The 461,373-nt window shown below is 41.4% G+C and carries 389 protein-coding genes, 6 tRNA genes, 14 pseudogenes and 1 CRISPR repeat array (1 of these 410 cut by a window edge); of the genes and pseudogenes, 206 read left to right on the top strand and 203 right to left on the bottom strand.

Annotated features, from left to right (window positions below; genetic code table 11):
• Positions 1-11 carry the 5' end (the start) of a carbonic anhydrase gene (locus tag HUN01_RS19075; protein ID WP_181927512.1) on the bottom strand. The gene continues 811 nt to the left of window position 1, outside the view, so only the first 11 of its 822 coding nucleotides appear in the window; the start codon lies at positions 9-11; its stop codon lies beyond the left edge, outside the window.
• A gap of 261 nt (positions 12-272) precedes the next feature.
• Here HUN01_RS19075 and HUN01_RS36155 point away from each other — a divergent pair, with 261 nt between their 5' ends.
• From HUN01_RS36155 to HUN01_RS19065, 3 genes are all read left to right on the top strand, one after another.
• On the top strand, positions 273-404 hold the full coding sequence (locus tag HUN01_RS36155; RefSeq protein WP_257797979.1) for a hypothetical protein: 132 nt from the start codon (positions 273-275) through the stop codon (positions 402-404).
• An 83-nt stretch (positions 405-487) separates the two neighbouring features.
• Positions 488-4,123, top strand: coding sequence for a chromosome segregation protein SMC (gene smc / locus HUN01_RS19070; RefSeq protein WP_181927511.1), 3,636 nt, complete (start codon positions 488-490; stop codon positions 4,121-4,123).
• 58 nt (positions 4,124-4,181) lie between these two features.
• The gene (locus HUN01_RS19065) at positions 4,182-5,180 is read left to right on the top strand and encodes a PRC-barrel domain-containing protein (RefSeq protein ID WP_181927510.1); all 999 of its coding nucleotides are present in this window, start codon (positions 4,182-4,184) and stop codon (positions 5,178-5,180) included.
• A gap of 477 nt (positions 5,181-5,657) precedes the next feature.
• Here the strand turns inward: HUN01_RS19065 and HUN01_RS19060 are convergent, their stop codons facing one another.
• On the bottom strand, positions 5,658-5,993 hold the full coding sequence (locus HUN01_RS19060; protein ID WP_181927509.1) for a DUF433 domain-containing protein: 336 nt from the start codon (positions 5,991-5,993) through the stop codon (positions 5,658-5,660).
• A gap of 157 nt (positions 5,994-6,150) precedes the next feature.
• Here HUN01_RS19060 and HUN01_RS19055 point away from each other — a divergent pair, with 157 nt between their 5' ends.
• Entirely contained in the window at positions 6,151-7,875 is a 1,725-nt protein-coding gene (locus HUN01_RS19055) for an ABC transporter ATP-binding protein (RefSeq protein ID WP_181927508.1), read from the top strand.
• Positions 7,876-8,036: 161 nt separating this feature from the next.
• Here HUN01_RS19055 and HUN01_RS19050 read toward each other — a convergent pair whose 3' ends face one another.
• The 3 genes from HUN01_RS19050 to HUN01_RS19040 all read right to left on the bottom strand — a co-directional run bounded on the left by HUN01_RS19050 (position 8,037) and on the right by HUN01_RS19040 (position 12,066).
• Entirely contained in the window at positions 8,037-9,215 is a 1,179-nt protein-coding gene (locus HUN01_RS19050) for a TIR domain-containing protein (protein WP_181927507.1), read from the bottom strand.
• A gap of 484 nt (positions 9,216-9,699) precedes the next feature.
• Positions 9,700-11,157 (bottom strand): protein adenylyltransferase SelO, encoded by a 1,458-nt coding sequence (locus tag HUN01_RS19045; protein WP_181927506.1) that lies wholly within the window; start codon positions 11,155-11,157, stop codon positions 9,700-9,702.
• A gap of 333 nt (positions 11,158-11,490) precedes the next feature.
• A complete protein-coding gene (locus HUN01_RS19040) occupies positions 11,491-12,066 on the bottom strand; it encodes a GNAT family N-acetyltransferase (protein WP_181927505.1) in 576 nt (191 codons plus the stop codon).
• Between the two features lie 397 nt (positions 12,067-12,463).
• Here HUN01_RS19040 and bioB point away from each other — a divergent pair, with 397 nt between their 5' ends.
• On the top strand, positions 12,464-13,471 hold the full coding sequence (gene bioB / locus HUN01_RS19035; protein ID WP_181927504.1) for a biotin synthase BioB: 1,008 nt from the start codon (positions 12,464-12,466) through the stop codon (positions 13,469-13,471).
• A gap of 286 nt (positions 13,472-13,757) precedes the next feature.
• On the opposite strand, the gene HUN01_RS19030 is transcribed toward bioB, so the two are convergent.
• The 3 genes and pseudogenes from HUN01_RS19030 to HUN01_RS19020 form a co-directional block, all read right to left on the bottom strand.
• Entirely contained in the window at positions 13,758-14,939 is a 1,182-nt protein-coding gene (locus HUN01_RS19030) for a class I SAM-dependent methyltransferase (RefSeq protein ID WP_181927503.1), read from the bottom strand.
• A gap of 82 nt (positions 14,940-15,021) precedes the next feature.
• Positions 15,022-15,287 (bottom strand): annotated as a pseudogene (locus HUN01_RS19025) (element excision factor XisI family protein).
• 116 nt (positions 15,288-15,403) lie between these two features.
• Positions 15,404-16,511 (bottom strand): annotated as a pseudogene (locus tag HUN01_RS19020) (IS630 family transposase).
• A gap of 201 nt (positions 16,512-16,712) precedes the next feature.
• On the opposite strand from HUN01_RS19020, the gene HUN01_RS19015 reads away from it, so the two are divergent.
• Positions 16,713-17,447: a 2-phosphosulfolactate phosphatase gene (locus HUN01_RS19015; RefSeq protein ID WP_181927502.1), complete on the top strand. Its 735-nt coding sequence runs from the start codon at positions 16,713-16,715 to the stop codon at positions 17,445-17,447.
• Positions 17,448-17,478: 31 nt separating this feature from the next.
• Here the strand turns inward: HUN01_RS19015 and HUN01_RS19010 are convergent, their stop codons facing one another.
• Positions 17,479-18,009 (bottom strand): hypothetical protein, encoded by a 531-nt coding sequence (locus HUN01_RS19010; RefSeq protein WP_181927501.1) that lies wholly within the window; start codon positions 18,007-18,009, stop codon positions 17,479-17,481.
• A 534-nt stretch (positions 18,010-18,543) separates the two neighbouring features.
• Between HUN01_RS19010 and HUN01_RS19005 the strand changes: the two are divergent.
• The 4 genes and pseudogenes from HUN01_RS19005 to HUN01_RS18990 form a co-directional block, all read left to right on the top strand.
• Positions 18,544-21,837: pseudogene (locus tag HUN01_RS19005) on the top strand (phycobilisome rod-core linker polypeptide); the annotation flags it as partial.
• 396 nt (positions 21,838-22,233) lie between these two features.
• A complete protein-coding gene (gene apcA / locus HUN01_RS19000; RefSeq protein ID WP_181927499.1) occupies positions 22,234-22,722 on the top strand; it encodes an allophycocyanin subunit alpha in 489 nt (162 codons plus the stop codon).
• A gap of 65 nt (positions 22,723-22,787) precedes the next feature.
• Positions 22,788-23,276 carry an allophycocyanin subunit beta gene (gene apcB / locus HUN01_RS18995; protein ID WP_069068902.1) on the top strand — a complete coding sequence of 163 codons (489 nt, stop codon included), beginning with the start codon at positions 22,788-22,790 and terminating at the stop codon, positions 23,274-23,276.
• 223 nt (positions 23,277-23,499) lie between these two features.
• Complete coding sequence (locus tag HUN01_RS18990) at positions 23,500-23,706, top strand: phycobilisome linker polypeptide (protein ID WP_094349821.1); 207 nt, start codon at positions 23,500-23,502, stop codon at positions 23,704-23,706.
• 80 nt (positions 23,707-23,786) lie between these two features.
• Here the strand turns inward: HUN01_RS18990 and HUN01_RS18985 are convergent, their stop codons facing one another.
• A complete protein-coding gene (locus tag HUN01_RS18985; RefSeq protein ID WP_181927498.1) occupies positions 23,787-24,791 on the bottom strand; it encodes a hypothetical protein in 1,005 nt (334 codons plus the stop codon).
• A 503-nt stretch (positions 24,792-25,294) separates the two neighbouring features.
• Here HUN01_RS18985 and HUN01_RS18980 point away from each other — a divergent pair.
• The 6 genes from HUN01_RS18980 (at position 25,295) to HUN01_RS18955 (ending at position 31,670) form a co-directional block, all read left to right on the top strand.
• Positions 25,295-26,065: a class I SAM-dependent methyltransferase gene (locus tag HUN01_RS18980; RefSeq protein ID WP_181927497.1), complete on the top strand. Its 771-nt coding sequence runs from the start codon at positions 25,295-25,297 to the stop codon at positions 26,063-26,065.
• Positions 26,062-26,796: an iron-containing redox enzyme family protein gene (locus HUN01_RS18975; protein ID WP_069068899.1), complete on the top strand. Its 735-nt coding sequence runs from the start codon at positions 26,062-26,064 to the stop codon at positions 26,794-26,796. The genes HUN01_RS18980 and HUN01_RS18975 overlap by 4 nt, the downstream gene beginning before the upstream one ends.
• Positions 26,797-27,117: 321 nt before the next feature.
• Complete coding sequence (locus HUN01_RS18970) at positions 27,118-27,669, top strand: heme NO-binding domain-containing protein (RefSeq protein WP_181927496.1); 552 nt, start codon at positions 27,118-27,120, stop codon at positions 27,667-27,669.
• Positions 27,670-27,679: 10 nt separating this feature from the next.
• On the top strand, positions 27,680-29,200 hold the full coding sequence (locus HUN01_RS18965) for a sensor histidine kinase (protein ID WP_181927495.1): 1,521 nt from the start codon (positions 27,680-27,682) through the stop codon (positions 29,198-29,200).
• A 256-nt stretch (positions 29,201-29,456) separates the two neighbouring features.
• On the top strand, positions 29,457-30,659 hold the full coding sequence (locus HUN01_RS18960; RefSeq protein ID WP_181927494.1) for an FtsW/RodA/SpoVE family cell cycle protein: 1,203 nt from the start codon (positions 29,457-29,459) through the stop codon (positions 30,657-30,659).
• A gap of 330 nt (positions 30,660-30,989) precedes the next feature.
• On the top strand, positions 30,990-31,670 hold the full coding sequence (locus tag HUN01_RS18955) for a class I SAM-dependent methyltransferase (RefSeq protein WP_181927493.1): 681 nt from the start codon (positions 30,990-30,992) through the stop codon (positions 31,668-31,670).
• A 200-nt stretch (positions 31,671-31,870) separates the two neighbouring features.
• On the opposite strand, the gene HUN01_RS18950 is transcribed toward HUN01_RS18955, so the two are convergent.
• Both HUN01_RS18950 and HUN01_RS18945 read right to left on the bottom strand, forming a co-directional pair.
• Positions 31,871-34,180: a COG1470 family protein gene (locus tag HUN01_RS18950; protein ID WP_181927492.1), complete on the bottom strand. Its 2,310-nt coding sequence runs from the start codon at positions 34,178-34,180 to the stop codon at positions 31,871-31,873.
• 13 nt (positions 34,181-34,193) lie between these two features.
• Positions 34,194-36,428, bottom strand: a complete 2,235-nt coding sequence (locus HUN01_RS18945; RefSeq protein ID WP_181927491.1) for a hypothetical protein — start codon at positions 36,426-36,428, stop codon at positions 34,194-34,196.
• A gap of 776 nt (positions 36,429-37,204) precedes the next feature.
• On the opposite strand from HUN01_RS18945, the gene HUN01_RS18940 reads away from it, so the two are divergent.
• The 3 genes from HUN01_RS18940 to HUN01_RS18930 all read left to right on the top strand — a co-directional run bounded on the left by HUN01_RS18940 (position 37,205) and on the right by HUN01_RS18930 (position 40,758).
• Entirely contained in the window at positions 37,205-37,696 is a 492-nt protein-coding gene (locus HUN01_RS18940) for a hypothetical protein (protein WP_181927490.1), read from the top strand.
• A 1,582-nt stretch (positions 37,697-39,278) separates the two neighbouring features.
• Positions 39,279-40,382 carry a response regulator gene (locus tag HUN01_RS18935; RefSeq protein WP_181927489.1) on the top strand — a complete coding sequence of 368 codons (1,104 nt, stop codon included), beginning with the start codon at positions 39,279-39,281 and terminating at the stop codon, positions 40,380-40,382.
• 58 nt (positions 40,383-40,440) lie between these two features.
• Complete coding sequence (locus tag HUN01_RS18930) at positions 40,441-40,758, top strand: response regulator (RefSeq protein ID WP_181927488.1); 318 nt, start codon at positions 40,441-40,443, stop codon at positions 40,756-40,758.
• 106 nt (positions 40,759-40,864) lie between these two features.
• Here the strand turns inward: HUN01_RS18930 and HUN01_RS18925 are convergent, their stop codons facing one another.
• Positions 40,865-44,608 (bottom strand): AAA-like domain-containing protein, encoded by a 3,744-nt coding sequence (locus tag HUN01_RS18925; RefSeq protein ID WP_181927487.1) that lies wholly within the window; start codon positions 44,606-44,608, stop codon positions 40,865-40,867.
• Positions 44,609-44,693: 85 nt separating this feature from the next.
• On the opposite strand from HUN01_RS18925, the gene HUN01_RS18920 reads away from it, so the two are divergent.
• The 3 genes from HUN01_RS18920 (at position 44,694) to HUN01_RS18910 (ending at position 46,306) form a co-directional block, all read left to right on the top strand.
• On the top strand, positions 44,694-45,482 hold the full coding sequence (locus tag HUN01_RS18920) for a hypothetical protein (protein ID WP_338044488.1): 789 nt from the start codon (positions 44,694-44,696) through the stop codon (positions 45,480-45,482).
• 151 nt (positions 45,483-45,633) lie between these two features.
• Positions 45,634-45,948 (top strand): hypothetical protein, encoded by a 315-nt coding sequence (locus HUN01_RS18915; protein ID WP_181927486.1) that lies wholly within the window; start codon positions 45,634-45,636, stop codon positions 45,946-45,948.
• Positions 45,938-46,306 carry a pentapeptide repeat-containing protein gene (locus HUN01_RS18910; RefSeq protein ID WP_069068727.1) on the top strand — a complete coding sequence of 123 codons (369 nt, stop codon included), beginning with the start codon at positions 45,938-45,940 and terminating at the stop codon, positions 46,304-46,306. The genes HUN01_RS18915 and HUN01_RS18910 overlap by 11 nt, the downstream gene beginning before the upstream one ends.
• Before the next feature lie 200 nt (positions 46,307-46,506).
• Here HUN01_RS18910 and HUN01_RS18905 read toward each other — a convergent pair whose 3' ends face one another.
• Positions 46,507-47,505 (bottom strand): LysR substrate-binding domain-containing protein, encoded by a 999-nt coding sequence (locus HUN01_RS18905; RefSeq protein ID WP_181927485.1) that lies wholly within the window; start codon positions 47,503-47,505, stop codon positions 46,507-46,509.
• A gap of 429 nt (positions 47,506-47,934) precedes the next feature.
• On the opposite strand from HUN01_RS18905, the gene HUN01_RS18900 reads away from it, so the two are divergent.
• From HUN01_RS18900 to HUN01_RS18890, 3 genes are all read left to right on the top strand, one after another.
• Positions 47,935-48,645 carry a cadmium resistance transporter gene (locus HUN01_RS18900; protein WP_181927484.1) on the top strand — a complete coding sequence of 237 codons (711 nt, stop codon included), beginning with the start codon at positions 47,935-47,937 and terminating at the stop codon, positions 48,643-48,645.
• A 79-nt stretch (positions 48,646-48,724) separates the two neighbouring features.
• Entirely contained in the window at positions 48,725-49,381 is a 657-nt protein-coding gene (locus HUN01_RS18895; RefSeq protein ID WP_181927483.1) for a hypothetical protein, read from the top strand.
• Between the two features lie 243 nt (positions 49,382-49,624).
• On the top strand, positions 49,625-50,182 hold the full coding sequence (locus HUN01_RS18890; RefSeq protein ID WP_338044487.1) for a YidH family protein: 558 nt from the start codon (positions 49,625-49,627) through the stop codon (positions 50,180-50,182).
• Positions 50,183-50,284: 102 nt separating this feature from the next.
• Here the strand turns inward: HUN01_RS18890 and HUN01_RS18885 are convergent, their stop codons facing one another.
• The gene (locus HUN01_RS18885; RefSeq protein ID WP_181927482.1) at positions 50,285-51,007 is read right to left on the bottom strand and encodes a class I SAM-dependent methyltransferase; all 723 of its coding nucleotides are present in this window, start codon (positions 51,005-51,007) and stop codon (positions 50,285-50,287) included.
• Positions 51,008-51,687: 680 nt separating this feature from the next.
• On the opposite strand from HUN01_RS18885, the gene HUN01_RS18880 reads away from it, so the two are divergent.
• On the top strand, positions 51,688-52,143 hold the full coding sequence (locus tag HUN01_RS18880) for a response regulator (protein ID WP_181927481.1): 456 nt from the start codon (positions 51,688-51,690) through the stop codon (positions 52,141-52,143).
• Between the two features lie 38 nt (positions 52,144-52,181).
• On the opposite strand, the gene HUN01_RS18875 is transcribed toward HUN01_RS18880, so the two are convergent.
• The 3 genes from HUN01_RS18875 to HUN01_RS36150 form a co-directional block, all read right to left on the bottom strand.
• The gene (locus tag HUN01_RS18875; protein WP_181932535.1) at positions 52,182-53,306 is read right to left on the bottom strand and encodes a hybrid sensor histidine kinase/response regulator; all 1,125 of its coding nucleotides are present in this window, start codon (positions 53,304-53,306) and stop codon (positions 52,182-52,184) included.
• A 37-nt stretch (positions 53,307-53,343) separates the two neighbouring features.
• Complete coding sequence (locus tag HUN01_RS18870; protein ID WP_181932534.1) at positions 53,344-54,678, bottom strand: ATP-binding response regulator; 1,335 nt, start codon at positions 54,676-54,678, stop codon at positions 53,344-53,346.
• Positions 54,679-55,264: 586 nt separating this feature from the next.
• The gene (locus tag HUN01_RS36150) at positions 55,265-55,396 is read right to left on the bottom strand and encodes a hypothetical protein (protein ID WP_257798568.1); all 132 of its coding nucleotides are present in this window, start codon (positions 55,394-55,396) and stop codon (positions 55,265-55,267) included.
• A gap of 849 nt (positions 55,397-56,245) precedes the next feature.
• On the opposite strand from HUN01_RS36150, the gene HUN01_RS18865 reads away from it, so the two are divergent.
• Positions 56,246-56,968 carry a response regulator transcription factor gene (locus HUN01_RS18865; RefSeq protein WP_069068737.1) on the top strand — a complete coding sequence of 241 codons (723 nt, stop codon included), beginning with the start codon at positions 56,246-56,248 and terminating at the stop codon, positions 56,966-56,968.
• A 134-nt stretch (positions 56,969-57,102) separates the two neighbouring features.
• On the opposite strand, the gene HUN01_RS18860 is transcribed toward HUN01_RS18865, so the two are convergent.
• Positions 57,103-58,461 (bottom strand): lipid-A-disaccharide synthase-related protein, encoded by a 1,359-nt coding sequence (locus tag HUN01_RS18860; protein ID WP_181932533.1) that lies wholly within the window; start codon positions 58,459-58,461, stop codon positions 57,103-57,105.
• Positions 58,462-58,600: 139 nt separating this feature from the next.
• On the opposite strand from HUN01_RS18860, the gene HUN01_RS18855 reads away from it, so the two are divergent.
• The 6 genes and pseudogenes from HUN01_RS18855 to HUN01_RS18830 all read left to right on the top strand — a co-directional run bounded on the left by HUN01_RS18855 (position 58,601) and on the right by HUN01_RS18830 (position 63,472).
• Positions 58,601-60,661: a BamA/OMP85 family outer membrane protein gene (locus HUN01_RS18855; protein ID WP_181932532.1), complete on the top strand. Its 2,061-nt coding sequence runs from the start codon at positions 58,601-58,603 to the stop codon at positions 60,659-60,661.
• Between the two features lie 63 nt (positions 60,662-60,724).
• Positions 60,725-62,040, top strand: a pseudogene (locus HUN01_RS18850) (IS701 family transposase).
• A 213-nt stretch (positions 62,041-62,253) separates the two neighbouring features.
• On the top strand, positions 62,254-62,448 hold the full coding sequence (locus HUN01_RS18845) for a hypothetical protein (protein ID WP_181932531.1): 195 nt from the start codon (positions 62,254-62,256) through the stop codon (positions 62,446-62,448).
• A gap of 9 nt (positions 62,449-62,457) precedes the next feature.
• A complete protein-coding gene (locus HUN01_RS18840) occupies positions 62,458-62,604 on the top strand; it encodes a hypothetical protein (protein WP_181932530.1) in 147 nt (48 codons plus the stop codon).
• Positions 62,605-62,835: 231 nt separating this feature from the next.
• On the top strand, positions 62,836-63,051 hold the full coding sequence (locus tag HUN01_RS18835) for a hypothetical protein (protein ID WP_181932529.1): 216 nt from the start codon (positions 62,836-62,838) through the stop codon (positions 63,049-63,051).
• The gene (locus tag HUN01_RS18830; protein WP_181932528.1) at positions 63,044-63,472 is read left to right on the top strand and encodes a pepsin/retropepsin-like aspartic protease family protein; all 429 of its coding nucleotides are present in this window, start codon (positions 63,044-63,046) and stop codon (positions 63,470-63,472) included. Before HUN01_RS18835 ends, HUN01_RS18830 begins: the two co-directional genes overlap by 8 nt.
• 63 nt (positions 63,473-63,535) lie before the next feature.
• On the opposite strand, the gene HUN01_RS18825 is transcribed toward HUN01_RS18830, so the two are convergent.
• Positions 63,536-63,685, bottom strand: a complete 150-nt coding sequence (locus HUN01_RS18825) for a hypothetical protein (protein ID WP_181932527.1) — start codon at positions 63,683-63,685, stop codon at positions 63,536-63,538.
• A 147-nt stretch (positions 63,686-63,832) separates the two neighbouring features.
• On the opposite strand from HUN01_RS18825, the gene HUN01_RS18820 reads away from it, so the two are divergent.
• Genes HUN01_RS18820 through HUN01_RS18810 form a run of 3 tightly spaced genes read left to right on the top strand, consistent with a single transcriptional unit; the run spans position 63,833 to position 64,644 of the window.
• On the top strand, positions 63,833-64,054 hold the full coding sequence (locus tag HUN01_RS18820) for a hypothetical protein (protein WP_181932526.1): 222 nt from the start codon (positions 63,833-63,835) through the stop codon (positions 64,052-64,054).
• Complete coding sequence (locus tag HUN01_RS18815; RefSeq protein ID WP_181932525.1) at positions 64,042-64,485, top strand: type II toxin-antitoxin system VapC family toxin; 444 nt, start codon at positions 64,042-64,044, stop codon at positions 64,483-64,485. The genes HUN01_RS18820 and HUN01_RS18815 overlap by 13 nt, the downstream gene beginning before the upstream one ends.
• A 6-nt stretch (positions 64,486-64,491) precedes the next feature.
• Positions 64,492-64,644 (top strand): hypothetical protein, encoded by a 153-nt coding sequence (locus HUN01_RS18810; protein ID WP_181932524.1) that lies wholly within the window; start codon positions 64,492-64,494, stop codon positions 64,642-64,644.
• 101 nt (positions 64,645-64,745) lie between these two features.
• On the opposite strand, the gene HUN01_RS18805 is transcribed toward HUN01_RS18810, so the two are convergent.
• The 6 genes from HUN01_RS18805 to HUN01_RS18780 all read right to left on the bottom strand — a co-directional run bounded on the left by HUN01_RS18805 (position 64,746) and on the right by HUN01_RS18780 (position 72,221).
• Entirely contained in the window at positions 64,746-66,245 is a 1,500-nt protein-coding gene (locus HUN01_RS18805) for a hypothetical protein (protein ID WP_181932523.1), read from the bottom strand.
• Between the two features lie 107 nt (positions 66,246-66,352).
• Positions 66,353-66,688, bottom strand: coding sequence for a XisI protein (locus tag HUN01_RS18800; RefSeq protein ID WP_181932522.1), 336 nt, complete (start codon positions 66,686-66,688; stop codon positions 66,353-66,355).
• Positions 66,689-66,736: 48 nt separating this feature from the next.
• Positions 66,737-67,237, bottom strand: coding sequence for a transposase (locus tag HUN01_RS18795; RefSeq protein WP_181927395.1), 501 nt, complete (start codon positions 67,235-67,237; stop codon positions 66,737-66,739).
• Positions 67,238-67,296: 59 nt separating this feature from the next.
• The gene (locus tag HUN01_RS18790; RefSeq protein WP_181932521.1) at positions 67,297-67,683 is read right to left on the bottom strand and encodes a helix-turn-helix domain-containing protein; all 387 of its coding nucleotides are present in this window, start codon (positions 67,681-67,683) and stop codon (positions 67,297-67,299) included.
• Positions 67,684-68,112, bottom strand: coding sequence for a XisH family protein (locus tag HUN01_RS18785; protein ID WP_181932520.1), 429 nt, complete (start codon positions 68,110-68,112; stop codon positions 67,684-67,686).
• 113 nt (positions 68,113-68,225) lie between these two features.
• Complete coding sequence (locus HUN01_RS18780; RefSeq protein WP_181932519.1) at positions 68,226-72,221, bottom strand: magnesium chelatase subunit H; 3,996 nt, start codon at positions 72,219-72,221, stop codon at positions 68,226-68,228.
• 795 nt (positions 72,222-73,016) lie between these two features.
• Here HUN01_RS18780 and HUN01_RS18775 point away from each other — a divergent pair.
• Positions 73,017-73,691: a hypothetical protein gene (locus tag HUN01_RS18775; protein ID WP_181932518.1), complete on the top strand. Its 675-nt coding sequence runs from the start codon at positions 73,017-73,019 to the stop codon at positions 73,689-73,691.
• Positions 73,692-74,315: 624 nt separating this feature from the next.
• Here the strand turns inward: HUN01_RS18775 and HUN01_RS18770 are convergent.
• The 3 genes from HUN01_RS18770 to HUN01_RS18760 all read right to left on the bottom strand — a co-directional run bounded on the left by HUN01_RS18770 (position 74,316) and on the right by HUN01_RS18760 (position 78,236).
• The gene (locus HUN01_RS18770) at positions 74,316-76,901 is read right to left on the bottom strand and encodes a GAF domain-containing protein (RefSeq protein WP_181932517.1); all 2,586 of its coding nucleotides are present in this window, start codon (positions 76,899-76,901) and stop codon (positions 74,316-74,318) included.
• Positions 76,902-77,518: 617 nt separating this feature from the next.
• A complete protein-coding gene (locus HUN01_RS18765; protein ID WP_069074421.1) occupies positions 77,519-77,710 on the bottom strand; it encodes a YqaE/Pmp3 family membrane protein in 192 nt (63 codons plus the stop codon).
• Positions 77,711-77,837: 127 nt separating this feature from the next.
• Positions 77,838-78,236, bottom strand: coding sequence for a phage holin family protein (locus HUN01_RS18760; RefSeq protein ID WP_181932516.1), 399 nt, complete (start codon positions 78,234-78,236; stop codon positions 77,838-77,840).
• Between the two features lie 595 nt (positions 78,237-78,831).
• Here HUN01_RS18760 and HUN01_RS18755 point away from each other — a divergent pair.
• Positions 78,832-80,160, top strand: coding sequence for an IS701 family transposase (locus tag HUN01_RS18755; RefSeq protein WP_181932515.1), 1,329 nt, complete (start codon positions 78,832-78,834; stop codon positions 80,158-80,160).
• A gap of 1,025 nt (positions 80,161-81,185) precedes the next feature.
• Here HUN01_RS18755 and HUN01_RS18750 read toward each other — a convergent pair.
• The gene (locus tag HUN01_RS18750) at positions 81,186-81,398 is read right to left on the bottom strand and encodes a hypothetical protein (protein WP_181932514.1); all 213 of its coding nucleotides are present in this window, start codon (positions 81,396-81,398) and stop codon (positions 81,186-81,188) included.
• Between the two features lie 226 nt (positions 81,399-81,624).
• Between HUN01_RS18750 and nifH the strand changes: the two genes are divergently transcribed.
• Positions 81,625-82,515 carry a nitrogenase iron protein gene (gene nifH, locus HUN01_RS18745; RefSeq protein WP_069074423.1) on the top strand — a complete coding sequence of 297 codons (891 nt, stop codon included), beginning with the start codon at positions 81,625-81,627 and terminating at the stop codon, positions 82,513-82,515.
• 282 nt (positions 82,516-82,797) lie between these two features.
• Positions 82,798-84,349: a CRISPR direct-repeat array (repeat unit 37 nt; unit sequence GTTTCAATCCCTAATAGGGATTTTGATGAATTGCAAT).
• 268 nt (positions 84,350-84,617) lie between these two features.
• Here the strand turns inward: nifH and cas2 are convergent.
• From cas2 to cas3, 11 genes are all read right to left on the bottom strand, one after another.
• The gene (cas2, locus tag HUN01_RS18740) at positions 84,618-84,905 is read right to left on the bottom strand and encodes a CRISPR-associated endonuclease Cas2 (RefSeq protein ID WP_181932513.1); all 288 of its coding nucleotides are present in this window, start codon (positions 84,903-84,905) and stop codon (positions 84,618-84,620) included.
• A 453-nt stretch (positions 84,906-85,358) separates the two neighbouring features.
• Positions 85,359-86,363, bottom strand: a complete 1,005-nt coding sequence (cas1d, locus tag HUN01_RS18735) for a type I-D CRISPR-associated endonuclease Cas1d (RefSeq protein WP_181932512.1) — start codon at positions 86,361-86,363, stop codon at positions 85,359-85,361.
• Between the two features lie 149 nt (positions 86,364-86,512).
• Entirely contained in the window at positions 86,513-87,106 is a 594-nt protein-coding gene (gene cas4 / locus HUN01_RS18730) for a CRISPR-associated protein Cas4 (RefSeq protein WP_181932511.1), read from the bottom strand.
• Positions 87,107-87,136: 30 nt separating this feature from the next.
• Positions 87,137-88,027, bottom strand: coding sequence for a CRISPR-associated endoribonuclease Cas6 (gene cas6, locus HUN01_RS18725; RefSeq protein ID WP_181932510.1), 891 nt, complete (start codon positions 88,025-88,027; stop codon positions 87,137-87,139).
• Positions 88,017-88,637: a 2OG-Fe(II) oxygenase gene (locus HUN01_RS18720; RefSeq protein WP_174712088.1), complete on the bottom strand. Its 621-nt coding sequence runs from the start codon at positions 88,635-88,637 to the stop codon at positions 88,017-88,019. Before HUN01_RS18720 ends, cas6 begins: the two co-directional genes overlap by 11 nt.
• A gap of 114 nt (positions 88,638-88,751) precedes the next feature.
• Positions 88,752-89,459, bottom strand: a complete 708-nt coding sequence (gene cas5d / locus HUN01_RS18715) for a type I-D CRISPR-associated protein Cas5/Csc1 (protein WP_181932509.1) — start codon at positions 89,457-89,459, stop codon at positions 88,752-88,754.
• 5 nt (positions 89,460-89,464) lie between these two features.
• Positions 89,465-90,499: a type I-D CRISPR-associated protein Cas7/Csc2 gene (gene cas7d, locus HUN01_RS18710; protein ID WP_181932508.1), complete on the bottom strand. Its 1,035-nt coding sequence runs from the start codon at positions 90,497-90,499 to the stop codon at positions 89,465-89,467.
• A 44-nt stretch (positions 90,500-90,543) separates the two neighbouring features.
• Entirely contained in the window at positions 90,544-93,858 is a 3,315-nt protein-coding gene (gene cas10d, locus HUN01_RS18705) for a type I-D CRISPR-associated protein Cas10d/Csc3 (RefSeq protein ID WP_181932507.1), read from the bottom strand.
• A complete protein-coding gene (locus HUN01_RS18700) occupies positions 93,858-94,238 on the bottom strand; it encodes a DUF5615 family PIN-like protein (protein ID WP_181932506.1) in 381 nt (126 codons plus the stop codon). The genes cas10d and HUN01_RS18700 overlap by 1 nt, the downstream gene beginning before the upstream one ends.
• On the bottom strand, positions 94,235-94,495 hold the full coding sequence (locus tag HUN01_RS18695) for a DUF433 domain-containing protein (protein ID WP_181932505.1): 261 nt from the start codon (positions 94,493-94,495) through the stop codon (positions 94,235-94,237). Before HUN01_RS18695 ends, HUN01_RS18700 begins: the two co-directional genes overlap by 4 nt.
• 28 nt (positions 94,496-94,523) lie before the next feature.
• Complete coding sequence (cas3, locus tag HUN01_RS18690) at positions 94,524-96,656, bottom strand: type I-D CRISPR-associated helicase Cas3' (RefSeq protein WP_181932504.1); 2,133 nt, start codon at positions 96,654-96,656, stop codon at positions 94,524-94,526.
• A 321-nt stretch (positions 96,657-96,977) separates the two neighbouring features.
• On the opposite strand from cas3, the gene HUN01_RS18685 reads away from it, so the two are divergent.
• Positions 96,978-97,841 (top strand): WYL domain-containing protein, encoded by an 864-nt coding sequence (locus HUN01_RS18685; protein WP_181932503.1) that lies wholly within the window; start codon positions 96,978-96,980, stop codon positions 97,839-97,841.
• A 45-nt stretch (positions 97,842-97,886) separates the two neighbouring features.
• On the opposite strand, the pseudogene HUN01_RS18680 reads toward HUN01_RS18685, so the two are convergent.
• Positions 97,887-99,014, bottom strand: a pseudogene (locus tag HUN01_RS18680) (bifunctional lysylphosphatidylglycerol flippase/synthetase MprF); the annotation flags it as partial.
• Positions 99,015-99,066: 52 nt separating this feature from the next.
• On the opposite strand from HUN01_RS18680, the gene HUN01_RS18675 reads away from it, so the two are divergent.
• Complete coding sequence (locus HUN01_RS18675; RefSeq protein WP_238846334.1) at positions 99,067-99,822, top strand: lysylphosphatidylglycerol synthase domain-containing protein; 756 nt, start codon at positions 99,067-99,069, stop codon at positions 99,820-99,822.
• A gap of 271 nt (positions 99,823-100,093) precedes the next feature.
• A complete protein-coding gene (locus tag HUN01_RS18670; protein ID WP_181932502.1) occupies positions 100,094-100,483 on the top strand; it encodes an agenet domain-containing protein in 390 nt (129 codons plus the stop codon).
• Between the two features lie 283 nt (positions 100,484-100,766).
• Here the strand turns inward: HUN01_RS18670 and HUN01_RS18665 are convergent, their stop codons facing one another.
• Positions 100,767-102,209 (bottom strand): RecQ family ATP-dependent DNA helicase, encoded by a 1,443-nt coding sequence (locus HUN01_RS18665; RefSeq protein ID WP_181932501.1) that lies wholly within the window; start codon positions 102,207-102,209, stop codon positions 100,767-100,769.
• A gap of 163 nt (positions 102,210-102,372) precedes the next feature.
• On the opposite strand from HUN01_RS18665, the gene HUN01_RS18660 reads away from it, so the two are divergent.
• A complete protein-coding gene (locus HUN01_RS18660; RefSeq protein ID WP_181932500.1) occupies positions 102,373-102,804 on the top strand; it encodes a GNAT family N-acetyltransferase in 432 nt (143 codons plus the stop codon).
• 308 nt (positions 102,805-103,112) lie between these two features.
• Here the strand turns inward: HUN01_RS18660 and HUN01_RS18655 are convergent, their stop codons facing one another.
• The 5 genes from HUN01_RS18655 to HUN01_RS18635 form a co-directional block, all read right to left on the bottom strand.
• Complete coding sequence (locus HUN01_RS18655; RefSeq protein WP_181932499.1) at positions 103,113-103,571, bottom strand: hypothetical protein; 459 nt, start codon at positions 103,569-103,571, stop codon at positions 103,113-103,115.
• 258 nt (positions 103,572-103,829) lie between these two features.
• Entirely contained in the window at positions 103,830-104,324 is a 495-nt protein-coding gene (locus HUN01_RS18650; protein ID WP_181932498.1) for a hypothetical protein, read from the bottom strand.
• 46 nt (positions 104,325-104,370) lie between these two features.
• Positions 104,371-104,877 carry a GNAT family N-acetyltransferase gene (locus tag HUN01_RS18645; protein WP_338044550.1) on the bottom strand — a complete coding sequence of 169 codons (507 nt, stop codon included), beginning with the start codon at positions 104,875-104,877 and terminating at the stop codon, positions 104,371-104,373.
• 243 nt (positions 104,878-105,120) lie between these two features.
• Positions 105,121-106,725 carry a 2-isopropylmalate synthase gene (locus HUN01_RS18640; protein ID WP_181932497.1) on the bottom strand — a complete coding sequence of 535 codons (1,605 nt, stop codon included), beginning with the start codon at positions 106,723-106,725 and terminating at the stop codon, positions 105,121-105,123.
• 95 nt (positions 106,726-106,820) lie between these two features.
• Positions 106,821-107,342 carry a LabA-like NYN domain-containing protein gene (locus HUN01_RS18635; RefSeq protein WP_041565194.1) on the bottom strand — a complete coding sequence of 174 codons (522 nt, stop codon included), beginning with the start codon at positions 107,340-107,342 and terminating at the stop codon, positions 106,821-106,823.
• A 739-nt stretch (positions 107,343-108,081) separates the two neighbouring features.
• Here HUN01_RS18635 and HUN01_RS18630 point away from each other — a divergent pair.
• Positions 108,082-110,454 carry a CHASE2 domain-containing serine/threonine-protein kinase gene (locus tag HUN01_RS18630; protein WP_181932496.1) on the top strand — a complete coding sequence of 791 codons (2,373 nt, stop codon included), beginning with the start codon at positions 108,082-108,084 and terminating at the stop codon, positions 110,452-110,454.
• A gap of 80 nt (positions 110,455-110,534) precedes the next feature.
• Here the strand turns inward: HUN01_RS18630 and gorA are convergent, their stop codons facing one another.
• The gene (gene gorA / locus HUN01_RS18625; RefSeq protein ID WP_181932495.1) at positions 110,535-111,881 is read right to left on the bottom strand and encodes a glutathione-disulfide reductase; all 1,347 of its coding nucleotides are present in this window, start codon (positions 111,879-111,881) and stop codon (positions 110,535-110,537) included.
• Between the two features lie 370 nt (positions 111,882-112,251).
• Between gorA and HUN01_RS35485 the strand changes: the two genes are divergently transcribed.
• Together HUN01_RS35485 and vapC are read left to right on the top strand one after the other, a co-directional pair.
• A complete protein-coding gene (locus HUN01_RS35485; RefSeq protein ID WP_238846332.1) occupies positions 112,252-112,518 on the top strand; it encodes a ribbon-helix-helix domain-containing protein in 267 nt (88 codons plus the stop codon).
• A complete protein-coding gene (vapC, locus tag HUN01_RS18615) occupies positions 112,515-112,922 on the top strand; it encodes a type II toxin-antitoxin system tRNA(fMet)-specific endonuclease VapC (protein WP_181932494.1) in 408 nt (135 codons plus the stop codon). The genes HUN01_RS35485 and vapC overlap by 4 nt, the downstream gene beginning before the upstream one ends.
• A 101-nt stretch (positions 112,923-113,023) precedes the next feature.
• Here the strand turns inward: vapC and HUN01_RS18610 are convergent, their stop codons facing one another.
• Complete coding sequence (locus HUN01_RS18610) at positions 113,024-113,482, bottom strand: hypothetical protein (protein WP_181932493.1); 459 nt, start codon at positions 113,480-113,482, stop codon at positions 113,024-113,026.
• A 75-nt stretch (positions 113,483-113,557) separates the two neighbouring features.
• The gene (locus HUN01_RS36145; protein ID WP_257798553.1) at positions 113,558-113,683 is read right to left on the bottom strand and encodes a hypothetical protein; all 126 of its coding nucleotides are present in this window, start codon (positions 113,681-113,683) and stop codon (positions 113,558-113,560) included.
• 151 nt (positions 113,684-113,834) lie between these two features.
• Here HUN01_RS36145 and HUN01_RS18605 point away from each other — a divergent pair, with 151 nt between their 5' ends.
• The 3 genes and pseudogenes from HUN01_RS18605 (at position 113,835) to HUN01_RS18595 (ending at position 117,014) form a co-directional block, all read left to right on the top strand.
• Complete coding sequence (locus HUN01_RS18605; protein WP_181932492.1) at positions 113,835-114,497, top strand: hypothetical protein; 663 nt, start codon at positions 113,835-113,837, stop codon at positions 114,495-114,497.
• Positions 114,498-114,589: 92 nt separating this feature from the next.
• Positions 114,590-115,627 (top strand): annotated as a pseudogene (locus HUN01_RS18600) (IS630 family transposase); the annotation flags it as partial.
• Between the two features lie 112 nt (positions 115,628-115,739).
• On the top strand, positions 115,740-117,014 hold the full coding sequence (locus tag HUN01_RS18595; protein WP_181932491.1) for a hypothetical protein: 1,275 nt from the start codon (positions 115,740-115,742) through the stop codon (positions 117,012-117,014).
• Positions 117,015-117,303: 289 nt separating this feature from the next.
• On the opposite strand, the gene HUN01_RS18590 is transcribed toward HUN01_RS18595, so the two are convergent.
• The 4 genes from HUN01_RS18590 to HUN01_RS18575 all read right to left on the bottom strand — a co-directional run bounded on the left by HUN01_RS18590 (position 117,304) and on the right by HUN01_RS18575 (position 119,415).
• Positions 117,304-118,905: a TROVE domain-containing protein gene (locus HUN01_RS18590; RefSeq protein WP_181932490.1), complete on the bottom strand. Its 1,602-nt coding sequence runs from the start codon at positions 118,903-118,905 to the stop codon at positions 117,304-117,306.
• A 37-nt stretch (positions 118,906-118,942) separates the two neighbouring features.
• Positions 118,943-119,068: transfer RNA gene (locus tag HUN01_RS18585), tRNA-OTHER, on the bottom strand.
• A gap of 46 nt (positions 119,069-119,114) precedes the next feature.
• A tRNA-OTHER gene (locus HUN01_RS18580) sits at positions 119,115-119,243 on the bottom strand.
• A gap of 42 nt (positions 119,244-119,285) precedes the next feature.
• Positions 119,286-119,415, bottom strand: a tRNA-OTHER gene (locus HUN01_RS18575).
• Between the two features lie 518 nt (positions 119,416-119,933).
• Between HUN01_RS18575 and HUN01_RS18570 the strand changes: the two genes are divergently transcribed.
• Positions 119,934-120,665, top strand: coding sequence for a hypothetical protein (locus tag HUN01_RS18570; RefSeq protein ID WP_181932489.1), 732 nt, complete (start codon positions 119,934-119,936; stop codon positions 120,663-120,665).
• A 153-nt stretch (positions 120,666-120,818) separates the two neighbouring features.
• Here HUN01_RS18570 and HUN01_RS18565 read toward each other — a convergent pair whose 3' ends face one another.
• Positions 120,819-121,979: a quinone-dependent dihydroorotate dehydrogenase gene (locus tag HUN01_RS18565; protein ID WP_181932488.1), complete on the bottom strand. Its 1,161-nt coding sequence runs from the start codon at positions 121,977-121,979 to the stop codon at positions 120,819-120,821.
• Between the two features lie 15 nt (positions 121,980-121,994).
• The gene (locus tag HUN01_RS18560; protein ID WP_181932487.1) at positions 121,995-122,423 is read right to left on the bottom strand and encodes a hypothetical protein; all 429 of its coding nucleotides are present in this window, start codon (positions 122,421-122,423) and stop codon (positions 121,995-121,997) included.
• A 100-nt stretch (positions 122,424-122,523) separates the two neighbouring features.
• Here HUN01_RS18560 and HUN01_RS18555 point away from each other — a divergent pair, with 100 nt between their 5' ends.
• Positions 122,524-125,445: a GAF domain-containing protein gene (locus HUN01_RS18555; protein WP_181932486.1), complete on the top strand. Its 2,922-nt coding sequence runs from the start codon at positions 122,524-122,526 to the stop codon at positions 125,443-125,445.
• A gap of 154 nt (positions 125,446-125,599) precedes the next feature.
• Here the strand turns inward: HUN01_RS18555 and HUN01_RS18550 are convergent, their stop codons facing one another.
• Positions 125,600-125,722, bottom strand: a complete 123-nt coding sequence (locus HUN01_RS18550; RefSeq protein WP_238846330.1) for a Uma2 family endonuclease — start codon at positions 125,720-125,722, stop codon at positions 125,600-125,602.
• A 172-nt stretch (positions 125,723-125,894) separates the two neighbouring features.
• Here HUN01_RS18550 and HUN01_RS18545 point away from each other — a divergent pair, with 172 nt between their 5' ends.
• The 3 genes from HUN01_RS18545 to HUN01_RS18540 are packed head-to-tail and all read left to right on the top strand — an operon-like array spanning position 125,895 to position 127,164.
• Positions 125,895-126,050 carry a DUF2256 domain-containing protein gene (locus tag HUN01_RS18545; RefSeq protein WP_181932485.1) on the top strand — a complete coding sequence of 52 codons (156 nt, stop codon included), beginning with the start codon at positions 125,895-125,897 and terminating at the stop codon, positions 126,048-126,050.
• Between the two features lie 54 nt (positions 126,051-126,104).
• Positions 126,105-126,233, top strand: coding sequence for a hypothetical protein (locus HUN01_RS36140; RefSeq protein ID WP_257798549.1), 129 nt, complete (start codon positions 126,105-126,107; stop codon positions 126,231-126,233).
• Entirely contained in the window at positions 126,211-127,164 is a 954-nt protein-coding gene (locus HUN01_RS18540; RefSeq protein WP_181932484.1) for an isoaspartyl peptidase/L-asparaginase, read from the top strand. The genes HUN01_RS36140 and HUN01_RS18540 overlap by 23 nt, the downstream gene beginning before the upstream one ends.
• On the opposite strand, the gene HUN01_RS18535 is transcribed toward HUN01_RS18540, so the two are convergent.
• From HUN01_RS18535 to HUN01_RS18510, 6 genes are all read right to left on the bottom strand, one after another.
• On the bottom strand, positions 127,155-127,577 hold the full coding sequence (locus tag HUN01_RS18535; protein ID WP_181932483.1) for a DUF29 family protein: 423 nt from the start codon (positions 127,575-127,577) through the stop codon (positions 127,155-127,157). The two genes, HUN01_RS18540 and HUN01_RS18535, sit on opposite strands and share 10 nt — an antisense overlap.
• Before the next feature lie 123 nt (positions 127,578-127,700).
• On the bottom strand, positions 127,701-127,754 hold the full coding sequence (locus tag HUN01_RS35480) for a type II toxin-antitoxin system HicA family toxin (protein ID WP_238846396.1): 54 nt from the start codon (positions 127,752-127,754) through the stop codon (positions 127,701-127,703).
• Positions 127,755-127,797: 43 nt separating this feature from the next.
• Complete coding sequence (locus tag HUN01_RS18525; RefSeq protein ID WP_181932482.1) at positions 127,798-128,025, bottom strand: type II toxin-antitoxin system HicB family antitoxin; 228 nt, start codon at positions 128,023-128,025, stop codon at positions 127,798-127,800.
• Between the two features lie 47 nt (positions 128,026-128,072).
• Entirely contained in the window at positions 128,073-129,425 is a 1,353-nt protein-coding gene (gene glmU / locus HUN01_RS18520) for a bifunctional UDP-N-acetylglucosamine diphosphorylase/glucosamine-1-phosphate N-acetyltransferase GlmU (protein ID WP_181932481.1), read from the bottom strand.
• Positions 129,426-129,645: 220 nt separating this feature from the next.
• Positions 129,646-130,884, bottom strand: coding sequence for a response regulator (locus HUN01_RS18515; protein WP_181932480.1), 1,239 nt, complete (start codon positions 130,882-130,884; stop codon positions 129,646-129,648).
• 569 nt (positions 130,885-131,453) lie between these two features.
• Positions 131,454-132,386, bottom strand: a complete 933-nt coding sequence (locus HUN01_RS18510) for a tRNA (5-methylaminomethyl-2-thiouridine)(34)-methyltransferase MnmD (protein WP_181932479.1) — start codon at positions 132,384-132,386, stop codon at positions 131,454-131,456.
• 26 nt (positions 132,387-132,412) lie between these two features.
• Between HUN01_RS18510 and HUN01_RS18505 the strand changes: the two genes are divergently transcribed.
• Complete coding sequence (locus tag HUN01_RS18505) at positions 132,413-133,234, top strand: sulfurtransferase (RefSeq protein ID WP_181932478.1); 822 nt, start codon at positions 132,413-132,415, stop codon at positions 133,232-133,234.
• A 55-nt stretch (positions 133,235-133,289) separates the two neighbouring features.
• On the opposite strand, the gene HUN01_RS18500 is transcribed toward HUN01_RS18505, so the two are convergent.
• Positions 133,290-134,594, bottom strand: coding sequence for a porin family protein (locus HUN01_RS18500; protein WP_181932477.1), 1,305 nt, complete (start codon positions 134,592-134,594; stop codon positions 133,290-133,292).
• Between the two features lie 676 nt (positions 134,595-135,270).
• Between HUN01_RS18500 and HUN01_RS36320 the strand changes: the two genes are divergently transcribed.
• The 4 genes from HUN01_RS36320 to HUN01_RS18480 all read left to right on the top strand — a co-directional run bounded on the left by HUN01_RS36320 (position 135,271) and on the right by HUN01_RS18480 (position 140,635).
• A complete protein-coding gene (locus HUN01_RS36320; protein ID WP_181932476.1) occupies positions 135,271-136,917 on the top strand; it encodes a FecR domain-containing protein in 1,647 nt (548 codons plus the stop codon).
• Between the two features lie 340 nt (positions 136,918-137,257).
• Complete coding sequence (gene gor, locus HUN01_RS18490) at positions 137,258-138,634, top strand: glutathione-disulfide reductase (RefSeq protein ID WP_181932475.1); 1,377 nt, start codon at positions 137,258-137,260, stop codon at positions 138,632-138,634.
• Between the two features lie 97 nt (positions 138,635-138,731).
• Positions 138,732-139,373: a YqiA/YcfP family alpha/beta fold hydrolase gene (locus HUN01_RS18485; protein WP_181932732.1), complete on the top strand. Its 642-nt coding sequence runs from the start codon at positions 138,732-138,734 to the stop codon at positions 139,371-139,373.
• Positions 139,374-139,486: 113 nt separating this feature from the next.
• A complete protein-coding gene (locus HUN01_RS18480) occupies positions 139,487-140,635 on the top strand; it encodes a histidinol-phosphate transaminase (protein ID WP_181932474.1) in 1,149 nt (382 codons plus the stop codon).
• 8 nt (positions 140,636-140,643) lie between these two features.
• Here the strand turns inward: HUN01_RS18480 and HUN01_RS18475 are convergent, their stop codons facing one another.
• Positions 140,644-141,198, bottom strand: coding sequence for a hypothetical protein (locus tag HUN01_RS18475; protein WP_069071117.1), 555 nt, complete (start codon positions 141,196-141,198; stop codon positions 140,644-140,646).
• A gap of 647 nt (positions 141,199-141,845) precedes the next feature.
• Positions 141,846-142,469 carry a GNAT family N-acetyltransferase gene (locus tag HUN01_RS18470; protein WP_420832805.1) on the bottom strand — a complete coding sequence of 208 codons (624 nt, stop codon included), beginning with the start codon at positions 142,467-142,469 and terminating at the stop codon, positions 141,846-141,848.
• 880 nt (positions 142,470-143,349) lie between these two features.
• On the opposite strand from HUN01_RS18470, the gene HUN01_RS18465 reads away from it, so the two are divergent.
• From HUN01_RS18465 to HUN01_RS18450, 4 genes are all read left to right on the top strand, one after another.
• Positions 143,350-143,496: a hypothetical protein gene (locus HUN01_RS18465; protein ID WP_181932472.1), complete on the top strand. Its 147-nt coding sequence runs from the start codon at positions 143,350-143,352 to the stop codon at positions 143,494-143,496.
• Complete coding sequence (locus HUN01_RS18460; protein WP_181932471.1) at positions 143,493-147,041, top strand: response regulator; 3,549 nt, start codon at positions 143,493-143,495, stop codon at positions 147,039-147,041. The genes HUN01_RS18465 and HUN01_RS18460 overlap by 4 nt, the downstream gene beginning before the upstream one ends.
• 68 nt (positions 147,042-147,109) lie before the next feature.
• A complete protein-coding gene (locus HUN01_RS18455; RefSeq protein WP_181932470.1) occupies positions 147,110-148,366 on the top strand; it encodes a hypothetical protein in 1,257 nt (418 codons plus the stop codon).
• 50 nt (positions 148,367-148,416) lie between these two features.
• Positions 148,417-148,487, top strand: a tRNA-Gly gene (locus HUN01_RS18450).
• A gap of 244 nt (positions 148,488-148,731) precedes the next feature.
• Here the strand turns inward: HUN01_RS18450 and HUN01_RS18445 are convergent.
• Positions 148,732-149,778 (bottom strand): ABC transporter permease, encoded by a 1,047-nt coding sequence (locus HUN01_RS18445; RefSeq protein WP_181932469.1) that lies wholly within the window; start codon positions 149,776-149,778, stop codon positions 148,732-148,734.
• 91 nt (positions 149,779-149,869) lie between these two features.
• Positions 149,870-150,388 (bottom strand): adenine phosphoribosyltransferase, encoded by a 519-nt coding sequence (locus HUN01_RS18440; RefSeq protein ID WP_181932468.1) that lies wholly within the window; start codon positions 150,386-150,388, stop codon positions 149,870-149,872.
• A 427-nt stretch (positions 150,389-150,815) separates the two neighbouring features.
• Between HUN01_RS18440 and HUN01_RS18435 the strand changes: the two genes are divergently transcribed.
• Together HUN01_RS18435 and HUN01_RS18430 are read left to right on the top strand one after the other, a co-directional pair.
• Positions 150,816-151,442 carry a DUF3038 domain-containing protein gene (locus tag HUN01_RS18435; RefSeq protein WP_069071111.1) on the top strand — a complete coding sequence of 209 codons (627 nt, stop codon included), beginning with the start codon at positions 150,816-150,818 and terminating at the stop codon, positions 151,440-151,442.
• Positions 151,439-152,872, top strand: a complete 1,434-nt coding sequence (locus HUN01_RS18430) for a DUF4335 domain-containing protein (protein ID WP_181932467.1) — start codon at positions 151,439-151,441, stop codon at positions 152,870-152,872. The genes HUN01_RS18435 and HUN01_RS18430 overlap by 4 nt, the downstream gene beginning before the upstream one ends.
• A gap of 97 nt (positions 152,873-152,969) precedes the next feature.
• Here HUN01_RS18430 and HUN01_RS18425 read toward each other — a convergent pair whose 3' ends face one another.
• Together HUN01_RS18425 and HUN01_RS18420 are read right to left on the bottom strand one after the other, a co-directional pair.
• On the bottom strand, positions 152,970-153,335 hold the full coding sequence (locus HUN01_RS18425) for a four helix bundle protein (protein WP_181932466.1): 366 nt from the start codon (positions 153,333-153,335) through the stop codon (positions 152,970-152,972).
• A gap of 66 nt (positions 153,336-153,401) precedes the next feature.
• Positions 153,402-155,672: a transglycosylase domain-containing protein gene (locus HUN01_RS18420; RefSeq protein ID WP_181932465.1), complete on the bottom strand. Its 2,271-nt coding sequence runs from the start codon at positions 155,670-155,672 to the stop codon at positions 153,402-153,404.
• A 430-nt stretch (positions 155,673-156,102) separates the two neighbouring features.
• Between HUN01_RS18420 and HUN01_RS18415 the strand changes: the two genes are divergently transcribed.
• Positions 156,103-156,765, top strand: coding sequence for a hypothetical protein (locus HUN01_RS18415; RefSeq protein WP_181932464.1), 663 nt, complete (start codon positions 156,103-156,105; stop codon positions 156,763-156,765).
• A 207-nt stretch (positions 156,766-156,972) separates the two neighbouring features.
• Here the strand turns inward: HUN01_RS18415 and lspA are convergent, their stop codons facing one another.
• Positions 156,973-157,449, bottom strand: a complete 477-nt coding sequence (lspA, locus tag HUN01_RS18410; protein ID WP_181932463.1) for a signal peptidase II — start codon at positions 157,447-157,449, stop codon at positions 156,973-156,975.
• 94 nt (positions 157,450-157,543) lie between these two features.
• Entirely contained in the window at positions 157,544-158,131 is a 588-nt protein-coding gene (locus tag HUN01_RS18405) for a biotin transporter BioY (protein WP_181932462.1), read from the bottom strand.
• A gap of 718 nt (positions 158,132-158,849) precedes the next feature.
• Between HUN01_RS18405 and HUN01_RS18400 the strand changes: the two genes are divergently transcribed.
• The 5 genes from HUN01_RS18400 to HUN01_RS18380 all read left to right on the top strand — a co-directional run bounded on the left by HUN01_RS18400 (position 158,850) and on the right by HUN01_RS18380 (position 163,434).
• Positions 158,850-159,920 carry a PstS family phosphate ABC transporter substrate-binding protein gene (locus HUN01_RS18400; RefSeq protein ID WP_181932461.1) on the top strand — a complete coding sequence of 357 codons (1,071 nt, stop codon included), beginning with the start codon at positions 158,850-158,852 and terminating at the stop codon, positions 159,918-159,920.
• 228 nt (positions 159,921-160,148) lie between these two features.
• Entirely contained in the window at positions 160,149-161,090 is a 942-nt protein-coding gene (gene pstC / locus HUN01_RS18395; protein WP_181932460.1) for a phosphate ABC transporter permease subunit PstC, read from the top strand.
• Entirely contained in the window at positions 161,087-162,019 is a 933-nt protein-coding gene (gene pstA / locus HUN01_RS18390) for a phosphate ABC transporter permease PstA (RefSeq protein WP_181932459.1), read from the top strand. Before pstC ends, pstA begins: the two co-directional genes overlap by 4 nt.
• Positions 162,020-162,073: 54 nt before the next feature.
• Positions 162,074-162,877: a phosphate ABC transporter ATP-binding protein PstB gene (pstB, locus tag HUN01_RS18385; protein WP_181932458.1), complete on the top strand. Its 804-nt coding sequence runs from the start codon at positions 162,074-162,076 to the stop codon at positions 162,875-162,877.
• A 275-nt stretch (positions 162,878-163,152) separates the two neighbouring features.
• Positions 163,153-163,434 carry a hypothetical protein gene (locus HUN01_RS18380; protein ID WP_069071101.1) on the top strand — a complete coding sequence of 94 codons (282 nt, stop codon included), beginning with the start codon at positions 163,153-163,155 and terminating at the stop codon, positions 163,432-163,434.
• A gap of 45 nt (positions 163,435-163,479) precedes the next feature.
• Here HUN01_RS18380 and HUN01_RS18375 read toward each other — a convergent pair whose 3' ends face one another.
• Positions 163,480-164,046: a Uma2 family endonuclease gene (locus tag HUN01_RS18375; protein ID WP_181932457.1), complete on the bottom strand. Its 567-nt coding sequence runs from the start codon at positions 164,044-164,046 to the stop codon at positions 163,480-163,482.
• Between the two features lie 199 nt (positions 164,047-164,245).
• Positions 164,246-164,842 (bottom strand): glyoxalase-like domain protein, encoded by a 597-nt coding sequence (locus HUN01_RS18370; protein WP_181932456.1) that lies wholly within the window; start codon positions 164,840-164,842, stop codon positions 164,246-164,248.
• Positions 164,843-165,038: 196 nt separating this feature from the next.
• Between HUN01_RS18370 and HUN01_RS18365 the strand changes: the two genes are divergently transcribed.
• Together HUN01_RS18365 and HUN01_RS18360 are read left to right on the top strand one after the other, a co-directional pair.
• Entirely contained in the window at positions 165,039-165,668 is a 630-nt protein-coding gene (locus HUN01_RS18365; RefSeq protein WP_181932455.1) for an RNA polymerase sigma factor sigma-70 region 4 domain-containing protein, read from the top strand.
• A 97-nt stretch (positions 165,669-165,765) separates the two neighbouring features.
• Positions 165,766-166,848, top strand: coding sequence for a tetratricopeptide repeat protein (locus HUN01_RS18360; protein ID WP_181932454.1), 1,083 nt, complete (start codon positions 165,766-165,768; stop codon positions 166,846-166,848).
• A 32-nt stretch (positions 166,849-166,880) separates the two neighbouring features.
• On the opposite strand, the gene HUN01_RS18355 is transcribed toward HUN01_RS18360, so the two are convergent.
• The 3 genes from HUN01_RS18355 to HUN01_RS18345 form a co-directional block, all read right to left on the bottom strand.
• Positions 166,881-167,591: a hypothetical protein gene (locus tag HUN01_RS18355; RefSeq protein ID WP_181932453.1), complete on the bottom strand. Its 711-nt coding sequence runs from the start codon at positions 167,589-167,591 to the stop codon at positions 166,881-166,883.
• Between the two features lie 475 nt (positions 167,592-168,066).
• On the bottom strand, positions 168,067-168,555 hold the full coding sequence (locus tag HUN01_RS18350) for a DUF2267 domain-containing protein (protein ID WP_181932452.1): 489 nt from the start codon (positions 168,553-168,555) through the stop codon (positions 168,067-168,069).
• 205 nt (positions 168,556-168,760) lie between these two features.
• Complete coding sequence (locus tag HUN01_RS18345; RefSeq protein WP_181932451.1) at positions 168,761-170,245, bottom strand: sensor histidine kinase; 1,485 nt, start codon at positions 170,243-170,245, stop codon at positions 168,761-168,763.
• Positions 170,246-170,682: 437 nt separating this feature from the next.
• Between HUN01_RS18345 and HUN01_RS18340 the strand changes: the two genes are divergently transcribed.
• Positions 170,683-173,592, top strand: coding sequence for a hypothetical protein (locus HUN01_RS18340; protein WP_181932450.1), 2,910 nt, complete (start codon positions 170,683-170,685; stop codon positions 173,590-173,592).
• A gap of 99 nt (positions 173,593-173,691) precedes the next feature.
• Here the strand turns inward: HUN01_RS18340 and HUN01_RS18335 are convergent, their stop codons facing one another.
• Positions 173,692-174,123, bottom strand: a complete 432-nt coding sequence (locus HUN01_RS18335; RefSeq protein ID WP_181932449.1) for a hypothetical protein — start codon at positions 174,121-174,123, stop codon at positions 173,692-173,694.
• A 461-nt stretch (positions 174,124-174,584) separates the two neighbouring features.
• Positions 174,585-175,229 carry an ATP phosphoribosyltransferase gene (hisG, locus tag HUN01_RS18330; RefSeq protein WP_181932448.1) on the bottom strand — a complete coding sequence of 215 codons (645 nt, stop codon included), beginning with the start codon at positions 175,227-175,229 and terminating at the stop codon, positions 174,585-174,587.
• A 76-nt stretch (positions 175,230-175,305) separates the two neighbouring features.
• On the opposite strand from hisG, the gene rppA reads away from it, so the two are divergent.
• Positions 175,306-176,004, top strand: a complete 699-nt coding sequence (rppA, locus tag HUN01_RS18325) for a two-component system response regulator RppA (protein ID WP_181932731.1) — start codon at positions 175,306-175,308, stop codon at positions 176,002-176,004.
• Between the two features lie 15 nt (positions 176,005-176,019).
• Here rppA and HUN01_RS35460 read toward each other — a convergent pair whose 3' ends face one another.
• The 4 genes from HUN01_RS35460 to HUN01_RS18315 form a co-directional block, all read right to left on the bottom strand.
• Positions 176,020-176,214, bottom strand: a complete 195-nt coding sequence (locus HUN01_RS35460; RefSeq protein WP_238846328.1) for a hypothetical protein — start codon at positions 176,212-176,214, stop codon at positions 176,020-176,022.
• Positions 176,215-176,237: 23 nt separating this feature from the next.
• The gene (locus HUN01_RS35455; RefSeq protein WP_238846319.1) at positions 176,238-176,759 is read right to left on the bottom strand and encodes an NAD(P)/FAD-dependent oxidoreductase; all 522 of its coding nucleotides are present in this window, start codon (positions 176,757-176,759) and stop codon (positions 176,238-176,240) included.
• A 15-nt stretch (positions 176,760-176,774) separates the two neighbouring features.
• Positions 176,775-176,927 (bottom strand): FAD-dependent oxidoreductase, encoded by a 153-nt coding sequence (locus HUN01_RS35450; RefSeq protein WP_238846317.1) that lies wholly within the window; start codon positions 176,925-176,927, stop codon positions 176,775-176,777.
• Positions 176,928-177,500: 573 nt separating this feature from the next.
• Positions 177,501-178,532, bottom strand: a complete 1,032-nt coding sequence (locus HUN01_RS18315; protein ID WP_181932447.1) for a 1-acyl-sn-glycerol-3-phosphate acyltransferase — start codon at positions 178,530-178,532, stop codon at positions 177,501-177,503.
• Positions 178,533-179,026: 494 nt separating this feature from the next.
• Between HUN01_RS18315 and HUN01_RS18310 the strand changes: the two genes are divergently transcribed.
• The gene (locus HUN01_RS18310) at positions 179,027-179,281 is read left to right on the top strand and encodes a helix-turn-helix domain-containing protein (protein ID WP_181932446.1); all 255 of its coding nucleotides are present in this window, start codon (positions 179,027-179,029) and stop codon (positions 179,279-179,281) included.
• 1 nt (position 179,282) lies between these two features.
• A complete protein-coding gene (locus HUN01_RS18305) occupies positions 179,283-183,053 on the top strand; it encodes a PAS domain S-box protein (protein WP_181932445.1) in 3,771 nt (1,256 codons plus the stop codon).
• A gap of 171 nt (positions 183,054-183,224) precedes the next feature.
• Here HUN01_RS18305 and HUN01_RS18300 read toward each other — a convergent pair whose 3' ends face one another.
• The 5 genes from HUN01_RS18300 to HUN01_RS18280 all read right to left on the bottom strand — a co-directional run bounded on the left by HUN01_RS18300 (position 183,225) and on the right by HUN01_RS18280 (position 188,601).
• Positions 183,225-183,680, bottom strand: a complete 456-nt coding sequence (locus HUN01_RS18300; protein WP_181932444.1) for an ArsI/CadI family heavy metal resistance metalloenzyme — start codon at positions 183,678-183,680, stop codon at positions 183,225-183,227.
• A gap of 108 nt (positions 183,681-183,788) precedes the next feature.
• The gene (gene arsB, locus HUN01_RS18295) at positions 183,789-184,925 is read right to left on the bottom strand and encodes an ACR3 family arsenite efflux transporter (RefSeq protein ID WP_181932443.1); all 1,137 of its coding nucleotides are present in this window, start codon (positions 184,923-184,925) and stop codon (positions 183,789-183,791) included.
• A 98-nt stretch (positions 184,926-185,023) separates the two neighbouring features.
• Positions 185,024-186,286, bottom strand: coding sequence for an organoarsenical effux MFS transporter ArsJ (gene arsJ / locus HUN01_RS18290; RefSeq protein WP_181932442.1), 1,263 nt, complete (start codon positions 186,284-186,286; stop codon positions 185,024-185,026).
• A 59-nt stretch (positions 186,287-186,345) separates the two neighbouring features.
• Positions 186,346-187,362 (bottom strand): ArsJ-associated glyceraldehyde-3-phosphate dehydrogenase, encoded by a 1,017-nt coding sequence (locus HUN01_RS18285; RefSeq protein ID WP_181932441.1) that lies wholly within the window; start codon positions 187,360-187,362, stop codon positions 186,346-186,348.
• Between the two features lie 180 nt (positions 187,363-187,542).
• Entirely contained in the window at positions 187,543-188,601 is a 1,059-nt protein-coding gene (locus HUN01_RS18280; RefSeq protein ID WP_181932440.1) for a PstS family phosphate ABC transporter substrate-binding protein, read from the bottom strand.
• Between the two features lie 198 nt (positions 188,602-188,799).
• On the opposite strand from HUN01_RS18280, the pseudogene HUN01_RS18275 reads away from it, so the two are divergent.
• Positions 188,800-189,908: pseudogene (locus HUN01_RS18275) on the top strand (IS630 family transposase).
• 190 nt (positions 189,909-190,098) lie between these two features.
• Here HUN01_RS18275 and HUN01_RS18270 read toward each other — a convergent pair.
• From HUN01_RS18270 to HUN01_RS18255, 4 genes are all read right to left on the bottom strand, one after another.
• On the bottom strand, positions 190,099-190,737 hold the full coding sequence (locus HUN01_RS18270; protein ID WP_181932439.1) for a hypothetical protein: 639 nt from the start codon (positions 190,735-190,737) through the stop codon (positions 190,099-190,101).
• A 143-nt stretch (positions 190,738-190,880) separates the two neighbouring features.
• Positions 190,881-191,204 (bottom strand): ArsR/SmtB family transcription factor, encoded by a 324-nt coding sequence (locus HUN01_RS18265; RefSeq protein ID WP_181932438.1) that lies wholly within the window; start codon positions 191,202-191,204, stop codon positions 190,881-190,883.
• A 34-nt stretch (positions 191,205-191,238) separates the two neighbouring features.
• The gene (locus HUN01_RS18260; RefSeq protein ID WP_181932437.1) at positions 191,239-192,450 is read right to left on the bottom strand and encodes an aspartate aminotransferase; all 1,212 of its coding nucleotides are present in this window, start codon (positions 192,448-192,450) and stop codon (positions 191,239-191,241) included.
• Positions 192,447-193,637 carry an iron-containing alcohol dehydrogenase family protein gene (locus tag HUN01_RS18255; protein ID WP_181932436.1) on the bottom strand — a complete coding sequence of 397 codons (1,191 nt, stop codon included), beginning with the start codon at positions 193,635-193,637 and terminating at the stop codon, positions 192,447-192,449. Before HUN01_RS18255 ends, HUN01_RS18260 begins: the two co-directional genes overlap by 4 nt.
• Positions 193,638-193,933: 296 nt before the next feature.
• Between HUN01_RS18255 and HUN01_RS18250 the strand changes: the two genes are divergently transcribed.
• Positions 193,934-194,134: a hypothetical protein gene (locus tag HUN01_RS18250; protein WP_181932435.1), complete on the top strand. Its 201-nt coding sequence runs from the start codon at positions 193,934-193,936 to the stop codon at positions 194,132-194,134.
• Positions 194,135-194,345: 211 nt separating this feature from the next.
• Here HUN01_RS18250 and HUN01_RS18245 read toward each other — a convergent pair whose 3' ends face one another.
• The 4 genes from HUN01_RS18245 to HUN01_RS18230 form a co-directional block, all read right to left on the bottom strand.
• Positions 194,346-194,867, bottom strand: a complete 522-nt coding sequence (locus HUN01_RS18245) for a Ycf51 family protein (protein WP_181932434.1) — start codon at positions 194,865-194,867, stop codon at positions 194,346-194,348.
• Positions 194,868-195,056: 189 nt separating this feature from the next.
• Complete coding sequence (locus HUN01_RS18240; protein ID WP_181932433.1) at positions 195,057-195,446, bottom strand: hypothetical protein; 390 nt, start codon at positions 195,444-195,446, stop codon at positions 195,057-195,059.
• 537 nt (positions 195,447-195,983) lie between these two features.
• The gene (locus tag HUN01_RS18235; RefSeq protein ID WP_181932432.1) at positions 195,984-197,366 is read right to left on the bottom strand and encodes an O-antigen ligase family protein; all 1,383 of its coding nucleotides are present in this window, start codon (positions 197,364-197,366) and stop codon (positions 195,984-195,986) included.
• Entirely contained in the window at positions 197,348-198,190 is an 843-nt protein-coding gene (locus tag HUN01_RS18230; protein ID WP_181932431.1) for a YaaW family protein, read from the bottom strand. Before HUN01_RS18230 ends, HUN01_RS18235 begins: the two co-directional genes overlap by 19 nt.
• Positions 198,191-198,331: 141 nt before the next feature.
• Here HUN01_RS18230 and HUN01_RS18225 point away from each other — a divergent pair, with 141 nt between their 5' ends.
• The 5 genes from HUN01_RS18225 to HUN01_RS18205 all read left to right on the top strand — a co-directional run bounded on the left by HUN01_RS18225 (position 198,332) and on the right by HUN01_RS18205 (position 203,373).
• Positions 198,332-199,396: an NAD(P)/FAD-dependent oxidoreductase gene (locus tag HUN01_RS18225; protein WP_181932430.1), complete on the top strand. Its 1,065-nt coding sequence runs from the start codon at positions 198,332-198,334 to the stop codon at positions 199,394-199,396.
• A gap of 531 nt (positions 199,397-199,927) precedes the next feature.
• Complete coding sequence (locus HUN01_RS18220) at positions 199,928-200,305, top strand: hypothetical protein (RefSeq protein ID WP_181932429.1); 378 nt, start codon at positions 199,928-199,930, stop codon at positions 200,303-200,305.
• Between the two features lie 96 nt (positions 200,306-200,401).
• Positions 200,402-201,262, top strand: coding sequence for an SIMPL domain-containing protein (locus tag HUN01_RS18215; protein ID WP_181932428.1), 861 nt, complete (start codon positions 200,402-200,404; stop codon positions 201,260-201,262).
• Positions 201,263-201,783: 521 nt separating this feature from the next.
• Positions 201,784-202,182, top strand: coding sequence for a VOC family protein (locus HUN01_RS18210; protein ID WP_181932427.1), 399 nt, complete (start codon positions 201,784-201,786; stop codon positions 202,180-202,182).
• 276 nt (positions 202,183-202,458) lie between these two features.
• A complete protein-coding gene (locus HUN01_RS18205) occupies positions 202,459-203,373 on the top strand; it encodes a bestrophin family protein (RefSeq protein ID WP_181932426.1) in 915 nt (304 codons plus the stop codon).
• Between the two features lie 49 nt (positions 203,374-203,422).
• Here the strand turns inward: HUN01_RS18205 and HUN01_RS18200 are convergent, their stop codons facing one another.
• Entirely contained in the window at positions 203,423-204,271 is an 849-nt protein-coding gene (locus HUN01_RS18200; RefSeq protein ID WP_181932425.1) for a M28 family peptidase, read from the bottom strand.
• A 316-nt stretch (positions 204,272-204,587) separates the two neighbouring features.
• Here HUN01_RS18200 and dnaK point away from each other — a divergent pair, with 316 nt between their 5' ends.
• The 4 genes from dnaK (at position 204,588) to HUN01_RS18180 (ending at position 208,893) form a co-directional block, all read left to right on the top strand.
• A complete protein-coding gene (dnaK, locus tag HUN01_RS18195; protein WP_181932424.1) occupies positions 204,588-206,672 on the top strand; it encodes a molecular chaperone DnaK in 2,085 nt (694 codons plus the stop codon).
• A 257-nt stretch (positions 206,673-206,929) separates the two neighbouring features.
• Positions 206,930-207,928 carry a DnaJ C-terminal domain-containing protein gene (locus HUN01_RS18190; RefSeq protein WP_181932423.1) on the top strand — a complete coding sequence of 333 codons (999 nt, stop codon included), beginning with the start codon at positions 206,930-206,932 and terminating at the stop codon, positions 207,926-207,928.
• 127 nt (positions 207,929-208,055) lie between these two features.
• Positions 208,056-208,571 (top strand): J domain-containing protein, encoded by a 516-nt coding sequence (locus tag HUN01_RS18185; RefSeq protein ID WP_181932730.1) that lies wholly within the window; start codon positions 208,056-208,058, stop codon positions 208,569-208,571.
• Between the two features lie 49 nt (positions 208,572-208,620).
• Complete coding sequence (locus HUN01_RS18180; RefSeq protein WP_069071493.1) at positions 208,621-208,893, top strand: DUF3143 domain-containing protein; 273 nt, start codon at positions 208,621-208,623, stop codon at positions 208,891-208,893.
• Positions 208,894-209,170: 277 nt separating this feature from the next.
• Here the strand turns inward: HUN01_RS18180 and HUN01_RS18175 are convergent.
• Positions 209,171-209,746: pseudogene (locus HUN01_RS18175) on the bottom strand (N-acetylmuramoyl-L-alanine amidase family protein); the annotation flags it as partial.
• 237 nt (positions 209,747-209,983) lie between these two features.
• Between HUN01_RS18175 and HUN01_RS18170 the strand changes: the two are divergent.
• Both HUN01_RS18170 and HUN01_RS18165 read left to right on the top strand, forming a co-directional pair.
• Positions 209,984-210,256 carry a ribbon-helix-helix domain-containing protein gene (locus tag HUN01_RS18170; RefSeq protein WP_181932422.1) on the top strand — a complete coding sequence of 91 codons (273 nt, stop codon included), beginning with the start codon at positions 209,984-209,986 and terminating at the stop codon, positions 210,254-210,256.
• 39 nt (positions 210,257-210,295) lie between these two features.
• Entirely contained in the window at positions 210,296-210,562 is a 267-nt protein-coding gene (locus tag HUN01_RS18165) for a type II toxin-antitoxin system RelE/ParE family toxin (protein ID WP_238846315.1), read from the top strand.
• Position 210,563: 1 nt separating this feature from the next.
• On the opposite strand, the gene HUN01_RS18160 is transcribed toward HUN01_RS18165, so the two are convergent.
• The 3 genes from HUN01_RS18160 to lysA form a co-directional block, all read right to left on the bottom strand.
• Entirely contained in the window at positions 210,564-211,313 is a 750-nt protein-coding gene (locus tag HUN01_RS18160) for an isoprenyl transferase (RefSeq protein ID WP_069071491.1), read from the bottom strand.
• Positions 211,310-212,233, bottom strand: coding sequence for a diadenylate cyclase CdaA (cdaA, locus tag HUN01_RS18155; RefSeq protein WP_181932421.1), 924 nt, complete (start codon positions 212,231-212,233; stop codon positions 211,310-211,312). Before cdaA ends, HUN01_RS18160 begins: the two co-directional genes overlap by 4 nt.
• A 116-nt stretch (positions 212,234-212,349) precedes the next feature.
• Positions 212,350-213,759 (bottom strand): diaminopimelate decarboxylase, encoded by a 1,410-nt coding sequence (gene lysA, locus HUN01_RS18150; RefSeq protein ID WP_181932420.1) that lies wholly within the window; start codon positions 213,757-213,759, stop codon positions 212,350-212,352.
• A gap of 92 nt (positions 213,760-213,851) precedes the next feature.
• Here lysA and rimI point away from each other — a divergent pair, with 92 nt between their 5' ends.
• On the top strand, positions 213,852-214,403 hold the full coding sequence (gene rimI, locus HUN01_RS18145) for a ribosomal protein S18-alanine N-acetyltransferase (protein ID WP_181932419.1): 552 nt from the start codon (positions 213,852-213,854) through the stop codon (positions 214,401-214,403).
• A 418-nt stretch (positions 214,404-214,821) separates the two neighbouring features.
• Positions 214,822-217,293, top strand: a complete 2,472-nt coding sequence (locus tag HUN01_RS18140) for an ATP-dependent Clp protease ATP-binding subunit (RefSeq protein ID WP_181932418.1) — start codon at positions 214,822-214,824, stop codon at positions 217,291-217,293.
• A gap of 95 nt (positions 217,294-217,388) precedes the next feature.
• Here the strand turns inward: HUN01_RS18140 and HUN01_RS18135 are convergent, their stop codons facing one another.
• The gene (locus HUN01_RS18135) at positions 217,389-218,777 is read right to left on the bottom strand and encodes an ATP-binding protein (RefSeq protein WP_181932417.1); all 1,389 of its coding nucleotides are present in this window, start codon (positions 218,775-218,777) and stop codon (positions 217,389-217,391) included.
• 312 nt (positions 218,778-219,089) lie between these two features.
• On the opposite strand from HUN01_RS18135, the gene HUN01_RS18130 reads away from it, so the two are divergent.
• The 10 genes and pseudogenes from HUN01_RS18130 to HUN01_RS36610 form a co-directional block, all read left to right on the top strand.
• Positions 219,090-219,428, top strand: a complete 339-nt coding sequence (locus HUN01_RS18130; RefSeq protein ID WP_181932416.1) for a DUF6972 family protein — start codon at positions 219,090-219,092, stop codon at positions 219,426-219,428.
• The gene (locus HUN01_RS18125) at positions 219,376-219,645 is read left to right on the top strand and encodes a hypothetical protein (RefSeq protein WP_181932415.1); all 270 of its coding nucleotides are present in this window, start codon (positions 219,376-219,378) and stop codon (positions 219,643-219,645) included. Before HUN01_RS18130 ends, HUN01_RS18125 begins: the two co-directional genes overlap by 53 nt.
• A 220-nt stretch (positions 219,646-219,865) precedes the next feature.
• On the top strand, positions 219,866-220,099 hold the full coding sequence (locus HUN01_RS18120) for a type II toxin-antitoxin system ParD family antitoxin (RefSeq protein ID WP_181932414.1): 234 nt from the start codon (positions 219,866-219,868) through the stop codon (positions 220,097-220,099).
• 3 nt (positions 220,100-220,102) lie between these two features.
• Positions 220,103-220,402 carry a type II toxin-antitoxin system RelE/ParE family toxin gene (locus HUN01_RS18115; protein WP_181932413.1) on the top strand — a complete coding sequence of 100 codons (300 nt, stop codon included), beginning with the start codon at positions 220,103-220,105 and terminating at the stop codon, positions 220,400-220,402.
• A gap of 66 nt (positions 220,403-220,468) precedes the next feature.
• Complete coding sequence (locus HUN01_RS18110) at positions 220,469-220,741, top strand: hypothetical protein (RefSeq protein ID WP_181932412.1); 273 nt, start codon at positions 220,469-220,471, stop codon at positions 220,739-220,741.
• Entirely contained in the window at positions 220,738-221,118 is a 381-nt protein-coding gene (locus HUN01_RS18105; protein ID WP_181932411.1) for a clan AA aspartic protease, read from the top strand. The genes HUN01_RS18110 and HUN01_RS18105 overlap by 4 nt, the downstream gene beginning before the upstream one ends.
• A 279-nt stretch (positions 221,119-221,397) precedes the next feature.
• Entirely contained in the window at positions 221,398-221,526 is a 129-nt protein-coding gene (locus HUN01_RS36135) for a hypothetical protein (protein ID WP_257798521.1), read from the top strand.
• Positions 221,523-221,684: a DUF6972 family protein gene (locus HUN01_RS36615; protein ID WP_420832804.1), complete on the top strand. Its 162-nt coding sequence runs from the start codon at positions 221,523-221,525 to the stop codon at positions 221,682-221,684. Before HUN01_RS36135 ends, HUN01_RS36615 begins: the two co-directional genes overlap by 4 nt.
• A complete protein-coding gene (locus HUN01_RS18100; RefSeq protein ID WP_181932410.1) occupies positions 221,632-221,901 on the top strand; it encodes a hypothetical protein in 270 nt (89 codons plus the stop codon). Before HUN01_RS36615 ends, HUN01_RS18100 begins: the two co-directional genes overlap by 53 nt.
• A gap of 23 nt (positions 221,902-221,924) precedes the next feature.
• Positions 221,925-221,987 (top strand): annotated as a pseudogene (locus tag HUN01_RS36610) (Uma2 family endonuclease); the annotation flags it as partial.
• A gap of 51 nt (positions 221,988-222,038) precedes the next feature.
• Here the strand turns inward: HUN01_RS36610 and HUN01_RS34915 are convergent.
• From HUN01_RS34915 to HUN01_RS18080, 3 genes are all read right to left on the bottom strand, one after another.
• A complete protein-coding gene (locus HUN01_RS34915) occupies positions 222,039-223,970 on the bottom strand; it encodes a DMT family transporter (RefSeq protein ID WP_203219542.1) in 1,932 nt (643 codons plus the stop codon).
• Positions 223,971-224,219: 249 nt separating this feature from the next.
• The gene (locus HUN01_RS18085; RefSeq protein WP_181932409.1) at positions 224,220-225,527 is read right to left on the bottom strand and encodes a mannosyltransferase; all 1,308 of its coding nucleotides are present in this window, start codon (positions 225,525-225,527) and stop codon (positions 224,220-224,222) included.
• 282 nt (positions 225,528-225,809) lie between these two features.
• Positions 225,810-227,117 carry a mannosyltransferase family protein gene (locus HUN01_RS18080; RefSeq protein ID WP_181932408.1) on the bottom strand — a complete coding sequence of 436 codons (1,308 nt, stop codon included), beginning with the start codon at positions 227,115-227,117 and terminating at the stop codon, positions 225,810-225,812.
• A 411-nt stretch (positions 227,118-227,528) separates the two neighbouring features.
• On the opposite strand from HUN01_RS18080, the gene dxr reads away from it, so the two are divergent.
• Complete coding sequence (gene dxr, locus HUN01_RS18075; protein ID WP_181932407.1) at positions 227,529-228,725, top strand: 1-deoxy-D-xylulose-5-phosphate reductoisomerase; 1,197 nt, start codon at positions 227,529-227,531, stop codon at positions 228,723-228,725.
• Positions 228,726-229,161: 436 nt separating this feature from the next.
• Positions 229,162-229,359 (top strand): hypothetical protein, encoded by a 198-nt coding sequence (locus HUN01_RS18070; RefSeq protein ID WP_181932406.1) that lies wholly within the window; start codon positions 229,162-229,164, stop codon positions 229,357-229,359.
• Positions 229,360-229,470: 111 nt separating this feature from the next.
• Here the strand turns inward: HUN01_RS18070 and HUN01_RS18065 are convergent, their stop codons facing one another.
• Positions 229,471-229,971: an acyl-CoA thioesterase gene (locus HUN01_RS18065; protein ID WP_181932405.1), complete on the bottom strand. Its 501-nt coding sequence runs from the start codon at positions 229,969-229,971 to the stop codon at positions 229,471-229,473.
• A gap of 116 nt (positions 229,972-230,087) precedes the next feature.
• Between HUN01_RS18065 and HUN01_RS18060 the strand changes: the two genes are divergently transcribed.
• Both HUN01_RS18060 and HUN01_RS36130 read left to right on the top strand, forming a co-directional pair.
• The gene (locus HUN01_RS18060) at positions 230,088-232,157 is read left to right on the top strand and encodes a CHAT domain-containing protein (RefSeq protein WP_181932404.1); all 2,070 of its coding nucleotides are present in this window, start codon (positions 230,088-230,090) and stop codon (positions 232,155-232,157) included.
• A 30-nt stretch (positions 232,158-232,187) separates the two neighbouring features.
• Complete coding sequence (locus tag HUN01_RS36130; RefSeq protein ID WP_257798517.1) at positions 232,188-232,310, top strand: hypothetical protein; 123 nt, start codon at positions 232,188-232,190, stop codon at positions 232,308-232,310.
• Positions 232,311-232,393: 83 nt separating this feature from the next.
• On the opposite strand, the gene HUN01_RS18055 is transcribed toward HUN01_RS36130, so the two are convergent.
• The 3 genes from HUN01_RS18055 to HUN01_RS18045 all read right to left on the bottom strand — a co-directional run bounded on the left by HUN01_RS18055 (position 232,394) and on the right by HUN01_RS18045 (position 235,654).
• Positions 232,394-232,738, bottom strand: coding sequence for a DUF1815 family protein (locus HUN01_RS18055; RefSeq protein ID WP_069074034.1), 345 nt, complete (start codon positions 232,736-232,738; stop codon positions 232,394-232,396).
• Positions 232,739-233,705: 967 nt separating this feature from the next.
• A complete protein-coding gene (locus HUN01_RS18050; RefSeq protein ID WP_069074035.1) occupies positions 233,706-233,921 on the bottom strand; it encodes a DUF2839 domain-containing protein in 216 nt (71 codons plus the stop codon).
• A 173-nt stretch (positions 233,922-234,094) separates the two neighbouring features.
• Complete coding sequence (locus tag HUN01_RS18045; RefSeq protein ID WP_181932403.1) at positions 234,095-235,654, bottom strand: helicase C-terminal domain-containing protein; 1,560 nt, start codon at positions 235,652-235,654, stop codon at positions 234,095-234,097.
• Positions 235,655-235,814: 160 nt separating this feature from the next.
• On the opposite strand from HUN01_RS18045, the pseudogene HUN01_RS36605 reads away from it, so the two are divergent.
• A pseudogene (locus tag HUN01_RS36605) lies at positions 235,815-236,966 on the top strand (M48 family metallopeptidase).
• A gap of 198 nt (positions 236,967-237,164) precedes the next feature.
• Here the strand turns inward: HUN01_RS36605 and HUN01_RS18030 are convergent.
• Both HUN01_RS18030 and HUN01_RS18025 read right to left on the bottom strand, forming a co-directional pair.
• Entirely contained in the window at positions 237,165-238,049 is an 885-nt protein-coding gene (locus tag HUN01_RS18030; RefSeq protein WP_181932402.1) for a CPBP family intramembrane glutamic endopeptidase, read from the bottom strand.
• 169 nt (positions 238,050-238,218) lie between these two features.
• Positions 238,219-238,656 (bottom strand): AbrB family transcriptional regulator, encoded by a 438-nt coding sequence (locus HUN01_RS18025; RefSeq protein ID WP_069074038.1) that lies wholly within the window; start codon positions 238,654-238,656, stop codon positions 238,219-238,221.
• Positions 238,657-240,126: 1,470 nt separating this feature from the next.
• On the opposite strand from HUN01_RS18025, the gene HUN01_RS18020 reads away from it, so the two are divergent.
• Positions 240,127-241,134 (top strand): succinate dehydrogenase/fumarate reductase iron-sulfur subunit, encoded by a 1,008-nt coding sequence (locus HUN01_RS18020; RefSeq protein ID WP_181932727.1) that lies wholly within the window; start codon positions 240,127-240,129, stop codon positions 241,132-241,134.
• Positions 241,135-241,197: 63 nt separating this feature from the next.
• Here the strand turns inward: HUN01_RS18020 and HUN01_RS18015 are convergent, their stop codons facing one another.
• From HUN01_RS18015 to psbX, 4 genes are all read right to left on the bottom strand, one after another.
• Positions 241,198-241,722, bottom strand: a complete 525-nt coding sequence (locus tag HUN01_RS18015; RefSeq protein WP_181932726.1) for a TolB family protein — start codon at positions 241,720-241,722, stop codon at positions 241,198-241,200.
• A 117-nt stretch (positions 241,723-241,839) separates the two neighbouring features.
• Positions 241,840-242,400: a TolB family protein gene (locus HUN01_RS18010; protein ID WP_181932401.1), complete on the bottom strand. Its 561-nt coding sequence runs from the start codon at positions 242,398-242,400 to the stop codon at positions 241,840-241,842.
• Between the two features lie 47 nt (positions 242,401-242,447).
• Complete coding sequence (locus tag HUN01_RS18005; protein ID WP_181932400.1) at positions 242,448-243,365, bottom strand: Ycf66 family protein; 918 nt, start codon at positions 243,363-243,365, stop codon at positions 242,448-242,450.
• Positions 243,366-243,613: 248 nt separating this feature from the next.
• The gene (psbX, locus tag HUN01_RS18000) at positions 243,614-243,733 is read right to left on the bottom strand and encodes a photosystem II reaction center X protein (protein ID WP_012412183.1); all 120 of its coding nucleotides are present in this window, start codon (positions 243,731-243,733) and stop codon (positions 243,614-243,616) included.
• A 406-nt stretch (positions 243,734-244,139) separates the two neighbouring features.
• Between psbX and HUN01_RS17995 the strand changes: the two genes are divergently transcribed.
• Complete coding sequence (locus tag HUN01_RS17995; RefSeq protein WP_181932399.1) at positions 244,140-244,433, top strand: YggT family protein; 294 nt, start codon at positions 244,140-244,142, stop codon at positions 244,431-244,433.
• Positions 244,434-244,497: 64 nt separating this feature from the next.
• Here the strand turns inward: HUN01_RS17995 and accC are convergent, their stop codons facing one another.
• Positions 244,498-245,841: an acetyl-CoA carboxylase biotin carboxylase subunit gene (accC, locus tag HUN01_RS17990; RefSeq protein WP_069074045.1), complete on the bottom strand. Its 1,344-nt coding sequence runs from the start codon at positions 245,839-245,841 to the stop codon at positions 244,498-244,500.
• 389 nt (positions 245,842-246,230) lie between these two features.
• Between accC and HUN01_RS17985 the strand changes: the two genes are divergently transcribed.
• From HUN01_RS17985 to HUN01_RS17950, 8 genes are all read left to right on the top strand, one after another.
• Positions 246,231-246,311: transfer RNA gene (locus HUN01_RS17985), tRNA-Leu, on the top strand.
• A gap of 247 nt (positions 246,312-246,558) precedes the next feature.
• Positions 246,559-247,188 carry a chorismate lyase gene (locus HUN01_RS17980; RefSeq protein WP_181932398.1) on the top strand — a complete coding sequence of 210 codons (630 nt, stop codon included), beginning with the start codon at positions 246,559-246,561 and terminating at the stop codon, positions 247,186-247,188.
• Positions 247,189-247,625: 437 nt separating this feature from the next.
• The gene (locus HUN01_RS17975; protein WP_181932397.1) at positions 247,626-249,371 is read left to right on the top strand and encodes a DUF3352 domain-containing protein; all 1,746 of its coding nucleotides are present in this window, start codon (positions 247,626-247,628) and stop codon (positions 249,369-249,371) included.
• A gap of 181 nt (positions 249,372-249,552) precedes the next feature.
• On the top strand, positions 249,553-250,614 hold the full coding sequence (ccsB, locus tag HUN01_RS17970; RefSeq protein WP_181932396.1) for a c-type cytochrome biogenesis protein CcsB: 1,062 nt from the start codon (positions 249,553-249,555) through the stop codon (positions 250,612-250,614).
• Between the two features lie 379 nt (positions 250,615-250,993).
• The gene (locus HUN01_RS17965; protein ID WP_181932395.1) at positions 250,994-251,302 is read left to right on the top strand and encodes a KGK domain-containing protein; all 309 of its coding nucleotides are present in this window, start codon (positions 250,994-250,996) and stop codon (positions 251,300-251,302) included.
• Positions 251,303-251,454: 152 nt separating this feature from the next.
• Positions 251,455-252,171: a Uma2 family endonuclease gene (locus HUN01_RS17960; protein ID WP_181932394.1), complete on the top strand. Its 717-nt coding sequence runs from the start codon at positions 251,455-251,457 to the stop codon at positions 252,169-252,171.
• A gap of 93 nt (positions 252,172-252,264) precedes the next feature.
• Positions 252,265-252,543 carry a DUF2281 domain-containing protein gene (locus HUN01_RS17955; protein WP_181932393.1) on the top strand — a complete coding sequence of 93 codons (279 nt, stop codon included), beginning with the start codon at positions 252,265-252,267 and terminating at the stop codon, positions 252,541-252,543.
• Positions 252,540-252,962: a type II toxin-antitoxin system VapC family toxin gene (locus tag HUN01_RS17950; RefSeq protein ID WP_181932392.1), complete on the top strand. Its 423-nt coding sequence runs from the start codon at positions 252,540-252,542 to the stop codon at positions 252,960-252,962. The genes HUN01_RS17955 and HUN01_RS17950 overlap by 4 nt, the downstream gene beginning before the upstream one ends.
• 632 nt (positions 252,963-253,594) lie before the next feature.
• On the opposite strand, the pseudogene HUN01_RS17935 reads toward HUN01_RS17950, so the two are convergent.
• Both HUN01_RS17935 and HUN01_RS17930 read right to left on the bottom strand, forming a co-directional pair.
• Positions 253,595-257,360 (bottom strand): annotated as a pseudogene (locus tag HUN01_RS17935) (tetratricopeptide repeat protein).
• Entirely contained in the window at positions 257,361-257,687 is a 327-nt protein-coding gene (locus tag HUN01_RS17930) for a hypothetical protein (protein WP_181932389.1), read from the bottom strand.
• A gap of 347 nt (positions 257,688-258,034) precedes the next feature.
• Between HUN01_RS17930 and HUN01_RS17925 the strand changes: the two genes are divergently transcribed.
• Positions 258,035-258,619, top strand: a complete 585-nt coding sequence (locus tag HUN01_RS17925; protein ID WP_181932388.1) for an Npun_F5749 family FMN-dependent PPOX-type flavoprotein — start codon at positions 258,035-258,037, stop codon at positions 258,617-258,619.
• 45 nt (positions 258,620-258,664) lie between these two features.
• Here HUN01_RS17925 and cysE read toward each other — a convergent pair whose 3' ends face one another.
• The 8 genes from cysE to HUN01_RS17885 form a co-directional block, all read right to left on the bottom strand.
• Positions 258,665-259,429 (bottom strand): serine O-acetyltransferase, encoded by a 765-nt coding sequence (cysE, locus tag HUN01_RS17920; protein WP_181932387.1) that lies wholly within the window; start codon positions 259,427-259,429, stop codon positions 258,665-258,667.
• Between the two features lie 198 nt (positions 259,430-259,627).
• Complete coding sequence (locus HUN01_RS17915) at positions 259,628-260,119, bottom strand: hypothetical protein (protein WP_181932386.1); 492 nt, start codon at positions 260,117-260,119, stop codon at positions 259,628-259,630.
• Between the two features lie 164 nt (positions 260,120-260,283).
• Entirely contained in the window at positions 260,284-260,769 is a 486-nt protein-coding gene (locus HUN01_RS17910) for a nucleotide exchange factor GrpE (RefSeq protein ID WP_181932385.1), read from the bottom strand.
• Complete coding sequence (locus tag HUN01_RS17905; RefSeq protein WP_181932384.1) at positions 260,762-261,376, bottom strand: molecular chaperone DnaJ; 615 nt, start codon at positions 261,374-261,376, stop codon at positions 260,762-260,764. The genes HUN01_RS17910 and HUN01_RS17905 overlap by 8 nt, the downstream gene beginning before the upstream one ends.
• Positions 261,377-261,389: 13 nt before the next feature.
• Positions 261,390-264,122, bottom strand: a complete 2,733-nt coding sequence (locus tag HUN01_RS17900) for a tetratricopeptide repeat protein (protein WP_181932383.1) — start codon at positions 264,120-264,122, stop codon at positions 261,390-261,392.
• On the bottom strand, positions 264,119-264,631 hold the full coding sequence (locus tag HUN01_RS17895; RefSeq protein WP_181932382.1) for a LysM peptidoglycan-binding domain-containing protein: 513 nt from the start codon (positions 264,629-264,631) through the stop codon (positions 264,119-264,121). The genes HUN01_RS17900 and HUN01_RS17895 overlap by 4 nt, the downstream gene beginning before the upstream one ends.
• Positions 264,628-266,850 (bottom strand): Hsp70 family protein, encoded by a 2,223-nt coding sequence (locus HUN01_RS17890; protein WP_181932381.1) that lies wholly within the window; start codon positions 266,848-266,850, stop codon positions 264,628-264,630. Before HUN01_RS17890 ends, HUN01_RS17895 begins: the two co-directional genes overlap by 4 nt.
• Positions 266,851-267,067: 217 nt before the next feature.
• Positions 267,068-268,729, bottom strand: a complete 1,662-nt coding sequence (locus tag HUN01_RS17885; protein ID WP_181932380.1) for a DUF3352 domain-containing protein — start codon at positions 268,727-268,729, stop codon at positions 267,068-267,070.
• A gap of 158 nt (positions 268,730-268,887) precedes the next feature.
• Between HUN01_RS17885 and HUN01_RS17880 the strand changes: the two genes are divergently transcribed.
• From HUN01_RS17880 to HUN01_RS17850, 7 genes are all read left to right on the top strand, one after another.
• The gene (locus HUN01_RS17880; RefSeq protein WP_181932379.1) at positions 268,888-269,220 is read left to right on the top strand and encodes a rhodanese-like domain-containing protein; all 333 of its coding nucleotides are present in this window, start codon (positions 268,888-268,890) and stop codon (positions 269,218-269,220) included.
• Positions 269,221-269,675: 455 nt separating this feature from the next.
• Positions 269,676-270,827: an HrcA family transcriptional regulator gene (locus HUN01_RS17875; protein ID WP_181932378.1), complete on the top strand. Its 1,152-nt coding sequence runs from the start codon at positions 269,676-269,678 to the stop codon at positions 270,825-270,827.
• Between the two features lie 89 nt (positions 270,828-270,916).
• Complete coding sequence (locus HUN01_RS17870; protein WP_181932377.1) at positions 270,917-271,591, top strand: DUF2834 domain-containing protein; 675 nt, start codon at positions 270,917-270,919, stop codon at positions 271,589-271,591.
• Between the two features lie 222 nt (positions 271,592-271,813).
• Complete coding sequence (gene psbA, locus HUN01_RS17865; RefSeq protein WP_181929512.1) at positions 271,814-272,896, top strand: photosystem II q(b) protein; 1,083 nt, start codon at positions 271,814-271,816, stop codon at positions 272,894-272,896.
• A gap of 163 nt (positions 272,897-273,059) precedes the next feature.
• Positions 273,060-274,148, top strand: coding sequence for a chorismate synthase (gene aroC / locus HUN01_RS17860; RefSeq protein WP_181932376.1), 1,089 nt, complete (start codon positions 273,060-273,062; stop codon positions 274,146-274,148).
• 128 nt (positions 274,149-274,276) lie between these two features.
• A complete protein-coding gene (locus HUN01_RS17855) occupies positions 274,277-276,100 on the top strand; it encodes a hypothetical protein (RefSeq protein WP_181932375.1) in 1,824 nt (607 codons plus the stop codon).
• Positions 276,101-276,127: 27 nt separating this feature from the next.
• The gene (locus HUN01_RS17850) at positions 276,128-277,045 is read left to right on the top strand and encodes an RpnC/YadD family protein (RefSeq protein ID WP_181932374.1); all 918 of its coding nucleotides are present in this window, start codon (positions 276,128-276,130) and stop codon (positions 277,043-277,045) included.
• Between the two features lie 148 nt (positions 277,046-277,193).
• On the opposite strand, the gene HUN01_RS17845 is transcribed toward HUN01_RS17850, so the two are convergent.
• Entirely contained in the window at positions 277,194-277,403 is a 210-nt protein-coding gene (locus tag HUN01_RS17845; protein ID WP_181932975.1) for a hypothetical protein, read from the bottom strand.
• On the opposite strand from HUN01_RS17845, the gene HUN01_RS17840 reads away from it, so the two are divergent.
• From HUN01_RS17840 to HUN01_RS17795, 10 genes are all read left to right on the top strand, one after another.
• Entirely contained in the window at positions 277,340-277,594 is a 255-nt protein-coding gene (locus HUN01_RS17840) for a SemiSWEET transporter (protein WP_181932373.1), read from the top strand. The two genes, HUN01_RS17845 and HUN01_RS17840, sit on opposite strands and share 64 nt — an antisense overlap.
• A gap of 21 nt (positions 277,595-277,615) precedes the next feature.
• Positions 277,616-279,262 (top strand): B12-binding domain-containing radical SAM protein, encoded by a 1,647-nt coding sequence (locus HUN01_RS17835; RefSeq protein ID WP_181932372.1) that lies wholly within the window; start codon positions 277,616-277,618, stop codon positions 279,260-279,262.
• Between the two features lie 11 nt (positions 279,263-279,273).
• Positions 279,274-279,462 carry a CPXCG motif-containing cysteine-rich protein gene (locus HUN01_RS17830; RefSeq protein ID WP_012411100.1) on the top strand — a complete coding sequence of 63 codons (189 nt, stop codon included), beginning with the start codon at positions 279,274-279,276 and terminating at the stop codon, positions 279,460-279,462.
• A gap of 19 nt (positions 279,463-279,481) precedes the next feature.
• The gene (locus HUN01_RS17825; RefSeq protein ID WP_181932371.1) at positions 279,482-279,928 is read left to right on the top strand and encodes an SRPBCC family protein; all 447 of its coding nucleotides are present in this window, start codon (positions 279,482-279,484) and stop codon (positions 279,926-279,928) included.
• 608 nt (positions 279,929-280,536) lie between these two features.
• The gene (crtW, locus tag HUN01_RS17820) at positions 280,537-281,298 is read left to right on the top strand and encodes a beta-carotene ketolase CrtW (RefSeq protein WP_181932370.1); all 762 of its coding nucleotides are present in this window, start codon (positions 280,537-280,539) and stop codon (positions 281,296-281,298) included.
• A 113-nt stretch (positions 281,299-281,411) separates the two neighbouring features.
• Positions 281,412-282,464: a 7,8-didemethyl-8-hydroxy-5-deazariboflavin synthase subunit CofG gene (cofG, locus tag HUN01_RS17815; RefSeq protein ID WP_238846313.1), complete on the top strand. Its 1,053-nt coding sequence runs from the start codon at positions 281,412-281,414 to the stop codon at positions 282,462-282,464.
• Positions 282,465-282,814: 350 nt separating this feature from the next.
• A complete protein-coding gene (locus HUN01_RS17810; protein WP_181932369.1) occupies positions 282,815-284,143 on the top strand; it encodes a P-loop NTPase family protein in 1,329 nt (442 codons plus the stop codon).
• Complete coding sequence (locus HUN01_RS17805) at positions 284,140-285,753, top strand: tetratricopeptide repeat protein (RefSeq protein ID WP_181932368.1); 1,614 nt, start codon at positions 284,140-284,142, stop codon at positions 285,751-285,753. Before HUN01_RS17810 ends, HUN01_RS17805 begins: the two co-directional genes overlap by 4 nt.
• Positions 285,754-285,917: 164 nt before the next feature.
• Entirely contained in the window at positions 285,918-286,196 is a 279-nt protein-coding gene (locus tag HUN01_RS17800) for a hypothetical protein (RefSeq protein WP_181932974.1), read from the top strand.
• Positions 286,197-286,223: 27 nt separating this feature from the next.
• Positions 286,224-286,448 (top strand): UPF0175 family protein, encoded by a 225-nt coding sequence (locus tag HUN01_RS17795; RefSeq protein WP_181932725.1) that lies wholly within the window; start codon positions 286,224-286,226, stop codon positions 286,446-286,448.
• Here HUN01_RS17795 and HUN01_RS17790 read toward each other — a convergent pair.
• The 3 genes from HUN01_RS17790 to HUN01_RS35445 form a co-directional block, all read right to left on the bottom strand.
• Positions 286,433-286,894 carry a transposase gene (locus HUN01_RS17790; protein WP_181932367.1) on the bottom strand — a complete coding sequence of 154 codons (462 nt, stop codon included), beginning with the start codon at positions 286,892-286,894 and terminating at the stop codon, positions 286,433-286,435. The two genes, HUN01_RS17795 and HUN01_RS17790, sit on opposite strands and share 16 nt — an antisense overlap.
• 95 nt (positions 286,895-286,989) lie before the next feature.
• Positions 286,990-287,382: a helix-turn-helix domain-containing protein gene (locus tag HUN01_RS17785; RefSeq protein WP_181927396.1), complete on the bottom strand. Its 393-nt coding sequence runs from the start codon at positions 287,380-287,382 to the stop codon at positions 286,990-286,992.
• Between the two features lie 455 nt (positions 287,383-287,837).
• Positions 287,838-288,002, bottom strand: coding sequence for a hypothetical protein (locus HUN01_RS35445; protein ID WP_238846311.1), 165 nt, complete (start codon positions 288,000-288,002; stop codon positions 287,838-287,840).
• Positions 288,003-288,009: 7 nt separating this feature from the next.
• Here HUN01_RS35445 and hflX point away from each other — a divergent pair, with 7 nt between their 5' ends.
• The 4 genes from hflX (at position 288,010) to gshB (ending at position 292,386) form a co-directional block, all read left to right on the top strand.
• The gene (gene hflX, locus HUN01_RS17780) at positions 288,010-289,626 is read left to right on the top strand and encodes a GTPase HflX (protein WP_238846309.1); all 1,617 of its coding nucleotides are present in this window, start codon (positions 288,010-288,012) and stop codon (positions 289,624-289,626) included.
• 246 nt (positions 289,627-289,872) lie between these two features.
• On the top strand, positions 289,873-290,607 hold the full coding sequence (locus HUN01_RS17775) for a PEP-CTERM sorting domain-containing protein (protein ID WP_181932366.1): 735 nt from the start codon (positions 289,873-289,875) through the stop codon (positions 290,605-290,607).
• Positions 290,608-290,902: 295 nt separating this feature from the next.
• Entirely contained in the window at positions 290,903-291,175 is a 273-nt protein-coding gene (gene grxC, locus HUN01_RS17770; RefSeq protein WP_181932365.1) for a glutaredoxin 3, read from the top strand.
• A gap of 230 nt (positions 291,176-291,405) precedes the next feature.
• Positions 291,406-292,386, top strand: coding sequence for a glutathione synthase (gene gshB / locus HUN01_RS17765; RefSeq protein WP_181932364.1), 981 nt, complete (start codon positions 291,406-291,408; stop codon positions 292,384-292,386).
• A 363-nt stretch (positions 292,387-292,749) separates the two neighbouring features.
• On the opposite strand, the gene ftsZ is transcribed toward gshB, so the two are convergent.
• From ftsZ to HUN01_RS17750, 3 genes are all read right to left on the bottom strand, one after another.
• On the bottom strand, positions 292,750-294,066 hold the full coding sequence (ftsZ, locus tag HUN01_RS17760; RefSeq protein ID WP_181932363.1) for a cell division protein FtsZ: 1,317 nt from the start codon (positions 294,064-294,066) through the stop codon (positions 292,750-292,752).
• A 60-nt stretch (positions 294,067-294,126) separates the two neighbouring features.
• Positions 294,127-294,411: a hypothetical protein gene (locus tag HUN01_RS17755; RefSeq protein WP_238846307.1), complete on the bottom strand. Its 285-nt coding sequence runs from the start codon at positions 294,409-294,411 to the stop codon at positions 294,127-294,129.
• A gap of 432 nt (positions 294,412-294,843) precedes the next feature.
• Positions 294,844-295,677, bottom strand: a complete 834-nt coding sequence (locus HUN01_RS17750; RefSeq protein WP_181932362.1) for a cell division protein FtsQ/DivIB — start codon at positions 295,675-295,677, stop codon at positions 294,844-294,846.
• A 691-nt stretch (positions 295,678-296,368) separates the two neighbouring features.
• On the opposite strand from HUN01_RS17750, the gene HUN01_RS17745 reads away from it, so the two are divergent.
• Complete coding sequence (locus tag HUN01_RS17745; RefSeq protein ID WP_181932361.1) at positions 296,369-297,700, top strand: P-loop NTPase fold protein; 1,332 nt, start codon at positions 296,369-296,371, stop codon at positions 297,698-297,700.
• 116 nt (positions 297,701-297,816) lie between these two features.
• On the top strand, positions 297,817-302,865 hold the full coding sequence (locus HUN01_RS17740; protein WP_181932360.1) for a WD40 domain-containing protein: 5,049 nt from the start codon (positions 297,817-297,819) through the stop codon (positions 302,863-302,865).
• A 124-nt stretch (positions 302,866-302,989) separates the two neighbouring features.
• On the opposite strand, the gene HUN01_RS17735 is transcribed toward HUN01_RS17740, so the two are convergent.
• Positions 302,990-303,337, bottom strand: a complete 348-nt coding sequence (locus HUN01_RS17735) for a hypothetical protein (RefSeq protein WP_181932359.1) — start codon at positions 303,335-303,337, stop codon at positions 302,990-302,992.
• A gap of 775 nt (positions 303,338-304,112) precedes the next feature.
• On the opposite strand from HUN01_RS17735, the gene psbO reads away from it, so the two are divergent.
• The 8 genes from psbO to HUN01_RS17695 all read left to right on the top strand — a co-directional run bounded on the left by psbO (position 304,113) and on the right by HUN01_RS17695 (position 311,751).
• On the top strand, positions 304,113-304,949 hold the full coding sequence (psbO, locus tag HUN01_RS17730; protein WP_181932358.1) for a photosystem II manganese-stabilizing polypeptide: 837 nt from the start codon (positions 304,113-304,115) through the stop codon (positions 304,947-304,949).
• 764 nt (positions 304,950-305,713) lie between these two features.
• On the top strand, positions 305,714-306,490 hold the full coding sequence (locus HUN01_RS17725) for an RNA polymerase sigma factor SigF (protein WP_181932357.1): 777 nt from the start codon (positions 305,714-305,716) through the stop codon (positions 306,488-306,490).
• Between the two features lie 166 nt (positions 306,491-306,656).
• A complete protein-coding gene (locus HUN01_RS17720) occupies positions 306,657-307,508 on the top strand; it encodes a hypothetical protein (protein WP_181932356.1) in 852 nt (283 codons plus the stop codon).
• A 2-nt stretch (positions 307,509-307,510) separates the two neighbouring features.
• Entirely contained in the window at positions 307,511-307,762 is a 252-nt protein-coding gene (locus HUN01_RS17715) for a hypothetical protein (RefSeq protein WP_181932355.1), read from the top strand.
• Positions 307,763-308,162: 400 nt separating this feature from the next.
• Entirely contained in the window at positions 308,163-309,446 is a 1,284-nt protein-coding gene (gene glyA / locus HUN01_RS17710) for a serine hydroxymethyltransferase (RefSeq protein ID WP_181932354.1), read from the top strand.
• 117 nt (positions 309,447-309,563) lie between these two features.
• Positions 309,564-310,814 (top strand): competence/damage-inducible protein A, encoded by a 1,251-nt coding sequence (locus HUN01_RS17705; RefSeq protein WP_181932353.1) that lies wholly within the window; start codon positions 309,564-309,566, stop codon positions 310,812-310,814.
• A 101-nt stretch (positions 310,815-310,915) separates the two neighbouring features.
• Positions 310,916-311,527 carry a hypothetical protein gene (locus tag HUN01_RS17700; protein ID WP_181932352.1) on the top strand — a complete coding sequence of 204 codons (612 nt, stop codon included), beginning with the start codon at positions 310,916-310,918 and terminating at the stop codon, positions 311,525-311,527.
• A 2-nt stretch (positions 311,528-311,529) separates the two neighbouring features.
• Positions 311,530-311,751, top strand: a complete 222-nt coding sequence (locus HUN01_RS17695) for a type II toxin-antitoxin system HicB family antitoxin (protein WP_181932351.1) — start codon at positions 311,530-311,532, stop codon at positions 311,749-311,751.
• A 105-nt stretch (positions 311,752-311,856) separates the two neighbouring features.
• Here HUN01_RS17695 and HUN01_RS17690 read toward each other — a convergent pair whose 3' ends face one another.
• A complete protein-coding gene (locus HUN01_RS17690; protein ID WP_238846305.1) occupies positions 311,857-312,234 on the bottom strand; it encodes a hypothetical protein in 378 nt (125 codons plus the stop codon).
• Between the two features lie 436 nt (positions 312,235-312,670).
• Between HUN01_RS17690 and HUN01_RS17685 the strand changes: the two genes are divergently transcribed.
• The gene (locus HUN01_RS17685) at positions 312,671-313,465 is read left to right on the top strand and encodes an LmeA family phospholipid-binding protein (protein ID WP_181932723.1); all 795 of its coding nucleotides are present in this window, start codon (positions 312,671-312,673) and stop codon (positions 313,463-313,465) included.
• 150 nt (positions 313,466-313,615) lie between these two features.
• Here HUN01_RS17685 and HUN01_RS17680 read toward each other — a convergent pair whose 3' ends face one another.
• The 8 genes from HUN01_RS17680 to HUN01_RS17645 form a co-directional block, all read right to left on the bottom strand.
• The gene (locus HUN01_RS17680) at positions 313,616-315,007 is read right to left on the bottom strand and encodes a UDP-glucose dehydrogenase family protein (protein WP_181932350.1); all 1,392 of its coding nucleotides are present in this window, start codon (positions 315,005-315,007) and stop codon (positions 313,616-313,618) included.
• 146 nt (positions 315,008-315,153) lie between these two features.
• Complete coding sequence (locus HUN01_RS17675; protein ID WP_181932349.1) at positions 315,154-316,104, bottom strand: UDP-glucuronic acid decarboxylase family protein; 951 nt, start codon at positions 316,102-316,104, stop codon at positions 315,154-315,156.
• 694 nt (positions 316,105-316,798) lie between these two features.
• Positions 316,799-318,934: a cation:proton antiporter domain-containing protein gene (locus HUN01_RS17670; RefSeq protein ID WP_181932722.1), complete on the bottom strand. Its 2,136-nt coding sequence runs from the start codon at positions 318,932-318,934 to the stop codon at positions 316,799-316,801.
• A gap of 142 nt (positions 318,935-319,076) precedes the next feature.
• Positions 319,077-319,733 (bottom strand): HAS-barrel domain-containing protein, encoded by a 657-nt coding sequence (locus HUN01_RS17665; RefSeq protein WP_069070956.1) that lies wholly within the window; start codon positions 319,731-319,733, stop codon positions 319,077-319,079.
• A 93-nt stretch (positions 319,734-319,826) separates the two neighbouring features.
• On the bottom strand, positions 319,827-320,024 hold the full coding sequence (locus HUN01_RS17660; protein WP_069070957.1) for an NAD(P)H dehydrogenase subunit NdhS: 198 nt from the start codon (positions 320,022-320,024) through the stop codon (positions 319,827-319,829).
• A 300-nt stretch (positions 320,025-320,324) separates the two neighbouring features.
• Complete coding sequence (gene rodA, locus HUN01_RS17655) at positions 320,325-321,638, bottom strand: rod shape-determining protein RodA (RefSeq protein ID WP_181932348.1); 1,314 nt, start codon at positions 321,636-321,638, stop codon at positions 320,325-320,327.
• 184 nt (positions 321,639-321,822) lie between these two features.
• Positions 321,823-322,893, bottom strand: coding sequence for an Mrp/NBP35 family ATP-binding protein (locus HUN01_RS17650; protein WP_181932347.1), 1,071 nt, complete (start codon positions 322,891-322,893; stop codon positions 321,823-321,825).
• A gap of 261 nt (positions 322,894-323,154) precedes the next feature.
• Positions 323,155-323,679, bottom strand: coding sequence for a polyketide cyclase / dehydrase and lipid transport (locus tag HUN01_RS17645; RefSeq protein ID WP_069070960.1), 525 nt, complete (start codon positions 323,677-323,679; stop codon positions 323,155-323,157).
• Positions 323,680-324,130: 451 nt separating this feature from the next.
• Here HUN01_RS17645 and hemF point away from each other — a divergent pair, with 451 nt between their 5' ends.
• Together hemF and HUN01_RS17635 are read left to right on the top strand one after the other, a co-directional pair.
• A complete protein-coding gene (gene hemF / locus HUN01_RS17640; protein ID WP_181932346.1) occupies positions 324,131-325,171 on the top strand; it encodes an oxygen-dependent coproporphyrinogen oxidase in 1,041 nt (346 codons plus the stop codon).
• Between the two features lie 247 nt (positions 325,172-325,418).
• Positions 325,419-325,787 (top strand): STAS domain-containing protein, encoded by a 369-nt coding sequence (locus tag HUN01_RS17635; RefSeq protein ID WP_012411454.1) that lies wholly within the window; start codon positions 325,419-325,421, stop codon positions 325,785-325,787.
• A 48-nt stretch (positions 325,788-325,835) separates the two neighbouring features.
• On the opposite strand, the gene HUN01_RS17630 is transcribed toward HUN01_RS17635, so the two are convergent.
• Positions 325,836-326,441: a chromophore lyase CpcT/CpeT gene (locus HUN01_RS17630; RefSeq protein WP_181932345.1), complete on the bottom strand. Its 606-nt coding sequence runs from the start codon at positions 326,439-326,441 to the stop codon at positions 325,836-325,838.
• Positions 326,442-326,654: 213 nt separating this feature from the next.
• Between HUN01_RS17630 and psb29 the strand changes: the two genes are divergently transcribed.
• Positions 326,655-327,362, top strand: a complete 708-nt coding sequence (gene psb29, locus HUN01_RS17625) for a photosystem II biogenesis protein Psp29 (protein WP_181932344.1) — start codon at positions 326,655-326,657, stop codon at positions 327,360-327,362.
• Between the two features lie 75 nt (positions 327,363-327,437).
• On the opposite strand, the gene HUN01_RS17620 is transcribed toward psb29, so the two are convergent.
• The 3 genes from HUN01_RS17620 to HUN01_RS17610 all read right to left on the bottom strand — a co-directional run bounded on the left by HUN01_RS17620 (position 327,438) and on the right by HUN01_RS17610 (position 329,445).
• The gene (locus HUN01_RS17620) at positions 327,438-327,800 is read right to left on the bottom strand and encodes a phage holin family protein (RefSeq protein WP_099102349.1); all 363 of its coding nucleotides are present in this window, start codon (positions 327,798-327,800) and stop codon (positions 327,438-327,440) included.
• Positions 327,801-328,083: 283 nt separating this feature from the next.
• Positions 328,084-328,674 (bottom strand): ExbD/TolR family protein, encoded by a 591-nt coding sequence (locus tag HUN01_RS17615; protein WP_181932343.1) that lies wholly within the window; start codon positions 328,672-328,674, stop codon positions 328,084-328,086.
• 42 nt (positions 328,675-328,716) lie between these two features.
• On the bottom strand, positions 328,717-329,445 hold the full coding sequence (locus HUN01_RS17610; protein ID WP_181932342.1) for a MotA/TolQ/ExbB proton channel family protein: 729 nt from the start codon (positions 329,443-329,445) through the stop codon (positions 328,717-328,719).
• A gap of 320 nt (positions 329,446-329,765) precedes the next feature.
• On the opposite strand from HUN01_RS17610, the gene trmB reads away from it, so the two are divergent.
• The 9 genes from trmB to HUN01_RS17565 all read left to right on the top strand — a co-directional run bounded on the left by trmB (position 329,766) and on the right by HUN01_RS17565 (position 335,229).
• The gene (trmB, locus tag HUN01_RS17605; protein WP_181932341.1) at positions 329,766-330,419 is read left to right on the top strand and encodes a tRNA (guanosine(46)-N7)-methyltransferase TrmB; all 654 of its coding nucleotides are present in this window, start codon (positions 329,766-329,768) and stop codon (positions 330,417-330,419) included.
• Between the two features lie 418 nt (positions 330,420-330,837).
• On the top strand, positions 330,838-331,083 hold the full coding sequence (locus tag HUN01_RS17600; RefSeq protein ID WP_181932340.1) for a hypothetical protein: 246 nt from the start codon (positions 330,838-330,840) through the stop codon (positions 331,081-331,083).
• Positions 331,084-331,110: 27 nt separating this feature from the next.
• On the top strand, positions 331,111-331,548 hold the full coding sequence (locus HUN01_RS17595) for a nitrogen fixation protein (protein ID WP_181932339.1): 438 nt from the start codon (positions 331,111-331,113) through the stop codon (positions 331,546-331,548).
• Positions 331,549-331,719: 171 nt separating this feature from the next.
• Positions 331,720-332,052, top strand: coding sequence for a Nif11-like leader peptide family natural product precursor (locus HUN01_RS17590; protein WP_181932338.1), 333 nt, complete (start codon positions 331,720-331,722; stop codon positions 332,050-332,052).
• A gap of 93 nt (positions 332,053-332,145) precedes the next feature.
• Complete coding sequence (locus HUN01_RS17585; RefSeq protein ID WP_181932337.1) at positions 332,146-333,408, top strand: nif11-class peptide radical SAM maturase 3; 1,263 nt, start codon at positions 332,146-332,148, stop codon at positions 333,406-333,408.
• 8 nt (positions 333,409-333,416) lie between these two features.
• Positions 333,417-333,599: a hypothetical protein gene (locus tag HUN01_RS17580; RefSeq protein ID WP_181932336.1), complete on the top strand. Its 183-nt coding sequence runs from the start codon at positions 333,417-333,419 to the stop codon at positions 333,597-333,599.
• A 346-nt stretch (positions 333,600-333,945) separates the two neighbouring features.
• Positions 333,946-334,560, top strand: coding sequence for a PEP-CTERM sorting domain-containing protein (locus HUN01_RS17575; RefSeq protein ID WP_181932335.1), 615 nt, complete (start codon positions 333,946-333,948; stop codon positions 334,558-334,560).
• A gap of 326 nt (positions 334,561-334,886) precedes the next feature.
• Positions 334,887-335,030, top strand: a complete 144-nt coding sequence (locus HUN01_RS17570) for a hypothetical protein (RefSeq protein WP_181932334.1) — start codon at positions 334,887-334,889, stop codon at positions 335,028-335,030.
• Positions 335,031-335,073: 43 nt separating this feature from the next.
• Entirely contained in the window at positions 335,074-335,229 is a 156-nt protein-coding gene (locus HUN01_RS17565; protein ID WP_181932333.1) for a hypothetical protein, read from the top strand.
• A gap of 285 nt (positions 335,230-335,514) precedes the next feature.
• Here the strand turns inward: HUN01_RS17565 and HUN01_RS17560 are convergent, their stop codons facing one another.
• From HUN01_RS17560 to ppsA, 9 genes and pseudogenes are all read right to left on the bottom strand, one after another.
• Entirely contained in the window at positions 335,515-336,261 is a 747-nt protein-coding gene (locus tag HUN01_RS17560) for a peptidylprolyl isomerase (RefSeq protein WP_181932332.1), read from the bottom strand.
• A gap of 64 nt (positions 336,262-336,325) precedes the next feature.
• A complete protein-coding gene (locus tag HUN01_RS17555; RefSeq protein ID WP_181932331.1) occupies positions 336,326-337,849 on the bottom strand; it encodes a beta-barrel domain-containing protein in 1,524 nt (507 codons plus the stop codon).
• A gap of 84 nt (positions 337,850-337,933) precedes the next feature.
• Positions 337,934-340,654: a peptidase domain-containing ABC transporter gene (locus tag HUN01_RS17550; protein WP_181932330.1), complete on the bottom strand. Its 2,721-nt coding sequence runs from the start codon at positions 340,652-340,654 to the stop codon at positions 337,934-337,936.
• Entirely contained in the window at positions 340,557-341,273 is a 717-nt protein-coding gene (locus tag HUN01_RS17545; protein ID WP_181932329.1) for a helix-turn-helix domain-containing protein, read from the bottom strand. Before HUN01_RS17545 ends, HUN01_RS17550 begins: the two co-directional genes overlap by 98 nt.
• A gap of 606 nt (positions 341,274-341,879) precedes the next feature.
• Positions 341,880-343,457: a dolichyl-phosphate-mannose--protein mannosyltransferase gene (locus tag HUN01_RS17540; RefSeq protein ID WP_181932328.1), complete on the bottom strand. Its 1,578-nt coding sequence runs from the start codon at positions 343,455-343,457 to the stop codon at positions 341,880-341,882.
• Between the two features lie 86 nt (positions 343,458-343,543).
• Positions 343,544-344,236 carry a GNAT family N-acetyltransferase gene (locus HUN01_RS17535; RefSeq protein ID WP_238846303.1) on the bottom strand — a complete coding sequence of 231 codons (693 nt, stop codon included), beginning with the start codon at positions 344,234-344,236 and terminating at the stop codon, positions 343,544-343,546.
• A gap of 147 nt (positions 344,237-344,383) precedes the next feature.
• Positions 344,384-344,743 (bottom strand): XisI protein, encoded by a 360-nt coding sequence (locus HUN01_RS17530; RefSeq protein WP_181932327.1) that lies wholly within the window; start codon positions 344,741-344,743, stop codon positions 344,384-344,386.
• Positions 344,713-345,052, bottom strand: a pseudogene (locus HUN01_RS17525) (element excision factor XisH family protein). The gene HUN01_RS17530 and the pseudogene HUN01_RS17525 overlap by 31 nt, the downstream one beginning before the upstream one ends.
• Before the next feature lie 97 nt (positions 345,053-345,149).
• Positions 345,150-347,651, bottom strand: a complete 2,502-nt coding sequence (gene ppsA / locus HUN01_RS17520; RefSeq protein ID WP_181932326.1) for a phosphoenolpyruvate synthase — start codon at positions 347,649-347,651, stop codon at positions 345,150-345,152.
• A 192-nt stretch (positions 347,652-347,843) separates the two neighbouring features.
• Here ppsA and HUN01_RS17515 point away from each other — a divergent pair, with 192 nt between their 5' ends.
• On the top strand, positions 347,844-348,248 hold the full coding sequence (locus HUN01_RS17515) for a hypothetical protein (protein ID WP_181932325.1): 405 nt from the start codon (positions 347,844-347,846) through the stop codon (positions 348,246-348,248).
• A 317-nt stretch (positions 348,249-348,565) separates the two neighbouring features.
• Here the strand turns inward: HUN01_RS17515 and HUN01_RS17510 are convergent, their stop codons facing one another.
• On the bottom strand, positions 348,566-350,494 hold the full coding sequence (locus HUN01_RS17510; RefSeq protein ID WP_181932324.1) for an alpha-amylase family glycosyl hydrolase: 1,929 nt from the start codon (positions 350,492-350,494) through the stop codon (positions 348,566-348,568).
• Between the two features lie 977 nt (positions 350,495-351,471).
• Here HUN01_RS17510 and HUN01_RS17505 point away from each other — a divergent pair.
• The 3 genes from HUN01_RS17505 (at position 351,472) to HUN01_RS17495 (ending at position 355,316) form a co-directional block, all read left to right on the top strand.
• Positions 351,472-352,524, top strand: coding sequence for a tellurite resistance TerB family protein (locus HUN01_RS17505; RefSeq protein WP_181932323.1), 1,053 nt, complete (start codon positions 351,472-351,474; stop codon positions 352,522-352,524).
• A 367-nt stretch (positions 352,525-352,891) separates the two neighbouring features.
• Complete coding sequence (locus HUN01_RS17500; RefSeq protein WP_181932322.1) at positions 352,892-354,730, top strand: serine/threonine-protein kinase; 1,839 nt, start codon at positions 352,892-352,894, stop codon at positions 354,728-354,730.
• Between the two features lie 367 nt (positions 354,731-355,097).
• Positions 355,098-355,316, top strand: coding sequence for a hypothetical protein (locus HUN01_RS17495; protein ID WP_181932321.1), 219 nt, complete (start codon positions 355,098-355,100; stop codon positions 355,314-355,316).
• Between the two features lie 63 nt (positions 355,317-355,379).
• Here the strand turns inward: HUN01_RS17495 and ribD are convergent, their stop codons facing one another.
• Both ribD and HUN01_RS17485 read right to left on the bottom strand, forming a co-directional pair.
• Positions 355,380-356,594, bottom strand: coding sequence for a bifunctional diaminohydroxyphosphoribosylaminopyrimidine deaminase/5-amino-6-(5-phosphoribosylamino)uracil reductase RibD (ribD, locus tag HUN01_RS17490; RefSeq protein WP_181932320.1), 1,215 nt, complete (start codon positions 356,592-356,594; stop codon positions 355,380-355,382).
• 453 nt (positions 356,595-357,047) lie between these two features.
• Complete coding sequence (locus HUN01_RS17485; protein WP_181932319.1) at positions 357,048-357,821, bottom strand: SDR family oxidoreductase; 774 nt, start codon at positions 357,819-357,821, stop codon at positions 357,048-357,050.
• Between the two features lie 948 nt (positions 357,822-358,769).
• Here HUN01_RS17485 and HUN01_RS17480 point away from each other — a divergent pair.
• Positions 358,770-361,061, top strand: a complete 2,292-nt coding sequence (locus HUN01_RS17480; protein WP_181932318.1) for an NACHT domain-containing protein — start codon at positions 358,770-358,772, stop codon at positions 361,059-361,061.
• A 316-nt stretch (positions 361,062-361,377) separates the two neighbouring features.
• Here HUN01_RS17480 and cruF read toward each other — a convergent pair whose 3' ends face one another.
• The 6 genes and pseudogenes from cruF to HUN01_RS17450 form a co-directional block, all read right to left on the bottom strand.
• Entirely contained in the window at positions 361,378-362,280 is a 903-nt protein-coding gene (gene cruF / locus HUN01_RS17475) for a gamma-carotene 1'-hydroxylase CruF (protein WP_181932317.1), read from the bottom strand.
• Between the two features lie 407 nt (positions 362,281-362,687).
• Positions 362,688-362,873, bottom strand: a complete 186-nt coding sequence (locus tag HUN01_RS17470; protein ID WP_181932316.1) for a hypothetical protein — start codon at positions 362,871-362,873, stop codon at positions 362,688-362,690.
• A gap of 108 nt (positions 362,874-362,981) precedes the next feature.
• Entirely contained in the window at positions 362,982-363,236 is a 255-nt protein-coding gene (locus HUN01_RS17465) for a hypothetical protein (RefSeq protein ID WP_181932315.1), read from the bottom strand.
• Between the two features lie 398 nt (positions 363,237-363,634).
• Entirely contained in the window at positions 363,635-367,867 is a 4,233-nt protein-coding gene (locus tag HUN01_RS17460; RefSeq protein WP_181932314.1) for a chemotaxis protein CheB, read from the bottom strand.
• A gap of 364 nt (positions 367,868-368,231) precedes the next feature.
• Positions 368,232-369,259 (bottom strand): annotated as a pseudogene (locus HUN01_RS17455) (IS4 family transposase).
• A 535-nt stretch (positions 369,260-369,794) separates the two neighbouring features.
• Positions 369,795-370,634, bottom strand: a complete 840-nt coding sequence (locus tag HUN01_RS17450; RefSeq protein ID WP_181932313.1) for a nuclear transport factor 2 family protein — start codon at positions 370,632-370,634, stop codon at positions 369,795-369,797.
• 84 nt (positions 370,635-370,718) lie between these two features.
• On the opposite strand from HUN01_RS17450, the gene murG reads away from it, so the two are divergent.
• Both murG and HUN01_RS17440 read left to right on the top strand, forming a co-directional pair.
• Positions 370,719-371,792 carry an undecaprenyldiphospho-muramoylpentapeptide beta-N-acetylglucosaminyltransferase gene (gene murG / locus HUN01_RS17445; protein ID WP_181932312.1) on the top strand — a complete coding sequence of 358 codons (1,074 nt, stop codon included), beginning with the start codon at positions 370,719-370,721 and terminating at the stop codon, positions 371,790-371,792.
• Between the two features lie 38 nt (positions 371,793-371,830).
• Complete coding sequence (locus tag HUN01_RS17440) at positions 371,831-373,156, top strand: hypothetical protein (RefSeq protein WP_181932311.1); 1,326 nt, start codon at positions 371,831-371,833, stop codon at positions 373,154-373,156.
• A 51-nt stretch (positions 373,157-373,207) separates the two neighbouring features.
• On the opposite strand, the gene HUN01_RS17435 is transcribed toward HUN01_RS17440, so the two are convergent.
• Positions 373,208-373,570 (bottom strand): VOC family protein, encoded by a 363-nt coding sequence (locus tag HUN01_RS17435; protein ID WP_181932310.1) that lies wholly within the window; start codon positions 373,568-373,570, stop codon positions 373,208-373,210.
• A 251-nt stretch (positions 373,571-373,821) separates the two neighbouring features.
• Here HUN01_RS17435 and psbA (HUN01_RS17430) point away from each other — a divergent pair, with 251 nt between their 5' ends.
• The 3 genes from psbA (HUN01_RS17430) (at position 373,822) to HUN01_RS17420 (ending at position 376,617) form a co-directional block, all read left to right on the top strand.
• The gene (gene psbA / locus HUN01_RS17430; RefSeq protein WP_181932309.1) at positions 373,822-374,904 is read left to right on the top strand and encodes a photosystem II q(b) protein; all 1,083 of its coding nucleotides are present in this window, start codon (positions 373,822-373,824) and stop codon (positions 374,902-374,904) included.
• Between the two features lie 262 nt (positions 374,905-375,166).
• Positions 375,167-375,676: a hypothetical protein gene (locus HUN01_RS17425; RefSeq protein ID WP_181932308.1), complete on the top strand. Its 510-nt coding sequence runs from the start codon at positions 375,167-375,169 to the stop codon at positions 375,674-375,676.
• 53 nt (positions 375,677-375,729) lie between these two features.
• The gene (locus HUN01_RS17420; RefSeq protein ID WP_181932307.1) at positions 375,730-376,617 is read left to right on the top strand and encodes a hypothetical protein; all 888 of its coding nucleotides are present in this window, start codon (positions 375,730-375,732) and stop codon (positions 376,615-376,617) included.
• Positions 376,618-376,724: 107 nt separating this feature from the next.
• Here the strand turns inward: HUN01_RS17420 and HUN01_RS17415 are convergent, their stop codons facing one another.
• The 6 genes from HUN01_RS17415 to HUN01_RS17395 all read right to left on the bottom strand — a co-directional run bounded on the left by HUN01_RS17415 (position 376,725) and on the right by HUN01_RS17395 (position 380,699).
• Positions 376,725-377,447: a hypothetical protein gene (locus tag HUN01_RS17415; protein WP_181932306.1), complete on the bottom strand. Its 723-nt coding sequence runs from the start codon at positions 377,445-377,447 to the stop codon at positions 376,725-376,727.
• A gap of 440 nt (positions 377,448-377,887) precedes the next feature.
• A complete protein-coding gene (gene rpsU, locus HUN01_RS17410) occupies positions 377,888-378,082 on the bottom strand; it encodes a 30S ribosomal protein S21 (protein ID WP_069073011.1) in 195 nt (64 codons plus the stop codon).
• Between the two features lie 124 nt (positions 378,083-378,206).
• Positions 378,207-378,518 carry an RNA recognition motif domain-containing protein gene (locus HUN01_RS17405; protein WP_181932305.1) on the bottom strand — a complete coding sequence of 104 codons (312 nt, stop codon included), beginning with the start codon at positions 378,516-378,518 and terminating at the stop codon, positions 378,207-378,209.
• 249 nt (positions 378,519-378,767) lie between these two features.
• The gene (locus HUN01_RS36125) at positions 378,768-378,899 is read right to left on the bottom strand and encodes a hypothetical protein (RefSeq protein WP_257798474.1); all 132 of its coding nucleotides are present in this window, start codon (positions 378,897-378,899) and stop codon (positions 378,768-378,770) included.
• Positions 378,900-378,913: 14 nt separating this feature from the next.
• Entirely contained in the window at positions 378,914-379,774 is an 861-nt protein-coding gene (locus HUN01_RS17400; RefSeq protein ID WP_181932304.1) for a 3'(2'),5'-bisphosphate nucleotidase CysQ family protein, read from the bottom strand.
• Between the two features lie 28 nt (positions 379,775-379,802).
• Positions 379,803-380,699: a sugar kinase gene (locus HUN01_RS17395; RefSeq protein WP_181932303.1), complete on the bottom strand. Its 897-nt coding sequence runs from the start codon at positions 380,697-380,699 to the stop codon at positions 379,803-379,805.
• A 120-nt stretch (positions 380,700-380,819) separates the two neighbouring features.
• On the opposite strand from HUN01_RS17395, the gene rsmI reads away from it, so the two are divergent.
• The 5 genes from rsmI to HUN01_RS17370 all read left to right on the top strand — a co-directional run bounded on the left by rsmI (position 380,820) and on the right by HUN01_RS17370 (position 389,373).
• Positions 380,820-381,680 (top strand): 16S rRNA (cytidine(1402)-2'-O)-methyltransferase, encoded by an 861-nt coding sequence (gene rsmI, locus HUN01_RS17390; protein ID WP_181932302.1) that lies wholly within the window; start codon positions 380,820-380,822, stop codon positions 381,678-381,680.
• A 146-nt stretch (positions 381,681-381,826) separates the two neighbouring features.
• Positions 381,827-383,350, top strand: coding sequence for an ArnT family glycosyltransferase (locus tag HUN01_RS17385; protein ID WP_181932301.1), 1,524 nt, complete (start codon positions 381,827-381,829; stop codon positions 383,348-383,350).
• A gap of 580 nt (positions 383,351-383,930) precedes the next feature.
• Complete coding sequence (locus HUN01_RS17380) at positions 383,931-384,209, top strand: GlsB/YeaQ/YmgE family stress response membrane protein (protein ID WP_181932300.1); 279 nt, start codon at positions 383,931-383,933, stop codon at positions 384,207-384,209.
• A gap of 54 nt (positions 384,210-384,263) precedes the next feature.
• Positions 384,264-385,175, top strand: coding sequence for a hypothetical protein (locus tag HUN01_RS17375; RefSeq protein WP_181932299.1), 912 nt, complete (start codon positions 384,264-384,266; stop codon positions 385,173-385,175).
• 553 nt (positions 385,176-385,728) lie between these two features.
• On the top strand, positions 385,729-389,373 hold the full coding sequence (locus tag HUN01_RS17370) for a response regulator (RefSeq protein WP_181932298.1): 3,645 nt from the start codon (positions 385,729-385,731) through the stop codon (positions 389,371-389,373).
• Positions 389,374-389,545: 172 nt separating this feature from the next.
• Here HUN01_RS17370 and HUN01_RS17365 read toward each other — a convergent pair whose 3' ends face one another.
• Positions 389,546-390,952: a lysophospholipid acyltransferase family protein gene (locus HUN01_RS17365; RefSeq protein ID WP_181932297.1), complete on the bottom strand. Its 1,407-nt coding sequence runs from the start codon at positions 390,950-390,952 to the stop codon at positions 389,546-389,548.
• 113 nt (positions 390,953-391,065) lie between these two features.
• Positions 391,066-391,527: a DUF2127 domain-containing protein gene (locus tag HUN01_RS17360; protein WP_181932296.1), complete on the bottom strand. Its 462-nt coding sequence runs from the start codon at positions 391,525-391,527 to the stop codon at positions 391,066-391,068.
• 590 nt (positions 391,528-392,117) lie between these two features.
• Here HUN01_RS17360 and HUN01_RS17355 point away from each other — a divergent pair.
• Entirely contained in the window at positions 392,118-392,528 is a 411-nt protein-coding gene (locus HUN01_RS17355) for a hypothetical protein (protein ID WP_181932295.1), read from the top strand.
• Between the two features lie 171 nt (positions 392,529-392,699).
• Here HUN01_RS17355 and HUN01_RS17350 read toward each other — a convergent pair.
• Positions 392,700-392,772: transfer RNA gene (locus HUN01_RS17350), tRNA-Ala, on the bottom strand.
• 71 nt (positions 392,773-392,843) lie between these two features.
• Here HUN01_RS17350 and trhO point away from each other — a divergent pair.
• Positions 392,844-393,752, top strand: a complete 909-nt coding sequence (gene trhO, locus HUN01_RS17345) for an oxygen-dependent tRNA uridine(34) hydroxylase TrhO (RefSeq protein ID WP_181932294.1) — start codon at positions 392,844-392,846, stop codon at positions 393,750-393,752.
• Positions 393,753-393,813: 61 nt separating this feature from the next.
• Here the strand turns inward: trhO and HUN01_RS17340 are convergent, their stop codons facing one another.
• From HUN01_RS17340 to HUN01_RS17330, 3 genes are all read right to left on the bottom strand, one after another.
• Positions 393,814-395,376 carry a hybrid sensor histidine kinase/response regulator gene (locus tag HUN01_RS17340; RefSeq protein WP_181932293.1) on the bottom strand — a complete coding sequence of 521 codons (1,563 nt, stop codon included), beginning with the start codon at positions 395,374-395,376 and terminating at the stop codon, positions 393,814-393,816.
• 7 nt (positions 395,377-395,383) lie between these two features.
• Positions 395,384-398,185, bottom strand: coding sequence for a PAS domain S-box protein (locus tag HUN01_RS17335; protein ID WP_181932292.1), 2,802 nt, complete (start codon positions 398,183-398,185; stop codon positions 395,384-395,386).
• An 849-nt stretch (positions 398,186-399,034) separates the two neighbouring features.
• A complete protein-coding gene (locus tag HUN01_RS17330; RefSeq protein WP_181932721.1) occupies positions 399,035-400,567 on the bottom strand; it encodes a SagB/ThcOx family dehydrogenase in 1,533 nt (510 codons plus the stop codon).
• A 267-nt stretch (positions 400,568-400,834) separates the two neighbouring features.
• Between HUN01_RS17330 and HUN01_RS17325 the strand changes: the two genes are divergently transcribed.
• Complete coding sequence (locus HUN01_RS17325) at positions 400,835-401,671, top strand: alpha/beta fold hydrolase (protein WP_181932720.1); 837 nt, start codon at positions 400,835-400,837, stop codon at positions 401,669-401,671.
• A 29-nt stretch (positions 401,672-401,700) separates the two neighbouring features.
• On the opposite strand, the gene HUN01_RS17320 is transcribed toward HUN01_RS17325, so the two are convergent.
• Positions 401,701-401,922 (bottom strand): hypothetical protein, encoded by a 222-nt coding sequence (locus tag HUN01_RS17320; RefSeq protein WP_181932973.1) that lies wholly within the window; start codon positions 401,920-401,922, stop codon positions 401,701-401,703.
• Here HUN01_RS17320 and HUN01_RS17315 point away from each other — a divergent pair.
• Together HUN01_RS17315 and HUN01_RS17310 are read left to right on the top strand one after the other, a co-directional pair.
• Positions 401,836-403,557: a serine/threonine-protein kinase gene (locus tag HUN01_RS17315; RefSeq protein WP_181932291.1), complete on the top strand. Its 1,722-nt coding sequence runs from the start codon at positions 401,836-401,838 to the stop codon at positions 403,555-403,557. The two genes, HUN01_RS17320 and HUN01_RS17315, sit on opposite strands and share 87 nt — an antisense overlap.
• An 84-nt stretch (positions 403,558-403,641) precedes the next feature.
• Positions 403,642-404,087, top strand: a pseudogene (locus HUN01_RS17310) (RpnC/YadD family protein); the annotation flags it as partial.
• A 53-nt stretch (positions 404,088-404,140) separates the two neighbouring features.
• Here HUN01_RS17310 and HUN01_RS17305 read toward each other — a convergent pair.
• The 6 genes from HUN01_RS17305 to HUN01_RS17285 form a co-directional block, all read right to left on the bottom strand.
• Positions 404,141-404,929: an ABC transporter permease gene (locus HUN01_RS17305; protein ID WP_181932290.1), complete on the bottom strand. Its 789-nt coding sequence runs from the start codon at positions 404,927-404,929 to the stop codon at positions 404,141-404,143.
• Between the two features lie 77 nt (positions 404,930-405,006).
• Positions 405,007-405,990, bottom strand: coding sequence for an ABC transporter ATP-binding protein (locus tag HUN01_RS17300; RefSeq protein WP_181932289.1), 984 nt, complete (start codon positions 405,988-405,990; stop codon positions 405,007-405,009).
• Between the two features lie 5 nt (positions 405,991-405,995).
• Positions 405,996-406,121 carry a hypothetical protein gene (locus HUN01_RS36120; protein ID WP_257798465.1) on the bottom strand — a complete coding sequence of 42 codons (126 nt, stop codon included), beginning with the start codon at positions 406,119-406,121 and terminating at the stop codon, positions 405,996-405,998.
• Between the two features lie 554 nt (positions 406,122-406,675).
• Entirely contained in the window at positions 406,676-408,322 is a 1,647-nt protein-coding gene (locus tag HUN01_RS17295; RefSeq protein ID WP_069072992.1) for an ABC1 kinase family protein, read from the bottom strand.
• A 31-nt stretch (positions 408,323-408,353) separates the two neighbouring features.
• Positions 408,354-408,650: a membrane protein insertion efficiency factor YidD gene (yidD, locus tag HUN01_RS17290; protein ID WP_084227296.1), complete on the bottom strand. Its 297-nt coding sequence runs from the start codon at positions 408,648-408,650 to the stop codon at positions 408,354-408,356.
• A 78-nt stretch (positions 408,651-408,728) separates the two neighbouring features.
• Complete coding sequence (locus HUN01_RS17285) at positions 408,729-409,793, bottom strand: mannose-1-phosphate guanylyltransferase (protein WP_181932288.1); 1,065 nt, start codon at positions 409,791-409,793, stop codon at positions 408,729-408,731.
• 115 nt (positions 409,794-409,908) lie between these two features.
• Here HUN01_RS17285 and HUN01_RS17280 point away from each other — a divergent pair, with 115 nt between their 5' ends.
• Together HUN01_RS17280 and HUN01_RS17275 are read left to right on the top strand one after the other, a co-directional pair.
• Positions 409,909-411,429, top strand: coding sequence for an LCP family protein (locus HUN01_RS17280; RefSeq protein WP_181932287.1), 1,521 nt, complete (start codon positions 409,909-409,911; stop codon positions 411,427-411,429).
• A gap of 85 nt (positions 411,430-411,514) precedes the next feature.
• On the top strand, positions 411,515-412,021 hold the full coding sequence (locus HUN01_RS17275; RefSeq protein ID WP_181932286.1) for a pentapeptide repeat-containing protein: 507 nt from the start codon (positions 411,515-411,517) through the stop codon (positions 412,019-412,021).
• A 96-nt stretch (positions 412,022-412,117) separates the two neighbouring features.
• On the opposite strand, the gene HUN01_RS17270 is transcribed toward HUN01_RS17275, so the two are convergent.
• The gene (locus HUN01_RS17270; RefSeq protein WP_181932285.1) at positions 412,118-415,135 is read right to left on the bottom strand and encodes a GAF domain-containing sensor histidine kinase; all 3,018 of its coding nucleotides are present in this window, start codon (positions 415,133-415,135) and stop codon (positions 412,118-412,120) included.
• A gap of 632 nt (positions 415,136-415,767) precedes the next feature.
• Here HUN01_RS17270 and murJ point away from each other — a divergent pair.
• The 3 genes from murJ to HUN01_RS17255 all read left to right on the top strand — a co-directional run bounded on the left by murJ (position 415,768) and on the right by HUN01_RS17255 (position 418,537).
• A complete protein-coding gene (gene murJ / locus HUN01_RS17265) occupies positions 415,768-417,372 on the top strand; it encodes a murein biosynthesis integral membrane protein MurJ (RefSeq protein WP_181932284.1) in 1,605 nt (534 codons plus the stop codon).
• A gap of 148 nt (positions 417,373-417,520) precedes the next feature.
• Positions 417,521-418,042 carry a porin family protein gene (locus tag HUN01_RS17260; protein WP_181932283.1) on the top strand — a complete coding sequence of 174 codons (522 nt, stop codon included), beginning with the start codon at positions 417,521-417,523 and terminating at the stop codon, positions 418,040-418,042.
• A 210-nt stretch (positions 418,043-418,252) separates the two neighbouring features.
• On the top strand, positions 418,253-418,537 hold the full coding sequence (locus HUN01_RS17255) for a hypothetical protein (RefSeq protein WP_181932282.1): 285 nt from the start codon (positions 418,253-418,255) through the stop codon (positions 418,535-418,537).
• 37 nt (positions 418,538-418,574) lie between these two features.
• Here HUN01_RS17255 and HUN01_RS17250 read toward each other — a convergent pair whose 3' ends face one another.
• From HUN01_RS17250 to HUN01_RS36115, 4 genes are all read right to left on the bottom strand, one after another.
• Positions 418,575-421,460: a DUF3769 domain-containing protein gene (locus HUN01_RS17250; RefSeq protein WP_181932281.1), complete on the bottom strand. Its 2,886-nt coding sequence runs from the start codon at positions 421,458-421,460 to the stop codon at positions 418,575-418,577.
• A 195-nt stretch (positions 421,461-421,655) separates the two neighbouring features.
• Complete coding sequence (locus HUN01_RS17245) at positions 421,656-421,772, bottom strand: photosystem II reaction center protein I (protein ID WP_041566417.1); 117 nt, start codon at positions 421,770-421,772, stop codon at positions 421,656-421,658.
• Positions 421,773-422,117: 345 nt separating this feature from the next.
• Positions 422,118-422,819, bottom strand: coding sequence for an acyltransferase (locus HUN01_RS17240; protein ID WP_181932280.1), 702 nt, complete (start codon positions 422,817-422,819; stop codon positions 422,118-422,120).
• 643 nt (positions 422,820-423,462) lie between these two features.
• Entirely contained in the window at positions 423,463-423,591 is a 129-nt protein-coding gene (locus HUN01_RS36115) for a hypothetical protein (protein ID WP_256091202.1), read from the bottom strand.
• A 611-nt stretch (positions 423,592-424,202) separates the two neighbouring features.
• Between HUN01_RS36115 and HUN01_RS17235 the strand changes: the two genes are divergently transcribed.
• The 3 genes from HUN01_RS17235 to HUN01_RS17225 all read left to right on the top strand — a co-directional run bounded on the left by HUN01_RS17235 (position 424,203) and on the right by HUN01_RS17225 (position 428,355).
• Complete coding sequence (locus HUN01_RS17235; protein WP_181932279.1) at positions 424,203-424,526, top strand: hypothetical protein; 324 nt, start codon at positions 424,203-424,205, stop codon at positions 424,524-424,526.
• 584 nt (positions 424,527-425,110) lie between these two features.
• On the top strand, positions 425,111-427,675 hold the full coding sequence (glgP, locus tag HUN01_RS17230) for an alpha-glucan family phosphorylase (protein WP_181932278.1): 2,565 nt from the start codon (positions 425,111-425,113) through the stop codon (positions 427,673-427,675).
• Between the two features lie 386 nt (positions 427,676-428,061).
• Positions 428,062-428,355, top strand: coding sequence for a ribbon-helix-helix protein, CopG family (locus HUN01_RS17225; RefSeq protein WP_181932277.1), 294 nt, complete (start codon positions 428,062-428,064; stop codon positions 428,353-428,355).
• 210 nt (positions 428,356-428,565) lie between these two features.
• Here HUN01_RS17225 and HUN01_RS17220 read toward each other — a convergent pair whose 3' ends face one another.
• Entirely contained in the window at positions 428,566-429,033 is a 468-nt protein-coding gene (locus HUN01_RS17220) for a DUF29 domain-containing protein (RefSeq protein ID WP_181932276.1), read from the bottom strand.
• A 37-nt stretch (positions 429,034-429,070) separates the two neighbouring features.
• The gene (locus tag HUN01_RS17215; RefSeq protein ID WP_181932719.1) at positions 429,071-429,802 is read right to left on the bottom strand and encodes a DUF429 domain-containing protein; all 732 of its coding nucleotides are present in this window, start codon (positions 429,800-429,802) and stop codon (positions 429,071-429,073) included.
• 151 nt (positions 429,803-429,953) lie between these two features.
• On the opposite strand from HUN01_RS17215, the gene HUN01_RS17210 reads away from it, so the two are divergent.
• The 3 genes from HUN01_RS17210 to HUN01_RS17200 all read left to right on the top strand — a co-directional run bounded on the left by HUN01_RS17210 (position 429,954) and on the right by HUN01_RS17200 (position 432,540).
• The gene (locus HUN01_RS17210; protein ID WP_181932275.1) at positions 429,954-431,216 is read left to right on the top strand and encodes a glycosyltransferase family 4 protein; all 1,263 of its coding nucleotides are present in this window, start codon (positions 429,954-429,956) and stop codon (positions 431,214-431,216) included.
• Positions 431,217-431,487: 271 nt separating this feature from the next.
• Complete coding sequence (locus HUN01_RS17205; protein ID WP_181932274.1) at positions 431,488-432,354, top strand: calcium-binding protein; 867 nt, start codon at positions 431,488-431,490, stop codon at positions 432,352-432,354.
• Between the two features lie 24 nt (positions 432,355-432,378).
• The gene (locus HUN01_RS17200; protein WP_181932273.1) at positions 432,379-432,540 is read left to right on the top strand and encodes a hypothetical protein; all 162 of its coding nucleotides are present in this window, start codon (positions 432,379-432,381) and stop codon (positions 432,538-432,540) included.
• Here the strand turns inward: HUN01_RS17200 and HUN01_RS17195 are convergent.
• Positions 432,526-434,106 carry a B12-binding domain-containing radical SAM protein gene (locus HUN01_RS17195; RefSeq protein WP_181932272.1) on the bottom strand — a complete coding sequence of 527 codons (1,581 nt, stop codon included), beginning with the start codon at positions 434,104-434,106 and terminating at the stop codon, positions 432,526-432,528. The two genes, HUN01_RS17200 and HUN01_RS17195, sit on opposite strands and share 15 nt — an antisense overlap.
• A gap of 487 nt (positions 434,107-434,593) precedes the next feature.
• On the opposite strand from HUN01_RS17195, the gene trpS reads away from it, so the two are divergent.
• Together trpS and HUN01_RS17185 are read left to right on the top strand one after the other, a co-directional pair.
• A complete protein-coding gene (gene trpS / locus HUN01_RS17190; RefSeq protein ID WP_181932271.1) occupies positions 434,594-435,604 on the top strand; it encodes a tryptophan--tRNA ligase in 1,011 nt (336 codons plus the stop codon).
• A 58-nt stretch (positions 435,605-435,662) separates the two neighbouring features.
• Positions 435,663-436,583: a methylenetetrahydrofolate reductase gene (locus HUN01_RS17185; RefSeq protein WP_181932270.1), complete on the top strand. Its 921-nt coding sequence runs from the start codon at positions 435,663-435,665 to the stop codon at positions 436,581-436,583.
• Positions 436,584-436,772: 189 nt separating this feature from the next.
• On the opposite strand, the gene HUN01_RS17180 is transcribed toward HUN01_RS17185, so the two are convergent.
• The 3 genes from HUN01_RS17180 to HUN01_RS17170 form a co-directional block, all read right to left on the bottom strand.
• Complete coding sequence (locus tag HUN01_RS17180; RefSeq protein WP_181932269.1) at positions 436,773-437,018, bottom strand: hypothetical protein; 246 nt, start codon at positions 437,016-437,018, stop codon at positions 436,773-436,775.
• Positions 437,019-437,316: 298 nt separating this feature from the next.
• On the bottom strand, positions 437,317-437,874 hold the full coding sequence (locus HUN01_RS17175) for a phosphate-starvation-inducible PsiE family protein (RefSeq protein ID WP_181932268.1): 558 nt from the start codon (positions 437,872-437,874) through the stop codon (positions 437,317-437,319).
• Positions 437,875-437,956: 82 nt separating this feature from the next.
• Positions 437,957-438,880, bottom strand: a complete 924-nt coding sequence (locus HUN01_RS17170) for a tetratricopeptide repeat protein (RefSeq protein WP_181932267.1) — start codon at positions 438,878-438,880, stop codon at positions 437,957-437,959.
• A 434-nt stretch (positions 438,881-439,314) separates the two neighbouring features.
• Between HUN01_RS17170 and HUN01_RS17165 the strand changes: the two genes are divergently transcribed.
• Both HUN01_RS17165 and HUN01_RS17160 read left to right on the top strand, forming a co-directional pair.
• Positions 439,315-441,363, top strand: coding sequence for an elongation factor G (locus HUN01_RS17165; RefSeq protein WP_181932266.1), 2,049 nt, complete (start codon positions 439,315-439,317; stop codon positions 441,361-441,363).
• A gap of 218 nt (positions 441,364-441,581) precedes the next feature.
• Positions 441,582-442,457, top strand: a complete 876-nt coding sequence (locus HUN01_RS17160) for a prohibitin family protein (RefSeq protein WP_181932265.1) — start codon at positions 441,582-441,584, stop codon at positions 442,455-442,457.
• On the opposite strand, the gene HUN01_RS17155 is transcribed toward HUN01_RS17160, so the two are convergent.
• The 4 genes from HUN01_RS17155 to HUN01_RS17140 are packed head-to-tail and all read right to left on the bottom strand — an operon-like array spanning position 442,441 to position 448,554.
• On the bottom strand, positions 442,441-442,629 hold the full coding sequence (locus tag HUN01_RS17155; RefSeq protein WP_238846301.1) for a PIN domain-containing protein: 189 nt from the start codon (positions 442,627-442,629) through the stop codon (positions 442,441-442,443). The two genes, HUN01_RS17160 and HUN01_RS17155, sit on opposite strands and share 17 nt — an antisense overlap.
• Positions 442,619-442,876: a hypothetical protein gene (locus tag HUN01_RS17150; protein ID WP_069071571.1), complete on the bottom strand. Its 258-nt coding sequence runs from the start codon at positions 442,874-442,876 to the stop codon at positions 442,619-442,621. The genes HUN01_RS17155 and HUN01_RS17150 overlap by 11 nt, the downstream gene beginning before the upstream one ends.
• Positions 442,877-442,931: 55 nt before the next feature.
• A complete protein-coding gene (locus tag HUN01_RS17145; protein WP_181932264.1) occupies positions 442,932-446,945 on the bottom strand; it encodes an AAA-like domain-containing protein in 4,014 nt (1,337 codons plus the stop codon).
• A gap of 34 nt (positions 446,946-446,979) precedes the next feature.
• On the bottom strand, positions 446,980-448,554 hold the full coding sequence (locus tag HUN01_RS17140; RefSeq protein ID WP_181932263.1) for an AAA-like domain-containing protein: 1,575 nt from the start codon (positions 448,552-448,554) through the stop codon (positions 446,980-446,982).
• Positions 448,555-449,431: 877 nt separating this feature from the next.
• Here HUN01_RS17140 and HUN01_RS17135 point away from each other — a divergent pair.
• The 6 genes from HUN01_RS17135 (at position 449,432) to HUN01_RS17110 (ending at position 455,690) form a co-directional block, all read left to right on the top strand.
• Positions 449,432-449,809: a hypothetical protein gene (locus HUN01_RS17135; protein WP_203219541.1), complete on the top strand. Its 378-nt coding sequence runs from the start codon at positions 449,432-449,434 to the stop codon at positions 449,807-449,809.
• 59 nt (positions 449,810-449,868) lie between these two features.
• Positions 449,869-450,432: a hypothetical protein gene (locus HUN01_RS17130; RefSeq protein ID WP_181932262.1), complete on the top strand. Its 564-nt coding sequence runs from the start codon at positions 449,869-449,871 to the stop codon at positions 450,430-450,432.
• 15 nt (positions 450,433-450,447) lie between these two features.
• Positions 450,448-451,227: a hypothetical protein gene (locus HUN01_RS34910; RefSeq protein WP_203219540.1), complete on the top strand. Its 780-nt coding sequence runs from the start codon at positions 450,448-450,450 to the stop codon at positions 451,225-451,227.
• Between the two features lie 818 nt (positions 451,228-452,045).
• A complete protein-coding gene (locus tag HUN01_RS17120) occupies positions 452,046-452,636 on the top strand; it encodes a hypothetical protein (protein ID WP_181932261.1) in 591 nt (196 codons plus the stop codon).
• A complete protein-coding gene (locus HUN01_RS17115) occupies positions 452,636-453,811 on the top strand; it encodes a PrsW family intramembrane metalloprotease (protein WP_181932260.1) in 1,176 nt (391 codons plus the stop codon). Before HUN01_RS17120 ends, HUN01_RS17115 begins: the two co-directional genes overlap by 1 nt.
• A 49-nt stretch (positions 453,812-453,860) precedes the next feature.
• Positions 453,861-455,690 (top strand): mechanosensitive ion channel family protein, encoded by a 1,830-nt coding sequence (locus HUN01_RS17110; RefSeq protein WP_238846299.1) that lies wholly within the window; start codon positions 453,861-453,863, stop codon positions 455,688-455,690.
• 71 nt (positions 455,691-455,761) lie between these two features.
• On the opposite strand, the gene HUN01_RS17105 is transcribed toward HUN01_RS17110, so the two are convergent.
• Entirely contained in the window at positions 455,762-457,885 is a 2,124-nt protein-coding gene (locus HUN01_RS17105; protein ID WP_181932259.1) for a M13 family metallopeptidase, read from the bottom strand.
• 814 nt (positions 457,886-458,699) lie between these two features.
• Between HUN01_RS17105 and HUN01_RS17100 the strand changes: the two genes are divergently transcribed.
• From HUN01_RS17100 to HUN01_RS17090, 3 genes are all read left to right on the top strand, one after another.
• The gene (locus HUN01_RS17100; protein WP_181932258.1) at positions 458,700-459,116 is read left to right on the top strand and encodes an SH3 domain-containing protein; all 417 of its coding nucleotides are present in this window, start codon (positions 458,700-458,702) and stop codon (positions 459,114-459,116) included.
• 129 nt (positions 459,117-459,245) lie between these two features.
• A complete protein-coding gene (locus tag HUN01_RS17095; protein ID WP_181932257.1) occupies positions 459,246-459,872 on the top strand; it encodes a peptidoglycan-binding domain-containing protein in 627 nt (208 codons plus the stop codon).
• 100 nt (positions 459,873-459,972) lie between these two features.
• Positions 459,973-460,710, top strand: a complete 738-nt coding sequence (locus HUN01_RS17090; protein ID WP_181932256.1) for an SDR family oxidoreductase — start codon at positions 459,973-459,975, stop codon at positions 460,708-460,710.
• Between the two features lie 226 nt (positions 460,711-460,936).
• On the opposite strand, the gene rplL is transcribed toward HUN01_RS17090, so the two are convergent.
• A complete protein-coding gene (gene rplL / locus HUN01_RS17085; RefSeq protein ID WP_181932255.1) occupies positions 460,937-461,329 on the bottom strand; it encodes a 50S ribosomal protein L7/L12 in 393 nt (130 codons plus the stop codon).
• Positions 461,330-461,373: the final 44 nt, after the last annotated feature.

Raw genomic sequence — 461,373 nt, 5'->3', positions numbered from 1 at the left:
AATCTCTTCATTACTAAGCTCTAGAAAAAATTGGGGGTTCAGAAACAAATCACATACATCAGATTGAGGTAGTAAAGAGGGCTTTCTTTCTACGTTTTTCCAATTGTAAAGATTACTATATTATAAATTCATTTAGTGCTTTTAATACCCTCTGTCATTGGGGTGAATTGCTTGTTTCACTTCCTCCCCCCTGTTACTTAGCAACTCACATTACAGGATCAGAATGCCTTGATCGTGTTTCAAATTTTTGAATTACAAGTAATTAGTCGGACATGATATTATCTGCTCTGGGAAAATTTGATGGTCAGTTTGCGACATCAAAATTTTTGCCGTACACTGAGCGATCGCCTGCGGTAAGCTTTTTGGGTGAAGCTTGCAGGCTCACCGCAACGCGTCTACTATAATTTCCAATTCTCCGCCTTACCCTCTTGCGAATTCTTAATTAGTTGATACACTTGTTCTTCATTAGCCCAGGGAACCAGCGCCTATGGTGCACATCAAGCGCGTGGAACTTACGAACTTCAAATCCTTCGGTGGCACTACTTCTGTCCCTTTGCTACCGGGGTGTACTGTCATATCTGGGCCAAATGGTTCGGGTAAATCTAATATTTTAGATGCACTGCTCTTTTGCCTGGGACTCTCCAGTTCTAAGGGAATGCGAGCCGATCGCCTACCGGATTTGGTAAATAACACCCAAACGGCTAAAGGACGCGCTTCTATTGAAGCTAGCGTGACAGTGACATTTGACTTGTCGGGGGAGGATATCTTACCCAAAACTGCAAAGGCGCAGAGTGAAGAAGCAGAAGAAGTCAAAGAAGTAGAAGAAGAAAATCCCAAATCCCAAATCCCAAATCCCAAATTGGGCGAGTGGAGTGTTACTAGAAGGCTGCGAGTCACTCACCAAGGGAGTTACACGTCAAATTACTATATCAATGGTGAAGCTTGCACACTGACGCAGTTGCATGAGGAACTAAGTAACCTACGGGTTTATCCTGAAGGCTACAACGTCGTACTGCAAGGGGATGTCACCAGTATTATCTCGATGAATGCGCGGGAACGGCGGGAAATTATTGATGAATTGGCTGGGGTGGCGGCGTTCGATCGCAAAATCATCCAAGCCAAATCAACTTTAGATGAGGTGAAGGAAAAGGAAGATAGCTGTCGGATTATTGAAACGGAATTAACTGCACAGCGCGATCGCCTTTCCCAAGATCGTGCTAAAGCTGAGAGATATCAAAAACTCCGCACAGAATTTCTAGCGAAGCAATCTTGGGAAGCTGTTTTATCATGGCGATCGCTACAAACACACCAAGAAAAATTAGTTCACGAAATTCAAACAGGCGATCGCAATTCTACTGAACTCACTACCCAACTCACAAACCTAAATTCCGAAATCGTCCAAAAAACTGCTGAACTAGAAGAACTCAATGCCCATGTCAAAGCATTGGGAGAAGAAGAACTTTTAGCGGTACAATCTACCCTCGCCACCCAAGAAGCAGAACGAAAACAACTCCAGCGTCAGCTTACAGAATTACAAACAGCTTCCCAAGAAACTGCCAAACGTCTAACTCAAACTCAGCAAGAAATTCAAAAACACCGCCATTCCCTACAAGAAATTGCCGAAACCCAAATTGTAGAGACGCGATTCATCGCGTCTTCCCAACACCAAAGAAATGAAGCCCACCAAGCCTTAGAAACCTCCCGCGAGGCCGCCGCCGAAATCGCCTCAGCTTCCGAAGCGTGGGTGCAGCAACAAACAGCATTCAACCGTCAAATTGAAGCTTTACTGCACACCCTAGAACCACAACGCACCGAACAAGCACAACTCAGGGAACGCAATAATCAGTTACAGCAACTTATCCAAGAGCAAACTCAGTTAATTGAACGCGACGAACCCCTGTTAGCAGAAAAACAAACTGAGTGCAGTCGAGTTGAAACGGAATTTAACACCTCTAGCGAACCCATCCAAAATTTAGCTCAAAATCTTTCAGCCACAGAACAAGAACTGCAAATCCAACAAGAAACCCAAAAACGGTTACTTTTTGAACAACGCGAAAAACAACGCCAGTTGGATAAAATAGAGGCGCAAACCCAAGCACAACAAGAAGTCCAAGGAACCCAAGCGAGTAAAGTCATTTTACAATCGGGAATGCCTGGACTTTGCGGTTTAGTTGTGCAGTTAGGAAAGGTGGAACCCCGCCATCAGCTAGCTTTAGAAATGGCTGCCGGTGGACGCTTGGGACACATTGTGGTGGAAGATGATGGTGTCGCTGCAGCGGGTATTGAATTGCTCAAACAGAAACGTGCAGGGAGAGCAACTTTTTTACCACTAAATAAAATTCATGCTCCCAAATTTACTCAAGATGCAACGCTGCGTTTTGCTAGCGGTTTCGTTAATTATGCTGTGAACTTAGTCGATTGCGATCGCCGTTACAAAGATGTATTCAGCTATGTTTTCGGTAACACGGTAGTTTTTTCTAGCCTGGAGGCGGCGCGGAAAAACTTAGGACTGTATCGCATCGTCACCTTAGACGGGGAATTGTTAGAAACCAGCGGTGCAATGACTGGTGGTAGTAACAGCAATCGTTCAGCGTTGCGGTTTGGCAATGCAGAAGCGGCGGAATCTGATGAAGCGATCGCTTTAAGAAGTCGCTTAGTGGATATTGAGCGGGTTTTAGAGCGTTGTACTGAAGCGATCGCCACTTTGTCAGCCAGAACCAAAAAACTCACCCAGGAACTAACCGAAGCGCGTCAAGCGCGGCGCGAACAGCAGTTGCAATTGGAGCAGTTGCAGAAAGACATTAAGAATTTAACAGCGCAATTAGAGGGGACGCGATCGCAACTCGCCCAAAACAGCCAAAAGTTAACCACTGCTCAATCCAGATTAGAAATTTTAGAGCGGGAATTACCGGGGCAAGAAAATGAGTTGCAACAATTGCGACACGCCTTAGCAGAGTTAGAGGCATCTCAAACTCCCAGTGAATGGCAACAAATCCAGGCAACCATTAAAATTCAAGAGCAACAATTGCAACAACGCGAAACGGCGTTACGAGAAGCTGAACAAAGATTAAAAAATTTGGAAAATCAGCAACAACGTTTGCAAGAAAAAATCCAAGAAGGGGAGGAGCGAATTAGCCAATATCATCACGAACAAGAGGCGCAACAAAATCAACTAAATACCCTCAGCACTCAGCACTCAGCACTCAGCACTCTCATCACCCAAACCCGCGCCAACCTCAGCGTTATGGAGCAGAATTTGGGAGAAGAGAAACAAAAACGCGACGCTACAGAACTGGAAGTGCGATCGCATCTTTTGCGCCAACAACAATTGCAATGGGAAATCGAAAAACTCAAAGAAACCCAAGAGAAGCGGCGAGAGGAACTAATTGCACTGCAAAGCCAGTTGCGGGATGTGGGAGCAGAATTGCCAAATCCCCTGCCGGAAGTTCCAGATAAAGTAGATTTAGAAGAATTGCAGAAAGAATTGCGATCGCTTACCAAACGCTTACAGGCAATGGAACCTGTTAATATGCTGGCGTTGGAAGAATACGAACGCACTCAAAACCGCCTCCAAGAACTGACGCAAAAATTAGAGACACTAGAAGGAGAACGCACCGAACTACTTTTGCGGATTGAAAACTTTACCACATTGCGGCAACTTGCCTTTAAAGAAGCTTTCGATGCCGTTAACGAAAACTTTCAATCAATTTTTGCCATTCTTTCCGACGGTGACGGCTTCTTGCAACTCGAAAATCCCGAAGATCCCTTTAGCAGCGGACTGAATTTAGTCGCGCACCCCAAAGGCAAACCCGTACAGCGCCTAGCTTCCATGTCTGGGGGAGAAAAATCACTTACAGCCTTGAGCTTTATCTTTGCCCTCCAACGCTACCGTCCATCGCCCTTTTACGCCTTTGACGAAGTAGATATGTTTTTGGATGGAGCAAACGTAGAACGATTAGCTAGAATGATTAAACAACAGTCACAACAAGCGCAATTTATAGTTGTGAGTTTGCGTCGTCCGATGATAGAATCAGCCGAACGCACAATTGGCGTTACTCAAGCACGAGGAGCTTACACTCAAGTTTTGGGGATTAAGTTACAATCATCCAATACAACTGCTTGAGTTTTTGTTAATAATAGTGTATAGATAAACCGGATTCGAGATCAGGACTCGGTATAGAATGACCTCCGAACAGATAATTAGGCGTTCCGACATATTAAATACCCAGGTGATTACCCGCGACAACGGCAAGCGGTTAGGCATCATCAGTCAAGTCTGGGTTGATATTGATCAGCGAGAGGTTGTGGCTCTTGGTTTGCGAGACAGCCTGATCTCTATTTCGGGCATACCGCGCTACATGTACCTCAACAACATCAGCCAGATTGGTGATGTCATCCTAGTTGATAACGAAGATGTAATTGAAGATATCGAAGTTGAATCTCTCAGTAATCTGATTAACTGGGAAGTAATTACAGAAACAGGTGAAGTACTAGGCAAAGTTCGGGGCTTCAAGTTCGACGGCGAAACCGGGAAGCTTAACTCCATAGTTATTGCTTCTTTAGGATTGCCCCAAATTCCCGATCAATTTGTGAGTACTTATGAGTTCTCAGTAGATGAAATTGTCAGCACTGGCCCCAATCGGTTGATTGTGTTTGAGGGAGCCGAAGAACGGGTAGACCAGTTGACAGTTGGTTTACTAGAGCGCCTGGGTATCGGAAAAGCACCCTGGGAGCGCGATGAACAAGAAGAATACGGCTATACTCCACCGCGCCAAGTTGCACCAGCCAATCAACTACCTAGCGGAGTCCCATTGCAGCCACCCAGGCAAAAAGTTCGCGCCCCCGAACCCGTAGCGCGGGAAGAAGAATGGAATGAAGACTATGTGGAAGAAGAAAGGCCACAGCGTCAGGTAATGAAGGCGCGGCAGTATGAATCTATTCAATACGAAGAAGATGAGGAAGAAGATAACTGGAGCGAGGCAACAGGCAACGACAGATATCAACAACCGCAGCAGCCGCTAAAGTATGAAGCCAAGCCTTACAGCAAGCCTTATGTTGATGAATACGATGATTATGACGACGTAGAGGGCGATGCTTGGGAAGATGAGCCGAAGCCTGTGAATATTCCCAAAAAAATCAAGGAAAGACAGCCGGAATACGAAGAAGAAGGCGGATATTAAGTAATTCGTAATTCGTAGTTCGTAATTCAACCGGAAAATTACGAATTATTTTTCAGATAAATTTAGCCCTCTCCTTGCAAGTAAGGAGGGGGCTAATTTTTTAGGATAAGTGAGGGGTGAAAGCAATACGTTAGTTCGGTTACAATACTGCTCGGTTAAGGATTTTTAACTCGGAATTGGGTTTGGGGAAAAGGTTAAAGGGTAAAGGTTAAAGGTTTTTTCTTTCCCCTTTCCCCCGCCCCTTATCCCCAGAGGGGGCCCCACCTTCCCCTTTTCCCCAAAACCCGACAAGTATTGAGTTCGGTTAAGGTTTTTTGATGAAAATTCTAGATCACAAAGACGCGATAAATCGCCGTCTCTACAATAATCAGTCCTTTGTAGAGACGGCGATTCATCGCGTCTCTTGTCTTAATCTATGCACAAGTTGAGAACGATATGTAGGATTCAGATGTTCATCCAACAGATACCGAATTGCCATTAGCTTTCCTGTAACTGCTTTAGAGCATTTTCTTCCTGCATCCGCCGAAACCTCATCCTGGCAGGAGACGGATTTTGCTGTTGCTCTTCGCGTATGGTTCGGGAAAATTCCAACCAATCTACCAGATACGCATCAACCTCTGAACGATGATGCAAGTAATACAAAATCGTGGCGTAAACCTGTTCCAACGTCACCGTATGAAATTGTTCAGCAATTTCTTCTGGTGTTTTGCAGTGATAGATATACTCGTAAAGAATGCTCTCAATCCCAATGCGGGTTCCTTTGAGTCGGATGTCATCTGGTGCAAGGGCGTTGAAATACTCTTCCAGTTTCATAAAGCAAGATTGCTCGAATGAACATTCCACTTCAATCATAGAAGAACACCGGGAAACTCTATGATCAACCCTAAAACAGTAATTAGTTAAGTGTTCAGAAACTCACCAAAAACTGCTAGCGTCAAACAAAGGAAAATATTGTTGTGGACTTTCGAGTTTGAAAACCCGTTCTAATTATTTGCAACTACTGCCTTATATCCAACTCCAGTGGCAAACTATCGCCAAGGGACTTGTTGGTATCTTGGGATACGTACTGGCGACATTAGTGTTGATCAATCTTGCCGGGAAATTGGCAACTCCCTTTGCACAAGGTAATGTAGTAGCGATCGCTCAAATAACTGGCAGCTGTGCCTTAGTCTTTCTTGTCAGAGGCTTATTTCAGTCTATACAAGATATGTACATGGCGAAAGCTTCTTTGCGAGTGGCTTTTCATCTCCGCCAGCAAGTCTACGCCCATCTTCAAAAGTTAAATCTCAGCTATTTTGAAACAGCAAAAGCAGGTGATTTATCTTACCGCCTCACAGAAGATGTTGACCGCGTTGGCGAAGTGGTAAATAAAGTATTTCACGACTTTATCCCCTGCATTTTGCAGTTGGTAGCAATTCCAATTTACATGGTTTACCTAAATTGGCAACTGACACTCGCAACAGTCATAATTGCCCCGCTGATGGGTATTTTAATCGGCTGGTTTGGTGAACGGTTGGGCAAGTATTCCTTAAAAAGTCAAAATCGCGTGTCGGGTTTATCAGCCATCCTGGCGGAAGTCTTCAACGGTATTCGTTTGGTACAAGCTTTTGCTGCCGAAAATTACGAAATCGCCCGCTTTGGCTATGAAGCAGAACGCAGCCTGAAAGCAAAATACTCAGCCGAACGCCTCAAAGCAATTCAGATTCCGATCATCGGATTTCTGGAAGCCTTAAGTGCGTTATCGTTACTGATTGTGGGAGCGTGGCAAATTTCCCAAAACAACTTGACAGTGGCGAATTTTTTCAGCTATCTGGCGGCGGCGGCGCTGTTAATTGATCCCATTGGTCACACTACTAATAACTACAACGAATTTAAGCAGGGTGAAGCATCTGTTGACCGCGTTTTTGAATTGATGGCAATTCAGCCGACGGTGATCGAAAAGATAAATGCGATCGCTCTCCCCCCAGTCAATGGCAAAGTAGAATATCGTCATATTTCCTTCGCCTATAAACCAGGTGAACCCGTATTAAAAGATATCAGCTTATTGGTATCGCCAGGTGAAGCGATCGCACTTGTGGGTGCTTCTGGTGCTGGTAAAACCACTTTTGTGAATCTTCTCCCCCGTTTTTACGATCCTGAAGTTGGTCAAATTTTAATTGACGATGTTGATATTCGGGATGTGAAACTGCATAGTCTGCGGCGACAAATTGGGATTGTTCCTCAAGAAACCATCATGTTTTCGGGGACGATTGCTCAAAATATCGCCTTTGGACAATATATTTTTGACATCAAAGCAGTTAAAGAGGCGGCAAAAATTGCTAATGCTCATCAGTTTATTAGCCAACTGCCAGAGGGTTATAAGACTTGGGTGGGTGAACGTGGGGTAAACTTATCTGGTGGACAAAGACAAAGAATTGCGATCGCTCGTGCTGTTCTCCTCAATCCCCAAATATTGATTCTTGATGAGGCGACATCAGCATTAGATTCCGAGTCAGAAGCACTGGTACAGGAAGCACTGGAAAGATTGATGGAAAAACGGACGGTGTTTATTATTGCTCACCGTTTATCGACAGTTAGAAGGTGCGATCGCATTTTAGTTCTCGAACAGGGACAAATCGTCGAATCGGGAACCCATGAAGAATTATTAGCTTTAGAACATCGCTATGCGCGGTTTTATGCCCAACAGTTTAGTTAGAAGTGGGGAGGAAAAGCTACCCTTTGTGGGTACTCTTTCTCCCAAGGGGAGACGCTAGCGCGAACGGAAAACTCGTAGAATAGCCGCTTTGCTTGCGTCTGTGCGGCTCGTTAAAAAAATTCATTCTGGATTCTGACTCCTGACTCCTGAATTCTGACCCTTTACAGATTTAACATGGTTTTTGCAAAAATAATTTCGTTAACAATATCCATCACATCATTTATTACATCTTCTGCTGTTGATGGGTCATTGATATATTGATTCAGTGACTTGAATTTTTCCGGTGAGATATTTCCCATTAATTTACTATCCCAATTTGCCAGCATTTCGTCGAACACTTTTTTGGCATCGCCATTAGTGCATACAATAGGAATCACCGGAATTTTTTCTTGTTTAGCATACAGATAAGTCTCATAAGTTCCGCCGACACCCCCCACAAGAATAACCAAATCTGAATGTCGCAGACAATTGAGCCATTCATTAATACCTGACTCTGTGTATTCGACTTTTCCACCCTTAAATACAGGTTGTTTTCCTTGTGGAACAAAGTGGGTTAACTTATCGGTTAAGCGAATATTTTTTTGTGCTATTTTTTCAGCAAACTTATCCGCTACAACATAATCTACTCCCTCCCATCCACCTGTGATTAGGTTGTAGTTATATTCTGCTATTTTTTCACCAAGCTTTTGAGTACACCAATTCACTTCTTCAGGAATATTAAAGTTTCCTGTTCCTGCAACTAAAATGTTTTTTTTACTTCTGAGTTGAACAGCATCATTTCTAATAGCATCATTAAGCTGATTGATAAATGCATTAAAGTTATTAGTTGGATTTACGCTTAATTTATCTGAGATGAAAAACATAAACTCATCAATTTTTTCTGAAATTTCTATAATTTTTGCTGCAACGTTATGCATTGCTGAATATTCATGGGAAAATAGTTTGGAATCAATGATTTCTTCTATTTTTTCTCTCTGTTGCTTCCAGTATTTTATGTACTCTATCTTGCCTTCTTTGGTATATATATTGGCATCCTGTAAAACAACTGGAAAAACTTTTTGCTCATAATCCTTGTGTTTCATGATTTCAACAGCTTCAAACATACAGTATTCCGATCGCAAATATTTGTCGCTGACTACAAGAATTACATAGTTACCACGCCCGATTTCCTGCATGAAGTTCTGTATACTTTTACCTAGCGTTAAATAGTTGCGATCGCGAATTAAGTTATAACGTTCAGAAACAAGTGCTGCACAAATTTTATCAACCAATTCTTCGCGTTGTCTGCCTAATTCACTCTGGTTATCTTTCCATGCATACGATATGTATATCTGATTCATTTTTTTAGATGCTATAGAAGTTTGAAAAAGATTGGGCAAATAAAATTTTCTACTACACAAACCAACTCTACTTACGCAGACTTAAAAATAACCAACCTAGACAAAGATAATTTTGAAGTCAGGTTTACAAACATCAGAACTTTCGATTTAGTCTGTGTAGAGATGATTTCTAATCGCCAAAGCTGAATAAAATTTTACTTTTAGATTTAACAAAAAACCTACGTATTTTCTCCCAATTAAATCGGGATTTTTATAGTTCAATACAGTTCAGATAAGACCAAAACACTTGTAGAGACGGCGATTTATCGCGTCTCAAAAACCCACTATTTTGTATAAGTAGCGCTTAACCCAAGCGTATTAGTTTATAGTCGTTTGTAGAGACGTTGCAATGCAACGTCTCTTCTTAGATTATTGGTCGTGTCAATTACAGAAAATTTAATCTCAATAACTCTGTAGAGATTAAGAATAAAATAGCTATAATTGACTAATTTTTAGATTTGATTTGCTGCAATAAATCATAAAAAGGTTGCCAATTATCTTCCTGAGCAATTGCTTCCCAAGTAGACTCAATCATCGGTCTTAATAATGCCGTTTTCGGATTATGAACAGTTAGAGTTTGGGCAATTATATCGGTGCAATCGCTATCAAAATCATTCAAAATTTTATGGTATAGTATGCACCAATCATCAAAAATTCCTGACGCACCCGGTACTGGTACAATATCTGAACTATTCATCACGAAACCTGGTTCATCTCGCCATTTCGATGAAAAAGTACGAGCCATCTCATAAAAAAATTGGTGATAACCAACTTGGCTCTCTTTCAAAAATTCAATCGTTAGATTCAATAGTTCTTGAGCTTGTGCATCTGGCAATTCCACAAAACCCAACTTTTTCAAAATCAAAGAACTGTATTCAGCTTGATAATACTCATCAAATCTAGCTAATCCAGCGTCCATTTCGCCTTGATCGATAATCGCCTTTAAAGGTTCCTGGAGCATTTGTAAATTCAACTTACAAATGCTTGGTTGATTACCGTAACAGTAGCGTCCATAATAGTCAAAATATGCAGCTATAAAGGATGGGTTGTAAGTCGGGATAAACGCGTAAGGGCCATAATCAAAACTCTCTCCAGTAATCGACATATTGTCAGTATTGAGAACTGCATGACAAAATCCAGCTGCCATCCATTGGGCTACTAGTTCTGCAACCCGTTTAACTAATTCGGCGTAAAACAAGGCATATTTATCTTCTTCACCAGTTAAGTGTTGATAATACTGCTCAATTACGTGGTCTAACAGCTTCTTAGTTAAATCTGGACGCTGGAAATAGTGCAGTCGCTCAAAAGTGCCAAACCGAATATGAGAACTGCTCATCCTCACCATCACAGATGAACGAGTCGGCGAAGGTTCATCGCCCCGCCAGAGGGGTAAACCTGTTTCAATCATGGTCAGACAGCGCGAGGTACGTACACCTAAGTGGTGCAGTGCTTCCGCAGCCAGAACTTCCCGTATCCCACCTTTGAGCGTGAGCAAACCATCGCCACCACGAGAGTAGGGCGTTCTTCCGGAACCTTTTGTGCCAAAATCGTATAATTCGCCATCATTGGCGCGTACTTGCCCGTAGAGAAAGCCCCTACCATCGCCCAACTGTCCGTTATATTCACCAAATTGATAGCCGTGGTAACGCAATGCCAATAAGGGTTTGCGCCCCTGAAATCGGCCAAAGGCTGTGATGAAATCTTCGTCTTTGACTACTTGGGGGTCTAGACCGAAACGGGGTAATAGTTCATCGTTACGCCAACGCAGGAGGTGTTGGGGAAATTCTGCTGCTGCAACCTCATCATAGTAGTCATCGCCTAGAGATTCTAAGGCGCTTTCGTAGTTGAGGGTGAGAAAAGGATTGCTAGAATTCTTGTAGTTTGGAGTTTCAGCCAGAGTCATTACGAGCAAAGCTTAATTCATTCTTCCCTTAATACTACCTCTGGCTTCAGCATCAGCATAGATGCAAAAACCAACCCATATCTAAAATATGGTAGCGCCACCATCAAAATCTAGAGCACATAATGATATTGTTATCTAGGATTATAGCCTGTTTATAAAGTAAATATTAATTAGGGTATGTTAAGGCTGTGTAAGAATTTGAGGGTTTGAGAAAATCTAATTTAGCTGTAACGCACCATATTTCCAAGTGCGTTGTGCGCTGCTTTAACGAACCTGGAAATTTAAGGTTTACTTTATGAATTGATAACCCTAACAATTAAATTACGAATTATTTTAAAATTTAGGTGCTTGCCAATTAGGATTGATGAGACTTGTCAGAATATGATCTTCCCATTGCCCATTAATTAATAGATAGTCTCTAGCATATCCTTCAATGACAAAACCGAGTCTTTTGAGTACACTACCACTACGCCGATTGTGAGGCATATAATTAGCCATAATGCGGTGAAAATTTAACTCTTGGAATACATGTTGAGTCGCGGCTTTTAGCCCTTCTGTCATATATCCTTTACCTTGTTTCCTTTCAGCAAGGCTATATCCCACATAGCAAAAATGAGCGGCTCCTCGGACAAAATTACTAAAATTGATCGTTCCAATAATTACTGTGGGATTTTTTTTGGTAAAAACAAATAGTTTTAACGATTGCCCATTGATAAATTCCAGAAAACTATTCTCTATCTGATACTGCCAATATTCCTCAGTGAAAAAACCATCCGCCCACAGAGGGTAGAATGGAGTGAGATAACTTTTATTCTCAATAAAGTATTTGAGAATTTGGGGTACATCTTCATGGATCGCTGCTCGTAATAATAGGCGATCGCTTGTAATTATTGGCAGTTCTGATATCATAAATTACTTAATCAGCGGGATCTCTTCCAAGAGCATTCTCTAAATTTTATAAATTCTCTCATAACCTGTGGTTGAGTAGCAGCAGTTAGATTAGCTGTCTTATTATCAGCACTTACGCAAGGGTCGCACTTATGCAAGGGTGATAGTTTTTCCATTTTTACCCAATGCCCTTTACAACAGAATAGAGTGAGTATTTTTGCTCTTAATCTGCCATTCAACCAAAATCTTGATAAGCTGATGTCTAATATCTAGAGCGGAAGGATTGAGAGCCAATGGGTGACAAAGCACAGTCCGGGGCATAACTTCGATAAAATCGCTTTGCCCAAACGCTGTACCGCAGGAAATTCAAGCAAAAGACAGCTCAAGATTCAACCCAGTTTACAAGAAGGATAGTGATGTGGTGGGAATACGCTACGATTGGCAGGAATTAGAGATTCGGGCGATATACAACACGCCATTGCTAGAGCTTGTTTATCAAGCTGCTAGCGTGCATCGCCAATATCATGACCCAACAAAAATACAAGTTTGTAAGCTCATATCGATAAAAACGGGAGGTTGTCCAGAAGATTGTAGCTACTGTGCCCAATCTTCCCGCTATAAAACAGAGGTAAAGGCGCAAGCACTCCTCGAAAAGGAAACGGTGGTTAACATCGCCCAGAAAGCTAAAGAAACTGGTGTTAGTCGCATCTGCATGGGTGCTGCTTGGCGAGAAGTGCGGGATAACTCACAATTTGAGGAAGTCCTGGATATGGTCAAGGATGTAACCGCAATGGGTTTAGAAGTGTGCTGCACTCTGGGTATGTTAACGGCAAATCAAGCCAGAAAATTGGAAGAAGCGGGACTTTACGCTTATAACCATAACTTAGATACCTCGCAGGAATATTACAGCACAATTATTACCACAAGGACATATAGCGATCGCTTGAACACGATTGAAAATGTCCGTCAGACAAATGTCACTGTCTGTTCCGGCGGTATCCTGGGTTTGGGCGAAACTGTAGATGACCGTGTTGGAATGTTACAAACTCTGGCAAACTTACATCCACATCCAGAGTCCGTGCCAATTAATATTCTTTCACAAGTACCAGGCACACCCTTAGAAAATCAGCCTGATGTCCCCATTTGGGATATTGTGCGGATGATTGCCACAGCCAGAATTTTAATGCCAGCTTCCGATGTGCGTCTTAGTGCCGGTAGAGCGAGACTTTCTCAAGTTGAGCAAGCTTTCTGCTTTATGGCAGGAGCTAATTCTATCTTTTCCAGCGACGACAATAAGATGTTGACGGTAACAACTCCCTGTCCAGATTACGATACTGACCGAGAAATGCTGAATTTACTTGGTTTGGGAATGCGTCCACCTTCCCAAAGACAGGAGAAAGTAGCAAGTTCGGCCGTTGTAGGGTAAATATCTGATTGTGGGATTGGCCTTTCGGCATTGGTGTCAACTTAACGCGAAACTGCACGTCCGCCAGGGATTGTAAATCCCTGTCTCATAGCTAAAGTCCTCTGAAGAGGACTTCATAGCGCAAAAATTTTCAGTCTACTTCAGTAGACTTGAGCAATTAGTCAGGGATTTACAATCCCTGGCGGGTGAACAACACCCAATCAGTACGCTATTTTTGGCTTAAGTTGACACCAGTGGCTTTCGGCTATCCCACAATAAATAATTAGATATTTTTTACTTGAATTCCCTAAGCAGGTGTCAATAAAATCAACTGCTGTTGCAAAAGGCTTCTTACCTCATCTAATCCCAGTTCTACATTTGTCAATATCTCTGCAACTGTGGCATTAGCATCACATCTTTGCATAAACTCAAACTCTGCTACAGATAAATTTACAATTTGGTAATCGTAATTAAAGAAACATTGACTGGGAAATCCCTCAATACAAGGATTCAGTTCGGGAATCGCTGCCAGTAGGGCGTTATCCGCTGACCAGTCAGCTTTGATTAAGGGAGGACGACCGAGGAAAAACTCGTAATGAGTTACTTCTGGGTCTAATAATTCTATCAGGCGGTAAAGCTGGCGATCGCTCAATTCTTTTGCCCGTTCTACTAACTCTGGTGCTTTACCCAAAAGTCTCTCTAAATCCCAGAAACTCGGATTCGAGAAACCAATAAATTCCAATCCTGAAGCATCAATTAATTCAAATAGCGTCTCAATGTTGTAGTCAATTTCTTGAGGATGAACGTACATATCAGCAAAGTATTCATCCTTATTGTTTTCTAGTGACCAACGTTGTTTATCGTATTTGACAATTCGGTTATTTTCTGGTAAAGAAGCGAATATTTGTCGCCCGACTTGGACACCATCGCGGTAGTCGCCTTTTTTGTCACCTTGAATAAGTGCGATCGCTTTTTGCATGAGTTGAATTTCCCAGCGTCCCAACTCCCCGTACACAAAAATGTGCATTAAGCCGCCTGGGGCTAACTTCTTCGCCAAAGCTTGAATCCCGCGAATGGGATCGGGAGTATGATGCAAAACGCCAACACAGTTAATTAAATCAAACTCACCAGGCAGTTGTTCCACATCAAACAAACTGAGGTGATGAAATTCAACGCGGTTAGCGCCTGAACGCTGACAACGTTCTTTGGCTACAGCTAAAGCGCCTGTACTGAGGTCAATTCCTACAACAGAAGCTTGAGGATTGAGGTGAACCAGGTACTCTGTACCCACACCAGTACCGCAACCTGCATCTAAAATCCGAATATCTTGCCTTTGGGGTTTTTGACCGGTGCAGAAGTTATGAGCAGCTAGCCAATTCCAGCGCCAGTTGTAACCTGGAGGTGGTTCATCCAACAGGGCTTCCGGCGGAAAGGGATAGGTATTGTAGAGTTTGGCAACAGCAGCACTAACAGTTTGGGAATCGGACATGATGAGGAATAACGCAGCATTTCTGAGTTTAGCGGATAGTGGCTGATTAGAGCAAAGATTACTATTGCTTATTTCCGGCTAATTATCCAACAGCAAAGTCAGTAAATTCGCGTTTATAAGGAGCGTGAAATCCTAATATAATATCTTCTTTAGGTACACCAGCAGCAATTAATTCATTAGCGATGCCGATTTCTGTACATCTCTTTGTATCCAATTTTTTTGGTCTTTGATATCAACATGAATTATCACTCCATAAATTCTCCGTTGTTCTTTCCAGCCAATATTTAAGACTTGATAATGATGGTGTTCTGCGTCAAATAACAATTGAACCTCCGTACCATTAGCCACGTCATTAGCGGAATGGTTGCTTAAAATATCTTGAATAATTTGAGAGTAATTTATTCCTTCCATAAAACAATGTCCTGACTTAAGGAATTAAATATTAAGCTGTTACGCAGCTAAATTTAATAAACAGCATTACCTTTATTTTTAATTTTGCGTTCCCATTTAATAATAAGACCTCCTTCATTTAACAATTTATTTAACAACTCTTCTAGCTGTGATACTGACTCGAACAATCTATGAGCTATATATTCTTTTGCTGAATGCCAAACCAATTCAATCAAATTATAATCTGGACTATAAGGTGGTAGAAATTCCAGGATAATATTTGGCATTTCTGCCTTGATACGAACTAAAATATCTTTTCTTTTATGGAAGCTGGCATTATCTAAGATAATCACTATTTTCGCAGAACATTTATTGAAAGTCTCAATTCTATTTCCTTGCTCTATCCATTCTTGCAATAGAAAATTATTCAAAGATTGAAGCTGCTCATAAAATACATCGGCATTTCCTTTTTTAATCACAAAATTCATTCTCTTCTTGTCGTGATAACGTAACCCTCCCATAATATTTACTCTTCCTCTTCTTCTTTGACCTGTGATTTGTTTCCTTGTACCTTTCTTACCCCAGTTTTTTCTTCTTATCACTCTTAAACTAAATCCACTCTCATCCCAAAACCATACCTGTAAACGCTCTGGGGCTTCCTTTGTTATTCTTAAGTATTCTGACAATTTTTCTTTAAATGCCTTACGCATTTCAGGATTCTGTTTGTCCTCTAGGCTGTATTTTGCCCAAAGGTAAACGTACTTTTTTTCGCTCTAATATTCTCCCAACTTGTGAACCACTTAACTTAATTCCTGTTATCTTTTCGAGGTATGTAGCTAGTCTTGCTGCTGTCCAACGACCAAATTCATACCCATACTCTAGTGGCTCTTTTTCAATTATTTCTAATAATAAATCCTCATATTCTTTGGTAACTTTGCGGAAGTTCCCTTCTCTTCTTCCATCTAAAAAACTTTCTAGGTTATCTGGATCGCCGTGAACTGCCCAATATGCTACTGTTGGATATGCAATATCTAAAAACTTACTAATCTCTTGATAAGTTTTTCCATCATTCATTAATAATAAAATCAGAATCTTTTCTCTTACGTAGGGATTTTCATGCTCTTTTAGCGTTTTTAGTAGCCTTTCCTTCTGCTCTTGGGAAAGATGATTTTTTGCTGGCATAGATGGCTGATACTAAATTAATTACTTAATCTAATATTATACAATCTAGCTGCGTAACAGCTTAAAAGTTTAAATTGCAGCAATTCTGAGTTTAGCGAATGCGGAACACTTCAGGTAGAAAAATATCCCTCTTCTGTCACTATCCGAAAACATTTGCAATTGATGAATTCTAGAACTTTTGTATAGCAAGCGATCGCTCCAATGATTTACAACCAATCAGAGTTTAATTTACGCTGTGAATGGGGCACACAAGGAGTTGCTCAACTCGCTCCCATCAGTGATGTAGTTGTGATAGTTGACGTTCTCTCTTTTTCTACCTGCGTAGAAATTGCCACTAACAACGGCGCGATAATTTTTCCCTACGCAATCAGAGATGAATCAGCCATAGATTATACCAAGTCAGTACAAGCAGAGTTAGCAAGTCATAGACAACGTTGGACTACAACTGGATATTCTCTCTCGCCAAAATCGGTAGCTCAGATTCCTGCTGGAACTAGACTAGTTTTACCGTCACCTAATGGTTCTTTTCTGACTTTACACACAGGGAATACACCAACTTTGGCTGGTTGCTTGCGAAATTGCCAAGCTGTAGCCCAGTTTGCTCAAAAGTATGGTGATAAAATCGCTGTGATTCCTGCTGGTGAAAGGTGGAAAGAAGATGGTAGCCTACGTCCTGCATTTGAAGATTTAATTGGTGCTGGGGCAATTCTCAGTTATTTACATGGCAGTCTATCACCTGAAGCTGAAGTTGCTGTGACAACATTTCAGGCTTTCCAGCACGATTTAATAGGGTACTTGAAAAAATGCAGTTCGGGTAAAGAGTTGATTGAAAAAGGTTTTGAGTCCGATGTTGAACTGTCCGCAGCTTACAACGTAAGTGATTGCGTGCCTTTCCTTACTGGTAATGCTTATGTAAATTACACGCCACAGGCTTAATCAAACTCAAAAATTACGAATTACGAATTAATTAAACGTCGCACTGATTGGTTTGGCAATACTTGGCATTATCTATAAACTCTTGCAACTTATTCAAGGGAATTATCTGTAATGATGACCCACCTTGTACCTCAGCAGCAATGTAAGCAAACTTTTGCCCGCGATAATACTGGTCACGTCCAACTTTGCTGACATACCGAGACTTCTGGAAGTCATTGGCAATATTAGAATTATAAATATTTTGTAACAGTTTCACCGCATTGGCATTTTTTGTGGTGAATTTGAGGCGTTTATCACCACTAACAGTTATACCTTCTTTATTCACTGTCCCATTTTGAGAAGTGACATCAGCATAAAAGTATAAATTTCCCTTTGTACCATCGTAGCCGTGGGCTTCGCTGTTATATCTCAGAGTTGGTAGTAAAGGTCTGGTCTTTGCCCACTTGACAACAGTGCTGATATTTTGCGCTGGAAGCGCATTTACGGGAGTGACAGCCAAAATAACTGCGATCGCAGTTAGGCTAACATTGAATAGATAGTTAAATTTAAAACTTTTGTACATAGTATTTCCCCTGAATTTAAAGATTGAGCATTGGGAGATGTAGCCACCATAAATTAAGAATTACTTCCAGTGCGGTGTCAGTTGTGAATATGAGCCTTTAGGTAGCAAAAACAACTTAACATCGCCTAATAACTACTGTCCAGTGACTAAGTACAATATTTCATTAATTCGTAGTGAATCCTCTGTGTTCTTACCCTGTGGGAAAGCGAAGCGCATCTGCGTTTAAACAAAAAAGAAATCGAGTAAACAGTTCCTAACCTACTACTTAGTTACAAAACTTAGACTTAATCTCAGGCAAATTGGGGTATGCACTTTTAAGACTAGAGGCATTTAAGATACAGGTTCTACATACTTCTTAATAAACCCGCCTTGAGAACGCAAAACGTTCTAATCTAAAAGCTAATTGGGTTAATTTACTGGCAGTTTTGTAGGCAACACTCTCAGCTCATAAAGCATAGACACACCGATGTGTCAAGCCTCAAAACAATCCAGACTTAACATATAAACGCTTATGATGGGAGTTTTACAAATCCGATGAGTGTTAAGGCGAGTGGTGGAAGCTCGGTTGCGCGTCCGCAACTATATCAAACCCTAGCAGTAGCTACAATTACCCAAGCGGAGCAGCAAGACCGTTTCTTGGGAAATGGTGAATTAAATGAACTGGCAAGCTATTTTGCATCTGGTGCAAAGCGTCTAGAAATTTCCCAGACGCTGACGGAAAATGCTGAGATTATCGTATCTCGTGCTGCCAACCGGATTTTTGTCGGTGGTTCGCCAATGGCTTTTTTAGAAAAGCCCAGAGAAGCAGAACTAGTAACTGCTGGTGGTGGTAAAGATGTTAGAGAAGACCTCAGACTAGGAACCGTAACCTACGTTGAAAGTCGTGGTGGGTTCTTAGAAAATTTACGCTCAATCTTTAACTCATCCCCTAGCGGCCCGACACCAGCAGGTTTCAGACCAATTAATATTGCTCGTTATGGCCCAAGCAACATGGCCAAGAGCTTGCGGGATTTATCCTGGTTTTTGCGCTACGCTACTTATGCGATCGTTGCTGGCGACCCCAACATCATAGCGGTGAATACACGGGGTTTACGGGAAATAATTGAAAATGCCTGCTCTGGTGAAGCAACGCTAGTAGCTTTGCAGGAAATCAAAGCCGGATCACTTTCGTTTTTCCGCAACGATGCTGAGGCTACAGCAATTGTGTCTCAGTACATGGATGTTTTGTTAACAGAATTCAAAGCAGCCACACCTTCAAATAAAGTCCGTCAACGCCCCTCAAGCGACCAGCAAGGGTTGCAACTGCCGCAAATTTACTTTAATGCAGCAGAACGGCGTCCCAAGTTTGTAATGAAAACTGGGTTATCAAGTAGCGAAAAAAATGAGGTAATCAAGGCCGCATATCGGCAAATCTTTGAGCGCGACATTACCCGTGCTTATAGTTTGTCCATATCCGACCTAGAATCCAAGGTGAAGAATGGCGACATCTCCGTGAAAGAGTTTGTCCGTCGTTTAGCTAAATCTCCCCTTTACCAAAAACAGTTTTACCAGCCTTTTATTAACAGCCGAGTCATCGAACTAGCTTTCCGTCACATTTTAGGACGGGGGCCAAGTAGCCGTGAAGAAGTACAAAAATACTTCTCGATTATTTCTAACGGTGGTCTGGCAGCCATAGTAGATGCTTTAGTAGATTCTGCTGAATACAGCGACTATTTTGGTGAAGAAACAGTACCCTACCTCCGGGGTCTGGGTCAAGAAGCACAAGAATGTCGCAACTGGGGGCCGCAGCAAGACCTGTTTAACTACAGTGCGCCTTTCCGCAAGATACCTCAGTTCATCACCACATTTGCGGCTTACGAGCAACCGCTACCAGATCAACATCCCTACGGTTCTGGTAACGACCCCTTGGAAATTCAGTTTGGGGCGATTTTCCCGAAAGAAACTCGTAACCCCAGTACCAGTCCGGCTCCTTTTAGTAAGGATACTAAACGCATCCTGATTCACCAAGGAGCAGGGATTAATAACCAAAATAGTAATCCCAGAGCGCGGGGTGAAGCTCCTGGTACTCTTGGGCCTAAGGTGTTCAAGTTAGATCAACTGCCTGGTACTAGAGGTAAAAAGGCTGCCAAAAATTCTAGCGTCAGATTCTCCGAAAGCTCCACGCAAGCAGTGATTAAAGCTGCTTACCTGCAAGTTTTCGGTCGTGATCTCTACGAAGGTCAACGCCCGAAGGTATTGGAAATCAAGCTGGAAAACGGCGACATCTCTGTGCGGGAGTTTATCCGTGGTTTGGCTAAGTCGGATGTATTCCGCAATCTGTACTGGTCATCGCTCTATGTTTGTAAAGCGATCGAGTATATTCACCGCCGTTTGTTGGGTCGTCCGACCTATGGTCGTCAAGAAATCAACAAGTACTTTGACATCGCTTCTAAACAGGGCTTTTACGCGGTGGTTGACGCCATCATTAACAGCGTAGAATACAGCGAAGCATTTGGTGAAGATACAATTCCTTACGAACGGTATCTGACTCCTGGTGGTGTATCAGGGCGACAATTACGCGTTGGTAGCATTCGCGATGATATTGCCGCGAAAGTCCAGAAGGAAGTAACACCAAGCTTTGTGACATTGGGTACAGTCACAGAACAACGGTCAGAACCAGATATTCAGTTCCGCATTAACCAAGGTGTCAGCAAGCAACGCGAACAAACCAAAATCTTCAAGCTGGTGGCCAATACCAGTGACAAAGTTGCAGTCAAAACTTTGATTAGTGCTGCATATCGTCAGATTTTTGAGCGGGATATTGCACCCTACATCGCCAAAAACGAATTTACCAAATGGGAAAGCAAGCTGGGTAATGGCGAAATCAGCGTGAAGGAATTTATTGAAGGTTTGGGTTACTCTAACCTCTACCTGAAAGAGTTCTACACACCCTACCCCAACACCAAAGTGATTGAGTTAGGAACCAAACACTTCTTGGGACGTGCGCCACTAGACCAGGCAGAAATCCGCAAATATAACCAAATTTTGGCTACTCAAGGTATTCGTGCCTTTATTGGTGCCTTGGTAGATAGTGTGGAATATAACCAGGTGTTTGGTGAAGATACTGTGCCTTACCGTCGCTTCCCGACCCTCCCGGCGGCAAACTTCCCGAATACGGAGAAGCTTTACAACCAACTTACCAAGCAAAACGATGACGTGGTTGTACCTAGCTTTAAGCCAGTGCAAGCCCGCGTCGGAGTTAGTAACGATACACCGCTTTTGAAACAGGCGATCGCAGATATAGCAGCGCAAACAAATGGTAAGCCCTCGTTTGCTGAACTAGGTCGTTCTTACAACGATGGTAGTGGACAATCCGTGGAACAGGGAGTGCGTAAACATGCACGCATTTACCGTCTAACGGAAAACACTAACCAAGTTGAAAAACAACAGGCAATCAACGCCATTTACTGTCAGGTGTTGGATATATTTAGCGGTGAAGTGCTTGATAATTTCCGCTGTACTGACCTAGACAGAAAACTCCAGAATGGTGAAATTTCCGTCCGCGAGTTTGTGCGTGAACTAGCCAGTTCCCAAATCTATCGCCAGCGGTTCTTGTCACCTTATCCTCATGCCAAGGTGGTTGAGTTCCTCTTCCGTCATCTGTTGGGGCGTACACCCGCAACTCAGGAAGAAATTCGCCAGTACAACAACCTACTAGCCGATAGCGGTTTGTCAGCTGTTGTAGAAGCAATAGTCGAAAGTCCAGAATATAGCCGCTACTTCGGTGAAGATGTTGTGCCTTACAACCGCTTCCCCTCTCTGCCAGCAGGTAACTACCTTGGTAGTGTAGCGGTTGATTAGGAAGTAGGGAATAGGGAATAGGGTACAGATTATTTCCTGTCCCCTGTAACCTGTCCCCTGTAACCTTTCCCCTGTAACCTTCGTAACCTTCCGTAATAATGCTCTCAGATTGCAGCTAAAACGGTAAATTCTGAAAAGCAATATTACAAAGTATTAAGAGCAGTCATAAATGCTCAACAGAATGCCGGAAAATGTTTTGCGGAAGGTAACTGAGTTTAAAAGCTTGTGTACTTATGTTGACTCAAGCAAATTCGTAATTTATTAGCCGTAGCAGTTGTAAAACTGTTGTGTCTAAAAGAACGAAAAAATAAACTCAGTAAACCAACTCAAAGTCGCACCAGTTTAATCAAATCCTGGTTTCATTCGTATTGGAGGAATCCATTAATGAGTATCGTCACGAAAGCTATCGTGAATGCTGATGCAGAAGCTCGCTACCTCAGCCCTGGTGAGTTAGATCGGATCAAGTCTTTTGTTGCAAGTGGTGAGCGCCGTGTGCGGATTGCTCAAGTTTTGACAGAAAATCGCGAACGTCTTGTTAAGCAAGCTGGCGATCAACTGTTCCAAAAGCGTCCTGATGTTGTATCTCCTGGTGGTAACGCTTACGGTCAAGAATTGACTGCTACTTGTTTGCGTGACCTAGATTATTACCTCCGCCTCATTACCTACGGTATTGTTGCTGGTGATGTTACCCCCATCGAAGAAATTGGTGTTATCGGTGCCCGTGAACTGTACAAGTCCTTGGGAACTCCTATCGATGGTGTTGCTGAAGGTATCCGTGGGCTGAAGAGTGGAGCTTCTACATTGCTCTCTGGTGATGACGCTAGTGAAGCTGGTGGCTACTTCGACTACCTAGTTGGCGCCCTTCTCGGATAGGGTAAAACTGTTTACCTACTTAAACAGAAGTATTGCAATACGGTTGGAAATAAGGAATTAACAACATGGCTCAAGACGCAATTACCGCTGTCATTAACTCCGCAGACGTTCAAGGTAAATACCTAGACTCTTCTGCTTTAGAGAAGCTAAAAGGCTACTTCGCCACTGGCGAACTGCGGGTACGTGCTGCTAGCACCATCAGCGCTAACGCTGCTGCGATCGTCAAAGAAGCTGTAGCAAAATCTTTGCTATACTCTGACATCACCCGTCCAGGCGGCAATATGTACACCACCCGCCGCTATGCTGCTTGCATCCGTGATTTGGACTATTACCTCCGCTATGCCACCTACGCTATGTTGGCTGGCGATCCTTCCATCCTAGATGAGCGTGTGCTCAATGGCTTGAAGGAAACCTACAACTCCTTGGGCGTTCCCGTCGGTGCTACCGTGCAAGCTATCCAAGCAATCAAGGAAGTAACCGCCAGTTTGGTAGGTTCTGACGCTGGTAAGGAAATGGGCGTTTACTTAGACTATATCTCCTCTGGCTTAAGCTAAGAGCTAGTTTGCGCTTAAGAATTTAGGTGCGGCTTTATTAAGGTCTGGAAATCAACCGTGAGTGCTAGAACGTTATATTGCTTATCTTGGTAAATTATCAGTGATGAGTGTTGGTGGTCTAGTATTGATGTTTGATTTCCAGCCTTTGAATGATTAAAAGATTTGCACTCAAGATTTTGAGATAAAAAAAGTTTTCACAAGGTATACAGGAGATTTTCAAAATATGTCCCGTTTGTTTAAAATTACTGCTCTAGTTCCCAGCCAAACCCGAATTCGTACCCAACGCGAACTGCAAAATACTTACTTCACTAAGCTAGTTCCTTATGAAAACTGGTTCCGCGAACAGCAACGCATTCAAAAAGCAGGTGGCACAATCATCAAAGTGGAACTGGCAACTGGTAAGCAAGGCGCTAATACTGGCTTGTCGTAATTCTGTAAATAGAACATTATTTTAGGGAATTGGTAAGAGGTCGAGAAAGACCTCTTTTTTATGGCTCGGATTTTTGCAAATCAAAAGTTAAACATATTTAAAAGGCGATACCCACGAGTATAAAGTGGAACTGGAGCGTCCGCATTCTGTCTGTTCTTAGCCTGTTCAACAGTTTCATCAAACACAATTAGTGTTTCTTTACCAACCTTTAGCCAGTCTTGATATGGCACGCTCATATCTTCTTCAATACCACCAATATTAGGTGTGACCATTGCCCGGTAAGCTTCATTGAATTTCCTGCGGAACCGGAAATCTACTGAAATTCTTAGACCTTCAGTTTTCCTTCTTACTGTTTGGTGCAATCCACGAGCATCATTAAAGTACATTGTGCCATGTTGTAGTTGTGCTTCTGTGTAGGAGACAACCATCGGAATATCCCGACCTTCATCGAAGTCTGACATCACCTGCATAGACTGTAGTTCCATTTCGCGGGGCATTTCACCTGCTTCGATGGTGATATTATCGATGTCGCCAAATAATGGCAAAACCACTACAGTTGCATCAGCTGCAACACCTGCCCAGACATCGCTATGGCACTTCGAGCTAGCAAAAGGCAAACCCAACTTCTTGGCGTCAGTCTTGCCATACACCATGCGGAGATTGACTGGTAAATCCACTGCATCAATCAGGTCATTCGCCCCTAGTTGGTAAAAAGCGTCTGCGACGCTCTTTTGAAAGAGGTTAAATGCCAGAGTATGTTCTCGCTTGGGCATCAAAAGACCAGTGCCGGTATAGTTCGGCAAAGTACTTCTTGCTTCCAGCAGTCGTTCAAGCATTTCAGCTTCCGAAAGAATGATGGGACTATTCAGACACGCTGAAATATAACCAGCAGCAGCAATGCGGATGTGCTGGAATAACTCAGGCTTTAATGTGTGTTCAAACAGTAGTCGGTACTGTCGCTTTGTAGCAATTTTATCAGCAAGCTCATCAAAGAGGCGATCGCCAAGCTCAGAAAATGCGATGGCACGCTCATCTTGTAAGCGATCGCACAGTGGTGGTTCTGCTAACAGTTCTTCTAACATCATTTATTCCAATGTTTATCTAAATTGGTTAAATAACTCATGTATCCAAAGCAAATTCGTTTTCAAAACGAATTTGGCTATTACAAAATTAACAAGATTATTCTATTTATACTTCGTAAAATATACTGTTTTATTTGTCTTACTTATCTTGATTAAAAGAGTTAGTTTTAACTTTATTAGTAAAGTATAGATAAAGTTGGGGGTTAAAAATACAACTATCTATAGATGAAGTTGCTGTCAACTAAGTAACAATGCAAGTTCATGAAGTTAAATATAAGTTAGCTGTTTATATTTAAAGAAACTAACAAGATGAGAATATTCTTGGTAGCCATTTATTTGAAAATGATAGTTTTTAAACGCAAAATTAACAAGCAAAATAAAATCGGTAAAATCAACATTATCAATACAATATATTAATTGTTAAAACATATACATCCATTATTTCAGTCTTGTCAGATTAAATTGATTAAGACAAGTATAAAACAAGTATAAACAAACACTTAAAAATGTCAAATGTGAATCACAAAAACTCAACTAAAAACTTATACAATCGCACAGCATCAGAGTGGATTAGAGGAGAACCTACTTCCTTATCAGACTTTACAGCACGCCCTTTTGTACTAGAGCTTTGTGAGCCTGTTTTTGGGTTGCGAGTACTTGATATAGGTTGTGGAGAAGGTTATTGCAGTCGAGAGTTACGCCGACGCGGTGCTGAACGAGTGCATGGAATAGACCTTTCCCAGGGCATGATTGCAGCAGCAAACTTACAAGAAATAGAAGATGCCTTGGGTATTAGCTATGAAGTAGGATGTGCTACCAATCTCAAGCAGTTTGATGATGGCGAAATTGATCTAGTTGTTGCAGTATTTCTATTTAACTATCTCACAATTGCTCAGACCCAAGAATGTATGGCAGAAGTTGCACGTGTTCTTCGTCCGGGTGGTCGATTTGTATTCAGCGTTCCCCATCCATCTTTTCCATATATGCGGGAGGCAGCATATCCATTTTATTTTCAAGTTGAGGGTGCAGGCTACTTCAGCAAGCGAGATCAGCAGTTTCCTGGTCGTATTTGGAAACGAGATGGCTCTTGGCTAAATGTCCAATTGATTCACAAAACTCTTGAGGATTACTTTAATGCTCTTAAAATTGCTGGCTTCAATACGATGCCAATTTTACAAGAATTGCGTGTGACTCCAGAACATATCGCAATAGATGAATCATTTTTTAGCCCCTTACTTGATCAACCCCTCCATCTAGCCTTACAAATATCACGATGACACAGACATCTTCTTTAGTGAGAAATTCCTTCCGTGAAATAGCGGCTAATCATCCTCTATGGAATCATGAGTTCTTAACTCGTTGTCGGACTGGAAATTTATTTTTACCAGACATACAGGTACTAGCTGTTCAGATGTACAAATTCTCCAAAGAATTTAATCGTATCTTGGCTAGCATTTTGTCTTGCTGCGAAGATGAAAGTAGTCAGTTAGTCATCTTGGAAAACCTATTTGATGAAATGGGACAGGGAGATATAACTCAGTCTCACCCAGAATTATTTCGTCAATTTACTCGCGCCCTTGGTATCCACGACGAAAGTCTGACAGCACTACCCACTGCACCTGAAACTCGCGCCCTTATTGAAACCTACTTGCAGATGCCACATAAGTACGGCTATTTAGCTGCATTGGGTGCTGTCTGTTATGCTTCCGAAGGGATTGTTAGCTCGCTGTACACGCAACTATACAAAGGAATTGTTGGCGCTGCTCCTTTACCCAAAGAATCCCTGATCTTTTTTGAAGTCCATATTGATGTGGATGATAGTCATGCAGCGAAGTTAGCAGCAGTGATTGAACCTCGAATTACCATGAATGAAGAGGATATCAAGGTAAAGCTAGCTATTGCCGAAGCTATGGATGCCCGTGTCCAATTTTTTAACGGAATTCAGCGTCAAATCTCTAAATATAGCTTGTATCCTGATTCATGGTTGCCTTTGGATGAATCGCTGTAGTTAGTCAACCTTAAATTGATGGGTGAGCAAGTTTGTAGTGAGAACTTTAGTAATTATTTTTAAGCACTAAAGTGCTTACTACAAATCCTCAAAACTCACTGAATAGAATGAGTAAGTGAAAATACGGTTGTTACAACTAGAACTTGTAGCATTAAAATACAAATAGTTTTCCCTATTTTTTCGGTTTTTAAAGCTGTCATAAGACATTTCAAGGTTTAAATACAGAAAATTTTGTTATTTAGATAACCCTTCTAAGGAATTATTTGTCGAGTCTTGGGCAAATTCATAAAGCAAAATTAGGTGCAGCAAGAGGAGGCTTCCATGTACGGATTAGTGAACAAGGCGATTCAAGACATGGTGTGCAATCGCTTTGGCGAAGAGACTTGGAAAGAAATTAAGCACAAAGCAGAGGTGGATGTAGATGTTTTCCTCAGTATGGAAGGCTATCCCGATGACATGACCCACAAACTGGTAAAAGCTGCTAGTGTCGTTCTGAGTTTATCTCCCAAACAAATTATGCAAGCTTTTGGAGAATTTTGGGTTCAGTACACAGCACAAGAAGGCTATGGCGAAATGATGGATATGAGTGGAGATACGCTGCCTGAGTTTTTAGAAAACCTCGACAATCTTCATGCTCGTGTAGGAGTTAGCTTTCCTAAACTCCAGCCCCCATCATTTGAATGTACTGATATGGAAGAAAATTCTCTAAGCTTACATTATCGCTCTGATAGGGAAGGGCTAACGCCCATGATTCTTGGACTAGTCAAGGGACTAGGAACTAGGTTTGATACAGAAGTTCATATTACCCAAACCCAGAGTCGGGATGAAGGTGCTGAACATGATGAATTTTTAGTGATTTATAAACCAAATTGAGTGCAGTAGCATGGCTCCTCCTCACCTTACGCTTTCACCAGAGTTACTGGCGAAAGCTTTTCCTTTCCATTTTGCCTTTAGCCGCAATCGGGAAATTGTACAGGCTGGTGATGTCTTTGGGCGCATTTGTCCGGAACCATTGGTTGGTAAATTGATTGAGCAGCATTTCCAGATTAATCGTCCAAAAATTTTGGTTGATTTTGATGCTATTAGTAAACAGTCTCGTGCCCTGTTCATATTAGAGTTTCTCCATAATGGAATGCAGCTCAAGGGTCAGATGATGTATCAACCAGAACAGGAGGTAATATTTTTTTTAGGTTCTCCTTGGATTACAGATACAACTAGCCTGGCCCCTCTGGGTATCAAACTCAAAGACTTTGCGATTCACGACCCAATAGTTGATTTCCTGTTTCTACTGCAAGCTCAGAATACTGCTTTGGTTGATGCCAAAAAGTTAACAGTTGAACTGAAACAGCAAAGAGCACAACTACGGAGTGCGCTACAAATCAAGGAGAATCTAGCAGAAATTGCTGAGGCTCAGTCTAAAAAATTGGAAAAATCCCTCCGGGAGCTACAACAAACTCAAGCCCAATTAGTCCAAGCTGAGAAAATGTCCAGTCTGGGACAGTTAGTTGCAGGAGTCGCTCACGAAATTAACAACCCTGTTAACTTTATTTATGGTAATTTGAAATATGCAAAAGATTATACACAGTGTTTACTGAAGCTTGTGCATCTTTACCAACAATTTTATGCCAATCCTGTACAAAAAATTCAAGAATACACCAAGGAGATTGAGTTAGATTTTTTACTAGATGATTTTCCCAAAATCCTAAATTCTATGGAAGTAGGATCTGAACGAATTTCTGAAATTGTGTTGTCTCTCCGAAACTTCTCTCGTCTTGATGAAGCTGAGATGAAAAAGGTTGATATTCATCAAGGAATAGATAGTACTTTGCTGATTTTACAGAATCGGTTTAAAAATAGCCTTGATCATCCTGGTATCAAGGTCGTTAAAAGTTATGGAAATTTGCCTTTAGTATATTGTTATGCCGGACAACTAAATCAAGTATTTATGAATATTATCAGTAATGCAATCGATGCGCTTGAGAGCTATAATACTCAACGCGCGATCGCAGAGATTCATGCTAATCCCAATACCATTACAATTACTACAGAAGTCATCGAAACTAACTGTGTGATCCGAATTGCTGATAATGGTTCAGGAATGACAGAAGCAGTTAGAGAACAACTGTTTAATCCATTTTTCACAACTAAGCCTGTAGGTAAGGGTACAGGATTAGGTTTATCAATTAGTTATCAGATTGTAGTTGAAAAACATGGGGGAACATTAAGATGTTTATCAGAACCTGGACAAGGAACTGAGTTCTGGATTGAAATTCCCTTGTCTATGGATAAACATGCAGTTAATTGCATTAAATCGTTGAGCTTTATGAATTGTCAGAATTCAGAAATGGTTGCAGTGGGGGATTGGGACTCAACACTTTCTTATTCTGACTCTCCTAATTTCTGATTTCAGTAGGACTTAGATCAGATTCCTCTCTGAATTATTCTTCAATCTACTAATTTTGTGTATAAAAAACTACTGGAACAGATATTAATACTAACCGTGGGCATAGCCAATCAAGTTGTCAGAAATATTAACTAACGGTGTATTGAAATTGACATCTCTAAGATTTATGGTTGTAAGGCCTACTTATGAGTTATAAGTTATGATTTATGAGTTTTATTTCTAACTCCTAATTTCTAACTTTTTACCTGTACTGATCGTGAATCTACGCCGCCTGATTCCAATTTTTGATAGTTCAGTCTCCAACTGGGCATTAGAAGCGCGGTTGTTGCGCTGGTTAACGTTGATTTGGCTGTTTGTCGGTTTGGTCATGCTATTTTCAGCATCCTATCCCGTTGCTGACGGTCGTCATGATGATGGGTTGTACTACTTTAAGCGTCAAGTGCTTTGGGTATTTGTTTCCTTAATTGGATTCAATATTATTGTTAATTTACCATTGCAGAAAATTTTGGGGCTAGCCCATTGGTTTTTGTTGCTGTTTTTGGCGTTAATTTTCGTCACACTGATCCCAGGATTGGGAAAAAAGGCTTTTGATGCAGCACGTTGGATTGCGATCGGGCCAATTCCAATTCAACCTTCAGAATTAATTAAACCCTTTTTGGTGCTGCAAAGTGCCCGGCTTTTTGGTCAGTGGGAACGAATCAGTTGGCGGGTTCGCTTAACTTGGTTGGGTATTTTTGGTCTGGTACTTTTAGGAATTCTTGCCCAGCCTAACTTGAGTACAACAGCACTTTGCGGTATGACTATCTGGCTAATTGCTCTAGCCGCTGGCTTACCTTACAAGTATCTGGGAGGGACAGCAGTTGGTGGAGTGATGTTGGCATTACTCAGTATTAGTATTAAAGAGTATCAGCGTAAACGGGTAATGTCATTCCTTAATCCGTGGGCGGACGCTACAGGAGATGGCTACCAGTTGGTGCAAAGTTTGCTAGCCGTGGGTTCTGGTAGAACTTGGGGTTCTGGATTTGGACTTTCTCAACAAAAGCTGTTTTATTTACCAATTCAGGATACCGATTTTATTTTTGCGGTCTTCGCCGAAGAGTTTGGCTTTGTTGGCAGTATGGTGTTGTTAGCACTTTTAGCTACATTTGCCACTCTCGGATTAATTGTGGCGCTGAAGGCTAAAAATACAGTACATCGATTGGTAGCGATCGGTGTGACGGTTTTGATGGTGGGACAATCTTTGCTCCACATCGGTGTTGCTACAGGTTCTCTACCAACTACTGGCTTGCCCTTACCCATGTTTAGTTATGGTGGTAATTCCATGATTGCTAGCTTAATAGCTGCTGGGTTGCTGATTCGGGTAGCACGCGAGAGTAGTGAAGCTGAGGTAGTACCATTGCGAAAACCCCTCTTTGAAAATGGGCGCAGACGCCGAGCTTTTCATAAAAATAGGAATTGAGCATCAAGAGGCAGAACCGCAGCATTTTACAATTTCTTTATACTATTTCTCGAAAGCACTTAATCGGAAAACTGTTTGGCATCGAGGATATAACGGAAATTTTTAAAGAGGATTGAGCAGGATCAAGTCTTAAGCCAAGCTTATTAATTAATAAGCTTGTGTAAAATTTAGGTACTTGATATTGACAAAAAATACTGTTGAAGTAATAAAATATTCTGTAGAGAAATCGGCATAAATATTTTTCATGTGTAATGAGGCAAAAGCGGTAATAGAAGAAAGTTTTACACTAGTTGATCTTTCTTCTAAAAATCACTTTTACAGGCATAAAAAATGAATACAATCGTGCGTAAAATATATGACACTAATCTAACTGATTCGTGGGCAAGTAAGCTTAGAAAGAAGCGTTTTTCTTTGTTTACCTCTATATTAGATTCAATCCCCTCTCCTATAAAAATACTCGATGTTGGAGGAACAATAAGCTTTTGGAAGAATTTAGGTTTTTTGAATGAAGAAGTTAAAGATGTAGAAATTACTCTACTAAATGTAAAATTTATCGAAACAAGTTTAACACATCCAAAGATTAAGCAAGTTGTTGGCAATGCTACAAACATGGCAAACTTTCAATCTAATGAGTTTGATATAGTTTTTTCAAACTCAGTTATTGAACATGTAGGCGATTATGAACAACAGCGCCAAATGGCCACTGAAGTAATGCGAGTGGGAAAAAAATATTTTGTTCAAACACCTAATCTGTTTTTTCCAATTGAACCCCACTTTGTTTTTCCTTTATTTCAATTTATGCCTATAAATATTCGGGTATGGCTACTAACCAATTTTGCTCTTGGATGGTACGACAAGGTGTCTGATAAACAGCTGGCTAGAAGTATAGCTACTTCAATTAAGCTGCTGAATAAGAGCAAGTTCCTGAATCTGTTTCCCGAAGCACAACTTTACGAAGAAAAGTTTTTCGGTTTAACTAAGTCTTTCACAGTCTATGGAGAATCTCTCTAAGAAGATACAGCAGTTCTTGCTGCTATGAAGTGCTTTATGGTGTTGGGTTGAGGAACGAAACCCAACGCCAGTTTTATTTTTTAAGCTTAACTGAACGTATTGCGCTATAAACGATATGCGTTGTTTGTAGTTTGGTACAGTCGATGGATGGTATTATCCGCCGCACTTCTCTGTATTTTCAAAATAGCTTTCGATAAGCCTTACCTCAGAGGTAAGGGAGTCTTAAATGGACTACTGTTGGATGGAAGACCAGGCGCAAGTGGGTTAATGCTAGGTATAGGAGTAGGCTCTACTTTTTTGAGAACTGTGATTGCAAATCCTCTTTGCTGGGGTTGCTGCTTACCAGATATATCATTCACTAGCAGTCCGATTTGAGGCGGGAAGGCTTGATTGACTGGAAGCTTTATTGAGTCAACTGGTTTAACGTCATTGCCGTATGGCAAAAGTTTAACTTGAATATTTTCTCCCTCTACTCTCCAACTCAGAGTAGCAGATTCCCCTTCGTTGAGAACAACATTTGGTTGCTCACTACCGTTGATTCTAAAAGAGACAATCTTAAATGGTTTAGGTAATATTCCAATTTTTGATTCAGTCTTTTTAGAACTAATTTTATCACTCCCATTGTTGGGAAAAGCTTTAATTTCAAAGGAAAAGTTTCCGGCTTTATTTGCTGGCAGAGGAATATTTGTACATCGCAGTTGTTGATTTTGTTGTGTACAGAGTTTTTGAAGTTTAGGCTCTGCAAGATTACCTTGATTAAATTTATAAGTAATTGGTTCACTATATAATGTACCATCATCTGCACTGCCAGCAATTTGAACTTGTGCCAACAATAATGGCCGAGCAATTGCCCAGCTTAAAAGAATATTCTGACCTTTTGTATACTGTGGCTTATCTGCTTGGAAACTAAGTACTTCAGCAATTTGTTTTTCAGCTATTTCTACTTGGGTTGTTTGAGTGGCTACTTGGTTATTGGGAGAAAATAATTGTATACCACTACGATAAAAGGCTTGTAACTCAAAAGTGTAGTTTCCTTTTGTTTTCACTCCAGTTTTAACATTGCTACAAATTAGCTCTTGTTTCTCTTGCACCTGACAAGGAGGTATTTGATTAGCGCTTCCCTTACCCAGTGTTTCAGGAATGCCATTGCTAAAGTCATAAGTAATAGGCTGAATAGGTTGCGAACCTTTGGCTGTCAGAACCAACTTTTGCAACTGTTGGTAATTGTGAATATCCCACTTCAAAGCTACTTCATCCTCTTCCTCAGTAATTCGAGGATTATTAGCACTAAAGTTTTCTAATCTTAAAGGATCGGGATTTAAAATTCGCCAAATGATAAATCCTATTCCTCCTAATAAACCCAATACTGCTAAAATTAACAGAACAAATTGCCACCAAGGACGGGGTTTCCATACCAAAGTTCCTTGAGGCAATGTGTTAGGTAAGGGTAAATTTTGTGGGTCTTTGATGTCGAGTTGAAAGTTGATTACTAGCCCTGCACCAAACCACGGTCGTCGCCACCAAGGTCTGGGTTTAACCGTCAAATTGGCTACTGCGCTTCTATTGGGTAATAATCTTACTTCAGTAGGATCAAATTTATAAGTATATAGTTCTTCTTCATCCCGATTTTTTAAGCTTAATATCAGTTCGCGGACAATATTACCCCGATTAGCTAGTGATAATTCGTACTTGCCAAGGCTACGGCTAATTTGTCCTAAGATGGTATGAAGTTCTATATCTAGGCGATAATTTGTCGGAATTTGGATGTATACCAAATCCAACAGCACTAAGTCTGGAGAGTTTTCTGAATACAAGCGGATTGTTGGAGAATAGCTTCCCGCAAGAGTATCCCCAGGTGGGTGAAATTTCAACAATATTTGACCTTGAGTACCAGGGTTGAGTTCTAGTGCAGTCACATCAGACACCAATCCGGGGCCTTCAAATCCAGTTGCCGGATAATTGATTGTGAACCAGTCCTCATCTAAATCTGGGCAACTCAAGCGGAACCTATCTACAAGATGAGAGCGATTGTCTACTATTACCTCTACTTGCAGAGACTCACCAGGATTGAAAATTAGCGGTTTGTTGGGGTTGGTGTTTGGTCTAATGGAAAATGTCGGGTCATTCACCCGAATTGCAGTCTGTTCTGCTAGCAGAACTTTAATTTGATTTGGGAAGGTTATGGGAGTATCTTGGGGATAATGTAGAGGAGAATCTACGACTAGTGTATAGTCATAGGTTCCGGGGAAAGCATTTGCGGTAATTTGAAACTCAAATTTTACTTCGTCGCTATTCTGTTGGGGAGCTAATGCTAAACTTTCTCTGGGAGAACTAGACCAACCGGTTAAATTTTGAAATACTTCGTCAAAAACAAAATATAGGTCAATAACCGCACTCTGATCTCCCTGATTGATCACAACAACATAGAGTTCAATGGTATCTCCTGGCATTCCAAATTGAATTCCAGGTGGGTTGATAATAACTTGCAGTGGATTGAATTGAGCTTGCATCTTATCGACTCCCTTATTTGATGCGGTGTAGTTTGACTTGAAAATCTTCACTACCACTCACAATCATGGTTCCTTGATTAGTTTTCAAGTCGATACTATTGATTTTTTTAGAGCTTTGGTAAATTGTTTTACCTTCTGCTGCCTTTGTTTTGTCGAGTTTATGTTCGGGGGTTAAGTACCAAACCATGACTCGTCCATCATCGCCACCACTTACTAAGAGACTACCATCATCACTAAATGCCAGACTACGCACAGATGTTTTTGATGCTGACCAACGGTCTAGTGGTGAGCAATTGAGTTCTTTTATTTGTTCGAGTGGATTTGGATTTTTGACAGTTTGGCACTGATTTAAATTCCAAATCGTAATGAATCCCGCAGAATCAGAGGTTGCGAGGATTTTTTCTGCTGAGTTAGGAACAAAAGCCAATGCCCAAATATAGTCTTCACGTCCAACTAATGGGTCTAGTTTTTCTAGATTTTGCACTGATAAACCTGGGAATTGTTTATCAGACTGAGTTGGATTCCATTGCCATAAAATGAAACGCTTAAAGTTTCCGGCAATTACTAGAGTTTTTGCATCTGGACTGAGATTTAATGCCCGGACTTGGAAACCTGATAGTTTCAAGGTACTTTGGACATCGATAACTTGCGGTTCTGGCAGAAAATCGCTGTTAGGCGCTGGTCTTGACCATAATCTAACTTTACCACTGCCATAACCACTGAATAAGTTAAGTGAGTTGGAGGTAAAAGCTAAGTCAAAAACGCGATCGCCTTTTGCTTTAGAATCTTTAAGGTCTTGAAGTTGGCTAATCTTTGCACCTGATGGGACATCTCTGAGTTCAATTACACCATTATCTAGACCAACAGCAGCACGATCGTTTTGTAACGGCATGAAGCGTAAGACTTGTACTGCATCATCGGTAATCGCCATCAAACCCTTTGGCTGTTGTGGTTTATCACAGGCAACAGGCTGCCCAGGATATCTTACTGTATCGTCAGGATCTAAGCTATCAGCACCGATTCTCCAAAGTCTTAAGGTGCAATCATCTGAGCCACTGACCACAGATAAACCAATGCCACTAAAACGGACTGAGTTGACAGAACGTGTATGCATTACATCTCTTGGTTGCAGTATTAATGCTAGGAGTGCGGCTAAAAGTGCGATCGCAGCCAGTTGTAGCCATAAAGGTATAATTGGCAGAGTCTCTACTTCTAATGTCTGCGTGGCGGGGTCTGTACTCCCTAAACGTTGGTCGGATAATTCCGATTTAGCCTCCAGCAACAAAGTTTTACCTATTCCTATCCAAGGACGTTTTGTTTTAACATCCAGGATGATCTTACTTGTCTCTCCTAAATGGAGATTGGCAGTTTCGGGAAGCTTTTTGAAACTACATTTTCGCCAGTCTCTACCTTGAACCTGGATATTAATTTGCTGATTTAGATTGCTAGCATTTTTAAATAGTAATTCAAAGGCAGCTGTATCAGATTTCCAGTCAGGTAACCATGCCGATTTACTAGGAATTTTGAGGTGTTTTTCTGTGGTAGTAAAGTCTATAAAACCCACAGGTAAAACTTCAATCTTACCTTCAGCATTAGTTGGATAACCATTATTGCTAACAGCTTCAATACTAAAAGGGTAATTTTGACTGGGCGCTTGGACTACAGAAGGAGGTTGGCATTGAAATGTCGCTTCTACTAAACCACCTGGATCTAAGGATAATCGGCGTTCTGCACTGCCAGTTAGCCAAGATGGGTCAACACCTGTAAAACGTAGGACTACATCAGTCGGTTGTTGCCCCAAGTTCCGCACTCGTACTGGTATATCTACAGAATTGCGGGGATAAACTTGGAACTCTCGCACAGGCAATTCTACACTTAAATGCGTTGGTCTGTTGTCTCGCTCAATTTTCAGACGCAGCACCAGTCTGGATTGTTGTGCTAACTGTGGTGAGAAAATATTCACCATCAGGTTGACAGTACCGACAAATCCCGAAATGGGTGTATTGAATACAAAGACTTGAAAGATGGTACTACTGCCCGGTGGCTTGGCTGCTGCTACCTCTGGTTCGAGTCGATACCAGCGATATCCTGTGTTCCGGGTTTCTCCGGCGGCGGTAATTTCTATCTGAAAATTGACAAAGCGATCGCTATCATTATTGACAGTTACCTCAAATGAGACTGGGGTATCACCTGGACGAAAGGTTAGATTCTGAGTAGAAAGGCTGGCATTAATAACACTTTTTTCCATACTATTACTTATAATATTTTTTTATATTTTGGATGATTATCACTCAATACGGTTCAGTTAAGGGTTATTGGTGTAGGTAATTGGTCTTTGAAGACGCGATAAATCGCAGTCTCTACAAGTGTTTTGGTTTTATCTGAACTGTATTGGATTATCACTATGACAAAATTAATGTCTGTCAAAACTTGACAATAGTTTTTTTCCTTTGATTATTGAAATGTATATATTATTAAATATTGTGTAATAAATTTGTCAATTTATAAAAGTTATTTTCAGAAGCGATCGCAAATAGAGATATGAGTGAAAAAGAATGTAGAGACATAGCACTGCTACATCTCTACAAGGTTTTTGGATAATAGACCTCTTGCAGAATTATTTTATGGTAAGGTGGAGAGTTTTGAGATAAAACAGATGAGACATTCAAACAGCTAATAATGCGTAAGCGTAGCCCGTAGTAGACATCGCACTCACTCTTCCATAACTGGCGATGTCTAACGACAAGCCGCTACGCGTCTACGCTTTATTGAAAGTGTAGGGAATAGGATTTGTGAATTTGCAGAGTGACGCAGCTACGCCTGTCGTAGACATGAGTATTTTTAACAAACAAAATCTATTTAAATTACTTTTTATAAAAACTTAATATTTCTCAACTAAGTTTAAAAAAACTTGGGATTAAGTTCAGAATTTAAGAGCGATCGCTTTGTAAAGGTTAATTGATATTAGTTGTCAAACTGCTGGTGAAGTTAGAAACTAAGAAATACAACACACGCAATTATTTTATGACTGCTATTTCTAACCTTGAATTTAAACGGCCAATTTGGCAAACCGCGATCGCATTGACTTTGGGCTTTTGGCTCAGTGCTAGCGTCGTTTTAGACTGGGTAATTATGCCTAGCCTTTATCTTTCCGGGATGATGAGCCAAGCTGGTTTTACGACAGCAGGCTATACCATTTTTTGGAACTTCAATCGGATGGAATTATTATCTGCTGCTGTAGTGCTGACTGGGGCATTAGCTTTGGGCAAAACCCAATATCACTGGCGTATTCGCAGTGTTGCTTTATCTGCGCTACTGCTAACTATAGCTATGCTTGATACCTATTTCTTAACTCCGCAGATGTGCGCCATCGGTGTTCAACTGAACCTATTTGAAGCCGCTGCCGCTATTCCATCGACAATGAATTTACTACACGGCAGTTATTGGGTACTGGAAGTAGTTAAGCTGGTAGCTGGTGGCACACTTTTAAGTTGGTGCTGGCGGGAGCAATTTTAAATAGATGGAGAAGTATAACAGTGAGAATGTCCACTTATAAATCTCACGCCAAAGACGCAAAGAAATTCTTTGCGTCTTTTTGCTAGATATACCTTATAGGTTAATCAATGCCATATCTACGTAGAAGACAGAAGTTAGGAGGACAGGCTATTCATACAATTTTGTATTTATATTTGTGACTTTTAAAACGTAAAATTTTTCAGGAAAATTGCTACCATAAAATAATTCACTCATTTATAAGTGTAATTAAATAAGCATATAAAATTATCTTTTTCTGTACATTTTTAGCTTCTCCGGACATCCAAAGAAATAAAGATTAATAACAATTATCTGGAAGATACTATTAATTAGTTTTCATGTTTACTTTACTGATTTATCATGAAGTTTATATATTGCTGCTAACTTTTTTTGAAAATTATAGTAACCTGAGTTTTAGTGAGTACGTTACTTGTTATCTACCATCTAGCTGAAAAGAGCTATTTTACAGGTATGTACTACCAATCAAGAATTTGGCTTTAAGTTCTTGAATTTGTCACTCCAAACTGTGCAGGGTGACTATTTAGACCCACACAACATTAGAACCCGTTTCCAGTACTTATGAAGAGATTCCCTTCTGCTGATTTAGCCGCCTGTGCATCTCACCACACACCATCATGGCGGTAATTATCAGCTAACTCATCCTTGGTCGGAGGTTTAACATTATTGTTGTGCAAGTGATAATTTTGCCTAATCTTAACACTAAGAGTTGCTCCAATACTGTTCAGCTAACGTTTTAATGAAGATCCCTCCAACCCACGCCAGTCAGTCATGGGGGGAACCCTCAAGAACCTTCGGGTGAGCCTTGTTCCTGGCTAACGAGTTGTTTATGGGAGAAATCCCCAAAGCCACACTGCTTCACCGAACCGTATTAGCTCTACAATCACAAACCTCAGTATGACATTGATTTTTTTGAGTGCTTAGTTTTTAATCATACTTTTTCTCTTGATGAAGTTACCCTCAAGAATAAACTTCTTGGAAAAGTACCCGACGACTTTTGTCACGGCTATAAAAACATAGTTCGTCAGCGCGGATTTAAGGTCTAAAAGCCTTGCTTGAGAGCTATTTACATCTACATTACAGTAGATTTTGGTCGCTCTAGACTTTAGCATTAGGGACAAAAAAACCTTTGTAAGAGAATTCAAGCATCTACGATTTTAGGCTGCAAAATACGGATAACAATGATACTTTTGTGACTGATGGGCGAGAGCCAATGGTCTGGGCGTGACACTTGAGTTACTGTTAGATTGGCTAGATTAGCGAAAGATACAGAAAACCAATCTAATTTTTGAAATACTATATCCTGGCAACTAGTCAGGCAATTTTGCTATTGGAGAATAGCATGAATTGGTTTAGTTGTAACTTGTGCATTATAGCTTAACAGAGATTGGTGAATTAGGAGTTGGGGGGTGTGAAATCTCTGTACTAACTCAAATGTGACCGCTATATTTATCTGACAGTGCTCCCAACAAATTCGCGGTGAATTCCGAAAAGGTAATTCACTAATTTCGCCTGCAAATGTTAGTTTTATTCCAGAGCCATCCCAATGAAGACACTTCCGATTAGTAGATACAGGTTTTTCCAAAAGCTCCAGCCCCTATCTTTGTTGAAAAAAATCACTGGTAAGTCAGTTACTGGTTGTTTGCAAGTGTTTAGCACGTCAGGCTCTTGGTCAATATATATGGACGAGGGTAAGCTAATTTATGCCTGCTACTCAGAGAAAATGTTTGAGCCACTTTATAGAAACTTGCAAAGCTTGAGTCAGCAAATTTCTACTCTCCCTGGCGGAATCAAAGAACAGTTGCGAGCGATATTTGAAACTGGTATTGAAAATCAGGCAATACCAAATCCAGATTATCTGGCTATTTGCTGGTTAGTCAATCAGAAATATATTAGTCCTTCTCAAGCAGCGATACTGATAGAGCAATTGGCGTTAGAAGTTCTGGAGTCATTTCTGAACTTACAAGAGGGGAGTTATGAATTTATTCCTGAAAGCTTTCTGGATGACATGCCAAAGTTTTGCCATCTAAATCTCCGCTTACTAGTTGAACGATGTCAAATGCCTAGAAGTGTTGGCGAAGCATCTCGTAGAGAAGCGGCTTATTGTCAGACATCACCAGCTTCTCAATCAAATCCCTCAGAATTGTTCAAAATAAATGAGCTAAAACCTAAAAGCAAAAGTACACTAAATTCGTTTAGAACAAACGGTTATAAACCACCAGCCTACTCTATTAATACTAATGATAATAGGGGTCAGCAAATCATCCAACCACCTGTTGACAAGAAAATCTACACAATCTTTTGTATTGATGATAGTCCTACAGCATTGAATACTATTCAAAGTTATTTAGATGAGCAAACTTTTTGTGTTGTCGGAGTCACTGATTCTTTGAAAGCTTTAATGCAGATTGTTCACACAAAACCCGACATAATTTTGTTGGATATTTCGATGCCTAATTTAGACGGATATGAACTCTGCTCTTTGTTGCGTAAACACTCAAGTTTTAAAAATACGCCTGTGATTATGGTATCAGAAAAAGTAGGATTTCTAGAGAGGGCTAAAGCTAAGATGGTCAGAGCATCAGGCTATTTAACTAAGCCTTTTACACAAGGAGATTTACTAAAGGTAATATTTCAACACATTGTTTAATTTCTTAATATAAAAAAATAACTCCACTTAACCAATATATTTTTTTGGATATTGAAGGTTGAGTATTACCTGGATCGCTACTATTCTAGTTATAGAAGATTGTCTGAGTGAATTGAAATTAATAAGTAATTATCTCACAGATAGGGGTTACAATGTCATTAAGGCGACTAGTGCAGAAGAAGCTCTAAAAATTATTTTAGAAGAAAAGCCAGATGCGATTTTTACTGATGTTGTGATGCTGGAAATGAGTGGATTTGAATTGTGTCGCTTCATCAAAATAAATCCGACTAATCAAAATCGTGGGTTTTTGAGACGCGATAAATCGCCGTCTCTACAAGTGTTTTGGTCTTATCTGTATTGTATTAAAATCGGATAACCCCAAAAATCCAAAGCTACGCTTTGTCTACACTAACGGGAGTTAGACAAAAATTAAGTAGGGGTGATTCATGAATTAGTTAAAATTGTTGTGTAAGTTTTGTTTGTCAGTGATTACAAAGAGAGCGATCGCTCTTTTCCACTGTTACATTAGTCTTTAAATAATCCTGCACCCAATCACAGCTATATTTCAGCAGGTTGAGATGGAGAATTTTTTCTATATCCCACATAATCACAAGTTGGTCATCTCCGCCAGAGGCGAGGGTTTTGCCATCGGGGCTAAAGGCAACACTGCTCACATTAGACGTATGTCCATTTAGGGTGACGAACAAAGTGCCATCTGTCTTCCAGACTTTGATCGTATTGTCAAAACCTGCGGCTGCCAACATTTGACCATCTGGACTGAATGCGACTCTTGTTAAACCAATACTTTTACCATCTAAGATTCTCAGCAGAGTGCCATCACGTTTCCAAAGTCGGAGACGACCATCTCCGCCAGTGGAGGCAATAAATTGACTATTCGGGCTAATGGCAACTCCAAAAACTTCACTATTATGCCCTTCTAAGATTCGATCTGGTTTCTCCAACAGGCGATCGCTATTTTCTGAAGTCCAAAGTTTGATGGTACCATCAGCACTGGCAGAGGCGATAAACTGCCCATCTGGACTATAAACAATGTCCCAAATCCGCCCTGTATGCGCCTGGATAATTTGCTGGAGTTGGAATTGTCCATTAGCATCGCGTTGCCAGAGTCTTAGCTTGTAATCAAAACCCACAGTCACCAGCCGATTGCCATCAGGACTGTAGCTAACACCCAAAAGGCCGATACCTGGGCCTTCCAGAATGGTTCGCTGATTGCGGTCTAGTTGCCATAGTCTCACAATACCCTTAGAACCAACGATCGCTAAAGTTTGACCATCGGGGCTAAAATCGAGACTAAGCATTCGAGAATCTTCTTCAACAATAGTTCTGGCTAGAGAACCATCGCGTTTCCAAAGTTTTATTTCTTTGCCAGCAACGGAAGCTAGACGTTGCCCATCAGGGCTAAATGCCACCTTCCAGACCATTTCTTGATGGCCATTGAGTAGCTTTACTAAGGGTGAGTTGACTCTCCAGAGTTTGATGGTGTTGTCGTGGCCAGCAGAGGCGAGGGTTTCTCCATCAGGACTGAAGGCAATGGTTTGAATATTTGAGGTATGTCCCTGCAAAGTTCTTAATAAAGTAGCATTTACCGACCAAAGTTTAACGGTTTTATCAGAACCACCAGAGGCAATGGTTTGCCCATCATAACTAAAGGCTACACTAAATACTTCAGCGGTGTGCCCTTTAAAAGTTCTCAGTAAAGTGCCTTCTCGATTCCACAGTCGCACCATGTTATCTGCACCGCCAGAGACAAAAGTTTGTCCATCTGGGCTAAAAGCAACACTCCAAATAGTTGCCTTTCCGGCTGTGAATGTTTTGATTAGCGTTCCATCCAATCGCCAAAGCTTATTAGTGCCGCCTACCATGCTAGAAGCGATGATTTGACCATCGGGGCTGAAGGCAATTCCCCATATACCACGCTCATGTTTAAGAGTTCTGATTAAAGTGCCATCTAGTTGCCAAAGCTTAACGCTAAAATCGCCACTGGCAGAAGCGATTGTTTTTCCATCTGGGCTAAAGGCAACTCGCCACACCGCAGATTTATGCCCTTTGAGGATGGTTAATAATTTACCATCGATCGTCCAAAGACGGATAGTGCCATCAATGCCAGCAGCGACTATCTGGCGGCTATCCGGGCTGAAGCGGACGCTCTGTATGGTTGCAGTATGTGGTATTGTTCTCACCAGTGTTCCATCCCGTTTCCACAGCTTGACCGTGCGATCAATGCTAGATGAGACAATCCACTGGCCATCAGGGCTGAAATCAACACCTAAGACAATCCCTTGATGCCCTGACAGGTGATTGAATTCATCAGCACCGTAGACAGCTTGTTCTAATACTTTGCGGGTTTGGAGATCCAGCGTATGTGCATCTGCCAAATTTTGCAGATCGAGCCGTTGAAATTTCCGTCTGGCTTGGATTGCTTGTACCAATGCATCTAAGCGTTGATTGGAATTAAAACTACCATTGGAAGCAGCTGCGATCGCTCGTACCTCACTCAGTGATGCCTGTCGATTGGCATAGAGTGTTATGATTCCCAAGATAATCGCCGCTACTAGAGCCACACTTACCCCTAACAGTAGTCGTTGCTGAAGGCGGGCGTTCTTTTGTTCACTTGCCAATCGCGCTTCAGTTTCTTTAAGCTGTTCTACTTCCAGTTTTTGCTGAACTTCCCGACGTTCCAATTCTTGGCTAGCTGCTAAAAATCGATAGTCCAAATCGCTGAGACTTTTTCGCTGAGTCCAGTCCAAGACTTCTTGTAAGGCATTCCCCCGCAACAGGCGTGACTCATCTTGAAAGTCCGATGCTACCCAAGCATTGAATGGCTGTGAATAAGGGCGCAGATTGTCTAATTGCTTTAACACCCATTCAGCATTGAAAATACTGCGGTAGATCGGATTTTTAATTCTGAGATAGCCGTTATACCTCTCGACTAATCCCGATAGTAAAAGCTCTGTCTGTTCTCGACTATCATCTGTAGGCACGGGAGATATTGGAAATAGAGGATGCCCAGAGTCGCTAGTGTCTTCATTGAAAGCGACGGGAAACTCCAACTCCATCCCCAGGTGTCTGTAGAGAGATAGTCGCCCCGTCGCTTGGGGCATTGGGCATTGGGCATTGGTATGTTCTTTCCCATGCCCCATGCCCGATTCCCCATGCCCAAAAACTCCACCCACAAGGGGATGGAGTTTTTCATTCTTTACGTCCTCTATTTCCTCCGCTTGCAATACCTGCTGATAAAGACCTAACAAGCGTCCTGCTTGTTGTTGGTTGAAAAGTAGGCGATCGCGAATAGTACGGAGGTGTTCGGGTTCATCTTGTGATTCCCAGTGTTGGATAATGTGCGATCGCACCAATTCTTCCACCCAATCCGCTTCAGTTTTTGGGGATAGGATAATTTTCCGCTCTGATGTATTTAAGGCAGCTTGAAGAACTAACTGACAAAGTTTTTGAGTTAGAAACGGTTGTCCCCCTGTCCAATAGATTACCTCTTGCAGCACTACTTCTGGTTGGCTAATTGCTCCCTGTAACCCATCTAGTAATGGGTTGGCTTCATGCAATCGAAAGCCGTATAACTCTATAGCTGTTCCAATATTAAAAGGTGTCCGGCGTTTGTCAGCAATTAAGTCAGATGGACTGGCTACTCCAAACAACGCAAAGCCTAGGCGTCGAAAATTCGGATCGTGTGCCTGCTGATTGTAGCAATGACGAATCCAGGCAAAAAAGTCATTGACCGGAAAATTTAAACTCAGTAAACTATCAATCTCATCAATGAAGATAAAAATGCCTTTAGCTTTGCCATCTCCTTCACAATCGCTCTTGACATTTGGCAGCAAAATTTCTTCAACAAACTGGTGTAGCTTTTGTACAGGAGAAAGACCTGCTTGCATATCCCACCATTGCTTAAAGTTGACATGTTCAACCAGATTTAACCCGTAGAACATGCTGACAATGATTCCTTTATACCATTGTGCTGATGTCGTATCCTCACTACCCAATTGAGTTACGTCTAAATAAATACATTTATAGCCTTCTGACTTGAGACGACGACTTATTCGCTGTAGTAGAGATGATTTACCCATTTGGCGAGAGTTAAAGACATAGCAAAAATCACCACCTTTGAGACTGGTATAAAGTTTTTCGTCTGCCTGACGCACAACATAAGTGGGATCATCACTGTGGAGGCTACCGCCAACTTGGTATCTCATGCAAAATTGTGATTGGGAAAGGAGGAGTCAGAATTCAGGAGTCAGGAGTCAGAATTCAGGAGTCAGGATTCAGAATACTATATCTATGGCACACCGTCTCCTTCGCAAAGGGTCTTGTAGAGAAAAATGGAGACTAATGGGTATATTGGTGATGCGATGCCTAGATTGGGCTACGCCTACGCAGATAGAGAAACGACGGCGCAATGATTTGCCTTTGCTCAAAGTCAGAGAGTTGGTTGAATCAGTCAAATTCTGTTTTTGTCTAACCATAGCTAACCTTGACCCGGAAAACATGGCAGATTACTTGAATAAGTACCAAAAGTCTGACAGGAAAACCATACTAATGAGAATTTGGACTACTACTGCTGTGCTAGCTTCTTTTTGGCTAATATCTGGAGTCATAAGTTCTGAGCCAATCAACGCTGCTGCTGTTTTGGTACAAAATGCTATATCGTCTCCGACACCAACGAATGCTAAACAGATTACTGTCAGTAACACCGAGTTTGGACTGAAGAGGGTTGACTCTAAAGGAAACGTTACCATTTTCCAGACAAAAAGAGTGCCACTTCAAGAAGGAAATACCTATGGATGGCGGATTAAACTCAAAGACTACCAAGGTGAAGTGAAATGGCGCGAAGTCTTGCGTTTACCAAAACCTCCAGAAACTTGGGGTACAGATAGTGGTGAAGATTTCTCAATGTCAGTAGACGGAAAGACATCTGTGACGCGACGCACACAGTCGGCTCCAGAGGGTGTGATTGAGAATTTTTGGACGATTACTCCTGGCGATCCAGTTGGTAAGCATAGAATAGAAGTCTATATTGATGACCGTTTGATCAGCACTTTCGAGTTTGAAATGATCCCAGTAAAGTAGATGTGAAAGGTATTGAGAATTGGGGACTGGGTATTGGGTATTGGGTATTGGGTATTAAGTAAGAAAACTTTTCCCCATTCCCCATTCCCCAATCCCTTAAAACTGAGGAGTATCTTAGAGATAGAAGTTTGATTCTTGTTGAGTGGCGATCGTGAATACAGAGGAATTCCTGCGATTGATCGAAAAGCAGCGCCCATGTCCTCAGACATTGCCAAAAGGGCTGCAAGCAATGTGGTATGACAAGAAAGGTGATTGGAGTAAAGCTCATGAAATAGTTGCAAATGCCAGCGATGCCGATAGTGCCTGGGTTCATGCTTACCTGCACCGCAAAGAAGGCGATTTAAACAATGCCCATTTCTGGTATCTACGCAGTGGTCAGCCAGAATTTCCAGGAGAACTAAGCCAAGAATGGGAACAAATAACTTCTGTATTGCTAAAGAAGGTGAACGCGACGCATGAATGCTGAAGAATTAAAAAGGCGTTTTGCCGCAGGGGAAAGATATTTTCCAGCTGTCAACTTGAGTAGTAACAAGCTGATTGGAGCCTATTTGCCTGGAATTAATTTATGGGGAGCAGATTTGAGTGGAGCTAACCTAGCTAAAGCTAAACTCTGGGGAGCAGATTTGAGTGGAACTAATTTAGCCAAAGCAAACTTGACCAGAGCTAATTTAAGCGGTGTCAAACTGAATGAAGCAAATCTCCGGGGAGCTAAACTCAACTATGCCAAGTTGTATGGAGCGAATCTAACTGGCGCTTACTACGATGAAAGTACGCGATTTTCTAGAGGTTTTGACCCCATCAGTAGAAATATGCGGAAGGTGTGAAGGGGAATGGGGAATGGGGAATGGGGAAAAGTTTCATCTTGTTCCCAGCCTCCAGGCTGGGAACGAATTCCGCGAGGCTCTGCCTCTGGTTAAGCCGCTGGAGGCGGAGCCTCCCAGAATGGGTTCCCAGCCTAGAGGCTGGGAACCAGTCAGGAAAAGGGCTTTATCTTAACTTAGTGCCATTCGGATTAGTCCCCAATTCACAATCCTCTTTCAATAATTGATATATGTTTATCTGAGCCATTTAACATAGACGATACCAACATTTCTTCAAAGACTTTGGAAAGAGCAGTTTGAAAACGCTGACGATGCTTGAGTTTGAAAAAAGGTCGAACTATTTCTGCGTAGGCGTAGCCCGCCAAAGGCATCGCACCGTTGCTTTCTCTATTATCAATAACTCGAATTGCCCGCAGAGTCCCCAACTGGATTTCTTTTTTTACCATCAACTCAGAAATTCCAGTTGCACCTACGCCATTTTCAATCGCTGCTTTTGCCATTTCACCACTGGTAAACACTAAAATTACATTCAGTTCACTGAGATTGATTCCCCAATTTTGCAACGCTTCCTCAAACCTTTGCTGGGTTCCAGATTCCCGCACCCGCATTACCCAAGGTGTTTGAGTTAGTTGGCTTAAATCAACTTCTCCCCACTCAAACCAAGGGTGGTTTTGACCGACCACAATTTGCAAGCGATCGCTCCCCACTATTTCGTACTCTAAAGTATTCTGAAGCGCTGGCTTCACATCTCCCTCCACCAAACCTAAATCAAACTGTCCCATCGCTGTACCGACACAAATCGTTTCTGCATTGGCAAGGGTACAGTCAATCTGGATACCAGGATATTGACTCTTAAACTCACTAATCTTACTTGGTAGCCAGTAGTTACCAATTGTCAGGCTTGATCCTAATTTCAATTCACCCCGTTGCAGATTGTTCAATTCTCGCAATCCCCTTTCAGTTAAGGAAACTTGATCAAGAATTTTCTGCGCTTCCACTTGCAGTAATTTACCCGCTTCAGCAATCTCGATATGGCGACCAATCCGATGGAATAGTTTCACTCCGTATTCTTGCTCTAAGTTGTGGATCGCTGCACTGACGGCAGGTTGTGTAATATAAAGCTCCTCTGCTGCGCGAGTAAAGTGTAAGTTGTGCGCCACAGCCAGAAAGATTTTTAGCTGCTCAAGCGTCATTCCTGCCATTTATCGTATCCCTAAAACTTATTGTCAAAATTTTAATCACTTTCATTTATCATTTTGACAAATAAAAGCATTTGATTCTATCGGTTAGTTTGACTAAAGTATAAATCAAGGCTTTCTACTTAGTCATTGGTCAAACCAATTAAAAATTAAAAATGTAAAATTAAAAATTGCAAGACGCTCGCGGACTCGCTAACGCTGCGCTATCAGTAGGGGCTTGAACCCGCTACTGATTGTAGACCACTAAAATCTTTGATTTAGTGGGGCTTGTACCCAGAATTAATTAATTAAAAATTATTATTTCTTTCAATTTTTAATTTTTAATCTTTAATTTTTAATTCAAACTGGTCATTGGTCATTTATCATTTGTCCTTTGTAAGTTACCAATGCCCCACGCTCAATTACCAAGCATCAAAATAAGGATTTCCACAAATGAGTGGTTTAGTAACTGCAATTACCACAGGGATCACGGCATTCACTGCCACCAACATCGATGATATTGTCATTTTGACGTTGCTTTTTTCACAAATAAGTAAAACGTTTCGCAGTCGTCACATCCTTGCTGGTCAGTATCTCGGTTTTGCTGCATTGATCATTGCTAGCCTTCCCGGTTTTTTCGGTGGACTCATCATCCCCCAGGACTGGATTAGACTACTTGGTTTAATGCCAATAATCATTGGTGTAAGCAGTTTACTGAAACGCGAAGAGGATTCACCAGAGGAAACCGAAGCAGAAACCGAGCCGTCTTGTCCCTCTGTACTTACCAGTTTTATCTCTCCACAAACTTGCAATGTCGCTGCGATCGCCTTTGCCAATGGTAGTGACAACATCAGCATATATGTGCCTCTGTTTGCAAACTCAGAATTAGATAGTCTGCTCGTGATACTAAGTGTATTTTTTACGCTAGTTGGCGTATGGTGTTATACCGCTTATAAGTTAACCTACTTACCTGCGATCGCAAACTTTTTAACTGAAAACGGCAATACTTTTGTGCCTTGTATCTTAATTGGTTTGGGCGTGTTTATTGTCACAGAAAATGTTACTTGGACTCTTTTATCTGTAGTTTCTAGTTATATATTCTCATTGATTTTAGGTTCCAATACTCAGCCGTCGAGTGAAGAACAAGAAAAATTAACCGTCTAAAAAGAGGTACATCATGAACTTACTCACCAAAATGAATTTCCAACTGCAAAATATCTTATCTATCAACAGGAATCAAAACATGAAAATCTGGAAATCTCTGCTCATTGTCTTAATGATTGTCGCCAGTTTTGCCTTTGCTCAACCTTCTTTTGCTGATAGACCAAAATTTAGCAAAAACCCTGATTACATCGAAGTCACTAAAGCCCTTAATGAACTGACTCAGACAAAAGATGCCCAAACTCAAGTTGAAGGTCTGACACCAGAAGAAATTCAAAAGAGAACCGAGGAATTAACCCTACAAAAATATGCTTTAGAGACGGGAATCAACTGGGGTCAATGCAACAACCAAACAGGTAATACCATAGCCGTATATGGCAAAAGACCAAATGATGAAGACGATGAAGATGCCGTATACGACAATGGTCTGTATTTTCTAGCTGATGGTCAGTCCACTAAGAATAACTGGGATTGTGATGGAATTTATCTACCAAATGATGTCAAGGTAGCAAATTTTACTTCTAGTCCTAATGGGCAAGGTCAAGAATTGACAGGAGCGGCTGCTCTCAAGATACTTGATGGAACTCAGTTAGTTATTAAGACGAATCCAGATAATGCTGCGATTGAATTGAATGTTCCGACAGTGAAAGTTCTGAACAGCAAAGAAGCTAACTGGTTTATCCCAGATATATCGCAGGATATCATAAATACACGAGTTCCTAATGCGCCTAGCAATTAGTCTTGAAATAGAACTGCATATTCTATTTTTGAATGATTGTTCTAAATTTAAATAGGGTAACAGCCAAAATCAGAGACAAAAACAGGAAAAGTACTGGTGAAAAATCTCTTTGATCTCGGCTGTTTTTTTATGACCCCTATATTAATTGCAGTTGCTCTATACCATCAATTAATTACGAATTACGAATTATTCGGTCAGGCTTGTTTTATTTAGATATCTGCATTAAAATAAATTTTGAAAAAAATGTACAATCACAATAGATATATTTCAGTAGCGCAATTATTGCGCTGTGTACAATTCATCTGGAAAGAGATTTCCTACCACCTTCGCATTTTTTTGATCAGAGCCGCTTTGGGGATAAGGGTGTTATTGATGCAGTTAAAATTGAAACCTACAGAAGAAGATAAAGAGAAAAAAAAGGCAGGACGACTGAATCCGTCCCGAATCCGAGATCATTTAGCAAATGAGCGTACCTACCTCGCTTGGATGCGGACAGGGATCGCTCTTTTAGGTTTTGGTGTCGTTATCGTGCGTTTGCGTGCCTTCCATGTACCTTTAGTACCCCGTCCTGGCAACGGCTGGAAATTAGGTTTAGTCTTCTCACTGGTGGGTTTGATCACGGTGTGGCTGTCAACGTCACACTATTTTGCAGTCCGTCGTGATATCGAAGAAGATACTTATGAACCAACAGACCGCTGGGTGTTGTTGTTCAGTCTGGCTGTGATGATTCTCGGCGCTGGGGTAATCTATTTTGTTTTTACAACTTCTTTAGATCCAATGAGTCCACTTATCCCTGAGTAATACAGCAGAATTCAGAATTCAGAACTCAGAATGGGCTACGCCTATTACGCTTTCTGTTAAACAAGAAGCCTACAGTGACGCTTCGCTTACACAGTAGGTAGTTCAGAATCGTATTTTATACAACTCGAATAATTCCCCTGATTTTTGCGCTACTACTTTAGTACCAGACGCTTTCATTGTTTTTTCCCACTTAGCCAAAGGCTCTAAAAACACCTCGGCCCCTAAATAGGTTTCCAGAACTGCCCAATCTTCTGCTAAAGGCTGTTCTGGATTGAGGATGTCGAACACAAAATGTCCACCTGGTTTTAACACCCGCTTGACTTCTGCCAATACAGCATTCCAGTATTCGAGGGGAAAATAGCAGCTGAATCCGGTTGCGATCGCTAAGTCAAATTGCTCTGATGGATAGTTTAGCTGATGGGCTGCCCCCAACTCAACACCTTTGAACAGCTTAGAATTCAACTGCGGCCCACGAGAATTAAGGGTATCGCGTGCCATATTACTGATTTCTTGCCCATGAAAAAATGCTTGCCAATCCCGCCAAGGATAAATTAAGAAGCTTATACCACAGCCAATATCTATACAGTGCTGGTTTTTTTGAGGTTTAGCAATTTCCCAGAAAGGGGAAGCAATTCTCCCTGAGAAACTCCCAGCAATCCACTCACGGAATATCGGCATCGCCTGGACTTCTGTTGGGAGTTCAAATCTTTCACCTTGATACTCTCGGTTAAAGCGATAGGCTATTTGGGCTAATCTTTCGTCCCACTGGGTTGATTTGGGTGAACTAAAGAGATTTTGGAACTGAGAATCGGACTTTTTAGACATTTAGGTTTTTGCTACTCTTTCTAAGGATTGTAGTCAAATTCGCTTTGCGATCGCTAAATAAATATCAATAATCTAGCAATAAATTTCTCCATAGGCATAGCCCATCGTAGACATCGCATTATGATAAAGTAGTAGGCAGTATTGGATAAATAATGATTGTCAACAAGAAAGCAGTATCTAATAATTAGCCAATTCCTTTCAGGAACCTATCAAAATTAATCTGTTGATTTGCTTACTTGTAAAAACCAATGCAAGCAATTGCAATTGCTTCTGTATAACCAATCAAGATTATGTTGAAATTCTATCCAGTACGCAAATTACAGTAGGGAATTTAACAGTTAATAACTGAGATTACTTATTTATTCAGTATCTTTAAAATCTAAAAGCACACATAAGTCAAGCGATACTGTTATAAATAATTTTCTGATATTTCTATATAAACTTATGATGAACTCATTCAGAAAATATTCTGTAATTTTGCGTATAATCGAAAAGTATCTGCTAAACCTCTCAGCTTGAGGTTTTCTTACCTCAGCAACTTTTGTGTGGGTAAGAATTATCAACTAGGCAAAAGCAAAACACACCAATCCTGACTGAGTACTATTCTTTTGTTCGCAGGAAGCATCGTCTTTATCTCCCAATAATGACGATGAATCCTAATAAAATCTTCTGGAGAAGAGATGTATTTGGCAAATTCATTCATGAGTGATGAAAAGAAGCAAAACTCTCACCAGCCTTTGATTTTGGCAGTGGAAGACCATGATGATAGTCTCCTCCTAATTAGTTATGCCCTTGAGTCAATGGGTTGTAGATTTATTTGTCAAACAGATTGTTCTGCAACAGTTCTGGTAGCTAAAGAGTATCAACCAGACTTAATTTTGTTGGATATTTTGTTACCAGGACTTAGCGGTATCGATGTTGTACGTCATCTGAAGCAAGAACCCCTAACTTGTACAATTCCAGTGGTAGCAGTCACAGCTTTAGCTAGCAGGGAGGATCAAGAACGTATCCTGAAAGCGGGGTTTAATGATTACATTAGCAAACCCTATATGATCGAGGATTTGGAGGCTATAATTAGCCGCGGGCTTGGGAAAAGATTGGGTATTCACTCTGCTTTTGAGCTTTGTCAGGATTAACAGTCCAGCAAAGAGATATAAAGGTGAAGGACAAGAACTTAAGTGTTCTTAGGTAGTTGTACAGTAAATAAACTACCTTTACCTAATTCAGAGGTAACCTGGATAGTTCCTGCGTGCCCTTCTACAATTCGGTGAGATAGATGTAGTCCTAAGCCACTACCTGAGCGTTTATTTCTGCCTTGGCGAAATCGCTCGAAAATTGTTGCTTGATCTTCAGGCGCAATTCCATATCCTGTATCTTGTATCTCAATTGTCACTGAATCTGGATTTCCTGGATGAGGTAATTTTTCAAAAATGCGGATTGTTATGCCTCCTGTATCTGTAAATTTGATCGCATTTGCGATCAAGTTGTTTAGCACTCGCCGTAGTTCCAAGCGATCGCCCATAATAAGACCAGCGTTTTTACTCAGTGGATTTAATTTACTAGTGTCTATTTTCAGAGTCAAACCTTTTTCACTAGTTAAAGGAATTAGTTCGCTCACTACTTCTTGAGATATCTCACGTAAATCACAGACCTCCCAATTCAACGTTTTTTTACCTGCTTCAAAGCGATAGACTTCTAACAGGGTGTTCACCATTTCCATTAAATTTTGGTTGCTGCGAATCATAACTGCGATCGCCTGTTTCATTTCCGGCGAAATTTTGCAGAATGTTTCCATTTCAAACAAACTCAACATCCGATCGGCGGCTACTAAAGGAGTTCGCAAATCATGAGTCAGACGGGAAACAAAGTCTTCCCGTTGGCGGGCCATTTTTTGTTGTTCGTCTAGACTTTGCTTGAGACGCAATAGCGATCGCACCCGTGCCAGTAGTTCATCAGTATCAAATGGTTTCCGAATAAAATCGTCAGCACCAGCATCCAAACCTTCGACAACGCTGGATTCGTGAAAAGCAGTAATCAACAGAATTGGAATATAAGAGATTGCAGGGTTCTTCCGAATTCTACGGGTGACTTCATAACCATCCATTCCCGGCATCATCACATCTAACAGAATCAGATCGGGTGGAGATTGGTCAATTTGCCGCAAAGCCTTTATTCCATCTGAAGCCAAATCAATTTCATATCCCTCACTTTCTAAAATTGTTTGAACCAAAATAAGATTATCTCGAGTGTCGTCAACTGCGAGGATACGATAAATTTTATTATTTTCAACTACAGACATGATTTATCTACTTTTATCAGTTTTTTTGTTAAGTAATTTATAGTTTAAATTTAGGATATCCTATTGGTGCTTTCCTGGTTTGAGAAGATGATTGATGTGGATTGTTAGCAGAGCAAAAAACCCCATCGCCATCTAATTGTGAAGTTGGAGTATCGGCTCCTACAGTCGGCAATGTAATTTGACGTGGCAATTCAATTTTAAACGTTGAGCCAATCCCCAACTTGCTCTCAAGAAATATTTTACCGCCCATCATTCGCACCAGCGAATCTACAATTGCTAAACCCAGACCTGTGCCTGGATATTTGCGAGTGATAGTTTGATCGACTTGCCGAAATGCTTCAAAAATACGTTTAAAATCTCTGGGTGCTATGCCAATACCTGTATCTCGAACAATAATTGATACTCGATTTGCAGGCAGTTCTTTAACCTCAATCCAAATCTCACCAGAATCTGTGAATTTAATGGCGTTGGAGAGCAGGTTAATTAAAATCTGTTTGACACGAACTGGATCATTAAATACTAAAGGATTTTGCGAATCTATTTGAACTAACAATGAGATATTTTTGGCATCAGATAGGGAACGCATTTCACCCACAGCGAGATTTATTACCTTTGATATGTCAAATATTTCCGCCTTTAAATCTAATCGTCCTACCTCCAGCTTAGAAAAGTCGAGAACTTCATTGAGTAACATCAGCAAATTCTTGCCATTATTCAAAATGCGCTCAACCATATCTGCTTGCTGGTGCGTTAGTTGACCAAACTTAGGACGCAATAGTATTTGCGAAAAACCAATAATCGCATTCATTGGCGTTCTGAGTTCGTGGGACATAGTTGCCAAAAAATGTGATTTTAGCAGTGATGCCTCCGATAGCTTGAAGTTTTGTATTTGAATCTGTTGCTTTTGTCTCTCCAACTCTTGATTCTTACGAGTGAGTTGTTCATGACTTTCTCTGAGTTGCTGGTTTGCTAAAGCTGCCTGCATTTCAGCCCGATAAATCCGAATCGCACTCCGCAAAACCTGTGCCAAGGCTTCTGGAGATATCCTAGACTTAGAGAGATAGTCTGTAGCACCAGCTTCGATTAATTGAACAGCAATTTGTTCATCTCCTTGACCAGTTAAGACTACTAAAGGAACTTGAATTTCCGAAGAACGTAGCTGTTGGATCAAGGTTAGTCCATCCTGGTCTGGTAAGCGATAGTCGAGAAAAACACAATCATAGGCAGTAGTGCTTAAAGCGGAGAACGCATCATTACCATCGCCTACTTCAGACAGTTCCATCTGAACACCTGCTTTAGTCAGGGCACAACGAACTCTCATCCGGTCTACTTCGTCATCGTCTACAACCAAAATTTTCAGCGTCTCTTCCATCGGTTTTTATTTTCGCCGCCAAACATAGGTTGATGTATAACATTTCTCTTTTCAGATTATCCAACTAAAGAATATAAGATTTCGGACATCTAAAATCTGTAACTTGATTGACTAAGACATTTTGCATAATATCCATTATCTGTTGAGCGTTGGCATTATCTCAACAAAGGTATGAAAGGTCAAAGGCTTCATATATATCCAGTTCGGGCATTTCCTGGGGTTAAATTCAGTCTGTTGTATCCTCAATCTGATTAATTTACCAGAGTCTGGGAATTAAACTCATAGCAAATGACCAATGGTTCTCAAAAAATTAGCAATTAACAAGCTGAAAACTATTGATCTGAAAACAGCAGACAGAGCTGATATAAAGTAAAATAAAATACTTTACTAAGCTTAAAACAATTGTAAATGAGTGAACGAGCGACCGTCGTCAGCCATTGGTGAGAGTTGCATACAATTATCGTGTACCATAAGCTTGAACAGTTTTACCCATTAGATTGATTAGATTAGGTAAATAAGAAAGTACTACCTATATCTATTTATGAATCTTAAGTAATCTTACCTCCTAAGAACTTTGACAATTTTCTTAACATCGCCAGATATGTGCCAGTATTTTTTGAGCGATCGCAGACTTTCGGTGTTTGGAAAAATACCAAGACTGACCGTGAATTATAGTAAAAATACCACCTATTTCCAAACCTCTATGAGGTTGACGCACGCCTGATTACTCTTCCTAGTTGTGCTTGAATTCCTTTTGGGATTGTCCACCATCGAGCCTGACTTTTTACGTTATGTGGAAAAATCAACAAAAGACCTAATCCCTGAGCAAGCTTCCCTACAAAGATTGGGCGAGAATTTAAAGCCTCTCTCCTTTTAGGCTACGGTGTGTGCACAAGTCTGAAGTAGTTTACTCACTTGGTTTATGCGTCAGTTTTACCCCACCCTAACCCTCCCCGATGCATTGGGGAGGGAACTGGATTTCTTTTTCCCCCCAATGCATCGGGGGGATTAAGGGGGGTAAATCCAGGGTTTGGGCTTCATTACTAAGATGTGTGTCCACCGTAGATCCTTTTAGGGGAGAGGTTTGGAGACAAGTGTTTCATATCCCGTGAAAAATCAGACCAACAAGCTCGCGACAAAGGTTGAGTCAGTATTCCCTCCTGCCTCCTGCCTCCTTTAATTAAAAATAGCTCTAAACCATCTTTAACTTTCTCGTAAAGCAACTTCGACCTTTGTAATCTGTCCATTTTCGTGAACTTTTTTCAAAGCTTCATACAAAATAATAGTAATTAACCAATGGAACATGGCAACTCAAAGCTGAATTGTAAGCAAGAGAGAGCAATTTGGCATTCGTCTCAATATTTCATACTTTTTGTGCAACTATCCATATATCTCCAGCTAGATTTGTCCTCTATCGAAATATAAAAAAATCGGATATTTATTATTTCTATCGATGGATGCAGACTGGTTGAAATATCATCTATCTTTAGTTTGGGAAAATTAAGAGATAGTGCTCACAAAAGGTAATACTTTGAAAGATGCAAACAGCGTAAGAGTGAATGTAGCGATGAATGAAATTAGTATTATTTTAATTGAAGATCATGACTTAACGCGAATGGGGCTACGAGCGGCATTACAGTCTCACAGTGCATTGAAAGTAATTGGCGAAGCAGCAAATGCTACCCAAGGATTAAAACTTTTAGAAACGGCAAAGCCAGATGTAGCTGTGGTAGATATCGGCTTGCCTGATATGGATGGCATCGAACTCACCCGAAAATTCAAACGTCACCAGGCTGAAACTGGGCAAACAACAACGAAGATTCTGATCCTGACAATGGATCATACAGAAGATGCTGTACTTGCAGCTTTTGCGGCGGGTGCTGATTCTTATTACATGAAAGAAACAAGCATCAGTAAATTAACGGAGGCGATCCAAGCAACTTACGCTGGAAACTCTTGGATTGATCCGGCAATAGCCAATGTGGTATTGCGGAAGATGCGCCAAGGTATTCCTGGAGAAAGCCAAAGCTCTGATAAGCCAAAGACTGTAAAAATTGAGGCGCTGGCATCAGAATATGAGCAAGTTTTAGAAACATACCCCCTGACTCAACGGGAACTGGAAATCCTGGAGTTGATTGTAGCTGGGTGTAGCAATGGACAAATTGCTGAGAAACTCTATATTACAGTTGGTACTGTGAAAACCCATGTTCGCAATATTCTAAATAAACTGTGTGCTGATGACCGTACCCAAGCTGCTGTGAGGGCCTTACGTTCTGGTTTGGTGGCCTGAGGAGTGGTGAGTGCTGAGTGCTGAGTGCTGAGTTAGGAGTTATAGAGTTATAGAGTTAGGAGTTAGGAGTTAGGAATTTTATTTCCCCTCTGCCTCCCATGCCCAATTCCCAATTCCCAATTCCCAATTCCCATTCAAAATCGTTCTTGTAAACATTCTGCAATGCGTAGTGCGGCTCCCGGTTTACCCATGCGCCGCAGACCATTTTCGGCAATAATTTGCAAAATATCAGGATTTTTGAAGAGAGACTGTACGATTTGGGCAACCTCTGCTGGCTGCTCTACTAAAATCAAAGATGAGCCTAAAAGACGACTTTGAGATTCAGCAAAGGCGGGGTTATATTGAGGCCCATTACCAGGAATTGCGATCGCAGGTTTGCCTAAACCGATAAACTGTTCTGTGGCTGTACCTGCCATTGCGATCGCTATATCTCCCAAATGCAAGCAATCATTATAGGCTTGTTGCGTAAGCAGTAGATATGCATTTCTTTGCTTAAATGTCAAAATATTTGGATCAGCAATTTGGATAGGAGATGCTGATTCAGGTCGCCAGCCTTGGGATTGGACACTTTGGGATAAAATATTAGAGTCTAAACCTGGAGCGATCGCACCTAAAAACACCACTGTGCCAGAAGTGTAAAATACCGAATCTCGCTCCTGGAAACTTGCCATCAACGCAGATACGGCAATCATAATTACTTCCCAGTTGTTATAAGCCTCTGGCGGACGGGAACCAGGAAGCAGAGTCACCATTAAAGGTCGAACAGTCTCTTGTTGTTGGCTATTCTGACTATAAAATTGTTGGCGTGAAAACGTCGGTTCCAGACTATCCATCATCGGATTGCCCAAATTAAAAGCTGGAATTGGCCATTGTTTTAATGTTTCCGTCGTCAGCGCATCTCTGGGGAACACCGCCTTACAACGGCGACGACTCATTAGCCAACGTTCCCAAGGATGGTAAATTGAACCAGAAAAGTTTTCCCAACGCGCCTGCTTGGATTTGCGTGGTAATAATCCAGCTTCATCGCGCACGTGATATTCAGATTTCGCCGTACCCACAAAAGCATAATTAGCGCCACTGAAAGTTGCAAACAACAGGGGGAGAATATCTCCCACTGCTAAAATCGCTCTTTTATTGCCTAATTTTTTTTGAGAACTCACCCAACGGCGGACAGCTTTAATCTGGCTGAGGGTAAGTTGCAATAAACCACCGCGTACATCCCGCGCTAATTGGCGTCCATCCATATAAATAAAGCCGCCAGAAGGCATAGTGCGGACTGAACCAATGAGGGGGATATCCAACTGTTGGTAAGCCCGTCCTTCACCCACCAGAGGTAAAGCAAATATCTCTGGTGGGTTTGGTTGTCGCTGGAGTTCTTGCAAAATCCGAACTGCAATGACATCTTCCCCATGACCATTACTTAATACAAGTAACCGCAAAGGAGAAGTTGCAGATTGAGAGTTAGAAGCTAAGGATGACCGAGTATTACTCATAAGAAACAAAATATCAAAATTAACTGTCTGTTTGGGTAAGAGGTATAAATAGGGAAATCGGCAAAGAAGCTGGAAGTTAGTATTATCCCTATTCGTCAGCCTCACTACAACTAACTCCCAGTTAATTAGGTTAAATATTATGCGAGTTTCTGCTACTGCTATTTTTACTTTAGCTACTTTAGCTGCTGCCAATGTGACTCAGCAAGCAACGGCTGCACCTGCTAAAACCGTTACTCCAACTGAAAAAGCGGGTAACTTGGTAGTGCCGATAATTGAAGATACTCCCGCACGGGTAGAGACAATTGCTTCCCCAGAAACTATAGTTGCACAACAATTTTCCCAAAACCCCGTCGCTGTAAAAACAGGTGCAGTAGTCTTAAACTCAGCAAAAGCAGATAAGGGTAATTCATCAGTAACACTCCCCCTCATCTCCTCCCCTTCAACTCCAAAAACCCCTACTACTGAGAGCAACTTAGTAGTCACAGCTACAGATGTACAGGTAGTGGGAGCCAATCAAGAATTGCAAGATATTATTCGGAAAGTAATTAAAACCCAGGCTGGTGGAGAAACTAGTCAAAGCCAGCTACAAAAAGATGTAACAGCAATTTTAGATACAGGTTTATTTAGCAATGTCAGTGTAAATAGCTTTAGCACACAAGCTGGATTGAATGTAGTTTATCAAGTGCAGCCGATGATTGTGCGATCGCTACAATTATCTGGTGCGAAAGTCCTCACTTACCAAGTAGCCCAACAACAGTTGCAATCTCAGATTGGAACCACCATCAGTCCGGCTGGACTCCAGCAAGCAGTCGCACAAATTAATAAGTGGTACGCCGACAATGGTTATAACTTAGCGCGGGTGCTATCAATTAAACCCAATTCCCAAGGCATTCTCACTGTGAATGTTGCTGAAGGCTTAGTGAGTGATATCAAGTTTCGCTTTATCAACGATGAGGGTAAAACCGTTGATAGCAAGGGTAATCCCGTCGCCGGACGCACTAAACCAGATTTCCTGCAACAGCAACTCAAGTTGAAATCTGGTCAAATCTTCCAAGAAAATGTAGTTAAACAAGACATCCAGCAGCTATATCGTACTGGTTTATTTGAGAGCGTGAATGTTGCCTTAGAAGGAGATGCGACCAAACTTGATTTAGTTTACCAACTCAAAGAAACTGGGGCGCGTGGTGTTAACTTGGGTGGTAGTTACAATGCCGATCAGGGATTAGTAGGCACAATTAGCTATCAAGATCAGAATGTCGGCGGAATTAATGACACTTTAGGTGTGAATCTGGCTGTAAGTAGCCGAGACTTGCAGTTTAATAGCAAATTTATCAGTCCCTATCGGACAACTAACCCCGATCGCTTAGGTTACACTGTGAATGGTTTTCGGAATCAGGAACTTTCGGAAACCTTTGATGACAAGATTACCCTAGCTAACGGCGACAAAGTGCGAGAAGGTCAAATTGGTGGTGGTGTCAGCTTACAGCGACCACTTGACGACTGGAACACTTCATTAGGATTAAACTATACCCGAACTAGTATTCGCGATCGCCAAGGTAATATTACCCCAAATGACGCTCAAGGCAACCCCCTTTCTGCCAGTGGAACTGGTGTTGATGACCTAACTACCGTATCCTTCACCGCCACCAAAGACCAACGGAATAATCCCCTCAATCCAACTCAAGGTTCCATTCTGAGTTTGAGTACAGAACAATCTGTGCCCATCGGTGAAGGTAATATTTCCCTAAATCGCCTCAAAGCTAATTACAGCCAGTATTTACCAGTCCAGTTATTTAACAGCCAACAGCCACAAGTGTTTGCGGTGAACGTCCAAGCTGGTACTGTCATTGGTAATTTACCACCTTACGAAAGCTTTAACTTGGGTGGTTCCAACTCAGTGCGCGGCTACGATTCTGGAGAAGTTGGAAGTGGTCGCAGTTATGTGTTAGCCTCCGCAGAATATCGCTTCCCCGTCTTACCAATCGTCGGCGGTGTATTATTTGCCGACTTCGCCTCAGACTTAGGTTCTGGTGATACTGTATTGGGAGATCCTGCGGGTGTGCGGGATAAACAAGGTTATGGTTTTGGTTATGGGGCTGGAGTGCGATTAAATTCACCACTAGGCTTAATTCGGGCTGACTATGGCATTAATGACCAGGGTGAAAGCAAAGTCCATCTAGGTATTGGTCAGCGATTTTAACCCTGTTTTGTCACTCTGGCAGTAGTATAATAAGGTACAAACGCTAGAACCAAGACACAGAGTATGGTACAGCCTCGTCCAGCCGCACCAACAGTAAAATTCGTGGACGAATATTGCCAATGGTATAAAAGCCTGTTTCCAGATGTTAGGAGCTTCGAGGCTTTTAAATACCTTCATGTAGGGTGTATTTCTGAACTAAAACGGAAAACCCTACCAGAAATAGCAAAAATTGTAGGATTGGACAATCAGCAGGGTTTGCACCATTTTTTAACTACATCACCTTGGGATATAGAGAAGTTAAGAGCCTTGCGATTAGAGCTAATTTTACAAGTTCTAAAAGGTAGACCAATCATTCTAATTATTGATGAGACAGGAGATAAAAAAGAAAGGGAATAAGACAGATTATGTGAAACGACAGTACATAGGTAATTTGGGTAAAGTAGAAAATGGAATTGTAGCAGTCACGGCGTATGGTGTATTCTGTGGGATGACTTTTCCATTACTGTTTGAAGTATACAAGCCACGCGAAAGATTAAAGCCAGGGGGATAAATATCTTACGAAGCCTCAAATAGCAGCAATAATGATGAAAAAAGCTAGAGTTGATGGGTTTTAAATTCAACCTAGTACTAGCAGATAGCTTATATGGTGAGAGTAGTGCTAATTTCATATCTATATTAGACGATCTGGGGGTTAAATTATCTAGTGGCGATTCGCTCAAACCATTCTGTAGAGCTACTTCCTAGACAACATACTCAATATTTAAAGTGGCATAAGTTTAAAAGAGTATTCTCTAACTTGAGTAGTGAGAATCGGTTTATTAGGGAAATAATTCATGGTAAACGACAAGAAAAAAAGGTATTGGCAGATTACTACTGACATTGAGAAATTACCCGGTAACACTACTTGGTATGTGATGAGTAAATACGCAGACCTTACACCAAGAGATGTTGGTAACTTTTATGGGTTAAGAACTTGGGTTGAATATGGCTTGAAGCAAAGTAAGAATGAATTAGGTTGGGCAGATTATCGGCTGACTCATTATGCGGATATTGAACGCTGGTGGGAGATTGTTTGTAGTAGCTACTTAATGGTGAGTCTACACTCTGAACAAATGCAGTCTTCTCCACCAAAGTCTCCATCAAAATTGGCTGCTCATCCTTGGTGGGATGATGGGAAGGGTTGGAAGAACATTCTTAACAATCTCCGTTTAATAATTCAACCTTTTACTTTATTTAACCTAATATATCCCTGGTTGACAGTTTTTCCTATTCCCCAATTGTCTTTGGGTTTTTCGAAACTTCAATCTATTATTTATAACCTCACCAGTTCAATATTTATTTTCCTGTCTCACCCTGATTTCTACTTTTCCTCTGCCTAGAGTGACAAAACAGGGTTAATCTGAGTTAAAGCGTTGCGGAAAGTTCTACATCTTACGCTGTCGGTACTAAGGTGCCAAGGTGGTTTCCTCGTGCCTCTGTAACAGTGTGGGAGTACACAGGAGTAGATGATACATCCGAGGAAATATTGCTCAATCAAGAGTTCGGGAATATTAACTTCAAACTAGATCAGATACTCAGTAATTGAAAATTCAATGACTACTACAAAATCCCAAATAGCTGTTAATCCTTCTCCAGGAATCACACTAAGCCTTGAAATTCTTGTTAGCGGTTCTTTGCTTGCTGGCGTTGCCATCAATGTTATCAGCAAGATGAATCGAATCTCCTTTTCAATCACTCAAATAGAAAAGACGCTGAAAGAGCCTTTAATTTTATGCTTCGATAGTTGATGAGGGGCGATGTCTACGACGGGCTACGCCTACGCTTTACAGAAAACCTCAAAAACAAAGCGATCGCCTTTCAGAAAATCTCAAACACAAAGCGATCGCCTGTTGTGGAAGAGTGAACGCGATCGCTTTGCAGAAAACCTCAAAAACAATGCGTAGACGCGTAGCAGCTTGTCCTTAGACATCACCTGTTGTAGAAGGGTGAGTGCGATGTCTACGACGGGCTACGCCTACGCATTATCTAGGTATTCAATTCTCAATAGTTGCTTGAATTGTCTCACTTGTAAGTCGTAGACGTGATTGTTGTAGTTGTAGCTTGGGCTAAACGCAGTGAAACCCAACGAATAATCTATGATCGAGAAGCAGACTTGATTTACTGGAGTACTTTGCATGGTTTCAGCAGAATTAATCTCTACTTTGCGAGAACTTAATCGAGCAGATAAGTTTTATATTATGCAGGTTTTAATCTCAGAGTTAGCCCAACAGGAAACCGAGCTGATTAAGCCCGATCAGTCTTATCCTGTGTGGTCGCCTTATGATGCAGTTGAAGCCGCAGATACCATGTTAAAAGTGCTACAAGCTGCTAAAACTCAAGACCATGCGTAACGCACAACGGTATTCCTTTATCCCGATTGATGTTGCATTGGGCGAAGCCAGTTTCCGCCCCTATCTACCGCTTACTTTGATCTACCAGCAAAATTCTGTGATAACATCCGGTCTGTTGGATACTGGAGCAAGCGTGAATGTGCTTCCTTATTCAGTAGGAGTTGAGCTTGGGTATGTGTGGGAGCAGCACACAACTGCATTGAGTTTGACAGGTAATTTAGCTCAATACGAGGCGCGTGTCGTGGTTCTTCAGGGAGTAGTTGGGCAATTTGAACCTGTACAACTTGTATTTGCATGGACACAGGCTACAAACGTACCTCTGATTTTGGGACAAGTTAACTTCTTTATGGAGTTTGATGTTTGTTTCTACCGTTCACATTTACAGTTTGAGATAAGCCCTAAATCGTTAGCCTTAGAGTAGTAGACAGAAACCTTTGGTGGGGGTCATTGTAAAGAGCGATCGCTTTGCAGAAAACCTTAAAAATTAAGCGATCGCCTGTTGTGGAAGAGTGAGCGATCGCCTTACAGAAAACCTCAAAAAAGCGATCGCAGTTGTGAAAGAGTCAGCGATCGCCTTGCAAAAAACCTCAAAAACTAAGCCTAGATCCATAACGGCTTGCTGTTTGTTAGACATCGCTGTGGAAGAGTGAATGCGATCGCAATAGTTATTCTGATAAACAAGCAGATATCAAGCCTGTCTACATTTATTTGTAAAATAAAGAAATGCAGTCTGTCTGTGTATATTGGACTTAGAATCCAGAGAAGTAGAAGTGTAAATTTTATGTCTAATTATCAAGAAGTACTACTGCAAGCTCAAAGCCTAACTCCTGAAGAGCAAATACGCTTAATTGAAGAATTATCAAGCTTAATTCGTCAACAGGTGACAATGACACCTAAGCCAAAACGTAGTATCCTCGAATTACGTGGGTTAGGTAAAGAAATCTGGAATGGCATTGATGCTCAAGAATACGTTAATCAGGAACGTGATTCATGGAATGGCTAGTCCAGTTACAAGGGCAAATTGTTGGTTTGGATACTGCTCCACTGATTTACTTTATTGAAGAAAATCCTAATTATTTGGATGTTACAGATGCTTTTTTTGAAGCGATGTTTCGTGGTGAGTTTAGCGTTGTAACATCAGTTTTGACTATCACGGAAGTATTAGTTTATCCCTTACGACAAGGAAACACAGTATTAGCTCAACAATATCGTGAAATTCTATTTAATTCCCAAGGTTTAACAGCTATCGAGGTTTTTCCCGACATCGCTGAAAATGCGGCACAATTAAGGGCAAATTATAACTTAAGAACCCCAGATGCTATTCAGATGGCTACTGCTATTCGTGGAGGTGCATCATTTTTCTTGACAAATGATGCGCGGTTGCCATCTTTACCAGCATTAACAGTGTTAGTGTTGGATACACTTATAGTTTGAGTCTTTTTGTCTGTTGCGATCGCTGATTCTATGATGGCATTGCAGGCGATCGCCTTACAGAAAACCTCAAAAACTAAGCGATCGCTTGTTATGGAAGAATGTGCGATCGCCTTACAGAAAACCTCAAAAATTAAGCGATCGCCTATTATGGAAGAGTAAGCGATACCTACAGTAAGCTACGCTAAAGCATCTATGGTGGTTGTTTTCGATAATCTTTAATGATTATAAAGTTTCTTCTGTATTAAGCTAAATTTCATTCCCTAAAAATATTTACTGGATGCTACTTTTTTCCTTCCAAAGAATTTAATTCTGCCATCTACTAATATAATATTTGGTGTCTTTCTTTCATTTCTTTTTTCTATTTCAGACATTTTATATAATTCATTCTGGATATATAAATGTCTTTCATCAGTTGCTAATAACAAAAATATCCCCTCCTTTGAACTATATTGATTAATATAGTCTACAAGTTTGTTAAAACTTTTATAGATTTGTTCTTTTGTCTCAGATGAATACTTCAATAGAATTACACTTTCTAAAAACATGATTTGTTCATTGGCTAATATTATCATGCCATTGTTGGATTTATACTCTATACTTATTCTTGATATAAAATTATACGAATTCTGCGAAATATACTCTTCTACAAGTTTTAGTAATATCAGTTGTGAAAATTTTTCCCTTATAGGTTTTCCTAAATCATTATATAGTTCAACACATAAATCTTTTTGTGATATTAAATCAGAGAATTTATTAACAATTGCTTCAACATTTTCATGAAAGTCTTGAACTTGATAAACTATTTTTTTTAGTTCAAGAGGGAAATTTATAGCATAATTTTTTGCAGTTGTATACCATCTAAACTCGTTATCTAAATCACTATCAAAATGATATGAATTAGGTTGTTTTGATTTATACTTGTCAATTAAGTTTATCAATAATTTAGGATTTTTAGTAATAAGTTCCTTTATTTTTGCCTTTTTTAATTTTTTGAAAACTTGCTCCCAAGTAGGAATATTTTGATCCCTTTCATCTATGATCCTATTGACTTCTGCACGTAATTTATCATTGTGCGATACTATAGAATCATAGTCATTAAAACACTTAGAAGATGCTACTGGCAATTTAGTTAATATATCTTCAGGAACTAAAATTAGTGGTTGTTTTACTCCTTTTGTTAAGTAATAAGGCAAGTTAAATTTTTGATTTCTTATCGAAGTATCTGTAAAAGTTGGAAGTTTAAAGTTTTTAGCTACTCGTTCAGAAAATGTCAGTAATTCAGTAAGTATGATGTCAACAGTCATATCACTGATTCTATCTGCACCAAAATTTTCCTCAAACAATGGAGTCATTTCAAAAATAGCTGGATCTGTTATATTTAATTCAATAGCAAAATGAACTGCATTTTGTGCTAATTTTTCGGCTAATTTTTCCCCGATTCCTTTCCCTTCAGTGTGGTTAGTTGAATATCCTAATCCAGCTAGAGAATTTTCTTTGAATTTTAACTTATCAGTTATATGATATATAATCTGTTGAGTGTTTGTTTGATTTTCTTTTAATTGATATATTTCATTAAAAATACTTGCGAAATAGGTTTGAAATTTACTGTATGTTCCTTGTAATTCGTCAATTTTGGTTTCTTTTAACAATCTAGGATCTACATAAAATTTAGAGTCAATATCTATAAATCCATCAAATACGCCTTCTTTCCTTAGTTCATCCGATGAAATACTAAATACATCGCTAATTCTTTTTGGCATAATTTTGTTTCACAACTAATTTGCAGATTTAAGACAAATATTTACAGTATTCATCATGTGTTCATTTACCTGACAATTGCTGTAAATTTCAATATTCAAAACATCTCCTAACTCACTGCATATTCTGTAAACTGTCTCATAAAAAGAGACTGAAAACCTAACACAATATCCTCCTTGGGAACTCCCGCAGCTACCAAGTTAGCTGCAATATCATCTTCTGTACCATTCCACTGAAGCCAAATTTTCCCACCTTTAATATCAATATGAATAATACAACTATGTACCCAGTCTTGACCTTCCCACCCTACATGAACTATTTGATAATGGTTGCGTTCTGTATCAAAAATTGTTTCAACTTCTATATTTCCGTTAGCTGGTTTTTGCTCACTATAATCATGTAATATCTGTTGTACAAGCTGGCGATATAGAGTTAATTTATCCATTGGAAAATCACCTCTTGTTCTACATCATAAATACAGCACCTACGGCTGTTATGAGGTACAGTAGCAGCAACTAGCAAACCAGTTTCTTAAATGTTGAGGATTTATTAAGTCGAGTGCAACTGAGATTAGTTTATCAACCATTTCTGTTGTAGTTGGAGCAAAATTGCGTAAAAAAGATTTAAGTTGTGACCACCATAATTCAATTGGATTAAAATCGGGGGAGTATGAGGATAAACAAATAACTTTCGCACCTACAGCTTCAATCATTGGCACAATTGAATCTAGTTTATGTGCGGATAAATTATCCATCACCACTACTGCTCCTGACCATAAATGTGGTACTAAAAACTTCTCAATAAATAATTCAAATGCAATGCCATCCATTGAACCATTCATTGTCATTAATGCAACTACTTTTTTAAGACTAATTGCTCCAATTACTGTAACTTTTGAGCCTCTATAGAAGGGGTTAAGAGAGTAAGCTCTTGTTCCCATTTGTGAACGGGCATGAGTCCTCGCTAACCCAAGTAGGACACCAGTTTCATCCAAAAATACTAAATTTTCTGGCTCTATATTTTTGACCTTTTCCCAATAATCTAATCTTAAATTCAGGACTCTCTCAGTAAGAGCTTGGGTACTCCGCTTCGTTTTTTTTTACGATTTAATCCTAATTTCTGTAACGCCCGACACATTGCACTTTGACCTACCCAATTACCAGTCTTGTCTGCAAATAATTCACACAACTCTATCAATGTTGCATCTGGATATGATTCAACTAATTCTCTCAACTCTATGTCAGCATTTGTTAGATGACTAAATTGTGGCTTTCCTCGCGGCTTGGATTGTAAATTTCCTTCAAGTTTTTGTTGTTTTACAAGCTTTTGAACTAAACTTTTTGAGACGGAAAATATGTTAGCTACTTTTCTGATTGAGATATTTTTTTGAAGATGTGCTGCAACTATTTTTTCTCGAAGATCGACAGAGTATGACTTCATTTAGAGGTATTTATATTTTAATTTATTGTACCTCATAACAGACGCAAGTGCTGTAAGCATTTTCACTTGATTTTCTGCTATCATCTCTTTAGGAAAATCAAGTTGAAAAAATGTTTTGTAAGTTGTTAAAGGTACTGCTAAATACAAAACACGCTCCGGTTGCCGCCGTCGTAATGCACCTCTATAATTAATAAACTGTCCTAATGCTGTATGAAATTCTGAAATAGCAGACGACCTCTCTAAAAAACTTTTGACTTCGACTGCAATTTTTTGTCCTTCACGTTCTGCTGCAATCAGCTTTTGGGCGGCTAAATCAATCGAAAGATTAACTCCTCCCACGCTCATTGTGAGTGGATCGTGAGTAATTTGCCAACCATCTTTCTGTAAAGCTGTTTTGACAACTTCATGAAAGACATCTTTAGCAGACATACATATCTATAATTATATATTTGATTTTCATTTAGCCGGATTCCATACAATTTGTCAAAACCGTTTTTTATGTAGAGACGTTTATAAAACGTCTCCACATTTATGATTAGGGATTATTCAATCCCTTCAATCCCTTCAATCCGGTCTTCAACCTCTTGGTACAACTCGCGTAGACGATCTAAATTATCTTCGCTAGTTTCCCAATAACCGCGTCCATTCACTTCCAGCAAAGTTGATACAATCTTGCGGAAAGAATGGGGATTAAGGTTCAACAACCGTTTCTGCATTTCTTCATCTTTGATGAAGGTTTCGTTAGTATCCTCATAAATCCAGTTATCCACAGCGCCGGCTGTCGCACTCCAACCCGTTGTATTCACTAACCGCTTGGAGAGTTCGCGCACACCTTCGTAACCGTGAGACAGCATCCCCTCGTACCATTTGGGATTTAACAATTTGGTACGCGCATCCAAACGCACGGTTTCTGATAATGTCCGCACTTGGGCGTTAGCTGTGGTTGTATCTGCAATATAAGATGCTGGTTTTTTACCATCACCGCGCAGACTTGCCACCAGCTTTGTGGGATCTGAATCAAAGTAGTGGGAAACGTCCGTTAAGCTAATCTCGGAAGAATCGAGATTTTGGAAAGTTGCATCAGCAGTTTTCAATGTACTTTCAAAAATCTGCCGGGATTCGTCCATGATTCCGGGGTTATCGGAATTGAAGGAGAAGGATTTCCGGTTGAGATACATTTCCTGCAACTCGGCTTCGCTATCCCAAGTGCTGTTTTCTACTGCCAAGTTGATATTTGACGAGTAGGAACCAGAAGCGTTGGAGAAAACGCGCGTCGCTGCTTGACGCAGATTAATCCCCATTTCTTCAGCTTGCAGCAAGGCGTGTTTGCGAACAAAGTTCATTTCTAAGGGTTCATCTGCCTCGGCTGCCATCTTCACGCCTTGGTCTAGCAGGTTCATTTGGTTGATGAACAAGTCGCGGAATACACCAGAACAGTTGATTACCACGTCAATTCTGGGGCGTCCCAACTCTTCTAGAGATATCAATTCCAACTTGTTCACCCGTCCCAAAGCATCGGGAACTGGACGCACGCCCACCATCCACATAATTTGTGCTAGGGATTCGCCGTAAGTTTTGATGTTATCGGTTCCCCAAAGGACGCAGGCGATGGTTTCTGGCCATTTTCCGTCATTTTCAGCCTTGTTACGGATCAAAAGCCTGTCTACAACAATTTTGGCTGATTGAACTGCTGCTGTTGTTGGGATGGATTGCGGATCTAAAGCATGGATATTCTTACCAGTGGGCAATACATCAGGGTTGCGGATGGGATCGCCACCAGGGCCAGGTAGAATGTATTCACCTTCTAAGCCTCTGAGTAATGCCCCTAGTTCGTTATCCGCACAAACTTGTTGCAGACAGAATTCCAAATATTCAACTAGGGGTTTTAGGGCGGCGGTGTCAACTTTGGGATAACCTGCTTTATGCAATGCTTCTACCCAAGGTTCCTTTTTACCCATGTTGAAGAAATTCAACCGGGAAACTAGAGAAACTCGTCCTTCTGCGTCGATTTGCTCTTGGACAAGGGCGGTAACTGCTGCACGGGTTGCCAAGGTGATATCTTGCAATAACTGGACATCTTCTAAAATGCCTCTGTCATTATTTTGGTAAATATCATCAATGTTACGCCCAATGCTGTTAGCGATAATTCCCGGTAAGCCTTGAAGTCCTTCTTCTTGACGATCTAGACTAGCAATGTTGACGAGAGTTGCGATCGCTTCTTCTGCACTTGGAGGTTTACCAATGACGTGCAAACCACAAGGCAACAACCGCGACTCGATTTCCATCAACTTGCGGTAAACGTTGCCAACAATATTATCGCGCTCATCAGCACTCATATCTCTGGCATCGGTTTCTGGCAGGTGAATATCCTTATCCAGATTCACGATCCGACATTTATCCATGATGCTGTTGACAATGGAAACACCGCGTCCACTATCTTTCAAGGTTTGGTAGGAAGCAATTAACTCGCTGAGTTCCTTCAAACCTTTATACAAACCAGCATTTTCTGCTGGAGGTGTCAAGTAAGAAATTGTTTCGGCATAACTCCGGCGTTTAGCAATTGTCGCCTCACTCGGATTATTAGCTGCGTAGTAATACAAGTTGGGAATTGAGCCAATTAAGTTATCTGGATAACAATCACCAGACATCCCCATCTGTTTACCTGGCATGAATTCCAAGGAACCGTGTGTACCAAAGTGCAGTACAGCATCAGCTTTCCAAACTTGCTCTAGGTAAGTGTAGTAAGCAGCAAAACCGTGGTGAGGACTCGCTGAACGGGAGAATAACAGCCGCATCGGGTCGCCTTCGTAACCAAATGTAGGTTGTACACCGATGAAGACATTACCGAATTGCTTACCATAAATCAGCAGGTTTTGCCCGTCGCTGTTGAGATGTCCGGGAGGTGGGCCCCAGTTTTCCTCTAAGCGTTGAGAGTAAGGGGTCAGCGCCTCATACTCAGGAACCGACATTTTGTAAGCAACGTTCAGTTCTGGGCTGTTGTACTGCGCTTGAGCGTCATGAATGACTTCTTGCATCAACGCTTCGGCTGATTCTGGCAATTCTGGTAAGTCGTAGCCGTTATTTTTAAGGGCTTTCATCACCTCGTAAATTGAGCCGAATACATCCAAGTAAGCGGCGGTTCCCACGTTGCCTTTATCTGGCGGGAAGCTGAAAACAGTGATGGCGACTTTTTTATCCAGCTTCGGCTTGCGGCGGAGGTTAGCCCATTTTAAGGCGCGTTCGGCTACAGCTTCAACCCGATCGCGCAGTGCGATCGCTTTCCCGGTAGTTCCATCTCTACCAGATAAGATAATCGGCTCAATTGCTCCATCCAATTCCGGAATTGCAATTTGCAAAGCTACTTGAATTGGATGTAACCCTAAATCGCTATCCATCCACTCTTCTGTGGTTTGGAATACTAAGGGTAATGCCACCATGTAAGGACGATTTAAGCGTTTGAGTGCTTCAATTGCCTTGGGATGGTCTTGTCTGGCTGGGCCACCCACTAAAGCAAAACCGGTCAGCGATATCACTGCATCTACCAACTGTGTGTTGGTAGTCGGTTCATAAAAGTAAGCCTCAACAGGCTTGGAGAAATCCAAACCACCAGCAAACACAGGTAGTACCCGTGCGCCTAGTGCTTCCAACTCCTGCACCATTGCTACATAATGGGCATCATCCCCTGTAACTAGGTGAGTGCGTTGCAATACTAACCCGACACAAGGAGCTAGGGGATCTTTTAGATCGCTAGAAATATCCTTACGAGCTGTATACCAATTGAGGTACTCTCTGACATCTTCAAACATATTGGGAGCCAAAGGATGCCAAATCCCTAAATCGGGATAAACCACCGGCTGTTCATAAGTAGAAGGTGCAAAATTTTGTTTTTCTAAACCTTTAAATACATATTTATCAGCTAGCATCAGCAAGAAGTTTTCCAGATTTTCTGGAGAACCACCTAGCCAATACTGAAAACTGAGCATGAAATTTCGGGCATCCTGTGCCTTATCCATCGGTAAAAACTTCAGCACTTGCGGGAGGGTTCGCAAAAGCTTCAGCATTCCATCTTGGAATCCCGCACCGGATTTTTCTTTGCGTTTCCGCATGAATTGCGCGATCGCACTTTTTGACTGACCCAACTGTGCTAGAGAAAAGCTGCCCATTTTACTCAGGCGCATTACCTCTGGCATTGAGGGAAAGACAACGGAAACATCGAGATGATCACGGTGTGGTTCTACTGCTGCTACAACTTTCTGTGCTAAGTCTTCGATGAAAATGAGGGAAGCGATGAAGATATTCGCATTCTCAATTTCTCGCTTGAACTCCTCGTAATTTTCGGGGTCGCGGAGTTCCTCAATCAAGTACCCGCTAATTTCAATCGCCAAGTTGGGATTGTTCGCGTTAATTGTGCGAACCGCTTGCGACAATGCGCTCTGGTACTGGGACTCAAGCACGACATAGACCACCTTGATTAAACTACGTCCGCGTAAGTTATCAGGCGCAATGTGTCTAATGGTGGACTTGACGTGTGTGAACATGCTTCTTCGGCTCCTTTGATGCGTGTTCTCTGAAGGAAGTTCCTAGCGGCATCATCAGCCACAGGTAACTTGTGATCTTTAGGCAATATCTGTTTTTTATCAGAAAACGCTTGCCCAGTAGGCATTTTATCGCCTATATGACACAAATCGATATAAAAAACGAAATATTTCTTTGTAATTGTTGACTTTACATAGAAGTATTCGCTCACATTTTGTAAATTTCTTGTAATATATTTTAATCGTTAAATAGCTATTTAGATATATTATTCTATCCATAAAACAAAACCCGCACAAGCGGGTTGTAAAATTGGTGTTTTGTTTGGCGGAATGCCTTAGCTGGCAAAAAGGAGAATTTCTAGCCTCTGGCTGGAAAAAAGAATGAAATCTACAAGTAATATTGCAAGCTTCATCAAAACTTAAAAAAATAAGACAAAAAGAACTTGAATATTTTTTTGCTGTATGAAAGAATGCAAAGTTATTGCTTTTGTTAACCTTCGCTTAATTTTAGACCCTTGTAAATCAACTATTTCACATTTAACACCCTAATTGACCAATCCCACAAGTTAAAAATAATACTTTTTTATGCCCAAATAATACTGAAATATATTTTGTAAATATCTGGGCTGATGGGTAAACCTATGCTTATCAGTCACTCACCTGATATTTACCCAAGAGTAATCTTACACGAGCAGAAAAATCATACTTCCACAGCAGGTATTCAATTCTCCATCCTAAATACTTGAAAAGCTGAAAAAAATCTGTGAGGAGTGACCTAGATAATTAAGGTATAAACTGATGAAAAATTTAAGTTTTCAAAAATCAAGCTATATTACTCAAATCAAAGTTTTATTATTAACATTTTTGATAACAATTATTCCATTTTCTTTAATTTTAACATTCGTCAAATTCAAAGCTAAAGTCCCTACAGACTATTTGACTAGAGATCCATCTGCCATAATGAACGTACCTTTTTATCTGGGATTATTCTCAAATATTGGTATATTATTTTGGTGTTCTTCTGCAAGTATCTGCCTCTTTAGTTATATACTACTCAAAAAAGATATTAGAGCTAAAGAATATTCATCATTTTTTTTGTTTTCTGGGCTTCTGACATCTTTGTTGCTTTTTGATGACTTTTTTTTAATTCATGAGAGTGTATTTCCCGATTATTTACATATTAATGAGAAGATAGTTTACGCTGGTTATATTGTACTTGTATTGATGTTTTTTCTCAAGTTTAAAACAATCCTGAAGAAGACTGAATTTCTGATTTTATTATCTGCGTTTATGTTTTTTGGATTATCAATTGTTTGTGATAATATATTCCCCAATATCCCTGTTGCCATAGAAGATACGTTTAAATTAGTAGGAATTACTACTTGGTTTACGTATTTTGCGAGGATATGCTTACAACGGGTGAGTAGACTTTTAAGTTTGTCACTTTTGGAGAAACAGTCTTTGTCACGCTAAGAGGTTGTTTTAAAAATCTAATTTATCAAAACAGAATTCAGGAGTCAGGAGCCAGAATTCAGTTGGGTATTTTGTGCGACTGGCGGATGAATCAAGGGCGTTTTTGCACCCCCACTAAATCGTTCGCGCAGCGTCTCTGAAAGAGAAGATTTAGTGGTCAACAAGACAGTGGCGGGTCTGAATCCCCCACTGATAGCGCAGCGTTAGCGAGTCCGCGAGCGTCTTGATTCTGACTCCTGAATTCTGACCTCTGAATTCTTCTTCAATACTCACCGGGTGACTATAGGTCGCGTCTATACGAGACTTTACCCACCTCCGTGGGTTAAAAACCAATACGCTTGGGTTAAGCGCTACTTGTACAAAATCGTGGGTTTTTGAGACGTGATAAATCGCCGTCTATACAAGTGTTTTGGTATTATCTGAACTGTGTTGGGTTAAAAACTCTTGATTTTGTATTAGTCCACGGAGGTGGACTTTGCTTGTTTATAACAATTCAATTAATAATTGCAACACATCCTTGGGCAAAGACGTGATGAATCGCGTCTCTACAGATGGTCTATTTGTCGCATTCTTTTTTCAAATTGGTATTAGATATTTAATTGAGTTAACTTGATGTCTAAATGTTTATTTCTCTTGGAACGTCCAGACTCCTTCATCCCAATCTGATTCTGTTGGAGGTGATTGTAACCAATGCTGACAACGCAACAGATGCAACATAGCAGCTTTGTCTTGGTTATCAGCTGCCAAAACTAGGGCAAATTCAGCTCTAGCACGGTTAAAATCGCGTTTGAGGTAATACTCGCGCCCTTTATGATAGTGCTCAATCACTTGCAATTTTTCGCTTTCAATTGGATTGGAACGCAAACCCAGTAATTCATATATAGCTACTGGCTCATTTCTGCCTTTGACACGAATGTAATCTAGTTCCCTAGCCCAAATATAATCTTCGCATGGTTTAAAAGTGTTATGGCTAATAATAATGTCGCAACCATACTGTTTACTGACACTTTCTAATCGAGAGCCAAGATTAACACCATCGCCAATAGCGGTAAACTCCATCCGCTTACTAGAACCAATATTCCCACTAATTACGGTATCAGAGTTTATGCCAATGCCGATTTTGATTCTAGGTTTATCATCTACATAACGACGTTGATTAAATTCGTGCAGGCGAACCCGCATTTCTAAGGATGTTTGCACTGCCATCCAAGCATGTTCTTCTAATGGTAGAGGAGAACCAAAGACAGCCATAATGGCGTCGCCGATGTATTTGTCCAGGGTGCCTTTATGTTTAAAGACTGCTTCTACCATTGATTCAAAATATTCATTGAGCATACTCACCACTTCTTCTGCTTCTAAGTTTTCTGTCAAAGTGGTGTAGCCACGAATATCTGAAAATAATATTGAAACTTCTTTGCGATCGCCTCCTAGTTTAGCGTCATCCAATTTCAGCAATTCTTCGGCTAATTCCTGGGTCATGTAGCGGTACATCGTACTCTTGAGCCGCTTCTCATCACTGATATCTTCCATCACCACCAGCGCCCCACGGACTTGCTCTTGGTCGCTAGCATCGGCAATTGTGTTAATCGATAAATTAATACTGTGCTGTTCTGTACCAGTAGTTAACAGTGTGCGATCGGGATAATATTGCTGGCGGCCTTTTAAGTCAACTGCATGTAAAGCATCTTGATACCACTTGCTAAAGTCACCTTCTTTGATGCCGATGACATCATTAACTAATTTACCTTCTAAACGATCATCAACTCCCAGTCCTAGCAAACGTTGGGCGCTTTCATTGGCAGCGATAATTAACCCAGTTTTATCAGTGGAAACCACTCCATTAGAAAGACTACGCAGAATGTCCCGTTGCATTTGTTCTTGTTGCTTGACTGTGGCAAACAACTGAGCATTTTGCAGCGCTACTCCTGCTTGAATATTAAAAGCTTCCATGAACTCTTCATCGTTGCGATCAAAGCTAGCTTGGAAACATTCGGGAGCTTTCGGCCAAGCGGTTGGATTATAAGGTGGAAAATCACCAGTTTTCTTTTTATTTACAAGTTGGGTAACACCAATCAGTTGTTGATCGGCATTAAACACTGGCATACAAAGTAAGCTACAAGTGCGATAGCCATTTTGCTGGTCGAGTTGTTTGGCGGTATCCGAGTCAGGATCATCGTACAAATCAAAGGCAATATTTAGTTTCTTGCCAGAAGCCGCTACTATACCAGCAAAGCCTTTACCTACGGGGACTCGCAACTCTTTGGTTGAACCATCATCCTGAGTGATTTTCGTCCATAATTCATGGCGATCGCGGTCTATTAACCATAGTGTACTGCGATCGGCATTCATCAGTTCTTTGGCTTCATCCATCACCCGCTTCAGGGTGTCTTCTAAGTCGAGACTGCTTTGAGAAAGAGACTTAATCGCCTTCATTAGCGCCGCCACTGCTCTTTGTTTTTGGGTGGCGACATAAAAAGAGCGCGAGGACTCTAAAATCAGGCGAATTGAAGGGGCAAATTCTTGAAATAATTGTTCGTCAGCACAGCTAAAACCTTTGGTATCAATTCGCTCTGCAAGTGGAGCATCATGATTATGACCAGATTTTAATTTATTCAGTAATTGTACTACTGCAACTAATTGCCCATGTTCATTTAAGAGTGGCAAAGCCAGCATAGTGTAAGTGCGGTAGCCAGTTCTTTTTTCTTGTTCTTGGGCAAAATGCGATCGCGGATCACTATAAAAATCAAAGGGAATATTGATAACTTGCTTGAAAGTAGCGACTTCACCACCAATACCTTTATTAGCGGGGATGCGAATTTCTAAAGAGCGACCGCCTTCCCCTTCAGCCACAATTGACCAGAGTTCTTGTTTTTCTTCATCCAATAAAAAGATCGTTGTCCGGTCTGCTCCTAGTAATTCCCCGGTTTTTAAGGTAATGGAATGCAACATTTCTTGCAGAATGGTTTCAAACCCCTGAGAATCCAGCATTGACAGGGTTTGATGAACAATCTGTAATTTTTGCTCAACATCTTGAACGACCTGTTTAAAAGTATCTTGAGTCAGGGGAGCAAGAAACGTAGAAAAAGTTCCTTGTCTTGTGGCAAGAGCACCCACAGGAGCAGAATTTGCTGTTAACTCGAGGTTTTCTTGGTTGTGAACACTAATAATCACATCAGTGGTCTCCCCACAACTTCCTTGATACGCTGACATAACTGGTTTTATATAGCAGGATGAGATTTTAGATTTAAGAATGAGATTAAACTTATGTAATTGGTGTTAAAAGCAACAATTGCTGAACATTATCCATAGTTTAATCCCTTGTTCAGCCAGCGTCATCCTGTGAATCAAGGCCCAAGTTGATTACCAACAAGCATGGCTTAACTAGAATCCTTTCCCACTGGCGGATACAGATAGATGAATAGAGGGTCAAACCCCTCATTTAAACATAAACCAATGTTTTCCGTAGGTGAGAGATTATTGGTATTGCCTGGTAATCTGTTGTGGGGGCATACAAATGAGCATTGCTGTATCAGTAAGGCATGGTCTATTTACATGGGAATAGCTGCAAACTACAAGCAATTATACTGAGATAAGATTAGATTTAGCTTAACTGCGATCGCTTCCTTTCGCATATATGCCAAGGGACTCCAACAAATACAGGGTTTACAAAAATAATAGTCGAGAAGAATTAAGTTTTAGGTAGGGGCAATTTATGAATTGCCCCAGAGTGCGTATAGTTTTATACTTCTATTAGAAATTAAAATGGTGCGTTACGGCTTTAGCCCTAACGCACCATACTTAGAATTTCCTAAAATCCATCTTGCGTATCAGTAAATACGCCCTTCCCGATTAAGTTGTTCTTCATGCTTGGCAATAACCCAAATTGCATGAATACTACCGGGAAGCCAACCTAGAACTGTGAGCAAGATGTTAATAAACAGGGTAGGCCCAACTCCAACTGTGAGGAAAACGCCTAAAGGAGGCACTAATAAACCTAGAAGAAAGCGAACTAATTTCATGATTTTACAACTTTGTGATTTTGTTTAATTACATTCTTTTGAAGATGCCGAATTAGGAAATCCACCTTCGGAGATTTTATGTAGGTTAGAAACGTAATTTAACTGGCGTCTCTACTGCCTGTAATACTTATCTTGAAGGTAATTCATTTTGGCTTTTTACATCACCACTACTAGTTAAGAGGTTTCTTTCAACAAAGTAGTTGTTAATAAAGGTATTAGCGAAAGATAGAATCACTGGCCCAAGAAGGAAACCAATAAGTCCACTAACTGAGAACCCAGGAACTAAGACTGCTGCTAACCAAAAACACAAACCGTTAACAATGAGCGAAAATGCTCCAAATGATAGAAAATTAAGCGGTAGGGAGAGAGCAGACAGAACTGGCTTAACTGAACCGTTAATTAGACCAATTACTAAAGCGGCAATCAAAGCTGCGGGAAAATTAGCAATATTAACGCCTGGAACAACTAAATCAACAATCAACAGGCTCAAAGCTGTAGCTAGGGCGGTTAATAATGGTGTCAACATGTTTCTGACCTAATCACTAAATGGTTTTTTGTTTTTTACTTCTTATCTAATCTTTAACTATGTGCTAGAGTTTCACCTCTCTTGCAAGATAGAATTTACTTCTATCATTAGGTCTATCATTGAGAAAACTATATATAGATAGGTTTACGAATCTGGTGTTTACCCTACCCTAACCCTGCCCTTGAAAAGCTACGGTGTACACACAAGTTATCAAATCACTACCAGTCCTCGAATTACCCCACCCTAACCCTCCCCTTGCAAAGGGGAGGGAACTAGATTTTCTTGTTTCCCCCCTTTACAAGCTACGGTGTATACACAAGTCCTAAAATCCTTGCCTGGTAAGATGCAAGCCTTAGTAGGCAAGCTTTTGAGCTTATCAAGCTGATTATCAATAGTGTCAGCTTATTGATATAGAATTAACGGAAAATCAAGGATTTTAAAAATAATTTTCCGTTCTTTTCCCTCTATTTGATTCTCAACCCAACTTGTGTATACACAGTAGCCTTTACAAGGGGGGACTAACCCTCTTCTGTCACTTTCCGAGTATTCTTAATAAAAGGATTAAAATAAAAAACTCTGGAAGGTAAGCAGGGCAATGGATGTAGAATTACAAATCCTGAAACATTTGGCAAGAGACGCTCACCCAACAGTTGCCACGATAGATGAATATTGTGCAGAGTATAAAGACCTGTTTAAAGAAGTAAGAAATTATGAGTGCTTCAAATATTTACATCTGGGAATAATGTCCCAAATTCAAAGAAAATCATTACCAGAGATAGCGAAAGTAGTAAGTATAAACTCTGCACAGTCGTTACATCATTTTCTAGCAAATTCAGATTGGTCAGTAAATAAGTTAAAACAACGAAGATTAAATAAATTAAAGAAAGAATTAGATGGTCAGGCAATTACAGTAGTAATAGATGAAACAGGAGATAGGAAAAAAGGTAAAAAGACTGATTATGTGGCTAGGCAATATTTAGGAAGTGTGGGTAAGGTAGATAATGGGATAGTTTCAGTCAATGCTTATGGAGTTTGCTCTAACATAACTTTTCCATTAATTGTAAAAGTATTCAAACCAAAAGGAACCCTAAAGGAGTCAGATAAATATAAAACTAAAATAGAGTTGGCATCAGAAATTATTACTGAATTAATCGAATTAGGCTTTAATATTGAATTAATATTAGCAGATAGTTTATATGGTGAAAGTAGCCAATTTATTAGAAAAATAGCTGAGTATAAATTAGATTATGTCGTAGCGATAAGAAGTAATCATGGAGTCTGGTTGCCAGCAGGACAGAGGGTTAGGGCGAATAAGTGGTGTAAATTTGAGAGAACATTTAGCAATCAGAAATCAGAAATTAGATACATTAGGAAAATAATTTATGGTAAAAAAAGAGCCATAACTTACTGGGAAATAACTACTGACCCAGAAACTATGCCAGAAAATTCTACCTCCTTCGTGATGACGAATCTTCAAGGGAATTTGAAGAAGACTTTAGGCGATTTATATGGATTAAGAACCTGGGTAGAATATGGGTTTCGACAGTGTAAACAGGAACTAGGCTGGACAGATTACCGTTTCACTAATTTCCAACATATTGAGAGATGGTGGGAGATTATTTTTTGTGTTTACACGATGATTAGTTTAAATTCTCCAGTCTTCTTAGGCTTCAATCAATCTCGTCAACTTGAGACTGAAGCACAAGAAAATAGTGATGTTGATTTTTCTAATCATCCGCAATGGAATCATGAATCAGGATGGAAGAATACTTTAAATAATCTGCGTCTCATTATCCAACCACTTTTACTATTTTGGTTAATTTATCCCTGGTTAAGTATTTTCCCTAATTCACAGTTGTTACTGGGATTCAATCATTTAATTGCAGCCATGAATCAATTTAAACCCTTTTATGCTTCTGGATGATTTAGCTCCTGAACTACTTGCTTATTCCGGAAAGTGACAGAAGAGGGATATTACCGTGTGAAAGTTTGTAAATTATTGAATCTATTTTTACGACGAAATTTTTGACCACAAAAATAATAAATTCTGTTTTCGTTGTAAAACATTAGTTTTAAATACTTTTATCAAATACCCAAAAGTATCTAACTGCACATATTTGCTATGATAAATCATTTCATTAGCTAGCAATCTGTCAACGCGTAAGTTATGACTATTAAAGGTTCCAAGGATAATGTTCTATTAAATAGATAAATATTTTGAGATTCGCCAAATAAATTAGTGAGATGTATGTTATGGTTTTTATAGGAATCAAACAAGTTAAAAGCACAAAAAGACTTCAAGACAAGTTTGAGGCAAGCTCAAGAAAGTTTTTTTGCTCTGGTAAGTCCACTTCAATTAGCTACATCTTTTTTTGACGAAAATCTAAAACTAGATTGAGTAGGATAGTAGCCTTTGTAACAACTTGAAGTCAATCACAATTTATCTGGGTATGAGCCAATAAGAGTTGGCTAACCTAGCTAGAGCATTACCCACAAAAGGCAATTACTCTTGGAGTCTGGGAAGAAAGACTCTTAGTACAGCCTGACAAATCCATAGGAATACAGAATATTTACTAACTTAATTCGCGGTTGAAAATGTTTACTCCCGCAATATTAAGTTGAAGCAGTTGCTGACTTTTGGAACGAAAACTCCAAGCAGAATGGTGTCGTTCCATAATTTTCAGGAATTTAACCATACTGTTAAAAGTCATCAAGATATTTTCTAAGCCAGAGTGTTAGGGATTGCCTGTGCAGGCATTATATTACTGCACCTGTAACAATACTACTCGGTTAAGCATTTTGAACCCAAAGTTTGGTTTTGGGAAAGGGTTACTGGGTTTGGGTTAAAGGTTTTAATTTCCCTTTCCCCCTTCCCCTTTCCCCCTTAACCGACAAGTATTGGCACCTGTAACTACTACTTTTGGGTTGGAATTTATCCTGCTGCATTAATCACGAAACGAGAAGCGTGATAGATGTTCTTTGCGACTTGACATCAGCAAAATCAGAAAAGTTGTAGCGACCATTTAAGAGTGGATTGCAATTTGGTTGGTTGTGTGGTTCAGGGAACAAATCTGCGTTCATTTGAATTCCTGCTGCAACCACTCTTGAGGCTTGAGCAACCATTTGGGATTCTGTTACAACAACTAACAATGCTGAAGTCAAAGTTTTAAAGGCTTTGTTATTAGGAAATAGAGATTTCTCTATCTCTTAAGCCATCGCTTCGTGGGTAAATATGTTCTGATTTTAACTGTTTTTGCCAGGATGCGATGTCTAGCGACAAGTTGCTATGCATATACGCCAACAGGCTCTACTTCCCTACGACGCCAAGGGTGAAGATTTCACATCAAGCTTACGACCCATCAACTAAATCATTGTAGGAAACACAACCATGACTGAGCAAAAGATTAGACAAATAGCTTTCTATGGTAAAGGCGGTATTGGTAAATCTACCACTTCTCAAAACACCCTAGCAGCAATGGCTGAAATGGGTCAACGCATTCTGATTGTCGGTTGTGACCCTAAAGCTGACTCTACTCGTTTGATGCTACACAGTAAAGCTCAAACAAGTGTTCTGCAATTAGCTGCTGAACGTGGCGCTGTAGAAGATATTGAACTCGAAGAAGTAATGCTGACAGGTTTCCGCGATGTACGTTGTGTGGAGTCTGGTGGCCCTGAACCTGGTGTGGGTTGCGCTGGTCGTGGTATTATCACCGCTATCAACTTCTTAGAAGAAAACGGTGCTTACAAAGATGTTGATTTTGTAAGTTACGACGTTTTGGGTGACGTTGTGTGCGGTGGTTTCGCTATGCCTATCCGTGAAGGTAAGGCACAAGAAATCTACATCGTTACCTCTGGTGAAATGATGGCGATGTATGCAGCTAACAATATTGCTCGTGGTGTTCTCAAATATGCTCACACTGGCGGTGTGCGTTTGGGTGGTCTGATTTGTAACAGCCGTAACGTTGACCGGGAAATCGATTTAATCGAAACCTTGGCAAAACGTTTGAATACCCAAATGATTCACTACGTACCTCGTGACAATATTGTTCAACACGCAGAATTGCGTCGGATGACTGTTAACGAGTACGCTCCTGACAGCAATCAAAGCAACGAATATCGGACATTGGCTACCAAGATTATCGACAACAAAAACCTTACTGTCCCTACCCCAATTGAGATGGAAGAGTTGGAAGAGTTGTTGATTGAATTCGGTATCCTGGAAAGCGACGAAAATACCGCAATGCTTGTTGGTAAGTCTGCTACTGAAGCACCTGTTTAAACTATTGCTAAGTAAATAATGGTTTAGGGTGGGCTGCTTGCCCACCCTTTCATTTTTGCATTGTTTTGTTTGAAAGGAATATACCGCGATCGCTCGTTTGTATGCAATACACTTTGACCTCAATACGGTTCGGTTAAGGCAAGAGACGCGATAAATCGCCGTCTCTACAATTGGCGGCGTGTTATTAAAAAACCTTATCCGAACTGTATTGATTTTGACCTCTCTCCAAACCTCTCTCCTAAAAGGAGAGAGGCTTTGAGGTTTACTCCTTTTTCTACACTAGTTTTAATCCCTAATAGGGATTTTGATGAATTGCAATCCAACGTAGAACCCCACAGACAGCTAAATTCAGCGTTTCAATCCCTAATAGGGATTTTGATGAATTGCAATGCTCATAGAAATTGTTGAGCAACTGCCGGCTGAAATGTTTCAATCCCTAATAGGGATTTTGATGAATTGCAATAGTATTACCCGACGGTTATGTTGTTTTTTCAATAAGTTTCAATCCCTAATAGGGATTTTGATGAATTGCAATAAGGGTAGAAAGTTTAGTAAATAATCATTAGTTATGTTTCAATCCCTAATAGGGATTTTGATGAATTGCAATAAACAACAGATACAGTAATAGCTTATTACGTTTCAGTTTCAATCCCTAATAGGGATTTTGATGAATTGCAATCTAGGGAATATGTACTTAACCTTAAGTCCTGTATGGTTTCAATCCCTAATAGGGATTTTGATGAATTGCAATACTCCGGTGTAAAAAGGGTATATCACAACATCGAGTTTCAATCCCTAATAGGGATTTTGATGAATTGCAATCCATCATTGTTTACTCCTGGTGGTAAAGACATCACCGAGTTTCAATCCCTAATAGGGATTTTGATGAATTGCAATTTTATAAGTGTTTCCAATATAAGGATGAAAGCAATGTTTCAATCCCTAATAGGGATTTTGATGAATTGCAATGATAGTACCGTCGAACCGGAGGAGGTCTGGCATAAGTTTCAATCCCTAATAGGGATTTTGATTGATAGCACTACGTCTGTTGTTCCCTTGTATCTGGCATAAGTTTCAATCCCTAATAGGGATTTTGATGAATTGCAATGTGGCGATTACAATGTGATTGCGGAAATGTGATTGGTTTCAATCCCTAATAGGGATTTTGATGAATTGCAATTTTCTTGGCTGGCACTAGATGCAGAATTAAGGCAAGTTTCAATCCCTAATAGGGATTTTGATGAATTGCAATATCCGCCAAGGGCAAAGAACTGTTGATCTGGTGTCCGTTTCAATCCCTAATAGGGATTTTGATGAATTGCAATGATAGTCTCAACACTGTTACAGGTGATCGCTTGACGTTTCAATCCCTAATAGGGATTTTGATGAATTGCAATTTTAGCTGAATTCTGTTTGAAGGCGAGATGGAAAGTTTCAATCCCTAATAGGGATTTTGATGAATTGCAATTTCAATCTACTGCTGATTGGATGTTTAGGCAGTGGAAGTTTCAATCCCTAATAGGGATTTTGATGAATTGCAATTGAAATTATGGAGAATTTCACATACTGCTATCATCGTTTCAATCCCTAATAGGGATTTTGATGAATTGCAATCTTTTGATAAGCGCCTCAAGAAACTTGAAAACAACGTTTCAATCCCTAATAGGGATTTTGATGAATTGCAATTCGTATCTGTTCAAGCCATTTTTGATCTGGTGATTGGTTTGTTTCAATCCCTAATAGGGATTTTGATGAATTGCAATAGTGAATATACCGAAGACTTGATTTTTGCTGATTGTTTCAATCCCTAATAGGGATTTTGATGAATTGCAATGGCGGGAGCCTCAAACTCAAGCTGTATTTAGTTTTCAAGGTGCGGTTGCGCGATTCAAGGGCAATCATAGCATTAGAGAATTCATTTGGGAAGAGTGTTAGGAAAATTTCAAGGCTGAAATCGAGTTTTGATAAGCATTTCAGAGATTGCGCGGATGACGAGTAAGAGAACAATGAGTTGAAAGCCTTACTGTAGTTGGAATAGAGGCACTTTTCTGGGGCTGTCGAATTTGTACACCTACCCCTCCGCGCATTTGAAATACAGAAATCTATCTAGAAGTTGACTCAGCAAAGAAAATTGTTTCGTCCCGTGGCTGTTCTCCGCCAATACGCTCAACTTTTCGCTCACAACAGCCACAGAGAAAATAAAAGCGCACGCTATCAGTGTCAGGTTTGATTAATTTAGCTAAACGCGATCGCAGTTTAGCATACTGAGTAGAAGTGATATCGCACTCAAACACACTCAGTTGCATCCATTGTCCGTAAGACTTCAAAACCGAATGGATTTTAGTCCGACGCTTATCTTCTGGAATGTCGTAGCTGACAACAATATACATGAAGGGAATAGGGAATAGGGAATGGGGAATGGGGAGAAATTACAAGTTATTAGGACTTACGCACTGTACAACTTAATCATCGTATGAATATACGAGAATGGGTCGTTTCAGCCTTTTATTAATCGTTCTTCGATGGTCAGATGTAGGGGTAAAGCACATTGCTCATGCGTGTCAACTTAAGCCAAAAATAGCGTACTGATTAGGTGTTGTTCACCCGTCAGGGAATATAATTCCCTGACTAATTGCTCAAGTCTACTGAAGTAGACTGAAAATTTTTGCGCTATGAAGTCCTCTTCAGAGGACTTTAGCTATGAGACAGGGATTTATAATCCCTGGCGGACATGAAGTTTCGCGTTAAGTTGACACCAATGAGCAATGTGCTTTACCCCTACGACAGACGTGCTTTTTCAAAGAATTCATATTTGGTATTTTCTGTCAATGCGTAAATCATAGTTATTTGAGAACTAGGGGGGGATATTTATCGATTTCGTTCATTAGGTATTTACTTAATAATCTCGCCTGAATTTCAAAAGATTCTTGGTAGGTGCATTTGTTTCCCATCACTGGATGTTTGAAACTCGATAGTTTCTTTTGTTGGTAGGTGCGTAGAAATGTATGCAGTCCTTCTTTGGTTAAAGACACAGCACCACTGAGCGGTTCGGTGGTAAAATCAGTTAGGGTTAGCGATCGCTTGTTAATCAGCGACAACACTACAGCATCCACTATTAAAGGACGAAATTCTTCCATCAAATCCAAGGCTAGGGAAGGTCTACCATAACGTTCAACGTGTAAGTATCCTAGATAAGGATCGAAGCCAACAATATTTAAAGCACTTTGCACATCATGACGTAGCAATGAATACCCAAAACTCAGCAGGGCATTAACCGGATCGGTTGGTGGGCGGCGTTTTCTGGCTTCAAATTTAAACTCTGGGGTTTTGATTAGCTGTTGAAAACAACCGAAATAAGCTGCACTACCCGCACCTTCTAAGCCTCTGAGGGAATCAATACTGCTAGTTTTTTCGATTGGTGCGATCGCGTTTTCCAATCGAGTGATGTTATTATTCAGGTCAGTATCAGGATGTTCTCGCTGAGTGCGAAGTAAGCTATGGCGGTAATTTTTCAATTTACCCCGCACAAATCCTCTGACTAAATGTATTGCTGGTTCTGATTCTCCCACAGCTTGCCATTGGGCTTTACGAACAAAGATATTTTTAGTAGCTTCTGGTTCTAAACGCCCTAAATATCGTCCGTTTTGTGTGAGAAATGTTAAACAAATGTGACGTTCTAAAAGTTCATTGACAACGGCGGGAGAAATAGTAGCCCGTCCTAGTACTACAATTCCCTCTATTTTAATTAAAGGGATATCCATGATTGTTTTTTGTTCAGCTTTGACGGTGAGACGTTCGTCAACTTTACCGATAAAAGCATCGGTTTGTGTCACGTAAAGTGTTCCCATTTTTGATGATTCCTAGTAATAATTGGGGCTTGAGTGAATAGATTTGTCGGGTATAATTAAATACGGGTTAGCAAGGGTTGTTGGTGTAGATAATTGTTTTTTCAAGACGCGATTCATCGCGTCTCTACATGATGGTTTTGGGGTATGATTTAATTTACTTCTTGGTAACTTTTGACTTTATCGGTTGCTTTGGGCAAACATTGCGAATAAAGACTGCATCCTTGGCAGCGTTTGCTGTAAACTGGTTTTGGCATTGCTCCTGTTTCTAGGAGATTTGTGACAGATTCAATAGTAGCGATCGCACTTTGCCGTAACTCTGCATTAATCTCTACTAATTGCCGTTGATGGGAGTGGGCATAATAGATATATCCAGTGTTAACTGGTTGTCCTGTCATCTCTTCTAAACATAAGGCTTGGGCGCAAACTTGCAACTCATCGTTATCCCATTCGCCTTTGCGCCCTCGTTTATATTCTACTGGATAAATTTGACCATCTTCTGCTTCAATTAAATCAGATTTACCGATGAGTTTGTATTGCTCAGACTTCAGCCAGATTGCTCGAACTTGCCAAGTTTCTCCTCGCTGTACATCGCTTGTCGTGTGGACGCGATCGTGTAAAGTTGTGCCTTCAATTGTGTATTGATTATCCGTAAATTCCCCCGCACAAAACATCCTCCAACAGCGATGCGGACAATAGGCATATTGATTCAATGCCGCAATGGAAATATATTCAGTTTGATTCATAAATTATGTGGTTTTAAATGATTATTGAAATTATGGAGAATACAGCCGCCGTGTCATCCCCATACCCATTGTTGTTTTGCGACCAATTCCTGCATACAAAGCAAAGTCAGCTAAAGCGTTAATTTGCTTAATTTGTATGGGTTTAATTTCTCCCAAAATCTTGTAGTTAACTTCGCCAATGATGCCAATAAATTTGCTGCGAGAGTCGGCTAATATTTCTGTGTGAATATTGACAAATGAGGGAAATATTGACTCGATCGCAATCTGAGAAAATTCTATACCACTGTATTTATTCCACCGCGAAAGTAGGGAATTGAAAACAGATTCTCTGGTAGGAAGGGTACTATCATACTGTCCTTGACGGAAGGCAGTAGGCGTGGAAAAGGTAAGATTAATGGAAGGATTGCGTAGGCGTAGCCCGTCGCAGACATCGCTAGCTTCTTCGTATAATTGAGCATAAGTACTAGCATTTGCCCAAGGTTGAATAGATTGGGGTGTGCCTTGAATGCTGGTAATATACAAGTCAGCCGGGCCAAGATGCCAAGGGCGATTGGGATTAAGATTTAGCCAGAGTTGGGTAAGTTTGCCAAATAGAGTGTCATCTAATAAAGAGATGCGCCACCAACAAGGAGTTCCGGCGGGAATGGGTTGTTGATGTGAGTACTGCAAACTACTGCTAGTAGAAATTTTAGATTTATATTTACCCCGATCCTGTTCCCTATCCCCTATCCCCTCTCCCCTTATTTGTAGAGGGGAAAGGGTGAAAGCTTTATCTGCGGTGGAATCGTGCAAGCGATCGCCCAATGTGGTATCTACAGAACTAACGAGGGTTAAAAATAGGGCGTGGAGATGTCTACCTGTAAGATACTGTGGTGGAATAGGGGATTGAGGTAGCAAATTCAACACTAAACTATGAGGCATACTTTCTCTTTTTGGTTGTAGACTGAGTGATTCTTGACTCTACAGTAAACTCAGGGATTTCCTGGAGTTCAGCATCACTCAAACTATACTGTTCACAAACGAGACTTAGGCGATTTCCTGGGGTTTTGACAGCGTTAACCGAATGGGTTAAATCACCTTGAAAATAAACTAAAGTATTGAATTGGGGCTTAATTTGCCCAAGTTGGCGTTTGTGCGATCGCAATACCAGTTCTCCCCCTTCCATATCTGCTGGTACGCGCACATAGAGAACACTAACAACCGCAGGTGGTTCAATGGTTTTGGAGTAGGAACGTAAAGAGCGATCGATATGCGGATCGACGCGGGAGCCTTCCTTGAGTTGTAAAGGATTGAGGTAAAAAGCATTACAACTCGGTTGGAGAGCCAAATCTAGGTAAGGTTTGAAGTAGGGAAACTGCTGTTCTACTTTTGCTAATCCAGAACGCTGAAATACTACAGAAAATCCTTTAGTGGCGACAAAATCGCGGTTGAGGTTGTTGATAGCAAAATAAGGACAAGCTTGGATTTCTCCCCACAAGTTGTTTAGGTAATCGCTGGGGAAGGCGTTGGTTTGTTGTTGATAGTGTTTCACGATGAGTGTGAGGAGCGTACAGAACTAACAGGGGCTAAAAATTGTAACGTAATTTGTGACTGGACGCTAGAACCTGCGAAAAATAAAAAACGTGGTAAAGGTTTTGGGAAGTGATTAACTCCGAAAACGATATTCTATCCGAACTGGAATTTTTAAGTTTGGAATCCCGTCAAATTGATAGTATTGACCTCGCATTTGGACATTTTGAATTAAACTAACTGGAGGCATATTCACAACATCATAGCTAATCACTTGATTAGTGAACATTACATCTAAAGGATTTAATGGATGTGTACAAGTGAATATACCTTCAGAAATTTTATGTTTTGGTAATTGTTCAACCGTCACTTCAGCCTTGCTCATCCATTTACCCAAGCGAATCCATTTTGGTAATTTGAGTTCTTTTTGCGAAATGACAAAAAACTCAAATCTACTTTCTTCTGCTATTTCTTTTGCTCTGCCAAAACTAGGAATATTTTTCTGTGTTTTCTCCATTTCAACGTGGTAGTTGTTGTTAGCATACTTCCAGGTGTTGAGGATAGAATAATGATTGAGCGATCGCGCCGGAGTTACGTAAATTCCTTGTTGATTGAGTGGCGTTAGATGCTCCTCATATTTAGGCACTTGTTCGGGGCAAAAATAACGATATGAATGTTCTTCCGCAACGATAGTAGAGTAGATTTGGCTATCAACTAAACCCAGCGCATAACAAAGAGCGTAATTGTGAATTATTGGCTCTGTTTCATACAATCGCCCGATTTCACGAGTTGCGTAATAGAGGCTGTCATGAAGTTCTATTTGACAACGATAAATTGAAACCATCTTGCTTACTCCGTGACAGCAGCAGCTTTCTTATTAACCTTGGTATCTTTCTTAGGGTCTTTCTTACCTGATTTAAGAACCCATGTTTGAGCATAAATAGATGATTCATCGTTTGCTTGAGTCAACATTTCTTGCAATCGAGTTTCATTACTGGTGATAGACTTAACTTCACTCAAAAGTTGTGTGAAGGATGCACCAACAAAATCAGTATGAGAAATGCACTCTTGAGACATTAGAGCAGTAATTGCTTGTGTAGCCGCCTCTAAAACCTCGTCTTCATTGAGCGGATCAGGAGGATTAATTTGCTTGGGAGTTGCATTGCTCATTACGTCATATATCTTTTGAGTCCAGAGAAGATTACTAACAATCTCACCATCAGCAAAAATGACTCCAACTAATTCATTACGCACTCTACCAGTGCGGGTAGTCTGCGCTCCGTAATGGCGTGTTCTGAGAATATTATTGAAAACATAAAGAAATCCAGCTTCAGTGGGATCTTTCAGCGTGACAATACTGGGGAAAAAGACTTGAGGTAAGATATGGTCTTGACTATTAATACGGCTGGTTACTTCACCTTGACGGCTCATTGTCCCATTTTCAAAAGGTGCATTGAGGGTAAAGTTAAGGTGAGAATCATCAAAGGGTGTAATAGAGTACGCTGTGTCTACAACTACTTTCGACTTTTCAGAACCGGAATCACCAATAGCAAAACCATAGAGAATACAATCAGGAGTAGTTTTGCTGAAATCTACGTTGTAGTCACATTTTTCCGAGTCACCAATTTTGTAGTTACGTAATAATTCTCTACCTGTTAAACGTTCTGGTGTTGACTGCTTGCGCTTAAACATTGCCAAGCGACTAATAGGTTCTTTGTTTTCAATTCCAGCACGTACTCTTGCTTTATTGAGTTCACCATCTGTCTGGAATAAAGGATAAGATTCTGTAACGCGAATAGTAATGAAATGAACATATTTTCCCATTGGTTTAGCAGGAATTACATCGTGGAAAAATTTAGAATCGAGTGTTTTCAAGAATTTCATGATTTGATTGCTCCGATTTAGTTAGTTGAAAAAAAAAGAATAAATTAGACTGATGCTTCAAGTTCTAATTCAGGAATATCATCAGGCTCATCTTGCGGACGTGCCTTGCGTTCCTCGTCATCTGCTAGGCGATAAAGGTATTCACAAGTATCTCTAATTAAATTAAGTTGAGTACCTGCTAAACGTGCGCGATCGCTTTTAAAGCTTCCCTCAAATATTTCTTTTACAAAATACTTAGAAAACTCATAAACTGCTTGACGTTCTTCTTCGGAAGTTAAGGCAGGTTTCCACTTACCATCAACTAGAGTTAATGTTGGTTTTCCTTCAGCCGCTCTCCGTCGCACATTGTTCATCAGCTTGGCTAGACGAGCCGCTACCACATCTATTAAAGATTCAGTATCACTAGCCATAGATTTATCAATTTTCAAAATTACATCAGCAGCTTCATCAATTGGTTTGAGAATTGCATTAGCTTTAGCATATTGACTTTTGGAACGATAAAAACGACGGTAGAGTTCTGTTAACTTACGCAGTTGATTCACAGCTTTTCCTTCTGGTTCAAAATAGTGATAAAAATCCAAGTATAGGCGAACTTTCGCCATAGGTACAGAATCAATTTTGTCTTGTTTTCGCAACCATTTATTAAGGTAATGGAAGACATAGAGAGGACTGGTTTCTAAATCCCGTGCCAAATCTGCTAATTTTCCCCAATCTGGATCGCCATCCTTTTTACGGTTAACTTCCAAGTGAATAGAGTAAGCAGCAGTAAGAGTATTGAGGGGAGAAAATTCACGCTTTTTTGAACTACGAGGTAGAATGCTATCTAAACGATAGTTATCTTTTTGAATCAAAGAACGAATCGCTTGATGTTCTCCATCAATTAAAACTGTTTGTTCAAAATCAGCACCACTAATAAAAGGTGGTACAGGTGATTCTGATGCTACGACTTTCACATCGAGAATAAGCGGTAATGCTAATGCTAACCAAGCTGGTGTTACCCAAGATTCTGTATCTGTAGCGTCTCTTCCAGGCGGTAAGCCTAAAAAGAAAAATGTCAGAGTTTCATGTTCTGGAAAGCTAATTTTGAAAGTGCGGTCATCTTCTGGTTTTAGATTTTCTTTAATCAAGAGAGAATCAACTTTTTGGTAATTTTCAATTTGAAACTTTGCAACTTGATTTTCTGCGATAAAATGCTTACGCATTTCGGCATCAAACCGAGTTCGGGAAAATTGATTGTAAGCCTTTTGCAAAAATTTATTGGTTTCTGGGGTAAAAAAGTAAGTTGGATAAAGGTAAAGATAGCGATATTTGCGTCCTTCAAAATCTGCTCCTACGGCATTTGTTTGGTTCATCAAAATTTGTCTCAACATAATTTCAATTGACCAAATTGAGCAAATTTGCCGTTTAGCAGCTTGAGCATTAAATAAAATCTGACGATTACTGTAGACTTGAGGAGCAAATAAAGTCGCTGATTCCATCTGTTCAGTTACAGTATATGAAGAACTAGAAATCGCACAAACATTTTCTCGTCCTCTACCCGTAATTTTGGCGGCATTATAGCGTTTAAGTTCAACTAAAAATGAGTCTGGGTTTGGTTCTATAACTGCGCCTGTTGGTAAAGAAATAACTTGATTGACATAAGTTTTTAAGTCATCCCAGCCATCGGGCATATCCTGAAACTCTGCTAAAATTGGTCTAATAAAAGCAGCAACATGATTCACCATCCCTTTCATAACTTCCAGAATTTGAGCAAAGCTTAATCCTGAATGATTACGAAAGTATTGCGCTGCTAGGTAATACCAATCAAGAGGTACACCACCTGTTTTTTTCAAAGATTGAATTTCTCTGATGGCTGGAATTTCTGCTGATAATTCCAAATATTCAGCTAGCTTTTGTGTCAAATCTAAATCAGGAATACTTTTTCTCTGATTTTTTGCTAGTTGTTTCTGCCAATCATTAACTTTTTCGCACCAACTACCCCAAATTCCTCGACACAAAACATCACCAAATTCTGCCAAGCGATCAATGCGGATTTCATTAGCAATTTGTAAATTTAAGTGTGCTGATAGCTCGCCTTGCGCTTGATAATTTAGCAAGCTTTCGCCTCGCTTATCAGCAGAAGCAGGTTTTGAGTCTGGAAGTAGTCGAGAAGTAGCATTAATACTAACTTCCATTAATTCAACTACATCAAAAAATAACCAGTAATAATCTGCAAATTTTAATCCCTTACCACCACGATTAAAACCTGTCTGTCTTTCCTTTAGTTTCTCTGCACACAAGTACTTTATTTTGGCAATAACTTGTTCAGGAATTTCATCAGTTGTAATCGGAGGAGCATCAACAGTAGCTAAATAAACAACACCATCAGGTAGATAGAGTAAGGGTGTATAAAAATCTTCAGGATGTTCTGCAATTAAAGCATTATTGAAAATATTTGTGAGAATTCCACGATTTTCTGAAAGGGAATGATAGGTAAGTTGTAATTGATGATTGCTTAATCTTGCAAGCAATGTAGGTAAACGGCCATTTTCTACATCTCTCGGATGTTTAATGACTGAAGCAAATAAATCAGATAGTGAAACTAAGTCAATCAAAACCTGTCTAATTCTGCTATCTAGTCTTTCATCATCTAAAGGTTTTAAGCCACGAGTACTTAAACCTAAATCCGAATCATTTTTAACGCCTGCATTGCTGCTAATCTCAATGATGTCATCAATAAGTTCTTCCCATTGTTCGCCTAGTAAGTGATATAAGCCAAAATCTAAAATCTTTTTGGTAATGTACTCACGTCCCAAATTCGGAGCATCTTCTTTTTTTGGTGGTTCTTCTTCCCAATTGCGAATGATAAAATTTTGTTCTAACCAATCTCGATAGTCAGGGAATTTTTCATAGTCATGCAACAAGTAGGAAACAATAAATACAGATGATTGCAAATCTTCACAATTACGCTTAACTGGGTTTGTGCCTATTCCTTCTGCTTGTAACTTCTTCAAAATTCGATAGCTGGGAAATAGACCATTGAGTAAGTGAGCAAGTACAGATTGGTCGCCAGCGTTGTCTCTACGAACAGGATTTTTACCTGCGGCTGCGCGTTTAGCATTTATAATTTCTATCGTGACTTCAAAGAATTTACCGCCTTTAGCGGTTGCGCCTGCTAACTGCCGAATTAAATTAGGTAAGACATAATCTGCAAACTTTTCTAGGATGCGATCGCCTTCATTTCCTTTTGCCTTTTTTACAGCTTCTTTAAATAACCGAATAGTGAGAAGTTCGCGTTTGACAGGCGATTCATCATCTTCATCTTTTGCTGAATCAAAATCTGGTACTTCTTCCGGTAAATCATCATCAAATTCGTTCATTAATTTGCTTCCTCGCTTTCAATAGCTTGATATTCGAGTATTTTTGCTTGTTGAATAATCCATAATTTACCTATCACATCGGCGGATTCTAGCCCAGTGATTAATATTTCAATAGCTTCACGCCAATCAGCAAATGTGTAGCGAGAGGGTAGACGGATAATTACAATTCCTGAATAGTTAGAGGGATTATATTTCAGACGATTTCCAAAACCGCGATCGCAAGTGACTAAACATCTACCCTCACGACGACAAACATCAATAACTTCGGGATCGGGTGCAGAACTTAAGCCTTGTCCTGGTACTGTTGCAACATCGTGTCCTGCTAATTGCAATAAAGTTACAACGCGCAAGTCGATATTTTCATCTAGCTTTAATTTCACGCACTTGCTTCCTTTTTTTTTGTCAAAGGAAGTTCCACAAAAACATCCCGCGCCATCTCTGCACCGTAGGCGATGCAAGCCAATATATCTTCTCTTTCTATGCTTGGATAAGCTTCAAGAACTTCTTCAATTGTCGTACCACCAGCTAAATAATCCAAAATTAGTGATACCCAAATACGATGTCCGCGAATGCACGGTTTACCAAAACAAATATTTGGATCAATGGAAATACGAGAAAGCAAATCATTGTTAGTCATGTAGCTTCACCTCTAATAGCCTCTAGTTCTAACATATCCATCCTTCATCGTCCTTTGGCTTCCAATGCCAAGTTAAGGTTTCCAATAACAGCGCGTCTTGTCCAAAAGTAATGGTGTAGCGAGGACTTTTATCTTCTGGCTCATTAGTGAGGGGGTAAGCTTGAAAGTGCATAGGTAATCCGAGAGTGGCGCGTAAAAAGTTGCGATCGCGGTCTGAAATGAAGCACACTAGTTTACGTCTACTCACAGCATCACTAATTTGGTTGATACCGTAGCCGTGTCGTTGCGAAATCTCTAAACCTTGTAGTTCGTGTTGTTTATCTGGTAGAACTTGCACCTTACCAGATTTAGCTAATTCTCTCAGATTGCCTGGATAATAGAAGTGCCAATCTTCCCGCACATCCCGATAGCCTTTGAACTTTAAATAACACAAAGCTTTATCAAAGCGAGTAGTAATTACTCCAGCTTTCTCGGCTTTTTCCATAAAGCTATTTTTATCCCATAACTCGAAAATAAAGTTATTGAGAATGCCAGGAAGGTTATACATTTTAAATCTTTCTGCTTCTGGCTCATCTGGATTAGTTAAGTCATAAATTGCACAATCTAACTCGCTACTTCCCCGAAAACTCCTAGCCTCATCAATAATTTTTGTTTTTCCTTCACTCTGACAGCGATAAAACTGTGCATTCATCTGTTTAATGCTAATTCCCAAAGCATTTTGTACACTAGTACCAAATTTCTTAGCCACCTCTGGATATTTCTCTTTGATATGATAGTTTCCTTGCAGCTTTGAATAGATATAAGCTGACTGTATACCACCCCATCGCTGAGGATATCGCTCAAACTTATTTTTAAATGTCCAAAATTCATTAATGGCATTATTAAAAGTAATGCGGTCATAAGTTTCACCATCTTCTAAAGGATGAGATTTATCTGTAAATAGCCTTGCAACAAGAAAGTTAGGTATTAAAGCATAAGCTTGATAAGTTTCAAAACCTTCATGTCTGCCAAGTCTACCAAATCGTTGAATTAAATTTCCTGCATCAGCAGCTTCAAAAACTAAAAAATTAATCCGAAAGTCTACGCCAACATCGATTGTAGATGTACCCAAAAGTAAATCTGCTTCGGCAACTGATTGAGATTTTTCTGTTTCTCCTGTTAAGCCAGTATTTTCTCTAACCTTCCATCGCGGTTCAAAAATAGGTTTTAGCTTATCTATTAGCTTTTTAACTGCGGCGATGGAATTTAAAATAATTGCACCTTTGCTGTTAGGATAGTCTTGAAAAAACTTTAAAATCACCGTTTCAGCATTTTCTTCTATCCATTTATAGCTAGAACTCAGATTAGGCTCTATTCCTTGAGCAAAGCATAAGTTAATAGGTTGACTAATCTGCCGCCACCCATCGGTCGAATCATCTGATGAAAATTTGTAAGCTCCAACAGCATCTGGAGCAATTTCTTTATATCTAAGTTGAGCCTTTTCTAGAAAAGTCTTTAACAATTCATTAGGTGTAGCAGAAAGGAAGAGAAATTTTTTATGATTATCGCCAGTGTGTTTCATTAAAAGTATTGTATTGATAACACTAGCTATTTGCGGTGATGAAAAAATATGAAATTCATCATAGATAAATAATTTATAATTTTCATCTATACGTCTGAATAACCTGTCAGGATTATCTATCTTTCCTCTCAAGTAGTAAAAATTATGGATGTAATGGAAAATATCAGGATTCGTCAGCAGAATTTCATAGTTAGTAGAAAAATCTTCTATCCCATCTCGTTTAGAAGACAGCTTACCAGTAGCTATATATTTTTCTAAAATAGCCGCATTTAAACGATTAATTTGAGGTTCGTACTTGGGTTTAAATTTATCTTTGTATCCTTGAACCTGTTTTTCTTGATCTCGTGCGAGTTCATTTGTGGGATACATTGCTAAAGTGTACGTGCGATTTGTCATTGCTGACAGATAAGCTGCCAAGCTTTTACCATCGCCTGTCATCGCTCTATTGAAGACAACATCAATATTTGGGTCTTGTAATGCTTGATAGGTTTCTGCTTGATGCCAAGAAAGCGACCAATCTTTAGGTAATTTCACCCCGTCAGGTGTGCTAACGGTTTGAGAATAGACAGGTTTGAGATTTATGCTGTAATTTTCGGACATATCCTTGAAAATTCCTTGCAAATGCTTAGTTTATCTAAACTGCTATGTTGAAAGAATGACAAACTTATGAATTCAAGCAATTTCTGCCACCAATGGCGGCAGTTTTTATTTATGTGCTAAGAAATACCACCCACAAATTTCTGCAACCATTGGTTGCAGTTTTTTAGATGGGTATAAAACATCTCCAGCCTATTTCTCGCACCAATGGTGCGAGTTTTTCAATTTACTTAAAAACTGTCCGTAACTCGTTGTTATTCCTTATAATGCCATGCAAAATAGAAGTTGCCAAGATATATCCGTATAAAAGTGTCCGTATAAAACATGAGTCGAAAAGGTCAATCTATTACACTGTCGATATCAGAACGTGATAAAGCCGAGCTAGAAGCGATCGCTCGTGAATTCGGTATGATGTGGGGAGAAGAGCCTAATATCTCTAAGTTAATTAAAGCGATCGCTCAACGTGAGTTACTCATCGGTAATAATAACGATTGGAAAGAACCACGCATTAGGGCATTACATAGATGTATCAATGCTTTGACAGACATCGGGCAAATTGAACAAGCCCAAATCATTGCAAACTTACTTCTCGAACGCAGCGAATTATCATTACCGTTGCGGGGCGAAATCGAACGTTTCTTAGAGAATTTGCCCCCACCTTGGCGCTTAGAAATAGACCGCTATATCTTGCGCGAACAGCCCTTTCAGCTTTCATATCAAGATGCAGCAGAGCGTGTGTTTAATTTTACCGTTCGCTATGCCAAAGTTACACCCCACGAAAAGCGGGTATATCTTGATTGCTGGTGTGAAGAGACAGAAGGAAACTTTGATATCCCAGAACTGGTTCACAACTGGAGTTTGCGATTAGACAGGATTACTGAAGCTGCTGTCATGCCAATTTCTGGTGATTGGCGAAGTTTAGCTGAGATAGAAGTGGAAATGCACCTATTTGCTGGCTTGGCTTTTGCCTATCAAGCTAAACCAGAAGACAATATCAATGAGTGGCTACCAGATAAAGCGCGAGTCCGGCGAGTTGTTAGGCGAGTATCTAGTACATTTTGGTTTAGCCGCGAAGTCATGCAGTATACGCCAGATTGTGTAGTGATATTACCAGAGAATGTGCGCGATCGCTTCAAACAAAAACTCCTTACCCTCTGCAATCTATACGATATCGAAACTAGGAGTTAAGTCTTGTGAGGTAGGCCAAAAAGCCTACTCTATTAATTATTTAGTTTACGCTCCGGGTTTAAAATAATCAAAGAGGCGATCGCCTGAATCTGCGCGAATCAATGCTACAACTACATCGGGTAAGGCAGCTAAACTTGGGTAAACCAAATAACGCGCTTCCCAATGAGGGTGGAACTTGTCTTTGTAAGTGTGCAGTCCCTTGAAATTGTAGAAGTGATTCAAATGCTCGTAAAGATAGTGCAATACTTTCTCCAAGCGGCGCGATTCTGGGTTTTCTCCTACTCCCGCAAGGGCAGAAAGACCGAAATTAAAGCTATTGTAGCCATACTCTTGAAAATGCTGGAGCATGGAAATAAAGAGAAAGTCCATTGTGCCATTTTCAACTGATGGGAGGTGTCGCATCATGTCAATAGTCGCTTCGTTGAGTTGGTACTCGCGGACAATGTTGGCAAAAGCACTGATCTGACCTTTGGGATTATGCACCACAGCAATCTCGCACTCTCGCAGGTAAGCTTCGTCAAACCAACCCAAAGAAAAGTGTTTTTCTGAACCTTGTACCATTTTCAACCATTCATCACTCACCGGTTTGAGCCGATGTAATAAATCATTGGCGATGGGTGGTTGGTAAAAGTCGATTTGGTATCCTAGCTTAGTTAAACGGTTGATTGATGTTCTAAAGTTTTTACCAGCTTTACCTTGTAACGTAAAACTTTTTAGGTCAACGATCGCTTCTTCTCCAATCTTGAGTACTTTAAACCCCAATGACCTGTAAAGCTCAACATCATCGGGCAAAGTTTGGTAAAAGCCAGGATACCAGTCATTACGCTGGCAAAACTGCCAGAAAGCAATAATTGTCTCTTTGCGGTCTTCAACGGGGCCTATGGGATCTCCTAACGCGATCGCACCCCGTCCCTTGGGAACATAAGCAATTACACTATTACCCGAAGGACTGAAATAATAACTTTTATCATTTAAAAGTGTGAATGCTGCTAAAGAAAAACGTCCATATTGCTCGACAATTTCTTTAGCTCTTTGCCGCTCATTTGTGGTTGCTAGATTCCGCCAAAACACAGGTTGCAAGAGCATTACTATTGCATAAGTAATCGTAACTGCGGCAATAATATAGATAGAATTAGCAAAAAATTTTCCAAATCGGCTTTTTGGTTGCAGTCCCAAAAGTCGCTTAAGCTGGGCAATTTGGCTGACAGCTTTGGGCTATTTAGTGATGATTGGGTACGATATTTTGGGTTTTAACTACATTAATCGTTCTTTAAGTTGGAATAAGATAGCCTTCACTAACTTTATTAGCTCTGCATTTAGTAATACCATCGGTTTTGCCTTGCTGACTGGTAGTGCTATCCGTTATCGATTTTACTCAACTTGGGGAGTGTCAGCAGTTGCGATCGCTCAAGTAATTGCTTTCGCCAATTTTACCTTTTGGTTAGGGATGTTTGCCGTTGCAGGTTTCTTGTTCCTCATCAAACCCCTCAATATTCCCACTCAATTACATTTACCTTTTGCTACTGTGCGTCCCATCGGCGTAATTTTTCTGCTATTAGTTGCGGCTTATTTACTAGGCAGTATTTTTATTAGAAAACCACTAATAATTCGTGGACATGAATTTCGATTTCCTTCTTTTAAAATATCCCTGGCTCAAATAGTGATTTCTAGTTTTGATTGGATTTTGGCAGCGGCAGTTCTTTATGTTTTACTTCCTAGCAATAGATATTTGTCATATCTAGACTTTTTGGGCATTTATTTACTAGCGATGTTTGCAGGTGTGGTTAGTAATGTCCCCGGTGGTTTGGGAGTATTTGAAACTATAATTTTGCTGATTCTCTCCTCAAAAGTTTCTGCTACGGCAGTTTTTGGTTCAATGTTAGCTTATCGGGGAGTCTATTATTTCTTACCTTTGCTAGTAGCAGCAGGTTTGCTCGGACTTTATGAAATTAGATTTAGAACGGAAAACTTACAAAAATGAATCATAAAGTCCAGTTTCAGTATGAATACTAATAGATCCCCAGCTTCTTAAATAAGTCAGGTATCTAAGAATTTCAAGTAAGTAAAATCAATAGCTACTGCTAATTTTAGATGCAATATCTTCACAAATGACGGTAAAAAATCATAATTTTTGCTGAGGCGATCGCTAAACAAATACCACGAAAATAGTAACAGTTAGTTGCAAATTTTGAAGTAGATTTTCATAAATCATCATCAAAATTCGGTTTTACTATTTGAGGATAGAAATAATCATGAAAAACAAAGTATTGTTTGGCGCTATATTCATGGCAACTTGGGTAGGAACATTAATTCCTAGCGCTTTTGCTGCTTCACCTTGTTCTGTAGGACAAAAGGCTGAGGTTCTTTGGAAGGAGGCATGGTATCCGGCAACGGTGCTTAAGGTTAATAATGATAATTGCTATATTACATACGAAGGTTACGATAGCTCATGGAATGAATGGGTAGGCACTGGACGCTTTCGGGCATCATTTGAAGCTGGAGATGCAGTAAGAATTTTGTGGAAGGGGAAATGGTATCAAGGGCAGGTTTTAGAAGTTAGTAACAATCTTTATAAAATTACTTATGATGGCTACGATAGCTCTTGGGATGAGTGGGTTGAACCTTCTAGGGTAAGCAGATAGAGAATATCTCACTTTTATAAGTTTAAAGGGACGATTTCACCTGTTGGAGTCGTCCCTTTAAATTTATAACAAGGGCGGTTATAAACCTTAGCTACACGAGGCTTTACCCATCTCCGTGGGTTTCAAACCCTCAATTTTTTCTTAGTCCATGTCTAGAAATGGTATCAAACTCTTATTACTCCGAGTTTTCTGTGATTCTGTGGCAAACCGCTTTGCGTCTACGATTTTTCATTACCTGTGTGTAAGTCCTAATTTTATTTACTTTTAAAGGGAACATGGCACTTTAGCAGCAATTGTCGCAATGTCCACAATGCAACTTAGCTGCTTCTTTATCAAAACCAAAGGCGTTTAACAAAAACTGCCAACGACACTGCTTAGTTGTTAGGTATTGCTGCATTTGTTTAGCAGCGTGTAATTGCGTCGCTGGCTGATTTCCCGCTTTTTGAGCAATGGTGTAATGGAAAGGGTCAAGCCAGTTTAACTGACCACTGCTGTGGAGTAATGCCAGAGCCGTAGCACCTTCGGGAAATTGTCGGGTTACAGTATTCACTTCTCCCTGTTTTGGTAATTTTTTCACAAGTTGCTGCGCTATTTGTTGTTGCGATCGCATTTGCTCTTGAAAAAACTCCTGTCTTTGCTTATCCTCTGGATCTAACCACCCCGTAGGTTCACTCACCAATGTCAACGCTTGGGCCGGTTTCCCATCTCGTCCAGCGCGGCCAATTTCTTGCACATATTCAGATAGCAGATGTGGTGCGTGAAAATGTGCCACCCAACGGACATCACTTTTATTTATCCCCATGCCAAACGCACAGGTGCAAACGACAAAAGGCATCTTACCACTTAACCAGCTTGCTTCTACTGCACGGCGTTCGGTTGCACCTAATCCCGCATGATAACTAGCCGTAGCGTAACCCATCTCTGCTAACCATTCAGCTAAATCTTCGCTATCTCGCCGAGTGCGAACATAAACTAATCCCGATTGTTGCGGTCTATTTTGAATAAACTTTAATAATTGTTGTTTTCTACCTCGTGGTGTCCAAGCAATGCGAACGCTGGGATGCAAATTAGGACGGTAGGGATTCAAGCGAAAAATCTCTGGTTGCTGTAATTGTAAAACTGTTTGAATAATTTTTTGGGCTGAGGGGTCAGCAGTAGCGGTAAAAGCGGCGATACTGATTTTTGTTCCTGGTGGTTTTGATTTTAGCAATGCCGGACGCACGGCTCCTAATCTGCGGTAAGCTGGGCGAAAAGTATCACCCCACTGCACTAAACAATGAGCTTCATCTAAAATCAAACCATTAATTTGCAATTGCGGGTGACATAATCTTTCCCACACTGGCGCACTTAGCAAAGTTTCTGGTGATAAATAAAGTAATCTTAGCTGTTGACGTTCTAAAGCTTGCAGCGTTGCACGGCGTTGAGATGAAGATAATTCACTATGCAAAAGTGCTGCTTTTTGATGGCTTTCTAGTAGTTCCTGCACTTGATTTTCCATCAAAGCAACTAAGGGCGAAACTACTAAAGTTAATCCTGTTTGTAGGAGTGCAGGAAGTTGAAAACAAATCGACTTTCCTCCACCCGTAGGCATAATAATCAGCGCATCTTTCTGTGCCAATAAACTGCTGACAATTTCTCCCTGTGGCGGACGGAAATCTTCATAACCCCAGATTTTTTTAAAAGCAGCAAGAACTTCTTGCCAAGATTTTGTTGTAGGCTGATTCATAATCAATAGTAGATGCACCAATATCCTTGAACACTGAATATAGCCTCTACTAACCAGCTAATGGTTCAGTAATTTCATCATCTTAGTTTTCAAAGTACTGACTGTAATAATGAATTAAAATGAATTATTATGCATCAACATATTAAATAAAACATTCAGCCAAATGAACGAAGAATTAAAACACAAGTTTTACATCAGCACTGATAAATCTAAATTAGATACTCAAATGATTCATGATTTTTTACAAACTTCCTATTGGGCTGAAAACATCCCGTTAGCTACTGTTGAAAAGTCAATACAAAACTCTTTATGCTTTGGACTTTATGAAGATAATCAACAAGTTGGCTTTGCCAGAGTCATAACTGATTATGCAACTTCTGCGTTATTAAAGGATGTTTTTATTCTGGAGCCTTATCGAGGACAGGGTTTAGGAAAATGGTTTGTAGAATATATTTTGGAATATCCAGAACTGCAAGATTTGCAAAGGTGGTTGTTAGGTACAAAAGATGCTCATGGACTTTATCGCCGTTATGGGTTTAAAAATTTGACAGAGCCTGAAAAAATCATGATGCGTTTAAATTCTAATACTGATTAAGCATAAGTAAGAGGATATTTTAAAAGTATTAAACGAGTAGAAGTCGCTACTACACAAACATACGTGCTTTGCTGCTTACCGCAGGGTAGTCCATGCAGTTGGATTGACACAAAATCTAAAGTTCTGCTAACCTGCTTTTGTCTGTATAGCCGCGACTTATAGTCGCTAGGGCTGCTTCTAAATCCTGAAATTTACTCTCTTGATGAAGAAATTCATAGGTATATAAATAATTAGGTAGTTTTCCTTATTTTTTATTTAAAATTGACATTACGATTCTCCAATATCTCAGTTATGTTAATTAACAATTATTAATCTAAAGTCACTCCTTCCCCACAGTTTTGTAAACTAATGCCAGCAGTTCTTTCTTGAGATATTTGCAAACCATTTTCATCTAAATAGCGGACTTTGAACTTAATACGTATCCCCTCGCCAGAATGAAGTCCAAATATACGAGTTAAAAAAGAATCTCCTATAGCATCAACACCACCATGAGGACTAATCGTACAACAATCAGGATTATCTTTAATATATTCATCAAAACTTTTATACTTGATAAATTCGTGATATTGCATCTTACCTGCAATTTTAATACGTAATTGTTCTGCATTATTTAGAGAATCAAAAGCTAATTTAAGCTTATCTTTCTCGCTGAGATAACGCATCTTAGCACAGCAAAATCCTGAATAATTTAAGCTAAAGTATATGCTTAAAATGGTTAACGGGAATCCGATGAAAAGGAAAATAGCTAAAAAATAGGTGCGGTTCATTATTGAATCTGTGATAATTTAGATAGTTCTTCAGTTAAAACATCTTGCAGTCAAATCCAATTTCTATCTAAAAAAAATTGTATTAGTGGAAATTTGCCCCTATAGGCACAAAGTTATAATCTGATTATTGTTAGATTTTGCATTATTAATCTCCGATACATTTGAGTTGTTTAATAGGTATAGTATGTCTCGCTTTAGTTAATAAAAAGCTAGGGATACATAGCTATAGTCCCCTAAAAATATATGTACTTAATGTGATTAGGTATCTTTATCAAACCAAATGGATACTGGACGACCACAGTTCCGTAAAGTATTTCCAAAACGTACTTCTTGTACTCTCTGATTACCGTTTTCATCTAAATAACGTACTTTAAAGTTAATGACTGTCAAATCGCGAAAACCAAGTCCAGATATACGATCTAAAAATGAAGACTCTGGAATAAATGAAGCCTGTGCAATCTTGTATGGTTCCCCGTAATTTATAGAACAACAGTCTGGATTTTCTTTGATATATTCATCAAAACTTGCATACTTTATATGTTGGTAATATTCTAATCTTCGACCTATATATACAGGTAATGTATCCTCCCTATTGTTATAATCAAAAGCCATTCGTAACTTTTCTTCATCACTTAAATAACGCATCTTTGCAAAACAAAAACCTGAATAATTTAAGCTATAGAAGATGCTTAACAAACTTAATGGTATTCCAATTAAAATGAAAATAGCTAAAATAAGGATACGGTCTATCATTGTATTTCCGGGATTGAATTTACATAGGTCTAAGTCAAAACCATTCTCAGACCAAATCTAATTGCATTACATTCCCTTCAGAAAAACCGAGGCTGGAGTAAACGGGTTTACCTGATGGCGAAGCGTTAAGAACTACTCGCGTACAACCGATCGCTTTTAAATATTCAATTGCTCTATTAGTTAAGGATTTGGCAATTCCTTGTCTGCGGTAAGGCTGTTCAACATAAACGCCCCAAATATATCCAAATTTACGGTATTCATCTTTGAAAACATTCGGGTATAAACCTGCAAAGAGTTGACAACTTACAGAACCCACAACGGTATTATCAACCTCTGCAACAAAAGCCTTGTAAAACAAATCTCGACGCGCCTCTTCTATGAATTTGAGGGTAATATTCTGGCACTCCAGAAGGATATCACTCTCATCAACACCAATATCTAGCCACATTTGATAAAAGTGTTGTGCAATCAGTAAGTCTTCTTTGCTAGTGGCTTCTCTGATAGTTATATGTTTTTCTGTCAGCATAATTTCCAACGAATTTTTGGAACTCACACAAAACTCCTCCCCAAAGTTGGCTACCGTGTACACAGAAGTCGAATTACCCCCCTTAATCCCCCCTTGCCAAGGGGGGAAACAAGAAAATCTATCTAGTTCCCTCCCCTTTGCAAGGGGAGGGTTAGGGTGGGGTAAAACCCTGATTAATCAGCTATTTCAGACTTGTGTGTACACCGTAGCCAAAGCTGGGGAGGAGTTTGTTAGCATCAGCTAAAAACGCGCAGATTGACAAATCCGATCTCAGACTTTCTGTGCAGTTACTTCCTCTGGCTTTTGTTGAGTTTGCAAAGATGCATACAACCTATTCAGCGCATTTACATAAGCTTGCGCGGATGCCACGATAATATCTGTGTTCGCTGCATGACCAGAAAACACTTTAGATTCATAACGTAGACGAATCGTCACTTCTCCAATGGCATCAATACCGGCTGTTACTGACTGCACAGAAAACTCAATTAACTCGTTGGGTACATTCACCACCCGGTTGATGGCTTTATAAACTGCATCCACTGGCCCAGTACCGATCGCAGCATCAGTTAATTCTTCACCTTCTGGGGTACGCAGGGTAACTGTAGCAGTAGGGCGGGCGTTGCTACCACAGGAAACTTGCACCAACTCTACCCGGAACAAATCGGGTGCTTGTTGGATTTCATCGTTAACGATCGCTTCCAAGTCCCAATCAGAAATTTCTTTCTTTTTATCTGCTACTTCTTTGAATCTAACGAAGGCTTTATTTAACTCAGTATCTGACAGTTCAAAGCCCAATTCTTTCAACCGAGTACGGAAAGCATTTCTACCTGAATGTTTGCCCAAAACTATTTGATTGTCTGTTAAGCCAATCAATTGGGCATCCATAATTTCGTAGGTTAGCTTGTTTTTTAACACCCCATCTTGGTGAATCCCAGACTCATGGGCAAAGGCATTTGCCCCAACGATCGCTTTATTTGGTTGTACCAACATTCCCGTCAAATTAGAAACTAAGCGTGAGGTTTTGTAAATTTGTCGGGTGTCAATATTTGTCAGAGATTCTTGAGAATCTTCTGGTCTGCCGAGATAAGGGTTAAAATATTGTCGCCGCACATGCAACGCCATTACCAATTCTTCTAGTGATGCATTTCCGGCACGTTCGCCAATGCCATTGATTGTACATTCTAGTTGCCGTGCGCCGTTTTTGACGGCTTCCAAGAAGTTAGCAACTGCCAAGCCTAAATCATTATGACCGTGAACGGAAACAATGGCTTGGTCGATGTTGGGGACATTTTCGATAATGCCCTTAATCATGGCTCCAAATTCGCTAGGTGTTGTGTAACCTACAGTATCGGGAATATTAACTGTTGTTGCACCAGCTGCGATCGCTCGCTCTAAAACTTGATACAGAAATTCTGGATCGGTACGAGCCGCATCCATTGGCGAAAATTCGATATCTGTCATGAAGGACTTGGCATAAGCTACCATTTCTTCTGCGATCGCTAACACCTCTGCCCTTGACTTCCGTAACTGATACTCTAAATGAATATCAGAAGTCGAAATAAATGTGTGAATTCTGGCATTAACTGCTGGTTTTAATGCTTCCGCAGCTGCTTCAATATCTGCTTTAATGGCTCTTGCCAAACTACAAACTACCGGGCCATTTTCTATCCCAACAACTTGAGCAATCTTCTTGACTGCTTCAAAATCTCCGGGACTAGCAAAAGCAAAGCCGGCTTCAATTACATCTACACCCAGACGCGCTAATTGTTTGGCAATAACTAGCTTTTCGTCTATATTTAAAGTCGCTCCCGGACACTGCTCTCCATCTCGCAATGTTGTATCAAAAATGATGATTCGATCTGTTTTGTTTGTCATTTGCCGTTTGTTGTTTAGTGTTTACGTGTAGCTCAATATATCTTCAACCTTAGTTTTTCTTTTACTCTTACCTTTGTAAATAATTGCTAAGGCTACTAACCTTCGGTTTTTTCTATTTGATCTCTGATATCATTTAAATCTATATATCTATCAGTAGCGTTGCGTAACTCTCTAGCGATCATTCCTTCAGTTGATACTACCGTAATATGTGTATTTTTTGAGCGTAATAGTTCTATTGCTCTTTCAAAATCCCCATCACCACTGAATAATACTACTCGGTCATACTGGTCAACTGTATTAAACATATCTACAACAATTTCAATATCTAAATTCGCTTTTTGTGAGTAGCGACCGGAAGTATCATCATAATATTCTTTAAGAATTTTAGTTCTGACTGTATATCCTAGACTAATTAGAGCATCTCTAAAACCTCGCTGATCTTGCGGGTCTTTTAAGCCAGTGTACCAGAAGGCATTAATTAATGTTGTTTCTGATTGCTCATGTTTGAAGTATTCTAAGACTCGCCGTGGGTCAAAAAACCAGCCATTTTTTTGTTGAGCATAGAACATATTGTTTCCGTCTACAAAAATAGACAGACGATTCATTGGAGAACCCATACAAATTTACACCTAATAATATATATGAATTTAGATGGAACAATAGATTATAGCAATTTTCAAATGCCTTGTTTGCTAATATCTATAAAGTAGCTCTTTATCTATAGCTTTTATCCTACCTCTTTCAAGGCATAAAAACGGATGCAACATTGGAGTTGAGATCCTGGGTGCTAACCGTATTCACCTCCGACACTACAAGAGCCACCCGGTGATCAAAATCTACCAATAAAATTGACCCAGTAACAGCATTCATCGCTGCATAACACTAAAGTTTACTCCTAAAGAGGTATAGCATAGGCTTAAGGTAGGATATAAGTTAATGCCCATCTTTAGGTAAAGCTTTCAGTCTCAGGACACGCTTTGTAGGGACTACCAATATTGCGCCAAAGACAGAAGACAGAATTGGGACAGCTTTGGGTAAAGCACCCAGTTAGAAGCGTACTTGTTGGTTAGGTTAGGGTGAAATCTCACCACAACCAAATGCACAGGCAGAGGATATCCGGCTCTGATCTGTGAGACAATCACTAGTTGTAACTCATTCAACAAAAAAAGAATAATTTAAGTGGTGTTTGAGTAGAAATCTCTTGGGGGCTAGCTCTGCCAATAGAAGTTTGTTGGTGAATAGAAGATACTTTACAAATGTATAAGATTATCATTTAAGTCTTATTTCAATGTGCTTACACTAAAACGTGGTCTGAATAAATAAAAGTGTTGGACTTAAATCAATTAGTAACACGACATGGCAGAAGAACCTACATCTACCTTAACTAAAAACTATGTCTCTGCTGCAAATAGACACTCAAGTAAACCGACAAAAGTAACTTCGACTGCATCGGTTCGCCAGTCCAGGTGGATGGTTCGTTTAGGTCATCTCCTCGCTGGCGCTTGGGTAATGGGGGCAGCAGTTGTGAGTGCTTCTGGTTGGGAAGTGGTTCAATTGCTGGATAATCAGGTGTTTTCTGGCTTTATGCAAGTGCGTGGGCCGATTGTGCCTCCAGAAGATATCGTAATTTTAGCAATAGACGATCAGTCAATATCAGTTCCCGAACAGTACTATAAAACAGATCCAAAACAGTATGCCTACCTAGAAACACTGAAATCTTTTCCTTATCAGCGTGCTGCTTATGGCCAGGTAATCACAAAATTAATCAAAGCTGGTGCCCGCTCTGTAGCTATAGATGTTGTTTTTGACACAGCAAGCAGTTATGGAGCTACTGACGATCGCCAACTTCAGGCCGCATTGCAAAAATATGGCCGCAAAGTTACCTTAGCAGCCATCTATGAAAATTCTGAAACGCACCAAGGGTCTTTTATGCAACTTACAGACCCACAACAAATGTTTCGCACAGGGCCAGTGTCTATTGGCTCAGTTAATTTCCCCTTAGAAGTTGATGGAAAAGTTCATCGATTAGCGAGTGAGTTTCCCAAGTTATTAGGTGAAGATAATTTATTTAGCAAGAAGCGGCTATCCTTTGGTGAAGCAGCGCTGAGGGCAGCACAAGTAAATTATCCCCGACCAAAGGGCGATCGCATTTATTTTTGGGGGTCTGCGGGTACATTTGAGCAAATACCCTTTTGGCACGTATTCGATCCGGAAAACTGGAACACCTATTTGCAGCAGGGAAAGTTCTTCAAAGACAAGATTGTGCTGATTGGTGCAACAGATAAGTTAAACAATGATTATCATCCAGTCGCCGTTAGCAGTAGCACTCAACCCATGTCGGGCGTGGAAATTCACGCCAATGCGATCGCAACTTTGATGACAGATAAAGCGATCGCTCAAGGAATTAAAAATCTACCATTGCGGGGTTTGTTTGTGCTAATTCTAGTTGGCAGTACAGCCTTGATGATTAAAAGACGCAAGCGTAGTATCAATAGATTTCTGTATAGTCTCGCCCTGTCTAGCACTTGGGTAGTAATTAGTTATGGGTTCTTTGTTTATGGTCAGTTAATTTTTCCCACTACAGTCCCAGCGATCGCGATCGCGATGACCGGACTTTGCTACCTGGGAACCTCAGTAATGAGAGAAAGCATCAGAAAACGCCAATTAGTAGATATTTTTCAAAAGTATAAAACTTCCCCCGTTGTCCAAGAGATTATCAGTCAACAATATGACTTACAATACCTAATCCAACAAAGGGATTTAGCCCTATCAGGAAAAATACTGGCTGGACGCTATAAAATTGTTAAAGTTCTCGGTTCCGGTGGATTCAGCGAAACCTACATTGCCGAAGATATCCAACGTCCTAGCAATCCGCGATGTGTTGTCAAACAACTAAAACCAGCCAACACTAAACCAGAAGGTTTACAACTTGCTAGGCGTTTATTTAACTCAGAGGCGCAAACATTAGAAAGATTGGGAACGCACGAACAAATCCCTCAACTTTTGGCGTATTTTGAAGAAGATGAAGAATTTTATCTAGTGCAAGAACAGATAATTGGTCATCCTCTAAGTCAGGAACTGATCGCAGGTAGAGCAATTAATGAAATTGCAGCGATCAAAATTGTCAGGGACTTATTGCAAACATTAACATTTGTCCATGAAAACTACGTGATTCATCGGGATATTAAACCCAGCAATATCATCCGGCGACACTCAGACGGAAAACTGATATTGATTGACTTTGGCGCCGTCAAAGAAGTCAGCATCAAACAGCTTGATGAGCAAGAGCAAACCCCTTTCACCATTGGCATTGGTACTCAGGGTTACGCACCAAGCGAACAATGTTTTGGGCGTCCACACTATAGTAGTGATATCTATGCAGTCGGCATGGTTGGGATTAAAGCCTTGACTGGTATCGCACCCCGTGATCTAGAAAGAGATGCTGACGGGGAGATCAAATGGAGCGATGCCTACGGCGGTAAACTACGCACCCAGGTCAGTCAATCCCTAGCTAAGATTTTCAGTAAAATGGTACTGGATGACTTCAAACAGCGATATCAGTCTGCATCAGAGGCTCTTAAGGATCTTGAAGCTTTTGAAGCTTTTGACGATTTGAGAAGCACTCAAAGCAGATACTATATTCCAGAAGATGACTCATCAATGAATACCTTAGCCGAATTAGATCCTCCCACAAAATCTCCCTCAGAACCATTCTCAGAAACTCCTTGAAAAGGATGCGGGGATAGGGGTAAGCGGAGAAAATATTTTAAATTTCTCCGCATCTTCTTGAATCAATCCTGCACACGATTTTAATGTAACGACAGAAATTCTTCTCCTGCTGTGGGATGAATGCCTATGGTTTCATCAAAGTCTTCTTTCGTAATGCCTTTGCGAATTGCCACGCCGAGACTTTGAATGATATCTGCTGCGTGTTCACCCACCATGTGAGCACCCAAAACTTGCCCAGAATCAGCATTTACTACTAACTTCATAGTAGTTGACTGACTTTGTTCGATTAGCCGAGACAACAGTGGTTGAAATTGGGTGTAGTAGCATTCTACAGATTCACCAAATTTTTCCCGTGCCTCCGCCTCTGTCATCCCAACACTAGCCACTTCTGGACGACAAAAAACAGCAGAGGGTACATAATCATAATTTAGTTTTTGCGGCTTGTTACCAAAAACTGTATCGGCAAAAGCAATACCTTCCGCCTTAGCCACTGGAGACAATTGCACGCGGCTGGTGCAGTCACCCACAGCAAAAATATTTTTTTGGCTGGTGCGGCTATATTCATCTACTCTAATGGCACCATCTTCGCCAAGTTCAACACGGGCATTCTCCAAACCAAGATTTTTGGTATTTGGAGCGTAACCTGTGGCAACTAAGATGGTATCTGCTGTAATTATTTCCCGTTTCTTACCAGTAATAGTTAACAACAAACTCTCGTCTGAGTATTTGATTTCTTGAACGGTGCTGTTGGTAAATAATTTAATTCCGCGTTGACTCAAACCCTGTTGTACCGCAGAGCGAATATCATTATCAAACCCCGATAAAATCATCTCGTCTTTTTCAATTACCGTCACCTGGCAACCAAAAGCGTGCATCATGCTGGAAAATTCTACGCCAATGTAGCCGCCGCCAATAATTGCTAAACGTTTTGGCAGATAAGGTAGCTGAAACATCTCGCGGGATGTGATGGCATATTCTATACCAGGGATTTTAGGCTTGAGGGGTTGCCCTCCCACAGCAATTAAAATTTTGTCTGCTGTAACTTTGCGCCCATCAACATTGATCGTATGGGCATCGATGAAAGTGGCATGGTGAGAAATTAATTCAATCCCAGCTTTGTGCAATTGCTGAAAATATGATTGATTAATGGTGTCAATATGCTGATGTACTGACTTAATAAATAATGTCCAGTCAAAGTATGTTTGACAGTCACTCCACCCATAACTGTGCGCTATTTTATTTTGCAGGGCGAAGTCAGCGGCGTAAACAATCAGTTTTTTCGGAACGCAACCGCGATTTACACAAGTCCCACCGAGGGATTCTTGTTCGGCAATAGCGACACGTACACCGTAACTAGCTGCTTTTTTAGCTGCTGCCAATCCCCCAGGCCCAGCACCAATGACAAACAAATCGTAATCAAATGTCATAAAAATCTGTTCCTTTTTCACTTTTTGGAAAGCAGAGCTATTTCATCCCTTATAGTTATTCAGACAAAACTTAATCTACTGTCTTTGGGTGGACAAATTGAGATCAAACCATCCTGATATGTAGCAGATTGCTGCTTTCCTAGCAATTAGATTCAAAAGGAACAGCATCGCTCCATGATTGCTAAGTTATATTACATTATGTTGCTAAACAAGCATATTGTACATCTTACAAGAGATATAAGTGCGATCGCTTTGGGCGGGTGTGCGATCGCGCTGTTGCTCCAAAGCATATAAATAACAGCCTAATGTTCAGTTACAATCTCACCTAAGACTAAAATAGTTATGGAAAAACACCCTTGTAAATAAATCTATGAATGTGTTCTTAAATCCAGAGATAGAGCAATTCATCCAAACTCAGATTGAAAGTGGTAAGTATGCTTCAGCAGAGGAAGTAATTGTTGATGCTCTGAAGATGTTTGCAGCAAAAGGTCACGTTGAAGCACCAGTGCAGGTAAAAACACCTGAAGAATTGGGGTGGCCTCCTGGTTTTTTTGAACAGACGGCTGGTTGTCTGCAAGATGATACTCTGGTGAGATATCCCCAAGGTGACTATGAAATGCGGGAGCCATTAGAGTGATGTATTTATTAGATACCAATGCTTGCATTGTTTATCTAAATCGTCCAATATCTGGAGTGCGACGACGGTTAGAGTCTTTATCACCACAAGATATTGCTGTTTGTTCAATTGTTAAGGCTGAACTGTTTTATGGTGCGATGAGAAGCAAGAATCCTCAACGCAGTCTAGCTTTACAGTTAGCTTTCCTCAATAATTTTGTCTCTCTGACTTTCGATGATATAGCCGCCACAATTTTTGGTCGAATTCGTGCTGAATTGGCAAGTTTGGGTACGCCTATTGGTCCTTATGATTTACAAATTGCCTCAATTGCTCAGGCACATAATTTAATCTTAGTTACCCACAATAAGAGTGAATTCAATCGCGTGAATGGGTTACAGATTGAGGATTGGGAGGAAGAAGGTTAATAATTGAGTCAAACAACTATTCGGTTTTGCAACCTACCAAGCTATCTGACTCGATTTTATTTTTGAACAGAGTCACCCCTAAGAGCTTTGCGATCGCACTTCTACGCAGCAATTGCACTGAAGAAAAAATTCAGCCGATTAAGCCATTGATACCAGACATGAATTAGCTTTGCACGGTCAAATTGAAAAATCTCTGCTTCTTGATCTGGCAAGGCTACGACAATGAGAGCATGGTTAATTTTGCAGTTAAAGAGGCGATCGCTATAATACCGATTTATCGCACCACCATAAGCAGCTACTTGTAAAGGCTTGTCATAAAGCTTATCAAATCTCAGTTTTGGTTCCTCGGCTGTAGTCCATTCAATTAAATGGGGAATACCTTGATAACGAGCAACTAAATCAACTTTCCCGGCGTAAAGTTCTTTATAGTTAGGCACGGCTTCTTCAACAAGTTGAACATCACTAAGTTGGTTTAGCACAGATTGAACGCTATCCCAGTAAGGCTGAATCAGGTTGTTGTCAGGTTTGGGCGAGTAACCTTGCACGTTTTCTTTAATCAATTGGTGCAAGGCATTTCCTCGGCGACGGCTGTTAGCAGCGATTCGATTTGCCTCGACGTTACCAACTTTACTACGCTAATAGGAAAGGGCAGCTAGAGACTTTGGTGGCTGTGTCGCTTTTAAAACTGTGGTGACAGCAGGAAGAAGAACGCCATTATTACCTTGATAGTAGTATCGTCCGTTGATGTAGGTAGATTTCATAAGTGTTGTGAATGACTACATCAACTAGCTTCGAGGGCTGCTGTCTGAGATAGTGTCTGAGTCAGCTATCCAGAGTGTCTGACTTGGTGTATGAGTGTGTATGACTTTTAATTAGCTCAGTTAAAATGATTAAAAATTGCGTAGTTAGAATATGACCAAGCGAGGGCTTCAGGCATCTACAGAAGGTATCGCAAAAGCAAATCAAGCTTTGATCCGTAATAGTTTAAATAAGACTGCTTTAGCAAGAGATTTAGGACTATCTCGCGCAACAGTTACTAATTTCTTTCGTATAATCCCAATTGAACGCCTTAATTTTGAAGAAATTTGTAAAAGGCTTGGTCTAAATTGGCAAGAGATAGTTGATATTCCAGTTTGCAAATCTCAAACAGAGGAACATCAAAATTCAACATCAAAAAATTCTGATTTTGTGGGGCGTGAGGATGCGATCGCAGACCTCGATGAACTAGTTAACAAAGGTGCAAAAGTTATTCTAATTCACTCAGAGGGTGGTATAGGTAAAACAACCTTGGCTACAAAATGGTTTGAGCTTCAAGGTTTAGAATATCTTGATCTGCGTGTAGGAACTACACCCCAAAACCTCAACTCATTAGAAGATTGGGTTAGCGTCACGCTCAGATATCATTTTAAAGAGAATCCAGAACAAGATTTTATGACTTTGATGGAGCAATTTAAAAGCAAGCTCCAAGAGCATAGAATCGGCGTGTTAATTCATCATCTTGAATTTGCTTTGATAAATGGTGAATTCATAAAATCACATAATAGTAACTATATAGAACTATTAACAGTACTATAGGAATCATATTTGATTTCTGAAAAAAACTACGAGATAATACGGACAGAATATTTGTCTAATAGCTAACAATGATAAACCAGCATCTACAAGCCGCGATCGCAGAACTACAAGAATTTATAGATGATCGCCCAGATGCGCGTGAGGTGAGGAAAGCGTTGGCAGTCAAATTGGTTTATCAAGGCTACAAGTATGAGGAAATTCAAACAATTTTAGATGTGTCACTGGGTTCGATAACAAGCTGGAAGCAAGCTTATGAGGAAGATGGAATTTCGGGACTGCGCCTGAACCACAAGGGAAAAAAAAGTTACTTAACTGCTCAACAACGAGAAGAAGTTTTAAGTTGGTTGCAAACAAAAGAATGTTGGGAACTTGGTGAACTCGAATATAAATTGGCTTTTGAATATGATGTAACTTATGAGTCAAAGCGGAGCTATTATGACTTATTTGATGCGGCAGGAATTAGTTGGAAGAAAACTACTTCTTTAAATCCAAAAGCTGACGAGGACGCTGTTGCTGCAAAAAAAAAAGAGATTGAAACACTATTGGCAAGGCATCGGCAGGAAATTGAAGAAGGAAAGTTGAGAGTATTGCTGCTTGATGAGTGTCATTTAATGTGGGGGAGATTTAAGTGGGTATGTCTGGGGAAAAACTGACCAAGAAATAGCAGTGAGAGTTGTTAATATACGAGACAAACAGACATACTACGGGGCAGTTGACTATCTGGAGGGAAGCTTACTACTAAAAGCGTATAACGCAGGTAACTCAGAAAATACAATTGATTATCTACGTTATTTATTAGATCAGTCCCCCCAATCAAAGATTACTTCTTTTTTGGGGATGGTGCTTCTTACCATCGTTCACATCTGGTTCAAAACTTTTTAGGCGAGGTAAACCAAGATTTGTCTCAAGAGGAGTGGAAAATTCACTGCGTCCGCTTTGCTCCTAATTGCCCGTCACAAAATCCAATTGAGGATATTTGGTTACAAGCTAAAACCTGGGTGCGGCGTTTCTGTGCCTTGATTCCTTCGTTCTCACATCTCAAATGGATGTTTGAGTGGTTTATCCGGCACACTACCTTTGATTTTGCGACTCTTCAAATGTACGGAGCTTTTTCAGAAATCAAATATTAGTCCTATAGCTCATCAAAGTGTGCAGTCAGTCACCCTAATCACAAGCTGTGAGTTACTGCACGAACCCGACTTAATCAAGCTTAAAAATTTTCAATATTATTGGCTAAAAGCGTTGGAATATAAAGCTTGGGAGGATTATTTTGTTAGTTTCAACATTACTATAGATACTGATGCTCTTTATGAAATAAATCGAGCCTATGGCGGAAATGCCTTTGCTATGTCTCTCCTGAGTCCTGAAATTTTAAAGGAATCACAAGGAAATTTAAAAGTTTACTGGCAGGATAATCGTGATTATCTATTGAGGCATCCAACTTTAGAAAATCTAGAAAAACTTGTTCAACGCCAGTTTGACAAACTTCAACAAGATAATCCCCAAGCCTATAAACTTTTATGTCGCTTAGGATGTTACCGTTATCAATATATTCCTGTAATATCTGAAAAAGGAATTTTTTGCTTACTTTGGGATGAGCAAAATGAGCGAAAGAAACTCCGATTTCTCAGGGATTTAAAAAACAGAGCTTTAGTGAAGTTTAACAGTGAAGGATACTATTTATATGAACTTATCCGCCAAGAAGCGATAGAAAGACTTAAATTAACAGATGATTGGAAACAATCTCACGGTAAAGCTGGAATATTTTTATCTACATTAATATCTGAAAATTGCAAAACAATTATCCCAAAAATTACTTGCACGAAAGTGAATGATACTCAAGAACAAATGTATCTAAATATAGAAAATGCAGAAATAGCAGTAAAACAAGAACTTACTAAGCAGGAAACTATTGCCTTAGAAATTGTTTATCATTCTATGGAGTTTTATGGAGCAGGTTGTTTTGAGGACTTAAGACAAGAGCCAAATTTATTAGACAATGTTTTTTTTCAAGCTATCAGAAATATGGTTTTGGAATATATTGATTGTTATAGTAACTTAGGCATAGTACTTTATAAATTTGCATTAACTACACACAGATTAGGAATAATTGATGAAAGAGAAGGAAAACTTATAGAAAGTAACAAAGAATTTGAATACTGCCAAAGAAGTTTTAAAGTAAGCCAAGATTTTTTTCAAACAGCTTTAGTGATTGCAACAAGAGTTAAAGAAGATAAATTAATGATTAACGTACTTCTCTCTTTAGCTTGTTGTCATTATTTTAGGGGAATAACCTTACACGAGCTAGGAATATTTTTACATCAAATTATAAAAAATAACGAAAGTAAAGAAGCTTTTGGGGAGAGCAAAATAAGCTTAAATAAAGCACTAAAAATACTTACTAAACTGCCATTTGAGCAAAAAATAGAGGAAGTAAAAAAAGCAATTCATAGTCTAGAAATAAGTGAAAAATCTTGCAGCACATTCATAGCAAGATTTTTGATTGAATTAGCATAATTGCAACTAGGAAGTTTGACAGATGCGATCGCACATCGAAAAAACCCTACTCTTACCCATCGCTGAAATAGAAAAACGACCATTCAAAAATTAAATCGCCTTCTTATTTGCGTGAGGTAAAATCAAAAACAAAGGCGGGTGCGGGGGTTGAACCCGCTAATCCCCACAATGGTGGAGACGTAACCGATAACCCTAAATTCTTCGGCCCCGAAAGGCAAGTTGCGAACAAGGATAACCCGCCATGAAGTATGAAGGATAAAGTGTTTCATCCTTTACCCTTCAGCAATATCTACAATTCACCCGCACCAAGCATCTGGATGATCCGAGGCGTACCTGGGTCGAACCCTGCCAAATCCCAAGACAGCGAATCTTCAGGATCTACCAAAGTAATTTGGTAAGGTGTCAAGGTGACATACACCGCCTTGACGTTGGGATTTACCTTTTTGCGGTACTCCTTCAGCGCTTGACTTGGATGCTTATACCCAGCCCAGCTTTCCGAGTCAGTCCAAAAGCAGACTACATCAGCTTTGAACTTATTCTTAATCATCCAGTCGTAAGCTACAGATGCATCCGTTCCACCAAAGTTTTGGTTGCTAGCTTTGCGAACCGCAGAACTAAAACTATCTTTGGCGGTGATACCTAATTCCCGGAATTCGGTAGCAAAGCCGCGAATCATGTAGTTTTTCTCTGCTTTTGCTGTCACCAGTGCCATTGTGGTGGCAATTTCACAGCAAGTCAGTCCCATATCTGCAACCATGCTACCCATAGAACCAGAAACGTCTACGGCGTGCATGAACACTTTACCTGTGGGTTGGACAACATCAAAAGACAGTTCAACCGCCTTTTCTAAAATGTCCACAATTCGAGGAACTGGGTTCCAAGTTTTCTTACTGCGTCCTAATGTTCCACCAGATTCATAAGTTTTGAGTGCTTTCAAAACATCAATCGGATGGATGCGACCTTTACGCAGATGTTCTCTGCGATTAAGAACTGCTTCCACTTGGAGCAAATTAGCGTTTTCATCAGCTCGTAACACACCCAGTTCAGTTAAAGAACCCAGGTTACGTAACATTGCACCTATTGGCATTTCTTGAAATAGCAGCTGCCAAGCTTGCTTATCCATTTTGCCCACAGGTGCAGCCATTTCGTGGGTTAAGCGTCCTTGAGAAATAGCTTCATGGGTTTGGGTGGGATTCCGCTTGAGCCACTCATACCACCAAATCTGCGCCAACGCCTCTGAGGGGATGTCTGCTGGCAATTCTTCCCAGCCTCTAACTACCCACTCAAATAGTTGACGGTGATTTTCTGTAGGCGGTTTGACATGAAACAACCGCAACGCATCTCGGTGGGAGAAGCCTTGACGCTGTTGATATTTCAACAGTTGATAAGCCAAGCCTTTGACATCTTCCCTTGAGAGCCAAGTTTTACCAGCTTCCCGCACTACTTTGCCAAATCCCCGCAGAGATTTGGTGTAGTTCAGCCATTCGTAGAAGTGGCTACCAGTGCGGACAATTTGCGGGAATATTTCACCAAATGCCTGTTTTGCTTCTGGTGTTTCACCCATCGATAGCAATACCAAAGCCAAGATAGGCGCACTGTTATTGATGGCGCGTCCATCGCTAGCATACAAAATTTCTTCTGCTACACGTCCAGGATTTTCGGCAACAGCAAGTCTTACAACTGTTACAAAATCCTCTGTTAATTCCTGTTTACCAGCGTAGTAAGTGCTTTTTGCTGTGCCAACCAACAAACAACGGCGCAGCATTTTCCAAATGCCAGCATCAAACATCCAGGCGCCGGAACGTCCTTGAACCATTTCTGCTTCTCGTCCGGGGATAGGTTGATTTTGGGGTGTAGTTGTCTTCTTTTTAGTGAAAAAATTGTAATTCATCGCTTCATCTCCCGGCCCTTGCGGGCAAAAATGAAAGGTGGCAGAGCAGGATTTGAACCTGCGACATCCGGCTTAAGAGGCGATAACCCTAATTCGTCGGCCTTCTCAGGCAAGGTGTGAACAAGGATGTTTTTCGGCGCTCTACCAACTGAGCTATCTGCCACATGAAAATTTTGGATTTTGGATTTTAAATTTAATCCAAAATTATTTGGTGTAACGGAGCGGGATTTGAACCCGCGACCTCTCGAACCCTAATCGATAACCCTAATTCGTCGGCCTTTGCAGGCAAGGGGTGAACAAGGATGTTTAGCGCTCTACCAAACTGAGCTACCCGCCACATGAAAATTAAAAATTAAAAATTAAAAATTCAGGACTAGATTTGGTGTAGTGGAGCGGGAATCGAACCCGCGACCTCCCGCTTGGCAGGCGATAACCCTCAATTCTTCGGCCTTTTCAGGCAAGGGGTGAATAAGGATGTTTAGGCGCTCTAACCACTGAGCTACCCACCACATATAAAGTTATGAGTTAAGAGTGAGGAGTTATGAGTTAAACATTTAAAATTCGTCACTCAGCACTCTATTTGCTGTAGCGAAGTAGGATTTTTACCTACACCTCCAGAAGTTTGATCAAGGGTGTTTTTGTTATATGCGATAACCCTCGATACATCGGCCCTTCCGGGCAAGGTGGGCGCTCTGCCATTTGAGCTATCCGCTACTGGTGAAAGCTAACTCCCTAATGAAAGTTGACTTGTATTATTAATGTAGTATATGTATTATTTGTTGTCAAGAGGGTGGCAAGCTAATTTATAGAGTTGTTGGTTGAGTTAAAAATACTTTCATTTTCTCTGCTAAAAAACTTTTGCGCGTAGTTTACCGCCGTAGGCATCGCAGACCAAAGCCTATAACACCTACTGAAAAAAGCTTTTGCCGACAAATTTGCCGCAACTTTGCCAAAAGATACAAAAAAGTGTGCCAATTTTTGCCAATATAATAATATTATTTCCCAAAATTCACTTGGCAAAAATCGGCATGAGTGAGAAACCCATAGAAGATAACGGCAAGGCTTTTCTCGTTCTACTTTTGCCCATCTCGTTTTTGATTATTTTCCTAGTTGCCACTTGGAGAATTTTACTGGCGGTAATTGTGCTGGTAATTGGCTTCAAGCTTTGGCAGGAATATCAATGGCAACAGTGGACTCATCGAGTTAATCCAATTTTTCATCAGTTAGTTCGCGAAAATCAAGGCAGACTTACGCCAATGGACTTGGCAATCAAGGGCAATTTTCCTGGAACAACGGCAAAACGCTACTTGGATGGTAAAGCCTCGGAATTTGGTGCCAGTATAGTCAACTCTGAAGAGGCGGGGCAGTCTTATTACTTTATAACTGCCAGCATTCTCGGCAATATTCTTGACAGTAGTGAGCCTGTTAAAGAGCTTCCGGCTCAAGCAGTTACTAAAACAGCGCGATCGCTCTTAGCACCACCGCCAGCACCAATCCCACAGGAGGAAGAACCAGAAACCGAATCACTCCCACAGCAAACCCATGAGGAAGCGAAACGATCGCTGGAAAAACAGTTAATTTTTGGCTCTCTGATTCAATCTGAACTTGCTAAACGGCTAAATGTATATTCCAGCACAGTTTATAAACGGCGAAATGATCCAGAGTTTCCAGAATGGAGTCGCAGCAAAGACCCTGATGGCATTGCCTGGACATATTCGGAAAAAACTAAGGAGTTTTTCCCAGTGGAGGAAGAAGGTTGAAGGAGGCAGGAGGCAGGAGGCAGAGGGCAGGAGGGGAAAATTATCCTTGTTATTCGACCGAGAATGATTTGGCAGCACTGAACTCTTGTTCAGGGTCTGTTGTCTTAAACCCTTGCTCCCTCTGGTCGCAGCAGTTCTAGAGTACGGACAATCTTACTCCTGCCTCCTGCCCTCTGCCTCCTGCCTTCGTTGATTTTTGAATTCTAAACCCACAGCTTCGTTGATGGAATTTAATCCGTTTTGTTCTAGCTTGGAAAGCAAACCTGCTAGAATCCGGCGTACCATCAGTGGCCCTTCGTAAATCCAGCCAGTATAAACCTGAATCAAACTAGCACCAGCAGTAATTTTTTCCCAAGCATCTTCAGCAGAAAAGATGCCACCAACGCCAATAATTGGGATTTGTCCTTGGGTTTGCTGCCAAATAAAACGAATTACCTCAGTGGAGCGATCGCGCAATGGTTCACCACTAATTCCGCCAGCTTCTTCCTGGGGTGATTTGCCAGTTTGGTCAATTACCTGAGTTTTTAGTCCATCACGGCTAATGGTGGTGTTAGTAGCAATAATTCCCGCCAGTTGGTAGGTTTTAGCAAGAGTTATAATGTCAGCGATCGCAACCCAATCTAAATCTGGCGCTATCTTGACAAAAATTGGTTTTTGTGCAGTATTTTCTTGTTGTAATAAATCTAAGATGGCACTGAGCATAGAAGCATCTTGGAGCGATCGCAACCCTGGTGTATTGGGAGAAGAGACATTAACAACAAAATAATCTCCCAAATCCTTGAGTAAACGAAAACTATCGAGATAATCCTGTGCGGCTGCTTCTAGGGGAGTCACCTTAGATTTACCCAAATTTATCCCTATGGGTATTGACTGAGTTAACTCCTGTTTTTCCTGTGTCAAACGTGCCGCCATTGCTGCTGCACCAAGATTATTAAAACCCATCCGATTGAGAGCAGCTTTATCCAACGGTAGGCGAAACAAACGAGGACGTGGATTTCCTGGCTGTGCGTGAAAAGTTACAGTTCCTAGTTCCGCAAAGCCAAAACCCAGATTAGGCCAAATGCCAGCAGCGACTCCATCCTTATCGAAGCCAGCTGCTAACCCTACCGGATTTGGAAAGTTTAGCCCAAACAAATTTTGTTCTAGACGTGAATCGTACAGACATAAAGATTTTTGTAAGCGTTGGTTTGCCCAACTCGCAGGGGTTTGCGATAGCCAGCTAAAAGTGCGAATCGTCTGCTGGTGTAACCATTCTGAATCGGTTTTTACCACATTGAATAAAAGCGGACGAATAGCAAGTTGATAAATATCCATTTTAATCCTTAAACACTACGCGAATTCGGTAGACCGCCGCGCTTCCTCTTTAGCTTCTCGGAGTTCGTCTTTAGCTTCTTGGAGTTCCTCTTTAGCTTGTCGGAGTTCGTCTTTGGCTTGCCGTGCTTCCTCTCTAACTTGTCGGAGTTCTTCTTTCGCTAGCCGCACTTCTTCAGCAATCTGCCGGGTTACTTCGGCAGAATTTCTCATTTCCTCAGCAATCTGCCGCATTTCTTCGACAGAATTTCTCATTTCTTCAGCAAGCCGTCGCTGCTCCTCTTGTGAAAGCCTGACATCTTCAGCAAACTCTCGCTCCTTCTCTTTTGAGAGCCTGGTATCTTCAGCAGACTCTCGCTTTTCCTCTGAGACTTGTCTCTGCTCCTCTAGAGCATCGGATGAAGTTTCGCCCATTTCCCTAGCACTCCATAATCTAACTTCAACCAACTCGTTACTTAGAACTTTCAGCAAACACCCGTGGCAATATTACTCAGGGTGCTTTTCTGGGCATCTTATATATTACAAGTTATGTTAACCAATAAATCAGATGGGGCAGCCGCAAAAACCTATAGCCGCCGAACAGCAGATCCTCTCCTTGGGACGCGTCCTCCAGAGCCTTAGAGAAGAAGATGATGTTGACGTTCTGATTGAAACTACTATTTCTTATCTCAAGGAAGAGTTTGACTACAGACTAATTTGGATTGCTCTTTACGATCGCCTAAATCACATATTATTCGGCAAAGGCGGCATTACACCTGATCATGATACGAGCTTTTTACGCCAAAGGGTTGTTCTGAGTCCTGGAGATTTATTAGAACAAGTGGTGATTGAACAGCATCCCTTGGGTATAGCTGATTTACAAACTGAAATCCGCGCCGCCGAATGGGGAAAAATTGCCGAAAAATTCCACATCCAAGGAACGATTATTTTACCAATTCGCTATAAAGACCGTTGCTTAGGCTTGCTGTTACTGGGTTCAGAACGCTGGGGCTACCTACTTACAGGAGAAACAAAAGCACGTTTAATGATGGTTTTAGGTGAACTGGGGGCAGTGCTTTATCAAGATGAGATGCATAAGCAGCAAAAGCAAACCAAGCGAACCGACGAGCCATTATTAGAATTACTGGAAAATTTACGCACTCTCAGTAACCTGAATCAAAGACTTGAAGCAGCGGTGCAAGCAACTCATAAATTTGTCTCCCCCAACCGAACAAATGTTTACTGGTTTGAGCGGGAAGGGCGCTACTTTTGGTGTCGAATGAGCAATCAGCTAGTCAAAATCGATCGCAATTCCAGCAGTCAGCAATCAGCGGGAATGACTGTACAGGAGTTGAGCGACTTTTATTATGCTTTGGCAGTTAACCAAATTGTCTCAATTGGTGATGCACGCAGTTCTTTGAAGAGTCATTTTACGGCAAAATTGCTGCAACGGCTGAAAGTGCGATCGCTCTTAGCTGCTCCGATCATCTGGCAAAAGAATTTGCTCGGTTTTCTGGCGGTGGAAAGCAATGAACCTCGAATCTGGACAGAGGCAGACAAAAATTTTGTTCAGGGTGTGGCTGGTTTAATCTCCCTGATTGCACCTAACGAAAGTATGGAAAGCACCATTAAACAGATTCAAGAAGATGCCCAACTGACTAGCCAAGTTGCCCAAGGTATCTATAGCGAACATGACCTTCAGGAAACCTTACACAGCTGTGCTAAAAGAGTTTTAGCTAGACTAGGTGCTACCCGCTTTTTGCTGTTGCAGCATGACTCGGAGCAGAATAATTATCAATTTATTTACCAAAGTCAGCCTCATAATCGCCGACCGTTGACATTTAGCCTGAATATTCTCAAGGAATTAGATGGGCAGCTTTTGCAACGTTCAACTCAAGCGGTGGAGATTGAAAACTTAGATGAAGATTTACGCTTTTTTAACTGGCGTCCCTTGTTGTTAGAGAATGGTGTGCGATCGCTACTGATTTGTAAATGCACTCACGGTCAGATACCAGCACCACTTTTGGTCATCACTCACGAAACCCATCGGTCTTGGACAACTCTGGAAAAGGAATTGCTGTGGGCCGTCAGTCAACAGATTGGCGTAATTGTTCGTCAGTGGCAATTACATAACCGTACCACCCAGCAGCAAAAAACTTCCCAGGCATTTGAGCAATGCCTACGCATCCTGACACAATCCCAGAACAGCATTGAGGTTGAAAAAAAGCATTTAGAACGTACAGCACTCGAACAAATAGCATCAATTTTGGGTTGTCCTTTAGCAGTGATGCTATCCTGGTCACCTGGTGAAAGGTGGGCAGAAATTATCCCTGGAGTGATTGATAATAGCCTATTTGGAATTGTTTCCGATGCATCTATTTCTATTCAGTCTGAAGCCTTAATTCAGTGGGCACTTGCGACAGAGAATTACCTAACTTTGAAGGTAGATAATTTACCTCCAGAAACCCGGAAATGGTTGAATGTTCCAGACAAAAGTCAAATTTTGGTGATGGCATTACGTACTAATGCTGATTATGAAATTACTGGTATGGTCTTGTTAGCAGACTATCAAGAGCGTCGCTGGTCAGAACAAAACCTCAGTGCGACAGCAACCCTGATTTCTCAATTAGCCTGGTGGCGTCGTGAAAAGCAAATTACCCGACTTTTAGAATCCACAACAGAGGAATTACGACAACTCAACTGGTATAAACATCGTCGCCTAGAGGAAATCCAAAGAATAACGGCGCTGTCCCTTAAACAAATACATGATTTGGGGATTCCTGCTAATGAATTGACTCAGATGCGCTACCAACTATTGCTGCGGCAGTTAGATCATACAGCTACCTCTATGAGTGGAATGCTTAAACTTGAGCATTGGCAGCTACATATTAGTTGGGAAACTATGCCCATAGCCAGTTTACTGAAGCGATCGCTCGAACGCATCGAAAATTTACTTAAACAACAAAAGCTGTGGATTGGTGTACATGGCTTAGGACAACCTATTGACGAGCAAGAGTCGCCAAAGAATTCTTCATTAGTCAGAGGTGTTCCTAGCTCCAGCGCTCAATCTTCAATGGCGATCGCTGGTGATATTGTCAAAATTGAATTAGTTATCCATGAATTATTGGTTACTGCCTGTAACCGTTCTCAAAGCGGCGGCAGAATTGATATTTGGTGTCGCCGTTTAGATGCGTCAAAACCCTCAGAGGCAAAGCATTATTCTACAAGTGAAGGAGCTGATCATCAGACATCTCTAGAACTGTCGATTACATACAACGGTGCGATCGAACCACAGTTATTAACAGAACTACATGATAATACACCCAAAGATGTCCTTGCTCCCTGCAACCTCGATCAACCACCAGCCTTACATCTGCTAATCTGCCAAAACCTCATGCAGGAACTAGGAGGAGAGTTGAATTTCTATCAGTTACCAGATAATCGAGTAGTTAGCCGGTTGCTGTTACCGTTAGTTGGTAATGATTCTTAGTATTGGGTTTTCAACCTGCTAGAGTGCGCTCTGATACTGAGTTTGCTGTAGGTTAGGTTTAAATATTGATTGATGAATAGCGATCGCTAGTTCAATTTTCATCAAATCAAAGGCGGATATTATTATAACGAATCATCAATTACACAGGTTTAGCCTAGGCGTAGCCCGTCGCAGACATCGCAAAAATTTGACCAGCCAAATACTCATGGCGGAGTTCGCTTTTACTTTCTGCTTTTAAATATTCGGCAACCAAAAAAATGCGAATCGGGGATCGCATAACTTGAAATCTGGTTTCTGGCTATCTCTTTTTAGAATAGAATTCAAAAATCAGCCTAAAGATAGATTGACAAAACATTTATTTGCCGAAAATATCCTTCCTTTGTAGCAAACTGGTTATAATTATTTTCCATCTCCCTCAGAAATCAAATTCTCATCTACACAGTATTTATATGGGACGTGTTCGTTCTAAATCTGACCTACCCACAAAAATCTGTCCGGTATGTCAACGTCCTTTCACATGGCGTAAAAAGTGGCAAGATTGCTGGGAGGATGTGAAATACTGTTCAGAACGTTGTCGTCGTCGCCGTTCTGAAGCGCAAACTTAAAGGGACTGGGGAATGGGGACTGGGAACTGGGGACTAAGAACTGGAGAATGGGGAATGAATTCTTTCCAATACTCAATTCCCGATACCCAATCCCTGATACCCAATCCCCAATGCCTAATAAAACCAACTGCAACACAGACGCAAATAGCGCAAGAGATTAATGGAGTTACAGGTGCAACCTAAATTAATTATTCATGGAGGGGCTGGTAGTTCTCTCCACGGTAAAGGAGGATTGGATGCGGTGCGCCGATCGCTCCATACAGTAATAGAAGAAGTCTATTCTCTACTATTGTCAGGAGCAACTGCCTCTGAGGCAGTGGTGCAGGGTTGCCAAATGCTCGAAGACAATCCCCGCTTTAATGCTGGTACTGGTTCAGTATTACAATCTGATGGTCAAATCCGTATGAGTGCTTCTTTGATGGATGGGGCATTAGGGCGGTTTAGTGGTGTAATTAATATTTCGCGGGTGAAAAATCCCATTGAGTTAGCGCAATTTTTACAAAGTTCGCCAGACCGAGTGTTATCAGATTTCGGATCGGCTGAGTTGGCGCGAGAAATGCAACTTCCCAGCTATAACGCTTTAACTGATTTGCGGTTACAAGAATGGATACAAGAGCGCCAAGATAATTTTAAAAGCACAATGGCTGGCGTGGTAGCAGAACCCGAACTCGTAGAAACCAGCAATGCCGGACGCGGCACCATCGGTGTAGTGGCTTTAGATACCTATGGTAGGCTAGCCGCTGGCACTTCTACTGGTGGAAAGGGCTTTGAGCGCATTGGAAGAGTAAGTGATTCTGCGATGCCCGCAGGTAATTATGCTACTAATAATGCTGGTGTGAGTTGTACTGGGATTGGGGAAGATATCATTGATGAGTGTTTAGCCGCACGGATTGTAGTGCGTGTCACTGATGGTATGTCCCTGAAGGATGCTATGCAGCGCTCCTTTGGAGAAGCGCACCACAACAAACGAGATTTGGGGGCGATCGCCTTAGATGTCAGTGGAGCGATCGCCTGGGGAAAAACTAGCGAAATCTTACTCGCCGCCTACCATGACGGCGAAAAAGTTGGTGACACCTTGGAGTGGAATGATAGTGAATTGATTGGCTATTGTTGAATCAGTTCCAGCGCTTCGGCTAAAGTTTCTTGCTGGTCAACCATTGCAGCCAATTCTTGGGCTTCATAACGCCCCTCAAAAACTTCTAGCGCCGCTCTTTTCAGTGCCACTTGATATCCTTGTTGTAGAATATCGATTAATTCTGCTTGATTCAAGTAAAAACCACCGGATTTGCGGCGCTTATTTATTTTGTTGATTTCCCGCACTGTATTTTCTATCGAAACATCCCAAGAGCGAGTAGAACGTTTTTCAGCCTTTTGTTTAATTAAATGGATGAGCAGAACTACACCATAACTATCAATTTTATTGATTTTGTCACTGAGGCTCATTTCTTCTAACTCATCCACCAACAGCAGCGCCTCATGGATTTTGCCTTGTTCTAGAAATTGCCTCAGTTCTAGGAATTCTTCCATCTGCTAAGTCACCTCAAAAAGAGCGCGTGGCAATCCTGACTGGCGAGTAATAGAGCGTAAAGTGCCAACACGAAGCTCATCATAATTAGGAACAGGAACAGTTAGAGTTGAGTCTTCTGTTCGCTACTGCATAATAATATGGCTACCGCGCTGGCGTACTTGCACAAAACCATGCATCTCTAAAATTTGACACACTTCCCCACTCGAAAGAACTCGCAGCTTACCCAATATTTACCTCTAGGCGCGTAATAAAGACTTCTGTAATTAGCCGATCTTGGACTTCAGAGGGGTCAGCTGTCTCAAAAAATAATTCCAATGCTTCAACCAAATTACTGCGTGCTTCTTCGATGGTGTCACCTTGGCTAGCAATATCTAATTCTGGACAAAGCGATACATAGCCCTTTTCTTCACGCTCAATAATCGCGGTAAGTTGTTTTGTTTTCCTCATCTTTTACCTTTAGTTAAATCAGCTAATTTGATGATTTAATTATCGCTTTATTGGCTTTTCTTGCGCCAAGCTGGTTTCACTACCTGACGGCTACGGGCAATCACCAGAGAATTATCAGGCACATCTTCTGTGACTGTAGAACCAGCTGCAATATAGACATCATCTCCCAAGGTGAGTGGAGCCACTAAAACGCTATTAGCACCAGTTTTAGTGCGATCGCCTATTTTGGTACGATGTTTTTTCACGCCGTCATAATTGGCAGTAATAGTACCGGCACCAATATTCACCTGATTGCCGACAACGGTATCACCTATATAAGATAAATGGGCTGCATTAGTGCGATCGCCTAATTGCGTATTTTTCAATTCCACAAAATTCCCCACGCGGCAACCAGCACCCACCTGTACCTGACCGCGCAAATGAGCATAGGGGCCAATTCGGGTTCCTGCCTGCACAGTGCTATTTATTACTACTGAATAGTGCACTGTGACATTTTCAGCCAACTGGCTATTTTCAATTAAACTCCCTGGCCCAATGTGACTTCCTGTTTGAATCACAGTATTTCCCCGTAGATGAGTTTGGGGTTCAATAATGACATCCGGCTGTAATTCTACAGTTTCATCAATGGTGATGCTTGTGGGATCGATGAGGGTTACACCCGCTAGCATCCATTTTTCCTTGACTCGTTTTTGCAAAATCTCGGATGCTGTTGCCAGTTGCAAGCGATCGTTGATACCGAGAATTTCTTGGTAATCTTCCACATCCACTGCCATCACTTGTCCTACCTGAGTTACGGCATCGGTGAGATAGTATTCTTTTTGGGCATTGTTTGCCTGTAAATGGGGAAGCACTTTTGCCAAATCTGGCCAACGGAAGCAGTAAACTCCAGCGTTAATGCGGTGATTTTGTCTTTGGGCAGCACTACAATCTTTATGTTCGACCATTTGCTGCACAATATTTTCATCGTTACAAAAAACGCGCCCGTAGCCCGTGGGATCGGGTAGGTGGGAGGTAAGAATGGTGGCGGCGTTTTGATTTTGGGCGTGAGTTTGTAACATCTGCTTGAGGGTTTGGGTGCGTATCAACGGTAAATCGCCGTTAAGTATCAACAAATCCCCTGTGTAGTCTTCCAAGTGAGGCAGTAATTGCTGGATGGCATGACCTGTACCCAATTGCACAGTCTGTTCGACAAACTCCAAACTGGGAATTAAATGCATGGCGGCTTGCACTTCCTCGGATTGATATCCCACAATCACGATTCGCCGTGAGGGAGAAAGTGGTTCTACACTTTCGAGAACTCTCTCCACTAGCGATCGCCCACCCAAAGAATGTAAAACTTTAGGTAAGCGTGATTTCATCCGTGTGCCGCGTCCCGCCGCTAGAATTGCTACAACTACCATAATTAGCTATCAGCTATCAGTGAAATTGTGATTAATGCTGTTGGTACTTTGAAATACAGGCTCAAATCATACCAGCTAATTATAGAAGACTGAAATTATCAAAGGAGTCAGAATTCAGGAGTTGTGAGAAATTAACTGATCAAAGGTGCAAGTTGCAATAATACCAATTAGCGTTCATCACAGTAGCTAGAAATTCAAATTATTCCCTACTCCCTACTCCCTACTTTCTTTCTTTTCCATGACAAGAGCGAATAAACTCTGCAAACTGCTGCATTAGTTTGGGACTACGCCAACCGGAATCAGTTTCTTTTTGCATCACTGAAAGTGCTTCTGCTGATGTAAAAGCTTTTTTGTAAGGTCGTTCGCTGGTTAGGGCATCGTAAATATCAATTAACTGAAATACTTGCGCCAGGTAGGGAATATCATCCCCCTTGAGTTGATCAGGGTAGCCTGAGCCATTCCAGCGTTCGTGGTGATGACGAATAATGGGAATTACACCCCGCATACTGCGTAGTGGTTGGCAGATTTTTTCCCCAATTAAAACGTGCTGCTGCATGATCTGCCAGTCTTCGGGGGTGAGTTCGCCTTTTTTCAGCAGCACTGCATCGGGAATACCCACCTTACCGATATCGTGGAGATAACCACCCCACATTAAATCTCGAATTTGATAGCGTGATAGGCCGAGGTATTCACCAAAAACTTGTCCCAGTTTTACTAGCCGTTCACAATGGTTGCCCGTATTGGGATCGCGACTTTCAATGGACATGGCAATGGAAAATAGTACTTGTTCGGCATGGTCTAAATCTTCGTTCAGACGCTTTTGCCGCACCAAGGATTTTACACGCGCCGACAGTTCCACTCGATCAAAGGGTTTGGTGAGAAAATCATCTGCACCAACTTCAATTCCCCGGATTCGCGATCGCCTGTCATTTAACGCTGTAATAAAAATCACTGGGATTAACCTAGTCTGCTCATCCTGTTTAAGCAATTGGCACACTTCAAATCCATCCATTCCTGGCATCATCACATCCAGCAAAATCAAATCTGGTTGTTTTTGAGTTACCAATCCCACAACAATGGAACCACTGTCCGCCTCAATCACTTCGTATCCTTCCATCCCCAAGAGGGCAACAGCAGTCATCCGACTGGCGGCATGATCGTCAACAACTAAAACCTTCGGCGGATCTAAATCAAACCCATTCACTTTAGAACCTTTGGCTTGTAGTGTTCTAGAAACCAGTGAATCATCACCACAACTAACATCAGCTTTTATCCAAGAAGACACTGCTTGGCTATCTTCAAGCATAAGGTCTCCTTGAGATAAGCCTAAAGAATAACTCTCCGCATTTTGCGATCCTACGGTATTATTTAAACCCATACTCTTCACTGTGTTAATGGGGTTTGACCCACTAACAATTTGTTCTGTAAAGCCTGTATGGTTGGATTTCCATTGAATCACAAAGGCACTCCAAGTTTTTGCACAAGTTAATAGTGTTAGATTTCAAAAAAAATTAATATTCGATGGTATCTGAGCCGTAGTTTTCATAGGGATTATGTATGATATCAAACTGCCTATTTGAGTTTTTTGCAGTATGTATCTTTTATGTTACGAACAAGGTGTATCTTGTTGTCAAATTTTTTGCTCCTAATTTCCAGTATGATGAATTTTCACAAATGTTAAATCAGGTTTTTTACGGAGATTATTTAACCCAGTAGCGTCAGAAAACGTTATATTTTACCACTTTATATTGAGATATCGGGTTTTGAGTGCTAAATCCTTATTGTAATTATTATATATACATGTTTTTACTTACTTAGTTATAGCAATACTCAAGTACTGTCAATGTTAATGTGATATTAAATACTACCACAAAAACAAGCTATTTGGCTTGTAAAAACTCGTTGCCTGAGTATGTGAATAAAGAAATCAGAAATTTTGCCAAAAAATGTTTACTTTTGTGGAATTAAGGACTAAAGATGAGATTTGTAGCTGCTCAGGTGTAGCCCGTCGTAGACATCACAACCGAACTACAAACTACTTCCCAAAAAATCTCTACTTTGTTTTCCTAATAGCCACCTTTTTCGCCAACGGGAGGTAGGTTCCAGCGAAGAGATTTCTTGCTCTTGTTGTCGCCGCATCACTATGACTTTGGTTGGATCGCTCAATTGAGGATCGCGATAAGGAATAGCAGCGCGAGTTAGCAAGTGTTCTTTTTCAATTTGTGAGAGGGGCAGAGAAGACTCTTTGGGTGAACTAACTTCTGCTTCCCCACCTTTTGCGTGCGATGCCACAGTACCAGGCGATCGCCTTCCCACAGGTGGAGTAGAACCTATGATCAAGCCAGCAGATAAAAGCGCTATGCGTACAGCAGCAGCACAAGAATAGGTGGCTAATAAACCATCTGGATGTAAGCACAATGACAGCTGTTTAATAAATTCAACAGTCCATAATTGAGGACATTGAGGTGGTGAAAAGGGATCGAGGAAAATTGCATCTGCCCAAAAACCCGATTGATGTACTAGCTTTATCGTAGTTCTAGCATCGCCAATTAGTAGCTTCGCTTTTAGGCGAGGTGTTTCCACTTGATGCTCAAAAGCTAGCTCTTGCAACATTTCAACATAGTTACAGTTCCAATTGTCGAACAGGCGATGAGCGATCGCAGCTTGTGGTACAGCTGGATTTAGTTCTAAACCGATTACTTCCACACAACAACTAGGATTCACCGCCCAAATTGTCTGCAAAGCAGCAACCGTGTTATATCCTAGACCATAACAAATATCCAATAGTCGTAAGACTGGTTTTTGCGCTGCTATAGCCAGTTGAGTCGGTTCCACAAACTTGGAAAAACTCTCCTGCGTAGCTCCATAATGGCTGTGAAAGGATTCACCAAACTCTTGAGAGACAAAGGTGAAAGAACCATCTGCTGTGAGCTTAGGTGTAAAATTCTCTAAGTCTGACATCTTACAAAAAAACTAAATAATGACCAATGCCCAATTCCCAATTTGTTGTTTCGCCAACTTGGCTGTTTGAACATCTAGATGATCCGCAAGTCGTTATTGTGGATTGTCGCTTTTCCCTAGCCGATCCACAACTAGGACAACAACAGTACCAGACAAGTCATATAAAGGGGTCATATTACCTAGATTTGAATCAGGATCTTTCTAGTCCAGTGGGTAAGCATGGTGGAAGACATCCTTTACCTAACTCTAATGATATAGCGAAGAAATTTGCGGCGATTGGGGTAAATTACCAAAAAACTTTAGTTGTAGCTTATGATGATTCGCGCTTTGCCTTTGCGGCTCGTCTGTGGTGGCTGTTGCGCTATCTCGGACATGAGCAAGTAGCAGTACTGGATGGAGGCTTTGCTGGATGGCAAAAAGCTGGTTATCCTGTTACAGATGTTATTCCTCCCGCCCGAATGGGTACGTTTGTAGCTCAAGTACAAACAGAAAAGGTGGTAGATATTACAGCGGTGAAAAGTCGGAAAGATAGCCACGAGGTAGTATTGGTAGATTCAAGAGAAAGCGATCGCTACCGAGGAGAACGAGAGCCAATTGATAAAATTGCTGGGCATATTCCCGGCGCAGTCAACTATCCTTGGCAAGAAGTTACAGATTCTTCCGGCTACCTACTCCCTCAAGAGGAACAACGTCGTCGGTGGGAGAAGCTAGAAACAGCCGAAGAAATCTTGGTATATTGCGGTTCTGGCGTTACTGCTTGCGTAAATTTACTTTCTTTAGAATTAGCTGATATTACCAAAGGTAAACTTTATGCGGGCAGTTGGAGTGATTGGATTAGTTATATGTAGTCATTAGTCATTGGTTTTTAACAAATGACTAATGACTAATGACAAATGACAAATTTCAAAACCGACCTAATTGCAAACTGTAATTAATACTGAAGAACCAGCCATCAAAATCAATGTTTTCGGCGGTTGAACTACCCAAACTTGCTCCAGCCTGTAAATTCAGATTACTAGTATTGGATATTCGGTAATTTAAGTGCCCGAATAGCCGATGAAATTGGTCTTCTCGATCGCGTTGTGTAAAGTCTGAGAAGTTACCCTGGTAGTTAATGCCAACCTGGAGAGGCTTTTGCAAGTAGTAGTTCAGAGACACCCAAAAGGTATTGGTTATCCGATTACGACTCGGTGGATCAGCAAAATTTACACTCAATTCGTAAAAGCTATCTAGGGTTAATCTTGAAGTTAAGGGATCTCGCCTTCCTAAAGACAGTTGCAGGGAATTCTCATTTAAAAAGCGATCGCCTGCTTTAAAGCCATCCAGGCGATCGCTGTTGTTGGCATAAAATAAGTGTTGATTGCTCCAAGTGATTTCTCCATACATCCGCTGGGATAGATGCTGGTAAAGACTGAGATTCAATCTCACCTGGTTGTAATGATATTGTGACTGATTTATGTAACGAATGAGATTGCCATCAATTGAGGCGTTTAAATAAGTCTTAGATGTCAAAGGGAAATATGCAGAGGCTAGTGTCAGTCCAGAAATAATTAAACCATCTTCTATGGGACTATCATCTGAGGAAAAAATATTAGTCGTCTGGAAGTAGCCTACACGGCCCTGTAGGTAGCCTATTGGTTTAAAATTCTTAGGTATGATGGGTTGTTCTATTGGTGGTAGCTGCTGTTCTAGGGGTCTTAACCGCACCCGCAACCCCAATTCGCGATCGCTATCAGACTCAGGTGGTTGTTTTGGCGATCGCAGCAGTTCTATTAGCCTCTCTAGCCTTTGAGAATAATCTATCTCAGGTGTCTTTAATAGTCGCTCTTTTGAGTCTGAAGGAGATATTGGCAAATTACTTGGCTGCGATTCTAGCTGTGGCGGGTCATTTTGCCTTTGAGCATTTTCAAGTTCTTCAGTTTGGACTGGAGTTTGAGGTGTTTCTGGTGCTTGCTGTGTCAGATTTAACGGCATTTGAGAGTCTAAAAAATGCGACTCACTCGACTGCTTGCACAGATAGTTAATTGCCTCTTGTTCCAACTTCTGACATAACCGTTGATAACTTACCTGTGTGCTTACTAAACTGTTAGGACGCGAAATATCTGTATTTGCAGATTCTGCCGCATCTACTCTAATGCAACACCAGCTTCCACCACTGGATGCTAATAAAATACAAAAAAACAAATTTTTCCAGTTTTGGAGTCGCATCTGGTTAGATCGCGTTGATCGCGTTTGGCAAATGTAGACCCACAAGCTGTACCGGAAGTTCCGATTCCGAATAGGCAATTGACTGCATCTATTTTAGCCTTGTAGGTATATACTGAAACTACAAACTAAAATTGTTGCTTTTCGGATTTTTTCCCACATTATTGTGTAAAACTGAAATGCCCCGATCAAGTTTCTGCTGAAATTTAGTGAAATATAGCCAGTGAGTAATCTCACAAAAAATCCCTCGCAACTTCTTGTCCTGCATAACTGATAACCCTTTGGCTGAAATGATTAGAGAGAATTATATGTAACGTACTCATTATTTAATTGTTGATATCAAATACTAATTTTTAAATCTGCTACAGATTTTATTACACACTAATGTTAGTTTCGGAAGGAAAAATTCAATCAACTAAGTACATACTACTAATCTGGTTTTATTCCTGAAGTTACTTGCGTAGGGAGGGAGCAGGGAAGAGAAAAAAAGTAATAAAATAATATTGATTTTTCTTAAAAACCAAACATGCATTTATATAGTTTACTTATAATCTCCTCTATTTATTAGAAAGTAAATAAAAATTCAAATAAATTTACCTAAAAAAATCCTATAAAAATTAGCATTTAGATTAAAAATTAATTTTTTTTGTATTAGTTGAAGCTCAAAAATTATTAACCTATGTTTTATAAATCGTTTCCATTATTGGTGATTAGTTTATGGGCAGTTATAGTGCTGCCTTTGCCAAATCGGGTAAGCGCCATAACTCCTCTAACGCGAGCAGAGATTCAGAACCTCCGCAACATCGTACAACTGATACCGAAAGATAAATTGAAGAAACGTCCTGCACGCAAATTAGATGCGATGACTCCTGGGGACGGGTTGTCAACTGGTAGAGCTTCCCTAGCAGATTTACGTTTCAACGATGGCTCTTTGGCACGAGTTGGAGAACAGGCGTTATTTCAATTTTTACCGAAGACTCGTGACTTTAAACTGTCAAATGGGACTGTGTTGCTGCTCATCCCACCAGGACAAGGACAAACACGTATACAAACACCAAATGCAGCAGCAGCAATTCGTGGTTCAGCATTATTTGTGCGCTACGACCAACAAACAGACACCACTATTGTGGGTGCGCTAACAAATAGCGGCATTGAAGTTTCTAACAAGGAAGCTTCTGAAACTCAGGTGTTGGAAGCAGGGCAAATGGTGATTATAGTTAAAGGGAAATTTGATAGGTTATATGATTTTGATCTAAGAAATTTTTATGAAACGAGCCAACTGGTTCGAGAACTTGATTTGAACAGGCAAAATCCTGTACCTACACCTGATCCTGCAATCACAAGTGTTCAAGCCGAAACTGTTGAGGCTTTGGAAGCACAGCCACCGATAAAAGGCGAGGGAGTATTTGAAATGAAGCTAACTCCTACACCCGACACCCCAGCTAAGACAACACCTAACGCCTCAACTGAGACAAAACCCAACGCCTCAACTGAGACAAAACCCAACGCCTCAACTGAGACAAAACCCAACGCCTCAACTGAGACAACACCAGTCACCCCAATTGAGACAACATCCGACACCCCAACTGAGACAACACCAGTCACCCCAATTGAGACAACATCCGACACCCCAACTGAGACAACACCAGTAACCCCAATTGAGACAACACCAGTCACCCCAACTAAGACAACACCAGTCACCCCAATTGAGAAATTACTCAACACCCCAATTGAGAAATTACTCAACACCCCAATTGAGACAACACCCATAACTCCAATTGAGACAACACCCATAACTCCAATTGAGACAACACCCGACACCCCAATTGAGCCAACACCCGACACCCCAATTGAGCCAACACCCGACACCCCAATTGAGCCAACACCTGTAACTCCAATTGAGACAACACCCGACACCCCAATTGAGCCAACACCTGACACCCCAATTGAGCCAACACCTGTAACTCCAATTGAGCCAACACCCGACACCCCAATTGAGACAACACCCAACACTCCAATTGAGACAACACCCGACACCCCAATTGAGCCAACACCTGTAACTCCAATTGAGCCAACACCCGACACCCCAATTGAGACAACACCCAACACCCCAATTGAGACAACACCTGTAACTCCAATTGAGCCAACACCTGTAACTCCAATTGAGACAACACCTGTAACTCCAATTGAGCCAACACCTGTAACCCCAATTGAGCCAACACCTGTAACTCCAATTGAGACAACACCTGTAACTCCAATTGAGACAACACCTGATACCCCAATTGAGCCAACACCTGTAACTCCAAGTGACTCTCCAAGCACATAAAAATACTAATGGGGGTACAAGATAGATGCTCTGCAAACACCGAACACGGTTTGTTTTATTAATATTGTGTAAATCCTGATGGAACTTAGCTGTTACAACGCAGCAGCTAAGACTTATACCCCACACCAGAGGCATAACCATAACAAACAATTGTAGTTACTCCCTCTACAGCAATCACAGCAAAAAGTGATATTCCCTACGACGAGATAACATCTGCTAACGCTAGATTAAATCAAGGACAGGACTTATACAGGGTTCACCAGATATCCTTATATAGTTCAATCACATTCTGTGTGTAAGTTCCCAGGAACTGATTTGTTGCTAAAGAGAACATAAATTTATGACTTTTGATTACGACCTGTTTGTGATTGGTGCGGGTTCTGGAGGTTTGGCGGCTTCCAAAAGAGCGGCTAGTTATGGCGCAAAAGTGGCGATCGCTGAATATGATTTAGTTGGTGGCACTTGTGTGATTCGCGGTTGTGTTCCCAAAAAACTTATGGTCTATGGCTCTCACTTTCCTGCATTGTTCAGTGACGCTTCAGGCTATGGCTGGAAAGTGGGTAATGCTGAGTTTAACTGGGAATATTTCATTACATCTATAGATAATGAAGTTCGGCGACTGTCGCAACTACATATAAGCTTTTTAGAAAAAGCCGGAGTGGAACTAATTTCAGGTCGCGCCACATTGGTAGACCCCCACACGGTAGAAGTTGATGGACGAAAAGTTACAGCAGACAAAATTTTAATTGCTGTTGGTGGGCGTCCTGTCAAGCCAGATTTACCAGGAGTGGAATATAGCATTACCTCCAACGAAATCTTTCATTTAAAAGAACAACCAAAACACATCGTCATTATTGGCGCTGGTTATATTGGCACAGAATTTGCTTGTATTATGCGCGGTTTGGGTTCTGAGGTAACACAAATTACCAGAGGTGAAAAGATTTTGAAGGGTTTTGATGAGGATGTCCGTACAGAAATTGAAGAGGGAATGACGAATCACGGAATTCGGTTGATTAAGAATAATGTGGTGAAAGCAATTGAACGTGTGCCAGAAGGTTTGAAACTGACTTTATCAGGAGACGATCAAGAACCAATAATTGCCGACGTATTTTTAGTTGCGACAGGTCGAACTCCCAATGTAGATGGACTAGGTTTAGAAAATGCTGGGGTTGATGTTGTCCCTAGTTCTATCGAAGGCCCTGGATATGACACTACAAATGCGATCGCAGTCAATGAATATAGTCAAACTAGTCAACCAAATATTTTCGCTGTTGGCGATGTCACTGACCGAATCAGTTTAACTCCCGTGGCCATTGGCGAAGGTCGCGCTTTTGCCGATAGTGAATTTGGGAATAACCGCCGTGAATTTTCTCACGAAACTGTTCCCACAGCCATATTTTCTAATCCAGAATCCGCGACCGTCGGCTGGACAGAAGCCGAAGCCCGCGAGAAACTTGGTGATGCTGTTACAATTTATCGCACTCGCTTCCGGCCCATGTACCACAGTTTGACTGGTAAGCAAGAGAAGATAATGATGAAGTTAGTGGTTGATAGCAAGACTGATAAAGTGCTGGGCGCTCACATGGTAGGTGAAAATGCAGCCGAGATTATTCAAGGTATGGCGATCGCTGTGAAAATGGGCGCAACCAAAAAAGACTTTGACGCTACTGTGGGTATTCATCCCTCAGCCGCAGAGGAATTTGTCACAATGCGTTAACTAGGTCATTGTCCTTTGTCTTTTGTCTCTTACTGTTTAAGCTAAAACTAATGACCAATGACAAATGACTAAGGATGACCCTAACGGTAAAACTTGGATGTTTACTCAGTATATCTACTTGCACGGCTTTGCTTCCAGCCCTAATTCTGCCAAAGCACGGGATATAAGCGATCGCTTTTCCCAAATTAAAACAAAGCTGAAAATTCCCGATTTGAATGTCGGCGATTTTTCCCAGTTGACCATCACTCGTCAGATCACTCAAGTTGCGGCAGGATTCAGTGATGATTCTACGCCAGTAACGCTGATTGGCTCAAGTTTGGGCGGTTTGACCGCTGCCCACTTGGGTCAGCAATATTTACAAGTACAGCGTCTTGTACTGCTAGCACCAGCTTTTGGGTTTTTATCTCATTGGTTGCCCAAGCTAGGAAATGAAGAAGTACAGCGTTGGCAGCAAGAAAAACATATCATGGTCTACCACTATGGGGAAGGGCGATCAATTCCTTTAAGCTACAATTTCGTGACAGATGCCGCCCAATACCAAGAAAAGCTTTTGCAACGTCCTATCCCCACCCTAATTTTGCATGGAAAAAAGGATGAAGTTATCCCCATCGAAGCCAGTCGTGACTTTGCGCGTTCACGTCCTTGGGTGGAGTTAGTCGAACTCGACAGTGACCACGCTTTAGGTAATGTTATGGAAGAAATTTGGCAGGCAATTCGACTCTTTTGCCAATTACCTTGAGGCTGTAAAATATTAAACTCTTATATAACTAAATGTCCTTAGTAATTTGTCCTTTGTTAGTTACCAATGACTAATGACTAATGACTAATGACCAATGACTAATAACTAAAACTATGCTTCCCTTCATCCGGTCAGATTTAGCACAATTTAGTGCGTACAAACCCCACCCCAGCAGCGATACAGCCGCATCTGTCCCCACACAGTTCGATCGGCTGGATACAAATGAAAGCCCCTATGATTTACCACCTGAGCTAAAAGAGAAGCTAGCCTGGACGTATCAGCAAGTAATTGAAACAAATCGTTATCCCGATGGTGGACATGAAACACTTAAGGATGCGATCGCCGAGTATGTCAACGAGTCAGCCGCCCTTTCACCATCTTTGTTTACTGCTGCCAATATTTCTGTTGGTAATGGTTCAGATGAACTAATCCGCTCTTTATTAATCGCCACCTGTCTAGGAGGAGAAGGTTCAATTCTCGTTGCTAATCCCACTTTCTCTATGTACGGGATTTTGGCACAAACTTTGGGCATTCCTGTAGTGGCAGTGGGTAGAAATGAAACCAATTTTGAAATTGACATCAGCGCCGCACAGTCCGCCATCGAACAAACTCAAAATCCTCCCATTCGCGTAGTTTTCGTAGTGCATCCCAATTCACCGACTGCCAATAGCTTAACTGCGGCAGAGTTGGCATGGCTAAAAAGTTTACCACAACATATTTTGGTAGTAATTGATGAAGCTTATTTTGAATTCAGTAAAAATACTCTAGTACATGAATTAACTCAACACCCTAATTGGATTATATTACGTACTTTTTCTAAAGCCTTCCGATTAGCATCTCTCCGTGTCGGTTATTGCGTCGCTCATCCCGAAGCGATCGCCATCTTAGAAAAAGTTCGCTTACCCTACAATCTCCCCAGCTTTTCCATCGCAGCAGCATTAGTTGCTTTACAAAACCGCACACTCTTACTTGAATCAATTTCCCAAACTCTGAGTGAACGAGCCAAACTAATCGAAATTTTATCCCAACAACCAGAACTACAAATTACTCCAAGTGCTGCCAACTTTATTTACCTGCGTCTTCAACCAAATGGCTCTCATCCGCAAGATACTGCTTTAAAAACTTTCCACCAAAAACTTAGGACACTCGGCACTCTTGTGCGACACATTAGCGGAGGATTACGAATTACTGTCGGGACAATAGAAGAAAACACCCGCACCGTAAATCGAGTACAAGCTGCTTTGGCAAATTTGGAATCTTAGCAATTAGTTCAGTAATTAAATCTGCTGTCCATCTCACTACCCAAACGGCGTACTATTCCCACTGTTTGTGGCAGCACACCCACTAAAAGAGCAAATGCAACATCCGGTAGAAGATGCACGATTTCTGGTGGGAAGTATTGTTCAAATTGATCAAGAATTTTTTGGACTCGCTGCCCAGGCACTGGGTTTTCTGTAATTTGTTTAATCAATCGAATCCACTGTCGTCTAATCAAGTAAGCCTTCTGGCGATCCTCATTAGATTCGGGAGTTAATAAAGACAGATTACCTATAGGCAGTGCCCTTTGGCAATCACAATCATAATCCCCACCCACAGCAGCCCCAGGCCCAGCAAACTCTGCATGGTAGCGCTTAAAGAGTATTAATCCATTTCGTCTACGACTATTGACGATGAAGACTTCTCCACTGTGCAAACGTGTCAGGATATCCAAACTTTGCGATTGCTCAGTTCCGTCTGACATGACAAGAGAGTCAAGGAAACTAGTTTCAGGGTAATAAGTTGATACCATAGAGGTCTGATAGCGTCGATGCTGTTCGCTATCCATGTTTTTTAAACTTTCAACGAATGTGGTAGTAGTATGCACTTCAAAACAAAATTAGTTGTTATATCAAATCAGGTTTTTGAATTCTTTTATTATCAAGACCTTTCTGGCCAATTTATCTAAAATAGCAATAGATAGGTGTTGTTTCAGTAATTGAGTGATTATATTTTATGAGATATAACTAGATTTGTCTGTAAACTATTAGAGTGTTTTATTAAAGTTTTTATAAAGATGAATATCTTAATTACAAAGTTATTATGAGGAAGTGATGATTTTGTTAAAATTAATTTCGCATATGCTGCTATTATAATGCATTTATTTATATATATCTAATACTTTAAAATATTTGTTAATGATAAATCCAAAAATGCAAAATATAATACTTTGAAAATATTAATTTTTTTTACTAAAAAGATACTTTGTTAAGATGACCGAGAAGATTTTTCGTAAAAAGAAAGTATAAATCAAATATTATTCCTAAAAAGAATTATCAAAAGCTATTTACTCGCTTCGTCAATTAATCGATTTTAGCTGTTATCTGGATACTTCACTAAATATTGACTAGATTTTTAATTAGATTCGTCTGTGTTTAATTACCAAATTAGTCGCAATACAAAACTTGACAATTGCTAAAATCCGATTCAGATAATCTAGTCAGCACTCAGGTGCTTATGCAATAACATCTGGCTTGAGCGTCTGAGAAAAAATGTATTCCAATTAGATTCAACTTTATGCACCCGGTATCCCAGCTTGAAATAAAGCTGTCTTGCTTGATGGTTATTTTCTAAAACATGGAGATATAAGTCTTGAAATCCCCACTCACGAGAGACTTTTTCACAGCTAGTAAGTAATCCTGAAGCCACACCATGTCTACGGTATTTTGGGTGAACCGCTAAATTAGATAAGTAAGGAAAACCTACGCCAACCTGGTTCCAGGAATCACTGTAGCGTACACCCAATTCCACACTTCCCACTAAGTTATTAACTTCACCACTAGTAGCTTCAAAAGCTACTAAACAAATATGACGGGGCGCAGGTGATGCCATCCGATGCCTTAAGTCTTCGTAAATACCCAGACGTAGCAATGGAAAAGCCCATCCCCATATACCGTTGTGGGAGTGAAAGCTTTCAGTAATAATTTGGGCAACACCAATCAAATCAGCAGGTGTAGCCGCACGAATTTGGAATTGGCAGGAAGCTGGATCGATTGGCAATTGGTGGTATGGATGAAAAAACCGATATTTCAAGGCTAGTTTAGTATTGATTTTATTCAACGAAAAATTTCTCAAATATCCTAAAAAACCATTTTAACTAAATGAAAACTTAATAGCTGCCCAGGAGATTAAGCTGACTGGATATTGCTAATTCGTTTTTGCTTGTGGATCAAACAAAGTTTTACACTTTAGTTTGGGGTTTTATAACCTGTATTTTTGAAAGAGTCTTAGGAGTTACGGTTTTATAAATCCATAATCTTAAGTTTGGTAAGTTCAGGTGCATCCCCTGTTTCAGCTAGAGAGGAGATCAGATTGTTACATCTGTAAAGTGGTATAGCTTTGGTTGAGTGGGCAGAGACATAGCATAACTTGTCCGTAGGCAGCATCTACAAAATTGTTAAGTAAGTACACCATAAGGAAACTCTGGTTTCAAACCACCCTTGTTTGCAGTACTGAACCTGTTTTTGCAGTTGCCGCTACATCGAGACTACTTTTCTACTGAGTCATAGGGATAGGCTGTACAGCTAGTGGGACAAGAATCTACAAGGCTCCCTCATCCCTAATCTCTGACTCCTCAACGACTACCACTTGTCTTAATGATAGTTCTGATTGCTAAATTAGAAAGAGGTATTTGTCTAATAGTATACTTTGGCTTTAAATATTATTGTTTTAATTTTGTTGGCTCTACCATGACTACCATAAATAAAATTTACCTGCAAATGTTAGTACAACTGCCGCAGAGGGAAAACTTAATATGCAGCTTCATCTGGATTTTTCAGCTAGCTATGAGCGCTGTATGTAGTATCAGACATTGCTCACAGGAGGTGAAGGAAGATTTGGCAAGCAAGCATCGACTCTGTAACACTAAAACAGACTATGAAAGCAATTACACTGCACCAAAGCAAACGGTAATCGGCACAAGCCATTGAGACGAATTCCTGTGAGTAAACGCTCCTACACTCAGCAGTCATGTAGCCAAGCAGCTTTATTGGTCGAAATGCTCTGCTATTACCTGACTCAGAAAAATCCTTACCTGATCAGATTATTCTTTATCCGACTGCCGTTGCAGCAGGAAAGCGGTGCATGAAATCCCAAGCAAACAGTAAGCCTAAAATTTTGGTTGTCGATGATGAACCAGACAACCTTGACTTGCTTTACCGTACTTTCTATCGCGACTATAAGGTGCTAAGGGCAAACTCTGGCCCTGCGGCACTCGATCTGCTGGCTCAAGAGGGAGAGGTCGCGGTGATCATCTCCGATCAGCGGATGCCGATGATGAGCGGTACAGAATTTTTGAGCCTGACAGCAACTCAATATCCAGATATTATCCGGATTATTTTAACTGGCTACACCGATGTCGAAGACCTGGTGGAAGCAATCAACGCTGGTAAGGTATTCAAATATGTCACCAAACCGTGGGAAGCTGAGGAACTCAAAGGAGTGGTACGTCAAGCTTTGGATACCCACAATGTTCTCAAAGCCAGAACCCGCGAACTTACCCGCACACTCCGTCAAGAATCGCTGCTGAATACGGTTACAAATACGATTCGTAGTGCTTTAGACTACAGACAAATTTTGCAAGCAATTGTAGATACAGTGGGTCATATGTTGGAGGTGGATGTCTGTCTGTTGCGTCCCTTCCAAGATGAGCAGTTGGCGGATAAAGGATTCATTTACCAGAAGGCTGTTTCTGAAGAAGCTCTTGAGCAGGGGAACGGGGGAGCAGAGGAAGAGGGGAGCAGAGGGGAAGTTTCAGTAAGTCTTTCCCCTATGCCTCTTTTGGCTCAGACAGTGTGGGAAACCCGCGAAGTCCAGGTGATTCATGATGTGATCGATGATGAGCGTATTCACGGTAATACTCCCGAACTGCGTGAGCGTGGGCAAGCTTTTGCTGCTGCTGACATTTGTTCTAGTTTAGTTGTGCCCTTGATCTGCCAACAAGAACTAATGGCAGTATTAGCACTGCACCAGTGTTCTGTTCCTCGCTTCTGGGGCGATGATGAGGTGCAGTTAGTGTTGATGGTAGCGGATCAGGCAGCCTTAGCTTTGTCTCAAGCTTATGCTTACGAACAAGTACGTGCCCTTGCCAAGCGAGAAGCTCTAATTAATACGATTACTAGCGCGATTCGCTCTAGTTTAGATCCCCAAGATATCTTTGCGGCGATCACTCAGCAATTGGGACAAGCTTTACAAGTCGATGGCTGTGTCCTGTCTTTGTGGACAGAAGAAGATGAGTTTGTTGAGTGTGTAGGCTTGTATGACAGTTTTCAACATTCAGAAAATTTGCGTAGGCACAACCCGTCGCAGGCATCGCCAGTCTCAGACAAGAATTCAAGTAGCAATAATCACCTTTCAACCCAGAGATTACCTTATTCTCAAGCATCCATACAAGAGAATCCCATCCTCCAACAAATGCTACAGACACATGAACCTGTGGTAATTGGTAATGTGAGCCATTCTCCCTCAGATGTATGGGGTTTTGATTTACCTTTAAAAATGCCAGCGCGATCGCTCATGTTCGTGCCATTATTGGCTGATGGCAAATGTATTGGTAGTATTACTTTGCATGAAGGTAAAAAAGTACGTCAGTGGTTGCCATCTGATATCGATTTGGCGAAAGCAGTAGCAGCGCAAGCCGCGATCGCTGTGCAACAATCACACTTATATCAAAAAACTCGCCAACAAGCTGAACGCTTATTGGAATTAGATAAACAAAAAACCGAATTTTTCCAAAATATCTCCCATGAATTTCGCACACCCATCACCTTGATTCAAGGGCCTTTAGAGTCAGCGGTGGCGGCTGGTGAGGGATTATCTTACTCTCAAAGTGCGATCGCCCTGCGTAACTCTCGCCGTCTGCTGCGGCTGGTAAATCAACTCCTCGATTTACAACGCCTGGATGCGGGAAGAATGCAACCTAGTTTCCATCCCTGCGATTTAGTCGAATTTGTCAGCCAAATTGTGGAATCTTTTCGTCCCTACTGTGAGAAAAAGAAACTGCATCTCACTACACAGTTAGATGAATGTTCTACGGTGTACTTGGACATGGAAAAATTTGACAAGGTGGTTTATAACCTTCTGTCAAATGCCATGAAGTTTACTCCTGAAGGTGGCACAATCAGTGTCAGACTAAAATCTGAACGTAATCGTTGCATATTGCAAGTACAAGATACTGGAATCGGCATTGTTCAAGAACAAATTCCCCACCTATTTGAGCGCTTCCGCCAAGCTGAAGGTTCCGCAAACCGATCCTATGAAGGCAGCGGTTTGGGTTTAGCCTTAGTTAAAGAATTAGTAGAATTACATGGTGGTCAAGTCAGCGTGGAATCAGTTTACGGTGAAGGCACTACCTTTAGTTTATGGCTTGTGACTGGAAATGCTCATTTACCCGCACAGCAAGTACTAGAAACGTCAACAGAACTGAATACGAGCCGTGCTAGCGTAGAATTGGCTGATTTAGAACTAGTAGAGTCAACAACAGACCATATTGAAGATATTACAAAAAACTTTGCCCCCAGTATTGATACTCAAGACTCAGCACTTAAGACTCAGCACTCAATTTTAGTTGTAGATGACAACCCGGATTTGCGAACCTATGTATCTGAGATTTTCCGCCGCAATGGCTATCATGTACAGACGGCTCGTAACGGTCATGAAGGGCACAGTAAAGCTAAGGAAATTATACCCAGCTTGATTGTGACTGACTTAATGATGCCCTTGGTCAGCGGACTTGAGATGATTCAGATGATTCGCAATGAGGCGAAGTTAAAAGGAATACCAATCATTCTGCTGACAGCGAAAATAGATGAGGAAACTCGCATTGAAGGTACAGAACATGGTGCGGACGCTTATTTAGCAAAACCATTCAACGATCGGGAACTATTGGCGGAAGTTCGCAATCTTTTAGCGTTGAAGGAAAATGAACGACGAATCGTGGAGTTAAATACTTATCTAACAGAATCGGTACTAAAACGCTTTTTACCAGCTGTCTTGGTGCAAAAAGCCGCAACCGGGGATTTAACGTTAGATTTGCGCCCAGAACCACGCTTAATTACAGTTTTGTTTAGTGACATTGTGGGTTTTACACAGCTAGCAAATACTCTCAGATCCCGGCGAGTAGCAGAGTTGCTAAATGAATATTTAGAAGCCATGACCAAGGTTGTCTTTAGTAATGGCGGCACTGTAGATAAATTTATGGGAGACGCTATCTTAGCTTTATACGGAGCGCCGGAAGAACTAACCCCTAATGAACAGGTACGTCGTGCTATTAATACAGCCAGAGCAATGCATCGTTCACTCGCGGAATTGAACCAACGCTGGCAAGACCAAGGTGTATTCGATGGTCACAAACTTACTAGCGTCCAGTTCCGGTGCGGTATCCACCAAGGTACTGCTGTTGTGGGGATGTTTGGTAGCGCTGAACGTGCCGATTATACTGCTATTGGCCCAAGTGTGAATATTGCTGCTAGATTACAAGCTGCCGCTGTTCCCGGTACAATCCTGGTTTCTGCTGCCGTGGCAGATTATTTACAGGAAGGAGAAATTACTAAAGGTAGTCCGCTAGAACTTAAAGGAGTAGATGAAACAGTTTTGACTTTCGCTGTTACACCAGAGATAATGGTTAATCGCTAAAATTTAGACTGGTATTTGAAAGCATTATCAATGAATAAGAGTGCCTAATCATATCCAGTTTCTATAATATGACACCATCGGTTGCAGACAAAACTCCAATTCCAGCCAAAGTCTGGAGGCGACACACCGATCCACCAGGTTTGTGGATTTCTGTCGTTATAGGTTCAGTCTCTCTGCATTTGCTGGCGTTCTGGCTGATGGGCTCATCTAATGCAGTTAGCCTGTGGTTTCCCCAGCAAAGTCAATCTGCTGTTCCCATTGAATTGATAGACATTGCTCCCAACACAAAATCAATAATCAAATCAAAATCAACACCCAAAACAGTTTCGCCAAAGCCAGTATCCTCAGCGAAAAAGTCTGTACCAGCACGTTCACCACAAACAACACGAACTACGCCCAGAAATCAAGATATTGGCGCAATAAATTCTGCTGATAATCTACAGCGAAAGAGCCGCATTGCAGACTCTCGACCTAATAGCCAACCCTTTAGACAACGGACAGTTACTAAACCGACACCGACACCGACAGCCACACCAATACCGACAGTCACACCAACACCGACACCGACAATTCCAGTCGGTAATCTACCTTGGAACCGTCGTCAAGAAATCAAATTGGGAAAGGGAACACGACTACCACCAGGTATTCCAGCAAATCCACCACTTTCGGAACCTGAAAACAGGGAAACTCCACTTACTCCCACAGGAGAAACTTCACCAACTCCAACTAGGGAAACTCCACTTACTCCCACAGGAGAAACTCCGCCAACTCCAACTAGGGAAACTCCACCTACTCCCACAGGAGAAACTCCGCCAACTCCAACTAGGGAAACTCCACCTACTCCCACAGGAGAAACTCCACCTACTCCCACAGGAGAAACTCCACCTACTCCCACAGGAGAAACTCCACCTACTCAAGCTCAGGGAGCGTCGGTAGCAATAGTAGCTCCTTTACTCAGAGATGAAGTGAGTAACTTGATAAAAGCAGGAAGATTACGACAAGATGCTTTACCCGACGTTATCGCTTTATACAGGGGAAGCAATACAAAACAATTAGACTCAAGTTTTCTTGTCCACAATTCTGGACTTGAACCAGCACAACTCTTGGCTAGCTTAATAATTGATAACAATGGCAACTTTCAACAGGCTGTAGTTCTAGAAATAGAACCAGCAACACTGCAAAGTGAAAAAAACACATACGAGCAAGTTCTCAGCGAAGTTTTCAAAACAGAAAACTTTATTGCTGCTCATAACAACGATCGCACAAAACCAGAATTGAGCAATCTGTATGTCAGGATCAAAATCCAACCAGCCAATTCCAACTAAATGCTTGAATTTTTACAAAAACTGTGTTACATTTATAGGGTTGGAAATGCGCGGGCGTAGTTTAGTGGTAAAACTATAGCCTTCCAAGCTATTAATGCGGGTTCGATTCCCGCCGCCCGCTTAGAAAAATTCTGAAATTAACTATTTCAAGCAGTAAATCTTGGCTTGGTAAAGTAACCAGCTAAACTTCAATTTTTTAAAATTTAGTGGCAGGTTAAAGAAGGAAGACATTCTTCAACCTGATTTGCAGTTTGACTACCTAACTGTTGTTTGATAGTTGGCAGCACTTAATCGTGTTTATGATCTCGGAGTCAGCAGCCTATAAATCGCTTAATACATCTTGATTTTTGAATTTAGCATTGTTGCTAATTGAGGTTTTCTAGCCGAATGCGTGGATCGGCTGCTTTGAGCAGCAAGTCGGCGATTAAATTGCCAACAATCAACAGCACTGCACCCATTACTAAGCTTGCCATTAATAAATATAAATCTTGAGCTTGTAAAGCCTGTAAAGCTAATCTCCCTAAACCGGGCCAGTTGAAGAAAAATTCGGCAATAAAGGCACCATTTAATAAACCAGCTAATTCAAAACCCAATAAGGTAATCAAGGGATTTATGGCGTTGCGGAGTGCATGAACGTAGATAACGCGGTTTTCTGGCAGACCTTTGGCACGAGCCGTTTGGATGTAATCTTGACGTAGCACATCCAATAATTCGCCGCGAGTGATGCGTTGTAAACCAGCAAAACTAGTAATTGAGAGGGCGATTGTGGGTAAAATCATGTGCCAGCCGACATCTAAGATTCTGCCAAACCACGATAGTTCCGAGTGATTGATGCTAGTCATACTCCCCACAGGGAACAGTGGAGAGGTGATTTGGGCTAAAACCAGCAACGCTAAGGCTGTGATGAAACTGGGAAAGCCCTGTCCAGCGTAACTGATCACCTGTAGAATGCGGTCTGCTAGTTTATTTTGATTAACAGCGGCAAAGATCCCTAAAGGGATGGCGATCGCCCATGTGACAATTAAAGATGCGATCGCTAATAGCAAAGTAGCTGGTACTCGTTCCCACAGCAGCGACGATACTGAACGTTGATAAATAAAACTCGTGCCGAAATCTCCTTTTGTCAAGATTCGCCACAGCCACAGCCAAAATTGCTCTAGCCAAGACTTATCCAGACCAAATTGCCGCTTGATTTCCTCAATTCTTTCTGGAGATATCTTCGGATTTTGCCGTAGCGTATCTACATAATCACCGGGAGCGAGTTGAATTATGAAAAACGATAATGCTGACGCCAACAACAAAGTTAGCAGTGCTTGCAATAGCCGCTTTACCACATAAATAAAAGTGTCGCTCGTGACTAGCCTGATTAGCCAATCTCGACCTGTCTCCAAGGAAATTCTCGTAGATGTCATTTGTCTTTTGTCCTTTGTCCTTTGTCCTTTGTCCTTCCTCATTAGTCAGTTGTTTTCTACTGACTAATGACTAATGACCAATGACTAATGACTAATATTCAATTACAGAGATAATCGGCACGTCTGGTAGGTATTTACGCCCTTCTAAATCCCGTAGTTCGATAATAAACCCAAAACCTACTAGTTCGCAGTCAATCTTCTGTACCAACTTTGCTGTGGCACTGGCAGTTCCACCTGTGGCAATCAAATCATCCACAATTAAAACTCGGCTACCTTGATGTAAAGCGTCTTGATGCACTTCTAGGCAATCTGTACCATACTCTAGTTCATATTCAATTGAGTGAACGGCTGCTGGTAACTTACCTTTTTTGCGGACGGGGATAAAACCAGCCCCTAATTTATAAGCCAGAGGTGAACCAAAAATGAATCCCCTCGACTCCATACCAATGACATAATCTGCTGTTATTCCAGCTTCATTACATTTTTGTGTTAAAAAGTCAATAGTGTAGCGCAATCCCTCTGGATCGCGAAGCAGCGTAGTAATATCCCGAAATAAAATTCCGGGTTTTGGGAAATCTGGGATGTCACGAACGAGAGACTTTAAATCCATAAAATGGGGAGTAGGGAGTAGGGATTAGGGAAAGTTAGGAGTGAAGAGTGAGGAGTTATTAATTTAAATTCATAGCTATGCCAGTCCCCAGTCACCAGTCTCCAGTTCTCAGTCCCCAATTTCAGATACCTGAAAAATCGTACACTATAATGTCATACGCTGGGGGTCGAGGCTGAAACTTCGCCTTTTATTGACGATAATTAGAATCTAAACCAAGCTAGAAAAGGGATTGCACTTACAAATGAGGTGAATTAACTGATGTTTTAAGATTTTGATTTCAATATAGGGAAACCTTTGAGTAGAAAGAGCTAACTAATGTATATATCAGGTAGTCATGTTAATGCCACAAATCTAGTGTTCAAGTCTTGGCTACCGATCTTAAATTTGTTTTACCTAATCTGTTGGAACCGCACAAGGTATTTATAGAATGAATGTCTCCGCAAGTTTAACGCCGTTCAACAGTTCAACCCAAGAGTCACTGCCAATGATTCTGGACACTTTACCAGATCCTGCGATCGCTTCCAAAACCTGTCCTCGGAGAACCAGGCTGCAAATTGACCTGATTTTACTGGCAATTGAAGCTTTAGAGCTTGGTGGTTCGGAAGCAATCCTGGCTTTTGCTCAAGAGTTGGATCTTAAAGGAATTGTTAAAGATAGGGTGAATTTATGGCGGATGCGTAGCTCTAACCCGCTACGAAGGGCGCACATGCGCCGTCCCTTAACTATTATGGAAGCAAAAGCTCTGGTGGTCATTGCTTGCTACATAGCACGGCGTTTAACTGTTGTCATTCGCCAGTTACTAATGATATGTGAACAAATGGAAGAAAAGCAGATTCCATTAGAACAGAATTTGCGGCTATCTAATTACCTAGAAAGGTTTAGAGCACATTTTAAGAGCCGGATGAATGCTCGGCGTTCTGGTGTCTTAGCATTAACTTCTGATGAAAAATTAGATGCGCTAGCAATCAATTTGTTAGGACAATTACTCTTTTGTACTGGTACAGCTGGAATGCAGCGGTTCTGGATTAGTCTTTTTGACGGTGAAGTGGAATGAATATTCAACGTAAGTACAGTCTACCTAATTGTACACTGCTTTTAGAAGGGTTAAGTGATGTCACTAGGGCCGCACACTTCCAGGAAATGCGCCCAGAATTATCAATATTGGTAAATGCAGAATGCTATTTATCTGGTTACAACCAACCGATAACGGGAGGGCGAGAATTTTTTGAAAGTTTGGTGAGGGCTGTTAGTGGCTATGCCCAAGAATTTTTAAGTAGTGTACCTAATCCCCAAGCACATAACCAGGAATCGGAACTGGTAGAGTTTCAAAAAATTGACAGCAACCGACACAGGTTAATCATCCATTCAGAAGGTGCTCCAGAGGGGTTCGAGTCTCAGTCTAATAATTCCAAACGCCCGCCTATTGAAATAGATTTAAATACGGTGCAGTTGTTTGATTTAGTGGAAGCAGTGGATCAGTTTTTTGCTGATACCCAGACTCTACCAGAACTATCCCTAGAACTACAACCAGTTACCAGACGCTATGGCGGTGCTAGTCAAGCCTTAATCAAGCAAGCTATTCCTGCTGCTGTAGGAGTCTCAAGTTTAGCAGTAGCAGCGATCGCATTTAACTTGATTCCACCTCCCCAAATGCGTCCACCGCAGCCTAAGACAGATGAGCAAACTAGCTCTACAACAAAGAGCATTACTCCTCCAGCATCAGCTGCTGCAACACCTATTGCGGCTCCAACGCCCACACCAACACCTACAGCTAGTGCAAAGCCAGTAGTTAAAGATTTAGAAGCACTTTTAAATACAGTTTCGGAAATTACTGATCCATCGCAGCTGCGTGCATTGAATCGCCAAGTATATAACCAAATTCATCCAACTTGGACTAATCGCTCTGGATTGCAACAGGATTTGATCTATCGTCTGGGTGTAGCTGCGGATGGAGCGATCGTTGGTTACAAGGCGGTGAATAAAGAGGCAAATCAAGGAGTCGGGCAAACTCCTCTGCCTAACTTACTTTATAATCCTGCTAACCGCGCTCCCATTTCTAATGAACCGATCGCTCAATTCCGAATAGTGTTTACTACACAAGGTGTGCTGCAAGTTAGTCCTTGGCGGGGATATGCTAGGACACCAGAGGTAGTAGGAGCAAAAATTACTGACTCTAATATAACTAAAGGTTTAAATCAAAAACTTTATAATACAGTTCGCCAAACCTGGAATGGTACCCCCACATTTACGCGAGATTTGAAATATCGGGTAGCGCTCAACAAAGAGGGTGTAATCGCTGACTATGAACCACTAAACCAAGTCGCCTTTGACTATTTTCGGGAAACACCCCTTCCCAAGATGTTCAACGATATCTACGGTTCTAATGTAGCTGCTCCCAATAACAAAGAACCTCTCGCCCACTTCCAAGTAATATTCAAGCCTAGCGGTAAACTTGAAGTCACTCCTTGGCAGGGATATCAGTAATTGGGCATGGGGCATGGGGCATGGGGCATGGGGCATGGGGCATGGGGCATGGGGCATGGGGCATGGGGAAGAGAATTAAGTTCCTATTCCCTATTCCCTATTCCCTATTCCCTATGGATTTTAGATAAGCATTAAGCTTGGGCAACAGTTCATCAAGGATTGGTTTAAATCTGCTTACCTGTTCATTTGTCAATAACTGTCTGGCGTAGGCTAACCTCAACCAGCTGATAGTTTCATACAAAGACCCTCTCGCAATCTTGACAAAACGCCGATTGTCTTGGTCGCTATATCTACCTCTACCTTCTGCGATGTTGGCACAAATACTATCAGCAGACCGAACAATTTGCTTGCCCAGTGTATCTTTAGTGAAATTGTCCCATCCTTTAACAATACGCCAAATTTCATTAGCTAACTTTTCGGCGAGTCTATAAACTTCTAAGTCCTCAAAATCAGGTCTTCTCACAAAAGTCCATTGATCATTTATTGATCAATAGTTCCCAATTCCCAATGCCCCATGCCCAATGCCCAATTACCTTGTAATCCGCCGCATATAATTTCCCCATAATTGAGCGGCTTGAGCACTGCTACCAGATGTTGGGGAATTATTGTCGTTTCCCAGCCAAACGCCAGTTACAAGTCGCTGACTAGGGATAAAACCAATAAACCACAAGTCAACGTTTTTATCAGTCGTGCCAGTTTTACCAGCTTCCCCTAATCCAATGGCGGCACTACGACCAGTACCTCTTGTAACTACACCACGCATCAAACTAGTCATTTCATCGGCTACACCATTTGTCAGCACTCGTTTGTTGGCATCTGGATCTTGGTCAAAGGAGTAGATCACACGGCAAGTTTTGATATCATTGCGATCGCTGCAATCACCACTGTCTAAAATTCGGTTAATGGCATGGGGACGATTCCAAACACCGCGATTGCCAATACTGCCAAAAGCACCAGTCATTTCCAAAACATTGACCACGCTTTGACCCAATACCAAGCCAGGAACGGGATCGAGGTTTGATTTTACCCCCAAACGCTGCGCCATTGCCACGACTTTATCCAGCCCGACTTCACGTGCAACTCGCAGAGCGATGGGATTTTCTGAAAGCGCCAGCCCGGTAGCAATATCTAAGCTAGCACCAGCACCCGCACGACAGGGTTTATAAGTAAAACCTTGCCAAGTTAAAGGAGCGCAAGAATAACTTTTTGATTCTGAAAATCCCTGTTGAATAGCGGCGGTATAAGCAAATATTTTGAAGGTGGAACCTGGCTGTCTTTTGGCTTGAACAGCACGATTGAACTGACTTTTTCTGTAATCAGTCCCGCCAACCATTGCGAGGATACTGCCTGTACTGGAGTCAAGGGTGACTACCGCCCCTTGAGAAAAATTAAAATTTCTACCAGCGTTATTCACTGAATTACTCAACGCTGCTTCTGCTTGGCTCTGTATTGCTGGATCGAGCTTGGTTTCAATGATATAGTTTCCTTCTCTTGCGGCTCCCTCCCCCAAGATTGATTCAAGCTCAGAGAAGACGTAACTGTAAAAATAAGGAGCGATCGTTTTAGCTTGCTGTTCACAAACTTTAGGACTAACTTGGACGGTGGAACGTCTGGCCCGGTTTGCATCATCAGGTTGAATTTTGCCCATCTCCAGCAACCGCTTAATCACGCGATTCCGATATTCCGCCGCTTCTAGTTTATTTGGCCCATCTCCACAAAAATCGAAAGCGTTGGGGGCTGGTAAAATTCCTACCAATGTTGCTGCTTCTGCCAAAGTTAATTCTTTAGCCGACTTTTCAAAGTAATATCGGGCTGCATCTTCAAAGCCAGAAGTATCTCCCCCCAAAAAAACCCGATTTAAGTACATCAGCAAAATATCATCTTTGCTGTAAAAGGTTTCGAGCTTCAGGGCGACAATTGCCTCTCGCAATTTGCGTCCAAGGGTATCCTGTCTGCCTACATACTCGCGGAATAAACTGCGGGCAACTTGCTGGGTAACAGTACTAGCTCCTTGTTGCACATCTCCGCTGCGGCTATTGATCAACACGGCTCGTAAAATCCCCAGAGGGTCAACCCCAAAGTGCCAGTAATAACGACTATCCTCTGAAGCCACTACAGCAGCAGGCAAATAAGGGCCAAATTCCTCTAATCGCTTCATGTCTACATGAGAGATCGTCCGAGGCTCTCTTAGCGGGGTGGCTCCATCACGGGCGTAAACAACTACTGGAGCGCGTGTAGCTGTAGGTAGAGGTTTAACTGAAAATTTTAGCCATTCGACGCCAATCACTAATGCTAATAGTGCACTGACACCACCCACACCATAAGCTGTCCAACTTGTAGCTTTGACATACCAGGCTGGTGGATCGACGTATTGCAACCGCACAGAAGCGGCGAGTTCTGGAGGCCCCAGGGTGAGAATATCGCCGTGACGCAGTTCTAGGGAACTAACACGACGCTTGCCACGATAAATGCCGTTGGTGGAGTTTTCGTCTTTAATTACGAAAACTGGTGTGCGCTGAGTAGAATTGCGCGATAGCGACAGGTGAATTTGGCTGACAACAGGGTTACGGATGACAATATCGCTGGATTTGGAGCTACGACCGAGAATATAGCGATCGCCCAAGAGTGGATATACCTCTGCCTTATCCGCCCCCGCGTCCTGCACCCAGAGTTCCGGTACTTTGGCATTAGGCTTGAGCGCCAATTTAGAAAAATCGACCCTAGCTTGAATCGTATGTACTGCTTGAGTCAGTTGACCTAGTAACGTTTGTGGCTTGTGAGGGGGTTGGGGAGAACTCATCGGCTATTCACATCACAGTTTTTAGTGAAGAATCAGGCGAATTACAATTTTAGATGTTAGTCTTTCATCATTTTACTCATAAGCCAAAGCATAATTTAGCTATACGGAACTTTTTGAGCTAATTTATACTTTAAATTCAGCTTTTACTCAAAATTAACTTGTTATTTTCATCACTTGTGTACATAGGCACAGATTTTTCTCCATTCTCAAAGGTTTATCTAATCTACTATTACTAGTTCAATAACTACAAACATAATTTTTTGCTTTGTATTTTTAAACACTAGCTACCAATAAATAACAGATTTAATTTTTACCAATTTTACATATCCACATATTCTGAAACAAACCTAAATATATTCATTTAGGAAGATTTTCTAAATCTCATTGTCTGTTTTAATGGGCCGAGTGTTCCGTTGAGGTTAATTTCAGAATGATGGGAAAATCTCTGACCATGATTGGTACAGCTCTATCTTTAGCGCTCACCGCTAACATTGCTGTAGCCGAATCCAGTAAATCCCCCATAGCCCAATCCAGTAGCGATTCATCCACTAGTGCACCAACGGAAATCAAGATGTCGCCAGAAGGGATGAAAATTCTGTGCCAGAATTTCCCCCTTAACTCTCGATGTGCCGGCGGCACAGCAGTAACCCCTAGCGCTCCTGGTGGCACTACAGTACCAGCAGAAACCACGCCATCAGATACCACCACTCCTGATAGCACAACTACACCAGAAGGTATTACTCCTCCTGAAGGCGCTCCTAGCAACTTGACTCCAGCACCAGAAGGTGTCACTCCTCCTGAAGGCGCTCCTAGCAACTTGACTCCAGCACCAGGAAGTGTCACTCCTCCTGAAGGCGCTCCTAGCAACTTAACTCCAGCACCAGGAAGTGTCACTGCTCCTGAAGGCGCTCCTAGCAACTTAACTCCAGCACCAGGAAGTGTTACTCCTCCTGAAGGCGCTCCTAGCAACTTAACTCCAGCACCAGGAAGTGTTACTCCTCCTGAAGGCGCTCCTGGTAGCACTACCGAACCAGGTCTCTCTCCCAGTACTCCCGGTTCTAGTTCGCCGAATACTCCTGCAACGGGTAATTAAATTGAAAGCTGGGGCATAATCCGAATACTAGTTTGCCATCAGCGATCGCAGGTGCATCTTTCTTAAACTTTTCCACCAGTCATGCGAACTGGTGTAAGATGACAAACAAAAATCGCTGTAACCATACAGATCAAGTCTTCGCATATAGGACTGACTAAAGGTTTCAGTAATAACAAGCCTGGGATTAATCATCCCAGGCTTAATAGTTTAATGCGATCTGCCATTTGAAGTTGGTGTTTTTTGCAACGAAGCAATTAACAGGCAAACAATACCAATACTAATAAATGAATCTGCTACATTAAACACAGCAAAGTTAATCAGGCGAAAATCAAGAAAATCAACGACGTAGCCTAAAACAAAACGATCAATACCGTTGCCCATCGCTCCACCTAAAATCAAGCCATAGCCCAACTGATCCCACAAATTTAATGTTGGGCCAAACAACGCCAACGCTATCAATACTAAACTCACTCCTAAAGATAGCCAGCGCAACCACTCTACTTTCCCACTTAATAAACTAAAGGCGGCACCAGTGTTAGTGACATAAGTGAAGTGAAATATCCCAGGTAAGAGTGGTAGTGTCTGCCCCAAGCTAAAGGTTTGTACCACCCAGTATTTTGTGATTTGGTCTAAGAAAAAAGCTATGAAAGCAGCGATCCAGAAAAGACGATTTTTTAAACGCATGGCTAATTAGTCATTGATCGTTGGTCATTGGTCATTGGTCATTGGTCATTAGTCATGAGCTTTTGACAAATGACAAAGGACGAAGGACAATAAACTAATAAAACATTAAGTGACGCAGTACATATGCTATTACAGTAACTGCACAGACGACAGTTAGTTGACCTGGTAATGCAAACCAGGAGTATCTGAGGATTGCTTGCATCAAGGGTAGATTTTCAGTGCCTTTCCACTGAAAAAAATAGCTAATAATCAAATAAGTAATACCGCATAGGTGGAGAGTTAACAAGCCACAGACGCAACTAAAGGCAAGAGTTTCTAGTCTAGGTCTAGCTTTGAAGGCAACTAAGCCACAAATCCAAGCTCCAGGAATAAAGCCTAGTAAATAACCAAACTGAGATAGCTTGATATAACCAATACCACCGCCATCGGCAAATACAGGTAATAATGTTAATCCCATGACTAAGTAGGCAATTTGCGACAGCGCACCGGCATTTTTGCCCCCTAAACAGCCTACCAAGAGTACTGCGCCAATTTGAAAAGTGACACCTAAAGAAAAAGTCTGAATTCCGTGCTGACTCCAAGTCCAAGGTAAGGTGATGCCATAAGCTTCTAGAAAAGTGCCACCCATTGTCAGGAGTAAGCCAATCATAGACCATAGTAATTGATTGGAAGCAGCAAACATTTATCACGCAACCAGGAAAAGGCAAAAGGGCAAACCAACAGCAACCAGTATAAACATTAATATATAAACTCTCCCACCTTAGCTATGCCTATACTGCTATAGGAATCAGATTTGATTCCTGAACCTATTTGCGTAGAGAGAGAACAGGGAATAACGAATAGGAAACAGAAAGAAGGGAATAGATGTGTACACTCTTGACTTTCCTTGTGGTCTGGGAAAAAGTTAAAGGGTAAAGGGGTCAAGGATATATTTAAAACCTTTTCCCTTTAAGTGAGCCATATTGGATGTGTACTAAGTTTTTTCAAAAATCAAATAGGAGTTCTATAGCTTGCTTAAGAGTAGGAGTACACAGAACCAAAAGGACAGGTCTGGGTTCCCATTTCACTATGGAATATCCTACATTAAAGCTGCTTCTTGATTGATAATTGATTGCTAATTTGTATAGTAAATTCATTTAAAAATGTGCGGATTCAAAAAAATATTTAAAACGTACCCAAATTATTTATGTTTTACTTCATCTCACTAATAGTAATTAGTGGTATAATTTTCATCCATACATCAAATATTATGCTTTCTAATGTGTGCTTTTAGTAACTTTGAATTTTAGAAATTTATAAGTATGTATTAGGGTTTTCTTAACCGTTTCTTAACCTTGCTCTTACTCTAGAGTGCTAAGGTTCATACTGTTAATCCATAGCATCATTCTATAAAGATCCTTATGTTCTCTTCAAAGGTGCGGTTGGTTGCTCCCCTAGTTGCTCTAGCAATTGGTATTGGCTCTTGCGGCGATAACAATCAAGCTTCTAACAACTCTAGTCCAGCTGATGGCGGTGCTACCCCAGCCACCAATACAGCAGCTGGATCGAATTTATCTGGAAAAGTCCAGATTGATGGTTCTAGTACCGTCTATCCTATTTCTGAGGCGATGGCAGAAGAGTTTCAAAAGGCTAATCCTGGAGTGCAAGTCACTGTGGCTTCCTCTGGTACGGGTGGCGGCTTCAAGAAATTCTGTGCGGGTGAAACTGATATTTCTAATGCTTCCCGTCCCATTAAGCCGGAAGAAGTGGAACTCTGCAAGAAAGGTAACATCGAATACATTGAATTGCCGATTGCTTACGATGGTCTATCTGTAGTGGTTAACCCTCAAAACAACTTTGCAAGTTGCCTCAAAGTTGATGAACTAAAAAGAATGTGGGAACCTGGGGCACAAGGCAAAGTCAGCCAATGGAACCAAATTAACCCTCAATTTCCTGCCCAGAAAATAGGTTTGTACGGTCCTGGTACTGACTCTGGTACTTATGACTATTTCACTCAAGCAGTTATAGGTAAAGAAGGAGAAAGCCGCGGAGACTACACTGCTAGTGAAGATGATAATACCTTGGTGCAAGGTGTAACCGCTGACCCAGGTGGTATAGGTTTCTTTGGTTATGCCTATTATGAGAACAACAAAGAGAAGTTAAAGCTGGTTGGTATTGACAATGGCAAGGGCTGTGTTCAGCCGAGTCCACAAACCATCGGCGATGGTACTTACCAGCCGCTTGCTCGTCCAGAGTTTATCTACGTTAAGAAAACTGCGGCAACCCGTCCTGAAGTCAAGGCTTTTGTTGATTTCAATTATGCTCCAGCCAACCAAAAGCTAGTTACAGAAGTGGGTTATGTGCCTTTACCTAGCGATATACTCACTGAAGTTCAAGCACGCTTCAATAGCGGGAAAGTAGGTTCCGTTTTTGAGGGTAAAGGTTCTCAAGTGGGCGTTACTCTGAAAGAACTTCTTAAGCAAGAAAAGTAAGAGTTATCTACTAATTACTTTTTTGAGAATGTGAGATTATCTGCACAATTTGCACTCAGCCCTAGTAGCTGGAAATAGTAGCTTGTCAAAAAAGCCTCTTTATACTGACTTTCTTTAAGGCTTACGGTCTTAAGAGTAAGCTTTATTTCCAGCTTGAGGGCAGTTCTCATAGAATGGTAGTGTGTCCATAAATACAAAAGGAGTTTTAATTTATGAGGTTGTCCGTAAATGACTTCCAACCCGTTATCTAATCAACCAAGTAATTCCAACTTATGGCAGCCCAATCGGGCTTTGAGTAAACGGGTGGAAACTGGCGTCAGAGCGCTGTTTGCCTTGTTTGCTTTTGTCTCGGTTGTAACCACAATTGGCATTGTCTTAACGCTGATTTTTGAGACTGTTGAATTTTTTCAAGAAGTTTCGATTTGGCAGTTTTTAACAGACACACAATGGACGCCGCTGTTTACTAATAAGCAGTTTGGAATCATGGTGCTAATTAGTGCCACATTGCTTATATCTGTAATTGCGATCGCAGTAGCATTACCACTAGGATTGTTAGCCGCTATCTGCTTAAGTGAATATGCTCCAGCAAAACTCCGCAAATGGCTGAAGCCTGCCCTAGAAATATTGGCAGGAGTACCCACCGTTGTATTTGGTTACTTTGCATTGTTCACAGTTACACCCTTCCTCCAATCATTTATCCCTGGGATGCAGGGATTCAATGCTTTGAGTGCAGGTATAGTACTGGGAATTTCGATTATTCCTTTGGTAGCTTCTTTGAGTGAAGACGCTCTTTATTCCGTTCCGCGTAGTTTGCGCGAAGGTGCCTATGCATTGGGATCAACTAAGCGGGAAACCATTGTTTCAGTAGTTTTACCAGCGGCTTTATCTGGGATAGTAGCTTCTTTTATCTTGGCTATTTCCCGCGCTATTGGTGAAACAATGATTGTTACAATCGCGGCTGGTCAAAATCCTCAGTTGGGTTTAAATCCGCTAGTGCCAATTCAGACAATGACAGCATACATTGTCCAAGTCAGCAAAGGAGACACACCAGCAGGTTCACTGGCCTATAAAACTATTTTTGCGGTGGGTATGACTTTGTTTCTCATTACCTTAGCCCTGAATATTTTTAGTTACTGGTTTGTTCGCCGCTTCCGGGAGAAATACGAATGACAAAGAGCAATACTCCGTTTACAAATTTGTCTGACTCTGGGGAAAATAAGAATTTTGATCTCTCGATCAATAAGCGCTACAATCTCGACAAAATTTTTGCGATCGCTACTTGGGGTGCGACTCTCTTCGCATTAGTGGTGTTAGCCATTTTGCTCATAGATGTCTTAACTGACGGTGTTGGCCGCTTGAATTGGTCTTTTCTTACTAGTTTTTCCTCTCGCCGTGCCTCCTCTTCTGGAGTATTGGCCCCCTTAGTTGGCAGTATTTGGCTGTTGGTAATAACTGCCTTAATTTCCTTTCCCTTAGGAGTAGGCGCAGGAATTTTCTTAGAAGAGTATGCCACGGACAACTGGTTTACTCGGTTAATTGAAATCAATATTGCAAATTTAGCCGCAGTCCCATCAATTATTTATGGCTTGTTGGGCTTGCAAGTTTTTGTGCGAGTGATGGAACCAATCACCAGGGGGCGCACGGTGTTAGCTGGTGCTTTAACCTTGAGTTTGTTGATTCTACCAATTATCATCATTACTACTCGTGAAGCGCTGCGTGCTGTTCCCGATAGTCTACGGCAAGCAGGTTTTGCCCTTGGTGCTAATAGGTGGCAAATCATCCGAGAACAAATTTTTCCTATTGCTTTACCAGGAATCCTGACCGGTACAATTCTCGCACTCTCACGAGCGATTGGTGAGACGGCTCCGTTGATTGTAATTGGGGCTGTTGGCTTTATTACTTTCTTACCCCAGCTTTCTCCCCAAGGTTTGCAAAGTTCTTTTACAGCACTGCCAATTCAAATTTTTGATTGGGTTTCTCGTCCTCAAGTAGAGTTTCACCAAAATGCTGCTGCTGGCATTATTGTTTTGATGCTCGTGCTGCTGTTGATGAATTCAACAGCAATATTTTTACGCAATAAATTTCAGCAGTCACGCTAAAGAAATCAACCTCATTATAAATGTAGATTTTCAGGATTTATCTGAAATTTTTGTATGGTATCAAGTTCAAGAACCGCTACTTCCGAGAGCATTTTACAAGCCGAGCAATTATCTGTTTTCTATGGTAATTTCAAAGCAGTTCGTGATGTTAACCTAAACATCGGCAAAAACAAAATTACAGCTTTTATTGGCCCTTCTGGATGTGGTAAAAGTACTGTACTAAGATGTTTTAACCGTTTGAATGACTTGATTCCTGGCGCACATATTGAAGGAAGAATTACCTTCGGTGAAACCGATATTTATGACAAAAGAATTGACACGGTAGAATTACGCCGTCGGGTTGGTATGGTTTTTCAGAAGCCTAACCCCTTTCCCAAGTCAATTTATGAAAATATCGCCTTTGGAGCCAGGATTAATGGTTATAAAGGTGATATGGATGAATTGGTAGAACGGAGTTTGCGGCAAGCTGCATTATGGGATGAAGTTAAACATAAACTAAAGCAGAGTGGTCTATCTATATCTGGTGGTCAACAGCAGCGCTTGTGCATTGCTCGCGCTCTCGCAATTCAGCCAGAAGTTTTGTTAATGGATGAACCTTGCTCCGCTCTTGATCCAATTTCAACTTTGCGGGTTGAAGAATTACTCCAAGAACTGAAGTCGCAATATACCATTATTATCGTCACCCACAATATGCAACAAGCCGCGCGGGTGTCGGATATGACAGCCTTTTTCAATGCTCAGGCGACAGAAAGCGGCAGTAAAATGGGATATCTTGTCGAATACAACCATACAGAGAATATTTTCAACAATCCTCAGCAGGAAGATACCAGAGATTACGTCAGTGGTAAATTTGGATAATTTGGTAGATATTTAACATTGTTGATGTTGGAGCAATGAGGGATATTCGGAAAGTAAAGCTGTGCGATATTCCTCTAGTTTTTTCATTTATTTGCTAAGGTTAGCGATCGCTTCATTAAACCTCTTGCAAAAATGTGTTACAGTTGTAAGCCTAAAAAACTTCAGGTTAACTAGCTTTGTGAAGGTCATAATTATAAATCCCAACAATTAAGTGATAAAGTAATCCAAAGCGTTTTCTACAATTGTGATAGCGTTGACTGAAAATCCGAATCTCCATGCTTTCCGAAGTCTATTACTTGGTGCGTTCAAAAACTGACGGTAATTATCTCATTGCTCGTCCTGATGCCGAAAAATCAGGTTACTTATTGCTATTTCAGGAAAACTTTGATGCCCTAAGCTATCTCAATACCCATGCAGCAGAAGTCGCAAATCGCTTTGCTGTGGAATCTATTGCGCGTACACAGTTAGGAAACTTGCTCAAACGTTGGGGTTTTAGCGGTGTGGGTGTTGTGACTGATCCGTTATTGCCCAAAGTTGAGTTTTTACAGCACAGTTAACTAATTCGTAATTCGTAATTCGTAATTCGCAATTCGTAATTTGTGTTAGGTGAATAATTGAGCGATCGCACAAGTAAAATCAGGCAATATGGGTGAAGTCAATTCATCACCACTGAATAATGTAGCAACTAACTTTAAACTCGCTTGTTCGCGCCGATATACTTCTACCTGTTGCTTACGCCAATCTACAATCCAATATTCTCTGACACCTCGTGATGAGTAGAGCTTAAGTTTTAGTTCTCTGTCCCGCTTTTCATTTTCACTACCAGCAGATAACACCTCTACAACCAGTTCTGGCGCACCAGTCAAATGCCCCGCCTCGTCTAAAAGTAGGGGCAATCTCTCATTGCTAGCCCAGACGACATCGGGAATTACATTATCATTATCGCCAAAAATTATTCCTGGGGCAGGTACGACTTGTCCCAAAGAAGTAGCTTGTGACCAGGTATCCAATGGAGTCATAATTCTGACACAGGCTTTTTGATGATTCCAGTGAGGCGCTCTGGTCACAAACAAGTCTCCGTCAATAATTTCATAGCGATTCCCGTTATCTGGAAACAATTCTAAGTCGGCGGTAGTCCAGCGCACTCTCTCGGATATCGGCTGGTTCATAAATCATCTCTGTGAGGGGATTTACCTATTTTAGCCTGAGTGGAAAATCCAAAAAGGTTGGGTGGAGCGATGCCTACGACGGCAAGCTACGCCCCACCCAAGCTAAGTCTCAAAGCCTATTATATTTCTGTTAGTGCAGGAGGGCGTAGTCCATTCTGAATTCTGACTCTTGAATTCTGAATTCTGCTGTAACTAACGACTAATTCGCTACCTCAGCTACCTCAATAACTCGCCCTTCATAGTCCTTGACCAAAAAATTTAGGGGCTTATGGTTGCGAATCTTCAATTTCAAACCGCGCATTTCAACTCGCATTAAAATCATTTCTAGGCAGTCATGGTCAAAACAAACGTGGCGTTGCTGATTTTTAGTACCTAAACTCGCACCAGTAATGACGTGTAGCTGGGTGTTTTTCTTTAATTGATACCACAGCCCATCATTGGCATTGTTCATCATTTTGCTAGACAAGCTCGGCCCAGTAGACATATATAGTGGATCAATGCCAGTTGCGCCGATAGTTTGTTCGTAGTTGTAGTAGTAGTGCAATGGCACCTCAGCTGCTGGCAAATCTAGCAGCCCTTCATACAATTGTCGAGCAATCTCCAAATCTGACACCATTACAGTGTGTACTTTTGGGGCACTGGTGAGAAACATCCACATAGCACCAGCATAAGCTGCTAGCAGCATTACCATAATGCCTTGGGTGGAGAATAGGCTATCTAAGGGCAGAGAAGGCAGAAAGGAGCCTAATGTAAGGGGACTGACTAGGAACGATACCACACTAACTGCTATAACCATGAACAAATAAGGATTCTATAAGGGAGTTGATTTTATGATTGTCGATTAAGACTAAAATTAAGTCCTTGTTTCTAGTTTATCAATACTCAAGTAGTCTGAGTCTCATCTACAAACTGAGCAACACCAAGATATTATGCGATTAACTACGGGAGTGCAATTCCCAAAACTATTTTAACAACTATCAATCGCAAGGCTTATGCAAATTCCTCATTTTACGGAAGCTAATCACCCGCTGGTGAAATCGCTGTTCCATCACAGTGACCATGAATTACTGACTCTGTTTCAGCGCTATCCAGATGCCGGAAAGTATTTTACGGTGATTTTTTGCCGCTATAGCCCTATAGTTTATACCTTAATTCGGCATTCGGCGCGATCGCCTGTGCAGGCAGATTATCTGTTTGCCCTCACTTGGCGACATATCTACTATGAACTCGGTGGACTAAATTTAACCGACTCTGAATCAGGCGAAGAAGCTTTAACCATGCAAAATTGGTTAATTAATATGACAGCTTTCTGTATTAACGAGATTAAACTCCCACCTACAGAAGCAATTCATTATTCTCTCCAAGCGACTTCGCCACCACTATGGTGCTATGTACAACAGGCGTTAGACCAACTACCACCAGTTTTGCGATTAATCGTGTTAATGTCTCAAACTTTCCACTGGAGCGAAACTAGAATTGCTGCTTATTTACAAGCCGAAGGAGAAGCGATCGCTCCTAATGAGGTAGCCAATTTTCTCCAGGAAGGCTATCGTATGCTAGAGGACAAATTACCCGCAGATATCCGCGCCATATACTTTGGGGAAGATTTAGATCAGTCGTAACTCAAGTGTAAATACGTATATTGTTTGTCTTCAATTTAAAACTTAAAACTTCTTCTTAGACCTTCTACTTAAACCCGCAACTTTACGGGTAATTTTTATGAAACAACGGCTTGTATTTCCCAGACAAAAGGTAGTCTTAATTTGTGTAGGTGCGATTTCTCGTCCCCAGGTACTTTTACACAGCTTTTTACTGTTTACTTTTTTATTGAGTCCGATCGCGGCGGGTGCGGTTGATATTACGCAACAACTCCACCGCCCTTTAAATAGTTCCGTTGGACGACAATCACGAAATGAAGCAGACGGTTTGCTGCGTATCGGTGAACAACAATATGCTTCAGGATATGCGGATAAAACAATTGCGTCTTCCTTGCGGGCACTAGAACTATATCATTCAATTGGCGACCTGAAAGCACAAGGTCTGACTTACAATTTGCTTGCTAAGGCTTATGTCCAGCTAGGTAGTTTAAAAGAAGCAGAAGATGCTTTAAGACGAGGATTAGCGATCGCTCGTGATACTAAAGATTTTCAAAGTCAAATTTTTGTGCTAAATAATATCAGTACATTTCTGCTGCAACAAGGAGAATTTGCTGCTGCTGGTAAAACTGTGGAAGACGCACTCGCAATTGCTCACAATGTCAAAAATATTGAAGGTGAAGGACTGTCTTTGAGTAATTTGGGTTTGGTAACTGCTAGGTTGGGAGATTACAACAAAGCGATTAAACTTTACGAAAATGCTTTAATTTTCCGCCGCCAGACAGGCGATGCTGTCGGAGAAGCAAATACCTTGAATAATTTAGGAGATGCTTACCTAGCATCTGGAAATTATCAGGATACCATTGCGACTTATGGAGCAGCAATGCGGATAGCTAAAACTAACCGCGATCGCACCAATGAATTACGAGCAATTGATGGTTTAGTTAAGTCTCACACTGCTGTCGGACGCTATGAACGCGCCTTTGACTTACTAGAGCAACGTTTGGCACTCGCTAAGGAATTGCGAAATTTGCGAGAAGAATTAAAATCTTTTGAATCTTACGCTCAGTTATACAAGCAACAAGGTAATTTCGTAACTGCCCGCAATTTTTACGAAAGGGCGATTATACTGGCGCGGACATTGGAAGATAGCAAACAAGAAGTGCAATTGCTAGATCAGCTAACTAAAATGCTTCAACGCAAGTAGGAGTTAGTAACTTCTAACTCCTCACTCCTTGATTAATTCAAGTACACTGAACCGTTGGCTTCAATTCTCATAGCACTTCTACCCTGCACTGCATTAGTAGCTTCGTTAAATGTCACTTCTAGGCTTCCTGGCTCTGAGGAAGGTTGGGGAGTAACTATCAACTGTCCGCCATCTTCTCGTTCAAATGTCACTGTTACTGGTGCGCTTAGACCTTGCAATATTACATCTGACTTACCTTGTAGCGATCGCGGTGCTGTATCGCCAATCACTTGGAAAGTTACATTAGCAGCAGTATCATTTACCAACCTGATATTAACTGTACCATTTGCTAGTGCGATCGTCGCGCTAGGGGCTTGCCGTGGTTGTTGTGCTGCTGGTTGGTCATTGGGAACCGCGGGTTGTTGAGTTTGAACTCCGGGGGCTTGACCTGGTAACATAACACCTGATTCTGGAGCTTCACCACCGACACCCAATCTTGTTTGATCTTGTGATGTGGTAGCAGGGACGGGAAGAAGCCCTTGAGCAGCTAGTCTTTGTGTTAGAGCGTTGGGAGGACAACCTTGTGGGACTACAACGCGAGTGTTGTGTGGTTCTTCGTAGAAAATTCTAGGACAAGGGTTAATTTTGGGAGTAGATTCTTGTGCTATTGCTTGAGGAATTGCTGGCAGACTAATCAGTAATCCTCCACAAATAACGCCAAATAACTCAGCCGACTTGCGAAACTTTTGAAATTGCATATTCATTATTGACTCCTGGAAAAAGTTAAGTTTTCTTTATTTAAAAATTTAAAACAGTACATTCAATATGGTTTAAACTTTCGATGCACACATACAATAATACCAACTAACTTTCTTTTTTGTATCTAACCAGAGACTAGAAAATAATCTAAAATTAGACATAACTATTTCATTCCCAAGGCTTGAAAAGCTAAATCATTAGTGATAAATCTCAAAAATATAGCGGTTCTCAATTGCATAGAATACAGACCTAACCCCCAGATCCTTCACTTATAGCGTTGGAGAGAAGGTCAAAATGTATTGCATACAAACGAGAACCGCTATAACCAAAAAATTAATGAGTTATAAATTTAAAATAATTCATAACTCATTACCCAAGAATCTTGGGTAGAATAGTTTAAGAGATTTAACCGACTACCGTGGGTCTAAATCACCGCCACAAAACTTAATTACGAATTACGAATTACGAATTACGAATTATTTAAGCTTCTTCCCAGAGCTGACGAACTTTATCAGGTAGCCAGCTAGCGATTTCCTGAATTCGTTCTGGCGATAATTCGTCTTTAGTAGCAGAAAACACAGCTTTAACTACCTGTTCGCGTTCTACATTTGGTGGCATTCCACCTTCATTTGCTACCCGAAATAAGAAGCGATCGCTATTAATTTTAAAGATGCCGGGGCCTTGCCAAGGTGGACGCACCCGACTTAAAAATCCGACAATTGGATTTGTATCGTGCCATAGGTCTGCAATATCCATTTGCAGAGATTTATCATCGGTTATTTCGGCCGGTTTTTGCAGTTCACCTTCAACTCGATCCGCTGCTTCTGTAGTCATCAGGTCGCGCATCACCCGAAATACTACTTCGGTGATGTCCCTAGCATCGTAAATGTCTGGCAAACCACTTTGAGCCTTGACTTTTTCCAAAAATGGTATATCTTTTTCTTTTATATCGCTGGAAGAAGTTGCCATTTAAACCCCCAAAGTATTATTCATAGATGCATATTTGCCAAAATAAAATAGCAGCATATATAACTACTCCAGCAAAGAATTAGGAGTAGAAATATCAAACTGTGGCAATTAAAAAATGGCTAAATATTGCAACTGTTGTTATGTACAGTAGTAAATTTATTTACTTTTCTACATCTATCACAGGAAACAGAAATTTCTGAACAAATTAAGACTCAAGAGTTATTGGTAAAGTGATAGTAAACGTAGTGCCAATGCCTTGGGTACTTTCAACTTGAATATGACCCTGATGATGTTCGACAATAGCTTGAGCGATCGCTAATCCCAATCCTGAACCAGTAGCGCTGGCTGTAGCTGTATTCCCAGTCCTATGAGTCCGTGCCGGATCTACCCGATAAAAGCGGTCAAACAAGCGTGGTAGTGCTTCCGCTGGAATTCCAACTCCGGTATCCTTGACTTTAACTTGCAACTGAGCATTAGTATAACGTAGTCCAGAAACGCGATTTATTCCCTCCATCCGCGCCAATTCCACTTTCACCTGTCCACCTGCTGGAGTGTAATGCAAGGCGTTAGCAATTAAATTTGTGAACAGCCGCACCAGTTGATCCCAATTACCCACAAGGGTAAACCAATTTTCCAGTAATTCCGGGCTAATTTCGGAGGCGGGAGGGTCAATTAAGTTTAGAGAAAGGGCGATTTCTTTTTCCGGGACTAACAATTGTTGTTCTTCAACCACCTCCATCAGCAAAGCGTCCAGCGGACAAGGTGAAAAAGTATCTTTGCTAATACCACTATCTTGCCGTGCTAGGAAGAGTAAGTCATTGACTAACTTACCCAAACGCTTCGTTAAGCGTTCCACCACCTTTAACTGTTGCCGATACTGCAAAGAAGTAGTCTCTTCTATCTCTGCTAAATCTAAGTCAGCAAGGGCAACTTGCACATTAGTTTGAATCAAAGTAATGGGACTTCTAAGTTCATGTGAAGCATCAGCAGTAAATTGTTTGAGGCGTTGGTAAGATTCACCTACAGGTTCCATCGCTTTCCCCGAAAGAAACCAGCCACTTGCACCTACAGAAACCACCATTAACCCAATACCTAACGCCAAATCAAAAATTAACTGGCGACTAGGTTTAGTAACTTCAAACCAGGGATGACTAACACGCAGATATCCTAATACTTGCCGTCCCACTTCTACCCGTTGGGTGATTTGCCGCAATAAGAGTGGGGAGTTAGGAGTGGAGAGTAGGGAGTTAAGAGTGGGAAGTTTATTAACTTCACTTTTTTCTTTCTCTCCCTTGACTACGCGCACAGTTTCACCAGTCCGGTTGGCATGAATAGGAATATTTAGGGGTTCGGATAGCGTTGACCAAACTAATTTACCATTCGGACTAAACCATTCTAGGTCGATGTGGTCATCTTCTACAGCATCGGTATTGTCACGAAAACTAGCTTCTACATTAATGCGAACTTTCTCTGCATCAGTATTAATTGGCTCAAATATGAGCGTAGACGCACAACGACTGGTTGTGATACAACGCTCCACTATTTCCACTACATGGTTAAGAGTGTCATCAATTCGCTCAATCAGTGTACTGCGGACGTATAAATAAACGCCACTGGCAAACAGTAGTAGTAATACAGCAGTGACAGCAGTGTACCAAATTGCAAGGCGGCGGCGAGTAGCCTGAAACATATTTTTCATCCACTTTTTTGACTGAATATCTTCACATTACGTGTTTATACGGTTAAAAATTAGCTCACTTTTTTAGCTGTGGTGATTTTGCTGAGGTTTAATTTTTGCTCAAGAATTACACTCTTGTTGCAGTAAATCTGCTTAATCCTATTTTATTCTTTACAGCCAGGATAAAAAATCGTTCTTCTTTGGTTATCTATATCGAAGTAAGTGAAACGATCGTTGAATACATTCCACTAAAACAACAAAAACATCCAAGCTTGGAAAATTAAGCCATGACTTAATTTTTATCTTGAGTAATTTATTTTGATAATTTAAATAACTATTAGCCAACTTTTATTGTTTGAATTAAATTTGATTTTTGAATTTACCAAAGAGCATATTCTATTGTGGAAACCTCTAAAATTTCAACTCGAAGAATTCTAATAATCTCACTAATGAGATTTAAAAAAAATCTAAAAGTAATTGTGACGTGCTTTTTGTCTTCAACAATTTTGTTCAAAGTAATACTAGTTCAGTTTTCTGCGTTTGCCTTAGAATATAACGAGCAGAATAGTGTTACTTTGAAAGCAGAAAATAATGTAGATGTTATTGACGAAAGTTCATTAGAGTCGAATGCAACAGATAATTTACTAAGCCAAACGCTGTTAAAAAAAACTTTAAAAGATGCTAACTATCGATTACAAAAAGCCAAAAAGTTACGCAGCTTTACCGTAGCTGACGTTATCCCAATTGAAGAATATAAAATAGAGCCTCCCAAGCCACCTGAGCAAGAAGAAGAAACTCAACCGGATACAATTAAACCGTCAACTTCAAATGAACAAAAACCTTATACAACAACACAACAAATACTAATAGAAAAGCTACGTCAAGCTAAAAAGCAACAACAAGCAAATCAGAAAAAAATAATTATTGATGCTCTAACAATTAGTGCTAATAGGTATCCGTGGATTGTTAATCCTACAGATAACCTTACTTTTAAACCTCAGTTATTTAAACCAAACGAAGACGAAAATTATATAGATACAGATTTAAATATTAGATTTTCTGGAGACAATCAGTTTATTGATAAATTTACCTATGCTAAATTTCCCAAAGAAGACCAGTTTTACTGGGTTCTCGATAACAATAGATTAGTAATTGAGACTAAAGGTACACAAGTAGGTATTCTTGCACAAGGTAGAGCTACTGAAACTTACAGTACCCAAAATATGACGTCAACTCAAGGATTTTGGGGATTACAATATCTTACTAGTCTACCTGTTAATTTTGATGAATTAATCGGTGAAGCTGAAATTAATGATTTTTCTATAGTTTCTATAGCAGGAGAACTAGTTAATCCTGAAGGAATACCTGCTGGTAGAGTGATAATTAATAGTGGAATCAATCCTGAAGATCCGAATGTCACAGTTCTAGAAAATATTACACCAATTATTGGTAGTGGTTCCACCTTGAGTAATGACGGTGGCGGAGCTTTATTTGACTTATTAGATGCTACTAATACACCTCAAATTATCCAAGCTTTTCCTACTACGAATTTAAAGCCTTTACTAGATGGGGGGAATGTTAGACTCCAACTAGGCGAAATTATTCCTGATTCTGTTCTAGAAGCAACTGGTATTTTATGGGGTAATATTTTGACAGGCGAAGGTTTTGGCTTTACTGCTCCCGTCTCTTCATTACCAGGTATTAAGATTACCCAAAGAGACAAATTTGATAATTTTGATTTATTGAATATAGCAGTTAATCCTTTCTTGACACCACTTGAGAGAGATTTGTCTTATTTAAATTCTTTATCTTGGGTATCTTTCGGCAAAAGAGATCCCATATTTGAAGTGTTATCTGAGACACAAAAAACTTCTAATTGGCACAGACTATATGTTAGTTACCCTCATAACCGAAGTATTATTCAATATGATCCAGAAAAAATTAGTGCTACTTATTCTAATATCTTTTCTAGTCCAGGAATATCTATCACAGCTAATTTCAGCGAATTCAGTATAGATGGGATACAAACAGCTAATTCTACTTTAGGATTGGCATTGGGTGGAATATTTGAATTCATTAAAATAGATAATATTAACGAAAGTTTAGCAGAAGCGCGACAAAGCTTTAAAAACGGTGAAGGTTTTGTTCCCTTAAATACAAAGTCTACACCAGATCAAAGAAGACAAATTAACAACAGAATTAATCGGACTTTAGCCTATTCTAATGGAGCGACTAGTCTAGAACAGGTATCTGGAAATTTGACACTTCAGAGTAAAATTACTCCCAATGACTCTAGTATCTTGCAAATAAGAACAGGAAATCACAAGCGTGCAGTCCAATTTTTACAAAGAGATATTGAACTTTTAGATCCAGGTGATACATTCTTTTCAACCCTCAGACTTTCTAATGAAAGATTTGGCCCTCTAACTTTCATAGGAAATCAAATTCCTCTGACTAATACTGATATTAATCCTATTAATGAATCTACTGCTGCTGAAGTTGTTTTAACTAACTCCCAAGGGAGACAATTTGTACAAAAATTTAGTTCTGAAGATAACACTATAGTACCGATTCCAGTCAGGACATTTGATTTAGCATTCGATTATTTTGAACTCACCAGAGTTGATCTTATAGGTATAAATTTTAACAGCTTTAATGGTTATCTATCTTTACCTTCAGTCGAATTATTAGCAGCAGGCTCTACTGGTAATTTAAACTATAGTGCTAGCTTGGGAACTTGGTTTAATATAAATGCCAACTCAGCGCCTGGAGTTTCTAATAATAATTTAGGTTTAGCAGAACCATCTGTGGGCATATATGCTAATGTTCTAGTTAACTATATTAAAACTAATGTCCAGTTAAACTCAAATAAAAAACCTGTAGCTATTAATACTCACGTACCATCATTAAAAATTGACTGGAATAGTGCATCGAATCGCAATAATCCTTTTTCTACTGTTCTCAGCTATTACTTTAATCATCAAGAAAGAAATCTAAGCTTTTCTTTAGCCCCCGCTATCGCTTTTGTTGAAGAAAATAGTAATGGTGAGTTGCTAGGACTATTTAGTGGTGAACTTAGTACTAGCACGGGTTTGAATATTAACACAAATCTAGAGTTAGGGAAAAACCTTTTCTATGAGTTACAGGGTTTACAAAAAGTTAGTACCAATTTATCTGTTGGTGCTTATATTAAAAATTATACTACAAGGAATTTGGGTTTAAATAGCAGATTGTCTGGCTTAAACTACGGAGCTATTTTTAGATATAACTTTACCGATAATAATGTTTTTTTAGAATCTAAAATTGGTACAGGCGAAAATGGATTTGATTTACAAATTCAAGGTGGTTACCGATTTTGATAAAATTAATATATGTAATAAATGTAGGGTAAGCACTGCTACAAGCTTTAAAATCGAATTTTTCGGCATCAGTAAGCAGTGCTCAATATACAAATCAGGCTAATCTAAAGCACCTGAGCTATTAACACCAGATCCAGCTCGGATTATAGTTGTTATATCTTCAATTGAAACACTATTATTTAGCGAACTTGTTACTGGATCAATCAATGAGTTTGGGCTAGAGGGTGTATTAGTTTGAAGTAATCCTGGGGTTATAGTCAGACTAGTGATAGTCTCATTATTTCCACCTGGTATGCCTCCATAGGTCGGTGTAATTGTTATGCCGTTATCAAGGGATGAGCCGGAAGGTAAAATTAACTCCCCACTGACGCTCAGAAAAGTACCAGAAGGTCTAATCAGACTAACAGCACCACGAGCAGTGGCTTGTTGTGCATTTGCTGGCGCTGCTAAAAAATTTCCTGCACTCACTAAACCTAATAGACAGATACTTCCTCGGAAAATTATAGATAATTTGTTAGATAAATTTTTCATGATTTTATTAACTCTTCATGCTTTTCGTTTTAGGCTAGTTCCCAGATTTTGCTTGGGAATGCAGATTCAACCCCGACTAGGAAAAGTAGAGGCGTAATCTTTTTTTATTTCTTTTTGCAAATAAAAATATAGAACCCTTGCTGTGAGTATTTTGTTAAAAATGAACATTTTTAGGCTTCGTATTGTTACGTAAGTGCTCTATCCATTTTTTGGTAAGTGTTACAAGGTTTATATTGATATGACTAAAATTATGTAAAGGGATGATGAGGAGTTGCGGCAATCACTGACGCTTTGATTCTATGCTGAGGGGTTAAAGAAAAAATTTAATCTTTTTATTTATACGGAAAGCTGCTACGCAACGGATGCAAGACAATTTAGGGGCACATAGCTGCACCCCTATGCAAGTCAGTACAACAATATTCCCGATTTCTCTAAGGAATATTACGAATTACAGATTGGTATTAAACACTTACCAAAACGGCTTCTCGCAGCTTGGCAATCACATCACTCAGATTACCCGTGTTCAGGCGGTAACTCAAAGGATGAGCAATTAACCGGGCCGTGCTTTCATAGAGAGTAGCAACTTCAATTAGTCCATTTTCGCGCAAAGTTCGACCTGTGGAAACTAAATCCACGATCGCTTCTGACATTCCAGTAATTGGGCCTAATTCCACTGAACCATACAACGGCACTATTTCCACAGGTAAATCCAGACTGTGGAAATATTCACGAGCGCAATTTACATACTTGGAAGCAACTCTACCATGCGGTGGTAAATCTAAAGGCGATCGGTAAGAACTTGATGCTTTTACCGCCACCGACATCCGACAATGCCCAAACTGTAAATCTACCAAGTGGGCAACTTGCGGCTGCTTTTCCCGCAATACATCGTAACCGACAATACCCAGTTGTGCTTGACCATATTCTACATAAACCGGCACATCCTGCGCCCGCACCAACAAAGCTTTTGCAACTCCCTTAGTGTCAGGAATTTGAAGTTGGCGAGTTCCTGAATCTAAAAAAGCACTAAAATCTAATCCCACAGCTTGTAGCAGGCGGATGCTATTTTTAAGTAGTTCCCCTTTTGGCAATGCAACAGTCAGCATTCTTTTTATTGGTATCCTTAGCGTCTCGACAGTTGAATAATATTGAGAATATCTCTATATGCTTACCACAAGCAGCATGAGAATTTTATTAGTTGATGATGAAATTGAACTAACTGAACCCTTGAGTCGCTTATTAACTCGTGAGGGTTACGCTGTTGATGCCGCTTACGATGGCACAAGTGGCAGTGAACACGCACAAGCAGGTAATTATGACCTACTGATTTTAGATTGGATGCTGCCAGGAAAAACGGGGTTAGAGATTTGTCAGGAATTGCGACGCCAAGGCAAAACTACTCCCGTGCTGTTTCTCACAGCCAAGGATACTTTGGATGACCGAGTAGAAGGTTTAGATGCTGGTGCTGACGACTATTTAGTTAAACCTTTTGAACTGCGGGAGTTACTAGCGAGAGTTCGTGCTTTATTGCGTCGTTCCGGTTCTCAAACCTATGAAACCACCACTGGACGTTTAACTGTCGCTGATTTAGAACTTGATTGTGAAAATCAAGTAGCCTATCGTCAGGGACGGATAATTGAGCTATCGCAAAAAGAAAGCCAGTTGTTGCAATACTTTATGGAACACACGGGACAGCTACTAACTCATGCCCAGATTATGCAAAATTTGTGGCAAGAGGAAGAACAACCTAGTAGTAATGTGATAGCGGCATTAATTCGCCTGTTGCGCCGCAAGATTGAGGTAGGTAGAGAAACTACGCTGATTCACACAGTCTATGGCAAAGGCTATCGTTTCGGTGCTTCCTCAGTGGAGTCAGTTTAACCGCCTGCTTTCGACTCACAATAATTTGGTTAATTGGTTAGGAGAATCATTAATATTTCTCAGTCTTTGCGATTTTAATTCCTGTCGAAATTTGTTGTAGAGAGATAAATCCACAGGCATCATAATTTGTGAAATTCCCTTCCAGACACCAAGCTGATTATTCGCACCGATATCTTCCATAAGTTGATCAGTATAACCGAGGTTATGCATGTCGCCCTTGCTACAACGTTATTTTATCGAGTTTTCATCCAATAGATATCTGCTGCTATTTCTTGATATATTGCTGGCGGCGAAGGCAATAACAACAAGTTGCCTTTGACATACTCTAGCAGCCACCAAGCACCAACTTCTGATGTCAACTGACTGTAAAAACTGCTGTTATAGCCAACAAAACCCATCTGTGGAATATTAGGATGAATCAGATAACGATAAAGGTTAAAATTACCATCTTCATCGATTACCTGTCGCCGATATTCTTCTTCGAGAAATGGAAGTTCTTGGCGAAATCCTGTTCCAAAAATTACTATATCTGCGTGCAATTGCTGACCATTGGCTAATTCCACACCATCAGGGATAAACTTGGTGATGCTGGTTTTTATTGCCTGAATTTTACCAGAGTGTATGTACTTAAAAAAATCTGGAGGAGCTATGCTGATGCCACAGTTAGCCTGATTCATCGGTTGTTCGGGCAACAAGCCGCAGCTACTCTGGGTAGGATGCAGGCATGGGATAATCTGAAAAACTATAGGTGTCACCTGTATTCTGAGTAGTTAATCCTGGGTAAGTTCGAGACTTTTCCCAAACACACCAAGTCCTTTTTGTTTCTCGAATACAGTAACGTCATAGCCTTCTTCGATAAAAGTTTTAGCTGTCACCAGTCCGCTGATTCCAGCCCCGATAACGCAAATCTGTTTGATTTCCATTCTTTTTTATGTAAATTATGACTTTATATTGATAAGCTTTGCTTAAGCATTTCTAACAAAGGTATAAACATTTGCTGGAAATACTTCTATATTGATAAGCTTTGCTTAAGCATTTCTAACAAAGGTATAATCATTTGCTGGAAATGCTTCTATATTGATAAGCTTTGTTTAAGCATTTCTAACAAAGGTATAAGCATTTGCTGGAAATACTTCTATATTGATAAGCTTTGTTTAAGCATTTCTAACAAAGGTATAAGCATTTGCTAGAAATAAACAAACTATTGTTACTAAGGTTCAAGCATTTGTAACAATGGCTTCTATTTTTGTAACCAATGGATAAGCTGTAGTTACTTACTACACGACATTGGTATAGCGGTTCTCGATTTAGTGAAGTACGATTTTGACCTCTCTCCTAAAAGGAGAGAGGCTTTGAACTGTTCCCCCTTGCCGCCTTCGGGAAGGGGATTAGGGGATTAGATCTATTTGCACACTTGTACCTCACCGGATTGAAAATGGCTATAACGTAGCTGCTGCAAAAATACTCAAATTATTCTTGAATTTCAGGTTGTAGTATTAAGATTTACCCAAAAACTGATGAATTTGAAGTTGCAGTTTTTCTCGTAATTGTTGCGCCTGTTGATAGGCTACTGCACGCCCTTTGTTTGAGTTGTTATCCAATCTTGCTGGTTCTAAAGACTGAATAAAGTAACGCAGACGAGTTCTCATTGCCCAAATTCCCATTGAGGGAAATAGGAGTAAGACTAGCATCAAAGGTGAAAAAGGCAAGAATGGTAATTTGACTAGTCGTTGCAATTTGGTGAAATTAACAGCCCAAAGATGTAGAGATTCACTACCGATGCAAACTACTGGGAGAATGGGAATATGATAGCGATCGCTCAACTGAATAAAACTCACATCAAATTTTTCTAGTTGATAGCGTCTTCTCCAACCTTTCAGAGGGCCGCGGATACCTTCGGGTGCATATAAGAGAATTTTACCTTGAGCGATTGCTGCCTCAAAATTATCTAATTCGGCTCGCACACCACCTAAAACCTGCGACCATTTAGGTGGTAGCCACCAAATCACCCAAGGATGCTCAAATAATGCTGGACTTGCTACAGGTTGTACCACCCATCCTCTGGTTTCACTTAATAAATAACCCAAGGTCAAAAAGTCCCAAGGAAAACACATCCCCGCGTGATTCATTGCCACAATCAATGGCCCTGTTGACGGCAAGTTTTCAACTTGTTGCAATTCTCCCCGAAAATATGATTTAACGATGGGGCCAAGAACTTCCTGGCGAAAAGCTTGTTGATATTTGGGATCAAATTCACCAACTTCTTTTCGGGGTGAACGAAAACCCAGACGCAACCAGCGACTCAGCAACGCTAGATAAAATCCGCCAGGAATTAAAAATAATCCATATTCTAGCCAATTCCAACCATCTGGGTCGGTGTGATAGTGCTGCCAATGGCGGTTGAATAAAATTAGCCAACCTGGAGGATACCAAAGACAAAACCAGTCAAACCAGTTAAATACATAACCTTCACCTGGTAAATTTTCCAGTTGAGTGTTTAGGAGTGTTTCGGGATGTTGATTAATCAAAACGGTTAAAAATCAGGCAAAATTTTTATTAAAAGTGCATCATAGCTATATAATTTTGCCATTGGCATCTTACCATAGAAGTAAAATTAACTACAGACTTGGAAACCCGTTTCAGATTTGGTTGCCAAAATTACCAATTGAAAAATTTATCAATGGAAAATATTAAGCAAAACTTATATATAGATATCTTTTATATATGAAAAATTAAGTTGAGTATGAAGCACGAGAATGCAACACACCATCCATAAATTTTTGGCGGTGTGTGATGGCTAATATCATTAAATCGCCTTAAAGAATACTATTGTGGCGTTACATATCAGAGAAATTTAATATTTATTTTATAGATAGGTTTTGCAGTAAACAATAATCAGTGAACATTGATAAATGAATATTGGTATTTCGCCAAAAGATGAAATCGATAATAACTAATGACTATTTAAATTCTTCCTCAAGCTGGAGACAAATGGCGAGACATCTGTCTTAATCTTCCTAGTATGGAACTAGGAAAGCCACTAAAAATTTCAGATATAATCCGTGAACTTCGGCAGCAACTCGATCTCTCTCAGGAAAAGTTTGCAGCCAAGTTAGGAGTTTCTCTGCGAACAATCAATCGCTGGGAGAACGGATCTACAGTGCCTTCACAGATGGCACTAAAGCTGATTGAAGAAATGTTACAGAAAATGGGCAAACCAGGTAAAACACTAGTGAAAGAGTATCTCTCAAAAGCGGAGCAACGGGAGGACTCTTAAGATGATGGTGAAAGTACCCGAAAAAATTTTGATGATGCGTTCTCGGTTCATAGCTTGTGGTGTGATGATTGTGGCAGTCATAGCGGCGTTGCTGTTGACAAAACTGCTGTTGCCAGTTTTTGATCCGAGCGTATTTACATTATTTTATGCTGCGGTGGCAGTCAGTGCTTGGTATGGCGGCATGAGACTTGGAGTGTTAGCGATCGCTCTTTCGGTGACAACTGCGCTATATTTTTTGATTGAGCCAGTCTACTCCTTCGATTTCTTCAGCCAAAACGTTTTGGTAAGATTAACAACGTTTTCACTAGTATCCTTCTTAATTACCGCTCTTTCTTCAGAGTTGCGAACTGCTAGACGCAAGGCAGAGACAAGCCTAAAGTTGTTGCAAAATAGCGAGATGCGGTTTAGCCGACTGGCAGAATCCAACATCATTGGAGTAATTGTCACTGATATGAAGAACGGCTCCATCATGGCAGCCAATGATGCTTTTCTGAAAATGCTCGGCTATAGGCGAGAAGATTTATCCGCTAACCGAATGAACTGGCGCGATATTACCCCACCAGAGTATCTTCTTTTAAGTGAGCGTTCAGTGGAAGAACTGAAAACCACCGGAGTATGTAAACCCTTTGAGAAGGAGTATATCTGCAAAGATGGGACAAGAGTTCCCGTTTTGCTCGGTTCTGTCCTCGTGGGAGATGCTAAAGAAACGGTTATTGGCTTCGTTGTTGATTTGAGCGAACAGCAAGCTGCACTACGTGAACGCAAACAAGTAGAACAAACTTTGCGGGAGAAGGAGGAGCGACTGAGGTTAGCTAACGAGCGGTTTGAGTTAGCAGCATCTGCGGTAAACTGTCTCATTTATGACTGGAATATAGAAGAGGATACCGTTGAAAGAACTGAGGGATTAACTCGAATTTTGGGCTATTCTCTCGCTGAAGCTGAAGCAAATGGTAATTGGTGGCGCGAGCTTGTGCATCCAGAGGATTTGCAACGTGTAGAAGATGAGGCGGGAGTTGCTTTGGCAAATAGCGATCGCTATACTGCCGAGTATCGAATTCGCAATAAAAACAATCAATACATCTATGTGTTAGATCAAGGGATAATAGTGCAGCGAGATGCTGACGGCAACCCACTACGCTTAGTTGGCAGCACTACAGATATTAGCGAACGCAAGCAGGCAGAGAAGGCAGTCCAAGAAAGTGAGGAGCGGCTTCGGAGTTTTGTGAAAGCAAATGTAGTTGGTATTCTTTTTGGTGATGTGAATGGTAGTATCACCGAAGCCAATGATGAGTTTTTGCGAATTGTCGGCTATACCCAGGAGGATATCCAAGCAGGTAGATTACGGTGGACTGATATCATGCCATCTGAGTACCAATATTTAGATGAACTGGCTATTACCGAGGCAACAGCAAAGGGAACCTGTACTCCTTATGAGAAGGAATTTATTCGCAAGGATGGTTCTATTGTCCCAGTTGTAGTTGGTTACTCTCTTTTAGGAGAATCTCGACAAAAATCAGTCGCATTTATTCTGGATATTAGTGATCTTAAACAAGCTAAAAAAGCACTGAGTCAGAGTCAAGAGCAATTCCAAGCTTTTATGGACAATATTCCAGCCGCAGCATGGATTACGAATGTAGACGGGCGTGTAGTTTACCTCAGTCCAACTTATTTGAGCACATTTGACTTAGCAGTAAATAAGGCGATTCATAAAAATATTTTTGAGCTATACCCAGCCCAAATCGCTCAACCTCTCCTCGATAACATTAGAATGGTTGCCGAGACGAATCAGGTTGTTCAAACGATTGAGTCTGCCCCACGCACAGATGGCACTCTCGGTGAATTTTTAGTCTATAAGTTTCCCATTGCCAATGCATCTGGGCAACGCCTAGTAGGAGGGGTTGCAATTGACATCACCGAACGCGAACGCGCCCTTCGGGAACGTCAACTTGCAGAACAAGCTTTACAAGAGCGCAGTGAAAGACTCAAACTGCTCTCGGAAACAACTAGCGATTTGCTTTCAAATGAGCGCCCCTTGGATTTAATGAACAGCTTGTTTAGCAAACTCTCGGCGCAGATGGATTTGCACTTTTACTTCCACTATCTAATCGATACACACGAAAATAAGCAAAAACTTCGGTTAGTAGCTTGGAATGGCATCACTGATGAAGTATTTCAAACAATTGAATATCTGGAATTTAATCAAGGCATGTGCGGAGTGGTGGCACAAGAACGCCATCCAATTGTTATTAACGATGTGTTACACTCTACCGTTCCAAATGCCCACATTCTCCGTGCTTTAGAAATCACAGCCTACGCAGGGCAACCATTAATTGCTCAAGGAAAGCTGCTCGGTGTTCTCTCTTTTGCCAGTCGCACCCGTACTCACTTTACTTCTGGAGAAATTACTCTATTACAAGCAACCTCCGATCAGGTAGCGGTTGCTCTGGAACGCGCTCAGTTAATGGCTTCGTTACAGCGAAGGAAAGAAGAATTGATCCAAGCTAATCGGATCAAAGATGAATTTTTGGCGGTTCTTTCTCACGAACTTCGCACGCCGCTAAACCCGATCTTAGGATGGTCGAAGTTACTGCAAACCAAAAAGTATGATGAAGCAACAACTACTCGCGCTCTCGAAACCATTGAGCGCAATGCCAAGTTGCAAACCCAATTAATTGAAGATTTGCTGGATGTCTCTCGCATTCTGCAAGGTAAACTTAGTCTGAATATTGCTCCTGTAAATCTGGCAACTGCGATCGCTTCAGCCATAGAAACCGTGCGTCTAGCCGCTGAAGCCAAATCGATCAATTTGCAATTTACAATTTTAGACTTCGGCTACGCTCAGTCGAACGATTTTGAATTAGAAAATTCTCACAGAAATTTAGAATCTATCGATTTTATCAAGCAACCTGACAATCTCAAATCTCAAATTCAAGTTGCGCTGGAAGCGCACCAAAGTGGCGACTCAAAATTCTTAGTAACAGGTGATTCCAGTCGTTTGCAGCAAGTTATCTGGAATTTACTTTCCAATGCTATTAAATTTACACCCCAAGGTGGAGAGGTAGAAATCAGTTTAGAGTCTGTTGGTTCTCAGGTTCAGCTGCGAGTCAGTGATACAGGTAAAGGAATTAGCCCTGACTTTTTACCTTATGTCTTTGACTACTTCCGACAAGCTGATGGCGCAACTACCAGAAAATTTGGCGGACTGGGATTAGGATTAGCTATTGTTCGTCACATTGTCGAGCTACATGGTGGCACAGTTAAGGCAGAAAGTTTGGGTGAAGAACAGGGAGCAACCTTTACAGTCATGCTACCGTTGCTCAAAATTCATCTAAATAGCCATCAGATTGTTTCTCAACTTGATGATTCACCCGATCTAAATGGGTTGAAAGTTCTGCTGGTGGATGATGAGCGTGATACACGAGAGTTAATTACTTTCATTCTGGAGCAGTCTGGCGCAGTAGTAATCCAGACCGCATCTGCGATGGAAGCATTACGAATTATGCCTCAGTTCCAGCCAAATCTGCTGTTAAGCGACATTGGAATGCCGGAAGTAGACGGCTATATGCTGATGCGTCAAATTAGAGCTATGTCACCAGAACTTGGCGGGAAAATTCCTGCGATCGCCATAACCGCTTATGCTGGTGAGGTTGATTATCAACAAGCAATTGCCGCCGGATTTGGACAGCATATCACCAAGCCTGTGGAGCCAGCTAAGTTACTTCGAGCGATCGCTAACTTAAGTAGGTCGGCGCAATTAAAGCTAACTGGCTAAGGCTGTCATTTGTCATTTGTCCTTTGTCATTGGTCATTAGTAAGGGTTTTAAGCCTATTTACGTTTCGTAACATACTTGGTTTTTTTCGCGCCAACTTACTTAATTGCGTTAGCGGAGCGGGGCGTTAGCCCATTGCGAATTGCGAATTGTGAATTGGTATTAGGTTTCCTCTAACCACAACATGGCTTATTAACAGCCTTGACTACCTCTGTCGAATTAACTGTAGTCACCAAATTTTTTTCTGGCGCGGTATCTCCCACCTTCACCACAAAAATTTCCCAGCGGTTCCCATCTGGATCTGTTACCCAAACCTTGTCTTGCAAAGCGTAGCAACAATCAGTATTATCCTCGGTAAATAATGCTAATCCTGACTCCGTAAACCTTCGTATAGCCTCTCGTACTTCTTCTGTACTTTCAACTTGTACACCCAAATGAGACAATGCACCACCAGCCTGGATGCTAGGAGCTAAATTCAGTGTGAGATTTAGCGCTGGGCTAGAAAGATCAAATTTGGCATAGTCATCCTTATACTTCACAGGTTCCACACCAAACATTGCCCGATAAAATGCTACAGACTTTTCAACGTCAGTAACATTCAAAGCCACATGAGTTTTCAGAACTGCCATAATTTTGCTCCTTGTAGGATTTTCAAAATATCGATATATGTCAATATTGATTCGTAATTAGAAATTACGTTAGCGTAGCGGTAGCGAGTCCACGAGCGTCATTACGAATTACCAATGACACCTTGGATCTCGCAATGTTGCCTTTTCTGGCTCCCGTGGGAACCAATATGCCGTTCGCTTACAAACTTCAACCAGCATCAACATTACTGGCACTTCGATTAAAACACCTACCACTGTAGCAAGTGCAGCACCAGAATTTAAGCCAAACAGCATTACAGAAGTTGCGATCGCCACTTCAAAGTGATTACTAGCTCCAATTAATGCTGCGGGTGCGGCATCCTCATAAGATATATTCAGCTTCAACGCTGCCACATAACTAATCAAGAAAATAAAATTAGTTTGGATGAATAGTGGCACGGCAATTAATAAGATGTGCAAGGGATTGCTAACAATCAATTCACCTTTAAAAGCAAATAGCAAAACCAAAGTCATCAGCAAGGCAGTAATGGCAATTGGACTGAGATACTTTAAAAATCTCCGTTCAAACCATTCTTTACCTTTGTTTTGGAAAATCCAATAACGGCTGTACATTCCTGCGATTAAAGGCAATCCGACATAAATTAGCACCGACAACACAATCGTTTGCCACGGCACTGTTAAATCATTTGCCGCCAGTAACCACCTACCTAAAGGTGCATACAAAAACAACATTGTCAGAGAATTAACCGCCACCATCACCAAAGTATGTCCCTGATTGCCATAGGAAAGATAACCCCACAGCAGCACCATCGCAGTACAAGGAGCAATTCCCAGTAAAATCGTACCTGCAATGTAAGAATTAGCGATCGCAACTTCGTCACCACGAATTAATTCTGTGCCTGTAATTAGCGGGCGAAATAACCAACCTAAGAAAAACTGAGAAAATACCACCATCGTGAATGGTTTAATTAACCAGTTGACAACCAAAGTGAGAATTACAGGTTTTGGAGCGCGGATAGCATTTGCAGCTTGGGTGAAGTCAATTTTCACCATGATGGGATACATCATGAAAAACAGACAAACTGCAATGGGAATTGACACTTGATAAACACTCAATGCATCCAGCGTCACCGCCACCCCTGGAAATAATCTTCCTAGTCCAATTCCCGCCAAAATGCAGAGAAACACCCAAACAGTAAGGTATCTTTCAAAAAAACTCAAATTACTCCCTGCTTGTGCTGTATTCGGCTGCGAATTCGTATTCATGGATATAAGCCTGAAATATTCTTGGAGAGATGAGGAAGATGAGGGTAATGAGGAAGATAAGAGAAATCACCAATGCCCAATGCCCAATGCCCCATTCCCTAATCCCCATCTCCCGCTTTCCAAGCAATTGCTTTACTAGGTTGAGGATCGGGTAGCTTCAGAGTAATTAATGCTGCTGCTAGTACAAAGAACATGGATGTCCACAGACAGCCCACTAACCCGAAAAACTGGTATACCAAACCTGACAAAACAGTTCCAGCTAATCGACCACCTGAGTTTGCCATGTAGTAAAAACCAACGTTTAGCGCTACCTTGTCATCATCAGTAAATGCCAAGACTAAATAAGAGTGAACTGCTGAGTTGAAGGCAAACACAACACCAAAAACCAGGAGTCCACCAACAATCGCAATATTTGCAGGAATACCTATTTGGAGAGCCAGAGCGATCGCGGCTGGAACTACTGTTAGAGTAAATGTCCAAAACTGGATGGTCTTTGATTGCGGGGGACGACCAGAACCAAATCGCTGAATCAGTGTTGGTGCTAAGAATTGAATAACGCCATAACCAATTACCCAACAAGCCAAGAATCCACCAACCTGATAAAATGACCAGCCCAAGGTTCCACGTAAGAATACTGGCAATCCCACAACAAACCATACATCCCTAGAACCAAAGAGAAAAAATCGAGCCGCCGAGAGAATATTAATCTCTTCGCTCTTAGAAAACAGCTGGCTAAACTTGATTTTCTTCTTGATTTTGCCCATTCCTTTGGGCAGCATCAGCCCAGAAAACATAATCAGGGAAAGTCCCCCTGCCATAATCCACAGGGAATTGATGAAGCCAACCGCAGCCAAAAGAGCGCTACCAATAAAAAAGCCAACTCCTTTGAGTGCATTCTTAGAACCCGTCAGCACCGCCACCCATTTAAACAAAGATGATTGGGCATCTTGAGGCACCACTAACCGAATGGCACTTTTAGAACTCATCTTGGTTAAGTCTTTGGCAATCCCAGAAAATGCTTGTGCCACCATCACATAACCGACTGCAATCCACTGTGCCCAATTTGGATTGAGGAATGACAACATGACTAGAGAAAAAATCTGTAATCCGATACCGCTATAAAGTGTTACCTTCAATCCGAACTGAGAACCAATCCAACCGCCTAAAAAGTTTGTGACAACTCCAAACACTTCGTAGAACAAAAACAGAAAGGCAATTTGTATTGGGGTATAGCCAATTTGGTTGAAATATAGCAACACCAGCATTCGCAGGGCACCATCGGTAAGGGTGAAACCCCAGTAGGCGAGGGTGACTAGGATATAGTTCTTAAAATTGGCGCTATGAGCTGTAGTAGAAACCATGAGGGAAGAAAGATTTAAACGCAGAGGAACGCAGAGTTAGCGCAGAGGCACGCAAAGTATTAATATTTCAGGCTCAGAGCTACTTTACGGGCGAGTTCAACCATTCGATTGGCATAGCCCCATTCGTTGTCATACCAAGCGAGTATTTTCACTTGCGTCTCGTTTACCACCATCGTGGAGAGGGCATCAATGATGGAAGACCGAGGATCGTCTTTGTAATCGATAGAGACTAAAGGACGTTCTTCATATCCCAGAATTCCTTTGAGTGGTGCTTGTTCTGAAGCTGCTTTTAGTAAGCTATTAATTTCTTCTACGGTTGTGGGTCGCACAACTTCAAACACGCAGTCTGTTAAAGAAGCGTTGAGCAGCGGTACTCGTACTGCCAAACCGTTGAGTTTGCCATTGAGTTCGGGATAAATTAAACCGATCGCAGTTGCCGATCCAGTCGTGGTAGGAATCAACGATAGACTGGTAGCCCGTGCGCGGCGTAAATCCTTGTGAGGGGCATCTACAATGGTCTGAGTATTGGTGTTGTCATGGATTGTGGTAATGATTCCATGCTTAATGCCCAAACCTTCATGGATCACCTTCACGACTGGAGCCAAACAGTTAGTTGTACAAGAAGCCGCAGTTAGTAAATGATGCTTTTCCGGCTCATAAAGTTGATCATTAACTCCCATGACAATATTCAAGGCTTCTTCCTTCACTGGAGCAGCCACAATTACCTTCTGTACTCCCCGCTTAAAATACGGGTCTAAGGTGGCGGGAGTCCTAAATTTACCGGAGCATTCCAGCACGAGATCAACACCCAACTCTTCCCAAGGGACTTCGCCAGGTTGGGAATGTTCGCTAAAGCTTAAGGGTGTGCCATCAATGAGAATGCGATCGCCTTGTGCTTCTACTTCTTGTGTCCAGCGCCCGTGGACAGAATCAAATTTAAGCAAATGAGCGGCTGTTACAGCCCCACCTTTAATCTCATTGATATGGACAAACTCAAGTTCTGACCAACCCCAGGCAGCCCGCAAAGCTAGCCTTCCAATTCTGCCAAATCCGTTGATGCCAACACGTACTCTCATCAGTTTTCCTAAGTTTATTTAAATTAATGGGTAGCAGTAAACTGATTCCATAGTGCGTTTGTAGTAAGGACTTCAGTCCTTAATTTTTTTAAGCAATAAAGTGCTTACTACGAACTTCTCAGAACTTTTTCGATAGGCCACTATTACTTTTGAAAAAGTCAGTTTTTTTGAGTAAAATTACTATTTTTGTGGTGTCTTCAACAAATCACTAATTTGGAAGTTTATCTGCTCCTTACCTGCAAATACTGTTCCTTCTTTACCGGCTTGAAAGTTTTTTTCTGCCAATTCATAGGCTTCACTAGGTAAAGGCACATACCCAACCGAACTGGTTGTTATCGGTGCGTACTTGAGGTAATAATCTACAAATTCTTTGAGTTCTGGCTGATTTTGTAAAGACTGAGCGTTAACATAAATCAGCAAAGGTCGAGCTAATGGCTGATATTCAGCTTTTTCAACAGTTTCAGGTGATGGCAATACTGCCCCTTTGCCGCTATCAATTGCAAGAGGCTTTAACCGACTTTTGTTGTCTTCGTAATAAGCAAGCCCGAAATAACCCAAGGCATTAGAATCTGTGCCGACTCCGCGCACTAAGACTAGATCATCTTCACTGGAGATGTAATCAGTGCGGCTGACTCTGGTCTTACCAACAATAGCTTCTGTAAAGTAATCAAAAGTACCAGACTGACCACCAGCACCATACAGGTTAATTGGTTGATTCGGCCAAGACGATCGCACTTGGTTCCAGCGAGTGATTTTTCCTTGGGCTTCTGGCTCCCAAAGCTTTTTCAATTCGGCTACGGTAATATCTTTTGCCCAGGTATTTTGGGAATTCACCGCAACAGTCAGCGCATCAAAGGCAACGGGAAGCTCGATAAACTTGACACCATTTTTGTTGCAAGCTTCTATCTCTGCTTTCAGAATGGGACGCGAGGCATTGCTGATGTCTGTCTCTTTGTTACAGAATTTCTTAAATCCCGCACTAGTACCGGAAAAGCTTAGGAGAACTTGTCCTTTGTACTGCTGCTTGTTTTGTTGAAACTGGTTAGCGATCGCTTCGGTGATTGGATAGACTGTGCTAGAACCATCAATCTTTATTACCCTCACTTTTGTCGCATCACTGACTTCTGTAACCTTTGGCGATTGCTGAGTTGGAGTAGATAAATTAGATGTGGCTGTGCAACTAGTCGCAAAAGCCAACACTCCAAATACAAGAGCCAAATTCTTTGCTATTGCGTTCATTGACCTCACCTTTAGGGGTAATTTTGAAAGTATGTTTATATCATTTCAAAAAAACTTGATGTGTCAATATAAAGCATAGCACTATACATAAAAATTCATCAAAAAAAGTTGATGCATTTATCGAGGTAGTGCAATAAGCTGTTACGCAGCTAGATTGTATAATATTAGATTAAGTAATTAATTTAGTATCAGCCATCTATGCCAGCAAAAAATCATCTTTCCCAAGAGCAGAAGGAAAGGCTACTAAAAACGCTAAAAGAGCATGAAAATCCCTACGTAAGAGAAAAGATTCTGATTTTATTATTAATGAATGATGGAAAAACTTATCAAGAGATTAGTAAGTTTTTAGATATTGCATATCCAACAGTAGCATATTGGGCAGTTCACGGCGATCCAGATAACCTAGAAAGTTTTTTAGATGGAAGAAGAGAAGGGAACTTCCGCAAAGTTACCAAAGAATATGAGGATTTATTATTAGAAATAATTGAAAAAGAGCCACTAGAGTATGGGTATGAATTTGGTCGTTGGACAGCAGCAAGACTAGCTACATACCTCGAAAAGATAACAGGAATTAAGTTAAGTGGTTCACAAGTTGGGAGAATATTAGAGCGAAAAAAGTACGTTTACCTTTGGGCAAAATACAGCCTAGAGGACAAACAGAATCCTGAAATGCGTAAGGCATTTAAAGAAAAAATTGTCAGAATACTTAAGAATAACAAAGGAAGCCCCAGAGCGTTTACAGGTATGGTTTTGGGATGAGAGTGGATTTAGTTTAAGAGTGATAAGAAGAAAAAAACTGGGGTAAGAAAGGTACAAGGAAACAAATCACAGGTCAAAGAAGAAGAGGAAGAGTAAATATTATGGGAGGGTTACGTTATCACGACAAGAAGAGAATGAATTTTGTGATTAAAAAAGGAAATGCCGATGTATTTTATGAGCAGCTTCAATCTTTGAATAATTTTCTATTGCAAGAATGGATAGAGCAAGGAAATAGAATTGAGACTTTCAATAAATGTTCTGCGAAAATAGTGATTATCTTAGATAATGCCAGCTTCCATAAAAGAAAAGATATTTTAGTTCGTATCAAGGCAGAAATGCCAAATATTATCCTGGAATTTCTACCACCTTATAGTCCAGATTATAATTTGATTGAATTGGTTTGGCATTCAGCAAAAGAATATATAGCTCATAGATTGTTCGAGTCAGTATCACAGCTAGAAGAGTTGTTAAATAAATTGTTAAATGAAGGAGGTCTTATTATTAAATGGGAACGCAAAATTAAAAATAAAGGTAATGCTGTTTATTAAATTTAGCTGCGTAACAGCTTACAACCGTCCTATAAGCCAAATAAGGTTTGGATAAGCACTCTTGACTTTCCTTGTGGTCTGGGAAAAGGGTAGATGTATTTAAAACCTTTCCCCTTTAACCGAACCGTATTTTCCTATGGACACTAAGTTGTGAGCATATATGCTGACCGTTAACCAAGCAACACAAATTTCACAAGCCAAGATGATGACGCATCTTTTGAGCAATTTCTTCATGAAATTGAAGGTCAGTCACTTGTTTGCTTGTATTGGAGTTGTAGGAACTCTGACTGAGGGTCATTTCTTTGCCAGATTTCAGCACCATATATAATTCTGTACAAGCATCAGAATCATCATAATCCTGCTCAACCTGAATAGATTTAACTTCACTAAAGGAGAAAATTTTAGTATGGTCTTTCCTAAATAGGTAAGTTGTGGTTTTGAAAATTTGTTGATGTGTGCGGTTAAACGTCCATACCGTAAAGTATTTATGGAACGGAATACTGATTAATATGATGATTGGGCCAAGCATCCAAATCCCAAAAATATAATAAAAAAAAGAGTTTCTAGACGGTATATTTGGGTCGTTGGTCATATTTCTCATCAATGTATATATAAACCCAATTACTAGAACTGCTATGACTAAATTTACACAGCAGGAAATCCAAGCGTTCTTGAACGCAATAGACTTAGGTTGAACACCTAGCTGAAAGGTCAACTCTAGTGAGGTTTCTTGAACAAGTTGCAATTGAGACTCTTGCCCGCGAGGCTGCCCACGAATACGCATAATTAAATTAAGTAGCCATGATAAATTGGTTACACCAAGACGCACGAAAAACTCTTCCCCTACTCAAGAACTTCTTTTTCAGTTCAAGTAGGTGGAAAAAGGCATTTTGTTCTAAATGTCAGGGTTCCCAAAATCAATGCCACTTTATCACTTGAGAAAATCAGTCCCAAGCATAGATAAACTTATTCTTAATCGCAGCAAGAACGGGCAGAAAAAATTACACGGTTGTGGCTAAAATCTGCCAGATATTCCTCTAAAATACTAAACTGGGGCAAATTTAAACTGTAATAAATCCAGCGTCCTTCCTGACGGGAGTGAACTAAGCCAGCTTCCTTGAGGGTTTTCAGGTGAAAAGATAGTTTGGACTGATTTACCCCCAAGGCTTCGCACAAATCACATACACATAATTCTCGCTGTCGCAGGAGTTCTAGCACACTAATCCTGAGTTGATCAGAAAGAGCATGAAAGCCAGCAGCAATTAAATGAGGAGTAGTAGCAGAGGGGGTTTGCATGAATCAGATTTCGATAAGGGGATGCTATCTATCTCTATTGTGAAGCAGAGACTACAGCTTCAGGTTGATAGCGGATGCCGGCTTGCTTGAAGCGATGTAAAACTTCACCTAAGCGATCGCAGTCTGCAATCAAACTGATCCTTACATAACCCTCACCTGCAACCCCAAAAGCATTACCTGGAGTCAGAACAACGCCAGTTTGTTGCAACACATTCAAGGCAAAATCTGTGGAACCCATACCAACGGGACATTTCACCCAAAGATACATTGTCGCTTTAGTTTTGGGGATATCCCAACCCAACTCTCCTAATCCTTGAATGAGGAAGTCGCGGCGGGTACGATAGCGTTGTTGTACCTCGTGCAAATACACATCTGGCAGTTGTAAAGCGGTTTCGGCGGCTTTTTGCAAAGCGGAGAAAATACCGTAATCCAAGTTAGTTTTTAGTGTCCGTAAACCTTGAATTACATGGCGGTTCCCCACGACAAACCCAACGCGCCAACCAGCCATATTATAAGTTTTAGATAAGGTGTGAAATTCTACACCAATATCTTTCGCGCCGGGAATTTCTAGCAAGCTAGTGGGTTGATAACCATCAAAAGCTAACTCGGCATAACACAGATCATGCACCAGCAAAATTTCATATTTGCGGGCGAAGGCGACGATTTCTTCAAAGAATTCGCGGGGTGCAGTGGCGGCGGTGGGATTGCTGGGATAGTTGAAATAGAGAATTTTAGCTTGTCTGGCAACTTCGTCAGGAATGGCAGCTAAATCAATTAACCAGTCATTTTCGGGTTTGAGAATCAAGCTGTGGATTTTGCCGCCTGCGATCGCAGGGCCGCGAAAATGTGCGGGATAAGCCGGGGAAGGAACGAGAACTAAATCACCTGGGTTAACGTAGGCGATCGCTAAATGGGTTAATCCTTCTTTAGAACCCAGCAATGGCAAGGCTTCACTATCAGGATCGAGAACCACACCATAACGGCGATGATACCAATTGGTGATCGCGCGGCGGAAACTAGCAGTCCCCTCAAAAGGCGGATAACCGTGATTGGCGGGATCTTTCAAGGCTGCGATCGCCGCTTCTACAACTGGTGCTGGCGTTGCACCATCGGGGTTTCCCATGCCCAAATCAATTAAATCCAACCCTTGTTCCCGTGCTTTAGCTTTCAGTTCATCTAAACGGGCAAAGACATAAGGTGGCAGTTTTTGTATGCGTTCTGCTGGGACAATCCAATTTAAACTCATAAAACCTCGTCACTCATTCCCTTGGGCGAAACTCGATTTGTAATGTCTCTACTATCTATAGGTGCAGTAGTAGAAACCATTGCCGCCATCAACTGTTCTGGCGCGACTTTAAACGGTAGTCGATGGATGTCAGAATTCGGAACTAGAGCAATTTCAGCGGCTGTTTGCAACTCGCCTAATGTAATATTGCCCAATCCCAAATCACTCAATTTTTGGGGCAGTCCAATTTCTGTATAGAACTTTAACAACTGTTGTCGTGACGATGCTGCTAGTTGATTGCCTTGTAGCATTTCTTCTAAACGCAGTTGCACCAAAATTCCAAAAGCAACTTTTTCGCCATGAATACTGCCATGTCCGGAAATATGAGTTAAACCATTATGCACGGCATGGGCGGCAACTGTGCGACACTGCGCCCCTCCAAGTCCACCAACTACTCCGGCGAGTAAAACACTGGCGTCTACCACTTCTCGCCAAACTTCACTACCTGGTTCTTTCAGGGCGGCGGTTGACTTTTGCAACAAGATATCTCGCAAAACTCGTGCTTGTTGCACCGCAGCAATAATTAAAGTGTCTTGCAAGTGTCCACTACTAACAGAGGCTTCATACCACTTAGCGATCGCATCACCAATTCCAGCGACTAAAGTCCGTTGTGGTGCAGTTTTAATCAATTCATAATCGAGTATCAATAAATCGGGACAACGTGATAGCCCCACATCGTAGAGAAATGCCCCTTCTTCTGAATAAACATTCGATAAGGCACTCCAAGCTGCACAGGTAGCCCCTGATGTCGGAATTGTCACCACTGGCAACTCTAACTGCTGCGCGAGTAATTTCGCTGTATCTAGGGCTTTGCCCCCACCAAAACCAATAATCACATCAGCTGTATGTTCTTTTGCCGCCTTTTGTAAAGACTTCAGGCTAGCTTCACAGCAATCTGCACCGTATGTAGCTTGGACAGTTTTTAACTGTTGCCTTTCTAAAACTGGTTGCAAATTTTGTTGGCTGATGGCGAGAGTAGACTCACCTGCCACAATTAAGGGACGACTTCCCAAACGGGCGATTTCTGCTGCGGCTGCTTGCAACACCTCAGAACCACGAATTACTTTTGCTGGGGCAACTGTGAGTGTCAATAATGAACTAGAGTTTTGAGTAGACAAAGAAGGTTGAGTAGTAAAATTATTGTGCATATAATCTAGTTTGCCAAAACTTTGATATTTCTTAATCAAATAGACTAGTGATCAAGGATACTTGTTGCCAAGCGGGTTTTAGAATGACTCCAACCTGACACCTGACTCATCTGGATTTGAGCCAAGCAATGAAATAGACAAAGCCTCTAGCCGACTGATTGAGTAGTTTGACGACGTTGCTTGAATCTATAATGCCCATTGACCTGAAATTCCGAACTATCAAAGTTTTGAATAACCGTATAACTAATTAACATTACCATTGTCAGATTCTCAAGAAAAGCAATTGAGAATCGATAATGTCTAAGCGATCATGCTATTTCATACAATCCTTAGCTATAGATACATACTTAGGGGTGTGCAACTATACGCCCCTACAACTGATTCATTTGCTGCAAAGACTTGTGAAAACGGCAACAGTGGTAATTAGGACAACAACTGACAAATCACAACTGTCAGTACCAATTACCCGCACGCTGATTAACCTTTTACCACAGTGAAACCACTAAAGTGTGAATATCTTAATCTAAAAATAACTATTACTGTATCAGTAAATACAAAATAAATTTTGTCGTCCTGATAACAGGTAAATAAATTTTGTTTTCTGGGATTGGGGATTGGGATTAGGGAAGAGGTGACAGTTGAGAGGTTATAGGGAATAATCTGTACCCTATAACCTGTAACCTATTCCCTTCTTTACTCCCCTGCTCCTTAAGCCTTGGGTTTTGGCAATTGGGCAAAATTGTCTGTGTAAATTTCGACTGTTACTGGAGAATTTTGATGAGAAACGAGCGATCGCTTGGCCTCACCCAAGTAAACTGGTACAGAAGTCCCTGGTTCCGGGTGGATAATGGTACGAGCGCGAACTGTCAACTTGTCGTCTTCCCGTGTACCTGAACGACCATAAGAAAACAAATTACTAGCTGCTTGACGTAAAGTTGCTTCTAATTGTGTGGGTGTAATTTGAGTTGATGTAGCAATCACTGCTTGGTTTGACCCATTGTCATAAACTAAAGTATACCTGGCTGCTCCGGGAATCACAGTCCGACTCAAGGGGACTATTGAGAGTGCAAATAAACCACCAGTCAGCACCAGCATAAAGCCAGTCGTACCCACGAGTCGAAAGCGGATGCCCCATTTGAGAATAAAAGCCAAAACTGTTAAGGCAGCAAATACCAAGGTAGCTATACCTGACCATTGGGTGTACTGAAGAAAGTTAGCTGTTGTGAGCATAAGGTTGGTTATGGATGCGTCTTTTTTTTCGTTACCGACACACCCATTTTACCGGAGAGCTTACACCATAAGGGTTATCGTAAGCATCGCTTGATGCAAGTGTATTAGAAAAAGTGAGAAATATTTTAGTGAGCAACAACAAGACCGTGGAGGTTTTATAGCAACCACTGATTACGAATTACGAATTATTTAGTATTGCCGACAAATAATAGATTTATTTCCATCATCTGAAGTTGAAACATATATCCTATATTCTGCTGAACATGTTTCAAATGAATTACCTGTTGTGATTTGGATGTCATCGGCAAGCTCACAAGTGTGAAATTGTCCTTTTTCATCGAAAGATATATAACTTTTTCCTCGGCAGGGAAAATTAGATATCCCTGAAAGAGAACTGGAAACTTGCACAGTAATATTTTGCTCAAGTATACAAGTTAACAGTGAACCATTTGGATAATAAATTATATTGCCTGCCTCACACTGAATTGCTGCTTTAACAGGCAGAGTAAAAGCAAAATTTATTGTAGATAATCCTAATGAAGAAGTTATAAATACAAAGCTTTGTAAGGATAATTTCATGAATAAATTCCGTTTTTTTATGAAGCTAAATCTTTATTTAAATTATGTTTAACTGAGGAAAATAATAAATATACAAAAGGGCATCTACAAGAGATGCCCGTCATGCAGGAAAATCCCAAAGGGTTATTCCTACACCTTCCCAACAATCAGCAACAGTGACTAATTAGGTATTAGTCACACTCACAGTCACAGACGTGAATATAGTAATCTTATTAACTTAAAACTCTAAATGTCCCCAGTGCATACACTGAAAACCAATCATCGCTATTACAAGTTACTATGCCTGCTCAGGTGTAGTTCGTGGTAGACATTGTTTGAACCTTTAATACTTAGATGAATTTAGCTTTTTATGATGTAAATACTTACTTTTTGTCATTCACTATAGCACTTCTCGTTTGGGTGCAATACACTTTGACCTCTCTCCAAACCTCTCTCCTAAAAGGAGAGAGGCTTTGAATCTTACCCCCCTTCCCTTGTAGGGAAGGGGCTGGGGGTTAGGTCTGTATTTCATGCAATTGAGAACCGCTATAACTAATTTTAACGAGATACAAGCCTTTCTTGTTCATGATAATGATGTACTACTCCACAAATGGCAGCCAAAATTAACCATGAAAGCGCATTCAAACGGAAATCGAAGAGAGTTACATCTACCATGTTCAATAAAATCCAGCCAACAAAAGCTAAAAGATAACTGAAAAATATCAATCTGTCCTTTGTATTTATATATTTTGACTTTTGCAGTAATTGGATACCTGTAATCAAAATCCAAGCGAGTAAACCACAAAATAAAAAAGCGCTAGGAAAACCAGTTTCAGCAGATAACATCAAAAACAAGTTATGGGGATGACCTAAAGGAATCTGCATCTGAGCTTTGTAGATTTGACTAAAACTGCGTAATCCCCAGCCAGTCCAAGGATGTTGTTGAGCTAAAGACCAAGCAAACTCCCACTGAGTTTTTCGCATTAAAGCGACTGGTCTATCTGGATACATATCATCATTTAACCTTGCCCAAAAGAATGCAGGAACTACCCGACGAAAAACTTGAGCGACTGGTAAGGGAGCAAAAGCTGCCAAAAGCACACTAGAAACGATCGCAGCGACACCACCCACAAGAATGCGCCAACCTTGGTAAAGTGCATAAGCTAAACAGGCAAAAATAGCGATCGCCCATCCATTACGCGAGTTGGTAAAAATCAAGGCAATGAAATTTGTAATCACCGCAATGGTTAAGAAGATAAAGGGGAGTGGGGAACGGGGAGTGGGGGATGAGGGAGAATTATTGAATAAGTCTCTCCTTTGTCTCTTCTCTATGCCCCATGCCCAATGCCCCATGCCCCATGCCCATTGTTCTAGCCACAACCCTAGAGCAAGGATGAAAATTATTGCTAGATAAGCTGCGAAGGTGTTAGCGTGCAAGAAAAGTGAAGCGATGCGACCTGGCGGATTTCCTCCTGGTCTGATTGTCCAAGCTAAGACAATCCACAAAATCTCGAATTTTAAGCTCCAGCCTAAAAATAACTGTCCCAAGCCGATAATTATCACTGGCATGGAACCGATCACCAAAATCCAAGCCATTTGCCGTAATTGGGCAAATGTTTGAATCAAATCGCTATGGGCGGCGAAAAGTAAAAAGAATGGTAATAAATTAAATAAGCCGAGGAAAGCTGTTGTCTTGTCTTGGGCAAACCCAGCACTCACGATTAGCAAGAGACTCAAAAGAGCAAATCCCCAGTTTAAGGGGCGGCGACTAATTTTGCGGGCTTGTTTCAGCCAAGTTATTAATGATACAAGTCCTATAGTCACAGCCCCCACTAAGGGACTCAATGGGAAGATGAATAGTGCCCATAGAGAGTAGTTCCAAGAAGATTGCCAACGAGATTTGAAATAGTCAAAAACCTTGTTCAAGCTGGCTCCCAACATTCCTCACGAGTGAGGCGAATTTGAGCTAAGGCGAATATGGTAGGAATGATTCGACCATAGTTAGTGGCGATCGCTCTCCACCCTAAATCTGCAAAAAACCAAGTCCACATCATCGGCCCAATCACGGCAAACATAGTGCGGGCTGCCCCATAACGAGCTGCACTCACAGTCATACCCCGTTGCGCCATTTGCATAGCTACATAGCTTTGGAATTGCTTCGTAGCTGCTTCTGAGCCTTTAATCGCCGCTTGTCTTGCTACTTCATAAGTAGCAAAGTGGATGGCAAATTGACGGGCAATTTGCTTCAGTACAAGTGGCTGGAGAAGAGAAGTAACCGCGATCGCACTACCACCTTTGAAAAGTAACCCCAAGGGATCACGTTGCAATAAAAGTGGTAGCGGTTGTTTGAGTTCTGACTTGAGCAGCTGACGCTGTACCCGTACAGTCAATTTTTGTTTTTCCTGTTCCGGCAATTTTTTCCACACCTGTCCTAGCAGATGTAAAAATACTTCTGCTTCTAAATCAATAGTTGCCAGCTGATTAGAATAGGGAATTTTTAGATACTTACATACTTGAACTAAGGCTTGTCGGTAAGTTACCTGGCCTGTGCGTCCCCGTAATACAGTCATCCCATCTGCCGCCAAAAAGCGAAAGCGACCCTCTAGTGAATCTAACCAAGCTTTTCGGTCTTGGCTTTGCACTTCGATGGGTTCGGGTGTGTGTACATAGTCTAGGGGATTGAACTTACGACTAAACAGAATTGCCGTTAAGTCTTGCAATTCCTCTTCGGTCGCTAACTCTAGCGCCGCCCTCATTTCATCCAATTTCCCATCCTCCCTTCCATGCAGCTTTCTGTACCTTATTCTACTATTAGCTTTCAGCAGTCATTAGTAGTAATTTTGTCCTTTGATAATAACTAACTAATGACCAAAAACTAATAACCAATGACTAGGGAATATTGACTCATGACTGATATTGCAGTAATTGGTGCCGGAATCGCCGGTTTAGTCTGCGCCCAGCAGTTAAGTCAAGCTGGATATTCGGTGGTAGTGGTAGAAAAGTCCCGTGGTTTGGGAGGAAGACTAGCTACACGCCGCTTGCATGGAACTTGCGCGGATCATGGGGCTTGTTATCTGAAGCCAAAGGGTGAATTATTTAGACGTTTTGTGGAGATATTGCGATCGCGCCATATCCTGGAAGTTTGGACGGAGGAGGTTTACGAACTCACAGCTGGCACTCCTTTATCTGAACCGAAAAACCGCAGTCCCCGATATGTTGCACCTGGGGGAATGAGTGCGATCGCTAAATCCCTCGCCCCAGGTTTAGAAATATTACTGAATCAGCGTGTCATCGCTATTACCCCAACTCCCGAAAATAGTTGGCGTTTGACTCTCGAATCTAGTAACGAAGAATTAACTGCAAAAGCTTTAGTTGTAGCCATTCCTGCACCCCAAGCTGTGACGCTATTAGAACCTTTGGGCGAAACTGTATTGGATGCAGTCTTCCTTGATAACTTGCGTTCTGTAGAATTTTATCCCTCAATTAGTGCGATCGCTGGATATCCTCTCACATCCCAATCTCTCCCTCAGTGGAAAGCTCTAACTTTTGTGGATGATATCGATTTAGCCTGGATTGGTTTGGACAGTAGCAAGCGTTCCAACCCTCAGCAGCCACATTTTGTAGTTCAAAGTAGCGCTGATTTTGCCCAACGTTATCTAGAATCCCAAGATTTACAACCTGTCGGACAGCTTATGTTGCAACAAGCAGCTGAATCTCTGTCCCTCCCTTGGCTAAATATTCCCGAATGGATGCAAGTACATCGTTGGCGTTATGCCTTTCCTAGCCGTCCTTGGCATGAAGCTTTTTTGTCTGCCGGAATTCCCCTACCTTTAGTTTGTTGTGGTGATTGGTGTGGCGGCAATCTTGCCGAAGGTGCGATGCTTTCTGGATTAGCTGCGGCTGATGAAATTAATCATCAGTTGCGTCATCTACCTTTAGATAATGTGAACTTTCTAAACGTTTTTGTCTGATCCCTTCATCTGTCGCTAGACTGATTTTGCACTATAGCGAGTCGCTATTTTTATGACTTGCTAAATCAAAGTGCAACAAATAAGTTTTTTAGATGAAACAGCAAATTTTGCAGCAAATGCAAAATGTGATGTAAATTACCAACAAAGCTTAACTTCATTAAAAACTTGTTCCTAATTCAAGTTGTTTTATTGCCGTTAAACTTGATCCCCTAGCCTTCGTGCTGCGTTTTATGTAGATTTCTGCCAAAAAGGCAGAAATTTGAAATAATTAGGATTATAAATATAAAATGTCGCAAGCTTACCAGATATTGGACGCTGCTTTAATAATTCATGCTGTGAAACAGTATAAATTTTAACTAAAATAAGCAGAGCTAAATGTCTAACATTCTACTAAGATAAAAGGCTAGTTTCTGTGTCTATTACATCCGTCAGTTGAATCAGTTTTAAATGATTATCATGACGACATCGCCATCTAAAAAAGTTGTTTTCTCCATCAATCATTCACTGGATTAAAAAAGGAGTTTAAAAATCATGAAAACGTTAGTTAATTTAACACAACAATCAATAGTAGGAGAGATTGAAAGCGTTTTGGATACATATCCATACCATCCATATCAAGAAGCCTTTGCGATTCCTGACTTACGCCAAGAGCTAATTGCTTTCGTCCTCAATCGTATTCCCTCCTTTTACACCGCGATGTCTGATAGACAGATTCCGTTAGCGGAGGCTGAAGAAGGAAGCTTGGCTTATTACAAATTGCCTCGTAAACCTTTGGAACAGCAACTACATTTACAGAATTTGATTCACCAAGGCATTTGTTTAATCGTTCAAGAAAAGTCAGATTGGATTAGCCATCATGTTTGTGAAACAGTTCAACCAGCTTGTGAACCCTCTCACTGGTTTGGTTAATAGTCCGCAGTGAATTTTGAATTTTTGAGCTAATCCTATAGCCTTCGTGGGATTAGCTCAATATTTTTTAAGTATCCTGCTCTTGAGGTGTAAACTTTGACAATTACCAGGTTCAAAGGACATTCCCAGGATATGAGAAAAATAACTGCTCTAATGTTGGTAAGTATTACTGCGACTGTCGGGGTGGGAGTAATAACACCAAAAGTCACTAATGCCCAATTATTTTATCCACCAGCAAGCGATCGCCATTCATTAATGGTAATCGGTCAAGGGGTAGTGAGAGTGCCAGCAGATACAGCCGATATTGAATTGGTATTCAGTAGCGGAGGTAGCAATAATGAGTTAGAAACGCAACCATCAGCCATACCTGAAGCCCGTCGCTTGTCCTCACGGACTCTACTCTTAAATTACAAAACAGCAGCAGAATCTTTCCCAAACACAAAATCGCTAACTAAAGCAACTCTCCAGCCTGTAGTTAATAGTTTAGTTGCCAAAGGAATTAGGGCTGATAAAATTCAAGTGCAAATTAGCACTAATTCTAGTGAAAATAACGCCAAAATATTGGTGAGACTGGAAAAACCAACGCGTGATCGCGTCCAGGAAATTGTTGCTACAGCGAACAAGGCGACGAGCGAAGTTGAAAATCTTTCCGTCAAGAGTGTGGGTGTTGAGTATGCAGTCAATGACTGTCAAGCTTTGCAGAGTTCAGTTTATCAATCAGCGATGAAAGATGCTCAAAGCCGCGCTCAGGCTTTAGCAACTGCTATGGAAGTTAAACTTAGTACTCCTTCTGTCGCCGAACCATTTTACACATTACTTTATCCCTCATGTAGTTCTAAAACTGGAGTTCCTTTACCGTCATTTGCTAGTTTTTTATTATCACCAGCTTATGATCCAGATGCTCCAGCAGAAGTAGAGATGAAAAAGGATATTTTTGTGACATATACAACGAAATAAGCATTTATATTAAGTGTGTCGCACTTTTATTTAGTCAAAATTAGGAGTGCGATCGCTTAATTAAATAATGAAAAAACTCCAGAAATGTTTGTGACAACTCTGGAGTCAGGAAAGATACGCATTTACCTATACCAAATTTTCACCGTGATAAAATCCTACGTCATCAGGGTATACACTCAAATGTAGATAACGATGTCTGAAGATTCTCGTTTACACACCTTCTCTGTTGAAAGTCACACAAAACAGCCCCAGATTAACTGAGGCTGTTTTGCGAGAGTTGTTTGGCAGACAGGGTACATCAATTAGTGATGCCCGTGTTAAATATAGATAATTCAGTATGCATCCTTATTCAGTCAAGTTTTGGCATATCAGGATGATTGGGAAAATTTTAATGGTTTTTTCCAAAAAGAAACTCCAGATGCCCTTAAGGCATTCTGGAGCAGTAACAGGTTTCTAACATCAATTAATTTTTACCTATGCGATCGCCTAATGTCGTTAGGGTATATACTCAAATGTGTTTTATGTCTACTCATCCGCAAATCGAACAACAAGTTACCTTTTTTTCTACCTCTAACCTGAATATATCTACAGAATTCTACGAACAAAAACTGGGCTTGGAGTTATGGCTTGACCAAGGAACTTGTCGTATTTATACTATTAGTGGCTCTGGATACTTAGGATTGTGTCAAGCAAGCGAAATATTGACTCCTCCAGCCGACAAGCAATCAAGTGTCATTTTTACCCTGGTAACACAGCAGGTGGATGAGTGGTTTGAATATCTCAAAGAACGTGGCATAGAATTTGAAAAGCCACCCATGCTAAACGAAAAATATAACATTTACCACTGTTTTTTCCGCGATCCTGATGGTTATTTGATTGAAATTCAACGTTTCGAGACTAACGACAAAAAAAAGACATAACTAAATAAGTTATGTCTAAACGTTTAATTGACAGGGCAGGATTTGTACAGATTAGAACTTTTTGATTTACTGGGATACACAATGCTGTATGACCATCATCGACAAGCATGTATCTTTTCTTCTATAGATTTATCAAGATGGAATGCGGAATTTATGCAGTCACGGCGAAATCTCTACATTTCTTTACAATTGTTGCGTAGGCGTCGCTTTTGACTTTTATATAATGTCTGACTAATTGCTATATCGGTTCAATAAATATTTTATTAAGGAAACTAAATGATAGCCGAAAAACTCAAGTGGGTAAGCACAGCATTACAACCTAAAGGTTCAGTAATGAAAGCAATTTCCAAACATATTTTATGGTGTGGAGCTTTCGGATTTTTGATTTCTCTGCTTTACCATTTTGACAAACCTGTATCCCAGCCTATTTTAGGAAGTGTTATCCCTAGTATTGTTTTAGGTTTGTTACTTGTCTTTCGTACAAATACGGCTTATGAGCGATTTTGGGAAGGGAGAAAATGCTGGGGTTCTATAGTAAATAACGTCCGAAATCTAGCTCGGCAAATTTGGGTATCAGTTGATGAAATTTCACCAGAAGATAAAGACAATAAAATCACGACATTAAACTTATTGGCAGCTTTTGCTATAACAACTAAATTACATTTGCGAGGAGAAGTTGTCAATAGCGAGTTAGAAGACTTAGTGCCATCTACTAAGTATATAAAACTGAAAATTATGAATAATCCCCCCATAGAGGTTGCTTTTTGGATAGGAGATTATTTACAGGAACAGTATAATCGTGATTGCATTAATAGCTACCAGCTAACATCTATGCAAGAATTGTTGAATAATCTTGTGGATAATTTAGGTGCTTGCGAACGTATTTTAAAAACGCCTATGCCCCTTGCTTATGCTTTTCATTTGAAGCAATTGCTAATACTATATTGCTTCCTGCTACCATTTCAAATAGTAAAAGAACTCGGTTGGTGGACAGGTTTAGTTTCTGCTTTGGTTGGGTTTACTGTGTTTGGCATTGAAGCTATTGGCTTAGAGATAGAAAACCCCTTTGGTTATGACGCCAACGATTTACCATTAGATGCAATTTGTGAGACAATGAAACGCAATATTGACGATTTAATTACTTTGACTCCCAATGTGCGATCGCGTAAAGATAATAGTATAGTCAATTGAAAAAAATTCAGAATATTGATTAACAAAAAAAATATAAAATATAATCTTTTTATAACTGCCGAATTGCCATCTCTAAACCTTCGCATACACCAGTAAGAAAATCTAAATCCAAAGTAGCGATCGCATCACTAGGTTTGTGATAATGTGGATTCCGCAAGAATGCCGTATCTGTCACCATCATTGCCGGATAACCCAAATCCCAGAAAGGTGCATGATCACTAAGTCTGGTTTGGGGGACTATTAAACCTCGATTCGGCACAGGTAGCCATTGACTAGGTACGCCAGCTTTGCGAATATTACGACTCATACCAATTAAGTCAGGCAATGTCCGCAAATTCCCAATTAAAGCAATAAAATCACCTCTGTCTGGGTAGAAGCGTTCCAGAGGAGGAGGGTAACTTTGGGAGCCAGGTGTAGAATCCTTATAACCCAGCATTTCTAGGGAAATCATTAAGCGTAGCCGTTGCTTTTGTTGATGCAACAAGGCTGCATAGTCAGCACTACCGAGTAAGCCATATTCTTCCATATCGAAAGCAACTAGCCTTAAGGGATATCTAACAGCTTGGGCAGCAAACTTTCTAGCTAATTCCAGCAACACCGCCACACCTGTAGCATTATCATCAGCCGCCGATGTTCCCGGAACACCATCATAGTGAGCGCCAATTAAAATTGGTAGCAAATCCTTTTTTTGCCCTCTCCTTTGGGAAGGTAAATTTAATATCAAGTTATTACAAGCTTTACCTCTGACTTCAAAGGTGTGGATTTCCACACTCCCCCATTGGGAAAATTGCTGGCGGATGTATTCTTGGACAAAAAAATGTCCAGCCGTTGCCATGTAAGGATCGCGTTCTCGTGCGATCGCACTCAGGGAACTTTTTAATCGCTCTGTTAAATTCAAATCTTTTAACTAGTGGCAATATTAGACTTTTCAGGGACTCAAAAGAACAGAGCAAGCTTTATTAAGGTGCATTTACCCAACTTGCAGATACCGTAAACAGAAGTAGGCATATGACAAAAATTGAGGCTGCTTGGGCACACCAACCATCTCAATGCTATCCTAGTCTTGCAACTATCTCCTCTAGCTGCACTTCTTAGCTCACTGCCTTAATGATGACTATCATACCATTGAGGTGTTTTATCCTGTAGCACAAAGCTAAAGGTAGTTCCGCCCAATCATAATAAATGTATAAGACACTTTAGGAGAAGAGTAACGCATGGGCAAGGTAGTCGGCATCGACTTGGGTACAACCAACTCAGTAGTCGCCGTTATGGAGGGTGGCAAGCCGGTGGTGATTGCCAATGCAGAAGGAATGCGAACAACCCCCTCCGTAGTTGGCTTCAGCAAAGATGGCGAAAGGGTGGTTGGGCAAATGGCACGGCGACAAACCGTCCTCAATCCACAAAATACCTTTTTCGCAGTTAAACGTTTCATAGGGCGGAAGTATGGCGAACTTAATCCAGATTCCAAGCGTGTACCATACACCATCCGCAAAGACGAAGTAGGTAATATTAAAATTGCTTGTCCCCGTCTCAATAAAGATTTCGCCCCAGAAGAAATTTCGGCAATGGTGCTGAAGAAATTGGCAGACGATGCTAGCCGCTATTTGGGTGAACCAGTCACAGGGGCAGTAATTACAGTACCCGCCTATTTTAATGACTCTCAGCGGCAGGCAACCCGCGATGCTGGTAGAATTGCTGGCTTAGAGGTGTTGCGAATTCTTAATGAACCGACTGCTGCATCTTTGGCTTATGGATTAGATCGGGGTGACACGGAAACCATTTTAGTATTTGACTTGGGTGGTGGCACTTTTGACGTGTCGATTTTAGAAGTAGGCGATGGGATATTTGAAGTCAAAGCTACCAGTGGAGATACGCAACTTGGTGGTAATGACTTTGACAAAATAATAGTAGATTGGTTAGCAGAGCAATTTCTGGAAGTCGAAGGCATAGATTTAAGACGCGAGAGACAATCTTTACAACGCCTAATGGAAGCTGCGGAAAAGGCAAAAATTGAACTTTCCTCTGTCAGCGTCACTGATATTAACTTACCTTTTATTGCTGCCGATCAGGAAGGCCCAAAACATCTGGAAACTCGTCTAACGCGTTCCCAGTTTGAAGGTTTGTGTGGTGATTTGGTAGGGCGATTGCGGACACCAGTGAAACGCGCCCTCAAAGATGCCGGACTCTCACCTAGAGATATTGAAGAAGTTGTATTAGTTGGCGGTTCTACACGGATGCCAATGGTGAAGCAGCTAGTGCGGGACTTGATTGGTACGGAACCCAACGAAAACGTTAACCCCGATGAAGTTGTGGGAGTGGGTGCAGCAATTCAAGCAGGAATTCTCGCTGGCGAACTCAAAGATGTCCTGCTTTTAGATGTGACACCCCTTTCTATGGGATTGGAAACCATCGGCGGCGTAATGAAAAAACTTATTCCCCGCAACACCACCATACCAGTCCGGCGTTCTGACATTTTTTCCACGTCTGAAAATAACCAAAATACTGTGGAAATCCACGTAGTCCAAGGCGAACGTGAAATGGCAGCAAACAATAAGTCTTTAGGACGTTTCAAGCTGTATGGTATCCCGCCAGCGCCACGAGGAATTCCCCAAGTTCAGGTGTCATTTGATATTGATGCTAACGGTATTTTACAGGTAACAGCCTTAGATAGAACCACTGGGCGAGAACAGAGTATCACCATTCAAGGCGCTTCCACCTTGAATGAGTCGGAAGTGAATCGGATGATCCAAGACGCTCAAAAATACGCTGATGTCGATCGCGAACGTAAAGAAAGAGTAGAAAAGCGGACTCGTTCTGAAGCGTTGATTTTCCAAGCAGAACGGCAACTTAGAGAAGTAGCTTTAGAATTTGGTATGCAGTTTGCCCGCAGCCGTCGCCAAAGAATTGATAATATTTGTCGAGACTTAAAAGAGAGTCTTAAGGAAAATAGCGATCGCGGTATTGATCAAGCCTACGCCGATTTACAAGATGCTCTCTATGAGCTAAATCGGGAAGTCCGCCAGACTTATGCTGAAGATGAAGATGACGACTTGTTTGGTACCATCCGTGACATCTTTACTGGCGGTGATAAGGAACGAGAACGCGAATTTCCCAGAGATACATATCGGGAACGCGACTCATACAGTCAGGACTATGGCAGAGATTACGGCAAAGATTACGGCAAAGACTATAGCCGAGACAGTCGTTCTCCCTCTTATGAAAGCCGTCCTCCACGCAGCAAATCCCGTCCCAGCTATCAAGATAACTGGGATGATGAAGAAGACAATGATTGGTTATAAGTAAAAGGCAGGAGGCAGGATAGCGCAGCGGTAGCGAGTCCGCGAGCGTCGGCAGAAGGCAGGAGGCAAGAGGTAAAAGCTGCTCAGGAAAATGATTTCACTGGCTAGCATTTTATGTTTAATTATGTCTACCTAATTAGTACTTCTGATAAGAGTTAAGAGTAGAAGTTAAAAATTAAATCTTTCAACTCCTAACTCTTCACTCCTAACTCATGATTAATCCAAAATCTAAAATCTAAAATTTAAATAACTGAACTATGCAAAATTTGCCGAACTTTCGCGATTACTACGAGATTTTAGGAGTGTCTAAAGATGCCTCTGGCGAGGAAATTAAAAAGGTTTATCGGCGGTTAGCAAGGCAATATCACCCCGATCTAAATCCGGGTAACAAAGAATCTGAGGAAAAATTTAAGGATATTGGCGAGGCTTATGAAGTCCTTTCAGACTCAGCCAAGCGATCGCAGTACGACCAGTTTAGCCGCTACTGGAAGCAAAAAGGCTTTGCCGGCAATAAACAGACGCCAAAGGCTAAAACTTGGCAGAGTAGCGCTAGCGATCGCAATGGCAATCAGGACGTAGATCCCAGCCAATTCTCTGATTTTGAAAGCTTTATTAATCAAGTTATCGGCGTCAAAAATAAGAGTGGGGCCAGTAATTCTAGTAATGGTAACAATAGCGATCCCTTTCGTTCCCCCAGAACAAAAGTTGCCTATACCGTTAATACCCCCCCACCTCGCACAACCCGCCGGGATATAGAAGCCAGATTAACGCTGCCACTAGAAAAAGCTTATCAAGGTGGTAATGAACGCATTCGCTTAGAAGATGGGCGATCGCTAGAGGTTAATATGCCTCCAGGTATGGTATCAGGTCAAACTATTCGTTTGCGAAATCAAGGCGTTGGTGGTGGCGATCTCTACTTAAAAATTACTGTTGAACCTCATCCATTATTTAAACTAGAAGGTGCAAATATCCTCTGCCAAGTACCAGTTACTCCCAGCGAGGCAGTTTTAGGAGGACAGGTAGAAGCACCCACTCTTGATGGCCCTGTAAAAATGACTACTCCTCCTGGAGTTAGGTCTGGTCAAAAATTTCGACTAGGTAATAAAGGCTATCCCAGTGATGACGGTAAACGTGGGGATCAATTAGTAGAAATTCAAATAGTTACACCGAAAAATATTAGTCAAGAAGAACGGGAACTTTACGAAAAGTTACGGCAAATTGAAACCTTTAAACCCCGTGCTGATTTAATCCGTTAGGGATAATACAGCAGAATTCAGAATTGATGCTAGACCTGTTGTGTCTTCTCGAATTCACAAAGGATTTAAAATATAAAAAATATCTTTGAGCAAAGTGACTCAAACAGCCGTGAATCACAACGGGGCAATGCCACAAAGCAGTGAACCAACTTATTACTCCCTGCTAGGACTGCATCCCTGGGCATCGGTAATCGATATTCGTCGCGCTTATCGGCAACTGAGCAAACTCTATCATCCTGATACTACAGACTTGCCGACTGCGATCGCCACTCCCAAATTCCAGCAAATCAACGAAGCCTACGCCACCCTTAGCCATCCAGAACGTCGGTTAAGCTATGATCTAAAAATTGGCTATTCCCGCTTTGGAGTGATTCAACCACCCCCTGATTTGAATCATCCCGTCTCACGTTCCTATGATTTTTCAAAATCAGCATACCTTGATGCGAGCGATCGCCCCTTATCATCTGGCGAAATCTTTGCCTTATTTATGCTGGTGTTAACATTTGTAGGTTGTCTATTATTAGCAGTTGCCATTGCCTTAACTCGTGGCGAGGCTGCTATCCATTCCCATTTGCTGCAACCAACTGCATTTGTACAACAGCATATTACCTATATGTCGCAACTAACTACCCATCTGAAATAATTAAAAATTAAAAAACTCCCTAATCCAAAATCCAAAATCTAAAATTCCTATGCCTCTTCTTCCCTCTGATACCCCCCTATATAATCATCCCCTGCCACAAATTGAGCAGTGGCTAAAAGACCAAGGCTGTCAACAAGATGACACACAGAGGCATTGCTGGCACGTGCAGCGACCTAGCTGGAAAGCTGAACTATGGCTCGACGTTGAGCAAATCGTAGTGCGATATGTCCAATCTGGGGAAAATGGGCAGGATATCCAACGTTCATTCAAGTATTCTCTGAGTCGGGATGATGTAGAACAAGCGGTGTTTTCTGGGCCATAAAAATTGCTGAGTACGATCCTCTCCAATTAACTTTATAAGAAGAATTCAGAATTCAGAATTCAGGAGTCAGTATTCAGTATGAATTCTGTACGAGTGGGTGATAGCTTGCGGAATGCGAGTCAGTGATAGCGCAGCGTTAGCGAGTATTTTCGAGTCGCGTCTGAATATTCGTTAAAAGCCAGTGGAATGGTGGGCGAAAAAAATTAAAATATTCTCACCTTAAAACTCTACCCATAAAGGGATAGAGTATTCTGAATTCTGATTGATTTGCATAGAGCTATTTAGGTGATCGCAGAGTGATTGCACCCTGAAACCACTCAACAACACCATCTGCCAAGACTCGCGCTAATTTTTTTTGTTCATCGGCGTTGGCTATCCATTCAAATTCTTCGGGGTTGGTCATAAAACCCAGTTCCATTACCACTGATGGTGCTGTAGAGGGGCGAGTTAGCGCCAAGTTATTCCAAAACACCCCCATTGATGAACGTCCTAGCTGCTTAACTAGATAATTGTGGAGAAAAACGGCTAGGCTATGGGCTTGGGAATGATACCAAAAAGTTCTAATGCCTTTGCTATTCTCTGCATCTCCGTCATCGGGTACTGCTGTGTAATGTATAGTGAGAGCGATCGCTGGTTGTTGTTGCTCGATCATGGCTTGGCGAGTAGATAAAGCTATTTCTTTGTCATCTTCTCGCGTCATCACTACTAACGCGCCTCTTAAGACCAGTTCATCACGCAGCAACTTAGATACTGTCAAGCTGATATCTTTAGCTAAAGATCCTGTTGGCCCAGCCGCGCCAGTTTCTTGCCCTCCATGTCCTGGGTTAACTAAAATCTTGATACCAGATAAGGGTGGTAATTGTACCTGTGCAAAAGCTGGTGAAGAAATAAATATGTAACTGATCGCTAAACCTAAAATTGGTTTCACTGATATAGACTCCTATTTGACATCCTCCCCAGCCTCAAGGCGTGGGGATTCCAAAAATCACTTCTTGGATCTTTCTGCTTCATAGCAACTGCCATCAGACAAAAAACGCCCATCCAAAGCGATCGCTTACAATTAAAGTTACTCCTACTTTGACAAAAATCTATGCAAATCGTTCTGCCACCTGAAGTAGAAGCGCTAGTTCAACGCCAAATCACTAGCGGTAAGTATCAGAACGCGATCGCAGTTATTCTTGCAGGCATAAAACTCCTGGAACAGCAAGAAGACATCTATCAAGGACGACTGCAAGACTTGCAACAAGAAGCGCGTATTGGGTGGGAAGCGTCCGAGCAGGGCGAAGTTGTTGATGGTTCGGCTGCAATGGCTCAAATTCACGCCAATGTCCGAGCGCGCTACGGTGTTTCACACGAAGCATGACCCCACAATTTCGCCTTACTAAACCCGCAATTCAAGACATTGAGCAAGATAGCGGATTACATTGCTAGACTATCTGGCTTGGCTCAGTCTGAGGGTTTTTTAAATAAGCTGGACGTGAAATTTGCCCAAATTGCTCAGTTCCCTCGTCTCGGACGACAGCGTGATGAAATTTTACCTGGTATCCGTAGCCTTTCAATAGATAATTACCTCATTCTCTACATGCCCATAGGGCAAGATGTGGAGATTTTTCGTGTTGTCAGTGGCTATCGAGATATCAAAGCCCTATTTCACGACTCTGATTCTTGATTTACACTTTCCCAAATCGCCGTTCGCGTTGTTGGTAGGCACATAAGGCGCGGTGAAACTCAGCCCGGTCAAAATCTGGCCAGAGAGCATCGGTAATATAAATTTCTCCATAAGCCATTTGCCAGAGAAGAAAATTTGAGAGGCGCATTTCTCCACTGGTGCGAATTAACAAATCTGGGTCACTAATTCCGGCTGTGTACAAGTGGCTTTCAAACACCTGTTCATTAATTTCATTGGGTTGTAGCAGACCTTGCTGGACTTGTTTTGCGATCGCCTGACAAGCTTGTAAAATTTCCTGCCGTCCACCATAATTAGTTGCTACCGAAAACCGGATACCGCGATTATCCTTAGTTTCTTCCATTGAACGGGATATTTCTTGTTGAAGCGATCGCGGCAGGTCTTGCAAATTCCCCACAAACTTAATTTGAACATTCTCTTCGACCATTTCCCGCAATTCTTGCCGCAAAACTCTTTGAAACAGAGTCATCAAAAAATCCACTTCTTCCTGCGGTCTTTTCCAGTTCTCCGTTGAAAAAGCATAAGCTGTCAGCGCTTGAATTCCCCAATCCTGACAACAGCGAAGTAAGTCCTTGAGAGCATCTACTCCTCGCTTATGACCCATAATCCGGGGTAGACCCTGACGTTTAGCCCATCGACCATTGCCATCCATAATCACCGCAACGTGCTGCGGCAATAGTTCTCGTTTTAAGTCAGTAGGCAAATCTTGCAGTTTAGTTTGTTGTGCTGTCATTTTTTATCTCGAGAAGCGGTCGATGGTAATCCGAGTAAACGTGAAACCAGTGCTAGTGTCTTCCCACCTGTCCGACGAACAAAACTCAACACACCAGGAGCAACAGCTTCCCGATCCACGGTTGGGGACAAAAGAGCCTCTAATGACTCTTTTAGCTTTCTAATCGTCAGCGGTCTATTTAGGGTTCCCCGTTCCGCTAAGGAAATAGAACCCGTTTCTTCAGATACAACGACACAAATGCAATTTTCGACCCGCTCAGTAATTCCCATTGCCGCCCGATGGCGTGTTCCCAACTGGCGCGAGGCTGTGCGTCCCGAAAGTGGTAAAATTATACCTGATGACACAATCCGTGATCCACGAATCAGTGTTGCCCCATCGTGTAACAAAGTTTTCGGCTGGAAAATTGTCTGGATCAGTTCTTTAGAAACTTCCGCATTTAGCTTTACTCCTGGCACAGAAAAGTCTCGCTCATCAATTGGCCCTGTGGTTTCCACAATTAGTAAAGCTCCAATGCGGTTTTTTGACAATTCTTTAACAGCCTCAACAATTTCATCAATTACACTATCAGATTTAGGGATTGCCAGCCGATCTGGTTGAAACAGCTGGCGGAATTCGCCACGCCCCAATTGCTCCAAAAACCGCCGAAACTCTGACTGTAGAGCAACTGCCATCGCCACAGCACAACCAATTACCAATTTTTCTAATACAAAACTTAGCAGAGGTAGTCCTAATCTGCCACTTAGTGCCGAGGCTAGCATTAAGATAATGAATCCCCGCACCATCCACAGTGTCCGTCGCTCACTAATGATAACTAGTATCATGTAAGTCAGCGCCAGCACCAACACAATATCCAGAGTCCCAAGTAGCAAGGACTGTGACCATCCTAGGTTTGTCAGCCATTGCTTCCACCAATCTCTCATGACATCTGGATTACACTTTTGCCTCTAATTTACGGTTGGTCATTAGTCATTTGTCCTTTGTCCTTTGTCAGTTGCAAATGACTAATGACCAATGACTAATGACAAATGACTAATGACTATTTCTTTAATCTTTCTGGTAGGCGATCTTGTCGAATTAAGTCTTGATAAGTTTCACGTTGCAAAATTAAATTTGCTTCGCCATTCGCCACAACAACAGCAGCCGAACGGGGCAAGCGATTGTAGTTAGATGCCATACTGTAATTGTACGCACCAGTTCCCATAACTACGAGAATATCCCCTGGTTCAGTCTTTGGGAGTAGAGCGTTATGAATCAGAATATCTCCTGATTCACAATGTTTACCAGCAATTGTGACTGTTTCGGTTAAGGGAGAAGACATTTTATTAGCAACGACTGCCCGATAAACTGATTGGTAAGTAATCGGGCGGGGATTATCAGACATTCCTCCGTCGATCGCTACGTAGGTACGAATTTCTGGGATAACTTTGGATGAACCAATAGTATAGGCAGTGACGCAAGCTGTGGCAATTAGCGATCGCCCCGGTTCACACAGTAATTTTGGTAAAGGTAAATTTTCGGCTGCACAAGCTTCTTGAATTACCTCACAAATTGGTTTCACCCACTCTTCAATGCTAGGGGGATCGTCTGATTCTATATACTTAATCCCTAAACCACCACCGACATTTAACTCTGTAAAATTTAACCCATACTTCGCCGCATCACGTAACCACTGTACCATCAGAGCCGCTAAATCTCGATGCGGTTGGCGCTCAAAAATTTGGGAACCGATATGAGCATGTAACCCTAAGCAGTTAAGGAAAAACTGTTTGCTGACAAAAGTAAATAATTCCTCTAATTCATTGGGATCAAAGCCAAATTTACTATCTAGTTGCCCCGTGCGGATATATTCATGAGTGTGACATTCAATACCCGGAGTCAAGCGTAACAAGAATCGAGGTTGTACGGTGGGGGAATTTGCCCTCTCAACAATTTCTACCAAAGTGCGTAACTCGTGCCAGTTATCCACCACAATAGTGCAACCGACTTCTGTGGCAAAAATCAGTTCTTCACGAGATTTATTGTTGCTATGAAGATAGATTTTCTCAGGATTGACGCCTGCTTGCAGCGCAGTGTATAGTTCGCCGCCTGATGCGACATCAATTCCTAAACCTTCTGAAGCAGCGATCGCACAAACTGCTAAACAATTCCAAGCTTTTGAGGCGTACAATACTTGAGATTCGCCCTTGTAGTATTGCTTGAAAGTATCTCGGTATTGCTGACAAGCAGAACGCAGGGTTTCTTCATCTAAAATATATAAAGGTGAACCAAATTGCTCAACTAGGGTTGTGACATCACACCCACCAATTTCCAGGAGGTCATGATTATGAACTCTGGCAGTCAAGGGTAAAAGTTCTTGATTGGGCGATGGATTTGCGTTGGTGTCGTGCCTTTGAGGTAAATATTGACTTCCAGAATGTTGAACCCCAGTGGGGTGAGTCGATACCATAACTATAAAAATTTTCCTTGTTCAATTTATGGGCTGTGAGTTCATCTCCCAATTCCCAGTTTACAAAGGGTTTGTAACGTTATTCAATAAATGTGATCTCATTAGACTTAGAAATTAAATTACTGACAGCAGAGCATCTGAGTGCATTGTTGGAACTGGATCAAGCTTGTTTTGGTGGTTTATGGACAATGGAGGGCTACCAACGAGAGTTGGACAGCCCCAACAGCGATCTGCTGGGTTTATTTTCCCCTGTCTCTAATTCGATGCTGTTGGGAATGGGTTGCTTTTGGTCAATTTTAGACGAAGCCCACATTACAATTTTGGCGGTTCATCCCCAATATCACCGTCAAGGTTTAGGACAGGCTTTATTATATTCACTCATTAAGACAGCTTGCGATCGCAAAATGGAGCGAGCTACCCTCGAAGTCCGAGCTTCCAACTTGGGAGCCATATCTTTATATCAAAAATTTGGCTTCAAAACAGCTGGGCGGCGTCGGCGTTACTACCAAGATAACGATGAAGACGCCCTAATCCTTTGGCTTCCAGATTTACAACACTCCAAATTTCAAGCAACTTTAGACCAGTGGCATTCCATGATTAGCGATCGCCTGGACAAATCCTCTTGGCACTTGATTTTTAAGTAGTTGAGAATTATTAATTTTTAATTATCGAAGTTTGGATCAGCTTCAGCAAAAAAATGCAACTTTGCTGCATCTATTTCTATATAAATATTTTATGCAAACCATACTTGTTATAATAAAAAATTATATAAATTAATTTTGCTTGATATTAAAAAATATATATGCTATACATAAATGTTTGGGATTAAGTAAATAAACTCTCAATGTAAGCAGTGAACTGTTTGTAGTAAATCTCAAAAACGCTGGTGAACTAAAGCTCCTCAGTACACTAGCCACATAAAAGTAGTCAAGAGTTAACAATTAGCCCATCAACCCAAGTCATAGCTTCAGGATGTCTATAATCTGTTATACAGGCATCCAAAAGCTTTGCCTGTGCTAAAATCAGCATACCGGCACGACCGCAGGTGATGGGAAAAATGCCATGTTTGAACGCTTCACAGAAAAAGCCATTAAGGTAATCATGCTGGCCCAAGAAGAGGCCCGCCGTTTAGGTCACAACTTTGTTGGAACCGAGCAGATCCTCCTGGGTCTGATTGGCGAAGGCACTGGGGTGGCTGCCAAGGTGCTGAAATCAATGGGCGTCAATCTTAAAGATGCCCGAATTGAAGTTGAAAAAATTATAGGACGGGGATCAGGCTTTGTTGCCGTGGAAATTCCGTTTACGCCACGGGCAAAGCGAGTTTTAGAACTCTCCTTGGAAGAAGCACGCCAACTGGGGCATAACTACATTGGCACCGAGCATCTGCTGTTGGGCCTAATCCGCGAAGGGGAAGGCGTCGCAGCCAGGGTGCTAGAAAACCTCGGTGTGGATCTATCTAAGGTCAGAACCCAAGTCATCCGCATGTTGGGAGAAACTGCTGAAGTTTCACCAGGTGGTTCATCCGGGCGCACAAAAACCCCGACTCTGGATGAATTTGGCTCAAACCTGACCCAGATGGCGATAGACAATAAGCTCGATCCAGTGGTGGGACGTGCTAAAGAAATTGAGCGAGTGATCCAAATATTGGGTCGCCGAACCAAAAATAACCCAGTGCTGATTGGGGAACCAGGGGTTGGTAAAACTGCGATCGCTGAAGGTTTAGCTTCACGGATTGCCACCAAAGATGTCCCTGACATCCTGGAAGATAAACGCGTCGTCACCTTGGATATTGGTTTGCTCGTAGCAGGAACCAAGTACCGAGGTGAATTTGAAGAACGCTTGAAAAAAATCATGGATGAAATCCGCTCGGCGGGTAATGTCATTCTCGTGATTGATGAGGTACACACCTTAATTGGTGCAGGGGCGGCAGAAGGTGCGATTGACGCAGCGAATATCCTCAAGCCAGCTTTGGCCAGAGGTGAGTTGCAGTGCATCGGTGCTACAACCCTAGACGAATACCGGAAGCACATCGAGCGAGATGCAGCATTAGAGCGGCGTTTCCAACCAGTAATGGTTGGCGAACCTACAGTTGATGAAACAATTGAAATTTTATATGGTTTGCGCGAACGCTACGAGCAACACCACAAACTGAAAATCTCCGACGAAGCATTGGTGGCGGCGGCGAAATTGTCAGATCGTTACATTAGCGATCGCTACCTTCCAGATAAAGCCATCGACTTGGTTGATGAAGCTGGTTCTAGAGTGCGCTTGATTAACTCCCAACTGCCACCCGCCGCCAAAGAGTTAGACAAAGAACTGCGTCAGATATTAAAAGAAAAAGATGACGCGGTGCGCTCTCAAGACTTTGACAAAGCTGGAGAATTGCGCGATCGCGAAATGGAAATCAAAGCCGAAATCCGAGCGATCGCTCAAAGCAAGACCAATGCAACAGGCACAGAAGGTGAAGAACCTGTAGTTACAGAAGAAGACATTGCTCACATTGTCGCTTCCTGGACTGGAGTACCGGTGAACAAACTCACCGAATCTGAATCTGAAAAGCTGCTGCACATGGAAGACACCTTGCATCAGCGTTTAATTGGTCAGGATGAAGCTGTGAAGGCAGTTTCACGGGCAATTCGTCGCGCTCGTGTTGGTTTGAAAAATCCCAACCGACCCATAGCTAGCTTTGTCTTCTCTGGGCCTACTGGTGTAGGTAAAACCGAGTTGGCGAAGTCCTTAGCTGCTTACTTCTTCGGTTCCGAAGAAGCGATGATCCGCTTAGATATGTCCGAATACATGGAGCGTCACACCGTCAGTAAACTGATTGGTTCTCCTCCAGGTTATGTTGGCTATAACGAAGGTGGTCAGTTGACTGAAGCCGTGCGGCGGCGACCTTACACCGTGGTGTTGTTCGACGAAATCGAAAAAGCGCACCCCGATGTCTTCAATATGTTGCTGCAAATTTTGGAAGACGGTCGGTTAACTGATGCCAAAGGTCGCACGGTAGACTTCAAGAACACCTTGCTGATTTTAACTTCCAATATTGGTTCTAAGGTAATTGAAAAAGGCGGTAGCGGTATCGGCTTTGAATTCTCCGGAGAAGATGCCAGCGAGTCAACTTACAACCGGATTCGCTCTTTGGTGAACGAAGAACTCAAGCAGTACTTCCGTCCAGAATTCCTCAACCGACTCGATGAAATTATCGTCTTCCGTCAGTTGAACAAGCCGGAAGTGACCCAAATCGCCGAAATTATGCTCAAGGAAGTATTTGGTCGTCTGACGGAAAAGGGTATCACCTTAGAAGTCACAGACCGCTTCAAGGATCGATTGATCACTGAAGGTTACAGTCCCAGCTACGGCGCGAGGCCATTACGTCGGGCAATTATGCGCCTGTTAGAAGATAGCCTAGCAGAAGAAATTCTGTCTGGTCGTATCAAAGATGGCGATACTGCGATCGTTGATGTGGATGAAAATGGCATTGTCCAAGTTAGTTCTCAACAGCGCCGGGAATTGTTACCCCAAGGTGTTGAGTAAGATTTAGAGTTTGGGATTTTAAGTCTCAAATAGAAAATTAGAAAACGGTAGAGTATTTATTGCTCTACCGTTTTTTGTGTTATTTGATAATTTGCTTATCGAAGTTTACGCCAAGCCGAGGTAGCAGTTTTAGTTCCTGGTACTATTTCAATAAGCCCCTGCTCTCTAAGTCTATTAAAAGCCGCTTTGATAGTACTTTCAGAGTCTACACTGGCGATTCTTCGTGCAATTTTGTTAGTTATATTTTCATGATCATTTAAGTATTCCATAATTGCTGATTCAATTGAAGCAAGGGGTTCATGTCGAATATAGACAATTACTGAGTTTTCTTGTTCAGCAATAACGGGAACCTTAAGTCTCAGGCGAGTCATCGCCTCAAAGGCTGTGTTTAAACCCTCACCCACGTCTTTATTGGGTGCTTCAGGAAATCTGTTAATAAGGCGTACTATTACACCATTCCTTGCAAACTGCTCTTTCAAAATGTTTTCTATTGTAATATGTCCGGGTAATCTACCGGGACTTTCAACTTCTACACGATTATCAAAGATGCGAATTTGCACGTCTTTTAAAATGCTATAGTCCCTATGAAGAACTGCATTAGTAATAATTTCATGTAAAACTTCATCAGGATATTCAATATGTTGTAATCTTCCTGATTCCAATTTTGGGATTTCTTCAACTATATTCTTTGTCTTGTTTACTGCCTCAATAATTTGATCATACAAGCAGCCTTCAATGGTTATCGGATCAAAAGCCAGATTCTCCCTTCGACCTTCTTCATCAGCAGTCTTGTATCTATAGACCTTCACTCCGCATCTTTTCGGTAGCAAAGCTTGTGGTTCCTCAGAGAAAAGAAGAACACCACCAACAGTTGGTTTTCCATTAATAATCAACTGTTGTTTTTTTAACCACTGCTCTGGTTCTGCCGACGGTATAACGCGAAGCATAAAATTAAGAATAGGAAGAGAGTTTGTAATAACTTCCATATCAGCCTTAACTGTAGATGTCTCGAAAGAATCTATACCCTTGTCAAGCTTGAGCCGTGCAAGTTTTTCTTCTGTATCCTGTGGTAGATTTTGTGCTCCAAGTCGCAAATATGGAATAGGCCTGTCTAAAGCTTTAACGATTTCTCGGTTTTTGTTAATCTCTACTTGAAGAACCAACCCAATACAACCATCACAGGACAAGAAAGTATAGCTATAGTACTGACCTAGTGGGAATAGTTCCTGAAAAACTTGCAAATGAGCATTTGCATCTTCTTGATCAGCAAAACCACGCCAAATACGTTGATTTTTCCCATCAATTTTAGTTTCATCAATTCCAATATAAACTTCACCACCACTAGCATTTGCAAATGCAGATATAGAGCGAGTTAGTTTCGCTGGTTTTATGTTTATTGATTTCAAGTCTAAAAAGTGGCTTTCCTCAGATGATAGAATTTCAACAACCTGCTCATGATTAATCTTTTCAACTTTAATTGACATAATAAATTTTCTGTTAACACTTTAGTATTAAGTAATAATTATAACAATTCAATAGTTGCTATGTTAAATTTAACGGCGGCGAAACTGTAAAAAACAGCACAATTAATTTTAATTACAAAGGGTTGAGTAAAATTTAGACCTGGGGATTAAATCTCAAATAGAAAATTACAAAACGGTACAATATTATTTATTGGTCTAATGTTTTTTGTGTGAAAATATTTGGGTTTGCGATCGCTATATTTTCATCGTAATTGTGAAATTTAGCTGTTTTTAGTGTAAATCCTGGAAATACAAAAAACTTAACCATTAATCATGAGTGGAATTAATCGTCAAATTAGCCTTGACGTTAGACAAGTTGCCAAGCATATAGCAGGTACACCTCAAAGTCAAAGACTTCTCAAACGAGGACTTGCCACTCATGTATTTAACGATGAACCTACAATGAATAGAGTTACTCAAGCCATAATAGAAAATGGGCAGTTCACTGGAATGATTCGAGGATATGACCGTTATGGAATGTTCTTTGATGAACCAATAGGTTATAGAATCAGTCCAGATGGTAGCCGTATTCTACTTTACTATGGGGAGATAAAAATCAATGCAGACGACCAATACCACGTCATCCCCCGCACAAGACCTAGTGAAGAATAACTGGGAATTTACAGAAGTATGGATAGATCCAATGTTATCCCCTCCATATATTCTTTTATTGCTGTGTAACAGTGAAGATAACTGTCAAGTTTATGATCCGGCGCAGGGGTATAAAATTGTATTTTCTGGTAATGACTATAATGCAGCAAAGTTATGGTTACTAGAAGATGAATATGAACCAATTGAAGGTAGGCTTTTAGCGGCAGAATTATTCTAAGTTAGTAGAGAGTTTTTAGAGAATATGATTGATTTACGTAATACACAAGATTGTTCTTTTGTACAGTGCGTAAGTCCTAAATTTTTAACATATTTTACGGTAAAGTATTTATTGCTCTACGTTTTTATTTAATGAGGTTTTTGGACATCATCAATTACAATTTTCATCTGGAGTAATACCAAAAAATATTATATATTGGTATTATACAGGAGGAAATTGTATGCAAAAAAATACAAGTGTTACCTTGGGTGAGCATTTTGAAGCGTTTATCGCCAATCAAGTTGACAGCGGTCGTTTTGCCAGTGCCAGTGAAGCGATTCGAGCGGGACTGCGCCTTTTAGAAGAGCGAGAAATAAAACTTGCCGCTTTGCAACGAGCATTGAGAGACGGCGAAAACAGCGGATTTGCTGACTATTCTCTCTCAGGATTGCTTGCAGAACTTGACCGTGAATAGCGCATGTCAGCATTTCGCCTGACTGAATTAGCCACTCAAGACTTGCTATCAATCGGTCGCTACACCCAAAAAACATGGGGAACTGAGCAGAGAAACCGTTATCTTGCTATCTTGGACGATTGCTTTCATCTCTTGGCACAAGAGCGACACAGAGGACGTACTTGTGATGATATTCGCTCAGGATATCGCAATTACCACATCGGACGACATTTGATCTTTTATCAGGAAACCACTGAAACTATCGATATTATTCGTATTTTGCATGATCGTATGGATGTGGAGTCTTATTTCAATGAAGACTAACCCAAAGACAACCTATTCCTTAACATGAACTGCAAACGCGAAAAAATAACAGCAAGGAGCAAGAACGTGCAAAGCATACTTTTAAGCCGCGAAGAAGTTGGACGACGCGCGAAAGAATTATACGAAAATAGCATTCGTCAACAAGTAGAACGAGAAGAAAACATCGGTAAAATGGTGATTATCGATATAGAAACAGGTGAATATGCAATTGATAAAACAGGCTTAGAATCGGCACGATATTTACGTAATAAAAACCCATTAGCTCGACTTTTTGGTATTCGCATTGGTTATAAAGTCGCTGTTTCCTTCAGTGGTGACATGGAGCGCGATTATCGGTGATTTCTGGTATTGTCAAGAACGGACGCGCAACAGTAAATATCATATTTCGACTTACAAATAAACCAGATTTTACTATTGAATTTGTTATCGATACAGGTTTTACAGAGTTTCTTTCTCTGCCTCCAGCAGCAGTTACTCTACTGGGTTTCCCTTTCGTGTATGAAATGTATGCAAATTTAGCTGACAATAGTAATGTAATCTTGCCAGTACATCAAGGTAACATTATTTGGAATGGAGAAGAACGGGAAGTGAATGTACTTGCGACAGGAAAGCGACCTTTACTAGGAACTGCTTTACTTGATGGGTATGAACTTGTCATACAGTTTATCGAGGGCGGTTTAGTAACAATTGATGAATTGTATAGGAATCCGGTTTGATTTCTGAAAAAAATTAAGTATTTGTAGGGTGCGTTATGACTTTAGTCTAACGTACCAAACCCTTGAAAATGGTGCGTTACGCTTCGCTATAACACACCCTACGTGTTGTTCAAAAATCAAATAGTAATCCTATAGTTACTTTATGTATATATCGACTTTCTATCAATAGCAATATAGCAATGAGAATTATTACCCAAGAGCTTGAGTAAGATTTAAAATTTTAGCTTTATCGTTACCATGTTAGATTGATCTGATAAGCACTAAAAGGTGTTTCAAGTTATGACCTTCAGTGATGTAGTTGAAGCAATTAAAAGTCTTTCCAGCGAAGAAAAGTTAGAAATACAACATGCACTAATAAAGATGCGATCGCTTTTCGCATCTGATTTCAGGTATCGTTCACCGGAATGATTCGAGGATATGACCGTTATGGGATGTTTTTTAATGAACCTATAGCTTGTAAAATAAGTCCAGATGGTAGCCGTATTCTACTTTACTATGGGGAGATAAAAATCAATGCAGACGACCGATACCACATCATCCCCCGCACGAGACCGAGTGAAGAATAACTGGGAATTTACAGAAGTATGGATAGATCCCATGTTATCGCCTCCATATATTCTTTTATTGCTTTGCGACAGTGAAGATAACTGTCAAGTTTATGATCCGGCACAGGGTTATAAGGTTGTATTTTCTAGTAATGACTATAATGCAGCCAAGTTATGGTTACTAGAAGATGAGTATGAACCAATTGAAGGTAGGCTTTTAGCTGCGGAATTAGCCTAAGTTACTAGAGAGAATATCACCGCATGATTGACGCTGGCATTTTGAGCGATCGCAAAGTTGAACTACTTCATAGAGAAATTGTCGAAAGTAATCATTAAGTGTAAGTTTACGGAGAATTGGTGTTACTTGTTATAGAGCTACGAGCCTTCATTCGTTATTTGAACAGTGGATTGGCTAGATTGGGCTAGATAGATACCCGCTAAAACTACAGCAAAGGTTGCCCAGTCAAACAAACCTACTTGTTCTGAAAAAATGAACCAAGCAAAAATGGAAGCTAGGACTGGTTCTAGCAGAAGTGTGACAGCTACAACGCCTGAAGAGATTCTGCTGAGGCTATAAGCCAAAAGCCCCTGACCCAACACTTGGCAAAAGAGGGCTTGGAAAATGATGAAAAACCAACCTGTCCAGGAATAGGGCAACAGTCTATCTTCCAGAAATGGGAGGACGGGTAATAGAAACATTGTTGTAACTCCACAGCGCCACAGCATGATAGTTGCAGTGCTAAATCGGGTTCGGAGTCTTTCTATCAGCAGCATACACGTAGCCATGAAAACCGCAGTTAGTAATGCTAAGGCATCACCCAGTATTTGGTCATTTGCAAATTGCACCTTATTAAGTTCAAATGCGATCGCTCCCCCCAAGGCTATGACTAGACCAATCACAAATCTGTGATCGAAGCGGCGACCGAATAACAGATATCCAGCTAAAGCAACGAATAAGGAGTTTAAATTAGACAGTAAAGCCACTTTGGCTACGCTAGTTTGACTCAGCGACCAAGCCCACAAGAGGAGGTAGGTTCCAGCAGAGGTTCCCATTGCCAACAATAGCCACACTTCTTGTCCAGTAAAAGGCTTCTGTTCTATAGATTGGCTATCGGACTGTTGGTAGCGGAAAGCCTCAAGTCCATTCCACAGCGCAAAGACAACTGTTGCAATCCAACTGCGATGAAATACTACAGCATTTGCACCAATTTCTTGTTGACACAATTTGGTTAGAGATGGCGCTAAAGATATGGGAATTAGAGCAAACAATAATGAGGCCGTTCCTAATAAAGCTGGTGTTTCGGAGAATTGTTGCTTTAGTAATGACAGTTTGAACGTCATACTTTTAACGAAAGTGTTAACTATATTGTTGACTGATTCCTGGAATGGGAAACTAATAGCAGCTTGGCTAGATACGGCTAAGTATAAACCTATTAAAACGACAGCGAAACCTATCCAATTTGAAAAAGTTAATTTTTCCGAAAATATTATAAGAGCGAAAATGCCGCTAAATACTGGCTCTAATAAATGCACTAAGGAGACAACCACAGAAGAAAACCTGGCAAGGCTATAGGTCAAAAGCCCATGACCAAAGACTTGGCAAATCAGGGCTAGGGAAATGACCCAAAGCCAACCACTGACTGTAGAAGGAAAAATCTGATCTTGAGTAAACAAAAGTATCGGGAAAATGACTAAAGCCGCGATCGCACAGATCCACAACTGGATTGTGTCAGGAGAAAATTTTGTTCGTAATTTTTCTACAATCAGCAGGTATGCACCCAAGAAAATCGCAGAAACGATTGCAGCCAATCCTCCTTGAACTTCGTCTGTGGCGATTTGCAGCTCTTCAAATTCAATAGCGATCGCTCCCCCAAGGGCGATGACCATACCAATGAGGAATTGCCTCTCAAAACCCTGACGAAATAATAGCCACGCCCCTAAGCTGGTAAATATGGGAGCCAGATTGTGCAACACACTAGAAATAGTGACGCTGGTTTGAGTCAGCGACCAACCCAAACAGACTAAAGTAGCTGCCCAAAGAATACCAGCACCTAGCAATAGCCATAGATCCTGACTGGTGTAGGGCTGCTGTTCTACAGGTTGAACTAAGGAAAATCGCTGCCGTATTGCCTTGTATCCATTCCAGAACAAGAAGACCACACTAGCAAGCCAAAAGCGATTAAATACAGTGGCATTGGGGCTGAGTTCAGTTTCGCTTAATTTCATAAAAATAGAGCCAAAAGATATAGCACCTACACCTACAAATAATGAAGCGATCGCTATCTTTGTTTGATTGGATACATTCATTAGGAAATTTAAATTCAATTTTTTACCAATAATTAAATAATTAACTAATATATAGGACTCATATTTGATTTCTGAAAAAACTCAGTACAACTAAGAAGCCTTCTTGACTGTTGCCTGTTGCCTATTCCCTATTGCCTGCCTACGCAAATTAGTTCAGAAATCAAAGCGGATTCCTATATAAGCAGTCAAATTCTCGGCGAAGCTAAAGGATTTACACTGTTATTAATTAAATTAACTGTTTTTTACCTTTTAACCCAGCCATTGATCTTTTCCATAATTAATCCATTGTTGCACAAGAGCGATCGCGGATACAATAATCATAAATGATAGGTTTTTATATTTTCTTTTTCCCGGAAAACAAGAATACAAATATCCTAAAGCTAGAAAAAAGAAAGGTACTGCAAATATATATCTGCCTAAACTCGCTAGGCGATTTTGTGTAAAAAATACAATTAAAGCATTTATTACTGAAAAATATATGCAGAACCAAAATAGATAATTATTTTGTAAGCTATTGGTGAATTTAGAGGTAATTATTTCCTTTTTTGTACCTCGCCAATAATTCAACATATACGCTAATACTAATAAGGGCGGGTATAATATTAAAATATCCCAAATAAATATTTTTGGAATAAATACCAATAATTTATGGTTTTTAGATTTACAATATATTACGATAAAAGAAATTATTAGAATCAGAATTGGTAGATATAAACCTAATAAATCAAACAAGGGAGATTTAGGTAAAAATAGTAAGTCTAAATTTAATCCTAATGTTTTACCCCATTGTTTTTGATCGTGGAATGGCGCGAAAAAATCTCCTCGTGATTGGAGACATAAAAATCCATAAATAGAATATCCAAATATCGCTGAAATGGATATTGTAATCGTTCGGAAAAGATTACTTTTACTTAGTTGTTTTGTTAAGAAACATATTGTTATTAATGAGAAGAAGCAAGCGAAAATAATCTGAACTAATACTGGACGAGTTAAAGCCATTAAAATACTAATAACCGATAACTGTATTAATTTGATTTTTTCATTTAATTTATTTTCAGGTAAAAGCAGCCATATCAAAAAAATTCCCAGTAGAGAAAACAAGCTTTCTGTATAGCCTATAACGCGAAAAATTGCCATAGGGTTAACGGTGTAAGCAAGGGTAATTGTAAATGCCAGAAGTTGATTTTTTAAAGCATTTTTAAATACCCAAAATACTAAAGGAGTAGATATGCAAAAAATTGCTGTAGCTGTAATTTTAAAATAATTTGCATATTGTTCTAGATTTTGGGGATGAAATAGGTGAGTAATTATAAAACCCCAAAGAGGATAAAAAGCAGTACAAGTATTTTGCAAAGCCATATTTGCATAAAGTCCTATATCCCAGTAGTAACTTTTATGTGGTAATTGAGGGGGAGTTATACGGGGTAACTGAGTGGGACAAAAGAACTTATAAAAAGTATCTGGGAAAATTAGCATCCCCACAATGGCGCAAAAAATAAAAGCACTATAAATAGTTATATAAGGCGTTAAATATTTGGGGAAACTTACTTTTTTCATTTGGCTATTTTATCCTTGTCTTTATTTGAATTAATATATTCTTGAATCAACTAATTAATTAAAACCTCTAAAGTAAATAGGTAAGAATAAATCAAACTAGATTATGTAATGTAAAATTAATGAAATTCATTCTTAGTAAACTGCTCCAGCACTTTTACAAGTTCTAGAGCAGCTTACTACAAACCGACTTGGAAAATTTATTGTTGGGATAAGGCAGAATGGAAGAGAGTTTTGACCCAGTTCATCTTTCTTTACGTTGTTAGATTTTATTGTGCCTACCTACTAACCAACCCAGCGCTCTTGGGCAAATCCTACAGCTATTTTGGCTAGTAGTGTCACAAAAACGCCTAGTATTAAATATCCCTGGCGAGGATGGCGAGATAGCAGCACACCAATGGCTATATTTAAAGGCACAATACCATAGGCGAGACGGCTCAAGGAAATAGTGCCTCCAGAGGCTAGCAGCAAACCAATACCACAAAAGCCATAAATAACTGTAACTGGGGTCAGTTGCGTGCGTAAGCGCCACAACACATAGCCACCACCTAAGACCATAGTTAGGTTGAGCAAGTTATTAATCCACTGTTCGCTTGCCAGAATCAACAAAAATAAGATTAAAGCATAAAAGCCATAGAATAATTTCACAGAACGAAAATGTTGACGGAAGTGCCATAAAAGATAGCCACTGGCAACAATGACCCCAAACCACAAGAGATACCAGGGGTCTTGAATCCCGCCAGAGGAGTTTTGAACCCAACCAAATTGCCAATTTTTTCTGCCAACTGCAATTTGCATGAGCATATTTAACCAACCCTGCCAATCAAACCCAAGGGAAGGTCGCCATCCCTTTTGTGCTTCGATAAAAGCTAGAGGGTTGCCAAAATAAATCGCACAATACAAACTGAATAGAAGTATGCCAATAGCGGTCGTAAAACTAGCTATATAAGCAATGGGTGGTCGGCGTTCTTTCCACGATGCGATCGCCAATGCTGGAATTAGTGCCATACCTGTAGGACGTGTTGCTGTCGCCATCGCCCCCCAAAGGGCAATCCAGCCATACTGTTTTTGATCAAATGCCCGCAAAGTCGCCGTACTCAAAAACAAATACAGCCCCTCTGTGTAAATCACCCCCGTAAACATAGACGATGGATACAAAGAAACCACAGCAGTCACCCATTGCGCTGCATTGATGTCATAATGCTCCTTAACCCAAAAGTACAAACAGTAAAGCGCTGCAAAAAATGCCAAGTTGTTGACTAACGTGCCTGCTAATTCAAAGGGTAAGCCCAACTTCATCAAAACCCAGATACTTAAGGGAAATAGGGGAAAGAAAGCAAGATTGTGTTGCTTGCCGTCATTTACAAATTCATAGCCAGAAGTAGCGATCGCTCGATAATGCATACTATCCCAGGCATCAAAAACACCCCAGCCAAAACGGGGCAAAAATTCTTCTGCTGGTAACGATAGTTTTGGCGCAACCAGCAACATAAGAGTCCAGATGAATATTCGACTGGCAAACCATATTGCTGCTGGAAATAGGAAATCATTTTTCCATAAAGCTTTTTTTATAACTATCTGAACTTTGACCATAAGGTTGAGTGCTTCAACAAACTCCTTTATATATCCTTTTACTTATGGCTGTAACACAGCGATTTATGAGTAACATATTGCATATTAAATCCTCCATCAAAATAATTAACAAACTCGACAGATTAAAAATTACTTAAAAGTGTTCCCTACTTGGTTACTTTTGCCAATTTTGTCGGAATTTATCTTTAAAAATATAGTATTTATAAATACAAATTTTGTCTAGATATATGAAAATTTGTCATTTGTCATTTGTCAAGAGTCATTAGTTAGTGATTCTCTCCCTTGTCCCCCTTGTCCCCCTCATCTCCCCACTCCCTCTCTTGGAGTCAGTGTATCGATTATAGTGATTGCTGTTATTAAAGAGTCCCCAGCAATTTATAGTGGGAGTTGTCTGTAAATCCTTAAGCAATTGTGAAAGCGATTACTCTTGTTGGTTCCACTGGTTCTATTGGTACTCAGACTTTAGATATTGTCACTCAGTACCCAGATCAGTTTCGGATTGTGGGATTGGCAGCTGGGAGCAATGTCGAAATGTTGGCTGCCCAAATTCGGCAGTTTCGACCGGAAATAGCAGCCATTTGCTCAGAAGCTAAATTACCAGCCCTCAAAGAAGCTATCATTGACCTCGATCCCCAACCGATTCTACTGGCAGGTGATGCCGGAGTGATAGAAGTTGCTCGCTACGGCGACGCCCAAACCGTGGTCACTGGGATCGTTGGTTGTGCGGGTTTGCTACCCACGATCGCAGCTATTGAAGCTGGTAAAGATATTGCCTTAGCAAATAAAGAAACCCTGATTGCTGGGGCCCCTGTGGTTCTACCCCTAGTCGAAAAACACGGTGTAAAATTACTCCCAGCCGACTCCGAACATTCCGCAATCTTTCAATGCCTCCAAGGTGTGCCAAAAGAAGGCTTGCGGAAAATCGTGCTAACTGCATCTGGTGGAGCTTTCCGAGACTGGGATGTAGAAAAGTTAGCAGATGTAACCGTTGCTGACGCCCTCAAACATCCTAATTGGTCGATGGGGCGGAAAATCACAGTAGACTCTGCTACTTTGATGAATAAAGGACTGGAAGTAATTGAGGCTCACTTCCTGTTTGGCTTGGATTATGACAATATCGAAATTGTCATTCATCCCCAGAGCATCATTCACTCGCTGATTGAACTGCAAGATACTTCAGTTTTAGCCCAACTCGGTTGGCCCGATATGCGCTTACCTTTGCTGTATGCTCTCTCTTGGCCTGATCGCATCTACACCAACTGGGAACGACTAGATTTAGTCAAAGCTGGAAATTTAACCTTCCGTGAACCAGATCACCAGAAGTATCCTTGTATGCAGTTGGCTTATGCTGTGGGTAAAGCTGGTGGTTCCATGCCAGCTGTGTTGAATGCCGCCAATGAGCAAGCTGTGGCTTTATTTTTAGATGAAAAAATCCGCTTTTTAGATATTCCCCGGTGTATCGAGTGGGTGTGCGATCGCCATCAAAATGATAATCGTGCTAATCCCACTTTAGATGACATTTTGGCAGCAGATAAATGGGCAAGACAAGAAGTTTTAATAGCGACTGAAAACTTAGAAGCTCACTCGCGCATAATCTCTGTGCGATAAAAACCTTCAGTCAGATTGGACTGAGGATTAGAAATTGATGCCTACTCCCCAATCTCTAATCCCCAGCCTCTAATCCAATTAATATGGAAGTCATTTCACCTGAAACTACAAAAAGTGAACAAATTAAAATCTATTGAAAATAAATAATGTCTTCCGGATCAACCATTAGTTTTATGTATATCTATAATTTATCTACAAACAAAAATTAGAAATCTTTACAGAAACTTTGCAAAAAAAAGCAGCCTAGCACATAAATAACTATCTCATTTTTAGGTAAAATATCCCCAGGTTAGTTATCACATAAATCCTCATTCTAGTGGATATTAAGAATTGGGTTAAGTCTCTTTTATACCAGTAATTTTCACCAAAACAAAAACTTCCCCTTGCTGAATAAAGTCACTCTCGGATAAGGGAATTTATTAAGGAATTAATATATATGATTGCTACGCTGATTGTAGCTTGGATGGTCTTCATCATATTTTGGAAGTTGCTGAAAGCAACTGTAAGCAATGCATTGACTCTTGCGGCAATCCTTATTTTATTAAATATTAGTTTTGGTATTACTCCACAAGATATTTGGCAATACATAACACAGTTTGCTCAAAATCTGTCGCAGATCCAAATTGGAAAGTAAAAACAAATACTTCACTTTTACTAATAAAAAGTGAAGTATAAAAATTGAGGAAAATTTCCACTTTGATATAACTGGCATCAAAGTTATTGTAGTATTTACAACCTTTGTTGTTCAATTACTATTTAATACTGAAATTTTAGCCAATGCATCCTTAACACTTGCTGGTAACTGACGCATAATCTTACCTCTTTCACGATCTAAAGCGACTAAAGTCACTTTGGCAGTGACGTACAATTGTTGTCCATCAGTGGAGACAATGGCATAATCCCAATTGATTCGGACACCAGTCACCTCAGCCATTCGCGTTTTTACCACTACTGCCATACCCAATTGAATTGAACGGTGATAGCGCACCGACAGTTCTACAACTGGTAAATCGCAACCGATAACGACTAAATCAGCAAATTCAATTCCTATAGATCGCAAGCATTCAATCCGTGCTTCTTCCATCCAAGCTAGATAGGAACCGTGCCAGACAATACCTGCATAGTCAGTGTGATGGGGTTGCACTCTCACAGGATATTCAAACCAATTCCCAAATTCATGATTTGATGGATTGTCAAGAGCGCTGGTTGGCGGTAGTTTTGGTTGGCTGGGTTTTTCTTCTGACATCTTTAAGTTTCTCAGTACCTATAAATTTTCCAAATTATTGAATAGCATAAAAATTAATTGCATTGCCGGACTTATTGATTTAATATTTACCTTCCGAGTATAGGGAGTGTTTTGTTATGCAGCCTAATCTCCAGTATGTGAGTGTTATTACTTTGACTCTACTTAGTTTACTAGGTTTTGGGATGGTATATCCAGACAATAACCAGGTAAGCAAAAATGCAAGGTTGAGGTACGAATCTGGAGAAAAAGCTCAAGCTTTACCCACGAGTAATCAGATATTAGAAATTGCAAGGCTCAATGAAGAAGCTATCAAAGAATCTCGTCAAGGTAAATCGCAAGAAGCATTGCAGAGATTACAGAAAGCATTAGTCATCAGCAGAGAACTTGGAGAGCGCTATTGGGAAGCAGTCACATTTAACAATATTGGCAGAATCTACCAAACTCAAAAAAAGTATCCAGAAGCACTTCAATCCTATCAGCAAGCCATATTAATTAACAAAGAACTTGGGGATCTCGTTCGACTTGGCAAAACCTACAGTAACATAGGTTACTTATTTGACATCCAAAATCAACCAGAATTAGCAATTTTTTTTTACAAGCATTGCTTGATTAATCGTGAAAAAGCTCGCTTGAATCCATCAGCACTGAGTGCGCCACAACCAGATGCTTACAGCATAACTGTTAGCCAGACATATCGCATTTTGGGCGAAAGATTGCTTAAACAGGAACGTGTTGCTGAAGCGCAAAGGACAATGGATTTACTCAAAGTTGAAGAACTAGAAGAATATCTCCAGAATGTGTCCGGGAATCAACGTACTGTTAAAGGTATTAATATAGCGACAACAGAAAAACCCATTAAACAAAAGTTGGATCAAACCGTGGATAATGCTGTTGTGCTGGGTAAGGAACTGACAACACTACGAAAAATTCCCCCCAAAGAGCGATCGCTCGAACAGAAACAACGTATCGAGCAATTAGTCTTAAATCAACAGCAACTTTTAAATGGATTTAACGAATTTATTAATAGTCCTTCAGTGAAAGCACAGGTAGAGCAAATTAGCCGTACAGCTAGACAGCAAAATTTGGATTTGGAAAATCTCAACGAACTTCGGGATAATTTGGCGCGATTACCTCAAAAATCAGCACTACTCTACCCACTGATTTTAAAAGATAGTTTGGAATTGGTATTGGTAACTCCTGAATCTCCACCAATTCATCGTACTGTTGCTGTAAAACGCGAAAACCTTCATCAAACAATTGGTTCTTTCCGTCAAGCTTTAATTAATCCCAGTCGAAATATCAAAGCACCTGCACACCAATTGTATGACTGGCTAATTAAACCGATAGAGAAAGACTTGAAGCTATCAGGTACGCAAACTCTGATTTACGCTCCAGACGATCGGTTACGCTACATTCCGTTAACTGCTTTATATGATGGTAAACAATGGCTAGTGCAGCGCTTCAATGTAAATCACATTACATCGGCTAGTCTGACTAACTTAAACACCCCAAAACAATCTACTTTGCGGGTTTTAGCAGGTGCTTTTACTAAAGGTAATTATCAAATCAAAGTTGGTAATCGACAGGTTGCTTTTGCTGGCTTACCCTTTGCAACGCGGGAGGTGGAAAGTCTAGCAGCTGCGGTTCCTGAAACTACGAAGCTTTTAGACGATGCCTTTACCCCCAGAGTCGCTGTACCCCAAATGGATGATTATACAATTGTCCATTTAGCCACTCATGCAGCCTTTGTGGTGGGGAAACCAGAAGATTCGTTTATTTTATTCGGAAATGGCGATCGCGTAAATTTTAGAAATGTCGCTACTTGGTCACTCCCCAATGTCGATTTGGTAGTGTTGAGCGCCTGTGAAACCGGATTGGGAGGCAAGTTAGGTAATGGTGAGGAAATTTTGGGCTTTGGCTATCAGATGCAACAAACCGGCGCTAGAGCCGCGATCGCCTCTTTGTGGTCTGTGGATGATGGTGGTACACAAGCACTTATGAGTGCTTTTTATGGTGTCCTCTCGACTAATAAATTTAGTAAAACTGAAGCTTTACGACAAGCTCAAGTCTCATTAATTACTGGAGACTGGAAGGCAATAAGTCACAATGCACCCGTAGCAGCGGTTAGTAACTTTAGTCATCCATACTATTGGGCACCCTTTATTTTGATTGGCAATGGACTTTAGGTGTTTATAGTTCCTCACCTGTGCCAAAGGATGACTTTCTCTTTTAACACCTTCCAGCTAAAGGCTAAAAATCCGGCTCGTGAGGTTATGGCAGATACAAAAATATGCGATGGGCCAACCATGAGCCAATCACCTAATGGTAATGAGGAATAGTAAGAGCGATCGCTAACTAAGCCACCATACCGATTACCAGTTACTAATAATCAATTTTGAATTTGCCATCAAGCCTTAGAACCTTAATACTTCTTAGCAAGAGTTTTAGAGCCTGTATCAGTTTGCATAGATTGCTTGACAAGATTAGCCAATTCATCTAACTGGCTAATTGCTTCTGCACCTTCTAGCTTCATTAATTCGCGGTCATCCCGCATTTCTGTCCAAGTAATCCCATAATCGGACACTAAAAACCGAATTAGATGGTTATCACCCAAGCTAACCATAAACGATGCACTATTCATTTGGTCGCCACAGGTGTAGCAGGACGCAGGATACCCGCGCCGCTCTAAAACAACCGCCAAGGCTTGCAGGTTCATTACCAAGTCTTGGACGAATTGTCGATGTTGATGTGCTAGTCTCAGAAACACTTTTGTCCTCCAGACACCACAGTCGTTTGAGTTTCTTTTATATTTTCTTTAGATTTTCTCATCCACTGGTATTGTAAACTATTCAATACAATTACTAGACAGATGATATTGAGTCGTTAATTGACTACCTTGTTTAGGGTAGTGTATCGGGGTTTTGAGGGCCGTATCAAACTATTCAGTTTGCAAATACAAAATCTCGGACAGAATTGCTAAATTTAATCATATCTTTATACACTTCTGTCAGGGTAGATTCTTGCAAGAAACGATCCGCTTTAAGAGTAACTTAAATCTAGCACTAGTCAACTACAGAAAAGCTACATATTTCGTCTTTATTGGCTACGTGCAGCCCAATTTACCGTTAGTAGATGCTATGGCGTAGTTTTGCATCGTTATAGTTAGTTTTGTTTAGATGTTTAATCTATTCTCTTCCTAACGTAAATTTTGGTATGGACAAATGATTCGGTATACCAAATTCGTTTCTCCTGTACGTATAGAGTTGAGCAAATGACAATGTGAATTTGAAATTAAGTACTTAAAACTAGAAAATCGTGCTTAATACTACTTGGTTACGTGTTTTATAGACAAGTGTAAGTGTAAACTCCAGGATGGATCAACTCAACACTGACAATACCTAAACTCAGCAGAGTTATGTTGCCATTTAGGCAATATTTATAACTATTTTGGGATTATCCTCAAAAAGTTGTACTAACCAAAGGATGAGAATTTGTAAAGATTTTTATCTTAATTTAGTTTTGCCAAATTTGACGCAATATATAATATATTTTGATTGATTATTCAAATTGAATAATTGTTTAATATTAAATACTAGATTAACTAATTCGTAATTCTTGGCAAACAACCATACCAAATTGTCAAATTAGCGGTTTTTACCTGTTTGGGTATAAATCTTCAACTAATTCAATTGCAAATTATTTGAAAAATCTCACCCCTTTTAGGGGTGAGAGTATTAGTAGACTACTTGCCACCAACCAAAAGCTGGGCCGATAAAACGGATAGTTGCCCATCCTACGACCATAAGACCAATGCCTATCCAGGCACCACGAGTAGTCCACGTGACAAATTGTTCGCCTTGAGTTTTTGTGATCGGAACCCAAGACAAGATGCGAGTATCTTGACCGTATGTTTCTCCCAGTGTGCTTTTACGACGCTTTGCTTCACCCATAATCAGCAACTCAAATTCTATTTAGGTTCTAAATTTATTTTGCCAGGAATCATGGCTATAGAGAGGCGATAAATTACATCACCTTCTATAAGCTGATAATAGTGCTTGCTTTTAGACGATCGCACTTTGGTTGACAAAATTTAAATTGGGCATTGGGCATTGATAACTGAACTTTAGGCGGAATTTTCCTCATCTGTATTGGAAAACAGACTGGGATCAAGATAGTTAATGCGTGCTAAAGGACTTAAGGCAGCGAGAATTTGAGCGCCGTAGCTACGGTTAACTACACGACTATCAAGCAAAGCTACGATCCCTTGACTTTCTCGGACTGGAGCGATCGCGCGTTGTAATTCATTCAAAGCAGCTGGCAACAAATATAAACGAAACCAATCTTGATGCGATCGCTTATAAAGAGCTACCCTACCAGCTACCAGGGGATTTTCCAAAGATGGTAGGGGCAAAGTAGCAATGATTAATAGATGGGGTGCTGGCAAGACTCGTTGATGTTCTCGCCAAAATTCCCAACCACTAATTAAAATACCATTCTCATCTAAACAAGTTTTTTCTACTTGCACCCGCGAACCGAACTCTGAAGCCAGAATTGTCGCAACTTGAGATTTGAGTGGTACATCTCCAACCAAAACAACTGTCAATCCTGGTGCTGTAGCACTTAGACAAACCAGTGTGCGGACTTTGTGAATAAATGCCGCTTGAAATTCTGGTGTGTTAGGTAGAGGCAATTTATAGGGTACATACAGTTGAATTGCTTCCGCTTGACTCTCCGAAGAGAACTTTAGACAAGTTAAATCATCCAAACCCAGGCGCTGTCGGAAAAGAGGAGCCTCAGTTTCCGGTTCGATGGCGCTACCAATTAAAACTACTGGTTGTCGCTGCCAAATAGGCGAGAGTATTTCCCCTAAATCCATTGGGGCGTAATGCAAAGAAAATAAACCTTGTCGATGGGCAATAGTTGCCCAGAAGAGAGGAGGGGGAGATGAGGGGGAAAGATTTTCGTTAAGGGTTTGAAATTGTTGCCAGAAATTCTTCCAAGGTTCTGGCAATGCTTCTAATGACTCTAAAGCAGAATAGAGACGACTCAAAATTTCTATTTCTGGCTGGGAAATTAGATAGCACTGATATGGATTTGCAGGATGCTGAAAAAGTTCGTGTGTCAGTTGTATGCGTGCTTCGCGAATTGCCTCAACTTCGTTTGGGCAAGCCAGCATGAGTTGATCCCAATCATCGGGTTGAATATCTTGGGTAAGTTGATGACGCACCCAATCTTCGAGATCATCTACCCCATCAATAATTGTAGGAATGCCTTGAGGAAAGCGATCGCCACCAGCAAATTGTCCTGTTAACCAAGCTTCTGGGGAGGTCAGCAGTAGCCCTTGAAACTCAGCACCAGGCCAAGCGTCACCTGTTCTAATCGATTTATTAGCTGGTAGCCACTGCTGTAGACGGGGAATTTCCACCCGCAGCAGAAGTTGCTGCACCGCTTCTTGAGCAACAATAATTACAGGGCCATGCCACATTAGGGCTGATGCTACGAAACTAGTACGATACCGCCCTTGATAGCCACAAACCGCCCCGACTTGAATTAGGGCGCTACGTCCCAGGCGCAAGGCGCGTGCTACCAACCGTGCCATCGTCAAATGATGGGGCCAGGAAGGGAACCCCGCTTGCGATCGCAAAAAGTTATGTAGTGACAAATGAACTTCTGCCTCAATCACACGCTTTTAATTCCATACAAAGTGACTTTTACTTCCAATTGCCCCATTTCTATTATCTTGTCATTTGTCCTTTGTCCTTTGTTCTTTGTCATTGATCCAAAACTAATGACCAATGACCAATGACTAATGACTAATGACCAATCACCCAATACCCTGAATTATGCCAACTTACACAGGAATTTCCAGCGAAGCCTTCAGGCATCCACTAGATCGCCAAGCCGAGCAAGCTTTACGAAATTTACCGGGATTTGATTTAATCGCTCGCAAATTTGTGGAATTTATCTACGAACGCCCTCAATTAGTCTATCTAATGGGTAACACCATCCAAGTCGGGCCGCGTCAATATTCCACTATTTACCAAATGTTTCGGGAATGCGTCCGAGATTTGGACATTTACCCAGAACCTACACTGTTTGTCTCGCAAGATCCCCAAGCAAATAGCTATGCGCTGGGGCAAGAAAATCCTTACATAGCCCTCTTCTGTCACTCTCCGAAAACATTTGCCTTTTCTAAAATCTAGAGCTTTTGTATAACAAGCGATTGCGCGATTATTTTCTAATAACAAATACAAGTCCTATTTTTTTCTAATAGTATAGCTTGTATTGATTGCCTCATGAGGCTTCTAGCGATCACTTTCCCGGAAAGTGACAGAAGAGGGATAGTCATAAATACAGGGATACTAGACTTACTAGATGAAGCCGAGATTCGGGTGGTGTTAGCCCATGAATTGGGGCATATTAAATGTGGTCATACTATTTTAATTCAAATGGCGATGTGGGCGATGAGTGCTGCTTCCGCCTTGGGAGAATTGACCTTCGGCCTCGGTAATATTGTCACACAAGGCTTAATTTATGCTTTTTTTGAGTGGCGGCGGAAAGCGGAGTTATCGTCAGATCGTGCCGCACTACTAGTTGTGGATGACTTGAATCCTGTAATGTTAACGATGATGAAACTCTCTGGCGGTAGTCACAAATATGCCAATGAGTGTAGTTTACAAGAATTTATCAAGCAGTCAGAAAATTATCAGGCACTTGATGAAGATGGACTGAATCAGATATATAAATTCTTGATCTACAATGGCGCTCAGGGTACGATGTTGAGCCATCCTTTCCCTGTTGAACGCTTGCATTATTTACGGGCGTGGGCAGTATCCGAAGAATATCAGCAAATCCGCCGAGGAAATTATCAGCGATCGCCTGCTTCAGGAGCAGTTAATGTTCCAGCAGAATCTTCCGAAAATCAAACAGAAACTTTACGCCGTCAAATTGAAGAATTACAACGAGAAATCGACAGAATCAGAAGGAATCAGTAGTTTTTAGTCCAATACAGTTCAGATAAAACCAAAACACTTGTAGAGACGGCGATTTATCGCGTCTCAAAAACCCACGATTTTGTACAAGTAGCGCTTAACCCAAGCGTATTGGTTTTTAGTCCTAAAGATAGATTTAGATCCCCGACTTCTCAAAGAAGTCGGGGATTTGGGTAGTTGACGTAAATCTTCGATGCAAAATTAAAAATACTTAGAAAATAACCAGATAATTACTCCAGTTCCCAATACACAAATAATTCCCGCCAAACCAGCTAGGGGTTTTTTATTCTTACCTGTAAACCAATCAGAGGCTTTACCTGTGTAATTAATTAATTCTGCTGTATCTAGAGTAGCGATCGCCCATACCCATCCCGCGTGCAATCCCCAAGCTAAACCCAAATTACCGCTCGCGGCAAAGCGTGCCAACACCAGCACCATTCCCATCAGCCACAATCCAGGGAGTTGCGGTGCTGTTTCGCGTTGTTCCCAAACCAGGTGTAGCAAGGCAAAAATCAAGCTAGAAATTACTGCTGCTACCCAAACTGGGTAATCCTGCGCTAATTCAGTGAACAGGAAACCGCGAAAAACTAACTCTTCTATCCCACCGACTAACAACGCTATCAAGAAAATCGGTAGCAAGATAGGTAGTAGTAACTTGAAATTCGTCTTTTCAAAATAACACCAACCTAACCAGAACTGCCCACTAAATACAATAGCTAGGCTCACCACTCCCAAACCGAAACCTATTGCTAAAGAAGTAAGAGTTGAAAGATTGCTAACAAAACCGTAATCTGAAAAAGATTTATTAGTCAGCCAAATAACTCCCCAAAGAATCAGGGGAGCTAATAGGTAAAGTGACACCAATAACGGCATCTTTTGCTCTGGCTGCAAAGGTTTAAAAGGTTGCCAATTAAGCAATATTGCTGATACTGCTGCTACTGGCAACCAGCAAACTATCCAGCAAACAAAAAATGCCATCACTATAACTAGTGCTGGTGCATTTTCCATAAATGCTAGTAAGGCGTTGACCGAAGGCTCAAAGAAAGTTATCAAAATAAACAAAAAAACACGATAGACTTCTTGCATTATAGATTTCTTGCTGATTAATCAAGACTCTACTAAACTTGGTGACTTCTGCAAGGAGTCTAATCGTATTTTTTAACTGGGACAAAATTCTCTCAACAGAGCTACCAGTTTGCTATTAGGGTAAGGAGAAGTTTTCATCACCTGAAACTTATCCCTACCATCAGCAAATTTACTCTTCGTCTTCCAAATCCTCGTCTGATTCGTCAGAGTCTATATCTTGTGAGGTCAGTTTTTTATCAGTTTCACCGAGTTGAATTAAGTGAATATGTTTGTATCCCAGTCTAATTTCAAACTCATCTCCAGGCTTTAAACCCATTGCTTTGGTATATGTAGCACCAATCACAATCTGACCATTTTGATGGACACTAACCCGATAGGTCGGTTCACGACCACGGCCATCTTTAGGTGCTTCTGGACTTAGAGGAATTCCTCTAGCAGATAGCAAAGCGTCATAAAAATCGGTGAGATTGACACGAACCTGGTTATTCTTAGTAACAGTGTAATAGCCGCACTGTTTAGCTCTTTCTCGGCGTGGTAAAGTGGAAAGTTCTTTTACTTTAGCAAGTAGTGCTTTTCCGGTTAATGGCGCGGTTGCAGTTTCAGTCATTATGCTCAAATTTTCCTTACTCTCTCCAAACTGATAAACGATGTAGTCTTATGCCAGCATTTAGCTTTTTAGCATTTGCATAGAGCTACTTAAGACCCTAGTGTAAAGGGTGAATTCCTGCCGATAGGAGCCAAAAGCACTTCTATTATGGTTGTCCACAACCAACTAGAGGCCATAGTTGCCACAGACATTTATTTTGGTGATGTTACGGCACTTTTAACCATTATTCGCCATCAGAAAGAAAACTATTTTCTCCTTTGGCGCTACTGTAGCGGTGTAACTTTCAGCCACCTTTACAAATTGGGTAGGTTCTACTGCAAATAAGTCGTAGACCTAAGAAATTGCAGGTTTTTCACTTTCAGTGCTTGTCTTTATTGCCAATGAGCAAGTAGAGTTTTCTCCACTCGTCCTCTCAAGCTTTGGACAGCATAGTATTTCAATAGAGTCCTACGGGCATAAGCCCTTTTCTCCTGCCAGTAGAGACGCGAATTTTCTTGTCTCTACATTACGAATCAACAAAGCAGTAGTAGCCGCGCTGATACGGCTATTAATTCTGGTTTTGTCACTTCGTAATTTTATATTAAATACTAGCATGGACTAATAATAGCAAAATAGTTGTTTAATTTTGAATTAAAGTTGCTGGTAAATTTTTATTTAAATTCCTGGACTTGAAAGTTGAAAAAAGCAGTGGCGATTTTACTAACCCTTTATTGCAAGCGTGAGTATTGCCATCTGGCTTTTATAAAAATTTATGTAATTGAGACGAGCAGTTTTGACCAATGAGTTAAATCCAAGATTTTCTTGATTGAGAGTCAGCCAAAAAGCAAAAAGTCTCGCGTGTCCGGGTTTCCCACTGCTCTAACTTTTCTTTGAAAGTGGTGAGGATTTGTCTTCGGATTATTATCCTAAGGTCAAAAGTGATCAGAGGATTTTGCACGTCTGTCTATGGGAATAATAAGTCTCTTAACAGATGCCTAGCGCTTGATTGTCACTACTATATGTTGAACATGGGCTTTTACACTTCTATATAATCAAAAAATTCCGTCAAGGGTTACCGAAGCTAAAATTTTCCAACCGAGACTGCTGGACTCAAGTTGACATCAAGATGTGTTGCTAACCTGACATGCATTTAATTTGGATATGATCGCTAGTTCAGAGATGAACCTAAGTCCCTCTACCTGCAAACCCTCTTTCCTTTACATTGCCAAACAGATAAATTCAATGGAAAGCTGCGATTACATTTTTGGCGTTTTATCTTAGAATTTGACAAAAATCTTGCCTACAGGGCTGCTACAACTAAAATTTTAATGGTTATCCTTAAACTAGAATCAGTGCCTCTTTAATCGTCAGCATATTAACACCAGGGTTTGAATTAAGGCAAAAAGAGTATAGCTCACTTTTCGCAATTACCTACCTTGACTGATGATTTTCGAGCCTGGTGAAGCAATTTTAAAATTTTGGTTAGTGGTAATGAAAGTTATTTTTAAGGTAATTCGACAGCAACAAAATTCCTCCCCTGTTGTGCAAACCTACCTTGTGGAGGCAGAACCAGGTAATACAATCTTGGATTGCCTCAATCATATTAAGTGGGAGCAAGATGGAACTTTAGCATTTCGCAAAAATTGCCGCAATACCATTTGTGGTAGCTGTGCGATGCGAATTAATGGGCGTTCGGCTTTAGCTTGTAAAGAAAATGTTGGCAGTGAACTTGCCAGATTACAACAAATACCATCATCCCAAAGTAAAGTAAATGCCATTGGCGAAATCACGATCGCTCCTCTCGGTAATATGCCCGTGATTAAAGATTTGGTTGTAGATATGAGCAGTTTCTGGAATAATCTAGAGGCAGTTGCTCCTTATGTGAGTACGGCAGCACGACAAGTACCAGAAAGAGAGTTTTTGCAAACACCACAAGAGCGATCGCGTCTCGATCAAACTGGTAACTGTATTATGTGCGGTGCTTGTTACTCTGAATGCAACGCTCGTGAAGTTAATCCAGACTTTGTAGGGCCTCATGCCCTTGCGAAAGCTTACCGGATGGTAGAAGATTCCCGCGATAGCGATACCGAAAATCGCTTAGAAAGCTACAACGAAGGTACTAAAGGTGTATGGGGTTGTACCCGTTGTTTATATTGCGATTCAGTTTGTCCAATGGAAGTTGCACCATTAGAACAAATCACCAAAATTAAACAAGAAATTCTTACTCAGAAAGAAGCCAGCGACAGTCGCTCAATTCGTCACCGGAAGGTATTGATAGATTTGGTTAAAGAAGGTGGTTGGATTGATGAACGTCAATTTGGTTTACAAGTCGTCGGTAATTATTTTCGAGATTTAAAAGGATTACTCAGTCTTGCACCCCTCGGTTTGCGGATGTTATGTCGAGGTAAATTCCCCCTATCATTTGAAGCTTCTGAGGGGACGCAACAAGTGCGATCGCTCATTGAATCTGTGCAACAAGAATTAGGGAATAGGGAATAGGGAGTAGGGAATAGGGAATTTTCTTTCACCACTCCCGACTCCCCATTCCCCAGTCTCCATTCTTCAACGCGGTTCTTGAGGTATATTCAACGGCCGTCCAAAACGGTCATATACTAAAACATCCCACTGCCCGTTGTTACTAGATTCAAAAGCAATCCTACTACCGTCAGCGCTAATTGTAGGGTTACGGACTTCTGCTTGCAGGTTAGAAGTCATATTTCGTGATTGGCGTGTTTCCCTGTCGTAGAGAAAAATAGCCGATCGCCCCTGACGACTAGCTGCAAACACAACATAACGACCATCTTGTGAAACACTAGGATGATTTGCGATCGCATCAAGGGAGTTTAAACCTGGCAAATCAACCAAATTACGAGTTACCGTATCAAACATATAAACATCTTGGCTACCCCGTCGGTCAGTAATAAAAACAATGTATCTCCCAGAAATCTGGGGGTTTAATTCCGACGCTAAACTATTGAGACTCCGACCCCCCGGATCAAAGGGATAACTCAAAAGACGAGGGTAGCCAAAACACCCAGTCAGTAAACTGGAGCATAAAAATATAGGTATAAAAAAAACACGTTTCATATATTGGGCATTGGGCATTGGGCATTGGGCATTGGGCATGGGGCATTGGGCATTGGGCATTGGGCATTAGTTATTCTTTCTCCCCCTGCTTCCCCTGCTTCCCCTGCTCCCTCTCTTCTACGGAGGTGAACTTACAGTTGCACCATTGGGAATATCTAACTCAATATTTGGCCCCCGATCTAGGACTTCAATATCCCACTGACCACGGATAGCGGTTTCAAAGACAACATAACGTCCATCTGGGCTAATATTTGGTTTTCTGACCCAGCCGCGATAGGTTGGTGTAACGATTTGCGACTGTTGCGTAGCGCGATCGTAAAGCGCCACCACTGCTCTACCTTGATCACTAGTAAGATAAGCAATATAACGCCCGGTGTAGCTTAAGCTAGGACTTTCGGCAATTGTCTCTGCTCGGTTGATCCCCGGTGTGCGAATAAACAATTGCCTCTCCAAATCGTACATTAGTAGCTGCTGATTACCATTCCGATTCGATACAAACGCTAAAAAGCGCCCATTTCCGCTCAAAACAGGTTGCTCCTCGGTGTAGCGACTGTTGAGGGAAGTAGGCCCTATAGGAATATCGTTAGAACCACAAGATACAAGCAAACTTGTTAAACCAAAAACTAGGCTCCAATGAATTGGTCTTTGGAGCCAAAATGTAGGCGTAAATTTTTCCACCTCAATTGTTTTCCGTCGCCTCTAAACCAACTTCCACACCAACTGTTTTAAATATCGTCATCAAAATCGTTTGAATTATCTGGCCCTTCATTTGGCTTTTCAATAGGATTGTATGGCACATAATCAGTTGGAATCGCATCATCATCTTCGCGCGGTCTTCGAGGAGTTGAGTCAGTGGTGGGACGACGCCTTCTCGGTCTAGGAGCAACATCATCTTCACGACTTTCGGGACGCTGGGGCCCGCTATTACTGCGGCGAGAAGGTTTTCTGACTTCTCCACCAGAAGTTTCCCAATCATCAACTTGCCTAGACGAAGAACCCCAATTTTCTTCTTCAGAGGTTTCAGAAGGCCGATTCACAGGACGCCCAGAAGTACGCCGCCGTGTTCTATCCGCTGGAGCCTGTCTTTCACTACTGCTGCCGTTACGGCGTTCTGAACGACGGGGGGGTTGCTCCTGGTAGTAGTCATCACGAGTTGAAATCTCATCCCTGCTACCCCGAATCCGGGCACGCACGGGGCGTTCCTCCTCGTCTTCATAAGGCAATGGATCTAAGTCTGCATCCATTTCCGCTTGATACTTTCTGCGATCGTTATAAGAATAGTTTCTGCTTACCTCCCGCTCATCATCCACAATCGGAGTGTTGCGCTTTGCTTGCTGGGTCGCTATACTCCGCAGGCGAATACTTTCAACTGCAAAAAATACAGTTGTACCAACTAAAAGCAGTTGACCAAATTGCAGAATCGGGTCTAGCCGCCATCCTTGAAAGACGAGAATAAAGCCGCAGAGCAAGCCGACTGCGGCAAAAAAAATGTCTTGATCCCGTGACAATTCTGGACGCACAGTGCGGAGAAAATACAGTGCTGCCCCAGCCACAGCCAGGAAAATTCCTAGAATACTGGCTGAGTTTGCTCCAAAATTTACCTGAGCCAGAAAACTGGCTGAGTTCAGCCCAAAATTTATCATTGCTGTTTTCCCGATATCAAATCTATGTTAGCGAGTCACAATTAAAATCACTACTCTAATTAGGAACGATATATTGAAGCTTCAAAGCTTCTGGCAAAGAAGCTCTGAAGCTATTCACCGAAAAGTAAAAACACCTATGTCTATCATCTACAATTACGGCCAGTCGCAGAAAATGCTGCTTTTGGTGCAATAAATGTAGATAGCTGACAGACAATCGATTGTGAGAGTTAAATTAACTCTCATAAGCATTATGAACGCTGAATTTTATCTTTTTGGCTAATGAAAATTAGACCAACTGTAACGGGTATCACAACAATTGCAGTACCCCATAGCAGGCTCCAAAGAAAATTTGCTAAAGAAGGCGTCATACTTCTCAACCTTTTTTTACACACTTCATCCTAATTTTAATAGTGTATTACTTTCTTGAGAAGCCTCTGGGCGTTAACTGCCAAACTTAATAACCCTTCTTGCTAGTCATTGATTTAACTGCGTGAGCGTGTTTCCTTTTGTATTCCAGAAGGAAGTGACAGCATTTGGTTAAAATAATGATGAGAGTGCTTTACAAAGCTTCAAATTTTTTAGCGATGTCTACGACGGGCTATTCGGCGTCGCAAAGGGCGATGAGCCAGTACAGTTCTCCCCCTTTGGGAGAGCTAGGTTCAAGGGGGTTTTCCCATAGAGAGACTTGGCGTTAGCGATGCAGGAGCGTCACCCGAATGGCTTGCCGTTGCCTAAATTTTTTCTTTCTTTACAGACAGATAGTACCTTAAAACGATGACTGGTGTTGACCTGACTGCTTGGATTCTTGGCCCTGTGTTAGGGGTGATGACATTTTTATTTATATTCCGGATCATTCTCACTTGGTATCCGCAAGTGGATCTGAATCGTTTGCCCTTTAATTTGATAGCTTGGCCGACTGAACCATTTTTAATCCCGTTGCGAAAGCTAGTGCAACCTATAGGCGGGGTAGACATTACACCTATTATTTTGGTTGGCATCTTCAGCCTGCTGCGAGAAATTCTGCTAGGTCAACAAGGATTGCTGACTATGCTATCTCGTGTAAATTAGGTTACAGGTTATAGGTTATAAACCCTGTTCCCTGTAACCTATACCCTGTAACCTTCCCACTCCCCTAACCGTTCATTTCCTGCACAAAATTTGTATAGACATTACCCTGCAAAAACTGTGGAGTTTCCATAATTTTTTGATGAAACCCGATGGTAGTAGGTAGTCCAGTAATGGCACATTCCCGGAGTGCGCGTTTCATCCGGTTAATCGCAGTAGGTCGGTCTGGTGCCCAAACAATTAACTTGCCGATCAAGGAATCGTAGTAGGGCGGGATTTGGTAATCTGTGTAAACGTGGGAATCAATCCGAACACCAGGCCCTCCGGGGGGGAGGTAGCCGCTGATCCTTCCGGGGGAAGGGCGAAAGTCATGATCGGGGTCTTCAGCATTGATCCGGCATTCGATCGCATGACCCCGTAAAACTACCTGCTCTTGAGTGAGCTTAAGCCTTTCCCCTTGGGCAATACGGATTTGTTCGGCAACTAAGTCTATCCCAGTAATCATCTCTGTTACAGGATGTTCTACTTGAATCCGGGTGTTCATTTCCATAAAGTAGAATTTACCCGATCTATCCAAGAGAAACTCGATAGTACCCGCCCCACTGTAGTTAATGAATTGGGCAGCTTTGACAGCAGCTTGTCCCATTTTCTCGCGTAGGTCTTGGTCGAGAGCCGGACTTGGTGCTTCTTCTAGTAGCTTTTGATTCCGGCGTTGAATAGAGCAATCGCGTTCACCCAAGTGGATAACATTACCGTAGTTATCCGCCAAAATTTGAAATTCGATGTGTCGGGGACGTTCAATAAATTTTTCGATATAAACGCCGGAATTCCCAAAAGCTGCTCCCGCTTCCCCTTGGGCTGCAAGAAAAAGTTTGACAAATTCATCTTCAGAACGAACTAGGCGCATACCCCGTCCGCCGCCACCTGCTGTGGCTTTGATCATCACTGGATAGCCAATATCTTTGGCAAATCCTAATCCTTCTTGCTCGGATTCTACCAACCCCTCACTACCTGGTACTGTCGGGACTCCAGCTTTTTGCATGGTTTCTTTTGCAGTGGATTTATCCCCCATCAGCTTTATAGCTTCTGGAGTTGGGCCGATAAAAGCAATATGATGGTCGGCACAGATTTCCGCAAACCGGGCATTTTCTGCCAAAAAGCCATAGCCTGGATGAATAGCAGTAGCATTGCGCGTCAGTGCAGCAGCAATAATATTCGGAATATTCAAATAACTTTTACTGCTAGCAGGTTCGCCAATGCAAACTGCTTCATCAGCAAGTTGGACGTGGAGAGCATTACGGTCAACAGTGGAGTGAACCGCAACTGTCGCAATTCCCATTTCTTCACAGGCGCGGAGAATGCGAAGGGCGATTTCTCCCCGATTGGCAATTAATATTTTGTCAAACTTCATTTTTTAGTTTCGATATCATTACCAGTAGATTGACATGTTCTCTGATCCAACTTGAAACAACGCTTCCGCATTATTTCAAATTATGACAGGAGATTCGCCACCCTGATTCTAAGCAAACTTGAGATTGCAGGCTTGCTGGCTCTACAGGTCTTACTACACTAACAACATTGCTGCTGTAAGTCTTGGCTAGCCTAGTAAGCTGGGCTTTTGCGTAGGCATACCCCGCTGAACACAGTAGCTCTACCCTTTTTAATATCACTTGTGCCGCTGCTAGATTTCTGTCAGCCTGATACCGCCTTGAGAAAATTTATATTTTTGAGCAAGTGAATTTAGATATCACCTTACTATAATTATTTTCTTATGCTATAGTCTATGTTTAGACAAACCATGCGGATGTGGCGGAATTGGTATACGCGCACGCTTGAGGTGCGTGTGGCTTTGCCTTGCGAGTTCGAGTCTCGCCATCCGCATTTTCGCTTGTTTAGTTATAGGGTCAATAGTCAAGGGTCAAAAAACCTTAGACTATTGACCCTTAAATCTTTTCTTAGGCAACGTTAGCTAGGTAAATCAGTTCGTAGTAAGGACTTTAGTCCTGGATTTTTAAGCACTGAGGTGCTTACTACAAACTCATCAAAATTGATGCGATAGACCACTAGCCTTGCTAAAGTACTAATTTTTTATGCTTTTATAGAGATAGGTGAAGTTTTGTAAAAAGCATTGACTATTACTTTTACGCCGACAAACAACCTAGCACTACCGCCAGCTTGGCATCGCCTCACTCCGATTTGGCAAGGAGGGGAGGAGATAATTCAACAAAGTTTACCTCACACTCAACTGGCTCCTGCTTGGCAGCTAATGCTTTTGGGTGATGGCTCCCCAACACGTCACTTAGAATTGCTCACAGGTGAGCCTGTAGAAGTAGATGTTATTGATATGTCATTAATTGGCATGGACTTGGATGCTGCTCCTGAGTTAATCCAAGCTGTCCCAGGGCCGCGATTACGGCGACAAGTATGGCTACGTACTGCTTCTGGTCAGCGATTAGCGTATGCCACCTCGTGGTGGGAAGCTAGTCATGTAGATGAGTATTTGCAAAACCGCTCATTACCAATTTGGGCTAGTTTAGCTCGTCTTCGCACAGAGTTATATCGGGATGTTCGAGGAATTTATTATGGTGACTCATCAGCGCTACAGTCAGGTTTTGATGTAACTGGGTCTTTTTGGGGTCGCCACTATTTATTTTGGCATCATGGACAGCCATTAACATTAATTTATGAAGTTTTTTCGCCTTATTTAACCAAATATTTGGGGCCTATGCAATTGAGTACTATTAATACTGAGGCATAGGTTTATTTCAACAACATATCTGATTTGTAAGATTGGTAGCCCATACAAAATCTTGCATACTGAATTGAGCTTGGTTAGATAAAGTCAATACCACAGGTAGAAGCTCAGTAAATAGAAGGTAATGTAGCTTGCTGATGACTTGCAGCAATGCCCAAGTTAGTTATATCCTCGAAGTGCTTAAAATGACGGATGTGAACTTTCGGAGACTTCCTGATAGAAGCAACCGTCTCAAGGAAGTGTCCTGCGAAATTCAACAAAGCGTGTTAAAAAAGGTAACTAACTGCAAAAACACTGCTTTTGAAACATTCGGGAAGGTTGATTACGGAGTTTAAAATAGAAAAATTTATGCAGTTAACTGCCCTAAATAAGGAGAAGCTTTTTGGTTAACTTAACCAATCAAGCAAGTAATGAGTTTGCAATATGAGGTATAGGTTTCAATGGCACTGCCTGTTGTGTCTGTTCCAATGAAGAAAAATAAGAAACCGTCTCTGGTGCTGACGCTCTCGGCTGCTGGGTTATTGATTGGTGCGGGGAGTGCAGCATACTGGTTCACCCAGAGACAACCATCTTCCAGGAATTTGCTAGTAGGTGCAAATATTATTCCTGGTGATGCTCTGTTTGCGGTTTCTCTGACAACAGATCCCCAACAGTGGCAGAAATTGCGGGAGTTTGGGACAAAAGACACCCAAGCAGAACTGGACAAAAATTTAGTCCAGTTGCGCGATCGCTTTCTGACTAATAATGGTTACGATTTCCAAAAAGATATTGCTCCTTGGGTAGGCAATGACATTGCGATCGCAATTCTTGCTCCAGCAGCAGGGAATAAACCTGCACCCAAACCAGTTACCACCAATGAAAATGCTGCTATTGAGCAGCAGTCGATGGTAATGGTATTGCCAGTGAAAAACCCAGAAATCGCCAAAAGGGTTTTGGCACAACCCAAAACCCTGAAACAAGGCAAATGGATTGACCGTACTTATCAAGGGTTCGCCATTAAACAAAGTGAAGGACAAGCAGGGCAAAACTTCTCGGCTGTATTACTAGATGGGCGTTTTTTAGTGATAACTGATAGTCCCAAAGCTACAGAACGAGCCATCGACGCCTACAAAAATAAAACATCCCTAGCCACAACAGGGGGCTTTGCTGAGAATTTTCCGAAAATCGCCAACTACCAACCCTTTGCCCAATTTTACGTCAATGTGCCAGCAGCAGCCAAAATAGCCGCTGCTTCTCCAAACCGCCCTTTACCTGCTCAAGTCTTGGCTCAACTACAAAATAACCAAGGTTTAGCGGGGACAATGATCTTAGAGCCAGAAGGAATCCGCTTAAAGGGCGTTTCTTGGTTAAACCCTAATAGTCAACGACTGCTGGCGGTAGAAAACAAAGCTGGGAAAATGCAAAACCGCGTACCAGCAGAAACTTTAATGATGCTTTCGGGGGGCAATTTACAGCGGTTGTGGGGAAACTACATTTTAACGTCTCAAAGAAATCCCCTTTCACCGATCGCACCAGAACAGATTAGAGGTGGGATAAAATCGCTTACCGATCTCGATTTAGATAAGGATTTGCTCAGTTGGATGAAAGGCGAGTTTTCCTTATCACTGATTCCTACTACTCCAAAACAAGGTTCACCAGATGATTTTCGTGTGGGTTTGCTGTTCATGGTACAGACAAGCAATCGCAAATCGGCTGAAACATCCATCACTCAGCTGGATGAAGTGATGAAAAATCAATACCAATTCAAAGTGCAACCAGGGAAAGTCGGAGGTCAATCCGTTGTTAATTGGGTATCACCTTATGGTACGTTAACAGCCACCCACGGCTGGTTAGATGGAGATATCGCTTTCTTAGTAGTGGGCGCTCCCATCACTGATAAAATTGTCCCCAAACCTAACAACACACTAGCTAGTACTCTTCCCTTCCAAGAAACAGTTCCTACAGAACCCAATCCGACAAATGGTCAATTTTTCCTGGATGTGGAACGAACTGTGAAAAATTTCCCTCTACCAACTCTAATTCCCAATCAACAAATTTTGCTAGCTGCAACGCGCTCAATTGGGATGACATCTGCTGTCAGCGACAGTCGCAGTAACCGCTACGACATTTTCATTGCACTCAAAAAAGTTAGTAACACGACTACATTGCCTACTCCAGAAAGCAGTAAGAGTAACTCTGTTAGATAAGGGAGATGAGGGAGATGAGGGAGAATTATTGAATAAGTTTCTTCCTTATCTCTTCCCAATGCCCAATGCCCCATGCCCCATTCCCGATTTCCAATTTCCCCTGTCCCATGACACTCTAAACATATAGGATCAGAACAGTCAGAAATTCCATATTTTAAATTATCCACGGAGAGAACACTTTATGAATCTGGTTGTACTCCAGAACTGGCTGGACAATGCGTCCTTTGCCATATTATTCCTAACAATGCTCGTGTATTGGGGAGGAGCGGCTTTTCCGAATCTGCCTTATCTAGCCGCTTTGGGGACAGCTGGGATGGCGATCGCAAATTTGGGCATTGCGACTCTACTAGGGGCACGATGGATCGAAGCTGGTTACTTTCCCTTAAGTAATCTCTACGAATCTCTGTTTTTCTTAACCTGGGGAATTACCGCCGTCCATCTGATTGCTGAAAATAGTAGCCGCAGCCGCTTAGTAGGAGTTGCGACAGCTCCGGTGGCAATGGCGATCGCAGCTTTTGCTACTATGACACTACCATCGCAGATGCAAGCGTCAGAACCCCTAGTACCTGCCTTGAAGTCAAATTGGCTGATGATGCATGTCAGCGTCATGATGTTGAGTTATTCTGCTTTGATGGTGGGTTCATTATTAGCGATCGCTTTTTTGATTGTCACTCGTGGTCAAAATATCCAACTACAAGGCAGTTCTGTTGGTACTGGTGGCTATCGCAGCAACGGCTACCGCTTGCACAAAGCTACTGAACTAATTTCTCAACCATCAGCCCCTTCTGCCGAAAATAACGGCTTTGCCCGTTTTGAAACTAGTAGCAACGGCAATGGTAACGGTAACACTGCTGTCTTGAATTTAGTAACTACCCCTGAATCTCAAGCCGTAGTATCTGCTGAACCTCTTTCACCCCAGCGCCTTAGCCTTGCTGAAACTCTTGATAACATCAGCTATCGCATCATTGGATTAGGATTTCCCCTGCTGACAATTGGCATTATTGCCGGTGGCGTTTGGGCTAACGAAGCCTGGGGTTCCTACTGGAGTTGGGACCCCAAAGAAACTTGGGCATTAATCACTTGGTTAGTGTTCGCCGCCTATCTTCACGCCAGAATTACTCGCGGTTGGCAAGGGCGTCGTCCCGCAATTTTAGCCTCTGCCGGCTTGCTTGTAGTTTGGGTTTGCTATCTCGGTGTAAATCTTTTGGGTAAAGGTTTGCATTCTTACGGTTGGTTTTTCTAAGAACCGTTTAAATAAAACTGCCCCACCCGCCCCTTGCTAAGGCTACGATAAGTCCTTTTCACCCCCTCTAACTCTTCCTACGGTGTACACACAAGTCCTTCTCACCCCCTCTAGCCAAGGGGGAGAACCGGATATTTCCCCCCTTTGCAAGGGGGGATTAAGGGGGGTAAACCCAGGGTTTGCACTTCATTACCAAGATGTGTGTACATCGTAGCCGATGCTTTGGGGAGGGGTAACGCGAGAATTATAGGCTAATTTACCAGACATCAAATTATTACTAAATTTTTATTTGACCAGCACTAAATCTATAAAATCATCATTTTATTTCGGACGAACTGTTATATCTCTGAAAATATAGATTTATTGACAGGAGATTTTTATGGAAGATGGATTCGAGAGACTAAATCACGATGAAGTTGTGTCTATAGAACCAGACACTTTTAATAAGTTAAATATTGCCAAAACTTTTAAAGTCCGTGATTTGATTACAGCAATTAAGGAATATGTTGGAGCAGAAGAAACAGATGAAGTAAATTTGTATACCCAAGGATTAAATTGTGAAGTTTTGCAATTTAGTACTTTCGGATGGAAAAAAGGAAAAGTTCGACTTGCTTTAGAATTTTGTCCTGATGAATCTGAGTCGCCACTTGATGAAATTTTTCAAAAACTCAAACAAGTGGAAAACTAATACCTAATGAGCAAAATATCCCCGACTTCTTAAAGAAGTCGGGGATTTGATACTCTCGATGTTTGCAAATAAAATTAGGATGTGCTGAATTGCTCTCAAAATTCATTAATAAAATAAAGATGTACTAATAACTGAGGAAGAGTAAACCCATCATGCTAAAGTACGATCCATTAGCTTGTTTGCCGTCATCTGAGGAACTGCCAGACTCTGACGATACGCCAGTGGATAACGAATTACAAGACTTGATTCCCGGTTTACTTAAAGCGCTTCTGGCAATGGCTTGGCCAGAACGCATGGATTGGTTTTTTGGTGTAGATATGGGTATTTATTATGACCCAGATTTACCGCCAATAGTCCCAGATGGGTTTTTGAGTCTGGGCGTAGAGCGATTTTATGATGAAAACCTCCGCCCCAGTTATGTGCTTTGGGAAGAGAAGAAACTACCCCTATTAGTGCTGGAGGTGGTATCTCAGACATATCGCGGTGAGTACTCGACCAAAAAAGCAGAGTATGCAAGATTGGGAATTTTGTATTATGTAGTTTACAACCCATTTCGTCGCCGTAAGCCACGTTTAGAAGTTTACAAATTAGTTAATAATGCTTATGAATTACGTGATGGTAATCCCGTTTGGCTACCAGAAATTGGTTTAGGAATTGGCATCGAACGAGGAACGTATTTAGGCATACCACGCGAATGGATGTATTGGTATAACCAACAAGGACAACGGTTTTTAACACTAGAAGAAGACAAAAAACTTGCTCAACAAGAAGCTCAACAAGCAAAACAAGAAGCACAACTTGCCCAACGACGCACTCAATTATTAGCAGAACGGTTGCGATCGCTCGGCATAGATCCTGATTTAATCTAAAATGGAGTTCAAAGACTTATCCACGAAGATAAAAGCCTCATTACAGCAATTTTCTTATAATCAAATCATATCTCATCTAGCAGAGGTAAAACTATGACTATTGAACAAACAGTTCTACAAACATTCCGAGAATTACCACCAGATAAACAGCAAGAAGTTTTAGATTTTATTCAATTTCTCAAATATAAATTATCAGTTGAAAAAACATTTTCTATATCTGAACATCAAAAAAGGTTAAGAGAAAGTAAAAACATTACTGATTTTTGGTCAGCTTTACAAGACTTTAGACAAAGGGTTGATTTAGAAAGTATTGATGATGATACTTTTGAAAATCTACGGGATAAGTCACCAGGAAGAGAAGTTAATCTATGAGTCTAAATTATTTACTAGATACTAATATTTTGTCTGAGGCTAAACGACCTCATCCCAACGATAAAGTAATGGAAAAGCTAAGATTATATAGACAAGAAACAGCCACAGCTATCCTAGTTATCCATGAAATGTTATATGGTTGTTTACGTCTTCCTGTTTCTAAAAAACGTCAAGATATAGAGGATTATATCAACAACATAATTTTAGCAGAAATCCCTTTATTTGATTACGATCTAAAATCTGCACAATATCATGCTCAGGAAAGAGCTAGATTATCAAAAATTGGTAAAAATCCTGGATTTATTGATGGGCAAATTGCGAGTATTGCAGTTACAAATAACTTGATTTTAGTAACGAATAATGTAGCAGATTTTCAAGATTTTGATGGTATAAACATAGAAAATTGGTTCATTAATTAAGATACCGCATTGTTTATTTCCAAAGACTGCTTGAAAAGTGCGTAGGCGTAGCCCGTCCTAGACATCGCTCGGCATAGATCCTGATTCTCTCACCTGAATTGCTATCAAAATCTATTAATGAAATAAATCCCATAATCACGAAGACGCGATAAATCGCCGTCTCTACAATAATAATTCCTTTGTAGAGACGGCGATTTATCGCGTCTTTTGCCTTAACCGAACAACATTGCGAGGTTCACAAATGAAGCTCCGAGGTTCATCAACGAAGCTCTGAGGTTCATTAACGGAGTTCAAAGACTCGTCCACGAGTATCAAAGACTCGTCCACGAGTATCAAAGACTCGTCCACGAGTATCAAAGACTCATCCGCGAGTATCAAAGACTCGTCCGCGAGTATCAAAGACTCGTCCGCGAGTATCAAAGACTCGTCCGCGAGTATAAAAGACTCGTCCATGAGTATTAAAGACTCGTCCACGAGTATCAAAGACTCATTCACGAGTATAAAAGACTCGTCCACGAGTATAAAAGACTCATTACAGCAATTTTCATTTATTTAGAAAACACTCTCGCGTTCTTCTTTGCGCCTTTGCATGAGACAAAAAATCTTTCCGTCCTGTAATTACGAATTACGAATTACGAATTACCCATTACCCTATCAAGACTCGCCCTCACACTTTCAGCATAAGGTGACTGCAATCGCTGCAAAATCTCTAAAGCTGGTTGCAAATAGGATATCGCTTTAGTGTATTCACCCTGCTGTTCTGCCAAATCTCCTAACCTCCGCAGAGTCATTGCTTTGCCTTGGACATTTCCAATGCGTTCATTTATTTCCAAAGACTCCTTGTAAAGTGCGATCGCTTGATCCACTTCGCCTTTGTTAGCGTAGATACCTGCCAGTTGGTGCAACGTCTCAGCTTTGCCTTGGACATTACCAATGCGTTCTGTTATTTCCAAAGACTGATTGTAGAGTGCGATCGCCTCATCCACTTCCCCTTTGTTGGCTGTAGAGAATTCCCAGTTGGTGCAACGTCGCTGCTTTGCCTTGGACATTACCAATACGTTCATTTATTTCCAAAGACTGATTGAAAAGTGCGATCGCTTAATCCACTTCCCCTTTGTTGGCGTAGAGAATTCCCAGTTGGTGCAACGTCGCCGCTTTGCCTTGGACATCTCCAATGCGTTCTTTTATTTCCAAAGACTGATTGAAAAGTGCGATCGCTTGATCCACTTCCCCTTTGTTGGCGTAGAGAATTCCCAGTTGGTGCAACGTCGCCGCTTTGCCTTGGACATTTTACGAATTACGCATTACCCTATCAAGACTTGCACTCACACTTTCAGCATCCGGTGACTTCAATCGCTTTAAAATATCTAAAGCTCGTTGCAAATAGGATATCGCTTTAGTGTATTCACCCTGTCGTTCTGACAAATCTCCTAACCACCACAGAGTCATTGCTTTGTGACCAAAACTATTATTGCGTTCTTTGATTTCTAAAGATTGTTCAAAGAGTATAATAGCCTCTTCAATATCCTCACTCAGAGCATAAAGAATTCCCAATTGGTGCAAGGACAATGCTTTTCCTGGATCATTATCAGTGCGTTCATCAATTTCAAGAACTTGATTGTAAAGTGCAATCGCTTTTTTAATTTCGCCCCACTTAGTATAGATACGGCCAAGTTCATGTAGCGTCGCTGCTTTGCCAATCTCATCATTGTATTGTTCCCGCAATTCTAAAGCCTGTTGGTAGTGTGGGAGGGCTTTTTCTGGTTCTCCTTGGTAGGTGTAAAGCATTCCTAATTGGTGCAAAGTGTCAGCTTTACCTAGTCCATCACGAATTTTTTCTTTTAATTCTAAAGACTGAATATAGAGTGCAGATGCATCTTCAACTTTTCCCTGGGTAGCATAAAAATTAGCAAATCTATGAATAATTACAGCTTTTTCTTTTTCATCTGTTTCTGGACAAAGTTCCAGTGCTTGTTCATGATGTTGCTGTGCTTGTTCAAATTCACCCAGTTCGCTTTCAAGGGGAGCTATATCATTTAAAACACGATAGTTTGGGGTAAGTTCTATGGTAGATTTGCACAATCGCACTGCTTCGTGATATCGGCCTTTTTTTGTCCAGCTACTAACCAAATTATGTGTCATTTCTACAGCAATATTTTCATCCTTCCCCAACAACCCCAAGCGATGAATTTCTAACTTTTGCGCCTCCGTAGCAGTTTTCTCTTCCCACCACAGACGATACAAAATTTGTGCCGTTTGTTTATACAACTCTTCACCCTTGGGGTTTTCTGGAAACTCTAGCAACGGTGACAAAATCCGGGGAACACGATACAACCTCTCTGTGTTGTTGGTCAGCGTAACTTCCAACAAACCCAAAATTTCAGCGCGTTGAATATGACTTTCCCAACTTGAGATATCCTCACAAATCGGGGAAATCGCAGCTAGAGGAACAGGTAACTCATACACCAACAACTTCCCCAGCATAAGACGCAAAGCTGGAGTTTGCTGCTTCAGCAATACCTGTGCCAAAATATCCTCACGAAATTCCTTTTCCTTATCTGCCATCTTTTGCAGAATCATCTCAACTCCCCTCTCGGCTTCTGGCGACTGCGGGGAATTTTGCAAAATCTTATCTAACCATTCCAACAGCCGAGGATTTCCATCTGCTGCTTGTTTGGCACGTTCTGGCAAATCTGGCTGAAATTGCCAACTGCCATTAAACGAATTGAGACGATTAAACTTTTTAATTAAATCTGCCCCACCCAAAGCCCCCAGAGGTTCGCGGTACAGACGATGATTCAGTTCCGACAAAGTGAAATTGTAGCGACAGGTAATAATTACCTTGTGGGGAAGTTGGGAATTTTGCATCGCCTTTAGCAACGCCAGCAGTACATCCACAACTTGAGGTTGCAAGACATAAACCCCATTTCGTAATTCCAAATTAGCCTCAAAGTCATCCAGCACAAAGGCAAAGCGCTGTTCTTTGGTATTGAGTCCTTCAGTGAAAAACTTGGTGAGGCGCTGCATCAAGGGTAACTTGCCATTAAGAATATCATGCCCCCGTTCTGAGGTACATTGTTCAGCAAGGGTTTTGAGCAGTTTGTCCTCATCGAGTTGCCGAAAGTTCACCAGCCTGTGATAGCCAACCATCCTTTCCAGAAGTCGCGCCGTCACAGTACTCTTACCCACACCCCCCAGTCCGTGAATTAGTACCCCTAATGAAGTGCGAATAGCTTTGAGACAACGTTGCAAAGTCCGCCGTCTCCCAACAAACTCAGAGGGTTTCGCCACCCGCACCAGTTGGGTATCGGGATCTAAAAACTGTTGATATGCAGGTTCCGGCGCAGAGGGTGGGATATCTCCCAACACTTCCACCAACGCACCGGGACATTCTCCCTGGACATATAACCGCAACAAATGCCAGTCACGCACATTCTGTTTAAACAACTGCTGGTAAGTGCTAGCGAGTGCTTCAGCTAATTGATATCCGGCAGCTAATTTGCCGTAGAGGTGCGCGGCGGCGGCTGTAGCTGTCCGATCTTCCACAGGCCGCCCCCAACTTAAAACAGCGATCGCCCCTTGTGCAATTAGTGCCTCAGCCATTGAAGGGACAGCGCCTTTATCTGGTGCTTGTCCAGTCCGACACCCAGATAAAAACACCAACTTGGGAAAGCGAAACCGGAAGACTTCGGCCAGTTCTGCGGCTGTGGTTTCGTGGCGTTGCCCGATTTCCGTCTCAGTGATAAAGTAAGGCGTGTAAGGTGCTTCATCTTTAATTGAGGCGTGTCCTGTGAGGTGAAACACATCAAAGTCATTAAAATAGCGACTCCACACCTTACCTAACTCGCTAACGCAACCGCTTTCTTCCACCCGCAAATCAACAGCAAAATCTCGCGTATCAGCCAGAATTCTCGCTTCTTCCTGTTCAAACTCTAACTTTGGTTCCACGTCTTCCGGGTCGGTTGCCATAAACAATACTCGCAATTGTCGTGCTTCCACAGAAAACGCTTCCGTTTCTTTCTCAATCCAGCGCAGAGGTAACACCACTGGATTAACCCGCTTGACCAAAAAATCCTCACCATCATGCAGCACTTCCCAAGGTAGATGTGCCAATTTTTTATCAGTATCAATGGCAATTACCAACCCCTCACCGCGACAGTTAGCAATTCCCCGACTCAACCAGCGTCCATCCCCATCCAACCAAAAAAATAACTGCTTCCCGATTCCTGGTAAATTGGGCAGCAGTTTATAGTAATCTCGTTCACCTTGCTTGAGGAAATCAGTGATTTCTGCTAATTGTAGGCGACGTGATTCATAGTGCTTTATTTGAGGTAGCCAATACCTGAGTTCAACAGTTTCCTGCGTACATTCCCGAAGTTGAATGCGGATAGTTTGCACTTATTTGCTGATAGATTTGAGGATTTCCGTGATTTCCTCTATGGTAGCGTCTTCAAGTAAAATCCTGTTTCCAGTATCAGGATCAAGAATTACCACATCAAATTGCTTCCCTGGATGAGATTTATGCCATTCTTGATACCATTTGCGAATTTGTTCAGCTAAAGCCGCAACACCACCCACAATGCCGACAATAGTAGCAACAGCCGCCAAAGTTCCCTCTTTTTGCGTCGGAACTTCATAGCTTCCCGATATTCCAGGAATTTCTAGCAAACCCTCGGCTGCTGCTGGTGCGCCTTCCCCTTCAATTCCAACTTGAATTTCTGCCATAGCTCATCTGCGAATTTATACAACATAATACTGTACGTGATGTGCGACTTATTCTTAAAACCCCTCTCCAAACCTCTCCCCGAAACGGAGAGAGGCTTTGATTATTGCTCCCCTTCCCTTGTAGGGAAGGGGTTGGGGGTTAGGTCTGAGAGAAAGTTGCACACGGCGTTACTGTATATTCTGCGTTGAAATAAGGATAATACTCACCCAAAGACACAGAGACAGCAAAATTATTTACTTAGCGTTGTACCAATTGTCTAAAATAAGACAACAGACCCAAACCTAGAAACCCAGATTCAATCTGACTTTCTTCATTTTTAACTTTTAATTTTTAATTTTTAATTGATATGTCTCTTGCTCCTTGGCGAGGTGCGATCGCTCATGCACTCCATCGCAACCGTAGTCTTGTTTATGCCCGTTACCTGCAACTAGCAACGCTACAAGCGAATGGTCGCCCCGCTAATCGTACCCTAGTCTTTCGCGGCTTTTTAGAAGATACAAACCAGCTAAGATTTATCACCGATAACCGTAGTGCCAAAGCCGACCAAATACAGCAACAACCTTGGGCAGAAGTTTGCTGGTACTTCCCCAATACACGAGAACAATTCCGCATCACTGGTTGTTTGACTCTGGTAAGCGGTGATGATTCTCACCAGAATTTACAGCCAGCCCGGATCGCAATGTGGCAAGAATTAAGTGATGCAGCGCGTTTACAGTTTGGTTGGCCTTATCCTGGTAAACCCAGAATCCAAGAAGCAGGAGCCTTTGAGGCATCACCGCCCGATCCTGTTGAGCCAGTCCCTAATTTTTGCCTCCTGCTACTAGATCCGGTGCAAGTAGACCATTTAGAATTACGCGGCGAACCACAAAATCGATGGCTTTACCACCGTAATGATCAGCAACAGTGGACTAATGAAGCGATTAATCCGTGATTTAGTCAAGAGTCAAAAGATTGACCCTTAACCCTTGACTTTTAACTAAATGCCAGCACCATCTAGAAATTGCTGGATAGTCTTATCTTTGAGATTGCACCAGCGAGGATCGTGGGTTGGCTCATCCTCTTTGGTGGCTAAACAACCCACTAAAACAGGAGTTTTTTCTGAAGAATTGTTGCGCTGAAGAGTTTGTATTTGTTCTTCCAACGCCTCAATGCGGTCTACTAAAGCACGAATTACTTGAGCTTCTGAATCTGGTAAGTTATTGTGTTCAAGAGGTGAAACCCGAACTCCAGAACGATACATAATGCGCCCAGGCACGCCCACTACAGTACAGTCTGAAGGCACATCCCTTAGAACAACAGACCCAGCGCCAATACGGACATTATTGCCAATTTGGATATTTCCCAGTACCTTCGCTCCAGCCCCAACTACGACATTTTCACCCACAGTTGGATGGCGCTTGCCACATTCTTTACCAGTACCTCCAAGGGTGACACCTTGATAAATTAGGGCATAGTCTCCCACGATCGCAGTTTCACCAATTACTACACCCATGCCGTGGTCAATAAAAACACTTTGCCCAATTGCTGCACCAGGGTGGATTTCAATTCCAGTCAAAAATCTAGCCCAGTGAGAAATTAGGCGTGGAATCAAGGGAAGACCAAGAGTATACAGCCAGTGAGCCAGCCTATGAAATAGCAAGGCTTGCAAACCTGGGTAACAAAATAAAACTTCCAACCAGTTACGGGCAGCTGGGTCACGTTCAAATATGATACGAAAGTCAGCACGCAGTATAGATAGCACGAGATAGCACCCTCGGAAAGCACAACAAGCTACTCTCCCATCTTATCCTCTCAAGTGTTACACCTAAAAATTGGGGATTAGGGATTGGGGATTAGGGATTAGGGATTGGGGATTAGGGATTGGGGATTAGGCATGGTTATTCTCCTTGTCCCCTTGTCCCCCTCATCTCCCCTGCTCCCTCATCCCCTACTCCCTACTTCACTGCTGCTCCACCGTCAGAGTATAATCCCGCTTGACTCCAGGATTAAATGTACCTACCCAAATCCGATATGTGCCGTTTTTCCAGTCGCGATCGCTAACGCTAGCATCTTTACTTTTACCAGTGTCATCACCACAACGAATTGTAGTGTTATCTGGGCCTTGGATTAGTAAAGTTGTGTCGGTGTTGTTGCTATCGACTTGGATTGTCAGCTGGGAAAAGTCCTTTTCCAAAACCATAATATGATCTGGATTAGGATCGGCAAAACCAATACAGGTTTTTTGATCGCGATCGCGGTTACTTATGGCAGACAATGAGTAAGAACCACCTGTAAATCCCTGTAATGTTCCTTGTGCTTGATCAAAGTTTGTTGATAAATTGAAAGTGCCAAAATTCGCTGTCTCTGCTATTACAGGCGTAGCTGTGATGGCGGTAAGTAAAGCCAACAGCCAACCGCCGCGAAACTGAAGTCGGGGGCGACAGTATTTCATAGTAGCCCTCCAACAGGCTGTTAAATTAGTAATGATATATACATATTCTAGTTAAAAAAATATAGTGAAATTTCAGTTGGTTGTGCCACATTCAAATGTGCCACAATTGAATGTTTTTCAAGCAAGCAGATAATTGCTAGGCTGTTTCTTTATATAAACAGCAGTTATAATTCTCCAACTGATGTTTTAGATGTGATTACCTCTGTTGGACGTAGGATTTTTTCTCCTAAATAAAACCCTCGACGGACGATTTTAGTAATTGTTTGGTCTGCCACATCATTTCTGACTTCACGATCAACAACACGGCATAAATTAAAATCTGGTTGTGTACTTTGCAGTTCTATTTCTATGGGTAAAACTTGGCGCTTTCCTAGTACACTAAGAAACTTACGATTAACTGCCGCGACAGACTTGGGTAAACGCTGGATAAATTCTGGATTGGGGTTGGGGTTCTGTTCAAGATAATTCAGTAAGGCTTCTAACGCATCACCAGTTTCTAGCAATTCTAAAAATAAATCTTCAGTCTTTGCTGTGGTTTGGCTTTGCTCTTCTCGTAAGGACTGTTGTAGTACAACTTTGTCCTTTTTGAGGTTGTTAATTTCTTGTGTGATCAAGTCTAGCTGTTCTTGACTAATAATAAAATTAGACATGAGAAACCTCTTTTGATAACATCGCTAAAGTTTTAGTTGCCCAAGTTTGCGCTTGCGGATTGGTATGATTACTCAAAAGCTGACAAAGTGCGATCGCTCTTTCTGACTGTCCAATTATTTTATACACTTTAATCAGGCACATTTGGGCTTGAATGTAATCTTTACTATTCCGGTCTGTACAGCCTTGGCAGTAGTCTTCGAGGTATTTTATCGCTTTGGGGTAGCGTTCTTCTTTACAAGCTATAATGCCCTCGGTGAATAACTCTGATAGGGTCATAGCTAAAGGCTCTTGCTCTAGGCGTTCTTCTTGAGCAGATTGAGCGATCGCTTGCTCTAATCCATCAAATTCTGGCAATAAGACCAGTGTAGGTGCTGGTTGAACCAAAGGCGATAAATCGCTATATTTGAAGTGCTTAATAGTGGGTAGTATGGGGCGCAAATAGTCGGCTATAATGCGTTCCTCTGGTTTCAGTAAGCTTTTTTGAGCTTTAGCAATGATGTCTACAGGATGCTTTTTTTGCTTCATTGCCACTGCTACAGCTTTTGCAATTTCAGCTTTGGATGCTGATGGGGATAGATCCAGAATGTCATAAGGATTATATTCCATTAGATACCTTTAATTAACGAATATTCAGACTACGATAAATTTCTTGAAAAGCAGGTTCGTCTGGACAAAGTTGATAAGCCCAGCGACCTAATTGCTGAATCAAATCAAAAGATAAATTGCGGTTTTGAATACCTTTAAGCAAGGTTTTAATAAAAAACTCAGCGACATAGTGACGAATAGAGTTATGTTGTGAGTATTTGGCACGATGGACAGCTTCATCAAAGCGATCGCATTTCATCAGATTTTCAATATCCTTCAGTTCTTGACAAAATCTATAAATTTCTTGGACATTTGGATCATCTGGACAGAGTTCATAAGCCCAATAGCCTAATTGATAAATATCTTCAAATCCTAAATCACGATTTTGGAAACCCTTGATTAATATTTCTACGAAAATGTCTGAGACAATATTACGTATACGTTGATGCTGGGATTCTTTTGCACGTTGGACAGCTTCTTCAAATTTATTATTTTTTAAAAGCTTATCAATTAATTCTAATTCTTGGTTAAATTCAATTCTCTCAATTAGGTCAATTACAATAGGATTTTGATTGTCAATTTCTTTAAGTTTTTGTAGTTCTTTCAGGGCTGTTGCTGATGAAATTTGTTCATTAGCAATTTGTTCGCGTATTTGTTCTGCCTTATACTCAGCTAGATAACTTCTAGCGTCTCTACTTCCTAAAAAGTCATACCAAAACTGGGCAAACTCTAAATGTTCTTGAAAGTTTGATATAACTTGACGTTGCAATCCACAAAGTCTGTCTATTTCTTGTTGCCAATCTTGACTAGCTTGAATTTCTGGCTTTGCTTGCTTGAGAGGAATAATTGCCTCTCGCCATTTTTGTTGCTGTAGCTGATAGTAACCTTCATGATAAGCGACAAATTTCTGAGCAAATGCTGCGATATAAGATTTATCTGTGGTTGAGGGTTTAGGTTTAAGTTGAATTGCTCTTTGATAATCTCCTTCTAAACAAGCAGCGACAGCCAATCCCCAATTTGTATAAAGGAAACTTAAGATTTTTTGGTTAGCATGTATTCTATTCTCGAAAATTCCTTGCCATTGAGGAAGGTAATACTGATAACAAACAGGTGTGATATATACATCTTTTATTTTCATTCCGCGCTTTGCCGGCTCACCCATGAGATTTAGAGATACTGCTTCTAATCGGTAGCGATCGCGCAGATACAAATACTCAATAATATTTGTATCTTTCATGTCTATTGCAGTTTCTATTCGACGTTTTAATTCTAAAGAGACGGCGGCAAATTCTACAGGTTTATTTTCTAGCCAAGGCACATCTTGAAGGCTAGGATCTTTAGTTATATTTGCTAAAGCTGTTGATAAAGAAAATATTAAATTTAATAGATTTATCGGAGAAGTTTGAGCAAGATAATAATTTGCTACTGCCAAATTATGTAATGTAGTAATATTCGGCTGTGAAATCCAAGCTTTTTCGGTTTGATCGGCAATAATTTTCCATTCTTTATCTTTCCATAGTTCTGCTTCTAAACGTGGCTGAATATGCTCATTTAGATTTTCCTCTACTAAAGGATCGGAACCAAATTTTTGGAGAAATTGGGTACTCTCTGCTTTAGCCTTCTCCCAATTTTCAGCCGCTACCAACTGCTCAATATTCTGTAGTTTTAGCAGCCGTTGACGTTGGGAAAGATTTTTGAGAATCTCTCGTTGCTTGGCAATGTTAGCAGTAGATAACCCAAGCCATTCTTTATAAGCTACCTGTAAATCTTCTTGTTGGGCGTAGGCAAATCCCCGCAAATAAGCAGCTTGTTCTCCAGGTATAGCTTCTAGGTAAGTTAGTGCGGTTGCCCATGCTTGAGTTTTAATTGCCACAAGTGCTAACCGGATTTGGCAGGATGTAGAGTTAGGCAAGAGCAATCTGGCATTTCTATAAAGAGATACAGCCGCTTTAAAATCAGCCGCTTTTTCTGCTGCTAGCCCTTGGCGAAATTGTTCTCTTCCTTTAAGTGTTTGTTGTAGCTTTTCGAGTAAATCAATTCCGTCAGGGCGAGAAAATTTAGCCAGGGCATTTTTTAAAAGTGCGATCGCTCCCTGTAATCTTCCTTCACTTTCAGCTTGTTGCACCTTTTCAAAAGCAGCATCATAAATTTCTTCTTGTTGGACTTGAGCAACACTTGCAGCGATCGCCTGTTGTAGAGATTCAGTAGAATAAAGCTTTTCAGCCTCTCGGTAAACTGCGATCGCATTTTTATAGAACCGATTTTCTGCCTGAGACTGTGCCTGTGTCACTAAAGTCAAAAACTGCTGTCGCCCTTGCAGTTCTTCTTGGTACTGCTTGATTAGCCGCGAGATGCGATCGTCGTGGAGAATTTTGGTACAGCGCTGATAAATGGCGATCGCATTTGCAAGCGCTTCCGTTTCTAAAGGATCGCCCGTATCTTGCTTGAGAAAGGTTTTCGCATTAGCAGCTAGTTTATCCACTTGCGCCACTTGATAGCGCCACTGCTTTACTTGCTGAGTAAAATTGTCTAACAGCTTACCCAGCAGCAATTGACAAATCAAACGCTCCCAAAAACCTGGTTTTCTCGACCAGATAGCGAGAGCTTTTTCTGCAATCATTACTGCTTCTCGCAGATGTTTGTTTTGGGCTAATCGTGCTGCTTTTTCGCTGGCTTCTTTAGTGTGTGGTGCTTGCTTCCAGGCATCAATAATACCCACTCCCAGCAAAGTTTTAGTTAAAGCGTTCAAGCTATCAAGGATGCTCATCTATCGCTCTCCTTGCAATTGGGAATTTTTAACACATCCCCTACGTCTATATCATTTTCCCGCCCTTTGAGTTGGGGGTTAGCTTTAACCATTACTTGCCAAGAGGTTCCTTTGCCACAAAATTTTTCAGCGATCGCGCTGAGGTGATCTCCCAATTTGACAGTATAGGTAATTGGTTTTGGGGGTTCCTTAGCGGTAACAGGGGCAGTATTAACTGGTAGTTTTGGGCGATCGCTAATAACTGGATTGGGAGAAGAGACAGTTAATGTGTGTAACTGTGGTTGCAGGAAGATAAAACTGCCTATTACACCCAACCCAATGCCGATAATCAGCAAGAGTAAAGCAACTCCTAGTTGCCATTTAGCGATTTTCACTTGTCGCACAGGATTTTCCACCTGCGGTAATTCTTTGAGCATCCGAATTACAGAAAGATCGGTATCACAGTTAGGACAAGTGTCACCTTCAATTTCTTGGTAATCACACACAGGACAGTTCAGCTTAATCTTCATCGCATTAGTCCTGTGACAATGCTGTTACTGGGTAAATCCTCATTTAGCCAATGCTTGACATCTGGTTGCAATTCACTCCACAAGCGATTAGCTTCCTGTGCATCATCACTTTCCATAGCGCCAAGCATCCGAGAAAGTTTGTCAGACATGGCATTTGCTTGAGTCGGTGCAACCGCGTGGGCTTGACGAATTGCTAAAAGACAAGCTTGAATTAACTGGACTTCATCAGGTAGATTGTCAAGTTCTCTTCTTGCATCTTCACTCTTAGACTTCATCTTAGAGAGGTTATTGGTGTCGATGGCATCTTGCAATTCTTGACTCAGCTTTTGCAATCGTTCCTGCTGTGGTTGGGGAATTATCGAGCCGCAAAGTTTAACTACGCGATCGCACTGATTGGCAAGAGACTCTGCTTCTAGGCTTTCCTTAGACATGGATACCTGGAATTTTTTCAAGTTTGCACTAGCATCATCGCGTAAATAGCCGCGTTCGTCTCCCGTATCCGGATCGATGATTTTGTTGGCTGACTCCACGACTGGTAAGGCTAACTTCAGCGCTTCTTCCACACCGAGAGGAGTTAGGTTTTGGTTATTGAGTTCTGCGATCGTTTTTTCTAATTCCTTATATATTTTCTCGTCTGAGCCTCCCCGCGAAAAGGTGCAACTTACTCTCTCTGAAGGGGCATTTTTCAATGTGGCAGTCATCTTTAGCCCACTATTTTTTTCATCTAACTCCAAGTTGATTAAAATTTCCGTCCCGCGTGGATAGGATTGGTTTAAACCCAACCAAATATCTCCAATACTGTTATCTTCATATATTCCATCCAAATCTTGGCTTACTTGATCGGGGGTCAAAAATTGAAAGTGAATCAAACGTTGTCCATCAGCAACAGTTTTAAAAGTGTGGGATGTAGTCACTGGTAAGATATCACCCCTCTGAAGTACTTTCTCTTTGTTCTCTTCGCCATCCACCAGCTTGATAAAATAATCACGAGAAACTGTTGTTACTTTCTCTGTTTGTCCAGCCGCAACAATTGCTGCACCCTCCGCCACCGCATACATCGGACGCGGATGCACTACTACTTTATCCGCTCCAAAGGCTTCTCTAACTTTGCGTTGGACTATAGGAATTTGACAAGAACCGCCAACCAATAACACTACATCTACCATCTCTAAATGATGTTCAGCATCTTGTAGGGCTTGGCGGCAAATCTGAATCGATCGCTCTACCAAATCAGAAATTAGTTCCTCAAATTGCTCGCGGGTGATTTCTACTTCAATAGGAATAGCAATTCCTAATTCATCTAATAATTGAGTCGCAGGAGCAATGCAAGATACTGTAGCAGTACTTAGTTCAACTTTGGCGCGTTCTACTGCTAACTTCAAATCGGCATTAAATCGCACCCGTTGATAGTGGGGCATTTTGGCAATCAAGCCATCAATATCAGTAATTCTTTCTTGCTGGGCAAATTGCTGTTTAACAAACTTGATGATCCGAGAGTCAATGTCATCTCCTCCCAACCATAAATCTCCAGCTTTTCCCAGTTCAATAAATGAAGTTCCTGCTGCTTGAATCACCGAAGCGTCAAATGTACCACCGCCAAAGTCAAAAACTAAAATTGTTTTAAAATCTTCCCCAGTTGGAGAAAAGCCGTAAGATATGGCGGCGGCTGTGGGTTCCGGTAGCAATTCTAAGGGAGTGATTCCAGCTTTGAGTGCAGCTGTACGGGTAGCATGGCGTTGTTTATCGTTGAAGTAAGCGGGAATGGTAATCACTGCTTGATCTATGACTTCGCCTGTTTTACCAATTCCTTGGCGATAAGCTTGGGCATTTTGCACAACTTTTTTGAGAATCTCAGCAGAAATATCCTCTGGCTGATATTCTTTGCCTCCTAGCCACACTGCAATACCGTTGTCTGTTCCCTGACTCGGTTGAGCAATTTTGTAACCAAATTCCGACTTTTGTTTTTGTACGGCTGGATCGCCAAAACCTCGTCCTATTAGGCGCTTGATGGAAACAACCACATTTTCAGGATTAGCCCGGAGTTGGTTGTAAGCTTGATCTCCTACCAAAAATTTATTTTGCTCACAAGCAACAACCGATCGCGTCAGTTTCCTATCTGGGGGCGTGTTATCGTTAGCCGTAACTACTTCCACTTCTGCTAACTTAAAAGCGGCGACAGAATTAGTCGTCCCTAAATCAATGCCAATTGCTTTGCCCATTACCGATCGCTACCTGGGTATTGTGTAAATTATTTCTGATGTATTTGAGACTACTGGCACATCGAACCTAAATTGCTAGGCCAGCAGCCAGTATCTATCCAAAGATTACAAATACAAATAGCAAATGCTACAGAAAATCTACGTAAATATCATGGGGCAAAAATGCAGAAGGTGAAAAATTATTTCACCTTCTGCACTTTCAACTTTGATGAAAATCTTACGAATTACCGAGTTGGAAGAAAACGCCACCTTTGAGCGATCGCGTGTCAGTTCCATAACTACTAACTGTGAGCGATCGCAGGTTATTAAAAAACGGTTTCCCTAAGACTTCCACTAGTTTGAGAATTGGCACTTGACGCTCTAACAAATTCTGGCTCTTTATCCAGTCAAGATATATATAGCCTTGGTTTGGTAGGGGAATTGCAGCGATACTATCTTTGAAATTAGGATTGTCAATTATGGAATTATCCTTAGTTGTGAGAATTTCATCCATAGTTTCTAAGTCAGAGGTGAAAATTTCGTAATTTCCTAAAGTTGTACGCAATCCCAGTACTTTTGTTTCAATGCTAAAGGATGCTCCTTCTTTGGCATCAGTTTTTTTTGTAGCCGTGGTTAACTCTGTCCAAGCGGAGATTTTTTGCTTGTCTATAGTCAAGGGATTAATACTGAGTCCGTTGGATGAGGCGATCGCATCTAAACGAGCAATGCCTTGTTCCACACCTTCGGATTTTTCTGCCACAAAAATCCAATGGGGGGTTGTTTGCTCTTTCTCAGGTAATAATGCTATGGCATATTCCCCTTGTACCCAGCTAAAAATATCCTCTGGTAAGTTTATCCCCCAGCGTTTTTGAACATCTACCAGAGGTTTTGCTAACCGAGAAACCACATCTTCTTCAGAACCATATATAGTTGCTGTTGCTTGTTTCCAGAGTTTGGCTAAATCACTGTCACCTAAATTACTCAAATTCGAGCCGGAAATTGCCAAACCTGCGGACGCTGGAATATACTGCAATGCTCCCACAGGTTTAGATAGCGGTGGAGATGGAGGAAAAATTTCCGATGAAGTCAAAAAGGTGGTTTCCGCTAGTAATCCTTTGGGGTTTAACACCAGGGAAATGATTTCACTGTTATATGTTTGTTCTGGTAGCTCTAACCCTTGCCATTTTGCCACGATGGGAAGATTCAAGAAAGCTATAGCTAAACCCCCTTTGGGCAGTTCTTTGCTAGCTTTTTGGTATTCGGGGGAACTCGTCAAATTCAGATCGGGCGCTTGGACGTTATTGATAGCATCTCGCAGCACTTTCGGATCGTTGGCAAATAATACAAAGCCTTCGCCGACAACAGCACCAGCAAGCAAATCTTGTTCTGGTTGAGAATTGTCAGAAATCAGTTTTACGCCTTTATATTGTTCAACAGCTAAGTTTGCTCCAGCTAACGCCCGTTTAGAAAATAACAACTCGACAAACTCGCGGCTTTTCTCCGGTTGCTTGGTTGCTAGTGCTAACAGATACCCTAGCTGCTGTCCGTTTTCTGGATCGCGATCAATATCTAATGTGGTGATCGCTAATGTAATTTCGTTCCCTAACCAGGGTTGAATGTCTTGCTTGTAATCTATGCCACTTTTGGCGAATAAACTGGTTTTGAGTTTAGATAGTTCTTCTTCACGCTCCAACACCTGCAAACGGTCAGGATTCGTCAGCAATGAAACCATTGCAGGGGAAAGTTTGGAGACGAAGATGGCCGCATTAGGCTGGGGGGTAGAAGCAATGAGGTTAGCCGGATTTTTGGCGAAAAACCAGTAAAAGCCAGCGATCGCAATTACTAGCAGTGCGATCGCCCCAGCTACGATAAAACCAATAAATGAACGTTGCCTATTCACATTAAACCTATTAAAAAAGACAATTTACAGCCATTTAAGCAGAAAGCCTAGCAGAATTTATCAACCCTCTTGAGAATGGATACTCATGCGAAGGCAGAGATTTTCTGTCACCATAAATAGGATTAGGACTGTTTATAGGGAATTCTTTTAGTCAACCCATGAACCAAATTAGTGTAGAAGAACTGGGGCAACGTCTTTCTTCTCGTGATGCAAGTATTCAGCTAGTAGATGTGCGTGAACCAGAAGAATTAGCGATCGCTAGCATTGAGGGCTTTGTCAACCTACCTTTAAGTCAATTTACCGAATGGGGAGATCAAGTACCTACCCTCTTCAATCCCCAAGCTGAAACTCTTGTGCTATGCCACCACGGCATCCGCTCCGCCCAGATGTGCCAGTGGTTGATTGCTCAAGGTTTTACAAATGTGCAAAATATTTCGGGTGGTATTGATGCCTACTCCATATTAGTAGACCCTTCGATTCCCCAATATTAGCTTTTGCTCAGGTGGAACTCACTCTTCCATCTGGCTTTTGCTATGCTGATAACAGCAGTACATAACTTTAGAGCCTTACCGGAAAGCTTGCAATTTGGACATCAAGTACATCTGCACAAGATTTTTCGATTTGCCCAAATTACAGTTCAGCATGAGCCATAGCGAAAAAATACGTATCTAATAATACTGTTGCAAATGCAAATTTGTGCAAAAATACGGTTAGAAAGAAGCGCATTAAGGGTACATTATAATTAGCAGCTTTTGCCCAAAAATTGAGCTACTATCTCAAACCTACTCTTAAAAAATGCTGCATGTATATTAACTTTAAAAATACCTATCATAATGTAGCTGTATAATTTGCTATCTTAATAAATTATTAATATTCTCCGTTTTCGATTAAATCCACAAATTTTTTAGAGTTTGATTAAAATTTGCCTTCAGCAAAACATACCACAATGGAAGTCCAGTTAACAAATCGACAACAGCATATACTTTGGGCAACGGTACGTCACTACATTGCTACGGCAGAGCCAGTTGGTTCAAAGGCTTTGGTCGAGGAGTACGACCTGGGTGTAAGCTCGGCGACAATTCGCAATGTGATGGGCGTTTTAGAAAAGTCTGGATTACTCTACCAACCACACGCTTCTGCTGGACGTGTACCTTCAGACTCAGGCTATCGCATTTATGTTGACCAGCTAATTACACCTTCTCTGCGTTCGCGCAGTGTGTCGCAGACAGACGCTACGCGTAGCTTGCTTCCACGAAGTGGTACGGAAAGTTTAGGGCGAGAAGTAGAGGTGGCACTGCAAAAGCTTCTCCAGTGGGAAGATCGAAGTTTAGAAACCCTACTCCAAGGAGCCGCGCAAATTTTAGCAACCTTGAGTGGTTGTATTAGCTTAATCACTATGCCGCAAACCACTACAGCACTATTGCGACATCTGCAATTAGTGCAAATTGAAGCTGGGCGGATCATGCTGATTGTCGTAACTGATGGTTACGAGACACATTCCAAATTGATGGATTTGGCTTCAAAACCGGAAGAAAGACAGCGCGATTCAGAGGTAATCGATCGCGAGTTGCAGATTGTTTCTAATTTTTTGAATAGCCACTTGCGGGGTCGAAGTCTGTTGGAATTAGCCTATCTTGACTGGAGCGAACTAGATCAGGAGTTCCAACGCTATGGAGAATTCTTGAAAAACTCAGTTGCCGAATTGAGTCGTCGCACTCATGCACCGACTGCAACCCAAATTATGGTTCGGGGTGTGTCAGAAGTTTTGCGCCAGCCAGAATTTTCCCAGTTACAGCAGGTACAAACGATTATCCACCTGTTGGAAGAAGAACAAGACCAACTGTGGCGATTAATATTTGAGGAACCAGAACTGGAGGATGGTGCTAAACCAAAGGTAACAGTTCGCATAGGTGCAGAAAATCCATTAGAACCAATACGCACCTGCACCTTGATTTCTTCCAACTATCGCCGAGGTTCGATACCAGTAGGAAGTGTGGGAGTTTTGGGGCCAACACGCCTAGATTATGAAAGTGCGATCGCAGTAGTAGCATCTGCTGCTGATTATCTCTCTGAAGCTTTCAGTTATTTCAATCCTTAATATCGGATCGTGTAATAACAAATGAACGATATCATAGCAGGCAGATAGCCCAATTTATAGCGGCAAAATTAATAGTACTTAAATATTTCATGGTTAGAAAAATTTCCTTTAGCTTGCTGTGGCTGGGATTCACTATTTATGCGTTTTTCCTCGCGCCTCCTGAGCAACCCGGTACATTCGAGTTAATTAAAAACCTTTCTACTATGCAGTGGGAAGGTGTTAATCCTTTAGTAATAGCACTATTCAACCTCATGGGTATTTGGCCTCTCATCTACAGTGCAGTAGTGTTGATTGATGGCAGAGGACAAAAAATACCTGCTTGGCTGTTTGCGATCGCTTCGTTCGCAGTTGGTGCTTTTGCTTTGTTGCCGTACTTAGCCATTAGGGAACCAAATAATCAGTTTATTGGTAAAAAAAATACCTTACTCAAACTGCTAGATTCTCGTATGACTGGGGTTGTTTTGACGGTAGCCACAGCTATTTTAGTTACATACGGTTTAAGAGACGGAGATTGGGGCAATTTTGTCCAACAGTGGCAAACTAACCGCTTCATCAATGTGATGAGTTTAGATTTCTGTCTACTTTGCATATTATTTCCCACATTACTGAGGGATGATATGGCGCGTCGCGGTTGGAAAAATCCCCAGTTTTTCTGGTTAATAGCGTTGATACCGTTATTCGGCCCATTAATTTATTTATCTGTGCGTCCACCTTTAGAAGAAGTGGTTATAGAGTCCATATCCCAGCAGCCAGCAGCGAATTGAAGAGTGAAGTGCATTTCTCACAATCCAAAATCTAAAATCCAAAATGGTATCACCCAAAATCCCCTTTTTCAGTGAATTGGGGATTTTCTGCTGTGGGTGCGTAAATCCCAAGAGAAAATTTTTTCTGAAAGTACTTTACAAAACGCAATAAATTATTTAAGATGTGTAACAGGTAGTCAAACCTACCTAAATTCATCTGCAAATAATCGCATTTATAAAACAATGACAACAACCTTACAACGTCGCGAAAGCGCCAACGTATGGGATCGATTCTGCGAATGGATCACCAGCACCAACAACCGGATTTACATCGGTTGGTTCGGCGTCGTAATGATCCCCACCTTGCTAGCCGCAACCGCTTGCTTCGTAATCGCTTTCATCGCCGCTCCTCCCGTTGACATCGATGGAATCCGTGAACCAGTAGCAGGTTCCTTGATCTACGGAAACAACATCATCTCTGGTGCAGTAGTACCTTCATCCAACGCTATCGGCTTGCACTTCTATCCAATCTGGGAAGCAGCATCTCTTGATGAGTGGTTGTACAACGGCGGCCCTTACCAATTGGTAGTTTTCCACTTCCTGATTGGCGTATTCTGCTACATGGGTCGTGAATGGGAACTATCCTACCGCTTAGGAATGCGTCCTTGGATTGCGATCGCATACTCTGCACCAGTAGCAGCAGCAACCGCAGTCTTCTTGGTATACCCAATCGGACAAGGTTCATTCTCTGATGGTATGCCTTTGGGTATCTCAGGAACATTCAACTTCATGATCGTGTTCCAAGCAGAACACAACATCTTGATGCACCCCTTCCACCAATTAGGTGTAGCTGGTGTATTCGGCGGAAGTTTGTTCTCTGCAATGCACGGTTCACTCGTAACTTCTTCACTAGTTCGTGAAACAACCGAAACCGAATCACAAAACTACGGTTACAAATTCGGTCAAGAAGAGGAAACCTACAACATCGTTGCGGCTCACGGCTACTTCGGTCGTCTAATCTTCCAATACGCTTCTTTCAACAACAGCCGTTCACTGCACTTCTTCTTAGCAGCATGGCCTGTAATCGGAATCTGGTTTACCGCCTTGGGTGTAAGCACAATGGCGTTCAACTTGAACGGTTTCAACTTCAACCAATCAATCATTGACTCTGAAGGTCGTGTGATTGCAACTTGGGCAGATGTAATCAACCGCGCTAACCTGGGTATGGAAGTAATGCACGAGCGTAACGCTCACAACTTCCCTCTAGATTTGGCTGCTGGTGACTTTGCTCCTGTAGCTCTAACCGCTCCTGCTATCAACGGTTAATTCTGAAGTTTCGCTAAATTGAGAAAGCGCCCTCTCTAAACAGAGGGCGCTTTCTTATTTGTACTTATACATTCCAAGTCCAAGTACCAAAACAAGTACAAGAATTAACTTTTGCGCGAACTCTAGGTAAAATACATAAGCCTCATCCTTTTTCTTTAAGATCATGGGCAACACTTTTGGTCATCTATTTCGCATCACTACTTTTGGTGAATCTCACGGCGGCGGTGTGGGGGTTGTGATTGATGGTTGTCCTCCACAACTAGAAATTTCGGCAGAAGAAATTCAAGTAGAATTAGATAGAAGGCGTCCGGGACAAAGTAAAATTACGACACCTCGCAAAGAAGCCGATACGTGCGAGATTTTATCAGGGGTATTTGAAGGCAAAACATTAGGAACGCCTATAGCAATCTTGGTACGGAACAAAGATGCTCGTTCGCAAGATTATGACGAGATGTCCGAAAAATATCGTCCTTCTCATGCGGATGCAACTTATGATGCAAAATATGGTATTCGCAACTGGCAAGGCGGGGGTAGATCGTCAGCGCGTGAGACAATTGGCAGAGTAGCAGCAGGTGCGATCGCTAAAAAAATTCTCCGTCAAGTTGCCAATGTTGAAGTTATCGGTTATGTCAAGCGCATCAAGGATTTGGAAGGTGTAGTCGATCCAAATACTGTCACCTTAGAACAAGTGGAAAGTAATATCGTCCGCTGTCCTGATGCTGAATGTTGCGATCGCATGATTGAATTAATTGAGCAAGTTGGGAGACTTGGTGATTCTATCGGCGGTGTCGTAGAATGTGTAGCTCGTAATGTGCCGAAAGGTTTAGGCGAACCAGTATTTGATAAATTGGAAGCTGATATCGCTAAGGGTGTAATGTCTCTCCCTGCTAGCAAAGGCTTTGAAATTGGTTCCGGTTTTGGCGGAACGCTGTTAACCGGAATTGAGCATAATGATGAATATTATATTGATGAAAATGGTGAAATTCGCACTGTAACTAACCGTTCTGGTGGTATTCAGGGGGGAATTTCCAACGGGGAAAATATAATTTTACGAGTTGCATTTAAGCCGACAGCAACAATTAGAAAAGAGCAAAAGACAGTAACTCGTGAAGGTGAAGAAACCCTATTAGCAGCAAAAGGACGACACGATCCTTGTGTGTTACCGCGTGCAGTTCCAATGGTTGAGGCGATGGTGGCGCTGGTGTTGTGTGACCATTTGTTACGGCATCATGGACAGTGTAAGGTGTTGTAGGAATTGTACTTTGACTTTCAGAAAATATTTATGCTTCGGGGGTGGGTGTCTGACTCGCCCTTTTTTACTGGCATTGCTATAGTAGCGGATAACACATTTAACTACGTGCGATCGCATCTACTAGCAATATGCTTCAAGAGTCTCAAAATCGCTTAAAACACTTTGCTGCTTTAAAGTCCAAGTACCAAGCAACTAATTATCCCGATTCATCACCCTCTAGTCTTCTTTATCTCATCCTGCGAAAAGTTGACTTAGGAATTCAACTAACTACACTAGAAATTGAATGGTTGAGAGAACATGAGCTTGAATTTATATGTCAAGAACAGCAAGATAAATTAAAGGACTTTGTAAATTTAGGGGTTGAATTCTCAAAATTAAAGTCTAAGTACAAAGCTACAAAGCATGGTACTTCCTGGCAATCTAGTCATCTGTATTCTATACTTTGGAAAATTGATTCAGGGAATTTACTTACTGATTCAGAAGTTCAATGGCTGAGAGAAAATGATTTATCTGAAGCCAAGAAGATTGCTCAAGAGATGAAAAAGATTGCTCAAGAGAAGAAGAAGATTGCTCAAGAGAGAAGCCGATTTACTCAACTAAAATCTAAGTACAAAGCTACTCAATATCAAGACTCATATCTTGATAGTTTCTTGCATCAAATACTAAAAAAGTTAGAGGTTACAGAACGTTTAAGTGATTCTGAATATAATTGGCTGCTCAATAACCAACTCTTTGAAACAGCAGAAATTTTTAAACAACAAGAGTCAGTAAAAGAAACTCACTTTGCTCAGTTAAGAGAGAAATACCAAGCAAATCAACATTCTGATTTATCATTATCCAGTCCACTATATCTAATACTAAAAAATATTGATGCAAACAAAAATTTGCGTGAGTCAGAAATTAAATGGTTGGAACAGCAAGGACTTAATGAAACAATTGCCATTGCTCAAGAACTGAAAGAAACACGAGAATTTGCTGCCTTGAGAGTGAAGTATAAAGTAACTCATTATGAGGATTCATCGCCTAAGAGTCACCTGTATAAAATTATCAAAAGGCTTGAGTTGTCCAATCAGCTAGGTGAACAGGATATTAATTTTCTCAAAAAACGCAAGCTGACTAAGATTATAGAAATTGCAAATGAAAAATACGCCTCTACCCTAAAATCTAAGATCGATTTAGGAGAACTACTTAATGAATCAGAAATTGATTGGCTACAAAATAATAGACGTGAAGATATTATTATTCTCGCTCAACAAAAGCACTTCGCTATTCTCAAGAGAAAATATGGATTGATAGATCCTTCACTTCCGCTAGAGCCATTTTACGCGATCATGGTCAAATTAGAGAAAAAAGAACGGCTAGATCCTAAGTTAGTTTTGCAGCTTATAGAAGAGGAACTATTATCTCCTGGCGGAAAAAGTGCTCTTGCGTATTACAGGCTAGAAGCAGAGTTTTATGAGCAGGAATTTCACCGCACTGGAAATAAATGGGATATTCCCACCGCCAGTAGTTATTGGCGCAAAGCAGATGAACCTGAACAGGCATTAAAACTTACTAACTTAGACTTGAGCCAAATCAGAGAAAGCAAGCTAAAGTCAGCAATTTCAGTTACTAGAGGCGCAGCATTCAGAGATATGGATCACTTAGGTGATGCAGAGATTTGCGCGAAAAAAGCTATGGAGTATCAACCTGATAGTCATCAACCTTATACCTTAATGGGTGCTATATGTTATGACAAAAGTGACTATCCAAAAGGAGATTATTGGTATGAACAAGCAATTAAACGCGGTGCCAAACCTGAAGATATAGATGATGATAGAAAACGAGTAGTCAGGAGTACAAAAGATGAAAATAAACGACATGAAGCAGCAGAATATTTACTTAAAAAAGATTCTCAACGATATGCTTGGGCTAATTCTTATCTCAAAAAATCGTCAGACAATCGTAAATAAACTGGTTTGCATCACCAAACTACCAACATGACTAGATTCATCCATGACCAATTTGCCAAAGACTACCTCGAACAATTACTCACTCCTTACGGCGAAATCCAAGCAGCTAGACGAGTCGCAGGAGAAGTTAGACAGATTGATGTTTATTTCATTCCCAAACCACAACCAAGAGACATACCAAGAACACTCGGATTATTAGGTCAAATTGTCACTACCCCTTCTCTACTTGAACCCTTTCGTAACGCAGCCTCAGCTACAGAAATTTGCGATTGTCTCTTAAAATTATTAGAGGTGCGTGGTGATTTACAACGACAAGCAAATCGGAATAAAACTCGTATTCTAGAATCTGATTTACCAAAATTATGGATTCTTACCCCCACAGCATCAGCGCAACTCTTATCAGGATTTGGTGCTAACCCAAAAGATGACTACCTGCCTGGAATATACTTCATGCCAGAATATTTGCGTACCGCGATAGTAACAATTCATCAGTTGCCATCTATCTCAGAAACCTTATGGCTGAGAATCATCGGTAAGGGAAACGTTCAAAAGCAAGCAATTGACGAACTAGAAGCACTTACTCCTGATAATCCTTTCCGAAAAGCAGCGTTAGAATTGCTGTACAACTTGCAACAAAACTTACAAGTCACTCAAAATCAAGACGAGGAAGATAGGGAATTACTTATGCGATTAGCACCACTTTACCAACAAGACCGAGAACAGGCGATACAAGAAGGAGAACAACGGGGACTCCAAACAGGACTCCAAACAGGAATTCAGCAGGGAGAACGCTTAGTAGTGGAAAACTTGCTCAAAGTTCGCTTTGGTGAAATAGATAATGAGCTTCAAGCAATTATTGAACCTTTATTATCGTTAGCGCCAGAAGAGTTTACGCCTTTACTGTTGCAGTTGTCTCGTGAAGAATTAATTCATCGATTTTGCTAGTGTTTATCACATATCCTTTAATGAATTTTATTTTGTCATGCTAATTGCATTTATAATCGGTCTTTTTTGGTGGTTAATATACATAAATTACAATTTTCACCGATTATTCTTGCTAAGACCGTGATACATTTTTAGATTAGCGACTTATTCAATAAGTCGCTAATCTTGTTGTTAAGCTGTTGTAGCGATCGCTCAACAGTGTAAAATGTCTAGTATAGCGTTGCGTTAAGCAGGCAAGGGCGATCGCTGATGTATGATATGGCAACTTGATATAAATAATTAAAATAATTAAATATGGATTTTCTGACAGTTCTAGGATTAGCTGCCGCCACAATAACCACAATTTCTTTTTTGCCACAGATGTTTAAAACTTGGCAAACAAAATCAGCTAAAGATGTTTCTTTGGTGACGTTGATTACATTCATAACTGGTATTTTTTTGTGGCTAATCTATGGAATTTATTTACAATCCTTGCCTATTATTCTTGCTAACGCCGTAACATTGATTTTTAACTTAATTATTCTATGGCTTAAAATTAAATATAGATAAACTTGCCTCTAAAAAACACCTGTGACATCATCTGTATTTGACTCTGAACGCCTTCTATTTACACCCACCACCCCAGACACCAACGCTATCCCCATAATCTTCGCCTTTCCCAACGAGTACAGCGTAGGTATAACTAGCCTTGGTTATCAAGTAGTGTGGGCAACTTTTGCAATGCGTGATGATGTGCAGGTGAGTCGCCTATTTACCGATATTCACGAACAACTTCCCAGAAGGCCGGAAATTGTGGGATTTTCGATTTCGTGGGAACTGGATTATGTGAATATTTTAAATTTGCTGGAATCTTTAGAAATTCCCATTCGGGCAACCTCTCGTGATGATTCTCATCCGATAATTTTTGGTGGTGGCCCCGTTCTCACGGCTAACCCCGAACCTTTTGCAGATTTTTTTGATGTCGTTTTACTGGGGGATGGCGAAACCCTGTTAGGGAATTTTATTGAGGCTTACAAAGAAGTCAGAAATGCCTCAAGACAAACTCAACTAAAAAGACTTGCACAAATACCAGGAATTTATGTACCCAGTTTATATGAGGTGGAATATCACACAAGAGATGGTGAAGTAAAGTCAATTAAACCGATTTCTCCCGAAACTCCCGCAGTGGTGCAAAAGCAAACTTATCGGGGAAATACTCTATCGGCATCGACTGTAGTCACTGAAAAAGCCGCATGGGAAAATATCTACATGGTGGAAGTGGTGAGAAGTTGTCCAGAAATGTGCCGCTTTTGTTTGGCGAGTTATCTCACACTGCCTTTTAGAACAGCCAGTCTGGAAGATTCATTAATTCCAGCGATCGCAAAAGGTTTAGAAGTCACAAATCGGCTAGGATTATTAGGGGCTTCAGTCACTCAGCATCCAGAATTTGAGACTTTGCTAGATTATATTAGTCAGCCAAAGTATGATGATGTTCGTCTAAGTATTGCCTCAGTGCGAACTAATACTGTAACAGTCCAGTTAGCCGAAACTTTGACGAAACGAGACACGCGATCGCTTACCATTGCAGTAGAGAGTGGTTCTGAGAAAATCCGCCAAATCGTCAATAAAAAGCTGCATAACGACGAAATTATTCAAGCAGCGATAAATGCCAAAGCTGGCGGATTAAAAAGCTTGAAACTCTACGGAATGGCAGGAATTCCTGGTGAAGAGGCAGAAGATTTAGAACAAACCATAGTGATGATGCGTAATATCAAAAAAGCTGCACCGGGATTGCGCTTAACATACGGATGCAGCACCTTTGTACCCAAAGCACATACGCCGTTTCAATGGTTTGGGGTAAATCGCCAAGCAGAAAAGCGGTTGCAGTTTTTGCAAAAACAGCTAAAACCACAGGGGATAGAATTTCGCCCAGAAAGCTATAATTGGTCGATTATACAGGCTTTGTTATCGAGAGGCGATCGCAGACTCTCCCAACTTCTTGAACTTACTCGTGACTTTGGCGATTCCTTGGGTAGCTACAAACGTGCTTTCAAGCAACTCAAAGGACAAATCCCCGACTTAGATTTTTATGTCCACGCCGAATGGTCAACAGAACAAGTATTACCCTGGAGCCACTTGCAAGGGCCTCTGCCACAGTCTACACTACTAAAGCATTTGGCTGATGCTAAAAGTTATATCAATCCATCCCCAAAAGAATTACAGCCATTGAATTCATAGCTGAAAACTTGATGCAAAACACAGCTGAGTATTACTGCGCCTATTGCGGCGAACCGAACTTAACTTTTATTGATTTGAGTGCTGGAGGACAGCAATCTTACGTTGAAGATTGTCAAGTTTGTTGTAACCCAAATATTTTGTATGTGCGGGTTGATGAAGATACCCTAGATATCGAAATTGATACCGAATCCGAAAGTTGAATTTTAGGTTTTTCTTTCCATGCTGCACTTTAAACATTCCTCAATCATTAACGCCTCACCAGAAGTAGTTTGGAAATTTCACGAAAGGCCAGATATTTTGCAACTGTTGAATCCACCTTGGCAGCCAGTCCAAGTGGTTCGTCGTGAAGGAGGGCTGAACGTAGGCGCTATCACCGAATTTCGCTTGTTTCTCGGCCCATTACCCTTAACTTGGTTAGCGCGTCATACTGAATGTGAACAATATCGCCTGTTTACCGACGAACAAATATCTGGCCCTTTCGAGTATTGGGTACATCGACATGAATTTGAACCAGAAAATGGCAAAACCAGATTAACTGATGCTATTTCCTTCTCTATGCCTGGTGGAGGAACAGTTGAATTTGTCAGTGGTTGGCTAGTGCAAGCGCAACTGGAAGCGATGTTTCGTTACCGCCACTATGTGACTAAACGCGAGTGCGAGTCATAAAACCTCTAACTTTTGTTAGATTTTTTTGGCATCTGAAATACTATTGAGCTAATTTCAAAGTATTTTCTGAGAATTTTAAAAATCTAATCCTTGTCAAAGATAGTAATGCTTTAGAGTTGGGATTTAATTCTTATAGGACTCATATTTGATTTTTGAAAATATGAGTCCTATAGTCTGAACTTTGGAGCGATCACTTGGCGATAATTCAGCTTCTAGCTTACATTAGCTCAGGATCTCAACGGCTACGGCGTCATGCGGGAATTACTCAACTTCATCTCTTCCTCTTCGCGCAAATTATGTTACCGTCTTTTTCGCAGGATTTGGCTGTTTAGAAAGTCCCATACTCAAAACACTAGTTACTTTAGTCACTACATCTATAAGTATTAGGACTTACACAAACTAACCTCTAAACCAAAAACAGTTGTTGGTTTAGCGGTTGTATGTGTAATAATAGTTAAAGTATCTTAATATTTATAAACATTTTAAAGTATTGGCACTATCCAATTCAAGACACTGACCACTAATAGAGTTTTCTGGCTGGTGGTTAGTGCTTTTTGTGGTGACTATATTTTAGGAATTTTCACCTGAATACTAGGCGGAGTAAAAGCGTGATTCAAGTTGAACAACCACCCAGTCATCAATCAAAGCTGACCCCAGTAGTGAAAAGCAAATCTCAGTTTAAAGGGCTTTTCATTGCTATTGTCATTGTTAGCGTATGGGTAATTAGTCTGAGTTTATTACTCTCCCTTGACATCTCAAAATTACAATTTTGGATGCTAGTTCCCAGCATACTTTGGCAAACATTTTTATATACAGGATTATTTATTACATCTCATGATGCTATGCACGGGGTAGTGTTTCCTCAGAACAGCAAAATTAATCATATTATTGGGACATTAACTTTATCTTTTTATGGACTTTTACCATATAAAAAATTATTGAAAAAGCATTGGTTACACCACCACAATCCAGCAACTCAAATAGATCCAGATTTTCATAATGGTAACTACAAAAACTTCTTTGCTTGGTATTTATATTTTATGAAAGGTTACTGGAGTTGGGGACAAATAATTGCCCTAACCCTGATTTATAACTTTGCTAAATATATACTTCATATACCCAGTGATAATCTAAGTTACTTTTGGGTGTTGCCTTCGCTTTTAAGTTCATTGCAATTATTTTATTTTGGTACTTTCCTCCCACATAGTGAACCTATTGGAGGTTATATTCATCCTCATTGTGCCCAAACGATTAACCGTCCAATTTGGTGGTCATTTATTACGTGCTATCATTTCGGCTACCACGAGGAGCATCACGAATATCCTCATATTCCTTGGTGGCAGTTACCAGAAATTTACAAAGCAAAATAGTTCTTGTTTTTCTAATAAATAAGTGGGCGTTAATAATTAAAGGTTTGTAGTCAGTGTCTCCAGACCTTAAAATAAATCTGGGGCTGCTTACTAAGAGCAAATTTATTCTGCTTATGCCAATTAATAATTCTCATCTTGTCACTTATAGCCCTGCTTATACAATCGTTCCCACTTACGAGTGCTTTAATCAGTGTAGTTACTGCAACTTTCGCAGTGAACTGGGTAAAAGTCCCTGGATGAGTCTTTCAGATGCAGACAGTATTTTAAAACCACTTCAAAACGAAAAAGTCTGTGAAATTCTCATACTTAGCGGTGAAGTGCATCCACATTCACCAAAGCGTCAGGCGTGGTTTGAGCGGATTTATGATTTGTGTGAATTAGCGCTTTCAATGGGGTTTTTACCTCACACAAATGCGGGGCCACTGAGTTTTGAAGAAATGCAAAAACTCAAGCGTGTAAATGTTTCGATGGGGCTGATGTTGGAACAGTTAACGCCAACATTGTTAAATAGTGTACATCGGCACGCACCGAGTAAATTACCTGAAGTGCGTTTACAACAATTGCAATGGGCGGGAGAGTTGCAGATTCCCTTTACAACGGGGTTACTATTGGGAATTGGGGAAACTGTAGATGATTGGTGGGAAACCTTGGAAGCTATATCTGAATTGCACCAACGTTACCATCACATTCAAGAAGTCATCCTGCAACCTCATAGTCCAGGACATCAGCAAACTTTTGATGCACCACCTTTTGATCCTCATCAGTTACCAGAAGTAATTGCTAAAGCGCGTGAGATTTTACCGCCAGATATTACTATTCAAATCCCGCCGAATTTAGTTAAAGATGACCGATGGTTACTCGCTTGTATCGAAGCTGGTGCTAGAGACTTGGGCGGAATTGGGCCAACAGATGAAGTGAATCCTGATTATCCCCATATTCAGGAACAGGCTTTGAGAAATATTTTACAACCTGCTGGGTGGGAATTGGTGGCGCGTTTACCGATTTATCCGCAATTTGATAGCTGGTTGTCTGAGGAATTGCAAACAGCAGTGAAGCACTGGCGAAAAACTAGACCTCTTGCAAAAGTCCCTAATACCCCACCCCCAACCCCTCCCCTTAGCAAGGCTACGGTGTATACACAAGTCTTGCCGCAGCCATATCATTAATAAATCTCGCACTGCGTTTCTATCCCGCCTCGGAATGAATTCCGAGTCTCATAGCTGAAGTCCACTAAGCGTGGACTAAATGATTAATTCAGTCCACGCTTAGTGGACTTTAGCTATCAGCCCAGAACTGAAGTTCTGGGCGGGATGTCGGTGAGTGTGACAGTTTCACTCTGACAACAATGTGGGTAGAGAATTTTCGACTTATGTATACACGGTAGCCTTAGCAAGGGGAGGGGAGACAAAGCGTAGCTTACCTCTGAACTCCGTTAACGAGTATTTGAACTGGATTCATCTACTTCAATTCTGTATGATCTCAATTATTATGAGCATCATTGCTATATTTTTTACCTATGCCTAATAGTACTGACTTACTCGCAAATCTCTACAACGCCTTTAACCCCTTTGAACCCTTACCCGCAGGTGATCCAAAATATGTAGATTGTCAGGATGTGCGGGGAGATGCCGATATTTTGCAAGAATTGGGAAATCGGATGCAATTGGCAAATACAAATACTTGCCAATTGTATTCTGGTCATCGGGGTGCGGGGAAGTCTACAGAATTACTCAGGTTAAAGAAGTATTTAGAAAATCGGAAATTTTATGTTGTCTATTTTGCGGCTGATGAAGAAGATATCGATTCTGAAGATGCCCAATATACAGATATTCTCCTCGCCTGTACCCGCCGTTTGCTCAAAGATTTAAAAGGAATTGCTAGTCCTCGTCCGATACTCGACTGGTTGAAAGATCGTTGGGTAGATTTAAAAGATTTGGCGCTGACTCCCATAGAGTTTGAGAAGATGGCTGTAGAAGTGCAGCTTGCTCAATTTGCCAAGTTGACCGCAAATTTAAGAGCTGTTCCTGAATTACGCCAGAAGATTCGCCAAAAAATTGATCCTCACACTGTCACTTTAATTCAGGTGTTAAATGAGTTTCTGGTGGATGCAAAACAGCACTTACCTAATGGCTACAATAAACTGGCGGTAATTGTCGATAATTTAGACCGGATGGTGTTAGTTAAAGATGGCGACGGGCGCACAAACTATGAGGAAGTCTTTTTAGACCGTAGCGAACAACTCCAAGCTTTAGATTGCCATTTGATTTACACTGTCCCCACTTCAATGGTCTATTCTACCAGGGCAACAGACCTCAGAGACATCTACGGCGACCCCCAAATTTTGCCGATGATTATGGTAAACACTCTCAAAGGAGACATTTATCAGCCAGGACTCAAGAAAGTTAAGGAAGTCATTAAGAAGCGAGTCCGGCAAATTGCCCCCGAACTATCACTAGAAACGGAAATTTTCGACAGTCCCCAAACCTTAGACAGACTTTGTTTAATGAGTGGAGGTCATGTGAGGAATTTGTTATTGTTAACTCAAGATGCCATTGGACGTAGTGAGGAGTTACCTGTTTCAGAAAAGGCGGTGCGACGAGCAATTACTCAAGCCAGAGATACTTATCGCCGCGCTGTGGAAAATCATCAATGGTGTCTGTTAGCGGAAGTGTCTTGTTCTAAGCGCATTATTAATGATGACTTGTATCGGAGTTTGATGTATAACCGGTGTCTTTTAGAATACCGCTATTTGGATGATGATGGAGAGATGCAGCGTTGGTATGATATTCATCCATTGATTCAAGGAATTCCAGAATTTAAAGAAGCCGTAGCGAAACTTTCATGAATCCAAATTTAAGTGATTGGGATGATGATTTACCCCCAGAACCAGAAGAAGCTTATCAAGACTTACTTCGCGCACTGAAGCGGAAATCAGGATTTGGTTTGTTTTTTGTCCAATGTACACCTGGGGAAGCAGACAAGTTTATTGTCAAACTTCCCCAGGAGATTCCGCAGAAGAAGATTGCAGTTTTGCGCTTGGTTGAGGCGATTGATAATTTATATCAACCAGTAGCAGAGTTTGTTAAAGACAAGCAAATTGATATTTTATTAATTAAAGGTTTGGAATATTCTTTATATAAATATGAGAAAAGAAATTTTGGGGAAATTACCGAAGGACAATTTAGTAATTTAACCAGTGTACCGCATATTTTAAATCATTTAAACCAGCAGCGAGAACGCTTTAGAGATGATTTCCCGATCACCTTTGTTTTTCTTCTGCGTTCATTTTCAATTAGCTATTTTATTCATCGCGCTCCAGATTTTTTTGATTGGCGTTCTGGGGTGTTTGAATTACCCACAACACCAGAGGTGGTAATTGAAGAATCATATCGTATACTTTATGAAGGAGAGGATGAAGAATATGAGGAACTCAATTTGGAACAAAAAATAGAGAAACTTCTGGAAATTCAAGACCTGCTACAACCAAAATTTCAGACTGAAACTCGAAAATCTATTTTACTACTTGAACTCGGAAAATTATTAGTTACTATTAATGAATATGAGGCAGCGCTTGCATATTATAATAAAGCTCTAATAATTCAGCCAGATTTCTACAAACTTTGGCAAGAAAGAGCTTATGTTTTTATATTTTTTGCTCGTTATGAAGAAGCAATTATTAACTATAAAAAAGCTTTGCAAATCAACTCTGATTCCTGCGAAGCTTGGTTTTATCGCGGCTTTGCGTTACAAAATTTAGGAAGCCATCAAGAGGCAGCAAAATCCTATTTGCAAGCAGTGAAAATTAAACCTAATTCCTACGAAGCCTGGTACTATCGAGCCTTAGCTCTAATGAGTTTGGGAAACTATAAAAAAGCATTAGTATCCTTGGAGCAAGTTTTGAAAATTAAACCTAATTTTTACAGAGCTTGGTATTCTCGGGGCTTATCGCTAGAGAGATTAGGGCAATTTGAAGAAGCGCTTGTGTCCTACGACCAAGCTGTGAAAATTAAACCTAATTTTCTATTAGCTTGGTACTACAAGGGTATTGTACTACGGAATTTAGGACGCTATGAAGACGTACTCATATTTTATGAGCGAGCTGCGAAAATCAAACCTAATAACTACGATGATTGGTACTGCCAAGGCATTATACTAGGGAAGTTAGGACGTTATAGAGAAGCGATCGCATCCTACAACCAAGCCTTGAAAATTAAACCTACTTCACACGAAGCTTGGTACGAAAGTAGCCATGTACTACGGAAGTTAGGATATTATCAAGAAGCAATCAACTCCTTTGCTCAAGCTGTGAAAAACGACCCTAATTTCTACAAAACTAATTATATCAAAATTATTATATTCCAAATATGCAAATTACTATTAATAGTAGTAAAAATGTTACCCAAACTAATTAATTTTTTTAAAATTTTGTTAAAGTTGATGGTTTTGAGACGTTGATTCAAAAAACTTACTAACAGTGTCTACTATTTAGTTAATATTGAGTAATTTCTTAGTAGCGATCACTGTTACATTTCAGATTAAATAATAAAGTAAACTAAAAGCAATACCGATAGATACATTACTAAATATAAAGAAAACCGATCTTCAAGAACATAAATACAATGTCAGACAACGCCCAAGAGCAAAAACAGCTATCTCTCAAAGAAATCGCTAGCCTATCTTTGGCAGAACGTCACAAAATACTAGAACCTTTGATAGCCGCTACAGCCGAAGATTTTTTAAACGACCCTGAATTAACAGAATTCTCAGTTTTAGATGTTGAAGACTGGGAAACCGAGAATGACAACATAATCTATATAGAAGAACCCGAAAGCACCCGCAGCCATCAGGCTTTTTTTAATGGCTACGCACCGGAAGATGAAGGACTTTATGACGACTGAAAATTAAATGCGATTATCTTGATAAAAATTATGTCACAACTTAAAATTGACTATCCAGAAACTTTACCAGATGCTTTACAGCAAATGCAAGAACAGTTTGAACAAGAAGCAAAAATGGCAATGGCAGTTAAACTATTTGAAATGAAACGCATTTCTTCTGGTTTAGCTGCACAGTTAGCAGGTATAAATAGAATAACTTTTTTACTTAATTTACACCGTTACAGCACCTACGGCTGTTATGAGGTACAGTAGCAGCAACTAGCAAACCAGTTTCTTAAATGTTGAGGATTTATTAAGTCGAGTGCAACTGAGATTAGTTTATCAACCATTTCTGTTGTAGTTGGAGCAAAATTGCGTAAAAAAGATTTAAGTTGTGACCACCATAATTCAATTGGATTAAAATCGGGGGAGTATGAGGATAAACAAATAACTTTCGCACCTACAGCTTCAATCATTGGCACAATTGAATCTAGTTTATGTGCGGATAAATTATCCATCACCACTACTGCTCCTGACCATAAATGTGGTACTAAAAACTTCTCAATAAATAATTCAAATGCAATGCCATCCATTGAACCATTCATTGTCATTAATGCAACTACTTTTTTAAGACTAATTGCTCCAATTACTGTAACTTTTGAGCCTCTATAGAAGGGGGTTAAGAGAGTAAGCTCTTGTTCCCATTTGTGAACGGGCATGAGTCCTCGCTAACCCAAGTAGGACACCAGTTTCATCCAAAAAATACTAAATTTTCTGGCTCTATATTTTTTGACCTTTTCCCAATAATCTAATCTTAAATGCAGGACTCTCTCAGTAAGAGCTTGGGTACTCCGCTTCGTTTTTTTTTACGATTTAATCCTAATTTCTGTAACGCCCGACACATTGCACTTTGACCTACCCAATTACCAGTCTTGTCTGCAAATAATTCACACAACTCTATCAATGTTGCATCTGGATATGATTCAACTAATTCTCTCAACTCTATGTCAGCATTTGTTAGATGACTAAATTGTGGCTTTCCTCGCGGCTTGGATTGTAAATTTCCTTCAAGTTTTTGTTGTTTTACAAGCTTTTGAACTAAACTTTTTGAGACGGAAAATATGTTAGCTACTTTTCTGATTGAGATATTTTTTTGAAGATGTGCTGCAACTATTTTTTCTCGAAGATCGACAGAGTATGACTTCATTTAGAGGTATTTATATTTTAATTTATTGTACCTCATAACAGACGCAAGTGCTGTATCCCTCTTCTGTCACTCTCCGAAAACATTTGCCTTTTCTAAAATCTAGAGCTTTTGTATAACAAGCGATTGCGCGATTATTTTCTAATAACAAATACAAGTCCTATTTTTTTCTAATAGTATAGCTTGTATTGATTGCCTCATGAGGCTTCTAGCGATCACTTTCCCGGAAAGTGACAGAAGAGGGGTATGGTGTAACGATGATTGATTTAACAGAAGAGGAATTTATATCTGATTTAGCAAATGCTTGAAAGTAATATACTCAATTTGTGAGTTACACCACCAAAATAGCCTCAAATAAATACCCACCGTGAACAAATTCACAACGCATCCCTCAAAAGAGAGAGATAGGAGCCTAAACCCTGTTGTAAAATAGACATATAAGGATTCGGGGGGCCATTTTACTGGTCATAAACGCCTATAGAAACTATTTTTGGAAATCTCCAAGGTCTGAAGTCCAGCCAGCTGAAGCAACTACAGCGACTGTACCACCAGCGCATACCAGGCGATCGCATCACCACGCCTGAGTTTTCCCAGCGTCTGGCAGCAATTAGCACAGAAGTCAATCAGCCTGTGTGCGCTTACATCAACCGTCGCGGACAAGTGATTCGCGTCGGGGTAGGCACACCGCGTCAAACGCAAATACCACCGATGGAATTGCCCCGTTATGGTGCAGAACGACTCAGTGGTATTCGTTGTATCGCCACCCATCTCAAGCCAGAACCGCCCAACGAAGCGGCACTCACAGCTATGGCACTGCAACGCTTAGATGCCCTAGTTGTCCTAAATATTACCGGAACCGGATTCACACGGCGGGGAGGCGGTGCGACTGGGTATGTAAAAGAAGCTTATCTAGCTCATCTGACACCCCAAGACTCTCGCACCCTGATTCCTAGTCCTGCTGCTGTCAAAGTAGAGGAAAGCCAATTCGGCTTCGCTCACTCTAAACAAATCCAAACCCCAAGTTGGAATATATCGTCACCTCTGAGCTTGGATGATCTGGCAGACCAGGATTTAGTAGACTTGGTAGAAAATCTGGAAGCGGAATTCCAGCGCGAATTTATCGCCCAGGAAGTAGATGCTGACCACGATCGCGTGCTGATTGTGGGGCTGATGACCAGTGAGATGACTCCCCTACAATTCCAAGACACCCTAGTAGAATTGGCACGTTTAGTTGATACCGCTGGCGGAGATGTATTACAGACAATACAACAAAAGCGATCGCGCGTTCATCCCCAAACGGTAGTTGGCGAAGGTAAGGTGCAAGAAATTGCCCTAACGGCTCAAACACTAGGGGTTAATCTCGTTGTCTTCGACCGCGACCTCTCACCCTCCCAAGTCCGCAACTTAGAAATGCAAATTGGTATCCGGGTGGTTGACCGCACCGAAGTAATTTTGGATATCTTTGCCCAACGCGCCCAGTCTCGTGCCGGGAAGTTGCAAGTAGAACTAGCACAGTTAGAATACATGCAGCCGCGACTAGCAGGTAGAGGTCGCACCATGTCCAGATTAGGTGGTGGTATAGGGACTCGTGGCCCTGGTGAAACAAAATTGGAAACTGAACGCCGTGCCATTGGGCAGCGCATTTCCCGACTGCAAAAAGAAGTGAACCAGTTACAAGCCCATCGTTCGCGGTTACGGCAGCGACGGCAGCATCGGGAAGTTCCTTCAGTGGCTTTGGTTGGATATACCAACGCTGGTAAGTCCACTTTGCTGAATGCTCTCACCAATGCAGAAGTTTATACAGCCGACCAGTTATTTGCTACTCTCGATCCTACCACCCGCCGTTTGGCGATTCCTTATGGCGAAACAAATGAACATCAGGAAATTCTGATTACAGATACAGTAGGGTTTATACACGAACTGCCTGCCTCACTAATGGATGCCTTCCGCGCCACCCTAGAGGAAGTTACAGAAGCCGATGCCCTACTACACTTGGTGGATTTGTCTCACCCAGCTTGGTTGCGTCATATTCGCTCAGTCAGAGAAATATTGGCACAAATGCCAATAACACCTGGCCCTGCGCTGGTTGTTTTTAACAAGATTGATCAGGCTAATAGTGAGACACTGGCTCTAGCTAGGGAAGAATTCCCTCTAGCAGTGTTTATTTCTGCGAGTCAGCGCTTGGGATTAGAAACCCTACGTCACCGCCTTGCCCAGCTGATCCAATATGCCGTTGACTGTGGGTAAATACTAGAATTGCATCAATATTTAATGTTAATAAAACTCAGTAGCAATACTGGGTTTTTTCTTGTATGAAGCTAAAAATAAAGTCTTTTTGAACTAAGGCTGGTATCATAGACAACTTCTAATTGAATATCTAGAGTAGTAAAAGACTTTTCACTGGGTGCATCTGATTTTACATGGATAGAAAGCAGCAAATTCCCATCATTAGCAACTGAGTCTTACCATTTTCTTTTCCAAACATTGATTAACATGAAACATCTATTTTCCACCACAACAATACCTGCGTTTTTGGCTGCTACTGCCGTGGTGATATCGTCTTCTGCTTTTGCCCCTGCTAATGCCGCTTCGATGAATTTCACTATCAACGACTTCACAGGTTCGGATACTCAGGTGAAGTTTACCTTAGATGACTCAATAGCGGGGTCTGGCAAAGTTCAGTTTAAAGTAGATTATTTATCCACTGGTAGCAACAAAATTGCTGACATACGAGGTATTTTCTTTAACATTTTAGATAACTCACTTCTTAGCGGTCTTCAAGTAGTAGGTAAAGATGTAACAGCTAGCAAATTTGGCCCTGCTGGAACAGTTGACTCTGTGGGCGGCAATAGTAACAATTTGAACGGCAACGGGAACCAGAAGAACTTCTTTGATGCTGGTGTAGAAATTGGTCAAGAAGGTATAGGTCAAGGAAAAGGCGATATTCAATCTACCATCTTTACCCTATCCCATACTTCAAAAGCTTTAACGTTGGCTCAGTTTTCTCAGGAAAACTTTGGAGTGCGCCTAATGAGTGTTGGTTCTGGAAGCAATCGTAACGGAAGCAGTAAACTCAAAGGACAAGCCCCTTACTATACACCCCCACCACCACCACCTAAAAAAGTGCCTGAGCCTACTACAGTAGTTGCCCTTGGTCTATTTGCTGTGGGTGCGCTGAGAATAGCGAAGAAAAAGCCTTTAGTATCAGCTTCAATGACAGTCGCCTAGAAGCTTTACTAGGAGACACTAGATGCATCCCTTGTCGGATTCAGGTGTGTCTCCTAAAACTATAAAATTTACTTATTAAATAGATACTCAAACATCATAATTACTAAGTTTTTCATACTCCCACCCGTTATAGCTGTGGGATTTTTGAATGATAGGGGTTCTAGTGAACTCACCTTCATCAAGCATCGTAAACCCACTTAGCAACTTTTAAAGATCAGGTCAAAACGGGATAAAGCAGCTACAGTCAGTGGCAAAGTTCTAAAATTAAGAAGCATGAAATCAATTTGAGGACTTTATGGCTGCAAAAGTAGAAATTTACACTTGGAGAACTTGCCCGTTTTGTATCCGTGCCAAAAGTTTGCTGAAAAACAAGGGTGTTGAATTTATCGAATACAGCATTGATGGAGATGAAGCAGCCAGAAGTAAAATGGCTCAAAGGGCAAATGGACGCCGCTCTTTACCGCAAATTTTCATTAATGATGATCATGTTGGTGGTTGTGATGATATCCATGCTTTAGATAGTCAAGGCAAGCTGGATGAGCTACTAACTTCTAGCAATAGCGTTTAGATTCTATAAGTGCGCTAGCGGCCGCTGCAAATTACACGGCAGTCGCTACAACTCTAAAACAAACAACACGCTATCTCTTGTCTAAGAGCTTTTCCCACAAAAGCGAATATGTCTACAAGATTTTACTCTCCAGGTTTTACTGAGCAGTACAGATATACGTCAATTGGTGAGAGCATCAAGAGATAATAGTTGAATAACCATTTAATTTCTTGGTGATTGAGGTATAAAGGGTGAAACTGGCTTTTATCATTGATCCTATCCATCTGCTTGACCCGTGTCATGATACCAGTGTTGCCTTAATTGAAGCAGCGCAAATCCTGGGACACGAAGTCTGGGTGACTCAAGCAAATTTGCTGAGTGTGGTGGAGGGCAAAGCTTGGGCTTTCCTACAGCGAGTTGAAGTTGTACCAGTGCAGTTGCTGGAGAGACGCTGGGTAGCGGTGAATCCTTGGTATAAGTTGAGCGATTCCTCCTTAACTTCTTTAGAGACAATGGACGCCGTATTTATGAGGACAGATCCACCAGTCAATGATTCCTACCTCTATGCCACCTATATTCTCGATTACATTGACCAAAATAAAACCCTGGTAATTAACAGTCCGAGCGGCATCCGAGGGGCAAATGAAAAAATGTATGCCCTCCAGTTTACTAAGGCGATTCCAGAAACCATTGTCAGTGCTGATAAGGAGTTTATCCGGCAATTTGTGGAAGCAAAAGGGGCTACGGTTCTCAAACCACTAGGTAACAAAGCTGGGGAAGGAATTTTATTTTTGCAATCAGGCGATCGCAATTTTAACTCCATTGTCGAACTCAGTACCCTCCAAGGCCGAGTGCCAGTAATGGTACAAACCTATTTACCAGAGGCAAAAGAGGGAGATAAGCGAATTATCCTGCTCAATGGCGAACCGATTGGTGCGCTCAATCGCCTCTCTAGTGGAACTGATTTTCGTAATAATATGGCAACTGGTGGTACAGTCGCTCAAACCGAAATTACGCCAAGAGAGTATGAAATCTGTACCCAATTAGCCGAACGCTTACGCCAAGACGGCTTAATCTTTGTGGGTATTGACATTATCGGTGGCTACCTGACTGAAGTTAACGTCACCAGTCCCACCGGAATTCGTGAGATTGACCGACTAGATGGCACTCTCCTTGGTCATCAGGTAATTCAATGGATTGAACAGACTTCCGTTGGATACTTGCGTGAGTAAGTTCTCTAAGCAACTTGCCTTGAGTAAGTATATTACTTATACCGGATATTAAGTTTAATGGATCGCGATGGGTAGATGTATCAATGTCTACGACTAGCTACGCCTACGCATTCCTATTTGGGCAGGTCTTCCTGGTTTTTTTGTTCCAGAAGTATAGCTGACGATGTGAATCAGCAGACTCCTGCCCAAGTTCATTCTATAAAGTAGCGTTGACAAGTTTTTTACCAATTGGCAAAATTGGGGATGGCAAAAGATTGCTTACCCCTGCCCTTGGTAAAACCCTGGTGGAAGTAGCAGATTTTATACAGCGTTCAGCCTGACCTGAGACTGCTTAGTTAATCTAAAATCTCAAATCAAAATCTTTTAATTCCTTGGTGTACGTCGGTTTCTCAGAAAATCAGGTATATCCAATCCAGGTTTTTCTTTTGGTTCTGGAATTGGAGTTGGAGTTGGAGTTGAACTTGGAGTTGAGGTTGGGGGATTAACTGCGGGTTGCGGGGTTGTTGTTCGCTTCGAGGCATTCGGTGCTACTCGAACGTTAGCCACACTTTGTTGTACCGCAGCTTGTACTTCACCTGTAAACCCAGTGGCAATTACAGTAATTCTCACCTCACCTTGAAGTCTGTCATCAATTACGGCCCCAAAAATAATATTGGCGTTGGGATCAACTACTTCATAGATTGCTTCTGCGGCAGCATTCACTTCATGCAAGGTGAGGTCAGTACCACCAGTAATATTAAATACAACCCCTCTTGCGCCTTCAATAGAACATTCTAGTAACGGTGAAGAAATAGCTGCGATCGCAGCTTCTCTAGCCCTAGATTTTCCAGAGCTAACGCCAATTCCCATCAATGCCGATCCCGCATCTGCCATCACAGCCCGAACATCAGCAAAGTCAACGTTTACCAAACCGGGGATCGTGATGATATCAGAAATACCTTGCACCCCTTGACGCAGCACATCATCTGCATAACGAAAAGCTTCTTGCACAGGTGTTTGTTCGGGGATCACTTCCAGCAGTTTGTTGTTGGGGATAATGATCAGTGTATCTACTCTACTTTTTAGTCCTTCAATACCTTGTTCTGCTTGGCTAGTGCGGCGGCGTCCCTCAAAGACAAATGGACGTGTGACAACACCAACAGTGAGAGCGCCCATTTCTTTAGCTACTTCTGCCACGATTGGGGCTGCACCCGTCCCAGTACCACCACCCATACCAGCAGTAATAAATACTAAGTCTGCACCCTCCAAAGCTGTAGCAATTTCGTCCCGTGATTCCTCAGCTGCCTTTTGACCGATTGCAGGATTACCGCCTGCTCCTAAACCCCGCGTTAGCTTCTGTCCAATTTGCAATCGACTTGGAGCGCCTGCCAGAGTTAAAGCTTGGGCATCAGTGTTAATTGACCAAAACTCTACCCCAGAAACATCAGACTCGATCATGCGGTTAACAGCATTGCCACCACCACCACCGACACCAATCACTTTGATGTTGGCCACCCGACCAGGAACAATCTCACCTATTCGGCTATTTTCCGCAGAAATCTTCTTATTATCGTGATTTTGTCCGAAGTTCAGCCCAGAGTTATTAAAGGGATTGGTCGAGTTAACTGCCAGAGAGAATCCCGGCTGTCCCGTAGATTGGGAATTTTTATAGTTAAGTCCTTGGTTATTATCAAGTGTCATTGGATTTGTGAAAGGGTAGATAAACGACTTTTTCAGGTGTTATTCACCTAAGAGTCAACTTTAGTTTGACACTGCCACAATACTATGGCACTGTTCTTTATTATTTTCACTACTGCCAAGCCTAACAGAATTGGTAGTGCGAAAATTTGCTATGGGATAAGCTTTTAGGGCAGCCGATCGCACAGCCAATTCTAGAGAAGTATACCTATATTTATCTAAAAGTGACCTGTATAACTTCAACCAGACATTAATCTCTTCATTATTCTCAGGGGAGGGCATAACTTGTAAAGACACACTACAGCGTATCTTCTCTGCCTCAATAATATTGTTAATAGGTTTCACCATTGGGGATAATTGCAACTTTAGACACAAAATTTACCTTTTACTTACTTATCCTTAAGTTAAACTAAGCAAGAATTTACTTGTCAGACTATACCTGATTAATTTGTTGCCTGGGGGGTCTTAATGGACACTTTGTTGGAGCAATAGTCTATCCTACGAGAACCCTCACTAGTACAGTCAATAAATCAAGATTTTCTAAGAGGTTTCGTCACCTAATAAAAATTACGGTACAGAATGGTCTAAATTTATTGCCCAGAAGCAATGCTTACGCAATTTTGGGTGGCATTTTCTGTTACAGTTTGCAACCTCGGTAAACTGTCTTTTTAGAAGTTAATGCCGATTTTCGTCAGGGTTGTGGGAAAACTGAAAATAATAAATATATTTATCAGCATAAAGCTTCTTAATTTACTAAGAGCTATCAATACATTAAACACCCTAGATATTTTTAGGGATTTTAGGAGTTGATTTTTGATCTTTTTGGTTCATTTGTACTAAGGGGAATTCGGGATTTTTCAGATCAATATACTCTATTTGACCAGAATTGAATTTTGCTGTTAAATGCCGCATTTGGGCGAGTAGCTTGATTTGTTCAGATAACTGAGGGCCTGGAACGCCGAGATGCACATTTCCTAATTCTGTTTTCAAAATTAAATTCGTTGGATTTTGGCAATCAACTTCCATCACTTTCACAGAACTTTGGCTGACAGCTTCATGAAGTTGAGTCCAGTAGAGGTAGTATTGTTTTGGTGAACCAATTACTCTGAGATTTGGTAATTTCCTAGTGGGATTCAGTGATGTGTATTTTTCTAAGGGTATCCAGGCCCCACTTGCATCTAGTAAGCCAATAGTTACTTTTTTGTTGTCACGTGTTTGAGTTACTGCTACAGGTACTCGTTCTTGAATTTCGATGAATAATCCAGGAGGAAAGAGGCGGCGTCTCACGATCGCTTGGGCAATAGTTGGTTGTTTCTTCAGAGAGTTAGCGATCGCCGACGGTTCAATCCGCCACAAAGACTGGGGGTAAGATAACACCAACAGTGACTGAGTTGTTTCATCCGACAGTAATTTATTGCCTGATTTCATCACTATTTGCTTGGGAGCTTTTAGCATCCACACTGGTTGGACTGCCATCCACAGTAATCCACCCGCCAAACCAGTAATAGCAAAGGTTCGCCAAATAGCCTGAATAATTTTCATCTGCCGCTGCCGACGTAATTTTTTACGACGCTGGGCTAGATCCGTGCGGGAAACTGATATTATGCCAGCCATTCAAACCCCTTTTTGATTGCAATCTAAATTCCTTGACGCATTTGTATCATTATTAATTTCAGTAAACACTGTTGGCATCTGTTAGCCGCTCTCCTCAAGACTTTTTTTATTTTTAGTAACACTTTACAGTAACTACACAAAGATTATGGCGCTAGTCACTATTCCCATTAAAGTTTCCGGTGTCCATTTTTAACTGACTGTAGTCTTTTTGACAAGTTATTGTTGAAGATTTTTTTCCTAAAGATTACAAAATATTAATTTAGATGTTTAGGATTTTGTTTTCTTGACAAATAGAATGTGAAATGATAGCTAAGTATTCCTGAATCTCTGTATAGCTTGCTATAATTCATACCAGTCCTTCTGGTCAGCTATACAAATTGAGAACCATGCAATCTAGTAACTTTTTTTACTGATTCACCCAGCCCTAAAGGTTTGTGGCAGTTCAAACAAAAGCTAGAGATTGTCAAAACCTCAATAGCAGGTGTAAAAAGGACAGATATGCTTAAGGTTATTAGGGTCAATTAAATCTCTACCATACTACTGACAGTAGTCCTGTACCAAGTGCTGTCCCTTGCAAGACACTACCAACTTGCAAGTTAATCGTATGTCTACATCCCGGATAGAGATTACTTGTATAAAAAATACGAATTAAACTGCATCTACACACACGTCTACATACACCTCTACATACATGAAAACGACATTAAATTTGTCACGTTTTTATAAAGCATGTAACCCAAGCTACACGCTAAATACAAGTAACGTGCTAGATCGTCAGTATTACATAGATTTTGCTGATGTCCGTGGTTGCAAGATCGTCGAAGAATTGCAACGGACTATCATTCGGATTTCTCCTGATGAGCCAACCTGTCAGTTATTTACGGGTCACATTGGCTGCGGTAAGTCAACGGAATTGCAGCGCCTCAAGACAGAACTAGAAGTGGCGGGATTTCATGTAGTTTATTTTGAGTCCAGTCAAGACTTAGACATGGCGGATATTGATGTCAGCGATATTCTGCTGAGTGTAGCCCGTCAAGTCAGTGCCAGTTTAGAAGCGATTAACATCAAACTCAAACCCGGTTACTTTACCAATTTGTTTAAAGAAGTAGGCGATTTTTTGCAAAGCCCCATAGAGCTTTCTGGACAAGCAGAATTGTCTTTGGGTATTGCCAAAATTACTGCCAAAACCAAAGATAGCACCCAGATGCGGAATCAACTGAGGCAATATCTGGAACCACGTACCAATAGTATTTTGCAGGCGATTAACGAAGAAATTTTAGAAAAAGCTGTTGAACAGCTAAAGCTCCGGGGTCAAAAAGGACTGGTAGTGATTGTAGATAATTTGGATCGAGTAGATATGCGTCCCTTAGCATCGGGGCGATCGCAACCAGAATATCTCTTCATCGACCGAGGTGAACAGTTACGCCGACTCAAATGCCACCTAGTTTACACCATTCCTCTAACATTAATTTTCTCCAATGAGTACGAGACACTAAAAAATCGCCTGGGGGGAGGGATTGCACCAAAAGTACTGCCAATGGTATTGGTGCGGCAAAGAGATGGCAGTGACTACGAACCAGGGATGTCACTAGTGCGCCAGTTAGTTCTCGCAAGAGCTTTTCCAGAAGTTCCTTTGAATAGCAGGCTTTTATTAATTACAGAATTATTCGATCATTCCCAAACCTTGGATCGTCTATGTCGCGTCAGTGGTGGTCACATTCGTAACTTATTGGGTTTACTTTATAGCTGCCTGCAACGACAAGATCCACCTTTTTCTAGGGACTGCTTAGAAGCCGTGATTAAAGACTACCGCGACGATCTGCTATTAGCTATTGATGAATCCCAGTGGGAATTATTGTTTGAAGTAGTGCAGCAGCAGAGAGTTAAAGGTGAGTCGGACTATCAAAGCTTACTAAGAAGTATGTATCTGTTTGAATATCGCGATCCTCTAGGACGCTGGTTTGGTATCAGTCCAGCCTTGGCAGAAACAGAAAAAGTTTTAGCTTGGCAACAAAACAAGTAACACTGCTGGGTAAGTCATTTGTCATTAGTCATTTGTCCTTTGTCATTTGTCATTGGACTAATAACTAATGACCAATGCCCCATTCCCAATGCCCTATTCCCAATGCCCAATAAGCAATGACTAATGATAAGCAGCTACGCGTCTACACCAAAGAAAATCAGCATACTTTGCAAAGACTGATTAGAGCGATCGCGCTTTCCGAAGGTCAATTTGCCCTGATTTTAGTTCGATGTAACTATGGGCAATTACGTGAGCAAATGTTAGAGAATATTCGCTCCATCACCAAAGACATCAACATCAGAGAAATCGTTCTCAATCCATCAACTACTTCTTTACACACCACAATAGTCTCAGAACTATCTTTAGATAATCCTGCCGTCCTGACAGACTCTTTGCCATCTGCTGTGATGGTTTTTGATATTGAGTCAATTATCGACCTGGAAAACTTACTTACAGGCATCAACCAAGCACGAGATATCTATGCCGCAACTTTTCCATTTCCAGTGGTGTTGTGGCTACAAGATGAAGTCGCATCATTGCTTTCAAGATTAGCGCCTGATTTCAAAAGCTGGGCTGCAACCACGATTAAATTTGAAATGACCAAAGCAGATTTAATTGCTTTGATCCACCAAGAAGCAGAATCTCTATTTGCCAAAGTTTTAGAAGCAGGTGCTGAAACATTTTTATCTAATGCTTTTCTAGATTTAGATCCTAAGTCTCAACACCGCCACGAAATAGAATCAGCCCGTAATGATTTGCTGCGCCTATATGGCGTTCAATTAACACCAGGATTAGAAGCAAGTTTAGAGTTTGTCTTGGGGCGAGATAAATACGCCAACGATCAAATTAATGGTGCTTTAGCCAATTATCAAAGAAGTCTAGCATTATGGCAGCAAGAAACAAAGAGAGTAGCGGAATGGGAGAGTAATTCTTCTTTCCCCCTTTCATGTCCTCACCCTACCCCTCCCTCGTCTTTACTCAAGCAAGCAATAGTACTATTTCATCTGGGGCTTTGCTATCACCGAATGGCAGACTTATACCAGAATACTAACAGCTATTGCGAACATGCTCTCTTGTGGTTTAAACAATGCTTGGAGCTATTGGATGAGGTACAAAGAGAAGACTTAGTTGCTAAATTCATTTTGCCTGCTTGTGAAATGCTGCAACGTTTACAAGCCTGGGATGACTTAAAAGAATTAGCTCAAAAGTCATTACATCTACATAAAACTTATGGAACTCCTGCACAAATTGCTCAAAATTATGGATTTTTGGCAAATGTAGCGGCTTCTAAGTCAAATTGGTTACTAGCTCATGAATTAGCAAATACAGCACTTTCTATCGCCGAAGAAGCAACAGAAGTTTATCTACGAGATGCTTTGCGAACACGCCGACAAGAAAGTTGGTATCTTCTCTTGCTAGCACGTGCACAGCGTCATCTGGGTGAGTGGGAGGAGGCTATCAATAACCTGGAATGGGCGAGGGTAGTTTGTGAGCTACAACATCAGCCATCACTTTACCTAGAGATTTTAGAGGAACTGCGATCGCTTTACTTTTTTGAGCGTCATGACTATACAGAAGCCTTTAAGCTGAAGCAAGAAAAAATTCAAATAGAACACCAGTATGGCTTTCGTGCCTTCATCGGCGCAAGTCAATTGCAGCCGCAACGCCCCAGAATTAACCCAGTACTGGAACCTCATAAAATTCCGTTTATTCCTGAAGAGATCGCTCAAGAAATATCTGCTTCTGGACGCCAACAAGATGTCAATCGCTTAATTGAAAGAATTACCCGCGCTGACTACAAACTTACAGTAATTTATGGGCCATCAGGTGTAGGTAAAAGTTCGATTCTCAAAGCTGGTTTAGTCCCAGCACTTAAGGGAAAAGTTATCGGTGAACGAATTCCTATACCTATTGTTTTGTCTGTTTATACTGATTGGATGACAATCTTGATCAGCAGTATTAATCAAGCACTGGTATATACAGGAATATCGCTTAATCTTGACTCTACACCAACTATACTGCTAGAAAAAATTCGGTTAGCATCTGAACGCAATTATACAATAATACTCATACTAGACCAATTTGAAGAATTTTTCTTTGTTAGTAATCCTCCCACACAAAGAATAGAGTTTTATAAATTTTTTAGTGAATGTTTAAATATTTCTTATGTCAAAATCATTCTTTCCTTACGAGAAGATTATTTACATCACTTGTTAGAATTTGAACGATTGAGCCAAAACAATAGCACTGGATTATATGATTTAGGCGTAATTAATAAAAATATTCTCGATAAAGATATTCGCTACTATTTAGGAAAATTCTCTAGCCAGGATGCAAAATCTATCATTCATAGTCTTACTCAACGTTCACATTATGATCTGAGTAATGAATTAATTAACCGATTAGTGCAGGACTTAACAGGGGAACTAGATGAAGTAAATCCAATTGAATTACAAATAGTTGGCGCCCAACTACAAATAGAAAACATTACCACACTTTCAGAATATAAACTTTGTGGTGGCTCGGCAAAATTGGTGGAACGCTGGCTTGGAGAAGTTATCAAAGACTGTGGTCAAGAGAATGAAGAGTTAAGTTGGAAATTATTATTTGAGTTAACTGATGAAAAGGGGACACGACCTTTAAAAAGTAAAGCTGATTTAGCGGCGGCATTAGTTAATAATCATGAAATATATACGATATTAAATTTTGACAAAGTTGGGGAATTGATTTTAGAAATATTGGTAGGTTCAGGGTTGGTATTGCGAGTCAGAGAAGAGTTAGGCGATCGCTACCAGTTGGTTCATGATTATTTAGTTGAACCAATTCGCCAAAAGAACAACTATGGTATGCTCGCCGAATTAGAAAAAATAAAATTTGAAAAAACTAGAGCTGAAGTAGCTCAAAAACTCAGTCAAAAGCAACTTAATTTGGTATTGCAACGGCGACTGCGGGAAGCACGGTTAGCAGGTGCAATCCTGGCAATTATGGGGGGAACAATAGCAGCATTATGGTGGCAAGCCGACTTACAGAAAAGAGCAGCAGTCCGCCAAACTCTACGAGCTGAACGCAGTGAAACCAACTTGCAAATTAGTGCGATCACTGCTGCTAGTGAAGCTCTGTTTGCCTCTAATAAAGAATTTGATGCCCTATTAGAAAGTTTGCGGGCTTGGAGAGCACTTAAACAGGCTGATGGAGTGCAACCAGATACCCGAATGCGGGTGGTAACAGCCCTGCAACAGGCAGTTTATGGAGTAACGGAGGTTAACCGCCTGGAAGGGCACACTGATATTGTCTGGGGAGTAACTTTCAGCCCGAATGGTCAGTTGCTAGCATCAGGTAGCCGAGATCATACGGTGAAACTTTGGCGTCCTGACGGTACCTTACTCCAAACCCTCAAAGATCACACTGATGCTGTCACTTGTGTAAGTTTTAGCCCTAATGGTCAAACCCTAGCCTCCGCCAGCCTCGACAAAACAGTGCAAATCTGGCACAAAAACCCGGTTACTGATAAATTTGACCCCAAGCCACATACAACCCTAAAAGGACATGGAGATTGGGTTTATAGCGTTAATTTCAGTCCTGATGGCGAATTGTTAGCTACTGGAAGTAAGGATAAAACTGTAAAACTCTGGCGCAAAGACGGTAGCTTAGTAAAAATACTGAGGGGACATCGAGGGTGGGTTAACTGGGTAAACTTCAGTCCCGATGGTCAATTTGTTGCCTCGGCCAGCGACGACAAAACAGTGAAAATCTGGCGACGGAACGGTAGCCTCGTTAAAACTTTGCAGGGACATCAGCAGGGTGTGGTTGTAGCTGTTTTCAGCCCGGACGGTAAATTGTTGGCATCAACAGGTAGAGACAAAACAGTAAAACTTTGGCGGCGGGAAAGTAACAGTACTAAAGACGGTTTTGAATATCGTCCTTACAAAACTTTACGGCAGCATAGCAGTACAGTGTGGAGTTTGAGCTTTAGTTCCGATAGTAAAAAGTTAGCTTCCGCAGGTGAAGACAATACCATAAACCTCTGGAGTAGCACTGGTACCTTACTCAAAACCTTTAAAGGACACAGCGATGCAGTTGTTAGCATTGCTTTCAGTCCAAATAAAAAATTGCTGGCTTCAGGAAGTTTTGACAAAAGCGTGAAATTATGGAGTTTAGATGCCCCAACACCGTCTATTCTTAAAGGACATCAGGATCGAGTTTTGAGTGTTACTTGGAGTCCCAACGGTCAGATGCTAGCTTCTGGTAGTAGCGATCGCACTGTAAAACTCTGGCAAAAAGACACCAGCAGTGGTGAGGTCAAAACCCGACTGTACAAAACTTTAGTAGGGCACACAAATAAAGTTCCTAGTGTCAGTTTTGACCCAAAAGGTGAAATGCTGGCTTCAGGAAGTTATGACAAAACTGTTAAACTTTGGCGGCTTGACGGTACTTTAATCATGACTCTCTACGGGCATACTGATAGTGTGATGAGCGTGAATTTCAGCCCTGATGGTCAGTTTTTGGCATCAGCTAGCAAAGATAAAACGGTGAAACTTTGGAACCGTGAGGGCAAGTTGCTCAAAACCTTAGTAGGGCATCAGGGTTGGGTAAATAGCGTGAATTTCAGCCCTGATAGTCAGATTTTAGCCTCTGCCAGTGATGACCAAACTGTGAAACTTTGGCAGCAGGATGGTACTTTGCTCAAAACTTTCTCGCCCCATGATAGTTGGGTATTGGGTATCAGCTTTAGTCCCACTGACGAGTTACTGGCTTCTGCTAGCTGGGATAACACCGTGAAACTGTGGCGACGGGATGGGACGTTGTTAAAAACCTTATTAAAAGGTTATAGCGATAGCGTTAATGCCGTGACTTTCAGTCCCAATGGTGAATTGCTTGCAGCTGCCAGTTGGGATAGTACAGTGAAACTTTGGAGCCGTGATGGCAAATTAATTAAAAGTCTTAATGGGCATCGCGCTCCGGTGTTAAGTGTCAGTTTTAGTCCAGATGGTCAAACATTAGCATCAGCTAGTGATGACAACAAGATAATTCTGTGGAATTTACACCTTGATGATCTGCTTGTTCGTAGTTGCAACTGGGTGGGTGATTACCTCAAGCACAACCGCAATCTTGAGGAGCGCGATCGCTTTCTTTGTGATGGCATAACCTTTACAAACCCTTTTTAATTACGAATTACAAATTACGAATTACGAATTAGGTTGAAGCCTCAATGGGCAACCGCTCTTGGTTTAGCGGTTGATGAGGCGATCAGAGTTGTTAATTCAGAGTTAGAAATTTATTTCGAGATAATCAGCTAAAGGAGCGATCGCTCTCCAGAACTTCATGGTTATTTTCTTCGGGAGCCTCTTTTGGCAAATTCGCTAAAAATGCTTGTAATCTCATGCGCTCAATGTAAGGCCAGCCTCCCTCAGACTCAATATCTTTCAGCAGCGAGTAGAGTTGGCGACGGTTAACAGGCAAACTCTCTTGAAAAACCCCATCCCGAATTTCTCGGTGTAACTGTTCCAATTGGCGCAGCAAAGCTAAAAGAGCTACAGTATCGCCTTGACAACCCTGGACTGCATCATACACCACAGTTGCGATCGCTTGCACTTTACAGGACAACTCCCCTGATTCAATATTTTTGTTATCGTTCATGCCACCCTTTCCGTATAAATGAGGTCAACTCAAATTTACCGGAGATTTTTAATTTTCCCTAGTTTGTTCCTTGTCCCCTGTCCCCTCACTTCCCCTAGTCAGGGTTGAATATAACTAGATTTGTATCTTTATCAAAAGTAATTGCGATCGCTCCTAAAAGAGCATAATAACCTTTAGCATAGCCTCCACAGCAGCTAGATGCGATCGGTACGAGACTTTCTTGGATTTTGAGTACTTTGATTTTGAGTTAAAAAAAATCGTATGATCTGGCTGATTTACCCATCAAACAATGGGCTGTATGTAGTGGCGTCACATACATGATACAAAAAGACTTGGGCGACGCCGCTTTTGCCATAAGCAAAAGCAAAGTGCGAAACAGACACCCCTCTTCGCACTCTTCGAGGCAAGCATTTATGCTTCTCTGTGTGAGGCTTACTCATCCACCCGCCCAACTCTAACAAATGCCCCAACAGTAAAACTGCTGGTTTTTTGCTCCCCTAGTGACACACATCCAAAATGGATGCAGTGTGCTACTAAGTCTGGGGTTTACATCCCACGCTCAAGAGAGCGACACGTTTAACTACGTTTAGCAGAGAAAAGTTTGAGCAGTGGCTGACAACCTAAACACCCGAACACTTGCTTAAAATCTGGAAATCAGAGCAAAGCCGTGTCCGATCAAAGGTAGCTTTTCGCAGAGTAGCGGCTTCTCATCAGAGATCAAAGCTTCGATGCAGTTTTACAACTTAGATATTAATTTTTGAGATTGAGGTTGACCATGAGGTATCGCGCTTTAATTGTTGCATTCTTGGCTTTGTGCCTGGGGCTAATAACTGCTTGTAGTGATGCTCCTGCTAGTAGTAGTGGTAGAGATGTACTTACTTACGATCAAATTCGCGGCACTGGCTTGGCTAATAAATGCCCCCAACTAGCAGAAACAAGCCGTGGTTCCATTCCCATTGATTCTAGCCAGTCTTATGCCATCAAAGAACTTTGCTTAGAGCCAACTAGCTTCTTCATCAAAGAAGAACCTGCTAATAAACGGCAAGAAGCAGAATTTGTTGCTGGCAAATTATTGACCAGATATACTTCCACCATTGACCAAGTGCAAGGTGATCTAAAAATCAACTCAGATAATAGCTTGACCTTTACGGAAACTGATGGTCTTGATTTCCAAGCCATCACTGTGCAGCTTCCTGGTGGTGAGCGAGTACCTTTCCTCTTCACCATCAAAAACTTGGTTGCTCAAAGCCAACCCAGTTTGACCAGTATTAACACCTCTACGGACTTTGAAGGCACCTTCAAAGTTCCTTCCTATCGTGGTGCTGCCTTCCTAGATCCTAAAGGTCGTGGTGTCGTCAGTGGCTACGATAATGCCGTAGCACTCCCCGCCCAAGCAGATGATGAAGAACTTACCCGCACTAACGTCAAGCGTGCTGAAAATCTCAATGGCAAGATTTCTCTGCAAATCGCTAAAATAGACAGCTCTAGCGGTGAAATTGCTGGTACTTTCGAGAGCGAACAGCCATCTGATACAGATTTAGGTGCTGGCGAACCTAAAGAAGTTAAGATTCGCGGTCTATTTTATGGACGGGTTGAACCTACTCGTGGCTAAATCTTTGGAAGTAAGGCAAATAACTGGCACTCAGAATGACAATTCTGTAAGTATCAGACTTGATCACAAAAGTTAACTTATCTACCCTCTTGAAAAAAGAGGGTAGATAGTTTTTTTACAAAGATGGGGAAAAGTTAAAGCCAAGCAAAATTGTGGGCGAAATAGCTCTAGCAATTGGGAAAATTTTGATCCCTCAATTTTGAGGGTCACTTGATTCATCCCTTTCACTTTTCCTTTTCATTAAAAGACTATAGACTTAAGTACGAAAAAGGGCGAGATGCCCTTTTTTTATTGGCTTACGTAAATATACATAGTATTCTTTTAAATTATTTAGTAATTTTTATTTATTGGATAAATCTCTGTTGAAGAGACACGTAATTTTACTGTAAATATAACTTTTACTATTCCAACAAAAACCCGAATACTGTTGTTTTGTTTCTATAAATTAACTTCATCATTAATTAATTCAAGTTAAGTACAATCTCGGTTTGATATTTAGTGATTAATTTTATATTTTATTCCTATGTAGTTCTCAAAAAAACTACAGATCATACCAAAGATAAATAACCATCTAAATACCAATTTCGCTCATTTAAATTTTGCTCTATTGTCAAGCAATCTATGGATTTTTGATAGAAAATATTTGTTATCTACCATAGTATTTGCTCGGAAATATAGCGCGATATTGTCTTTGATATCGTGCGATCGCAGCTTAATTTAAAAGCGAATAATTGATTCTTTATTTGCTCAATAAACCCGGTGCTATGCCTACCACAGTCACCACTGAACTAAAACACGAAATTTGGCAGTTGTTGCGAGAATATCAGCAATCTCCGTCAGAAAATATCCGTAATCAACTGGTAAAACTCAATTTTGGACTTGTGAGAAAAGAAGCTCACTACTGGACAAATCAATGTCATGAAACCTACGATGATTTGCTCCAGGTTGGATGTTTGGGTTTAATCAGAGCTATTGAAAGATTTGAACTTTCCAAGGGACATGCCTTCAGTTCCTATGCTCTTCCTTATATTCGGGGTGAAATTCAACACTATCTTCGAGATAAAGGCGTCACCGTGCGAATTCCTCGGAGATGGTTAGCACTCCAACAGCAAGCAATAGGAATATCACGTTCTTGGCGTGAAAAACATAATCGCCAACCAACCGACTCGGAATTAGCAGCAGCACTAGAAATTTCTCCAAATGAATGGCAAGAAATTAAATTAGCATGGGTCAATCGCGCTCCCTTGAGTCTCGATGTGCCAATCCAAGATGGAGAAGAAGGTTCTACCTGCTTGGGAGAATTGGTTCCAGATCCTCACTATCGCAGCTTTCAACTGGCACAAGAAGACCAACTTCGCTTACAACAAGCATTGGTTCAGCTAGAAAAACGCACCCGCGATGTGTTGGAATGTGTGTTTTTGCAAGATTTAACCCAAAAACAAGTTGCAGAACATCTGGGTATCAGTGTAGTTACGGTTTCCCGTAGAGTCAAGAAAGGCTTGGATTTGATGAAAGAGCTTATGGGTGTGGCTGAGGACTAACTGCAAACAAACACCAAGCCGCAGTTATGCTGAGTAGGCAGTGCTAAAAATAACCCTTGAAATGTAAAAAATTAGGTTATAAAGGGAACATACTTTGCCTTTAATACACATTTCAGGCATGTTGATTTCCATGTTTCAATTTTCCAATGGCTTTTGAGAACAGCTCATGGGCAGAACTTCAAAAATTACAATTGCAGCTATTTTAACCTTGGCGATCGCTGGATGTGCTTCTGAAGATACACAACAAGCAATCAATCCTGCACCAATTCCCAAAATAGCCACAAAGTCGCCACCAGCGGCTCAATCCTTTAAGAATCCAGTGATACCTGCCAAACAGGTTTCACAAGTTAATCCTGCGTCTGCTAACTTGATTCAATCCACTAATGCTACACAACGGGCACGAGAACTTGTGGTATCAAAAGATCGAAGTGACCCCTTTACACAACTTTTCGGGCAGACGTTTTCCGGAATGCCTCAAACGTCTAGAAGACCTCTTCCCGTGTTGCCTAAGTTACCTACTGCATCACTAGCAGTACGAAAACTTCCAACACGTAGCATAGCTTTAAATCCAAAGAAAAATAACGTTTCTTCTGTAGCAAGAAAAGTCAATCCTACCTTGACTTCAGTCTTACCCAAGGTTTTGCCTCAAGTTGTCCCCAACCCTACTTTAGCCTCTGTATTGCCACCACCAGCACAACCTGAATTAGCAAGGGCAGTGGTTGTGACTGGTGTAGTTCTAATTAGTAAGGAACCACAGGCAATTATCAAAGTACCCGATGAGCCAACAAGTCGCTATGTACAAGCGGGACAGCGATTGGCAAATGGCGTATTGATTAAACGTATTGAAATGAATCAGGGCTACAACCCCATCGTGATTTTGGAACAATTTGGTATTGAAGTTGCCAAAATGGTAGGGGAAGGGGCTGTCACCTCAACGCCGTCAGCTGCATCTGCTACCGGCAATCCTATTTCAGTGACAACGCCTCCCCAAAATTCTTTTAATGTGGGAGCTTCATAAAAATGGAGAGTAAGGAAAAAATTGAATTCGCTAGTTTGCCTTTAGCTGTCTATAGAGAAATAGCAGCGCATTTACATCAAGTCGAAGGGGTGGAAGTGGATTTAATTCCCCAGTCATCCCAGCAGTTTGATTACAATCAAAGTCAAATTGCTGGTTTGAGCCTCTCGTGGACAGCAAACTCTGGTTCAGAAAGTCGGCAACGAGTTAACCAGATTTTGGCTTACTATCAAAATCGCTATATGAATCCTATTTGATTTTTTGATTTGTGAGAATTGCAACCCGCAGAACCCCGACTTCTTTAAAAAGTCGGGGTTCTTGTTGTTCATGAATGATTAAGTAGGGCAATATTGTCTGAAGTTCTTTTTTATCCCCGAAAGGCAACTAAATGCCTTTCTCTCTTTCTCATAAAGAATACTGTCTAACGACCTCACAACACGCAGCAAGGTGAGGATTTCAAAAAGCAAGGTTATGATTATTAATGCATTAATCGAGCTTGGGTCTAATAATAAATAAGTTGGCATAAATAAACCTCAGAGTACGGAGACGATTGATCGCCTCTGGACAGCAGTCAAAAACTATTGCTCTTGACTGTTATTTAGGTGCTGTATCCAACCCAAATCAGCCGTTGTACAAATTTCCATAAGGATAATTGAAGTGACTAGGACTAATTCAGACTTTCTTTCCTCCAGTGATCCAGCGATCGCGGAGTTAATCAACGACGAACTACAGCGTCAGCGTGACCACTTGGAGTTGATTGCTAGTGAAAACTTTACCTCCGCCGCTGTACTGGCGGCTCAAGGTTCGGTACTGACAAATAAATATGCCGAAGGTTTACCTGGTAAACGCTACTATGGCGGTTGTGAGTTTATCGACAAAATCGAGCAAGTAGCGATCGACCGTGCTAAACAGATATTTGGTGCTGCTCATGCGAATGTGCAACCCCATTCTGGCGCACAAGCCAATTTTGCAGTGTTTCTGTCGCTACTGCAACCAGGAGACAAAATTATGGGGATGGATTTGTCTCATGGGGGACATCTTACCCACGGTTCCCCTGTAAATTTTTCAGGTAAGTGGTTCCAAGTTAGCCACTATGGTGTCAGTCAACAAACAGAACAACTTGACTATGACCAAATTCGAGAGCTGGCGCTAAGGGAGCGTCCTAAGCTGCTGATTTGTGGTTATTCGGCTTATCCTCGTATCATTGACTTTCAAAAGTTCCGTAGTATTGCTGATGAAATCGGCGCTTACTTACTTGCCGATATTGCCCACATTGCTGGTTTAGTTGCTAGTGGTCTTCATCCCGATCCCATTCCTCATTGTCACGTAGTAACAACAACTACACATAAGACTCTACGCGGCCCTAGAGGTGGTTTAATTTTGACTGGTGACGCAGAACTAGGTAAAAAGCTAGATAAATCTGTTTTTCCTGGTAGCCAAGGCGGGCCATTGGAACACGTCATTGCTGGTAAGGCTGTAGCTTTTGGAGAAGCCCTCAAGCCTGAGTTTAAAACCTATTCTGCCCAAGTGATTGAAAATGCTCGTGCTTTGGCCGAACAACTACAAAATCGGGGTTTAAAGTTGGTGTCTAATGGCACGGATAACCATTTAATATTAGTAGATTTACGCTCTGTCAATCTAACTGGTAAGCAGGCGGATCAGCTAGTTAGTACCGTGAATATTACTGCTAACAAAAATACTATTCCCTTTGATCCACAATCGCCATTTGTTACCAGTGGTCTGAGGTTAGGTTCTCCAGCCATGACCACGCGGGGCTTAGGAGTAGGAGAATTTACCGAGATTGCAAATATTATTAGCGATCGCCTACTTTCTCCAGATTCCGACGTAGTAACCCAAGATTGTCGGCAACGGGTAGCGGCATTGTGCGATCGCTTCCCCTTATATCCTCACCTGGAAATTCCTGTACCAGCACTAGCATAATTGGGCATGGGGCATTGGGCATGGGGCATGGGGCATTGGTAATAGTTCTTCTCCCCACTCCCCATTCCCGATTCCCCACTCCCCATTCCCGATTCCCCACTCCCCATTCCCAATCCAATGAGCGCAGAAATTATTTGTGTTGGTACTGAACTGCTGCTAGGAGATATCCTCAACGGCAATGCTCAATTTTTGGCGCAACAATTAGCGCAGCTAGGTATCCCCCATTACTATCAAACAGTGGTTGGGGATAACCCAGAACGGTTGAAAGAAGTTATAGAAATTGCTATTTCCAGAGCGCAAATTCTCATTTTTACTGGTGGACTCGGCCCGACACCAGATGATCTCACCTGCGAAACCATCGCCGATTTTTTTAAAGTCCCGTTGGTAGAACGCTCTGACATCATCGAAGACATAACCCAGAAATTCGCCCAACGTGGTCGGGTTATGTCACCAAGTAACCGTAAACAAGCTTTGATTCCCCAAGGTGCAGAAATTCTCCCCAACCCCACTGGAACAGCACCCGGCATCATTTGGCAACCTCGTCCTGAAATTACTATTTTCACCTTTCCCGGTGTTCCCAGTGAAATGCACCCGATGTGGGAAGAAACAGCCGTCCCATTTCTCAAAAGTCAAGGTTGGGGTAAAGAAATTATTTACAGTCGGAGTTTAAAGTTTTGGGGTATTGGTGAATCGGCTTTGGCGGAAAAGGTTGCTTCCTATTTGAAGTTGCCAAATCCCACAGTAGCACCTTACGCAGGTAAGGGGGAAGTAAGATTGCGAGTCTCTGCTAAAGCAACTTCAGAAGCAGCCGCAGAAGAACTAATTGCGCCCATTGAGAAACAACTTAAAGAAATCGCCGGACTGGATTTTTACGGCGTTAATAATGATACTCTTGCTTCCGTGGTCGGTCAGCTGTTGCGGACATCAAAAGAAACGCTTTCAGTCGCAGAATCTTGCACTGGTGGCGGTTTAGGACAAATGTTAACTGAGATTTCTGGGAGTTCTGATTACTTTTGGGGTGGAGTAATTTCTTATGACAATTCGGTGAAGGCTGGGCTGCTGGGGGTTAACCAGGAAGATTTAGATAAATTTGGGGCGGTAAGTGCGATCGTTGCAGAGCAAATGGCAATTGGGGTAAAAACTCGACTTGCAACCACTTGGGGATTGAGTATTACTGGTATTGCTGGCCCAACTGGAGGGACGGATACTAAGCCAGTGGGTTTAGTTTACGTTGGTTTAGCTGGGCCAGACGATGAAGTGGCAAGTTTTGAGTATCAGTTTGGCACAGTGCGAGGACGCGCTCTAATTCGTCATGTTAGTGCGAATGCAGCGTTGGATAATCTGCGGCGGAAGTTGTTAACGAGGTAGGAGGCCTATTATGTTTGTCATACAAGTTGTATGACAATCGAACCTATTGAAAATCTGATGTTATTTTAAAAAGCTCAATTACGAATTACGAATTATCAAGTATGAGCAAAACTCCCATCCTTCAACCAAATCACTCATACACTTTCAGAAACTATTTTGAGATGTCATTCGAGCCAGAAGACATCCTGGCTGAATTTGGCTATTCTTTAAAACGTTCCTCTCTCAATCACCAAAAGTCCACCATTGAATTAGATAGACTCGTAAATCTCAAATCTAGGATTGAGGAGAGTTTGCCATATATTAGCTTGACTAGTGAAGCAGCCCGCAGAGAGTTACTAATTGCCCCAATTTTATTGGATATTGTTCATTACACCCGTGCCCAACTTAGAATTGAATATCCTCTTATAGTTACAGAACAATTAAAAGGTTCCCTTGACTATTATCTTCATACAGACCATAAGCTCTTGGTTGTGGAAGCTAAAAATGCTGATTTGGCAAGGGGCTTTACCCAGCTTGCTGTAGAACTGATTGCTATTGATGCGTGGACTGATTCTCAAGAGGCAAATTTACAAGGGGCTGTTTCTACAGGGGATATTTGGCAATTTGGTCTACTGAATCGAGAAAATAAACAAATAACTCAAGATATCAACTTATATCGTGTTCCTGCTGATGTAGAAGACTTGCTGCGTATTTTGGTTGCGATACTGAGCTAAGGATGAAGCACTATCACATTAATATTTTCTACAGTGAAGAAGATGATGGCTACATTGCTGATATTCCTGATCTGAAATATTGTTCAGCATTTGGTCTAACTGAAGAAGAAGCACTTCGTGAAGTCTTGCAAGCAAAAGCAGCATGGTTAGATGCTGCCAAAGTGGAGAGTAAAGAAACTCCTGAAGCGAGATATCGACCTGCAATTTATCAGATAGCTTCATGATTAATGGATGTGCTGCGATGTCTAACGACAAGCCGCTCCGCGTCTACGCACTTTTGCGTAGAGATTGCGATCGCTTTTTGTAAAAAAATAACATCAATATTTAGGTTATTTGATTGCAGCCAAATCACAGTTTAATTTTTTGTTAATAGAATCTATAACCTTAGCTTCTGCTGGTGTAACTACCCCATCTGAATGAGCAATTTTTTGACATTGAGCCAGTAAGGGTACTGCAAAATCACTATTAATTTGCTCAAGTAAGGTTTCTAAAGATAGTGGAGATTTGATATGAGAAGCGATCGCATCGATTGAGGCAGGACTAAGGTTGGCAGCTTGTAATTCTAGCAAAATATCTTCCCAAGATTTATCTGGATTACCTGCTAAAACAATGTGAACCAAAATCTGATCCATAATCTTTTCTTGAGAAATAGCGGCTTCGAGAAATTTTCCGCTCTCTAGTTGAGCATCTACTAATGTTGCCTCCAAAGTTAATGGATTCTGCTATTCCCACTACTAATTCACAAGTAACATCTGATACAATTACCTTCAGCATAATCAATTATGGGATCGCTTGCTGTATTCTTCACAGTTTTTTATCAAAGTACATTCCTGGCTTGAAACTATTTTTAACAGAGATGCGATCGCTTCCTCTCTTTCAATCAGTCAAGTTCTCAAAATTCTTTCTCATCAACTTTATCAGATGTCAGGAGTGCTTGTGAACTATGGGCATGTTCAGCATGGCTCTGATTGTGCATTCTAGCATTGAGATTCTTTAATATAGTCAGTAATATTTGACACATTTAGCTATTTGCCATCAGCTATCCTATGCCTAACCATCAGCACAATTAATCACGGGATCGCTTGCTGTATTCTTCACGATTTGTTACAAAAGTACAAAGAACTTCTAGAGACTAAAAACCACATGTTCGGCGGACTTACTGGTTTACAAGATCCTAAAGGCACTGATTGGGGAGAGCGGATGCTCAACACAGTCGCCAGCCAAACGATTCGCCACCTGTTTACGCAAAGCGAGTCAGTAGAAGTCTTTGTGCGCTGCTACCCCTCCAGCAAACTGTTGCAAGGCAGCATTGATAGCTTCAAAATGAGCGGTCGTGGCTTGGTGATTCGGAAAGATTTCGCGGTTGAGGAGATGTCTTTTGAAACCGATGCGGTGGCTATTGACTTCGGCTCGGTTTTAAGTGGCAAACTTAGTCTTAAGCAACCCACTCAAGCGATCGCTCAAGTCATATTATCAGAAGCAGGCATCAACCAAGCCTTTAATGCGGAACTGGTGAAAAAGCGTCTGCTTAACCTCTCCGTACCATCCCTGACAGCATTATCTGGCGGTGAACCAGTCTCATTTACGGATGTCCAGGTACAGCTATTGCCAGAGAATCGTTTACAGCTTGTAGCAAAAGCAGATTTAAATAATGGCGAACTCGTACCCCTGAGCATGATTTTAACAGTAGCTATTGAAAGGCGGCGGCGAGTTTCTTTCAAAGATCCAAAAATTCAACTTGACCAAGTGCCAGAAGCACAACGAGAAATCTCGCAAACCTTGAGCGTAGCGCTGGTAGAAATTTTAGATAATATGGTTGATCTTGATCGTTTTGACCTTGATGGAGTGAAAATGCGGCTCAATCGATTAGAAACTGAAGGTCAAAAACTTATTTTCAGTGGATATGCTGAAATTGAACGTGTTCCAAGTAGCTCTTGACACAGCCTTGCACGTAAAAATACAAAGTTAAGCTTTAAACAAATTAAATACCGCCTAGATGAATCTAGGCGGTAGTTTAAATATTTAGGTTTTCAAAGGAGTTAGAAGTTAGTAATTAATTTTTATTTATCACTCCTAACTCCTAACTCTCTATCTTCCCACGCCTACATATTGGAATCCAGCCCGGATCATTGCTTCGGGGTCGAGGAAGTTACGACCATCAATGATAACTGGGTGGGCCATCAATTTTGCCATCTTCACATAGTCGAGAGTGCTGAACTGCTGCCATTCGGTGACAAGTACTAAGGCATCACAGCCGTCAGCAAGTCTTTCGGCATCGGTTTCTACTAACACCCCAGAAAGCCCATGACGCATACCTGTTTGAGAAATAATAGGGTCGTAGGCTTTGACTTTGGCTCCCAGTCTGTTTAGCTGCTCAATTAGGATGAGTGCTGGGGCATCGCGCAAGTCGTCGGTATCTGGCTTGAAGGTCAGTCCGAGTAGTCCGACTGTTTTGCCTTTGAGAATTTTCAGAACTTGTTGGAGTTTCTCCAAAGCAATCAACCGCTGACGTTCATTGACACTAACAGCAGCTTTCATTAGCTGGGCTTCATAGCCATAATCATCAGCAGTGTGAATTAGAGCCGAGACATCTTTGGGGAAACAAGAACCACCCCAACCAATACCAGCTTGTAAAAACTTGTTACCAATGCGGGAGTCTAGACCGATACCCTTGGCTACTTGGGTTACATCAGCACCGACGCGATCGCAAATATTCGCAACTTCGTTAATAAAACTAATCTTAGTGGCTAAGAAGGCATTAGCGGCGTATTTGATCATCTCCGCCGAGCTCAGGTCTGTTGCCAAAATTGGTACAGGGGGTAAAGATTGATCATCAGCGTACTTGCGTTCCACAATTGGGGCATAGAGTTGTTGCATTAAGGCTACTGCTCTTTGGCTATTGCCTCCTAGTACAATGCGATCAGGGTTAAAGGTGTCGTGAACTGCCGAACCTTCGCGCAAAAACTCTGGATTGCTCACTACATCAAATTCAGCTGCAAACTCAGTTAATTTCTCATCACTGGGTACGCCACCTGCGGGTATCAGTGTTTTCTGCCGCTCTGCAATCCCATCTAAAACAAGCATCCGCACCCAGTCACCAGAACCAATGGGTACTGTAGATTTATTCACTATGACTTTGTAACCACCGTTGAGGTTTTCCCCAATACCACGGGCTACAGCTTCGACGTAACGAGTATCACTTTCACCAGTAGGTAAAGGTGGTGTTCCCACAGCAATAAACAAAATTTCCCCGTGGTCTACTCCGGCGGCGAGATCGCTAGTAAAATGAATTTTCTCTGCTTGAATGGCAGACTGCATAATTTCTGAGAGTCCTGGCTCAAAAATTGGGGACTGCCCAGACTTCATTAACTTAACTTTTTCTTCGTTGTTGTCTACGCAAATTACATCATGCCCAATATGAGCCAAGCAAGCACCTGTAACTAAACCAACGTAACCAGTACCAATCACGCAAACACGCATTTTTTAACTCCTCACTTTTTTGGGATTAGTCTTCAAAAAGAAGTTCTCAATTTGACACTTATACACTACTAGTCAACTCAGCCACTAAGTATATTAGTTATCGAGGATGAGTCTGCACGAAAATTTAGAGCAACACTAGGGGCTGCTTAGGTGGTTGAATTATTGACATCGCTTTGAATGCGATCGCGAAAATCTTCTATTGTTAGTTTTAACCCCTCTTGTAGAGGAATGGTAGGTTCCCAATTTAACCAAGTTTTTGCCTTTGTGATATCAGGTTGGCGACGTCGGGGATCATCCGAAGGTAGTGCCTCGAACTTAATCTGGGCTTCCGGGTTGATCATATTTTGCACCGTTTGTGCCAATTGTAAAATCGTGTATTCACCAGGATTGCCCAGGTTGACTGGGCCAATGTAGTCGCTATTCATTAGGCGGATGAATCCTTCTACCAAATCAGAAACATAGCAGAAACTACGAGTTTGCGAACCATCGCCGTAGACGGTTAAAGGATTACCCCGTAAGGCTTGAACTATAAAGTTGCTCACCACCCGACCATCGTTTTCTAACATTCTCGGCCCGTAGGTGTTGAATATCCGAACAACTCGAATATCAACTTTATTTTGCCTGTAGTAATCAAATGCTAGAGTTTCAGCAATTCTTTTACCCTCGTCGTAGCATGAACGTATCCCAATGGGATTGACGCTACCCCGATACTCTTCAGTTTGGGGATGAACTTCTGGATCACCGTATACTTCACTAGTTGAAGCCAAGAAAAACCTAGCTTTTACACGTTTAGCTAGCCCCAACATATTCAGTGTTCCCATCACGTTAGTTTTAACGGTTTTAACTGGGTTGTACTGGTAATGTACTGGTGAAGCTGGACAAGCTAAATGATAAATTTGATCTACTTCTAACCGAATTGGTTCGGTTATATCGTGGCGAATCAGTTCAAAGTACGGATGACCTAACCATTTAAGAATGTTGCGTTTGTGGCCAGTGTAAAAATTATCCAAGCATATTAATTCATGCCCAGCAGTCATTAGTCGGTCGATGAGATGGGAACCAATAAACCCAGCACCGCCCGTCACCAAAATTCTCATAGTTTCCCAGTTATTTACAAATATTTTCAGTAGCTATTGCACTTACTTTTAGATTACCCAGCTTGGGTACAAAAATACAGAACAAAAAAAAGAACAAGGCTTCATCAAAAAGTGTTGTTGAACTTACTTATTTTTTTCGGTTGCAGTTTTGTTATATTTTTACCTTTTTGCTTAAGAATTTAATTAGCAAAATAACAAACTTAGTCTAAAGATTATCAATCTTCCACTTAAAGTTCATCAAATCTTCAACAAGATAAAGTGTTTTTACCATGATCAGTGCTAAATACTGAGTAACTAATAAACTAACAGGGACTCAGTATTTATGTCCGCGGGTATTAGCCTCGCTCTTTGTAGGTGGAATCTTTATTATCTCTAAGCCGAGCCACTAGGAACTCAGTAATTTTCACAGTTACAACTATTTTCAGTGGGATGCAAAGTACTAGGAAGTAATTTGAAACTCGTTTAATTCCAAGGTCTTACCATTAACATAGTTAACCTGTATCGCGTTTGCTAATATTCTGCTCTACACTTGATTGCAAAGACTGACACCATTCCACGAAACTTATGCTACAAATGTATGCTTTTGTAGGGACGTACATTTGTACATTCTTACAGCCAATTCATTTGTTGCAAAGATTTTTGTCAATGGTATCACAGCTCAAGTCTACTCAAATGGACTGAACTATGGCTGACATTATACAGCAGAAGTAATGCTAGTAACCGTATTAGAGGTAATTACATTAGTTTGAGTGCGTTGCGGTTCTCCAAGCATGACGATGGAGCAAGTGAGTTGGCTGGCTAACTGGGTAGTGACATCGCTAATGGTTAACCCTCCAGGACTGGTACGATTACGTATAAAAGGTAAAACGACTAAATCATATAATCGTGCTGCCTGCAAAATTGCTTGGGCAACATTTTCATGAGCGATGATTTGAATTTCTGGGGCATTGGTCAAAGCCAATTTAGATACTAGCAGTGAGAGATGCGATCGCCTCCAAGCAATTTTACTAGAACTAGTGCGGCGATCGCACACATTCAGCACAGTAATGTGGCTCTGATTTGCTTCTGCCAGCATCTGGGCAAATTGTACAGGCTGTAATGTGGGTGCTGTTAAGTTCTCTATTGGTACTAAGATGCGCTGAATTTTTTTCGGTGATTCTACTAGACGTGTCACCGCTACTGGACAATGGGAAGCCCAAAGCACACCATCAATCACATTCCCAAATAAACGCGCTCGCAACCCAGTGCGTTTACCCCAACCCATAACAATTAAATTAGCCTTTTGTTCACGAGCCGCTCTGCTAATTCCCTGAGCAAAGGCATCATCAATCCGCAGCACTGCTTCCGTAGGTACGCCCAATACTCGACTTTGTGCAGTGGCTTTGGTCAATAACCGCTCACTCCGTTGTAGAGAGGCTTCTAACTGCGGTGCATCCATGTGAGCAGCAGCATTAGCGATCGCCAGTGGTACAATTTTGCCCTGAGACTGACGTGCTAATAACGCCGCCATTTCAATCAAATACTGCTGGGTATGAGGATTATATACAGGCACAACTATAGTAAAAGCACTATCTATCTCTGGTGCTTTTTGGTCAGATAGGGGTAGTGGTGGATCTTCCGCTACTGAGGAATTCAAACCAACAGCTATTCGACTGGTAATCAAAGGGCCCAAGGTTGATGTGACAACCATTAAGACAATGATGCTGTGTAATACTTCTAGTGGCAGCAACCCAGCCCGATATCCTACTAACGTTGCTGCTAAGGTTGTAGCAACCTGGGGAAGTGACAGCGACCACATCGTTAGCATTTCTTGCCAGTTATAGCGGTAAACCAGTTTCGTTAATAAAGCTGCAATCAATTTACTGACAATCAAACCAACGATCATCAACAGCGTTAACTTCAGCGTATCTAGGTTATTTACAAAGGCGGGTAGATTGATCAGTAAACCAAGGTCAACAAAGAAAATGGGAATGAACAGCACACTGCCAATAAATACCACCTTTTCTTTGACTGGCCCTTCACCCACAGCTTCATTCACCGCCAAACCCGCTAAAAAAGCACCAACAATTTTTTCTACCCCAATCAATTGAGCACCTACAGCCGCTAGAAACACAGAAAGCAACACAAACAAAAATTTGTTTCCTTCGTCGTCTCCAGATCGCTTGAAAAATTCTTTGCCTGCCCAATCAAAGCCTGTGACAACGGCAACAGAGTAAATAGTTAACCGACCAGACAAAGTGAGTAGTTCTGCAAAGCTGAATACTTCATCATCAGCCATAGCTACACAAACGGCTAATATCAGCACTGCACCAATATCTGTAAAAATCTTAGCTCCAGTGGTGACAGTAACAGCTTCGTTGTTTACCACTCCCAAACGACTGATTATGGGATATGCCAAAAGGGTATAGGAAGCAAATAAAGAGCCAATTAAGATTGAAGTATTCCAGCCATAGCCTAAGATTAGTCCTACTAGGGTTCCCATTACCAGGGGTACACTGAAAGTCAAGCTAGCAAATCCAAAAGCGCGACTTTTCTGGCGGCGAAACTGTTCTAGATCAACTTCTAGCCCTGCGACAAACAGTAAATAAATTAACCCAATGTCTGATAGTAGGTTAATCATCGGTGAGTCAGACTGGAATAGATTCCAACCTGAAGGCCCAAGTACTAGCCCTGAGAAAACCAAACCCACTAATCCTGGTAATCTTAGTCGCTCAAACATGATGGGTATAACTAAGATGACCACCAACAAAATAGCAAAGGGAACAATTGGTTCCTTGCCAAGAACTTGGGAAGTTGGTTCCAGAACAAGAACTTGTGATATGAGTTCCATCATGTAGGAATTGAAGGGGCTATGGTAAAACTGCGATTACCTTGGGGGCGATCGCCTGATCGATATAAACAAAGAAGCCACCTGACGAAAAATCAAAAACCTTAACTTACACTAACTAGGCAATTGTCTCAGAACTAACTACCTACGGGTGGATTTGACTCAAAATGAACCGCAAGCGATCGTAGTCGTCTTTAAGTAGCACGCTCAAGTTACGTCCAGCTTTAATTAGCCATTCTCGGTCAGCTTTGCGTAACTGGTATACATCTCGAATGGCAGCTGCGGTCAAAGACTCTATTGGCGCACCATTGATACAAAGGAGTGTCCTTAAGAAATCTAGTTCTTCAGTAAATTTAATAATAGCTTCTGGTTCACACCGATAAACAGCCTGATGAATTTGCGGGGGACGGGGTGGTAGATACTGATATACTCTTTGGTTATAACTTTGATTTTGCGAAGATAGTTCAAAGCCCACGATCGCAGCCCGAAATTCCGTTCTCAGCATGGCAAATATTTGGGGTTGTTCCTCCCGTAAATCTTGCAATGACAACCCCAATGCTCTCGCCCGATGTACAGAATCTATGGGCATGGTTGTGGCATAATACACTACAGCATAAATTTGATTACCAGATTCTTCATCTACAGAGCAGACCCAACTACCAAAGGGTGGCATGGAGGGAAAGCTCAAGTCTTCTGGTTCTAAACACTGAGCTAAAAATTCAGTACTAGTAGTTTCAATCACCTCCGCAATGTGGTTGGGATGGCGATCGCCAGTGGCAAACTGTGGTAGGGGGAGGCGCATAGTAATTTAGTCATTAGTCATTAGTCATTGGTCATTAGTCATTAGTTTTTGTCAAACGACAAATGACAACGGACAAATGACTAATGACTAATTTTATTTGGCTTTTTTACGTCCGGCTGTGGTCTCTACGAGTTCCAATTCACTCAGGCGGAAAGTAACTAATTTATCCCAGTTACCACCCTCAAATAATACGGCTACTTTGCCATCAGTTAGTCGTTGCACGAGTCCTTCGTAGCGATAATAGGTATCTGCGGGATTGTTGACGCGAACAGTTGCTCCAGGCAGAATCATGTTTTTAGCCTCGTTTGTTTCCTTTTAATAGCTTAATACTTGTTAATAGTCATTTGTCATTTGTCATTTGTCATTGGTCATTAGCGAATAGCACTAAGTTAAGATACAGCCCTTGCCCTGACTTCCAGGGAAAGCATTCTGGGAGGGCTGCCGCCTTTAGTGGCTTGACCAGAGGCAGCACCTCATTCGGAAAAAATTCCCAGTATTGACGGCTAGGAACAAGACTACACAAGGCTTTAAGCTTTTCTTAGTACCATTCGGTCATTAGCCAAGGACAAAGGACTAATGACTAATGACGAATCAATAATACTTCTGCCTTTGTCGAAAATTTGCTACCGATTCTACTATTCCCAAGGAAATGAAGTTAGTCAGCATCGCAGAACGCCCATAACTCATCCAAGGTAGGGGAATTCCTGCCACAGGCGCTAAACCAACAGTCATGCCAATATTCACAATCAGCTGAAATACGATCATGGACAAAACGCCAATAGCCAACAAGGAACCAAAGTTATCTTTGGCGGTTTGGGCAACATGCAGTAGACGGAAGCAAATTAAGCAGAAGACAAACAGCACTACCAAACAACCAACAAAACCAAATTCTTCCCCCACTGCGGAGAAAATAAAGTCTGTATGCTGTTCCGGTACGAAATTCAGTTGCGTCATTGGCCCCTTGAACAGACCCCATCCCCAAATTTCACCGGCACCAATAGCAATACGAGATTGGATTAAATGATATCCAGCACCGAGTGGATCGTGATCGGGGTTCATGAATACAGTGAGCCGGTCTTTTTGATACTCTTTCAAAATATGGTTCCAGGCGAAGACTCCTAATTCGCCACCCAGTATATTGAGAGTCCCCGCACCGATAGTGCCCAAACCAAATCGACGCCAGGGAAGAGTTTGCCAGCCCACAATAGCCATTGCAATTGACCAAACTATCCCTAATGGGCCAAAAGATAGTTCTTTGAATAAAACTATCGGCTCTGCTAATGGCCAAGATGTACTAAATAAAATGGCGGCAACCACAGGAGAAATCATCAGAATTAACCAGCCTGGGTTGGCATTTGCCCAGTACAGCATTCCTAAGACGATCGCACAAAAAACCATTGATGTTGCTAAATCTGGCTGTAAAAATATTAATCCCCAAGGTACAGCAGTGATTGCCAGAACGCGGAAAACACCTTCGAGGGTAGAAGCAGTGCGCCTGTGTAGCAAAGCAGCTAAGGTAATGATCATGCCGACTTTGGCAAATTCTGAGGGTTGGACATTGAAACCAGCAATAGGAATCCACCGCTGTGCCCCTTTAGCGCTACTACCAGCAATCATCACTATGATTAAGCTGAAGTTCGTTATTGCATAAGTTACCCAGTGCCACTGCATCAAAAGTTCGTAACGGATACGAGATAAAAACAGGGCTATAAGCACGCCGATACCCGCTACCATCCAATGCCACCACCAGTCAGTTACTGGCTGTTTCAATTCCGTACTGAGAATCATTAGTCCGCCAAAGATACTAGCAGCTATCGGCAAACAAAATAGTAGCCAATCTACATGCTGCCAGGGCTTAACCCAAGACTTCCAGCGAATTTTGGGGAGCGATCGTTTTAACAACATTGTGTCAGTTTAGACTTTAGCTTTAATTGTTGAGCATTGGACATTGGGCATTGGGCATTGGTTAATAATCAATAGTTCTTCTTCTCTTGTTTCCTCAATCCCCATGCCCCGTGCCCCTTACCCCATACCCAATGCTTAGTATTCCCAAGCTATAGCCCAGGAAGTAAATAGAAATTAAAATTAATTATGTTAGAGCTGCAACTGATACTTTACCAGCGATGGTAAGAGCGATCGCTGTTAATGCTTTTGCTGAAGCTGAATCTGGATCACCAACGACTATTGGCACACCGCTATCACCACCTACTCGTGTAGAAATCTCTAGCGGCACGCACCCTAAAAGCGGCACTCCCAATTCAGCAGCTGTTTTGGAGCCACCACCGGAACCAAAGATGTCATATTGCTTATCTGGTTGATCGGGGGGGATAAAATAGCTCATATTTTCTACGATCCCCAATACTGGGACATTCATCTGCTGGAACATCCGCAATCCCTTGCGAGAATCTAACAGGGCTACGTTTTGCGGCGTGGTGACAATTACTGCCCCTGCCATCGGTACTGCTTGGGTTAAAGTTAACTGAGCATCTCCGGTTCCTGGTGGCATATCTACAATCAAATAATCCAGTTCCCCCCATTGCACTTGATAGAGAAACTGGCGAATTACACCATTTAGCATAGGCCCCCGCCAAATTACTGGTTGATCTCGGTCAATCAAAAAGCCCATCGAAACTAATTTGACGCCGTGATTAAAAGCAGGTTCCAGAATGTCACCTGTTTCAGTGGAACGCACAACAATTTGGGCATCAGCCAGACCCAGCATGGTGGGGTCATTGGGGCCGTAAATATCAGCATCTAGCAAGCCGACTTTCGCCCCAGTTTGAGCTAGAGCCACTGCGACATTCACCGCCACCGTACTTTTACCAACGCCACCTTTGCCGCTGGAAACAGCAATGATATTTTTCACCCCAGAAATGCCAGTGCGATCGGGCAAACTTTTTTGCTGTGGTGTTTCTGCCGTAACTTCTATACTGACATCTGTAACGCCTGGGAGTTTTTTGACAGCTTTCTGACAGTCTTCAACAATAAATTCACGTAAAGGACAGGCAGGAGTGGTTAATACTAAAGTGAAACTAACTTTGCCACCGTCAATTGTGACATTACGAATCATATTAAGTTCTACCAGACTTTTGCGGAGTTCTGGGTCTTCCACTGGTCGCAAAATTTCTAAGACAGAGCGAGAATCAAGGACATCGTACATAAAAATTCAAAATTCAAAATGAATAAATACAGTTGTGGCGAACATCTTAGCTATTAACTGGATGCTTTCTTAGGTAAGGTCAGCTTAGTGTTATCACTGTCGCTGCCGTAATAAAACTTAGCAAATAGCATTATTACCTAATAGAATTTTAACTTTCTTTGGGCATTGGGATTAGGGGAGAGGTGACAGGTGAGAGGGAATCATCTGTAACCTTTAACCTGTAACCTATTCCCTGCTTATCCACTTCCCAATCCCCAGTCCCTAAAAATCAAAACAACTGTCATTAAGGGATTTTTTCTGACCAGATACCGCTGGTAATGCCGTCTTTTCTACTGCCTCGACTAAAGACCTTGCAACGCGGTCTGCATAAGGACGGGATAAAGACCAAATCAGGGGCGATAACCAACCCCGTAGTGTTACAGAATAAGACAAACAAGTACCGCAAACTGTTGACTCTACTTGATAAGTCACCCTTTCCTCAATTCCAGGAATTGCCATTACTCGGATACTCAGCATCTCTCTAGGATTGACGCGTTCCACAAAAATTCTGATGGGAATCGGTGAAAAGCGTGTGACAGCTTGAAAAATTAATCCTGGTTTGGGTACTAATCCGTGGGGAACATTAGTACTCTTAAGTTGTGGATGCCAGGAAACATCTGTTAAGTCAACCACTTTTTGCCACAGTTCATCTACAGAAGCAGAACTAATCTCTCGATACGTCCACACCAGAGAGGCGCAAAACCGACGACGCTTGCGGTGGATGAATTTGGATAACCAACCTTGCATTTTCCTAATCCTCCTCCTCTCTAGAGACTTTCTGGTAACTCTGGTATGATGTGCAACTACGCTCAAACCCTAAATTAAAACTTTCTCAAAAATTCACTAAACATAGTAAGCTTCGATTCAGGACAGACTCTAACAGCCAACATTAGCAATATGGTAAATAAGTTTTGAGCAGTCCAGTCAAACCCTTGATACTTCAAGGTTAAGACTAAAATTTAGTCTTTCTACCAGAATATTCCAATTAAGAATTTCAAAAAAAACTAATTCAATATACAAGCCTATACGCATTTGAGGGAAAATAACTCTAGTGATGCCCATCAATCGTATAAATGCTTAACCAGTAAGAAAAAGCGGGTTGGGCAAATAGAGCTAGATTGTTGGCGCATGTTTCCCCCAAATTTTAAAATGAAAAATTTGTGGCTTTCTGGAAATTGTAATTTAGGTTCGGGAATCTATGTTGACCAACTCGCAAACACCAACTGTAGAAGCAGTACCATCCAAGTCTTTGCCAGCACCTGATGCTCAGACTAGAGTCAGTCAGTTTATGAAACAGCTGCAAGACGAAATTACCGAATCATTGGGAAAACTAGATGGTGTGGCTAAGTTTCATGAAGATAGTTGGGAACGCCCAGAAGGAGGTGGAGGGCGATCGCGCGTGCTGCGAGATGGTGCAATATTTGAACAAGCAGGTGTAAATTTTTCTGAAGTTTGGGGTTCCCATTTGCCAGCTTCAATTTTAGCCCAACGCCCGGAAGCAGCAGGGCATGGCTTTTATGCCACTGGCACTTCAATGGTGCTACATCCTCACAATCCTTACGTACCCACTGTTCATCTAAATTATCGCTACTTTGAAGCGGGGCCAGTTTGGTGGTTTGGTGGTGGTCTTGACTTGACACCTTATTACCCATTCGCTGAAGATGCGGCACATTTACACAAAACATTGAAACAGGCTTGCGACGAACACCACCCAGAGTATTACCCAGTATTTAAACGGTGGTGTGATGAATATTTCTACCTCAAGCATCGTGACGAGACACGGGGTGTAGGTGGTCTATTTTTTGATTACCAAGATGGTCAAGGTGTTTTATATCGTGGCCCAAACCCCGACGGAGAAGCCGCTAGTTATAGTAACCAGGTGGGAACACCAGAAACCCGCAATTGGGAAGATTTGTTTGGTTTTGTGCAAGGCTGCGGCAGAGCATTTTTACCAGCCTACGTACCAATTGTAGAACGGCGGCATGGGATGGAATATGGCGATCGCCAACGGAATTTTCAACTCTACCGTCGGGGACGATATGTAGAATTTAACTTGGTTTATGACCGAGGCACCATTTTTGGTCTACAAACCAACGGACGCACCGAATCAATTCTCATGTCCCTACCACCCTTAGTGCGCTGGGAATACGGCTATCAACCGGAACCTAATTCCCCCGAAGCCGAGTTGTATGAAACCTTCCTTAAGCCTCAAGATTGGATCAACTGGACAGCTAAATAGTGCTGAGTGCTGAGTGCTGAGTTAGGAGTCAGGAATTAGGAGTTAGGAGTTATGATCCTGATTTTCCCTTTCTCTCTCATCTCCCTCACTCCCCACTCTCCACTATTTTGATGAGTTAAACTACTAAAGTTAAGCACTTAGCAGAAAAAGGTGACAATTTTAGCTATACCTTGTTAATCTCAAGTGACAGCATTAGAAAATTCTGCAAGTAATTAATCTTAATAGGAATAGCACGGGGAGGGCTTTAGTGATTCATATAGACCAAAAAACTTATACAACCCAAGACGGAAACACTGTTATTGTCCTGACACCAGCAGGTCGCCTAGATATTACCACTGCTTGGCAATTTCGCCTGAAGTTACAGGAGTGTATTTCCAAACTCAGTCGTCATGTAGTTGTAAATCTGGCTCAGGTAAATTTTATTGATAGTTCTGGTCTTACTTCTTTAGTCGCTGGAATGCGCGATGCTGATAAAGTCAAGGGCAGTTTCCGCATTTGCAATGTACATCCAGAAGCCAAACTTGTATTTGAAGTGACGATGATGGATACTGTTTTTGAAATCTTTGAAACAGAAGAGGAAGCTTTAGAAGGTGTACCTCGTAGCATTGCCAGCTAGAAAAGAGTTAGGAGTTAGGAGTTAATTCAAAATTCATGACTCATAACTTTATCTTATTAAATACTGATTTCGCTTGGTGTAGCGATAAGGCCCCATAATCGCTCCCCAGGTTGCTTTTCCAGTTGCTGGATCAATTCCTTTGTCATAGCTATAAAATTCTGCCCCTGTAGCTGCAAAGCCCAAGGAAACATACACAGTATTGCCAAGATAACTAAAGCTGCAACGAGTCTCTGGTAATGGGGTAGCAGTGAACTTATAGCGATCGCAAGCTAGTTTTTCTTGAGTAACTGTTAGGATACAACCTGGCAGTAAATCTAATTGTTCGGGTGTTAGTGTGTTGAGTAGAGCAGGGTTATGACCTGCGCCTCTTAATGCACCTGGATCTTGAGGCATATAATATTGTACTTCCACGGTTGCGTCAGAGTCGCTCCCCTGACGCAAGCGGATAATTCGCTGGCGGTAAGGCTGATCTAGGGTAATAACGTTAGCCTGTTCGGCAAACAAGGTAATGCTATCTTCTGTGAAGAGATTAACTGGTCTTTGCCACAAGCACAGGTGGACATACCAAACCGGTTCTGCTATGGCTTGTTCCCGATTATCAAATTCACCAGCTAGGTACTCACCTAAAGCAATTAACTGTGGCGAGAAGTTCATAATTGCAATAAAAAAATCATTAAGGATGATAATTTTTTTGGGCTAGTTTTTTAGGAGAAAAGGTCTTAATCCCCTGTGGCTACTAGCTTATAGAATACTTCTGATTTGTCTACATTGTAAATGAAACTGTCACCAGCTAAAAGCTCAACTTGGCAAAGTAGCCTTTAAGCGAGAAAATAAAGATACGTCGCCCTTAACATTTCCTTTTTCTTTGTGAATAACGTCCGTACAGTCTCTGATACAAAACGAACTTTCTACAATCTTCACACCCGTCCGATCAACACTATTTATCGTCGGGTAGTAGAAGAATTGATGGTGGAAATGCATCTGCTGTCAGTAAATATCGATTTTAGCTACAATCCAATTTATGCCTTGGGTGTCGTCACTACTTTTGACCGCTTCATGGAAGGCTATCAACCCGAACGGGATCAAGAATCAATTTTTAACGCCCTATGTCGGGCTATAGAAAAAGATCCGCAACAATATCGACAGGATGCTGAAAGATTGCAAGCTGTAGCTAAAGGTTTGCCAGTTAAAGATTTAATTGGTTGGCTAGGGCAAACTACTTACTTAGATAGAGATACTGACTTACAAGCACAACTGCAAGCGATCGCCAATAATCCTAACTTTAAATACAACCGTTTGTTCGCAATTGGTATATTTTCGTTATTAGAGCAGTCAGATCCCGAATTAGTCAAAGACGAAAAACAACTCACTGAGGCATTGAAAGCGATCGCTGCCGGTCTGCACCTCTCCGATGACAAACTCAACAAAGATTTGGAGTTATATCGTTCTAACCTAGAAAAAATGGCGCAAGCACTGATAGTAATGGCAGATATGCTTTCAGCCGATCGCAAAAAACGCGAACAACGTAAACAACAATCAACTACCCCAGTTGCTCCACCAAGTTCCAACGAATAATTAAAAGATGCGAGTTAGGAGTTAGGAGTTAGGAGTGATCAGTTGTTAATCACTCATCACTCTTAACTCTTAATTTTAGACGCCCAAAAGTTTGTAGATTAAGCTGTTAATTATAGTCAGCGCAAATGCCCCAATTACAGCACTCCAAATACCGTAACGTAAGCGAAATCCCTCTACTAACCAAGCAGCAATACTAAAACAAACTACGGCAATCATAAATGTGAAAATGCCGGATAGTAAGTCCAAGGTAAGTAAATTTGGTACTGCAAAAACGAGGCTTAAAATCGGTCTGACTATTGCCGTCACGATCCCAAGCACTGCGGCAGAAAGAAAGGCTTTACCTGGAGTGTCAATTTCAACTCCCAAAGGCAATTTGCTAATTATCAATAAGCTGATAGCTGTTACTACCCAAACAATTAAAAGCGTCACGATATTCATGCCACAACCCCTGAAATGTGAATGGCAATTGGTGATAAATTACTTCAGTTTATCGGTGGAAAAATCTTTAAAGCTCAACCAATTATTTATAAATTAGCAGAAATTTTTTCTCTGACCGAATTTTATTTTAGATATCTTTAGGTTTAGCAAAAATCTTGAAGGGGGAGTGGGGAATGAGGGAGTAGGGGAGCAGGGGAAGAAAATATTAATAACCAATGCCCCATGCCCCATTCCCCATGCCCTACATTATCTTTTAAGAGTAGGTTGGTTTGGATGCTGGCGCTTAAGGCGCTGGTGAGTTAGGAACTGCCGTGGGTAAGGGTACGGAATTAGGTGCTAAGGGAAATTTAGGGGCAAGATTCCCTTCGGGATTGATACCTGGAACTGGTGCATCACCAGGATTTATTGGGAAAGAGGGGATAGCAGGTTGGTTTGGTAAGTTTGTGGGTGGTTGAGATGGGCCAGGAATAATTCCCAAAGAAACGCGATCGCCTCCTACTTGTCGTAGTAAATCTAATGTCTCAATCACATCATTATAAGTTGCTGTGCGCGAAGCATTCAGCACCACGATAGCACTGGGATTTTGTTGGAGATACTGTTTTAACGTTTGTCCCAAATCTTCCCGTTTTATAGGCTGTTTTTCTATGTAAGTATTGCCAACGGCATCGATAGTCACAATCAGACTTCCACTCTGTGACGTTATCCCGGATATTGAACTGGGGCTGGCTTTGGGCAAATCAACATTTATTGCCTGTTGCCGTGTAAATTGTAATGCCGCTAACAAAAAAAATGTCAGGATACAAAAAACAACATCAATTAAAGGGATGATTTGAATTTGGACTTCTTCAATTGGAGTATGTAGATTAACTTTCATGTCTCACTATAAAGCCTGGTTTCGGAGTTGAATTTTTGACTATTAATTAGGTGCATTCGGGGGTTCAGGTGGTTCAGGCAACCGAGTCTTTCCTGGCTTGCGAGGTGGAGTGAAATTCTCCCGCACAATTGCTGATGTAATATTACTAAAGTCAGGCGGGGACTGGTAATAAAGCAATTCCATTTCATTCCCTGCTTTACGAAAAACTTTAACTTGGTTGACGACAAAACTTTGAAATAGGCGGTAAAATACCAAACTAATGATGGCAACTATTAGCCCTGCTGCCGTACTAATTAAGGATTCACCAATACCAGTAGTTACTCCAGCAGTAGATTCAGTTCCTAAATCGCCAATCCGAATTGAGCGCAGAGACTGGATTAAACCCAAAACTGTACCTAATAATCCTAGCAGGGGTGCAAGGGCAATCACGGCTTCTAAAAGCTTTTCACCTCGCCGCATTCCAGCCAATTCATCTTCTGCTGTAGCCTCAAGTGCTAATCGAAAGGTTTCCGCATTACTTTTTGTTAAGCGTAGAGGGGCGTAGAGAAAACGCCCAACTGGCTGATGGCTTGCTTGTCTTGCAATGTCCGCAGCTACTTGCCAATTATCCTGGGCAGCATCTAGGATGCGATCGACTATTTGCTTTTCCTGAGTCAAAATTCTTAACCAGAACCACAAACGCTCGAAAATCACACTCAAAGCCAGAATCGACAAAATGAGCAAAGGCCACATCGCTGGCCCGCCCTTATAAAACAAATCTAAAATATCCACTGTTTAAGTTTCCTCCCTCCATGACTAGAGCAAATGTGCTTAAGCATTTTAATTCTAGAGATTAATGCAAAATGAGGGACTTCAAAAATATAAATTTCTCGAAAACCTCAAAATACAGTGTAAAGATGGCATATTTGACTCAGACTGCTTTACAAGTATTGGAGCAAAAAGCCCACCGCTTATAGTCGTGGGAGTGTCAAAAACTTTCTGCTGGATAGGCGATTGAATGATAGACCGATAATTTTTGGCATACTTTTGCTAGACTTCCTTGTAACCTGGAGTTGCACTACAGGATATTTTCACTTGAAGGAGAGCAAATTTTGGCAGCAGTCCGAGTCCGCCAGCATGTTAATCCACTTGGTAAAAAGTATCAAACACCAGCAAATCCCCTTGACTGGGAAAAAGTCTATACAAAGCCAAATCAACCACTACATCTAGATATTGGCTGCGCTAAGGGACAGTTTTTGCTGAATATGGCCAAGATAGAACCCAACTGGAATTTTCTCGGCTTAGAAATTCGGGAACCGCTGGTGGTGGAGGCGAATAAGTTACGTTCTGAGTTGGCTTTAACAAACCTGCACTACTTGTTTTGCAATGTGAACAACTCATTGCACTCACTTTTATCTTCTCTCCCTCCAGGAAGTTTACAACGCGTTACAATTCAATTCCCCGATCCTTGGTTTAAAACCCGCCATGCGAAACGTCGTGTAGTCCAACCAGAATTAGTGGCAGATTTAGCGAAATATCTTGCGGTTGGGGGATTTGTATTTCTGCAATCAGATATGGAATTTGTCGCTGTGGAAATGCGCGATCGCTTTGCGGAAAATCCAGATTTTGAGAAAATTGGTACAGGAGAATGGTTGACTGAAAACCCCTTACCAGTTCCAACAGAAAGGGAAATAGGTACGCAAAAAAAGGGTGAACCTGTTTATCGGGCTTTGTTTGTTAGGCGAGAAGTTGTAAATGAAGAGTAGTTGATGATGTGCGATCGCCTAGCACTATAAATGCCAAATCTAGATTTTTATTTTGATATTTTAGAGATTATATGTTTTTCCAAGTTGATCTAAAGTAACTGGAAATTAGAAATTCTCTATCAATTTCCAATATTTTCGGGACATAAATATTTTAGTTAATGATCGCAATTGCCTAAGATATCAAATTTGAATTGGTATCCCACAGTTTATAGCTTAAGTAAATGATATATGCCCCTACAGAAAAATAGGGGTAACTTAAAATCTATGGTTTTTTAGTGACATAAAAGTTTTATTTCTGTCTAATTTAGAGTTCTTAAGATATAGAGTGAGTAGCTTCTTTTTCCCTAAGATAAGGACATATTAGGCAATTACACTGGTTAGTAATAGTCAATAGTCAATAAATCAGAGGAAAATCAACATGGAAGCGAAAGAAAGAAAGTATAACAGTCAAATTGAAATTAGTGATTTGATTGATGATGCTGTGAAAAATGCTGTGGCACGTCGGAACGAAGTTTTGGATTCAGAAGAAACTTTATTATCTATGTCTGACGAAGAAGCAAAAAGTGTTGCAGGTGGAGAATCAAAATTGCTTCCCGTAATACTTGGTAAGTTTCCTATTCCTACAACGATAGGAATCATAGCAACTGAACCCTTGTATTCATAAAGATTCTTTCCACTGGAGGCTCAATTGATGAAAGATATTGCTGTTGATAAAACTACACTTTGCCCCAGTGCTAGACCAGAATCTGAGGATAGTGTTGTTTTCGGAATCATCAGTGGAACAGTTGCAGAACCTCGTGTAACTTATCTTAAACAGCCCTTGCCTATCACTAATGAACTGATAGCAAAAGCTAGTCCAATTACACCTGCTGAAATTTTTCGGACGGCGGCAGCTTGTGCCACTAAAGGTTGCCAGCATTTTGATGGACAAGATTGCCGTCTAGCAATGCGAATTGTAGAAAAGTTACCGCCAGTGGCAGAAGAACTACCCCCCTGTTCCATACGCCGAGATTGTCGGTGGTGGCAACAAGAAGGGAAAGCAGCTTGTATGCGTTGTCCACAACTGATTACAGATAACTACAATCCGTCTGAAGTAGCAATTCAAGTGTCAAAACTAGCTGCCAGTTAAAAGGCTTCCAAATAAAAAATACTCAACTACTGCTTGTGGGATGGGTGTCTTAACCGCCCGTAGCCAAAAGCAGGCAGGATGCCCATCCTAGAAGATTAGATATATCTAATGAATTGGTTCAATATTCCAACAGAGTTACCAACTCTTAAGTAATTTCAGGAGTAGAAGATTATGTCTCTAGAACATGTGAAAGCTTTTTACGAAAAGCTAGCAAATGATGAAGCCTTTCGTAATCAAATTCAAGGCGTTAATAGCAAGGAAGAATGTAGTCAAATAGTTAAAGCTGCTGGCTACGATTTCACTCTAGAAGAGTATGAAGAATATACTGCTCAATTGCTGGAGTCTGCAAATGGTGAAGCTGAATTCAAGGATTTAAGTGAAAAAGAATTGGCAGAAGTTTTTGGTGGATTAACTGGCAAGCCCAAAATCCAACCATTATATGGAGCTGTATGGCCACCCTACCAACTATTGTATGGAGTTATTCGGGTAGATGACATAGTTTAAGGAACCTCTATTGCGACTAGAAAATATTAAATTTCTAGGGACGGATGAGGATTTGTTCGTCCCTTTCTAGAAAAATCAATTGAGAGTATTTTTATGGCTTATCGCCGAATTAGTTATGCAGTTTGGGAAATTACACTCAAGTGTAATCTAGCTTGTCAACACTGCGGCTCTCGTGCTGGGCATACAAGGGCACAAGAACTTTCCACAGCAGAAGCCCTTGATTTAGTCAAACAAATGGCGGAAGTAGGAATTACAGAAGTAACCATAATTGGTGGTGAAGCTTTTCTACGTCCTGACTGGCTGGAGATTGCCCAAGCAATTACCAAAGCTGGGATGTTATGTGGTATGACCACAGGGGGTTATGGTATCACCTTAGACACAGCCCGCCGGATGAAGGAAGCTGGAATTAGCGTGGTATCTGTCTCAGTTGATGGTTTAGAGGCAACTCACGACCGTTTACGTGGTAGACAAGGCTCTTGGCAATGGGCGTTTAAGACCATGAGCAATCTCAAGGAAGCAGATATACGCTTTGGCTGCAATACTCAAATTAATCGTCTCTCTGCACCAGAATTTCCTTGTATTTACGAGCATCTCCGCGATGCTGGAGTATTCGCTTGGCAAATTCAGTTGACTGTACCGATGGGAAATGCAGCAGATAATAGTGAAATTCTGCTACAACCTTATGAATTATTAGATATATATCCCATGATTGCTCGTGTTGCTCAAAAGGCAAAGCGGGAAGGAGTGCAAGTTCAACCGGGAAATAATATCGGTTATTACGGCCCCTATGAACGACTGTTGCGGGGAGGAGATGCTTGGTCGTTCTGGCAGGGATGTAGTGCTGGATTGTCTGCTTTGGGCATTGAAGCCGATGGTGCGATAAAAGGTTGTCCCTCACTACCTACCACAGCCTATACTGGCGGCAACATCCGCGACTATTCACTGCGAACAATTATTGAAGAAACGGAAGAACTACGGTTTAATTTGGGGGCTGATACTCCCAAAGGAACAGAACATTTGTGGGGTTTCTGTAAGTCTTGCGAATTTTCGGAACTATGTCGTGGTGGTTGCAGTTGGACTGCTCATGTTTTCTTTGATAAGAGAGGTAACAATCCTTACTGTCATCATCGCGCCCTGACTCAGGAAAAAGGTGGTATTCGGGAACGAGTGTTTCTCCAGCGTCAGGCGGAGGGAAGCCCTTTTGACAATGGGGAGTTTGGGCTAGTTGAAGAACCAATAAATGCACCTTGGCCAGAAAACGATCCACTTCATTTTACTAGCGATCGCATTCAATGGCCACAATCGTGGGAAGCAGAATCAGAGTTAGTCCATCTTTTGGTTAGTCCCAGCAATTAAACATTTTTATGAATAATATTTCCACTGATTCTCTTTCTGAAGAAAATACAACTTTTACAGACTCTCAAGAAGCATTGTTACCTCGTTCTGCTTGGAATAGTCAGTTAGCCTATTTGCGACTTATTTTTAGAGCAAAGAAGGCGTTAGACTGCATTGAACAGGAAGCCGGTGTTGTGAGAAGTGAAAGTTGATTAATTGCTAAGAATAAAATCGTCCGATGTTGGGAATTGAGTATTTATTATCTATCAACTCAAGCTTTTTTTGGGTTGATTTTTTAGAGTTTTTCTCTACTCTATTTAAAAATAAAAAATTAACCTAAAGACAAACTCATCTTAATTTTTTGTTATTCCATAGACTTTTTAATTAATCTGAAAAACATAAAGATTGCATAATCTATTACTTGTCATATTTTGGGATATAAAAGGTTCACTTTTTCCATCAAATAAATTATTAAAACTTTATTTATTTTCTATTTTTGGGTAAATTCACACAAAAGATAATGGTAAAAACAAACATAGAGTTAGATTACCAAAACTTATGAAAGCTAAAAACATCGGATTATTGATTTCAGGTGCGGTAGGAGGATGTCTGATGTCATTAGCTCCAGCAACTGCTGCTATCTTAGTCGAACCATTAGTGACAACAGCTGACCCAAACTTGCCTGAGGGAGTCGGAATTCCCTTGAATCTTCAACCGAATGAATTAATATTTTGGAATGCTCCTGATACTACTGGGCAACAAAACTTTCTAAATAATACAGAACTAACCATAAATTCACTCTCCCTTTTATTATTTCCAGATTTTGATACCCTTGAAGATGATGTGCAATGGGGAGATGTAAATGGAGATGGTCAAATTGGTTTTTCTAACATTTTTCCAACTCTTACTGTTTCTCCTGATTTTACTGTCGAAGGTTTTCGCGCTCCAAGATTTAATTTTGTAGGAGGAGAAATCCCAAATGATAATCGTTTTGTAGTTCAGTTTCTTACCGACCCGGATTTAAGACCAGCAGTACCTGGAGATAATGGGCCCTTAGTAGTAGGTGGTATTTATAGAGGCAAAAGTGTTCCTGAACCTTCAACTATTCTTGGTTCTGTCCTAGCACTGGGATTAGGTGGCTGGTTACGAAAAATCAAGTCAGCTAAAGTGTGATTGCACAGTAAGAAACTAGATTCAATAGTAATTTACATTTCTAAATCATTGTTTAAAAAGATATCCCTGACTTTTTTGAGAGTCTGGGATATTTATCTTTTAAATCTATATTTTAGTTAATTCCTTATTAAAGGATTTTGGTATTTTTTTATTTTTAAAATAAATTTAGTAAATTTAAAACATATAATTGAATCATTTTTGTCATGTTATATCTAGAGTTAAATATTGACTTAACACGATTGATAGAAGAAACTATCCATAGATGAGCAACTTAAGAACCTCATTCTGAAACTGGCGACTAAAAGTAAACAGAGGAGAAATTGAAAATGGCTAACATTTTAATTCAAGATCTAAATGCTCAAAGCGGTTTAGTTGAGCTAAATACCAGTGAACTCAATGAAGTTAAGGGTGGTTGCCCAATCTGTATTTTCCTTGTAGCTGTTGCTGTTGGCTACCTTCTTAATGACTAACTCTGAAAACATCTATTCCCACTTCTGAATCGGAGATTTTATCATGACAGTCATTACCATTAATGATCTTGACGAATCAAGCTATCTGAATGAATTAAGTGATACTGATAGTGATGCAACTCGTGGTGGAATTCTACCACTTATTGCAGTAGCTTGGCTTGGCTATCAAATAGGTAAGGAAATTGCGCGGCTTACCTAGTAATAGATTTAGCAATATCAATTCTTTGTGAGCTTGCACAGAATCTAAACTATAAAATCCTTGTATAGCAAGAATTGTGATTATAGTTATCCTATGCATTTTCATATAAAATTGGTATAAAACAAAAAGAAGTTTTGTTTTTTTGATTGCCTAATAGTGAAATTACACATCTATAATTTCACAATGAAAGCAATGTTTATTAGATGTAAAAAAACAAATAACCCTCTAAGGTTTTCAGAGGGTTATTTATTTTCTGCAATATTAACTAACTTTTCAAACAAAGACTTAGTTGATTGAACTTAATCTTAATGAAACTTCCACTTTTTCACGTTGCTGCTTCATCCATTGTGAAAAAAGTTCAAAAACAATTTTAATGTGCAATTTATTATCCAATTGCGGTTGAATAATTTCCTCAACAAAAATCAGGTAAAATCCTTGAGAATTGACAATTGGTTTGAGAACTTGTGGTGCTTTAGCAGCAAAGACAGCAGCAGAAATTTCTGCTTTCAAGTCCTTACGACTAAGTATTCCTCGGTATCCCCCAGAGCGTCGTAACTCCTGATCTTGAATATATTTGTGAGCAACATCATGAAAACTCATTTCTCCTTCTTGAATGGCATAGAAAAGTTCCAGCGCTAAGTCCTCGTCATCCAAGACAACTTCATACAAGACTACACTTGCATAATCTAATTGGTGTTCAAAAAAGTGTTGTTCAACTTTATCTGTAAACAGATGAGCAGCTAACTTTCCAGCAATCACACTATTGTCAAGAATTTTTTCAAACTCTTCTAAAGACAGACCATGTTTTTCCAGCCAAGCCCAAGTATCATCAGCACTATCTAATTGGTTAGCTAAACGCATTTGGTCAGCTGCTTTTTGAAGTTCGGCAACCTCTACTTTAATACCCAAAGCTTCTGAGGTATTTTCCAGAATCTGGCGATTTACAATCTCTTCAATTATGGATGGAATTTTACAAGATAGCTTAATTTGCTCAAGAATATTTTCGTTTGTAATCTTAACAACTTGTGACATTTTACCTCTCCTTTTATAGCTACTCCCATCTGCAAAAACGATGGGATGTTTATTTATAAGTCTTTTACAATTTCACCCCACCCTGCTGCAACTGCTTAAACGGGTCAAGCAGAAAATCAATAATCCTACGTTGACGCACAATTACCTCAGCTGTCGCCGTATCCCCAGGACGCAAAATAATACACTTATTAGCCGAGCGAATACAATTTTGTTTTAGGGAAATTTCCAAGTCATAAGCTGCTACCTTTCCATTAGGTGTTTCCACCTCTATGGTAGTAGGAGAAATTTCTAACAATTCTCCTTCCACAACGCCGTAATCCTGAAAGGGATAAGCATCAAACTTCAACTTTACTGGCAATCCTCTTCGCAAGAAACCACTCTCATTTGTTGCCATTTGTGCCCGAATTATTAAAGGCGAACCTTGCGGTGCAATCTCCGCAATCATTGCACCAGGCTGCACCATAGAGCCAGCCCGTTGTATCGGTAAATGAAACACTCTACCATTCACAGTGGCTCTTAACTCTCGTTGTCCTAACTGAAACTTTAACGAGACAATCTGACTCTTACTTTGAGCAATTTCTGCTTGAAGCGTAGTAATTTCTGTTTCCAAATTCTTCTGTTGTTCGTCGATTTTTAGCAGAGCTAGTTTGTTGGAACGAGTTAAAGTCTGATAACTCCTTTCCTGTTCTTTGAGTCGCAACTGTGCCTGTTCAATATCTGCATTTGCTTGCCGAATAGTCCGCTCATAACTACTCTGTTGTTCTAGTAAACGTAGTTTAGCTTGCTGAATATCTGACTGATTTTGTTCATATAACTGTTGCTTGTCTTTAGCTATATCTTGCTTATCCACAACATTAATTTCTGGGACAACCCCTGACTGCCAAAGACTGCGATAGCGTTCAACTTCCCGCTGAGTGCTTGCCAAACTACTGTCTACTAATTTATTAGCTGTTTGGCTATGCTCAAGAGTTTGGCGTGCCTGGTTGACTTGAGCTAACTTTTCGTCTTTTTGTAAATCATAGGAATTTCTAAGAGCATTCATATTCTGTCGTGCTTGGTCAATTTGAGACTGCTTTTCCAACTGTTGAGATTGATTTTGTTGCTGTTGCGTTGTCAAAGATACAACTAACTGACTTTTAGATGAATTTAGTTGAGAAAAGCGATTTAATTGTCCCTCTAACTTATCCTGTACCTGCCGCAATTCCGCCTTAACTAATTCCGATTCCAATACTAATAAAGTCTGCCCAACTTTAACCGAATCACTTTCCTTGACCCGAATTTCGGCAACAGTACCTGCCACAGCAGCATCCAGCCTAACCGTCTTTCCCTTTGGCTCAAGTCGCCCTCTTGCTGAACCCGTTTCGTCCACCTTAGATAGCATCGCCCAAGGTAAAACTATCGACACAAATACCACTAAAAAATACAGCAATCCCCTAGTCCAAACCTGGGGCAAGCTATCAAGTAAATCCTTCGTCGCGTCAGCCCAATCATCAGTTGATCTCGCGGGTGTTTGCTTACTTAAAATTTCCTCGTGCTGTTCTACCTCATGGATTTGGGTTTGAACCTTTCCATTCAATGTGTTTGGCATAATTTTTCCTGATATCAATTTTGGATTTGGGATTTTATTTTAGAAGTGGTGAAACAAGAAAAGCTTTCTCCCGATCCTCTTGTTTTACCCCGCAACATCCAACTGCTGATGATTGAGATAAAAATAATGTCCTCGCTTCGCCATCAACTCTTGGTGAGTCCCACTCTCAATCAACACGCCTCTATCCAGCACTAAAATCAAATCTGCATTCCGCACAGTTGATAGGCGATGGGCGATTAGTAAGGTAGTTCTGCCTTTAAGAATTGTGTTTAAATTCGTCTGAATAATCCTTTCTGACTCTGCATCCAGATGGGAAGTAGCCTCATCTAAAATTAACAGCTTGGGATTGCCTAGCAACGCCTTAGCGATCGCAATTCTTTGTCGCTGTCCTCCAGACAACATCCCCCCTCCTTCACCTATCTGGGTTTCATAACCCATAGGTAACTTTTTAATAAACTCATCAGCACCCGCCAATCGCGCCGCCTCAATAATCTCTGCCAAAGTTGCCCCAGGATGTGCCAAGCTAATATTTTCCCGAATCGTTCCACCAAATAAAAAGGTATCTTGGTCAACTACCCCAACCTGCTCGCGTAGAGAACGCAACGAAAGACTGTTAATATCTTGCCCATCAATCAATACTTTGCCATTTGTGGGAGGATATAACCCCAAAACCAGTTTAGAAATCGTGGTTTTCCCAGAACCACTCCGTCCCACTAGAGCAACCATTTGCCCGCTGTGTACTTCAAAGCTAAGATTTTCCAAAACATTGATATCGCTTTCTGGGTGATAGCGAAACGTCACATTTTCAAAGCGAATATTACCTTTAATGGGTGGTAAAGATTGCCGCGCCTGGTAATGTAAATCCTCTTCTGGTTCGGCATCCAACACATCATTAATGCGTTCCACTGCAATCACAACTTCTTGCAATTGATTCCACAAAACTGTTAATCGTTGGAAAGGTCTGATAATATTTCCCAGCAACATATTAAATGCTACCAATTGCCCAATAGTTAACTGGTTGTGAATCACTTGGTAAGCCCCAAACCACAGCAAGACGGTAGTTACCACTGCTTCAATTGTGTTGCTGAATATTTGCAGACGATTGCTGATAACTTGCCCGGAAAAGTTAGTTTTTATTTCCTTACTTAATAACTCTTCCCAATGCCAACGTACCGTCTGTTCTACTGCTGTGGATTTAACTGTTCGCACACCAGAAATGGCTTCAATCAGATAGCTACTTTCATTAGTAACAGCATTAAAGATTTCCCTAGAAATCTTTTGTAAAAAAGGTGTGGCAATCACTGCCAGTAGGAAAAAAGGCGGCACAATTACTAACACCAGCAATGCCATTTTCCAACTGTACCAAAACATCAATCCTAAATAGATAAAGACAGTAGCTAAATCCAGGAGGATGGACAGCGCCTCGCCAGAGAGAAAGCGTTGAATTTTGCGGTTTTCCTGTACGCGAGAAATAATATCCCCCACATAACGCGACTCAAAGTAACTTAAGGGTAGCCGCAGGGTATGGCGAATAAATCCCACAATCAATGCTAAATCTACCTTATTCGCCGTGTGGTCTAACAGATATTGCCGCAACCCCGTCATCGCCACACGGAATAAACTAAAAATCAGCAATCCTAACCCTACCGCCGTTAAGGTTAGTTCAGAACGCTGCACTACCACCCGGTCTAAAATTAATTGGGTAAACAGAGGAGTAACGAGTCCAAATATCTGGATAAATAAGGAAGCCACAAACACTTCCAGCATTACTAAAGAGTGAGGCTTCATTAACTCAAAGAATTGCCAAAAGGGAGTTGTAGTTTCTTTGGCATCCTTTAACCAGGCTGTGGGTTGTAGCAGCAGTGTATAGCCAGTCCAGTTGGCTTTAAATTCTTGGTGGCTAAGGGTGCGTTGACCAATACCAGGATCTGCCACAATCACCTGTTTTTCAGCGATTTCATAGACAACGATGTAGTGCTTCCCCTCCCAGTGAGCGATCGCAGGCAATTTTTGCTTCGCCAATTGGTCAAGACTCGCTTTTACAGGTCGCGTAGCAAACCCAATACTTTCCGCCGCCGCCGATAACCCCCGAAGCGACGAGCCATTGCGGTCAACATTGGCGATATCCCGTAGGCGATTTACACTAAAGTTTTTCCCCCAATAGCGAGACACCATTACTAAACAAGCTGCACCGCAATCTGATCCACTCTGTTGGGCAAAAAAGGGATAGCGCCGAATCACACGCTGTAATAAATGCCCGACTCGCTGCTTGGAGTTGGGAAAATAGGCTTTGCTAATCTTTTTCTGGTGTGGCTCGACTGCTGGCGTTAACAAAATCTTTCTTTCATGAGACAGTTTTGAATCAGATGGAGGGTTCTCTGAATCTACCTGTTGGGGATTACGGGATAGCGCCCTAGTCCACAAATGCTCCCGAATTTGTGGATATTTAGCCATCAGTGGCCACAATACCTCTCCAGGAATGAAACATAATTGCAAGTTTACTGAAGCTCTTGCTGCATAAGGTCTGAAGTCACCCTCTTTAAATAAGGTAAATTCCCCAAAGGACTCTCCCACCTCCAAAGTAGCGATTAACTCATCGCCGCCATCTAGTAACCTGACTTTTCCAGCGATCGCAATATATATACCAGCTTTAGCATCAGTTCCTTGCCAGAATTTGCCGACTTTTGGGTTGATAAATTTAACTTGTTCAAGACAGTGTTGAAATTCCTCTGTCGAAAGAGAATAACCCAGAATATTGTTGAACTGTTGCAGAGAAACTAACTGAGCAGATATATCTTGCGCCATAAATGTCTAAATCTTTTCCTAATTTTGCAAAGTTAATAGGTAAAAATTCGGAATTATCAGGAATAGCTGCCGATTTGAGGTCACTAATCAAGATTTTGGAACTCGTAGCCTTTTCATTACTGCTTTGTTCTGCATTAATAGGTTTTGGTAGTGTGGATAATCCCATTTGTTTGAGCAGTCGCTTGATATGGCGATCGCTTACCTCAATCCCAAATTCCTTTGCTAGATGTTTCGCAAGCCAGTTTGCTGTCCAGCGGCGAAAAGCATAGCCATGATCGCGAGGACTGTTGTTAACTAGTTGCTTCAAACGCTCCAAATACTGATCATTCACAGCTTTCGGGCGACCAATGGGGCAATCTTGCCATTGGTGCGCCATCCCAGCCCGAGCTATGTGTGTCCAATGTCGTGCTGTTGCTGCACAACATCCCAAGGTTTGACAGATATCTGTTTGAGTTTTTCCTTCATCTGCCAACAACATAATTTCAATTCGTTGACGGTAGGATTCAGGTAAACTATCGTCCAAATTTTGTAGTAGTAGTTTCCGCTGAAACGGTGTTAAACACTTACCACCACACGCACTTAAGTATTTAGTCTCAAAACTGACCTGACATTCGGACATATACGCAGAATTTGCTAGTTTTATAAATCTAGATCCACAAATGCCCCATGCTTGATGCATAATTTGTCAAGCATTTCCAAATGAGTGTTTACACGTGCAAATTATTACACTAATAGCGCATGTTATTTTATGTATTTTTTATTATTTATACATCAAGCTACAAATCTCCTTTTTAAATTCTGAAGATTAAGCACTGTATAAGTTTTGATGAAATATTGACTAAATACGATAATTGCGTATATCTACTAAATATTCACTTTATTAGTATAAAAAAATTAGAAATTATAGATAGCTATTATCAAGTAGTATCATTAAAAATTTCCCTAAAAGCTTTTAGAGGGAGCCACAAAAGACTCTATACAGTGATCTGATCGCTCAAAAGCAATACTCTAAGTAACACTTGTTCGTATAGAATTAGATGTATTAAATCTTACTTTAATTGCTATTTAGCTAACTGTTTAGATGTTAACCAAAGGGAGAGTGGCAGTAAAAGTTGTACTTACTCTAGCTTGGCTATTGACTACAATCTAGTCTACGTGTGTATCGACACACTTTTTAGCGATCGCTAGCCTCATAATCCATGCCCAATATCCAATGTCTCTTTAATCAAATCCAAGAGTTGAACCACATTCGCAGCTTATAATCGTGAGGTGAGAGAGGTAAACCCAAATAAATTGGCATCCAGAAAATAAAAGCAGCCAGAATAATAAAAGTTATGGTGACACCTAGCGCCCGCAGTTGTTGATAATAACTGCGAAGGCATTGATCAACAAACCAAGCTATCGCTAAAAAGAGAAATACTACTGCACACATATAGTGGTAAATAAAAACGCACCTCGTAACTTTTACCCAAGGTAATAAGTTAGCGGCATAGTTGATAACTAAATATAATGCAATCCAAGTATCAACACTCAGAGTTGCAGGTACAGAAAAACGCTTTTCCTTTACCAAAAAAATAACGGCTTGCGACACCAGCAACCCAATTAGAAACAACATGGCAGAAACACCAAACCACCACAAAAATGGATTACCCATTGCATGGACATCATAAATAACTTTTCCAGCACCAGGAGGCAAAGGTGGCCCCATTACAGGTAAAGGTTCGGTAATACTTTTAGCTGTTTGATAATAATATGCCATTGGTCGAGTCATCAACGGCCATTTGTACCAGGCAGCACAGTAAGGATGCACGTTGGGACTATTGCCACCTAGCTGTAAGTGAAACTTTAAAATTTGCTGATGTACTGCAATAAATCCATAAGTTTTATCTAGTTGAAGGTGGGGAATCCAGATGATACTGTAGATAAAAGCTGGGATAATTCCTAGATAAAACAGCATTTGAAAAATATTTAGCTGAGTCAAGTTTTGTAGTGGTGTTTGAGATGAGGAAGATAAGGAAGATAAGGGGGCTAAGGGAGAATAAGTACTAACTCCTGACTCCTGACTTACACCTTCTACCTCATGACTTCCACCTTCTGCCGACACTCGCGGACTCGCTACCGCTGCGCTATCCTGCCTCCTGCCTCCGAGTTTGGGGTTAGGAAAAGAATGTATCAAACTAATTACCCACGCTGTTACCCAAATCAGATAAGCACCCAAAAGAAACCATAAACCGTTCCATTTAGTCCCAACTGACGCACCAAAACTGATGCCAGCAAGAACTAACCAAAATGAGCGTCGCCGATTTTGGTTATCTAATGCCAATAATAAAAACCACTGCCCTAACAAACCAAAGATGACAATATAAATATTGTTCAGGGCATAGCGAGACTCAACGAGAAAAAGGCCATCACAGGCTGTGAACAAACCTGCAAGTATTGCAAAGGTACGACGATAACTCAACTGATAAGCGATCGCAGCCACAACTACAGGAATAAATGAGCCTGTGAGGGCATTTATCCAACGATAAGTCCAAGGCGATCGCAATGAACCTGTCAGCCCATTTACAGTATCGTGCCAAAAAGGAATGTGACTACCAATCCAAATGCCGATACCAATAATATATTGACTCAGCGGCGGATGAGCATTAAAAAAGGGTGTATGCGTGAGGTAATTATTACCGAATTTGGCAAAGTAAACTTCATCAAATACCAGAGTGTTAAATCGCTCCATCCCCCAAAACCGTAAGGCAAGTGAGAGAAAGAATACACTCACCATGCCAATTCGGAACCACTTTTTAGTCATTTGTCATTTGTCATTTGTCATTTGTCATTGGGCATTGGGCATTGGGCATTGGGCATTGAGAATAGGGGATGAGTCTTTGATACTCGTCAACGAGTCTTTGATACTCGCCGATGAGTCTTTGATACTCGCCGATGAGTCTTTGATACTCGTGAATGAGTCTTTGATACTCGCTGATGAGTCTTTAATACTCGTCGATGAGGTTTTGAACTCCACTCCCTTGCCCCCCTGTTTTCCCTCCACTCTTCAGGTGCATCTAGTTGAAACAGGAGTAATTCAATATTGTAATATTTGTTTGTCCGTCCCACTGGTTTCATACCCAATCGTTCTGTTACACGGATTGAAGCATGATTTTCTGGCTTCACTACGGCATAAATTAATGGCAGGTTCAGAACACTAAATCCGTAGTTGAGCATAACTTGTCCTGCTTCTGTTGCATACCCTTTACCCCAAGAAGCTCGCCGTAAGTGCCAGCCTACCTCATAATCTTGAGTGGGTAAATCATCTTTGTCGGGCAATTGTTTAAGAAGGATAGTTCCCACAATTGTTGTAGTTTCCTTTTCGACAATTGCCCAAGATCCAGTACCATTGTTGCGTCGGTGGAATCGCTCGATGTTGTCAATCAAACGTTGACGCTGTGACTCAACACTTGTAACGAGAGAAGCTTTACCAAGAAAGTGCGTAACTTCTGGATCACTGTAAATTGCAAACGCTTGTTTGGCATCGCTTTCGGGTATCCAACTGCGAATGATCAAGCGTTCGGTTTCCAAAAGGATTGTCATCTTACTTTTGACTAAACTAAATCGCCATTCTGCAAAATACTAAGATACTTATGGTTGAGCAGTCAAAAGTGTTGTAGACAATTACACAAACAAAATATGGCGATCGCTATGCTATGGGTAGTTATTCCAAAGTTCAGCTACCGTTGGTTATGCAACAGCAAATTCTGAATCTTTCCGCAGTTCTTCAGACCGAAATCCCAATACAATCTGATCCTTCGCCACACCAGCCCTAACCAGTTCCGTTGCTACCCCCTCTTCAGTCCCATCACGTTGAATCCAAATTTTGTCATCAATAATATCAATGTGAATCAGACAGCCGTGAACGCGACGAGTCACAGTAGGAGACAAGTCATAGGCTGGTTCTCTTCCCAAAATCATCAAGAGGTAGCGGTCTTGTTCGCCGTCGAAAACTGTTTCAAATTGAATATCGCCAGTGCTGAAGGGGATTTTTGTATGTTCAATCAGAATATTCCGAATCAACTGCCTGTATTGCTCCAAGGTATCCATTTAAAAATAACCTCTTGCTCTAGCTGAAATAGAACAATATGAACTTTGTAATCTTCTACCAAAAGTTTAGCAATTGGCTCATCAAAGATATCGGCGTATACTTCGTCCCGAACGGCAAGATAGAGGACGCGATCGGGATTGGTTCTACTCATTACAGAGCGGTTGTCCCAGCGCGTGTTCAAGATTAGTCATGTCCGACACGCTGCGAAACGTTTTAATCTCAACGGCTATCTGCTGTCCTTCCTTTTCAGCAGCAATCAATTTCTCTGCACCCAAGTCAACATACATATCCCTTTTTCCCCACTTCAAATGAAATGGATCGTCGGTAATCGTCCAGTCATCTTTGATTAGGGCATTTATTGACGTTCTGGTGGTAACGGTCTTTAGCTGGCATAAATTACTCGAATTACGAATTACTACTCTCGACTTTTGCCACTTCCAGCATTGTCTTTAAGACCGAATCTGGATTCAAACTAATCGAGTCAATTCCTTGTTCCACCAAAAATTGAGCAAATTCTGGATAATCGCTGGGTGCTTGTCCACAAATGCCGATTTTGCGATCGCATTTTTTCGCCGCTTCTATGGCCATTTTTACCATTCGCTTCACACCCTGGCTGCGTTCATCAAACAACCGCGCCACTAATGCCGAATCTCTATCTAACCCCAGTGTCAACTGAGTTAAGTCATTAGAACCAATGGAGAAGCCATCAAATACCTCAGCAAACTCCTCAGCCATAATCACATTATTGGGCAACTCGCACATCACATAAACCTGCAAGTCGTTAACTCCCTGCTTTAAACCATTTTTTGCCATCTCTGCCAAAACCAAACGCCCTTCATCGGGAGTCCTACAAAAAGGAATCATCGGAATAACATTTGTCAAACCCATGTCTTCCCGTACCCTTTTGATGGCATGACATTCTAGGGCAAAAGCTTCTCTGTAGCCTTCATCATAGTAACGTGCCGCTCCTCGCCAACCCAGCATTGGGTTTTCTTCATGGGGTTCAAACTGTCGCCCACCTAATAAATTGGCATATTCATTACTTTTGAAATCTGAGGTTCGGACAATTACTGGTTTGGGATAAAATGCCGCTGCAATTCTACCTATGCCTTGGGCTAATTTATCTACAAAATATTGGGGTTTTTCGTCGTAAAGCGAGGTAATATCAGCAATTTTAGCTTTGACAAATTCATCTTTTAATGAGTCATAGTGAATCAACGCCATTGGATGAATTTGGATTTGGTTAGCGATGATAAATTCTGTCCGCGCTAAACCTACGCCATCGTTGGGAATTGCGGATAAACTTAGTGCTTCTTGGGGATTACCTACATTCATTAAAATTTGAGTGCGGGTGCGGGGTAAGTTCTCTAAAGGAACTTCTTCAACTTCAAAAGGTAATAAGCCTGCATAAACTTTTCCTTCTTCCCCTTCAGCGCAAGAAATTGTTACCTCTTGACCAGGTTTCAAGATTTCTGTAGCATTGCCGCATCCCACGATCGCAGGGACACCCAATTCTCGCGCAATAATTGCGGCGTGGCATGTCCTTCCACCAGAATTGGTGACAATTGCACTGGCGCGTTTCATAATTGGTTCCCAATCGGGATCGGTTCTCTCTGTCACCAAAACTTCCCCGGCTTGGAACTGGTCTAGTTTCTGAACATCTAAAATTAGGCGGGCTTTCCCTTGACTAATTGCTTCTCCAATCGCACGTCCGGTAACAAGGGTGAGTGGCGATTGGGAATCAGGGAGTGGGGAGTGGGTAGATTTTTCCCCATTCCCGATTCCCCATTCCCGATTCCCCAATAACAACCGATAACTCCGCAAGACATTTCCCGTCTTCTGCGACTGGACGGTTTCGGGACGCGCTTGCACAATAAAAAGTTGGTTAGTAATGCCATCTTTTGCCCACTCGATATCCATTGGAGTAGATATGCCGTGGACTTGAGAATAATGGTCTTCAATTAAACACGCCCAATTTGCTAGTTGTAAAATCTCTTCATCACTCAGAGCGAATTTGCCTCTTTCACTGGGCGAAACCGAAACATTTTTCGTAAATTTGGAACCGTCATCATAAATCATTTTCAGTTCTTTACTGCCCAATTTTTTATCGATAATTGGGCGGAAACCAGCTTTTAAAGTTGGTTTAAAAACATAGTATTCATCTGGATTTACAGACCCCTGGACAACATTTTCGCCTAAACCATAGGCGGCTGTAATTAGTGCCGCATCCTTAAATCCGGTTTCTGTGTCAATGGAGAACATTACCCCAGAGGTTGCCAAGTCAGAGCGCACCATTTTTTGTACGCCCACAGCTAAAGCAATGCTAAAGTGGTCAAATCCCTTGGCATGACGATAAGAAATAGCGCGATCGGTAAATATGGAAGCAAAGCATTTATGACAAGCTGCTAAAACTCCTTCAGCACCGACAACGTTGAGATAAGTTTCCTGTTGTCCGGCAAAACTAGCATCGGGTAAGTCTTCAGCGGTGGCGCTAGAACGGACTGCAACATCTGTCTCTGCATGATATCGTTCACATAGACTTTGGTAGGCTGTAGCGATCGCCTCTCGCAATTCTACAGGAAATGGAGTGTGAATTAAGAGCGATCGCGCTTTTTTCCCCCGTTCTCGTAAATTTTTCACATCTTCAACATCTAAGTCAGCAAAGAGTTTACGTAGCTTTGCTTCTAAGCCGGCTGATTGAATGAAATAACGATAAGCGTAAGCAGTGGTGGCAAATCCCGTGGGAACATTAATGCCTTTGGGCGTTAGCTGTTGAATCATTTCGCCCAGTGAGGCATTTTTACCACCAACTACGGGTATATCAGCAATACCAACTTCATCAAACCAGAGAATGAGCGATCGCTCTTGGGCAGATAGAGATAAAGTGCTTTTAGATACTGTAGCCATAAATATTACCTTTTAAGTTTATACTCAACTTGTAAGTGCATAACTCGTACTATATTTTTCCCATATTCAATTTTAGATTTTTGATGTTGTCGCGTAGTCTTAGATTTAGCAAGGAAATACAAGGCAATAGGCAATAAAAATTAACAATTATTCGGGTTAATTACTTTATAAAAATACCAGACACAATTCACGATGGCGCAATTAGAACGACTGTTGAAAATGGCAGAAGATGAGCTAACTGAATACAGCACTGATGCCCGTAAAATGGAAAAACTACGCCGTAAAATAGGTTTAACAGTATCGGCAGACGAACAGCAGCAAGTCAAACAGGCATTACTTGCTACTATGAAATCTAATATAATTACTCAAATTGTAGAAGAACAAAGACAAGCAGTAGCTTTACCATTTTGGGGAATTGCTGGATTGGGTTTGTTATTGGGAATTTCTTTAAATCAACCCATAGGCTTATTAGCGTCTGTAGTTGGGACTGTATTAGCTTATAGAATTCAGAAATGGGGTTGGAAATTGCAGGCAACTCGTTTATTGTTACAAACGTTAGAAGATATTGAAACGCGTATTTCCCAACCTACTAAGTAACAAAACAGATGCACTTTATAGATAATTTTTATGTGCAGCTTGCAGTATTTTATACTACAGAATCAACTAATCACTTGATCTACACCTCGTAAGCAGTTAACAATTCCTTTGGGATCACCATAGCAAAAAAATTAGATATTGGATTTGAGATCAGGTATTTATAATCGTGGTTTGCGTGCAATGAATGCTATATAGCCCTCAATACGGTTCGGTTAAGGCAAAAGACGCGATGAATCGCCGTCTCTACAATAATCGGTCTTTTGTAGAGACGGCGATTTATCGCGTCTTTGTGATAAATTATCAAATCTTCTATATTTCTAAGATTCTCTTCCCGATGCCCAGGTATCACGCCATTTGACAGTGCCTTCTTTGGCAATCACCCAGCGACGATTTACCAAATTTTCGCGCAGAGGCGATCGCCCTTCCCGCCACATGGCATATTTATAAGCAATCAGCTTACCAGCACTCTCATCAAAGGGAATCTCGGCAGACCAGGTGTTCGAGTTGATGTACTCTAAAGGATATGCTTTGCTGATATCCCAGTTACCCAACTCTGGGCAATCTCCTGTCACCACAATGATTTCACCGGGTTGGGTATCTACGCCATTGAGTTGGACGCGGACAATTGTCTGTGCTTTAATCCGTTCGCCAACGTGGCTGAAAACAAGCACTCCCCGTTCCTCTAGTACCAGGTTATAAATCTTGCCGTCTTTCACTTCATACTTGTTGCGAGTCACCACGCAAGTATGTTCCCCATCAGGTAATTCTGTTTCTACTTCTGGGAGAGTAACTTCTCCTCCCCGGTTTAAAGCTACAAAACACAGAGAGTCACGATAGCGGCGTACATAACAGTAAATATCAGGTGTTAAGTATTTTTGCCAGTGGCTACCCATTGATACAGCAGGATTCAGTCGCCGTAAGCCAGATAGCAACCTGATGCAACGATAAATCTCACTCTCAGTATCCCAATTTTCCATCATCGGGCGGTTATACGGGTCGTTACCGCCATCGGTGTCGTCATGCAAATACTGTTCTGTACCGTAGTAAATGCAGGGAATACCGCGACATGTCATGATTAAGGCGATCGCTACTTTCAACATCGCTGGATCAGGATTCAGCGATTGGAAGCGGGACATATCATGGTTATCGATGAAAGTGATTAACTCTGTTGCCCCGTTGTAACGATAATCCTGATCAAAAATGTATTGAATTGTTTGGAATCCCATTTCTGAACCTTGCCCTAGTGCGGCTCGAATTGCTACACACAGTCCAAAGTCTAGAAGTGTCATACCTGAGTGGTTAACAAATTCTACGGAGCGATCGTCACTAGGATTACTGTAAATCCATTCACCAAAAATAAATACATCTGGTTTGTGATTCGTCATCTCGCCAGTGAATTCTTGCCAAAACCAGATCGGCATGTGCTTGACAGTATCAACCCGCAGTGCATCTACACCTCTGTCTAGCCATTGTTTAATAGCTGACTTAATATACTCCCGATATTCTGTATTGTTTTCATTAAAGGTTGCTAGACCAGCTAGTTCACAATTCTGCACTTGCCAATCGTCTTCCCAGTTTTGCACTTCACCATAGTGGTGATACCAATGATTGACATCATCATTGAAGTCAGCAATTTTCACACCATCATCATATAATTCCCCTTTGCTACCGCTGGTATCAGGGCTGCTATGGTTGCAGACAATATCTAGCACCAGCTTCATATTCCGCTTGTGCAGTTCTGCAATTAACCGATCAAAGGTCGTATTTTTTTCTTCTTGGGTAGCATTTAAAGAAGGATTCTCTCCATCGGCAATGTAGCGAGGATTGATCCGTTTAAAATCTTTTGTCCAATAGCCATGCATCGCGGCATTGCTAATAAATAATTCTTCTACTTGCTCAAATAGTGGAGTCAGCCAAATGGCTGTCACTCCCATGTTTTTAAGATAGTCTAATTTGTCGATGACACCTTGCAAGTCGCCACCCCAGTACTTACCCCAATCTTGTCTATTTGGATCATACAGTTCTGAGTTTACACCTTCGCTGTTATCTGGATCGCCATCATAAAAGCGATCTACCACAAGAAAGTAAATAGTTTCCTGACGAAATTCAATATCTCTGGTGTAAAGAAACTCTAAGTCAATCTCAGTTTCTGAGGGTGGGCTTTCTATGATAGCTTCTACTTTTTCTTGTGCAGAATCAACTTTATATTGATCTGGTGAAAACTGGGATGGAGGGGTTTTTACCATAAAAAAACTCAAAATTTCATGTAATTCACAGTTGTAGAAACAACAGTACAACGTTTTGAGTATTGTGTGTCGCTACAAACTTCGGTATTGTGACATCCTGCCTACGGTGTAGGTATCTATCGCTAGCTAGTTTATAATTCTATCGGTAGACATAATTCATCTGCTAGAGGATAAAAATAAAGGAATATAGCAGTTATTAACAGTAATTGCTTGATAACAAAAATTTACAATATCTCGTTAAAGTCACCTGCGGTAAATACTGAGCCTAGCTTGGTTTAAGTGTATATTCGACAACAGATTTTATAACATCTAAACTCCCAATACGGTTCGGTTAAAGGAGAAAGGGACAAGAGGAAAGGTTTTGAATACATCCTTTACCCCTTTCCTCAGACCACAAGGAAAGTGAAAACGCTTACCCGAACCGTATAGCCTCAATTTCTTCTGTGTTGAAATCAGAATTTGTACTGCGAAGTCAACACCTGGCTAATAACCTGATGGAATGCAAACTTGATCAAGTTCACCCTGTCAATTACTACCATTTGAAAGACTCGATTAGCGCTCACTTGAATTACTATGAAATACCAGGCATCCTGGGGAGAGTAAGGACACCAAGGTTACTGCTTAGATTCAAGTTTTTACTAAAATATCGCGATCGCTTCCTGTATGTCTCAAATCATCAGAGGGTAAGTCAGGAGTTTGTGGAGTGGATTACAGCAAGGCTCAATTGGCGCTGGAGATTAGCTGTCAACAAGGTTTCGTTACACCTGAGCAATACCAAGTAAACCAGATATTAGCGAACTTTTTTTCTAGAAGATTTGCTTCATTGGTGAAGAGTGCTGAGTTAAAAAACCACCACGCCACTTGCTTATGGGGAAAACTCTCAAACCTTACTCAGCACTCAGCACTGAGTAAGGTAAACTGACCATTGTCACTTTCAATCTATTATTACTATCAACCAATTAATTTAGGTAGCAATTATGACCAAATATGACAAGGTTTTTAACTCACCAAAGACATCAGAAGAATCACTCAGTCCAGAAGAAGCGGTGGCGGCGATCGCAACTGTCACCGCGATCGCTGATTCATCGATTGAAGATGTAGATGCAGAAAGTTTAGCTGGTATCCTTTGGGAATTCGAGGTCTTTGAGGAATACTCAGAAGATGAAATCGCAGAAATAGTTGATAGACTCCTCGCCATTGCAGAAGAAGAGGGAATCGGGCCTTTGTTTAATGTCGCCAAAGTATCTCTTTCTGATGAATTAGTGCTGGATGGTTTTGCTGCTGGGGTAATCGTGCTTTTAGATGATGAACTCGCCATCCCCAAACCGAAACAAGCCTACCTCAAAAAGCTACAAGTAGCCTTGGAACTTGAGGATGAAGAAGCGGAGGAAATCATCAAGGAGGTAATTGCAGCCTTTCAAGAAGCAGAAGACGAAGAATATGCAGACGATGATGAAGATGAAACAGTAGTCATAGAGGATTTTACTGAACAGACATATCAATCTCCTTTAGGTAATTTTACTGTGCCGATTCCAGTTGATCCGCAACAAGGCGGTAGAATTCAAAGCCAGGAAGGAGTAGTTGGCTTTTCTGATGACGTTGGTACTTTGCTAAGAATCGATTATTATCCTTTCCCTCTAGAACAGTTAGAGGAACTGGAGTCTGTTGGACAAGAAGAATATTTACAAACAATTTTAGTAGACAAGTATGTACCCCAAGCGATTTTTGTCAATGTACCAGATGCTTCGGTGGAGTATACCGAATATCTGGAAAATACTTTGCGAGGCGCTTACTATGTGTTGATCGATATGCCCAAAGGTTCGACGATTTCTAAGCAAGAAAATAATGGAACTGCAATCAGATTAGATGCGTATCGGGGACTGCTCACCTTTATCAGTGGTGAATTTTTGTATATAGTTAGTAGTCAGCACAGTTTTCTCAACGGCGAAACTCCCGATTCTGTTGAAGAAGAAGCCGAAGACATCAAGGAGAGTATTTTAGAGTTTGTTGAAACTATAGAGTTTACTTAGTACAGCATTTCATTAATTTGTCGCAAATCAAATTTGGCAATACTCTGCATTTTTAATGCATTTACCTGCATTAAAAACGTTATGCTTGTACGCAAATGTCACCCCAAAAAAGGGTCAAAAATAGAAGAACATACTTTTAAAATCGGCGGTTATAACCCGCTTCTAGACAAGCAAAACCCACCTCCGTGGGTTTCAAACACTTAATTTTTTCTTAATTGGTATTGAAAACAGATGATGTCCTCAATTCAGTGTCTATAACTCATCAACTTATCTGATGTACATTTGGAAAGGGCGATGTCTGACGACAAGCCCGGAGAAAACAGAAAATCTCTGGCTTCGCACTGGGTATCTACACTTGTAATTTTTCATGACAATAACCCTGCTGAACAATCGCTATCAAATTATCCAGGTAATCGGCGCTGGTGGGTTTGGCGAAACCTTTCTAGCAGAAGATGTCCACATGCCTTCTCGCCGTCGCTGCGTGATTAAGCAACTAAAACCAATAACCAATAATGACCCGCAAACCTACCAACTGATCCAACAGCGATTTGAACGGGAAGCAGCAACCTTGGAGTATTTGGGTGAAAGTAGTCACCAAATTCCGAAACTCTACGCCTACTTTTCTGAAAACGGGCAATTTTACCTTGTCCAAGAATGGATTCACGGTCAAACCCTGACAAAAATTATCGAAGCCAAAGGATTTGAGACTGAAACTGCTGTTCGGGAAATTCTCTTGAGTCTGCTTTGGGTCTTAGATTATGTTCACAGCAAAGGCATTATTCACCGGGATATCAAGCCAGATAATATTATTCTCCGTTCTGGGGATGGTAAGCCAGTTTTGATTGATTTTGGTGCAGTTAAAGAAACAATCCGTTCAGTGGTGAATTCTCCAGGACAGCCGACGCGATCGCTTGTCATTGGTACGCCTGGATATATGCCTAGCGAACAAGCCGTTGGCCGCCCAGTTTACGCCACTGATATTTACAGCTTAGGCTTAACGGCGATTTATCTACTGACTGGCAAACATCCACAAGAACTAATAACCGATCTGAAAACTGGGGAAATACTTTGGCAGCAACACGTCCCTAATGTCTCTTCCCAATTGGCGGAGGTACTCAATCAGGCAATTAAGCCTCATGCTGGCGATCGCTACAGCACTGCCAGTAAAATGCTACATGCCTTGCAATCTGGTAATAATATACCTCCTGAGTTAGCTGCAAATACTCCCACAGTCAGTTTTTCTCCCCCTGCTGCATCGACTCAACAAACCCAGGCATTGTATTCCCCACAAAAAAATTCTGTGATTCCAGGGTATTCCACTCCTGGAAACTGGCAAAAACCTGCTGTGATTGTTGGTACTTTGCTGGTAGGTAGCTTGCTTGGTGCAGTCGCCATTTCTAATATGACTCGTCAGCAACAACCAGAAACAACTATTGCGACAAGTCCCACGCGATCGCCAGAATCTTTGCCTACCGATCCTGCATCTCCCGAACCGTCTGTTTCTTCCCAAACTTCTCCAGTTCCAGTTGTACCCGCTTCACCATCACGACAGCCAGTAATTCCCGATCCTTTGCCAATCTTTAATCCCCCAGTTGTATCTAAACCACAGCCAGAAAAAGAGCCTGTAACATCAGATACACCAGCAGCAGAAGTGCGTTCTACACCACAGCCAGAACCAGAGAATATTACACCTCCCACACCAGAAGCACCTTCGCAACCACAGAAGAATGATGAGTCACCGAGTAAATTAGCTGCCACTAACAGCAGCCAAAGTGTTCCCGCATTTCCTACAGGTACATCAAGAAGCACGGTAGAAGCTACCCTCGGCAAACCAAATCAAGATTTAAGAGGCGCATGGGGCAAGACTCGTGCCGTTGTTTACAAACTAGTGCCAAACAAAATTGACCTTGGCTACCTATTTGATCGTAATTCTAAAGTGCTGCGTCAAACTGAGGTATCTTTTGCCCAATCGGTAGATCCACAGCTAATGGAGGCTACCTTGAATGGAATGTTAAGTGGGCAAGCCACTGAAGAAATTAAGCAGGGACTCAAAAAGGTACAAAAGCGCCAGTCTGATAATTTTAGTTTTCAGAATGGCTCAGTTAAAGGTCAGATAATCCGCCAACAATGTGATTTTATTTACATCAGCATTTGGGATGCAGATTTACATGATTTTGTGAATCCATCTACAGGTAAAAGATGTTAATGTCCTGGGAAACACTGTTCTCAAAAGTTAGATTTTTGTATCCTTTAACACAGATTTAGTATTCAATATAGTTCTTAAAAAACTGTCTTTATTGCTCTACAATCAAGACAGTTTCAGTCTTCACAATCACAAAAACCCAATTTTTAGAATTAGTGCATTTGTTTTCTAGGTTTTGCAACTAAACCCATGCCCAATGCCCAATACCCGTTTTCAAACTGAGTTTTAAATTCTTAATCTTCATAAAGTTATAAATATCATTATTAAGTTTTTAATAATACTTGTCTCAGGTTCTACATTCATGTCGTAAAGTGCGATTGGAATTGTGTAATCTGAAGACAGCAAAGCTAAATTATTCAATTGAGGTCTGATGACTCCTACAATTATGCGTCAGCTTTGGTCAGTGGTTGAAACTGCCCAAGCCAAGCTCCTCTTACAACTGGATGATGCTAGCTTGGTACAGTGGTTAGTGAAACAAACCGAAACGCAAGTGTTGTTAGATTCTAACGAAACTGATTATCTGTGCCACTACATTCAATCTCGGCTAGCCCTTATACGTGATATGGCCCATGAACGTCAGTGTTCATGATGCCTACGGCGGGCTACGCCAACATAAAATCACGATGAATTGATTGATAGTCAAGTATTATTACTATTGACTATTGGCTTTTTGGGGAAAATAACCTTCCACTAAGCAGTCAGAGCCGACTACACGCCAACGAACACGTTCTAGAGACAACGCCTCAGTCATGGTGGTAAAACCTAAATCGCCCACAGGTGTGGGAGCAATGCTACCACCAATGATTTTCGGGGCGATAAATGCTAGAACTTTTTGCACTGCTCCTTGAGCGATCGCACTAGCAGCTAAGGTACCACCACACTCCCACAACACGCTACAAAAACCCCGTTCATATAAGTACGCCATTGCCTTATCTGGTGTAAGTGACGTTAATTCAACCACTTCCACCCCCTGCTTGAGCAACAGTTTTTGGAAGTCGGGATTAGCACCCTCTTGTGTCAACACCAAAGTTGGAGCATCCGCAGTTTGCCACAAATGGGCACTTTCCGGTAAGTTGAGATGGCGACTCATCACCACCCGCAGGGGATTATGTGCCTCCACCTGATGGCTGGTTAAATAAGGATTATCTTGTCTGACTGTGTTACCACCGACAATTATGGCATCGCAACCCGCCCGCAACTGATGTACTTCATTGCGGGCCTCTTGGCTTGTCACCCAAGCACTGTGACCAGAGGTAGTGGCAATTTTGCCATCTAAAGTCATGGCATATTTTAAAATTCCCAAAGGTCGCTTGTAGAGAATGCGATGGATAAAAGCTTCATTTAGTTGACAACAAGCTGACTCTTCTACTCCTACCAACACTTCGATCCCCGCCGCACGTAAACGGGCAATTCCACCTCCAGCTACCAGGGGATTGGGATCAACCATACCCACTACTACTTTTGCCACCCCTGCTTCGATCAATCCTTCCGAACAAGGGGGAGTACGTCCGTAGTGGTTGCAAGGTTCGAGTGACACATAGATTGTTGCACCACGAGCGCGATCGCCTGCTGCTTTCAAAGCAAACACTTCTGCATGAGGCTCACCTGCGCGGGGATGAAACCCTTCGCCGACAATCTCGCCATCCTTGACAATCACCGCTCCCACTAGCGGATTTGGCGAAGTACGCCCTAAAGCACGGCGAGCAAGTTCCAAACACCGCAGCATCATGCGAGAGTCAAAGTCACTTCCTACCTTTTCCTTCGGTGGTGAATTCGATCCAACTGCTGACTCCACTAGATGTATATTTTCCTGAGTGTGATTTGGTAAGGATGCATCTGCTTGAGCGACCACTGGGAAATTATCCATAATTTTAAGCAATACTGTAAATATTCTGCACGCGATCGCCCAGCCTTTCCACAGGAGAATCGCGCTTTAATCCTGATATAAACAGTAATATTCAGGCAGGAGTACGGGAAAGCGGAGCAGATGCTCTCTACGAAACGTTTTGCTATCGCCGTGTAGCAGCCGTAGCTGACAGGATCTTGCGACAAACTTTTGTCTCCGACATGCTACGCGATCGCAAAATCTAAAATCCAAAATGGTATGAGATGGGTTACAAAGAAAGGCAGAAAGCAGGGGGCAGAAGGCAGGAGGAAAGAAGTATGAATGAAAACTTTAGTTCTGGGTCATTGCCCAGCCAAAAAAAGAATTGGATTGATCGGAAAGTGCCGCGAGATACAAAGCGTCCTTGCTACAATCTCATGGTTTTTAAACATTGGTTCCTCCTGCCTCCTACCTCCCTTCTCCTGCCTCCTGAATTTATGTTCGCCGATTAACCAGGGTAGCGCTAGCTTGATCAACAGGCATCAGCACAACTTCATTAATATTGACATGGGGCGATCGCGTCACGCAGAAAAATATCACATCAGCCACATCATCTGCTGTTAGAGGTGTAACTCCCTGGTAGACTTTATTGGCGCGTTCAGTATCTCCGTGAAAGCGCACCTCGCTAAATTCTGTTTCTACCATACCAGGATCAACGGAAGTTACACGTACCCGCGTTCCCAACAAGTCTTGTTTTAAACCTTCAGAAATTGCTCTGACAGCAGCTTTGGTAGCACAGTAGACATTACCACCGGGATAAGTTTGATGTCCAGCAATGGAACCTAAATTTACCACATGACCGCGATCGCGACTTACCATTCCAGGAACAACATAGCGGGAGAGGTAAAGTAAACCCTTAACGTTAGTATCAATCATGTCTTCCCAGTCTTGAAAGCTGGCTTCGTGTAACTTGTCTAAACCGCGACTTAGACCAGCATTGTTAATGAGAATGTCGATATCAGACCAGGCAGGGGGTAGAGTCGCAATGGCAGATTCAACAGCGCTGCGATCGCGCACATCTAACTGTAATAAATGAATTTCAGTACTAAAATCTTTATTGAGAGTATCTGCTAGCTGCTGCAAACGTTCCAGTCGTCGTGCCGCTAAAATCAGTTTTGCACCCACACCAGCGAAGATTCTTGCACAAGCAGTACCAATACCACTACTTGCACCAGTGATCAAAATGATTTGATTTTGTAGGGAAGTCATTGTTAGTCAAAATTCAATAGTCCCGTGTTAGAGGTTGTTTGAAAAGTCCTCTTGTCGGTATCAAAAGTTTTAGATCCCCCTAAATCCACGCCACTTGCTCTACTTGGGGAGACCCCAAGACCGCAGTGGCTCCCCTTAAAAAGGGGGACTTTGACTCCGGTTCCCCCCCTTTTTAAGGCTACGGTGTATACACAAGTCCTAAAAACCTAGCTTGATAAGACTTTCCTCGTTCCCAGTCTCCGACTGGGAATGCATTCATTGAGTCTCTGACTCAATGCCAGATTGGAGGCAGAGCCTCAACGAGGAGCATTCCCATGCAGAGCATGGGAACAAGATAAACGAGAGAACAATGAAAAATCAAACTTTTTTGACTTGTGTATACACCGTAGCTTTTTAAGGGGGGTTAGGGGGGATCAAAAGTGCCTAAAGTTACAGAGAAATACTTTTCAAACATCCTCTTAATTTAAATACAAGATTTAGCAATTTAGCAAGTTATTGAGTCCTAATATATAGGACTAATATTTTATTTTTGAACAAAACTCAGTACACCTTTATTCCTTCTTCCCAGTCCCCAGTCCCCAGTTCCTTACCTCTACGAGTGATTCAGAAATCAAATATGAGTCCTATATTAGGTTAACTTTATACATAGGCGTAAAGGAGTGGTACAATAACAACGACTATTTAATCTTACATAAAGTTTAAATCGCCGCAGTACTAGAGTTACTAAATATACCACAATTCCCTAATACACAAAATAAAAAGTTAAAAATAACACTTAAACCAATCATGTTTAACTGAGAACAATGCAATGAGAGGATATTAGCGGAAGATGCTTTAAATAAATCATTAGCATTTAAAAATAACTCAAATAGTTTCTAAGTAGTTCCAAAACTGTATGTTGCAATAATGTCAAATTGAAGAATTTTTATCTGATGTGTCTAAGCTCCTATGGTCAAGCGATCGCTCGAAGCATCAGTTAGCGGAATTCAACAAGCTAAAAAAGCGTTTGCTCATAAGGGGTGGACACAAGACAACTTGGCTTTTGAAGTCAACTTAAAGACTCGCCAACCAATTTGGCGGTTTTTTAGTGGGCGTTCGGTTGACCGTCATATCTTTATAGAAATTTGCTCTGTGTTGTCGTTGAATTGGCGGGAGATTGCGGCTAATCCTCCAGAAGAATTTTCTGAATCAAAAGAACTTGGTGCTGCTGAATTTTTAGATATTGATGCTCTAGTACAATTTGTGCGATCGCAACGCTTTGACAAAATTCAACACCAGTGCGGTACTTTGCAGTTATTAGATGTTAGTCGCCCCGTTAGAATCAACGACATTTACATCGATGTCAACATTTTGGAGGAGATTGCCAGCTTTCAGTGGTTAGAGTTTGCTGACTTGCAAAAGTTTACATCAAAAGAATTCGAGGGCTTTGGTTTAGGTGAAGTATCCCAAACACAAATGGCGGGGATCACGGCAGTTCAAACTTACTCAAAGCTACGGGTGTTGGGTAAACCGGGAGCAGGTAAAACCACTTTTTTACAACATCTGGCGATTCAATGCAACCGAGGGAGATTTGCTGCAAATCGGGTTGCCATTTTTGTCACCTTAAGAGATTTTGCCGATGAGTCTAGAGAAGCAGGAGAGATCAATTTACTCAACTATATTTGCAAAGAATTCCTCATCTGTGGAATTTCAGATTTATCTGTGCTTGAAACTTTGTTGTTGGAGGGCAGAGTATTGCTGTTGCTGGATGGATTAGATGAAGTACTCCATCAAGAGAGCAAGGCTGTTGTCAACGAGATTCGCAGACTCTCTGAAAAGTATCAAAAGAATATGTTTGTCGTCACCTGTCGCACAGCGGCTAAAGCTTTCAACCTTAGACGCTTTACAGATGTTGAAATTGCCCCATTTAGTCAAGACCAAATTGTTGCTTTTGCTCAGAAGTGGTTTACAGCACTTACAAAAACGAACATCCAGAATAAACAAGAACAGGCAATTGAGTTTATTAATAAACTAGATTTACCCGAAAACTTACAATTCCGTAGACTTGCTGTCACTCCCTTGTTTTTGCATCTCGCCTGCTGGGTTTTTCATCACCAGAACAAATTTCCAACCCAAAAAGCTGCGTTTTATAAGCAGTGTTTAGACCTCCTGCTGGGCAAATGGGACGAAACTAAAGCAGTTGAGCGGGATGAAGTGTACGAAGGCTTTTTATTACCACAAAAGCTGAAGTTACTGAGTCAGGTTGCTAGCGCGACATTTGAACAGGGTAATTACTTTTTTGAACAACGCATTGTTGAACAATACATTAGCGATTATATCTGTGATTTACCGAATGCTTCGACGGAACCAGAGGAATTGCAATTAGATAGTGAAGAGGTACTTCAGGCGATAGAGTTACAACATGGATTACTAGCAGAACGAGTGCGGGGAATTTTCTCCTTCTCTTATTTGACGTTTCAAGAATACCTAACTGCTCGAAAAATCGTTGCCAGTTATAATTTACAAGCATTAGGACAACCGTTAGAACGTCTGGTGAGTCATATTACTGAACCCAGGTGGCGCGAAATCTTTTTGTTAACGGTTGCCATGCTGCGGAGTGCAGATTTCTTAGTACTCTTGATGAAGAAAGAAGTTGATGCGCTAGTGGCTCAAGATCCATATTTGCAAAAATTTTTAACTTGGGCAAATCACAAGTCCCTTGCCACTCCCCCCCAGCCTATTGCAATTCGCGCGTTTTACTTCACTTTGGCTCGAAATCCTCACCTGATCTCGCACTTTGCTCTTGTCTGCATCTTCGATCAAGATATTTTTTTGGATGCGGCATTAGATAACCTAGTAATGAAATGCAAATATAATTTTGCCGATGCCTATGCCTGCGACGATGCTTTGAGTTATGCTTTAGCGATCGCTCAAGATGCTGGCTTACATCAAGCTTTACAACAACTTAAAGACCTACTGCCTGATCCAGAACAAAGTAGAGAAAGGGTTCAGACATGGTGGCACAGAAGTTATCCTGCCTGGATGGAACAGTTAAAAACTGCGATCGCCAACCATCGAAACATTGAGCATCACTGGCACTTCAGCCCACAGCAACAACAAGTATTGCAACAATATTACGATGCCAATCAGTTGCTTATCGATTGCCTTAATAGCAACTGTGAGATCACAGAGGTTGTGCGCCAGGAGATTGAAGCTAGTTTGTTGTTGCCGAGAAAAGAACTCTTAGAGCGGGAATGGTAGGGGGCAAGGGGGCAAGGGGGGCAGGGGGGCAGGGGGCAGGGAGCAAAGGAGAAGTTGCAGTGAGTCTTTCCCCATAGGTGTCAACTTAACGTGAAACCCTTGTCAAGACGCGATATTGAGTTCACTCGCTGACCATCACGATTCGCGTTACCCCACCCTAACCCTCCCCTTGTAAAGGGGAGGGAACTGGATTTCTTTTTCCCCCCTTTCCAAGGGGGGATTAAGGGGGGTAAAACGTATGTGGAATAAGCGTTTAAGCTTAAGTTGACACTTATGGTCTTTCCCCAATGCCCCATGCCCAATGCCTAATGCCTTTTCATTTCGCTGCAACTTTGACTCTAGCTACAGAGATTTCTGCTGGTTCCATGAGAACTTGGACAGGTGTAGATGAGCTTTTCAACCACAGCAGCACTGCGGGAGTTACACCCAGCAACAAGCCTAGCAACACGGGTACAAAGAATCCAGATGTTAAGCTCATGACTGTAGCGAAACCAAAGTTACTTAAATAAACTGCAAAAGGTATATTAAGTTGCGATCGCTCCCAGTTAATTGGATTATTTCTCCACAACAGTGCAGTCACAGCCATAAATACTGAACTAGTACCCAGCCACCCCGCAAAATTTTGGTAAGGCATTCCAAAGAAGGGGCCTGGTTGTTGCCAATACCAAAAGGGTAGAGAAGTTTGACTCATTGCCGGATCGAGAACAAAATCCCAGGAGGTTAGTAACAAAGCACCCAAAGCGATCGCACTTATATGCCGCCACAAGTTGGGTTTTTTGTCCACTTCTAAACCTGCACGTGCCAGCAGGTAAGAAACAAATCCCAAATAAAACCACGACAAGGGGATTGTAAATGGGACTAAACCCGCAATCTTATAACCTAAACCGCTTAGGTAACTATAATGACCAAATGGAAAACCAGTACTGGTTCCTAGTAATTCACTTCCTAGAGAAATAAATACTGATGGCAACAGAAATGCTAAGGCGCGACCTAAACCTAAAATCCTCGTGGCATATAAGAAAACACCTGCCGCACCTAAAATCATATAAACTACACCACCTCCTGCCATACTCCATTGAATGGCAGTTTGTGCAAGCTCGGATAAGTTAAAAATCACTTGGGCATTAGGTATAACCAGTAGTATTCCTACCAATCCAAATACTGTTGATACGATATGACCAATGAGGCTTACGCGTTCAGCAATAACAAGTTGTCTCATGGTAATTCCTTTTTACTCACTGCTAATGAAGCGCTATTCATCCGAGCCATTGGTTAAAAATTTCCTAGCATTTGTTCTGACTTTTCACGTTATGTGGAAAAGCCAGGAAAAACCTAACCCCCTAACCCCCTTCCCTACCAGGGAAGGGGGAAAATTCAAAGTCTCTCTCCTTTTAGGAGAGAGATTTAGAGAGAGGTTTTCCAGATACCGTGAAAAGTCAGGCATTTATTAGGGACTGGTAGTTGATTTATAACCAGCTAAAATGAGCATTAATGATATTGAAATCTTGCTCTAATTGTTTGTCCAAATTGAATTTTTGGATAACTTCATCTCAGGAGTAACTATAAGTTTTGAAATCTTTGATTTGTTTGACTAAATCAGAGTTGTCTTGCTGCTTGAAGCTTCCCCTACTGTTCTGCTAGTACTCTGATTTCATAAAGTTCTCGCTGAATGAAATTGGATGTAAACATCAAGCGCTTACGACTACTGTTTACAAAAAAGAATCTCTGATTACGAGATTGATGGCTAAATTTGATTTGTTCCCCTCGGCAAGAGTAGATTTTACCCCGAATTAAATCGGTAGATTTAAACATTTTCCACCTCCTCATCCTCCTTATCAAAAACCTACTTACAGCAGAATTAAGAATTAGCTATGTCCCACTGCACTCAGCACTCAGCACGGGCTAAACGCCCCGCTACCGCTAACAGCACTCAGCACTCTTCATTTCACCAGCTTGAAATTTGCTGTATGTCGTAAGTAAATCTGTTTCGGTAAGGAGTATCATCGTTTCTGCACCAACTCTGCCAAAGTCAGGCTCTAGCCCTAATGCCATCTCAATGACATACATCCATCTGCCATATTCAGGTGTGTAGCTGCGTACAATCCCTTCTCCACCAACAAAGCTCACCCATTGGGCATTACGAAACTTAGGCCTCCTCATGAAGGTTGCAGTCATGCGTAAGACTCCTCTAATTAATAGTTGATACCTTATGTTTTATTAAAAAAAATCAAATATATTATGTATCTTTTTAAGTAAAAATGTAAGATATAAACTGTACCTTTGGAATGTTTTAGGTGCAGATTATACAATTTATACGTAATTCAAACGTTTATTCAAACATTGGATGCAAGAATTCAGAACTCAGGAGTCAGAAGTCAGAATTTATAAAAGGTTTGATATCAAAAGTACATTCATCCCTTCAAGTTATCTCCTGAGCTTTCCACTATTCTGACTCCTAAACTCTTACCATTTGATATGGCAATCCTAAATCATTCGTGAAAAATTAGATCCCCGACTTCTCAAAGAAGTCGGGGATCTGGACAGTACCTCAATTACGAATTACGAATTACGAATTACGAATTACCTGTCCCTCGTCCACTCAAATTTGCAATCATCAATACCAATTCACTAAGCTCAATCGGTTTAGCTAGATGCGTTTGAAAACCAGCATCGATCGCCCTTTGCCGCTCTTGTTCGGTGGCATAGGCAGTGATTGCTGCTGCTGGAATTTGTCCCCCAGCTTCAGCTTCAAGCCCTCTCACCTGACGAATCAGGGAAAAACCATCCTCCTCTGGCATCCCAATATCTGCTAAAAGCACATCATATTTGCCAGGAGATTCAGTTAAAGCAGCGATCGCTTCCCTTGTCGATGTCACAATTACTACTTCAGCCCCAAACTCTTCTAACATCGACTTGATTAAGTCGCGGCTATCCGCTTGATCGTCTACAGCCAAGATGCATAATCCTTTAAGGCTCAAGGGTGGATTTTTACCATTTAATGTGTGCTGAGTCTCTGACAAAACGCTCGGCTCTAAATAAGTTGGCGGTGTAATTTCCGGCGGTATTGAGCGCAGAGGTAGCCTGATGGCGATCGTGGTTCCTAGTCCCTCACCTGGGCTTTGCGCTTGAACTGTTCCACCGTGAAGTTCTATCAGATGACGGACGATTGACAAGCCTAATCCAAGTCCCTGACTTGTTTTGCTGCTGCTGGAATCTCCTTGGCGGAAGCGATCGAAAATGTATGGCAGCAAGTCTTCCCGGATGCCAATTCCTGTGTCGCTGACTCGAAGTTCAGCATGAGTAGATACAGCTTCGAGCATAATTCCCACTCGCCCACCGACTGGAGTGAACTTGATGGCATTAGAAAGTAAATTCCACAGAACTTGCTGTAAACGGTCAAAATCTCCGACAATCGTCGCCGAGTTCAAGTTTGAAACAATTTCAATGCTTTTCGCCTCTGCGGAAAATTGGATAGACTCAATGGCGGCATTCACTACTGAAACTAGATCGATTAGACGAGTATTTAAATGAAGCTTGCCACTCGTAATTCGGGAGACATCCAGCATATCATCGATTAACTGAGCTTGCACCTTAGCACTCCGCTCCACCACTTCCCAGGCACGAATGACTGCTTCTGAATCTAAATTGCGGGTGCGGAAAAGTTGCGCCCAGCCCAGTATCGTATTAAGCGGGTTACGAAGTTCATGGGAGAGGTTCGACAGGAATTCATCTTTGGCTCGGTTGGCAATTTCCGCCTGTTGACGGGCTGACTGCTCCTGTGCTAGTAGCTTAGATCGCTCTAACTCTAACTGTTTGCGATCGCTAATATCTTCAATCGTCAGTAAAATCCTTTGAGCCTCGCCCTGTTCAATAATTTTCCAACCATTGAGCAGCATGGTTTTCTCCCCAATCCGCTCAAAACTATGCTCTATTTCCCAGTTGTTAATACTGGTATCGTTGGCGAGAATTTCTTCTAAAAGCGATCGCAATCCGGGCAGGTTCCATTGACCGTTTCCTAGTTCAAAAATCAGAGATTGCGCTGTCTCTGATGGTGAAACCTGAAATGTTTCATAAAACGAGCGATTGGCTTTGTTCACCCGGAAATCAGCATCAAGGACGATTAACGGCACTTGTACCGTCTCCACAATCGCTTCAGCATAATTTCTGGCTTGTTCTAAGGTTACGGCACTGCGTTTAAGAACATCAATATCTATTAACACCAACACTACACCGTCAATCTTGTTTTCTGTAGTGCGATAAGGACGGATGCGGAGGTTGTACCAATGTCCCCCCAGAGTTTGGACTTCTAATTCTTTGATGCTGAGTGTGTCCAGAACCTCCAAAATTAGAGTTTCTAACTCAGGAACATCGAGATTTGCTCTGATGTCGCTCAAAGGTCGTCCAGCATCGGTGGGAATCAAATTGAAAAGTCGCTGCGCCATTGGCGTAAAACGTCGAATGCGTAAGTCCAAAGTCAATATCAAAATGGGAATATTAATACTGGCAAGCAAATTCGTGAGATCGTTATTAACTTGGTGTAATTCCTGATTTCGACTACGAAGTTCTTCATTAGTGGTGTTGAGTTCTTCGTTGGTTGCCTGAATCTCTTCTTTGGCAGTTTCTAGCTCCTCATTGGTGCTTTGCAACTCTTCATTACTAGAGAGGATTTCTTCATTGGCAACTTTCAGGTCTTGATTGATATGCTCCTGCTCTTGGATCACCGCTTGCAGATATTCTTGAGTTGCAGTCCGCTCTTTGATGGCGGTTGCAAGTTCAAGGTTTAGCCGAACAATCTCCTGCGCTAAGTCTGACTGCTCTTCGCTCTCAGGATTTACTGTGCTGGAGTTGTTAATTGTGAGTGGTGCTGATTCAAATAAAACCAGAAAGTAGAGTTCTTCGCCAGTCCCAGGGTTGAATGGAATCACCTCAAGATTGATGATTTTTGCCAGATCACCCTCTTCAATTTGTAACCCTTCTCTTCTAACGAGAATTTTTTGCCGTTGTGCCTGATAAATTGTCGCCCGTAGCTCGATGAGCAAACCCTCGCGCACCATTTTGAATAAGTTAAGACTCGGTTTCCCTGGTACAAGTTTGAGGTAGAGATCGATTTCTCCCCGAAATTGCAGCACTTCCATCTTGTCGTTGATCACCACACCCACTGGGGCATAGCGATTCAAGATTAGTTGGTCAGTTTTTCTCTCTAAGTCAAACTCATCCGATGGATTCTCATTGGTCGGCTTTGATTCGTCCACTTTTACTATCGGATAATTGCTGGTAATGAACGAAAAAGTTGGACGAATTCCAGTTAGCTTTTTGGTATAGATTTTATACTTTTTGTCAATTAGAGTAAACAATTCCGAATATTTACCTGTGCTTTCTGAAGTCCCTAGCAGCAAGAAGCCAGTCGGATTAAGACTGTAATGAAAGATGGGCAATATCCGTTTTTGCAACGTTTCGTCCAAGTAAATCAGTACATTCCGGCAGCTAATTAAATCTAAGTTAGAAAAAGGGGGATCACTGCCCAAGTCTTGCCTAGCAAACACACACAGTTCGCGGACAGCTTTGCTAATTTGATATCCACCGCCTTCAAGGGCATTAAAAAATCTGCGGCGGCTCTCTGGTGAGACTTCCACCATTTGATTCTCTGCATAAATACCCGTTCTCGCTTTGTCAATCGCGATCTCGCTGATGTCTGTAGCAAAAATTTGGATCGGCGGCGAGGTGACTTTATTTGACAAAAACTCCAGCAAGGAGATCGCGATGGAATAGACTTCTTCACCCGTCGAACACCCAGCTACCCAAATCCGAATCGGCAACTCTGCTGATTTATTTTGGATGATGGTAGGAAAGACTCGCTGTTTCAACAGTTCAAATGCTTCGGGATCGCGGAAAAAATGGGTTACATGGATCAGAATTTCTTCATACAGCGCCTTGACTTCACTCGGATTCTTTTGCAAATACTCGGCATAATCCTCCAAGCGTTCTAGTTTATACAACAGCATTCGCCTCTGGATGCGGCGATCGAGGGTGTTGGGTTTGTAGTGGCTGAAATCAACGCCAGTTTGCGATCGCAATAAGACAAATATAGTCGCCAGGGCATCTCCCTGTTCGGGCAACTTCTCAACTGCGATCGCTGGCAAAGAGTTAGAAATAAAAGGATTGCGACTGAGATTTACCAGTTCCTCGGCGATTTTTTGCGGCGGTAGTACAAAATCGACATTCCCGGTGGCAACAGCAGTATTGGGCATACTATCGAATTTTGCCGTGTCTTCACACTGAGCAAAAGTCACGCCTCCAGCTGCCTTGATTGCCTTTAACCCCAGTGAACCATCTCCATCTGCTCCAGATAGAACAACTGCGATCGCTTTGTGCCCTCGATCTGCTGCCAATGAAGTAAAGAACGCATCAGCAGGCATATATTTACCATGAACTTTCTCTCGCGGAGTGAGTTGCAACACTCCACCAGACAACATCATCTTAGTGTTAGGCGGAATAATGTAGACTTGGTTAGGTTCCACAGTCACGCCGTCTCGCACTTCATTGACGGGCATTGTAGTTGTTCTTCCTAGAATCTCGCTCAACAGACTCTTGTGGTTAGGATCTAAGTGTTGAATCAGTACAAATGCCATCCCTGTATCGGTAAGCAAATGCCTGAGTACCTCCGTAAATGCCTCTAATCCACCCGCAGAGGCGGCAATGCCAACGATGGGAAATAATGCATCTTTGTTGTCTTGCTGCTCTATGTCGAACGCTTCAGTAGCGGTAGATTCAGATACAAGTTGCTCAGAGGGTTGATCGGATGTCATAGGATGAAGTTTAGTACCGCAATGCTTTGGCCACTAAGGTTTATATTTTAAGTTGGTTTACCAAATAAAAGTAGGAGACAGGAAGAAAATATATTTTTTGACCTTTGCTACTTTCTTAACAGCACCCTAATTTTATTTATGAAAAACAAAAAAATATTTATCTGAATATTCAAAATATATAAACTATAAACAATTTTTCTTTTCCTGAATCCAAATCACTGCCAAAAAGTATAAAATTAGAATAAATCAAGACAAATAATCCGCTATTAAAAAGTAAAAATAGTTGACTTAAAACCAGAAATGTTGAATGCTGATACAAAACTTTACATAGATAGTTACACTAACTCTAAAAAGGCTAAATTAGTCAACATAACATCATCTCCTCAAACCAATGAACATAGCTGATTTTCTGACACATACAAGATTGCAAATAGCGGAATTTATCTAATAGTGTATGTCCCCATTGTGCGGGAATAGATAAAAGCTGTAAAATCAGATAAGCTATTAAACTAACGTAAATTTGTATGGTGATACCGTTGACGTTTTTGGTAATTAATTTGTCAAGTTTTAAGTGCATCTTTAAAAACTTCCACAAGAGTTCAACTCCCCAACGTAATCGATAAATATCCCTAATTTCATCATCATTAACAGCTGCATCTCCCGACTTTGGTAAATTAGTCACTAAGCGGAACTCAGTTTTCGTTTCTAAATCACAAAAATTAATGACTCTATAGGCAATAGCCTCATCAGATGCACCTACTTTGACTAATCCAGTTGCATCCTCAAATTCTAGTAACGAAATTGTTTTTTAATCCGCAAAACAAAATATTTGTTTTCTTGTACCAATTCTTGAATGAATTTTAATCCCGCAAAGCCTCTATCCATTACCCCCTACAGCATTAGTTGGGAGACTAGACATCATCTTGGAACCAAATTTATAATCATGATCATGTCCAAAATTGATCAAGTTATCTTCTGGGCTACCTGTAGCTAAATTCAAAGAACTAAAAAGTTTGACTTGATGATGACCCAAAACCCATAACAATTTACTTGTCAGGGTAATAATTGTTGAATCAATAGGACAAATAGCATATTTATCGTGTAATTTTTTGTGAATTTTCTTCTGTACTAATTCATTTAATTTTTGGTAAATTCCTTGAAATTGTTTTTTGGCTTCGATGTAAATTTGCTTTAGAAAAAAGTAGAAATATCTACCTCAAATCCTGTATTGTTTAATCTCTTAAATAAATCTCGCATACTTGTTAAGCTATTATCCAGAGCATAGGATAGCCAGCACTCAAAGAATAGACGACTATTCAATACTGGATAATCATTTTTTGGCAGGCTTTTCAAGATATCTTTGACAATTTTGGGAAATGAATTTATAATCACAATCAAACTAATATAGTTTAAGCCTTCGCCCAAAAATACCATATTTTGGGCTATTTTTATCGGATTTTTCTTACCGTTCAACACTTCTGACTTAAAACATACATTTTATAGTTACTTTAGGACTCGCTATTTGATTTTTGAAAATATTCGGTACAACTCAAAGATGCTTCTTGACTGTAGTAATATTGCCTATTCCCTCTTGCCTCCTACGCAAATAATTTCAAAAATCAAAGCGGATTGCTAGAGCTGCGAGAGTATGGCACTAAATCCTTACGAATGGTGCGTTATGCATTTCATCCTAAGAGGATGTTTGAAAAGTGATTGACTGTGATTTTAATTGCGTTGTTACCCCCCTTAATCCCCCCTTGCCAAGGGGGGAAATATAAAATCTAGTTCCCTCCCCTTTGCAAGGGGAGGGTTAGGGTGGGGTAAAAAAATATTTGATACATCAATACATGACTTTTTTAAAGGCAACGTACCATTAAGATTTTTAGTACGTTAGCGGTAGCGTAGTGCACTAACTCCCAACTCCTAACTACTTCTTCACCACTTGCAGACGTTGAGTTATCATCGTCATCCCATTACCTCGCAGAATGACGGCAGAAACCCATTGGCTACCAGGGGTAGATGGTGCTTGTCCAACTTTAAACAGTCCACCAGATGTTAGTAATTGCAAATCCACAGATGTGGGGTTGAGAAATTTATCTGGTTTGATGGCTTCCTCTAGCGCCGTTCCTAGTAGAAAATCATCACCAAGTGGCTCTTGAACGATCGCATCAAAACTATACTTCTGACCAACTTGTACCTGTTGTGGTAATTTGATATCAATTTGGGGTGGCTTACTGCCAGAGGTAAGTAGGGTGCGTTCTGACAAAATGTCTTGGCGGACGATTTTTCCGCCTTGAATGCGCTGACGCGATTTAATCGTGGCATTGAGAGCCAACTTATTACCGTTACCGGACGGTAAGCCAGTTATCTTAGTTTCTGTTTCAGCAATAATTCCATTGCCTTCAGGTTTTGAAGACAACAGTTTCGTAGTGTATTGCAATTTGGGATATCGTTGCCAAAGTGAAGTCAAAGATTTTTCCAGGGTTTGGAGGTTTAACCCATCCCCATGAGTGAAATTGGGGCTGTAGAATTGCAACACCCCTTTGACATCGCCTCGGCTGGCGGCGGCATCAACTTGTGTCAACAGATTGTTCAAATCGGTTGGTGCATTTTGGGGTGTAGTGGTTTGGGCTAATTGCGGTGGTGTAGTCGCTTGAGTGCGTTGCCAACCACTTGTTAAACCAAGAGTTAGCAGGAACGTCACCAGCCAGATATTTGCTGGAAATCTGAGTTGGCGTCTCACTAAGGTGCTAATAATGTTAGTCATTGGTAAGAATTTACTGATTTGATTAGAGAAAGTAAGGAAATTGTTTTATCTTAGTTAAGCTAGACGCTAAACGGTAGAGGTTTGATGGCAAACGCACCGATACGATTATTAATAGCTGCCAGTGGGACTGGTGGACATTTGTTTCCAGCGATCGCACTGGCACAAAAACTGCCAGATTATCAAATAGAATGGCTGGGAGTACCCAATCGGCTCGAAACTCAACTTGTTCCTCAAGAGTATCCCTTGAATACTATTGCAGTTGAAGGGTTTCAGCAAGGGTTTGGACTCTCCTCGATTCGGATTTTGGCTAAACTCGCCCTTGCGATTCTAGAAGTTAGACGAATTCTCAAACAGGGAAATTTTCAAGGGGTGTTTACCACGGGGGGTTACATTGCCGGGCCAGCAGTGATTGCGGCGCGTTCTCTTGGTTTACCTGTGGTTTTCCACGAATCTAACGCCTTACCAGGAAAAGTAACTCGCTTTTTTGGCCCTTGGTGTAGTGCGGTAGCTTTGGGATTTGAAGTAGCTGCTAAGTATTTGCCCCGTGCTAAAAATGTCTGCGTTGGCACTCCCGTAAGAGGGCAATTTCTGGATGGGGCAATTGATGCACCGCTGGATTTAGCTATTCCTGATGGTGTTCCTTTAATTGTCGTCTTTGGTGGTAGCCAGGGTGCAGTTGCGGTCAATAAGTTGGTGCGTGAATCTGCAAAAGCTTGGTTTGATGCTGGTGCTTACATAGTACATTTAACTGGCGATCGCGACGAGGAAGCAGATAGTCTCAAACATCCACAGTACATAGCTTTACCTTTCTACAACAATATGGCGGACTTGTTGCAACGAGCAACTCTTGCTATTAGTCGTTCTGGCGCGGGTAGCTTGACAGAATTGGCAGTGTGTGGAACACCAGCGATTTTGATTCCTTACCCCTTTGCCGCAGAAGACCATCAATCTTACAATGCAGACGTATTTACAAAAGCTGGGGCGGCGTTAACACTGAAGCAATCGGAGTTGACGACTGAAGTATTGCAAAATAATGTGTTGAATTTGTTGCAGTCACCGGATGAGTTAGCAAAAATGGGGGAAAAAGCCAAAGCGATCGCAGTTCCCGATAGTGCTGAAAAATTGGCGCAATTAGTGCGTGAAGTGATAGAAACATAACCTTGATTATTGAGTATTAGAAATTTATTTTCCAAGTTATGAATATGTTATCCAGCCAAAAATTTCGCTTCACAGTAGGTTGTGCTGCCTTATTACTTGTCAGTTTGGCCAGTAGCCATCTATATACCCAAGACCAAGAAGATCAGTCTTTTACTCAACAAGAAAATTCTGCCCCACTTCAATCACAGATTTCCCTGACCTCAAATCAGGCTGCTGATTCACTTACCTCAAGCTTTCAAAATCCTTTTGTTAGTCAACAAACATCTGATGAAATTATAGGTCAAGAAAACACTTTTTCATCTCAGCAGGATTTGTTGGCGGCATCTGCACCCTATCCAGTTGTCGATGAATTCAAAAAATATAAATTTAGCATTAATGGCAGCCAGGTTGTTACTCCAGTCAAACTGCCCAGTAGTAAAGTTAATTTTAATCAAGGAGATTTATTAACCGTTCTCGTTAATACTAGAAAATATTTTCAAGATCATGGTTCAAAAGATCCAGATATTCTGCGTACAGGAATACTTGCTACTCAAGGAGTTACTGTACCAGATGTTCTCAAAACTTTGGACTTCATGATTGTTGTTTTAAAGGAAGACATTGCTAATAATCGAGCGACTCGGTTACAAGACCCGAAGTTTATTAATAACAATTTTAGAGTTATAAAATGGACTGCCCATAACCCAAAAAACAAAAAACAAAAGCAATTACGAATTACCAAGTATGCTGTATTTACTCACACTGGTTCTCGCAAGAAAACCTCTACTTATAATACACCGATTTATAGCCTAAAAGAAAACTCAATTACTGATAAATTCTACACTAAATATACAAAGCAAGATGTTTTGTCTGGTATTTACGAACCAGGTGGTAAAGAATTTGGCAAAGTTCAAAGTCTCGCTTATTTAACCAGAACTGGCTTAGAAGAGGCACTGATGCAAGGAACAGTTCTGATTAACTTTACAGATGGTTATAAGGCATTTTTTAATGTAGATAGAAATAATGGAATGTCTTATATTCGCGGATTGAAAGCAACAGCACAAAAGCGTTATTGGTATTTTAGAGAGGTTGATGCCATTAAAGGCTATGGATACAAAATAGATGCAAAAATCTCCATTAAACCAGGAGTAACCTTTGCTGGAGATGTGCTGAATATTGGTTTAGGTAAAGTGATTATTATTGAGCATACTAAAGGTGGTCGCAAACATCTGCAAATGGGAGTCATGGCTGATACAGGTGGAGCCTTTTTACCCAATCTTTATCAACTCGATTTTTTAGCAGGTATTTTTAAGAGTCAAAAAGAATTTAGCCAGAATATCAGCCAATTGCCTGAGTATGCTACAGCATATTTTTTAGTAAAGAAGTAATGCATTAAAAATTCGTAATACTCGTTTGTAGCAAGTATTACGAATTAGTAATTATTTGGTCAACAGTTCTAAGTTATGACCATTGGGATCATAGAAATAGAAACCCCGACCTTCCTTCCTGTGGTTAATTTGTCCTTTATTTTGATGCATCGGGTCACTACTGTATTCAATACCCGCCTCTTTAATGCGTGTAAAAATTGCATCAAATTCCTCATCGCTGACATGGAACGCATAATGATGCGACTCGAATGTTTCAGCGTCAGCGAAGTCTAGCGTCAGCACATCATTAATATGTACAGCAGCAAAGTGACCAACGGGAACCTCGACCTCTAAGCCAAAAATTTTTGCAAAGAACCTTGCTGATGCTTCTTTCTCATGTGCGGGCACTATGGTGTGATTTAGAGTAATTGTCATGCACACCTCCCCTCCTAATTTTGGTAATAATCAACATCAACTCTTTATTCAGAGTTAATAACAATAATGTTCCTTTCTATTTTATCTTTTGGGCGCTAACACCAGAGACTTAAATAAGCAAAACTAATAACTCGCATCAGGTTTACTGAAGTAATAAAACTTGATTACAAATTGTAAAGCAGTGTAAAGTAGTTCCACAGGCAAAGACAAACGAGCCTGATTTATAAATAACTAACCGCACTTATAAAACAATGACAACAACCTTACAACGTCGCGAAAGCGCCAACGTATGGGATAGATTCTGCGAATGGATCACCAGCACTAACAACCGGATTTACATCGGTTGGTTCGGCGTAGTAATGATTCCAACCTTGCTAGCCGCTACCGCTTGCTTCGTAATCGCCTTCATCGCCGCTCCTCCCGTAGACATCGATGGTATCCGCGAACCAGTAGCAGGTTCATTAATTTACGGAAACAACATCATCTCCGGTGCAGTAGTACCTTCCTCCAACGCTATCGGCTTGCACTTCTACCCAATCTGGGAAGCAGCTTCCTTAGATGAGTGGTTGTACAACGGCGGTCCTTACCAATTGGTAGTTTTCCACTTCCTGATTGGCGTATTCTGCTACATGGGTCGTGAATGGGAACTATCCTACCGCTTAGGAATGCGTCCTTGGATTGCGATCGCATACAGCGCACCAGTTGCTGCTGCAACCGCAGTCTTCTTGGTATACCCAATCGGACAAGGTTCCTTCTCTGATGGTATGCCTTTGGGTATCTCAGGAACATTCAACTTCATGATCGTGTTCCAAGCAGAACACAACATCTTGATGCACCCCTTCCACCAACTAGGTGTAGCTGGTGTATTCGGCGGAAGCTTGTTCTCTGCAATGCACGGTTCACTAGTAACTTCTTCATTGGTTCGTGAAACAACCGAAACCGAATCTCAAAACTACGGTTACAAATTCGGTCAAGAAGAAGAAACCTACAACATCGTTGCAGCCCACGGCTACTTCGGTCGTCTAATCTTCCAATACGCTTCTTTCAACAACAGCCGTTCACTGCACTTCTTCTTAGCAGCATGGCCTGTAATCGGAATTTGGTTCACCGCCTTGGGTGTAAGCACAATGGCGTTCAACTTGAACGGTTTCAACTTCAACCAATCAATCATTGACTCTGAAGGTCGTGTGATTGCAACTTGGGCAGATGTAATCAACCGCGCTAACCTGGGTATGGAAGTAATGCACGAGCGTAACGCTCACAACTTCCCTCTAGATTTAGCTGCTGGTGACTTTGCTCCTGTAGCTCTTTCCGCTCCTGCTATCAACGGTTAATCATAATCTGAGATACTCTCTTCATCCTTATCTATAAGTAAAAGACGCTCTCCCGAAAGGGGGGCGTTTTTTTATTGGGTTAGTTGGTACGTTGAACATGCCACTGAAAAATTTTTTTGAAGTGCAAAAATATTGATAATCAAAATTAGACCGCTATAGTTGAAAATTGAGGCAATAATTATCAAAAAGTAAATTTTACGGGTAAAAATTACTTGCAGCGCTGATAATTGCCTCAAAGCTCAAGTATAAGGAGAAGTCGAGAATGATTTTACATCGTGGGCGGAGGGTAGTAGCTGCTTTGTTGCTGTCAGTAATGTTACTGACAACAGCCTGTGCGCCAACAACACCTGGACGTTTTGACCAAGCGCAAAAAGAAAGCACTCAACAAAAAAGAGGTCAATCGGTAGCTAAAACAGCAACTCAAGGTAGCGAATTTAATAAATTTTTCCCAAAAGCTAGTGATGGCTACCAGCGCGTCTATACCCAAGAGAAAAAAGGCTTTGCGGAAGCGAAGTTGAAAAAAGGCGGTAAAGATATAGCGTTGCTGTCTATTTCTGATACCACCAGCACACCGAGTGCAGCAGCAAAGTTCTCGAATAGTACCAAAAAAATTGGCGGTTATCCCGCAGTAGAAGTAGGTAAGACGCAAACTGCAATTTTAGTAGGAAAGTACCAAGTAAAAGCACTTTCTCGCGATCCGTCATTTACAGCTAGCGATCGCGCAGATTGGCTAGAGAACTTTAATCTTGATGGTCTGGCTAAACTGAAATGATTTGCACTACAAACATTCCATTCAGATAACAAAACCTAAATAAGGAGATTTTTATGGGCAAATCGATTGTTGAGTTGGTTGATCAATTGCCAACTGGCGGCTTGACTGTTTCTATGTTAAAATCACTCGATTTTGTTGCTCCTGGTCAGTGGCAAAATCCTGTTGGCTTTGTCAACACCATTAAGACTGTCACTGGCGAAGACGACGAAGATTTAATTCAGCAAATTGGCGAAAGAGCAATTTATCTATTCAACGACAAATCCCAAGGATACCAAACAGCTTTGTGGCTTTATCAAACTGTTGATGCTACAGATAGAGCGCTTGGTGCAGCAGCTTTAGCTAACAAAGTTGGCGAGAAAATTCCTTTATTGGGTTTTTTAAACTCTGTCACTCCCAAACCTGATAAAGCCCAAACTATCGATCTGACATTGAAATTAGTGGCTGAGTTATTAGCCTTCTGCCAAATTAACGGCATTCCTGGAGACAGTATTGGGGATTTTGTCGCCTCTCTAGGTGAGTATAGTGGTGAGTCACTCATCCGCATGGTGGCATTAGTTTGTGTTGATGGTTTGATACCTTTGGGCCCAGACTTTATCAGCAAAGCAATATCCGGGATTAATCAAACAAATCCACAGGAGTTAGAACAAAACTCGACTTTCCAAAACATCAAAGATGTAATTCCAGGAAACAATGCTAGTAGTAAGCTTAACTTTATTGGCGAAAGCTTTGACTCAGTTAAAGGTTGGATGAGTGGACTAGTCAGTGCCAATAATTTAACGCCACAAAAGGTAGTTAGCAATTTGCAAAGTTTTGTCGATGTTGCTGATGACAAGTTAGACTATCTTGCGGCGTTCCTGGATGTATCAACAAATTATTATGAACACACAGGTACGCAAACTTTGGCACATCGCTTGATTGAACGAGCAGTAGCTGAGATTTAGGTTGATGGGTGATTGAAGAAGGTTACAGGTTACAGGGGACTGGGGACAGATTATTCCCTATTCCCTATTCCCTATTACCTGTAACCTGTAACCTCCTAACCCAAGACCTATTGGGGTAAACGTAGATCAGATGCGATCGCATATAAGTAAGGTTGAAAAATAGCCAAGTTTTCCAGTTTTTCAAATTTACCTGTTTGCGTACCTGTGTCAAATGCAGTGGTAATTACGTAAAGTTTACTGCCATCAAAGGCAACATGACCTATGTGTTGCTCTTGTACTCCACCTTGTTCCTTAAGTCCAGCGAACCCATAGCGAATTCCCTGAAGCTTACCAATGGGTACTGGTTGCGGTGGGTAGGCTGAGAAACTAATCTCTTTTCCATATTCACTCTGACGATCTTTCGCAAACGCAGCGTAGTGATCTACAACCCAAGTCTTAAGTACTGGTAATACCTGGGTTTGGTATTTGGTACTTTGGTAGTCCACTTGGGAAGCAGTTGGAATACCCGCTGCTACGAGTTTATTTCGGAAATCCTCATTATTTGCTAGTGGGTAAATGTTAATCTCAACTGTACCCAAACGTTTCCCTTTAGAGGAGACACACAACAGGGGTGCATTTCCCTCACAAGCAGAAACTTGCCAGTTAGTTGGAGCAGTAGCATTTCCCAGGATTTTCTGCCAGATATTTCCCTCTTTCGGATTGGGAAGTTTTGCAACGGCAGAGGATTTTATGACTTTGGGTGGAGAAAATTGGGGTAGAACAAATTTGGCTCCCAGCGGTATTGACACCAACAAAATAGAACCTAGTAATAAATGATAAAGTCGTAACATTTTTTTTAAATCCAGAGCCAACTATTGCAGACGCACCATATTTACAATACTTTATCGGTATAGAAGAACATAGATACATTTATATTGCTACAAGTTCTATTTGTAGAACTCAACAAACTATAGCGCTTCTTTGTAGAATAAGGTACAAGGTAGGCATAAATAAATTAAAGTTTGTAGTGTTCGCGTAGCGTCTCGCAGAGAGGACTTTAGTCCTGATAATCCCTTCTATGAGCGATGAATCGCTCACTACAAACTAAGATTTTATTGTATGTTTAATTATGCCTAGTAGCGCTGAAAATTAATACAGCGCTACTACTAACAGTGTTGTTTATTGATTGATGTTGATCTATGCGTAATTACTTGTGGCTTTCCGGAGATTTGACAACAATGAAGAGATGCTGGCTAGATGTCAAATCGAAGGGCAAATTTGCTTGGACTTTTTAATTGAAGCGAGAACGTTGTTGACGACGTTGCTTGTGCCTAGCAATTGCTTTACGCTTCTCTTTTTCTATCGGTGTCTCGAAGTGACGCTTTTTTCTCATATCTTGGAAAATTCCTGCTTTAGAAACTTCCCGCTTAAATCTTCTCAACGCTGATTCAATACCTTCATTCTCCCCTAAAACTACTTGTGTCATTCTCATTCCTCCTCAATGTGGATGAATAGTTCAAGACTAGATACCAAATAAAATATTCCAGCAGAGTGGAGCCTTTGGCTTTATCTGCTGGAGACTCTAAATGTGAAACTTTAACGAATCGACTTTAGTAGCGATTATTGTTGCGGCGGGCATTACCGCCACCCCAGCTACCACGAGGAGAACCGCTTCTTTCCTCACGAGGTTTAGCTTTGTTCACTTTCAAGTCACGTCCCATCCATTCAGCACCATCAAGTGCATCAATGGCAGCTTGTTCTTGTGTGTCTGATTCCATTTCCACAAAAGCGAACCCACGCGGCCGGCCTGTTTCCCGATCTGTGGGTAGTTGAACACGATTTACTGTTCCGTATTCTGCAAAAGCCTGCTTTAGGTCCTCTTCTGTAACCTGATAGGACAGGTTCCCGACGTAAATTGACATAGAAATCTCCGAATTCAGGGAGTGTAGAGAGTTAAATTCGGAGAGACGGTTTTTAGAAATCAAAACTGGTTACTCAACCGAAAATAATCTTTATGTCCATGAGTGTAGCACAGCCTTCAGCCTTTGAATATCGTCTTATAGTGAATTTTATTGACAAATCAGACCTTTCGGACAGGTTTGCAGACTTCTCCATTCGCTGGCTTTTGTTGCTTGTACTATAAAAGTTACACTTTTAACAGGAAATCGGAATTAAGTAGCGATCGCCCAGGTATTTAGTGTTTTGAAAATTAAGCTGTGGACTAAGAGGTAAAGATTATTATCGGCAGTGGGGGTAATCATACCATAACTAACTGTTTTAAAAGCAAATTCCAAAACATTCATCCTCAAGTACCCTATTAGCTATGGTCAAATTGCGCTAGAATCCCTTCTGCTTCCTTACACAGTAATTCGTGATATTCACCATTACTAGCGAACAAACCTCCCCATTGATTGATATCACCGGTGTTATACTGCAACGGAGCGCCGTCAAAGTGGGTAAATTTACCACCTGCTTCGGTTAATATCAGTTCTGGGGCTGCCATATCCCAATCTTTGGGCGCAGACTTGCCAGAAAGAGAAATGTAGATATCTGCCTGTTGCTCGACAATAGTGGCGATTTTGCAGCCTACACTACCCACAGATTTATGATTTTGACAGGGTAAGTGTTGTAGTAAGTAATCTAAGCGTTGGTTGCGGTGAGAGCGACTAACAACTAAGGTTAAATCCTCAACTCTTTTACCTGATGACACTTGCAAAGGAACAGATTCACCACGGGTTTCTACAAATGTGCCCCCGCCTTTGGTAGCGTAATATAATTTTTCAGCCTCTGGTACTGCCACCACTGCCAACACTGGGCGTGTTTCCTTGACTAAAGCAATGTGAACCGCATAGTCTCCAGTTTTTTCAATAAAGTCTCGTGTACCATCCAAAGGGTCAATTATCCATACCCAAGGGGCGGAAGACTGTGCGCCTGTGCTTGGCGATTGATAAGTTTCTTCACTGATGTAAGCAAAATCTTCATTACCCAAAGCTGCTTGTAGCTTTTGCAAAATGTATTGACTCACAGCTACATCGGCAACGGTAACAGGCTCATTCTGTTTATATTGAACTTCTAAGTTAGGGTCTTTTGCAGTGCCGTGGTAATACGATCGCAGTATATCTGCTGCGCCCCAACCTACCTCACGAGCGATCGCTAATATTTCTTGTAAGTCTTTCATTAAATTTGGCCTTCTATAATTTTATTACTCAGCCCTTTAAATTCATCCAGCGCCGGGTGCCAAAAAATTTACAGGAATCAGCAGCAATATTAGCTGCCAGTGCCAGCGCATCAATAAAACTTTCCCTTAAAATGTAATGACAGAAAGCACCGTGGAAAATATCTCCAGCCCCTAATGTATCAACTGCTTGAATCTGCGGCACATCTACGATACCAGTTTTAGTGCAACTCAAGTATTCAATTGGTTTTTGCCCGTGGGTAATGGCAATGTGAGGAATGTCAAATCCACCCAAATAGCTAAAAACGTCTTCTCCAGTCTGGCAGTTCGGGGGATAAAAATTAGCTGAACAGATGGCGTAATCTACAAATGGCAGAATTTGCTCAAATCCAGGCTTCCAACTACCACCATCAATTACTACTGGGATATTCTTAGCTTTAGCCATTTGGGCTATGGAATAACTAACCCCCATCTGATGTCCATCAATTAGGACGATATCGACATTTTGCAAAATATCTGCCGGGATAGATGCGGTGCTGGCTTGAATTTTGACAGCATTGATGGAAATCACCGCTCGTTCACCTGTGGTTTGGGTGACAATGATTGAGGAAACAGGCGGTGCTAAATCAGTGGTAGGCTCAAGGTCTGCGATCGCGACTTTGTAATTTGCCAAGTCACCTCGAATTAGCTGCGTCATTGGGTGAGAACCCACTATACCCAAGACTGTAGCCTGACTTCCTAAATAATTGAAAGTTACAGCTGCGTTTGTTGCTGGGCCCCCTGCCGCTACAGTATAGTCAGTAGCGACAATCTTCTGATTATTCTGAGGAGGAGAGTCAGCAAGGTAGATTAAATCTAAGGTTGTTAAACCTACAAATAACCCACGATCCGATTTTGAATTTTGAATTTTGAATTTTGGATTATCCATTTCTCATTTATATTTTGTAATTATTTGTAATTCTTGTACAGACGCGATTCATCGCGTCTCTCCTGTCCCTCCTGCAAAGACGCGATTCATCGCGTCTCTACAAACTCCTAATTCTCCCTCATGCAAACTGATCCAAAACCAGGAACACTTTATGTTGTCGGCACTCCAATTGGCAATCTGGAAGATATAACCTTTCGGGCGGTGCGAATCTTGCAGACTGTTGATATCATTGCTGCCGAAGACACCCGTCACACGGGGAAACTGCTACAGCATTTTCAAGTTAAAACTCCCCAGGTGAGTTACCACGAACATAATCGTACCAGCCGCATCCCAGAGTTATTAGAGCATTTAGTCAACAATAAAGCGATCGCTCTTGTGAGTGATGCTGGAATGCCAGGTATTTCTGATCCGGGATATGAACTGGTGAAAGCCTGTATTGAGGCGGGAATCCCAGTAGTTCCCATTCCTGGCGCTAGTGCAGCAATTACCGCTTTGAGTGCAGCTGGATTACCAACGGATCGGTTTGTTTTTGAAGGCTTTCTCCCAGCTAAAACTCAACAGAGACAAGAACATTTAGAATCTCTGCAAACAGAATCTCGGACATTGATTTTCTATGAATCGCCCCATCGATTGCGAGATACTTTGCGAGACTTAGCAGAAGTTTGGGGAAGCGATCGCCAAATTGTGCTAGGACGGGAGTTGACTAAATTGTATGAAGAATTTTGGCGGGGGACGATTGCCGATGCGATCGCTCACTACAACCAACGAGAACCCCAAGGTGAATATACATTAGTTGTGGCAGGAATTCCAGCTAGTCAGCCCCAATTGACCCAAGAGGAACTGAAAGCCGAATTGAGACAGTTAATTAGTCAGGGAATATCGCGATCGCAAGCTAGCCGTCAGTTAGCAAAATTTACCTCCCTTCCCCGTCGCCAACTCTATCAACTAGCTCTTTCTTTAGTCTTGAATCCTGAATCTTGAATATTTAATACCGCTTTTTAAAACTTCAGTTTTGTAAGTAATTGAATATTTTCTTGCTTACTTGTTTTAATCAAACCATCTTCAAAAGATTAATATCTCAATTGCAACTTTCCTGTTGAATACCAAATCGCTGATTTTTATTTTCTGTGTCTCTACCTGAATTTCTCCAAAAAACTGGCTCTATGCAAAATAATCTTATTAAAAACAGCTTCCAAAAATCGCCAATCTTTTTTTTGTTAACTCTAGCCATAGCTATCAGAATTTATAATATCAATTCGCCAATTATCGGTATTCACTCCTGGCGTCAGTCAGATACAGCAGCAATTGCCAGAAATTTTTATGAAAATGGTTTTAATTTATTTTATCCCCAAATTGACTGGGGAGGTAATTCTCCTGGCTATTGTGAAACCGAGTTTCCAATTTATTCGTTTATCGTTGCTCTTATTTACAAAGTTTTTGGAGTTTCAGAATTTTGGGGTAGACTATTATCAATTATTTGTTTTTTGGTAGCGTCATACTTTCTATATCAATTTGTTAGCAAAATTCTAGATAAGAAAGTTGCATTTTGGTCTAGCTTATTTTTTATAATTTTACCTTTAAACACTTATTATAGTAGAACTTTTCAGCCAGAGTCTATGCTGCTGATGTGTTCAATTCTTGGCGTATACTATTTTAATAATTGGCTTGAATCAGAAAAATGGCGAGATTTAATGCTATCAGGTAGCTTTGTAGCTTTGGCTTGTCTAATCAAAGTTTTACCAATAATATATTTAGGAATTCCACTTTTTTACTTAGCGTGGACTAAATTTGGGATCAGAGTTTTTTCTCAACTGTCTCTGTGGATTTATAGCATATTTATCTTAGTATCTGTAGTTTTATGGTATTACCATGCTCATCAACTATTTTTAGAATATGGTAATACTTTTGGTTTTTGGTCAGGCTCAACAAATAGATATAACTACAATATTGTACTTACTTTACATTTTTGGACAGAAATATTATTTAGAACTGCTGTTAGGCATTTTGCTATTTTTGGCTTACCCATATTTTTACTAGGATTGTTCACTACTAGAAAAAGTTCAAAAGAATATGTATTAGATATTTGGTTAGTTTCAGTAATTTTAACTTGGATTTTAGTACCAGTTACTAGTCTAGTACATGAATATTACCAACTCCAATTTATGCTCCCAGGAGTGGTATTTATGGGTAAAGCTTGTAGTCAATACTTCGATAAAAATGCTCAAAAAGTGAATCAGAGGAAAATTATAGTAGTATTGCTATGTCTAACTTTAGCTGCTGGCTCTGTCATCTATAGTATTGATTATATGTTCAAAGAAAGAATAGATAAATCGGCTGTTTTTCAACTGGCAGAGCAAGTAAAACAAAATACTGAACCTGATTCGCTAATAATTGCTAGTACCGGAAGTGATCCAACATTACTCTATTTATCACATCGGAAAGGATGGCTGGTCAACCACAGTGATGTAACTGAAGAAAATATCTTATATAGAGTTAATTTAGGAGCTAAATATTTAGTAGGAAGCTTTAATTTTGCGGAAAGCTATAATTTTGTTGTTGATGATAATCAAAAGCAAAAGGTTAATAGCTTTCTCAATAAATATCCTAACACTCTCAAAGATTCTATGAACTTTATCGCTAAATTACCATAAATTAGACAGTTTTTAAGAAGAATAAAAAATACAGAATTGATAACAAAAAAAAAGAGGATAACCTCTGCGGTAAGCAAGCGATAGACATTTGTATAGCCAATACAGCAATTGGATTGCTAGTACAACACGGCGGAAATAAACCAATCATTCCAAATCAACGAAACCCTTATGCTGTATTCATTTTTAATTTTTAATTTTTAATTCCGCCTTGCGGTACTAGTAGCTTCCGAATTCTCTATGGCTTTCGTAACCCAACGCCAGTCCCGCTCAAGCCGGGAAACCCACCTACGCGGCTCACTCCCCTACATATACTTAGATTTTTTCAGAAATCAAATCGGATTGCTAAAAAACTTAGTACATATTTATTTGGCGTTATTTCTTATACAAGTAATATTAGGAATCCAATCGAATTCCTAATCGTTCCTAATATTTATCCCTAAATACGACATAATGAATATTCAAATGATATCTAAAGATTTTTGATATTAGTTCTCTAGATAGATCAGGAATTTTGTAGGCAAACTTTAAGATGAAATAGTCAAAAGTAAACAAAGTAGGTTCTCACGAAGGAGAAATTCACATGACTAACATTATTGCTTGGCTGGTTTTGGGTTTAATTGCAGGTGCCTTAGCTAAGTTATTTTATCCAGGAACTCAAGGTGGTGGTATTCTCTCCACAATTGTATTAGGAATTCTTGGAGCCGTAGTTGGAGGTTATTTGGGTCAAGCTTTGCTAGGTAGTAGTTCAGCAGCCGCTGCATCTGTAGGAGCATTATCTCTAGGAAGCATCTTATTTGCTGTTCTTGGTGCTATGCTACTGATTTTCCTTTGGGGTTTACTGAGTCGTCGAGCTGTGTAATTAGCTCAAATCAACAGTTTTGGGAATCACTTCTAGCTGCAATAAACCGATAAAATGACATTAGAAAAAGAGCGAATAACTATAGGAGTTTTCGCTAGATGTTCCGATGCACAATTGGTACTTCAGGAACTAAAAGCTTCTAATTTTCCAATGCACAAAGTTTCTGTAATTGCACGGAATGCAGAAGTACAAAGTGATATTGCTGGTGTTGATGTTAAAAGGCACACTGGCAATACATCTGAAGAAAACGCTGCTGGAGCCGTTACTAGTAGTACTTTAGGCGATCTTGATGGTTTAGTGTCCGGTCTAGCTCTCTGGGCAATTCCTGGTATAGGCTCAGTCATGCTAGCCGGAGCCAAAGTAACAGCGATCGCTACTACTTTAACAGGTGGGTTGCCTGGTATTTTGCTAAGTTTAGGGATTTCTGAAAATCAAGCACAGGGTTACAGTGATCTTGTCTGTAAGGGTTACTATTTGGTGATAGTAACCGGCATAGACATAGAAATTCGTATTGCTAGGAGAATTTTTAATCGCTGTGATACTCAACAGTGGAGCGTTTCTGAACCATACTCGACCCCAAATAGCCGCTATAGACACGCAGTTGGTGTTTTTTATACTCACCAAGATGCGAAAAGAGCGCTGACTGAACTGAGAACCGCTGGCTTTCCCATGACTCAAGTATCAATAGTTGCCCAAAATACAAGCTATCTAAGTGATATTTTTGAAGAAAATATTAGCAGTTCCCAAGATAACTATACTACTTTAGGAATTCCCGATGATCTAGCCAGATATTATGAGCATCAGGTGACTCTGGGTCATTACTTAGTAGTCATCAAAGGCACTGATATCTACATAGCAGGTGCAAGAGCTATCTTAGAGAGTAACAAGATCCAACATTTTAGTATCTATACCCAATCTGAACTTGATTTGTCTAGAAGCGATCGCCAGGTTATTACGAACTTATAGTTAAACGTCAAGTTAATATCAAGAGGTTTAATGATATATCGTGATTGTGCATATTTTTGAAAATTTATAGCATAAGTATATTTTCTGTAAAATAAATTACATTTTTTAACTATAGTTTGCTTTATGACACCTTACCCTTCTCCGAGAATATCCATTGTGATAACTGAGGTTAAGGCTTATCTGTATAGTGATGTACAATGGCATTGATGTAATATCAAACCACAAAAGCCGCTATATTTAGCTAGCATTTATAGAAATTGCATTTTAATAAATTTAATAAACTTAATTTTTACTATCCGGCTGTTTTATTTTACTATCCAGCCTTTTTGTTAAGCACGAAATTTGTTTAACCATCACAATAGTATATTAAATAGGTGTTGATTTTTTGATAAAAATATCATGTCAACATAAAATCTAAGTGCCAAGATGGTAGTCTCCGAGTAAAATAATATCTGTTTCAAATAGTAAAATAGTAGTTTCATAACCAATCCTACCCATTTCTGGTTTTGAACCTATTTCCATTTCTATAAGATTTGAATACCTGCCTGGAATAATGTTGAATCGTTTGAAGATTGGAACCAAGATTGGAATAAGTTTTGCCCTGAGTTTGGCCACTCTGACCACTATTGGTCTAATCTCCTACCATAGCACCAATGAGTTAATTGAAACTTCACGCAAAGAAAACCATACCTACGAGGTGTTGAGTCAGCTTGAAGACCTCAACTTACAACTGACAACTGCTGAGACTGGGCAACGCGGTTACATTATTACTGGAGAAAAGCGCTATTTAGAACCTTATAACGCTGCTCTTGAATCACTAAATCAAAAAATTAAGGAACTTCAAAATTTAACAGCAGATAACCCCAACCAACAAAATCGGCTTGATATTTTACAGCCATTGCTAACGCAGAGAATGGCTGTAATGAAATATATCATTGAAATACGGCAAAGCCAGGGTTTAGAAGCTACCCAAAAAGCTGTTTTGACAGACGAGGGTAAGCGGCTAATGGATCAAATCCAGAAAGTTATTCAGGCGATGAAAACTGAGGAGAGCGCACTACTGAAACAGCGCTCTGAGAAGGCACAAGCAGCTGCCCAGCAAACGCTCGGCAGTATTGTCTATAGTATTCCCTTATTTTCCGTAATCTTAGCTTTAATTGGATTTTCCCTGACCAGACATATCTCAGTACCGCTGAAACGAGTTTCTGATTTGGCAGAAAAAATGGCGGATGGGGATTTATCGGTAAGTTTACCAGATAGCGATCGCCAGGATGAAATTGGTGTGCTGACGCGCACCTTCAACCAAATGATTGTTAATCTGCAAAACACAACTAGAAAAAATGAGGAGCAAAACTGGCTAAAGTCTAACTTGGCTGAATTTACCCAGATGCTCCAAGGACAGCGAAATCTGGAAAGTGTATCTAGCCTAATCTTGTCGCATTTAGCACCATTAGTTGGGGCATCCCAAGGCGTTTTTTATGTGATGGACTCTATAAACGACCAGCCGATGCTGAAGTTGTTAAGTAGTTATGCTTATAAAGCCCGCAAAAACTTGGCAAATCAGTTTCGCTTGGGCGAAGGACTAGTAGGACAATCCGCTCTCGAAAAACAAAGAATCCTCCTCACAGAAGTTCCTAGTGACTATATCCGCATCAGTTCTGGCTTGGGAGAAGCACCACCACTAAATATTATTGTGTTGCCCATACTATTTGAAACGCAAGTAAATGCCGTAATTGAACTTGCCTCTTTTGGGCCTTTTAACGAGTTGCACCTGAAATTTTTAGAGCAATTGAGTGAAATTCTCGGTGTATTTTTAAATAATATCGCTTCCCAAGTCCAAACCCAACAACTACTTGAAGAATCTGTTGCTTTAACAGAGGAACTGCAAACCCAGCAAGAAGAACTACAACAGAGCAATCAACGCTTAGAAGAACAGGCACACGAGTTAGAAGAATCACAATTTCTTGTCAAGCAGTCTAACGAAGAATTGCAACAACTAAATGAGGAATTAGAAGAAAAAGCAGAATTGTTAGAAGTACAAAATCGGGAAGTTGCCCGCAAGAACCAAGAAGTTGAGCGGGCGAGACAGTCTTTGGAAGAAAAAGCTGAACAACTGGCGTTGTCTTCCAAATATAAGTCAGAATTTCTCGCCAATATGTCCCACGAACTGCGGACACCGTTAAATAGCCTGTTAATTTTAGCAAGGCTGCTAGCAGATAACTCTCTTAACAACTTGACCGACAAACAGGTAGAGTACAGCCGGACTATTTACTCGGCTGGAAATGATTTGCTGGAGTTAATTAATGACATTCTAGATTTGGCAAAAATTGAGTCGGGTACTATGTTGCTCGATATTGAGCAAATTGGTTTAGTAGATTTGCAGACATCTCTAGAGCAGACTTTCCGGCAACTTGCCCACAATAAAGAACTCAGTTTTACCGTTGAATTGGATGAGAAGTTACCACCAACAATTTATAACGACTCCAAACGCCTGCAACAAGTGCTGAAAAATCTTCTAGCTAACGCTTTTAAGTTTACAGAACAGGGAGGCGTGAAGTTACAAATTAGCATGGCAGATGAGGCCGCCCAAGTTGATAATTCTATGATTGCTTTTGCCGTTAGCGACACGGGTATAGGCATTCCAGCCGAGAAGCAGAAGATTATTTTCGAGGCATTTCAGCAAGCAGACGGCACCACCAGTCGCAAGTACGGGGGAACTGGCTTAGGCTTGTCCATCAGCCGCGAATTGGCTCAATTGTTGGGAGGAAGAATTGAACTAATCAGCCAACCAGGGCAGGGAAGTACTTTTACCCTCTACTTACCCAGGCGACAGGAAAAGAATGCTAAAAATACTCTCACCACACCACCCCCTGAGCCAACTACCTCTATTCGCACGGCATCTACCATAAAAGAAGTGCCAATGTCCGAAAAAAGATCCACAAATGTGGATACTTCGGCATCAGCGAAAGTACTTACTACCTTCACCAGCGAAATTCCAGATGACCGGGAAATAATTCAACCAGGCGATCGCGTTTTACTAATTATTGAGGATGACGATAAATTCGCCCGCATCTTACTAGATATGGCTCGTGAGCAGGGCTTTAAAACCATTGTTGCCTTACACAGCAAACAAGGTCTAGCACTCGCGCAACAGTTTAAACCCAATGCGATTATGCTAGATATCCACATGCCAGAGATGGATGGCTGGACGGTGCTGGATCGTTTGAAGCATAGACCAGATACCAGACATATACCAGTACACATACTTTCTGTTGATGAAAGACAGCAACGGGGATTACATCTAGGGGCGATTACCTATCTACAAAAACCTGTTTCTCCAGAAGCGCTAACTCAAGTATTGACTGAGATTAAAGGCTTTATTGAGCGTCAGGTAAAAAATCTCCTGATCGTAGAAGATGACCCCGTACAAGCCCAAAGTATTATCGAACTGATCGGTAATGGCGATGTTCAAAGTACAGCAGTGGGTACGGGAGCAGAAGCCCTCTCGATTTTGCGATCGCACCATTTTGATTGTATGGTGTTGGATCTGGGTTTGCCCGATATGAGCGGGTTTACACTAATTGAGCAGATAAAACTTGAACCCAGGCTGTTGAAACTGCCGATTATCGTTTACACCGGCAAAGAACTCAGCCGCCAAGAAGAAACCCAACTGCGGGGGCTAGCAGAGACAATTATCATTAAAAATGTGCGATCGCCAGAGCGGTTGTTAGACGAAACTGCCCTATTCTTACATCGGGTACAAGCAAATTTGCCGCCACCAAAACGTCAAATGCTAGAGCAACTACATCAAACTGACCCGGTGCTGGCTAATCGGAAAATTCTGATTGTAGATGATGATCTGCGAAATATTTTTGCCCTCACCAGCTTTTTAGAAAGCTATCAAATGCAAGTGCTATTTGCCGAAAATGGCAGGGATGGCATAGAGAAGCTCCAAACTAATCCTGAGATTAATATAGTTTTAATGGATATCATGATGCCGGAAATGGATGGTTACGAAACCACCCGCGCCATCCGCCAGCAACAACAGTTTCGTTCCTTACCAATAATTGCTTTAACTGCCAAAGCTATGCCAGGCGACAAGGAAAAGTGCATCCAAGCTGGAGCATCTGACTACATCACCAAACCTGTAGATACTGAACAACTGCTTTCACTACTTCGGGTTTGGCTGTATCGGTGAGAGAGTTAAGGCAAAAGACGCGATGAATCGCCGTCTCTACAAAAGACCAATTATTGTAGAGACGGCGATTTATCGCGTCTTTGTGATAAATTATCGAATCTTTGTGATCTAAAATTTTCATCAAAAAGCCTTAACCGAACCGTATTGTCCTGCTTCCTGCTTCCTGCCTCCTTCAACTAATCATCTTCTCCAAAGCAACCTGTAAATCTTTTGTCAAATCGCTCACAGCTTGTCTAGACGCGAGGCGATCGCCCTGACAATTGCGAAAGCGTTCCGTAACTAAAATTGGCTCCCCCACAGTGATTTGTGCCTGTCGCAAACCTAACCGAGGTCGCCCCGGAAGCGTTGTATCTTGAATTCGGGAAAGCATATCGAAAATAAGCAAAGCTGTTTCCGCAAACCGTTCCGTCGTCGGTTGTTCCTGAATATAGGTAGCTGTGACTGCAACAAAACTTTCCACTATCCGCATGTGCCGCATTCGCAAGTCTGCTTCCTCTGCAATCCAGTCTGCTAAACCGCGTTTAAAGGGTGCTAAAGCCTTGATATCTGGCAAATCTTCCCGATAAATGTAATTCCAGCCAGCTTCTTCCAAGCGGCGACAGCGGTCAATAAAATTACCCTGCGCCTGAACTCCAAAATATTCCTCGGTAACTTGTAATGCCTTATCTAGTAAGCGATGCAGTCGGGCAATTAATACCTGATTAGGAGTAGCAGATTCATCAATTGAGATGGTTTTTGGGATGTCTTGATGATAGAAGCGACGATAAAATTCTTCCATCTCGGTAATCAGATATTCAGCTAACCTACAGAGGCGTTGATAGTAAATCTCTTCGCGATTACCCGAATCAATTTCCTTTACTGGTAAGCCACTATCAGCTTCCAACTTACTCAACAGCCAATCTAGTTTAGACCAAGGTGGCTCGGCGTAACGATATTGGATAGCGATCGGCAAAATGATCACAGTCTCAGTCCGGTTAGCTTTTTGCAAGTCTTCTGCACACCAGAACCCCATTTGAGCAACACCTGGTTCCAGTGGACTAACAATACCACTATGACCATTAGTACCGCCTTCGGGTGCCACTGCGATCGGTAATTCGCCATTAGCAAACAACTCTCGTGCAGTTTGAATAGCTTGCCTATCTAGTCGCCTACCGCGATGAACCGGCACACCTCCCAGTCGAGAGAACAACCAACCTAGCCATTTTCCAGCCCAAACCGTCATACCTCGGTCATAAAGAAAATAGCTGTGAACCAGGGATTGTAGTGTAATACCTTCCTGACGAGCGACTTGTGGCACAATGCGAGAAAGCAAATACAGCATACAGAGGGGATCTTCCACCTCTGGGTGGCGAAATGCCAACAAAAAACGAATTTTTCCAGCCTGGAATTGTTGATAAAGTTCAGCTAATACCTCAACATTCGTGGCTTCAATCTTGACAATTCCAGCTGGTAGCCAAGGGCGAGTGCGAAACCGTAGTGCGATCGGCAATAACCACCGAACAATCTGGAGTACCAGTGGGTTCAATCGTTGGGGAATAAATTTCAGTGGTGGTTGAGTAGAGTGAATCGATCTAGGCAAGTCGCTCTCCAGATTGTATTTTTAGCGATTGTACAACGTGGGGTCTTAGTTTTGCGTAAACCTGGAGCTTCTTAAAAGAGTGGGCGTGTTTCTCTTGGACTAATGACTAATAACTAATGACTCCGCGCAGTGGTTTGATGTTTAGGAAAATTTCGGAATAAATAGCCAAACACTGCTAAGTTCAACACAAAAATAAACATTTTTATAGGAGAGATACCCTGAATTAATTCATAAATCTCTGGTGGAATACTGATACCGACAAGTCCCAATACCAAGACATGTGCCCAACGTTTTTCGTACCATAAACCAATGGCTTCAATAGTAGTAACAATAGCATATATTCCTGTTCCAATACTGCTAAATGCCAAGGTTCGAGGATTTAAGTTAATAACTTTCTTTAAAAGCCAATTAATAATCATCGATTTACCTTCTAAAACATAATTCTCTGAAAAAGCCTCTAGAGTTTGATAATTTTTTAATGTCAATAATAAAGCGATCGAAGTAACCATAAGCAGCAAAGCGGCAAATGATTTGTAGAGAACAATTGCTACTAATCCCAATGGACGCTTTTTCAAACAACCCCCTAAGTATTATATAGATATCAGAATCCGCTTTGATTTTTGAACTTACTTGTGTGGTGCGCGTTCGCGTTGGCATTCGCGGAGCGTGTCGCAGACAAGCCTCTGGTAAAGAAGCGTCTCGCAGAGAAGCACGATAGGCAGGCAATAGGCAATCAGGCTTTTTGAGATGTACGGTATTTTTTCAAAAATAAAATAGTAGTTCTATAGTAAGTCCAACTTTGATTAACTGGTTCTGGATGATGCTAACTAAGACGCTTATTGTCGCAGTACTTAATCGCCCTATATTTCCACTTTTCCCAACCAATACATGACTACTACTTGTGGGTGGGATGGAAACCTTGCCCAGTTCACAGGACAGTCGATACGTCCATACTACAACAAGAAATATTGGGATATTTTATTACTTGGAATTCCCTAAATGTTTATGACTACACTATTCCCGATAGCTTCATAACTTCACCCGAATGGGTGAGAAAAAATTCAACCGATCGGATGAGCTAAGTATAGGAGAATAAAGTTTATAACAAAGGGAACACTTTGAGTAAAAAAGATTAATTAAACCCCAGCTACTTAAGGATAACTCGATGAAACTTACAACTTTTATAAATTCTGCGGCTATTATTGCTTTTGTTGCCCTCACATCTGGAATTGCTAACGCTCAACCAGCCACAAATAACAATTACGCCAGTGCTAGTATTACCACTGATGTAAAGAATGAGCCAATCAAACTTGCTGTCAATTCTACTACTGCTACTAGTTATCTCCAACCCTTCAATCTTGTTTCTCTTGCTTACCAAGGTGGTTTAGAGCAGCAGGGCATTCCGAGTGGAGGAAATCTGATTTTTGAACGCCAGAACAGAAATATTGTTGCGGAAGATTTAGTTAAGGCTGCTATTAGTGCTAACAAATTACCCCCACAAATTTTGAACGATCAAAATTACCTTAGTGCTGTCAAGTCACAGTTCACCTCCTTATCCAGAGACTTATCTAACTAAGTACGACTTTGAAATTGGGGCAATTGGATGCAATACCAACTTCCCTTTCCCCTTGTCTACCAAATAAAAACCCCATTCCTTCATAGTGATGGGGTTTTTATTTGGTAGTCCCTGATATGTGCGTCAACGATCGCTACCGTAGGCATCACACACTTCAATAAACATCTTTAATGGAGGTTAGCGGACTCGAACCGCTGACATCCTGCTTGCAAAGCAGGCGCTCTACCAACTGAGCTAAACCCCCGTAAAATTAAAATAGTAGGTAACTTTGATTGTCGTTGCTATTGTAACTTATATTGTTCCATTATCAAAGGGATGAAGCCAGAAAATATCCAAGTGGTTGCAGCACTGTATAAATTTGTCAAGCTGCCAGATTTTGCCGAGAAACGAGCTCCTCTGCTGTCTTACTGCCAAGCTCAAGATGTCAAGGGGACTATTTTGCTAGCACAAGAGGGCATTAACGGTACAATTGCAGGTTCGCGTCAGTCCATTGACTCAGTTCTCTGGTTTTTGCGTTCTGACCCCCGTTTAGCAGACCTAGAATCTAAAGAGTCCTATGCCGAAACTCCGCCCTTTGAGCGGATGAAGGTGCGGTTGAAGCCAGAAATTGTCACTTTAGGGTTGCCGGAAATTGACCCAAATGAGCAAGTTGGTACTTATGTCAGCCCCCAGGAATGGAATGATCTAATTTCTGATCCAGAAGTAACCGTGATTGATACCCGCAATGATTATGAGGTGAATATCGGTACTTTCCAAGGCGCAGAAAATCCCCAAACTGGCTCATTCCGAGAATTCCCCGATTATGTGCGTCACCATCTCGACCCAGCTAAACACACAAAGGTTGCTCTGTTTTGTACAGGCGGCATTCGCTGTGAAAAAGCCTCATCCTTCATGCTTGCCCAAGGTTTTGCAGAAGTCTATCATCTCAAAGGCGGCATTCTCAAGTATTTGGAGGAAGTTCCAGCACAAGAAAGTTTATGGCAAGGCGAATGTTTTGTCTTTGATGAGCGGGTAGCTGTTAGTCATGGATTGGAAGAAGGGAGTTGTGAGCGGTGCTTCTGTTGTGGGCGTCCGATTTCTGAGGAAGATAAGGTGTCTCCAAAGTATGAGCAAGGTATCTCTTGTCCCTATTGTTTTGATAGCCTCACCGAAGAGAAAAGAGCGCGTCAACAAGAAAAATGGCGTCATTACCAAAGGGAACAGGGAATAGGGAATAGGGAATAGGGAATAATTAAGAGTTCTCTCTCCGAGAGTAAGATAAATACGCAACTAAGTGCGGACTGTTTTAGGTGGGGTCTAAATCCTCTTTTCTATTACTCTCCGTTCCCTCTTTAATAGCTTCAATCAAGGATGATTCGGAATTTAAGGGCAAAATTACTGTAAATTTAGTACCAACTCCAACTTGACTTGTGACACTGATTTTACCCCTATGAGCATCAACGCACCTTTTAACGATTACTAACCCCAATCCAGTACCCTGAATTGATTGGACATTTGAGGCTCGGTAGAATGATTCAAAAAGTCGAGTTTGGTCTGGTTCGGGAATGCCCATACCTTGATCTTGAATATAAAAAATTGCTACTTTCTCAATCGGGTCGCATATTAAATCAAGCTGAATGTTGCCTCCTCTGGGAGAATATTTAACCGCGTTTGAGAGTAGATTTATCAACATGTAATGTAAGAGTCCTTCATCCATTACAGCAGACGTGTTCTCGCTATGACAGGTAAAAACAATTTCACATACCCTACTTTCAACAATAGAAAAATCTTCGACTAACTCTCGACAAAAATTCTCTAAGTTAAGTCCGGCGGGGTTGTATATGAGTTTTTCTGCTTCCGCTCGGCCCATAAACAGCACTTCTTCCATGAGTTTTTCCATAGATTGCACAGCACCTTGAATTCGCTTTAAATAAACGCCTCTTTTTGCATCTGTCAAATTTGCTCCTTGCATTTCAATGAGTTCTACTGCTGTTTGAATAACAGTTAGGGGATTACGAAACTCATGAGATACTGTAGAGATAAATAGTGACTTGAGACGGTTAAGTTCTTGCTCCTTCTCCAATGCTTGCTCTAGCAATTTTGTTTGGCGTCGTTCGCTAAGATCCCAGAAAACAACTACTACACCATTTATCTGGTCAGATCCTCGCTTCAGTGGTGAAGCACTATCACCAATTGGAATTCTTTTTCCGTTTTTTGTAATCAGGGATGTGAATTCCCCTAAATAAACAACCTGTTGCTCCCGTAGCACTTTTGTCACAGGGTTTTCTAATGTAGTCTCTGTAACTTCATCGACAATATGAAAAATTTTCGTGGCCTCATTTCCTAAAGCATCTTTTTGCTGCCAGCCAGTCAGCGCTTCAGCTGCGGGATTCATGAATGTCACTGCTCCCTGCTCATTGGTAGCGATGACAGCATCACTCATCGAATTTAAAAGGGTTGCTAACTGATCTCGATTTTCTCGCAGTTCTCGTTCTAATTGGTGTTTTAAAAGACCGATCTCGATCGCTATTCTTAAATCTTTTGTAGTAAATGGTTTAACAATGTATCCGAATGGTTGGGTAAGTTTGGCTCTTTCTAAAGTATGGTCGTCACCATAAGCAGTTAAATAAATTATGGGTACATCTAACTGTTCACGAATCTGACTAGCGGTAGCAATACCATCCATCTCACCTTTAAGAATAATATCCATTAATACTAGTTCTGGTTGAGTTGCCGATGCTTTGGCAATGGCAACTTTTCCAGATGAAGCTGTACCCGTAACAATGTATCCTAATTGAGTGAGTTGGCTAGCAATAGTTCTAGCCACAATCACTTCATCTTCAACGACTAAAATCTTAGCTTGACCCATTTGATATTTATTGATGCAAAGTTAACTGCGTGAATTGGATTTTGAATCCTGTTCCATGATTTCGTTCTAGAGTAATGCTGCCTTCTAGTTGTTCTATAACCAAGTCATATACTAACGACAGACCCAAAGAATCAGTATTTGTCCAATCTAAATTATCTGGTAAACCAATCCCATTATCTCGGATAGTCATCTCGATACTATTACCGATATTGCGTAGAGCAATGCTGATTGTGCCTGCTTGTTGGTTGGGAAAAGCATGCTTGAGGGCATTGGAAATTAATTCGTTAATAACCAATCCACAGGCAATAGCCTGGTCAACATTTAAATTTAATGGTTCTATATCAATTTCTAGTGCAATTTTACCCGGCCATATTTGATAGGAAATTAGCAAGCTTGTTGCTAAATTATGGATATAGTCAGCAACATCAATTTGCCCAATATTAGCGGAAGTATACAAATTCTTATGAATTAGAGATATTGATTCAATTCGGTTCTGACTTTCTCGAAGGACTTTGATTACTTCCGGATCTTTGAGTGTTTGGGTCTGAAGTTGTAATAAGCTGGAGACAATTTGCAAATTATTTTTAACTCGATGATGAACTTCCTTTAAGAGAACTTCTTTTTCAGCCAAGGCATTTTTTAATTTCACTTGAGCTTTTTGCTTTTGAACAAGTTCAGTTTGAGCTTGCTCAAAGATGCTGGATTGTTGAATTGCGATCGCTAATTGGACTGTAAGTTGATCGAGCAAATCTAATTGATTTTCTTCCCAATGGCGGAAACCGGAGCATTGGTGAGCAACCAGTAAACCCCAAAGGTGAGAGCCGGGGCTTTGAGAGCCTACTTCTAGCAATATGGGTACAACTAAATTTGCTTTGACTTCAAACTGTTCTAACAGGCGAACATGGCAATCAGTGAGTCCAGCTTCGTAAATATTAGCGATCGCTCGTTTGCGTCCCTGATAATACTCCACTCCTGCACCTATTTGAAAACACGTATCATGAATCTCTACACCCAAAGAAACTGTCCATCCAGGTTCCACCGATTCTGCCACAATTGTGCCGATCATCTCTGAGTCAAACTGATAAACTACTACTCGATCAACCCCAAGTAAATCTCGCACTTCTTGAACTGTTGCATTCAAAATATCTTGGAGATTCAAAGATTGACGAATCCGTTGAGCAACAGTCCGCATCAATTGCTCCCGCTCGGCTTGGGCTTTTAGGGCTAATTCAGTTTGCTTACGTTCTGTGATATCTTGCCCAATACCAATAATTTGACCATTTGAAAGTTTAATATTAGTCCAAGACGTATCCAATAAACGACCATCGCGCACTTGAGTTCTAAAGTCACCCCAATTGCGTTGTGCGGACTGAACAAAATTTATTACATACTGTCGATATTCAGGATTAGGGTATAACGCTTCCAATACATCATAAGTTTGGCAATCTTGAAGTTTCCAACCGAGAATATTTTCCCATTCTTGGTTCACCCATTGAAGTTTACCATTGGGAGCAATGAGGGCAATCATCAACGGTATACTCTCAAAAATTATCCGCAAAAACTCATTTTGCTCTTGGAGTTTTGTTTCAGCATTTTTTCGGTCATTAATATCATAGAATACTGTTAAAATCGATGATTCATTGTTGAATTTGAAATATTGTAGTGAAGTTATCGCCCAAAAATAAGTTCCATCTGCTCTTTTTAATTGAAGTTCATAATTATGAATAAAACCATGTTGATTGAGAAGTTTTAATAGCACTTCTAAATCTGCCAAATTATGATATAAATCTAATAAATTTTTGCGATTTATTAAATACTCTGGAGAGAACCGAAATGTTTGAAGCAACTCTGGATTAGCGTATAAAATCAACCCATCAGATGCACGGGAAATAATGAATGGAACAGGAATAGCTTCAGAAACAACTTGAAATCTCGCTTCACTTTCCTGAAGAGTTATTTCTATTTGTTTATGTTCTGTGATGTCTCGGATATTAACCAAATGAGCTTGGTGACAAGCATAGTCTATTAAATGTGTGACAATTTCAACATCAATAACCTGTCCATCTTTTCGCCGATGTCGCCATTGTCCAGTAAAGTGTAAGTTAGAGTGTTTTTTTGCTAAATATTCCAGAAAAATATGCATATTTTCTGGAGTGCAAATGTCAGTTATTCGCATTTGCAAGAACTCTTCTCGTGAGTATCCGTAGTGAATAACAGCAGCTTCATTTACATCTAAAAATTGCAGATTATTCTGGTCATATACCCACATTGGATTGGGATTTTTAGAAAAAAGGAGATTAAAACTCCTTTGGCTATCATCAATAAGTTTTTGTCGATGTAATTCTAAATACCTGATTACCTGTCGAGCCAACTGTTGTAAGGCTACTTGCTCTTTAACACTCAAGTTTCGTGGTGAAAAATCAATTACACAAAGACTACCTAATGCAAAACCACTTGAGTTAATTAGGGGAACTCCTGCATAGAAACGAAAATAATTATTTGATATTACAAGGGGATTTGTAACAAACCGTTCGTCTTGCAAAGTGTCCGGGATGATTAATATTTGACTTTGCAAGATAGTATAATTACCAAAAGAAATGCTCCGAGGAACCTCCGATATAGTTACTCCAATTTTTGACTTGAACCACTCTCGTTCTGCATCAACTAGACTAATCAGGGCGATTGGTGTTTCACAAAAGTTAGCAGCTAGTTGAGCTAGTTCATTAAAAACTTCTTCCGGTGGCGTATCTAAAATTTGATATTGATTAAGTACTTCTATACGTTGTCTTTCATTTTCAGGAAATAGCATTAGTGGTTGTGTTACAAAAGTTTTATTAATTATCAGATTTAAACAAAATAATTAAAATCTGCGGAATGAAAATTGTGTTTTTCTGAATGTTTGTAATGCCAAATTAAATTAGCTAAAGCCTATGCTGAAGTTAACCAATGTTTTTACTCTACAAGATTGTTAAGATATTTATTTTTTGTGGAAATGATTTCCTTCATTTGAATGGGTACTTGGGTTTGCTTAAAAGGTTGTTTGAAAAGTCCTTTTGTCGGTATCAAAAGTTTTAGATCCCCCTAAATTCCCCGATAAATTGGGGGACTTTGACTCCGGTTCCCCCCTTAAAAAGGGGGTTAGGGGGGATCTAAAGTGCCTAAAGTTACAGAGAAATACTTTTCAAACATCCTCTAAGGGTGGGTTGCAAAAAATAATATGTACCATCAGTATTTTTATCAAACTATAGGCAGTTTTTGCAACCTCATCAATAAATAAATTTAGCAAGAAAGTTCACTTGGTAATACTAAGGAGTTATAAAACAAGTAATAATACGGAAATATACGGAGATTGATAACTCCACTCCAAACTCCTGAGCTAAATTTACGATAGTTTACTACAGCAAAGCTTCAAGAAGTATTTCCCGAAATTAAACCACATCGAACCCCAAAAAAAGTTGACAATTTACGGCAACACTGAAGTAATGATTGTACCACCGTAAAATCATTCTATAAGGTAAAATTTTTTACAGAATATATTTACTGCCAAAAGTTTAGGTTAGGAAATGAACCGCATACTTCTACGGCAAGCTACGTGTAGCTTCTCGTAGATAAGAATCTTTGTGGACTTGGCATTATTTGCGGTGGTCTGCGCTATATTTTATCTTGGGCGTCCTAATGTAGTGATATATAAAACAGCTTCATCAGTAGGTATACCCAAGACTTCATTTACTTGGTCATCAAAGAATCCACCGATACCACTGACGCCGACATTCAGGTGCATTGCGGCTAAATTTAAACGCTGTCCCAAATGACCAGCATCCATGTGTAAGTAACGGTAAACGCGATCGCCATATTGTGCGATCGCAGCTTTTAGATCGGCTGTATGAAACAATACCGCTGCGGCATCCCGCCCCAATTCTTGTCCCAAACAGAGAAAATGTAACTCTCGCCGAAAGTTTTTAAACCGAATTTGGCGTAATTCTTGGGCTTTGGGTGCGTAATAGTAACAACCCGCCTCCAATCCTTTAACTCCGCAAACGGCAATGAATGTTTCTATTAAATTCAGATCAAAATAGTCTGGAGAAATATCTAAACTTTGGTCGATGTAATTTTGTGGTTGGTAAGTGAAATCAAGTAAACTTTTCAATTCATCGAAGCTTAAATCATCGCCATTGTAGGCACGGGTAGAGCGTCGCTTGTACATAGTGATTTCCAGTTCTGACAGCTTTTGTCCCCAGTCTATAGGTGCGGTGATGGTGGGAATTTTCAAACAGAAAGGAAAGTTATATTTATCCTCCAAAGATTTTTCTTGTTTGATAGTTGGTAGATTGAGATTACCAGTAATACCTGATTGGATCTGGGTGTGTTGATGGAAGTATGTCAGCAATTCACCATCGGGGATTTGAGGATAACTAGTTTCGGTAGCGGAAGGTAAAGCAGTACATCCCAATGGCAAATTTTGATTAACATCTAACAAGTCTGCCAGAGGTAAGACAGCGATCGCACCTTCTTGTTGCGGATCAACATAAAGCAGATTATTAACTGATTCATCCACAAAGCCGCCGATTAAATGGGGACGATAATCAGTAATTGCAGCAGCTAACTCGATATTACCCAACAAGTGTCCCGTATCTAGGAAAATCCGCCGATAAGCCCGATCTTCATAACGCCACGCAGAACGATAGAATACCGCAGTGACAATAATTGCCAGTTGGGTATTTTCTAGAGAAGGATGCCAGAAACAAGCTGCTTGGAGAGTTTGCCAAACATCACTTTCCCAATAATGCATAAGAGAATGAGTCCGACACTGGTAGTTATATAGACCAGGCGGCAATAACGACGTACCACGGGAAACCACATACACTTCGGCAGGGTATAACCCGCCTGCACTGGGAGCAGCGCGTAAATACACAGCACTCCCCATAGAAGGCATTTTCGCCGTCAATCCATAGCTGCGAAACAACAGCCTTGAGAGTCTTTGCCACCATTGAGCATCTGGATTATTAGCATAAGCCTCTGCTTTTTCTTGGATATAGGGTTTGAGATCAAAAGTAGAGCCAATTTTGTACTCTTTAAAGGGCACTGGCTGTTTAGTCCAGTCCAACCGCTGATTTTTAGAGGCGAGAGTCTCAGGATTGTATTTAGTCCGTTCGTGATAATGCTGGGCAATTGATTGGTGTAATTCTGGCATAGTACTTTCAATATCCTTGGGGCATCCTTTATTTTTGATCTTGGCATTCATTAGCCTTATTGTTTCGTGTCAATTGGTACAATCCTCAGAGTCATAAAGTGGTAATTGGTAACAATTGGATTGGGGCATGGGGAATGGGGCATGGGGCATGGGGCATTGGGCATTTGGGTATTAGTTATTCTTGTCTCCCTTGTCTCCCAGTCCCCAGTCCCCAGTCCTTCGCAGTACCATATAAACGCAAAACTATCTACAGCTGGATGTGCAATGATGCCTGTGCGTCAAACTTTATCAAAACCTGATATCCAACTTTCTTATTTAGAGTGGAACCAAGGTCAAGAACCTTTACTGCTGTTACATGGTTTAGGCGATCATGCTTTGGTGTGGTCTAGTTTAGGAGATTATTTGGCGGCAGATTACCACATAGTGGCACCAGATATGCGCGGACATGGCCAAAGTAGCAAGCCAGAGATAGATTATAGCTTTGAGAGTGCGATCGCAGACCTCGAAGCACTCATGGATCATCTTGGATGGACTTTTGCCCATATTGTTAGTCACTCGTGGACAGGCAAATTAGCCGCCATCTGGGCAAGAGAAAACCCAAAGCGGTTGCGGAGTATAATTTTGGTCGATCCGATTTTCATCTGGAAAATGCCCAGTCTTCTCAGGGTAACTTTTCCGACGTTGTATCGCTTCTTGCCTTTTCTCAAAAGCATGGGCCCCTTTGCCAGCTACGAAGAAGCCGAACAACAAGCACAGCAGTTAAAGCAATATCAAGGATGGAGTTCCTTACAGCAGCAAGTCTTCCAAGCAGGAATAGAACAAAAACCCGATGGTAGTTGGGGCAGCAAATTTACCATAGCCGCCCGCGACGGCATTTTTGAGGCAGTAATGCAGGTGCCCGGTTTTACAATTCCCCTTGAGACTCCTGCTCTATTCGTCCAGCCAAAACAAGGACTGAACCGCCAAAATTGGCAAATTCAACCCTACAAAACCCATCTTAAAAACTTACGCATCTGCCAAGTTCCCGGCAATCATTGGCCATTTTTGACACAACCAGAGGCATTTAACCAAACAGTGGCAGCTTTCTTGGCAGAAAACAGATAGAAAATCTCATGATTATTTAGACGGGATTATCATACGGCAACAGAAGAATTAATAGGAGCAATGTCTAGAAAGATTGGGCATGGGGCATTGATTATTTCCCCATCTCTGTCATCTCCCTCATCTCCCCCATCTCCCTCATCTCTCTCATTCCCCATTACCCACTCATGAGCCTTTGTATCAATCCCGTTTGCCCTCAACCAAATCACCCGAATAATCATCAAAACCGCTTTTGTCAAAGTTGTGGTTCCCATCTAGAATTGCTAGGGCGTTATCGGGTGACGTGCCTGTTGAGTGAAAAAACAGGGTTTAGTAAAGTTTATGAGGCATACGAACAAGATACCCCCAAAATCCTCAAGATACTCAAAGAGGATCTATCAAGCGATGCCAAAGCAGTAGAACTATTTCAGCAAGAAGTAACCGTGTTGGCACAACTCAAGCATCCCGGCATTCCCAAAGAAGATAGCTACTTCCAGTATCAAACCCGAAATGGTTTAGTGCTGCATTGCATAGCAATGGAAAAAATCGATGGCTACAACTTAGAACAGTGGCTAAAGCAGCAGAATTGCCCCATATCCCAAGAACAAGCCATAGATTGGTTAAGACAATTGCTAGAAATTTTGGATGTAGTGCATAGCAAACAGTACCTACATCGAGATATTAAGCCATCTAACATCATGATTAGATTCCCCCTTGATAAGGGTTGCAGGAATCTAGTACTAATTGATTTTGGTACTGCCAGTGAAATTACTAAAACCTACCAAGACCAACTCAACAACAGCGAAAAGATGACAGCACTGATGTCATCTGGCTACAGCGCCCCAGAACAAATGAATGGTCAAGCAGTACCGCAATCAGATTTCTTTGCTTTGGGACGCACCTTTGTATTTTTGCTGACGGGAAACCATCCTTTGGATATGTATGATGTCCAGCACAATTTGTTGCACTGGCAAAATCATGCCATTCATATCTCACCCTTACTCTTGAATTTAATTGCTTGGCTAATAGCACTGGATATAGAAAAGCGCCCTTCTAATGCCCAACAAATTTTACAGAGCCTAGAAGAAATTGAAACTCAACTAGCAGAAGCGACTCCTACAGACATTAATATACTAAATATTTCTCAAAGTGAACATTTACCTGAGTCTATTAATGACAACTTATTACCTACATATAAACAGCCTGAAAAAGTGCCACTATTAGCATTTTTCGCAGCCCTATTAGTAGCGTTAGCATTGCTTAGTATAGTGGCTTTAGCAATGCGAAAAACAGAATATTCTGGAATATCAAATTACAGACAATATCCCGAAAAAAAGGGTAGTATTGATTATTTTCCTTATCAAGAAGGTAGGGATAGCCAGGGAAGGATAGCTGAGTTTAATATAGCGGTTTTATCACTAGATTACAAATGGCTTGTGGGTAGTAATTTTCAAGTTAAGTACAATGACGAGATTATTAGCATTGACCTTTTAAATCTGAATCTACAAAAACAAAATCTAGAGAATATAATGGAAGATCCTAGTGAGATTATCTCCATAGGTACAGCTTCTTGTAAAGGTGATATAGCAGTTCAAGAACGTGTAGCTTTAGAACGTTCCAAACAAATACAAGTTTTAGTTAAAAACCTATTTATAAATACACCAAGCATCAAAGGTTATCGATTATTAAATTTGGGTCAATTTCAGCGAAGTGATTGCCAGAAAAATCAGGATTTAACTAAATATCAGAGAAGTGTTATAATCATTGGCGTTAAAAGAGAATCAGCAGGTGTGATTCTCGATGAAGCGCTACGCAATAGATTAGAAAAAAAGCCTTTTGGTGATTTTAAATTAGAGGATTATTCTTTGGGAACGGCACAAAAGTTTAAGACTATACCGGGTACTTTATAAAATCTCTAGCAAAGTAGATCAGTGCATAGGTGTAGCTTCTGCTACTTTAGCCATAAACTACAACTATGGTCATCTACATCTCCTATGGCTAAAACAGCAGATATTAGCACCAAGCGATTAATCAGCCTCGCACCCGAAAATTGGGTAAGATGAGTAACACAGATTCCCGATATTGCAACAAGCCTGAAATGCCCAAACGGATGCGGGCTTATGCAGCACTGGCAGAAGAAAAGTACAATTTGCCCACCTATCCAGTCCTGGTTAACATCCTCAAAGAAAGTGATGTTGAAATTCCTACCAGCTATGAATCGCAATTTGCAGGTTTACATCCGCGTCAAGACTACAGCGTTATAAACCTTTGGGAAGTCAATGTGGACATCGCTTTTACTCAACCTGTTCCATCCTTGCTTCCCTTTGTCCCAATTCTCAAGGGAGGTGCAGAAGAATCGACTGTGCAACAGGCATTGCAAATTCTTCGCACCGATGAACAATTGAGCCAGTTAGAAACCGTTATGGCTTTTTTTGCTAGTCGTACAGAATTCATTCTGACTCCTGACTCCTGAATTCTGTTTGGATAAATTGTTCATGCTCCCATCCCAGAATACCTCTTCAAACCCGCACGCCAAAGCAAGCGATTCACACCCAAAAATACTAATATCCACCCCACCATTGACCAAAATCCCTGCCCTAAATTTACGGGTAGCCCTACCAAAAGACTTGCGGGAAAATCAATCAAATAAGGAAAAGGCGTAAACATAACTATTTTCCGCACAGGTTCTGGAAAAACCTCTAAAGGTGCTATTAAACCAGATAAAAATAGATAAAATAACAACCAGAAGTTTTCTAAAGCGCTAGCCCTTTCTGTCCAAAAGGCGAACATGGCAAAGGTGTACTGAATCAAAAACCGCAAAGCAAAAGCTAGCCCCGCAGCCAATGTAAAGAGCAAAAATCTATTCAAACTTGGTACCCAAAAAGCCTGGGGATAGAGAATAAAAAATAATCCCACTAATAAAAAAGCAAAAGTTAAACGAGCAAATCTTTCAGAAATATGCCCCGCAACATGATGCCATACTGGGTCGAGCGGTTGTAGCAACTTGGGCGAAAGCGTGCCTTCCACGACTTCTTTTTCAAAGTCCCAAATTACCCAAGCAACTGTGAGTTGTCTGACAATAAAAACTGTGATGAAGTAACGGGCAAAATCCACGGGTGATAGCCCAAACTGTCCTCCTTGTGCGGCTTGTATCCAAACACCCATGAGGATAATCGGCAAAGACCCAGCTAAAACCCATAAGATTAGTTCTGCCCGATACTCAACCATATAGGCGTAGTATACTGACAGCAAAGTTAAGGCTTTTCTGATTATCCGCTTCATTTATTCACTTCCCGCTACAAAAATTACCCACTGACTCAGAATTCCCTACTCTTGTACAGACGCGATTAATTGCGTCTCTAATCCACAACACCTGCCTGAAAAACTCTTCCAATTACTTCTTCCACAGGTGGTTCGGTGACAGTTAAATCAATTACCTCCAAATCCGCTAAAATCTGAGATACAGTGCGGGTGAGCGCCTCTCGTGATACCATAAAACGCACTGCTCGCCCTTCTAAAAGTTTCACGTCACCATAGGTCATAAGTTTTTCTATTGGTAGAGGTTGGGCTAACTCTATATACACTTCTCGGTAAGGAGCAAAACGTTCTAGCAGTCCGTCTAAGCTACCGTCATACATGAGCCTTCCCTGGTGAATCAACAGCACCCGTTGACACAAAGCTGTGATGTCAGCCATGTAATGACTGGTTAATAGCACTGTAGCTTGATAACGCTGATTGTATTCGCGTAAGAAATCGCGTACCGCAGCTTGAGCATTTACATCTAATCCCAGTGTCGGTTCATCTAGGAACAATACGTGGGGATGATGCAAAAGTGCTGCCAACAATTCTGCCTTCATCCGCTCACCCAAGGATAGCTTCCGCACTGGTTGGGTAAGTTTACCTTCTAGGGAAAGCATCTCTGTTAATTCTCCTACTCGTCGCTGGAACTCTTTATCAGAGATGTTGTATACAGCGGCATTAATTTTCAAAGAATCAAGTGCTGGTAAATCCCAAATTAACTGCTGCTTTTGCCCCATTACCAAGGTAATTTTTTGCAAAAATGCTTCTTTACGCTGAAATGGAACTTGTCCAGCTACTCTGACTGTACCGCTAGAGGGGTGAATTAGCCCCGTAAGCATTTTGAGTGTGGTGGTTTTACCAGCACCATTTGGGCCTAAAAACCCCACTATTTCACCAGGGGCAATTTCAAAGGAAACATCCTGAACTGCTTGAATTGAGCGGTAGGTGCGGCGAAAAAAGTGGGTAATTGTACCTTTAATACCCGGACTTTTAACTGCTACTGGATAAGATTTACTCAGATTTTCAGCGATGATAATTGACATATTTTTTATATTAGAACCACAGATGTACACACAGAGAAGTCTGAGTCGCGGAAGCCGCCACTCAGAACTTTGATGGTAAACACACATAAATCATTGGTGTTTAGCGCTGTTTTGTTTACAACAGGAGTCATTCAACTGGTCGCGGTGAGGAGTCCCCCACTATACCTTTATGTTAGTGGCGCGATGTTCGCTACTCTGGGACTGGGGACTGGGAAAACATTCTAAAATTTGGGAGGGGTTAAAGCCCCGAACATCATTTTTCGTTTGATAACCCAATCCCCAATCCCCAATCCCTAATCCCCAGTCCCTTTTACTTTTAGATTTTAGATTTTTCCTTCAATTCAAAGCCCAAAATTTAAAATGGTTTTAAGCTAATCGGTATTTAACTTGCATTATTAGGGCGGGCAAGATGCCATTGGTGTCAACTTAAGCCAAAAATAGCGTACTGATTGGGTGTTGTTCACCCGCCAGGGATTGTAAATCCCTGACTAATTGCTCAAGTCTACTGAAGTAGACTGAAAATTTTTGCGCTATCTTAGTCCTCTTCAGAGGACTTTAACTATGAGACAGGGATTTACAATCCCTGGCGGACGTGCGGTTTCGCGTTAAGTTGACACCAGTGGCAAGATGCCCACCCCACAAGATATTGATAAAATTTTAATCTGCAAATTAAATGTGTTTTAGCTTACCGTAAACGTCCCGATCGCAATGTACTGATAATTAACCACAAACCCAATAAACTGGCGACTGCAAACAGGATGGTGCTTAAAAAAGATAGCTGAGTTGTCTGCGCTCTGGTAGAAATTATTGCCGCACCCATAATCAATGAACCCACTAATATACTAAAAGATAGTCGGTTAGCGGCATCATCCATAGTGCGCCGCACACCATCTAACCCCCGCAGCGATAGATTCCACTGTAAGGTTTCTGAGGTAACTCGGTCTAATAACAGTTCTATTTGACGGGGAGATTGAAGAGAGAGACTTTTAATATCCAAAGCTGTTCTGAGGAGCGATCGCACTGGATTATCCCCTATTAACTGGCGTCGAAACAAGTCTGTAATTAACGGTTTGACTTCATCAAAAAAATTCAGATCCGGGTTGAATGTCCGCGCTACACCCTCTAAATTCGCTATGGTTTTGGCATACAAACCCATATTACTAGGCAACCTAATTTTATTGTTGCGGGCAACTTGTAAAACTTCATAAATGATCTTACTGAAGTTGATTTGCGTGAGGCTGACGTTGTGATATTTTCGCAACATGCGATCGTAATCATTTTCTAACCGCGACAAAATTACTGGTTGAGCGGAATCTGATAGCTGCAAAGTTAACTGAGCGCACCTTTGAGCATCTAAATCAACGATCGCTAACAACATCTCTGTTAATATCTGCTGTGTACGGGGATCAAGTCTTCCCACCATGCCACAGTCTAACAGGGCAACACGACCATCTTTGAGATAAAACAAGTTCCCTGGATGGGGATCAGCGTGAAAAAAGCCATCAATATATAGTTGCTGAAAAAATACCCGAAATAACAAAGTAGTTATTTCTTTACGCTCTACAGCAGGATCTTTACCATTATTGTTGTTGTTCAAATCCGCCGAAAGGAACGGCACTCCATCCAGCCATTCCATCACCAGTAATTTTTCTGTGGTCAATTCCCAGTTAATTTCCGCAACCACTATTTGCGTGGGATCAAACCAACGACTTTTAGATAAGTTGCGCCGCAGTTGGTCTGTAAAACCCGCTTCCCGTGTAAAATCCAACTCGGCTTCTAGCGCTTTAGTAAATTCTTCAGCGATGGATTTGATTTCATAGGTTTGCCCAAACTCAGTCCGCGCCACTAAATCAGCAATACCTTGAATTAAAGCAATATCTTGGGCAATAGTAATATCAATACCCGGACGTTGCACTTTCAGAGCGACTTCTCGACCGTCTGCTAATGTCGCGCGATGTGTCTGGGCAATTGATCCCGCCGCTACGGGGATCGGGTTAACTGTACTGAAGGTTTCTGCTAGTGGACGTTTTAATTCTTTACGGAGGATTATTTCGATCTCTGGCCAGGGAACTGGCGGTACTTCGTCTTGTAGGGTTGATAGTTCCTCAATGTAGGCTGCACTTAGTAAATCTGGACGGGTAGAAAGTAGCTGGCCAAGTTTGACGTAAACTGGACCCAAGTCTACCAGAATATTTTTTAAAACCGCAGGTGTCGGTAGCTGTGGTTCATCAGCTTTGCCACCAGTAAGCAACCTTCGCATATAGTCCCAGCCATTGCGAAGGAATACTTCCAGGATTTCTCGTTGACGGGGAACAGTTTGGGTGAGGAACATTTTTGTAAAGAACTGCAAAGATGCAGAGGAGTTAAAGAGGTAAACAGCAGGGGATGACAATACAACGGAAGTCGGCTCTAGCTTTGGTACTTGTTAAAGTTTTGCTAGCTGCGGCACAGTCTTTGAATCTTTTTATGGATGATTGTACGGCTTCGTGGAGCTTCTGTTCACTCAGCATCCGTTTGACGTAATTAGAGCAGGAATCCCCACCATGTAATAAGCGATGGGAACAACTAAATCCTTTGGACGGAGAAATATATTTTTGATAGGCAGTAATAGAATCGATGGCCATTGTTTTGGCAAGAGGCTCAAAGCTAATAATGTCCATAACTGTCAGATAAAATAACAGACAGTCAAGTTATAATAGGAAAATAGACTTTTTCGCCTCTGCCAAGGGTTTTAATTTTTACAGCAGGTCGGTAAATCGGGAATCGCTTTGAATAATTTTGAGGATCTGCTTAATTTCCTGGGTACGGTCTTTTTTAACAACGAGAGTGACATTGCGATCGCGCACAATCACCACATCCTCTAAACCAATTGTAACAACTACATCTTCTGGATTTGAGGCGTAAATAATCGCCCCCTGCGTGTCCAACCCTACATGAGTAGCGAGTTCCACATTGGGATTCTCCTCTTTCTTCAGTAAGCGTTCGATCGCATTCCAATCTCCTAAATCATCCCAACCAAAATCAACTGGCAAAACGTATGCTAGAGTTGTCTTTTCCATTAGCGCATAGTCTATACTCTTCTTAGGCAACTGGGGATAGATATCAGGACCATGTTGTTCTAAAGGTTCGATAATTTCTGGAGCATGGGTATGTAGTTCCTTGAGAACAACCCCTGCCCGAAAAACGAACATTCCACTATTCCAGCTAAAGCGTCCCGTAGATAAAAAAGTCTCTGCCGTTTCACGGTCGGGCTTTTCAGTAAAGCGGTTCACGTGATAAGCTGGCAACTCATTAAAGCTACCTATTTTTTCACCTTGTTCAATGTAGCCGTAACCGGTTGATGGAAAAGTAGGCTTGATCCCCAGTGTAACAATCGCTGCTGTACTTGCTGCCAGTTGCGTAGCCGCGCTTAATGTGTGTGCAAACGCTTTTTCGTCAGCAATCCAGTGGTCAGCAGGGAAAAAGCCAATCACAGCGTCTTCTCCATAGCGCTGTTTGATTTCTAAACTTGTCCAAGCAACGGCTGCGGCAGTGTCTCGACCTTCGGACTCGATCAGTAAGTTTTCAACTGGTAAATCAGGTAATTGTTGTCTTACCCCTTCAGCTATCTGACTAGAAGTAATCACCCACAAGGAATCCCATCCGCCACCGAGTTCTATCAATCGATCGGCGGTTGCTTGTAATAAACTTTTAGAGCTACCATCTAGACTTAAAAATTGCTTGGGTCTGTCTTTGCGACTCAGGGGCCAAAAACGTTCACCTTTACCACCAGCAAGGATTACGGGGAACAATAAAGTATTCATGTTGTCATACACGCCTACCGAAGAACATTACAAGTTTACAGTGAGCTTTTCCACTGGCAATATTTGTAGCTTGGATTAACATACTTTTAGGGAGTGGTTGAGTGGGGAGATAATTGTGATAAAACAAGTCGAATGGTCGGAAAATCCGGTTACATCTCAACAAGTAGTAGAGTTTGAAAGTGAAGTGCGATCGCAGCAACTTCAACGAACGGAAAATCAAGTAACACCTGTACCAGTAGCCGACTCAGAGGAGGAGGAGGTCGAACTAAACCTACCAGCGAATCCGAACCGTAGCGTCGTCGAATCTGTGGGTGCAATTCCCAATCAGCTTTACGAGAGACTGGGCTTAACCATGCCTCGATGGCTGTTGTGGATCGCGACGGTTGTTATCGGTGTCATCTTATCTGGGCTACTGGTATCAACTTTAGCGCTGTGGACTCCTCTGTGGAGCAACCTAGATCGAACAGATGAAGATTTAGGAACTGCTGGTAAAGACGAGATAAAAATCCCACTACCAGGCGAGTTATGGGGAAAACTCTCCCAGTACCAGCTTTCCCGACCGATGAATATTTTGATTATGGGGATTGAACCAGTCAGCGGTACCGTTGATGGCTCTCCAGAAAGCTTTGCTGGAAAAAGCGACTCCATGCTGTTGGTACGTCTTAACCCTAGTGAAAAATCTGTACGGGTGCTTTCCATTCCCAGAGATACGATGATTGCTATCCCCGAAAAGGGAGAAAAGGGATTAACTAAGGTATCTGATGCCAATGCCCAAGGCGGCCCAGTCTTGGCAGCACGGGTAGTTAGCCGTACCTTAAACAACGCCCCAATCCATCGCTACATCCGTATTTCTACTAGTGGATTACGGCAGTTAGTCGATCAGTTAGGCGGAGTGGAAGTCTTTGTTCCCCAATCAATGGAATATAAAGACTCCAGCAGTCGGCTGTCGATTAATTTAGTCAGTGGCTGGCAAACCCTCAACGGCGAACAAGCAGAACAGTTTGCCCGATTCCGTGAACCAGGTTTGGGAGATTTGCCAAGAGTGCAGCGTCAGCAAGCACTAACAGCAGCATTGCTACAACGCCTCAATAGTCCTACCATCTTACCCAGGTTGCCTCAATTAACTCGCTTGATGCGAAAATACTTTGATACCAACCTGAAGATGGAAGAAATGATGGCGTTGGTGAACTTCGGTCTCAACCTAGATCGGGATAACTTCCAAATGACCGTGTTGCCTGGTACCTTTAGCCGTTTTAGCAAAGACCCTGATAGCTATTGGCTAAATATGACTGGACAACAGAGCCTGTTGAATGATTATGTTGGGGTAAATGTACCTGGTCTGAAGCCAGATATGCGTCAGGTTCCTAACCTCAAAATTGCTATTCAAAATGCTTCCAATCAACCTCAGCTAACTGAAAAAGTTATTGCTTATCTGAAACAGAAAGGCTTTACTAATATTTACAAAGTGCCTGATTGGCCAGATACCCAACGTCAAACTCAGATTGTTGTCCAAAAAGGCAATCGGCGAGTTGGAGTTGATTTGCAAAAAGTCTTAGGCTTGGGTCAAATAGAAGTATCTGCGATCGGTGATTTAGAATCTGATCTCACAATTCGGATTGGTAAAGATTGGAAATAGCCAAGAGTCATTAGTCATTAGTCATTAGTCATTGGTTAAATGACAAAGGACTAATGACCAAGGACTACTGACAAATAATAAAGTTATGAAAAAGATTTTACTGCGCTTTTTTGGTTTGATGGCGATTTTGATACTAGCCTTTTTGTGGATAATACTTAATCCCCAGCCGGCTTTTGCTCAAATCAACACAATTAACTACAACAATATAAATTTAGAAAATCGTGACTTCTCTCATGCTGATTTAGCAGGTGTGACTTTTGTAGCAGCAGAAATGCGGGGTACGAATTTCCAAGGAGCGAATTTAACCAATGCAATTCTGACTAAAGGAGTTTTGTTAAAGGCAAATCTCGAAGGTGCGAACTTGAACGGCGCTTTAGTCGATCGCGTCACTATGGATGGTGCTAACCTGAAAAATGCCATTTTTACAGAAGCAACTTTGACCCGCAGCCGCTTTTACGATGCTGATGTCACTGGTGCTGATTTTACCGATGCTTTAATTGACCGTTATCAAGTGTCGCTGCTGTGTGAACGAGCCGATGGCGTCAATCCAGTTACGGGTGTGTCAACGCGAGATAGTTTGGGTTGTAAGTAAAGAATCTAGAATCTAGAATCTCGGCGTTGAGCATAAAATGCTTATCCTCGTTTCCTTACTTAAGATTGAGTGAAAATTGTCAAAAACCAGTCGCCTTTAATTACCGCTGGGAATTTCAATTAAAAACTCTGTTCCTTCTCCTGGTTTAGAAGAACATTTAATCTGACCATGATGTTTTTCAACTATTATTTGATAGCTAATAGACAATCCTAATCCTGTACCTTTACCTGGTGCTTTGGTGGTGAAGAAGGGATCAAACATGTGCGATCGCACTTCTTCTGGAATCCCAAGACCATTATCAGCTATTCTAATTACAATCTGGTTATGAACAGCTTGCGTACTAATCCAGATAGTTAAAGGTATTTTTGGACACGCTTGCAATAACTTCAAATACCTTTGCTGTATAGTTTTAAACTTTTCTTCTAATGCATCAATACTATTACTCAAAAGATTCATAAATACTTGATTTAATTGCGCGGGATAGCATTCTAACAAAGGGAAATCATCGTATTCTTTAACAATCTCAATAGCTGGGCGTTCAATATTATTTTTGAGGCGATGCCCTAAGATTAACAAAGTACTATCCAAGCCTTCATGAATATCTACTGGCTTTAATTCAGCCTCATCTGTACGAGAAAAGTTACGTAGTGATAGCACAATCTCACAAATTCGCTCTGCTCCTACTTGCATTGATTCAAGGGTTTTGGGTAAATCTTCAATGATAAAATCTAAATCAGTCTTGTCAATTTGTTCTTGGACAGTTGGTGACAATGAAGAATTTTGTTGGTAAAGTTTCACTACCTTTAGCAGTTCTTGAATATATTCATTTAAATGAATAAGATTGCCAAAAATAAAACTGATAGGATTGTTGATTTCATGGGCAACTCCAGCAAGTAGTTGTCCTAATCCTGCCATTTTTTCACCCTGAATTAATCTGGTCTGAGTTTGTTTTAATTCTTGCAAAGTTTGAGTAAGCTCTAAGGTTTGACGTTTAGTTTGTTCTAATAATTCCGCTTGCTGAATCGCTATTCCCAATTGCACCCCGACTTGAGCCAGTAAATTAATTTCCTCCTCTTTCCAATAACGCGGTTGCGAATTTTGATAAGCAACTAATAATCCCCATAATTTCTCACCTTCCCGAATCGGAACAAAGGTTTCGTTACGCGGAAGTTCGTTATCGTCGTCTGTATCCTCAAAAGTTTCTATAATCATTGGTTGGGTTTGTACAACAGGTTTCCAACCATCTTTAAAGGAATCTGCCACAAATTTACCACTCCAATCAGGGTTGAAGCGGTAAATTGCAACTCGCTCGACTTCTAGCAACTCGCGCACAGCTTGAGTAGTGGTTCTAAAAATAGTTTTAATATCGAGTGACTGGCGAATTTTATCAATAGTTGCAGCCAGCAATTCTTGTCGTTCCATTGCTTTCTCGCGTTCAGTGGCTTCTGCTAACTGGACAACCTGCATTTGTACTTGCTTTAAATAAGAATCCTGTTTTAATGCGACTCCCAATTGCTCGGCTATTTGACTGGCAAATTCAATTTCAGAGGGTTGCCAGTAACGAGGAGCGGTGCATTGGTGAATACATAGCAATCCCCAAAGTTCGCCTTTTTTCAATAGAGGTGCGACCATATTTGCCCGCACTTGAAATTTTGCTAGGATTTGAACGTAGCAACCTGGAAACTTTTCTTGATAAATGTCAGCGATCGCATTTACTCGACCTTGGGCATAAAGAGGTGCAAAGTTTTCACCGAAGCAATAATCATAAACTTTTTCTGCTATTACCGAGTTACATTCAGATACAACATCCTCGGAAATAAATTCTCCTTCCCAATCTTTTTGCGAGTCAAAACGAAAGACTGCAACTCGGTCTGCTTGCAGCATTCGCCGGGCCTCAGTGACAGTAGTCTGGAAGATTGTCTCTAAATCTAGGGACTCCCGAATTCGAGTAATTACGCTAGTTAATGTCTTTTGTTGCTCTGCTTGATACTGAGCATATGCCAGCAACTTATGGTGTCGCACGGCTACACCAATTTGTGTGCCGATTTTGGTCAGTGATTCGACTTCATAAGATTGCCACTGTCTGGGTGAGGCATTTTGGTAGGCAGCGATGATTCCCCAAAGTTGATCTCCTTGGAGAATAGGCGCAGTTGCAAAGGCTTTTGCTTGGAATTGCTCCAACAGCGTTATATGGCAGTCTGTTAATCCGGCTTGATAAATGTCATTAACTGTAAAAGTCTGGTTGTTAACATAACGTCCGCCTTGCGTCTGTTGTAAATAAGTATCAGCGATCGCAGGCTCAATGCCAACTAGGGAAATCCAGCCTTCCGCAAATGATTCAGCAACAAAGTTACCACTCCAATCGGCATTGAAGCAAAAGATGGCAACTCGATCAGCTTGCAGCAGCTTGCGTATTTCTTTCGTTGTGGTTTTGAAAATAGTTTCAATATCAAGAGGTGAGCGAATTTTATCAACAATCTGAGCAATTACTTGGTCGCGCTGAACTGCTTGAGCCAATTTTGCAGCTTGCAATTGGACTTCATGGAGATGCTTTGCTTGTTGAATCGCAACGGCAAGATGGTCAGCAATTTGACAAATAAATTCAATTTCCGATTCTTTCCAGTCACGAGTCTCACTGCACTGATGAATGCAAAGCAATCCCCACAGTTCCTTTTGGCGGGATAGAGGGACAACGAGGTTGGCTTGTACCTGAAATTTACTCAAAATTGCCACATGACAATCACTTAGCCCTGCGTTGTAAATATCTGCTACTGCTTGCACTCGACCTTGTTGATAACTGGCAGCAAATTGTTCTCCAAAGCAGCGATCGTAAACTTTTACTGCCATTGCTGAGTCCCAGCCAACTGCAACATCCTCAGAAACAAATTCTCCCTCCCAGTTTTGTTCACGGTCGAACTGGAAGACTGCTACTCGATCAGCATTTAGCAACTGACGCACTTGTGTAACGGTCGTTTGAAAAATTGTTTCTAAGTCAAGAGACTCCCGAATTCGGACAATTACACTTGCCAAAGCCTTTTGTTGCTCTAGTTGCTCTTGAAGTTGAGCGCTTGACAAGAGAAGTTGATTTTCTGTGAAATTTGAATTGGGTTCCATTGCTCTGGGTTATGTCGTTTTTATACAAGGGTTCATCACACCAAACTTCATAGGTTAAAGGGTGTAAAAAATATGACAACCTGCAAATTTTTACAGTGTTTAACTATTTCCCAGAAGATGGTTATCAGAGAAGGCAGAAGGCAGAAGTATTACCCAGTTTAAAAAGAAGATACTGGTACGAGACGTGCAGCACGTTTGCGGCAGCGTCTCGCAGAGAAGTGCGATATAAATCTAAAGCTTCCACAGCTTAAGTCCCACGTTTTTAAGAGTGGGTTACTCCTGCCTCCTGATTGTTATAGTTCCCCTTTCTTGATCTATCCTCGTAATGAGTTAAAAAATAATTTTGGCTTGTACACAACAAGGTGATGACTAAGTTAGTATTGCCGGGACAAATCAGAAAAGCGATCTTACCCTTTTTGAATCGTTAACTAACTAACTTGTAATTCGCTGTATCATAACAATCTCAGGAATTTAATTTTGGGCGTAGGCGTAGCCCAACCTAGGCATCGCTTTGCCAATGCCAACGAAGGCATTTAAAATTACTAATTTGTCAAAATTTACCTGACAGACTGCGGGATTTCAGGTTAAATGTTTAAAAGTATGCACTCTGCAAGAGTTGTCGAGTATTATTCGTGACACAACAAGACCAAAAACCCTCTCGTTCTTTCGCTGGAATTGCTGGCATTGTTGCCGCAGCCACATTAATTAGTAAAATTTTCGGTTTAGTGCGGCAGCAAGCGATCGCTGCGGCTTTTGGTGTTGGTGCTGCTGCCACTGCCTATAGTTATGCCTATGTTATCCCTGGCTTTCTATTAATATTACTCGGTGGCGTAAATGGGCCGTTACACAGTGCAATTGTCAGTGTTTTAGCGAAGCGTCGACGAGAAGAAGCGGCTCCCCTTGTGGAAACCGTGACAACGTTGGTAGCTGGATTGCTGTTGGTGGTAACAGTCGCTCAGATTTTCTTTGCGGATACGATCATTGATTTAGTTGGTCATGGCTTGGAGGCGACAACCAGAGCGATCGCCATTCAACAACTCCGCATTATGGCACCAATGGCTTTATTTGCCGGTTTAATTGGTATTGGCTTCGGTACTCTTAATGCAGCTAATCAATATTGGTTGCTCTCCATCAGCCCTCTGTTATCCAGCATTACCGTTATTATCGGCATTGCTTTCATGACCATGCAAGTGGGCAAGGATATTATCAAGCCAGAATACGCTTTAATCGGTGGTATGGTCTTAGCCTGGGGAACCTTGGCAGGAGCAATTCTCCAATGGCTGGTGCAGCTAATTGTTCAGTGGCGGTTAGGATTAGGTACGTTACGCCTGCGGTTTGATTTTAAATCCCCAGGTGTTCAAGAAGTGATTAGAATCATGACTCCGGCAACAATTTCTTCCGGGATGATGCCAATTAACTTTGCTACTGTACTTTACTTTGCAAGTCCCATTCCTGGTGCTGCTGCTGGCTTTAACTATGCCAATTTGCTAGTGCAAACTCCTTTAGGGATTATTTCTAATATCATTTTGCTGCCTCTGTTACCAATATTCGCCAAACTTGCCGAACCAGAAAATTGGGACGATCTGAAAATACGGATTCGTCAGGGACTTTTACTTAGTGCTGTCACCATGCTACCTCTAGGAGCATTGATGGTAGTGCTATCTGTACCCATTGTCCAGGTAATATATGAGCGGGGTGCTTTCAAGCAAGATGCTACGCAGCTAGTTTCCGAGTTGCTAATTGTTTACGGTATTGGGATGTTTGCTTATTTGGGGCGTGATGTCTTGGTGCGGGTATTTTATGCCTTGGGTGATGGGCAGACACCTTTTCGCATCAGTACCTTTAACATCTTTCTCAATGCTGCGCTCGATTGGATTTTAGTTGGGCCTTTTGGTGCTCCCGGTTTGGTGTTAGCAACAGTAGGTGTAAATTGCAGTTCCCTGTTAATGCTGTTATGGTTACTGGATCGCAAACTAAATGGTTTACCTTGGCGTGAGTGGAGTGTGCCAATTCTGGGTTTAACTGCTGGTAGTGTGGTAGCTGGGGTGGCAAGCTATGGAACTTTAGTTGGAACGCAACAGTTGTTAGGTAAAACGGGTTTAGTGGTTCTGCTATTGCAGTTATGTATCTCTGGCTTCGTGGGAATTGCGGTGTTTGCTGCGATCGCTTCATGGATGAAAATACCAGAGGTGAATATTTTCACATCTCGTCTACGTCAACGCTTTTTAAAAAAATAACTTTGAATTGCTCAGTGGGTACACCCAAGTAGGTGAGAAATAATTCAGCCAATCGGGTGAGCCAGGTGTGCGAGGTTACATTTTGTAAAAAAAGAGATTCTAGTACTAGAGAACATTGACTTTAACTAACTCTGGTGAGAAGAATCCTATGAAACTTACAAAATTAGCTGCCTCTGCACTTGCTGTTGCTTCCATTGTTTTTTCAGCCGGCATTGCATCTGCTCAAACAGCAGGTACTAACGGTACTAATGCTAATTACATCGGTGCTGGTGTTGCGGCTGGTGCAACCAGTGGCGGACAAGGAAACGATGGAGCACAATTCGGTGGCAATATTCAGGGACGTTACGCCATGCCCAATGCGCCTGTTTCACTACGGGGTTCTGTGCTGTATGGTGGTGATGCTGCTGCAATTATGCCCATAGTGACTTACGACGCGCCCATCGCCAGAAACACTAACCTTTACTTCGGTGGTGGTTATTCTTTTGTAACTGACGAAGGTCAAAAAACCCCATTGGGCAATCAGAATTCACCTGTAGTCACCCTTGGTATTGAATCAGAAGTTAGCAACAATGTCATCGCCTATGGCGATACTAAATGGGGCATTGACGCCTACAGAAATAGTGATGCTGATGCCGTCAGCTTCCAAGCCGGATTAGGCTATCGCTTCTAGTGATTATGAGCTAGAAAATAGCTGATTCGGAAGCGAAAGCAATGATGTTTGCCAGCCGTAATAGTAATTCATTCTGTCATGCCTGAGTTTTTATACTCAGGCATGAATCATTTTTATTGATGATTTTGATAAAAAATAATATTGGCTAGTATTGATAGTTTCTCTTAACGTGAAATGAGTAATCGTGAATATACGTATAAGATATTACTCATGGAAAAGATTAATCCCATTCCAGAAATACTTGGTGAAACAACTGACGTGGAATCTTGGCTGATTCGAGCAGGGCTAAAATTTTCAGACTTAGGTGACGATGCCGCCAGCATAGCAATCCGCAAGCAATGGCGAGAGTACCAAGCCGCAGTTCAAAGATGCTGTATAACCCTACACCAACCACCTTCACTTGTTCAACTAGGCGGCGACTATGCCAACCTGAGAATACCTGGCGGTGGATCAACCAATTGTGCGATCCGCTGTCGAGTCGTCCCAAGTCCTTAGGCTGGGCAAAAAATAGAAAAGTTATTAGCACTATTCATTAATTATCCTGTTGCACGCCGCCCACTACTGGCTTAATTTCCGAAAATGGATCGGTGCCGCCACCCCAGTTAAAATCACTAATTCGGAAGCTAATGCCGCCTAACTCCAACACCGGATTGTAACGTAAGGTGATGCCATAGGTACGACGGCTATATTCCAAAATGTAATCGGTGCTACTTTCTCTACCAGTATCCAAGTTCACAGATGTTTGAAAGCCTAAGCGAAAAGGGCCGTAGATTTGCTGTGATATTCCAGCGCTCAACACTTTGTTATCAACGGAGCGATCAAACAAAAAGGGTGATAATCCGCTATTTAAGCCTTGAGAGAAACTGACATTAAAGGCGGTATAGTCGAAAAAAGGTCGAGAAAAATGACCAATTTGACCTTGTAAGCCAATTGTACCAGTTAGGGTGCTTTGGTTATCACCATTGGTATAAGAACTGGTAGTGCCTGTAAGGCTAGCGATCGCTTGCAAGTAAGGAACTACAGGGGTAGCCGTGTATCGTAATCCCTCAGTGGCAGTGGGTGGTAATGGTTTTCCCTGCCACAGCAACAGCCCTCTACTGAGGGTAGCACTTCCTTGTACACGACCAAGTGAGATGCGATTGTTTTCCCGTACTGGTTCTAACAAGTCTTGGCGATCGGTGTTGGCATCAATATACTGGGCACTTGCCTGGTAGTTGAGGTTGATGCCACTTTTTCCTAAAGGAATTACAGGAGAGGTAATAATGCCGCCAAAACTGCTCTGGACAGTTTGAAAACCCAGAGTACCGTTGTAGAGACGATCGCGGTAGTTATATTGCACATTCAATGTGTGGGGAAGAGAAGTGCCTAATGTCTGGCGCAATCCTAAATTCACTCGCAAATTTTCTTCCACGTCATTCAAGTTAAAACTAGTTAACTCCCCAGTTCCCTGAATTATCGTCCGTGAACTCAAAACAGAATTTATCTTTGTCTTCACTGCAAAGAGTGCGCCTAAATCACCCGTGCCTTCTTGCACAGCTCTCTGTACTAATAACTGGGGCGTAATTGTCCAGCGTGTTTGCTCTGTATCAATTATTGGAAAGCCACGCTCAATGTACAAACCACCCCGATCTTCTCCATCGTAGCCGGGGGAGACGATTGCAGGTGTAACGTCCCGCTCTCGACGGTCAATAGTACGCTCATTCAGGGGAATTGGCAAGGAGACTGTTTGATCCAATACCAAACGCTGCCCCTGTGTCCTGATCCGGTCTACCAAGGGTGATTCTCGCGTCAAAGTTACTGTATTTGCGCGTAATTCTAATTCTGGAGGCGAAAAAGGATCGTTGGTGATGCGGACATCCCTTGCTTGCCAGCCTTGCGGATAAAAGTCAATTTGTTCAGCTTCAAACCTGAGCCGATTGACTGCACCCCCAGCTTTCGGTGGCGGGATGTTGCTAGCGTCTGACTGACCACCAATTGTCACATCAATTCCTCCAGGGCTACTCACACCGGAAAGGGGTTGATTGGCTCTAATGCGATCGCTCGGCGGACGTTTTGAAACTCCACCAGCACTTATAGCTGTGGGTGAAAAAGCAAAATCTGTTTGTGCTGAGGGTACATAAATTTCTCCTCTACCATTTTCCAGTTCCCCACTATCTTGAACAAAGTTATAGGTAAAGCGTTGTCCGCGCAGTATTTGATCGCCCCGTGTTAACGTTACATTGCCTTCTCCCGCAGCAATCAAGTTGTCCAAATTGACTTGCAGGCGATCGGCATCTACCACTGCCCCATCAAATCGCACAATTACATTACCTACAGCTGTAATAATTCGCCTTTGCTCGTCATACTCTTGGCGATCTGAAGTGACTTCCACAATTCTCGGCCCGGTTGGCGGCGTGGTAGCTGGTGCAGTTGTACCAGATGGTTCACCTTGTGGCTGATTAGTGGTGTTGTCCTCTGGTGTCGGCGTTGGTGCTTGGCTTTGTTGCTGGACTTGCGACTTGAATTCTACAGTGATGGGCACTGAGAGTTGGTTTGTCGGGTTACGAGACGTGAATTTTATAAAATTTTGTACTGATTGAGAACTCGGTGCAAGATCAGCAGCGGATACAGAGATATTGTCTCTAACAGGAGACTGTTGTGCAGTAATATCAGTTTGCTGTTTTTGTGGCGTTAACTTCTCAGCTAAAATTTCCGCCTTGGACTCGACTAACTTGTTGTTTGTGGGAATTGGAGGAATTTGAAGAGGACGCGGAGATTGGGCAACAACAGGAATAAAGCTACCAGAGTCCAAAAAGGTTTGTTTTTTTCCACTAGAGTTGGAAATTGGCGTACATGCAAAGCGGCTTGTCGTTAGACATCGCTCACCGAGTTTTTCAGAAGGTTCACCTTTTGCATCTAGATGGGAAGCCTCCGCTCCAACTTTTTTTGCCAACTCAGTGGCTTCTCTTTCTATCTGCCGTTTACGCAGCGCCGACCTTAGAATTTCCGAGTGCCGAACGCCGACGATCGAACTTATCTTTGTGTCTTCTTTCTCTTGGCGATTAGAGGTTTTAACCTCCTGCGTGGAATGACCAACGACGAGTGACTGCCCCAAAAGTGCGGCGGTTCCAGAACCTGTGAGTGGGGAAGTTTCTGGTGGTAAGGTTTCTGGTGAATGAGGTACAGAGGGAGTTTGAGCAACTACCAAGTCATTCTGAGTTGAGTTGATCGAAGTTGGTAATTGCGGATCACTTTTGGTGTTATCCGCAATTGCCAACTGAGCCAAAAGCTTGGACTGCTTGGATTTGTCTGTCTTTTCGTGTATTCCAGTATCTACACCTGAAAGAAACTTTGTATGACTAGCAGATGAGGTGGGATTTACAGGTTGTAAAGATTCGACGATAGGAGGCGGATCGGGTGGCAGAACTGGATGAAGCATATTTGAGCAAAATCGGGCTAACAAACAGCCAAATGACGAAGGAAAGGTTAAACATACATTTTGCCTTCCGACTGTCGCCTTCTGCTACCTACAGCAAGCTACCTGGAGGGAGAAACTTACTAAGCGTAAGTTAGTAAGTTTCCGTGGCGTTTAGTATTTTCCGCCTTCCAAAGTCGCGGATGATTTATCGCCCTTTTACTCTAAGTCCCGACGGCCGGGGTTACGAGCGGGATCGTTCGACAAAAATCCGAAGATGAAGATAGTTACGAAGAAGGCAACAACAATATAAACAGCGATTTTTAAAGTCAGCATAGAAATATCTCCAACGGGTAAAACAAAGAAAGCTTTTCTTTCAGTATCTGCCATGCAGAAAAGATAGCTACTTTATATTACCCAAATCTCGTCCCTTTTTTAGAAGACTCTGGGGACTGGGGACTGGGAATTGGGGACTGGTAGTGTCTATCCTATCCTACGCTTATTGAGAATAGTACAAGATACTCAGTTGTCTGACTTTTAGATGCCCTTAGGAAATAACTCAGAGACTTTTTACTCCTGTGACGTTGACTAACGGCAAAAGTTTCTAAAAAAAAGGGATAGGTTACAGAGGAAATAATTACTATCCCCAGTCCCAGTCCCCAGTCCCCAATCCCCAATCCCCTATTTCTCCGCTTGAACCTTTGCTAGATCTTTGCCAATTCGGTTTTTGATTACTCGTGCAGGTATACCGACAGCAACGGAGAAAGGAGGAATATCTCTATTGACAACTGCTCCCGCACCAATAACACTGCCTTTGCCGATAGTAACGCCATCTAATACTGTTACTCCATGTCCTAGCCAACAATCATCCTCAATTACAATTCCCTTGCGAGTAACACCTTGGTATTTAATCGGCTTCACCGGATCGGCAAAATTATGATTATTGGCATATATCCCCGAATGGGCAGCAATCAAGCAGTGTTTACCAATTCTAATGTCTCCTGGCCCCTCAATACACACATTGGGAGCAATAAAGGTGTCTTCATCAATACGTATAGATGTATCTTCCAAAGACCCTATATCAACGTTACGCTCAATAGCGACTCTATTTCCTAGATGAATTCTATTATTTTTGTGTCCTCTAGCATCCATCCGCACACCCTTGAAAATATAGACCCCACTGCCTATCTCAATACAAGAAGTACCGTTAAATTCAACACCATTTTGAATATATACTGGGCTGCCTATCTGGGCAAAAATACTCCGATATCCCAAATTACGCAACTTCGGCCCCAGAATAAGTGTTGGAATATCTCCTAACACCGTAGTTACTAAAAGTTCTTGCACGCGCTGCAACTTTGAAAAATATTGCTCGTTATGCATGGCTACATATCTCTTAAATCAATTGTTGGTGACAGTGTTGAAAGTTGTTTTGGCTGTATTCTAATCTTCTGCCAACACAAACGGTATTAGTATTTACTAACACAGGATTTATGTTGGCAGTATTACCGAAATTCCCCAATATTTTTAGATGGCTTTCCAATATTTGAAAAACCAAATTCTGGCTTTGACTATGTGAGCAATTCTTGCATTTAGGTGTATAGATTCGCTCATTTTATACGCACAATTGTGTTAATTAATCAGAAGCCTTTTACTATATATACGTAAAAATTCGGCTTCTTTTTAACCAGTTAAATTAACAAAACAATTTAAATGCATTGCAGAGTCAAAACTCAGACTATTAAATTGTCTGATGGGAAAATTTGCTGGTTTAGATAGGGTACTTTTTTGGTTATCCGGCAAATTTGAAAAGCTTTTTACGTAACTAGGGATAGAGTTATTTACCTTGAGGCTATTTACTCTCAAGCGGTTTTAGTATTTTAAAAAAACTCAGTTCCACAAGCTATTTGCAACAAAAAATACATTTAACTAGACTATATTCAAAGTTTAGATAAAATTTATGCCTAGCATAACAATGTAATTATTGTTAGATTTTTCTGGGTATTTTTGCCCAAGTAAAACCCAATTAGGGTGGATTATCTCCCACATCGGCCATCACATTGAAGTTAACCATCGGTGCAAACAAGTAAGCGCTTCCCCGACTGCTATGACGGCTTTCTTGCAACGAATTTCTAGAGTATGCTGCTCCAATCATGTTGCACACGGATGATTTACACACTAGCCAATTCACGTTTTTAATTAAATGAATTGCTTTTAATAACAATTGTTTTTAACGATAACACATTTTATTTTTAGTGGAACACTCTCATGAAATAAGTTGATTTCTAGGCTGCTTGTTGATGAGAATACTGGAAACTAGTTAACTTTTTTACGGAAGTGATGCCTGCGGTGGCCAAAGTCTACGCTACTCTGAAATAATTGTATACACTTAGATTCAATCTATTGAAGACGGTGAATTTAAAAAATGCTGTAAGTGGTTAATTAGCATTTTTGTCTATATTTGTACCGTTACTTGTGCAAGTAATTTTATGATTGGGTGTTAAATTAAGAATGATATCTACTATACTTATGACACTATATTCTGAAAAAGCTAAAAATTTTCCTCTTCCCTATTACTGATATCTAAAAGTTTGTAAATCACCCATTCGGGTGAGCCAAGCGGGTGATGCGTCCTTGGTAGTACTTGTTATAAATTTTATTAAAAGAAAGCTGAAACGTAGCTTAGTTTCCAGGAGAAGCCCACAAGATAACATCAAATTGCTCGAATTGAGGTATCGGTTTTAACTCACACACTTGGTTCAAATTATGGCTTTAATTAAAGAAATTGTGCAACAAGCTCTAACTACCGGCTATCTAAGTGTTGTAGCCGAAGACCAAATCCGATCGCAGCTTCAAAGTAATTATGACTCAGAAGACCTAGATGCCTGGATAATTTTACAGCGAGCTATTGTGGCGGGTGATGTCAAACAAGAGTCGCGCCGAAAAAAAGCTTCCCTCTCTCCTAAAGCCAAAGACGCTTCATCAAGTATCAAACTTGCTTATCAAATGGCAGCTGAGATTGCTTATGCAGCAGCTGTAGCTCTGACGATGACAAAGAATACTAAAGATCAGCCTTCATTAGGTGCATAAGATAACACCCTAATAGGTTATTTTCCTGGTTTAGTATCAATATTTAATACCAAGTAGTTAGCGTAGGCGTAGCCCACCGCAGGCATCGCTTTTCCTGCTTAACTGCTTGGTACAGTTTTCAATCCGATTATTGATGGCATTTACGTTCTGCCTTATCTACAACACGCTGCGCGATCTGCCTATTGCCTTCTTACAGCGCTTCTTTATGAGTGCAATTTTATTAAGAAATAATTAAAAATTTAACTTTCCTGGACACAGCTATGAGGAATTTTCACCCTCAGCTAAGACCCAACATTTGATCCCCGGAAGCAATACTAAAATAAATATAAATTATTTATTCCAAACTAGATTTTTTTTAAGTGATATATGCCACTAAATGATTAAATTTTAATATACCAAGTACATGGCTGAGAGTAGGACACAGAATTAGAAACACCTTGGTGTAAACTTTAGCAACGAGGTTAAAAAAATTCTCAATGCTTAACAAAGTCATCGCTTTTTCACAAACTACAGTATAAAGAATTGGCAACATTGGTAAAGAGAGTAAACAATAACCATAGCTAAACTTGGAGTTTTGCCAACCTATGCAGCCAATTCGTACATTTAACGTATCCCCCTCACTACCACCGCGACTCGAACCACTGCGGCGGCTAGCCTATAATTTGCACTGGGATTGGAACGTTGACACTAAAGATTTATTTCGTCGCTTAGACTCTGACCTATGGGAGTCTAGCCATCATAACCCGGTGTTAATGCTGGGTACCATATCTCAATCGCGGCTTCTGGAAGTTGTTGAGGATGAAGGCTTTCTAGCGCAAATGGATCGAGCTGACCGCCAGTTAGACGATTATTTGCAAGAGCGCACTTGGTATCAGAAACAACGGGAGCAAAAACCCAAAGAATGCTACGCCTATTTTTCGGCGGAATTTGGACTTGTAGATTGTTTGCCAGTCTATTCTGGAGGCTTGGGCGTTCTGGCGGGGGATCACCTCAAATCTGCCAGTGACCTGGGGTTACCACTTGTCGGTGTAGGTTTACTGTATCAGCAAGGCTACTTTGCTCAGTATCTCAATGCTGATGGCTGGCAGCAAGAACGCTACCTGCTCAACGATTTCTATAATATGCCCTTGCATCTGGAGCGCAATGCCGATGGTTCGGAACTGCGGATTGCGGTAGATTATCCAGGACGCAAGGTGTATGCAAGAGTTTGGCGCGTACAGGTAGGGACGGTTCCCCTGTATCTGCTGGACACCAACATTGAACCGAACAACACTTACGACCACGACATTACAGATCAGTTGTACGGTGGCGACATCGATATGCGTATCCACCAGGAAATCATGCTGGGGATCGGTGGCGTGCAAATGCTCAAAGCTTTGGGGCTGAAAGTTACCGCCTACCACATGAATGAAGGTCACGCCGCTTTCTCCGCCCTAGAGCGCATCCGCTTGCTGATTCAGGAAGAAGGACTGAATTATGTCCAAGCTAGACAAGTGGTCGCTTCCAGCAATATCTTTACCACCCACACGCCAGTACCCGCGGGAATTGACTTGTTCGCTCCCGACAAAATGCTGCACTACCTGGGATATTACGCAGAGATATTTGGGTTGCCCAAAGAGCAATTTTTAGGACTGGGGCGCGAGAATACAGGCGATTTATCTGGGCCTTTTAGTATGGCGGTGCTGGCGCTGAAGATGGCAACATTTTCTAACGGTGTCGCACAACTCCACGGTGTGGTGTCACGGCAAATGTTCCAGGGCTTGTGGCAGAATGTGCCAGTAGAAGAAGTGCCGATCGCAGCAATTACTAACGGTGTCCATGCTCGCAGTTGTGTAGCAAAATCGACTCAAGAATTGTACGATCGCTATCTCGGCCCAAATTGGTCATCAGCACCACCAGATAGCCCATTGTGGGATCGGATGGAAGCCATACCCGATGAGGAATTGTGGCGCAATCACGAACGCTGCCGCTTGGATATGGTTTTGTATGTGCGAGAGCATTTGGTCAAGCATTTGACCGATCGCGGCGCTTCGGCTTCAGAAATTATCCAAGCACAAGAAGTTTTAGATCCTTACGCTTTCACCATTGGCTTTGCCCGTCGCTTTGCCACCTACAAACGCGCCACCCTCTGGATGCGTGATTTGGATCGGATTAAGCGGCTTCTGCTGGCTAACAAAGACCGGAAAGTGCAATTTGTGATTGCTGGGAAGGCACATCCCAAGGATATCCCCGGTAAAGAACTGATCCGCGATATTAATCACTTTATCCGCGAACAAAACTTAGAAAAGCAGGTCGTTTTTGTCCCCAATTACGACATTCACATTTCCCGGTTGATGGTTGCGGGTTGTGATATCTGGTTAAATACACCGCGTCGTCCACGGGAAGCTTCTGGTACTAGTGGTATGAAAGCCGCTATGAATGGATTGCCAAATTTAAGCGTACTAGATGGCTGGTGGGATGAAGCTGATTACGTCCGCACGGGCTGGGCAATTGGACATGGAGAGAATTACGACGATCCTAACTACCAAGATGAAGTAGAAGCAAATGCTCTCTACGAATTGTTAGAGAAGGAAGTTGTACCGCTATTTTATGAACACCGCGATAGTGATGGCTTGCCTCGTCCGTGGGTTGCCAAAATGAAGGATGCAATTCGGTTGAATTGTCCGTTCTTCAATACAGCGCGGATGGTTGGAGAATATGCACAAAGGGCTTATTTCCCCGCTAGCGATCGCTATCATACTCTGACTGTTGATAACTATGCTCCAGCTAAAGAACTAGCTGCTTGGAAAGAAAAACTAAACGAACACTGGTTCAACATCAGAATCAAAGATGTTGATGTATCGGCAGCTTCAGACATTGAGGTTAACCAAACCGTTGCCGTCAAAGCCAAGGTTGACTTGGCGACTTTGACCAATGATGATGTGCAGGTGGAGCTATATCAAGGTGCGATCGATGCCAATGGTGATATTGTCAACGCTATACCAGTGGTGATGGATTACCAAGGGGAGGATGCACAGCAATTGAGTACTTACACGGGTAATATTACCTATACCGCTTCTGGTTTGCAAGGCTTGTCTTTGCGTGTATTGCCGAAAAATCCAAATCTAGCTAATCCTTATGAACCAAGGTTAATTGCTTGGGCAGAATAAGAGTGCTGAGTAGTTATTGAATACTCAAGAATAGGCGTTGCTGATTTAAGTTTAGCAACGCCTTTTATTGTGCGATGCAGTCACATCTCAAAAATAATTATTGCTAGAATGATGAGGAATTATAAGAGAAATGCGATTTGACTGGGATAATCATAAAAGTCAGCTTCTTAAGAAAAATAGGGGATATTCTTAGGAAGAGGTCGCTACTATTTTAGCAGGCGACTATGTAGAACGAATAAAACGAGATGATCCAGAACAATTTATTGCTATTGGATTTCTGGGAAACACCCTTTTATCGGTCATTTACGAAGTTCGTTATGACGACGAAGGGGAATATATTTGGTTAATTACTTATTGGAAAAGTACGAGACGGGAGAGAGAAATCTATGAACAATATTTCTATTGAAGAACTTGAAGAAAAAATTGCGAAGGGAGAGGAAGTCGTTGATCGTTATTTTGACTCCACGACAACAAGAGTCGGAACACCTCGTCAAATGACCTCACGAAGACGACAGGATATAGTCACAACAAACCTTGAAATTCCTAGTCCGATGCTCAAAGAACTCGACAAAATGGCAACCGAACTCAATATTAGCCGTCAAGCTGTGATTAAAATGATGCTAAGACGCGCTCTCGATGAACACTATTTGGCCAAGAACCAGATTAAATCAGAAATTTAATTGCGTAGCTTGCCGCCGTAGGCATCGCTTTTTGTGTGTGCTTTTACCCGAATTATTCAAATTTCACTCTGTAAACTTCATGTTTTGAGTAGAAAAATCAATCACTGAAGGAAATTGTTTGAGAAGTATTATGTTTAACACCAAAATCTCTGAAATATCTGAAATATAAGATGAGGCGTTGATGATTTAAGTTGAGCAACGCCTTTTATTTTACAAGTTTTCAGGTAGATAATTAATATCTAGTAGCTGTTCTAAGGTATAAGTACAATATTGAGGCAAATTATCTAATTTCCCCTCGGTTTTCTCAATTACATATCCTAAAGCATCATCATAAATTGATACTAGTTCATTTTCTAAAAATTGATATAAGTTTGTTGTCAAATTACGTTTTAATTGATTTCTAAAACTTCTAATTTCTGCTTTCCAATGTCCAGAATTATATTGAGTTTCTTCTGTCCAATATTGCAGCAATAAAAGATGTCTAATTATTTGTTCTAATAAACTAGCAACCTTGGCTTTGTCTCTACGACCCAAATTTTCTAGCTCCTCAATTAAATTTTCTAAATCTAATTCTTCTAAATGGTTAGCTTTCAATAGCTTGATCGTTTCCTCTAACCAGAGATGATCGTCAATTTCATAAAGCTCTTTTAAACTCAAGTTAGAACTAACTCCTTGCATAAAACCTCTTTGAGTTAAATCTTACGATATTACAATTTTAGGCTAATATTCTCTGGGGGATGACAATGTAGCCAGTGGTGCGATCGCCTAATACCAAGTTACGCTGTTCTCCCCAATACCACCAGTATGCAGCAACATAGGCGCAAATTAAGCTATCTAGTTTATCTTCAGTTGCTTTGAGAGCCGCGCCTGTGGTAGGAATTTCGAGAACGAAGGAACCGCAGAAGCGCAGAGGAGGAGAGAAGGAGGGGAGGATATCGAGAAGATAATTTTGGAGTTTAATTAGTTCTAGGCGGCGTTCATTGAGGCGTCCTTTTTTGTATTTGAGGATGCGTTCTAAGTTGAATAGGTTAACAATTGCTGGGTGGGGAAAGACTTCTATTTGATATCTGCTAAGTTTTTGCGGTTCAATGGTGGGTGCGTGTGCAAAACCGCGTGATTCTAATTCTAAGCCAAAGTTGATGGTGCGCTCTGCAAAGGGTAAATTTTGATTAGCTGGGTAGCATCCCGCATGATATTTACCAAAGTATTTGTGGCTAAGTTTATCGGGGAGGCGACTCCCGGTGGCGTTGGGTATGAGGGTAGGTGCGTCTACGGCGATGATGGCTGGTTCCTCTGGTTGTACACTTTCATCGATCCAGATAAGGATGTCTGCAATGGCTTCTTTGCGGTCTAGATCGAGTAATTGTAGTTGTCCATCTATCAATTCTAAACAGCATAGTCCACTTGGTTGCGATCGCCAGCCTAAATCAATGCCAATAAATTTCATGGTCATAACACGAATTTGCAATTATTTTCGCATTTTCGGGCAACCATTTACCTAAATTTACTTGCTAAAAGTTGTGATAAATAATCTTATAATCTTAAGCAGTTTGTCTTAATTTATTTTATCTGGCAATAATTTAATCAAGATTATTCCAATGAAAGTTTTATTTTTACATCCCAATTTTCCCTCACAATTTCGCAACCTAGCGACAGTTTTAGGTAAAGATCCTAATTGCCAAGTTGTCTTTGGGACAAATCGTCGGGAAGGCGAAATACCTGGCGTTTTCAAAGCTATTTATACCCCTTCTCGTGAAGCGGCTCCCCAAACCCATCATTACGTTCGCAGCCTGGAAAACGCTGTTCTGACCGCTCAGGCTGTCTATCGCGTGGCAGAAAAATTAAAAGCTGAGGGTTTCGTACCTGATATAGTTTATGGTCATTCTGGTTGGGGGCCAACTTTATTTATGAAAGATGTTTTCCCCAAAGCAGAATTATTATGTTATTTCGAGTGGTTTTATCATGCTCACGGTTCGGATGCTGATTTTGATCCCAATGAACCACTCAATGCTGATGATGAATGCCGTATCCGCGTAAAAAATACGCCGATTTTGACTGATTTATATAGCTGCGATCGCGGTCTTTCTCCAACGAATTGGCAGCGGCAGCAGTTTCCCAAAGAATATCATAGCAAACTCACTGTAATTCATGATGGTGTTGATACCAATTATTTTGTTCCCAAACCAGGCGCAAAGTTAGTTTTACCAAGAATAAATCTTGACCTTTCTCATGTGGAAGAATTGGTAACTTATGTGGGACGAGGGATGGAACCTTATAGAGGTTTTCCGCAGTTTATGGAAACGGTGGCGCTACTTCAACAGCGAAGACCTAAGTGCCATGTAGTAGTTGTGGGAGAAGATCGAGTGGCTTATGGGAAGAATCTCCCCGATGGTCAGACTTATAAACAATTAATGCTGGAAAAATTATCTTTGGATTTATCGAGACTGCACTTTACAGATAGACTTCCTTATAATGAGTACCTTCAAGTTTTGCAAGCTTCTTATGCTCATATTTATTTAACCCGTCCTTTTGTTTTATCCTGGTCAATGTTGGAAGTAATGGCAGCAGGATGTTTACTAGTAGCTTCTAAGACTCAGCCAGTATTGGAAGTTGTACAGGATGGGGTAAATGGATTGCTGGTAGATTTCTTTTCTCCTCAAGATATTGCTAATAGAGTTGAAGAAGCGCTGAATCATCCTCAAGAGATGAATGCAATTAGGGCGAATGCACGAGCGACAATTCTGAAGCGTTATGATTTGGCGAAACTGTTACCACAGCATTTGCAATGGATGTTTGCTGGTAAAAGTTCTGAGAGTTTAAAAAAGCGCCCAAGTTCTAAAGGTTTTGGTAGGAGTCATTAGTCATTTGTCATTTGTCATTTGTCATTGGTCATTTGTTATTTGTCACTTGCATAAACATTTTTGCCTTAAGTAAAGGTGCAAATAAAAGCCTGAAAATAAATATTTTTGCAAGAAATATATTAATCATTAGTTATTGATCGAGAACAAATGAAAAACGACAAATGACCCATACAACTCTTGGAGAGGCTGCACCAAATCTAAGCTTAGTACAAATGACCAATAACAAATGACACATGACAAATCACAAATAAATACATAAGCGATATTTAAAATGCGAATTATTTTTACTATTGCCCATTTTTTTAAACCTAGTAGTGAAGGTCGTCATGCTTCTCAACACAAAGACCCGCAACCGCGTTTGCAGGCGTTAACTAAAAGCCTTACTGCTTTACACCAATTATTTGGCAAATCTCAAAGTATTATCAACATCGCTCAACGACTAGCTTTCCCTGCTAATCAGCCGCAGGCTCACGAACTAGATATTGTTATTTGTACAACTAAAGATAATCATCTTCTGAATCAGCTTCCCTTACCATCCCATTTATATAAGCATCATTCTACTAATGTAGAACCTCTGCTTTTAGGGTTTGAATGCCAAGCTGTTCTGCAAAGTTGTCTCGGTCAGTATGATTATTGCTGCTTCTTGGAAGATGACTTAATTATTCACGATCCTTGGTTTTTTATCAAATTAAACTGGTTTACTCAACAAGCAGGTGATTTAAATTTGCTCCAGCCAAATCGTTATGAAATCTCCCCTTACGGTTTAGTTAACAAAGCTTACATTGATGGGGATTTGGCTTTACGAGTAACGGCTTCTTTTCAAAATGTGCAGGAGCAACAAGAACTCAAGGGTACAATTATGAATACACCAATTACCTTTCGTCGTGCCCTCAATCCTCACGCAGGATGCTACTTTTTAAATGCCAATCAGATGGCTCACTGGGCTAATCAAACTTATTTTCTTGACCGGGATATTAGCTTTGTTGGGCCTTTAGAAAGTGCTGCAACTTTGGGAATTATGAAGACATTCCAAATTTACAAAACCTCCGCAGAACAAGCAAGTTTTTTGGAGATTCAGCACTTTGGAACAGGATTTCTGGGGTTAATTGGAGGAAAGGTGAGTTTGGCAGAAAGGTAAATTCAATTTAATAGTTTGGTTTTTGTGAGCAAAATGAATGCGATCGCTATTTATAAAAACACATTAGCGATCGCTCAACAATCAACTAATACCAATTCAATTAAAAGACGCGATTCATCGCGTCTCTACAAATGGTCTATTTGCCGCATTATTTTTTTAAATTGGTATAACTCAAATTGTGACTAATGGTTTTTCAACAGGGGTAGGCGTGGTTAGGGGATCAAATCCTAATTGCTTAGTAATCCGCTCTCTGGCTAAAAGGCGGTATTCCCAAAAATGCTCACCAGCAGCGCATAAACCCAAATACATATTCACAAATTGCGGCTTGGTACGGAGAATAGCCCAAAGCTGTTGCCAAAATTGGCCCCGAATTTCCTGCCGTTGCCAGCCTTGTCGCCAAAGTAATTGTGTAAGTAGTCGCAGTCCTTTACCAGGAGGAAAATACATTGTCTGCTGTAGTTGCGGATTAGGTGTAATCTTCAGGCATTGTTCAAAACAACGTCGGAGATAGTTTTTAGGTTCGTACATTCTCCAAATTGCCTCTAAATATTCTTTAGCAACTTCAGCTATCGGCCGGGTAGGAACAAAATTCATTAAGGAATTCTGATCCCCCACCTCCGTACCTCCAAATCCTTCTAATAATCGCTCTTCTCGTTTTAGTCTTTCCCAGAGGGCAGTATTGGGAATAGCTTGCAGTATACCTAGCATCGGTTGAGGAATGCTGGTTTCTTCAATAAAAGCTTGAATTCGCTCCCCAGCGCCAGCCTTTTCTCCATCAAAACCAATGATAAATCCTGCATAGATTAACAATCCAGCTTGATTGATGGTACGACAGGCTTCTAACAGGGGATTGCGGGTATTTTGAAACTTGCGAGTGACTTGTAGGCTGTCTTGATCTGGTGTTTCAATACCTAAAAAGACTGAATAGAAGCCAGCTTTCGCCATTAGTTCTAATAGCTCAGGATCTTCTGCGAGGTTGACGGAAGCTTCAGTCAGGAAGGTGAAGGGATAATTGCGTTCTTGCATCCAGGGGATTAATTCTTGCAAGAGGCGTTTTACATTGCGTTTATTGCCAATGAAGTTATCATCTACTACGAACAGAGATCCACGCCAGCCCAAGTCATAGAGGGTTTGGAGTTCTGCTAGGGTTTGACTGGGTTCTTTAGTGCGTGGTTTGCGACCGTATAAATTGATGATGTCACAGAATTCGCATTCAAAAGGACAACCGCGAGAAAATTGGATTGCCATCATTAAGTAATCATCTCGCTTGAGTAAATCAAAGCGAGGGATGGGGCTTTGGGTTACATCTGGTTTTTCAAGAGCGCGAAAAGTTCCTTGTTCTTTACCTTTAGCGATCGCATCTAAAAATTGCGGAACTGTAATCTCTCCTTCATCTAAAATCAAATAGTTAGCTCCTGCTTTTTGGGCAGGTTCTGGCACTGATGTTGGATAAGGGCCGCCCACAGCAACTTTTTTCCCCAGTTGCGCTGCTTTGTGAATTTGGGCAAGAAAGTCTTCTTTCTGTGCAAGCATCGCAGAAAGAATTACCATGTCGCACCATTGCCAATCAGCATCCGTTTCTTGGTTAACATTGCGGTCATAAAACCGAACTTCCCAATTTGTTGGTAGCATAGCCGCAACAGTCAAAATCCCTAGCGGTGGAATAAATGCTTTAAGTCCCGCCATTTTCATGAATTCGTCGTAAGACCAAAAGGTTTTGGGAAAGCGGGGGTAAAGTAAGAGTACTTTCATTGCTGTAGTCCTCTAATTAAATTTTGGTTGAAAGATTTTTTACTTTTGATAAATCCGTGTTTTGGATGATCATTGCAGAGATGATGCTACGATCCCACTACCCCTATTCTTTCTCTATCTGTCTTCAGATAGACATTTGGATTTGCAAAGGTGATTTTTTAGTCAGTTGACAGCATTACCGCCGTTGTAATGTAGCCATTTTCAATCCGGTGAGGTACTGCTATGCAAATAGACCTAACCTCCTAACCCCCAATTCGTCGCGGGAAGGGGAAAGGGAAAAGAAAAAACCTTTAACCTTTACCCCAAACCCAATTCCGAGTTAAAAATGCTTAACCGAGCAGTATTGAATCGGAGTTGAGTTAAAATCTCTCGGCGAGTTGACCTGGAAAATGTCAAAATTAAATGAGTTTTGCGTAGGCGCAAGCGACTTGTCGTCAGACATCGCCACTTGACATAGCGCGGATTTGAGATAACTAAGTTGAAATTTATGGGCAAGCAACGTGTTCTTTCTGGAATTCAACCAACCGGCAATTACCATCTAGGTAACTACTTGGGAGCCATTCGCAACTGGGTAGAAGGTCAGAGCGAATACGAAAATTACCTTTTTGTGGCTGATTTGCACGCGATTACAGTGCCACACGATCCAAAACAGTTGGCAGCTGATACCTACACTCTTGCTGCTCTCTATCTAGCTTGTGGTCTTGATTTAAATCACTCCACCATCTTTGTGCAATCCCACGTTTCGGCCCACAGCGAACTCACCTGGTTGCTCAACTGCATTACACCTCTAAACTGGCTGCAAGATATGATCCAGTTCAAGGAAAAGGCTGTTAAGCAGGGAGAAAATGTCAGTGCAGGTTTATTAGATTACCCTGTGCTGATGGCAGCTGATATTTTGCTTTATCAAGCGGATAAAGTGCCAGTTGGTGAAGACCAAAAGCAACACTTGGAATTGACACGGGATATTGCAGCTCGGTTAAATCACCAATTTGGTAAACCAGATAAACCAGTTCTGAAGTTACCAGACCCTTTGATTCGCAAGGAAGGGGCAAGAGTGATGAGTTTAGCGGACGGTACACGTAAAATGTCGAAGTCTGATCCTTCGGAGTTAAGCTGGATAAGTTTGCTAGATTCACCAGAACAGATTCAATACAAGATTAAGCGTTGTAAAACTGATCCGATTCGGGGGCTGACTTTTGATGATCCAGCGCGGCCAGAGTGTAATAATTTGTTAACCCTGTACACATTACTGTCTGGCAAGAAAAAGGAAGATGTGGCCGTTGAGTGTCAGGATATGGGTTGGGGACAATTCAAGCCATTGTTGACGGACACAATTATTGAGTATCTGAAACCAATTCAAGAAAAATATCAGTCGGTAACAGAAGATAAAAGCTATTTAGAGTCTGTGTTGCGGGATGGAGGGGAAAAAGCTAGAGCGATCGCAAATCAAACTTTATCACAAGTAAAAGCTGCTTTAGGATACTCTCTTCCTCTATAAGTTTTCCCTTTTAGGTGTGATTTGCTATACCATTTAAGAAATTGAAAGTCTTAATTTTATGCATCACACCCATAGCCACACAGCCTTTCGCAGAGCTGTACAAGCAGGTGAATTTCTAGTTACCGCCGAGGTAGCACCGCCAAAAGGGGGAGATCCAGCGCACATGATTCAAATGGCGGCGACTCTTAAGGGAAGGGTTCATGCTGTCAATGTTACTGATGGTAGCCGCGCAGTATTACGGATGTCTTCGTTAATGGCGTCGGTAATTTTGTCACAAAACGGTATAGAGCCGATTTGTCAAATTGCTTGCCGCGATCGCAACCGCATTGGTTTACAAGCTGATTTGATGGGCGCTCATGCTTTAGGTATCCGTAACATTTTAGCTTTGACTGGCGACCCAGTAAAAGCAGGTGATCATCCAGATGCCAAAGCAGTGTTTGATTTAGAAGCTGTGCGACTGCTACAACTAATTCGGAAGATGAATCAAGGCGTTGATTGCAACGAAAAACCCTTGACTGATGGAGCGTTAGATTTATTTGTTGGTGCGGCAGTAGATCCGCAATGTAAGAGTTGGTCAGGTTTGCAAAGTCGATTTGAACGCAAAATTGAAGCTGGAGCGCAGTTTTTTCAAAGTCAGTTGATTACCGATTTTGAGCAGTTAGAAAAGTTTATGGATACCATTGCTGCTGGTTATAAAAAACCAATTTTGGCAGGAATTTTTCTGTTGAAATCGGCAAAAAATGCCCAGTTTATTAATAGATGTGTTCCAGGTGTAAATATTCCCCAACATATTATTGATAGATTGGCAAAAGCCAAAGATCCTTTTGAGGAAGGGATAAAAATTGCCGCCGAGCAAGTGCAAATAGCGCGGCAATTGTGTCAGGGTGTCCACATGATGGCAGTAAAACGCGAAGATGCGATCGCGCCCATTTTAGATTTGGCTGGGGTTGCTCCCCTTAATCAATTGGTATCCAAGTAAAAAATTGACATCCTCACCGCCGTGAACGCACGGGGAAGAAGGAGTAATGAGTAATAAGTAATAAGTAATGAGTAAATACCCATTTTTCATCCACTCATTACTCATTACTCCTTACTCATTACTTTAAAGCCGTGCTGGAAACACGAGGTTTTAAACCCATTTTTCTGATAACCGGGTTTAAAACCTGGGTTACATCTTACCGTGTTGCAGCACTTGTTGTAGATGTTGGCGGATCTCTTGTGCGTGTTCAAGATCAGACTGGCGCAATTTTTGGAACAACTCTACACAAGGCTGAGAACCTACTTGTTCTGCATCTTTAATGTAAATATCGTAAGCCTTAACGGCTTCAGCCTTGTTGTGCAACACGGTTACAAAATCGTACTCCAAGTTGCTAATTGGTTCTTGAGACTGTCCGTTACCTGTATTTTTAGCCATTGTTTGAACCTCTTTTAGGATTTCTAATTAACTTTATACTCACCCTTAAAGAGCGATTCATCTTCCAAAAAGAGTATATTTCAATACGTCGGAAGTACCTTGCGAGGGTAGGTTATGATGTAAATTCGTAATGACGCGACGCTCCTGCGTCGCTAACGCTTCGCTATTGTGGACTCGCTACCGCTGCGCTAACGTAATTCGTAATTAATAGCCGTTACTCTATAACTACGTCAGGAGATAGGACAGACAAGGGAGAAAATTCTACCTCATCTCCCCCACTCTCTAATTTCATAACAATTTATCCAAGCGGTTGCTTCTCATCACATTGACGTGAATACTCGAATTCAAACTCATCATTTTTCCGTTCCCTACCTCCTCTATACACAACCGGACAAAACTTAGTGTTAGCGCTCATACAATCCATGTGTGGCGTCTTAGCACACACCACTAATAGTCCACCCAGAACAAATAACAAACCACAAATTGCCAGCGTATTAACCCAAGAAATTTCCAGCGCTCCGTGAACTACTACCTCTCGCAGTAGAGATACAATCGTTACCTCAACCGCTACTCCTACAGAGATACTATGTTCTTGCAAATAGACCATTAATAGTCGGAATAACTCGACTAAAATCAACACAAATAGTATTTTTGCAGTCACATATTTATAATCCAGTGGCTGCATGAGGGCCATAAGTAAACCCCACAATTGGATCAGCATGACGGCAAACAAACCCAAACACAAAACAATCACAATTAGGTCTTGAAAGGCTTCCATGTTGCGAACAATTGATTGCCGATCAAGCCAGCGATCGCTAAATAAAAATCGACTTTTCTGGCGCTTTTGCATGTACATTCATTCCATTCGGGATAAGTTCAGACAACACCAGCGAGTCAACCCAATACTTTTATGTTATGCAATATTAAGTTTTTGCGCCTCAGCGAGGTTGGTAATTTAAATTTTGTGCTTGTTGCAACAATTGCTCGGCATTTTTTGCCCATTGGGGATTTCCCTGAGCATTGTATAAATCTCTAGCAAATTGGAATACTTGTACTGCATCTCCATATTGCTGTAACTGCATAAAAACTAACCCAGCACCATAATAAGCGTTGGGATAGTTAGAGTTAGCTTCGGCTGATTTTCTAAAAGCTTCTAATGCTTCTTGTAATTTGCGTTGCTGAAACCAAATTGAGCCGAGATTGTAGTAAGCTTCGGGATATTTCGGATTAATCTTTACTGCCTGATTAAAGGCATTTCTAGCTTGATCGAGTTTGCCTTGTTGGAGATAACACATCCCCAAATGATAAGGAGGTTCTGGTGCATTCTTGCTATATTCTATGGCTTTTCTAAAAGATGCGATCGCTCGTTCACAATCTCGTTGCTGTTCTTGTACCAACCCTAAGTTATAGTGGGCAAATCCTAGTTTGGGATCAAGTTCTACGGCGCGTTGCAGGTAATCGTTCGCTAACTGTAAATTATTCCCTTCTAATAACGCACCACCTAAATTCGCAAAAGCTGGAGCAAATTTAGGATCGGCTTGCGTCGCTCGATAAAATGCATCCGCAGAGGGTTGTAATTGTCCCGTTTGTCTGAATGCTAGCCCTAAATTATAGTGCGCTGGTGCTAATGCTGGATCTAATTGCGTTGCTTGTTTAAAGGCTGCGATCGCATCTTGTACCCTTCCCGCCTGAATTGCCTGTAAGCCTTGGTTTAACCAGTCTATAGCAGTTTTAGGATTAGATTGTGCCAGCTTTGAGGCGAGAGGAGGAGATAGAGAAAGAGAGGGAGAGGAAATACTAACAATCAGCAAAGTTAAACTTACTAACCCTGCTATGCGATATTTAAAGAATGATAATGCCATTGATTTTCTGACTCGCAACAATTTCAGTTAAATTTACTTCATAAAAAGTTTTTTACAAAAGTTTTTAATTCAGCATAAAAATTTGTGATAATTAACTTTTCTTAAGCTAAATCTTACGACAGACTACAATTTTTTTAACTTTCGATTAAAAGGAGCATAATAACAAATTAAAGAAGGGGTAATTTTGACTCCAGAGAACCATTTTTTTATCAAATAGAATTCAGGAGTCAGGAGTCAGAATTAAAAATGAAGTCTGTACGGCTGGTGAACGAAGAAATCAGTTTAAGACGCTTGCGGACTCGCTACTGTCTTGATTCTGAATCCTGTTAGCGATAGCGGGGCGTTTAGCCCATTCAGAATAGCTGGATTCTTCTTTAACCCTTCATATATACGGAATCATGCGGTTAGGAAAAACTTACCGCAAGGGAGGTTTTATGAACGAAAAAGTAAAATCGGGTTCGCGGAATGTTGCAATTGTCGGGCCTTATTTAAGTGGAAAAACCACTTTACTAGAAAGCTTGTTATTTGTCACAGGGGCAATTTCTCGGAAAGGCAATGTTAAGGACAGCAATACAGTGGGAGATAGTGCTGCCGAGTCGCGCGATCGCCACATGAGTGTAGAAGTCAGCGCTGCTAGCACTGAGTATAACGGCATTCGCTTCACTTTTATTGACTGTCCGGGAAGCGTAGAATTTGCCCAAGAAACGTACAATGCTTTAATCGGAGTCGATGCAGCAATTGTAGTTTGCGAACCCATCCGCGAACGAGTCCTTACCCTCGCCCCTCTATTTAAATTCCTCGACGATTGGGAAATTCCCCACCTCGTCTTCGTCAACAAAATGGATCGGGCAAATATTCACGTTTTGGAAACGTTGCACGCCCTGAAAGCAGTATCTAGCCGTCCGCTAGTAGCGCATCAATATCCCATCATGAACGGGGAACAACTCACCGGCTTTATTGATATGGTGAGCGAACAGGCATATCAATATCACCCAGGCGCACCTGCTGATCCTATTCCCTTCCCAGAAAGTTTAAAAGAAGAAGAACATATAGCACGGGCAGAAATGCTCGAAGCCCTAGCAAATTTTGACGACCATTTACTCGAAGAACTTTTAGAAGACATTGAACCACCCCAAGAGGAAATCCTCAAAGATTTAAAAATGGAATTAGGGGCAGATTTAGTAGTGCCCGTTTTCTTTGGTGTAACAGAACAAGATTATGGTGTTAGACCTTTATTAGAAGCCTTGTTACGGGAAGCCCCCGAACCAGAAACCACAGCAGAACGTCGTCTAAAAAACATCAAAGGTGATACACCTTTAGCGCAGGTATTAAAAACTTACTACACTCCCCAAGGTGGAAAACTCTCTCTCGTGCGTGTTTGGCGGGGCAAATTAACTGATGGTATTGTCCTCAATGGCATTCGCACAGGTGGAATTTACCGCCTCATGGGACAACAACAGCAGTTAGTTAACCAAGTTAGTGCTGGTGAAATTGTTGCATTGAGCCGTTTAGAAGGAATTAAAACAGGCGATACAGTCTCTACAGAACAGCAATCTGCAATAGAATTACCCAAAGCTGTACAGTTGGAACCTGTGTATGCCCTCGCCATTACACCAGAAAAGCGCAACGATGAAGTTAAACTCAGTGGTGCCATTACCAAGTTATTAGAAGAAGACTGTTCACTTGCTTGGGAACAACACGGCGATACTCACGAAGTTATCTTGTGGGGTCAAGGCGAAATTCATTTACAAGTCACCCTAGACAGACTGCGCCGCAAATATAATCTGCCGATGACAACCCACTTACCGCAAGTACCTTACAAAGAAACCATCCGCAAAACAGTGGCTTCAGTTCATGGGCGCTACAAACATCAAAGTGGTGGTCACGGGCAGTTTGGTGATGTTTTTCTCGACATCAAACCCCTACCACGCGGTACAGGCTTTAATTTCAATGAAACCATTGTGGGTGGCGTGGTTCCTAAACAGTATATTCCTGGGGTGGAAATGGGCGTGCGGGAATTTCTGACACATGGGCCTTTGGGCTTCCCAATGGTGGATTTGGCGGTAACTCTGACTAATGGTTCCTATCACAACGTTGATAGTTCCGAACAAGCCTTTAAACAAGCTGCCCGATTGGCAATGCAAACGGGGATACTCCAAGCAGAACCTACCCTGTTAGAACCAATTCTGCGGGTGGAAGTTACCACACCTAGCGAATTTACCTCCAAAGTTCTGCAACTTTTGAGTGGTAGACGAGGGCAAATTTTAGGCTATGAGGGCAGACACGATTGGCAAGGTTGGGATAATGTAGCTGCATACTTGCCACAAGCAGAGATGCAAAACTTTATTGTAGAACTGCGATCGCTCACTCTTGGCGTTGGTTCCTTCCACTGGGAATATGACCATCTCCAGGAAGTGCCGGAAAAGCTTGCCGAACGTGTCATTCACAACAATGGTAATGGTGGTAACGGCAACGGTAAGTGATTTGGGATTTGGAATTAATCTAGAGTAGCGTAGGCAATGCCTGTCGTAGGCATCGCTCCAAGGCTAAGATTCCTGACTTCTGAGAAAAGTTGGGAATCTTTTTTAATCTGTAAAAGGATTCGTAAATCGCTAACTTGTGTGAAATGGTATTAGTTTTATAAAAGCCTTTGGGAATTATGTGATTAAGTATATTCGTCTTAACTACACAGAAAAAACTCATGAGTTTTATAGTCTCTCTTGTCACTAGCCTAATTGCAATTCTCGTCTATCTCAATACACATAGCATCTCTGGTGAAAGATCACGTTTAGCTATACGCACAATTATGATGTTGATTGGCAGTATTGCAGTACTGAATTCTTTTTCTAGGCTTTTGGTGATTGTCCCACCTGGTAATGTCGGTGTCGTCAATTTATTTGGTGAGGTTCCCGAAACTACTCTTAACCCTGGTGTCCACTTGCTGAATCCCTTTAGCAAGGTGCTGAATTTTTCTACTCGCCTTAAGGATATAAAGGAAAATATAGATGCGACATCCCAAGAAGGTTTGAGCCTAAATCTTGATGTTAGTCTTCAGTACAAGCTAGATCCGCAAAAGGCAGCTACAGTCTATAAAACAATTGGAACTGATGAAACACAACTGGTGATTTCCAGATTCCGCTCTACTGTCCGCGCTATCACGGCAAACTACCCAGCCAATGCTATTTACTCTACCAAACGCCAAGAAATTGCCCAAAAAATTGACCAACAACTCACCAAAGAAATACCGGCTTTGGGTTTCATCGTTGAGGAAGCTCTTTTACGAAACATCAAAATGCCTGATACTCTACAAGCTGCAATTCAAAACAAACTCAAGACAGAGCAAGAAAATCAGCAGATGAAATTTGTTTTAGAGAAAGAGCGTCAAGAGGCAGAACGAAAGCTTATCGAAGCGCGAGGTATAGCTGATTCTCAAAAAATTATCTCAGGTGGACTTAGCAACCAAGTGCTACAATTACGAGCGATTGAAGCCACAGAAAAGCTAGCTCAATCTAATAATTCTAAGCTTGTAATTATTGGTTCGGAAAAAGGCTCATTGCCTATTATGATCCAGCCATAAAAAACTCTCCCAATACCTGGGTACTAATTACTGCCTTCCCAGAACGAATCAATTGGTCAGTAATTGCGTAGGCTTTGCCCGCCGTAGGCATCGCTCGTTCCTGTTTCACTATATCTAGTGGGTCGTAGATATAAACGAGAATATTAGTATCCAGTAAAACCCTACCGTTCATAAAGGTCTTCACGCTGCCAATCCCGACCTCCAAGTTGAGCAGGTCGAGTTTTGATTTGCTCAATAAATTCTCTTTCGGCTTCCCACATTGCAAGATTGGTTTGAGGTGGAGTTATTTCACCAAGATGAAGATCAATAGCTTGGCGAATAATCTCTGCTTCACTTACACCCGCCTGTTGGGCGATCGCTTTTAGCAAATGTTCTTGACGTGGTTCAATATAAATCTGCTTGCGAATTTTACTCGACACAATTTAAATTTTATATGATGTATACATTACATTATACGTTATATGTGAGTACGCATTAGCCGGGTGTATTCGAGTAGGCTGGAGGAATTGTTTTTTCCACCTGACAAAGAGATTGACGATCGCTCATATTATCTAGATGCGATCGCAAATAATCTCGTATCCACATACAACCAGAGTGCAATATCTGGTTACTATCCAAGACGCGATCGAGTTGCCAAAGAATCACAACATCATCTAACCCGGCAGATGCTAGCAATGCTCCCTGATTATGAGTAGCGGGATAAAAGGCAACATTCAATGCTCGCTGTTCATGTCCTTCCAGAGTAGCGCGGAGGATGCCATCTAGCGACCAAAGTTTCACAGTATTATCCCAACCAGCAGAAGCTAGGACAGTACCCCAGTTGTCGGGTAGTCCAGAATGGGGGGGAATGAAGGTGATACCATTTACCCGATCTGTGTGGGCGGGAATGGTACGAATTAATTTACCATCTAACGACCATAGTTTAATTGTCGTGTCCTCGTTGGCTGTGGCAACGAACTTTCCATCAGGACTAAAGGTGACATCCCAAATGGCTTCGTTATGACTTTTGAGGGTAAATTGCGGTTGAGATGGAAATTTTCCGTTCGCGTCCCGGTGCCAGAGGCGAAGAAACGTATCTCGACCCCCGATCGCTAACCACTGATTATCAGGGCTAAATGCTCCAGCATTGAGGCGATCGCGGTTTTTGGGTAGGGACTCGCTCAGGGTTTGGATGAAAGTACCATCCCGCTTCCAGAGTTTAGTAGTGCCGTCCCAACTGATGGAAGCTATCTCTAGCCCATTGGGACTAAACACCACATCCCGCACTGTTGCGTTATGGGCTGAGATTGTTTTTAAGGGTTTTCCCTGTATCGTCCATAAGCTCAAGGAACCATCATCGCTACCTGCGGCGATGTCTTTCCCGTCTGGGCTAATATCCACCGACCAAACCTGCCCTGGTGGCGGGGTTAAGGTGTTGAGCAGTTGTCCGGCTCGATTCCACAGCTTAATCGTGCCATCAGCGCTAGAGGAAACAATTGTTTGCCCATCAGGGCTAATCGGCGTGTGCCAAACAGAGGCACGATGACCACGCAATACCGTGAGAATCTCGCTTTGCAGCTGCCACAGCCGCACCAAGTCATCTTCACCACCGGAAATCAAACGACGACCATCGGCACTAAAAGCTACTTCCCATGTACCGTTAATATGGGCAGACAGGGTTTGATTGACAGTTCGATCGCTGTTCCAAAACTTAATTGTGTTATCCCAACCAGCTGAAGCGAGGGTTTGGCCATCGGGGCTAAAGGCGAGAGTCACCACACTGCTGTCGTGTTCTGTGGCGGTTTGCAATAAAGTGCCAGCAACAGTCCACCAGATAATATTACCAATCCAGTCTCCAGCTACCAGGGTTTGTCCGTCAGGGCTGAAGGTGACGCTCATCAAACGGTTTTTGCCTTTTTTGGGTGCGATGGGATTATTCAGTGTCCGAATTTTCTTACCCTCCAGATTCCAGAGGATGAGAGTATTATCATCACTGACCGAGGCTAGGATGTTAGCATCAACAGGACTAAACGCCACCTTTGAAACTGCATCGCTGTGTCCTTTGAAAGTACGAATCAAGCTGCCGTCGATGCGCCAAAGTTTTACTGTCCTGTCGTTACTAGCCGAGGCAATCCATTGTCCGTTAGGACTTACGGAGAGCGATCGCACCGAATCTTGATGACCGTTGAGTGTTTTAACCAGTGTGCCGTCCGGCTTCCAGAGTCGCACCGTGCCATCTTGCCCAGCAGAAATCAGTTTATCGCCTTTGGGAGTAAAGGTGACATCAAAGACTTCTCCTTGATGACCACTAAGTACTTTGAGCAATGTGCCATCGCTTTTCCACAGAGTAATCTTACCGTGTTGGTGAGCAGCAGCGATTCTCTGTCCGTCGGCACTGATGGCAACACCCCGCACTTTACCCTGTTCACCGTTTAGGCGGTTGCGTTCAATGACTTGAAAGGTGGCACGGCGCAACTCTCGATCTACCTTGGTAACTAACTCAGTAGGCACATCCGACAATTTGCTCAATCGAGTCTGGGCTTTGATGGCACTGACTAAAGCATCTAATCGATTCCCAGAGACAAACTGAGCTTCCGAGACGTTGGCGATCGCTTCAATTTCTCGCAGAGTGGCTTGATATCTTTGAGCAAAGGCATACATTCCCAGAGAACTGGCGATGACAAAGGCAATAGTAACAGTCCCCAGTAGCCACTTTTGCAAGTGACTGGCACGTTTTTCTTGTTGCAGTCGCTTTTCAACTTCTTGCAGTCGCCGGAATTCTTCTTGTCGTTTCAAATCATTTAAGTCGGTGCTGGTGCCAAACCACTTCACCGTCTGTCCGCTTCTATCCTTGATGGGAATCGCCTGATTGAGAAACCAGCGATAGTTTCCCGCGACATCTTGTATTCTCAGTTGCACTTCATAGGGTGAGTTGGTTTCTACAGAATGTTTGCAGGCGGCAAGGTTATTGGCGTGATCGTCGGGATGAACCACATCCAGGCTTTTCCAATCTGTTACCTCCGAATGCGATCGCCCCAAAAAGGTACTTAAGTGCTGGTTGGTATAAGATAGCCTGCCATCTGGCTCTACAATCCATACCATCTGGGGCATTGCTTCTGCTAGTTGCCGAAAGAACCGTTCGCTTTCTTGCTGCGCCTCAAATTGGCGCCGGATTTCTTGCTGTTCTGCATCCTGACTGGTGGCAAGAAACTGATAATCTAAATCGCTGAGGCTTTTGTTTTGCGCCCACTTTTGGGCATCAATCAGGGCTTGTCCCCGTAAAAGTCGGGATGTATCCTGTTTTTGAGAAGCAATCCAAGCTGATAGTGTTTCCGAATAAGGACGTAATTGATTTAACTGTTCCTCTACCCATTCCCAATTGAAAACTTCTTGATATATGCGATTGCGGATTTGCAGATATCCTTGATGTTTAACTACCAAACCAGAAAGCAGCAGTTCTACCTGTTCTCGACTATCGTTGGCTGCTACAGGAATAGCTTGTAAAAGTTGCTGATAGATACCGAGTAATCTACTAACGCGTTGAATATTGTAAAGTAGGCGATTGCGAATTGTGCGTAAATGCTCTGGTTCGTCCTGAGATTCCCAATTTTTAATGATTTGCGATCGCACTAAACACTCTATCCAATCTGCTTCCTTACCTGGTGTAATCTCCAAAGGTGGGCTAGTTTTGACGTTGCTACTTTCTAGATTCATCCCTTGGCTGTAATGCTGTTGCTTGGTTATTACCACCAACTGACATAATTTTTGCGTTAGAAATGGCTGTCCATTAGTCCAAGCAATAATTTCTTTAAATACCCTTTGGGGATTGTTCACAACTTGCTCTAATCCCACTACCAGAGGTTGAGCTTCTGCTAATGTAAACCCTTCTAAATTAATAGCAACACCGATATTAAAAGGTGTTTTGAGTTTATCTTGAATTAAATCAGAGGGAGTTGCAACGCCAAATAAAGCAAAACCCAGTCGTTCGTATTCAGGATTATGGACTCTTTGTTGATAACAAGCCCGAATCCAGGCATAGAAATCATCTATGCCAAAGTTTAATTGCAGCAAACTATCAATTTCATCAATTAAAATAAAAATGCGATTGCTACTCAGATTGACTAGCAAAATTTCTTCAATAAAATTGCCCAAGCGTTGTATGAGTGAAAACTCAGCTTGTTCTTGCCACCAAGCTGCAAAATCGATTTTTTTAGCTAATCCAAAACTATGCAGTAAGCGGACAATTATCCCTTTATAAAATTGTATCGGGGTGAGTTCTTGGCTGCGTATCTGCGTAATATCAATGTAAGCACAACTAAAGCCTTCATTTTGTAATCGTTGCTTGGTATGTACCAGCAGTGAAGATTTGCCTATTTGACGACAGTTGAATACATAGCAAAATTCCCCTGCTTTCAGGGCTGTATAAAGCTCAATATCTGCTTGTCTATTAACATAGTTAGCAGCATTAGCATTTAGACAACCACCAACTTTATAAATGCTTTTTTTCATAATAGCAAATCATCATTTGCTGAACTTTGTTGAATTACGACATCAGATATTTTTTCAAGAAGTCTCGATATAATTGGCAACTAATTACCCATTTTTGTTGTTGCAATTGAATTAAACCCATATTTTCTAATTGGTAGGCAGTTAATATATCTAAATCGATATTTTCATCTTTTGTTAAGAAGATTTTCATAGTATCTAATAATTGGGTATTTTTTTGTAATTTATTTAATAAATTTTGTAAATGTTGACGATAAATTCCTACTTCTGTGATTGCTGTTTGCAAAATTTCTTCTAAGGTTAATTTATGATAAAGCAGGTGATAAAGAGTAATATTTAGTAATGCTGGATGTCCCCCGATTAATTCCATTAATTGCTGCACTTGCTTGTTTTGTTGCCAATCAATTCCATAGCGGTTTGCTAACTCAATTACTTGCTCAGAAGTAAATTCTGATAATTTCAATGGTAGCCCAATGTTAAAAGGAGATTGATTAATTTCAATAGAAAGACAAACATCTGTTGAATAAACAATCACCAAACGCAGCTTTGTCCATACTTCATCCTGTTGCGCTTCTTCTTGCCACGAACGTAACAGAGGTAGAAATTCATTGGCTAGATCGGGATATTCAAAAATATGCTGAACTTCGTCTAATACTAATAGTAAAGGTTTTTCTAAAGGTGCAAGCAAACATTCTTTTAGATAAAGAGTGCAGCTGAGTTTACTACCTATTTCTTCGTCCCAATGTTTATCGACATTAAATTCCCTGCCTAGTTGACGAGCAATACTAGCAGCTAACCATTGCATGAATAATTGAGGTTTTCGCAAAACATCAATATCAACTTGAGCGATATTGATTTTTGCAGTTTCATACCCTAACATTCTGGTATGAGCTACAATCCGCAACATCAGAGAAGTTTTACCCATGCCTCGACAACCTTGAATGCGAATGACGCATCCCGGTTGAGTAATTTCTTGATATGCTAGTTCTTCTAATGGAGGACGAGGAATATAGAATTTAGAATCTAAAGATAAAGGAGCACAGGGATATTTTATATATTCACTAATCTTTGTTCCATCGTTGTAATCGCTTTGTTTATTGAGTGTCATTTCACTCTTAATTTTCTCTTCGCCGAGAAAGACGGAAACAATTTGAGATGGTGCAGTATTTGGTGTGATTGTTTGTTGTTCCCCCGACAATTCACTTTCTGGTAATAAATCTGCATTAGCTGAATTTGCAGATAAATCTCGATCTATCAGTTGTCTATCTTCTGGCGAATATTCCCGCAGGAAATCCATATCATTGGCATCATATAGGGTGTAATCATCTTCATGCAACACTAAATCAAAAGCACTAAAGCAGATTCGCATGGTACGCGGATCTATCCTCGAATTCAAAGACCATAAACGGCTTAAACTAGAGGTAGAAATTCCAATGCGATCGCTTAATTCTACTTGGGTAAAACGTTTACTTCCTCTTTTTTGTCTCTCTTCTTCTAAAATTGCAGTTTGCAATCTCTTCAACCCAACAACAGTCAGAACTGCTCCTCTTTTTCGCAGTGATTTATTTTTGTCTGCTTTCATCTCTAAATGAGATTTTTTAGTTGTTTTCATATTAATTTTTATTAAAAGGGTTCTTTCAGACTTAAATGACGTATGTGATGTTTTAATTGCTGTAATCTAGATATCAACAGATATATACTACACCTTAACTGATGTAAGTGAGGTTTTTGAACTGCACAAACCTCAATTGATTTTTTAGTCGTGGCAAAATAAAACAGTATTAAAAAATCTTTAGAGGTATACGTAAGCAAGTAGTTAATACACGTATATAAAAATACAAATATTGTTAGTAAATGAAGTACACCTTTGCTCAATCCTTCCATTGTCAAAGCTACAGACTATACACGAGTGTTTTCAGCTAATTTGCGGGCAAGTTAGGTTAACTGATTTATCTGCGCTTGAAGTAAATAAGAAAATATGAAAGATTTAAAGGCAGTGCCAATTATTTCTTGCAATATGCTGTTCAATTAAGAGTTCGATTTGTCGAGGTTAAATAGAACGACTTGAAAAAAACAAACTATGTGAAGTAATGTAAAAACTTTGGTATTTAGTTCGTAGTAAGGACTTCAGTCCTCACTACAAATCTTTAATTATTTACACCGTTCTACTTACTGTTGAAGAAGCTGACAACGCAAATGAAAGTCATCGTGTTTTAGACATACAAGAAAGGTGCAAAAACGCCGATTATCAAAACAGAATTCAGGAGTCAGGAGTCAGAATTCAGAATTGAATTGGAGTCCGACTGGTGAATGAATAAGCGGCGTTTTTGCACCCCCACTAAATCTTTGATTTAGCGGTCTGCAATTAGTGGCGGGTCAGAATCCCCCACTAAATTGATTCTGACTTCTGAATAGGCAAAATCATAATGTTTTTTACTTAATTTGCTTGTTTTTGTATGAAGCTTTCAAATCCCCTTTGGGTAATCGCCATGAAAAGCATCAAGAAAAAATTCGTTGCTCTTTGTTTTATGACTGCTGGCAGTCTTTTTTGGAGCATGGAGGGGCTGGTTAGCTCTGCCGAAGCTCAAAGCTTTGAACCTGTTTCTATCATCATTTCCCAATCTTCTAAACCTGTCACCTACATGACAGTACTGGACAAAAATACAATCGTCATCCAAATCACGGAGGGCGAATTTAACTTCCACGGCTATCTGGAGAGGACATCTGGCAATACATTCATTGGCGAAAACGAGCAGGTGCGCGTCATCTATGATCGAGGTACTAAGCAGGTTGTGGTGATTAACAAAAAGACGGGGACTGAGTTTTACAACTACTACTTCTCTGATACCAATGAAGGGGCGCTTTAGGTTAAAGCAATCCAATTTGTAATAATTCCTAAGATTATTTGCACTCTTGAGAAAACAACATGAAAATAAACCGTTTAATTCCGATCGTTGTGAGTTCCCTAATCATCACGATCGCCCTCAATGCCCAGGCTCAAAATGCTGGAGATCCCGTTCGCGGAATTCAAGATTTAGTGAATGTTCGCGGACGAGATGGAGAAGCCATACTCCAAAAGCGGGGCTATAGGTTTCGCTGGGCTGAAAAATCTGATGATTCTACTTATAGCTTTTGGACTCAAACTAAAACAGGTCGGTGCATTAGTGTGAGGACAGAACAAGGTCGCTACGTTTCTCTGGTTGATACCGGAACTACAGCAGATTGCGATCGCGGAGATAAGAAACGTCCTCAAAATACAGGCAATTCGTCTTCCCGACCCTTGCCAGACCTAGTAGGAGCGAGGGCTGGTCAAGCAGAACGTGAAGTGCGGCAGCGGGGATATACCTATCGCCGTAACGAAAAAGTGTCAAATACTTCTGTTGCTTCCTTCTGGGTTGAAGGCAACTCAGGTAAGTGTGTAGAAATCGTTACCTCAAACGGTCGCTATCAAAACATCTTTTACGTTGATTGGCATCACTGCCATAGATAATCTAATCCTGTTCTTGTGTCTAAACCGATTGACACTGGCGAAATTCTCAATGATAGAGTTTCCAAACAAATTCATCTAGACTCTATGCAACTAATGAAAAGCTTACGAATATTAACTCCTACTTTTCTGGGTTTATTAACTCTGACAGTCACTCATCCTGTTAACGCTCAAGCAGTGATTGACACTTTAGACAACGGTAATCTGAGTGTGACTGGTATGACACCAGGAAGAGGCTGTACTGTCCTTTTTAACCCTCAAGGAGAGATCCTTCAACGGGGTCGATCCTGTAATTCAACAGAAATCCGTAAAGCCCAGACAGCGATCGATAGCTACCTGCGGGAACAGCGCACATCTGACAATCACAATAGCAGTTCGTCGCGCCAAAATCTGACCTTGATCTGCTATGGTGAGGGTCGCAAACCGACTGTCACAAATAGCTATGGATATGAATGGAACGACCGCCGCCATCGCTACGAATCAAGTAATCGCATAGAGTCAACGACTACCAACTTCGATTCCGAAGTTCAGGTCGAAATCCGCGATACACAGGGAAAAATCCATCTCGGTGGAAGGCTCATCCCGCCGATCCATTCGGGCGGTGACAATGGATGGTGGACGCTCGAAAACCTTCAGGTTTCGCCCGATAAAATTACGGGAAAATACAGGCTAAACGGGCTAAATAAACCGCGTGTCAATATCGACCGGCGCAGCGGCAGGATCGCCATAGATGGGATTGAAAAGTTTCGGGGCGATTGCAACTCAGGCGATTGGGGCAGTAGCAGAACCCGATTCTAGTTTGCTGTATTGTTGGGTTTCGTCAAGACAAAAACAAAACCCATGTCTTCGCAGTTGAAAACTGGTTTGCTGATTAATTAGAACAATAAACAATGAATTGTTTGCGACGGAGAAACTATCACATGGAAAACTCTGCCTTGACTCTTATTCGTAGTGTTTTAGCCGCCTCGGTTATCACCACATCGCTCACATTTAGCTTCACTGCACCGTCGTTAGCTCAGGCTCATACGACAGTACGGTTTTCCGCTGGCAACGATAACACTTTTATGCGGTCTTCGATCACGGGCAACCACTACCACGACTATGTTCTGAATGCGCGGGCAGGGCAGAGGATGTCGGTTTCGTTGATTACCAAAGGATCAGCATACTTCAACATTCTCCCACCAGGCAGCACAGATCGGGCAATTTATAACAGCTCAATATCGGGTAACGACGGAAACGTTCGTTTGTCACAGAGTGGTAACTATACAGTTCGTGTGTATCTAATGGGTGGCAGTAAGGACAGAAATCGAACGGTTCCTTTTGAACTTTCAGTCGGTATCTTGTGATGGTTGCTTTTCAATACTAGAGAAAAGCTTGAAAACTGTTAGAAGCGATACGTTTATCGCATCGCTTTTAACAGTTTTCTTGATCGCTGGAAGTGCAACAGTCTAAACACCTCCAACAGCGTATTATGTGCGGGATCTTAGGCAGAAATTTTCTGCCCAATATAAGGGAACTCCAAAAAATAAATTATCCAATTTTCGGAATCACAACGACTTTTCCTCCCCCTGCTCCCTGCTCCCCTGCCTGTTTAGCACCGCAAAAAGGAAAATTGTATGTCCCCCCTAAGAAACGAAGCCGCTGTACCGGTTGAATATCGGCTGTTTGGACTCGATCGCCGGCTCATTTGGCCGACGGTGAGCGTTTATCTTGTGGTGTTTTTATGGTCGGGAGTCATGCCAGCCATCAACGAGGCTGTTCATAACAAGGAGGTTTTAGCAGGGACAGCTTATAATGTCGGTTCCGTAAGTTTTACGCCAACCCAAGGCTGGGTGCTAACTAAGGCCCCATTCCCTGCCGGGAATTCATCAACCGCAGAGGTCTTCAAAGATGGTGTCACGTTTAGCGTCAAGAGCGGCGTCTGGAAGGGAACTGCCGAGGAACTCCTCAACCAGATCGTGAAAGACCAGAATGAATTTGTTGTCGAGGGTAAACCAGTTCCCATTACAACACTGCAAAAGGTTGCCGGAGTAGCTAAGAGAATTAATAGTCCCAACTATACTGGTCTACTGCTCGCATACGTCGATCGCAAGGGTCAGGGAGTCGAAGTGACTGTGAAGGGCCCGGCCGCTACTTCCACACAACTGGAGCAACCGATCGCTGACATGATTAAGAGCATCACATTTAAACCAAAGGAGGGCGATTAGTGACTAGCACGGCAAAGAGTGAGGACACAATCCGCAAGGCTGCCATTGCTCGTTCAGGCTGGAGCTATCCCGTCCGATTTTTTCAGCCGCACAACCCGGCGTGCTACCTGTATTGGTTGCTCGTGCTGAAAGGCACCTATGTTTTCAGCGGACTTTTGTTGAGCAGCGCCATCTATCCCACCGCTCTGTTCATCGCCCTCTCGTCTCAGGCATTGTATTGCCTGCCTTGGATCTGGTTTCTCACGCACAAAGATCGCTATGAACGCGAGCCAGCCAAGCTCGCGCTGCTTGGCTTCCTCTGGGGCGGACTAGTAGCGCCGTGGGTCATGGCGCTCCCTGGCAATGGTGCAATCCTATCCCTAATAGCGAAGCTGGCCAGCTTCGACTTTTATAGCCATTGGAGTCCGCCCATCACGGCACCCATCGTGGAAGAAAGCTCCAAATTCGTCGGGCTTATCATGCTCTCTTTACTAGCACGCAACCATGTCCGCAACGCCTACGACGGGTTTCTGCTTGGTGCGTTTGTGGGTCTCGGCTTTCAGGTCTTTGAAAACGTGTCTTACATTGTGGGCGCACCCGACGCAAGTTTCGGATCGCAGCAGGTTGCTGATGCGTTCCAGGTATTGGTAGGGCGCACATCTGTCGGTTTCTGGAGTCACTCGCTCTTCACGGCGGTTGCGGGTACGGGATTTGGCTACTTCCTCGAAGCGAAAAATCGCTCGTTCGGCCATCGGCTCGCGGTTTTGGTAGGTTTCTTTCTGTTGGCTTGTCTGGCTCATGGCTGTTGGGATGCCATTATTGGGTTTATCGGCTTCGGGCTCATGGGCATCGTCATTGGAACGGTTGCGATTTTGCTTGCGTGGCGGTTCTCCGAGCAGCGTCAGCGCAAGTTTGTCCGCGTCCTGCTGGCTGACGATGTTGCAAACGGAATCGTGACAGAAGCCGAACTGGATGCGATTTCTAACCGACCGAGAAATCGGCGAGCTTACCTAAAAGAGATCAAGTCCTCATCCGGGTCTGAGGCGGCAAAACGCGCTGGGTTAATACTTGATGCGGCGATCGATCTTGCAGCTGCAATTGCATCTACGGACAGTCTCGATAGTCCGGCAGCCAAAGCCGCGCGTGCGGAGATTGCAAGGGTGCGCGGTGCAGCACAGTTAGGTCGATTAGAGTAGATTCCAGCGGAAATGCTGAGGCGATCGAGAGTGCCTGATACAGTAGAGCATGACTCCAAGATCGAGTTGCTCAATCACTTTACCAGAGATTATGTTCCTGTTTAATCGCTTCCTCCATTCAATAATTCGGTTTGTGCTAGTCAGCGTGATGACGATCGCAATAGTACTTGGTTGGAGTGCGATCGCCCACAGTCAACTCTCCTCCTCACCCACCGCCGCTTCTAACGATCCGCACAAACCGCCTAAAGGCGTCACCCGTCTCGGTGAATATGAAATTGCCAACGTGAATTCACCACTAGACAAAAACCTTTTATTTAAGGTTGTCTCTCCCACTGTTTTTAATCGCGACGAACCGCCAGAGGGAAGTCTTCCTGTGGAAGTACGTGCTGAAGAAATTACGCAACGGCTGATGCGAGCGCTCGATAGAGCCAACAAAGCCAAACAAACTCCCATAATTTCTGTTGCCACCCTGAATAACCGCCTAATCCTCCAGCTCAATGACGATCAAACGACCCGTTCTTTAAGGCTGGTGACAGTGACAGAGCCAGATGCTGACTACTATGGGAAAACACTGGAAGAATTGGCCCAGGAGTGGCGAAAAATATTACAAGCAGAAGTGGAACGCATCGAGCGACTCTTCTCACCTAATGTATTGTCTCAACGGGTTGGGCAGGCAATACAAATCAGCATCGGCTTGGTGTTGGGCAGTGTTGTGTTATGGTTCCTGCGGCGAACTCTAATTCGCAAACAGACGGTATTGCAAGCTCGTTATCAAGAGCATATAGCTGAGGCAAAAGAGGCTGCGGTCAAACGCTCTCAGGCAGAAACATCGGTCAATATTCAGGCAATCGACACCAGCGAATCAGAGGCACACACCATCGCCCATCAGCGATCGCAATTTCTAGAAATCATCCAGCGACAGTTCACTCTCAAGCGCCAACTGGGGATCTATTCTTTTCTTACCTTGCTACTGTTTTGGGCGTTTATTCTCGGATGGTACATCGGCATTGTGGTCATCATGTCTCGCGTCCCCTACCTGATGAGATGGTGGAGTGAAGCTTTAGCCCGTCCCCTCGCGCTGCTGATTATTTGGTTTTTCACTAGTATTGTCATTCGTATTGGCAAAAGCTTAATTGACTACATCATCGATGTCTGGACAACCCATCCCTCTCTCCCTTTGAGTGAAACTCAACGGATTACCCTGCGATCTGCAACAGTTTCCGGGGCACTAAAAGGATTAATCACCTTTGTTTTCATTACCTTCGGTATCTTGCGGACTCTAGACATTTTTAATGTACCCACTAGTTCAATTTTGGCAGGGGGTGCTGTCATCGGTATTGCAATTTCCCTTGGTTCCCAAAGTTTGATGAAAGATTTGGTCAATGGCTGCTTAATTTTGATGGAGGATCAATTTGCTGTGGGAGATGTGGTTGAGATTGGGAATAAAAGCGGACTGGTGGAAAATCTCAACCTACGCGTGACTCAACTACGCAATGGCGAAGGTAAGTTAATTACCATTCCTAATAGCAATATCACTGATGTCAACAACTTAACCCGCCTTTGGTCGCGGGTAGACTTTTCTATTGTGGTAGCCTATGAAAACGACCCGAAGCAGGTTTTAGAAATTCTCAGGCAAGTCTCCCAGCAATTATATAGCGAAGTGGAATGGCGCGATCGCCTGCCAGAATCGCCCGAAGTGCTGGGCATTGATGACCTCTCCCACACGGGTATGCTAGTGCGCGTTTGGATTAAAACGGCACCGATGGAACAATGGAATGTTGGGCGAGAGTTCCGTCTACGAGTGCGCCTAGCCTTTGAAGCAAACAATATCCAGATTGGCAGACCACAATGGATTACTTACAACACAGATAAAGAGTAAAGGCTTTAAACCCTTACCCTTTGCTCTTTCCCTAATCTACACAGGTCAATATTAGTGTGTTGAATTACTACTTACCATATCTTCACGCGGTCTTTTTCATCCAACCACATAGCATCGCCCGGTTTGATGCCAAAAGCCTTGTAAAATCCATCCTCATGCTGAAAAGGAGCAAAGCCACGATAAGAGCCTGTAGCATGGGGATCGGTTGCTGTCTCTTGGCGAAGAATTCCTTCATTGGTTTTCATAGCCCATAACTGAGACCAGGCAATAAAGCAACGCTGTTCGGGTGTGTAGCCATCGATTTTTTGATTAGCTTGGGGATTTTCTTGCAAATATTTTTGTAGCGCCTCATAGGCTAGACTGACCCCACCAGCATCAGCCAAATTTTCTCCTACGGTAAGTTTTCCGTTCAATTTCAACCCTGGAAGCACTTCAAAAGCATTAGCTTGTTTCACCAATTTATCGGTCTGGGCTACAAACTTAGCAGCATCTTCATCAGTCCACCAATTCTGGAGATTACCTTGAGAATTGTAAAGTCGCCCTTGACCGTCAAAACCGTGAGTCATTTCATGACCAATTACAGCTCCCATAGAACAAAAATTCACGGCTGCATCGCCCTTACTATCGAAGTATGGTGGTTGTAAGAAAGCCGCAGGGATCTCAATTCCGTTTTTGCTTGGATCATAGGCTGCATCTACGCTGATAGGCAATGTGGCTTCTGGGTCGTTGAACTCATCACGGATTACTGGTTTGCCCAACAAGGCCAAATTGCGACGGGAGAGAAATTCTTTGATCCGTATCACGTTGCCAAAATAGTCATCCGGTCGAATATCAATACTGGAGTAATCAATCCATTTCTCTGGATACCCTACTTTGATTACCATACGGTCAAGTTTTTCCAGGGCTGATTTACGGGTAGGCTCACTCAGCCAACGATTCGCTGCCAACCGCGCCCTGAACAAAGATTTGATCTGTCCAATCATATCTTCTGCCCTTTGCTTAGATTGGGGAGAAAAATATTCCTTGACATAGAGTTGAGATAAAGGATGACCTAATAATTCAGGAATCTGGCCGGATACAATCTCAGCACGGGGCGGAAGCTGAATTTTTCCATAGCGACTCTGAGCATAGGCAAGCGCAGGCTCGTTAAATGCAGGAGTCAGATAGTGTTTGGTTTGCAGCAATACCACCCAACGGAGATAGGTCTTGATGTCTTCTATCGGGTATTGCTTGAGTATCTGGTTTAGCTCTGCCAATGCCTGAGACTCGACAACAATGATATTTCCCTTGGTCGGTAATCCCAACTTTTGAAAATAGGTATTGACATCGAAGTTGGATAGCAAAGACTCAAGCTCTGCAAACGACATCCTTTTGTATCTGCGGTTGGGGTCTCTTTTTTCTACAGGGCTGAGTTTTTTACTGGCAAGGCGAGTCTCTATTTCCAGAATTTTCTTAGCTGCGGCGGCTGCTTTTTCAGGAGAATCGCCAGCGATTTTTAAGTTGTCTGTGATGAACTTTAAATAGGCACTGCGGGTAGCAGCCGTGTCTTGATTCACATATTCTGCTTGACTTAGGAGGGACAGTTGGCGATCGCCCACATAGATACTATTGATGGTTCTATTCTGGGTATCTGCTCCAATCTCAACCCCAAACATCAGGATATCATCTCCACTGAATCTCACTGACAAATCGCCAAGGGTTTCCGTTAAAGTCTGAGGAGAGTTAATAGCCTCAACACGGTCAAAGATTGGCTTTAGAGGAGAAACCCCCAAAGCTTTCAGGCGCTTCTCATCCATGCCTGAGCTATAAAAGTTACCAACCTGTTGCAACGGACTTCCTTTAGATGCCTTAGTGCTTTGAGCAGCTGCTTGTGACACGATTTTTTGCACCTGCTGGGAAACCTGCTTGCCTAAAAAGTCATTATCGGACGCTCGTAGAAGGTCTGGGGTAAGTTGAACACTATCCAGCCATTTGCCTGCTGCAAATTTCTGGAAATCTTGCTTGGGGTCTACTGTGGTGTCTATTTTACTTACCGAAAAACCCAGAGGAAACTTAGTATGAGAAGTTTGTTCGGCTTTGCTGCTATTGGATTGATTACTGCAAGCCGTAATGTAGGATATGGCGGAAATCCCCAGTATTAAAAAGATACTGCTGGTTAACCGGGGAAAGGCAGAAAATCTCTGATTGTTTTTCATGTTTATTTTCAACATCAATACATATTTATTGCCAGTTTGTTAATTTCATTAAATCTTTGATTGGTTCTGGAACTGAGATTGAACATAGTGTTTATTTTATTTTTTGAAAAAATTATCTTGGTTAATTGCTTCATTTTTATCTGGATTTGATTTAATATTTTCACAAAACTATTAAAATTCAATAGCTATTCTCTCATAAGAGTTTGATTTCAAACATAAATAAATCCAAAAAATTTGTGTATATATGAAATAGAAAAATCTCCTTCAAGTCCTTTGCTTGTCGATTTACTTACTCAATGGATTACAGTCTGTTGGAACTATCTGAAAAGTCAGATGCTCGTAAGTTCCTGACCTTAACTGATGTATATGATGTTTTTAATAGAGTAATTTATCTCTTAACTGATTTAAGTGATATTTCTTTAACTGTAAATAAATTCATGGATATTTTTTTTGATAGAAGAAATAAAAAATACGTTGTATATTAAAGCTATTTTAAGAAAAATTTTAGCTTTACCTCCAAATTAAATATTAAAAAATTAATAATAAACCCTTGTAAAACAAGAGCAAAAATATAACTTTCTGACACGTTTAATCATGATGGTGCTTTGGGCTAATTTGCTTGTAAACAGATTAACTGATTTATCTGCACTTGAAGTCAAGAAGAAAACATGGGAAATTTAAATGTATCTAAAAATTTTAGGGCTTCTGTTCTCTATCTTTGTTTCAGGATGGGTAAGTTTCACGAGCAAATCCGAAAACAAGCTACAAAGGCTAGGTGAAGTTTAATTTGTCAATATTTAGGCGAACAAAAATCATGAAACTTAAAACATTACTTATTACCACTGTTGTATCTTTAGCATCATTTGTTGCGACTTTTCCAGTGAAAGCAAATATTTCTCACGAACGAGTGCAAGGAATTAATGATGTTTCTGTAACCTCAAATCCTTCTGTTGTAAATCAGTTAAACCAGCCTTATCTCATCGCTAGACCTAATTGGGTGACGCTAGCTGGAGGACGGTCAAAAAGAATTAACCTACGTACAAGACCAACTATCAGCTCAGGTACTAAGGGCTACGGGTTAGGTGGCGATCGCGTCCAAAACTTACAATGCGTTCAAGACAGAGATAGAGGTGGTCGTAACCGTAACTGGTGTCGAGTGAAATTCCCGAAATCGGGAGCAATTGGTTGGATTCGTAGCGACAACATTATTTTCAGCGATGGTGGCGAATAAAATTGCAGTCGTACATCATAAACAGTAGACGATGGCTTTGAGTGAGTCTATTGCCGTTCAAGACTCGCTTAATTTGTGGTGTGAAAAGTTTGTGAGTTTTTATTTTTTAAAAGATCAAGGTGTTAATCAATGGAATATATTGCTTATTCATCTATGTTCGTGGCCTACGAAGAGGCAAACAGTCAGGCTAAATCTATCGACTATGAATTTCCCAAGTTTGACTTAGATTGGAATAAATCTCTGAAATCTTCCGTTTGGTTATCGTTAGCTGGTTTTATAGTATTTTTTACAGCTATTACCCAAGTGTCAGCAGCATTAGGCGCTTATGTCAGAACTAACGGCACTTGTCTGAACGTGCGTGTAAGCCCCTACACTAGTTCTTCAGTTGTAGACTGTATTCCCAACGGTACTAGAATTACCAGCACTGGTAGAGCTAATGGTTTTGTTCGCCTGTCCAGAAATAGATATGTAGCTGCAAGATGGGTAGGTGATACGTATAACTCTCGTCCAAACAACCCAACGTCTGCTGGAGTAGGTGGACGCATCACACTCCGTTATGGTTCTAGAGGTTCTGCTGTATCACAAGTACAAAGACGTTTAGGGATTAATCCTACAGGTTATTACGGAAATACGACTGTTGGGCTAGTCCGGCAGTTTCAAGCCAACAATGGTTTGCGTGTCGATGGTATAGTCGGCCCCCAAACTCGCAGTGCTTTATTGGGATCGTATAGCACTGTAGATGAAGGATACTTATAAACATAAGTAATCTAGGAATGACCAGAAAGAAAAAGGTACAATCCCCTTAAACAGCACTCAATGTTTCATAACCCACACTCAACGATCCGCATTAATCAATATGTCTGAGATTCAAAACAAAGTGGTAATCATCACCGGAGCCAGCAGTGGTTTAGGTGAGGCTACTGCGAAGCGACTCGCAGCTAGTGGAGCCAAGCTGATGCTGGCCGCCCGCCGAGAAGATCGGCTCAAAGAATTAGTTGCAGCGATCGCTAAATCAGGAGGGACTGCAACCTACCGAGTGACGGATGTGATAGATCGCGCACAGGTAGAAACTTTGGCGAAGGAAACTTTGAGTACTTATGGCCGTATCGACGTGCTGATCAATAATGCTGGGTTGATGCCGCTTTCTCCCCTCGACCAAGTAAAAGTAGAGGAGTGGGATCGGATGATTGATGTCAACATCAAGGGCGTTCTCTATGGGATTGCTGCCGTGTTGCCGATTATGCGTCAGCAAAAGTCTGGTCATATCATTAACCTATCGTCAGTGGCTGGACATAAGGTGTTTCCGGGAGCAGCAGTCTATTGTGCTACTAAATACGCAGTGCGAGCAATCTCTGAAGGACTGCGGCTAGAGTCAAACGGTGAAATCCGTTCGACCAATATCTCACCAGGAGCCGTTGATACTGAACTGACTACCACGATTACCGATCAAGACACAGCAGCGGGAATTAATCAACTTTATGCGATCGCCATTGATGCAGATGCTGTTGCTCGTGCGATCGCCTATGCTATTGAGCAGCCCAGTGATGTTGATGTGAATGAAATCATCATCCGTCCAACACGTCAAGAACTTTAGTTGACATCCTCACTGTAGCTTTAGCTTTTTTCCTGAATCTGTGGGTGACTTCATACCATTCGCTGATGAGCGAGTGCCCCTATTTATTGAGCCGATACGATTTTTTCTCGTGCGAACGCTACCGCGAACGCGCCACTTGCGGGCAAGGTTTTGAACCTTTACTTTTTTGATAAAAAAAGGAGCCTAACTTAGGCTCCTTAATAAAAAAGTGGTAAGAAAATTGTGACTACTTGATAGTCACCTTACCGCCAGCTTCTTCGATCCGCTTCTTCGCATCTTCAGCGGCATCCTTAGCAATACCTTCTTTAACTGCCTTGGGTGCAGCTTCTACCATGTCTTTCGCTTCTTTCAGACCCAAACCGGTCAATTCGCGGACAATCTTCAGCACGGCAATTTTCTTATCAGCTGGGACTGATTCGAGAATCACTTCAAACTCAGTTTGCTCAACAGCTTCTTCAGCAGGAGCAGCACCACCAGCACCAGGCATCATCATCATGCCACCAACGGGTGCAGCAGCACTCACGCCAAAAGCTTCTTCAATTTGCTTAACTAATTCAGAAGCTTCCAGCAAAGAAAGGGTTTTTAGTTGTTCTAAAATTTGATCGGTTGCAGCAGACATTGATATAACTCCTGTAATTTTGATTATTTATTTAGCCATTAGTC

It is taken from the genome of Nostoc edaphicum CCNP1411 (genome assembly GCF_014023275.1).
GTDB classification, from domain to species: Bacteria; Cyanobacteriota; Cyanobacteriia; order Cyanobacteriales; family Nostocaceae; genus Nostoc; species Nostoc edaphicum_A.
Note: the sequence above shows the minus strand (reverse complement) of the source record. Positions and strands in the feature narration are given on the sequence as shown.

Excerpts from the sequence above, each read along its gene's own strand:
- HUN01_RS36155 (WP_257797979.1), top strand. The coding sequence starts at position 273 with ATGATATTATCTGCTCTGGGAAAATTTGATGGTCAGTTTGCGACATCA.
- smc (WP_181927511.1), top strand. The coding sequence starts at position 488 with ATGGTGCACATCAAGCGCGTGGAACTTACGAACTTCAAATCCTTCGGT.
- HUN01_RS19065 (WP_181927510.1), top strand. The coding sequence starts at position 4,182 with ATGACCTCCGAACAGATAATTAGGCGTTCCGACATATTAAATACCCAG.
- HUN01_RS19060 (WP_181927509.1), bottom strand. The coding sequence starts at position 5,993 with ATGAAACTGGAAGAGTATTTCAACGCCCTTGCACCAGATGACATCCGA.
- HUN01_RS19050 (WP_181927507.1), bottom strand. The coding sequence starts at position 9,215 with ATGAATCAGATATACATATCGTATGCATGGAAAGATAACCAGAGTGAA.
- HUN01_RS19045 (WP_181927506.1), bottom strand. The coding sequence starts at position 11,157 with ATGACTCTGGCTGAAACTCCAAACTACAAGAATTCTAGCAATCCTTTT.
- HUN01_RS19040 (WP_181927505.1), bottom strand. The coding sequence starts at position 12,066 with ATGATATCAGAACTGCCAATAATTACAAGCGATCGCCTATTATTACGA.
- HUN01_RS19030 (WP_181927503.1), bottom strand. The coding sequence starts at position 14,939 with ATGTCCGATTCCCAAACTGTTAGTGCTGCTGTTGCCAAACTCTACAAT.
- HUN01_RS19015 (WP_181927502.1), top strand. The coding sequence starts at position 16,713 with ATGATTTACAACCAATCAGAGTTTAATTTACGCTGTGAATGGGGCACA.
- HUN01_RS19010 (WP_181927501.1), bottom strand. The coding sequence starts at position 18,009 with ATGTACAAAAGTTTTAAATTTAACTATCTATTCAATGTTAGCCTAACT.
- apcA (WP_181927499.1), top strand. The coding sequence starts at position 22,234 with ATGAGTATCGTCACGAAAGCTATCGTGAATGCTGATGCAGAAGCTCGC.
- apcB (WP_069068902.1), top strand. The coding sequence starts at position 22,788 with ATGGCTCAAGACGCAATTACCGCTGTCATTAACTCCGCAGACGTTCAA.
- HUN01_RS18990 (WP_094349821.1), top strand. The coding sequence starts at position 23,500 with ATGTCCCGTTTGTTTAAAATTACTGCTCTAGTTCCCAGCCAAACCCGA.
- HUN01_RS18985 (WP_181927498.1), bottom strand. The coding sequence starts at position 24,791 with ATGATGTTAGAAGAACTGTTAGCAGAACCACCACTGTGCGATCGCTTA.
- HUN01_RS18980 (WP_181927497.1), top strand. The coding sequence starts at position 25,295 with ATGTCAAATGTGAATCACAAAAACTCAACTAAAAACTTATACAATCGC.
- HUN01_RS18975 (WP_069068899.1), top strand. The coding sequence starts at position 26,062 with ATGACACAGACATCTTCTTTAGTGAGAAATTCCTTCCGTGAAATAGCG.
- HUN01_RS18970 (WP_181927496.1), top strand. The coding sequence starts at position 27,118 with ATGTACGGATTAGTGAACAAGGCGATTCAAGACATGGTGTGCAATCGC.
- HUN01_RS18965 (WP_181927495.1), top strand. The coding sequence starts at position 27,680 with ATGGCTCCTCCTCACCTTACGCTTTCACCAGAGTTACTGGCGAAAGCT.
- HUN01_RS18955 (WP_181927493.1), top strand. The coding sequence starts at position 30,990 with ATGAATACAATCGTGCGTAAAATATATGACACTAATCTAACTGATTCG.
- HUN01_RS18950 (WP_181927492.1), bottom strand. The coding sequence starts at position 34,180 with ATGCAAGCTCAATTCAATCCACTGCAAGTTATTATCAACCCACCTGGA.
- HUN01_RS18945 (WP_181927491.1), bottom strand. The coding sequence starts at position 36,428 with ATGGAAAAAAGTGTTATTAATGCCAGCCTTTCTACTCAGAATCTAACC.
- HUN01_RS18940 (WP_181927490.1), top strand. The coding sequence starts at position 37,205 with ATGACTGCTATTTCTAACCTTGAATTTAAACGGCCAATTTGGCAAACC.
- HUN01_RS18935 (WP_181927489.1), top strand. The coding sequence starts at position 39,279 with ATGAAGACACTTCCGATTAGTAGATACAGGTTTTTCCAAAAGCTCCAG.
- HUN01_RS18925 (WP_181927487.1), bottom strand. The coding sequence starts at position 44,608 with ATGAGATACCAAGTTGGCGGTAGCCTCCACAGTGATGATCCCACTTAT.
- HUN01_RS18920 (WP_338044488.1), top strand. The coding sequence starts at position 44,694 with ATGGCACACCGTCTCCTTCGCAAAGGGTCTTGTAGAGAAAAATGGAGA.
- HUN01_RS18910 (WP_069068727.1), top strand. The coding sequence starts at position 45,938 with ATGAATGCTGAAGAATTAAAAAGGCGTTTTGCCGCAGGGGAAAGATAT.
- HUN01_RS18905 (WP_181927485.1), bottom strand. The coding sequence starts at position 47,505 with ATGGCAGGAATGACGCTTGAGCAGCTAAAAATCTTTCTGGCTGTGGCG.
- HUN01_RS18900 (WP_181927484.1), top strand. The coding sequence starts at position 47,935 with ATGAGTGGTTTAGTAACTGCAATTACCACAGGGATCACGGCATTCACT.
- HUN01_RS18895 (WP_181927483.1), top strand. The coding sequence starts at position 48,725 with ATGAAAATCTGGAAATCTCTGCTCATTGTCTTAATGATTGTCGCCAGT.
- HUN01_RS18890 (WP_338044487.1), top strand. The coding sequence starts at position 49,625 with ATGTACAATCACAATAGATATATTTCAGTAGCGCAATTATTGCGCTGT.
- HUN01_RS18885 (WP_181927482.1), bottom strand. The coding sequence starts at position 51,007 with ATGTCTAAAAAGTCCGATTCTCAGTTCCAAAATCTCTTTAGTTCACCC.
- HUN01_RS18880 (WP_181927481.1), top strand. The coding sequence starts at position 51,688 with ATGTATTTGGCAAATTCATTCATGAGTGATGAAAAGAAGCAAAACTCT.
- HUN01_RS18875 (WP_181932535.1), bottom strand. The coding sequence starts at position 53,306 with ATGTCTGTAGTTGAAAATAATAAAATTTATCGTATCCTCGCAGTTGAC.
- HUN01_RS18870 (WP_181932534.1), bottom strand. The coding sequence starts at position 54,678 with ATGGAAGAGACGCTGAAAATTTTGGTTGTAGACGATGACGAAGTAGAC.
- HUN01_RS18865 (WP_069068737.1), top strand. The coding sequence starts at position 56,246 with ATGAATGAAATTAGTATTATTTTAATTGAAGATCATGACTTAACGCGA.
- HUN01_RS18860 (WP_181932533.1), bottom strand. The coding sequence starts at position 58,461 with ATGAGTAATACTCGGTCATCCTTAGCTTCTAACTCTCAATCTGCAACT.
- HUN01_RS18855 (WP_181932532.1), top strand. The coding sequence starts at position 58,601 with ATGCGAGTTTCTGCTACTGCTATTTTTACTTTAGCTACTTTAGCTGCT.
- HUN01_RS18845 (WP_181932531.1), top strand. The coding sequence starts at position 62,254 with ATGACTACTACAAAATCCCAAATAGCTGTTAATCCTTCTCCAGGAATC.
- HUN01_RS18840 (WP_181932530.1), top strand. The coding sequence starts at position 62,458 with ATGTCTACGACGGGCTACGCCTACGCTTTACAGAAAACCTCAAAAACA.
- HUN01_RS18835 (WP_181932529.1), top strand. The coding sequence starts at position 62,836 with ATGGTTTCAGCAGAATTAATCTCTACTTTGCGAGAACTTAATCGAGCA.
- HUN01_RS18830 (WP_181932528.1), top strand. The coding sequence starts at position 63,044 with ATGCGTAACGCACAACGGTATTCCTTTATCCCGATTGATGTTGCATTG.
- HUN01_RS18825 (WP_181932527.1), bottom strand. The coding sequence starts at position 63,685 with ATGTCTAACAAACAGCAAGCCGTTATGGATCTAGGCTTAGTTTTTGAG.
- HUN01_RS18820 (WP_181932526.1), top strand. The coding sequence starts at position 63,833 with ATGTCTAATTATCAAGAAGTACTACTGCAAGCTCAAAGCCTAACTCCT.
- HUN01_RS18815 (WP_181932525.1), top strand. The coding sequence starts at position 64,042 with ATGGAATGGCTAGTCCAGTTACAAGGGCAAATTGTTGGTTTGGATACT.
- HUN01_RS18805 (WP_181932523.1), bottom strand. The coding sequence starts at position 66,245 with ATGCCAAAAAGAATTAGCGATGTATTTAGTATTTCATCGGATGAACTA.
- HUN01_RS18800 (WP_181932522.1), bottom strand. The coding sequence starts at position 66,688 with ATGGATAAATTAACTCTATATCGCCAGCTTGTACAACAGATATTACAT.
- HUN01_RS18790 (WP_181932521.1), bottom strand. The coding sequence starts at position 67,683 with ATGAAGTCATACTCTGTCGATCTTCGAGAAAAAATAGTTGCAGCACAT.
- HUN01_RS18785 (WP_181932520.1), bottom strand. The coding sequence starts at position 68,112 with ATGTCTGCTAAAGATGTCTTTCATGAAGTTGTCAAAACAGCTTTACAG.
- HUN01_RS18780 (WP_181932519.1), bottom strand. The coding sequence starts at position 72,221 with ATGTTCACACACGTCAAGTCCACCATTAGACACATTGCGCCTGATAAC.
- HUN01_RS18775 (WP_181932518.1), top strand. The coding sequence starts at position 73,017 with ATGAAAAATTTAAGTTTTCAAAAATCAAGCTATATTACTCAAATCAAA.
- HUN01_RS18770 (WP_181932517.1), bottom strand. The coding sequence starts at position 76,901 with ATGTCAGCGTATCAAGGAAGTTGTGGGGAGACCACTGATGTGATTATT.
- HUN01_RS18765 (WP_069074421.1), bottom strand. The coding sequence starts at position 77,710 with ATGAAATTAGTTCGCTTTCTTCTAGGTTTATTAGTGCCTCCTTTAGGC.
- HUN01_RS18760 (WP_181932516.1), bottom strand. The coding sequence starts at position 78,236 with ATGTTGACACCATTATTAACCGCCCTAGCTACAGCTTTGAGCCTGTTG.
- HUN01_RS18755 (WP_181932515.1), top strand. The coding sequence starts at position 78,832 with ATGGATGTAGAATTACAAATCCTGAAACATTTGGCAAGAGACGCTCAC.
- nifH (WP_069074423.1), top strand. The coding sequence starts at position 81,625 with ATGACTGAGCAAAAGATTAGACAAATAGCTTTCTATGGTAAAGGCGGT.
- cas2 (WP_181932513.1), bottom strand. The coding sequence starts at position 84,905 with ATGTATATTGTTGTCAGCTACGACATTCCAGAAGATAAGCGTCGGACT.
- cas1d (WP_181932512.1), bottom strand. The coding sequence starts at position 86,363 with ATGGGAACACTTTACGTGACACAAACCGATGCTTTTATCGGTAAAGTT.
- cas4 (WP_181932511.1), bottom strand. The coding sequence starts at position 87,106 with ATGAATCAAACTGAATATATTTCCATTGCGGCATTGAATCAATATGCC.
- cas6 (WP_181932510.1), bottom strand. The coding sequence starts at position 88,027 with ATGCCTCATAGTTTAGTGTTGAATTTGCTACCTCAATCCCCTATTCCA.
- cas5d (WP_181932509.1), bottom strand. The coding sequence starts at position 89,459 with ATGGTTTCAATTTATCGTTGTCAAATAGAACTTCATGACAGCCTCTAT.
- cas7d (WP_181932508.1), bottom strand. The coding sequence starts at position 90,499 with ATGAAATTCTTGAAAACACTCGATTCTAAATTTTTCCACGATGTAATT.
- cas10d (WP_181932507.1), bottom strand. The coding sequence starts at position 93,858 with ATGAACGAATTTGATGATGATTTACCGGAAGAAGTACCAGATTTTGAT.
- HUN01_RS18695 (WP_181932505.1), bottom strand. The coding sequence starts at position 94,495 with ATGACTAACAATGATTTGCTTTCTCGTATTTCCATTGATCCAAATATT.
- cas3 (WP_181932504.1), bottom strand. The coding sequence starts at position 96,656 with ATGTCCGAAAATTACAGCATAAATCTCAAACCTGTCTATTCTCAAACC.
- HUN01_RS18685 (WP_181932503.1), top strand. The coding sequence starts at position 96,978 with ATGAGTCGAAAAGGTCAATCTATTACACTGTCGATATCAGAACGTGAT.
- HUN01_RS18675 (WP_238846334.1), top strand. The coding sequence starts at position 99,067 with ATGATTGGGTACGATATTTTGGGTTTTAACTACATTAATCGTTCTTTA.
- HUN01_RS18670 (WP_181932502.1), top strand. The coding sequence starts at position 100,094 with ATGAAAAACAAAGTATTGTTTGGCGCTATATTCATGGCAACTTGGGTA.
- HUN01_RS18665 (WP_181932501.1), bottom strand. The coding sequence starts at position 102,209 with ATGAATCAGCCTACAACAAAATCTTGGCAAGAAGTTCTTGCTGCTTTT.
- HUN01_RS18660 (WP_181932500.1), top strand. The coding sequence starts at position 102,373 with ATGAACGAAGAATTAAAACACAAGTTTTACATCAGCACTGATAAATCT.
- HUN01_RS18655 (WP_181932499.1), bottom strand. The coding sequence starts at position 103,571 with ATGAACCGCACCTATTTTTTAGCTATTTTCCTTTTCATCGGATTCCCG.
- HUN01_RS18650 (WP_181932498.1), bottom strand. The coding sequence starts at position 104,324 with ATGATAGACCGTATCCTTATTTTAGCTATTTTCATTTTAATTGGAATA.
- HUN01_RS18640 (WP_181932497.1), bottom strand. The coding sequence starts at position 106,725 with ATGACAAACAAAACAGATCGAATCATCATTTTTGATACAACATTGCGA.
- HUN01_RS18635 (WP_041565194.1), bottom strand. The coding sequence starts at position 107,342 with ATGGGTTCTCCAATGAATCGTCTGTCTATTTTTGTAGACGGAAACAAT.
- HUN01_RS18630 (WP_181932496.1), top strand. The coding sequence starts at position 108,082 with ATGGCAGAAGAACCTACATCTACCTTAACTAAAAACTATGTCTCTGCT.
- gorA (WP_181932495.1), bottom strand. The coding sequence starts at position 111,881 with ATGACATTTGATTACGATTTGTTTGTCATTGGTGCTGGGCCTGGGGGA.
- HUN01_RS35485 (WP_238846332.1), top strand. The coding sequence starts at position 112,252 with ATGAATGTGTTCTTAAATCCAGAGATAGAGCAATTCATCCAAACTCAG.
- HUN01_RS36145 (WP_257798553.1), bottom strand. The coding sequence starts at position 113,683 with ATGAAATCTACCTACATCAACGGACGATACTACTATCAAGGTAATAAT.
- HUN01_RS18605 (WP_181932492.1), top strand. The coding sequence starts at position 113,835 with ATGACCAAGCGAGGGCTTCAGGCATCTACAGAAGGTATCGCAAAAGCA.
- HUN01_RS18590 (WP_181932490.1), bottom strand. The coding sequence starts at position 118,905 with ATGAATTACAATTTTTTCACTAAAAAGAAGACAACTACACCCCAAAAT.
- HUN01_RS18570 (WP_181932489.1), top strand. The coding sequence starts at position 119,934 with ATGAGTGAGAAACCCATAGAAGATAACGGCAAGGCTTTTCTCGTTCTA.
- HUN01_RS18565 (WP_181932488.1), bottom strand. The coding sequence starts at position 121,979 with ATGGATATTTATCAACTTGCTATTCGTCCGCTTTTATTCAATGTGGTA.
- HUN01_RS18555 (WP_181932486.1), top strand. The coding sequence starts at position 122,524 with ATGGGGCAGCCGCAAAAACCTATAGCCGCCGAACAGCAGATCCTCTCC.
- HUN01_RS18550 (WP_238846330.1), bottom strand. The coding sequence starts at position 125,722 with ATGCGATCCCCGATTCGCATTTTTTTGGTTGCCGAATATTTAAAAGCA.
- HUN01_RS18545 (WP_181932485.1), top strand. The coding sequence starts at position 125,895 with ATGGGACGTGTTCGTTCTAAATCTGACCTACCCACAAAAATCTGTCCG.
- HUN01_RS36140 (WP_257798549.1), top strand. The coding sequence starts at position 126,105 with ATGAATTCTTTCCAATACTCAATTCCCGATACCCAATCCCTGATACCC.
- HUN01_RS18540 (WP_181932484.1), top strand. The coding sequence starts at position 126,211 with ATGGAGTTACAGGTGCAACCTAAATTAATTATTCATGGAGGGGCTGGT.
- HUN01_RS18535 (WP_181932483.1), bottom strand. The coding sequence starts at position 127,577 with ATGGAAGAATTCCTAGAACTGAGGCAATTTCTAGAACAAGGCAAAATC.
- HUN01_RS18525 (WP_181932482.1), bottom strand. The coding sequence starts at position 128,025 with ATGAGGAAAACAAAACAACTTACCGCGATTATTGAGCGTGAAGAAAAG.
- glmU (WP_181932481.1), bottom strand. The coding sequence starts at position 129,425 with ATGGTAGTTGTAGCAATTCTAGCGGCGGGACGCGGCACACGGATGAAA.
- HUN01_RS18510 (WP_181932479.1), bottom strand. The coding sequence starts at position 132,386 with ATGTCAGACTTAGAGAATTTTACACCTAAGCTCACAGCAGATGGTTCT.
- HUN01_RS18505 (WP_181932478.1), top strand. The coding sequence starts at position 132,413 with ATGCCCAATTCCCAATTTGTTGTTTCGCCAACTTGGCTGTTTGAACAT.
- HUN01_RS18500 (WP_181932477.1), bottom strand. The coding sequence starts at position 134,594 with ATGCGACTCCAAAACTGGAAAAATTTGTTTTTTTGTATTTTATTAGCA.
- HUN01_RS36320 (WP_181932476.1), top strand. The coding sequence starts at position 135,271 with ATGTTTTATAAATCGTTTCCATTATTGGTGATTAGTTTATGGGCAGTT.
- gor (WP_181932475.1), top strand. The coding sequence starts at position 137,258 with ATGACTTTTGATTACGACCTGTTTGTGATTGGTGCGGGTTCTGGAGGT.
- HUN01_RS18485 (WP_181932732.1), top strand. The coding sequence starts at position 138,732 with ATGTTTACTCAGTATATCTACTTGCACGGCTTTGCTTCCAGCCCTAAT.
- HUN01_RS18480 (WP_181932474.1), top strand. The coding sequence starts at position 139,487 with ATGCTTCCCTTCATCCGGTCAGATTTAGCACAATTTAGTGCGTACAAA.
- HUN01_RS18475 (WP_069071117.1), bottom strand. The coding sequence starts at position 141,198 with ATGGATAGCGAACAGCATCGACGCTATCAGACCTCTATGGTATCAACT.
- HUN01_RS18460 (WP_181932471.1), top strand. The coding sequence starts at position 143,493 with ATGAAATCCCAAGCAAACAGTAAGCCTAAAATTTTGGTTGTCGATGAT.
- HUN01_RS18455 (WP_181932470.1), top strand. The coding sequence starts at position 147,110 with ATGACACCATCGGTTGCAGACAAAACTCCAATTCCAGCCAAAGTCTGG.
- HUN01_RS18445 (WP_181932469.1), bottom strand. The coding sequence starts at position 149,778 with ATGACATCTACGAGAATTTCCTTGGAGACAGGTCGAGATTGGCTAATC.
- HUN01_RS18440 (WP_181932468.1), bottom strand. The coding sequence starts at position 150,388 with ATGGATTTAAAGTCTCTCGTTCGTGACATCCCAGATTTCCCAAAACCC.
- HUN01_RS18435 (WP_069071111.1), top strand. The coding sequence starts at position 150,816 with ATGAATGTCTCCGCAAGTTTAACGCCGTTCAACAGTTCAACCCAAGAG.
- HUN01_RS18430 (WP_181932467.1), top strand. The coding sequence starts at position 151,439 with ATGAATATTCAACGTAAGTACAGTCTACCTAATTGTACACTGCTTTTA.
- HUN01_RS18420 (WP_181932465.1), bottom strand. The coding sequence starts at position 155,672 with ATGAGTTCTCCCCAACCCCCTCACAAGCCACAAACGTTACTAGGTCAA.
- HUN01_RS18415 (WP_181932464.1), top strand. The coding sequence starts at position 156,103 with ATGATGGGAAAATCTCTGACCATGATTGGTACAGCTCTATCTTTAGCG.
- lspA (WP_181932463.1), bottom strand. The coding sequence starts at position 157,449 with ATGCGTTTAAAAAATCGTCTTTTCTGGATCGCTGCTTTCATAGCTTTT.
- HUN01_RS18405 (WP_181932462.1), bottom strand. The coding sequence starts at position 158,131 with ATGTTTGCTGCTTCCAATCAATTACTATGGTCTATGATTGGCTTACTC.
- HUN01_RS18400 (WP_181932461.1), top strand. The coding sequence starts at position 158,850 with ATGTTCTCTTCAAAGGTGCGGTTGGTTGCTCCCCTAGTTGCTCTAGCA.
- pstC (WP_181932460.1), top strand. The coding sequence starts at position 160,149 with ATGACTTCCAACCCGTTATCTAATCAACCAAGTAATTCCAACTTATGG.
- pstA (WP_181932459.1), top strand. The coding sequence starts at position 161,087 with ATGACAAAGAGCAATACTCCGTTTACAAATTTGTCTGACTCTGGGGAA.
- pstB (WP_181932458.1), top strand. The coding sequence starts at position 162,074 with ATGGTATCAAGTTCAAGAACCGCTACTTCCGAGAGCATTTTACAAGCC.
- HUN01_RS18380 (WP_069071101.1), top strand. The coding sequence starts at position 163,153 with ATGCTTTCCGAAGTCTATTACTTGGTGCGTTCAAAAACTGACGGTAAT.
- HUN01_RS18375 (WP_181932457.1), bottom strand. The coding sequence starts at position 164,046 with ATGAACCAGCCGATATCCGAGAGAGTGCGCTGGACTACCGCCGACTTA.
- HUN01_RS18370 (WP_181932456.1), bottom strand. The coding sequence starts at position 164,842 with ATGGTTATAGCAGTTAGTGTGGTATCGTTCCTAGTCAGTCCCCTTACA.
- HUN01_RS18365 (WP_181932455.1), top strand. The coding sequence starts at position 165,039 with ATGCAAATTCCTCATTTTACGGAAGCTAATCACCCGCTGGTGAAATCG.
- HUN01_RS18360 (WP_181932454.1), top strand. The coding sequence starts at position 165,766 with ATGAAACAACGGCTTGTATTTCCCAGACAAAAGGTAGTCTTAATTTGT.
- HUN01_RS18355 (WP_181932453.1), bottom strand. The coding sequence starts at position 167,591 with ATGAATATGCAATTTCAAAAGTTTCGCAAGTCGGCTGAGTTATTTGGC.
- HUN01_RS18350 (WP_181932452.1), bottom strand. The coding sequence starts at position 168,555 with ATGGCAACTTCTTCCAGCGATATAAAAGAAAAAGATATACCATTTTTG.
- HUN01_RS18345 (WP_181932451.1), bottom strand. The coding sequence starts at position 170,245 with ATGTTTCAGGCTACTCGCCGCCGCCTTGCAATTTGGTACACTGCTGTC.
- HUN01_RS18340 (WP_181932450.1), top strand. The coding sequence starts at position 170,683 with ATGAGATTTAAAAAAAATCTAAAAGTAATTGTGACGTGCTTTTTGTCT.
- HUN01_RS18335 (WP_181932449.1), bottom strand. The coding sequence starts at position 174,123 with ATGAAAAATTTATCTAACAAATTATCTATAATTTTCCGAGGAAGTATC.
- hisG (WP_181932448.1), bottom strand. The coding sequence starts at position 175,229 with ATGCTGACTGTTGCATTGCCAAAAGGGGAACTACTTAAAAATAGCATC.
- rppA (WP_181932731.1), top strand. The coding sequence starts at position 175,306 with ATGAGAATTTTATTAGTTGATGATGAAATTGAACTAACTGAACCCTTG.
- HUN01_RS35460 (WP_238846328.1), bottom strand. The coding sequence starts at position 176,214 with ATGCATAACCTCGGTTATACTGATCAACTTATGGAAGATATCGGTGCG.
- HUN01_RS35450 (WP_238846317.1), bottom strand. The coding sequence starts at position 176,927 with ATGGAAATCAAACAGATTTGCGTTATCGGGGCTGGAATCAGCGGACTG.
- HUN01_RS18310 (WP_181932446.1), top strand. The coding sequence starts at position 179,027 with ATGGAACTAGGAAAGCCACTAAAAATTTCAGATATAATCCGTGAACTT.
- HUN01_RS18305 (WP_181932445.1), top strand. The coding sequence starts at position 179,283 with ATGATGGTGAAAGTACCCGAAAAAATTTTGATGATGCGTTCTCGGTTC.
- HUN01_RS18300 (WP_181932444.1), bottom strand. The coding sequence starts at position 183,680 with ATGGCAGTTCTGAAAACTCATGTGGCTTTGAATGTTACTGACGTTGAA.
- arsB (WP_181932443.1), bottom strand. The coding sequence starts at position 184,925 with ATGAATACGAATTCGCAGCCGAATACAGCACAAGCAGGGAGTAATTTG.
- arsJ (WP_181932442.1), bottom strand. The coding sequence starts at position 186,286 with ATGGTTTCTACTACAGCTCATAGCGCCAATTTTAAGAACTATATCCTA.
- HUN01_RS18285 (WP_181932441.1), bottom strand. The coding sequence starts at position 187,362 with ATGAGAGTACGTGTTGGCATCAACGGATTTGGCAGAATTGGAAGGCTA.
- HUN01_RS18280 (WP_181932440.1), bottom strand. The coding sequence starts at position 188,601 with ATGAACGCAATAGCAAAGAATTTGGCTCTTGTATTTGGAGTGTTGGCT.
- HUN01_RS18265 (WP_181932438.1), bottom strand. The coding sequence starts at position 191,204 with ATGCAAACCCCCTCTGCTACTACTCCTCATTTAATTGCTGCTGGCTTT.
- HUN01_RS18260 (WP_181932437.1), bottom strand. The coding sequence starts at position 192,450 with ATGAGTTTAAATTGGATTGTCCCAGCAGAACGCATACAAAAACTGCCA.
- HUN01_RS18255 (WP_181932436.1), bottom strand. The coding sequence starts at position 193,637 with ATGCACAATAATTTTACTACTCAACCTTCTTTGTCTACTCAAAACTCT.
- HUN01_RS18250 (WP_181932435.1), top strand. The coding sequence starts at position 193,934 with ATGTCTAAGCGATCATGCTATTTCATACAATCCTTAGCTATAGATACA.
- HUN01_RS18245 (WP_181932434.1), bottom strand. The coding sequence starts at position 194,867 with ATGCTCACAACAGCTAACTTTCTTCAGTACACCCAATGGTCAGGTATA.
- HUN01_RS18240 (WP_181932433.1), bottom strand. The coding sequence starts at position 195,446 with ATGAAATTATCCTTACAAAGCTTTGTATTTATAACTTCTTCATTAGGA.
- HUN01_RS18235 (WP_181932432.1), bottom strand. The coding sequence starts at position 197,366 with ATGTTGGGAGCCAGCTTGAACAAGGTTTTTGACTATTTCAAATCTCGT.
- HUN01_RS18225 (WP_181932430.1), top strand. The coding sequence starts at position 198,332 with ATGACTGATATTGCAGTAATTGGTGCCGGAATCGCCGGTTTAGTCTGC.
- HUN01_RS18220 (WP_181932429.1), top strand. The coding sequence starts at position 199,928 with ATGAAAACGTTAGTTAATTTAACACAACAATCAATAGTAGGAGAGATT.
- HUN01_RS18210 (WP_181932427.1), top strand. The coding sequence starts at position 201,784 with ATGTCTACTCATCCGCAAATCGAACAACAAGTTACCTTTTTTTCTACC.
- HUN01_RS18205 (WP_181932426.1), top strand. The coding sequence starts at position 202,459 with ATGATAGCCGAAAAACTCAAGTGGGTAAGCACAGCATTACAACCTAAA.
- dnaK (WP_181932424.1), top strand. The coding sequence starts at position 204,588 with ATGGGCAAGGTAGTCGGCATCGACTTGGGTACAACCAACTCAGTAGTC.
- HUN01_RS18190 (WP_181932423.1), top strand. The coding sequence starts at position 206,930 with ATGCAAAATTTGCCGAACTTTCGCGATTACTACGAGATTTTAGGAGTG.
- HUN01_RS18185 (WP_181932730.1), top strand. The coding sequence starts at position 208,056 with ATGCCACAAAGCAGTGAACCAACTTATTACTCCCTGCTAGGACTGCAT.
- HUN01_RS18180 (WP_069071493.1), top strand. The coding sequence starts at position 208,621 with ATGCCTCTTCTTCCCTCTGATACCCCCCTATATAATCATCCCCTGCCA.
- HUN01_RS18170 (WP_181932422.1), top strand. The coding sequence starts at position 209,984 with ATGCAAATCGTTCTGCCACCTGAAGTAGAAGCGCTAGTTCAACGCCAA.
- HUN01_RS18160 (WP_069071491.1), bottom strand. The coding sequence starts at position 211,313 with ATGACAGCACAACAAACTAAACTGCAAGATTTGCCTACTGACTTAAAA.
- cdaA (WP_181932421.1), bottom strand. The coding sequence starts at position 212,233 with ATGAGAGATTGGTGGAAGCAATGGCTGACAAACCTAGGATGGTCACAG.
- lysA (WP_181932420.1), bottom strand. The coding sequence starts at position 213,759 with ATGGTATCGACTCACCCCACTGGGGTTCAACATTCTGGAAGTCAATAT.
- HUN01_RS18140 (WP_181932418.1), top strand. The coding sequence starts at position 214,822 with ATGTTTGAACGCTTCACAGAAAAAGCCATTAAGGTAATCATGCTGGCC.
- HUN01_RS18135 (WP_181932417.1), bottom strand. The coding sequence starts at position 218,777 with ATGTCAATTAAAGTTGAAAAGATTAATCATGAGCAGGTTGTTGAAATT.
- HUN01_RS18130 (WP_181932416.1), top strand. The coding sequence starts at position 219,090 with ATGAGTGGAATTAATCGTCAAATTAGCCTTGACGTTAGACAAGTTGCC.
- HUN01_RS18125 (WP_181932415.1), top strand. The coding sequence starts at position 219,376 with ATGCAGACGACCAATACCACGTCATCCCCCGCACAAGACCTAGTGAAG.
- HUN01_RS18120 (WP_181932414.1), top strand. The coding sequence starts at position 219,866 with ATGCAAAAAAATACAAGTGTTACCTTGGGTGAGCATTTTGAAGCGTTT.
- HUN01_RS18115 (WP_181932413.1), top strand. The coding sequence starts at position 220,103 with ATGTCAGCATTTCGCCTGACTGAATTAGCCACTCAAGACTTGCTATCA.
- HUN01_RS36135 (WP_257798521.1), top strand. The coding sequence starts at position 221,398 with ATGACCTTCAGTGATGTAGTTGAAGCAATTAAAAGTCTTTCCAGCGAA.
- HUN01_RS36615 (WP_420832804.1), top strand. The coding sequence starts at position 221,523 with ATGATTCGAGGATATGACCGTTATGGGATGTTTTTTAATGAACCTATA.
- HUN01_RS18100 (WP_181932410.1), top strand. The coding sequence starts at position 221,632 with ATGCAGACGACCGATACCACATCATCCCCCGCACGAGACCGAGTGAAG.
- HUN01_RS34915 (WP_203219542.1), bottom strand. The coding sequence starts at position 223,970 with ATGAATGTATCCAATCAAACAAAGATAGCGATCGCTTCATTATTTGTA.
- HUN01_RS18085 (WP_181932409.1), bottom strand. The coding sequence starts at position 225,527 with ATGAAAAAAGTAAGTTTCCCCAAATATTTAACGCCTTATATAACTATT.
- HUN01_RS18080 (WP_181932408.1), bottom strand. The coding sequence starts at position 227,117 with ATGGTCAAAGTTCAGATAGTTATAAAAAAAGCTTTATGGAAAAATGAT.
- HUN01_RS18070 (WP_181932406.1), top strand. The coding sequence starts at position 229,162 with ATGATTGCTACGCTGATTGTAGCTTGGATGGTCTTCATCATATTTTGG.
- HUN01_RS18065 (WP_181932405.1), bottom strand. The coding sequence starts at position 229,971 with ATGTCAGAAGAAAAACCCAGCCAACCAAAACTACCGCCAACCAGCGCT.
- HUN01_RS18060 (WP_181932404.1), top strand. The coding sequence starts at position 230,088 with ATGCAGCCTAATCTCCAGTATGTGAGTGTTATTACTTTGACTCTACTT.
- HUN01_RS36130 (WP_257798517.1), top strand. The coding sequence starts at position 232,188 with ATGACTTTCTCTTTTAACACCTTCCAGCTAAAGGCTAAAAATCCGGCT.
- HUN01_RS18050 (WP_069074035.1), bottom strand. The coding sequence starts at position 233,921 with ATGGGTGAAGCAAAGCGTCGTAAAAGCACACTGGGAGAAACATACGGT.
- HUN01_RS18030 (WP_181932402.1), bottom strand. The coding sequence starts at position 238,049 with ATGCAAGAAGTCTATCGTGTTTTTTTGTTTATTTTGATAACTTTCTTT.
- HUN01_RS18025 (WP_069074038.1), bottom strand. The coding sequence starts at position 238,656 with ATGACTGAAACTGCAACCGCGCCATTAACCGGAAAAGCACTACTTGCT.
- HUN01_RS18020 (WP_181932727.1), top strand. The coding sequence starts at position 240,127 with ATGAAAGTTATTTTTAAGGTAATTCGACAGCAACAAAATTCCTCCCCT.
- HUN01_RS18015 (WP_181932726.1), bottom strand. The coding sequence starts at position 241,722 with ATGAAACGTGTTTTTTTTATACCTATATTTTTATGCTCCAGTTTACTG.
- HUN01_RS18005 (WP_181932400.1), bottom strand. The coding sequence starts at position 243,365 with ATGATAAATTTTGGGCTGAACTCAGCCAGTTTTCTGGCTCAGGTAAAT.
- psbX (WP_012412183.1), bottom strand. The coding sequence starts at position 243,733 with ATGACGCCTTCTTTAGCAAATTTTCTTTGGAGCCTGCTATGGGGTACT.
- HUN01_RS17995 (WP_181932399.1), top strand. The coding sequence starts at position 244,140 with ATGACTGGTGTTGACCTGACTGCTTGGATTCTTGGCCCTGTGTTAGGG.
- accC (WP_069074045.1), bottom strand. The coding sequence starts at position 245,841 with ATGAAGTTTGACAAAATATTAATTGCCAATCGGGGAGAAATCGCCCTT.
- HUN01_RS17975 (WP_181932397.1), top strand. The coding sequence starts at position 247,626 with ATGGCACTGCCTGTTGTGTCTGTTCCAATGAAGAAAAATAAGAAACCG.
- ccsB (WP_181932396.1), top strand. The coding sequence starts at position 249,553 with ATGAATCTGGTTGTACTCCAGAACTGGCTGGACAATGCGTCCTTTGCC.
- HUN01_RS17965 (WP_181932395.1), top strand. The coding sequence starts at position 250,994 with ATGGAAGATGGATTCGAGAGACTAAATCACGATGAAGTTGTGTCTATA.
- HUN01_RS17960 (WP_181932394.1), top strand. The coding sequence starts at position 251,455 with ATGCTAAAGTACGATCCATTAGCTTGTTTGCCGTCATCTGAGGAACTG.
- HUN01_RS17955 (WP_181932393.1), top strand. The coding sequence starts at position 252,265 with ATGACTATTGAACAAACAGTTCTACAAACATTCCGAGAATTACCACCA.
- HUN01_RS17950 (WP_181932392.1), top strand. The coding sequence starts at position 252,540 with ATGAGTCTAAATTATTTACTAGATACTAATATTTTGTCTGAGGCTAAA.
- HUN01_RS17930 (WP_181932389.1), bottom strand. The coding sequence starts at position 257,687 with ATGGCAGAAATTCAAGTTGGAATTGAAGGGGAAGGCGCACCAGCAGCA.
- HUN01_RS17925 (WP_181932388.1), top strand. The coding sequence starts at position 258,035 with ATGTCTCTTGCTCCTTGGCGAGGTGCGATCGCTCATGCACTCCATCGC.
- HUN01_RS17915 (WP_181932386.1), bottom strand. The coding sequence starts at position 260,119 with ATGAAATACTGTCGCCCCCGACTTCAGTTTCGCGGCGGTTGGCTGTTG.
- HUN01_RS17910 (WP_181932385.1), bottom strand. The coding sequence starts at position 260,769 with ATGTCTAATTTTATTATTAGTCAAGAACAGCTAGACTTGATCACACAA.
- HUN01_RS17905 (WP_181932384.1), bottom strand. The coding sequence starts at position 261,376 with ATGGAATATAATCCTTATGACATTCTGGATCTATCCCCATCAGCATCC.
- HUN01_RS17900 (WP_181932383.1), bottom strand. The coding sequence starts at position 264,122 with ATGAGCATCCTTGATAGCTTGAACGCTTTAACTAAAACTTTGCTGGGA.
- HUN01_RS17895 (WP_181932382.1), bottom strand. The coding sequence starts at position 264,631 with ATGAAGATTAAGCTGAACTGTCCTGTGTGTGATTACCAAGAAATTGAA.
- HUN01_RS17890 (WP_181932381.1), bottom strand. The coding sequence starts at position 266,850 with ATGGGCAAAGCAATTGGCATTGATTTAGGGACGACTAATTCTGTCGCC.
- HUN01_RS17880 (WP_181932379.1), top strand. The coding sequence starts at position 268,888 with ATGAACCAAATTAGTGTAGAAGAACTGGGGCAACGTCTTTCTTCTCGT.
- HUN01_RS17875 (WP_181932378.1), top strand. The coding sequence starts at position 269,676 with ATGGAAGTCCAGTTAACAAATCGACAACAGCATATACTTTGGGCAACG.
- HUN01_RS17870 (WP_181932377.1), top strand. The coding sequence starts at position 270,917 with ATGGTTAGAAAAATTTCCTTTAGCTTGCTGTGGCTGGGATTCACTATT.
- psbA (WP_181929512.1), top strand. The coding sequence starts at position 271,814 with ATGACAACAACCTTACAACGTCGCGAAAGCGCCAACGTATGGGATCGA.
- aroC (WP_181932376.1), top strand. The coding sequence starts at position 273,060 with ATGGGCAACACTTTTGGTCATCTATTTCGCATCACTACTTTTGGTGAA.
- HUN01_RS17855 (WP_181932375.1), top strand. The coding sequence starts at position 274,277 with ATGCTTCAAGAGTCTCAAAATCGCTTAAAACACTTTGCTGCTTTAAAG.
- HUN01_RS17850 (WP_181932374.1), top strand. The coding sequence starts at position 276,128 with ATGACTAGATTCATCCATGACCAATTTGCCAAAGACTACCTCGAACAA.
- HUN01_RS17840 (WP_181932373.1), top strand. The coding sequence starts at position 277,340 with ATGGATTTTCTGACAGTTCTAGGATTAGCTGCCGCCACAATAACCACA.
- HUN01_RS17830 (WP_012411100.1), top strand. The coding sequence starts at position 279,274 with ATGCAAAACACAGCTGAGTATTACTGCGCCTATTGCGGCGAACCGAAC.
- HUN01_RS17825 (WP_181932371.1), top strand. The coding sequence starts at position 279,482 with ATGCTGCACTTTAAACATTCCTCAATCATTAACGCCTCACCAGAAGTA.
- cofG (WP_238846313.1), top strand. The coding sequence starts at position 281,412 with ATGCCAATTAATAATTCTCATCTTGTCACTTATAGCCCTGCTTATACA.
- HUN01_RS17810 (WP_181932369.1), top strand. The coding sequence starts at position 282,815 with ATGCCTAATAGTACTGACTTACTCGCAAATCTCTACAACGCCTTTAAC.
- HUN01_RS17805 (WP_181932368.1), top strand. The coding sequence starts at position 284,140 with ATGAATCCAAATTTAAGTGATTGGGATGATGATTTACCCCCAGAACCA.
- HUN01_RS17800 (WP_181932974.1), top strand. The coding sequence starts at position 285,918 with ATGTCAGACAACGCCCAAGAGCAAAAACAGCTATCTCTCAAAGAAATC.
- HUN01_RS17790 (WP_181932367.1), bottom strand. The coding sequence starts at position 286,894 with ATGCCCGTTCACAAATGGGAACAAGAGCTTACTCTCTTAACCCCCTTC.
- HUN01_RS17785 (WP_181927396.1), bottom strand. The coding sequence starts at position 287,382 with ATGAAGTCATACTCTGTCGATCTTCGAGAAAAAATAGTTGCAGCACAT.
- HUN01_RS17775 (WP_181932366.1), top strand. The coding sequence starts at position 289,873 with ATGAAACATCTATTTTCCACCACAACAATACCTGCGTTTTTGGCTGCT.
- grxC (WP_181932365.1), top strand. The coding sequence starts at position 290,903 with ATGGCTGCAAAAGTAGAAATTTACACTTGGAGAACTTGCCCGTTTTGT.
- ftsZ (WP_181932363.1), bottom strand. The coding sequence starts at position 294,066 with ATGACACTTGATAATAACCAAGGACTTAACTATAAAAATTCCCAATCT.
- HUN01_RS17755 (WP_238846307.1), bottom strand. The coding sequence starts at position 294,411 with ATGGTGAAACCTATTAACAATATTATTGAGGCAGAGAAGATACGCTGT.
- HUN01_RS17750 (WP_181932362.1), bottom strand. The coding sequence starts at position 295,677 with ATGGCTGGCATAATATCAGTTTCCCGCACGGATCTAGCCCAGCGTCGT.
- HUN01_RS17745 (WP_181932361.1), top strand. The coding sequence starts at position 296,369 with ATGAAAACGACATTAAATTTGTCACGTTTTTATAAAGCATGTAACCCA.
- HUN01_RS17740 (WP_181932360.1), top strand. The coding sequence starts at position 297,817 with ATGACTAATGATAAGCAGCTACGCGTCTACACCAAAGAAAATCAGCAT.
- HUN01_RS17735 (WP_181932359.1), bottom strand. The coding sequence starts at position 303,337 with ATGAACGATAACAAAAATATTGAATCAGGGGAGTTGTCCTGTAAAGTG.
- psbO (WP_181932358.1), top strand. The coding sequence starts at position 304,113 with ATGAGGTATCGCGCTTTAATTGTTGCATTCTTGGCTTTGTGCCTGGGG.
- HUN01_RS17725 (WP_181932357.1), top strand. The coding sequence starts at position 305,714 with ATGCCTACCACAGTCACCACTGAACTAAAACACGAAATTTGGCAGTTG.
- HUN01_RS17720 (WP_181932356.1), top strand. The coding sequence starts at position 306,657 with ATGGGCAGAACTTCAAAAATTACAATTGCAGCTATTTTAACCTTGGCG.
- HUN01_RS17715 (WP_181932355.1), top strand. The coding sequence starts at position 307,511 with ATGGAGAGTAAGGAAAAAATTGAATTCGCTAGTTTGCCTTTAGCTGTC.
- HUN01_RS17705 (WP_181932353.1), top strand. The coding sequence starts at position 309,564 with ATGAGCGCAGAAATTATTTGTGTTGGTACTGAACTGCTGCTAGGAGAT.
- HUN01_RS17700 (WP_181932352.1), top strand. The coding sequence starts at position 310,916 with ATGAGCAAAACTCCCATCCTTCAACCAAATCACTCATACACTTTCAGA.
- HUN01_RS17695 (WP_181932351.1), top strand. The coding sequence starts at position 311,530 with ATGAAGCACTATCACATTAATATTTTCTACAGTGAAGAAGATGATGGC.
- HUN01_RS17685 (WP_181932723.1), top strand. The coding sequence starts at position 312,671 with ATGTTCGGCGGACTTACTGGTTTACAAGATCCTAAAGGCACTGATTGG.
- HUN01_RS17680 (WP_181932350.1), bottom strand. The coding sequence starts at position 315,007 with ATGCGTGTTTGCGTGATTGGTACTGGTTACGTTGGTTTAGTTACAGGT.
- HUN01_RS17675 (WP_181932349.1), bottom strand. The coding sequence starts at position 316,104 with ATGAGAATTTTGGTGACGGGCGGTGCTGGGTTTATTGGTTCCCATCTC.
- HUN01_RS17670 (WP_181932722.1), bottom strand. The coding sequence starts at position 318,934 with ATGGAACTCATATCACAAGTTCTTGTTCTGGAACCAACTTCCCAAGTT.
- HUN01_RS17665 (WP_069070956.1), bottom strand. The coding sequence starts at position 319,733 with ATGCGCCTCCCCCTACCACAGTTTGCCACTGGCGATCGCCATCCCAAC.
- HUN01_RS17660 (WP_069070957.1), bottom strand. The coding sequence starts at position 320,024 with ATGATTCTGCCTGGAGCAACTGTTCGCGTCAACAATCCCGCAGATACC.
- rodA (WP_181932348.1), bottom strand. The coding sequence starts at position 321,638 with ATGTTGTTAAAACGATCGCTCCCCAAAATTCGCTGGAAGTCTTGGGTT.
- HUN01_RS17650 (WP_181932347.1), bottom strand. The coding sequence starts at position 322,893 with ATGTACGATGTCCTTGATTCTCGCTCTGTCTTAGAAATTTTGCGACCA.
- HUN01_RS17645 (WP_069070960.1), bottom strand. The coding sequence starts at position 323,679 with ATGCAAGGTTGGTTATCCAAATTCATCCACCGCAAGCGTCGTCGGTTT.
- hemF (WP_181932346.1), top strand. The coding sequence starts at position 324,131 with ATGTTGACCAACTCGCAAACACCAACTGTAGAAGCAGTACCATCCAAG.
- HUN01_RS17630 (WP_181932345.1), bottom strand. The coding sequence starts at position 326,441 with ATGAACTTCTCGCCACAGTTAATTGCTTTAGGTGAGTACCTAGCTGGT.
- HUN01_RS17620 (WP_099102349.1), bottom strand. The coding sequence starts at position 327,800 with ATGAATATCGTGACGCTTTTAATTGTTTGGGTAGTAACAGCTATCAGC.
- HUN01_RS17615 (WP_181932343.1), bottom strand. The coding sequence starts at position 328,674 with ATGAAAGTTAATCTACATACTCCAATTGAAGAAGTCCAAATTCAAATC.
- HUN01_RS17600 (WP_181932340.1), top strand. The coding sequence starts at position 330,838 with ATGGAAGCGAAAGAAAGAAAGTATAACAGTCAAATTGAAATTAGTGAT.
- HUN01_RS17595 (WP_181932339.1), top strand. The coding sequence starts at position 331,111 with ATGAAAGATATTGCTGTTGATAAAACTACACTTTGCCCCAGTGCTAGA.
- HUN01_RS17590 (WP_181932338.1), top strand. The coding sequence starts at position 331,720 with ATGTCTCTAGAACATGTGAAAGCTTTTTACGAAAAGCTAGCAAATGAT.
- HUN01_RS17585 (WP_181932337.1), top strand. The coding sequence starts at position 332,146 with ATGGCTTATCGCCGAATTAGTTATGCAGTTTGGGAAATTACACTCAAG.
- HUN01_RS17580 (WP_181932336.1), top strand. The coding sequence starts at position 333,417 with ATGAATAATATTTCCACTGATTCTCTTTCTGAAGAAAATACAACTTTT.
- HUN01_RS17575 (WP_181932335.1), top strand. The coding sequence starts at position 333,946 with ATGAAAGCTAAAAACATCGGATTATTGATTTCAGGTGCGGTAGGAGGA.
- HUN01_RS17570 (WP_181932334.1), top strand. The coding sequence starts at position 334,887 with ATGGCTAACATTTTAATTCAAGATCTAAATGCTCAAAGCGGTTTAGTT.
- HUN01_RS17565 (WP_181932333.1), top strand. The coding sequence starts at position 335,074 with ATGACAGTCATTACCATTAATGATCTTGACGAATCAAGCTATCTGAAT.
- HUN01_RS17560 (WP_181932332.1), bottom strand. The coding sequence starts at position 336,261 with ATGTCACAAGTTGTTAAGATTACAAACGAAAATATTCTTGAGCAAATT.
- HUN01_RS17555 (WP_181932331.1), bottom strand. The coding sequence starts at position 337,849 with ATGCCAAACACATTGAATGGAAAGGTTCAAACCCAAATCCATGAGGTA.
- HUN01_RS17550 (WP_181932330.1), bottom strand. The coding sequence starts at position 340,654 with ATGGCGCAAGATATATCTGCTCAGTTAGTTTCTCTGCAACAGTTCAAC.
- HUN01_RS17545 (WP_181932329.1), bottom strand. The coding sequence starts at position 341,273 with ATGTCCGAATGTCAGGTCAGTTTTGAGACTAAATACTTAAGTGCGTGT.
- HUN01_RS17540 (WP_181932328.1), bottom strand. The coding sequence starts at position 343,457 with ATGACTAAAAAGTGGTTCCGAATTGGCATGGTGAGTGTATTCTTTCTC.
- HUN01_RS17535 (WP_238846303.1), bottom strand. The coding sequence starts at position 344,236 with ATGACAATCCTTTTGGAAACCGAACGCTTGATCATTCGCAGTTGGATA.
- HUN01_RS17530 (WP_181932327.1), bottom strand. The coding sequence starts at position 344,743 with ATGGATACCTTGGAGCAATACAGGCAGTTGATTCGGAATATTCTGATT.
- ppsA (WP_181932326.1), bottom strand. The coding sequence starts at position 347,651 with ATGGCTACAGTATCTAAAAGCACTTTATCTCTATCTGCCCAAGAGCGA.
- HUN01_RS17515 (WP_181932325.1), top strand. The coding sequence starts at position 347,844 with ATGGCGCAATTAGAACGACTGTTGAAAATGGCAGAAGATGAGCTAACT.
- HUN01_RS17510 (WP_181932324.1), bottom strand. The coding sequence starts at position 350,494 with ATGGTAAAAACCCCTCCATCCCAGTTTTCACCAGATCAATATAAAGTT.
- HUN01_RS17505 (WP_181932323.1), top strand. The coding sequence starts at position 351,472 with ATGACCAAATATGACAAGGTTTTTAACTCACCAAAGACATCAGAAGAA.
- HUN01_RS17500 (WP_181932322.1), top strand. The coding sequence starts at position 352,892 with ATGACAATAACCCTGCTGAACAATCGCTATCAAATTATCCAGGTAATC.
- HUN01_RS17495 (WP_181932321.1), top strand. The coding sequence starts at position 355,098 with ATGACTCCTACAATTATGCGTCAGCTTTGGTCAGTGGTTGAAACTGCC.
- ribD (WP_181932320.1), bottom strand. The coding sequence starts at position 356,594 with ATGGATAATTTCCCAGTGGTCGCTCAAGCAGATGCATCCTTACCAAAT.
- HUN01_RS17485 (WP_181932319.1), bottom strand. The coding sequence starts at position 357,821 with ATGACTTCCCTACAAAATCAAATCATTTTGATCACTGGTGCAAGTAGT.
- HUN01_RS17480 (WP_181932318.1), top strand. The coding sequence starts at position 358,770 with ATGGTCAAGCGATCGCTCGAAGCATCAGTTAGCGGAATTCAACAAGCT.
- cruF (WP_181932317.1), bottom strand. The coding sequence starts at position 362,280 with ATGAGACAACTTGTTATTGCTGAACGCGTAAGCCTCATTGGTCATATC.
- HUN01_RS17470 (WP_181932316.1), bottom strand. The coding sequence starts at position 362,873 with ATGTTTAAATCTACCGATTTAATTCGGGGTAAAATCTACTCTTGCCGA.
- HUN01_RS17465 (WP_181932315.1), bottom strand. The coding sequence starts at position 363,236 with ATGACTGCAACCTTCATGAGGAGGCCTAAGTTTCGTAATGCCCAATGG.
- HUN01_RS17460 (WP_181932314.1), bottom strand. The coding sequence starts at position 367,867 with ATGACATCCGATCAACCCTCTGAGCAACTTGTATCTGAATCTACCGCT.
- HUN01_RS17450 (WP_181932313.1), bottom strand. The coding sequence starts at position 370,634 with ATGACTAACATTATTAGCACCTTAGTGAGACGCCAACTCAGATTTCCA.
- murG (WP_181932312.1), top strand. The coding sequence starts at position 370,719 with ATGGCAAACGCACCGATACGATTATTAATAGCTGCCAGTGGGACTGGT.
- HUN01_RS17440 (WP_181932311.1), top strand. The coding sequence starts at position 371,831 with ATGAATATGTTATCCAGCCAAAAATTTCGCTTCACAGTAGGTTGTGCT.
- HUN01_RS17435 (WP_181932310.1), bottom strand. The coding sequence starts at position 373,570 with ATGACAATTACTCTAAATCACACCATAGTGCCCGCACATGAGAAAGAA.
- psbA (WP_181932309.1), top strand. The coding sequence starts at position 373,822 with ATGACAACAACCTTACAACGTCGCGAAAGCGCCAACGTATGGGATAGA.
- HUN01_RS17425 (WP_181932308.1), top strand. The coding sequence starts at position 375,167 with ATGATTTTACATCGTGGGCGGAGGGTAGTAGCTGCTTTGTTGCTGTCA.
- HUN01_RS17420 (WP_181932307.1), top strand. The coding sequence starts at position 375,730 with ATGGGCAAATCGATTGTTGAGTTGGTTGATCAATTGCCAACTGGCGGC.
- HUN01_RS17415 (WP_181932306.1), bottom strand. The coding sequence starts at position 377,447 with ATGTTACGACTTTATCATTTATTACTAGGTTCTATTTTGTTGGTGTCA.
- rpsU (WP_069073011.1), bottom strand. The coding sequence starts at position 378,082 with ATGACACAAGTAGTTTTAGGGGAGAATGAAGGTATTGAATCAGCGTTG.
- HUN01_RS17405 (WP_181932305.1), bottom strand. The coding sequence starts at position 378,518 with ATGTCAATTTACGTCGGGAACCTGTCCTATCAGGTTACAGAAGAGGAC.
- HUN01_RS36125 (WP_257798474.1), bottom strand. The coding sequence starts at position 378,899 with ATGAATGTTTTGGAATTTGCTTTTAAAACAGTTAGTTATGGTATGATT.
- HUN01_RS17400 (WP_181932304.1), bottom strand. The coding sequence starts at position 379,774 with ATGAAAGACTTACAAGAAATATTAGCGATCGCTCGTGAGGTAGGTTGG.
- HUN01_RS17395 (WP_181932303.1), bottom strand. The coding sequence starts at position 380,699 with ATGGATAATCCAAAATTCAAAATTCAAAATTCAAAATCGGATCGTGGG.
- rsmI (WP_181932302.1), top strand. The coding sequence starts at position 380,820 with ATGCAAACTGATCCAAAACCAGGAACACTTTATGTTGTCGGCACTCCA.
- HUN01_RS17380 (WP_181932300.1), top strand. The coding sequence starts at position 383,931 with ATGACTAACATTATTGCTTGGCTGGTTTTGGGTTTAATTGCAGGTGCC.
- HUN01_RS17375 (WP_181932299.1), top strand. The coding sequence starts at position 384,264 with ATGACATTAGAAAAAGAGCGAATAACTATAGGAGTTTTCGCTAGATGT.
- HUN01_RS17370 (WP_181932298.1), top strand. The coding sequence starts at position 385,729 with ATGTTGAATCGTTTGAAGATTGGAACCAAGATTGGAATAAGTTTTGCC.
- HUN01_RS17355 (WP_181932295.1), top strand. The coding sequence starts at position 392,118 with ATGAAACTTACAACTTTTATAAATTCTGCGGCTATTATTGCTTTTGTT.
- trhO (WP_181932294.1), top strand. The coding sequence starts at position 392,844 with ATGAAGCCAGAAAATATCCAAGTGGTTGCAGCACTGTATAAATTTGTC.
- HUN01_RS17340 (WP_181932293.1), bottom strand. The coding sequence starts at position 395,376 with ATGGGTCAAGCTAAGATTTTAGTCGTTGAAGATGAAGTGATTGTGGCT.
- HUN01_RS17335 (WP_181932292.1), bottom strand. The coding sequence starts at position 398,185 with ATGCTATTTCCTGAAAATGAAAGACAACGTATAGAAGTACTTAATCAA.
- HUN01_RS17330 (WP_181932721.1), bottom strand. The coding sequence starts at position 400,567 with ATGCCAGAATTACACCAATCAATTGCCCAGCATTATCACGAACGGACT.
- HUN01_RS17325 (WP_181932720.1), top strand. The coding sequence starts at position 400,835 with ATGCCTGTGCGTCAAACTTTATCAAAACCTGATATCCAACTTTCTTAT.
- HUN01_RS17315 (WP_181932291.1), top strand. The coding sequence starts at position 401,836 with ATGAGCCTTTGTATCAATCCCGTTTGCCCTCAACCAAATCACCCGAAT.
- HUN01_RS17320 (WP_181932973.1), bottom strand. The coding sequence starts at position 401,922 with ATGGGAACCACAACTTTGACAAAAGCGGTTTTGATGATTATTCGGGTG.
- HUN01_RS17305 (WP_181932290.1), bottom strand. The coding sequence starts at position 404,929 with ATGAAGCGGATAATCAGAAAAGCCTTAACTTTGCTGTCAGTATACTAC.
- HUN01_RS17300 (WP_181932289.1), bottom strand. The coding sequence starts at position 405,990 with ATGTCAATTATCATCGCTGAAAATCTGAGTAAATCTTATCCAGTAGCA.
- HUN01_RS36120 (WP_257798465.1), bottom strand. The coding sequence starts at position 406,121 with ATGACTCCTGTTGTAAACAAAACAGCGCTAAACACCAATGATTTATGT.
- HUN01_RS17295 (WP_069072992.1), bottom strand. The coding sequence starts at position 408,322 with ATGTTCCTCACCCAAACTGTTCCCCGTCAACGAGAAATCCTGGAAGTA.
- yidD (WP_084227296.1), bottom strand. The coding sequence starts at position 408,650 with ATGGACATTATTAGCTTTGAGCCTCTTGCCAAAACAATGGCCATCGAT.
- HUN01_RS17285 (WP_181932288.1), bottom strand. The coding sequence starts at position 409,793 with ATGAATACTTTATTGTTCCCCGTAATCCTTGCTGGTGGTAAAGGTGAA.
- HUN01_RS17275 (WP_181932286.1), top strand. The coding sequence starts at position 411,515 with ATGAAAAAGATTTTACTGCGCTTTTTTGGTTTGATGGCGATTTTGATA.
- HUN01_RS17270 (WP_181932285.1), bottom strand. The coding sequence starts at position 415,135 with ATGGAACCCAATTCAAATTTCACAGAAAATCAACTTCTCTTGTCAAGC.
- HUN01_RS17260 (WP_181932283.1), top strand. The coding sequence starts at position 417,521 with ATGAAACTTACAAAATTAGCTGCCTCTGCACTTGCTGTTGCTTCCATT.
- HUN01_RS17255 (WP_181932282.1), top strand. The coding sequence starts at position 418,253 with ATGGAAAAGATTAATCCCATTCCAGAAATACTTGGTGAAACAACTGAC.
- HUN01_RS17250 (WP_181932281.1), bottom strand. The coding sequence starts at position 421,460 with ATGCTTCATCCAGTTCTGCCACCCGATCCGCCTCCTATCGTCGAATCT.
- HUN01_RS17245 (WP_041566417.1), bottom strand. The coding sequence starts at position 421,772 with ATGCTGACTTTAAAAATCGCTGTTTATATTGTTGTTGCCTTCTTCGTA.
- HUN01_RS17240 (WP_181932280.1), bottom strand. The coding sequence starts at position 422,819 with ATGCATAACGAGCAATATTTTTCAAAGTTGCAGCGCGTGCAAGAACTT.
- HUN01_RS36115 (WP_256091202.1), bottom strand. The coding sequence starts at position 423,591 with ATGATTGGAGCAGCATACTCTAGAAATTCGTTGCAAGAAAGCCGTCAT.
- HUN01_RS17235 (WP_181932279.1), top strand. The coding sequence starts at position 424,203 with ATGGCTTTAATTAAAGAAATTGTGCAACAAGCTCTAACTACCGGCTAT.
- glgP (WP_181932278.1), top strand. The coding sequence starts at position 425,111 with ATGCAGCCAATTCGTACATTTAACGTATCCCCCTCACTACCACCGCGA.
- HUN01_RS17225 (WP_181932277.1), top strand. The coding sequence starts at position 428,062 with ATGAACAATATTTCTATTGAAGAACTTGAAGAAAAAATTGCGAAGGGA.
- HUN01_RS17220 (WP_181932276.1), bottom strand. The coding sequence starts at position 429,033 with ATGCAAGGAGTTAGTTCTAACTTGAGTTTAAAAGAGCTTTATGAAATT.
- HUN01_RS17215 (WP_181932719.1), bottom strand. The coding sequence starts at position 429,802 with ATGAAATTTATTGGCATTGATTTAGGCTGGCGATCGCAACCAAGTGGA.
- HUN01_RS17210 (WP_181932275.1), top strand. The coding sequence starts at position 429,954 with ATGAAAGTTTTATTTTTACATCCCAATTTTCCCTCACAATTTCGCAAC.
- HUN01_RS17205 (WP_181932274.1), top strand. The coding sequence starts at position 431,488 with ATGCGAATTATTTTTACTATTGCCCATTTTTTTAAACCTAGTAGTGAA.
- HUN01_RS17195 (WP_181932272.1), bottom strand. The coding sequence starts at position 434,106 with ATGAAAGTACTCTTACTTTACCCCCGCTTTCCCAAAACCTTTTGGTCT.
- trpS (WP_181932271.1), top strand. The coding sequence starts at position 434,594 with ATGGGCAAGCAACGTGTTCTTTCTGGAATTCAACCAACCGGCAATTAC.
- HUN01_RS17185 (WP_181932270.1), top strand. The coding sequence starts at position 435,663 with ATGCATCACACCCATAGCCACACAGCCTTTCGCAGAGCTGTACAAGCA.
- HUN01_RS17180 (WP_181932269.1), bottom strand. The coding sequence starts at position 437,018 with ATGGCTAAAAATACAGGTAACGGACAGTCTCAAGAACCAATTAGCAAC.
- HUN01_RS17175 (WP_181932268.1), bottom strand. The coding sequence starts at position 437,874 with ATGTACATGCAAAAGCGCCAGAAAAGTCGATTTTTATTTAGCGATCGC.
- HUN01_RS17170 (WP_181932267.1), bottom strand. The coding sequence starts at position 438,880 with ATGGCATTATCATTCTTTAAATATCGCATAGCAGGGTTAGTAAGTTTA.
- HUN01_RS17165 (WP_181932266.1), top strand. The coding sequence starts at position 439,315 with ATGAACGAAAAAGTAAAATCGGGTTCGCGGAATGTTGCAATTGTCGGG.
- HUN01_RS17160 (WP_181932265.1), top strand. The coding sequence starts at position 441,582 with ATGAGTTTTATAGTCTCTCTTGTCACTAGCCTAATTGCAATTCTCGTC.
- HUN01_RS17155 (WP_238846301.1), bottom strand. The coding sequence starts at position 442,629 with ATGAACGGTAGGGTTTTACTGGATACTAATATTCTCGTTTATATCTAC.
- HUN01_RS17145 (WP_181932264.1), bottom strand. The coding sequence starts at position 446,945 with ATGAAAAAAAGCATTTATAAAGTTGGTGGTTGTCTAAATGCTAATGCT.
- HUN01_RS17140 (WP_181932263.1), bottom strand. The coding sequence starts at position 448,554 with ATGAAAACAACTAAAAAATCTCATTTAGAGATGAAAGCAGACAAAAAT.
- HUN01_RS17135 (WP_203219541.1), top strand. The coding sequence starts at position 449,432 with ATGAAAAGCATCAAGAAAAAATTCGTTGCTCTTTGTTTTATGACTGCT.
- HUN01_RS17130 (WP_181932262.1), top strand. The coding sequence starts at position 449,869 with ATGAAAATAAACCGTTTAATTCCGATCGTTGTGAGTTCCCTAATCATC.
- HUN01_RS17120 (WP_181932261.1), top strand. The coding sequence starts at position 452,046 with ATGTCCCCCCTAAGAAACGAAGCCGCTGTACCGGTTGAATATCGGCTG.
- HUN01_RS17110 (WP_238846299.1), top strand. The coding sequence starts at position 453,861 with ATGACTCCAAGATCGAGTTGCTCAATCACTTTACCAGAGATTATGTTC.
- HUN01_RS17105 (WP_181932259.1), bottom strand. The coding sequence starts at position 457,885 with ATGAAAAACAATCAGAGATTTTCTGCCTTTCCCCGGTTAACCAGCAGT.
- HUN01_RS17100 (WP_181932258.1), top strand. The coding sequence starts at position 458,700 with ATGAAACTTAAAACATTACTTATTACCACTGTTGTATCTTTAGCATCA.
- HUN01_RS17095 (WP_181932257.1), top strand. The coding sequence starts at position 459,246 with ATGGAATATATTGCTTATTCATCTATGTTCGTGGCCTACGAAGAGGCA.
- HUN01_RS17090 (WP_181932256.1), top strand. The coding sequence starts at position 459,973 with ATGTCTGAGATTCAAAACAAAGTGGTAATCATCACCGGAGCCAGCAGT.
- rplL (WP_181932255.1), bottom strand. The coding sequence starts at position 461,329 with ATGTCTGCTGCAACCGATCAAATTTTAGAACAACTAAAAACCCTTTCT.